A 439,542-nucleotide genomic window follows, 5' to 3' on the forward strand; every position below is an offset into this window, starting at 1 on the left:
CTGGCGGCCTGCGCCAGCGCGTCCTCGCCGGTGCCGGCGCAGCGCGTTTCCAGACCGGACATGGCCAGGAATTCGGCCAGCAGTTCCGAGCCCATTTCGTTGTCGTCGACCAGCAGGACGCGTAACGTGCGCGCATCGTTCAAAAGATGTCTCCAGGATTCAGGGTGTTTGCGGCGCGGGCAGGCCGCGCGGCAGGGTAACGGTGAAGATGACCAGGCCATCGCGGCAGGCGACGGCGATGTCGCCATCGTGGTCGCGCACCACCTGGTTGGCAATATACAGGCCCAGCCCCAGGCCGGTGCGGTTGCGCGAGTGGCCCAGCGATTCCGGCTTGAATGGCGAGAACAGGTGCGCCATGACGTCGTCGGGAATCGGCGCGCCGTGGTTGGTCACGGTCAGTTCGATCGTGTCGCCCACGCGCGCGGCGGCGACGCGGATCGGCATGCGCGGCGCGCCATGCTGGCGCGCGTTGCTCATCAGGTTGGTGACCACCTGGGCGATGCGGTCGGTGTCGGCCATCAGCGTCAGCCCGGGGTCCACCTCGGGCTCGATGCGCAGGCCCGGGTAGGCCTGGCGCTTTTCCTCGATCAGGCCGGTCAGCAGTTCCGACAGCTGGCATTCGCGCTTCTCGATGCCCAGGCCCATGCCGCCCTGCAGCCGCGACAGGTCCAGCACCTGCGAGATCAGTCTCTGCATGCGCCCGCTCGAATAGCGGATGCGCTCGCCCATGCGGGCGCCGGAATCGGTCTTGGACAGCAGCGTGGCGGCCATCGAGATCGACTGCAACGGGTCGCGCAGGTCGTGGCCGAGCATGGCCAGCAGCGCGGTGCGGGCGCGGTCGACGTCGGCGGCGCGGCTGGTGGCGATGTGCGAGAGTTCGTCGCGCAGGTTGTCGGCCGCCTCCAGCTCGGCCGGCAGCCACGGCGCGCTGGTGTCGCGCGTGACTTCGCGCCAGGCCTCGAACGAGCCGCGCGGCGTCAGGCGCGGGCCGAGGTTGCCCACGGCGTACTGCTTTTCCGGCTTGCCGCCCCAGACCACGGTTTCGATCTGTTCACGTCGCAGCCAGATCAGCCAGCCGTTGTTCATCGGATCGAACTTGCAGGCCAGCAGGCCGGCGTAGGGCACCAGGTCGGTTTGCAGGCCGGGGTAGTCGCGCGCGATGTTGTCGCTGTGGACCAGCCGCTGGCCGCTCTGGTCCAGCGCGCACAGGATGCCCGCCAGCTCGCCGCGCGGCGCGATGCCGCCGAACACCGTCACGCTGTTGCCCCACAGGCACAGCGCGGCGTCGTTGGGAACCAGCGAGGCGGGGGTGTCGGGGCCGCCCGACAGGGCCTGGTGCACGTTCTCGGACGCGGACACGCGCTCGGCCAGCCGGCTCACCAGCGCGGCGCTGCGGCGCGCCTGCTCGGCGCGTTCGCTGCCTTCGATGTTGGCCAGCGCCGCCGACAGCACCTGCGCCAGCGCCTCGCAGGCCAGGCGGGCGGAATAGGGGATCAGGCGCGGGCAATGGTGATGGCAGGCGATCATGCCCCACAGCCGGCCGCCGATCACCAGCGACAGGCTCATCGAGGCGCGCACGCCCATGTTGGCCATGTACTCGAGATGGATCGGCGACACGCTGCGCAGCACCGAAAAGCTCATGTCCAGCGGCGGGCCGTCCTGGCCATCCTGGCCCAGCACGCGCACCGGCCGGTACTGGCCGTCGGCGATCTGGCGCAACGTGTTCACGGTGTACAGGCGGCGCGCCTGCGCCGGGATGTCGCCGGCCGGATAGCGCCGTCCGATCCAGTCCTGCAGCGCCGGATCGCCGCGCCGTTCGGCCACGATCTCGCCGCTGTCGTCGGGATGGAAGCGGTAGGCCATCACGCGGTCGAAGCCGGTGGCGCGCTGCACTTCCTGCACCGTGCGGTCCAGCAGGCCGGCGATGTCGCGCTGCGAGCGGATGCGTTCGATGCCGCGGTAGATGCGGGCGGGGTCGGCGATGCCGGGATCGTCGCCGCGGCGTTCGAGTTCGATCAGCGTCAGGCCGTCGGCGTTGCGATGGGCGATGACGTCGTAGGTGTGCTCGCCCAGCGCGATGGCGAGCGGGTCGAAGACGGGGTCGGTGCCGGCCAGCCAGGCCGGCAGGATGTGCGCTAGCCCCGGCGGCAACGCGGCCGGCGCGCAGGGGGAACCCAGTGCCAGCGGCATGCCCAGCACCTGCGGCGCGTTTTCGCTGGCGTAGCGCAGCACCCCCGCGGCGTCGAACGCGAGCAGCGCGCCCAGCGGCTGGATCGCGCCCGGTACATGGATCGGTTCGCTATCGCAGTTGGCGAGGGTGACGGGCGGGTGGGACTGGGTCGGCGCATTCATTCTAGGCTTGTCCTGGAGGTGCGCAATGTGTTGTCATTATGTCAAAGTTCTTGCGAATGTGTGCATTTGCTGCGCCTCGGCTTTTCGATGCTCGGAAGCCTTAGGATCGATGGCGCCAGCCGGCCCTAATCCCCTACGGAGTTTTCATGGCGCGTCTTCCCTACGCCGACCTGTCTCATCCCGAAGCGCGACCCCTGGTCGACCGTATCGTCGCCGAGCGCGGCAGCGTGCTGCACCTCTACCAGATGCTGCTGCACAGCCCGGCGGTGGCGGGCGGCTGGCTCAATTACCTGACGTCCATCCGCCAGCTGTCCACCCTGCCGGGCGATATTCGCGAACTTGTGATCATGCGGGTGGCGGCCATCAACGGCGCGCCCTACGAGGCCGACCAGCACGCGCCGATCGCGCTGAAGGAGGGCCTGTCGCAAGCCCAGCTGGATGCCCTGCCCGAGTGGGAGGCGTCGACCCTTTTCAGCGAGCGCGAGCGCGCGGTGCTGGCCTACACCGACGCCATGACGCGCCAGGTGCAGGTGCCGGAGCCGGTGTTCCAGGCGGCGCGCGCCGCCATGGGGTCGGAAAAGCTGATCGTCGAACTGACCGCCACCGTTGCCGCCTACAACATGGTGTCGCGCTTCCTGGAAGCGCTGCAGGTGCATTCGCACGACCACCGCTGATGGCGGCGCGGATCAGCCGCGTTGCGCCTCGATCAGCGCGTCCAGCTTGATGGCGTCGGCGACGAAGGCACGGATGCCTTCGGCCAGCTTGTCGCTGGCCATGGCGTCGTCGTTGAGCTGGGTGCGGAACGCCACTTCGTCCGAGGCGATGCGGGCGATGTCGCCGCCCGCCGTGTCGGCGCGCAGTTGCGCCGGGGCGTCGCCCTCGGTCTGCGACAGCTGGGTCAGCAGCTCGGGGCTGATGGTCAGCAGGTCGCAGCCCGACAGCGCCAGGATCTGGCCGACGTTGCGAAAGCTCGCGCCCATGATCTCGGTGGCGATGCCGAAACGCTTGTAGTACTGATAGATGCGGGTCACCGACTGCACGCCGGGATCGCGCGCGCCGGCGTGGTCGGCGTCGACCCAATTGGCGCCGGCGGCCTTCTTGTGCCAGTCGTAGATGCGGCCGACGAACGGCGAGATCAATTGCACCTGGGCGTCGGCGCAGGCCACCGCCTGTGGCAAGGAGAACAGCAGCGTCAGGTTGCAGCGCACGCCCTCGGCCTGCAGCGCGCGGGCGGCCTGGATGCCTTCCCAGGTCGAGGCGATCTTGATCAGCACGCGCTCGCGCGGCACGCCGGCGGCTTCATACAGGGCGATCAGGGCGCGGGCGCGTTCGATGGTGGCGCGCGTGTCGAACGACAGGCGCGCGTCGACTTCGGTCGATACCCGGCCCGGCACGATGTCCAGGATGGCGCGGCCGAAGGCCACCAGCAGCCGGTCCATCAGTTCGGCCGTGGGGGCGCCGCGGTGGTCGCGGGCGGTCTTTTCGAGCAGGGGGCGGTAGGCGTCCTGCTGGACGGCCTTGAGAATAAGGGACGGATTGGTGGTGGCGTCGGTGGGACGCAGCGCCTTCATCGCTTCGAAATCGCCCGTGTCGGCGACAACGGTGGTGTGATTGCGCAGGGCGTCAAGTTGGCTGGACATGGGCAATACGGCTCGCAACATCAGGGTTGAAGGTGCTTTAGCGTATCACCGACCACCGAAATCTCCGATCTCAGCCTTATTTGGCGCGGTTCCCCGGGGAAAACGCCTACTCAAGGTATAATTCCAAGGTTTGATTATCGATTCTAAAACCGGGGTTTACTGTGCTGCCGCAACTCTTTCCCGAGGGGATCAACCGCTTCCCTCCTGCAATTCTGGCTCTGGCGGACGGTACCATTTTTCGAGGCGTGTCGATCGGTGCGCCTGGGCATACCGTTGCCGAAGTGGTGTTCAACACCGCGATGACCGGGTACCAGGAAATTCTCACCGATCCGAGCTATAGCGGCCAGATCGTCACGCTGACCTATCCGCATATCGGCAACACCGGCGTCAACGCCGAGGACGTCGAAGCCAATCGTGTCTACGCCGCCGGCCTGGTGGTGCGCGACTGTCCCGCCCGCGTGTCGAACTTCCGTTCCACGCAATCGCTGCCCGAGTACCTGTCCGAGCAGGGCATCGTTGCCATTTCCGGCATCGACACCCGCAAGCTGACCCGCATCCTGCGTGAAAAGGGCGCCCAGGGCGCCTGCATCTTCGTCGGTTCGGATGCCGACCGCGCCGTCGAACTGGCCCGCGGCTTCGCCGGCATGGCCGGCCAGGACCTGGCCAAGGTCGTGTCCATCAAGGCCAGCGCCACCTGGACCGAAGGCACCTGGCAACTGGGCGAAGGCTACACCCAGCCCGACCAGTCCAGGTTCCACGTCGTCGCCTACGACTTCGGCATCAAGTCCAACATCCTGCGCCTGCTGGCCGATCGCGGCTGCCGCCTGACGCTGGTGCCGGCCGAGACCAGCGCCGAGGAAGTCCTCAAGCTCAATCCCGACGGCGTGTTCCTGTCCAACGGCCCCGGCGACCCCGAGCCCTGCGACTACGCCATCGACGCCACCCGCGTGTTCCTGGACAAGAAGCTGCCGGTGTTCGGCATCTGCCTGGGCCACCAGATCATGGGCCTGGCCGTTGGCGGCAAGACGCTCAAGATGAAGACCGGCCACCACGGCGCCAACCACCCGGTGCAGGACCTGGCGTCCAAGCGCGTCTTCATCACCAGCCAGAACCACGGGTTCGCGGTCGACGCGGCCAGCCTGCCGGCCAATGCGCGCGTCACGCACGTCTCGCTGTTCGACGGCACGCTGCAGGGTTTCGAGCTCACCGACCGTCCGGCCTTCTGCTTCCAGGGCCACCCCGAAGCCAGCCCCGGTCCGCACGACATCCTGGAGCTGTTCGACAAGTTCATCAGCCTGATGTCCGGCCAAAAGTAAAGATTGCATCATGCCCAAGCGTACAGACCTAAAAAGCATTCTCATCATCGGCGCCGGCCCCATCATCATCGGGCAGGCGTGCGAATTCGACTATTCCGGCGCGCAAGCGTGCAAGGCGCTCAAGGCCGAGGGTTACCGCACCATCCTGGTGAACAGCAACCCCGCCACGATCATGACGGACCCGGAAACGGCCGACGTCACCTACATCGAGCCCATCACCTGGCAAGCCGTCGAAAAGATCATCGAGCGTGAAAAGCCCGATGCGCTGCTGCCCACCATGGGCGGCCAGACCGCGCTGAACTGCGCGCTCGACCTGGCCCACCACGGCGTGCTGAAGAAGCACAACGTCGAACTGATCGGCGCCAACGAGCACGCCATCGAAAAGGCCGAAGACCGCCAGAAGTTCAAGCTGGCCATGACCGACATCGGCCTGGAATCGGCCAAGTCGGGCGTCGCCCACAGCATGGACGAAGCCTGGGAAGTGCAGCGCCGCATCGCCGCGGAAGTGGGCACCTCGGGCTTCCCCGCCGTGATCCGCCCCAGCTTCACCATGGGCGGCTCGGGCGGCGGCATCGCCTACAACGCCGAAGAATTCGAAACCATCTGCCGCCGCGGCCTGGAAGCCTCGCCCACCAGCGAGCTGCTGATCGAAGAGTCGCTGCTGGGCTGGAAGGAATTCGAGATGGAAGTGGTCCGCGACAAGGCGGACAACTGCATCATCGTCTGCTCCATCGAGAACCTCGACCCCATGGGCGTGCACACCGGTGACTCCATCACCGTGGCGCCGGCCCAGACGCTGACCGACAAGGAATACCAGATCATGCGTAACGCATCGATCGCGGTGTTGCGCGAGATCGGCGTGGACACGGGCGGCTCGAACGTGCAGTTCGCGGTCAATCCCGAGAACGGCCGCATGATCGTCATCGAGATGAACCCGCGCGTGTCGCGTTCGTCGGCGCTGGCATCCAAGGCCACGGGCTTTCCCATCGCCAAGGTCGCCGCGCGCCTGGCCGTGGGCTACACGCTGGACGAGCTCAAGAACGAAATCACCGGCGGCGCCACGCCCGCCTCGTTCGAACCGTCGATCGACTACGTGGTCACCAAGGTGCCGCGTTTCGCCTTCGAGAAATTCCCCACCGCCGACGCGCGCCTGACCACCCAGATGAAGTCCGTGGGTGAAGTCATGGCCATCGGCCGCACCTTCCAGGAATCGTTCCAGAAGGCGCTGCGCGGCCTGGAAGTCGGCGTCGACGGCCTGAACCAGAAGACCACCGACCGCGAAAAGCTGCAGGTCGAGCTGGGCGAACCCGGTCCGGAACGCATCTGGTACGTGGGCGACGCCTTCGCGCAAGGCTTCACGCTGGACGAAGTGCACAACATCACGCACATCGACCCGTGGTTCTTGTCGCAGATCAAGGAAATCGTCGACATCGAGCTGGCGCTCGAACAGAAGACGCTGTCCGACCTGGACTACGCCACCCTGTGGGAACTGAAGCGTCGCGGTTTCTCCGACCGCCGCCTGGCGTTCCTGCTGGACACCGTGGAATCCGAAGTGCGCAAGCTGCGTCACCAGCTGAACGTGCGCCCGGTCTACAAGCGCGTCGACACCTGCGCCGCCGAATTCGCCACCCGCACGGCCTACATGTACTCGACCTACGAGGAAGAGTGCGAAGCCGCGCCCACCGACCGCAAGAAGATCGTGGTGCTGGGCGGTGGCCCGAACCGCATCGGCCAGGGCATCGAGTTCGACTACTGCTGCGTGCATGCCGCGCTGGCGCTGCGTGACGACGGCTACGAGACCATCATGGTCAACTGCAACCCGGAAACCGTCTCCACCGACTACGACACCTCCGATCGCCTGTACTTCGAGCCGCTGACGCTCGAAGACGTGCTGGAAATCGTCCACAAGGAAAACCCGGTCGGCATGATCGTCCAGTACGGCGGCCAGACCCCGCTGAAGCTGGCGCGCGCGCTGGAGGCCAACGGCGTGCCGATCATCGGCACCAGCCCGGAATCCATCGACATCGCCGAAGACCGCGAGCGCTTCCAGAAGCTGCTGAACAAGCTCGGCCTGCGCCAGCCGCCCAACCGCACGGCCCGCACCGAAGCCGAGGCCCTGGCCCACGCCACCGAGATCGGCTACCCGCTGGTGGTGCGTCCCAGCTACGTGCTGGGCGGCCGCGCGATGGAAATCGTGCACGAGCAGCAGGACCTCGAGCGCTACATGCGCGAGGCCGTGAAGGTCAGCAATGACTCGCCCGTGCTGCTGGACCGCTTCCTGAACAACGCCACCGAAGTCGACGTGGACTGCCTGGCCGACGGCGAAACCGTCTTCATCGGCGGCGTCATGGAACACATCGAGCAGGCCGGCGTGCACTCGGGCGACTCCGCCTGCAGCCTGCCGCCTTACTCGCTGTCGGCCGACGTCATCGCCGAGATCAAGCGCCAGACCGGCATGATGGCCAAGGCCCTGAACGTCAGCGGCCTGATGAACGTGCAGTTCGCCATCCAGGGCGGCGACGTCTACGTGCTGGAAGTGAACCCGCGCGCCTCGCGCACGGTGCCCTACGTGTCCAAGGCCACCGGCCTGCAACTGGCCAAGATCGCCGCGCGCGCCATGGCCGGCCAGACGCTGGCGGCCCAGGGTATCACCAAGGAAGTCGTGCCGCCTTACTTCTCGGTCAAGGAAGCCGTGTTCCCGTTCGTGAAGTTCCCGGGCGTGGACACCATCCTCGGCCCGGAAATGAAGTCGACCGGTGAAGTCATGGGCGTGGGCACCAGCTTCGGCGAAGCCTTCGTCAAGTCGCAGCTGGCCGCCGGTGTGCGCCTGCCGGAATCCGGCACGGTGTTCATCAGCGTGAAGAACCAGGACAAGCCCCGCGCCGTGGAAGTGGCGCGCGGCCTGCACGCCCTGGGCTTCAAGCTGGTGGCCACGCGTGGCACGGCCGCCGAGATCGAAGCGGCCGGCATTCCGGTGCAGCGCGTCAACAAGGTCACCGAAGGCCGTCCGCACATCGTCGACATGGTCAAGAACGGTGAGATATCGCTGGTCATCAACACCGTCGAAGAGCGTCGCAACGCCATCGTCGATTCGCGCACCATCCGTACGCAGTCGCTGGCGGCCCGCGTGACGTTCTTCACCACCATCGCCGGCGCTCGCGCGGCCGTCGAGGGCATGCAATATCTGCGTCAGGGTCTGGGTCTGCAGGTGTATTCGCTGCAGGAACTTCACGCGTCCTTGTCGGACAAATAGTGCTTGGGCGCGCAGAGGGCGCGCCGCAAGTGAAGTGAGGCAAAGGAATGAAGTGGTTCATTCTGGCGTTGTTCATCGTGTGCGCCACGGTAGTTCACTACCGTGGCCGCGTCCGGCACAAGTTCACGCGGCAGGCGTTGGATCATTCCACGTTCACGGCGCCGCTGAACTGCTTCATGTACGCGTTCTCCAGCGTGCCCAACAAGCCCTATCTCGATCTGGACCAGTTCCCGGAGCTGAAGGTCTTGCTGGACCGCTGCGAGGAAATTCGCGCCGAGGCCGTCAACCTGTACGGGGATGGCCACATCAAGGCCTCGGACAAGTACAACGATGCCGGCTTCAACTCGTTCTTCAAGACGGGCTGGAAGCGCTTCTACCTGAAGTGGTACGACGCCGACCATCCCTCGGCCGAGGCCCTCTGTCCGGTCACGACCCAGGTGCTGGCGGGCATCCCGACCATCAAGGCCGCGATGTTCGCCTCGCTGCCGCCGGGTAGCCGCCTGCCGCGCCACCGGGATCCGTACGCCGGCTCGCTGCGTTTCCACATGGGCCTGATTACGCCGAACAGCCCCGACTGCTACATCAACGTCGATGGCCAGGAATACTACTGGCGCGACGGCGAGGCAGTCGTGTTCGACGAGACCTTCATCCATTACGCCGAAAACAAGACCGACCAGAACCGGATCATCCTGTTCGCGGACGTCGAGCGGCCCATGCGTTACCGCTGGGCCCGGGCGTTCAACCGCGTGGTCGGCGGCTTCCTGCTGCGCGCGGCGGCCGCGCCCAACCAGGAGGGCGACGCCACCGGCGGTATCAACCGCATCTTCGGCGCGGTGTATGCCGTGCGCCGCTTCGGCAAGGCGCTCAAGAAGAAGAGCAAGCCGCTGTACTACCTGTCCAAATGGGCGCTGGTGGCTGCGATCTTCGCGCTGATCTTCCTGTAAGACTCGCGCCGGCGTTCCTGTAGCATAGCGGGCGGAGCCTCTCATCCGGGAGGCTCCGCCTTTTTTCATCCGACGCGGGGCGAGCCTCCATGGACAGAGTATTCATCACCGGCGCCAGCAGCGGCCTGGGCCGCGCCCTGGCGCAGCGCTACGCCGCCAGCGGCGCCACGCTCGGCCTGCTGGGCCGGCGCGAGGACGCGCTGCGGGAACTGGCCGACAGCCTGCCCGGCCAGCATCGCTGCTACGCCGTGGACGTGTGCGACCGCCAGGCGCTGCACGCGGCCGCGCAGGACTTCATTGCGTTCTGCCAGGGGCGGGTGGACGTGGTCATCGCCAGCGCCGGCATCAGCGCCGGCACCCTGACCGGGCATCACGAGGATTACGAGGTCTTCAAGGCCATCGTCGATACCAACCTGCTGGCAACCGTGGCGACCTTCGAGCCCTTCGTCGAGCCGATGCGCGCGGCCGGCGGCGGCCGGTTGGTGGGCATCGCCAGCGTCGCCGGCGTGCGCGGCCTGCCGGGCGCGGGCGCCTACAGCGCCTCCAAGTCGGCGGTGGTGACCTATTGCGAAAGCCTGCGGCTGGAACTGGCGGGCGATGGCATCCGCGTCGTCACCATCGCGCCGGGCTACATCAGGACCGCGATGACGGCGCACAACCCGTACAAGATGCCGTTCCTGATGGACGCCGACAAGTTCGCGCAGCGCGCCCAGGCCGCCATCGGGCACGGCACGTCGTACACCGTGATCCCGTGGCAGATGGGCGTGGTGGCGAAACTGATGCGCCTGCTGCCCAATGCGGTCTACGACCGGCTGGCGCGCAACGCGCCGCGCAAGCCGCGCAAGTCGGACAAGGCCGGTTGAGCCATCACGGCACGACGTCGTCGCCCACTTCCGTGGCCACGTGGTCCACGTCGCCCCAATCCAGCACTTCCCACTGGCGGCCGCGCACGCCGACGCGGTTGATGCTGACGTTCAGCAGCGCCGCGTCGCGCGGCGCGTTCAGCGGCACGCCGCTGGCGTGGCGCCAGATGATGTCCAGCACGCCGCCGTGGGTGAACATCAGGATGCGTTCGCCGTCGTGACGGCTGGCCACGTCGTCGACCGTTGAAATCACGCGCGACTGGAACTGGCCCAGCGTCTCGCCGCCATCGAGCGCGCGCAGCGGATCGCGGCTGCGCCAGGCGGCCGCGGCTTCCGGCGCCAGCACGTCGATGCGCTCCAGGTCCAGCCCTTCGAGCACGCCGAAGCCGCGCTCGCGGATGCCGGGTTCGACCCGCACGCGCAGGTCCAGCTGTTCGGACACCGGCGTGGCGGTGGCGTGGGCGCGTTGCAGGTCGCTGCTGTAGATCGCATCGAACGGCGTGCCGCGGGCGTCTTCGCGCAGGCGCGAGGCCAGCAGGCCGGCCTGGTTGCGGCCGAATTCGTTCAGGGGGATGTCTTGCCAGCCTTGCAGTCGGCGCTGGCGGTTCCAGTCGGTTTCGCCGTGGCGGATGAACCAGATTTCAGTCATTGGGGTGTCGATACGGTGGGGAAGGGCGCGCGTGCCGGGTCCGGCTCAGAGCGGCTCGGGCGCGACGGGCGCGCGCGGCTTCCAGATGGCTTGAATGATCGAGCTTAACGCGACCAGCGCGGGCTCGCTAGCGCGTTCATAGGGCAGGATGAATCCCAGCATGGCGTCGGCCCGCGCCTGGCCCCACACCATGAAGTCGCCCGAGGCCGCGCCGGCCAGCGCGGTTTCCTCGCGCAGCAGCGCGCAACCGGCGCCCGCCCGCACCAGCGCCTCCAGGTTGGCCTGGTCGTCGTTCTGCATGGCGATGCGCGGCGACAGCCCGTGGCGCTCGAACATGTCGCGCAGCAGCAGGTGGGTATGGCTGCCGGCCGGTCCGTCCAGCCACGGCAATTGCGCCACCTCGCGCCAGCCGCCGCGCTTGAGCACCGTGGCGTGTTCGGTCGGCAACGCGATGCGGTAGCGCACGCTGCGCAGCGGCAGCCACAGCACGCCGCGCGGCGGATGCGCGGCGATGGTCAGCGCCGCCGGCAACCGGCCGGTGCTGACCTGCTCGGCCAGCACCACGGTGGGCTGGATCTGCGTCTTCAATTCGATCAGCGGCAGCCGCTGCGTGATGGCCGCGGCCAGCTCGCCCAGCCGCAGGAAGTCGGGTTTTTCGCTGGGCAGGCCCAACTCCACCACGCCCTGCAGGCTGCCCTGCAGCTGCTGCGCCTCGGACTTGAATTGCGCGCCCAGCACCAGCAGCGATTCGGCGGTGGGCAGCAGCATCTCGCCAGCCTTGGCCAGCGCCAGCCGTCCGCCGCTGCGGTCGAATAGGGCCACCCCCAGGCTCTGTTCGAGCGCCTTGATCTGCGCGGTGACAGCGGGCTGGGTCAGCGACAGCGCTTCGGCGGCCCGCGTCAGGTTGCCCAGGCGGGCGACCGTGACGAAGGCGCGGATCTGATAGATTTCCATGCCGCCTTTGTAGGGGAAGCGGGCTCAGGCGGCAAGCAGCCGCACCTGGGTCGGTTCCAGCCCGATCGACACCGGCGCGCCCACCGGGAAGGGGGACAGCCCCGCCAGGTGCGACTGGTCGGCCGTCAGGCGCTGTTCGCCGATCTGCACCTGGTAGCGGGTGAATTCGCCCAGGAACTCGCTGCTTTCCACCACGCCCGGCAGCCACACGTAGCGCGCGTCGCCCAGCCCGTCGGCCATCTCGATCTGCACCGTGTGCGGCCGGAAACTGGCCGCCAGGCGCTGCGCCGCCGGCGCCTCGGCCGCCAACGGCAGGTGCAGGTCGCCCACGCCTTCCACCGCCAGCACCACGCTGCCGCTGGTGCGCTCGCGCACCTCGCCCTCCAGCACGTTCATGGTGCCGACGAAATTGGCCACGAAACGGTTCACCGGGTAGTCGAACAGCGTGCTGGGCGCGCCGATCTGCTGCACCACGCCGTGGTCCAGCACCGCCATGCGATCGGCGGTGGTCATGGCCTCTTCCTGGTCGTGGGTGACGAAGATGGTGGTGATGCCGAGCCGCCGCTGCAGGCTCAGCAGGTCCTGGCGCATCTGCACGCGCAGTTTCTTGTCCAGGTTGGACAGCGGTTCGTCCAGCAGCAGCACCTGCGGCTCGATCACGATGGTGCGCGCCAGCGCCACGCGCTGCTGCTGGCCGCCGGACAGCTGGTTGGGACGGCGGCGGGCGTATTGAGACAGCCCCACCAGTTCCAGCGCGGCCTCGACCTTGGCGCGGATCTGCTCGCGTGGCAGCTTGCGTTCGACCAGCCCGAACGCGACGTTGTCCCACACCGTCATGTGCGGCCACAGCGCGTAGTTCTGGAACACCATGCCGATGTTGCGGTTCCACGGCGGGATGGCGCTGATGTCCTTGCCGTCCACCAGCAACTGCCCGGCGTCCTGCCGGTTGAAGCCCGCGATCAGGCGCAGCAGGGTGGACTTGCCCGAGCCAGACGGCCCCAGCAGGGCGAAGAACTCGCCCGGTTCGATGTTGATGTTGACGTCCTTGAGCACTTCCGTCCTGCCGTACGACAGCCGGATGTTGCGGCATTCAACGCTGACTTTCTTCATGTCGATTCCCCTTGATTCAGGCCGTCTCGTCGTGGCGCGCCGGCCGCTGGCGCGACTGGGCCCGCTCGACCAGCAAGTGCGAGACATACGTGCCGATGGCGACCGCGGCCACCGCCAGCACGCCCAGCGCCGCGCCCGGGCCGCGGCCCGCCGCGCTCTGCATGTACAGATAGATGCCATAGCTCATCGGCGCCTGGCTGTCCTTGGTGACCAGCATGATGGTGGCCGACAGCTCCACGGCCGCGGTCACGAAGCTGGTCACGAAGCCGGCCAGCATGCCGCCGGCCATCAGCGGCACCACCACCCGCCGGATGGTGCGCATCCGCGTCGCGCCCAGCGATTGCGCCGCTTCCTCGAGCGATACGTTGATCTGCTGCAACGCGGCCACGCACGAACGCAGCGCGTAGGGCAGCCGCCGCACCGAGTACGCGATCATGATGATGATCCACGACGAGGTCAGCAGCGTGCCGGTGCCCGGGATCTCCACGCCGCGGAAGGTGCGCAGCAGCCCGATCGCCAGCACGATGCCCGGGATCGCCAGCGCCGCCGAGGCCAGCAAGTCCAGCCACTGGCGCGCCGGCAGCCGGGTGCGCAGCATCAGGTAGGCGATGGCGGTGCCCAGGATCACGTCCACGCCGGCCGCCAGGCCGCAATAGAGCAGGGTGTTGGCGATCATGCCCTGCGACTCGCTGAACACCGCGCTGTAGTGCGCCAGCGTGTAGCCGTCGGGCAGCGGCGCGAAGCTCCACACGCTGGCCAGCGACAGCAGCAGCACGCCCATGTGTGGCGACAGCACCAGCAGCAGCACCAGGGCGATCCAGCCGTACGCCAGCACGCTTTCGGCCGGGCGCAGCTTGCGCTTCTGGATCGAGTTGCCGCCCTTTTGCAGCGTGGAATAGTCGCGGCCCTTGAGCACCCGCGCCGACAGCCATAGCGCCAGGATCGAGAAGGCGATCATGATGACGCTGATGACGTAGCCCAGCGGATCCTCCAGCCCCACCTGCGTGATGCGCAGATAGGCCTGCGGCGCCAGCATGTTGGTGGTGCCCAGCACCAGCGGCGTGCCGAGATCGTCGAACACCTTGACGAACACCAGCGAGGTGCCGGCCACGTAGCCCGGCAGCGCCAGCGGGAAGATCACGCGGCGGAACAGCCGGAAGCCGCGCGCGCCCAGGTTGAAGGCGGCTTCTTCCATGGCGCCGTCGATGTTGCGCAGCGCCACCACCAGGTTCATCAGGATGAACGGGAAGTAGTGCAGCGCCTCGACGAAGATGACGCCGTTCAGCCCTTCCATGAATGGAATGGTGAAGCCGAACCAGTCGTTCAGCAGCAGGTTGACGCTGCCCGAGCGGCCGAAGATCAGCTGCATCGCCACCGCGCCGACGAAGGGCGGCATGATGAGCGGCAGCACGCCCAGCGTCTGGATGATGAGCGCGCCGCGGAAGTCGAAGCGCACCGTGAAGTACGCCAGCGGCACCGCGATCAGCGAGGCCAGCAGCGCCGACCAGCCCGCCACGTAGAGGCTGTTGAAGAACGCCTCCAGCATCAGCGGCTGATTGAAGAACGCGCCGAAGTGGCCGATGGTGAAGCCGCCGTCGGCATTGACGAAGGCGCTGTAGAACACCGTGCCCACCGGCACGACCAGGAACAGCGCCAGGAAACCCAGCACCAGGAGCGCGGCCAGCACGGGGCCGGCGGGCAGGCGTGAATGGCCCGGAAGATTCATCGAGATTCCCGTAATGGTTCAAGACAGGCCGCCCGCGGCGGGGCGGCGGCCGGACGGGGCGAGCCCCCCGTCCGGCGCGAGCCGGGCTTACAGCGCCGCGGCCTCCCGCGCCAGCTTCACGGCCTGCTCATAATTGCTCTTGGCCGTGCCGTTCCATTCGCCTTCCAGCTTGGTGATCTGCTGGTTGACCGCGGCGTCCTTCTTGTTGCCGCTGAAGATCTTCAGGAACTCGGGATCGGCGGCCTGCTTGCCGTCGACCAGCGGTGCCCAGGCCAGCTTGCGGGCCTGCGCCAGCAGTTCGGCCGGCTTGCCGCTCTTGCCCTTGTCGCCGAGCTTGGCCTCGGCGTCGTAGATCGCCTTGGTCGCCGCCTGCAATTCCTTCAACCGGAACGTGACGGTCTGGTCGTACAGCGACTGCACCACGTAGTAGCGCGTCTGCGACAGGTCGGCGTTGAACTGCACCTTGCTGCGGCGCGCGATCTCGGCCGGGTCGGGATAGCCCTGCGGCACCTTGCCGGCCAGCGCCGAATACGGCAGCACCGGCAGGCGCGAGATCTTCGGCTCCAGCAGCAGTTCCTGGCCCGCCTGGCTGAGCGTGAAGGCGATGAACTTCTTGCCTTCCTCGGTGTTCTTGGCGCCGTCGATCAGCGCGATGTTGGCCGGCACGATGGCGGTCTCGGAGGGATAGACGAACTCCACCGGGAACTTCGAATACTTGCTCGACAGGCCGAAGAAGTCGATCACCGGCCCCGCGCCGAACTGGCCGTTGTTGACGCCGTCCGGCACGCCGAACGAGCGCTCGGTCACGGCGCTGCTGTTGCCCGACATGCGCAGCAGCGTGTTCCAGCCGTCGTCCCAGCCTTCGCCCTGCAGGATGGTCTCGACCGTCAGGTGCATGGTGCCCGAGCGCGACGGCGAGGTGATGCCGACGTGGCCGAACCAATGCGGCGCCAGCAGGTCTTTCCATTCGACCGGCGCGGGGATCTTGTGCGCCGCGATGTAGCGCGTGTTGTAGACGATGCCGTAGCCGGCCAGCGCCTGGCCCAGGTACATGCCGCCCGGGTCGTTGATGGGGTAGTTGCCGATCTTGTCCGGCACGTCCTTGTTGGCGACGTCCGCCGACTTGGCCAGCAGCTTGTCGCGGCCCAGCACCTCGAAGGCGTCCGGCGCGCTGGCCCAGAACACTTCCGGACGCTGGCCGGCCGGCGTCTCGCGCACGTAGGCGATGCCGGACACGGTGTTCTTGTTGAGGATTTCCAGCGTGATGCCGGGGTTGGCCTTCTCGAACGCGGTCTTGTAGGCCTGGGTCAAATCTTTCGGGAACGACGTGATCACCGTGACGGTGCCCGCCAGGGCGGGGGCGGCGCAGGCGGCCAGCAGCGCCCCTGCAAGGGCTGTGCGCATTGCATGCATGGTTTGTCTCCGTGGTTTTTCGATTTGTCCGGAGACCTTAGCGGCTGCATGCGCCGCCAGTCCAATCACAAATTTTGATGCGCGCCATCAGTGTGGCGGGCATTCGGGAGAACCCGCGCGAGCGCGCGGGCCAGGGGCGTACGAGTGGGGCTAGCGGCGGGCTACGCCCGGGATGCGGCGCGGGCGGCCGTCTGCGCGGCCTTGGCCTGCAGTTCCATCACTTTCTGGATCTGGCCCATGACCTGCACGGCCTGGGCGTTCAGTGCCTGGATCTGGGTGGCTTTCTGTTCGGCCGAGGCGTTGCTGGCGCGCACGCGTTCGATCTGTTCCATGATCCGCTTGAGCTGGCGCTGCAGCTCCTTGATCTGGCGGGTGTAGGAGTCGTCGTTGTCGGACGATTCGGTTTCCTGGGTCTGGCCGACCTTCATGGCGCCGGCGTTGTTGACGCGGATCTTGCCGTCGGGCGTGACGCTGACGCCCGGATCGCCAGCCTTGGCGTCCTTGGCTTCCTTGTTGGCCTGGATCTTCTGGGCCCACAGGTCCGCCATGCTGCCGATGCGCGAGGTGCCGCTGATGGAATCGATGGCCATGGAAGTCTCCGGGGCAGAAGGATTGACTGGGGTTTCCACTAATACGGCATTCCGGCGGGGAACTTAAGTTGCCGCCCGTTCCCGGCCCCCTTTACACTGGCGCCCGCTCATACCAATCACTCCCGGGGATTCCATGTCCAATTCCTATTTTCCGCGCTGGCGCCTGGCGGACGACGCCCAGCCCGGCGTCATCATCGCCCCCGACGAACGGCTGTCCTGGCCCAAGAACGTGGCCATGGGCGCCCAGCACGTGGTGGCGATGTTCGGCTCCACCGTGCTGGCGCCGCTGCTGATGGGTTTCGACCCCAACGTCGCCATCCTGATGTCGGGCATCGGCACGCTGATTTTCTTCCTGTTCGTCGGCGGCCGCGTGCCCAGCTACCTGGGGTCCAGCTTCGCCTTTATCGGCGGCGTCATCGCCGTCACCGGCTATGCCGGCGGCGGCGCCAATGCCAACATCGGCGTGGCGCTGGGCGCCATCATCGCCTGCGGCCTGGCCTATACCCTGATCGGCGTCCTGGTCTGGATCGCCAACGGCCGCGCCGGCGGCGGCGCCAACTGGATCGACACCCTGATGCCGCCGGTGGTGACCGGCGCGGTGGTCGCGGTGATCGGCCTGAACCTGGCCCCGATCGCTGCCAAGGGCGCCATGGGCGCCTCGGGCTTCGATAGCGCCATGGCGATCGTCACCATCCTGTGCGTGGGCGGCATTGCCGTCTACACCAAGGGCATGGTGCAGCGCCTGCTGATCCTGGTCGGCCTGATTCTGGCCTGCGTGGTCTACGCAATCTGCGCCAACGGCCTGAACCTGGGCAAGCCGATCGACTTCTCGGCCGTGTCGGCCGCTGCCTGGTTCGGCCTGCCGCACTTCGCCGCGCCGGTCTTCAAGGCCGAGGCCATGGGCCTGATCGTGCCGGTGGCCATCATCCTGGTCGCCGAGAACCTGGGCCACGTCAAGGCGGTCAGCGCCATGACCGGCCAGGACCTGGACCGCTACCTGGGCCGCGCCTTCGTCGGCGACGGCGTGGCGACGATGGTCTCGGGCGCTGTTGGCGGCACCGGCGTCACCACCTATGCCGAGAACATCGGCGTGATGGCGGTGACTCGCATCTATTCGACGCTGGTGTTCGTCATCGCCGCGCTGATCGCCATCGTGCTGGGGTTCTCGCCCAAGTTCGGCGCCTTGATCCAGACCATTCCCGGGCCCGTGCTGGGCGGCATGTCGGTGGTGGTGTTCGGCCTGATCGCCATCGCCGGAGCCCGCATCTGGGTAGTGAACCAGGTCGATTTCAGCGACAACCGCAACCTGATCGTGGCCGCGGTCACGCTGGTGCTGGGCGCGGGCGACTTCACCGTCAAGCTGGGCAACTTCACGCTGGGCGGCATCGGTACCGCGACCTTCGGCGCGATCATCCTGTACGCGCTGCTGCGCCGCAAGAAGTAGGGCGGGACCGGCCGGACGTCGCGCCAGTCCCGCTTCCTTCAGGGGCATGAGCGGGACCGGCCGCGGCCGATCCGCTCCCCTCAGGAGCGCGACAGCCGCGAGGCCGGCGTCCTGCCGCCGACCTGCACGGGCGCCACCTCGATCACCTGGCCCGACTGGGTCTTGAAGACCGAGGTCGCCTCCGCCAGGCGCCGCGCCTGGTCCTCCATCGCCGAGGCGGCGGCCGAGGCCTCTTCCACCAGCGCGGCGTTCTGCTGCGTCACCTCGTCCATCTGCGAGACCGCCAGGCTGACCTGGTCGATGCCGCCGGCCTGCTGGGCCGAGGCCGCCGAGATCTCGCCCATGATGTCGGCTACCCGCTGCACCGAGATCACGATTTCCTCCATGGTCTGCCCGGCCGCCGACACCTGGGACGACCCGGCCGCGACGGTCTCGACCGAGGTTTCGATCAGGGCCTTTATCTCCTTGGCCGCCTGCGCCGCGCGCTGCGCCAGGGAGCGCACCTCGCCCGCCACCACGGCGAAGCCCTTGCCCTGTTCGCCGGCGCGGGCCGCCTCCACGGCGGCATTCAGCGCCAGGATATTGGTCTGGAAGGCGATGCCGTCGATCACCGAGACGATATCGGCGATGCGCCGCGAACTCTCGGAAATGCCCTGCATGGTGGCCACCACCTGGCCGACCGTGTGACCGCCGCGCTGCGCCACCTCCATGCTCACCGCCGCCAGCTGGTTGGCCTGGGCGGCGTTGTCGGCGTTCTGCTTGACCGTGGCGGCCAGCTCTTCCATGGTCGAGGCGGTCTCTTCGAGCGCGGCCGCCTGTTCCTCGGTGCGGGTCGACAGGTTGGCGTTGCCGGCGGCGATCTCGGCCGCGCCGACGTTGATCTCCTCGACCCCCTGACGCACCGTCGTCACCGTGCGGGTCAGGCCTTCCTGCATGCGCCGCACCGCGGAAAACAGCGTGCCGATCTCGTTGTTGGAGCGGGCGTCGACCCGCTGGGTCAGGTCGCCGGCGGCGATCCGGTCGAAATGCCGGCCGGCGTCCTGCAGCGGCAGCAGGACGCCGCGACGGATGAAGGCCCAGCACAGCACCGCCAGCAGCAGCGCCACCGACAGCAGCACGATGGCCGAGATGCGGGCGGTCGAATAGGTGCTTTGCGAGCGCTCCAGCACGCCGTCGCTGCGTTCCTGGACCCGCGCCAGGAACACCTGCATGTCCTTGGCGAAATCGGCGTCGGCCTGGCGCACCCGCGCTTCGTTCTGCTGGTAGCGGGCGACCGAACGTTCCTTGAGCGCCGCGTCCAGTTCGTCCAGCCCGGCGGCGTAGGCGTTGAAGCGGCCCTGCAGGACCACGGCCAGTTCCTGGCCACGCTCGCTCTTGGGCACCGCCATGTAGCGGTCGAAGCGTTCGCGTGCCAGTTTCAGTTGTGCGGCGGCGGCGGCCTCCGCGCTGGCCGCCTGGTCCTGGGCGCCGGCCTGCAGGTCGGCGATGCCCGAACCCAGCGAGAGCCGGACGCGCAGCAGCGCGGCATTGGATTCATAAAGCGGATCGACCTGGTGCACGGCGACATTATTCAGGTCCTCGATTTCCCGCACGCTGCTTTCGGCATTCATCCAGCTCAAGCCGCAAGCCAACGCCAGGGTAATCACAAAGCAGGCCAACACCAGCATCATGCCCGTACGGACTTTCAATTTTTCCAGCATGGGAGCTCCCGTTCTTGAACGCGCTCCACCGCAGGCGCGGATCCTTTGCACGCCAGCGCTGCGATAGAGGGACGAACGTCGCGCCCGGATGACTGCGATGCGTCCGCCCAACCTGCAACACGCACAATCAATCGCTTTACGCGTGGCCAAAATGGCCGGCCCGCGTATCCCTTCGCTTAAAACAGGAAAATGCCGGCGAATACCGGCATGTATTTAATTGTTATTAATGGGCCAGTTTGTCGGTTATACCTTTTTTATTGAATACAACCTGGCGTTTTTACATAAACCCTTTGGATAACCGCCCTTGGCCGGGTTTATCCCTACCGGCAAGTATCTTTTATGCAACGCCAGGGGCGGCAGGCGCAAACGACGGGTTTTAGCGGGTTACAGCGCCGAAATGCGCCGAAAACGCCGGTTTCTCCGGTGGCTTGCAATTCCCGTGGACTTTGACCACAATATGGCCTTGATTGCCCCGGTTCCGACCCGAGCCGGGGTTTTGTTTTGGTCGCAGCTTGCCGCATTCGTCCGGCGGGCCGGCCCGAGCGGGCAGCGGGGGATCCATCGGGTTCAGCCTTGCCCGCCCCCGGCCGTGTTCCGCTCAAGACGTTGCCCGTCACGACTTGGCATCCGACGGCGCCCATGCGTCAGGTCCAGGACCTTCACACCGAGAACGCTCCGTCGGGGGCGTTTTCTACTTTTGTTTGGGAAACGACATGTCTGCCATTCCTTTGACCGTGCGCGGGGCCGAGCGCTTGCAAGAAGAGCTCCAGCGGCTGAAAACCGTGGAACGTCCCGCCGTCATCAACGCTATCGCCGAAGCGCGCGCGCAGGGCGATCTGTCGGAGAACGCCGAGTATGACGCGGCTCGCGAGCGCCAGGGTTTCATCGAGGGCCGGATTGCCGAGCTCGAGGGCACGCTTTCCAATGCCCACCTGATCGATCCGAGCTCGCTCGAGGCCGAAGGTCGTGCCGTGTTCGGCGCCACCGTCGACATCGAGGACCTGGATTCGGGTGATCGCGTGACGTACCAGATCGTCGGTGACGTCGAAGCCGACATCAAGGCGAACCTGATCTCCGTGTCGAGCCCCGTGGCGCGCGCGCTGATCGGCAAGAGCGAAGGCGACGTGGTCGAGGTCAAGGCCCCGGCTGGCGTTCGCGAGTATGAAGTCCTGGGCGTGCGTTACATCTAACGCCGGCCCTGAGCGGTAAAATCAGCAAAACACCATAGACCGAACCGGGCATCCGGAAGGATTCCCGCGGCAAGATTGCGGAACACTATGGTGGACCGGGCGCGTAAAGCGCCCGTTTTTGTGCCTGGCGGTACTATCGCTTGGGCGACGACTTGCGGCTGGTGCCGCTGCGTGCCCCGGCCCGCAGGCTCAGTGCGCTGCCGGCGCGGCGCGGGATGCCGTGGCTGCCGGAAGTGGTTTTCTTGGTGCCGGGACGCATCGGCTTGCCGTTCTTGTTGAGCTGGTCCTGCGGCACGAAGCGTGTCTTCGGCTTGGGCTCTTCCGTCTCGGAGCGGCGCGGACGCTTGGCCAGGGTCTTGCCTTCGGCGGCCAGCTTCTTGGGCGTATGCGGCTCGGAGGCGCGGCGCTTGGCGGGGCGTTCCGGCTCAAGGGCGGCCAGCACCGGCGGCTTGATGTTGCCGGCCAGCGGGCGGAACAGGATCAGGGTCTTGCCCAGGTGGTGCACCGGGGCGCAGGACAGGGTGTCGCAGATGGTCGACAGCATGGCCTCGCGGGCCTCGCGATCGTCGCCGCCGGCCCGGACCTTGATCAGGCCGTGGGAAGTGAGTGCCAGGTCGATTTCCTTGAGCACGGCTTCGGTCAGGCCATTGTCGCCGATCAGGACGACGGGGCGCAGAGGGTGAGCGGCGGACCGAAGGTCGCTGCGCTCACGAGAGGTAAGTTCTAATATAGGCATGCGTGGAATTGTACGGTAATGGCCAAGAATAAATTCTCCAAAGACTGGATTCACCAGCACATCAACGATCCCTATGTGAAGATGGCGCAACAGAAGGGCTACCGGGCCCGCGCCGCCTTCAAGCTGATCGAGATTCTCGACACCGAGAAACTGCTGCGTCGTGGCGACCTGGTCGTCGACCTCGGCTCGGCTCCCGGCAGCTGGTCCCAGGTGGCGCGCGAGCGCCTGGCGGGACCCGGCGGGGTGGTGGACGGGCGCATCATCGCCCTGGACATGCTGCCCATGGAGCCCGTGGCGGGCGTCGAATTCATCCTCGGCGACTTCCGCGAAGATGACATTTTGAAACAATTGGAAGACATGGTCGGATCGCGCGCGGTGGACCTTGTAATTTCCGACATGGCCCCCAACCTATCCGGCGTGGGTATCGCCGACGCCGCGCGCATCCAGCACGTGTGCGAGCTGGCGATGGAGTTTTCCCTCGCTCACCTCAAGCCCAACGGGGCGCTGATCGTCAAGGCATTCCACGGAACCGGCTTTTCGCAGATCGTGGAAACCTTCAAGCAGCACTTCAAGCGGGTGGTCGAGCGTAAGCCGAAGGCGTCGCGGGACAAGTCCTCCGAAACCTTTCTGGTTGCCCGCGATCTGAAATAGCCCGCGCCGGGGCTCGTGCCCCGGTCACAAGAACCTACCGGCCCGATGGCGGCCGGCCTGCCGAGACAACGACCAGCAAAATCACGAATCAGACGTAACTTAGCGGCCCCGCCCTTTCCCAGGACGCAACCCGGTCCGACAGGGTAGAATGGGCTATTGACATACTTGTGACTGTGCCATATGCGGGTGCGCGGTCGCCGGTCGGAATCGAAAGCAGGAGATCGACCTTGAATAATTCATTTTCGAAAGTCGCCGTCTGGATGGTGATAGCCCTCGTGCTATTCACGGTCTTCAAGCAGTTCGACGGACGCGCGCAGACCCAGGACGGCGTGACCTACACGCAGTTCATGGATGACGCCAAAGCGGGCCGTATCCGCAAGGTGGACGTGCAAGGTGGCCCTGGCGGCGACGTGCTGTACGTCACGCCGGACGCGGGCCGCGCCTACACGCTGACCTCGCCGGGCGACCTCTGGATGGTCTCCGATCTGCTGAAGTACGGTGTGCAGGTCTCGGGCAAGCCGCGCGAAGAGCAGTCGCTGCTGATGAGCATCTTCGTGTCCTGGTTCCCCATGCTGCTGTTGATCGGCGTGTGGGTGTTCTTCATGCGCCAGATGCAGGGCGGCGGCAGGGGCGGCGCGTTCAGCTTCGGCAAGTCGCGCGCCCGCATGCTCGACGAGAACACCAACCAGATCACCTTCGCCGACGTGGCCGGCTGCGATGAAGCCAAGGAAGACGTCCAGGAACTGGTCGACTTCCTGCGCGACCCCAGCAAGTTCCAGAAGCTGGGCGGCCGCATTCCGCGCGGCGTGCTGATGGTCGGCTCGCCCGGTACCGGCAAGACGCTGCTGGCCAAGGCCATCGCCGGCGAAGCCAAGGTGCCGTTCTTCAGCATCTCCGGTTCGGACTTCGTTGAAATGTTCGTCGGCGTGGGCGCGGCCCGCGTGCGCGACATGTTCGAGAACGCCAAGAAGCACGCGCCCTGCATCATCTTCATCGACGAAATCGACGCCGTCGGTCGCCAGCGTGGCGCCGGCCTGGGCGGCGGCAACGACGAGCGCGAGCAGACGCTGAACCAGATGCTGGTGGAAATGGACGGCTTCGAGTCGGGCCAGGGCGTCATCGTGATCGCCGCCACCAACCGTCCCGACGTGCTGGATCCGGCGCTGCTGCGTCCGGGCCGCTTCGACCGCCAGGTCGTGGTGCCGCTGCCCGACATCCGTGGCCGCGAGCAGATCCTGAAGGTCCACATGCGCAAGGTGCCGCTGTCGCCCAACGTCGACGCGACCATCCTGGCGCGCGGCTGCCCGGGCTTCTCCGGCGCCGACCTGGCCAACCTGGTCAACGAAGCCGCGCTGTTCGCCGCGCGCCGCAATGGCCGCACGGTCGACATGTCGGACTTCGAAAAGGCCAAGGACAAGATCATCATGGGCGCCGAGCGCCGCTCGATCGTCATGCCCGAAGAGGAACGCAAGAACACCGCGTACCATGAGTCCGGTCATGCCATCGTCGCCCGCCTGCTGCCCAAGACCGATCCGGTCCACAAGGTCACCATCATCCCGCGCGGCCGTGCGCTGGGCGTGACGATGCAGCTGCCCGAGACCGATCGCTACAGCATGGACAAGGGCCGTCTGCTGTCGACCATCGCGGTGCTTTTCGGCGGCCGTATCGCCGAAGAGATCTTCATGGACCAGATGACTACCGGCGCCTCGAACGACTTCGAACGCGCCACGGCCATCGCCCGCGACATCGTCACGCGCTACGGCATGACCGACGAGCTGGGCCCGATGGTCTACGCCGAGAACGAAGGCGAGGTCTTCCTGGGCCGCAGCGTGACCAAGACCACGCACATGTCCGAAGCCACCATGCAGAAGGTGGACTCCGAGATCCGCCGCATCATCGACGAGCAGTACGGCGTCGCGCGCAAGATCCTGGAAGACAACCGCGACAAGGTCGAAGTCATGACCGCCGCGCTGCTCGAATGGGAAACCATCGACGCCGACCAGATCAACGACATCATCGAGGGCCGCCCGCCGCGTCCGCCGAAGACGCCGCAAGGCCCGTCGGATACGTCTGATACGCCTCCGACTGGCCTGGCCGCCGGCGGTAACACGGCAGCCGCGGTCTGAGGTCTTTCGTCCTGATTTATGGCGAATAACTTCCTTTGCGGGCGCTTCGAGTTTGATCTCGAGCGCCCGCTTGTCATGGGTATCGTCAATGTCACGCCGGATTCGTTTTCCGACGGCGGCCAGCACGACGATACCGACGCCGCGGTGGCGCATGCGCGCCGCCTGATCGACGAAGGCGCGCAGATCCTCGATCTGGGCGGCGAGTCGACGCGGCCCGGCGCCGATCCGGTGTCGGTCGCCGACGAACTGGACCGGCTGTTGCCGGTGATCGAGGCGCTGCGCGACTGCGGCACGCCGCTGTCGATCGACACCTTCAAGCCCGAGGTCATGCGCGCCGTGCTCGATGCCGGCGCCGACATGATCAACGACATCTACGGCTTCCGGCAGCCCGGCGCCATCGAGGCGGTGGCGCAGTCGCGCTGCGGACTGTGCGTCATGCACATGAAAGGCGAGCCGCGCACCATGCAGGCGACGCCGCCCGAATATTCCGACCTGATTGGCGAAATCGGGCTCTTCCTGGGAGCGCGGGCACAGAAGCTGCGCGCCGCCTGGATCGATCCCCGACGCATCGTGCTGGACCCCGGTTTCGGGTTCGGCAAGACCGCCGACCAGAACTTCCAATTGCTGCGCCGGCTGTCGAGCCTGCGCAGCGGCGGTTATCCATTGCTGATCGGCCTGTCGCGCAAGAACATGATCGGCCACGCCACCGGCCGGCCGGTCGGCGACCGGCTGTCCGGCAGCATTGCCGCCGCCCTGGCCTGTGTGGCCCGTGGCGCCTCGATCGTGCGGGTGCACGACGTGGCGGCCACGGTCGACGCGCTCAAGGTCTGGCAGGCGGCTGAACAAGGAGCAATCACTTCATGACTCAACGCAAGTATTTTGGTACCGATGGGGTGCGCGGCGAAGTCGGCGGCCCGGTGATCAACGCGGAATTCGCCCTGCGCCTGGGTTACGCCGCTGGCCGCGTGCTGGCGCGCGAACACGCGGTGCGCGGCGGCAGTCGCCCGCAGGTCGTGATCGGCAAGGACACCCGCATCTCCGGCTACATGCTGGAGTCGGCGCTGGAGGCCGGCCTGTCGGCCGCGGGCATTGACGTGCTGCTGGCCGGCCCGATCCCCACCCCCGCCGTGGCCTACCTGACCCGCACGCTGCGCCTGGTCGCGGGCATCGTGATCAGCGCCTCGCACAATCCGTACCAGGACAACGGCATCAAGTTCTTCTCGGCCCAGGGCATGAAGCTGCCCGACGAGATCGAGGCGGCGATCGAGGCCGCCCTGGACGAACCGCTGGGCTGTGTCAGTTCCGAAGGACTGGGCCGCGCGCGCCGCATGTCGGATTCCCAGGGCCGCTACATCGAATTCTGCAAGAGCACGTTCCCCAACGACCTCGACCTGAACGGCATGACGATCGTGGTGGACGCCGCCCATGGCGCCGCCTACAACATCGCGCCGCACGTGTTCCGCGAGCTGGGCGCCGAAGTGCATGCCATCGGCGTGCACCCGGACGGCTTCAACATCAACAAGGGCGTGGGCGCGCTGCATCCGGAGCAGCTGGCCAAGGAAGTGAAGGCGCGCGGCGCCCAGCTCGGCATCGCGCTGGATGGCGACGCCGACCGCCTGCAGATGGTGGACGGCGATGGCCGCATCTACAACGGCGACGAACTGCTGTACGCGATCCTGCGCGAGCGCATGCAGCGCGGCAAGGTGGACGGCGTGGTCGGCACGCTGATGACCAACTTCGGCTTCGAGCGCGCGCTGCAGCGCCTGAACGTGGGCTTCGAGCGCGCCAACGTGGGCGACCGCTACGTGCTGGAGCAGATGCAGGCGCGCGGCTGGCTCTACGGCGGCGAAAGCTCTGGCCACTTGCTGTGCCTGGATTGCCACTCCACCGGCGACGGCATCGTCGCCGCGCTGCAGGTGCTGACCGCGCTGCGCCGCAACCGTGTCTCGATGGCCGACTGGATCAAGGACCTGCGCATGTATCCGCAGAAGATGATCAATGTGCCGCTGACGCCGGGCCAGGACTGGAAGACCCATCCGGGCCTGACCGCCGCGCGCCAGGCCGTCGAGGCCGAACTCGGCGACCGCGGCCGCGTGCTGATCCGCGCCTCGGGCACCGAGCCCAAGCTGCGCCTGATGGTCGAGGCCGAAGACGAAACCCTGGCGGTGACGTCGGCCGAGAAGCTGGCGGCCAGCCTGGGATAACCTCAAATCCACCAGGACCAGACATGGCCATTCATTGCTTTGCGATGAATGGCCATTGTTTGTGAGAAATAAGTATTGTTTTGTAAAGTTTTGTCGAACTTTGCGGGATTAAGGCCGCACCGCTCCGAACTAAACTTCATAGTCACGTAACATATTGGTCAAGTCTTTGACATACAGGGCGTCCAAACTGACCGGACTCTCTAGGAGCTTCGCGCAATGCTGGAACTAGCACGCATCAATCCAAGCCGTAATGCTACAGAACCGTGGACGGGCCCCGCCGCACGGGTGCTGGTGGTCGGCCTGGCGCGCACGGCCGAGGAAATTGAACAGATCCAGCGCCTGCGCTACGACGTCTTCACCGAAGACATGGGCGCGGTCTTCCCCGATGCCCAGGACGGAATCGAGCACGATCGCTTCGATCCCTTCTGCGAGCATCTGATGGTGCGCGAGCTCGACACCGGCCGTGTCGTGGGCACCTACCGCATCCTCACGCCCGAAAAGGCGCGCGAGGCCGGCGGCTACTACTCGCAATCCGAATTCGACCTGTCGGGCCTGGGCCCGATCCGCGACGAGGTGGTGGAAGTGGGGCGCTCGTGCACCCACGCCGACTACCGCAACGGCGCGGTCATCATGCTGCTGTGGTCCGGCCTGGCGGAATACCTGCGCCGCGGCGGCTACCAGTACGTGCTGGGCTGCGCCAGCGTCAGCCTGCGCGACGACGGCGTCACCGCCGCCGAAGTCTGGCGCACGATTTCCAAGCAGTTGCCGAAAGAAGGCCAGCCGCATGTGACGCCGCTGCACCGCTACCCGGTGGAAAAGCTCAACAGCACGCTGCCGGCCCGCGTGCCGCCGCTGATCAAGGGTTACCTGAAGCTGGGCGCGACGGTCTGTGGCGAACCCGCCTGGGACCCGGATTTCAACGCGGCCGACTTCCCGGTGCTGCTGAAGATGGACGGCATGGACGAGCGTTATCGCCGCCATTTCGGCCTGGATCAACCCACGGCCAACGGTCAGCGCTGATCATGCGCCGCTTGTTCCGCCGTATGAAGATCAAACTGATTCGGCGGGCAACGCGGCCATTCCGCCTGGAGCTCAAGCAACTCGAACGCGAGACGGATCTTTCGCCGTTCTAGCGCCTGATGCCTGTCTCGCCGCGCGGCCCCGGATGCGTCCGGGGCCGCGCTGTTTTCAGGACGCGATTCAGAACTCGAGCAGTTCGAACGAGAATCCCACCTTCGACCATTCGGCTTCTTCCGCGCGCAGCGTGAAGTCGCTGAGCGGGTGCTGCGCGAGCCAGTCGCGGTTCACGCGCACCACGATGGAATCGTTGCGCATGGACGCGGTCAGGGGCAGGGGTTCGATCTCGCCACGGCGGCGGAACAGCAGCACGGCCAGCCGCAGGCTGAGAATGGCGATCCACTGGGCGCGGTTGCGCACCAGCGGTTCGAGCTTGCTCAGCTTGCCCTGGTGGCCCAGCGCCAACAGCGCCAGCAGTTGCTGGTCGGCGCGCGAAAAGCCCGGCATGTCGGCGTTCTCGAGCACGTAGGCGGTGTGCTTGTGGTACGCGTTGTGGGCGATCGACAGGCCCACTTCGTGCAGGTCGGCGGCCCAGCCCAGGGCGGCGCGCAGTTCGGCGCGCTCCGCGCCTTCGGGCATCATCGTGTCGAACAGGCCGAGGGCGGCGTGGTGCACGCGGCGGGCCTGGTTGGCGTCGACGTGATAGCGCTTCATGAACTGGCGCACCGATTCGTCGCGCTTGTCGTGCTCGTCGTCGCGGCCCAGCAGGTCGTACAGCACGCCCAGGCGCAGCGCGCCATCGCCGGTGTGCATGATGTCGATGCCCAGTTCGTCGAACAGCGCGCTCATGATGGCCAGCCCGCCGGGCAGCACATCGGCGCGCTCGACCTTGATGCCGGGCAGCTCCGAGGGGATGACGCGGCCGGCGCGCACGATGCGGTCCCTCAGCTTGCTCAGGCCGGCGCGGGTGATGCCGCGCTCGGACATGCCGCCTTCGGTGAGGATGGCGTACAGCGCCTTGGCGGTGCCGGAGGAGCCGTAGGCTTCCTTCCAGCCGGTCTTGCGGTACTGCTTGGCGATGACTTCGATTTCGCGCCGCGCGGCCAGTTCGGCCTGCTTCATCTGGTGGGCGTCGACGATGCCGTCCGAGAAGAACTGCCGGCTGTAGCTGACGCAGCCCATATAGAGCGAGGACATCAGGCCGGGTTCGTGGCCCTTGCCGATGATGACTTCGGTGGAGCCGCCGCCGATGTCGATCACCAGGCGCTTGTTGGGCGAGGGCGGCAGGGTGTGGACCACGCCCGAGAAGATCAGGCGGGCCTCTTCGCGGCCGGCGATGACTTCGATCGGGAAGCCCAGGGCGGCTTCGGCCCGGGGCAGGAAATCGCGGGTATTGCGTGCCACCCGGAAGGTGTTGGTGGCGACCGCGCGCACGCGGTTGGGATGGAAACTGCGCAGGCGTTCGCCGAAACGTTCCAGAACGGCGATGGCGCGCTCGATGGCTTCGTCGCCGAGGCGTTTTTCGGCGTCCAGTCCGGCGGCGAGCCGGACGGTTTCCTTGAGGCGATCGATCTGGTAGATCTGGGGCGTACCGTCCTGCTGAACGATGCGTCCGATGGAGAGGCGGAAGCTGTTGGACCCGAGGTCCACGGCGGCCAGAAGTTGATCCATGCGGCTCGTAATATTGGCTGTGAGGTGGCCTGATTATAGAGACCCCATATGACAGCGCCTTCCGCTGCGGGTTTTCGCTTATGGAACATGCAGTTGGCGCCGGGAGACGATGCTCTATGCGTCCCGGTTTTGTCGTACGCTACGCATTTGGCGCTGTGTCATAGAACCGTCACCCTTTTGCAGTAAAACTCCACGCTCTCCCTACGTATGGAATCCGGTATGACCACACGCCCGCCCGCCGAGCCCTTGCTCCTGAATCGCGAGTTGTCGCTGCTCAAATTCAACGAACGCGTGCTGGCGATGGCGGAAAATCCCAGTACGCCCCTGCTCGAACGGCTGCGCTACGTCTGTATCGTCAGTTCCAACCTGGACGAATTCTTCGAGATCCGGATCTCGAGCCTGAAAGAGCAGCAACGCCAGTCGCCCAACTCGGTCGGCCCGGACGGCATGACGCCGGACCAGGCGTTCGAGAACGTCCAGCAGGCGGTGCACGAGCTGGTGGGGCGGCAGTACGCGCTGCTCAACGACGCCATCCTGCCGGCGCTGCAGGCCGAGGGGATCGCGCTGCACCACGCGTCGGAATGGAATGCCGAGCAGCAGGAATGGGCGCGGGATGTCTTCAACCGCGACGTGATGCCGCTGCTGACCCCGATCGGGCTGGACCCGGCGCACCCGTTCCCGCGCGTCTACAACAAGAGCCTGAATTTCATCGTCTCGCTGTCCGGCGCCGACGCCTTCGGCCGCCAGGCCTCGATCGCCGTCGTGCAGGCGCCGCGCGCGCTGCCGCGCCTGATCAAGATGCCGTCGGAGCTGTCCGGTCACCCGGAAGGCTACATCCTGCTGACCTCGCTGCTGCGCGCCTTCGTCGGCGAGCTGTTCCCGGGCCTGGAGATGCTGGGCTGCTACCAGTGGCGGGTGACGCGCAACAGCGACCTGTTCGTGGACGAGGAAGAAGTCACCAACCTGCGCCACGCCCTGCAGGGCGAGCTGTCGCAGCGCAACTTCGGCGCCGCCGTGCGCCTGGAGATCGACAAGCTGACGCCGGTCGAGCTGGAAACCTTCCTGCAGCGCGAGTTCTCGCTCAAGGCCGAGGACACCTACCGCGTGCCGGGTCCGGTGAACCTGTCGCGCCTGATGCAGCTGTGCAACTCGCCCAACCGGCCCGACCTGCTGTTCCCCGACTACCGCGCGCCGGTGCCGGCGCCGTTCGACCGCGTCGGCGACAAGCCGGCCGATCTGTTCGAGGCCGTGGCCGAGCAGGACCGCCTGCTGCACCATCCCTATCAGTCGTTCCAGCCCGTCATCGACTTCCTGACCGCCGCCGCGCTGGATCCGGACGTGATGGCCATCAAGCAGACCATCTACCGCACCGGCGAGGATTCCGAGCTGATGAAGATCCTGCTGGCCGCGGCGCGCGCCGGCAAGGAAGTGACGGTGGTGGTGGAGCTGATGGCGCGCTTTGACGAGCAGACCAACATCAACTGGGCCTCCAAGCTGGAAGAGGTGGGGGCGCACGTGGTCTACGGCGTGGTGGCGCACAAGACCCATGCCAAGATGGCGGTGGTGCTGCGGCGCGAAAAGGGCCGCCTGCGCCGCTACGCCCACCTGGGCACCGGCAACTACCACCCGCGCACCGCGCGCCTGTACACCGACTTCGGCCTGCTGACCGCCGATCCCAAGCTGTGCGAGGACATGGACAAGGTGTTCGCGCAGCTGACCGGCCTGGGCGCGCGCCGCTCGCTCAAGTCGCTGATGCAGTCGCCCTTCACCATGCACGACGGCATGGTGGCGCTGATCCGCGCCGAGGCCCGCGCCGCCAAGGCGGGCAAGCGTTCGCGCATCATGGCCAAGATGAACTCGCTGCTGGAAGAGCAGATCATCGAGGAGCTCTACAAGGCCAGCCAGGCCGGCGTGAAGATCGACCTGATCGTGCGCGGCGTCTGCGCGCTGCGCGCCGGCGTGCCGGGGCTGTCCGAGAACATCCGGGTGCGTTCCATCGTCGGGCGCTTCCTGGAGCACTCGCGCGTGTTCTATTTCTACGCCGAGGGCGCCGAGACGGTGTACCTGTCGTCGGCCGACTGGATGGACCGCAATTTCTTCCGCCGCGTCGAGATCGCCTTCCCGATCTACGACAAGACGCTCAAGAAGCGCGTCATCGACGAGGCCTTCACCTTCGCCCTGCGCGACAACCAGCTGGCCTGGCAGCAACAGGCCGACGGCGACTACGTCCGCGTGCGCAGCCGCCGCGAACCCTTCAACCTGCATCAGTACCTGATGCAGAAGCTGGGCGCGTAACACCCGGGCGGGCGGAACACGCCCGCCCTTTTTCCCGGCACCGGGCACCGCGCCCATCCGTCCCTGAAGGCGCCACGCGCCCTTCAAGCCACGCCCTCCCAAAGCCACACCGCACCCCTCCGTCCCCGAAGGCGCCGAGCGCCCGCCGAGGCACACCCTCCCAAAGCCACACCGCACCCATCCGTCCCTAAAGGCGCCGCGCGCCCACCGAGGCACACCCTCCCAAAGCCACACCGCACCCATCCGTCCCTAAAGGCGCCGCGCGCCCACCGAGGCACACCCTCCCAAAGCCAGGCCGCGCGGATCCGGCTCCGCCGGTCCGCCACCGGCGCCCCCCTGGGGGGGAAGCGCGCAGCGCTCCGGGGGGGGGTTTATGACTGTCACTATCCTGTCACGTTGGGCTTCTAAGATGCGAGGGTCGCTGAAAGACGGGCAGTAGAAAGCCTGCCAAAGACTCCTCTAACGAGCACAGAAGGAACCAAGATGTTCAAACGTGTCTTCAAACAAGTTTCCCTGGGTGTCGCGCTGAGCGCCGCCGTTTTCGCCGTCCAGGCCGCCGACGTGACCGGCGCGGGCGCATCGTTCCCGTACCCGGTCTACGCCAAGTGGGCGTCGGACTACAAGGCTGCCACCAACAACGCGGTCAACTACCAGTCGATCGGTTCGGGCGGCGGCCAGCAACAGATCATCGCCAAGACCGTCGATTTCGGCGCCTCGGACGATCCCATGAAGGCGGCTGACCTGGAAAAGAACGGTCTGCTGCAATTCCCGGCCGTCATCGGCGGCACGGTTGCCGTGGTGAACGTCGACGGCGTCGAGCCGGGCAAGCTGAAGCTGTCGGGCAAGGTCCTGGCCGAAATCTTCCTGGGCAAGGTCAAGAAGTGGGACGACGCCGCCATCAAGGCGCTCAACCCCGATCTGAAGCTGCCGTCGGCCGACATCATCGTCGTGCACCGTTCGGACGGCTCGGGCACCACCTTCGGCTGGACCAACTACCTGTCCAAGGTGTCGCCGGAATGGAAGGAACAAGTCGGTGAAGGCAAGGCCGTCAAGTGGCCCGTGGGTCAGGGTGGCAAGGGCAACGAAGGCGTCGCCGCCTACGTCGGCCAGCTGAAGAACTCGATCGGCTACGTCGAATACGCCTACGCCAAGCAGAACAAGCTGGCCTGGACGCAACTGCAGAACAAGGCCGGCAAGTTCGTCCAGCCGGAACAGAAGGCCTTCGCCGCTGCCGCCGCCAACGCTGACTGGAAGAGCGCGCCTGGCATGGGCGTGGTGCTGACCGACGAACCGGGCGCCGATTCCTGGCCCGTCACCGCCGCGACGTTCATCCTGGTCCACAAGTCGCAAGACAAGCCCGCCCAAGGCAAGGCTGTCCTGGAATTCTTCGACTGGGCCTTCAAGAATGGCGCCAAGTCGGCTGAAGCCCTGGACTACGTGCCGCTGCCGGAAGCCGTGACCAAGGAAATTCGCGCCGCCTGGGGCGAAGTCAAGGCTGCCGACGGCAAGGCCGTCTGGAAGTAAAAGGCAGGTGCCTGGCGCGGTGGCCCAGCCCCGCGCCAGCATCGACCAACTGCCCTGGCATCCGGTCCGCCGGATGCCAGGGCGGGTCTCCCGGACCCACCTGTAGTTTCCCCCCAAGGTTTCCTAAGGAAAGTCCATCCATGAGCGCGGTAATGGATAATAGTGTGCCGCTCCCGCCCAGCGTGGCGGATTCCGTGACTACCGGCACGCCTTCGCCTATGAAGCAAAATAAAAATGCGCTGATGGATGCGCTGTTCAAGAACCTGACCCGCCTGTTCGCCTTCCTGGTGTTCATCCTGCTGGCGGCGATCCTGGTATCCCTGATCTACGGCAGCCGCGAATCGCTGGCCAAGTACGGCCTGTCGTTCCTGTGGCTGAACGACTGGGACCCCGTCAGGCAGAACTACGGCGCGGTGGTGCCCATCATCGGCACGCTGCTGACCTCGGCCATCGCCCTGATCATCGCGGTGCCGGTGTCGTTCGGCATCGCCATCTTCCTGACCGAACTGTCGCCGACCTGGCTGCGCCGCCCGCTGGGCACCGCGGTCGAGATGCTGGCGGCGATTCCGTCGATCATCTACGGCATGTGGGGCCTGTTCGTCTTCGTGCCGGTGTTCCAGCAGTACGTGCAGCCGTTCCTGATCGCCACGCTGGGCAGCGTGCCCATCATCGGCGGCATGTTCGCCGGGCCGCCGTTCGGCATCGGTATCTTCACCGCCGGCCTGATCCTGTCGATCATGATCATCCCGTTCATCGCCGCGGTGATGCGCGACGTGTTCGAGCTGGTGCCGGCGATGCTGAAGGAATCGGCCTACGGCCTGGGCAGCACGACCTGGGAAGTGATGTGGCGCGTGGTGCTGCCGTTCACCAAATCGGGCGTCATTGGCGGCATCATGCTGGGCCTGGGACGCGCGCTGGGCGAGACCATGGCGGTGACCTTCGTGATCGGCAACGCCTTCAAGTGGTCGGGCTCGCTGTTCTCGCCGGGCAACTCGATCGCCTCGGCGCTGGCCAACGAATTCAATGAAGCCGGTGGCATCCAGAAGTCGGCGCTGCTGGAACTGGGGCTGATCCTGTTCCTGATCACCACGATCGTGCTGGCCCTGGCGAAGATGCTGCTGGTCCGCCTGTCGGCCGGTGAAGGCAAGAAATCCTGATCCCGCCGCACAAGGAAAAGATCATGGCTGTATCCGTACTCAATATGCAGAACGGCGTGTACCGCCGGCGCCGGGTGGTCAACCGCATCATGCTGACCGTCTCGCTGGGCACGCTGGTGTTCGGTCTGTTCTGGCTGTTCTGGATCATCCAGACGCTGCTGTTCAAGGGCGCGCCGGCGCTGTCGTACACGCTCTTCACCGAGATCACGCCGCCGCCGGGGCAGACCGGCGGCCTGATCAACGCCATCTTCGGCAGCGTGATGATGGCGGGCGTGGGCACGCTGATCGGCACGCCGGTCGGCATCCTGGCCGGCACCTACCTGTCCGAATACGGCCAGCGCGGCTGGCTGGCGCCGGCCACGCGCTTCCTGAACGACGTGCTGCTGTCGGCGCCGTCCATCATCATCGGCCTGTTCATCTACGCCGTGTACGTGGCGCAGGTCGGGCACTACTCGGGCTGGGCCGGCGCCATCGCGCTGTCGATCCTGGTGATCCCGGTGGTGGTGCGCACCACCGACAACATGCTGCTGCTGGTGCCCAACAGCCTGCGCGAAGCCGCGGCCGCCCTGGGTTGCCCCAAGTGGCGCATGATCACCCTGGTGTGCTATCGCGCCGCCAAGACCGGCATCATCACCGGCGTGCTGCTGGCCATCGCCCGCATCTCGGGTGAAACCGCGCCGCTGCTGTTCACCGCGCTGTCGAACCAGTTCATGTCGACCAACATGAACGGCCCGATGGCCAACCTGCCGGTCGTGATCTACCAATACGCCGCCAGCCCCTTCAAGGACTGGAATGACCTGGCGTGGGCCGGCGCCACCCTGATTACGCTGCTGGTGCTGGGCATCAACATCATTGCCCGCAACATGTTCCGCAAGTAAAGATCGCTTTGCCGGCGCGCCCGTCGCGCCGGACCTAGGGAAACCAAATGGAAAACACCGCTACCGCCGTCAAGAACAAGATCGAGGTCAAGAACCTGAACTTCTACTACGGCAAGTTCCATGCGATCCGCAATGTGAACATGTCGATCCAGGAGAAGAAGGTCACGGCCTTCATCGGCCCGTCGGGCTGCGGCAAGTCGACGCTGCTGCGCACCTTCAACCGCATGTTCGAGCTGTATCCGGGCCAGCGCGCCGAGGGCGAGATCATCCTGGACGGCGAGAACCTGCTGACCGCCAAGACCGACATCTCGCTGATCCGCGCCAAGGTCGGCATGGTGTTCCAGAAGCCCACGCCGTTCCCCATGAGCATCTACGACAACATCGCCTTCGGCGTGCGTCTGTTCGAACGCCTGTCCAAGGGCGAGATGGACGAGCGCGTGGAATGGGCGCTGAGCAAGGCCGCGCTCTGGAACGAAGTGAAGGACAAGCTGCACCAGAGCGGCAACAGCCTGTCGGGCGGCCAGCAACAGCGCCTGTGCATCGCGCGCGGCGTGGCCATCAAGCCGGAAGTGCTGCTGCTGGACGAGCCGTGCTCGGCGCTGGATCCGATCTCGACCGCCAAGATCGAGGAACTGATCGCTGAACTGAAGAACGACTACACCGTCGTCATCGTGACCCACAACATGCAGCAGGCCGCCCGTTGCTCGGACTTCACGGCCTACATGTACCTGGGCGAGCTGATGGAATTCGGCCAGACCGACCAGATCTTCGTGAAGCCTTCGCGCAAGGAAACCGAGGACTACATCACCGGCCGTTTCGGCTGATCGCCGGCGGGGACCGCGCCCGGCGGGAGACCGGCGGGCGGGGTTCCTGGGGTGCATCATCACGGTGGTATCGGCGGCGCGCCCGGATGGGCGCGCCGTTGTCGTTTCGACTGGCCGGTGCCCTGCGTCCGGCCAGGGGGCAACGTCAGGAACGCTGCTGCTCCAGCGTGCGCGCGCCGGCCGCCGGCTGCGTCGACGCGCCGCCCGCGTAGCGGCCCGGGATCAGGATCACGAACACCGCCGCCAGCACCGCCGCGCACGAGAACGCGATGAAATTCCACGCCAGCGGCAGTTGCAGGCCGGCCAGGTAGCCGCCGACGATGGGGCCGCTCATGGCGCCGATGCGGGCGAACGACAGCGCCCAGCCGGTGGCGGCGCCGCGCGCATGCGCCGGGTAGTAGCCGGCTAGGTAGCCGGTCAGGATCAGCGACGACGAAATGCTGCCGATGCCGGCCAGCGCCACCCACAGGTAATTGACCGCCAGCGGATTGTTGTAGGTCAGGCAGTAGATGCCGACGGCGCCCACCAGGTAGAACAGCGCCACGATCTTGCGCGGCTCGCTCTTGTCGGCGAACTGGCCCAGCACCAGGCCGCCGATGGCCGAGGCCAGGCTGAATACCAGTAGGAACGAGATGCTCGAGCCCAGGTCGTAGCCGTTCTTGCGCATGATCTGCGGCAGCCAGGTGTTCAGGCCATACACCAGCATCATGCCCAGGAACAGCGCGCCCCAGAAGCACAGCGTGGCGCGCAGGTGGCGCGGCGCGAACACCGCGGCCATCACATCGCGCCAGGTGGTCTTTTGCCCCGTCACTTCGCGCGGACGGAACGGTTCCAGCGACGTGATGCCCAGGCGCTGCGCCACGGCGCGGGCGCCGGTCTCGTCGCCCTTGGCCAGCAGGTATTCCAGCGATTCGGGCAGCAGGCGCGCCAGCACCGGCACCAGCAGCAGCGGCGCGGCGCCCACCAGGATCACCGCACGCCAGCCCCAGTGCTGCAGCACGGCCATGGCCACCGCGGCGGAGCACAGGATGCCGAGCGAGTAGCCGGAATACATCACGCCGTAGTTGAAGCCGCGCCTGGCGGGCGGGGAATACTCGATGGTCAAGGCCGCCGCCACCGGGATCACGCCGCCCAGGCCCAGGCCGCCAATGAACCGGAACGTCGCGAACCAGGTCGGCGTCGGCGCCCAGGCCGCGCCGATCATGGTCAGCGAGAACAGCGTGACGCAGGCCAGCAGCATGCGCCGGCGGCCCAGCAGGTCGGACAGCGTGCCGACGGCGAACGAGCCGACGAACATGCCCGCCAGCGCGTAGCTGCCCAGCATGCCGAGCTCGATCGGCGTCAGGTTCCAGCTCTTGTCGTCGGCCAGGGCGGGCAGCACCGCGCCCATGACGCCGACGTCGTAGCCCTCGAACAGGATCGCCAGCCAGCAGACGAACAGCACGGTGTAGGTGGTCCGCGTGGGCGTGGCCCAGGCGGACGGAGAGGAGGCGTTGGCCATGTGGTTCCCGATGTATGTCGTTATTAGGTATGTCGAATTAATTTATGCTTCAACTATATAGGTGTCAATCAGGGGATCGCCGGGCCGGGCGTCGCCTGAACGGGCCTGCGGGGGATTTGCCGGGGGCGCGCCGGTATCTGGTATAGTTGCGACCCTCGGGGCGTAGCGCAGCCTGGTAGCGCATCTGCTTTGGGAGCAGAGGGTCGCGAGTTCGAATCCCGCCGCCCCGACCAAACCACTCAAGGCCTTGCAGGCATCAGCCTGCAAGGCCTTGCGCCTTTTGGGGCCGCCTTTTGGGGCCGCCTTTTGGGGCCGCCTTTGGGGCCGCCTTTGGGGCCGCAGCCCGTCCCGTGCCCATTGCCGTGGTGGACGGGGGATTGTGACGCTACGTCTTATCTCGGACCGCCCAGTGCGCGATTGGCGTCATCGGCCCGTCACCCGGCATGCCTATATTGCCGTCGCATGAAAATGCGGACGATATGGCGGTACATGAAGGCCCATCCCCGGACAACCTGGGTGTCTGTCCTCTGCCTGGCCTGCTTCGCGGGGCTGATCCTGCCGCGGATCTACGATATGAAGTTGCGTTTTCCCGAGCAGTCGGAGATACACGTCACGGACGGGCTCGCGACGTTCAAGTCCGTCGGCAAATCGCGTTCTGCGTTGCTGGTGGTGGACGGATGGGAATATGTCTGCACGGGGCCGGCTTACGCAACCCCCAACTGCTTTATCGGTAACGTGAAGCAGGTGCGTGAGGCAATGCAGGGGAAACAGCTGAGGATCGTCTGGTTCGAACAATCCGTCTACCCGTTCTTCAGCAACCGGCGCGTCCTGTTGATGGCGCACGACGGGCAGCTCCTGGTGTCACCCGATCAAGTCGCCGCCGATATCCGTCAGGGGCGGGCGGATGCGCCCACCGTCATGGTCTGGATCTGCTTCGGCCTGCTCCTTGTCTGCATGTTCATGGTCTGGGTCATCGAAGGAAGAAGCTAGCGAACGCGCGTATCGGGAGCAGGAGGACTCGTAGGCCTGCTTTCCTGAGGCGTGTCCTGGGGCGCCGCATACAACCGTTGCAGCGAATCGCCCAGCGGGGTGATGAAGTCGTCCAGGCGCCAGCATGGCGACGCCTCGCGCTTGAGCACGAGGTGCACGACCTGCTGGGTGCGCGGGCCGCCGGGTTCCAGCACGAAGGGGTAGCGCATCGCCACGATCGCGGTGTCGCGGAGCTCGGATTCGGTCTCGAACACCGGTATGCCGCCGATTTCGCCATCCTGGGCGCCGAGCCAGGGCTCATAGTCGAGATGGCCGACCTCGCCCTGGGCGTAGGCCCACTCGCGGCGCAAGGCCGCGTCGAAGGCCGGGGTGAACAGCGAGGGATCGTGGCGGTCCGGCGCGGCGTGAAAGTCGGCGTGCGCCTGCTGGAAAGTGCGCGCCCACTGGGCCGGCGGCGTGCAGGCGGCGTGGGCAGGCCAGGCGAGGAAAGAAAACACCAGGGGCAGGAGGCGTTTCATGCGCGGGGATTCCTTGTGTCCGGTCGAGCCATTGGCGCCGCGTCGCGGCGTGCTGTCGCGCAGGATACCCCAGGCGCGGCCGGTTCTCGCGCCGCCCGGCGGCGACATGGCCCACGCCGGAACCCGGTTCTTGGATCTACCGCAAAACGCCGCGCGGGCGCAGCATGGAGTCTTCGACAGACAGTTATCAGGACTTTCATCATGAGCCATCGCATCGACTATGCCCAAGCCGCCCCGGAGGGCTACAAGGCATTCGGCGGCGTTTACGCCTACCTGCGCCAGTGCGGCCTGCCGGAGACGCTGGTCAACCTCGTGTATCTGCGGGTCTCGCAGATCAACGGCTGCGCCTACTGCATCGACATGCACAGCCGCGACCTGCTCAAGCAGGGCGTGGCGGTGGACAAGCTGGTGCTGGTGCCGGTGTGGCGCGAAGGCGGCGCGCTGTTCAGCGCCCGCGAGCAGGCCGCGCTGGCCTGGGCCGAATGCGTGACGCGGGTGGCCGAAACCGGCGTGCCGGATGCCGACTACGCCGCCGCCGCGGCCGAATTCAGCGACAAGGAACTGGCGGACCTGACCTATGCGATCGGGCTGATGAACGCCTTCAACCGCCTGGGCGTCACGTTCCGCAATACGCCGGCGGCCGTCAGGGCCAGAGCGGCTTGAGGCGCTCGTACTCGCTGGAAACGCGATCCGTGTGCCATTGCATGCCGCGCAGGCGCCACATCCGCATGTCAGGACGATTTGCGCCGGGCCGTCGGCCCTGATTGAACACGCCGTCTCGTTTATTCAGAAGGTGGTAAGCTGCCGCCTGCCCCGCTGACCTCGCCCCCGCCGCTCGGCGCCGAGGTTCAAAAAAATAAGACCAACAAGTTGACGCGTTATATGCCAAAGCCAGCATATTGGGGTGAGTTTGTTAAAATGCGACAACAATTTGCAAATGAAACATTTTTATGCCGCATTTCCAGGGCTCTCGGCTACCCGCACTATTCCGGTTTTCTTTTGATCCTGGCAATGGCAAGCCCCTGCGGCTTGTGGATGTGGGGTTGGCGAGCGCGATCCCGTCTCATATGTCCGAAGCGGTCGGGCCCTATGTGCTGACCGTGTTGCAACCCTCCGACACCCTGAACCGATTGCGGACGGCTGGCTGGCATTTGTGCATGGACCTGTCCGGTAATATTCAGGCGTGCCAGCACGACAAGTGCCTGGACATCGAACTGGCGGCCATCACTCCTTACGGCGTGATCTCGAACGAGGACTTCCTCTACGCCGAGGCCTTGACACTATTTTTGTCCCAAAGCGAGACACCCTGATGCGCGACAGCGGCCAGATGCGATTGCGCATCATGCATTCCGAGGCGGCGACGACCTTCGGCGGCCAGGAAAACCGGATCTTCCGCGAAATGGTGGCGCTGCGCGAACGTGGCCATACGCTCGAGGCAATCTGCCAACCCGTTAGCAAGCTATCGTCGCGCCTGCAGGCCGAGGGGTTCCGCGTGCATGAATTCCTGATGGACGGCGTGTCGAACTACACCCGGGCGGTATACGGAATCCGCGGAATCCTGGCCCGCGGCAAATTCGACGTCCTGAATACCCATAGCCGCCGGGACACCGTGATCGCGGCGGTGGCCGGCCGGCTTGCGGGCACGCCGTTGATCGTGCGCACCCGTCACCTGGCGAAACGGCCGGGGTCGCTATGGAGCTATACGCGATTGCCGCACCGGGTGGTTGCGGTCAGTGACTATGTCGCCAATCAGATGCTTGAGCGCGGCGTGCCCCAAAGTCATGTCGCGACAGTGTCCGACGCCATTCCGATCACGCCGAACGATGGGCGTTCCAGCCTACGCGAAGAACTAGGCATCTCCCGCGACGCCATTGTCATCGTCTGCGTCGCGCATCTTCGTCCGCAGAAGGGCCAGGGCCTGCTGCTGTCCGCGGCGGCGCCGCTGATGAACGGCTCGTCGGATATCCATCTGGTTTTCGCGGGCGAAGGCTCGCAACTCGATGCTCTCAATGACATGGCTCGCCAATACGGCTGCGAAGCGCGCACGCACTTTCTTGGCCGGCGCGCCGATGTCGGTAACGTGCTGGCAGCCAGCGATATCTTTGCACTGGCCACTCAGTTCGAGGCCTTGGGCACTTCATTCATCGAAGCGGCCGCCTGCGGACTGCCCATTATCGGCACGCGTGTGGGCGGTGTCCCCGAAGTCGTGAAGCATGGCGAGACTGGGTTGCTGGTGCCCTACGGCGACGTCGACGCGTTGCGCGTCTCTCTGGAAACGCTGGCCACTGACGCGACCTTGCGACAGCGTATGGGCGCGGCAGGCGCCGCCTACGTGCGCAGTGAGAAGAAGTTCTCGCTCGCTGGCATGGCGGAAGGCATGGAAGCGGCCTACCTGAATTGGTTGAAGAGATAGCGCCTGGGGCCCTGGCTTCTGGCTGGCCGAGGCTTGGCCGCAGGCATCCCGTGGCCCAGCACGCAACCTGTTCCTGGGATCTATGGGAAAGCGCCATGCGGTCGCGCCATGACGTTCTCACAGACAGAAATCAGGATTCATCATGGGCCATCCCATCGACTATGCCCACGCCGCTCCAGAGGGCTGTAAGGCGATCGATCGGGCTGATGAACGCTTTCAACCGCCTGGGCGTCACGTTCCGCAATACGCCGGCGGCCGTCAGGGCCAGAGCAGCTTGACCGCGATCGCCAGCATGGCCACGCCGACCAGGGCGTCCAGGATCCGCCAGGCCGTCTGGCTGGCGAACACCGGCCGCAGCAGGCGGGCGCCGAAGCCCAGGGTGAAGAAGAAGGCGAACGAGGCCGTCATGGCGCCCAGCGCGAAGGCGACCTTGCGGCCCTCGTACTGGCTGGAGATCGAGCCCAGCAGGACCACGGTGTCCAGGTAGACGTGCGGGTTGAGCCAGGTGAAGGCCAGGCAGGTCGCCAGCGTGGCGCCCAGCCCGGCGGCCTGGCGCGACGATGGCGTCAGGCTGCCGTGGTTGCGCAGCGCGGAGCGGAAGCTGCGCGCCGCGTAGGTCAGCAGGAACAGCGCGCCGCCGTAGCGCAGCACCGGTTCCAGCCAGGGCAGGGCGTTCGACGCCAGGCCGAAGCCGGCGACACCCGCGGCGATCAGCACGGCATCCGATACCGCGCACACCAGGCAGACGGCAAAGACGTGTTCCTGGCGCAGGCCTTGCCGCAGGACGAAGGCATTCTGCGCGCCGATCGCCAGGATCAGGCTGAGGCTGAGGAAAAAACCGGGGAAAAAGGCGCTGGTCATGTCGTACCTTGAATCAAGGGCGACAGACTAGCGGCTGCGGCTTAATTAGAGAATCTAAAGATCCTAATCTATCTTTAGCAACACTGAATTTCTGGCGGCGTCATGTCGCCGCTCGGGATCAATGGCGCGAGCCGCCCTGGCCGGGTTGCAGCTTGTCCAGCTGGGCCTGCAGGGAATCGAGCAGCAGCTGTAATTGCTCGGAGGTCACGGCATAAACGCGGCCCCGTTCGCTGCGCGTGGCCGCCGCGGGCGACGGGTCGTTCAGGAAGTCCAGCCGCAGCAGCAGCGAATCGTGTTCCACCAACGGCATCATGGCCCAGCCGGTCACCGGCGAGACGGCCTCGCCGGTCTTGAAATCTCTGTCTTGCACCTTGGCATCCTGTTCACGTGGTCGGCAGGCGACCGTATGTGGGGATTTTATTTATTCAGCTTAATGTCAGCAAGCGCGTTGAAAAGGACGGCGCCTGCGGAGGGCGGGGGGCGCATGGCGATCGACGGGGGACGGGGACTACCGGATCCTGTTGCCGGACCCATTCACCCATTGAGCGGTTTGATGATGGAAACTCGGACTGAGTGATGGGCGCTGGCGCGGGACGTGGGCAACAAAAAGGCGCCCCGTAGATGGGCGCCTTGTGGCGGGGGGGCCTTGAAGCCAGGCTAGCCGGCGTCCTGGTCCGCCGCGCGCAGCAAGCTGTAAAGCTTGTCCTTGAGCAGCAGTTTTTCCTTTTTCAGGACTTCGACGTTGGTGTCCGAGGCCGGCACGATGCCCGCCTCCATGTTCTTGATTTCCTGGTCCAGGTCGTTGTGGCGCTGGAACAGGGCGGAGAAATGTCCGTTTTCGGCTTTCAGGCGGGTAATCAGTTGGCGGTACTCAGGGAACATGACGGCCTCTTGCGTGATCCGGTTGAAGGGGGGCTGCGCGGGGCCGGCGGGCCGGCCCGTAATTGAGCTGTCGGTTCCATGACATCGCAATGGCCCGTCAAAGTCAACCCGCCGCGCCCGCGGCGGCGCGCGGGAATTGACGCGGCGCAAGGGCGTCGCGGCCGGAGATCGCCTGGTCTCATCTCCTCACGTTTATTTACATGGCTTTCAAAGACCGGGGATACACTCGCTTCCCCGTGGTCTGCCATAAAAAAGAAATGAATCAGCGTGCGCCCATCCATCGCCGGGTCCTGGAATTGTTCAAGCAGGACGGCCGCATCCACCCGGGGACCGGGATGATCACCGGCGTGATCGCGCTGTTCCTGGCGATCCTGTCGGTCCTGGGCGTCCTGGCATTCCATTTCCCGGCGTACCTGACGACGCCCGAACTGCGCACCTTCTACACCGTCGACGCGATGCGCACGCTGCTGTTCGCGGCCTTGCTGGCGTCCGGCACCATCGCCCTGACCAACATCGTGTTCGGCCGCCAGCGCTGGCTCAACATCGTCGCGTTCGTGCTGGTGTGCGGCGCGGTCGCCGCCGGCGGCAGCCAGGTGGTGGTGACCACGTCCAATACCGGCCACCATCCCTACCTGGGCCTGGACTGGTTCATCCTCGACCTGCTGGCCTCCAGCACCGTGTTCATCATCTTCGAAAAGCTGTTCCCGCTGTATCCGGGCCAACCGGTGTTCCGCGGCGAGTGGCAGGTGGACATGAAGCACTTCCTGTTCAACCACCTGTCGGTGGGCGCGGTGCTGCTGTGCATCAACTTCTTCGTGCACCGGCTGTTCTCGTGGGCCGCCTACGAGCCGCTGCAGCAGGCGATCCAGTCGCTGCCGTATCTGGCCGAGCTGTTCGTGGCGGTGCTGGTGGCCGACCTGGTGCAGTACGCCGCGCATCGGGCGTATCACGAGGTGCCGTTCCTGTGGCGCATCCACGCGGTGCACCACAGCACCCGCACGCTCGACTGGCTGGCCGGCTCGCGCCTGCACATCGTCGAGCTGCTGATCACGCGGGTGGCGGTGCTGGGCGTGCTGTTCGCGCTGGGCTTTTCCAAGCCGGTGCTGGATGCCTACATCATCATCGTCGGCTTCCAGGCGGTGCTGATCCATTCGAACGTCAAGCTGCCGTGGGGCTGGCTGCGCTACATCATCGTGACGCCGGACTTCCACCACTGGCACCACTCGTCCGACACCGAGGCGATCGACAGGAACTACGCGGCCCACCTGTCGTTCATCGACTACCTGTTCGGCACCGCGGTGCGCGGCACGGGCAAGCGGCTGCCGGAAAACTACGGCATCCTCGACAACGACATGCCCGGCACGTTCCTGGCGCAGCAGGCCTACCCCTTCCGCAAGAAATAGGTCGGCTGGCGCTACATCATCTTGACCGCACGGCCGATGAACTGGATCGGTCCGGTGGGCCTGCCGATCGGAGAACCGGTGGCGGGTTCCAGCGTCAGTTCGAACAGCTGATTGGGTTCCAGCGGCGGCAAGGCATCCAGCGGGATGCGCACCGGCTCGCCGGGCTTGACCAGGCCCAGGGACACCGGAGCGGACCAGCCGTCGGCCTTGGTCCAGAATTCCAGGGCGCGGTCCGGCGGCACCTGTACGGCGGCAATCGGGACCAGCTGCACGTCGTGCCGTCCGGCCTGGGCCTGTATCACCCAACCCGGCGCCTGCGACTGCGGCGCCACCAGCACCACCATGTATTGCGTGGCCGCGGGCGTCGAGAGCGGACGCAGCGCCAGGGCGACCGTCAGGGTCAGCGCCGCGGCCAGGCCGCAGGCGGCCGCGCCGCGCCAGAACGACAGACTGTCCCAGAGTCCGGCGCGCGTTCGCCGGGGCTTGCGGGCGGGCGCGACCTGGCCGGCGTCCAGCGTGGCCGCGATGCGCGGCCAGAGGCCGGGCGACGGGTCGATCGGCGTTGTCAGGTCGGCCAGCGGCAGCAGCCGCGCTTCCCAGCGGTCGACCGCGGCGCGCAGCGCGGCGTCGTGCTCCAGGCGGGCCTCGACTTCGCGCCGGCGAGCGCCAGGCAAGGTGCCCAGCACGTATTCGCCGGCCAGTTCGTCCAGGCCCTCCGGTGTCGTGGGCAGCGCGCTCATGCCAGACATTCCTTCAGCGCTTTCAGGCTGCGCTTGATCCAGGCCTTGACGGTGCCCAGGGGGGCGCCGATACGCTGCGCGATCTCGCTTTGCGACAGGCCCTCGACGTAGGCGTGCAGCAGGCAGTTGCGACGCACCGGCTCCAGTTGTTCCAGGCACGGGCCGATGCGGCCGGCGCTGTCGCGCCATTCGAAGGCGTCGTGCGTGTCGTGCCAGGCCTGCATCGAGTCACGGATATCCAGGGCCGCCGCGGTGTCTTCGTCCATGCCGGTTTCGTGCCGGCTGTCGCGCACGGCGTTCAGGGCCAGGTTGCGGGCGATGCTATAGAGCCAGCCGCGCGCCGAACCCCGCGTGGCGTCAAAGCCGGCGGCTCGCTTCCAGATATTGACGAAGGCGTCGTGCACGATGTCTTCGGCGCGAGCGCGGTCGCGCAGGATGCGCTGGGCCACGCCGAGCAGGCGCGGGCCCTCTTGCCGATACAGCGCCTCGAGCGCCGCGCGGCGGCCCGCGGCGCACTCCTTGAGAGCCGCTTCGTAATCGAAATCCGGGGCGGGGCGATGCGGCATGAGCGCGGGCCTGGCGACGGTGAGTACGGACCCGGGCCAGGCCCGGGCGGTGTGACTGCATATTACCGGAGTCCGCCCGCCTGCCAAGCCGTGCCGTGTCAGTCCGCCTTCCAGAAAATGTAGTCGGCCTGGTAGGCCACCTGGCTGCGCTGGCCCAGGGTGGCGGTCGTGCACGGCGTCTGCGGCGCCACGCCGCCCTTGAGCGCCGTGCGCTGGATATAGGCCACGCCCGTCAGGGCGCCCGCGCCCATGGCGGGATTGGCCTTGACCAATTGATAGGGCAGGTTGCCCGCGCCGGCCGGGGCCACCGCGACCTGGGTGCCGGTCAGCTTGGAGCCGTCCGCCGCTTCCCAGGTGGCGGGAGGGCCGTAGTACGTGCCGACCTGCTTGCCCTGGCGGTCGTTCAGGACGGCCTTCGGACCGGCGAAAACCCACTCGGCCTGGTCTTTCGCTTCGGCCTTGGCGCGGCACTCGTAGGTGATTTCACCCGAGCCCACGGTCTCCCAGGCCACTTTGTGGCCACCGGGCACGCGGACGTCGGCGGGCAGGGCGTCTTGCGAGTACGCCATGGCCTGGGAGGCGCCGAGCGTGCCGCACGCGGCCAGGACGGTGGCGGCGAACAGGCCGGCGCCAGAGTGGCGGAGGGGAAGGCGAGTATTCATGAGCGGTCTCCTGCGGGTAGGGGATCTGTCTGCAACGACACGCGGAATGCGCGCCGTTGCAGGTACTACACGCGGGAGACCGATTCGGATGCAGGCGGGCCGGATTTTTTTTGAAGGGGCGACGGGTCCGGCAGTAATGGTGTCCCTATTTGTCGGAGACGGCGTGACGCGGTGCGATGGCCTGGGGGCAATGGCGCCGTTGCGCGTCGGCCTCCAGGCTGACGATGTGGTGATACTGGTCCGCCATGAAATCCAGCAGTTCGCGCACCGCCGGCAGCAGTCCCCGGCGCGATGGAAAGACCGCGTGCACGTTGCCCTGTTCGGGCTGCCAGGGGCCGCCCACGTTCACCAGGCGCCCGGCGTCGAGCTCTTCATGGACCATCAGCAGCGGCAGGGCCACGATGCCCACGCCGCGCAGCGCCGCCTGCTTGAGCGCCAGCATGTCGTCCGTCACCAGCCTGGGCGAGAACGGCACCTCGACGCGCGCGCCATTGGCATCGTCCAGCTTCCAGCGGCATTCGCGCTGTTCGACGCCCAGCGCCAGCGTCGGCATCTGGCCGAGCCGCTGCGGATCGGCGCCCGCGGGCAGGCTCCGGGCCAGTTCGGGGCTGGCCACCAGGCATTGGCGGCCGACGCCCAGGTGCTTCATGACCAGGTCGCTGCTCTCGATGGCGCCGAAGCGCACCCTGACCGCGAGGTCGTAGCCCTCGCGCAGCACATCCACGGGACGGCTGAAGCTTTTCAGGTAGACGTGCACCTTGGGGCACTTCTCCATGAACCGCGCCACCACGTCGCCCAGGAAGTAGTAGATCAGCGCGGGCGGCGCGCTCATGCGGATGGTGCCCTGCGGTTCGGCGTGGGTGCGGTCGATGACGTCCTGCGCCGCTTCGGCGCCCGCCAGCATGGACAGGCATTGCTCGAAATACTCCTGGCCCAGTTCGGTGACGGCGAAGGTGCGCGTCGAACGCTGGATCAGCCGCACGCCGAGCCGTTCTTCCAGCAGCGCGATGCGCCGGCTGAGGCGGGACTTGGGGATGTCCAGGGCGCGTCCGGCCGGCGCGAAGCCGCCGTTGCGCACGACTTGCACGAAGTAGTAGAGATCGTTCAGGTCTTGCATGGGCGCGCCGGCCTCCGCGATGGGCAATCCCCAAGCATATCGCCGATCGCGGCCGAGCCGGCCGTCGCCACGTGATGGCGGCGGCCGCGCGCCGGAGGATCAGGCAGCCGCCAGCGCCTCGTCCTTCCAGCGCTGCTTGTCGCGCAGGGGCGGGGTGCCGAACAGGCGGCTGTATTCGCGGCTGAACTGCGACGAGCTTTCGTAGCCCACGGCGTGCGCCGCCAGCGCCACGCCGGCGTCGTCGGTCAGCATCAGCCGGCGCGCCTCCTGCAACCGCAGGTGCTTCTGGTACTGCAGCGGGCTCATCGCGGTGGCCTGCTTGAAGTGATGGTGCAGCGACGACACGCTCATGTGGACGTCGCGGGCGATTTCCTCGACCCGCAGCGGCAGGGCGTAGTTGTCGCGCAGGATGCGGATGGCCTTGGCGACGCGGTTGAGCTGGCTGTCCTGCAGCACGGTCTGGCGCAGCACCACGCCCTGGCCGTTCATCAGCAGGCGGTAAAGCAGCTCGCGCTTGATCATGGGCGCCAGGATCGGGATGTCGCGCGGCGTGTCCAGCAGCCGCAGCAGGCGCAGCATCACGTCCAGCAGCGTGCCGCCCAGCGGGTTGATGCACAGCGCGCGCGAGGATTCGGCCGGCACCAGTGGCGGCAGGTTCTCGTCGCTGATCAGCTCGGTGATCTCTTCGGGATTCAGGTCCAGCCGCAGGCCCAGGTAGGGCAGGGTCGGGCTGGCCACGGACACCTTGGCCACCACCGGCAGGTCGACCGACGAGATCAGGTAGTGGAAGGGGTCGTACTCGTAGGTCTCCTCGCCGATCAGCAGCCGCTTGGAGCCTTGGGCGATGACCGCCAGCGCGGCCTTCTGCAGGCCGGGCTTGGGGCCGGTCGGCTGTGACAGGCGATGCAGGTAGAGGCCCTCGACGGGCGTGTCGAGGGAACCTTCCAGCGTGCCGGTCATGCGTTCCAGCAGGCACAGCAGTTCGTGCCGGGCGGGCTCGAAGACGGGATTGGGAGTGTGGTCGGCGGGAGGCATGGGCGGGCTCCGGGCAAGGCGGCCTTGCGCGCGCGTGGCGCGGGCCGCCGGAGAATCAGGCGATGTCGAGTGTAGACCCAGTCAGCACTCGCGCGGGGGCGTGCCGGGTGGGGTGCGGAGGAATAGGCAAAAAATGCGGAGGATCGGGCGCGTCTCGCGCCCGGCGGCGCGATGGCCAGAGAATCGGGCAAAAAAAGGGCAGGATCGAGCATCCATCCGCCGGCGCCGGCGACGCATACTGTTTTCACCCCGGCCATGCCGGCGCCGCCCATCCCGGGACGGCCGCCGCGCCGCGCCCAGGAAGGAGTGCAATGATGCGGTACAAGAAATTCGGTAGCACCGGCCTGTTCGTCTCGGAACTGTGCCTGGGCACGATGACCTTCGGCGGCGAAGGCGAGCTGTGGAGCAAGATCGGCGCCCTGCAGCAGGAAGACGCCAACCGCCTGGTGGGACGGGCGCTGGAAGCGGGCGTCAATTTCATCGACACGGCGGACGTGTATTCGGAGGGCCGCTCCGAAGTCATCACCGGCCAGGCCCTGCGCGACCTGAAGGTGGCGCGCGACGATGTCGTCATCGCCACCAAGGTGTTCGGCCAGACCGGCGCGGGCGTCAACGCCCGGGGCAATTCGCGCGTCCACATCATGGAGGGCGTCAAGAAGAGCCTGGCGCGCCTGCAGCTGGACCATATCGACCTCTACCAGATCCATGGTTTCGATCCGGCCACGCCGATCGAGGAAACCGTGCGCGCGCTCGACAACCTGGTGCAGCATGGCCACGTGCGCTACGTCGGCGTGTCCAACTGGGCGGCCTGGCAGATCATGAAGGCGCTGGGCATCGCCGAGCGCCTGGGCCTGGCGCGCTTCGAGTCGCTGCAGGCCTACTACACCATCGCCGGGCGCGACCTGGAGCGCGAGATCGTGCCCCTGCTGCAAAGCGAGGGCGTTGGCCTGATGGTGTGGAGCCCGCTGGCCGGCGGCTTGCTCAGCGGTAAGTACAGCCGCGACGGCCAGGCCGCGGCCGGCGACCGTCGCGCCCAATTCGACTTTCCGCCGGTCAACCGCGAGCGCGCCTTCGACAGCATCGACGCCTTGCGCCAGGTGGCCGACGCGCGCGGCGTGTCGGTGGCGCAGGTGGCGCTGGCCTGGCTGCTGCACCAGAAGGCGGTCACCAGCGTCATCATCGGCGCCAAGCGCGTCGATCAGCTCGACGACAACCTGGCGGCCACGGCGATCCGCCTGACGGCCGAAGAACTGGCGGCGCTGGACCAGGTGAGCGCCCTGCCGCCCGAGTATCCGGGCTGGATGTTCACGCGCCAGGGCGAGTTCCGCCGCAAGCAGCTGAGCGAGTCCGACGCAGCGTGAGGGGACGGGGACTCGGACCGAGAAAGGCCGGCGGTGGCGGCAAGCCTCGCCGGCCAGGGCGATGAGGCGGGTAGAATCCAGGAACCGGGCGCGGCCCGTTCGCCGGCCGCGCTGCCCTTTTTCCGGGAGTTCCCGCTATGAAGCGCTATGCGCGCGCCGCCGGCCTGGCGCTGGTCATCATGATGGTTGCCGGCGCTGGCACCGCCTCGGCGGCGGCCAAGCCGTCTTTCGATTGCGCCCGCGCCAAGAGCGGCGCCGAGAAAGCGATTTGCGGCGATCCCGAGCTGGCGGCGCTGGACGTCAGCATCGCCCAGCGCTTCGGCAAGGCGCGCCACGCCTACGATGACGCCACCGCCAAGATATTCTCGACCGAACAATGGCTGTTCAATGGCGTTCGCGACCAGTCCTACGAGCGCCCCTTCAATAACCCGACCGGCGCGGCCGAGCTGGCCGAACGGCTGGCGGACCGCGACAAGTTCCTCGCGTCGCTCGAACTGACGCCCCGCAACGGCTTCGAGGGCCAATGGGGCAATTATGGTGGCCAGCTCAAGGTCGTGCGGCAGGCGGACGGCAGCCTGTTCGCCGAAGTCTCGGCGGCGGATCCCTACAACGCCCGCTGGCTGTGCGATATGTCGGGCAAGGCCGAGGCGCGTGGCGATACCCTGGTGGTCCACGAAAAGGATGCGCCCGGCTGGACGCTGGTGCTGCGCCGCAAGGGCGCGGGCCTGGTGGCCGAGGAGGCGCGGCCGGCGGGCGACAAGAGCGGCGATCCCACGCCCAGCTGCGGCTCGGGCGGCTCCATGGACGGCACCTATTTCGCCGTGCACTAGCGCGCCGCCGTGGCCATCCCCTTCCTGCGCCAGCTCACCGCGGTCAGCCGCACGCCGCAGGCCAACCGGCGGCTGGCGTATTTCCTGACGTTCATCGCGGGGGCCGTCAACGCGGGCGGTTTCCTGGCCGTGCAGCAGTACACCTCGCACATGTCGGGCATCGTCTCGATGATCGCCGACCACATGGTGCTGGGCGGCCTGGCCGTGGTGGTCCAGGGACTGGCCGCGCTGCTGTCGTTCGTGGCGGGGGCGGCCACCTCGGCCTCGCTGATCAATTTCGGCCGGCGCACGCACCTGGCCAGCGAATTCGCCCTGCCGCTGATGGTCGAGGCGGTGCTGCTGCTGGCCTTCGGCCTGCTGGGGGCGAACCTGGAGAACCTGCGCTGGTTCTACGTGCCGGGCACCGTGATGCTGCTGTGCTACATCATGGGCCTGCAGAACGCGATGATCACCAAGGTGTCCAAGTCCGAGATCCGCACGACCCACGTGACCGGCATGGTTACCGACATCGGCATCGAACTGGGCAAGCTGTTCTACTGGAACCTGGCGCACGAAGACAAGGCCGGCACACCGCCCGTGCGGGCCGACCGCGGCAAGCTGATCGTGCTGAGCACGCTGGTCACGCTGTTCTTCGCCGGTGGCGTGACGGGCGCCTATTCCTTCTTCCACTACGGCTTCGGTTCGACCCTGCCGCTGGCGCTGTTCCTGATGGTGCTGGCGGCGGTGCCGGTGGCCGACGACATCCGCCATTTCTTCGCGCGTCCGTAGCGCGCCCGCCGCACGGCGCGCGGTTCAGGCCTTGGCGTGTGCCAGCACTACCTGCAGCGCTGCCGCCGTCTGCCAATGCAGTTTTTCCAGGCGCGCATCCGTGGCGGGATCGGTGATGGCGCGGCCATCGGCGCCCACCGGATAGGGTTTGCCCAGCAGCCGCGCCATGTCGATCTGGTAGTAGCTGCTGTCGCCATACGGGCGCTTGCCGTCGATGAAGGGCATCGGCCAGAACGCGTCGCCCTCGCGCAGCACCGCGGCCAGTTCGCCCGGGCCGGCCTCGCGCCAGTTCGCCGCGCGCAACAGCGTCAGGTGCTCGCGCCGCAGTTCGAAGCGGCCCTGCGCATCGACGCCGCTGTCGGGAAAATCGAAGGCCTCGCGCCGTTGCGGCGGCACCGCATAGCGGCCGGGCGCCAGGCCGCCGATGTCGCGCACATAGGCCGGCACCAGCCGGCACACTTCCGCCAGGCGCCGCGTCGCCAGGCTTCGGTCGGATGTGCCCAGCAATGTCATCGCCGTGGCGATCGTGTCCTTGCCGCTCAGCGGCCGTTCGAATTCGATGCCGGGCGCGCCGGATTCCACGGGAATCCAGATCACGCCCAGTCCGCGCATCAGCCTGGCGTGGTCCGCGCCATAGCGCAGGCTGGCCAGATTTGCCCGGAATACCTGGCGCATGATGGCGTCCCGTTCATTCGGCGCCGTGGCGCCCGCGGCCGACGCGATGCGCAGCGGGGCGCAGGCCAGCGCCGCCATTGCCAGCGTCAGCGCGCGCCGCGGCGCAGCGGCGATGGCAGGTTGCGTGGCGGGCGTTGGCTCAGGCGGCGTGCGGGACATGGGGGTGGACTCCTGTGTCGATGGGGGCTTGCGTGTCGCGGCAAGGCGAGTCGGCAAATGTTGAAGGAAACGGCGCTAGCGCGGCAACGACGCCAGCTCGGCGGCCGCGCGCGAATAGCCGGGTTGCAGCCGCAGCGCCGCCTCGTAGCTGGCGCGGGCGTCGGCCTGGCGACCCAGCCGCCGCAGCAGCATGCCCTGGTTGGTCAGTATCTGGGCGCTGGGCGGTGTCGCCGCCACCGCCCGTTCATACGCCTTGAGGGCTTGCGCGGTGTGGTCCAGTCCATCGAGCAGGGCGGCTTCCAGGTTCAGGCCGATGCTCCACTGCGGATAGCGCGTCGTCAGGGCCCGCGTCGTGGCCAGCGCATTGGGCAGGTCGCGCAGTTCGGCCTGGACGCCGGCCTTGTTCACATAGAACCAGCGATTGTCCGGATTCAGCCGGATCGCCTCGTCGAACCGTTCGAGCGCCGCGGCGGGCTGACCGTTGACGGATTGCAGCTTGCCCAGGAAGTTCCTGACGTCGGCATTGGCCGGATCGCGCTGCGACAGGGCTTCGGCGATGCGCTGCGCCTGCGCCGGGTCGTTGGCGCGCAGCGCGGCAGAGATCTGCTGGTTCATCTCCTGCAGCGGCGCCGGCCATTGCTGGATGCGGGCGCGCAAGGCGGCGCTCTCGGCGGCCAGTTCTGCGCGGTAGGCGTTGTCGAATTCCAGCGGCGCCTGCGCCTGCGCGCGGGCGGCGGCGGGGGCCGTTACAAGCAGCGCGGCCAACAGGCCGCGGATCACGGGCCCGACATGCAGCCGGCGGGCGAACCGGTCCGCCAGCCATGCCGCGGCGAGCCGCCAGCCGGGCGACAATCGGAAAGGACGATGTGGCGTTGCGATCATGAGGGGCGGAAGCAGGGGGCCAGGGCCCCCTACGATATCCCGAAACTGCGCCAACGCTCGCCAGCACGGAAAAGCCCGGCATCATCGCCGGGCCGTTCCGTATCCCCCGAAGCCCTGGCCTCGCGGCCCGGCAGGCGGGGCGAAGGGCTTACTTGGGCATGAGCACGCTGTCGACCACATGGATCACGCCGTTGGACTGGTAGACGTCGTAGGTGCTGATGTTGGCGACGCCGCCTTTCTCGTCCTTGACGATGAGGTTGTGCTTGCCGTTCATCATCACCCACAGCTTGCCGCCGCTGGCGGTGGTCAGCTCGGTGACGCCGACCTTCCTGGCCTTGGCGGCCAGCGCGTCGAAGTCCAGCTTGCCGGGGACCACGTGGTACGTCAGGATCTTGGTCAGGGTGGCCTTGTTCTCGGGCTTGACCAGGGTGTCGACCGTGCCCGCCGGCAGCTTGGCGAAGGCGGCGTTGGTGGGCGCGAACACCGTGAACGGACCCTTGCCCTGCAGCGTGTCCACCAGACCGGCGGCCTTGACCGCGGCCACCAGGGTGGTGTGGTCGGCGGAGTTGACCGCGTTGGCGACGATGGTCTTGCCGGGCATCATCGGTTGGCCGCCGACCATGACATCGGCGGCATAGGTGGGCGACAGGGTCAGGGCGGAGCAGGCGATGGCAATCGAAGCTAGCAATTTCATGACGATCTCCTTTTTGGTTGGCCGTCGCTAGCAGATACGGGGCTGCCCGCCGTCTGGATGCATCCGATGACCTGGAGCAAACCCTAGGTCGGCGCGATCGCCCGGCGCCGGCGTGCGCGGGCCCGATGCCCGGATTGCCAGGATCACTACAATGGGAGGACCGGTACCCGACCGGGACGTCACCCCGCCGGGCATCGGTAAACACGCCTTTCGGGCGCTTGTTCGCAACGTAGTTCCGGCCGCGGACGGGTAGCATCCGAGAGAGTGATTGCCAGGCCGCGCACCGGCGCGCGGCGCTGCCGCGAATCACGCGATTCGCTATTTTCCGGAGGATAAGAACAAACATGGACGCGGAATTCTGGTTGGAACGCTGGCGCGACGGGCGCACGCACTTTCATCAAACACGAGTGACGCCGCTGCTGCAGAAATACTGGCCGACACTCTCGGTGCCCGCGGGCGGCAAGGTACTGGTGCCGCTGTGCGGCAAATCCCTCGACATGGTCTGGCTGGCGGCGCAAGGCTTCCAGGTGCTGGGCGTGGAACTGTCGCAACTGGCGGTCGAGCAGTTCTTCGTCGAGAACGAGCTCAAGCCGGTGGTCCAGGAAAGCGCCTATGGCAGGCACTACGTGGCGGGCAACATCGAGATCATCTGCGGCGACATCTTCAAGCTGGATGCGCCGCTGTTGTCGCACTGCGTCGGCGCGTATGACCGCGCGGCGCTGGTTGCCCTGCCGGTGGAGATGCGCGGCGAGTACGTGCGCCATGTCTACGGGCAACTGTCGCCCGGCTATCGCGGCCTGCTGATCACGCTGGACTATCCGCAGGAAGAGATGGACGGGCCGCCGTTCGCGGTGGTGGACGCCGAGATGCGCGCGCTGTTCAGCGGCGTCTCGCCAGCGGTCATCATCGACCGCCGCGACATCCTGACCAAGGAACCCAAGTTCGCCGAGCGCGGCGTGAGCCGGCTCGACACGGTCGTCTACCGGCTGGGCGTGCAGGCCTGAGGCTGGCTGGGGCGGCGCGTCGATGCCGCCCGCCCGGGCCTGGCGACCTGCCGCCAGGCTTCGCGCCAGGGACGCCGGTTCAGAAGAACCAGCCGCCGCGGGTCAGGTCCTTTTCGCAGCTCTTGTACTGGCTGGCGAATTTGTCGGCGCGCGCCTGCACTTTCTTCGACACCGTCTTGAGCCACGCCTTGCGGTCATAGCTGCGGTTGCGGTAGCCGGTCCAGCCCTCGTGGTAGTTCAGGTACTGGCCGTAGGCGTCCGACTTGGAGATGCCGTTCAGGCGCTGGCTCTTGTTCATGTACCAGCCCATGAAGTCCAGCGCGTCGGCGAAGTTGTCGCGGCTGGAGCCCCAACCGCCGGCATCCTTCTTGTAGTCGTCCCAGGTCTCGTCCTTGGCCTGCGCGTAGCCGTAGGCGGAACTGACGCGGCCCCACGGGATGATGCCCAGGAAGTAATAGCGCGGCGGCACCGCGTCCTGCTTGAAGCTGGACTCCTGGTACATCATCGCCATCGGCACCTGCACCGGGGCGCCCCATTTCTTCTGCACCTTGAGCGCGGCATCGTGCCAGTCCGGCTTCTCGCGGAAGATGGCGCAGATGTTCTCCGGATTCGAGGGCGGGGCGGTGGCGCAGCCGGCAAGCGCGGCCAGCAGCGGCAGCGGCATCAAGAGCCGTGTCATTGGCGGTCTTCTCCTGGTGCCGGCGGCGCGGCGGTTACGTCTTGTTTGTCACGGTTTGCAGTGATTGTATGAAAACGTATCGGTGGAAAAGTTCCGCCCCCGATTTTTTTATCGCGCCGGGCGGGGCAGGGGGAATTCCAGAGGCCGTTTGCCGCGTTGCCGCCACCAATGAAAACGGCCCCGGATCGCTCCGGGGCCGTGTTACAGGCGTGCCTGCGTGGCGAGGATTACACCTCGATCACGTCCGCCACGTCCTTGTAGTCGGCGATCTTGTCGAAGTTCAGGTACTGGTAGATCTGGTCGCTGCTCTTGTTGATGACGCCCATGTCGGCCATGTACTCGTCCTTGGTCGGGATGCGGCCCAGCTTCGAGCAGATCGCGGCCAGTTCGGCCGAACCCAGGTACACGTTGGTGTTCTTGCCCAGGCGGTTCGGGAAGTTGCGGGTGCTGGTGGACATCACCGTCGCGCCTTCACGGACCTGCGCCTGGTTGCCCATGCACAGCGAGCAGCCCGGCATTTCGGTGCGGGCGCCGGCCGTGCCGAACACGCCGTAGTGGCCTTCCTCGGTCAGTTGCGTGGCATCCATCTTGGTGGGCGGGGCCACCCACAGCTTGACCGGGATGTCGCGCTTGCCTTCGAGCAGCTTGGACGCCGCGCGGAAGTGGCCGATGTTGGTCATGCAGCTGCCGATGAACACTTCGTCGATCTTGGCGCCGGCGACTTCCGACAGCGTCTTGACGTCGTCCGGGTCGTTCGGGCAGGCCACGATGGGCTCGTGCACGTCGGCCAGGTCGATCTCGATGACGGCGGCGTATTCGGCGTCGGCGTCCGGTTCCAGCAGCTGGGGATTGGCCAGCCAGGCTTCCATCGCCTTGATGCGGCGGCCCAGCGTGCGCTCGTCTTCGTAGCCGTTGGCGATCATCCACTTGAGCATCACGATGTTGCTGTTGATGTACTCGATGATCGGTTCCTTGTTCAGGCGCACCGAGCAGCCGGCGGCCGAACGCTCGGCCGAGGCGTCCGACAGTTCGAAGGCTTGTTCGACCTTCAGGTCGGGCAGGCCTTCGATTTCGAGGATGCGGCCGGAGAAGATGTTCTTCTTGCCTTGCTTGGCGACCGTCAGCAGGCCGGCCTTGATGGCGTACAGCGGGATCGCGTTGACCAGGTCACGCAGGGTGACGCCGGGCTGCAGCTTGCCCTTGAAGCGCACCAGCACCGATTCCGGCATGTCCAGCGGCATCACGCCGGTGGCGGCGGCGAAGGCGACCAGGCCCGAACCGGCCGGGAACGAGATGCCGATGGGGAAGCGGGTGTGCGAGTCGCCGCCGGTGCCGACGGTGTCGGGCAGCAGCATGCGGTTGAGCCACGAGTGGATCACGCCGTCGCCCGGACGCAGCGAGACGCCGCCGCGGGTGCTGATGAACTCGGGCAGCGTGTGGTGCGTCTTGACGTCCACGGGCTTGGGATAGGCGGCGGTGTGGCAGAACGACTGCATCACCAGGTCGGCCGAGAAGCCCAGGCAGGCCAGGTCCTTGAGCTCGTCGCGGGTCATGGGGCCGGTGGTGTCCTGGCTGCCGACCGAGGTCATCTTCGGTTCGCAGTAGGTGCCCGGGCGGATGCCGCGGCCTTCCGGCAGGCCGCAGGCGCGGCCGACCATCTTCTGGGCCAGCGAGAAGCCCTTGCCGGTGTCGGCCGGGTCCTTGGGCAGGCGGAACAGCGTCGACGGGGCCAGGCCCAGCGCTTCACGCGCCTTGGCGGTCAGGCCGCGGCCGATGATCAGCGGAATGCGGCCGCCGGCGCGCACTTCGTCGAACAGCACGTCGGACTTCACTTCGAATTCGGCGATGACTTCGCCGTTCTTGATGGCCTTGCCGTCATAGGGGCGCAGCTCGACCACGTCGCCCATTTCCATCTGGGAAACGTCGAGTTCGATCGGCAGGGCGCCAGCGTCTTCCATGGTGTTGTAGAAGATCGGGGCGATCTTGTTGCCCAGGCACACGCCGCCGAAACGCTTGTTCGGCACGAAGGGGATGTCTTCGCCGGTGAACCACAGCACCGAGTTGGTGGCCGACTTGCGCGAGGAGCCGGTGCCGACCACGTCGCCGACGTAGGCGACCAGGTGGCCCTTGTCCTTGAGCGACTCGATGAACTTGACCGGGCCGCGCTTGCCGTCTTCTTCCGGTTCGAACGCGGCGCCGTCGCGCTTGTTCTTGAGCATCGCCAGGGCGTGCATCGGGATGTCGGGGCGGGTGGTGGCGTCCGGGGCCGGCGACAGGTCGTCGGTGTTGGTTTCGCCAGGCACCTTGAAGACCGTGATGGTCAGGCTCTCGGGCAGTTCCGGGCGGCTGGTGAACCATTCGGCGTCGGCCCAGCTCTGCATCACGGACTTGGCGTTGGCATTGCCCTTGTCGGCCTTTTCCTTGACGTCATGGAAGGCGTCGAACATCAGCAGGGTCTTTTTCAGGGCGTCGGCGGCGATCGTGCCGATTTCCTTGTCGTCGAGCAGTTGGACCAGCGGGCCAATGTTGTAGCCGCCCAGCATGGTGCCGAGCAGTTCAGTCGCCTTGGCGCGGCTGATCAGGGCACAAGCTTCGGTGCCCAGGGCCACGGCGGCCAGATACGAGGCCTTGACCTTGGCGGCATCATCCACGCCGGCCGGAACACGGTGGGTCAGCAGTTCGACCAGATTCTGCTCTTCGCCCGCGGGCGGGTTCTTCAGCAGTTCGATCAGTTCAGCGGTTTGTTTTGCCGTCAGGGGCAGCGGGGGAATCCCCAGAGCCGCGCGTTCGGCAACGTGTTGGCGGTAAGTATCCAGCATGTTGAGGCCTGCTTAAAGTCGGGTTGGAAGAAGGGTTGTCGCCAGAATTGTAGAGGGAAGAGGGGGGCGCTAGCAAATGTCTTATATCTTATATAAGACTTGAGTCGATAGGCGTTGTCTGCGGGCCACGCCGGGGCGCCGCCGGGCGTGGAATGGGGCGGTCTTGTGGGGGTGAAAACGGGGTCGATTCGGTGGCCGGCACCCCGGCGCGAGGAGGCGGAGGACGCTGCGACAGGCTCCGCGCCCGCGTTCGGGCAGAAGGAGCCTGTGGTGAAGCCGTGAGGACTGCCGGGCGGGCGCCCGGCGGAGAGATCAGTTGGCCTTGGCGTCGTACACCACGCCCACGCGGGCGAAGTTCGCGCCGTACTGCTTGACGTCCAGCTGGAACGGGGCGCTCTCGCCCGGCTTCAGCTTGGGCAGGCGCAGCTCCGAATAGCGCGCGCCGGTCAGCTTGTCCTGCGCGTCATAGAGGCTGACCCAGACCTTCACGTTGTCGATTTCGGCGCTGTCGTTGTTGCGCACCCGGCCATGCACCGTGACGTACTTGTAGCGGTAGCGGTAGGTGAAATTCAGCGTGCCGGTGCCGATGCCGGCCTCGGTGTTCTCGACGCTGATGTCCAGCGCCGGCCGGGTGCCGGGCAGGGCCGCGCGCTTGGCCGGTTTCCAGTCGGTCTTGACCTCGGAAAAGCGCTCGAAGTTCTCGCCGTTCAGCAGCACCGGAATGCGCTCGCCGGGGTACAGCATGGCCGGCAGCGACCATTCCTGGCGCAGCCGCAGGGCGCGCGAGCCATCGAACACCGAGATCTCCATGCCCGGCGACAGCGCCACGTACTTGTCGCTGCGGTTGACCACCTCGGCCAGCAGCAGCGGGCGCTCGATCTCGTCCAGCAGGCGGCGCGGGGCCGACAAGGTCAGCGAGGCCGGGTCGAACAGGGCGAAGTCCGGGTCCAGCAATTCGGCCGTGGTCAGCCGCACCTGGTCGATGATGCGCGGGTTGGCGGGGCTGACGCGCACGATGCGGCTGGCGGGGCCTTCGGGCGCCGGCGCCGCGGCGGCAGGCGCCGGCGCGGCCTGGGCCGCCTTGGGCGCGTCCCGGGGCAGCAGGCCGTTGTACTTGGCCAGGGCGTAGCCGCCAGCGGCGAGGATGATCAGCACCAGCCCGGCCCGGGCGGGCCGCGACAGGGGCCGCGCGGGGGAACGGTCAGCCTTCACTTTGCACCATGTAATCGTAGGAGCCGACCTTGCCTTCGGCCAGCATGTCGCAGCGCACGTCGAACGAGGTCAGCGCGCCGGGGGCGAGCGGACTGGCCGAGCCGTAGCCGTTGCCGGTGCCGATCAGCTTGCCGTCCTCGCCGTACAGCATCACCGTCACCTGGGTGCTGCTGGCGGCGACCGCGCCCTTGTTGCGCAGCAGGCCGACCAGGCGGTAGGCGCCATCGTTGCGCACCAGCTGCACCTTGTCGGCGGCGACATCGCGGGCGCTGCTGTTCGCCAGCGACGGCGTGGCCGGCTTCAGCACGTAGCGGCTGTAGGCGGTGTCGGGCAGGGAGATCGTCACCGGGGTGTATTCGCCGGGCAGCAGCGTGCGCGCCATCGGCGAGCCCGAGGTGGACGACAGTGTCAGTTCGCCCTGGTAGAACGTGGCGGTGACGCGCGGCGCATCGATCTTCTTGCCGGTCTCGTTGCGCATCAGCATCACCAGCTGGTTGCGGCCGCGCGCGCGCACTTCCTGCACGTCCGTCAGCTTGACCAGCGTGGCGTCGATGGGCGGCGGAGCGGCGCGCGAGGGTGAGCGGGTCGACGAACCGCTATTGAACAGCGTGGCGGTGAGCGGCACCAGGATCGCGGCCAGCACCACCAGCACGATGGCGATGATCGCGCCCGGCTGCAATTTGGCGGCGGGCGCCGGCTGCTGCATGCCGCGCAGGATCTTCTCCAGGCGCTGGGCGACATTGTCCTCGACCAGGGTGACGGCGTGGCAATGGCTGCACTGGTATTCGTTGGTATCCAGCTTGGTGAACTGCGCGCTGCCGCAAGTCGAGCAGGTCAACGTCACTGTATTGATCGTGGTCTGTTGGGGTGTCATGCGAGAGGGCGGGCGCGCCGCGTCCGGGGCGGCGCCGGGATGGCGCGGCCGGGCCGGGCGTGGCTGGCTTACTGGGCGGCAAGGATAGCGGCGGCGCGCCGGCGGCGGGGTGCATGAGCGCATCTGATTATTACGAAATGTATGCGAAGGCCCGCGAGCGCGCGGGGCCCGGTGCTATGATCGCCGGCGTTCCAAGCCCCTTGAATACGCCGTTCCCCAGTCGTTCCGCTCCTGGCCGCGATCCCTCGCGGCGGGGCCGAGCCGAGGCAGGTCAGGCTCCGTCCCAGCATGAGCATTTTCCAACACGTGTTGTTCCTCGCCTGTGTGGCGCTGGCGACCTATGCCCAGACCATGACGGGGTTCGCCTTCGGCCTGGTGCTGCTGGGGCTGTCCGGCGTGTTCCAGCTGGCATCCGTGTCCGAAGTGGCCAACGTGGTCAGCGTACTGTCCCTGGTCAACGCCGTGGTCACGCTGGCGCGGGCCAAGCCGCAGGTCAATTGGCGCCTGATGACGCCGGCGCTGGTCAGCAGCCTGGCCGGCGTGACGGTGGGAGTGGTGGCGCTGGCCTGGATCAGCGGCGCCATGGCGGTGCTGCTGCAATTGCTGCTGGGCCTGACCATCCTGGCTTGCGCCGTGCTGCTGGTGGCGCGCACCCACCCCCTTGAGCGCCTGTCGTCGCGCGCCTCGTTCGTGCTGTTCGGCGGGGTCTCGGGCGTGCTGGGCGGCTTGTTCTCCAGCGCCGGCCCGCCCATGGTCTATCACCTGTATCGCCAGCCCCTGCCGCTGGCATCCATCCGCAACAGCCTGCTGGTGCTGTTTTCACTGAACGCGGTCGTGCGCCTGGCGCTGGTGACGGGGCAGGGCACGTTCATGGCCACGTCGTTCTGGTTGAGCCTGCAGGCCTTGCCGGTCGTGATCGGGGTGACCTGGGTCGCGCGCCGCTACGCCACCGCCGGGTCGATGAAGACCGTCAAGCGGATGGTGTTCGTGTTGCTGCTGGCGGCCGGGCTCGGCCTGATCGTGCCGGCGTCCCGGCTCCTCGCGGCTGGGTAGCCGCGAGGGATGGCCCGGGCCTTGCCGGGGCTCAGCCGTGTTCGCCGGAGATGTACCGTTCGAGTTCGGTGATGATGAATTTCTGCTCGCTCATGACGTCCTTGACCAGGTCGCCGATGGACACCAGGCCGACCAGCTTCTTGTCCTGGATGACGGGCAGGTGGCGGAAGTGGCGTTCGGTCATCAGCGCCATGCAGTGCTCGCGGGTGTCTTCCGGGCGCACGTAGAAGACCGAATCGGTCATGATCTCGCGGACCTTGGTGGTGCGCGAGGAGCGATCCTGCAGCACGATCTTGCGGGCGTAGTCGCGCTCGGTGAGCATGCCCAGCACCTCGTCGCCGTCTGCCACCACCACGGCGCCGATACTGCGTTCGGCCATGGTCTTGATGGCGTCGTACACGGACGAGTCCGGCGTGACGGTCACGACGGGCGGGTTGGCCTTTTCCCTGAGAATCTCAGCAACTTTCTTCACGATGTGCTCCCGAATCGCTGGCAAGGTTCAAGCGCCGGCCCGAGCCCGCGCCGGACGCCTGGCGCCGACGCACGGTCTGGCCGTGACTCCATCCTAAGCCCGGCGGCGGGATTGCCGCAAGTTTCCGGTGGGTTCTCAGGCGGTATGGCCTGGCAGGTTCGTGGAGCAGGTGGCTATAGTCGCGGCCGCCATAGAACACGCCCATAATGGTCACGGACCCGTCATCGTTCAAGGAGTAGGCGATGGTGCATCGCTTCTGATGATGCAGGAAGCGGAGATTGGGGTTGGCGGCATGGCGCCGCGCTCCGCGTCTTGGAAAATGGGCCAGGTCCAGGCAGGCCTGGATCACGCCGTCGACATAGCTGTCCGCTGTTGCGGAAGTCCCCGCCGCGCTGAAATACCGTTGCATGTTGACGATGTCGCGGAGCGCGTCCGGCGTGAACACGACGCAGAACATGTCAGCGGCCTGAAGGTCGTCTGGCGCGCTCCGCGGCGAGCGCGGCCAGAACCTCGCCAGGGGTGAGCAGGCGGGATGGATCCGCCTTGCTGGCCCGGCTTATCGCTTCGAGCCGCTTGAGCCAGGCGTTTTCGTCCCGCTGATCGACGCTGGGTAGATAGGGAGGCGGCAGCTCCGGAGGAGGATCCGATTGGCAGTGTTCCCGTACGGGGGGCCGTTGGGATGGCGTTGGACGGCGTGGCATGTAGAGAATTCCAAAGGCGTGGGCGACCTGGATAGCCTATGTGTGGCACGACGACGCGACAAGTCCTTTGGGCCATTCCTCTCGTCCTATCTTTCGCCAAGCGCGCGGCGGTGGTCGGCGGCCAGCCCACGCCGGCCGCCGCGCCTTCTCAGCGGATCAGGAACCCCGCGCCCACCGGATCATTCTTGTCGATGACCCAGCGCGCCGTGCCCAGGATGCTGGCCGTGCCCTTCACCGTCGGCCGCACCGCGCGGGTGCCATTAAGGTCGACTTCACCCAGCAGGCAGCCTTCGAAGGTGCCGCTGCCCAGCAGGCCTTCGGACTTGATGGGCTGGTTCAGGCCCATTTTGCCGCGTGCCTCGAACATGGCCATCATCGCGCTGGTGCCGGTGCCGCCGGGCGAACGGTCGAGCTGGCCGGCGCTGAACACATGCACGTTCTTGTAGAACGCGCCTTCGATCGTCGGCGGGTGCCAGAACGTGATGAAGTTCAGGTTGTTGATGTGGGATTCGGTCGGATGCTGGATGCGCTGGCGCGCGTTGAGCTGGTCGCGCACGATCAGGCCCATGCGCGACAGCTCGGTGCCGTTGTCGGGCGAGATGCGCAGGTCGCAGTTCGACAGGTCGACGATGCCGAAGTAGTTGCCGCCCCAGACGATGTCGGCCGACAGCTTGCCGTAGCCGGGCAGTTCCACCGGGATGTCCTGCGCCGCGACGTAGGCCGGTACGTTCTCGAAGCGCGTCCACAGCACGTTGTCGCCTTCCGAGGCCACTTCCGACACCACCAGGCCGGCGGTGGTCTCGAAGCGGATGCGGGTGATGCCGTCCTTGCCGCGCGGCACCAGGCCGTTGGCCACCATGGCCATGCTGACCGCGATGGTGCCGTGGCCGCACATGTGCGAATACTCGGTGCCGTCGATGTAGATCAGGCCGGCGTCGTACTCGGGGCTGGACGGCGGCGTGAGGAACACGCCGAACATGTCCTTGTGGCCGCGCGGCTCGCGCATCAGCGCCTTGCGCAGCCAGTCGTAGTGCTGCTCCAGGAACGCGCGCTTCTCCAGGATGGTGGAGCCGGCGGGGTACGGAATGCCGCTGTGCACGATGCACAGGGGCTCGCCTTCCGTATGGGTATAGATGACATCGAACGCGTCTTGCTTGCGCATGACTGAGACTCCAGGCGGTGATAGGGGGAAGAGGAAAGTTATTTGCCGCGTTCGGACAGCATGTCCAGCCCGACGGTCAAATCCAGGATCACGATGGCGACGACCGCAGCCACGATCGTGGCGCCCGATACGGCTGCGATGGTCGGATCAATCGTGTATTGCACGTAGTTGAAAAGCTTCACGGGGATGGTGTTCAGGTCCGCCGTGGTGTTGAAAATCGACAGCTCCACATTGATCCACGACGAGATGAAGGCGAAGATCGAACCGGTCACGATGCCCGGACGGATCTGCGGCAGCACCACCAGGAAGAATGTGGTCCAGGGGTTGGCGCCCAGGTCGGCCGAGGCCTCTTCCAGCGCGCGCTGTTCCGGCGTCAGCAGCGTCAGGGTCGAGCGCAGCACGAACGGCGCGATGATCACGACGTGGCCGATCAGCAGGGACAGGAAGCTGCGGGTCAGGCCGAAATACGCGCCGAACTGCAGCAGCGCCGCGCCCAGCACGATGTGCGGCAGCACCAGCGGCGACATCAGCACCGAGGTCAGCGCGGCCTTGCCCGGAAACTCGTAGCGCGCCAGCGCCAGCGCCGCCGGCACCGTCAGCAGCACCGCCGCCACCGTCGCGGCCAGCGCCAGCACCGTGCTGGTGGTGAACGCGGCCACATAGCCGGCTTCGACCAGCAGCGTGCGGTACCACTCCAGCGTCCAGCCCTGCGGCGGGAACGCCAGGTACGGCGTGGCGGTGAACGATGCGCCCAGGATCACCACGAGCGGCAGCGCCAGGTAGGCCAGCACGGCCAGCGCGGTCAGGCGGATCAGATGGCGGGCGATCATCGCGCGGCTCCCGGCAAGGTGGCGGCGCGGTTGGCCAGCGCCACCAGGATCAGGGTGAAGACCAGCAGCACCATGCTCAGCGCGCCGCCATAGTGGAAATCGAACACCGTGCTGTACTGCTGGAAGATCAGCATCGACAGCACCGTGACGCGGCCGCCCGACAGCAGCGCCGGCGTCACGTAGGCGCTGACCGCCAGCGTGAAGACGATGATGGCGCCCGACACCACGCCGGGCAGCGTCAGCGGCCAGGTCACGTGCAGGAAGGTCGCTGCCGGGCTGGCGCCCAGGTCGGCCGAGGCCTGCTCGCAGGCCGGATCGACCCGCGCCAGCGCATTGCCCACCGCCAGCACCACGAACGGCAACAGCACGTAGACCATGCCGATCAGGATGCCCAGCTCGGTGCCGATGAAGCGCACCGGCCGGTCTACCGCGCCGCTGGCCATCAACCCCTGGTTGACCAGGCCGTTGCGGCCCAGCAGCACCATCCAGCCGAAGGCGCGCACGATGTTGCTGGTGAACAGCGGCACCACCAGCAGGATCACGCAGGCGCGGCGCCAGGCCTGCCAGCGCACCACGCGCACCAGGTACCAGGCCAGCGGATAGCCCAGCAGCAGGCAGGCGAGGGTGGTGAACAGCGCCAGCCGGAACGTCACCAGGATCACGTCCCAGTGGTACTGGTCGGCCAGCACCTTCATGTACTGCGCGGCCGTCGGCGTCAGGCCGTCGGGCCCGCCGGTGGCGCTGGCCAGCGCCACCACCGCCAGCGGCGCCAGGAAGAAGGCCGCGAAGAACAGCACCGGGGCCGCCAGCAGCAGGCCGGGAGAGAGCCAGGCGCGCCGCGTCATGGCTGGCCGCCGATCAGGTGCAGGTGGTCGGGCGCGAACGCCAGCGCCACTTCGCCGCCGGCATGCAGGCCGCCGGGCGCGAGGCCGCCGTGGCGCGCCACCAGCGTCTGGCCGCCGATGTCGACGTGGATCATGCTGTGGCTGCCCACGTTGATCACGTCGCTCACGGTGCCGGTCAGCATGGCGTCGGCGCGTTCGCACAGCTTCAGGTCTTCGGGCCGCAACACGGCCAGGCCGCGGCCCGCGGCCGGGCGTTGGGCGAGCGGCACGCGCAGGCCCTGGGCATCCAGCATCAAGGCGCCGTCATCGGCCACGGTGTAGGCGATGAAGTTGGCGTCGCCGATGAACTCGGCCACGAAACGCGTGGCCGGCTGGCGGTAGATGTCGGTGCCGGCGCCGACCTGTTCGATGCGGCCGGCGTGCATCACCACGACGCGGTCCGCCATGGTCATCGCTTCTTCCTGGTCGTGGGTGACGAAGATGAAGGCGATGCCGAGACGGGCCTGCAGGTGCTTGAGTTCGAGCTGCATGCGCTTGCGCAGCTTCAGGTCCAGCGCCGACAGCGGCTCGTCCAGCAACAGCAGCTTGGGCTGGTTGACGATGGCGCGCGCCAGCGCCACGCGCTGCTGCTGGCCGCCGGACATCTCGCGGGGATAGCGCGGACCGAAGTCGGCCAGGCCGACCATGTCCAGCGCACCCCGGGCGCGCGCTGCCGCGTCCGATTTCGACGCGCCCTGGCGCCGCGGACCGTAGGCGACGTTCTCCAGCACCGTCATGTGCGGGAACAGCGCATAGTTCTGGAACACGGTATTGAGCGGGCGGCGATGCGCCGGCAGGCGGCTGACGTCCTGGCCGTCGATCAGGATGCGGCCCGATTCCGGCTGCAGGAAACCGGCGATCGACTTGAGCAGCGTGGTCTTGCCGCAGCCGCTGGGGCCCAGCAGCGCCACGAACTCTCCCTGCTGGATTGCCAGGTCGATGCGATCCAGCGCCTGGTAGGCGCCGAAGCGCATCGACACGCCTTCGATGGTGAGCAAAGCGGACATGGGGAACGGACCTTGCTCAGCGCTTGCGGGTGACCTGCCGGTTCCACGCGTCGGTGACCTCGGCGCGGCGGGCGTTGATGATGTTCCAGTCGAACAGGCTCAGGTTCTTGACCGAGCCGTCGGCGCCCCAGGGCAGCTTGCGGGCCACGTCCTTGGACACCTGCACGTCCTTGACCGCGGGGCCCAGGTACAGCTTGGTGGCCAGGCAGGCGGCCGCATCGGGCGTCAGGGCGGTGTCGATGAACTTCTGGGCCGCGGCCTTGTTGGGCGCGCCCTTGACCAGGTGCAGGCGGGCGTCGGTGGCCCACACGCCTTCCTTGGGCACGGTGAAGCCGATGGGCAGGCCCTTGTCGATCAGGTCCCAGGCGCCGACGTTGAAGTGCGCGCCGATCACGGCTTCGCCGCTCTGGAAGGCGTTGGTGGCCGCGCCCGAGCTGTCGAAGAACAGCGCGGTGTCCAGCGAGGCCAGCTTGGAATACAGCGGCCCCAGGTTCGACGGGTCGATCGCCCACACCCGCGCCAGGAAGAAGATGAACGGCACGCCCGACGAGTTGGCGGGCGAGGGCACCGCCACCGCGCCGGCGTACTCGGGCTTCCACAGGTCCTTCCAGCTGGTCGGCGGCTGCGTCACTTCCTTGGTGCTGTAGGTGATGCCGAGCGAGTAGTAGCCGGTGCTGACCGCATAGGCGGCGTTGGCGTCGCGGTACACGCCCTGTTCGATGACGTTCTTCAGGTTGGGAATGGCGCCGGCGTCCAGCGCGTCCAGCACGCCGGCCTGCTGCGCCAGCTCGCTGATGCCGCCGTCCATCCAGGCCACGTCGATGGTCGGCGCGCCCTTCTGTTGCTGCAGCTTGGCCAGCGTGGTGGTGGAGGTGCCGACTTCCGGCACCACGGTGACGCCGGTGGCCTTGGTGAAGGGCTCGGCCACGCAGGCGCGGAACGCGTCGCCCCAGTTGCCGCCGTACCAGGCGACGGTGATTTTCTGCTGTTGCGCCAGCGCCGCGTGCGAAGCCAGGAATAGTCCTGCGCCGAGCGCCGCCGCGCCCAGCGCGCTGCGGGTGTTTGTTGCCATGTCGGATTCCCCTTGTAGATTTGTCGATCCGCGATTCATTGACTCAGGTACCACAGGCACATCTTGGGCGATGCTCGGGAAAACGAGCTTGAAGACGCGGGACATAAACTTGAATAATTGCGTCATGTCCGTCGCCGCGCCACCCCCGTCCTTGCCGCTCTCCTATGAAGACGGCGAAGCCCACCTGCCTCAGGGAAAACCCGCCCTGACCATCGGCATCGTGCTGCTGGACCAGTTCACGCTCGCCGCGTTCGCCGGTTTCGTCGATGTGTTGCGGCTGGCCGGCGACCATGGCGGGCGCAGCCGCCAGATCCATACCGCGTGGCGGGTGATGAGCTGGGACGGCAAGCCGCGCTGTTCCAGCGCCGGCCTGACCATCGAGGTCGAAGCCGGCCTGCCCGAGGATCCGGCGCAGTTCGACTACGTCGCCATCTGCGGCGGCAATGACTATTCCAGCGGCCGCATGCCCGAGCCCCTGCGCGACTGGCTGCGGCGGGCGGCGGCGCTGCGGGTGCGCCTGCTGGGCATCTGCACCGGCACCTTCGCGCTGGCGCAGGCCGACGTGATCGGGCCGCGCACGGTCTGCGTGCACTGGAACGTGCTGGAAACCTTCCGCGAGCGTTTTCCCGCGACCCGTGCCGTCGTCGACCGCCTGTTCGTCGACGAGGGCGACCTGATTTCCTGCGCCGGCTCCACCGCCGCCATCGACCTGGGCCTGTACCTGGTGGCGCGCCATTGCGGCCGCGACAAGGCGCAGCAGGCCATGCGCCACATGATGCTGCAGGGCGCGCGGCCGGGCCGCGTGCCGCAGGCGCATTTCCGCACCGACCTGTCCGGCATCCAGGACCTGCGGGTGCGCCAGGCGGCGCATTTCATCGAGCAGCGCATCGACAATCCGCCGCCGCTGGATGCCATCGCGCGTTATGTCGGCGTGGGCCGGCGCCAGCTGGAACGGGCCTTCCGCCTGGCCACCGGCATGTCGCCGATGGCGTTCCAGCGGCAATTGCGGCTGGAATATGGCAGCTGGTTGTTGCTTAATAATGCCTGCAGCATCACGCAAATCGCGCTGGATTGCGGGTTTGCCGACGGCGCGCATTTTTCACGCGATTTCCGCGCGCATTTCGGACTATCCCCACGCCAGTATCAGCAGAGCCACGGGCAGGACGCCGCGCGGCACGAAGGCGAGATCAGCGTCTTTCCCGCGTAGCCTTGCCCCGGCAAGGAGAACGCATGACATACGACCTTTGGTATTGGGACGGCATTCCCGGCCGCGGAGAATTCGTGCGCCTGGCGCTGGAGGCGGGCGGTATTCCCTACCGTGAGCGCGCCCGCGAGCCCGGCATCGGCGAAGACGCGCTGATCCAGGACATGCTGTCCGATCGCAAGCAGCCTCCCTTCGCGCCGCCTTATCTGGTGGCCGGGAAAATGACCCTGGCGCAGACCGCCAACATCCTGCTGTTTCTCGGGGAAAAGCACGGCCTGGCGCCCGCCACGGTATCGGGACGGCTGTGGGTCAACCAATTGCAGCTGACCATCGCCGACATGGTGGCGGAGGCGCACGATACCCACCACCCGATTTCGGCCAGCGATTATTACGAGGACCAGAAGGACGAGGCCGCGCGGCGCGCCCGCGGTTTCCGCGAGGAACGCATTCCCAAGTTCCTGGGATATTTCGAGCGGGTGCTGGCCGGCCCCGATGCGTGGTTGGCCGGCGGCAAGCGCTGGAGTTATGCCGACCTGTCCTTGTTCCATCTGGTCGACGGCCTGCTGTTCGCCTTTCCCAGGCGCATGGGAACGCAGGCGGTGAAGTTTCCCAATGTCATGGCCTTGCACCGGCGCGTCGCGGAACTGCCGGCGTTGCAGCCGTATTTCGCCAGCGGCAGGCGCCTGCCATTCGGCGAGGGCATATTCCGCCATTATCGCGAGCTCGACGCGGAATAACGATTCCGGTGCGCGGCTGCCGCATGCGGCTGCGCGGGATCCGGTGCGGATTTATTGTTGTGTTAATTAAATGGGGCCGTCGCCAACGCGGGCCCCATTATTTCTCCGACTCATGTCTGCAAATACGGGGGCGGATTCGTATTAACCCTGATCAATAACGAAAAATCACACAGGCGTTAATCGTGAAACGCAGTGAAAGACCCATCACCGCGATTTTTTTAGGAAGTCGTCAATGAATATATTGAGAACAGCTGATTTTTAGGATTAAATATTTTCGACTGGATACATTCTTCCGTTTTCTGTAATCCTTGACCTGCCGTCGCTACCCGGGCGACGGAACTGCAGGCAAGCGTGTGCATGCGGCGCGGCATGCGGCGCTTGATTCCTGGGACGCGCCAAGCAACTGCTTCAGGCAAGCCAAGGTTTCTCTATCGGTTTTCAGCAAACTCGTCCCATTCCCTGCGGGAGACGTCAACATGCAATGGCTTACCCTCAAACGCCTGCTGCGCGGCGAGCGCGGCATGCAGAAAGCGGATCTATACGGGCAGATCGCGGCCATCCATAAAGCGCAGGCGGTTATCGAGTTCGATCTCGAAGGCCATGTGCTGATGGCCAATCAGAATTTCCTCGACACCATGGGTTATGAACTGGACGAGGTGCTGGGGCAGCATCACCGCATGTTCGTGGTGCCCGAGGATCGGGAATCCGCCGAGTACCTTGCCTTCTGGGACAAACTGGGCCAGGGCGCGCACGACGCGGGCCGTTATCGCCGTACTCGCAGGGATGGCAGCGACGTCTGGCTGCAGGCCAGCTACAACCCCATCTTCGATAAACACGGCCGCCCCTTCAAGGTGGTCAAGTACGCCACCGACATTACCGAACAGCAGCAGCGCCAGGCGGATACCGAGGGCCAGCTAGAGGCCATTTCCAAAGTGCAGGCCATTATCGAATTCGAACTGGACGGCACCATCATCCGCGCCAACGACCTGTTCCTGAACGCGGTGGGTTATCACGAGGACGAAGTGCGCGGCCGCCACCACAGCATGTTCGTGCTGCCCGAAGAGGCGCGCAGCGGCGCCTATGCGGAATTCTGGCGCAAACTGCGCAGTGGCCAGCACGACACCGGCCAATACCTGCGCATCGGCAAGAATGGCCGCCATGTCTGGATCGAGGCCAGCTACAACCCGATTTTCGATGCCGAGGGCCGGCCGTTCAAAGTGGTGAAATTCGCCACCGACATCACCAAACGGTTTACCGCCGCGCAGACGCTGCGGGTGGCGGTGCAGGGCCTGACCGAAAACGCGGAACGCGCCAGCCAGGCCAATTCGCTGGCGCAGGACGCCTGCCGGGTGGCCGAAGAAGGCGGCAAGACCGTCGCGGGCGTGGTCCGCACCATGGGCGCCATCACCGACAGCTCCAAGCGCATCTCGGAAATCATCGGCGTCATGGATGGCATCGCCTTCCAGACCAATATCCTGGCGCTCAATGCCGCGGTCGAGGCGGCGCGCGCCGGTGTGCACGGCAAGGGTTTCGCGGTGGTGGCGGCGGAGGTGCGCAGCCTGGCGCAGAACAGCGCCGCCGCGGCCAAGGAAATCAAAGGGCTGATCACCACCTCGGTCGAGCAGATCGGCAGCGGCGCCCGCCAGGTGCAGTCGGCCGGGACCACCATGGAAGACATCGTCGCCTCGTCGCGGCGGGTCACCGAGATCATGGGCGAAGTGGTGGAAGTCTCGCTGGCGCAATCGGCCAAGCTGGGCGAAGTCACCGAGGACATCACCCAGATGACGGCCGAGGCGGCCTCCGCGCTGCAGGCCGCGCACGAACTGCACGGCGGCAGCCCGACCCTCAGGCCGGCGGTCAAGCCGGTGGCGCCGTCGGTGCGCACCCGGCAGGCCGCCAATACGCCGCTGCCGCCCAAGCCGGTGCTGGAGTACGTGCGCTACTGATGCGAGGGCGGCGGCGCGCCCGCCGCCCGAGTGCGCTATAAATACGGTCTTGTACGAACCCGTCGGCCCAGGCAGGAAGTTTCCGGCCCGGGCCGTGTTTTTTGCGGCAATTCCCCATGACCGAATCCGAAGCCCTGGCTCTCGCCACCCACCGCCATTACAAGGGCGGCCTGTACCGCTACATCGATACCGCCCGCCATTCCGAGACCGAGGAATCCATGGTGGTCTACGAGCACCTGTGGCCGCATGCGCGCGGCCTGTGGGTGCGCCCGGCCGACCTGTTCTTCGGCCAGCTGGCCGACGGCTCGGCGCGGTTCGCGCCGCTGCCTGCGGCGCGGTAAGGCCATGGCCTTCTACTATCGCCGTGCGCGGCCGGCCGGCGCCGCGCCGCGCGCCGCCTCCGGGCAGCCGTCCGCCGCCGTTTCCGCCGCCCTGAACGCCTTGCGCGGTCCGTTCGTCGTGGCCGACCTGGAAACCACCGGTCTGTCGACCGCGTCGTGCGAGATCCTGGAATTCGCCGCGGTGCGCGTCGGCACGGGCGGCGCGGCCGAGCAGGAATACGCGCAGGTGGTGCGCACCCGCGCCTCGGTGCCGCCGTTCATCACGCGCCTCACCGGCATCACCCAGTCCGAGGTCGACCGCCAGGGCGTGCCCGTGGCGCAGGCTTTCGCGGCGTTCCTGGCGTTCGTCGGCGACCTGCCGGTGTTTTTCCACAATGCCTCGTTCGACCGCCGCTTCCTGGACGCCGCCGCGCTCCAGACCGGCCTGCCGTTCGCTAACGCCACGCATTGCACGCTGGTCCTGGCGCGGCGCGCCTGGCCCGAGCTGCCCTCGCACAAGCTGGATGTGCTGGCGCGGCACGTGGGCGCATCGGAGCCCACCCACCGGGCGCTGGCCGACGTGCGCACCACGGTGGCCGTCGCATTGGCGGCCAGTTCGAGGTTGGCCGCGGCCTGAGGCCGCGCCACGTATCAACGGAGCCATCATGTCCGACCTGGAACATATCCGGCAGGCGCTGCGGGCCTTCACCGCCGAGCGCGAGTGGCAGCGGTTCCATTCGCCCAAGAACCTGGCGATGGCGTTGTCGGGAGAAGCGGGCGAGTTGCTGGCGCTGTTCCAGTGGCTGACCGAACAGGAGTCGCGCCAGCCGTCCGCGGCACTGCTGGCGGACGCCGCCGACGAGATCGCCGACGTGCAGATGTACCTGGTGGCCCTGGCGGATCAGCTGGGCGTGGACATCGCGGCCGCGGTCCAGGCCAAGATGGCCCGGAACGCGGCGAAGTATCCCGCGGATCGCTTTCGCGGCAGCGCGCGCAAGTATGACGATCCGCCGGACGCGGCCTGAACCTCAGACCACCTTTTGCTCGTGGTGCACCTGCGGCGGCTCGACGAAGAAGCCCGCCACGAGTTTGCGCCACTCCTGAAAATCGGAAGATTCCCGGAAATCCACCATATGGTTTTCGACGGTTTCCCAATCCACCACCAGCGTGTAGCGCTGCGGCTGCTCGATGCTGCGGTACAGCTCCATGCCGTGGCAGCCGCGGGCCCGCAGGAACAGCGGCTTGGCTTGCGCCACGCCGGCTTCGAACAGGGCTTCCTGTCCTTCGCGGACATGGATGCTGGCAATCTCCTGGATCATGATGGTGTCTCCGGATAAAGAGGCCGGGCAGGGGCCGGCCGGGCGGAGTAGTATGGCCCAAAATTCCGTCCCGATGAACCGATCCGTCCTTTCGCTGCCGCGCCTCGTCGCCGCCCGCCTGCTCTGGTACATCGGCGTTGCCGCGCTCGCCCTCATGGCGCTGGCCTCGCCGACGCAGTTCAGCGTGGTCGCGGTGCTGTCGGCCATTGCGATCTACATCCCGCTGTCCATGCTGGGCCTGCCGCTCGTGGCCTGGCTGGTGCTGCGCCAGGCCCGCGCCGCCGCGCCCGCCGCCTTGGCGCCGGCGTGGCCCTGCTGGCTGGCGGGCGCGACCGGCATCGCGCTGCTGGCCTGCTATCACCTGTGGGCCGAGATGGAACTGGCCGAACTCGGCGTGTTGCTGCTGCTCGTCGCGGTGGACCTGGCGCTGGCGCGCTGGGAATCGGCGCGCCTGCTGGAGCGCATTGCCGCGCATCGTCCGCGTTGAACCCGGGCCGGTCGCGCCGGCCGTCACACTCTCCTGACAGTCAGCCTAAAGGTTGCCTCCCTGCCGCCCGCCGCCGTGCGCGCTAGGTAAATCGTGCGAGAGCGCGCGTCGCCGCCCCATCCTATGAGCTGAGATGCGGCGCAGCAATTCCGGCTGGCGCGCGCCGCGACTCCTCCATATGCATGGCCTGCGCCGCGGTGCTCGCAGATTCCACGCCATCTTTTACGTCTTCGCGCTCCCTCTCTGGAGGGCGGTCGCCCGTTTAACCGATATCGACGTCCTTAGTCCGGAGCAATCATTCCGTACCAATACGAAAGTCCCAAACGCCACGTTGCCGTAAGGGCGTAATGCGTCGGGGTGGTAAAGGTCCGCGCCGGTCGGCCACCGGCACCTGTGCATCCGCATCGAGCGGATCAGGAGGAGCTCAAATGAAAAAGCTCGCAGCAGTCGCAGCGTTGTCCCTCGTCGCGGTCTCGGCCGCTTATGCGAGCGGCCCGGGCCAGCCCAGCATTTCCGCGTCTGGCCATGTCGGCACCATCACCGGGACGGTGTCCTCGGTCTCCACGGGCACTTCCGTGGTCTCGACCCAGATCAACGGCTATGGCTCGTCGAGCCAGACGTCGTTCGGTGAAACGGGCGGCGTCGCCACCGCGGGAGGATCGTTCAACCGGGACGGCACCACCGCGGTCACCAGCACGCGGCAATACGCGACCAGCGAAACCTACGGCCAGATCCATGGCAACGCGCCGATCATGGTGGGCGACAGCATCGCCAACGGCGGCGCCACGTTCGGCAGCACCACCACCAATGCCACGGCCACCGGCACGTTCAACGCCGGCGCGATCGGCGCGACCGCGTCGATCCATGGCATCGGCCCCGTGGGCGGTTTTGGTCACTGAGCAGCACGCAATCCGGACGGCTTCGGCCGTCCGGTCGAGAGGACATCATGAAAACCCTTGCGCTTGCCTTATCCCTGTCGCTGTCGCTGGTGGCCTTTTCCGCGGGCGCCCAGACCAGCTCTTCCGCCGCGTCCACCTCGGCGTCGTCGGGTTCCACCAACGCCGGCAACAACCAGGGCATCACGCTCAATTCCAATAACAGTGGATCGAGCACCCTGCGGACCGCGCCGCCGATCGGCGCACAGAGCTTCTATGGTTCGTTCTCCTCCGACAGCTGCATGGTGTCGGCGGGCGGCGGCGGCTCGGTGGTCGGTTTCGGCATGAACGTGGCGTTCCCGGTCGAGGACCAGAAATGCAGCCTGCGGCGCAACTTCGAGCGCACCATGCAGGCGGCCGCGTCGACCAAGGATCCGGACCGGTCGCGCCGGCTGGAAACGGCCGCCGTGGACATCCTGTGCCAGACCGACGATCGGACCAAGGCCGCGCTCACCGCGCAGGGCCTGTGCACCAATCCCTCGCTGACCACGGCGGATCACCGCTTCGAGAATCCCTCGCAGAACGTCGCGCAGACCGCGCCTGTCGCGCCTTCGCAAGCGCAGTACGCGCCCGCCCAGCCGCAGTCGCCCAGCGCCCAGTACATGGCGCCGGCGCCGGTCGCGCAGGCCTACCCGGTGATGTCGGGGCAGAACGCCATGCTCAACGCGCCGGCGCTGCGCAATCCGCGCATGGACCGGCAGGGCCTGACCGACTTTTATTCGCCGGGTTGATGATCGTGTGCGGCGATCGCAGTCCGGGGGGCTCAGGGCGTGGCGGCGGGCGTGGCCGCGACGCCCGGCCCCTCGGCCGCGCCCGGCTGCTGCAAGGCCGCGGCCTGAGGCGCGGATGCCAGCAGCATCGTGGGCGGCGACGACACCTCCAGCCCGGCGTCGTGCAGCCGCTGCAGCAGCGTGAACAACAACGCGCTGCGCACGCCGTAGGCCGAGCGCGGCGACGAGACATAGCCCTTGGCGTTGAACACCAGGTTGCCGCCTTCGATGCCGTCCAGGAACACATTCGGCGCTGGCGTATCCAGCACGTCCTCATGGTCGGCGAAGGCCTGCAGGATCAGCTCGCGCACCCGTTGCGCATCGGTTGACAGCGGCAGCGGCAACTTGATCTGCACCAGCCCCAGCGGGTTGGACCGCGTGACGTTGCGCACCGTCTTGGTCACGAATTCCGAATTCGGCACGATCACGGTGGAGCGATCGCCCATCTGGATTTCCGTGGCGCGCACGTTGATGCGCAGAATGTCCCCTTCGACGCCGCCCAGCGACACCCAGTCGCCCACCTTGACCGGCCGCTCGGCCAGCAGGATCAGGCCCGAGACGAAGTTCTGCACCACCGCCTGCAGGCCGAAACCGATACCCACGGACAGCGCGCTGGCGATCCACGCCACCCGTTCCAGCCCGATGCCGGCGGCCGACAGCGACAGCGCCACCGCCAGCACGAAACCGGCATAGCCGAACAGCGTCGCGGCCGACAGCTGCATGCCCGGATCCAGTTCCGTCGTCGGCAGATAACGGTTCGACAGCCAGCGCTTGAGCATCTTCACGCCCAGCAGCGACAGGCCCAGCACCAGCAACGCCTGCAGTACCGCGCCCGGGCGGATCTGCGCCTCGCCGATGGCCAGGCCCTTGCGCAACTGGTCGAAGCGCTGCACCAGATCCATCGGCCCTTCGCCGAACGGCGCCAGCAGCAGGATCACGGCCAGCAGGCCCACCGCCACGCGGCCCACGCCGGACAGCAGCACGGCGGCCTGGTCGCGCAGGCTGGGTCCTTCGCTGTCTTCGCGGTGCGACGTGCCCAGCAAGGTGCTGAAGCCATCCTCGATCAGCACGGCCAGCAGATAGGCCGATGCCAGGATGATGACGACCCACAGCACCTGCTTGGTCAGGAAGCTGCCGAAGGCGACATAGCCCGCCAGCAGGCTGGCCAGGCTGATCACCAGCACCGTGCCGGTCGCGGTCAGCAGCAGCGAGGTCCAGAAGGGCGGGGGCGGGCCGTCTTCCCGCAGCGCCTTGCGCCGCAGCCGGCGGCCGATCGACAGCGCCACCGCCATCGTCACCATCACGAACACGGCCACGATGCCGGTCAGGGTGATGGTGGTGGTTAGGCTGGCGTTCAGCAGCACCGGCAGACGTTCGGCCAGCCAGATCATCACGACGATCACGCCCAGCACGCCGGGCAGCCAGCGCAGGCGGTGCGCGACCTTGTCGGAGATCGGCGGCAGACGCCATGACGGCCGGTTGGCCGACAGCAGCGCGTAGCCCAGGCCCGACACGTAGCCGCCGAAACAGACCGTGGCGACCAGATTGGCCAGCAGGGCGCTGGTGTTTTCCGACAGCTGGGAATTCCAGTCCAGGCCGATGTGGATCAGCAGGGCGATGACCCCGGGCGTGGCGACGGCCAGCGTCAACAGCGCCACCGCCAGGAACGAGCGGCGCAGGCGTCCGGGCGGCACGCGCGTGGCTGTGAGCCGCAGCAGCACCCGGCCGATCCAGACGCGCAGCGCGATCACCAGCGCCGCCGCCGCGGCCAGCAGCAGCCAGCCCCATTTCGGCGTCTGGCCGACCGCGGTGGCCAGATCGTCGCGCAGCGCCACCAGGCGTTCCAGGTCGCGGGGGAATTCCTCGCGGAACTCGGCCCAGAATTGGCTGGACAGGAACGAGTCGCGTCGTTCGCCCAGGCGCGCCTGGAATTGCGTGCGGCGCAGGCCCGAGATCTGTTCCGCCGTCTGCGCGGCATCGACCGACAGCAGCCGCGCCAGCTTGATCTGCGCGTCCAGCGCGCGGCTGTTCTTCTCCAGCTGCATGCGCTGTGCCGCCACGTCGGGCGCTTCCTTGACGCCCTCGGGCGGGGCGCCCAGCTCGCTCAGGCGCGCGGTCACGCTGGTCAGCTGCGGCGTGAGCGCATCGGCGGTGGCATCCGCCTTGGATTGGATGTCCAGGGCAATGCCGCGCTGCTTGAGCAGGTTGGCGTCGTCGGTCTCGTCCGGAACGCGCTTGCGGATGTCGTCGAGCTGCTTGCGGGCGCCGGCCAGCATGGCGTCGGTTTCGGCGGGCGAAGAGGGCGGGGCGGCGAAGGCCGGCGCCAGGCACAGCGCCAGCAGCAGGCCGGCCATCAGTGCGGCAAAAGAACGGCGGCGCGGCAGGGCGCGCAAGAGCGGGTGTTGGGGGTTCGGGATCATGAGTCTTGGGGCGATGGGATCGCGTCGAGGCGGCAGCATAACAAGCCGCGGCCCGGTCCGTTGCAACAAAAACTCAGCTATGTCCCCCGTTAGATTCCGGCCGTTGCCTGCCCCGATCCGCGGGCCTGCGAAACCAGAAAATGGGGGCGGATTTGAACCGGAATGCCGGTGGCGGTCGGCAGGCCGGCGGAGGCCTGCGGCGGCCGCTTCAGGACTGCGCCGCGCGCTTCTCGGCCCGGGCTCGCCGGGGTCCGCCCAGCACCGCGTCGCAGACCTCCAGCCAGGCGCGGGCGGCGTACGACAGGTAACCCGATTGCTGCCAGATGTGGCCGACCTCCCATTGCAGGCCGGACTTGGCCAGCTTGGCGGTGCTGAGTCCGCGCGTCTTCATCCGCTGCATCAGCGGTTCGGGCAGCAGCGCCACGCCCAGTCCGGCCGACGCCATCGCCACCAGGAAATCCCAGTGCGCGCTCTGCGCCGCGATGCCGGGTTGCAGCCCGGCATCGGCGAACGCCTGGCGCAGCCGCCGCGTCATGGCGAAGTCGTCCGTGGGAATCAGCAGGCGGGTGTCGCGCAGCGCGCTCAAGGGCAACGAGGTCTTGCCCGCCCAGGGCGCATCCGGCGGCCCGATCACCCAGATGGGATAGCTGCCGAAGGCCTGCGCCGCCAGGCTGCTGTCGGGCGCGATCGGCAGGATGGTGGCGCCGACCTCCAGTTCGCCGCCCGCCACCAGGTCCTCGACCGCGCGGCCGGTGCCCTCCCGCAGGGTCAGGTGGATGCCGGGGTGCAGTTCGCGAAAGCGCTTGACCACCGGCGTGAACAGCAGGTTGATCATGGGCGGGATGCCGACCTCCAGCGAACCGCGCTGCAGTTCCGCCGTCTGGCGCATTTCCTCGCCCAGCTGGCGCATGGTCTCCAGCACCTGCAGGCCGCGCTGGTACATCACGCGGCCGGTGTCGGTGGGGCGCGCCGTGTGGCCGTCGCGCACCAGCAGCGGCGTGCCGGCTTCCTCTTCCAGCTGGCGGATCATCTTGCTGACCGTGGACTGCGTCACGAACAGCGCCTTGGCCGCCTGCGTGAAGCTGGCATGCCGGACCGTCTCGACGAAATACCGCAGGGCGCGCACGTCCAAGGCTCATCTCCTGCGCAAGGCGCGGAACATTCAAATAATGAAAAAAACGACTGGATAGGATGATTTTAAGTCATTACGAGATTTGGCTGGTGCTTCCTATACTGCGAAAAATTCGTCCCGAAGCCGGCCTGCCAGGCCCTTCGGGCATCAGGAAACGCCGCGCTAGACGGCGCCTGGATGCGACGAGCGGCCGAACCGCCGCGTCCGGCCGCGAGCCGCCGGCTTTTGAATCTGGAGACACCATGCATACCGACCGTATCCGCCATCCCGGGCTACGCGCCAAGATCACGTCCGCTGAACAGGCGGCCCTGCTGGTGCAGGACGGCATGACCGTCGGCATGAGCGGCTTCACCCGCGCCGGCGACTGTAAGTCGGTGCCGGCCGCGCTGGCCGAACGGGCCGGGCGCGAACCGCTCGCCATCACCCTCATCACGGGCGCCTCGCTGGGCCACGACACCGACAAGATGCTGGCGCAGGCCAACGCGCTGGCGCGCCGCATGCCGTTCCAGGTCGACACCACCCTGCGTCGCAAGATCAACCAGGGCGAGATCGCCTTCATCGACCAGCACCTGTCCGAGACGGCCGAGCAACTGCGCGCCGGCCACATCGGCCCGGTCGACGTGGCCATCATCGAGGCCGCCGCCATCACCGAGAGCGGCGCCATCGTGCCGACCATGTCGGTGGGCAATTCGGCCTCGTTCGCGCAGCAGGCGCGCTGCGTCATCATCGAGCTGAACCTCGGCGTGCCGGCCGCGATCGAAGGCCTGCACGACATCTATGTGCCGGCCGGGCGCCCGAACCGCGAGCCCATGGGCCTGGTGTCGGCCGACCAGCGCATCGGCCAGCCGTTCATCGAGGTGGACCCCGACAAGATCGCCGCCATCGTCATCACGCACGAGCCGGACAGCCCCTCCAATGCCTTGCCGCCGGACGCCGAGACCAACGCCATCGCCGCGCACATCAACGCGTTCCTGCGCCGCGAAGTGGACGCCGGCCGCCTGACCAATTCGCTGCTGCCGCTGCAGGCCGGCATCGGCACCATCGCCAATGCCGTGCTGCACGGATTTGAATCGTCGGATTTCGACGGGCTGACGATGTATTCGGAAGTGCTGCAGGACAGCGCCATCGAGCTGCTCGACCAGGGCAAGCTGGCTTTCGCCTCGGCCTCCTCCATCACGGTATCCAAGCCGGTGTATGAGAAGATCCTCGCCAACATCGATCATTACCGCGAGCGCATCGTGCTGCGCCCGCAGGAAATCAGCAACGCGCCGGAGATCGTGCGCCGCCTGGGCATCATCGCCATCAATACCGCGCTGGAGTTCGACATCTACGGCAACGTCAACTCGACCCACGTCGGCGGCACGCATATGATGAACGGCATCGGCGGTTCCGGCGACTTCGCCCGTAATGCGCACCTGGCGATCTTCGTGTCGAAATCCATGGCCAAGAACGGCGACATCTCCAGCGTCGTGCCGATGGTGTCCCACGTGGATCACACCGAGCATGACGTCGACGTCCTCGTCACCGAATGCGGCCTGGCCGACCTGCGCGGCCTGGCGCCGCGCGAACGCGCCCGCGCCATCATCCAGCATTGTGTGCACCCGTCCTATCGCGAGGCCTTGCAGGACTATTTCGACCGGGCCTGCGAGCGCGGCGGCCAGACGCCCCATCTGCTGGAAGAGGCGTTCGCGTGGCACCAGCGCTTCAACGAGACCGACAGCATGCGGGCGGTGCCGCCCGCGACCCGCAAGGTCGCCTGATTGCGCCCTGGTTTGCGGCGCGCCGTATAAGGCCCGGGGCGACCCGGGACCGACGGCGGGGCACTCCTTCCGAGCCGTTCCCTTCGAGCTATTCCTTCCTGTCCCGTGCCGTTTTGGCCGCATCATGGCCAGCGGCGGTCACCAGGCTCTTGCTGGAGCGTTCCAGCTCGTCGCGCAGCCATTGCTTGAGCGCCACCAGCGGCTCCCAATCGCGCAGGCTGGGCCGGTAGACCAGGTGATAGGTCTGGGCCTGCTCATAGTGCACGGTCACCGGTGACACCTGCACCAGCCGCCCGGCACAGATCGCGTCCGCCGCCAGCAACTCGCGTCCCAGCGTGATGCCCAGGCCCTGCTCGGTGGCCTGCAGCATCATGCCGGCATCGTTGAAGGTGGCGACCGGCGTCACCGGCACGCTCAGCCCCGCCGCATTGAACCAGTGCTGCCACATGTCGCGGTCGCCCAGCAGGGGTTGGCGCGCGAGCGTCTCGGGCGTGTTGTCAGGCAAGGCCGCCGCCGTTTCCGGCGAGGCCAGCGCGATCAGGGGCAACGGCATGTCGAACAGCGGCTCGGACTCGACGCCCGGCCACGGACCGCGGCCGAATCGCAGCGCGGCGTGAAAGCCGTCGCGCAGCAGATCCACGACCTGCTGCGACGTCTCGATCTGCAGCGACAGGTCCGGGTGGCGCTTGTGCCAGCGCGTCATGCGCGGCAGCAGCCAGCGCTGCGCGAACGAGGGCAGCACCGACACGCGCAACTGCTGCGCGCTGCCGGTCGCGGCGGCCGAAGCCGCCATCAGGCCCTCGTCCAGCAACACCATTGCGCTCTGCACGCGGCACAACAGCGCCGCGCCGGCCGGGTTCAGCACGATGCCTCGCCCGCTGCGCTCGAACAAGGGAAAGCCCAACTGTTCTTCCAATCCCTTGATCTGCTGGCTGACCGCGCTGTGGGTCAGATGCAGGCGTTCGGCCGCGGCCCGCAGGTTCTGCAGTTCAGCGACGGCGCGGAAGGCGGGCAGGGTATTCAGGGGCAGGCGCATGGGAAAGGGGGGCGGGACGCCAGGCAGTTTCACGGGCACTCCGTAGGGGAGAGGCAGGCCGGCCCACGGAGGGAATGGTTCGATTGGTTAGCTTAACTGACCGTCCTGGGTAAAACAATTCGATTTTCAGCGGCAGTTTGGGCGGATACGCTTACCAAAACGGACTAAATCGAGGAGCCAAGCCATGTCCGCCCAAACCTGCATCCAGACCTCTCCCGCTTTCGGCGCCGCTTGCCCGTCGCCCACGCGGACTCACGCGCCCGAGATGACGCCGTCCGTGGCGCCGGCCATCTTGGCTTCCCAACCGATGACGCGCGACCCGGCAACCGCGGCATCCGGCGCCAACCGCGCGGCCCTGCCGTCGGGCGGTTTCATCGTTCGTCTCTGGCGCGCCTATCGCCAACGGCGTGCCGACAGGGTCCTGCGCAACCTGGCGGACGAGATGGATGTCCACATGCTGAAGGACGTGGGTGCGCCGGAATGGCTGGTGAACCAGGCCACGGTCGAGCAATCGCTCAAGCGGGTCACTCGCATCGACACCTTGCGCTGGTGACCGGGGCAGGATGGCCGGGGTGGCAGGTCGCGTGCCTTTCCACTCCTGCCGTGGCCGGCTGTCTTTCCAGATATCCCATTCCACCGCGTCTCTATATATAGGCAGTTAGCTGCTGGGTAGCTGCCGCGCTGACTGACCGTTGACGGGCACGCTGACAGGAAGGATGCCCCCGGGATGGGGGCACTGGAGGAGTAGCGCACAGCCTGGGAGTGGCACACAGCTGGGGGAGGGGCTCGCCATCGGGGGAGCGAGCTTCGCTCTCCCCCCCCCTATATATAGAGTCTGCTTCCGATGCTGGTATGGCAGCTCGATACACTCCCGCTATAAGCCTCTATATGGAGAGACTCTCTATATAGAGATCATCTACAGGGGAATGCATCGGGAGACGCCTGATCGGTGGCTCGCTGTCAGCGACTGACGTGACGTCTGATAGACGCAGCACGCAATGGGGGCTACAGATGGTGTTCGCCAACCTTGCAGAGGATGGCCCCAATGGGGCCGCTATCCAGCCGCCACCCGGGATCCCCGAGCCGCTGCGCAGGGGAAAACATCATCTTTCTGCAAAACGAGTGTCATCCTGGCGTGACAAGCCAAAATTCTGTGCTATAGTCTCGCTCCTTCGCAGTTCAAGCAGTTTTGTTGAGCAGCGAGGCTAGGCAAGTGCAACGGATTCGAACGCTACGGCGAACGGATCTGCCGCAGGGCAGCAAGGCGGTGGGTCAGCAATGATTCTCTCGAACCGGCAGTCAGCGAATTTTGCAAAAGGTGGTGCAAATCAGGCAGAAGCCAGTTGCATAACCTGCAAAAATTGTGCTATAGTCTTGGGCTTGGCTGGTGACGGCAAATCAGGGTTTACCCGGTAGGGTGGTCTGAAAGACGTTGCAAGCCGACTGGGCGGTAACCAACCTCTGGAGTGATCCGGAGCTGCTGTGAAAGTGAAGCGATTCACCGGCGCGGCGGGGTTGCAAGATAGGATGCAAATTAGGCAAAAGCCGGTTGCATAATCTGCAAAAGTTGTGTTATAGTTTCAGGCTTGGCAGTTACCGAAAACTTAGGGTTAACCCTGATATTTCGATAGCTGCTAAAGAGAAAGCCGGGCGCGAGCCTGGTGAGACCTGAAGAGGTCGTAGGCAAGAAAGCGAAGTGAATCAAACGACGCTGACTTGACAAACGATAAAAACTTCTTCATAATCTCGTTTCTCTGCTGCTGACACAGCGATCGACGCGAAAGCGAAATCGCCGAAGAAAGCAGAAGATGCAGTAAGTAGTACAGAATTTAGCAGTACCGCTCTTTAACAATTAAACAACCGATAAGTGTGGGCGCTTGATGCGAGTGCATAGTGACTTCGGTCACAAGCACAATGAAATCAAGTGCTCACTAGAAGTGAAGTACCTTAGACGTCAAGTTTAAGAACATACCTCACTTCCTTTGAGTAGCGACGTATGACTCGGTTCTTCGGAACTAAGAAATACGAAACAAATACAGAGATTAAACTGAAGAGTTTGATCCTGGCTCAGATTGAACGCTAGCGGGATGCCTTACACATGCAAGTCGAACGGCAGCACGGACTTCGGTCTGGTGGCGAGTGGCGAACGGGTGAGTAATGTATCGGAACGTGCCTAGTAGCGGGGGATAACTACGCGAAAGCGTAGCTAATACCGCATACGCCCTACGGGGGAAAGCAGGGGATCGCAAGACCTTGCACTATTAGAGCGGCCGATATCGGATTAGCTAGTTGGTGGGGTAACGGCTCACCAAGGCGACGATCCGTAGCTGGTTTGAGAGGACGACCAGCCACACTGGGACTGAGACACGGCCCAGACTCCTACGGGAGGCAGCAGTGGGGAATTTTGGACAATGGGGGAAACCCTGATCCAGCCATCCCGCGTGTGCGATGAAGGCCTTCGGGTTGTAAAGCACTTTTGGCAGGAAAGAAACGTCATGGGTTAATACCCCGTGAAACTGACGGTACCTGCAGAATAAGCACCGGCTAACTACGTGCCAGCAGCCGCGGTAATACGTAGGGTGCAAGCGTTAATCGGAATTACTGGGCGTAAAGCGTGCGCAGGCGGTTCGGAAAGAAAGATGTGAAATCCCAGAGCTTAACTTTGGAACTGCATTTTTAACTACCGAGCTAGAGTGTGTCAGAGGGAGGTGGAATTCCGCGTGTAGCAGTGAAATGCGTAGATATGCGGAGGAACACCGATGGCGAAGGCAGCCTCCTGGGATAACACTGACGCTCATGCACGAAAGCGTGGGGAGCAAACAGGATTAGATACCCTGGTAGTCCACGCCCTAAACGATGTCAACTAGCTGTTGGGGCCTTCGGGCCTTGGTAGCGCAGCTAACGCGTGAAGTTGACCGCCTGGGGAGTACGGTCGCAAGATTAAAACTCAAAGGAATTGACGGGGACCCGCACAAGCGGTGGATGATGTGGATTAATTCGATGCAACGCGAAAAACCTTACCTACCCTTGACATGTCTGGAATGCCGAAGAGATTTGGTAGTGCTCGCAAGAGAACCGGAACACAGGTGCTGCATGGCTGTCGTCAGCTCGTGTCGTGAGATGTTGGGTTAAGTCCCGCAACGAGCGCAACCCTTGTCATTAGTTGCTACGAAAGGGCACTCTAATGAGACTGCCGGTGACAAACCGGAGGAAGGTGGGGATGACGTCAAGTCCTCATGGCCCTTATGGGTAGGGCTTCACACGTCATACAATGGTCGGGACAGAGGGTCGCCAACCCGCGAGGGGGAGCCAATCCCAGAAACCCGATCGTAGTCCGGATCGCAGTCTGCAACTCGACTGCGTGAAGTCGGAATCGCTAGTAATCGCGGATCAGCATGTCGCGGTGAATACGTTCCCGGGTCTTGTACACACCGCCCGTCACACCATGGGAGTGGGTTTTACCAGAAGTAGTTAGCCTAACCGCAAGGGGGGCGATTACCACGGTAGGATTCATGACTGGGGTGAAGTCGTAACAAGGTAGCCGTATCGGAAGGTGCGGCTGGATCACCTCCTTTCAGAGCTTAGTGCTCGTGTTAAGCGTCCACTCTTATCGGTTGTTTGATATATAGCTGGGATCGGTTGTGGGCTTGGGTAGAGGGATTCCTCCCTGTGTCCATGACTCCTGACTACTGATCCGAGAAGGTTTTGGGTCTGTAGCTCAGTCGGTTAGAGCACCGTCTTGATAAGGCGGGGGTCGTTGGTTCGAATCCAACCAGACCCACCAAGTATTCGCAGGTAGTTGATACCGTGAATATGGGGGTGTAGCTCAGCTGGGAGAGCGCCTGCTTTGCAAGCAGGATGTCATCGGTTCGATCCCGTTCACCTCCACCAAGACTTTAAGATCACCTGGTGGTGATGTAGAGGCTAACTCATAGCGTCGTGTAGATAATTTCTGCCCGGTCTTATGAGTTAGGTTTTACCTGACAGCTATATTCGTTCTTTAACAATCTGGAAGAAGCACAACGAAATGTACTTATCAAGTACTCGGCGCAAGCTGATGAAGATAAGTACGGGTTGTGATTGCATTAATTTTGTTCCAAGTTCTCAAGACTGGGGTGAATAACCTCAGACTGCTTTGAAACTTATGAACGGCACAAACGCTAATACTCAGGTCCTATAGCCTACAGCGTTATAGGATCAAGCGACTAAGTGCATATGGTGGATGCCTTGGCGATCACAGGCGATGAAGGACGTAGTAGCCTGCGAAAAGCTGCGGGGAGCTGGCAAACAAGCTTTGATCCGCAGATATCCGAATGGGGAAACCCACTCCGCAAGGAGTATCCCTGACTGAATACATAGGTCAGTGGAAGCGAACCGGGTGAACTGAAACATCTCAGTAGCTCGAGGAAAAGAAATCAACCGAGATTCCGAAAGTAGTGGCGAGCGAAATCGGAAGAGCCTTTACGTTTTAGCATGCAAGATAGTCGAACGGAATGGAAAGTCCGGCCGTAGCAGGTGATAGCCCTGTAGACGAAATTTTGTGTGTGGAACTAAGCGTAAGAAAAGTAGGGCGGGACACGTGAAATCCTGTTTGAAGATGGGGGGACCATCCTCCAAGGCTAAATACTCGTGATCGACCGATAGTGAACCAGTACCGTGAGGGAAAGGCGAAAAGAACCCCGGAAGGGGAGTGAAATAGATCCTGAAACCGTATGCATACAAACAGTAGGAGCCTCCTTGTGGGGTGACTGCGTACCTTTTGTATAATGGGTCAGCGACTTACATTCAGTGGCAAGGTTAACCGAATAGGGAAGCCGTAGCGAAAGCGAGTCCGAATAGGGCGATTCAGTCGCTGGGTGTAGACCCGAAACCAGATGATCTATCCATGGCCAGGTTGAAGGCACGGTAACACGTGCTGGAGGACCGAACCCACTAATGTTGAAAAATTAGGGGATGAGCTGTGGATAGGGGTGAAAGGCTAAACAAATCTGGAAATAGCTGGTTCTCTCCGAAAACTATTTAGGTAGTGCCTCAAGTATTACTGCGGGGGGTAGAGCACTGTTATAGCTAGGGGGTCATGGCGACTTACCAAACTATGGCAAACTCCGAATACCCGCAAGTACAGCTTGGGAGACAGAGCACCGGGTGCTAACGTCCGGACTCAAGAGGGAAACAACCCAGACCGCCAGCTAAGGTCCCGAATTATCGCTAAGTGGGAAACGAAGTGGGAAGGCATAGACAGTCAGGAGGTTGGCTTAGAAGCAGCCATCCTTTAAAGAAAGCGTAATAGCTCACTGATCGAGTCGTCCTGCGCGGAAGATGTAACGGGGCTAAGCGATAAACCGAAGCTGCGGGTGTGCACTTTTAGTGCACGCGGTAGGAGAGCGTTCTGTAAGCCTGCGAAGGTGGCTTGTAAAGGCTGCTGGAGGTATCAGAAGTGCGAATGCTGACATGAGTAGCGATAAAGGGGGTGAAAAGCCCCCTCGCCGTAAGTCCAAGGTTTCCTGCGCAACGTTCATCGGCGCAGGGTGAGTCGGCCCCTAAGGCGAGGCAGAGATGCGTAGCTGATGGGAAACTGGTTAATATTCCAGTACCGTCGTACAGTGCGATGGGGGACGGATCGCGGAAGATCATCAGGGTGTTGGATGTCCCTGTTGCTGTATCGAAGATGGCGCTTAGGCAAATCCGGGCGCGTAAATCAAGGGTATGGCACGAGCGAGCATTGCTTGCGAAGTGATTGGAAGTGGTTCCAAGAAAAGCCTCTAAGCTTCAGCTGTACGAGACCGTACCGCAAACCGACACAGGTGGACGGGATGAATATTCCAAGGCGCTTGAGAGAACTCAGGAGAAGGAACTCGGCAAATTGATACCGTAACTTCGGGAGAAGGTATACCCCGGTAGTGTGAAGCGCCTGCGCGCTTAGCATGATGGGGTCGCAGAGAATCGGTGGCTGCGACTGTTTATTAAAAACACAGCACTCTGCAAAGACGAAAGTCGACGTATAGGGTGTGACGCCTGCCCGGTGCCGGAAGGTTAAGTGATGGGGTGCAAGCTCTTGATCGAAGCCCCGGTAAACGGCGGCCGTAACTATAACGGTCCTAAGGTAGCGAAATTCCTTGTCGGGTAAGTTCCGACCTGCACGAATGGCGTAACGATGGCCACACTGTCTCCTCCTGAGACTCAGCGAAGTTGAAGTGTTTGTGATGATGCAATCTACCCGCGGCTAGACGGAAAGACCCCATGAACCTTTACTGTAGCTTTGCATTGGACTGTGAACCGGCCTGTGTAGGATAGGTGGGAGGCTTTGAAGCGTGGTCGCTAGATCACGTGGAGCCATCCTTGAAATACCACCCTGGTTTGTTTGCGGTTCTAACCTTGGTCCGTTATCCGGATCGGGGACAGTGCATGGTGGGCAGTTTGACTGGGGCGGTCTCCTCCCAAAGTGTAACGGAGGAGTTCGAAGGTACGCTAGGTACGGTCGGAAATCGTGCTGATAGTGCAATGGCATAAGCGTGCTTGACTGTGAGACTGACAAGTCGAACAGGTGCGAAAGCAGGACATAGTGATCCGGTGGTTCTGAATGGAAGGGCCATCGCTCAACGGATAAAAGGTACTCTGGGGATAACAGGCTGATACCGCCCAAGAGTTCATATCGACGGCGGTGTTTGGCACCTCGATGTCGGCTCATCTCATCCTGGGGCTGTAGCCGGTCCCAAGGGTATGGCTGTTCGCCATTTAAAGAGGTACGTGAGCTGGGTTTAAAACGTCGTGAGACAGTTTGGTCCCTATCTGCCGTGGGCGTTGGATACTTGACGGAGCCTGCTCCTAGTACGAGAGGACCGGAGTGGACGTACCTCTGGTGTACCGGTTGTCATGCCAATGGCATTGCCGGGTAGCTAAGTACGGAAGAGATAACCGCTGAAGGCATCTAAGCGGGAAACTCGTCTGAAGATTAGGTATCCCGGGGACTTGATCCCCCTAAAGAGTCGTTCGAGACCAGGACGTTGATAGGTCGGGTGTGGAAGCGCAGTAATGCGTTAAGCTAACCGATACTAATTGCTCGTGAGGCTTGATCCTATAACACTGATGGTTATGACCTGGTGATGTAGCGTTCCAAGTGTCGTTCAATACAAAATCTGGCTGCCCCGTCAGCAGCCAGCCAACACCAATTACACCCACTGTGCGGGATCATCGAGCTAGCCTCTGATCCCCCACACGTTGCGCTTCTTCCAAGATTGGAGCGGTTGTCCCACAAAGGACAATCTCTCAACCAGTTACGCCTGACGACCATAGCAAGGTGGTACCACTCCTTCCCATCCCGAACAGGACAGTGAAACGCCTTTGCGCCGATGATAGTGGACGGACGTCTGTGAAAGTAGGTCATCGTCAGGCTTTTATTCCGCAAAACCCCATAGGCTCCGCCTGTGGGGTTTTGTCTTTTGTGAAAAGCCCGTTTATGCGCGCGGCAGGATTATTGAGCCAGGCTCTGATCGTCGCGCACGAAGCTGGCCATGCAGTACCCAGGATTGGAGCGTTCGCCATCGAGGCAGGATGCTCGGCAGGTCAAGCCTGATACCCATAGCAAGGTGGTACCACTCCTTCCCATCCCGAACAGGACAGTGAAACGCCTTCGCGCCGATGATAGTGGACGGACGTCTGTGAAAGTAGGTCAGTATCAGGCAGTTATTCCAAAAGAAAACCCCGCAGGCTGACGCCTGCGGGGTTTTTGCTTTGTGGCCAGGATTAAGTGGCCTGGCCGCTCTTCATGCAGGAGCGCCGCCTGTTTCCTCTTTCCGAGCTGGCGGCGCCTTGGTGCGACGCGTTGATGCCGATCTTGGCAGTGACGTCATCACCGCCGCAGCATCATGCGCCTGGCGGGTGGCTCCTGCGGACATCAACTGGCCTGGCGCTGTGCGGCATCCGGCAGCTGGCGTCGTAGCGCGGCGAAGAACAATTCCGACTGCAGGCGTTCGCTCTGGATCTGCTCCGCGACCTTGGCGGCGATTTGTGGATCCGCCGGCGCCATGGGCCGGCCAGTGGATTGCGCCAGCACCTGGGCGGTACAGGCGCGCTCGAGGAAGAACAGGTCATCGTAGGCATAGTCCAGGCGTTCGCCGCAGACCACCACGCCGTGATTACCGAGGAACGCGATATCGGCGCCTTGCATGGCGTGGGCGATGCGTTCGCCTTCGCTGGCATCCAGGGCCAGGCCGTTGTATTCGCCATCGACGGCGATGCGGCCGTGAAAGCGCATGGCATTCTGGGACAGCGTGGTGTCCAGCGTCCGATCGATCGTCAGCGTCAGGGCCGTGGCGTACGGCATGTGGGTGTGCAGCACACAGGCCTTGCCGGCGATACGGTGGATCGCGGCGTGGATGAACATGGCGGTGGGCTCGACTTCGTGGCGTCCCGCGAGTTTCCGGCCCTGGGCGTCGACCAGCACGATATCGTCGGCCTGGACCTCGTTCCACATCAGGCCGCGAGGATTCAGCAGGAAATGATCGGTGTCGCCGGGCAGCGCCACGCTGAAGTGGTTGCAGACGCCTTCGCCGAGTCCGTGCGCGGCGGCCGCGCGCAGGGCCAGCGCCAGGTCGGCGCGCAGGGCCGCGACGCGCTCGGCATGAAAGAGCGCATCGGCGAAGTGGGGGTCTTTGTTCATGGGCAGCCCGAAGTCAGAGTCGAAAGTGATGGGAGGGTGGAGGAATGCCGAAATGCCGAAATCCTGATGCCCATTGCCTTGCCTTGAGCACGCGGGCCGGGATCTTGTCGGGCAAGGCCGGCAGCGGCTTGCGCTGCCGGCCCGCGGATTCGGATCCAGATTTCAGATCCAGCCGGCCTGTTGGAACAGGCCGGGGACTTTATCCAGACTCGATACAGTAGCGTCGGGGCGATAGTCCGGCAAGGGCTGGCGGCCGGTGCCGCGGTCGATCCAGACACAGCGGAAGCCGATATCGCGCGCGGCGGCGTGGTCCAGGTGCGGACTGGCGCAGATGTGCACGACCTCATCAGGCGTGACACCCAGGCTTTCGTGGGCGTGGGCGAAGATGCGCCGCGACGGCTTGTAGGCGCCCGCCTGCTCGGCCGTGATGACGCGGTCGATGTGGCCGCCCAGTTGCGCCACGTTGCCGGCGATGATGGCGTCATCGGTGTTGGAGATGATGCACAGGCGGAATCCGGCGCGTTTCAGCGCGGCCAGGGTGTCGACCACCTCGGGAAATGGCGGCATGGCCGAGATGCTGCCTGTCAGCAGCTCGGCGTCCTGCGGCCGGTAGGCCAGGCCGAGGTCGCCCATGGTGAGCCGCAGCGATTCGCGGGTGACGTCGACGAAGCGCATATGGGGCGGGGTGCGCTCCAGGCGGTGTTCGTGTTCGTCGTAGACGTGCAGGAATTGCGCCGGCGTCGGCGTGTGCTGGCGCGTTTCGCCCGCGGCCAGGATTCGCGCGACCGCGGCCTGCAGGCCTTCATCCCATTGGATCAGGGTGCCGTAGCAGTCGAACGTGAGCCATTGCGGGCGGGGGAGATGGTCCAGGGGCATGGGAATTCCTTTTTGGCGCCGTTGGAGATGGAACCAGCTTAGGATTTGGCCTGGTGAGTTGTAAAATTAATAATTGGACTCACGTCAGTGGAATAATAAATATCGCTGAGGCGTGGCTCCTGACCTGTGTGGCACGGGATCGATTCGGACACGGGCAACCTTGCTTCCATTTGCCTGGCACAACGTCAGGCGTCGCATGGGATGCCATCGGACACGCCACAAGAACACACCCGAGGACACACCATGCTTGATCTTGAACTGTTGAGGACCCTCGTCTGCGTGGTCGATGAAGGCAGTTTCACGCGGGCGGCGGGGCGGGTGCATCGGACGCAATCGACCGTGAGCCAGCAGGTGCGCAAGCTGGAGCAGACCGTGGGCAAGACCTTGCTGCTGCGCGACCGGGCCGGCAACCAGGTGCAGGCCACCGAGGATGGCGAGTTGATGCTGGCCTATGCGCGCAAGCTGCTGGCGATGGCGGACGAGGCCGAGCTGGTGCTGTCGGCGCCGCGGCGGATGCAGGCGATCCGGTTGGGTATTCCGGAGGATTTCGATGTGTCGCGGCTGGCGGCGCTGCTGGCCGGCTTCGCCGCCAGCCATCCGGAGATCCGTCTTGAAACCGGCAGCGGCATGAGCACCGATCTGAAGGCGGGGCTGGCCGCGGGGGAGCTGGACCTGGCGTTGATCAAGCGTGAGCCGGGCGATGGCCCGTGCCTGGCGTCCTGGCCCGAGCGCCTGGTCTGGGTGGGGAACAAGGCCCTGCTGCGGGGCGAGGCACCCGTGCCGCTGGTGCTGTTTCCGCAGGGCTGCATCTATCGCAAGCGCATGATCTACGCGTTGGAAAGCGCCGGCCTGCCTTGGCGCGCCGCGTATCACAGCCAGAGCCTGACGGGCGTGCAGGCGGCGGTGGCGGCGGGGCTGGGGATCTCGTTGCTGCCGGCGTTCGCCTGCCTGCCGGAGCACGGGATACTCGGCGCGGCGCAAGGGCTGGCGCCGGCGCCGCATACCGAACTGGCGATCGTGGGCGAAGCGCGCGCCGCGGCGGGTGGCGCGGTGGCGAATCTGATCGAGGTGTTGAAGCGGGCCGTGGGCGAGGACGGTGAAGTATCGCGCCGTCGGTTGGCGTCAGCCTAGGTCGCCGTCCACGTAGTACCAGCGTCCGCCTTCGCGCACGAAACGGCTGACTTCGTGCATCCGGCTGGCGCGTCCGGCCAGGCGGCTGCGCGCGACGAATTCGACGGTGGCGTGATCGGCATCCTGGTCGCGAGCCTGCTTGACCGTCAGGCCGAGCCATTTCAGGCCCGGCGGGTTCGGTTCAAGCGAGGCCGGCCGGGTGCCGGGATGCCAGGTGTCGAGCAGGTAGGCGAGCCGGTCCAGCACGAAGGCGCTGTAGCGCGAGCGCATCAGGTCTTGCGCGGTGGGGGCCTGCAAGGCCTGCGGGCCCTGGTGCCAGCGGCCGCAACAGGCGGCGTAGGGCCTGGCCGTGCCGCAGGGACAGGCAATCGGGTCTGGCGTGGTCACGGTGAATCAGGCGAGCAGGTCGTTGTATTCGGGATGGCGGCGCATGTAGACGTCGGCGTAGGAGCACTGCGGCCGTACCTTCCAGCCTTGCGCGCGGGCCGAGTCCAGCGCGGCGCGGGTGAGTTCGGCGGCGATGCCGCGGCCGCCGACCTGGCTGGGCACGCCGGTATGGGTGATGGTCATCACGCCGTCGCGCAGATGGTAGTCGAGCACGCACAGTACGCCGTCGACGGTGGCGGTGTAGCGCGAGTGCTCGGTGTCGTGGATGACGGAAACCATGGGGCATTCCTGCATGGGGAGTGGGGAGCCTGCGTGGCAGGGTGTCGATATAGGATACCAGCGGCGGCAGGCGGCCCGGGTCAGCGTTGCAGGATCTTCAGCAGCGCCGTCAATTGCGCATCGCGCGTTTCGACCAGGTCGGCGATGCTGCGCGTGCCGGCCTCGGCGTTGACGCCATCGATCAGGCGGCGTTGCAGTTCGGGCGTGACCTCGGGCGAGCCCAGGTCGTCCCACCAGGTCTGCACCGGTCCCAGCAGGTGGTCCATGAAGTTGGCCAGGCCGCCGGCGCCGCCGCCGAGGTTGAAGGTCATGTGCGGGCCGAACAGGGCCCAGCGCAGGCCGGGGCCTTGCGACACGGCGGCGTCGATGTCGGCCACGCTGGCGACGTTGTCGGCGGCCAGGTGGATCGCTTCGCGCCACAGGGCGGCCTGCAGGCGGTTGGCGATGTGACCCGGCACTTCCTTGTTCAGGCGGATCGGGTGCTTGCCCAGTTGGCGATAGAAGGCGATGCAGCGCTCGATGGTGGCGTCCGAGGTCTGCTTGCCGCCCACCACCTCCACCAGCGGAATCAGGTGCGGCGGATTGAACGGGTGGCCGATGACGAAGCGCTCCGCGTGCTGGCAACGCGCCTGCAGCCGGCTCATGATGAGCCCGGACGAACTGGAGGCGACGATCGCGTGGGGCGCGAGCAGCGCGTCCATGCGGGCGAACAGGTCGGTCTTGAAGTCTTCGCGCTCGGGCGCGTTTTCCTGCACGAAGTCGACGCCTTGCAGCGCGGTGGCCAGGTCGGGCTCGAAACGCAGGGTGTCGGGCGTCGCGCCCGCGGCGACGCGTCCCAGTTCGGCCAGCACCGGCCAGGCGGCGGCGACGCGCGCGCGTGTCAGCGGCTCGGCGTCGGCCGCGGGATCGCAGACCACGACGTCCAGTCCGTGCGCCAGGAACAACGCGGCCCAGCTGGCGCCGATGGTGCCGGCGCCGACGATGGCGACGCGGCGGATGGCGGGGTGGGGGGACGAGTCGGTCATGCGGCGCTCCAGAGGATGTCGATGGGAAGGCCCATTGTGAAGCAAAGCGGGCAGGGTTGCCACGCGCGAGGCCGGCGGGCAAGATAGCGCAGCCCCGGCGCCATCGTGGCGGCTGCGTGGCGTGTTTTTCCGCGGCGCGGCCCGGCGCGGGCTGGCCGCGCGTATCTTCACTGCTGACTGGAGCGTTTCATGGAGTCGTCGCGATCCGGCGAACGGCGAGCGGTGCCGTACTTCTGCCAATGGGAATCGGCGCATCGGGCGGGCGAGATCATCCGCCAGGAACTGCGCCTCGAGGATGACCCGGCGTGGCGCGCATCGGGCGCGCGCGACGTTGAGGAATATGCGCGCTGGGCCAGCCATGTCTGCGGCATGGCCTGCCTGAAGATGGTGCTGGCCGCCGAGACCGGGCAGGTCCATCCGACGCTGGAACTGGCGCGTCGCAGCCTGCCTTATGGCGCCTACACGGAGAACGCCGAGGGGCACATCAAGGGAATGATCTACGCGCCGTTCGTGCGCTTCGTGGCCGAGCAATTCGGGCTGCGGGCGCAAGTGCGGGTGGACCTGCGCGCGGACGAGTTGCCTGCGCTGATGGACGGCGCGGCCTATTTCGTGGCGTCGGTGCATCCGTGGATCCGCTGGCCGGAGCGCGAGCCGCCGGCCAGGGGCGGGCACCTGGTGCTGGTGACGCGGGCCACGCCGGCGCATGTGATCTTCCACAATCCTTCCGGCGAACCCGGCGCGCAGGCCGATGCCTGTGTGCCCATGGCGGCGTTCGAGCGCGCGTTCGCCGGGCGGGGCGTCGCGATCCTGCGCGCGACTTGAGAGGACCGGCGCGTCAGGCGTTGCGGGCCCGGCGCAGATAGCGCCACACCAGCGCCGCGGCGCCGAGGTAGCCCGCCGCGATGATGGCGTAGGCGGCGGGCAGGCTGGCGTGCCAGTCCGGCAGCAGGTGCAGGATGGTGCCCATGATCGCGACGCCGACCAGCGCGCCCGATTGGCGGTTGGCGTTCAGCGCGGCGGCCGCGCTGTTGGCGTGGTGCTTGCCGGAGACCTGCATCACCACGCTGGTCATGGCGGGCACCGCGATGCCAACGCCCAGGTTGGCCAGCGCCACGATCACCGCGAACGGCCAGTAGCGCATGTCGGGCGCGAAGGTGAGCAGGCCGACCGCGCTCATGGCGGTGGCCAGGGAGATGCCGCCCAGCAACGCGGCCGAGACGTTCCAGCGCGCAGAGACGCGGCGCGACAGCAGGTTGCCGATCGAGAACACGGCCAGCATCGGCACCAGCTGGATGCCGGTCTGCAGGGCGTCGGCGCCGCGCGCATGCTGCAGGAACAGGCTCAGCAGGAATAGCTGGCCATAGGCCGCGAGGTTGATGAGGAAGCCGACGCCGTTGGCCGCCGCGAATTGCGGGGTCTGGAACAGCGCGCGCGGCAGGATGGGCTCGGCATGGCGCCGCTCGCGGCGCACCAGCGCCAGCGTGGCCGCCGCGCACAGGGCGACCGCGCCCAGGATGGGCGCCGACGACCAGCCGTAGGCGTTGCCCTGGATCAGCGCGAAACACAGCGCGGACAGCGCCACCACGCCGAGCACGTGGCTCAACGGGTTGAGCGCGCGCGGACGGCGCGGCGCGGCCTGGATGCGGCGCCGCGCCAGCCACAGGCCGGCCAGGCCCAGCGGCAGGTTGATGAGGAAGATGCCGCGCCAGCCGAATTGATGGATCAGCACGCCGCCCAGCAGCGGGCCGGCGGCGCCGGCCACCGCCACGATGGCCGACCAGGCGGCCAGCATGCGGTTGCGCACCTGCTCGTCTTCGTAGGCGTGGGTCAGCAGGCTGAGCGAGCTGGGCATGAACAGCGCTGCGCCCAATCCCTGCAGCATGCGGGCGGCGATCAGCAGGTCGCCGCCGGGCGCGATGCCGCAAAGCAGCGAGGCCAGCGTGAAGACGCCCAGCCCGGCCAGGTAGATGGTCTTGGCGCCATAGCGGTCGGCCAGGGCGCCGGCCACCAGCAGCAGGGCGGCGAAGGTCAGCGTGTAGCCGTCGACGATCCACACCAGGTCGGTGAGCGGCACGGTGAACTGCTGCGCGATGCTGGGCAGGGCGACGTTGACGACGGTGACGTCCAGCATCGCCATGACGAAACCGATGGCCAGGGTGACCAGGGGCAGCAGGCCGGTGACGGCGGGACGCGGGACGGGATCCGCCGGGACGGGCGGGAGGGGGGCGGTGGAGCAGGCGGTGCGCATGGCGGGGACTTCCGGGGGACTATCCGAGGCGCACAGCTTAGGGCGTTTCCGTGATGCAAAAAATAGGAGAAATTGCTCTATAGTGATGCAAAATTGCATCACGCAGTCGACCTATGCTCTGATCGTTTCTTGAAGGCATCCGTCACCATGGATTGGGACAACGCGCGCATTTTCCTGGCGATCTACCGCAACGGCACCCTGCGTGGCGCCGCGGCGCTGTTGCAGATCGACCAGGCCACGGCCGGCCGCCGGCTGGCGGCGCTGGAAACCTCGCTGGACGCCCGGTTGTTCCTGCGCACGCCGTCGGGCTATGTGCCGACGGCCGCGGGCGAGCAGGCCTTCGCCGCGGCCGAGCGCATGGAGCAGGCGGCCGACCAACTGCAGCGGCAGATGCAGGGGCTGGATCACCGGCTGTCGGGCGTGGTGCGGGTGGCGACATCGGAGACGGTGGCCAGCTACTTCATCATGGAGGCGGTGCGCCGCCTGCACCTGCAGCATCCCGACATCCGCATCGCGCTGTCGACCTCGATCCAGCTCAGCAACCTGACGCGCCGCGAGGCCGACCTGGCGATCCGCAACGTCAAGCCGGACAACCCCGACCTGATTCACCGTCACCTGGCGCGCAGGGATGTCGGCCTGTATGCGTCGAAGTCGTACATTGCCGCGCGCGGCGAGCCGCGGCAGGGCACGGCGTTCGCCGGCCACACGCTGGTCACGTATCAGCAGTCGGTGTTGCCGGGATGGTCCGATACCTTTTGCGGCGAGCCGACGGGCAATGGCCACATCGCGATGGAATTGAATTCGGGGCTGATGATCATCGAGGCGGTGGCGGCGGGGCTGGGCATCGGTGAACTGCCGGTCCACATGGCGCCGCAGTATCCCGACCTGGTGCGTATCTGGCCCCACCGCAGCGAACCCTATGACCTGTGGCTGGTGATGCACGGCGACCTGAACCGCACGGCGCGGGTGCGGGCGGTGGCCGACGCCATCGTCGAGGTGTTCGAAGCGGGCTGAGGCGCGGCCCTCGTGGCAAACCGCGGCTTGTGGCCGCGGGCCGGCAGCGCTAAGGTTGACCGTCCGGCGGCGTCAGGCTGGCCGGTCGTGTTCCATGACCTGAACGAGGAGTGCCGCGTGTCCGATCTTTGGCGTTTGTCCGCAGTTGAACTTGCCGCCCGTATCCGCCGGCGTGACGTATCCGCGGTCGAGGCCGCGCAAAGCGCGCTGGCGCGCCTGGAGGCGGTGAATCCCCGCATCAACGCCGTGGTCGACCATCGCGCCGAAGACGCGCTGGCGCAGGCTGCACAGGTCGACGCGGCGCTGGCGCGCGGCGAGGATCCCGGCGCGCTGGCGGGCGTGCCGGTGACGGTCAAGGTGAACGTGGATCAGGCGGGCTTCGCCACCACCAACGGCGTGACGCTGCAGAAGGACGTGATCGCCACCGTCGACAATCCGGTGGTGGCCAACCTGCGCAAGGCCGGCGCGGTGATCGTCGGGCGCACCAACACGCCGGCGTTTTCGTTGCGCTGGTTCACCCGCAACCTGCTGCACGGCGATACGTTGAACCCGCGCAATCCGGCGCTGACGCCGGGCGGGTCTTCCGGCGGCGCGGCGTCGGCGGTGGCGGCCGGCATCGGCCATCTGGCGCACGGCACCGATATCGCGGGCTCCATCCGCTATCCCGCCTATGCCTGCGGCGTGCACGGACTGCGGCCGTCGCTGGGCCGTGTGCCGGCCTATAACGCGGCTTTGCCCGAGCGGACTATCGGCGGCCAGATCACGGCGGTGTCGGGGCCGTTGGGCCGCAGCATCGCCGACCTGCGGCTGGGCCTGGCGGCGATGGCCGCGCCCGATCCGCGCGATCCGTGGTGGGTGCCCGCGCCATTGGAAGGCCCTGCCGTGCCGCGTCGCGCGGCGCTGTGCCTGAACCCGGACGGGATGGAAACCGAGCCCGCGGTGGTCAAGGCCCTGCAGGATGCCGCCCGGCGCCTGAGCGAGGCCGGCTGGTCGGTGGATACGGTCGACACCCTGCCGCCGTTGCGCGAAGCCGCCGACCTGCAGATCCGCATGTGGATGGCCGATGGCTACGAGGGCATGGTCGAGGCCGCCCGCAAAGAGGGCGACCGCGGCGCGCTGGCGGCGCTGGAAGGCCAGCGCGAGCATGTCGCCGGCATGGACCTGGCGAAATTCTCGGCGGTGCTGACGCGCCGCGCCACGCTGACGCGCCTGTGGGAACTGTTCCTGGCGGACTATCCGGTGCTGCTGTTGCCGGTGTCGGCGGAACTGCCGTTCGAGGACAACCTGGACCTGCAGGGCGAGGCCGCCTACCGCCGCGTGTGGCGCGCGCAGATGACCCAGATCGGGCTGCCCTTCATGGGCCTGCCGGGACTGACGGTGGCGATGGGCAGCGCGGGCGGCAGCCCCGTTGGCGTGCAGGTCGTGGCTGGGCGCTATCGTGAAGACCTGTGCCTGGCGGCCGGCGAGGTGATCGAAGCGGCCGGGCCCGCGGTCGAGATCGCGGAGCCGGTCGCGCGCTAGGCGCGGCGCGGTCCGGTTCCCGGCTGGCCGGAGGACCGGATCGCAAGCGGGGTGATGGTCAAGAGGATCACGGCGCAGGCCGGGCAGCGGGGAATCAGCCGGCGGCCGGCCGCCATTCGGATCGCAGCAGTCCCATCATGCCGGTATCCCAGCGCGCCTGGCCGGCGCGGGTGGAGGAGCGGCGCACGCCTTCGAGCGTGAAGCCCAGCGCCTGGTAGGTGCGGATCGCGGGCGTGTTGAACATGTAGACGTTCAGCTCCAGGCGCTCGATGCCGGGCGCGCGGAAGGCCTCGTCGATCATCAGCGCCACCATCGGCCGCGCCAGGCCCTGGCCGCGCGCGTCGGGGGCGATGGCGACACGGCCCAGGCGGGCGTTGCCGTCGCGCCATTCATAGGCCAGTTGGGCGTGGCCCACCGGCGTGTCGTCGCGGCAGGCCATCCAGCAGCGCCGCGCGGGCGGTTGCGACTGGCCTTCGCGCAGCATGACGTCCATGTCGGTCGCGGTCAGCGGATACGACACATGCGAACCGCCCCATTGCACGACCTCGGGCAGGCTGGTGAACCAGCTGGCGAGCAGGGGGTAATCCGAGGTCGAGAAGGGGCGCAGGGTCAGCATGGAAAGGGGGCCGTGGCGGTGGACGGCCCCCAGCTTAACCGGCGCGGGCGCGGGGTTTCAAGACGCGGTTCAGCGGAAGCTGAAACGCACCTTCAGGACGCCGAGATCGCCGTAGGCGAGTTCGACGTCGCGGTTGGCGGGCACATCCAGGTAGCCGGCGTACGAACCGGTGATGACGTGCTGGCCGGCGGTCAGGCCCAGGCCCTGCTCGCGCAGGAAATTGGCGAGCCAATACAGGCCGGCCTTGGCGTGGCCGTTGGGATGGATGCCGGCGTGCTGCTCGACCTCGGCGCCGTCGACCGACAGCGTGATGGCCATGCTGGCGGGGGCGGCATCCGGCGAGGCGATACGCGGCCCCAGCACCAGTCCGGCATTGAACATGTGGTCGGCCAGCAGCTCGGGCAGGCTGGCGTGCTCCGGCGCGGCGTAGCGGCAACCCAGCACTTCCAGCGCCAGCCGCGCGCCGGCGATGGCGGTGTCGATCTCGGCGTGGCTGTACGGTTCGTCGCGCGCGGGCAGGTCGTGCGCCAGCTCGAAGGCGATCTCGGGCTCGACGCGGACCAGCGGCGCGGGCGTCTCCAGCGTGCCGGCCAGCGCCACGGTCGAGGCGTAGATCGGCGCGACCACGGTCTTTTCGGGCGACGGCAGTGCGCTTTTCCAGGCGCCGATACCGTCGCGGCGGGTCTCGCGCAACAACCGGGCGGTGCATTGCTGGACGGCGAACGCCTGGCCCAGCGTCTGCGGGCGGCAGGCGGCGGGCAGGCGCGGGCCGGCCACGCCGGAATCACGGGCCGCGATCAGCGCGCGGGCCGCGTCGACGCAGCCGGGATAGTCTTCGATCTGGATCTGCATGCGCGTCAGGCTCCCACGAACAGCAGGGTCCACAGCACGATCATGGCGATCAGGCCCAGCCAGCAGGAGCCCCAGAAACCGACGATCGGCCATTTCAGGGCCAGCGGCGTCTTCTTGGGATCGACGTGGCCCAGCAGGTCATTGGCGTTGCCGATGAGCCAGAAACGGGTGCCGGGGAACATCAGGCGGAAGAAATAATCCAGCATGATGGCGGCCTTGATCGCCAGCGGATAGCGCTCGAAGGGACGGTGCTGCAGATAGGGGTGCTTGAGCGTGGCGTTGATCTGCTTGCTCTTGAAGAAGAACAGCACCAGGCCGCTCAGCGAGCAGGTGATGAAGCACAGCACGAAAAGGCTGAAGGCCATGGCCATGGCGGGTGAATGCATGGAAATCCCGGTAACGCGCGGCGCGGCCGCGAACAGAAGGTTGTAGGAAAGGGCGGTCAGCCGCGGGTCTGGCCTTCGCCGGTCAGCACCCACTTGAGCGTGGTCAGGCCTTCCAGGCCGACCGGGCCGCGGGCGTGCAGGCGGTTGGTGGAGATGCCGATTTCAGCGCCCAGGCCGTATTCGAAGCCGTCCGCGAAGCAGGTCGGCAGGTTGACGTAGACCGAGCTGGAATCGACTTCGCGCTGGAAGCGCTGGGCCGACGACAGGTCTTCGGTGACGATCGCGTCGGTGTGGCCGGAACCCCAGCGGGCGATGTGCTCGATGGCGTCGTCGAGCGAGTCGACGATGCGGATCGCCAGGATCGGGCCCAGGTATTCGGTGCCCCAGTCTTCTTCGGTGGCCGGCTTGGCGTGCGGCAGCAGCGCCAGTGTGCGCGGGCAGCCGCGCAGTTCGACGCCGTGTTCGGTCAGCGCGGCCGCCAGGCGCGGCAGGATCGAGACGGCCGCCACGGCGTCCACCAGCAGCGTTTCCATGGCGCCGCAGATGCCGTAGCGGTAGGTCTTGGCGTTGAAGGCGATGGCGTGGGCCTTGTCCGGATCGGCGGCGGCGTCGATGTAGATGTGGCAGTTGCCGTCCAGGTGCTTGATGAGCGGCACGCGTGCTTCCTGCGCCAGGCGCGCGATCAGGCCCTTGCCGCCGCGCGGCACGATGACGTCGATGTGCTCGGTCATGGTGATGAGCTTGCCGACCGCTGCGCGGTCGGCCGTGGCGACGACCTGCACCGCGTCCTGCGGCAGGCCGGCGGCCGCCAGGCCCTGCTGGACGATGCGCCCCAGCGCCACGTTGGAGTGCAGGGCTTCGCTGCCGCCGCGCAGGATGGCGGCGTTGCCGGACTTCAGGCACAGCGCCGCCGCGTCGATGGTGACGTTGGGGCGCGATTCGTAAATGATGCCGATGACGCCGAGCGGCACGCGCATCTGCGCCACGCGCATGCCGTTGGGGCGCACGCTGGTGGCGGTGACGCTGCCGATCGGGTCGGGCAGGGCGGCGATCTGGCGCAGGCCCTCGGCCATGTGCGCCAGCGTCTTTTCCGACAGGGTCAGGCGGTCGAGCAGGGCCGGCTCCAGGCCGTTGGCGCGGGCGGCGGCGACGTCCTTGGCATTGGCGGCGAGCAGGTCGGCCTGGTTGGCGGCGAGCGCGTCGGCCATGGCCAGCAGGGCCTGGTTCTTGGCGGCGCTGTTGGCGCGCATCATGGCGCGCGAAGCCCGGCGCGCGTTGTCGCCCAGGGTCAGCATGGCTTGTTCGATGGAGGACGAGGACATGGCGGCGTCGATCATGGTGAGGGGGCGGCCAGGGCGCCGCTTGCGATAGGAGTAGTTTATCCGGCCGGGGGCCGGGAGGATCAGGAGGCGGCCGGAGCCGCCTTCACGGTCGGTTGCCGGCGGCGGCGACGCGCAGGGCCAGGCGGGTCATTTCTTCCCAGGGGTCGGATAGCCGGCCCGGGACGGACAGCCCCTTGATGAGGCGGTCCACTTCGTGCGCATGCTGCACCGCGGCGGGCCAGACGTCGGGGCGGACTCGGCCCAGCGCCTGCAGCGCGAGGCGTTCGTGCGCGCCGAAAATACGCAGCCGGCGCATCAGGCCGTTGGCGTCCTGCCCCAGGCTGCGGGCCTCGGCCACGCGCGCCAGCAGGCGAATTTCCTCGCCTACCGCCCACAGCACCAGCGGCAGGGCTTCGCCCTCGGCGCGCAGGCCGTCGATCATGCGGATGGTGCGGGCGATGTCGCCGGCCAGCATGGCGTCGCGCAGGCCGAACACGTCGTAGCGCGCGACGTTGAGCACGGCGCGCTCGACGTCCTCGGCCGCCAGTTGGCCTTCGGGGTAGAGCAGGCCCAGTTTCTGGATTTCCTGGTGCGCGGCCAGCAGGTTGCCTTCGACCTTGTCGGCCATCCATTGCAGGGTGGCGTTGTCGGCGCGCTGGTTCTGCCGCGCCAGGCGCTGGCCGACCCAGGCGGGCAGGCGGCCGCGTTCGACGCCGGCGATGTCGACCATCATGCCGCCGCGCGCCAGGGCCTGCACCCAGCGGCCTTCACGGGTGGCCTTGTCCAGGCGCGGCAGCGATACCAGGATCAGCGTGTCGGGGTTGTCGGCCTGCTTCTCAGCCTGCTCGGCCAGGCGCGTCAGCGTGTCGGCGCCGGGCTTGCCGGGCTTGCCGGTGGGAATCTTGAGCTCGAGGATGCGGCGGTCGCCGAACAGCGACACGCTCTGGGTGGCGGCGATCACCGCGCTCCAGTCGCTGCGCGCATCCATCACCATCGACAGGCGCTCGGTGTAGCCCGCCGCGCGCCCGGCGGCGCGCAGCGCGTCGACCGCCTCGGTCACCAGGAGAGGCTCGTCGCCGGACACCGTATACAGCGGCGCGAGACGGTTGCCCGCCCGCTGCAGGTGGTCGGCCAGGCGATCCGCGTCCAGGGGTTGTGCCATCGGTCAGCGCAGGTTGGCGGGGTCGGTGGTGGACGGGGTCTGCCACGGCGCCGGGGTGCTGCGCGGTATCGGCGCGGTCGGATCGTACAGCGGGGTTTCGCCGTCTTCGCCGCGTTGCTCGCGGTTCTCGAATGCCTTGCGCACTTCAGGCGCGGTCATGCGGCGCAGCAGGCGCGAGACCAGGTCGCGTTGCATGGCGATGTAGAGCGTTTCGATCTGCCCTTGCTTGGCCTGGACGATCTGGTCGTCGTACGGCATTTCGCGGTAGATCGACAGGGTCGTGTCCGGGATCAGGGCACGGCCCTTGGCGTCGATCAGGCGGAAGGTGTAGTTGATGCCCAGTTCGTATTCCTCGACACGGCCCTGGGCGTTCAGCGATACCTCGCGCAGGGTTCGGTTGTTGCTGACCTGCTGCAGGATGGCTTGCGCTTCCTTGGACGTCGTGACGAGCTTGGTGTTGGGGGACGCGGCCCTCAGCGCACGGCGCACGTCGGCGCCGAACTGGGAGTTGTCGGGGATGCCGATATACAGCGTATCGAACGGCAGCGGCGTGACGCCGCGCAGCGTGAAGCCGCAAGCGGAGATCAGCATGAACAGCGCCAGGCAGGCGCCGCGCAGCAGCCAGGATTGGCGGGGGGAGTGCGTTTGTTGCCCGGCGAAGTACATGCTTGACCTCATCAGCCTACGACGTTGACCAGTTTGCCCGGAACCACGATGACCCGCTTGGGCGGGCGGCCTTCCAGGTAGCGGGCGACTTCTTCCTGGGCGGCGGCGAGTTTCTCGATGTCTTCCTTGGCGGCCTTGGCGGCGACGCGGATCGAGCCGCGCAGCTTGCCGTTGACCTGCAGCATCAGCTCGATTTCGTCCGCCACCAGCGCGGCCTCGTCGACGTGCGGCCACGGCGCGTCGAGCAGGTCGCCCAGCTCGTGCGAGTAGCCGAGGTCGCGCCACAGGTGCCAGGTGACGTGCGGCACCACCGGGTACAGCACGCGCAGCAGCACGCCCAGCGTTTCGGCGTAGGCGGCATCGGCGTGCGCGCCTTGCGGCAGCTTGGCGTCGTCGATGGCGTTGAGCATCTTCATGCACGCGGACACGACGGTGTTGTACTGGATGCGCTGGTAGTCGTAGTCGGCCTGCTTGAGCAGGTTGTAGACCTCGCGGCGCAGATCCTTGACGGCGGCGGGCGCGTCGGTCCAGTCGGCGCCGGCGGCCAGGCCGCGGGCGACGGTGTCGCGCTGCGCGTAGCTGATGGACCACAGACGGCGCAGGAAGCGGTTCGAGCCTTCGACGCCGGAGTCGGACCACTCGAGCGTCTGCTCGGGCGGGCTGGCGAACATGACGAACAGGCGGGCCGTGTCGGCGCCCAGCGTGTCGATCAGCGATTGCGGATCGACACCGTTGTTCTTGGACTTGGACATCGTGCCCACGCCGCCGTAGGTCACGTCGGAACCGTCGGACTTGAGCTTGGCGCCGGTGATGGCGCCGCGCGCGTCGTAGACGTTCTCGACTTCCTCGGGCCAGAAATACTCGATGCCGCCCTGGGCGTTCTTGCGCGAGTAGATGTGGTTCAGCACCATGCCCTGGCAGAGCAGCTTGGTGAAGGGCTCGTCGAAATTGAGCAGGCCCATGTCGCGCATGACCTTGGTCCAGAAGCGCGCGTACAGCAGGTGCAGGACCGCGTGTTCGATGCCGCCGATGTATTGGTCCATCGGCATCCAGTAGTCATTGCGCGCGTCGACCATGGCGTTGTCGTTGCCCGGCGAGGTGTAGCGCATGAAGTACCAGGACGAGTCCACGAAGGTGTCCATCGTGTCCGTCTCGCGGCGCGCCGGCTTGCCGCAGCTGGGGCAGGCGCACGACAGGAAGGCTTCGTTCTTGGCCAGCGGATTGCCGCTGCCGTCCGGGATCAGGTCGGCCGGCAGCACCACCGGCAGGTCCTTCTCGGGGACCGGCACCGGGCCGCAGTCCGGGCAGTGGATGATCGGGATCGGGGTGCCCCAGTAGCGCTGGCGCGAGATGCCCCAGTCGCGCAGGCGCCAGGTGGTCTGCTTCTCGCCCAGGCCTTGCGCGCCCAGGTCGGCGGCGATGGCGTCCACGGCTTCCTTGTGGGACAGGCCGTCGTACTTGCCGGATTGGATGGTGCGGCCGCTCTGCTTGTCGCCGTACCATTCCTGCCAGGCGTCGGTGGAATAGGCCTTGCCGGCCACGTCCACGACCTGGCGGATCGGCAGGTCATATTTTTTGGCGAAGGCGAAGTCGCGTTCGTCGTGGGCGGGCACGCCCATCACGGCGCCGTCGCCGTAGGTCATGAGCACGTAGTTGCCGACCCAGACCTCGACCTGGTCGCCGGTGACCGGGTGGGTCACGAACAGGCCGGTGGGCAGGCCTTCCTTTTCGCGCGTGGCCAGTTCGGCCTCGGTGGTGCCGCCCAGCTTGCACTGTTCGATGAAGGCGGCCAGCGCCGGGTTCGACTGCGCGGCGTGGGTGGCCAGGGGGTGTTCCGGCGCCACGGCGCAGAACGTCACGCCCATGATGGTGTCGGCGCGAGTGGTGAAGACGTACAGCTTGCCGTCCTGGATCAGCTGGCCGTCCTGGCCGGCGATCTGGTGCGGGAAGGCGAAGCGCAGGCCTTCGGACTTGCCGATCCAGTTTTCCTGCATCAGGCGCACGCGCTCGGGCCAGCCGGGCAGATCGTTCTGCACCGCGCCCAGCAGTTCGTCGGCGTAATCGGTGATGCGCAGGTAGTAGCCGGGGATCTCACGCTTTTCGACCGGGGCGCCCGAGCGCCAGCCGCGGCCATCGATGACCTGTTCGTTGGCCAGCACGGTCTGGTCGACCGGGTCCCAGTTCACGACCTGGGTCTTGCGGTAGGCGACGCCCTTTTCGAGCATCTTCAGGAACAGCCACTGGTTCCACTTGTAGTACTCGGGGTCGCAGGCGCACATTTCGCGCGACCAGTCGATCGCCAGGCCCATCGCCTTCATCTGCTTCTTCATATAAGCGATGTTGTCGTAGGTCCACTTGGCCGGCGGCACCTTGGACTTGATGGCGGCGTTCTCGGCCGGCATGCCGAAGGCGTCCCAGCCCATCGGCATCAGCACGTTGTAGCCCCGCATGCGCAGCTGGCGCGCCATCATGTCGTTGATGGTGTAGTTGCGCACGTGGCCCATGTGCAGCTTGCCGCTGGGATAGGGCAGCATCGAGCAGGCGTAGAACTTCGGCTTCTCGGAGCCGTCCGGGTTCTTCGCGTGTTCATGGACCAGATAGGCGTCGCGGGCCTGCCAGTCTTGGTGGGCGGCCGCTTCGACGGTAGTGGGGAGGTAACGTTCCTGCATGGGCTCGTGCGCGATGGCGAAAAATGGGTGAACCGCCCCCGCGCGCCAGGCGCGGGGGCGGCCAAAACCCCTGATTATAGGAGGTGCTAGGCGCGGATAGGGGACGGGGCGATTTCCGGGATGCGGGCACTGGCCCCCAGCATGCCGTAAGCCAGGGTTATGGCCCCCAGAACCGCGCCCGCGGTGACCACGCCGGGCCAGCCGTAATGGGAGTAAAGCCAGGACGATACCAGCGATCCGGTCGCCCCGCCGATGAAGTAGCTGGTCATGTAACCGGCCGTCAGGCGGCTGCGGGCCTCGGGGCGGGTGCGGTACAGCGAGCTGGTATTGGTGACATGGACGCCCTGGATCGCCAGGTCCTGGATCAGGATGCCCACCAGCAGCGCGATGACCGAGGCCTGGCCGAAGGCCATCAGCCCCCAGGATGCGAGCAGCAGCAGCAGGCCGATGCGGGTGGCCTGGTTGCCCAGGCCGCGGTCGGCCAGGCGGCCGAAGCGGTTGGCGGCATAGGCGCCGGCCGCGCCGGCCAGCCCGAACAGCCCGATGGTGGTGTTGTTGAAACCGTAGTCCGGACCCGACAGCAGGAACGTCAGCGGCGTCCACAGCATGCTGAAGGCGGCGAACAGCAGGCCGCCCAGCAGCGAACGGCCGCGCAGCAGCGGTTCCTCGGCGAACAGGCGGAAGATCGAGCCGAGCAGGCGCGGATAGCTCATGGCGGCGTGGCTCTTGTGGCGCGGCAGCACCTTCCAGAGCGCGGCGGACATGGCCAGCATCAGGATCGCGGCAACCCAGTAGACGGTGCGCCAGCTGCCCAGGTCGGCCAGCACGCCGGCCGCGGTGCGGGCCAGCAGGATGCCCAGCAGCAGGCCGCTCATGACGGTGCCGACCGCCTTGCCGCGCTCATGCGGCGCCGCCAGGGTGGCCGCGAACGGCACCAGCACCTGCGCCACCACCGACAGCATGCCGGTCACGGCGGTGCCGAGCATCAGCATCTGGATATTGGGGGCGAAGGCCGACACCAGCAGGCCGCCGGACGACAGCAGCGTCATCAGCACGATCAGGCCGCGGCGCTCGAACAGGTCGCCCAGCGGCACCAGCAGGATCAGGCCGAGCGCGTAGCTCAGCTGCGCGATCATGACGATGCTGCCGGCGGTGGCGTTGGACAGCGTGAATTGCTGGCTGATGGTGTGCAGCAACGGCTGCGCGTAATAGTTGCTGGCGACCGCCAGGCCGGTGGCGACGGACATCAGCAGGATGACGGGCGCGGTGAGCGGGGCGGGTTGGGCGGGAGTGGCGTTCATGTGAGGCGGGGCGTTGGCGTGTGGCGAAAGGAGAACTCAGGCGGCGATGCCGCCGGGCGTTTCCTGGTCATGCGGGATCAGCAGTTTCTTCAGCAGGCCGGCCATCTGGCGGCGTTCGGTGGCGTTCAGGGGGGCGAGCAGCGTTTCCAGTTCGCGCAGGTAGTCCTTGAGCACCTGCTTGATGACGCGCAGGCCTTCGGCGGTCAGCGCCACGATGACGCCGCGGCGGTCGTCGGGGTTGGGCGTGCGCGCCAGCAGGCCGGCCTGTTCCAGGCGGTCCAGCCGGTTGGTCATGGCGCCCGAGGTCAGCAGCAGCGCCGCGACCAGTTTTTGCGGATTCATGGCGTACGGCGCGCCAGTGCGGTACAGCGTCGCGAGCACGTCGAATTCGCCCTGATGCAGGTGGTAGCGCTTGAACGCCTGGCCCACGTCACGCGCGGCGAAGGCGTGGAAGCGGAACACGCGGCTCAGGACGCTCATGGGCGAGATGTCCAGGTTGGGGCATTCCTGCTCCCATTGCGACAGCACCAGGTCGACCAGATCGTTCATGATGTTTTTATATAAAGTATCTTTACATGAAGATAAATTCTAACAGGCGGGCCAGCGATCATGCAAGGCGCGCCAGCCGGCAGGCGCGGGCGCGCAAAAAAAGAAAGGGCCCGCCCTTTGCGGGGCAGGCCCTTTCCGGCTTGACCGGATAACCGTGCGGAATTACTGCGCGGCGTCCTTCAGCTTCTTGAGCGGGCGAACCTTCACCTTGACCGAAGCCGGCTTGGCGGGGAACCAGCGCTCTTGGCCGGTGAACGGATCCTTGCCGAAGCGCTTGGCCTTGGCGGGAACCTTCTGCACGGCGACCTTGAACAGGCCGGGCAGCGTGAATTCGCCGGCGCCCTTCTTGTCCACGGAGCTCAGCACCGAGGTTTCCAGGCTGGCCAGGACGGCCTTGACCGACTTGGCTTCAACGCCGGACTGCTCGACGATGTAGGCGACCAGCTGGGTCTTGTTCAGAGCAGCCTTGATAGCCTTGGGGGCGGCGGCGACCTTCTTGGCGGCAACGACCTTCTTGGCTGCCGGCTTCACAGCGGGTTTGGCGGCAGTAGCCTTCTTTGCGGGCGCCTTGGCGGCGGGCTTGGTGACTTTCTTGGCAGGAGCTTTAGCTTTCGTGGCCATGGTCAAAATCCGTATGTTGAGGACATGGGGCAGCGCGCGCGCCGGGTATCGGCGTTTAACGCTACGCGCCCGATGATAGCGGAAGAGTGGCGGTTGTAGCCGCTTTCGCAAGGCCTTTCGCGCAATCTTTGTTGTTTTCCAGACAGAAAAAACCCTTCTACAAGGGGTTTTGCAAAATGCAGTGACATTCACTGCGATTTTTTCAATGCCGCGCGCATCGCGCAAAGTGCTTCTGCAATGGGGTTTTGAACCATCCGCGGCCGGCGTGTTCCAATGCTTCGCGCCGCGCGTTGGCGGTGCGCGCGGGCGGCCGGTTGCCGCCTGCCCGCATTGCCGGCGCGCCATCCTTACCCCGCATGGAAGTGAAGCACCCCTATGTTGATGAAGAAGTTGGCGGCGAGCCTGCTCGTTGCGACCGCATGCATGTCAGGCGCCCTGGCGCAATCGATGCCCCAGCCCGACCTGTCCGCCAAGGCCTGGTTGCTGCTGGACGAGACCAGCGGCCAGGTGATCACCTCGCACGCGGCCACCGCCCGGATCGAACCGGCCTCGCTGACCAAGATCATGACGGCGTACGTGGTGTTCAGCGCCATCCACAGCAAGGAGCTGTCGCCGGACCAGAAGGTGACCATCTCGACGCGCGCCTGGAAAGTGCCGCCCGGCAGTTCCAAGATGTTCCTGGAGCCGGGCTCCAAGGTGTCGGTGGACCAGCTGCTGCGCGGCCTGATGATCCAGTCCGGCAATGACGCGGCGATCGCGCTGGCCGAAGCGGTGTCGGGCAGCGTCGAGGCGTTCGTGGCGCGCATGAACGACACCGCCGCGCAACTGGGCCTGCATGGCACGCACTTCGCCAGTCCCCACGGCCTGCCGGATCCGGGCACGTATTCCACCGTCAGCGATTTGTCGATCCTGGCCACGCGCTTCATCCGCGATTACCCCGAGCTGTACAAGACCTACGATTCGGCCAGGACCTTCACCTACGCCAACATCACGCAACCCAACCGCAACCGGCTGCTGTGGCTCGATCCCAGCGTCGATGGCCTGAAGACCGGCCATACCGACGCGGCCGGCTATTGCATCGTGGCGACCGCGCGCCGGCCCAACGGCAAGGATCAGCGGCGCCTGATCACGGTGGTGGTGGGCACGGCCTCGGACAAGCTGCGCACCCAGGAAAGCCGCGAGTTGCTGGAATGGGGCTTCCAGGGGTTCAATACCATCAAGTTATATGCAAAGGGCCAGGCGGTGGCCACGCCCGAGGTCTGGAAGGGCCAGGCCGACACGCTCAAGGCCGGGTTCGCGCGCGACGCCTATGTCACGGTGCCGGCCGGCGCCAAGGTCGAGCCGGTCTGGGCGCCACAGGATCCGCTGGTGGCGCCGATCGCGGCCCAGGCCACGGTCGGCTCGCTGCGCGTGATGGTCGACGGCAAGCCCGCCATGCAGTTCCCGGTGGTGGCGCTGGAGCCGGTGGCCGAGGCCGGATTCGCCGGCCGCGCCTGGGATTCCATCCGCTTGTGGTGGCGCGGGCATTCTTGATCCGACGGGAGGGGACATGGCGGTGAGTTTTCCGGGTGGGCCGGCCGCGGCGCCGACCACCGATGATCCCCTCGGGCTGCTGTCGGCCTGTCATGGGCGCATTGCGCGGCAATGCGCCACCTTGCGGCGCCTGGCCGCGCATCTGCCGGCGCATGGCAGCGACGATGCGGCCCAGGTCGCGGCCGCGGGCGTCGCGCGTTATTTCCAGACGGCCGCGATCCACCACCACGAGGACGAGGAAGAGGACCTGTTTCCGGCCCTGATCGAGTCCATGGCCGGTTCCGACGCCGTCTGCCTGCATGCGCTGGTCGACGGGCTGATCGCGGATCACGCGCGGCTGGCGGCCTTGTGGGCGCCGCTGCGGCGAATCCTGGACGAGATCGCGGCGGGCCGTCCCGCGGCGTTGCCGCCAGCGCAGGTGGAGGCGTTCGCGGCGGCCTATGCGGCGCATATCCAGCGGGAAGAAGATGAACTGCTGCCACTGGCCGCGCGCCTGATCGGCGATGACGCGCTGGCCGCGATCAGCCGGGCGATGAAGGCGCGGCGCGGCGGCGAGGCGGGCTGAACCTCGTCGCGCGTTTGGCGGGCGCGCGCCGCTTTTAGTGTTAAACGGCCGCAGCCGGGGCAAGCCGCGCCGGGTTTCGACACGCCACGCCATGCACCGCAACGCATGCTTTCGCATGCCGTCCATGCCGGCCCGCCGACGGTGCGCGATATCATCGGCCTGCAGGGCGGCGTGGACATGCGCGAGCTGGAACGCAGGTTCCTGCGCTGAGCGCGCGGGAATACGGAAAAAACGGGGCAGGGGAGCGATGGCGGCGGGAAGCAAAGCGTGGTTGGCGCGCGTGTTTGGCGATTGGGTGCCGGAAGTCGGCCCCGCGACCCTGCGCGCGGACCTGGCGGCCGGGCTGCTCGGCGCCCTGCTGGTGCTGCCGCAGGGCGTGGCCTTCGCCACGCTCGCCGGGCTGCCGGCGCAATACGGCCTGTATTCGGCCATCGTGCCCTGTATCGTGGCGGCTTTGTTCGGCTCCAGCCGCCATGTCATGTCCGGCCCCACCAATGCCAATTCGCTGGCGCTGTTCGCGGTGCTGACGCCGCTGGCGGTGGCGGGCAGCCCGGGCTACATCGAGCTGGCGCTGGCGGTGACGGTGCTGGTCGGGCTGATGCAATGGCTGGTGGGCGCGCTGCGGCTGGGCTCGCTGGCGCACTTCATTTCGCCATCGGCGCTGTTCGGTTTCACCAGCGGCGCGGCCCTGCTGATCGCGGTGCATGCGCTCAAGGATGCGCTGGGCCTGCCGGCGCCGGATTCGCATGGCGCCGGCGCGTTGCTGGCCAGCCTGGCGGGCCATTGGGACCAACTGCAGGCGGGCGCGCTGCTGGTGACGGCCGTGACGATCGCCGCGGCCCTGCTGCTCAAGCGGCTGGACAAGCGCAAGCCCTACATGCTGGCCGGGCTGGTGGTTGGGGCGCTGGCCGCGGCGGCGTTCAATGCACTGGCGGCGCGCTTCGGCGCCGCGCCGGTGCCGCTGCTGGGCGACCTGGCGCAGCCGTGGCCGCCCTTCCACGTGCCCCGCATCGACTGGCGCGCCTTGCCCGATCTGCTCAGCCTGGCGTTCGCATTGACCATCGTGGCGCTGGCGCAATCGATTTCCATCGCCAAGGCGGTGGCGACGCGGTCGGGCCAGCGCATCGACGCCAACCGTGAATTCGTCGGGCAGGGCCTGTCCAACGTGGTCGGCGGCTTTTTTTCCTGTTATCTGTCCTGCGGCTCGCTCAACCGTTCCATTCCCAACTACGAGGCGGGCGCGAAGACGCCGCTGGCGGCGGTGTTCTCGGCATTGCTGCTGATGGCGTTGGTGGCGCTGAGCGGCCCCCTGCTGGCGCGGATTCCGCACGCGGCCATCGCGGGCCTGTTGCTGCTGGTGGCCTGGACCCTGCTGGACGTTCCGCGCTGGCGCCTGCTGATCCGTACCCAACCGGGCGAAAGCGCGATCGCCGCGGCCACGCTGGCGGCCACCGTGACCATTCGCATGGAGGTGGCGATCCTGCTGGGCACCGTGCTGTCGCTGATGGCGTACCTGCATCGCACCTCGCGGCCCGCGATGCGCACCATGGGCTTCGATTCGCGCGGGCTGGACCGTCGTTTCGTGGTGCTGGCGCAGCAGCCCGAGGCATTGCCGGAATGTCCCCAGCTCAAGCTGCTGCGCATGGAGGGATCGGTCTATTTCGGCGCCGCCGCGCACGTGGCGCAGCGCCTGCAGGAACTGCGCGCGGGCGCGGATGCGCCGCGCCATCTGCTGGTGATGGCCAAGAGCATGAATTTCATCGACCTGGCCGGCGCCCAGGTCTGGGAGGATGAGCTGGTGGCACGCCGCGCCATGGGCGGCGACCTCTATTTCCACCGGCCGCGCCCCGAGGTGCTGGCGATGTGGCGCCGCACCGGCTTCCTGGAGCGGCTGGGCGCGGACCATGTGTTCCCTGACAAGGCGACCGCGCTGCACGCCATCTACGCCAGGCTCGACCGGGGCATCTGCGCCGGTTGCCAGGCCAGGGTGTTCTGGGAATGCCAGCCGGACAGCCCGCAGGCCGGCCACTGAGCCGGCCTCAGCCAGGCGCGTCGGTGCCGAGGTAGGCGGCCTGGACGCGCGCGTCGGCCGCGATCCGGTCCGGCGGGCCTTCGGCCAGCAGGCTGCCGCGCACCAGCACGGCGATGCGGTCGGCATGCTTGAAGACCACGTCCAGGCTGTGCTCGGTGAACAGCACCGCCATGCGCTGGGTGTCGGCCAGTTCGCGCGTCAGGCGCATGAGCGCGTGGCGTTCGTTGGTGGCCATGCCGGCGGTGGGTTCGTCCATCAGCAGCAGCTTCGGCCGGTGCGCCAGCGCCATGGCCAGCTCGACCCGCTTGACGTTGCCGTAGGCCAGGGCGCCGCAGTGCGCGCCGGCCTGGGCGGCCATCCGCACCTGTTCCAGCAGCGCCATGGCTTCGTCGGCGCGGTGCGACGCGGCGCGGCGCCTGGGGCGCAGCAACAGGCGGTCGCGCGACAGCAGGGCCGTCTGCACGTTTTCCAGCACGGTCATCGAGCGGAAGGTGGCGGCGGTCTGGAAGGTGCGCCCGACGCCGAGGCGGCAGATCTTGAGCGCCGGCAGGCCCACCAGCTCGCGGCCGTCCAGGCGCACCGAGCCGGCATCGGGCCGCAACTGGCCGCCCAGCACGTTGAAGCAGGTGGACTTGCCGGCGCCGTTCGGGCCGATCAGCGCCAGCATGTGGCCGGCCTCCAGCTGGAACGAGACGTCCGCCAGCGCGTCGATGCCGCCGAATGATTTGCGCAGTCCCTGGACCCGCAGCAAGGCGTCGGCCGCGGTCATGCGCGCCTCCGCGTCCAGCGCGCGGCGGCGCCCGCCAGGCCCGCCGGAAACAGCATCACCAGCGCCAGGATGGCGAGCCCCAGCACCGCGTGCCAATAGTCCGTGCTGCGCGCGGCGGCGTCCTGCAGCCAGGTGTAGGCGGCCGCGCCGACCAGGGGGCCGGCCAGCGTCTGCAGGCCGCCCAGCAGCACCATCACCAGCCCGTCCACCGAGCGGCTCACGCCGAGCACGTCGGGAGCGATGCTGCCCTTGGAGAATGCGTACAGCGACCCGGCCAGGCCCGCGGCCAGCGACGCCGCCACGAAGCCGGCCCACTGGACGCGGCGCGTGTCCATGCCCAGCGCTTCGGCCCGCAGGGCCGAATCGCGCGCGCCGCGCAGCGCGTAGCCCAGCGGCGAGAACGCCAGGCGCCGCAGCCAGGCGATGCCGAGCGCGGACAGCGCCAGCGTCAGGTAGTAGAACCAGGGGCCCTGCGTCAGCCAGCGCGACGGCCACAGGCCGATCAGGCCGTTGCTGCCGCCGGTGACCTCGTCCCATTGATAGGCCAGCGCCCACAGGATCTGCGCCACCGCCAGCGTCAGCATCGCCAGGTACACGCCGGACAGGCGCACGCAGAACCAGCCGAACACCACCGCGCCGAGTCCGGCGGCCAGCGGGCCCAGCAGCAGGGCGGCTTCCATCGGCAGCGCCGCCAGTTTCAGCAGCAGCGCCGCGCCATAGGCGCCCAGGCCGAACCAGGCGGCGTGGCCGAAGGTGGTCATGCCCGCCAGGCCGGTCAGGAAATGCAGGCTGGCGGCGAACAGGGCGGCGATCAGCACTTCGGTCAGCAGGATGCCCAGATAGGGCCACTGCGCTGCCGCCAGCGGCGCCAGGACCAGCAGCGCCAGCAACGCGCCGTAGGCCAGCCGCAGGCGACGGCCGGCGGGGGCGATGGGGGCTTCGGCCGCCAGCGCATGCGAGGAGGGCGCCGGCGGCTGGCCCAACAGGCCCCACGGCCGCGCCACCAGCACGACCGCCATCACGGCGAATTCGGCCAGCAGGGTGAGCTTGGACAGGTTGAACAGCCAGGGGCCGATCTGCACCTGACCGAGGAAGACGAAGACGGCCTTGACGCAGCAGATCAGGACCGCCGCCAGGAAGGCGCCGGGAATCGAGCCCAGGCCGCCGACGACCACGACCACGAAGGCGCTGGCGATGATCTCCAGGTCGAGCCCGAGCGTGGCGGGCACCCGCGGCGCGGCCAGCGCGCCGCCGAGCCCGGCCAGGAACGCGCCCAGCGTGAAGGCCGAGGTGAACAGCCAGGCCTGGTTGACGCCGAGCGCGGCCAGCATGTCGCGGTTCTCGGCGGCGGCGCGCAGCAGGCGGCCCCAGCGGGTGCGCATCAGCAGCAGCCACAGCAGGCCCAGCACCACCGGGCCGGCCACGATCAGCAGCAGGTCATATTGGGGAAAGCGCCGGCCCAGGATCTCGACCGCGCCGGACAGGCCGGGGGCGCGGGCCGAGAACAGGTCTTCCGGGCCCCAGATCGCCAAGACGGCGTCGCCGATGATCAGCACCAGCGCGAACGTTGCCAACAGCTGGAACAGTTCCGGCGCGCGGTACAGCCGCTTGAGCACCAGCAGCTCGGCGGCGGCGCCGATCAGGCCGGTGGCGAGCGCCGCCAGCAGCAGCCCGGCCCAGTAGCCCGGGCCATCGCCGAAATACCGGGTGAAGCTCCAGGCCAGGTAGATCCCCAGCATGTAGAAGGAGCCGTGCGCGAAATTGACGACCCGCGTGACGCCGAAGATCAGCGACAGGCCGGCGGCCACCAGGAACAGCGCGCTGGCGTCCGCCAGGCCGTTGAGCAGCTGCGACAGCAGCCCGGACAGGCTCATCAGTGCGGGCGCATCTTGCGGACTTGTTCGTCCGGCGGTTGCAGGCGCGCGCCGTCGATGTAGGTGAAGTCCTTCATGATGCCCTTGCCGTCCTCGACCGCGGTGACGCCGATGTAGACGCCCATGGTCGATTGGTGGTCGATCTTGCGGTACTGGATCGGGCCGTAGGGCGTGTCCACTTTCAGTCCGGCGAAGGCGTCGACCAGTTTTTCGGTGTCGACCTCGCCAGCCGCCTTCAGGCCCTGGGCGATCGACATGAGCGAGGCGTAGCCGACCACCGAGCCGACCTTGGGCGTCTCGTTGTAGCGCTTGCGGTAGGCCTCGACGAAGGTCTTGTTGGCCGGGGTGTCGATGGCGTACCAGGGGTAGCCGGTGACGATCCATCCCGACGGCGTGTCGGCGCCCAGCGGCTCCAGGTATTCCGGCTCGCCGGACAGCACCGAGACCACGGCGCGGTTCTCGAACAGGCCGCGGGTGTTGCCCTCGCGCACGAAGCGCGTCAGGTCGGCGGCGAACAGCACGTTGAAGATGGCGTCCGGCTTGGCGTCGGACAGGGCCTGGACCACCGCGCCGGCGTCGACCTTGCCCAGCGGCACGGCCTGCTCGGCGACGAATTCGACGTCGGACTGGAACGACTTCATCATGGCCTTGAAGGTGGCCACGGCCGATTGCCCGTACTCGTAATTGGGGTAGACGATGGCCCAGCGCTTCTTGCGCAGCGCCAGCGCCTTGGGCGCCAGCGCGGCCACGTGCATCCAGGTGGATGGCCGCAGGCGGTACGTGTAGCGGTTGCCTTCCTGCCAGGTGATCTTGTCGGTCAGCGGCTCGGCGGCCAGGAAGAACACCTGCTGCTGCTTGGCGAAATCGGTCAGCGCCAGGCCGGTGTTGGACAGGAAGCCGCCGAACAGCAGGTCCACCTTTTCGCGCGCCAGCAGTTCCTGGGCGGCGCGCACCGAATCGCCGGGGTTGCCGTTGTCGTCGCGCGAGAACACCTCGAGCTTGCGGCCCAGCACGCCGCCGGACGCGTTGACTTCCTCCAGCGCCAGCTGCCAGCCCTTCTTGTACGGGCCGAGGAAGGCGGGAATCGCCTTGTAGCTGTTGATCTCGCCGATGCGGATCGGCGGTTCCTTGTCTTTGGTGTCTTTGGCGGACGCGACGGGAGTCAGCGCCAGGGCCAGGAGCGCGGGGGCGAGCGCGCGGCGCAGCAGGGTCAGGCAGGGACGGAGCATGGCGGGTATCGCTGGCAGGAAGGCCCGGCCAGAGCCGAGTCTTGTAATGGACGATTGCTGTTGCGGCCCAATTGAAGCATGCGCGGCGCCCGGGCGCCAAGAAAAACGGCGGGGACGGGCCCGCCGGTTTGTATCCCGCCAATGCAAAAGGCCCTGCGATGCAGGGCCCGTCAATGAAAAAGCCCTGCGAAAGCAGGGCCTTTGCGACTTTCCGGAGACCGGCTGAATTACTTCAGCTTGGTTTCCTTGTAGTCAACGTGCTTGCGAGCGACCGGATCAAACTTCTTGATCAGCATCTTCTCGGGCATGTTGCGCTTGTTCTTGGTGGTCGTGTAGAAATGACCCGTGCCGGCAGTCGACTCGAGCTTGATCTTTTCGCGGATACCTTTGGCCATGTCGTGCTCCTAGTATGTCAGATTGGCGGGGGGCCGATTAGGCCAGTTCGCCGCGGGCACGCATGTCGGCCAGCACGGCGTCGATGCCGTTCTTGTCGATCGTGCGGATGGCCTTGGCCGAGACGCGCAGACGCACCCAGCGGTTTTCGCTTTCAACCCAGAACCGGCGCGATTGCAGGTTGGGCAGGAAGCGACGCTTGGTCTTGTTGTTCGCGTGCGAAACGTTGTTGCCCACCATCGGGCCTTTGCCGGTCACTTGGCATACGCGTGCCATGGATGCACCTCATTTATTCTTGCGCATCGCCGGGGGGGTAGACAGGGTTTCAGCCGCCGGGCTATGAAATCAGAGGCTTGGATCGTCGTGGTCTTGCCACGAGGTCTTGCCATCTTGCCGGCCACCCAGTCTTAGTGGATGAGGGGAAATCTCGGGATTCCGCCCAGTGCTTATACCCGCTGCCTGCCATCCGCAAAAATGCGCTTGGGGGTCAGAGTGTTGAACTACAAAGCATAGTAGTCCAGCACGGGAAACTTCATGTGAAGACGTAGATTCTAATACGAAAAATCCAGGTAAATCAAGTGCTCGGGCGGCGGCGCGTGGAAAAGCGTGGCGTTCAAGCCGCGCCAGGCGCGTCGGGATGGCGCGCGTCGGCCCGATTTCGGCAGGCATTTTCCGCTGCCGGGCGAGGGCGGGCTTCCGTCCCCGTCCTGGCCGCCTTGCGTCCCTGCACGGCCGCCTCGCGTCCCGGCACTCAGGCCGGGTGCGATTGCGCCACGCGCCCCGACAGCCAGGACAGGCAGGCGCAGGTGGCCAGCGTGGTCGTCAGCGGCAGGGCGCTGTCGGTCTGCCAGGCGCTGACGGCGAAACCGGCCAGCGCGCCGCACGACAGTTGAAGCGTCCCCAATAGCGCCGAGGCCGCGCCCAGCCGCTTGCCCTGGTCGGACAGCGCCAGCGCCGCCGAGTTGGGATTCACGAAGCCCTGGCTGCCCATGTAGCAGATCAGGCAGGCCATCAGCAGCGGCAGCGTCATCCAGCCCACCAGGGTCAGCGCCACCGCCGCCAGGCTGGCGCAGGCCAGCGCAGTCAGGGCGCGGCGCTGCAGCTGGCGCGGGGTGTGGGTGCGCAGCAGGCGCGCGCTGATCTGCGAGCAGATGATGAGCGACAGCGCGTTGGTGCCGAACAGCAGGCCGTAATACTTGGGGTCGACGCCGTACAGTTCGATGAACACCCGCGGCGAGCCGATGATGTAGGCGAACATGCCGGCCTGGCCGAAGCCGCCGGCCAGGCTGTGCGCCATGAAGCCGCGGTGCGCGAACAGGGCGCGGTAGTTCTGCACGATGGTGTGCCAGCGCAGCGGCACCACCCGCTCGGGCGTCAGCGATTCCTTCATGATGAGCACGACCGCCGTCATCAGCATGGCGCCGCCGGCCAGCATCACCCAGAACAGGCTGCGCCAGCTGGCGATGCCCAGCAGTTGTCCGCCGGCCAGCGGCGCGAGGATCGGCGCCAGGCCCATGATCAGCATCAGCAGCGACATGGCGCGCGCCGCTTCGTGGGTTTCGTAGTGGTCGCGGATGACGGCGCGCGGAATCACGATGCCGGCCGCGCCGCCCATCGCCTGCACCACCCGCCAGCCGGTCAGCGCCTCGACCGAGCCGGCCAGGGCGCAGCCCAGCGACGCGATCATGAAGAGCGCCAGCCCCACCATCAGCGGCGGCTTGCGACCGTAGCGGTCGGCCATCGGGCCGTAGAACACCTGCGCCAGCGCCAGGCCGATCAGGTAGGCCGCCAGCGTGCGCTCGACGTCGCCGCGCGGCACGCCGAGGTTGACGGCGATCGTCGGGAACGCCGGCAGGTACATGTCGATGGCGAAAGGACCGATCGCCGTCAGGGCGCCCATGAGAATGAGCCAGCCCGGCAGCGCGCCGCGGGAAGAAAGGGTAGGGGGCATGTGGGCCGCGATGGGGATCGCGCAAGGGACAGGGTGCGTCGCGCTGCATTGCGCGTCTTGCACCAAGCCAATGACTTTATCACGCGCTGCCTTACACGCAAATTGCAAGGGATTTCCGATACAGTCTGTCCGTGTCCGTACGTATTCCAGAGGAGATGCTGTGAGTCCTTTGTTGTCTGTTGTGGAACGCAAGCTCCAGGCCTTGCCCGTCACTGTCCAGCTGGTGCTGCCCGATGGCACCGTGGTCGGGCCGCCGGATCCCAGGGTGCGGTTCGTGACGCACGACAAGACCGCGCTGGCCCACCTGGCCGAGGGCGCCGTCGGCGTGCTGGGGCAGGACTACGTCGAAGGCCGCATCGATATCGAAGGGTCGATGCGCGACGTGATGGCGGCGGCCGCGGCGCTGCTGCCGGGTTCGCCGGTGGACGCGGCGCGCGGCGGCTGGCTGACCGAGCTGGTGCGCAAGGTGATGTCGGTGTGGCGTCACTCGGTGGAGCGCGACGCCCGCCAGATCGAATTCCATTACGACCTGTCCGACGATTTCTACGCCCTGTGGCTGGATCCGCGCCGCGTCTATTCCTGCGCCTACTACCGCGAGCCGGGCATGGACCTGGCGCAGGCCCAGGAGGCCAAGCTGGACCACATCTGCCGCAAATTGCGGCTGCGGCCGGGCGAGCGCTTCCTCGACGTGGGCGCGGGCTGGGGCGGCTTGCTGCTGTGGGCCGCCGAGCACTACGGCGTGGACGCCACCGGCATCACGCTGTCGCGCAACCAGCATGCGCACGTCACCCGGCTGATCCAGGAAAAGGGCCTGGGCGACCGGGTGCGGGTGGAACTGCTGGACTATCGCAAGCTCGACGAGGCCGCGCCCTATGACAAGATCGCCTCGGTCGGCATGTTCGAGCACGTCGGCCGGGCCCAGCTGGAAGGCTATTTCGCCAAGCTGCGCCGGCTGCTCAGGCCGGGCGGGCTGATCATGAACCACGGCATCACCGCGGCCGGCGTCTACAACGCCGAGCTGGGCAGCGGCATGGGCGAATTCATCGAGAAGTACATCTTCCCCGGCGGCGAGCTGACCCACATCAGCGTCGTCATGGAGGCCATGACCAACGGCGGCCTGGAAGAGGTGGACGTCGAAAACCTGCGACCGCACTACGCCCGGACCCTGTGGGCCTGGAGCGACGCGCTCGAGGCCAATCTGGCCGAGGCCGCGCGCATCCTGGGCGGCGAGCAGGGCGAGCGTTCGCTGCGCGCCTATCGGCTCTATCTGGCCGGTTGCGCCATGGGCTTCGAGCACGGCTGGATCGCGCTGCACCAGATCGTGGGCCAACACCCGGCCACGGGGCGTCCCGACGAGCTCGACAATCCGCCCGACCTGGCCTATCCATGGCGGCGCGATTACATGTATCGGGACCCCGATCCGAAGGCTTGAAACCGGGTTTTTGGGCCCTAAAATGTATTTATAAGAACAAAATATTAACTATATGTATCTTTATTTTCGAGAGGCGATTCCCCAGGGGGAACCGGGGAATCGCCTCTTGGGAATAAGGGTTTTTCCCCACGGTTTTCGGCCTGAATGTATCTGATTCGTTCAGGCCTGGGGTTGGGTCATGCATTAATTTCGGTTAAGATGCTGGCTTCTTCTTTCAGTTTGTTCACTATCTGTGGGTTCTCGAAAACTCCGTTTTTGAGGCTCCTGTCTTGCAAGACCCCGCACCCTGCGGATCCTCTTGTTGCTAGTGTCGGTTTGTATTGGCGGTTCTGCCCGTCTTCCGCACAACCCCCTTAGCTCCATGGCACGGCCGGACCAGCGCCGCCGTGTCCCTGAACCTATGGAGGCAAAAGCCAATGCGTTTCACCCCCGTCAAGACCCTGGCCGCCGCGGCCGTCTTGTTTGCCTTCGCCGGATCGGCCCAAGCCGCCGATGCGCCGCAATGCGAACTCAAGCGTCCGATCAATTTCGGCGCCATGAACTGGGAATCCAACCTGGTCCTGGTCGATGTCGAACGTTTCATCATGGAAAAGGGCTACGGTTGCAAGACCGAAACCTTGCCCACCGAGACCTTGCCGGCCCTGGCCGCGCTCGAGCGCGGTGACCTGGATATCAATACCGAGATCTGGCTGAACAGCGTCGCCGACCCCTGGGAACGCGCCGAAAAGACCGGCCGCGTCAAGCGGATCGGCGATCTCTACATGGGCGGCGAGGCCTGGTACATCCCGCGCTACACCGCCGAGCGCCTGCCCGAACTGAAGTCCGCGGCCGACCTGCCGAAGTTCAAGGACCAGTTCAAGGACCCCGAGGAACCCGGCAAGGGCCGTTTCTACGGCTGCCCGGCGGGCTGGGGCTGCGAAGTCACCAGCACCAACCTGTTCCACGCCCTCAAGCTGGACGACACCTACACGCTGTACTCGCCGGGCACCGGTGCGGCGCAGAAGGCGGCCCTGATGTCGGCCTACAAGCGCAAGCAGAACGTGGTCTTCTACTACTGGTCGCCCACGCCGCTGGTTGGCGCCATGGACCTGGTCAAGCTCGAAATGCCGCCCTACGACGCCGACAAGCACAAGTGCCTGACGTCGCCCAAGTGCGCCAAGCCCGAGCCCAGCGCCTATCCCGACAATCCCGTCTTCACCGCGGTGAACACCAAGTTCTCGCAGGAAGCGCCGGTGCTGACCGAGTTCCTGTCGAAGGTCTCGGTGCCGCTGCCCGTGATGAACGAAACCCTGGCCCACATGGAAGAAACCGGCGACGAGTCCGGCGCCGTGGCCAAGTGGTTCCTGAAGACCAAGCCCGACGTCTGGACCAAGTGGGTCCCTGCCGACGTCGCCGGGCGCGTGCAAAGCGCGCTGTAACCCCCGCCGCCTTTCCGGCGGTGGTCCGTTCCGGTTGGCCGGGACGGACCATCGGGTTGGACTTTTTCCCCTTGGGATGACCCCAAGGGGAAAAAGCCCTCCGGCAGGCGGACTGCCCGCCATCGCGGGCAATGCGCGGGACGTCTTGTTCCCGCGCCGGACTGTAAGCGGTTTTCGCCCTTGCCGATGCCGGCCCCCCGCGAGGGGCGCCGGCCCGGCCACCGTACCGGATGCCGTGCTGGCGCACGGCCCGGCGCGTGGCGAACGCGCTGAAATGGAGTCAAAACATGTTCCCTGAAATCATTCCCGCCCGTCAGGTGCGGGGGGCCATCGACGGATTCGTCGATCACCTGGTCACCAATTACGCCGACACCCTGGAGACGCTGTCCCAGCCCGTGCTGCACGCCCTGGTGTGGCTGGAGCAGGTGCTGCGCAGCTCGCCGTGGTGGGCCGTGGTCGGCGTCACCATCGTCATCGCCTGGCTGGTCAGCCGCCGCATCGGCCTGAGCCTGGCCATGGGCGCGCTGCTGTGCGTCATCGGCGTGCTCGGCCTGTGGGACGCCGGCATGCAGACGCTGGCGCTGATGATCATGGCGGCCGGGCTGTCGGTCATCATCGGCATTCCCCTGGGCGTGCTGATGGCGCGCGTCAACTGGCTGCGTTCGATCATGCTGCCGGTGCTGGACGTGATGCAGACCATGCCCAGCTTCGTGTACCTGATTCCGGTCGTGATGCTGTTCGGCCTGGGCAAGATCCCGGCCATCATCGCCACCGTGATCTACGCCGTGCCGCCGCTGATCCGCCTGACCGACCTGGGCATCCGCCTGGTCGATCGCGAGGTGCTGGAAGCGTCGCGCGCCTTTGGCGCCAACCCGCGCCAGCAGCTGTTCGGCGTGCAGCTGCCGCTGGCCCTGCCCAACATCATGGCCGGCATCAACCAGACCACGATGATGGCGCTGTCGATGGTGGTGATCGCCTCCATGATCGGCGCGCGCGGCCTGGGGTATGAAGTGCTGCTCGGCATCAACCGCCTGGAAGTGGGCCGCGGCCTGCTGGCGGGCCTGGGCATCGTGGTGCTGGCCGTGCTGTTCGACCGGATCACGCAATCGTATGGACAGCGCATGCGCATGGGAGGCCAGCGATGAGCAAGATCGAAGTCAAGAACATCTACAAGATTTTCGGGCCGCATCCGAAGAAGTGGCTGCAAGCCGCGCAGGGCGGCATGAGCAAGGAAGCGCTGCTGGCCGAAAGCGGCCACACGCTGGGCCTGCGCGACATCAGCCTGTCGATCGAAGAGGGCAGCATCTACGTCATCATGGGCCTGTCGGGTTCCGGCAAGTCGACGCTGATCCGCCACTTCAACCGCCTGATCGAGCCGAGCGCCGGCCACATCCTGGTCGATGGCGTCGACGTGGTCAGCCTGAACAAGCGCGACCTGGAGACCTTCCGCCAGAAGAAGATGAGCATGGTGTTCCAGCGCTTCGGCCTGTTCCCGCACCGCACCGTGCTGGACAACGCCGCCTACGGCCTGGCCGTGCAGGGCGTTGGCCGCGCCGAGCGCGAGCAGCGCGCCCGCGAATGGCTGGAACAGGTCGGCCTGTCGGGCTTCGAGCAGCAGTATCCGCACCAGCTGTCGGGCGGCATGCAGCAGCGCGTCGGCCTGGCGCGGGCGCTGGCCACCGATGCCGAGATACTGCTGATGGACGAGGCCTTCTCGGCGCTCGACCCGCTGATCCGCCGCGAGATGCAGGACCAGCTGCTGCAACTGCAGTCCAAGCTCAACAAGACCATCGTCTTCATCACCCATGACCTGGACGAGGCGCTGCGCCTGGGCAACCGCATCGCCATCCTGAAGGACGGCGAACTGGTGCAGGAAGGCACGCCGGAAGACATCCTGCTGAACCCGGCCAACGATTACGTGCAGTCGTTCCTGCAGGACGTGAACCGCACCAAGGTGCTGAACGTGACCCACGCCGTGAACCCGGCGCGCCTGACGCTGACCATGCGTTCGCGTCCGGCCCATTCAGTCGATCGCATGCGCGCGCTGAACTACGAGTATGCGCCGGTGCTGGACGGCAAGCGCCTGGCCGGCGTGCTGACGCTGGTCGCGGCCGAGCAGGCCGTGCGCGAGGGCGGGCGCGACGTGTCGCGCTTCGTCGAGGATCTGGCCTCGGTGCCGGCCACGGCCGGCCTGGGCGAGGTGCTGGCGCAGCTGGTGCACAGCGACCAGCCGGTGGCGGTGACGGGCGAGAACGATGAGTTCATCGGCATGCTGTCGCGCAAGAAGGTGGTCGAACTGGTGACGCCGGTGCTGGCCGAGACGGCGCCTACGGACGAGTCCGGCATGTCCGCCGAGACGCCTGCGGAAGGCAGCCAGGCGGCGCAAGCCGAACTGCAGGGCCAGCCGCAACCCGCGCAGCGGGGCGAGGCGGCCTGACGTCCGGGTTGCCGTCAGGCGGACGGGCGGCGGCTGCCGCCCGTCATGGCGATCCGGTTCCGGCGCGGCCAGGCTTGCGCCCGGGGCCAGTCCGGATATGATGGCTGGCCGGCGCCGACTGCCGGCGAGCCACTATTCGGAATATCGGAATCCGTCATGCCAATCTTGAATGTCCAGATCATGCAGGGCCATTCGGCCGCCCAGAAGACCGCGTTGCTGAAGGCGGCCTCGCAGGCGGTCGTGGAAAGCATCGCCGCGCCGCTGTCCAGCGTGCGCATCGTGCTGCAGGAAATCCCCGCCGAACATGTGATCGTGGCGGGCGAGATCGGCAAGGCCATGGCGCGCGTCGACGCGGCGCTGATCGAGGGCCGTGACGAAGCGAAGAAGTCGGCGCTGATCGCGGCGCTGAACCAGGCCGTGTGCGCCAGCATCGGCATCTCGGGCGAGGACGTGCGGGTGCTGATCCGCGACGTGCCCAAGACCGACATGGGCGTGGCCAACGGCCTGAGCGCCAAGGCCGCGGGCCGCTGAGCGGGGCCCCGGCATGGCGACCGGCAAGGACAAGGGCTCCGTCACCGTCGATGACGTGGCGGCCGAAGCGGGCGTGTCGATCAAGACCGTCTCGCGGGTGCTGAACAACGAGCCGAACACCAGCGAGAAGACCCGCGCCAAGGTCATGGCGGCGATCGCCTTGCTGAGATATCAGCCCAATCCGTCGGCCCGCCGGCTGGCCAGCAAGCGCTCGGACCTGATCATGCTGGTCTACGACAATCCCAGCGACAACTACCTGATCAACATCCAGCACGGCGCGCTCGACGCCTGCAAGCGCTATTTCTACAGCCTGCTGCTGCATCCCTGCGACTACCGCGCGCCCGACCTGGCCGCGCAGATCGTGCAGGCGGCGCGGCAGCACGCCAGCGCCGGGCTGGTGCTGACACCGCCGTTGTCCGACGTGCGCGCGCTGATCGAGGCGCTGGACCACGGCGACGTGCCCTATGTGCGGCTGGCGCCGGGTTCGCCCAGTGCCCGGGGGCTGGAAGTCAGCACCGACGATCGTGCCGCGGCGCGCGACATGACCCGCTACCTGCTGGACCTGGGCCATCGCCGGATCGGCTTCGTGGCCGGCCATCCCGACCACGGCGCGGTGGGCGAGCGCCTGCACGGCTACCGCGACGCGCTGGCGGAGCAGGGCGTGGCCTACGACCCCACGCTGGTGGAGCAGGGCCTGCATTCGTTCGACTCGGGGGGGCAGTGCGGCCAGCGCCTGCTCGACCGCGCGCAGCGGCCAACCGCGATCTTCGCGGCCAACGACGACATGGCGGCGGGCGTGCTGTACACGGCGCACGCGCGCGGCCTCAAGGTGCCGCAGGAATTGTCGGTGGCGGGCTACGACGACACGCCGCTGTCGCGCCAGACCTGGCCCAAGCTGACCACGTTGCGCCAGCCGATCCGCGAGATGGCCTACGCGGCGGTCGAGCAGTTGGCCTCGCGCGAACCGCAGGCGCGGGTGCGCACGCTCGGCTACGAGCTGGTGGTGCGGGATTCGACCCGCCCGCCCGGCTGAGCGCGGCGCGCGCGCCGGCGGTCAGCGCAGGCGCTTCTGCACGTCATCCTGCGGCGCATAGCCGATGCTGTCGCGGGCGTCGGCCACGTTCCACGCGCTGCCCTGGTTGGCCGACACGCCATTCACGGTGACGCTGCCGTCCTGCCAGCCCGACGCATCCGCCGTCAGCGTGGCGAGCAACAGCCGTTCGAAATCCCCATTGGACAGCCACATGTTGTGGAACCACGCCAGCGCGCGGCGGGCGGGCTCGTCCAGCGATGCGGGCGCCGGCGCGCGCTGGTGCGCCACGCCGGAATAGGTCATGTCGCGCGGATCGTTGTCGTCCGGCAGGATCCAGCCGATACGCGCGATCACGGTGGACAGCTTGCCCTGCGTGACGGCGGAATAGGCGCGGCACAGCCGCTCGCCCATCACCTTCGAGGTGCCGTAGGCCAGCGAATGCACCTCGCGTTCGCCGTCGAACCAGCGGGTGCCGGGCGCGGGCTCGGTGCGCGCGGTGAGCTTGCCCGGCCCGATCGTGGCGGCCAGCGGCAAGTCCTTGTAGCCGCCCATGGCGTGGTTGGACGACGAGAACACCAGCCGGCGCACGCCCTGCGTGGCGGCGGCGGTCAGCACGTTCAGCGTCATGTCGTAGGAGCCCAGCGCCTCTTCCCAGCTGGCGTCGGGCGTCGAGTGGCGCGCCGCCAGGTGCAGCACAGCGTCCGCCCCGGCGAAGTGGCGGGTCCAGTCGGGATCGGGCCGTTGCAGGTCGGCCGCCACCAGGGTCAGGCGGTCGCGCAGCTCGGGGCTGAAGACGCTGGCGTCCGCGTGCAGGTCGATGCCGACCAGGTGCTCGCACCAGGGCTGGCGCGCCAGGATGGCCAGGGCCTTGCGGCCGAGCTGGCCGGTGGCGCCGGTAACGATGATGCGGGCGGGGGGCAGGGGAGTGGTCACGTTGGATGCTTCCGGTTCAAGGCAGGGGGCACAGGCAGGCGGGCGAGCGCAGCGGGTAGGGGGCGCCGTGCGACTGCGCCAGGCCGGTGGCCGGATCGATGCGCACGGCGCGAAGGAGGTGGTCGTCCTGCGCGGCCAGCAGCAGGAATTCGCCATCGGGCGTGAAGGCGATGTCGCGCGGCGTGCGGCCGCCGACGGCGATGAAGCCGAGCGGTTCGAGCCACGGCGCCGCGTGGTGCAGCCGGTAGACCGCGACGCTGTCGTGGCCGCGGTTGGCGGCATACAGCAGGTCGCCGCGCGGATGCAGGCGCAGCGCCGACGTGGTGTTGGCGCCCCGCCAATCGGGCGGCAGGGTGCTGGCGCGGGCCAGGGCGTCGCCGGCGCCGTCCAGCGCGTACAGCGCCAGGGTGTTGGACAGTTCTTCCACCACCGCCGCCAGCGTGTCGCCGGCCGCCAGCACGAGATGGCGCGGTCCGGCGCCGGGCGGCGTGCGCCATTGGCGCATCGGCTCGGGGTCCAGGCCGTCGGGCAGGACGCGATGGCAGGCGATCGTGTCGGTGCCCAGGTCGCACAGGTAGACCCGCGTGCCATCGGCGCCGGGCGCCGCGTAGTGCACGTGCGGCCCTTCCTGGCGGTCCGCGCGCGGGCCGGCGCCGCGCCGCGTGATGACCTGGGGCGCGGCGCGCGGCAGGCCCTCGGCGTCGAGGGCGTAGCACAGCAGTTCGCCGGAGCCGTAGTTCGACACGTATAGGTGCCGCGCCGCCAGGTTGACGCTGACGTGGCAGGGGGCGGCGCCGGGCACGGCGACGCGCCCGATGGGGCGCAGGGCCGACGCGCCGTCCTCGATCGCGAAGACTTCCAGCGTCGCGTCCCGCTCCTGTTCGCTGACGCTGTAGAGGCGGCCGGCCGCCACGCACAGGTAGGAGGGGTTGACCGGGCCGGACAGCACCTGGCGTTGCCGGAACGATGCCGTCGCGCCGTCGAACGCGAGCAGGTGGATGCCCTGGCCGCGGCCCTGCACGTGGGGCAGGATTTCCGTATAGGTGCCGATGGCGAGCACGCAGCTGCCGGGTGCGGAAGAGGGTGTGTCGTTATGCACGTTCGGGCCTCGTCGCGACGTCGATCCACACCGCCAGCACCAGCACGGCGCCCTTGACGATCATCTGCCAGGAAGTGTCCACGTTCATCTGCTGCATGCCGTTGTCCAGGCTGGCCATGACCAGCGCGCCGATCAGCGCGCCGTACACGGTGCCGGAGCCGCCGCGCATCGAGGTGCCGCCGATGAAGCAGGCGGCGATGGCGTCGAGTTCGCCGCCCACGCCGGCGGATGGCGAGCCGGCCGCCGAGCGCGCGGTGGTGACGATGCCGGCGAAGGCGCACATCAGCCCCATCAGCATGAACACCATCAGCTTGACGCGCTGGACGTTGACGCCGGACAGGCGGCTGGCCTCGACGTTGCCGCCGACCGCGTAGACGTGGCGGCCGAACACCGTCTGGGTGGCGATCCATGAGAACACGCCCAGCAGCGCCAGCAGGATCAGCACCGGCAGCGGCACGCCGTTGGCCCGGTTCAGCACCAGCACGAAGCCGGCGGCGGTGGCGGCGATGGCGCCGATGCGCAGGGCATCGAGCCAGCGCGGCGTCACGGCCAGCCCCAGCCGGCGGTGGCGGCGACGCCGCGCCAGCGTCAGGCCGCAGGCCAGCGCGATGATCAGCGCCGCCAGCAGCCAGGACAGGGCCGGCGGCACGAAGGCCTGGGCGATGGCGCCCAGGTCGTCGGGCACCGGGGCGATGGTGACGCTGTCGGTGCTCAACTGCAGCAGGCCGCGGTAGGCCAGCATGCCGCCCAGGCCGACGATGAAGGAGGGCACCCGCAGCCGGGTCGTGAGGCAGCCGTTGACCAGTCCAAGCGCGGCGCCGGCGGCCAGCACCACGGCGACCGAGAGCCAGGTGTTCCAGCCCAGGTTGACCGTCAGGATGGCGACCAGGCCGCCGAGCAGCCCGAGCAGCGAGCCCACCGACAGGTCGATTTCACCGGCGATGATGACCAGCACCATGCCGCAGGCCAGCATGCCGGTGACCGACATTTGCAGCAACAGGTTGGAAATGCTGTTGGGGCGCAGGAAGCTGCCGTGCGTCTGGTGCCAGAAGAACAGCCAGATCAGGGCGAGCGCCAGCAGCATGGCCAGCAGTTTGTGGCGCGCGAACAGCTGCCGCAACGGCGGGTGGCCGCTGCGCGGGCGCGGTTCGGAGGAAGAGGAAGCGAGCATCTGGGTCATGGCGTTCAGGCGGCGTGCCGCAGCGGGTCGGTGTTGAGGGCGGCGGCGAGCACGCGTTCCGGCGTCAGGCCCTGGATGGGAAAGTCTCCCGCGATGCGGCCGGCATTCATGACCAGCACGCGGTCGCTCATGCCGAGGATCTCGGGCAGTTCCGACGACACCATGATGATGGCCACGCCGCGGTCGGCGAGGTCGAAGATCATCTTGTAGATGTCGTACTTGGCGCCGATGTCGACGCCGCGGGTGGGTTCGTCCAGGATCAGGACCTTGGGTTGCTTGAGCGCCATCTTCGCCAGCACCACTTTCTGCTGGTTGCCGCCCGACAGGCTGGCCACCGGCAGGCCGGGGCTGGCCGTCTTGATGCGCAGGCGCGCGATTTCGCGCTCGACCGTGGCCAGTTCCGAATCGCCATCCACCCGCGTGGCGCGGGCATGGTCGGCCAGGCTGGCCAGCGTGATGTTCTCGGCCACGCTCATCAGCGGCACGATGCCGTGGCGCTTGCGGTCCTCGGGCACCAGGCACAGGCCGTGCGCGATGGCGTCGGCGGGCGAGGCGATGCGCACCGGCTGGCCGGCCACCCGCACCTGCGCCTGGTAGCGGCCGGCGTAGGCGCCGTAGATGGCCGACACCAGTTCGGTGCGGCCCGCGCCCACCAGGCCGGCGATGCCGAGGATCTCGCCGGCGCGGACCTGCAGCGCGGCGTCGTCCACGCGCTTGCGCCGCGGGTTGGTGACGTCCCAGCAGGTCACGCCGCTGGCCTGCAGCACCACCGCGCCGGGCTGGCGTTCGGTGCGCGGAAAGCGCGATTCGAGCGCGCGCCCGACCATCAGGCCGATGATGCCGTCTTCGTCGAGGGCGGCCGCCGGCCGGGTGGCGATGTGCTGGCCGTCGCGGATCACGGTGATGGTGTCACAGACGCGCTTGACCTCGTCGAGCTTGTGCGAGATGTAGATGCAGGCCACGCCGGCGCGCTTGAGGTCCTCGATGATGGCCAGCAGCACCTCGATTTCCTTGGCGCTGAGCGAGGAGGTCGGCTCGTCGAAGATCAGCAGGCGCGCTTGCTTGGCCAGCGCCTTGGCGATCTCGAACAGCTGTTGGTGGCCGTTGCCGTAGTTCATGACGGGGGCGGCCACGTTGACGTCGGTGAGCTTGAGCCGCGCCAGCAGCTCGGCGGCGCGCCGGTGCATGGACGGGTAGTCCATGCGCCCGCCGGGCAGGCGCATTTCGTTGCCCAGGAAGATGTTCTCGGTGACGCTCAGCTGCTGCACCAGCATCAGCTCCTGGTGCAGGATGACGATGCCGGCGTGCTCGCTGTCGCGGGTCGAGCGCGCGCGCAGCTCGCGCCCTTCCCACAGGATCTGGCCCTGGTAGCTGCCGTGCGGGTAGACCCCCGACAGCACCTTCATCAGGGTTGATTTGCCGGCGCCGTTCTCGCCGCACAGCCCCAGGCATTCGCCGGGGCGCACGCTCAGGCTGACGCCCGAGAGCGCGCGCACGCCGGCGAATTCCTTGACGATGCCGCGCATTTCAAACAGCGGTTGCTGCTGCTCCATGGTGCGTCTCCCGGCTACTTGCCCGCGATCTGGTCTGCCGTATAGAACCCGTCCTTGACCAGGATGTCCAGATTGTCGCGCGTGATCAGCGTGGGCGTGATGAGGAGGGAATTGACCTCGCCCTTGCCGTTGTCGAGCTTGGCGTTGAAGGCGGGGGTCTTGCCCTGCACCAGGTTGACCGCCATCTGCGCGGCCGCCTCGGCGATGGCCTTGATCGGCTTGTAGACCGTCATGGTCTGCGTGCCCGCCGCCACGCGGCGCACGCCGGCCAGGTCGGCGTCCTGGCCGGACACCGCGACCTTGCCCGCCAGTTTCTGGCTCGTCAGCGCCTGGATCGCGCCGCCGGCCGTTCCGTCGTTTGACGCAACGATGGCCTGGATGTTGTTGTCGTTGGCGTTGAGCGCGTTCTCGATGATGGTCTGGGCCTTGGACGGATCCCATTCGGGCGTCCACTGCTCGCCGACGATAGTGATGTCGCCCTTGGCGACCAGCGGCTTGAGCACGTTCATCTGGCCTTCGCGGAACATGCGCGAGTTGTTGTCGGTCGAGGCGCCGCCCAGCAGGTAGTAGCGGCCCTTGGGCACGGCGTCGACCATGCCCTGGGCCTGCATTTCGCCTACCTTGATGTTGTCGAACGACACGTAGCCGTCCAGCGGCGCGCCCAGGATCAGCCGGTCGTAGGCGATGACCTTGATGCCGTTGCGGTGCGCCTTGGCGATGGCGCTGCCCAGCACCTTGGAGTTGAACGGCACGATGACCAGCGCGTCCACGCCCTCGGCGATCAGGTTCTCGACCTGGGCGATCTGGCGCGACTCGCTGGCGTTGGCCGATTGCACGTTGACCTTGGCGCCGAGCGCGGTGGCGGCCTCGACGAAATAGTTGCGGTCGCGGGTCCAGCGCTCGACCCGCAGGTCGTCGATGGAAAAGCCGATCACCGGAGCGTCCTTGCTGGCGTGGGCGGCGGGGCTGGCGAGCAGGACCGCGGGCATGGCCAGCGCGCAGGCCAGCAGGCGGCGGAAGAATGGGGTCATGTCAGTCTCCTAGTGGCGCGTCGCGCTCAGAAAGTGATACCGGTCTTCAAGCCCACGATGAAGGCGTCGTGGTTGGCGCTGGTGCCGCCAGGATGCCTGATGTACTGCAGATTGGGGCGCAGGTAAATGGACGGGATCGGCGACCAGCTGTAGTAGGCCTCGGCCACGTACTCGTAGCCGTCGCCCACCTTGGTGCTGGTGCCCAGGCGCTGGTCCTGCTGGCGCACGTAGTCGGCATAGCGGCCGTTGTTGTGGGTCGCGCCGATCGCCACGCCGATGACGTCGCGCGCCAGGCCGAACGGTCCTTTGTACTGCAGCCCGAGCGCGATCTGGTGATCCTGCGCGGCGGTGGCGCGGTCGGCCTGCGACACGTTCAGGAACACCGAGGCGCCGCGGCCGCCGGCGGTGCCGCTGACCTGCTGCTCGAAGTTGAGATAGAAACCATACTGGCCGTTGCGCTCGCGCGGCGCCAGCCCGGTCTGGCCGCGCGGCGCGTGGTTGATGTCCTGGTACAGGTCCTTGCCGTCGGAGGTGTTGTACCAGGCGCCGAACTTGTACGAGCCAGGCAGGCCGTTCCAGGCCGGCAGCCAGCCGACTTCCACCGGGATCAGCGCGCCGGTGGTGCCGTTGGGATTGTCCAGCGACAGCCCGTGGCGGCGCGCGTAGCCGTCGTCCACGTAGTTGGGATTGACCTGGTAGACGCCCGCCTGCACGTAGGTCTGTTCGGACGTGTTGACCTTCAGGCGCGTGGCCCACTGGCTGGTCGGCCAGTTGACCCAGTAGCTGCCCACCAGGTTGCCGGGCTGCGAGCCGCAGAAGGTCAGGTTCTGGAAGTCGCAGGAAAAGCTGGCGAAGTCCTCGCCCACCGTGAGACGGCCGATCTTCCACTGCACCCGGTTGTCCAGGAAGGCCTGGTTCAACCAGAACTGCGTCATGTGCCAGGTCTGGCCGCGGCCGTAGACCTCCTGGATCAGCATGTTGTTGCCGATGCCGGCGTCCGCGCCCAGGTTGCGGCCGTTGCGGTCGGTGATGGTCATCTGGAACGTGCCGCCATGCCAGCCGAGCAGCTTGTCCAGGTCCATCGTGGCGCCGATGACCCACTGGTCGGTGTAGCGCGTCAGCTTGTCCTGGCCGCCGCTGAAGTTGTGCGCGGCCTCGCCGGTGTAGCCCAGGTTCAGGGTCACGCCGCTTTCGGCCAGGCGGGTGCGCAGGCCACCCCAGTCGCCCAGCAGGTAGGGGCTGGTTTGCAGATCGTAGGCCTGGGCGGCGCCGGCGGCCGACAGCAGGCCGGCCATCAGCAGCCGCGGCAGCCAGCGGCCGGATGGCGCGGGAGGGGACGGGAAACGCAGGGGCCGCAGGTGCACGCCGGTCCCTGCCGCTGCCGGAAGGCAGGGAGGTATTGCCATGACTTTGTCTCCTGATGCCGCCCGTGCCGTGGGCCGTCGCGGCTTGTTTTCGTTGACCGGCAGGTACCGGCGAAGCTAGTGTCTGTAAAAATGACAGCGCTGTCAATTGTGATCGGGATTAGGGATTGCCCGGGGAGGGCGGTGTTTTTCCAGGGGCCGGGAAAGACGACTTTCGCCTGGCGAGAGTGGCGCGCCGAGGGGCGGCGGGAGGCGCCGGGCGCGCGAGTATGATGGGCAGATAACCAGGAGGAAACATCATGAATGAAGTCATCGTCGCGTCCGCCGTCCGTACCGCCATCGGCGACTTTGGCGGCGCGCTGAAGGACGTGCCGCCCTGCGATCTGGGCGCCACGGTCATCAAGGCCGCGCTGGAACGCGCGGGCGTCAAGGGCGACGAGGTCGGCCATGTGGCCGTGGGCCACGTCATCAATACCGAGCCGCGCGACATGTACCTGTCGCGCGTCGCCGCCATGAACGCGGGCATCGCCAAGGAAACGCCGGCCTTCAACGTCAACCGCCTGTGCGGCTCGGGCCTGCAGGCCATCGTCTCGGCGGCCCAGACCATCCTGCTGGGCGACGCCGAGATCGCCATCGGCGCCGGCGCCGAGAGCATGAGCCGCGCGCCGTACATCGCGCCGGCGCAGCGCTGGGGCGCGCGCATGGGCGACAGCGTGATGCAGGACATGATGACCGGCGCGCTGTCCGATCCGTTCGGCCGCATGCACATGGGCGTGACCGCCGAGAACGTCGCGGCCCAGTTCGGCATCAGCCGCCAGGACCAGGACGCGCTCGCCGCCGAATCGCATCGCCGCGCCGCCAACGCCATCGAGGCCGGCTATTTCCGCGACCAGATCGTGCCGATCGTGCAGAAGACGCGCAAGGGCGAGGTCGTGTTCGATACCGACGAACATGTGCGCCGCGACGTCACGGCGGACAGCCTGGCCACGCTCAAGCCGGTGTTCCAGAAAGAAAACGGCACCGTCACCGCCGGCAACGCCTCGGGCCTGAACGACGGCGCCGGCGCGCTGGTGCTGATGAACGCCTCGGTCGCCGCCAAGCGCGGCGTCAAGCCGTTGGCGCGGCTGGTGGCGTACGCCCACGCGGGCGTCGACCCGACCATCATGGGCATCGGTCCGGTGCCGGCCACGCAGGCCGCGCTCAAGCGCGCCGGCCTGACGGTGGACCAGCTCGACGTGATCGAGGCCAACGAGGCCTTCGCCGCGCAGGCGTGCGCGGTGACCCGCGAACTGAAGCTGGACCCGGCCAAGGTCAACCCGAACGGCAGCGGCATCGGCCTGGGCCACCCGATCGGCGCCACCGGCGCCATCATCACCGTCAAGGCGCTGCATGAACTGCAGCGGGTGCAGGGCCGCTACGCGCTGGTGACCATGTGCATCGGCGGCGGGCAGGGCATCGCGGCGATCTTCGAGCGCATCTGAGCGACGCGTCATCGATGCGCCATTGACGGCGCATCCCGCATCCGGGGCGGGCCGCAATGGCCCGCCCTTGTCGTGATTGGCGCCGGCCCTACAATCGCGCCATGTACAAATCCAAATTCCCCTCCGAACTCGACCAGCCGACCTTGTCGGAAGTGGACGGCGTGCGCTATCTGCACTTCAACACCGAATGGGTCCAGGGCGCCATGCGCATCAAGAACCCGGCGGAACTGGTGCTGGAATACACCAGCCAGATGATGGCCTGGCTGCTGTTCCTGGAACCGCCCAAGGACGAGGCCATCGGCATGTTCGGCCTGGGCGCCGGTTCGCTGGCGCGGTTCTGCGCCAAGCAGACGCGCGCGCCGCTGCTGGCGGTGGAATGGAATCCGCGCGTCACCGCCGCCTGCCACATGTTCTTCCGCCTGCCGGGCGAGAACCGGCTGCGGGTCGAGTACGCCGACGCCGCCGAATGGGCCGCCGATCCGCTCAACGCCGGCCGCTGCCCGGTGCTGATGGTCGACCTGTACGACGCCTTGGCGCAGGGTCCGGTGCGCGACAGCGTCAAGTTCTACCGCGATTGCCGCCGCGTGCTGGGCGAGGTCGGCGTGGTGGCGGTGAACCTGTTCGGCCGTCACGAAAGTTTCGGCAAGAACATCGACAATCTGTCCAAGGCCTTCGACGACCGCATCGTGCTGCTGCCCGAGATCGACGCCGGCAACCAGATCGTGCTGGCGTTTTCCGGGCCGCGCCTGGCGGTCACGCCGGCCGAGCTGCTGGCGCGAGCCGAGGTGGTCGAATCCCGCTACGGCTTGCCGGCGCGCCGCTGGGCGCGCTCGCTGACCCGCCACGCGGTCGACGGCATCCTGCATTTCTAGGCCGTCCCTGTTTTCCCGCGGCCGGTGCGGCCGCGGGCGACAGTTCCCGTTCACATGTTTTCGTCCCCGCGAGCGGCGCCTTAGGGCAAGTCCTTACAACATCCGACTAGTCTGATTCATTGGGGCAGGACTATGATGGGCTTATTCATAATTATGAATTACGGCGCTGTCAGGCCGTCTGCCCATGACCTCACCCATCGTCCGGCAAGCCCTGTACCTGGAAGTCGCGGATCGTCTTCGCGCCATGATCCATGCGCGCGTGCTGCGCAATGGCGAGTGGATCGACGAGCTGCGCCTGGCCGGTGAACTGGGCATCTCGCGCACGCCGCTGCGCGAGGCGCTGAAGGTGCTCGCCACCGAGGGCCTGGTGCGGCTGGAGCCGCGCCGCGGCTGCTTCGTCAATGAACTGTCGGCGCAGGACCTGGAAGACATCTTCCCGCTGATGGCCATGCTGGAAGGGCGCTGCGCCCACGAGGCGGCGTGCAAGGCCTCGGACGCGCAGCTGGAGGCGCTGGCGCCGCTGCACGAGGCGCTGGCCGGCCATGCCGCCGCCGGCCGCATCGACGCGTATTACCAGACCAATTACCTGATCCACGAAGCGGTGCAGGCGCTCGCCGGCAACCAGTGGCTGGTCGACATGGTGGGCAACCTGCGCAAGGTGCTGAGCCTGTCGCGCCACCGCAGCCTGGCCTGGCCCGGCCGCATCGAGGAATCCTGCGCCGAGCACCTGGCGATCTTCGAGGCCCTGCGGGCCCGCGATCCCGAACGCGCCGAGGCGCTGGCGCGCCATCACCTGATGCGCCAGCTCGAAGTGCTGCGCGCACTGGCCGCCGATGACGAGGCGCCGCCGCTTTCCGATCTTCCCGTTGCAGAGGAGTCCGTCCATGAACGCACCCGTCCATCTCGAGTCCGCGCGCGGCGCACGCACGCCTGACACCGACGCCGAGTCGGGCGAGACCGCCGCGGATGCCGGCGACAGCCTGATCACGCGCCTGGGACGCCTGTGGGAACGCGGCCGCCTGCCGAGTGAATCCGAAGTGCGGCGCTTGTTCGAGGCCCGCCTGACCGACGTGGCCGCCAACAAGCTGGCTCGGCGCTGGCGCGAGCTGTATGTGGCGGCCGACGGCAAGGACCGGCGGCTGATGCTGGCCGCGCTGACGCAGGTGCGCGGCACGTTCGCCGGCGATGGCGGCGAGGGCGTACGGTTCTTCAAGCGTCTGAACGCGCAGCCGGCGGGCCTGCGCTTCCTGGTGGAGCTGCGCGCCGACATGCTGCGCTGGCGCAAGCAGGTCGCGGGCGTGCAGGCGCTCGACAAGGACCTGGAAGGCCTGCTGTCGGCGTGGTTCGACGTCGGCCTGCTGGAGCTGCGGCCGCTGACCTGGGATTCGCCGGCCTCGCTGCTGGAAAAGCTGATCATCTACGAGGCGGTGCACGAGATCCAGTCGTGGGACGACCTGCGCCACCGCGTGGCGCCGGATCGCCGCTGCTACGCCTATTTCCATCCGCAGATGCCGGACGTGCCGCTGATCTTCGTCGAAGTGGCGTTTGCCGGCAGCATGGCCGACAACGTGCAGGCGGTGCTGGACAGCGCCGCGCCGCGGCAGGACCTGGGCAAGGCGCGCTGGGCGATCTTCTATTCGATCTCTAACACGCAGCCGGGCCTCAAGGGCATCAGCTTCGGTAACTTCCTGCTCAAGCGGGTGGTCGAGCAGTTGCTGGAGGAGCTGCCGCAGCTCAAGTCGTTCGCGACCCTGTCGCCGATTCCGGGCTTCGCCGACTGGCTCGGCAAGCTGGACGCCGACGCGGTCGAGGCCATCGTGCGCGAGGACAAGTCGCGCGCCAAGGCGCGCCAACGCGCCGGCGTGCCGGACGGCCAGCGCTGGGTGGCGCGGCTGGCGCGCGCCGCGCAGGGCAAGGCGACGCCCGACGTGGTCAAGCGCGCCGGCTTCCGGCTGGCCGCGCACTATCTGCAAGCCATGAAGAACGGCCTGCCGCTGGACGCCGTGGCGCGCTTCCACCTGGGCAATGGCGCGCGCATCGAGCGCCTGAACTGGGCGGCGGACGTTTCGGCCAAGGGCCTCAAGCAGTCCTGCGGCCTGATGGTCAATTACCTGTACGACCTGGATGAACTGGACGGCAACCTGGCGCGCCTGCACGACGGCAAGCCGCAGGTCAGCCGCAGCGTGGTGCGCGCGGCCTGAGCGGCGGCGCGCCACGACCCATAAAACACATAACCAGCGAGGGGACATGACGGACGACATGGCAGGCCGTGTGCGGCTGCAGCGCGACGGGCAACTGGCCTGGGTGACGCTGTCGCACCCGGGGCGGCTGAACGCCATCACCGTGGGCATGTGGCGCGAACTGCGCGATGTGTTCACGCGCATCGCCGCGGACGACACGCTGCGTTGCGTGATCGTGCGCGGCGAGGGCGGCAATTTCGCCGCGGGCGCGGACATCCGCGAGTTTCCGGTCGAGCGCGCCGACGCCGCGGGCGTGCAGCGCTACCACCGCGAGATACTGGCGCCCGCGTTGACGGCCGTGGCGCAATGCCCGCATCCGGTGGTGGCGCAGATCGAAGGCGTGTGCGTTGGCGGCGGGCTGGAGATCGCCTGCCAGTGCGACCTGCGCATCGCCGGCGAATCGGCGCGCTTCGGCGTGCCGATCAACCGGCTGGGCTTTCCCATGGCGCCCGATGAAATGCGCGGCCTGCTGGCATTGGCCGGCCGCGCCGCGACCCTGGCCATCCTGCTCGAAGGCCGCGTGTTCGGCGCCGCCGAGGCGCGGGACCTGGGCCTGCTGACGCGCATCGTGGCCGACGCCGAGGTGGCCGCGCAGGCCCAGCGCAGCGCCGAGCGCATCAGCCAGGGCGCGCCGCTGGCCGCGCGCATCAACAAGCGCCTGTCCGCCCGCCTGGCGCAGGGCGGCGCCTTGACCGAGGCCGAATACCAGGATTATTTCTCCTACGCCGACAGCCGCGACCACAAGGAGGGCGTGCGCGCCTTCCTGGCCGGCGTAGACCCCCACTTTTCCGGAGACTGAAGACGGTGAGCAACGCCAATCTATATGCTGTGCTGGAGGGCGGATTCCCCGCCGATCGCAAACAGGTCGCGCTCGAAACCCCCGAGCTGGCCTACACCTGGGACGACATCGACCGCGCCACGGCCTGCCTGGCGAATCTGCTGACCTCGCTCAAGCTGCCCGCGGGCGCGCGGGTCGCGGTGCAGGTCGAGAAATCGCCCGAGGCCCTGCTGCTGTACCTGGCCACGCTGCGCGCCGGCCTGGTGTACCTGCCGCTGAACACCGCCTACCGCGAAGCCGAGATCGAGTACTTCCTGGGCAACGCCGAACCGGCGGTGGTGGTCTGCGCCAGCAAGAACCGCGACTGGGTCCAGCGCGCCGCCGACAAGGCCGGTTGCGCCCACGTCTACACGCTCGACGAAGACCGCACCGGCACCTTGCTGGATGCCGCCGGCGGCCTGTCGCAGGCCTTCAAGACCGTCAAGCGCAAGCCGGACGACCTGGCCGCGATCCTCTACACGTCCGGCACCACCGGCCGTAGCAAGGGCGCGATGCTGTCGCATGGCAACCTGGCGTCCAACGCGCAGGTGCTGCACAAGTACTGGGGCTGGCGTTCGGACGACGTGCTGCTGCACATGCTGCCGATCTTCCACGTGCACGGCCTGTTCGTGGCCTCGCACGGCGCGCTGCTGGCCGGCGCCAAGATGATCTGGCTGCCCAAGCTGGACGCCGACCAGGCGCTGCGCTATCTGCCGCAGAGCACGGTGATGATGGGCGTGCCGACCTACTACGTGCGGCTGCTGGCCGACAAGCGCTTCAACCGCGACGCGTGCGCCAACATGCGCCTGTTCATCTCGGGCTCGGCGCCGCTGCTGTCCGAGACCTTCAACGATTTCCGCGAGCGCAGCGGCCACGCCATCCTGGAACGCTACGGCATGAGCGAGACCGTCATGCTGACCTCCAACCCGTATGACGCGGCCGATGGCGAACGCCTGGCCGGCACGGTGGGCCGGGCCTTGCCGGGCGTGCAGGTGCGGGTGGTGGACGACGCCGGCATCGCGCTGGCGCCGGGCGAGATCGGCAACGTGCAGGTGCGCGGGCCCAACGTGTTCTCGGGCTACTGGCGCATGCCGGAAAAGACCCGCGAGGAATTCACCCGGGACGGCTGGTTCAAGACCGGCGACGTGGGCCGCTGGGGCGGCGAATCCGCCGGCCGCGACGTGCCCGCCGACTACCTGTCGATCGTCGGCCGCAGCAAGGACCTGATCATCTCCGGCGGCTTCAACGTCTATCCGAAAGAGATCGAGACGCTGATCGACGACATGCCGGGCGTGGCCGAGTCGGCCGTCATCGGCGTGCCGCACGCCGACTTCGGCGAAGCGGTGGTGGCGGTGGTGGTGCCCAAGGAGGGCGTGTCGCTGGACGCCGCCGCGATGCAGGCGGAGCTGAAGGCACGCATCGCCAACTTCAAGGTGCCCAAGCGCGTGCACATCGTCGACCAGTTGCCGCGCAACACCATGGGCAAGGTGCAGAAGAACGTGCTGCGCGAAACCTATCAGGCGCTGTAGCGCCCTCATGCCGGGCCGGTCCATCGGGGCCGGCCATTTTTTTCAAGGAGCCCGATCCCTTCCAGAACGATTCCCGAACCAGGCAGCATCCCAACCCAAGAACACAAGAGACGAGACGCGGGAAACGCGCCGTCCCCACGCTGCAGCAAGAGGAGACAATATGAAATACCGCACACTCGCCGCGGCCCTGCTGGCCACGCTGGCCGCCGGTTTCGCCGGCAGCGCCGGCGCCGCGTCCTGGCCGGAACGGCCCATCACGCTCATCGTGCCCTTTCCCGCCGGGGGCGGCACCGATACCTTCGCCCGGCCCCTGGCCCAGCAGTTGACGATGCAACTGGGCCAGTCAGTGGTGATCGACAACAAGGGCGGCGCGGGCGGCACCGTCGGCGCGGGCGTGGCCGCCAAGGCCCGACCCGATGGCTACACCTTCTTCATGGGGGGCGCGCACCACGCGCTGGCGCCGTCGCTGTACAAGAGCCTGAACTACAACATCCAGAAGGACTTCGTGCCGGTGGCGCTGGTGGCGCAGCCGCCGCAGGTGGTGGTCATCAACGCCACCAAGCTGCCGGTCAAGACGCTGCAGGAATTCATCGCCTACGCCAAGCAGCATCCCGGCGACGTCAACTTCGGCACCGCCGGCAAGGGCAGCACGCACCACCTGGCCGGCGAGCTGTTCGCGATGCAGACCGGCATCAAGCTGGTCGACGTGCCGTACCAGGGGGCCGGCCCGATGCTGACCGCGCTGATCGGCGGGCAGGTGGACCTGGCCTTCGACGGCCTGGGTTCGTCTTCCGGCCACATCCGTTCGGGCGCGATCAAGCCGCTGGCGGTGGCCGCGGAGCAGCGCTCGCCGTCGTTGCCGGATGTGCCGACCGCGGCCGAGGCCGGGGTGCCGAACTACGTGGTGTCGACCTGGTATGCGATCTGGGCGCCCGCCGGCACGCCGCAGGAGGCGGTGGACCGCATGACCGCCGAGATCACCAAGGCCCTGAACACGCCCAAGATCAAGGAGACCTGGGAGAGCAACGGCACCTCGGTGCCGACGCTGACCGGTCCGGCCTTCGGCAAGTTCGTCGACAGCGAAGTGGCGCGCTGGGCCAAGGTGGTGTCGGACTCGGGGGTGAAGCTGGATTGATGCGCGGTCGGACCGGAGTGGATTACAATTGATAACCATTATCATTATTCCATCCACCTTCCGGTCCGTAGCATGGCCATCAATCACAGCGGCGCTCACGCGCCTGTCGAAGGGCTTTACCAGCAACACCAGTCCTGGCTGCGCGATTGGTTGCGGCGCAAGACCGGCTGCCCGTTCGACGCGGCCGACCTGACGCAGGACACCTTCCTCAAGGTGCTGCTGCGCGCCGGGGAGGCGCGCAGCTACCGCGAGCCGCGCGCCTACCTGGTGACCATCGCCCATGGCCTGATGGTCAACCTGTTCCGGCGCCGCGACATCGAGCGCGCCTATCTCGACACGTTGGCGGCCCACGAAGAGGGGCTGGCCCCGTCGCCCGAACGCCGCGCGTTGGCGCTGGAGGCGCTGGTCGAGATCGACCGGTTGCTCGACGGCCTGCCGCCCAAGGTGCGCAAGGCGTTCCTGTTGTCGCAACTGGAAGGGCTGCGCCACGGCGAGATCGCCGAATGCCTGCAGGTCTCGGTCAGTTCCGTGCGCCAGTATCTGGCACGCGCCATGCAGCATTGCCTGTCGGCATGGTGAACGGCCGGGCCGACAAGCTGCCCGAGGCCGTGATCCGCGAAGCCAGCCTGTGGTTCGTACGGCTCGGGGCGGAAGAGGCGGGCGCCGCCGATACCGCGGCGTGGCGCCGCTGGCTGCAGGCCAGTCCGGCGCACCAGGCCGCCTGGGATCGGGTGGAATGCCTGGGCCGCCAGTTCGGCCAGGTCGACCCGCAGGCCGGGATCGCCGCGCTTGACCAGCCTCGCTCGCGGGGCCGGCGTCAGGCCTTGAAGGCGCTGTCGCTGGCGTTGGGCGCGGGCGGCTTGACCGCCGCGGGCCTGCAATGGCAGACCTGGACAGCGGCGCTGAGCACGCGCGTCGGTGAGCGCCGCAGCGTCACGCTGGACGACGGCAGCATCCTTACATTGAATACCGACAGCGCAGCCGACGTGCGCTTCGATGCCGGCCAGCGCCTGGTCATCCTGCGGCGCGGAGAATTGCACGTGGCGTCGCATCCCGACGCGCGCCAGCCGCCGCGGCCGCTGCGGGTGGTCACGCCCATGGGCCAGGTCACGGCGCTGGGCACGCGCTACACGGTGCGGCTGCTGGACGGGCAGGCCTGGACCGCCGTAAGCGAAGGCGCGGTACGGATCGAGCCCGCGAATGGCGCCGCCGACGCGGCGCGCACCATCGAGGCCGGCTTCTCGGCGTACTTCGACCGCGTCCTGGTGCAGCCGGCGCGGCCGGCGCCGCATGCCGCCGCCTGGGTCCAGGGCGCGCTCTATGCCGACAACATGCGGCTGGACGACTTCATCGCCGAGCTGGGACGGCACCGGTCCGGCCGCATCGCCTGCGATCCCGCGGTGGCCGCGTTGCGCATTTCCGGCTCTTTCCCGCTGGGCGACAGCGACCGCATCCTGGCCGCGGTCGAGCGCGCGCTGCCAGTGCGGGTCGAGCGCTACACGCGTTATTGGGTGACGCTGCGGGCCAGGCCTTGAGCCGCATGCGGCGGGCCACGCGCCAGCCGTCCAAAAAAAACAGACAGGGCCTGTCACTTTCGTGGTCTCGATTGGCATACGGGTGTAGCCCCGACTTTCTTTGCCTGGAAACCCACGATATGTCTCTGCCTTTTTCTCCTATCCACCCTGACGCGCCGGCCAGTCCGCGCATGAAGGCGTTCGCCGCGCTGGTGCTGGCCGCCATGGCGGGCGGCGCCCTGGCGCCGCAGCCGGTGCGCGCGCAGGCCGCGCCGGCCGCCACCGCTGGCCGCGGCGTCAATGTGCCGGCCGGTCCGTTGGGCGCGGCGCTGGCGGGGTTCGCGCAACAGGCACGGGTGCTGCTGTCGTTCGACCCGGCCTTGACCGAGGGCATGCAGAGCCCTGGCCTGCAAGGCGATTACAGCGTGGAGCAGGGCTTTGCCGCGTTGCTCGCGGGCACGTCGCTCGAGGTCTTGCGCCGTGGCGACGGCGACTATCTGTTGCAGCGCGCCGGCCAGACCACCCAGCTGGCGCCGGTGCTGGTGCTGGGGGCCGGCGCCACCACGGAAGGCTCCGGCCTCTACACCGCCGACTGGATGCGTTCGGCCAACGGACTGGTGCTGTCGCAGCGCGAAACGCCGCAGTCCACCAGCGTGCTGACCCGCCAGCAGCTGGACGATCGCTCCATCAGCAGCGTGCGCGACGTGATGGAAAACGCCACCGGCATGAATGTGCAGCAGGCCGAATCGGAACGCCTGAGCTACTACTCGCGCGGCTTTTCCCTGGATACGTTCCAGTTCGACGGCGTGGTCAAGCCGCTGAACGGGCTGTACCAGTTCGGCGATGGCAACCTGGACCCGGTGATCTACGACCACGTCGAGATCATTCGCGGCGCGACCGGCCTGATGAGCGGCACCGGCAATCCGGGCGGCTCGGTCAATTTCATCCGCAAGCGGCCGACGCGTGATTTCCAGGGCAGCGTGAAGGCGGCCGCCGGCACCGAGGATACCTATCGGGGCGAGATCGATCTGTCGACGCCGTTCAACGAGTCGGGCTCGGTGCGAGGCCGGCTGGTTGGCGCCAAGGAGCGCCGCGGCGACACGATGGACCTGTACAAGAAAAAGCGCGACGTGCTCTACGGCATCGTCGAGGCCGACGTGGCGGCGGCGACCACGGTCAGCCTGGGCGGGTCGGTGCAACGCACCCGGCCCAGCGGCATCAGCTGGGGCGGACTGCCGGCGCTGGACGCCGAGGGCAAGCCGATCGATTGGCCCAAGGGCCAGGCCATGGGCGCCAAATGGTCGCGCTGGGACACCGATTCGCACGAGTATTTCGCCCAGGTCGAGCACGGTTTCGCCAACGGCTGGAACGCGCGCCTGTCATACACGCGGCTGGAGAACACCTTCAACGCGCCGCTGCTGTTCACCTCCGACGTGCCGCTGACCATCGATGGCTTTTCCGAACCGCCGCTGCTGCGCAAGTTCAAGGGCGGCAGCGACCAGGACGTGTACGGCGGATCGCTCGACGGCGGCTTCGATGCCTTCGGCCGGCGTCACCAGTTCAACCTCGGTTTCTCGCATTCGGTCATCAAGGCCTGGAACCAGAGCTGGGACACCAGCGACCAGGCGGGCTATCCGATCCCGGACATCAAGAACTGGACCGGCGACTGGCCCACGCCCACCTGGGACATCCTGTCGCTGTCGCAAACCCATCGCGACAAGCAGACCGGCATCTACGGCACCTTGCGCCTGGGACTGACCGACAGCTTGCACCTGCTGACCGGCGCGCGCTGGACCCGCTGGGAGTCCACCGAGACCAGCGGCGGCGTCACAGGCTATTCGCACACTTATTCGGAAGTCACGCCCTACGTGGGCCTGACCTATGACCTGGACGATACCTATACCGCCTACGCCAGCTATACCAACATCTTCCAGCCGCAGATGGTGAAGACGCGCGACTGGAGCATGGCGGGGCCGGCCTACGGCCACAACTACGAGGCGGGACTGAAAGCGTCGTACCTGGACGGACGCCTGAACGCGTCGGTGGCGGTGTTCCAGACCGACCAGAAGGATGTCGCGGAGTATGGCGGCTATGACTACGCGCACGACGACGGCTGGTACTACATCCTGGATGGCACCCGCACCCGCGGTTTCGAGGTCGAGTTGGCGGGCGAGGTGACGCCGGGCTGGAATGTGTTCCTGGGGTACACCTACCGCCAGTCCAAGGACAACGAGGGCAAGAAAGTGCAGACCACCCAGCCGGAGCAACTGCTCAAGCTGAGCACCGCCTACCGCCTGCCGGGCGCCTGGAACAAGCTGACGGTGGGGGGCGGCGTGCGCTGGCAGAGCCAGACCAGCGCGCAGACCTATTACGGCCTGCAGTCCGGCGCGATCGTGCAGAAGCCATACGCGTTGTTCGACCTGATGGCGCAGTACAACTTCAGCGACAAGACCCAGCTGCAGCTCAATGTGCGCAACCTGGCCGACAAGAAGTACTACCGCTCGATGGGCTTCTACAACTCGGTCTTTTACGGCGAAGGCCGCAGCGCGCTGGTCACGCTGACCCAGCGCTTCTAGGGCCTGCGCCGCGACCGCCCGGGCGTTTCAGCGCCAGTCGCTGGCCAGGCTGAGCCTGGCCAGCTGGTCGCGCGTCAGCGTCAGGCTGGCGGCCTTGACCAGTTCGTCCAGCTGCGCCAGCGATGTCGCGCTGACGATCGGCGAGGTAATGCCCGGCTGCGCGATCTGCCAGGCCAGCGCGGCCTGCGCGGGCGTACAGTTGGCATCCTCGGCGACTTCATCCAGCGCCTTCAGGATGCGGTAGCCGCGATCGTTCAGGTAGGTGTCGACGATCTTCTTGCCGCGCGCGCTCTTGCCGACGTCGGCCGGGCTGCGGTACTTGCCGCTGAGAAAGCCGCTGGCCAGCGCGTAATAGTTGATGGTGCCCAGGTCCTGCGCCTTGACCAGCGCCTGCAGGTGGCCTTCGAACGGTTCGCGGCTGTACAGGTTGTATTCCGGCTGGATGCTCTCGTAGCGCGGCAGGTTGTGCCGTTCGCTGGCGATCAGCGCTTCGGACAGGCGCACCGCGGTGTAGTTGGAGGCGCCGATGGCGCGCACCTTGCCGGCCTCGATCAGCTTGGCGTACTCGCCCAGCGTGTCGGTGAGCGGGGTGTCGGGGTCGTCCTTGTGCGACTGGTACAGGTCGACGTGGTCGGTCTGCAGCCGCGCCAGCGAGGCGTCCAGCGAGCGCCGGATGTAGGCCGGCGCCAGGCCCTTGGCGTCCGGGCCCATCTCCATGCCGACCTTGGTGGCGATCAGCACGCGCTCGCGCTTGCCCGAGCGCTTGAGCCATTTGCCGATCAGGGCCTCGGATTCGCCGCCCTGATTGCCCGGCACCCAGCGCGAATAGACGTCGGCGGTGTCGATGAAATTCAGGCCCGCGTCGACCAGGGCGTCCAGCAGCGAAAAGGTGCCGGCTTCGTCAACGGTCCAGCCGAAGACGTTGCCGCCGAAGGTGAGGGGAGGGATCTGCAGGCCGGAACGGCCCAATGCGCGTTTGATCATGATGTGGCCCTTTGGATGTCGCGGATGTCGTGTCGCGCGGGGGCGGCGCTTTTAGTATATTGGCGCCGCGCGCCCCGGCATGGGGCAGGCGTGCCGCGCATGCACCATTTCAGGGATTCCCCCCAAGTGAATTTGTGTTGCGACACGTTAGACTATACGGCTTTACGGCTGTCCGGACCGCGGGGAAGCCCGCGGAACAGCCGTAATAATGAACAAATACCAAGGGTTCAAGGAGCTTACCTATGCTGATCGGAAAAAAACATTTTCTGACGGTTGGCGCGATGGCGCTGGCGATGGCGATCGCCGCGCCGGTGGCGGCGCAGCAGAAGTCGGTGGCGATCACCGCCATCGTCGAGCATCCGGCGCTGGACGCCGTGCGTGACGGGGTGCAGGACGCCCTCAAGCAAGCCGGTTACGAGCCGGGCAAGAACCTGAAGTGGCAATACCAGAGCGCGCAGGGCAACACCGGCACCGCCGCCCAGATCGCGCGCAAGTTCGTCGGCGACAAGCCTGACGCCATCGTCGCCATCGCCACCCCGTCGGCCCAGGCCGTCGTGGCCGCCACCAAGGACGTGCCGGTGGTCTATTCCGCCGTGACCGACCCGGTCGCCGCCCAGCTGGTGCCCAGCATGGACGCCTCGGGCACCAACGTCACCGGCGTGTCGGACCTGCTGGCGCTGGACAAGCAGGTCGAGTTGATCAAGAAGATCGTGCCCAACGCCAAGCGCGTCGGCATGGTCTACAACCCGGGCGAGGCCAACTCGGTCGTGGTGGTCAAGAAGCTGCAGGAACTGCTGCCCAAGTCGGGCATGAGCTTGGTCGAAGCCGCCGCCCCGCGTTCGGTCGACGTGGCTTCCGCCGCCCGCAGCCTGATCGGCAAGGTCGACGTCATCTACACCAACACCGACAACAACGTGGTGTCGGCCTACGAGTCGCTGGTGAAGGTCGGCAACGACGCCAAGATCCCGCTGATCGCCTCGGACACCGACAGCGTCAAGCGCGGCGGCATCGCCGCCCTGGGCATCAACTACCGTGACCTGGGCGTGCAGACCGGCAAGGTCGTGGTGCGCATCCTCAAGGGCGAGAAGCCCGGCGCCATCCCGTCCGAAACCATCTCCAAGCTCGAGCTCTACGTGAACCCGGGCGCCGCCGCCAAGCAAGGCGTGACGCTGTCCGACGCGATCATCAAGTCGGCCGCGGTGGTGGTAAAGTAAAGCGCAAGTCGTTCGGCCCCGCCCGTGCCCACCCGGCATGAGCGGGGTTTTGTTTTATCTTGTTTTCTTGTGTTTTCCCCGCGCCGGTACGCGGGGTCCACAGGGCGGCAGCATTCACAAGATGCGCGCGGCCCGGCGCGATGGCGTTGGCCTTGAACGGCAGGTCGGTCACGGACCGCATGCCGCGTTTTGCTCCCCTGGAGCGCCCCTCAAGCAGCCCGCTTGCGGCCCTGGCCGCCAAGCCCGGCAACGCCTTGGCAGGAATCGAGAGAAAATCGCACGGCAGGAAACGTTTATTGCGAAAGCTCGGGTAAAACTGACCCCGAAACGCAAGAATTTGGACGTTCCCAATCTCTAATATGCTCGTTCCTTACCTGATTGGATTTGACCCATGTCATTGTTCTCGTTGCTAGGCGCGCTGGAGATCGGCCTGATCTTCAGCCTGGTGGCCTTGGGCGTATATATCTCCTTTCGCCTGCTGCGCTTTCCGGACCTGACCGTTGACGGCAGTTTCCCGCTGGGCGGCGCCGTCTGTGCCACGCTGATCGCCTCGGGCACCGACCCATTCGTTGCCACCATCGCCGCCACCTTCGCCGGCGCGGCCGCGGGGCTGGTCACCGGCTGGCTCAACGTCAAGCTCAAGATCATGGATCTGCTGGCCAGCATCCTGATGATGATCGCGCTGTATTCCGTGAACCTGCGCATCATGGGCAAGCCCAACGTGCCGCTCATCACCGAACCCACCGTCTTCACCATCCTGCAGCCCGGCTGGCTGTCGGACTACGTGGCGCGGCCGCTGATCCTGCTGGTCATCGTGATCCTGGCCAAGCTGGCGCTGGACTGGTTCTTCGCCACCCAGACCGGCCTGGCGGTGCGCGCCACCGGCTCGAACGGCCGCATGGCCCGCGCGCAGGGCGTGAACACCGGCCGCATGATCCTGGGCGGCATGGCGCTGTCGAACGCGCTGGTCGCGATGGCCGGCGCGCTGTTCGCGCAGACCCAGGGCGGTTCCGACATCTCCATGGGCATCGGCACCATCGTCATCGGCCTGGCCGCGGTGATCGTCGGCGAAAGCATCCTGCCGTCGCGCAAGCTGGTGCTGGCCACGCTGGCCGTCATCATCGGCGCCATCGTCTACCGCTTCTTCATCGCGCTGGCGCTGAACAGCGATTTCATCGGCCTGAAGGCGCAGGACCTGAACCTCGTCACCGCGGTGCTGGTCACGGTCGCCCTGGTCATTCCCATGCTCAAGCGCCGGCTGTTCGGCAAGAAGGGGCGCTGATATGCTGTCCGCAAAAGACCTCAAGATCACCTTCAACGCCGGCACGCCGATCGAGACGCGCGCGCTGCGCGGGCTGTCGCTGGACATCCCCTCGGGCCAGTTCGTCACCGTCATCGGTTCCAACGGCGCCGGCAAGTCGACCTTCCTGAACGCCGTCTCGGGCGACCTGCCGGTCGATTCGGGCCGCATCGAGATCGACGGCGCCGATGTCACGCGCCAGCCGGTGTGGGGCCGCGCCTCGCGCGTGGCGCGCGTGTTCCAGGATCCGATGGCCGGCACCTGCGAAGACCTGACCATCGAAGAGAACATGGCGCTGGCGCAGTTGCGCGGCGCGCGCCGCGGCTATGGCCGCGCGGTCAAGGCCTCGATGAAGGAAGGCTTCCGCGAACGCCTGGCCACGCTTGGCCTGGGCCTGGAAAACCGCCTGACCGACCGCATCGGCCTGCTCTCGGGCGGCCAGCGCCAGGCCGTGAGCCTGCTGATGGCGGCGCTGCAGCCGTCGCGCATCCTGCTGCTGGACGAGCACACCGCCGCGCTCGACCCGCGCACCGCCGACTTCGTGCTGCAGCTGACGGCGCGCATCGTGTCGGAAAGCAAGCTGACCACCATGATGGTCACGCACAGCATGCGCCAGGCGCTGGACGTGGGCGACCGCACCGTGATGCTGCACCAGGGCCAGGTGGTGCTGGACGTGTCCGGCGACGAACGCCGCGGCATGGACGTGCCGGACCTGCTGGCCATGTTCGAGCGCGTGCGCGGCGAGAAGCTGTCGGACGACGCTTTGCTGCTGGGCTGATCGACCGGTCCGGCCGCCGTCAGGCGCAAGACCCGGCGTGGATCCCTCGGGATCGCGCCGGGTTTTTTCATGCCGGCGCGCGGGGGTAAAAGGCCGTCAGGCCGCCAGCGCGCGCCAGGTGCGCAGCAGCAGCGTCTCGATGTCGTGCACCGGCAGGCCGGTGGCGCGCGCCACGGCCTCGCGGTAGGGCGGCATGTTGGTGCATTCGAGCACGATGTCGCTCAGGCCCGGGGCGCGCCGCGCCAGTCGTTCGGCCGCGGCGACCACGTTGCGCTCGACCTCCCGCAGGTCCATGTCGATGGCGTTCTCCAGGATGCGCGCCTGCATTTCGCAGCCGGGCGCCAGGCCTTCGACCACGGCGTTGGCCGGCACGCCGGCCGCGTCCAGCACGGCGCGCTCGAGCGAGGCCGCGTCGAAGGTGACGATGCCCACCCGCGCCAGCCCGCGGCATTGCAGCAGGCTCGACGTCACCACCGGCACCGGCACGGCGGCCTGCAGGGCATCCTGGTAGCGCGCCAGGAAACCGCAACTGGTGGAGATCAACGCCGCGCCGTCGCGCGCCAGGCCGACGGCGGCATCGATGAACGGTTGCAGGAAGGCCGGGTCGGCCTCCTGCACGATCTTGCGCGGCGAGGCGCCCCGCACCGTGACGAAGCGCGCGGGGATGCCGGCGCGGGCGTAGGTCTGGGGATTGCCGACGTCGCCGGGCGGGCGCGGAAAGCGCGTGTCCAGCATCAGCAGGCCGAGGAAGCCGGCGGGGGCGGTGGTGGTCGGATCCATGCGGGCTGGCGGCATGTCAGAGGAAGCGTTCCGGGCGGAATGCACCGTGGCGGCTCGCGGCGGCGCCGTCGGTCATCAATTCCCCCAGTATCTGCGCGGTGCCTGGCGCCGTGCTGAAACCGATGTGCTGGTGGCCCAGCGCCAGCCACAGGCCCGGATGGCGCGGCGCCTGGCCGATCATCGGGCGGCTGTCCGGCAGCGTGGGACGACGGCCGAGCCAGGCCTGCGGATCCAGCCGCGGGCCCAGGCCGATGGCCTCGCGCGCCCGGGCCTCGGCCAGATCCAGCTGGACGGGGCGGGCGGGCGCGTCGCAGTCGTCCAGCTCGACCCCGGTGGTCAGCCGCAGGCCGCGCGCCATGGGCGACAGCACGTAGCCGCCGCCGGTGTCGTAGACGGGACGGACCAGCGCCGGGCCGTCGGCGGCGCCGTAATGCATGTGATAGCCGCGCTCGAACGCCAGCGGCAGGTCGATGCCGGTGGTCTTGAGCAGGGCCTTGGACCACGGGCCCAGCGCCACCACCAGCTCGGGGGCGGCCAGGGTTTGCGCGCCGGCGTCGCCCTGCACGACCCAGCCGCGCCCGCCGTCGCGGCGGATGGCGGCGGCCCGCAGCGTGCGGAAGATGCCGCCCGAGCGCTGGAACAGGTCGGCGTAGGCCGCGGTCACGGCGCCGGGATCGTCCACCGAATACGAGCCCTGGATCCACAGCGCGCGCGGGAAGATCGGCGCCAGGGCGGGCTCCAGCCGCGCCAGGTCGGCGCCATCCAGCGCCTGGGTCGGCACCTGGTGGCGGGCGTAGGCCTCGCGCGCCAGGGCGCCGCCCTGCCACGCCTGTTCGCTGCGGAACAGGAAGATCCAGCCGCTGTCGCGCAGGCGCTGACGGGCGCCGGCCTGGTCCAGCAGGCGCAGGTGTTCGGTCGCCGACCGCCGGATCAGGCTGTCGAGCGCCGCCGTGGTTTCGCGGAACACCGATGGCCGGGCGCGCGCCAGGAAGCCCGCCGCCCAGCCCAGGTTGCGGGCCAGGTACGAGGCGCGGTAGCGGAACTGGACGGTGTCATTGCCCAGCAGCCGGGGCAACTGGCGCCACAGGCCGGGGTGGTTGAAGGGCATGAGGGAGCTGCGGGCCAGGACGCCGGCGTTGCCGGATGACGTTTCCCGGCCGGGATCCTGGCGGTCGACCAGGGTGACCTGCATGCCGCGGCGCTGCAGTTCCAGCGCGCAGCAGACGCCGACGATGCCGGCGCCGAGCACTATGACTTGCTTTCCCATCGTCGCTGTCGCTACTTGAGTCGGTACGGAATCAAGGGGGGGGTAAGCGGCCGATTGTAGGGCAGCGGGCAAGCGTCAGCGAGAGCGGGCAATCCATGATTGCGACGCCGCGCCGGGCGGCCGCCAGGCGGGTCTGCCGGCGGCGATCAGGCCGGCGGCCGCTGCCCCAGGATGCGGCCGGCCGCCGCCACGCCCCACCACGCGGCCTCTTCGAACACCGAATACCCGGACAGGTCGGCATGGGCGAACAGTACCGGGCCGTCGACCTCGCGCAACGCCGCCAGGCCGGCGTTCGACAGGTAGCCGCAATAGGGCGACGCCATGGCGTGGCCGCGCACGGTGATCTCCAGCTGGCGGGCGCGGCGCCAGAACTCGTCGCCATAGGCGGCGACCAGGTCGGCGGCGGCCTCGTCGCGCAGCGCCTCGGGCGAGGCGCCGGCCAGCCATTGGCGCGCGTCCTGCGGCGTGCGGGCGCTGAGCGCGTGATAGGCGGTGAACACGGTGCGGGGCGAGCGCGCCACGCGCAGCAACTGGTGGGTCGAGACCACGTAGCCCAGCGCCTGGCCCTGGTAGACCACGTTGTCCCACGACAGCGGTTCGCCCGGCGCCTCGCGCGGATAGCCGTCCATCACGAAGTTCGACACCAGCCAGGGCGCGTGCGGCGAGGCATGCGTGGCCGGATCGTAGCCATAGGCGCGGATGTCCGGCAGGATGCGCTGCGCTACGAACAGCGGCATGGCGCAGACCGCGCGTTGCGCCTCCAGCGTGTAGACGCTGGTGGCCGCGCCCGGGGCGAGGCAATCGATGCGCGGGCCGGCGGCGCTTTCGCGCAGCCGCGCGGTGGTGCCCGGCAGCAGCCAGCCGCCGTGGCCGAGGCGGGCGCTGATGGCGTCGCGCAACCGCTGCACCAGCGGCGCCAGGCCGCCCGGCCAGGTCAGCACCGCGCCTTCGTTGGCGTTGGCGGCGTGGCCGTCGCGGCTGGCGAAATAGTGCAGGCCGGCCCAGGCCGAGACCCGGTCGTAGGGCGCGCCGTAGTCATCGCGGCAGCAGTAGTTCAGGTACCAGTGCAGCGCGGGCGAGGTGTAGCCCTCGCGCTCGAGCCACTGTTTGAAGGTCAGCGCGTCCAGCGCGCGCCAGGCCGGATCGCGCGAGGACAGCACGATCGGGATGCAGAAGACCTTGCGGCCGTCGCTGCCGGTCGCGCCGTGCAACTGGTCGACCCGCGCCAGGAACTTGCGGTGCTGTTCGATATCGGCCTCGGACAGGCCGTGCATCGGCAGCAGGCCGTCTTCCCAGCGGCCGTCGCGCAGCAGGCGTTCCTGCGGCGAATGCGCCAGGATGGCCTCGTCGTAATAGGGCCGCTCGCCGAAGGCGTCGCGTTCGGCGATGCCGAAGTCGGCCAGCATCTCGCGCACGTGGGTGGACTGCATCGACGGCAGCGGCAGGTAGTGCGCGCCAAGCGGATAGTCCAGGCCGTCGCGCGCACCGGCGGCGGCATTGCCGCCGTATTCGGGGCCCTCGACCACGACGAAATCGGTAAAGCCTTCGCGCGCCAGTTTCCAGGCGCACGACAGCCCTGCCACGCCGGAACCCAGGATCGCCACCTGGCAGCGGCGGCTGCCTGAGGACGGCGGCAATGCCGCGCCATCGCGCAGCGCGTGGCCGGCCTGCATGCCGGGATAGCGAACCTCGGGCGTGGTCTCGACCACGCGCGAACGGTAGTAGCCCGCCGTGCCCGCGGCGGCGGCGGTGGCCGCGCCCAGCAGGAAGGTGCGGCGGCGCATCAGCGGATGACCCTGCGCCAGTCCTCGTCGAAGTAGCGCACGAGCGACTGTTCGTTCAGGCGGTTCGGCGGCATGGCCAGCGCCGGCATGTCGGCGGGAAAGTGGAACAGCTCGCGCAGGGTGGCGGGGTCGAGGTAGCGGGTGGGCACGCTGATGGCGTCCGGCGGCGTGTAGTCGCGGCGCTTGCCGGCCAGGATGAAGCCCCAGTCGCCGAACGACGGCACGTAGGCGTGGTACGGCCAGGTGTTCAGGCCGGCTTCCTTGAGCGTGGCGTCCACGCTCCAGAACGAGCGCGGCGCGAAGTAGGGCGAGGTCGACTGGATCACCATGTAGCCGTTCTCGGCCAGGTGCCGCGCCATCAGGTGGTAGACCGGCACCGAGTACAGCCGGCCCAGGCCGAAGTTGGACGGATCCGGAAAGTCCACCACGATGAAGTCGTAGACCTCGGCGTGGCTTTCGAGCCAGCGGCCGGCGTCGTCGTTGATGACGGTGACGCGCGGATCGGTCAGCGAGCCCTGGTTCAGTTTCGTCAGCGGTTCGGAGCGCGAGAACAGGCCGGTCATGGCCGGGTCCAGGTCCACCAGCGTGACGTGCTCGACGTGCTTGTACTTGAGGATCTCGCGCACCGCCAGGCCGTCGCCGCCGCCCAGCACCAATACGTTGCGGGCCCACGGCAAAGCCTGCAGGCCCGGGATCACCAGCGACTCGTGATAGCGGTGTTCGTCGCGCGACGAGAATTGCAGGTTGCCGTTGATGTACAGCCGCAGGTCGTCATGCCAGCGCGTCACGATCAGGCGCTGGTAGGGCGTGGTCTCGGCGTGCACCACGTCGTCGCCGTACAGGCCTTTCTCGGCCCAGGCCGTCATCTGGCCGGAAAACAGGAAGCCCAGCGCCAGCAGGCCCAGCACCACGCCGCCGCGCACGGCGCGTTCGGCCGGACGCCGGATCTCGTTGCGGAACAGCCAGGTGGTCCACAGCGCCACGCTGGCGTTGAGCATGCCGAACAGGAAGCCGGTGCGCAGCAGGCCCAGCTTGGGCGCCAGCAGCAGCGGGAATACCAGCGACACGGCCAGCGCGCCGAGGTAGTCGAAGGTCAGCACGCGGCTGACGATCTCGCGGAACTCGGCCTTGCGCTGGTTGAACACCCGCATCACCAGCGGGATCTCCATGCCAACCATCAGCCCGATGATGAACACGCCGACATACAGCGCCGCGCGGAAGGGCGCCGACAGCCAGGCGAAAACCAGGAACAGGACGGCGGCGGAAACACCGCCCAACAAGGCGACGGCCAGCTCGACGTCGATGAACCGATTCAAAACGTCGTCGTCTTTTACATATTTTGACAACCACGATCCGATGCCCATCGCGAACAGATAGCAGCCGATGACGGACGAGAACTGGAGAATGGAATCCCCCAGCAGATAGCTGGCGAGCGCGCTGCTGATGAGCTCGTAGCCCAGGCCGCAGGACGCGACGATCAATACCGAGAGGATGAGAACGCGGTCGCGCATGGGGGTTCCGACTCTGAAAATGCGTTCGCAGTATATCGAAAGCGCCGTATATACTGCGCGCAATTAGGGGCCTGAAGGGGGCGAATATGGGAGAAGCAATGCATCCGGCCGTGACCTATCTGATCTACATCGTCTCGGCGTTGGTGATGCTGGGCATTTTCACCGCGGTGTACACCACGGTGACGCGCTACAAGGAATTCGAGCTGATCCGCCAGGGCAACATTGCCGCGGTGCTGTCGTACGGCGGCGCGCTGGTGGGCTTTTCCTTCACCCTCTGCTCCAGCATCGCCATTCATGCGAGCTTCGTCATGTTCCTGGTCTGGGGCGTGGCCGCCATGGTGGTGCAACTGGTGGTCTACGCCGTGGTGGCGCGCGCCATCCGCGGCCTGAACGAAGCCATCGAGGAAAACAACATCGCCATGGGCGGCCTGATCGGATCGATCTCGCTGGCCGCCGGCGTGGTCAACGCCGCCTGCCTCACCTGAGCCGCCGGGCGCGCTGATTCGTATCTGACACAGGAGAACTAGCCATGAGTCTCGGTTCATTTATCCGCAAGCAGTTTATCGACATCCTGCAATGGAACGAGGACGGCGACGGCGTGCTGGCCTGGCGCCATCCGATGCAGGATTTCGAAATCCAGTACGGCGCCAGCCTGACCGTGCGCGAGTCGCAGATGGCGGTGTTCGTCAACGAAGGCAAGGTGGCCGACGTGTTCGGCCCCGGCATGTACAAGCTGACCACCCAGACCCTGCCGGTGCTGACGTACCTGAAGAACTGGGACAAGCTGTTCGAGTCGCCCTTCAAGTCGGACGTGATCTTCTTCAGCACCCGCCTGCAGCTGGGCCGGCGCTGGGGCACGGCGCAGCCGGTGACGCTGCGCGACAGCGAATTCGGCATGGTGCGGCTGCGCGCCTTCGGGGTGTATTCGTACCAGATCACCGACCCGGCCAAGTTCTACCGCGAGATCAGCGGCACGCGCGACGTCTACACCGTCGACGACCTGGAAGCGCAATTGCGCAACATGGTGGTCGCGGCCATGACCACGGCGCTGGGCGGCTCCAAGGTGCCGTTCCTGGACATCGCCGGCAACCAGGGCCTGATGTCGCAGAGCATCGGCGAGCAGCTCGGCCCGGTGTTCGACCGCTACGGCGTCAAGCTCGACAACTTCACGGTCGAGAACGTGTCGCTGCCGGAAGAATTGCAGAAGGCGCTGGACACGCGGATCTCGATGGGCATGGCGGGCGACCTGGGCAAGTTCACCCAGTACCAGACCGCCACCTCGATCCCGCTGGCGGCGCAGAACGAAGGCGGCATCGCCGGCATCGGCGCGGGCCTGGCGGCCGGCGCGGCGCTGGGCCAGACCATGGCGGCCGGACTGGGCGTGGCCCCGGGGCAACCGGCGGGGGGCGCCGCGGTCGCGGGCGCCGCGGCGGGCGCGACCGCGGCCGGTGGCGGCGATCCGGTGCAGCGCCTGCAGCAGCTAAAGGATCTGCTCGACAAGGGCCTGATCACGCCGGCCGACTACGACACGGCCAAGGCGGAAGTCCTGAAGAAACTCACCAGCTGAGCGCCGAACGCCCATGCAGCAGGTCCTGTGTCCGCAGTGCGGAGCGCCCGTCAAGTTCACCTCCACGGCATCGGTCATGGCGGTCTGCGGCGCCTGCCGCAGCACGCTGCTCAAGGATGCCGAGTCGGTCAAGCGCATCGGCGAGACGGCCGATGTGCTGGAAGACTATTCGCCGCTGTGCCTGGGCGCCGCCGGCCAGTTCGAAGGCAAGCGCTTCGACCTGATCGGCCGCATCCAGCTGCGCTACGAAGACGGCTTCTGGAACGAGTGGTACCTGTGGTTCGACGACGGCTCCGATGGCTGGCTGTCGGACGCCTCCGGCCAGTACGCCATCACCCGACGCCGCAAGGCCAAGACGGTGCAGGGCCTGCCGGCGTTCGCCGACATCTCGCCCGGCGACGACATGAAGCTGGACGGCCAGCGCTTCACCGCCTCGGACGTGCGCCGCTGCCGCGCCGGGGGCGCGCAGGGCGAGCTGCCGTTCGTGCCGGGCGACGGCTGGGAAGCCAAGGTGGCCGACTTCCGCAGCCTGGACGCGTTCCTGACGCTGGACTTCTCCGACGGCCCCGAACCCGAGCTCTATATCGGCAAGGCCTTCGACCTGGCGGGCATGCAGGCGGCCTCGCTGCGCCCGAACGAGCAGGTCGAGGAAACCGCCGGCCGTTTCCGCGGCCAGATCAAGGCGCTGGACTGCCCCAACTGCGGCGCGCCCATCAGCTTCGTCGCCGCCATGGCGACCCAGGTGGTGTGCCCGTCGTGCGCGGCCACGGTCGATTGCGCCGGCGACACCGCCGAGGTCATCGAAAAGGCGCGCAAGGTCAAGGCCATCAAGACCACGCTGGCTCTGGGCGCCACCGCCCGGATCGATGGCGCGGCTTTCACCCTGATCGGCCTGATGAAGTGCGCCGACCCGGATCCCGAGGAGCCGTCGGACTGGATCGAATACCTCTTGTTCAACCCGGCCAAGGGCTTCATCTGGCTGGTGGAAACGGACGAGGGCTGGGAGCGCGTGCAGGTCTGCGACACCTGGCCCAGCTACAACAACGCCACCAGCGTGCGCTGGCGTTCCAAGCTGTACCAGAAGCTGTACGACTACACCTCGCGCGTCGACCTGGCGCTGGGCGCCTTCAACTGGCGCGTCAAGGTTGGCGACAGCACCAAGATCACCGATTTCAAGGCCGGCAACCTCAAGCTGACCCGCGAGCAGGGGCCGGCCGAACTGGGCTGGTCGGCCTCGGCGCCGGTGGCGCCGGCGCAACTGGCGGAATGGTTCGGCGATCCCGAGCTGGCCAGGCAGAAGGCGATGCCGCGGTCGGCCGCGGGCGGCGGCTACCGCAAGTGGGCCTGGTTCGCCACCATCGCCATGGGATTCCTCAACATGGGCAACATCTTCAGCGGCCGCATCCTGCCGCTCGTGATCGGCCTGGCCTTCCTGTGGCTGCCGGCCAGCCTCGCGGACAAGATCTCCGCAAAGGACGACTGAGGCATGGGCAAGTTCATCTACGCGATCTACGCCGTCATCGTGGTCATGGCCGCCACCGGCGCCAGCTCTCCCGGCGCCCGCTTCACCAGCGGTGGCGGCAGCAGTGGCAGCAGCAGCAGCTGGGGCGGCGGCTCTTCGGGCAGCTCGGGCTGGTCATCGGGCGGTTCGCACAAGTGACGCCGCACGCGACGCCCGGCCGCCACATCCTGGCCGATTTCCGCGGCGTGTCCGCCAGCCTGCTGGCCGACGCCCAGGCGCTCGAGCGCGAACTGATCCTGGCCGCCGAGGCCGCCGGGGCGCGGGTACTGGGCGCGCACTTCCACCATTTCGGCGAAGGCGCGGGCGTGACCGGGGTGGTCATGCTGAGCGAATCGCACATCAGCGTGCATTCCTGGCCCGAACACCAGTTCGCGGCGCTGGACATCTTCATGTGCGGGGCCGCCCGCCCCGAACTGGCGCTCGAGCGCCTGCGGACCGCGCTGGGCCCGGACACGGTGCGCGTCACCACGGTCGAGCGCGGCTGAGCGCCGCTTTCCCTTTCGGCGTTGATCTGGCGCAAGCCGGCCGTTTGCCGCAAATTGACGAGCGTTATATACCTATATATATTTCGTTACCGAGATTGATCTTGTCCGAGGAGAGATTCATGTTCCGCAAACACCCGATCCTGGCGGTATCGCTGGCCCTGGCCGCCGTCTGGGGCCCAAGCGCCCACGCCGGCGACCTGGTCGTGTCCGCCGCCGCCAGCCTGACCAACGCGTTCAAGGACGTGGCCCAGGCGTACGAGAAGGAGCATGCCGGCACCAAGGTCATCCTGAACTTCGGCGCTTCCGACGTGCTGCTGCAGCAGATCGTCAAGGGCGCGCCCGCCGACGTGTTCGCGTCCGCCGACCAGAAGGCGATGGACAAGGCCGTCGAGGAAAAGGCCGTCAAGCCCGAATCGCGAGTCGATTTCGCCGCCAACCAGATCGTGCTGATCGTGCCGACGGACAGCAAGGCCAACATCACCGCGCTCAAGGACCTGACGCGCGATGACGTCAAGCGCATCGCCTACGGCAACCCGGCCTCGGTGCCGGTTGGCCGCTACACGCAGGGCGCGCTGCAGGCCGCCGGCCTGTGGGACGCGGTGCAGGCCAAGAGCGTGCTGGCGCAGAACGTGCGCCAGAGCCTGGACTACGTGTCGCGCGGCGAAGTGGACGCGGGCTTCGTGTTCGCCACCGACGCCGCCGTGATGCCGGACAAGGTCAAGGTCGCCGTGCGCGTGCCGTCGCAGACGCCGGTCACCTATCCCATCGCCGTGACGGCGCGTGATACCGCCGCCAAGGAAGCCAAGAGCTTCGTAGCCTACGTGATGTCGCCCGCCGGACAGGAAATCCTGTCGCGCTACGGTTTCCAGAAGCCCTGAGGCCGCGGCCGGTATTCAATCGCGGTCAGTGATGAGCGATCCAGTATGGGTGCCCCTGCTGCTTACCCTGAAAGTGGCGGGCTGGGCAACGTTGTTGGCGACCGTGGCCGGCACCGCGGCCGCTTACGGTTTGTCCCGCTGGCGTTGGCCGGGGCGGGACCTGCTGGACGCGATCCTGACGCTGCCGCTGGTGCTGCCGCCCACGGTGCTGGGCTATTACCTGCTGGTGCTGCTGGGACGCCGCGGCGTGCTGGGCGAAAAGCTGGCTGAAATCGGCATCGAGCTGGTCTTCACCTGGCAGGGCGCGGTCATCGCCGCGTCGGTGGTGGCCTTCCCGCTGGTCTTCAAGTCGGCCCGCGCCGCCTTCGAGAACGTCGATCCCCAATTGGAAAGCGCGGCCCGGGTATTGGGCGTGTGCGAGGCAGGCGTGTTCTTCCGCGTGACCTTGCCGCTGGCGGCGCGCGGCATCGTGGCCGGCGTGCTGCTGGCCTTTGCCCGCGCGCTGGGCGAGTTCGGCGCCACCCTGATGATCGCCGGCAACCTGCCGGGCCGCACCCAGACCCTGTCGGTCGCCATCTATGAAGCGGTGCAGGCGGGCGACGACGCCACCGCCAATTTCCTGGTGCTGGTCACGTCCATCACCTGCGTCGCGGTGCTGCTGGCGGCCGGCAAGCTGGTGCCGATCCGCGGCCGGCGTGGCGGAGACGGACAATGAGCGTCGATCTGCGCATCCGCAAGAGCATGGTGTCCGGCGACCGGCACTTTTCGCTCGACGTGGCGTTTTCGTCGGCCTCCAAGCGCATCGCGCTGTTCGGGCCGTCGGGCGCCGGCAAGAGCCTGACGCTGCGCGCGGTGGCCGGCCTGTTGCGGCCCGATGCCGGCCGTATCGAGGTCAACGGCCGGGTGCTGTTCGATTCCGATGCGCGCCTGAGCGTCGCGCCGCAGGCCCGTCGCGTGGCCTACCTGTTCCAGGACTACGCCTTGTTCCCGCACCTGACGGTGGCGCAGAACATCGCCTTCGGCTCGCGCCGCGGCTGGCTCAATCCGCCGCGGCGGGCCGTGTCGGCGGAGGCGCGGCGCTGGGTCGAGGCCTTCGAGCTGGGCGCCATCGTGGGCAGCTATCCGCACGAGATCTCGGGCGGCCAGAAGCAGCGCGTGGCGCTGGCGCGCGCGCTGATGCTCAAGCCGGAAATCCTGCTGCTGGACGAACCGTTCTCGGCGCTGGATTCGCAACTGCGCGGCAAGATGCGCCAGGAACTGAACACGCTGCAACGCCAGCTGGACGTGCCGATGCTCTTGATCACGCACGATCCGGCCGACGTCGAGGCGCTGGCCGACGAGGTCTTCGAAGTGCGCGAGGGCAAGGTGCGCCGCCGCGACGAGGATGTGGGCGTGTGAAGGCCGGGGCGGCATTCAGGGCGTGAATGCCGCTGCCGCCCGAGGTGGCATGCCGCGCCGGGCGGGCGCCTGGCCGCGGCGGGCCGCAATCAGTCCAGCACGCCCAGGATCACGCTCGACGCCTTGAACACGGCGACCGCTTCGGCGCCTTCGCCCAGTCCCAGGTCCTGCGCGCTTTCGTTGGTGACGATCGCCACCAGCGTGGTGCCGCCTTCCAGCCCGATCAGGATCTCGCTGTTGACCGCGCCGGTGCGCACCGCCGTGATGGTGCCGGGCAACTGATTGCGGGCCGACAGCCGCAGGCCGGGGCCGGGCGCGCCGACGATCACCGACGAGGCCTTGACCAGCGCCAGCGCTTCCTTGCCGGGCGCCAGTTCGAGTTCCTGGGTGCTTTCGCGGGTGATGGTGGCCGTGATGACCTGGCCGCCGGCGATGCGCAGCAGGATTTCGTCGTTGACGGCTCCGGTGCGGACTTCCATCACGGTGCCCATGAGTTTGTTGCGTGCGCTGGTTTTCAACATAAATCGCCTCATCAAGTCGATGTCGCCGCTGGCGTCCAGGCCGGCGCGCGTCAGGTTGTCCATGAATTTGCGGTGTTCGGACTCGAGCGCCCGGAAGGTCGCGATCAGGCCGCGCGCCCGGTCGGTCAGGCGCGTGCCGCCGCCGCCCTTGCCACCGGCCGCGCGCAACACCAGCGGTTCGCCCGCCAGGTTGTTCATGGCGTCGATGGCGTCCCAGGCGCCCTTGTAGCTCATGCCGACCGCGCGCGCGGCGGCCGTGATCGAGCCGGTGGCGTCGATCTGCGCCAGCAGGTCTATGCGGTTCTTGCCGCCCCAGTTCTGGGCGCCGGAACGAAACCAAATCGAGCCGTCGAGTTCCAACATCGGTATCAGGTGTGGTCAGGGTCTGGAAGTACCCCCGAGTGTAATGGAGCCCGCGCCGCCGGCGTTTGAGATATATCGGATGAGAATGAGATGCTGTTGAAACTTTATCCGCTTCGCGGCACTATGGACGCGCTCAGGATGTGTTGATGGGTGTTGACATCGGGGGCCGGCTCGCGGCCCCGCTTCTTGGAGATCGACATGAAAGCGCTGAAAATGCTGGCATCGGGTTCCATGGCGGCACTGCTGGCGGCCTGCGCATCGGGCCCCACCGTCAAAAGCGATTACGACCATCAGGCGGATTTCTCGCGCTATCGGACCTTCGGCTATATGTCGCCGCTGGGCACCGACAAGGCCGGCTACAGCACCTTGCTGACCGAGCGGCTCAAGGACGCCACCCGCGGCCAGATGGAAATGCGCGGCTATGTCTACGCTGCCGCCAATCCCGACCTGCTGGTCAACTTCAATGGCAAGCTGCAGCAAAAGACCGAGGTGAGCCAGGCGCCGGCGCCGCCGATGGGGCCGTACTACGGCTATCGCAGCGGTTTCTATGGCGGCTGGCCCGGCTACGGCTGGAACGACACCGTCTACCAATACACCGAGGGCACCCTCAACATCGACCTGGTCGATCCGCGCCGCAAGCAACTGGTGTGGGAGGGCGTCGCGGTCGGCGAAGTCCGCGATCCCGAGGCCGCGACCTCGCCGCAGAGCATCGAGAAGGCGGTCGCCCAGGTCTTCTCACAGTATCCGTTCCGCGCCGGCGTCGCCGCGCCGCAGCTGCCGGACAAGAGCAAACCCAAGCCCTAGGGCCTGTTCACACGACAAGGAACCCCGCATGAGCACCCGCCGCAAACCCGCGTCTTCCGATACCGGCGCCACGCCGTCCTACGACACCGTGGCCCTGGTGCTGCAGGGCGGCGGCGCCCTCGGCTCGTACCAGGCGGGGGTCTACCAGGGCCTGCACGAGGCCGGCATCCGTCCGAACTGGATCTCCGGCATCTCGATCGGCTCGATCAACGCGGCGATCATCGCCGGTTCGCGCGAGGACGAGCGCATCGAACGGCTGCGCGGCTTCTGGGAAAGCATCTGCCGGCCGGCGGGGTTCGCCTCGGTTCCCTGGGGCGATACGCTGGCCGGCATGTTCGAGGGCATTCCGTTCGGCTTCGGCTCGCCCGCCATGAACGGCCAGCTATCGGCCTTCCAGGCGCTGTTCTCGGGGCAGCCGGGCTTTTTCAAGCCGCGCTTTCCGCCGCCATACTGGGTGCACGGCAAGGGCGCGGCGTCCACCAGCTTCTACGACACCACGCCGTTGGCCGCGACGTTGCGTGAGTACGTGGATTTCGATCTGCTCAATTCCGGCTCGGTGCGCGCCAGTTTTGGCGTGGTCAACGTGCGCAGCGGCAATTTCGCCTATTTCGACAGCCTCAAGGACACCCTGCGGCCCGAGCACATCATGGCCTCCGGCGCCTTGCCGCCCGGCTTCCCGTCGGTGGAGATCGACGGCGAGCACTACTGGGACGGCGGCGTGGTGTCCAACACGCCGCTGGCGCAGGTGCTGACCAGCGACACGATGCGCGACACGCTGGCCTTCCAGGTCGACCTGTGGCCCGCGCGCGGCGGGCTGCCGACCACGCTCGAGGAAGTGGCCGAGCGCCAGAAGGACATCCAGTATTCCAGCCGGACCCGCATGGTCACCGACCAGTTGCGGCGCGTGCTCAAGCTGCGCCATGGCCTGCAGCAACTGCTGGAACGCCTGCCCGAAGCGGAGCGCGGCGCGCCCGAGCTGGCGGAAATCCGCCGTCTCGCCAAGACCCCGGCCACCAACATCATCAACCTGATCTACGAGTCCAAGCACCGCGAGCGCTTCTCCAAGGACTACGAGTTCGGCACCGAGGCCATGCGCGAGCACTGGGAGTCGGGGCTGGCCGACATCCGCCAGACACTGGCCAAGCCGGGCATCCTGGCGCGTCCCACCCAGGACAGCTGCTTCGTGGCCCACGACATCCACCGCAACGGCAAGCGCACCGCCTGAACCGCCGGGGGCGGCAGGCTGGGATCCGTCTGATTCCAGGGGAAACTCGGCGCACAACGGCGTCAGCAACGGTAGTCTTTCGGCAAGACTTGAAACCTTGTTCCGGGTCCGGGCCGCCGTCTTCCGCGCCGCGCCCGCGCCCGGTGGAGACGCCGACATGACCATCGCTTTCCCCCAATCCCCCGTCCGTGGCCCGCAGTCCGCGCCCGCGGTTCCCGGCGCCGCCGCGCCCGCCACGCTGGCCGAAGCGGCCGACGGCGCCTTCCCGGTCCGGCTCGATGGCTGGTGGAGCCTGCTGTACCACGGCTGGACCCTGCTGACGCCGCAGGGCACGCGCCTGGACCTGACCGAGGTCGAGCGCGCCTGCTTCCAGTGCCTGCTGCGCAATCCGCGCAAGGAACTGCTGCGCGAAGAACTCGCGGTGCTGCGCGAGGAATTGATGCTGCCGCGCCAGAGCACCAACCTGCGCGCCCTGAACGTGGCGATCTGCCGCCTGCGCCGCAAGGTGCGCCAGGCTGGCGGCCGTCTGCCGCTGCATACGGTGCACGGCGTGGGCTATGTCTTCCTGGGCAACCTGCAAGAGGTTGCCGACGTGTGATCGCGGTGAACGGATTTTCCCCGGATCCGTTTGTTCTACGCCGCGCTTCGTGGTGCGCGCCGTCGTGAAAATCAGTGATTTCCCCAATAACTGAGTTACATTAACGGGCTATTCACGTGTCAGTGGCGGGGCGCAGGATTTTGCTTTGATCGCAATCACGTATTGCGGTCAAATACGGCGGTCGGACACGGCCGCGCAAACCCAAGGCCGCCCTTCGGCAACCGGACACGGCGGTCAGCAGACGCCGTTACATTGTTGCGGTCGCTTGACGCGGTTAACTTCGCGGGGGTTTCAATGCGGTTTTCGCCTAAACGTGTCTCAGGTCTGGCTTTTTCCGGCGGCGTCCTCGCGCTGTTGTTGGCGGGTTGCGGTGAAAAGCCGCAGATGAATCCCGGCATGCCGCAGGTCAGCGTCATCACGGTGCAGCCGCAACGCACACCCATCATCTCCGAACTGCCCGGCCGCGTCGACGCGGTGCGCGATGCCCAGATCCGTTCGCGGGTCACCGGCATCGTCCAGAAGATCGCCTTCGAGCAGGGCGGCGACGTCAAGGAAAACCAGCTGCTGTTCAAGATCGATCCGGCGCCCTACAAGGCCGCCTACGATCAGGCCACCGCGCAGCTCAAGCAGGCGCAGGCCAATCTGTTCAGCGCCAAGCTGCTGGCCGACCGCTACGGGCCGCTGGTCAAGGCCAACGCCGTCAGCAAGCAGGAATACGACAACGCCGTGGCGGCCTACCGCCAGGCCGACGCCACCGTGGCCGCGGCCAAGGCGGCGCAGGACAACGCCTCCATCAACCTCGGCTACACCGATGTCACCTCGCCCATCACGGGCCGCATCGGCAAGCCGCTGGTGACCGAGGGCGCGCTGGTCGAGGCGACCTCGGCCACGCAGATGGCGACCGTGCAGCAGCTCGACCCGATCTACGTGGACTTCACCCAGTCCACCGCCGACCTGGCCGCACTGCGCCGCGCCTTCGCCAGCGGCAAGCTGCAGCAGGTCGGCAAGGACGCCGCCCGCGCCACCGTGGTGCTGGAAGACGGTTCCGAATACGACAAGCCGGGCAAGCTGCTGTTCACCGGCATCACGGTCGATCCCAGCACCGGCCAGGTCAACCTGCGCGCCGAGGTGCCCAATCCCGACGGCATCCTGTTGCCCGGCATGTACGTGCGCGTGCGCCTGGAGCAGGGCGTGGACGACCAGGCCCTGGTGGTGCCGCAGCAGGCGCTGCAACGCACCGCCGACGGTTCGCAGAGCCTGATGCTGGTCAAGGACAACAAGATCGAACAGTTGCCCGTCACCACCGGCGGCGCCATCAAGAACGACTGGCTCATCACCAGCGGCCTGAAGGCTGGCGACGTGGTCGTGGTCGAAGGCTTCCAGAAGATCCGTCCCGGCGCCCCGGTGCAGGCCAGTCCCTGGAACAAGGACAAGGCGGGCGGCGCGCCCGCCGCGGGCGGTCAGCCGCCGGCACAGCCTGGCGCCAAGCCGGCGGATCCCGCGGCCAAGCCCGCGGACCCCGCCAAGCCGGCGCAGCAGGCCCCGGCCGCCGGCCAGAAATCGTAAGCGGCTCGCAGCGCAACGCGCTGCGTTCCTCTTTGGTGAGCATCGCTTTCAGAGTCAGCCCACATGCCGCAATTTTTTATTGATCGACCAATTTTCGCCTGGGTAGTCGCCCTGTTCATCCTGCTGGCGGGGGTGCTGGCCATCCCCAACATGCCGGTATCGCAGTATCCCGACGTGGCGCCTCCGGCCATCACCATCACCGCGACCTATCCCGGCGCGTCGGCCAAGGAAGTGGCCGAATCGGTCACCAGTATCATCGAGGACAAGCTCAACGGCGCCAAGGGCCTGATCTACTACGAGTCGGTCAGCGATTCCTATGGCACCTCGACCATCACCGCCACCTTCGCGCCCGGCCGCGATCCCGACCTGGCGCAGGTGGACGTGCAGAACCGCGTGTCCAACGTGATCGCCCAGCTGCCCTCCGCGGTGCAGCAGCAGGGCCTGAAGTACGAGCAGACCAGTACCGGCTTCCTGATGATCGTGACGCTGTCGTCCACCGACGGCTCGCTCGACCAAACGGCGCTGGCCGACTACATCACCCGCAACATCCAGAACCCGGTGTCGCGCGTGTCCGGCGTGGGCCAGTTCCAGCTGTTCGCGGCGCCGCGCGCCATGCGCATCTGGGTCGACCCGGCCAAGCTGGTCGGCTTCAGCCTGAGCATGGCCGAGGTCAACCAGGCCATCGCCGCGCAGAACGTGCTGGTGTCCGGCGGCAGCATCGGCGCGCCGCCCAACCCCGAGTCGCAGCGCATCACCGCCACCGTGGTGGCCAACGGCCAGCTCAGCACCGTCGAAGGCTTCGGCAAGATCGTGCTGCGCGCCAACACCGATGGCTCCAAGGTGCTGCTGCGCGACGTCGCCCGCATCGAGGTCGGCGCCGACAACTACCAGTTCGGCGCCCGCCTGAACGGCAAGCCCACGGCGGCCTTCGCCATCGTGCTGTCGCCGGACGCCAACGCGCTGGCCACCGCCCAGGGCGTGCGCCAGCAGATGGACGAGCTGTCCAAGTACTTCCCGGGCAACATCACCTACGCCATCCCCTACGACACCGCGCCGTACGTCAAGGTCTCGATCGAGCAGGTGCTGCATACCCTGGCCGAAGCCATGGTGCTGGTGTTCCTGGTGATGTACCTGTTCCTGCAGAACGTGCGCTACACCCTGATCCCGGCGCTGGTGGTGCCGGTGGCCATGCTGGGGTCGTTCGCGGTGATGCTGGGGCTGGGATTCTCGATCAACGTGCTGACCATGTTCGCCATGGTGCTGGCCATCGGCATCCTGGTGGACGACGCCATCGTGGTGGTCGAGAACGTCGAGCGGATCATGGCGACCGAAGGGTTGCCACCCAAGGAGGCCACCAAGAAGGCCATGCCGCAGATCAGCGGCGCCATCATCGGCATCACGCTGGTGCTGGTGACGGTGTTCCTGCCGCTGGCCTTCATGAGCGGGTCGGTGGGCGTGATCTACCGCCAGTTCTCGGTGGCCATGGCCGTGTCGATCTTCTTCTCGGCGCTGCTGGCGCTGACCTTCACGCCGGCGCTGTGCGCGACCATCCTGAAGCCGGTGCCCAAGGGACACCACAACGACAAGAAGGGTTTCTTCGGCTGGTTCAACCGCAAGTTCGACGCCACCACGCACGGCTACCAGAACTGGGTCTCGCGCATGCTGCACAAGGGCGGCCGCATGATGCTGGCCTTCCTGGTGCTGGTGATCCTGCTGGGCTGGCTGTACCTGCGCCTGCCGTCTTCGTTCCTGCCGGAAGAAGACCAGGGCTACGTCATCAGCAACATCGAGCTGCCCACGGGCGCCAGCGCCAACCGCACGGTGCAGGTGATCGAGGAGGTCGAGGCCTATTTCCGCCAGATCCCCGCGGTCGAGAACATCATTACCGTGCAGGGCTTCAGCTTCAACGGCAACGGCTTGAACGCGGCCATCGCCTTCACCACGCTCAAGGACTTCAAGGACCGCAAGGGCAAGGGCGATTCAGCCGGCGCCATCGCGTTCAATGCATTCCAGAAGCAGCTGATGGGCGTTCACGACGCCATGGTGTTCACGCTGGTGCCGCCCGCGATCTCGTCGCTGGGCAACGCCACCGGTTTCGACCTGCGCCTGCAGGACCGCGGTTCGGCCGGCACCGATGCGCTGGCCGCGGCCACCGGCCAGCTGATGGGCATGGCCATGAAGAGCCCGGTGCTGTCGCAGGTGCGCATCACCGGCCTGTCGGCCGGCGCGCAGCTGACCCTGGACATCGACCGTGACAAGGCCGCCGCGCTGGGGGTGAACTTCGACGAGGCCGCCTCGCTGATCTCCACCGCCGTCGGTTCGGCCTACCTGAGCAAGTTCCCGAACCTGGGCCGGATGCAGAACATCTGGGTGCAGGCGGATGCGCCGTACCGCATGCAGCTGTCGGACGTGCTCAAGCTGAACGCCCGCAACGTGCAGGGCGGCATGGTGCCGCTGTCGACCTTCGTCAGCGCCAAATGGTCGCAGGGCCCGGTGCAGGTGGTGCGCTACAACAGCTATGAATCCATGCGCATCGGCGGCAGCGCCGCCGCCGGCTACACGACCGGCCAGGCCATGGAGGAAATGCAGAAGCTGGTGGGCCAGCTGCCGCAGGGTTTCGGCTACGAGTGGACCGGGCTGTCCTACCAGGAACGCCAGGCCGGCAACCAGGCCCCGATCCTGATGGGCCTGTCGCTGCTGGTGGTGTTCCTGGTGCTGGCCGCGCTGTATGAAAGCTGGGCCATCCCGATCTCGGTGATGCTGGTGGTGCCGCTGGGCATGCTGGGCGCGGTGGCGCTGGTCAGCGCGCTGGGCATGTCCAACGACGTGTACTTCCAGGTGGGCATGGTGACCGTGATCGGGCTGGCGGCCAAAAACGCCATCCTGATCGTGGAATTCGCCAAGGACCAGTACGCGCGCGGCATGGGCCTCTACGAGGCGGCGGTGGAAGCCGCGCGCCTGCGGTTCCGGCCGATCCTGATGACCTCGCTGGCGTTCATCCTGGGCGTGGTGCCGCTGGCCATGGCCACCGGCGCCGGCGCCGCCAGCCAGCGCGCGGTGGGCCTGGGCGTGTTGGGCGGCATGCTGGCCGCCACGCCGTTCGCGGTGATTTTCGTGCCGACCTTCTTCGTCGTGGTGCTGGGCCTGTTCAAGACCAAGCCGCGCCTGCTGGGCGCCGAGCTGCGCGCCTTCGAGGAAGAGCAGGCGGCCAAGAAGGCGGCCGCGGGGCAGACCCCGCCGGACGCTCCCGCACAACCCAACGGTGGCCAGGAGGGCAAGGAATGAGCGCCCTGATGTTCAAACAGACCGCCTTGTCCGCCTTCGTGGCGGTGGCGTTGGCCGGCTGCTCGCTGGCGCCCGACTACAAGCGTCCCGATGCGCCGGTTTCCGGCAACTGGCCGGACCAGCCCAAGGTGCAGTACGGCGCGTACGCCAATCCGATGACGCTGGGCACGCAGCCCGCGTCCGCGGTGGCGCCGCAGGCGGCCACGGCCGCCGCCGACCTGGGCTGGCGCGAGTTCTTCCATGACCCGCGCCTGCAGCGCCTGATCGAGCTGGCGCTGGTCAACAACCGCGACCTGCGCGTGGCGGTGCAGCGCGTCGAAGAGGCGCGCGCCCAGTACGGCGTGCAGCGCGGCGCGCAGTGGCCGAGCATCGGCGCCGGCATCCAGGGCCAGCGCCAGCGCTTCCCCGAGAACATGCGCCAGCCCGGCGCCGGTTCGATCACCAGTTCCTATCAGGCCGGCATCGGCCTGACCACGTTCGAGATCGACCTGTTCGGCCGCCTGCGCAGCCTGTCGGAAGCGGCGTACCAGCAGTACCTGTCGACCGAACAGGCGCAAAAGAGCACCCACATCACGCTGATCGGCGCGGTGGCGCAGTCGTACTTCAACCTGCGCGCGGCTCAGGTGCAGCTGGAACTGACCCAGCGCACGCTGGCCTCGCGCCAGGAGTCGTACAACCTGGTCAAGCGCCGCTTCGATGGCGGCGTGGCGTCCGAACTGGACCTGAACCAGTCCAAGTCGCTGCTGGATACGGCCTCGGCCGACCTGGCGCAACTGGCCCGGGCCCAGGCCCAGGCCGTCAACGCGCTGGTGCTGCTGCTGGGCACGCCGTTGCCCGAGGACCTGCCGGCGCCGGCGACGTTCGGCCGCGACCAGTTGCTGGCGACGGTGCCGGCCGGATTGCCGTCCGACCTGCTGGAGCGCCGCCCGGACATCCTGGCCGCCGAGAACAACCTGAGATCGGCCAACGCCAACATCGGCGCGGCGCGCGCGGCGTTCTTCCCGACCATCTCGCTGACCGGCCTGCTGGGCGTGGCCAGTCCGTCGCTGGATACGCTGTTCAAGGGCGGGCAGGGCTACTGGAGCTTCTCGCCGTCGATCACGACGCCGCTGTTCGCGGGCGGCAGCATCCGCGAAGGCCTGAACCTGGCCCGCGCGCGTGACAACATCGCGGTGGCGCAGTACGAGCAGACCATCCAGCAGGCGTTCCGCGAAGTCTCGGACGCGCTGGCGGGCGAAGCCACCTACGGCGCGCAGCTGGACGCCCAGCGCGCGCTGCAGGATTCGTCGGCGCGCACCCTGGAACTGTCGAATCTGCGGTATACCAATGGTGTCGACAGCTACCTGCAGGTGCAGACCGCGCAAGTGGACTTTTTCAATGCCCAGCTCGCGCTGGTGCAAACCGGCCTGGCCGCGCTGATCAACCGTGTGGAACTCTACAAGGCGTTGGGCGGCGGCTGGGAAGAAACAACGAAAGTGCAATGATAGAACTTGGTGTAAACATCGATCACGTCGCGACCCTGCGGCAACAGCGCCACACGGCCTATCCCGACCCGGTGGCGGCGGCGCTGCGCGCCGAAGACGCCGGCGCCGACCTGATCACGCTGCATCTGCGCGAAGACCGCCGCCACATCCAGGACGCCGACGTCTACGCCATCCGGCCGCAGCTGCGCACGCGCATGAACCTGGAGTGCGCGGTCACGCCCGAAATGCTGGAGATCGCCTGCGCGGTCAAGCCCAGTGACGTCTGCCTGGTGCCGGAAAAGCGCACCGAGCTGACCACCGAGGGCGGGCTGGAAGTGGCGGGCGCCATGTCGGCGGTGTCGGACGCCGTTGGCCTGCTGGCCGAGGCCGGCATCCGTGTGTCGCTCTTCATCGATCCGGACCCCGCGCAGATCGAAGCCGCCGCCCGCGCGGGCGCGCCGGTCATCGAGCTGCACACCGGCGCCTACGCCGAAGCCGAGGGCGAAGCCGCCCTGGCCGAACTGCGGCGCATCCGCGTGGCGGTGGCCGAAGGGCTGCGCCATGGCCTGCGCGTCAACGCCGGCCACGGCCTGCACTACGGCAACGTCAAGCCGGTGGCGGCGCTGGACGGCATTTCCGAGCTCAACATCGGCCACGCCATCGTGGCGCAGGCGGTGTTCGACGGCTGGGAAAAGGCCGTGCGCGACATGAAGGCGCTGATGGTGCAGGCCCGCCTGGAAGCGCTGCGCGGCCGTTGAGCCCGGGCCCGATCCCTTTTCACGACGCCGCAGCGATGTCCGAGTCCGATCCCCCTCTCGCCGTCCCCGCGCCGGCCGCCATCGGCGGCATCGGCATGGACCTGCTGCGCATCGACCGCATCGAGCGCGCCCTGGCGCGCCACGGCGACCGTTTCGCCGAGAAGATCCTGGGACCGCAGGAACTGGCCAAGTTCCACGCCCGCCGCGCCCGCGACCCGGTGCGCGGCGTGCGCTTCCTGGCGACGCGCTTTGCCGCCAAGGAAGCCTTTTCCAAGGCGGTCGGATTGGGCATGCGCATGCCCATGACCTGGCGCCGGGTGCAGACCCTGAACGCGCCCGGCGGCCGGCCGGTGCTGGTGATCGCGCCCGAACTGCTGGAATGGTATGTGCAGCGCTTCGGCGCCGCGCACGTTTCCATCACCGATGAATCCGACATGGCCGCCGCCTATGTGGTGGTCGAACGCAAGCCCTGAGCCCGCGGGCCGGCCTGCAAGACACAGACTGAAGGACACGCCGATGGCCAAGAAGAAATCCCGGGCGCTGCCGCCCGGTCCCGTGATGGTCGATGTGGCCGGCACCGTGCTGACCAAGGAAGAAAAGAAGCGCCTGCGCCACCCGCTGGTGGGCGGCGTGATCCTGTTCGCCCGCAATTTCGAGAACCGCCGCCAGCTGACCGAGCTGACCCGCCAGATCCACAAGGCGCGCAAGGAGCGCCTGCTGATCCTGGTCGATCACGAGGGCGGCCGGGTGCAGCGCTTCCGCGAGGACGGCTTCACGCCGTTGCCGGCGATGCGCGACCTGGGCGTGCTGTGGGACCGCGATCCGCTGACCGCCATGCGCCTGGCGACCGAGGCCGGTTACGTGCTGGCCGCCGAGCTGCGCGCCTGCGGCGTGGACATGAGCTTCACGCCGGTGCTGGACCTGGACTACGGCGTCAGCAAGGTGATCGGCAACCGCGCCTTCCACCATGACGCGCGGGTAGTGACGATGCTGTCGCGCGCGCTGATCCAGGGCCTGACGCTGGCCGGCATGTCGGCCTGCGGCAAGCATTTCCCGGGCCACGGTTTCGTCGGCGCGGATTCGCACCACGAGATCCCGGTCGATCCGCGCCCGCTGGAGCGCATCCTGAAGGACGACGCCGCGCCCTACGCCTGGCTGGGCGACGCGGTGCTGCCGTCGGTGATGCCGGCGCACGTGATCTATCCCAAGGTCGACAAGCATCCGGCCGGCTTCTCCAGGCGCTGGGTGCAGGACATCCTGCGCACCCGCCTGGGCTACGATGGCGTGGTGTTCTCGGATGACCTGACCATGGAAGGCGCGTCCGTCGCCGGCGACATCCTGGCGCGCGCCCAGGCCGCGCTCGGCGCCGGCTGCGACATGGTGCTGGTGTGCAACCGGCCCGACCTGGCCGACGAGCTGCTGGCGCGGCTCGAGTTCGACCATGCGCCCGAGTCCGTGGCCCGCATCCGCCGGTTGATGCCGCGTTTCGACGCGCTCGACTGGGATTCCCTGCAGGCCGAAAGCCGTTACCAGAATGCCCGACGACTTCAATCTCAAATCGTTCCTGGCTGACCTGCCGCATCTTCCGGGTGTCTACCGGCACCTGGATGCGGCCGGCGAGGTCATGTATGTCGGCAAGGCGCGCGACCTGAAAAAGCGCGTCTCGTCGTATTTCCAGAAGAACCTGGCCAGCCCGCGCATCGCCCAGATGGTGGCGAAGGTGGCGCGGCTGGAGGTCACTGTCACGCGCTCCGAAGCCGAAGCGCTGATCCTGGAAAACAACCTCATCAAGAGCCTGAAGCCGCGCTACAACATCCTGTTCCGCGACGACAAGTCCTATCCCTACCTGCTGATCACCGGCCACGACTGGCCGCGCATCGCCTATTACCGCGGCGCCACCAACAAGCGCGGCCAGTTCTTCGGCCCGTTCCCCAACGCCTGGGCGGTGCGCGAGACCATCCAGATCCTGCAGAAGGTGTTCCGCCTGCGGACCTGTGAGGACACCGTCTTCGCCAACCGCTCGCGGCCCTGTCTGCTGCACCAGATCGGGCGCTGTTCGGCGCCCTGTGTCGGCGCCATCGCGGCGCAGGACTACGCGTCGGACGTGCAGCGCGCCGTGCGCTTCCTGAACGGCGAGGCCAAGGACGTGATGGGCGAGATCGAGGCCCGCATGCTGGAGGCCGCCGAGGCGCTGCGCTTCGAGGAAGCGGCCGCGCTGCGCGACCAGATGGGCTCGCTGGCGCGGGTGCTGCACCAGCAGACCATGGAAAACGTCAGCGGCGAGGACACGGACATCGTCGCGGTCGCCATCGCTGGCGGCAAGGTCTGCGTCAACCTGGCCATGGTGCGCGGGGGACGCCACCTGGGCGACAAGCCGTTCTTCCCGACCCACGCCGAGGGCGAGGCCGCGCCGCAGGTGCTGGAGGCCTTCGTGGCCCAGCACTACACCGACAACGCGCTGCCGCCGGTGCTGGTCTGTTCGCACGCCTTGCCCGACGCCGGCCTGATCGACCTGCTGGTGGAGCAGGCCGGCGGCCGCCCGTCGCGCGTGCTGACCCGGCCGCAGGGCGCCCGCCGCGCCTGGCTGGAACAGGCGGTCAAGAACGCCGAGATGGCGCTGGCCCGCGCCCTGACCGAATCCGGCGCCCGCGCCGCCCGCACCCTGGCGCTGGCCGAGACGCTGGACCTGGATACCGACGAGGCTGCGCTGGACGCGTTGCGCATCGAGTGCTTCGACATCAGCCATACCGCCGGCGAGGCCACCCAGGCCTCCTGCGTGGTGTTCGAGCACCACGACATGCAGCCATCGCTGTACCGCCGTTACAACATTGCCGGCATCACCCCGGGCGATGACTACGCCGCCATGCGCCAGGTGCTGACGCGGCGCTTCGCCAAAGTGGCCGACGGCGAGGCCCAGATGCCCGGGCTGGTGCTGATCGACGGCGGCAAGGGCCAGGTCGAGGTGGCGCGCCAGGTGTTCGCCGAGCTGGGACTGGACATCCAGGCGCTGGTGGGCGTGGCCAAGGGCGAAGGGCGCAAGGTCGGCCTGGAAACCCTGGTATTCGCCGACGGCCGTCCGCCGGTGGCGCTGGGCGGCGAGTCGGCCGCGCTGATGCTGATCGCCCAGGTGCGCGACGAGGCGCACCGTTTCGCCATCACCGGCATGCGCGCGCGCCGCGCCAAGACCCGCAACGTGTCGCGGCTGGAGGAGATCGAAGGGGTCGGGGCGCGCCGGCGGCAGCGCCTGCTGGCCCGTTTTGGCGGTTTTTCGGGGGTGGCGTCGGCCAGTATCGAGGATCTGGCGTCGGTGGACGGGATTTCCGAGGATCTGGCCGAACGGATCTATGAGGCGCTGCGTGGATAAGGCCCGGAACGCCCGTTTCACGGCCGTCCGGCGGCCGCGAGGCAGCCAATGCAACCCGGCTGAGGTAGCATACGGACACTATGCCAATTAACGTACCCATAATCCTGACGTGGCTGCGGATCGCCATGATCCCGCTGGTAGTCGGGCTGTTCTACCTGCCTGAAAGCTGGTTGTCCGTGCCGGTGCGCGATACCTTCGCCGCCTGGGCGTTCATCATCGCCGCGCTGACTGACTGGTTCGATGGCTGGCTGGCGCGCCGCTGGAACCAGACGTCGGCGTTCGGGGCGTTCCTGGATCCGGTGGCCGATAAGCTGATGGTCTGCGCCGCGCTGATCGTGCTGCTGGACCTGAGCCGTGTCGACGCCTTCATTTCGCTCATCATCATCGGCCGCGAAATCACCATTTCGGCGCTGCGCGAGTGGATGGCCAAGATCGGCGCCAGCGCCAGCGTGGCGGTGCACCGGCTGGGCAAGTTCAAGACCGCCGCGCAGATGGTGGCGATTCCGTGCCTGCTGTACAACCAGCCGATCCACGGCATTTCCACCAAGATGCTGGGCGACGTGCTGATCATCGTGGCCGCGGTGCTGACGGTCTGGTCGATGCTGTATTACCTGCAGCGCGCCTGGCCCGCGATCCGCGAGAAAGCGCAGTAAACCACGGCGGCCCGGCTCGCGTCCAGGGCCGTCCTGACAGATCAAGAGCGATGCCGGCGGGGCGAAAGACCGCGACCGGCCCGGCCGTGCGCCGCATTCGCCACTGGGACAACGCCGGCCAGGCCGGACGTTGCTGGAGACAACCCGCGAGCCGCCCCGAGGCGGCCGCCTTTCGCCGCTGCCCGCGGCCTTGCGCAATGACTACCGCTGCATCCAACCTGGCCTCGGACGCCGCCGTCCGCCGCCGCGACTGGCAGATCATCCTGCTGATCGGCGTGGCCCATGCCTCGTCGCACTTCTTCCAACTGGTCCTGCCGTCGCTGTACGTGTCGCTCGGCAACGAGTTCGGGCTGGATTTCGCCCGCCTCGGCCTGCTGGTGTCGACCTTCTACGTGGTGTCGGGCATCGGCCAGGCCTCGTCGGGCTTCGTGGTGGACCGCATCGGCGCGCGGCCGGTGCTGTGGTTCGGCCTGTCGTGCTTCGTGCTGTCGGGCGTGCTGATCGGCTCGGCCACCGGCTACCCCATGCTGATGGCGGCCGCCGTGGTCGGCGGCATCGGCAATTCGGTGTTCCACCCGGCCGACTATTCCATCATCAACCACCGCATCACGGCGCCGCGCCTGGGCCACGCTTTTTCCGCCCATGGCCTGACCGGCAACCTGGGCTGGGCCCTGACGCCCGTGTTCATGACCTCGATCACGCTGCTGGCCAACTGGCGCGTGGCGGCCTACAGCGCCGCCGCGCTGGTGGCCTTCGTGCTGCTGCTGACCGTGCTGGGCCGCAGCCTGCTGGGCGGCGCCGAGCCGGCCCAGGCCGACGACGCCAAGCCCGGCGCGCGCGCCGCGCCCAAGCCGCAGGAGGGCGTGCTGACGACCCTGGCCACGCTGCTGTCCAAGCCGGCGCTGTGGGGCGCGTTCCTGTTCTTCGCCTGCACTTCGATCGCGCTGTCGTCGGTGCAGAACTACACCATCCCGCTGCTGGGCCAGCTGTACGACCTGTCCAAGGTGGCGGCCAGCTCGGCGCTGTCCGGCTACATGGTGGCGTCGGCGGTGGGCATGGCGGCCGGCGGCTTCCTGGTGTCGGCCAATCCGCGCACCGAGCGCACGGTGATGGTGGCGCTGATCCTGGCCGGCCTGACGCTGGTGGTGCTGGCGCTGGGCCTGGTGCCGGCGCTGTTCGCCGCGCCGGTGGTGGCGCTGGCCGGCTTCTGCTCGGGCGTGGCCGCGCCGTCGCGCGACATGCTGATCCGGCGGGTGACGCCCAAGGGCTCCACCGGCTCGGTCTATGGCCTGGTGTATTCCGGCATGGACGTCGGCTCGGCGCTGGGGCCGCTGGCCTTCGGCCTGCTGCTGGACGCGGGCCTGCGCCAGGGGCCGTGGATCGGTGCGGGCGTGGCGTTTGCCGCCGCCGCGCTGCTGGCGCAGTGGATCGCGGTGCAGGCGCGCCGCGCCGATCCCGCCGCCGCGGTGCCGGCGCGCTCCTGACGCGCCGGCCGCGCGCCGCCGCGCCCAGCAGAACGCCGCCCTCGGGCGGCGTTTTTTCATGGTCGCGGCGGATCCGCCGTCGCCCGGAAAGGGGGCGCCTGCCGCGCCCGGATCAGCCGTGCGCCTCGATATGGGCGGCGATGGCGCGGCCGATGTCCTCGGTGCGGGCTTGGCCGCCCAGGTCGGGCGTGCGCGGGCCGTCCTTCAGGCAGTGTTCGATGGCCGCCAGGATGGCGTCGTGCGCGTCCTGGCTGCCCAGGAACTGCAGCATCAGCGCGCCCGACCAGATCATGGCGATGGGGTTGGCGATGCCCTTGCCGAAGATGTCCGGGGCCGAGCCGTGCACCGGCTCGAACAGCGAGGGGAAGGCGCGTTCGGGGTTCAGATTGGCCGACGGCGCGATGCCGATGGTGCCGGTGCAGGCCGGGCCCAGGTCCGACAGGATGTCGCCGAACAGGTTGGAGGCCACCACCACATCGAAGCGCTGCGGCTGCAGCACGAAGCGCGCGGCCAGGATGTCGATGTGCTGCTTGTCGGTCTTGACGTCCGGATACTGCTGGCCGACGGCGTCGGCGCGTTCGTCCCACCAGGGCATGCTGATGGCGATGCCGTTGCTCTTGGTGGCGACCGTCAGCTGCTTGCGCGGGCGGCGGTTGGCCAGGTCGAAGGCATAGCGCATGACGCGGTCGGTGCCGTGGCGGGTGAAGACCGACTCCTGGATCACGATCTCGCGCTCGGTGCCGGAGAACAGGCGGCCGCCCAGGTTGGTGTATTCGCCTTCGGTGTTCTCGCGCACGATGAAGAAGTCGATGTCGCCGGGGCGCTGGCCGGCCAGCGGGCACGGCACGCCCTCGAACAATCGGACCGGGCGCAGGTTGATGTACTGGTCGAACTCGCGGCGGAATTTCAGCAGCGAACCCCACAGCGAGACGTGGTCCGGCACCGTGGCGGGCCAGCCGACCGCGCCGAAGTAGATGGCGTCGTAGCCCTGCAGCTGTTCCTTCCAGTCGGGCGGCATCATTTCGCCGTGCTGCGCGTAGTACTCGCAGTTGGCCCAGCGGAAGGTGTCGATCTGCAGCGTCAGGCCGAAGCGGCGGGCGGCGGCCTGGACGGCGCGCAGGCCTTCGGGCAGGACTTCATTGCCGATGCCGTCGCCGGCGATGGCTGCGATTTTGTGGACGTGGGACATGGAGGGACCTGAAAAAGGAAGGGGGAAGGGCGTCCCGCGCCGCGCCATCGGGCGCGTCGCAGGGGATGGCAGCCATGGTAGGCGTGCCTACAGTCCATCTACAATGGCCTATCGCGTGAAATGAATATGCACGAATCATGAATAATGACCTCTTGCCCGCCGATCTGCGCGTCTTCAACGCGGTGGTGCGCGCCTCCAGTTTTTCCCGCGCCGCCGAAGACCTGGGCATGTCGGCCGCCTACGTCACCAAGCGCATCCGGCTGCTCGAGGCCAGCCTGGGCACGCCGCTGTTCCATCGCACCACCCGGCGCGTGGTGGTGAGCGAGGCGGGCGAGCGCGTCTACCACTGGGCCCAGCGCATTCTCGACGATGTCGAGCACCTGGTCGAGGAGGTCGGCGTCACGCGCCGCGAACCGCGCGGGCTGCTGCGCATCTGCAGCAGCTTCGGCTTCGGCCGGCGGGTGGTGGCGCCGGCGCTCTCGGCATTCGTGTCGCGCCATCCCGCGGTGCAGGTGCGCTTCGAGGTGTTCGACCGCCTGATCGACGTGGCGGCCGAGGGCTACGACCTGGACGTGCGGGTCGGCGACGACATCGCGCCGCACCTGATCGCGCGCAAGCTCGCCGCCAACCATCGGCTGCTGTGCGCCGCGCCGTCGTACCTGGCCGAGCGCGGCGTGCCGCGCAAGCTGGACGACCTGGCGGCGCACGACTGCCTGGTGATCAAGGAACGCGACCATCCCTTCGGCGTCTGGCGCATGCGGCGCGGCGAGCGCGAGCACACGGTCAAGGTGCGCGGACCGCTGTCGGCCAACAACGGCGAGATGGTGGTGCAGTGGGCGGTGGACGGGCGCGGCATCATCCTGCGCTCGGCCTGGGACGTGGGCCCGTTGATCGCCGCCGGCAAGCTGGTGCCGGTGTTGCCGCAGTACCGCCAGGAAGCCAACATCTGGGCGGTGTACCCGTCGCGCCTGAACGCCTCGGCCAAGGTGCGGGTCTGCGTGGATTTCCTGGAGGCGCATCTGCGCCAGCTGGACGCCGGCGCCTGACCCGGGCAGGCGTGGCGACAGGCCGGCATGCCCGGCTTGCGTCAGGTCAAGCCGCCATGGCGGGGCGCGATGGGGCGCGGGCGCGCTTGACGCATCGCAAGCCGCCCGTCGGCCGGCTCCGATGTAATGACCTTGGGAACGACAAGGTTATTCAACAGGAGAAAGCCATGGGAAAGAAGCACGCGATGCTCGCGGCGGGTGTCGTCATCGGATTGTGGGCGGGCCAGGTGTCGGGGGCGCCCCGGCAGGAGCCGATCCAGCCGATCGAGGCGGCGGTGGTCAAGGACCCGGCCAAGGTGGAGCTGGGCAAGAAGCTGTTCTTCGATCCGCGCCTGTCGCGCTCGGGCGCGATCTCCTGTAATTCCTGCCACAACCTGGGCATGGGCGGCTCCGACAACCTGAAGGCGTCCATCGGCCACAAGTGGCAGCAGGGAGGGATCAACTCGCCGACGGTGCTCAATTCCAGCCTGAACATCGCCCAGTTCTGGGACGGCCGCGCCAAGGACCTGCGCGAGCAGGCCGGCGGCCCCATCGCCAACCCGATGGAAATGGCCTCGACCCACGAACTGGCGGTGCAGGTGCTCAACTCCATCCCCGGCTACCGCGCCGAATTCAAGCAGGTGTTCGGCAAGGACGGCATCACCATCGACGAGGTGACCGGGGCGCTGGCCGCCTTCGAGGAAACGCTGGTGACGCCGAACTCGCGCTTCGACCAGTGGCTCAAGGGCGACGACAAGGCGCTGACGGTGAAGGAGCTGGCCGGCTACACCCTGTTCAAGAACAGCGGTTGCGTCGCCTGCCACAACGGCGTGGCGGTGGGCGGCAACTCGTTCCAGAAGATGGGGCTGGTGGCGCCGTACCAGACCGACAACAAGGCCGAGGGCCGCGCCGCCGTCACCGGCAAGGACGCCGACCGCTTCAACTTCAAGGTGCCGACGCTGCGCAACGTGGCGCTGACCTATCCGTACTTCCATGACGGCGAGGCCGCCACGCTGACGCAGGCGGTGGACGTGATGGGCCGGCTGCAGCTGGGCCGCACCTTCACGCCGGACGAGAACGCGCAGATCGTGGCGTTCCTGAAGACCCTGACGGGCGACCAGCCGGCGATCCAGTATCCGCTGCTGCCGCCGTCGGCGGACGACACGCCGAGACCGGCGCCGTTCGTGAAGTAAACCGATGCGGCGCCACCGTTGGCAGGTGGCGCCGCCTTGGGGTTCACGAGGTGGCGCGCCCTTGGAGGCGCGCGCCGCCCGTTATTGGCGCACCGTGCGCACGTCGGCCGGCGGCGCCGTCTCGACGTTGCTGCGCCACGGGTTGATGTCCAGTCCGCCGCGCCGCGTGTAGCGGGCGTAGACCGTCAATTGCTCGGGCGAGCAGGCCTGCATGATGTCGGTGAAGATGCGTTCCACGCAATGCTCGTGGAATTCGGCGTGCTGGCGGAACGAGATCACGTAGCGCAGCAGCGCTTCGCGGTCGATGGGTTGGCCGCGGTAGCGGATCTGCACGCTGGCCCAGTCGGGCTGGCCGGTCACCGGGCAGTTGGACTTGAGCAGGCGCGAGCAGAGGGTTTCCTCGACCACGTCGCCGGCGCGCGTGCGCAGCAGCTCGGGCGCCGGCTCGTAGGTGTCGATCTCGATGTCGAGCTTGTCTATATAGATACCGTCCAGCTCGCCCATCCGCAGTTCGCCGAAACGCTGCGGCAGGATGAAGTCCAGCCCCACGGGCGCGCCGGCGGCGGCGCTCAGGTCGCGTTCCAGGCGGCCGCGCAACGCGGCCGAATTGACCAGCCGGGTCTGGTTGAACGAGTTCAGGTACAGCTTGAACGACTTGGATTCGATGATGTTGGGGCTGTCGGCCGGCACCGAGAACGTCGCCATCGCCACCCGCGGCTTGCCCTTGGCGTCGAGCCAGGACAGTTCGTAGGCGTTCCACAGGTCGACCCCGGTGAACGGCAGCGGGCCGCGCGCCAGGTTGAGCGCCTCGCGGTTGTGGGCGCGGGCGATGGGAAACAGCAGCGAGGGGTCGTATTGCGAGACGTAGGTCACGCTCTGGCCCAGCGGGCCGTGAGACAGCGTCATGGAAAGGTCGTCGGAAAACGTGGAGATGACCGCATTGTAGGCGCTCGCGAACGGTCCATTTTTCGCATCATGAAACGCCGATCCCGGCATGTGAAAGTTCGTGCTGCGCAGCAGCGCGCGGCCATTTCACGGATGACAATTCCGTTCCGTAATGCGGAATGAATCAAATAACTTATTGATTTTTATGAATAATATTTTTCATCTTATATAAGAGGCACGGCCACATTGCTCCGCAGCACAGGCATAGACTTTGTCCAACGATTCACGCAATGCAACCCCGAAGTTTTCTTGCCTTTTCAGCCATAGACCAAGGAGCATGACCATGAGCAACCGCGAAACCGAAATCCGCAATCTGCAGAAAGACTGGGCCGAGAACAGCCGCTGGCAGGGCATCAAGCGCGACTACAGCGCCGAGGATGTCATCCGCCTGCGCGGCTCGATCGCCGTCGAGCATTCCCTGGCCCGCCGCGGCGCGACCCGCCTGTGGGAACAACTGCACAGCGAGCCTTTCGTGAATTCGCTGGGCGCCCTGACCGGCAACCAGGCCATGCAGCAGGTCAAGGCCGGCCTCAAGGCCATCTACCTGTCGGGCTGGCAAGTGGCCGGCGACGCCAACCTGGCTGGCGAGATGTACCCCGACCAGTCGCTGTACCCCGCCAACTCGGTGCCGCAGGTCGTGCGCCGCATCAACAACTCGCTGACCCGCTGCGACCAGATCCAGTGGATGGAAGGCAAGAACCCGGGCGACGAGGGCTACATCGACTTCTTCGCGCCCATCGTGGCCGACGCCGAAGCCGGTTTCGGCGGCGTGCTGAACGCCTTCGAACTGATGAAGGCCATGATCGAGGCCGGCGCCTCGGGCGTGCACTTCGAGGACCAGCTGGCGTCCGTGAAGAAATGCGGCCACATGGGCGGCAAGGTGCTGGTGCCGACCCGCGAAGCCGTGGCCAAGCTGGTCTCGGCGCGCCTGGCGGCCGACGTGATGGGCACGCCCACCTTGCTGCTGGCCCGCACCGACGCCGATGCCGCCGACCTGGTGACCAGCGACGTCGACGACAACGACCGCCCGTTCATCACCGGCGAGCGCACCGTGGAAGGCTTCTTCCGCACCCGCGCCGGCATCGACCAGGCGATCTCGCGTGGCCTGGCCTACGCGCCGTACGCCGACCTGATCTGGTGCGAAACGTCCACGCCCAACCTGGAATACGCCCGCAAGTTCGCCGATGCGATCCATCGCCAGTTCCCGGGCAAGCTGCTGGCGTACAACTGCTCGCCGTCGTTCAACTGGAAGAAGAACCTGGACGACGCCACCATCGCCAAGTTCCAGCGTGAGCTGGGCGCCATGGGCTACAAGTTCCAGTTCATCACGCTGGCCGGCTTCCACGCGCTGAACTACGGCATGTTCGAGCTGGCCCACGGCTACGCCCGCCGCCAGATGAGCGCCTTCGTCGAATTGCAGCAGAAGGAGTTCGCCGCCGCCGATCTGGGCTTCACCGCGGTCAAGCACCAGCGCGAAGTGGGCACCGGCTACTTCGACGCCGTCACCCAGACCATCGAGGGCGGCAAGTCCTCGACCACCGCGCTGACCGGCTCGACCGAGGAAGCGCAGTTCGAGCACGGCAAGGAGCAGAAGGCCGCCTGAGCCGGACGGGATTGATTTTGCAGTTGCAGTTGTAGTGCTGTTGTAGGGTGGATTCAGGGTGCCTGCGGGCACCCTCTTTTTTTGGAATGGCGGCGGATAAAGGTGCGCTAGCGCCGCGCCGCCAGGTACGCGCCGGGCGCCTGGCCCAGCACGCGCCGGAACGCGCTGGTGAAGGCGCTGGGGCTGGCGTAGCCCAGGTCCAGCGCGACGCGGGTCACGGGCTGGCCCTGGCTCAGGCGTTCGATCGCGGCCAACAGGCAGGCCTGCTGGCGCCAGGCGCCGAAGCTGATGCCGGTTTCCGCGCGGAACTGGCGGGTGAAGGTGCGCCGGCTCATGCTGGCGGTGGCCGCCATCGTGTCCAGGTCCGCCGTGATCGACGGCGCCGCGAACAGTGCGCGGCAGGCGCGCGCCAGGCGCGGATCGGCGGGCAGCGGCGCGTGCAGCGACAGCGCCGGCATGGCGGCGATTTCGGCCGCCAGCAGCGCCATCAGCTTGCCGGCGCGGCTATCCAGGTCGTACAGCGCGGGCAGGTCGATGGCCTCATCGAGCAGATGGCGCAGCAATGGCGATACCGCATGGACCTGGCATTGCGCCGGAAGGCGCAAGGCTCGCGCGGCGGCGTCGTTGAGGAAGGTGTTGAGCATGGTCACCGGGCCGCCCATGGTCATCTGGTGATCCACGCCCGCCGGCACCCAGCAGGCGCGCTGTGGTGGCACCAGCCAGCGGCCCGTCGGCGTGGTCACGCTGATGGTGCCGCGCGCGGCGAAGGCGAACTGGCCGCGGCGGTGGGCGTGCCGCGGAAACGTCAGGCCGGCGGGGTAGTCGCAGGCCGTCACGACCACGTCGCGCGGCAGGTCCTCGTAGGGATCGACCAGGGTATTGCGCATGGCCCGAATTCTATAGGAAATAACCCGATATCGAAGGCGGGCCGGCTGCGCCGCGCCTAGGATACCGGCATTGCCAATCGCGTCCGCCGCCAGGGCGCGGCGTATCGCCTGACCTTCCGGAGCCGACATGGCCAATACCATCCATCGCGTGGGCCACGGCCCGCATCCCGTCATCGTGCTGCACGGCTGGTTCGGCGACGCGCGCGCCTTTGAACCGATCGAGCCGTGGCTGTCGGGCGCGGATTTCAGCTATGTCTTCATGGACTATCGCGGCTACGGCGACAGGCGCGACGAGGCCGGCGACCATTCCATCGACGAGATCGCCGCCGATACGCTGGCGCTGGCGGATACGCTGGAGCTCCACCGCTTCAGCCTGGTGGGCCATTCGATGGGCGGCATGGCGATCGAGCGGGTTGCCACGCTGGCGCCCGAGCGGGTACGCGCGCTGGTGCCCGTGGCGCCGGTGCCGTGCGGCGGCATCGCCATGGCGCCGGCCACGCGCGCCCTGTTTGACGGCGCGGCGGCGGACCTGGCCGCGCGCCGTGCCATCATCGACCGCAGCACAGGCGGCCGCCTGCCGGCGGCGTGGGTCGCGTGGAAGGCCGCTTATTCCGCCGCGCATTCATCCGCAACGGCCTTTGCCGCCTACTTGCCCGCCTGGGCCGGAACCGATTTCAGCGACGACATCGATGGCCGTCATCCGCTGCTGGCCCTGGTGGGCGAGCACGATCCGGTGTTCACGCCGGCGTTGATGGCGGCGACCTACGCGCGGCGTTATCCGCGCGCGATGATCGAAGTGCTGCGCAATGCCGGGCACTATCCGATGAATGAAACGTCGCTGGCGCTGGTAGCGGCCATCGAGCGTTTCCTGCGGACATCGGCCACGGCGTGAGCGCGGCCGATGCCGTCAGGCCGCGGCGCGCATGGCCGCCAGGCACTCCGCCAGCGGCGGCACGGTGCGCGCCAGCGCTTCGACGGCGGCCGCGTCGACCCGGTCCTGCGGCGGGATCTCGGCCAGCACCCGCACGTTGCCGAAGCGTTCGATCGCCTCGCGATTGCCGGCCGACAGCGGGCCGCTCATGATCACGCCCAGCACCGGGATGGCGCGGCGGCGCAGCGCTTCCAGGCTGAGCAGGGTGTGGTTGATGGTGCCCAGGCCGCTGCGCGCGGCCAGCACCACCGGCATGCCCAGGCGCGCGATCAGGTCGATCATCATGTGGCTGTCGTCGATCGGCACGTACAGGCCGCCGGCGCCTTCGACGATCAGCGGCGCGCGGGTGGCGGGCGGCACGATGGCGGTGGCGTCGATCACCGCGTCTTCCAGCGGCGCGGCGGCCCAGGGCGACAGCGGCGCCTGCAGCACGTAGGCCGGCAGGTGCAGGCGCTCGGGCGGCAGCTGCGCCAGGCGGGCGACGGTCTCGGTGTCGCCCGGCTCTTCGGCCACGCCGGTCTGCACCGGCTTCCAGTAGTCGGCCTGCCAGGCGCGCGCCAGGATGGCCGACACCAGGGTCTTGCCGATGCCGGTATCGGTGCCGGTGACGAATACGCCTTGGGCGGGGGAGTCAGTCATGTTTTTCCATATGCCATAGGCCAGGTGGTAGGTCACCGTGGCGCCTTGTTTGTCGAACTGCGCCAGCACCCGCCGCAGCGCGGCCGCGCCCAGCGGCGCCGTGCCGGGGGCGGGCGTGGTGGCGCCGATGCCCTTGAGCGCCTTCAGGAAGTGCAGGCCGTCAGAATGATCTTGTATCAGCCGTTCGCTGTGCACGCCACCGGCCAGATCGGCCATGGCCGGACGGATGGCGCCGCTTGGGGGATACGCCGGCGTGGCCGCGGCCAGGCCGACGGCGTCGTGGGCGGCGCGCCATTCCGCGAAGGTGCCCTCGGCCAGCGTCGCCACCGCCAGGTGGCCGCCGGGCGCCAGCAGGCCGGCCAGGCGGCCGAGGCCGCCGTTCAGGTCGGCGAACCACTGCACCGCCAGGCTGGAGCAGATCAGGTCGTAGCCTCCCGGCAGTCCTTGCGGATGCTCGCCGTCCAGGACCTGATAGCGGGCGGCGCCGGGCAGCGCCGGGCCTTGCCGGGCCCGCGCCAGCATGGCGGGGGAGATGTCGGTCACGGTCCAGTCCGCCGGGCCCAGCCGGGCAGCCAGCGCCTGCGTCAGCAGGCCGGTGCCGCAGCCGATCTCCAGGATGCGCGGACGCGGCGGCAGCGGCAGCCGTTCGATGGCGTCGGCCAGCCGCGCGGCGGTGATGCGCTGGGCGGGGGCGTGGTCGTCGTAGCGGGTGGCGGCGGCGCCGAAGCGCGCGCCGACCCGGGCATTGCGCGGATCGGCGCTCATGCGGCGGGCGCCACGCGGGCCAGGAAGGCGCGGATGCGCTGCGCGCACCAGTCGGTGTCGGTCAGCGGCAGCAGGTGGCCGCCGGCTTCGCGCCAGTGCAGTTCGGCGGCGGCGCCGAAGCCCGCCGTCGTCATCGGCGCGGGGGCGATCGGATCGGCCGCGCCCGCCAGGGCCAGCAGCGGCATGGGCAGCGTCGCCAGCGTGGCGCGCTGGTCGGCGTCGCGCAGGATCCGCAGGTCGCGCGCCAGCGGTTCGAGCTGGGGCGCGCCGAAGGCGCCGGCGTCGCCGCAGCGCTGGCGGAAATCGCGCAGCACCGTTTCGGGTTGCGCCGCCAGCCGGTTCAGCATGCGGTCGAGCATGCGCGCCGGCACGCCGTCGGGGAAGTCGTCGGCCGCGCCGAAGCGGGCGAAGCCGTTGATCGCCACCAGGCCCAGGCAGGCGGGCGGCGGTTCGCCCAGCAGGCGCAGCGCGCCCAGCGAGTGGCCGATGGCCAGCACCGGCCCGGCCGGCGCCGGCGTGCGGGCCGGGCCGAAATAGCCGGCGTCGGCCACGGCCTGCGGCCAGTCGGCCAGCGCGGCGGCCAGCGGCGCCCAGAACGCGGCGTCGAAGGCCCAGCCGTGCACGAACAGCAGGGTGGGGCGAACGGACGGAGCGGCGCCCGGCATCAGGCGAGCGCGGCCGTCAGGCCGTCTATCAGTTGGTCGATATCGCCGTCGCGGTGCGCCGCGCTCAGGGCGATGCGCAGCCGGCTGGTGCCGGCCGGCACGGTGGGCGGGCGGATCGCCACGGCCAGCAGGCCGCGCTGTTCCAGCGCCGCCGCCAGCGCCAGGGCGCGGGCCTCGTCGCCGACGATGGCGGGCACGATCTGGGTCGACGAGTCGCCGGTGTCCACGCCCAGGCCGTGCAGCGCGGTGCGCAGGCGTTCACCCGAGGCCGCCAGCCGGGCGCGTTCGGCGTCCAGCGTCGGCACCAGGTCCAGGGCGGCATCCATGGCGCCCAGCACGGCGGGCGGCAGGGCGGTGGTGTAGATGAAACCGGAACAGGCGTTGACCAGGTAGTCGCAGAGCGCGCGCGAGCCGGCCACGTAGGCGCCGAAGCCGCCCAGCGCCTTGCTGAAGGTGCCCATGGCCAGGTCGACGCCGCCGGGCGCCAGTCCGGCCAGCCCCATGCCGCCCGGCCCCAGCACGCCGGTGGCGTGGGCTTCGTCCAGGTAGACGAAGGCCTGGTAGCGCTCGGCCAGCGCCGCCAGCCGGGCGACGTCGGCGCGGTCGCCGTCCATGCTGAAGACGCTTTCAGTCAGGATGAAGCGCACCGCGGGCGCGGCCGACGGGTCGGCGCGCGCCGCCAGCAGTGCCTCGAGGTGGTCCAGGTCGTTGTGGCGGAAGCGGATCTGCCGCACGCCCGCCGCCTGGCAGCCGTGGTGCAGGCTGGCGTGGTTGAGCTTGTCGGCATAGACCTGCACCTCGCCCTGGCCGGCGGCCGCGCGCAGCAGCGCGGGCAGCACGGCGGCGTTGGCCTGCCAGCCGGAGGCCAGCAGCAGCGCGGCCTCGGTGCCCTTCAGGCGCGCCAGCTTGGCCTCGACCTGCTCGTGCAGGTCGAGATTGCCGCACACCAGCCGCGAGGCCTGCGCGCCGGCGCCGTGGCGGGCGGCCCATTCGCGCGAGCGCTCGATCAGCAGCGGGTGCTTGGACAGGCCCAGGTAGTCGTTGCTGGAAAAGTTCAGCAACGCGGCGCCATCGAGCGCGAGGCGGCCGGCGGGGGCGGCCCCGGCGGCGCGCAGCCGGCGGCGGACGCGGCGCGATTCGGCTTGCGCCAGTTCGGAAGAAAAGAGGGGATCCAGCTTGGACATGACGATTTCCTGCGGCGGCCGGCGGCGGGGTGCCCCGCCCCAGGGCCGCGGCCGCGAAGCGCGCCGTCAGGCCCCCGGCCGTAGAATGCGAGCCATTGTAGTGGAGGTGAAACATGCATACCCCCGACTGGATGGCCCGGGGCCAGCCGCATATCTGGCAGCCTTACGCCCAGATGAAGACCGCGACGCCGCCGCTGCCCGTGGTGCGCAGCCACGGCAGCCGCCTGGAACTGGCCGACGGCCGCCAATTGATCGACGGCGTGGCGTCCTGGTGGACCGCCTGCCACGGTTACAACCACCCCCACATCGCCCAGGCGGTGCGGGCCCAGCTGGACGCCCTGCCGCACGTGATGTTCGGCGGCCTGACCCACGAGCCGGCGCTGACCCTGGCGCGGCGCCTGGCCGGCCTGCTGGGGCCCGGGCTGGACCGGGTGTTCTATACGGATTCCGGCTCGGTGGCGGTGGAAGTCGCCATGAAGATGGCGGTGCAGTTCTGGCTGAACCAGGGCGAACGCGGCCGCAGCCGCTTCCTGGCCTTCCGCGGCGGCTACCACGGCGACACCTTCGGCACCATGGCGGTGTGCGACCCCGACGAGGGCATGCACAGCCTGTTCCGCGGCATGCTGGCCGAGCACGACATCGTCGACCTGCCGCGCGACGAGTCCGCCATGGCCCGGCTCGACGCCTTCCTGGAGACCCGCGGACCGCAGCTGGCCGGCATCCTGGTCGAACCGCTGGTGCAGGGCGCCGGCGGCATGCTGCTGCATGACCCCGAGGTGCTGCGGCGCCTGCGCCAGCTGGCCGACCGCCATGGCCTGCTGCTGATCTTCGACGAGATCTTCACCGGCTTCGGCCGCACCGGCACGATGTTCGCGTTCGAGCAGGCCGGCATCCGCCCCGACATCATCACGCTGTCCAAGGCCCTGACCGGCGGCACGCTGCCGCTGGCCGCCACGGTGGCCAGCAGCCGGGTGTTCGACGCCTTCTGGTCGGACGACCCGTCGCACGCGCTGATGCATGGCCCCACGTTCATGGGCAACGCGCTGGCCTGCGCCGCCGCCAACGCCTCGCTCGACCTGTTCGAGAGCGAACCGCGCCTGGCCCAGGCGCGGGCGCTGTCGTCGGCCCTGGAAGCGGGGCTGGCGCCGTGCCGCGAGCTGGCCTGGGTGCGCGACGTGCGGGTGCTGGGCGCGATCGGCGTGGTCGAACTGGACCGCATCGACGACCGCGAGGCCCTCAAGCGGCGCCTGGTCGAGGCCGGCGTCTGGGTGCGGCCGTTCGGCAACGTGGTGTATTTGACGCCGGCGCTGACCATCGCCCCGGACGAGCTGGACACCCTGATGCGGGCGGTCGTGACGGTGCTGCGCGCGCAGCGGCCCTGAATTGGCGGCGAACCCGGCCGGCTGACGGCCCCGCCGCCGGGAGCCCCGCCGCCGGGAGCCCCGCCGCCGGGATTCCTGCCGTCACCGGGCGGGGTCGCGGCAAGGCGCCGGGGCCCGCTTGATCCAGGTCAAGGCGGGCGCCGGCGGCGCTGGGTAGCATCGGCGCATGCGAGCAAAATCCATCTTCGCCGTCCCTTCGTCCCTGTCCGACGCCGAGCGCCAGCAGCGCCGCCACGCGCTGGTGCGCCTGTCGCTGGCGTGGCTGGCGATGATGCAGGTGATGATGTTCGCCTGGCCCGGCTACCTGCGCCACGAAGGCATCCCCAGGGACGCCCTGGACACGCTCGACTGGGCCATCGTGCTGATGAACTGGGCCAGCCTGGCCCTGACGGTGCCGGTGGTGCTGTATTCGGCCTGGCCGATCTGGCGCCACGCCGGCGCCAACCTGCGCCAGGGCCGCGCCGGCATGGACGTGCCGGTGGCGCTGGGCATCGTCGCCGCCTTCATCCCCAGTGTCTACGCCACCTGCACTGGCCACGGCGAGGTCTATTTCGATTCGGTCACCATGTTCGTCGCCTTCCTGCTGACCGCGCGCTACCTGGAACTGTGCGCGCGCCAGTCGTTCGGCGGTACCTCCGGCGGCCAGCGCCATGCCCGGGTCGAGGCCCAGCGCCAGCGGCTGGGCGCGGGCGCCGACCGGCTGGCCTCGCGCTTCGTCATGGCGCAGGTGGCGCTGGCGCTGGGCGCGGCGGCGGTCTGGGCCTATATCGACCCGGCCCACAGCATCCCGGTGATGGTGGCCCTGCTGGTCATGAGCTGTCCCTGTGCCATGTCGATGGCGGTGCCCACCGCCATGGCGTCGGCGCATTCGGCGCTGGCGGCGCATCCGGCCATGCCCGACGCGGCGCTGGACGCGCTGCTGGCCCAGGCGCAACGCAAGGCGCGCCAGAACCTGCACGGCTCGCTGGTCTGGCACCTGCTGATGACGCCACTGGCGCTGGTCGGCTGGGTCACGCCGTGGCTGGCGGCCATCACCATGCTGGTGTCGTCGCTGGCGGTGGCCTACAACTCCTGGCGGCTGTCGCGCCAGGATTGGTCGGGCAGCCGGGCGCCCGGCGGCGCGCTGGAAGCCGCGCCATGACCATCCTTTACCTGCTCCTGCCGCTGTCCCTGCTGTTCGTGCTGGCCATCGGCGTGTCGCTGTGGTGGGCGGTGTTCAACGGCCAGTACGACGACACCGACAACGCCGGCACCGCCATCCTGCGCGACGACGACAGCGGCCCGGCATCGCGCGGTTAGATCCCCTTCTGGCATCCAGCATTGCACAGGCGACGGCCATCGGGCAGCCGTCCGATCCGCCGTGCCCGCCGCCCGGCCATGGACGTTGCGCCGGCGCTGCGGGTTCCCCTGCACGGCCAATAGGGTTTGATTCACATCAACCCCGGTTTACCTGCGACCCCCCATCATTGAAACCTGAAGCTAATTGTTTCTTTTGGGGGAAGGGTGATGAACGATTGCGCCGCAATCGCAAGCAAGGCCGATACCTTCAACTATCGGATCGTGAGGCAGTTCGCGCTCATGACGGTGGTCTGGGGCATTGTCGGCATGGCTGTGGGCGTTTTTCTCGCCGCGCAGCTGATTTGGCCTCAGTTGAATTTCGACACCGCCTGGCTCAGCTACGGCCGCCTGCGCCCGCTGCACACCAACGCCGTGATCTTCGCCTTCGGCGGCAGCGCGCTGTTCGCGACCTCGTACTACGTGGTCCAGCGCACCTGTCAGGCCCGCCTTTTCTGTGACCGGCTGGCCGCGTTCACCTTCTGGGGCTGGCAGGCGGTCATCGTGGCCGCCGCCATCACCTTGCCGCTGGGCTACACCAGCAGCAAGGAATACGCCGAGCTGGAATGGCCGATCGACATCCTGATCACCCTGGTCTGGGTGGCCTACGCCATCGTGTTCTTCGGCACCATCATCAAGCGTCGTTCCAAGCACATCTACGTGGCCAACTGGTTCTTCGGCTCGTACATCCTCACCATCGCCATCCTGCACATCTTCAACAACATCGAGATGCCGGTGACGCTGTGGAAGTCGTACTCGGCCTACGCCGGGGTGCAGGACGCCATGGTGCAGTGGTGGTACGGCCACAACGCGGTCGGCTTCTTCCTGACCACCAGCTTCCTGGGCATGATGTATTACTTCGTGCCCAAGCAGGCCGGCCGTCCGATCTACTCGTACCGCCTGTCCATCGTCCACTTCTGGGCGCTGGCCTTCACCTACATGTGGGCCGGTCCGCACCACCTGCTGTACACCTCGCTGCCCGACTGGACCCAGTCGCTGGGCATGACGTTCTCGCTGATCCTGCTGGCGCCGTCGTGGGGCGGCATGATCAACGGCATCATGACGCTGCAGGGCGCCTGGTACAAGCTGCGCACCGATCCGATCCTGAAGTTCATGGTGACCGCGCTGTCGTTCTACGGCATGGCCACGTTCGAAGGCTCGATGATGTCGATCCGCACCGTGAACGCGCTGTCGCACTACACCGACTGGACCATCGGCCACGTGCACTCCGGCGCGCTGGGCTGGGTCGCGATGATCTCGTTCGGCTCGCTCTACTACCTGATCCCGCGCCTGTATGGCCGCGAGAAGATGTACAGCGTCAAGGCCATCGAGCTGCACTTCTGGATCGCCACCATCGGCGTGGTGCTGTACATCGCCGCGATGTGGATCGCCGGGGTGCAGCAGGGCCTGATGTGGCGCGACACCGCCGCCGACGGCACGCTGGTCTACAGCTTCGTCGAGGAACTCAAGACGCGGGTGCCGTACTACCTGATCCGTCTGCTGGGCGGGGCGCTGTTCCTGTCGGGCGTGCTGGTCATGGCCTGGAACGTGTGGAAGACGGTGCGCGGCGCGCAGGCGGTCAACCCCGCCATCCCGCAGGACGATCCCCACGCCACCCGCGCGCCGGCTGTCGCCGCGCCCGCGCCGGCCACCGTTTGACGAGGACATCATGGCCAACAAGCAACAAGGCTTTTTTTCCCACCAGACGCTCGAGAAGAACATCGGCTGGATGATCATCGCCAGCATCCTGGTGGTGTCCTTCGCCGGGCTGGTGCAGATCGTGCCGCTGTTCTTCCAGCACAGCACCACGCAGCCGGTGGCGGGAGTCGAACCCTACAGCCCGCTGCGCCTGATGGGCCGCGACGTCTACATCCGCGAAGGCTGTGTCGGCTGCCACTCGCAGCAGGTGCGCCTGCTGGCCGCCGAAGTGCAGCGCTACGGCTCGTACTCGCTGGCCTCGGAGTCGGTATTCGACCACCCCTTCCTGTGGGGTTCCAAGCGCACCGGTCCCGACCTGGCGCGCGTGGGTGAACGCTATTCCGACGACTGGCACCGCATCCACCTGCGCAACCCGCGCAAGGTGGTGCCCGAGTCCAACATGCCCGCCTATCCGTGGCTGGAAAAGACCGTGATCACCGGCCAGAACGTCGAGCAGCGGATGCGCGCGCTGCGCGCCCTGGGCGTGCCGTACAGCGACGAGGAAATCGCCGCGGCGCCCAAGGCCATCGAGGGCAAGACCGAAGAGGACGCGCTGGTGGCCTACCTGCAAGGGCTGGGCGTCGGCGTGCGCAAGGCGCAGCAGGCGAAAAAGGCGGAAGAGGCCAAGAAGGCCGAAGAAGCCAGCAAGGCCGCGCAGCCGCCGGCCGCCGCCGCGCAACCCGCGGCCACCGGAGGCTGACCATGGCCCTGCTGAGCGCAATCGTCACCGCCATCTCGATGGCAACCTTTTTCGGCATCGTCTGGTGGGCCTGCTCGCGCGGCCGCCAGCATGCCAACAGCGAATCGGCCATGTTGCCGTTCGCGCTGCCCGATGAGTTCGGGCCGGCACAACAAGATGGAGCGGATCGGTCATGAGCGATTTCGTCAATGGCTTCTGGGGGTATTTCATCTCGATCGTCGCGGTCGGCGGCGTGGTCTGGTGTGTGTGGCTGCTGTACACGCAGCGCCGCTGGCTCAGCACCAAGCCGGCCAACGGCCAGGTCGAGGACACCGGCCACGTCTGGGACGGCGACCTCACGGAACTGAACAACCCGGTGCCCGGCTGGTGGACCTGGATGTACCTGCTGGCCTGCGCCTTCGCGCTCGGCTACCTGTTCTTCATGCCCGGCCTGGGGTCGTACAAGGGCCAGCTGGGCTACAGCAGCGCCGACGAAGTGGCGCAGCAACAGGCCAGGATGGCCGCGGCCGTGCGCCCGATCTACGCGCGCTTCGAGACCATGACCGTGCCGCAGATCGCGGCGGACGCGGGCGCCCGTGAAATCGGCCAGCGCCTGTTCCTGAACACCTGCGCGCAGTGCCATGGCTCCGACGCCAAGGGCGGCCCGAGCTTTCCCAACCTGACCGACGGCGACTGGCTGCACGGCGGCTCGCCCGAAGCCATCATGCAGACCATCACCAATGGCCGCATCGGCATGATGCCGCCCTGGAAATCGGCCATCGATCCCAAGACCGCCGGCGACATCGCGCAGTACGTGCGTTCACTGTCGGGCCTGACGGCCGATCCGGTGCGGGTGTTCCGCGGCCAGCGCGAGTTCGCCAACTTCTGCGTGGCCTGTCACGGTGTCGACGGCAAGGGCAACCAGGCGCTGGGCGCGCCCAACCTGACGGACGACGTCTGGCTCTACGGCAGTTCGGAAGCCACCATCGTCAAGACGATCCTGGACGGCCGCGACAACCGCATGCCGGCGCATGGCGACATCCTCAGCCCGGAACAGATCAAGATCCTGACCGCCTGGGTCTGGGGCCTGTCCAACAAGCCGGATGCGCAACAACCGGCCACGGCCGCCGCCTCGGCCAAGTAGGCATCGCCACATAGGTGGGGGCGCGCCGCGACGGCAGCCCCCATATCACATGGACTTACCGCACGGAGCAGCACATGGATGATGGGTCAAGCGCAAGCGTCAGCAGTTCGCCTGGCGGCGACCCGCCACCCTGGCGGCCGCACGCGCGGCCGCCGCGTCCCGGCCATGAAACGCTGGAGCAGACCCTGGCCGACGTGCGCGGCAAGATCTATCCGCGCTCGGTCAGCGGCATCTTCGCGCGCTGGCGCATCGCCTTCGTCTTCCTCACCCAGCTGATCTTCTACGGACTGCCGTGGCTGCAATGGAACGGCCGCCAGGCGGTGCTGTTCGACCTGGGCGCGCGCAAGTTCTACCTGTTCGGCCTGGTGCTGTGGCCGCAGGACGTGGTCTACCTGGCGGTGCTGCTGGTGATCTCGGCGCTGGCGCTGTTCCTGTTCACCGCGGTGGCCGGGCGGCTGTTCTGCGGCTACGCCTGTCCGCAGACCGTCTACACCGAGATCTTCATGTGGATCGAGCGCAAGGTCGAAGGCGACCGCGTCGCCCGCATCCGGCTCGATGAGTCGCCCTGGACCTGGCGCAAGGCGCGCCTGAAGGTCACCAAGCACGTCCTGTGGATCGCGCTGGCCTGGTGGACCGGCTCCACCTTCATCGGCTACTTCGCGCCGATCCGCGAGTTGGGCCACGAACTGTTCACGCTGCAGCTGGGCCCGTGGCAATGGTTCTGGATGGTGTTCTACGGCTTCGCCACCTGGGGCAACGCCGGTTTCATGCGCGAGTCGGTGTGCAAGTACATGTGCCCGTACGCCCGCTTCCAGAGCGTGATGGTCGACCCCGACACTTTCGTCGTGACCTACGACAAGCGCCGCGGCGATCCGCGCGGCGGCCGTTCGCGCAAGGTCGACCACAAGGCCGCGGGGCTGGGCGACTGCGTCGATTGCAGCCTGTGCGTGCAGGTGTGCCCGACCGGCATCGACATCCGCGAGGGCCTGCAATACATGTGCATCGGCTGCGGCGCCTGTATCGACGCCTGCGAACAGGTGATGGACAAGATGCAGTACCCGTCGGGGCTGATCCGCTACACCTCCGAGCGGGCGATGCTGGACGGACTGTCGACCCAGAGCGCGCGCTCGCACCTGCTGCGACCGCGGGTGCTGATCTATGGCTCGCTGATCCTGGCGCTGGCGGTGGCGTTCGTGACCTCGCTGGCGATGCGCAATCCGCTGCGGGTCGACGTGATCCGCGACCGCGGCGTGCTGGGGCGGGAAGTGGCCGGCGGCATGATCGAGAACGTGTACCGGCTGCAGATCATCAACACCTCGGATTCGCCGCTGCGGCTGCGGTTGTCGGCCGACGGCGTGCCGGGGCTGGCGGTGCGCGCCGGACAGGGCGAGTCGGACGTGGTGGAGGTCGAAGCGGCGGCCAACAAGCTGGTGCCGATGGTGATCCGCGCGCCGGCCGGCGTCGAGCCGGGCGCCCACCCGATCACGTTGCGGGCCCGCGCCCATGACCAAGAGAACCGGCCGGTCGAGACCGACGAAGCCGCAAGTTTCTATGTGCCCGATTGATTCGGGAAAAGGATGCCGACGATGACTACTGCCCATGCTGCCGCGCCGATGATGGTGAAACCCTGGTACCGCGAGTTCTGGCCCTGGTTCCTGATGGCCGGGCCGTTCCTGGCGGTGATCGGCTGTTCGATCACCATCTACCTGGCTTATACCCAGTTCGGCGACCAGCCGATCCAGGAAGGCGTGGTCAAGCGCGGCCTGGTGATCGAGCAGGCGGACACGCCGCCGGCCGCGAGCGGCGTTCGTTGATGAGTTCCGGAGGCACGCCATGGGGTTGAGGTCGTTGATGTGGATACTGTGGCCGTCGTTCCTGGCGGCGGCCGTGGGCAGCGCGATTGTCTTTGCCCTGATCGATCCGCTGGATGTGGCGGTGTTCGGGTATGTGCCGACGGGGCGGGTGGGGTTCTATACGGTGTCGTTCTTCCTGCTTTGGGGGATGGCGGGGGCGTCGAGTGCGTTGACGGCCTGCTTGATGCCCAAGGTCGAGGAAGACCCGGATCTCTAGGCTTCGCGGCGCTGCCGAGCGCATTCACGGCATCGCGCAACAAAAAACCGGCTTCGCGGCCGGTTTTTTGTTGCGGGATCCATGCGCCCGTAGCGCCGGTGGCCTTCTCAGGGCACCAGCGACAAGCCGATGCGGAACTGCGATTCGTTGCGCTGGTTGTAGCCCAGCAGCGTTTCGCCGTAGCCGTTGAAGTACTGCAGGTGCAGGTAGCCGTTCATGTTCAGCCAGGTGCGCTGCAGCGGCCAGGCGAAATCGAGCTGGGTGGTGCGGCGGCGCTGGTCGCCCTGGCGGTACATGGCCGAGACCACCGCGCCGTTGTCCTGCGCCCAGCGCAGGTTCCAGTCGACGCGGCCGGCGTAGTCGGCGTAGTCGGAGTTCTCGCTGGCCACGCCGAAATAGGCCTTGACCTTGGGCGCGAAGGTCAGGGTGCTGCCGCCGTCGAAGCGGTAGTTGAACTGCGGCTGGATATAAGCGTCGTTGACCGAGCGCGAGTCGTCGCCGGCCTTGCCGTTGGAGTTGTGTTCGACGCCGGTGTTCAGCCCCAGGCGCCAGCTCTGGTTTTCCGACTGCCACATGTTGTCCGACAGCCAGAACAGGCTGGGGTTGAAGGTGGTGTCGATGAAGGGCATGGAATCGCCTTGCAGGTCCCACAGCGAGGTCTGGGTATAGCCCAGGTAGAAATTCTCGCCCCAGGTGGCAGGGCGGTTGCCGGACGGGCTGAACAGGCGGTACTTGGCGCTGATCTGGAAGCGCGCGGTGGTCTGGCCGCGGGTGCCGATGTCGAAGTACACCGGCTTGTATTCCGAGATCGCGCTGCGGAAATGATCGAAGGCCGATTGCTGGTAGCTCGAGACGGCCACGGTGTCTGGCGCCGGGCCGCCTTCGGGCGACGCGCCGGCCGCGGCCACCGCGGCCGGCGGCACGGGCTGGCCGGTGCGCGGGTCGACCACCGGGCCGGGCGCGGGCGTGCTGGCCAGCGTGCCGCTGTCGCGGCCGGTGGCGTCCAGCGCCATCATGGCCGGCTGGCCCTCGATCGACACCGCCTGCAGGCCGCGCGCGCTGGCGGGCACTTCCGCGCTCCAGGCCATCCGCGCGAAATTGTTGACCGGCACGCTGTAGTTGGCCTTGCCGCCTTGCAGCTTGGCCAGGCTGCGCACGATCTGGCCGTCCTGGCCGCGCCATTGCAGCACCAGTTCGGGCGGGGCCTCCCAGGTGGCGCGGGCATTGCCTTCGTTGAAGTACACCGCTTCGATGGTGACGGTGTCGCCGGGCGCGGCCGATGGCCGGTCGAGCCGATACGACACGCCGGCGGCGGCGGTGCCGGCCAGGCCCAGCGCCAGGGCGGCGGTCAGGGTGCGCAGGGGAAGGGCGATGCGTCGGGACGAAGTCATGGGAGGCGGGTGGTATCTGTGACGCTGCAATGTAGCATCGGCCCGGCCTACATTTTGTAAGTCGGGCTTATCGGATGTAGGACTTGCAACATGGGGGCGGTAGCGTGGACGCGCCGCCGGCTGCGTCCGGCGTGAGTGGCGCGCGCGCCAGCGCCAGGCCGCGGGCCGATATCGGCGCCCCGCATGGCACGAGGCCCCGCGCATCATCGGCGATGCGCGGGGCCTCGTGCGGTAGGGTTTTCGGCTTATTCGCCGAACTTGATGCCCTGCGCCAGCGGCAGGTTGCGCGAGTAGTTGATGGTGTTGGTGGCGCGGCGCATGTAGTTGCGCCAGGAATCCGAGCCCGATTCGCGGCCGCCGCCGGTTTCCTTTTCACCGCCGAAGGCGCCGCCGATCTCGGCGCCCGATGTGCCGATGTTGACGTTGGCGATGCCGCAGTCCGAGCCCGAGGCCGACAGGAAGGTCTCGGCCTCGCGCAGGTCGTTGGTGAAGATGGCCGACGACAGGCCTTGCGGCACGCCGTTCTGCAGCGCCAGCGCCTGGTTGAAGTCGCTGTAGCGCATCACGTACAGGATCGGCGCGAAGGTCTCGTGGCAGACCACGTCGGTCTGGCCGGGCATCTCGGCGATGGCGGGGCGCACGTACCAGGCGTCCGGGTACTGGTCGGCCAGCACGCGTTCGCCGCCCGTGACCTTGCCGCCCTGTTCGCCGGCGGCCTTGAGCGCGGCCTGCATGGCGTCGAACGAGGCGCGGTCGATCAGCGGGCCGACCAGGTTCTTGCCGTCCAGCGGGTTGCCGATGGGGGCGCTGGCGTAGGCTTTGTGCAGGCGCTGCAGCAAGTCGTCGGCCACGCTTTCGTGCACGATCAGGCGGCGCGTGGTGGTGCAGCGCTGGCCGGCGGTGCCGATGGCGCCGAAGACGATGCCGCGCGCGGCCATGTCGAGGTCGGCGGTGGGGCCGACGATGATGGCGTTGTTGCCGCCCAGTTCCAGCAGCACGCGGCCGAAGCGCTGCGCCACGCGCGGGCCGACCTGGCGGCCCATGCGGGTCGAGCCGGTGGCCGACACCAGCGCCACCGCGTGCGAATCCACCAGCGCCTCGCCGATGTCGCGGCCGCCGATCAGCACTTCGGACAGGCCGGCCGGCGCGTCGCCGAAGCGCTGCACTGCCTGCGCGAACAGCGCCTGGCAGGCCAGCGCGGTCAGCGGCGTCTTTTCCGACGGCTTCCAGACCACGGCGTTGCCGCACACCAGCGCCAGCGCGGCGTTCCAGGACCACACCGCCACCGGGAAGTTGAAGGCGCTGATGACGCCCACCACGCCCAGCGGATGCCAGGTTTCCATCATGCGGTGGCCGGGACGCTCGGACGCGATGGTCAGGCCGTACAGCTGGCGCGACAGGCCCACGGCGAAGTCGCAGATGTCGATCATTTCCTGGACCTCGCCTTCGCCCTCGGCCACGATCTTGCCGGCTTCCAGGCTGACCAGGCGGCCCAGCTCGCGCTTGTGCTGGCGCAGCGTTTCGCCGAACAGGCGCAGCAGTTCGCCGCGGCGCGGCGCCGGCACGTCGCGCCAGGCCAGGCTGGCCTGGCGGGCGCGGGTGATGGCCGCATGGGCCTGCGCCACCGTGTGCTCGTGGACCTGGGCCAGCTCGGCGCCGTCGATCGGGCTGCGGGCGACGAGCGTGCCGCCGGTCAGGGTCGCGGGGGTGAGGCCGAGTGCGCGCAGGATGTCTTGGGGCGTGTCCATACCGGTTCCTTGGAGATGCCGGCGAAGGGGCGAGCCTTCGCTTAAGGGTTATGCCTAAGTGGCGATTCTGGAAATAAATTTACTATACGAAACTCCAGCGTGAAATGCGAAACCTTTTTTTGAAGGCGATGCGCGTGTCAGAACCCCTGCTGCTAGTCGAGTCGGTCACCAAGACCTACCAGCGCGAAGGCCAGCCCGATCATCTGGCGCTGGCGGGCATCGACTGCCGCCTGGACCGTGGCGAGGTGCTGGTGGTGGTGGGGCCGTCGGGCTCGGGCAAGAGCACCTTCCTGCGCACCTTGAACGGCCTGGAGCGCATCGACAGCGGCACCATCCGGGTCGACGGCGTGTCGCTGACCGACCCGGCCACCGACGTCAACCGCTGGCGCACCGACGTCGGCATGGTGTTCCAGCACTTCAACCTGTTCCAGCACCGCACCGCGCTCGATAACGTGGCCTTGCCGCAGCGCGTGGTGCGCGGCCGCGACCGGGCCCAGGCCGAGCGTTACGCCCGGGAACTGCTGGACCGGGTCGGCATGGCCGACTTCGGCGCGCGCTATCCCAGCCAGTTGTCCGGCGGCCAGCAGCAGCGCGTGGCGATCGCCCGCGCCCTGGCGATGGACCCCAAGCTGATGCTGTTCGACGAAGCCACCTCGGCGCTCGATCCGGAGACCGTCTGCGGCATCCTGGAGCTGATGCACGCCCTGGCGCGCGACGGCATGACCATGGCGGTGGTGACGCACGAGATGGGCTTCGCCCGCGACGTGGGCGACCGCGCGCTGTTTATGGACGCCGGCCGCATCGTCGAGTCCGGCACCCCGGCCGAGGTCTTCGGCCAGCCGAAAGAGGCGCGTACCCGCGCCTTCCTGGAAAAGATTCTGTAGCGGGCCGGCGGCGCCGGGCTCGCGTGGCCGTTCGTATCTACGCATCACGCAGTCTTCGCTTCACGCAGCACGCCGCATCCGCATCACGCAGCAATCGCAGTACGCAGCAAGCAGGGCCGGCCCGGCCTGACCGGGCGCCGCCGGCATCAGGTGTACGCCCGGAACGACACACGTCATCCATCTTGAAGGGGAAGCAAATGCTGAAAATCAAACAATGGCTGGGCGCCGCCGGCGTCGCGCTGGCCGTGGCCGCGATCGCCCAGCCGGCCCGCGCCGACGAGCTGTCGGACATCATCAAGCGTGGCGAACTGCGGGTGGCGGTGCAGACCTCCGGCCCGCTGATGAGCTTCATGGACAAGAGCGGCAAGCGTACCGGCCTGGCAGTCGAGGTGGCCAGGCGCATGGCCGACGACCTGGGCGTCAAGCTGGTGCTGCAGGACTATGAGTGGAAGGGCCTGATCCCGGCCCTGCTGTCCGGCAAGGCCGACATGGTGGCCGCCGACATGACGCCGACGCCGGCGCGCGCCGCCCAGGTGCTGTTCTCGGCGCCGATGTTCTACGCCGACACCGTCGCCGTGGTGCCCAAGGACTCGCCCTACAAGTCGTACGCGGAACTGGACAAGGACGGCGTGACCGTCGGCGCGCTGGGCGCCAGCACCTATGCCGAGGTCGGCAAGAAGATGCTGCCCAGGGCCACGCTCAAGGAGTTCTCCGGCGGCAGCGCGCCGGTCGGCCAGGCGCTGTCCACCGGCCGCCTGGACGCCGGCATCATGTCGCTCTCCACCGCCAACCAGTTCCTGGTCGACTTCGGCAACCTGCGGGTGCTGGACGGCGTCATGGTGCGCGAGCCGCTGGCCTTCGCCGTCGGCCCCAACGCCTTCCGCCTGAAGTTCTGGCTCGACAACTGGCAGACGCTCAAGACCGCCGACAACACGCTGCCCGAGCAGATCAAGTACTGGTATTCGACCGACTGGAAGAAAGACCACTGATCGCGCGCCTTTCCCACCACTGACCGACAGGACCTGAATGGACTGGCTGATCGATTACTACAACTGGCGCATCGTCAGCCAGTACACGGGCCAGTTCGCCACCGGGCTGGCCAACACCCTGATCGCGGCCGGCGTCAGCCTGGTGTTGTCGGTGCTGGCCGGCATTCCGCTGGCGCTGGCGCGCATGTCGCCGCGCGCCGCGGTCTGGCGGCCGGTGGCGGGCTACGTGCAGTTCATCCGCTCGACCCCGCTGCTGGTGCAGATCTACCTGGTGTATTACGCGGTGCCGATGCTGGTGCCCGGCGCCAAGGGCTGGAGCGAGATGCTGCTGGGCATCCTGGCCATGACGCTGCACCACGCCGCCTACATGAGCGAGATCATCCGCGTCGGCATCGAGTCGGTGCCGCGCGGCCAGATCGAAGGCGCCAAGGCCTGCGGCATGAACTACCACCAGCGCCTGCGCTACGTGGTGCTGCCGCAGGCCTTCGCCAACACGCTGCCGCCGCTGCTGGGGCAGACCGCGGTCCTCATCAAGGACACGTCGCTGCTGTCGCTGATCACCGTGTTCGAACTGGTGGCCGCCGGCGTGCAGATGAACAGCGACCGCATCGTGCCCACCGAGAGCTTCCTGACCATCGCGGCCGGCTATCTGCTGATCTACGCGGTGATGCTGATGCTGTCGCGCGGCGTGAGCCTGTGGCTGGCGGGTCCCGCCTGGAACGCGAGGTAAGCATGCTGGATTCCTACCTGTCCACCGCCGGCGTCGTGCTGCCGTTCCTGCTCAAGGGCTTCTGGGAGACGCTCAAGATCTCGTTCATGGCGATCATCGCCGGCTCGCTGCTGGGCTTCGTGATAGGCGTGATCCGCAGCTACCGCATCCGCGGCCTGCACCAGCTGCTGGGGCTGTACATCCACGTGCTGCGCGGCACGCCGTTCCTGGTGCAGCTCTACATCTTCTACTTCGTGCTGCCCAGCACCGGCATCGAGCTGCTGCACTGGGAGTCTGGCACGGCGGCGTTCGTGTCGCTGTCGGTCTACACCTCGTGCTACGTGGCCGAGATCGTCAGCGGCGCCATCCGCGCCGTGCCGCGCGGCCAGACCGAGGGCGCCATGACGCTGGGCCTGCGGCCGCTGCAGATCCTGCGGCTGGTGATCCTGCCGCAGGCCATGCGCCTGATCGTGCAGCCCATGAGCGGCGTCTACGTCATGCTGATCAAGAGCACCGCGATTTTGTCGGTGGTCGGCATCACCGAGCTGACGCGGCAGGGCGAGGTCTTCATCATCACCTTTCCGGCGAAATCGCTGTTCATCTACAGCATGATCGCCGCCATCTACTTCCTGTACTGCTATCCGCTGCTGCGCCTGGCCACCTGGCTGGAGAAGCGCCTGACCGGCGGGCTGCAGGGCGCCGGGCTGAACTGACACGACCATGGCCACCGAGTACATCGATACCTACTACAAGCGCACGCTGGGCGATGCGCAGACCTACTACCCGCCGCTGGCGGGCGCGGCCGAGACCGATGTCTGCGTCGTGGGCGGCGGGCTGGCCGGCCTGTCGACGGCGCTGGAACTGGCCCGGCGCGGCCGCGCCGTGACGCTGCTGGAAGGGCGCCGCATCGCCTGGGGCGCCTCGGGCCGCAACGGCGGCTCGGTGTCGCCGGCGTTCTCGGCCGGCGCCGACGCCATCCGCAAGCGCGTCGACGAAGACCACTACCGCCAGCTGTACCGGCTGTCGATCGAGGGCGTCGACATCATCCGCGACAACATCCGCGACCTGCGCATCGCCGACGCCCACAAGGTCGACGGCCGCCTGCGCGTGGTGCGCTACGAGGCCACCGACGCGCTGCGGCGCCATTGCGAAGACCAGTGGCGCGACTTCGGCCGCGACGTGCGCCTGCTGGGCCGCGCCGAGGTGCGCGAGCGGCTGCTGTCCGATGCCTACTTCCAGGGCATCGAGGACCTGTCGTCGTTCCACTTCCATCCGCTGAACTATGCCCGCGCCCTGGCACGGGAATGCGCGCGGCTGGGCGTGCGCATCCACGAGGATTCCCCCGTCACCCAGGCCCGCTTCGAGGGGGCGTCGCGGCAGTTGCGGACCGCCGCCGGCCAGATCGATGCGCGCACCGTGGTGCTGGCCACCGGCGGCTATACCGGCGACGTGGTGCCGGCGCTGCGCCGGGCGATGCTGCCGATCGCCACCTACATCATGCTGACCGAGCCGCTAGGCGAGCGGGTGCGCGAGGCCATCCGCACCCCCGCCGCCATCGGCGACGACCGCCGCGCCGGCAACTACTACCGGGTGCTCGATGGCGGCCGCATCGGCTGGGGCAGTAGAATCACCACCCGTGTCGATGATCCGCCCGATCTGGCCGAGTCCCTGCGCCGCGAACTGCTCAGCGTCTACCCCCAGTTGCAGGGGCTGCGCGTCGAGACCGCGTGGTCCGGGCGCATGGCCTACGCGCGGCATCTGATGCCGCAGATCGGCAAGCTGGCGCCCGACGTCTGGTACTGCACGGCCTTTGGCGGGCACGGCATGAACACCACCGCCATCGGCGGCCGCGTCGTGGCCGAGGGGATTTCCGGCGACAGCCAGCGCTACCGGCTGTTCGAGCCGTTCGGGCTGGCCTGGAACGGCGGGGCGCTGGGCACGGCGGCGGTTCAACTCACATATTGGTCTTACCAGGCGCGCGATTGGTGGCGGGAGCGGCAGTCGCGGGCATGACAGGGTGTACAGATGCAAGGCAACAAACAGAGCGTGTTGGCACAACGGCTGCGAGCCCTGCGCCAGGCGCGCGATTGGACGCTCAAGCAGGCGGCGCAGGCCACCGGCGTGTCCGCGTCCACGCTCTCGAAAATCGAGAACGGCCTGCTTTCGCCCACCTATGACAACCTGATCAAGATCGCCGCGGGCCTGGACCTGGACGTGGCCGAGCTGTTCACCGCCTCGGACGCCCACATGGGCACCGGCCGCCGCAGCCTCAGCCGCCAGGGTGAAGGCCGCCAGTACGAAACCCCGTATTACGACCACCGCCTGCTCTGTACCGCGCTGTCGCACAAGCGCATGATGCCGTTCCACACCCGCGTCAAGGCGCGCTCGTTCGACGAATTCCAGGACTGGAGCCGCCATGGCGGGGAGGAATTCGTCTACGTGCTGGAGGGCGAGGTCGAGCTGTATACCGAGTTCTACGAGCCGGCCCGGCTGAAGGCGGGCGAGAGCTTCTATATCGACAGCCGCATGGGCCACCGGGTGATCAGCCTGAGCAAGCAGGACGCGCTGGTGTTGTGGGTGTCCACCCACGCCGACCTGGGCGAGGAATGAGCCGTTCTTGCGGCCGATAAACCCGGGCGCGTGCGCTGACGCCGCCACGCGCCGTCCGCAACAGGGTAAAATGCGCCGCCCGGACATGTTCCGGGCAGCCACACGCCGCGCGGCAGTAGCTCAGCTGGATAGAGCACGGGCCTTCTAAGCCCGGGGTCGGGGGTTCGAGCCCCTCCTGCCGCGCCAGGAACACCCGTGGAATCAAGCGCTTACGCGGTTTCACGGATCGCCAACACGGCAATTATTAGAATTATTTGGCCGTCGTTGGAACGTTACGCTGTAGCAGAGGCCCGCTTGGCGCGCCGCCGGTTCACGTTTCTGATTTGAGCTAATCTGGCTCGGCAAGATTGAGCGATACGCCAAGGAGACTGACATGTCTTTAGCGTTCGCCAGGGTGGTTCTTGTCTTCATGCTGGCGCCGCTGTCCAGCTACCTCTTCTGGGTGGGCCTCGGACTGACGCAGGTCTCGCATGATCAGCCGATCTGGGAGCCGTGGATCGTGGCGATCACGATGACGTCTGCGACCGTCATCTTGTATATCCCATTGGCTTTTGTGGTGCTTGGGTTGTGGGTTTATTGGACACGAAAGGCGGTAGACAAGTTTCCCCGCCTTGTCCTTGGTGGCGTGGTCTGCGGCGGGCTGGTGGGTCTGGCTTTCGCCAGACACAAGGGCCCGCTTGTGCTGTTTTGGGGTTTGAGCGTCGGCGCCATTGTTTACCGATACAGTGGGCGTCCGTTCACATCCGGCGCGCCGCAACCAGGCAAGGAGCGGTTCCCGCGCGCCACATGGCTGTCAGGGGCCGGTCCGCTTCAGTCCGGAATACCGTCCAAGGTCCGCTTCACGAAGTCCAGGGCGGGCGCCTGCGTTCCCGTCACCTGGAGCGTCAGCAGCTTGTCGCCGCTGCGCCAATTCACCACCGTCATTTCCGGGCCCCCTTGCGGGCGTGCCAGCCTGCTGGCGACAACCCCGCGCGGGATCCCCCCCGCTGACATCCTTACGTTCACCCGCTCGACCGGCACCAGATTGACCATGCCGCCTTTGCGCAGCAGGGATTCGGTCAGCACGACGGTTCCCTGCGCGGGGCAGTGGTAGACGCGGATCAGGCCGGTCAAGCGGGCGTCCGCCTCGGCGCCGCTGGGCGTGGTGAACCGCAGATCGCAATGGCCCAGCGGTCCGGCCGAGACGTCGGCGGGAATGATCCAGGACGTGCGCAGGTGGCTGGGAAGGCTGTCGCGCGCCTGCTCCAGTTTTTCGACCCCTTCATCCAGGGGCGTGAATGCGCGCTCGATCACGGGCAACGCGCCGAGATCGTTGAGGACGCCCGCCGGGTTTGCGCTGGCGGCCAGTTGCGCCAGGCGTTCTTCCCAGCGTCCTTTGGCGGCCGCGGACATGTCCGGCGGTGGCTCGATGTCCTTTGCCGCCGGGAACTCGGTGGCGACCGGGGCCGCGGCCCGAGCCGGGAGGATGGCCCCGGAAATAGCGAGCATCGCGATCAGAAAGAGGGGCGTCGCGCGGCGGGAGAGATTCATGGCAGCTTGGCTCGCAGGCAATTGTTCCGCGACGAGTATAGGACGCCGAGGCGCTTTGGCCGCTTGTGCGACAAGCAGGCCGGACGCGGTCCGTAGCCGCCGGCAGGCGCCCGGTATGATGACGGCCAACGGCAATCGCGGGGCGACGGCATGCGCTACCGGGTTGCCTGAACCGGATTTCCAATGACCGCCGAACACACCTACCTCGTCACCCAACCCCACGTCAGCGAATTCCCCGAGCCGATGGTCTTGAAGCAGGGCGACCGCGTGTCGGTCGGGCAAGCCTATGACGGTCCCGAGGGCTGGCCCGACTGGTTTCTTTGTTCCGCGCCTGGCCAGCAGCCGGGTTTCGTGCCGGGGCAGATCCTGGAGCGCCACGCGGACGGGACCGGCACCTTGCGAGAGGACTTCACCAACCGCGAGCTGGATGTCGCCGAGGGCGAGGTGTTGCATGGCGACCGCCGCTTGAACGGCTGGTTGTGGGCGACGCGGCCGGCCGATGCCGCGACCGGATGGGTGCCGCTGGACAATCTGCGGCAGCGCGGGGCGGGGGAATCCGCGCAGTGATGTGGCGTCTGCTCCTGGCGGCCGCGACCACCCTGGCCGCCTGCCTGCCCGCGCATGCCCAACTGATCGAGCACGGCCTGTTGCCGCGTCCCGACGGCTCGTCGATCGCCTATTACCTGAAGCAGCGCGATGCGGCGCGGGCCGCCGACAGCCTGCTGGTGGTGATGCAGGGTTCCGACTGCAACAGCGTCGCGCACAATCGCGCGATCCGCGAGCAGTTGTGGCGGGCGTTGCCGGCGGCCGATGTGCTGACGGTCGACAAGTACGGCATCGACGCGGGCTTGCCTTATCAGCAGGACGATGGCGAGAACCGCGCCGATTGTCCGCGGGCGTACCTGCTGCACGACAACTTCGACCAGCGCGTGCGCGACTACGAGGCCGTCATCGCGTTGCTGCGCCGCCATGGCGCGTACCGGCGCGTGGTGGCGTTGGGAGGCAGCGAAGGCGCGGTGGTGGCCAACCTGCTGGCCGCGCGCGGCGGGTCGGTCGACGCCAGCATCGCGTTCAATGGCGGCGGGCGCTGGTTCCTCGACGACGTGCTGCACACCATCGAGGCCGCCGATACGCCGGCCGACGCCAAGGCGGCATCGGCGGCGGGGTTCCGGGAGTTCGCCGCGTTCCTGCGCGATACGCCGTCTTCGGACCTGGTGGCCAGCAGCCATGGCCATGCGTGGTGGCGGCAGGCGCTGGCGCTGGATCAACAGGCGGCGCTCGGGCGCGTGCGCACGCCGCTGCTGATCGTCCAGGGCGGGCGGGATGCCTCGGTGTCGCCGGGGGCGGTCGAACGCATGGTCGAGGACCTGCGGCGCGAGGGGCGGCGCAATATCGCGTATCGCGTCTATCCGCGGCTGGACCACGGCCTGCGCGACGCGGACGGCGCCAGCCGCATGGGCGAGGTGGCCGAGGACATGGCCGCGTGGCTGCGCGATCTGCCCGCATACTGACGCGGGCTTCCTACAATAGCGCTTGATTGCACCCGGACGCGCCATGCCCACTCCCGAAGACATCATGCGGCACTACGACTCGGATCCCGACGAGGATCCGTGGGTGCGCGGCAAGCCGGCGCCGGAAGCGGTGGCGGTGGCGCCTTACGACCCGGACTGGCCCGCGCGCTATGCGCGCCTGGCCGCCGACATCGCGGCGGCGCTGGGGCTGGTGGCGTTGCGCATCGATCACGTGGGGTCGACGGCGGTGCCGGGCCTGCCGGCCAAGCCGGTGGTGGATATCGATGTGGCGGTGGCCGACCCGGCCGACGAGGCCGCGTATGTGCCCGCGCTGGAAGCGCTGGGTTATGTGCTGACGATCCGCGAGCCGTCGTGGCACCAGCATCGCTGCCTGCAATTGGCGGCGCCGCGCGTCAACCTGCATGTGTTCGGCCCGGACTGTCCCGAGAACATCCGCCACCGCATGTTCCGCGACTGGCTGCGCGCGCATGACGATGACCGCGATCGCTACGCGGCGGCCAAGCATGCCGCCGCGCAAGGGGTGGACCAGGTGGCCGACTACAACCTGCGCAAGCAGGCGGTGATCCGCGAGATCTACGAACGGATGTTCCGGGCGGCCGGCTTTCTCTAGCGTTCGCTTGCGGATCCGAACGACGGCGCGCTGACGATGCGTCGGGCGCCGATGCGTCGGAAGCCGATGCGCCGGGCGTTTCCGCGGCCGCGCCCGGCCGCGGTTGTCGGGATCAGCCGCCGCTCAGGAACAGCTTGTCGCAGTAGCCGCCGAGCAGGTCGTACGACACGATGGTCTTGTTGGCGTCGGTGGTGAACGACATGTAGCAGGACTCGCCTTCCTGGGTGTAGTAACCCGTCGGCGCGGTGTTTTCCTGGTAGATGGGGATGGCGCCCTGGCCGCCGCCGGCCGGCAGCACCGTGACCAGCGTGCTGCCCGCGGACGCGGTGCCGGTCTGCACGAAGCGCCGGTGCTGGGTGGAGCCGTAGCGGCTCCAGGTGTGCACGTAGCGGGGATTCTGCGGGGTGCCGATATTGGGATAGGCGGCCGAGCCGCCCTGGGCATCCTCGGGGCCGAACTGCGAGGTGACCACGTCGAGGTTCTGGCCGATCATGCTGTTCGCGTAGCGGTTCAGCTGGTTCGCGGGCGGGTGGTAGACGCAACCGCTCACCAGGGCGAAAACCAGGGCGGCGGAACCGATGGACAGGGTGCGGCGGATCATGAGGCGCTTCTCGTGAAGTCCGAAAGCGCGAATTCTATTTCCAGGTCGGCCCAGACAGGAAATCGTCAGCGTAAAAGACGTAACCAGGTATATGCGGCGCGGCTCGAGGACGGGCTCGACCGCGTCACGGACTCATCCGGGATGCCGCTCGCGGCGGCGCCTATGTCCGCGCCATTGCGTGCGCGTAAGCATCCAGCGTGCGGTGCATCTGGCCGGCCAGGCGGAAGTGCGATTCGGCGTAGCCGCGCGCATGGGCCACGGCAGCGGCGGTGGCGGCGGGGTCGGCGCGGATCTGCATGATGCGGTCGGCGAAGCCGGCGATGTCGCCCGGTTCGGCCAGCCAGCCGGTGGCGCCGGGCCGGACGATCTCGGGCAGGCCGCCGACGTTGCTGGCCACCACCGGGCAGCGCACCGCGAATGATTCCGGCACCACCCGCGACCAGGCTTCGGTGGCGGACGGCACCAGCACCACGTCGGAAGCGTGGATCAGGTCGGCCACGTCGGCGCGGTGGCCGGCGAACACCACGTGCTCGGCAATGCCGAGCTGCGCGGCCAGGATGCGCAGCTCGTTCGCGTACGCCTGGGTGGCGGCGGTGGCCATGCCCACCACCAGCGCGGTGGCCGGCACCGCGTGGCGGCGCAGCCGCAGCACCACGCGCAGCAGGTCGGCCTGGCGTTTCTCGGGGCGCAGCATGCCGATGGTCGAGACCACGTAGTCGTGCGGGTTCATTGCCAGCTCGCGCCGCACCTGGCGGCGCACGCCCGGCTTGTCGGCGGCGCGGAAGAACTCGTCGCCGGCCCACTCGCCCACCACGCTGATGCGGTCGGCCGGCGCCAGCCGGGCGTCCAGCAGCGCGTCGCGGCCGGCGGCGCTGGTGGCGATCACGTGGTCGCAGCCCAGCTTCCATTCCAGGCGGCGGCGTGCGCTGGTCGGCATGGGCTTGGCGAAATGGCGAGTGCGCACCACCGCGCACAGGTCGCGGCACAGCGCGCCGGTCTTGCCGTCGGCGCGGCTGTGGCTGTCGATGACGTCGATGTGCAGGCGCCGCACGGCGCGCCGCAGCCGCAGCACGGTGACTGGCGAATAGGGGGCGTCGAAATTGATGTCGACGGTGGCGATGCCGCGCTGGCGCGCCGCCAGGTTGATGGCGCTGCCGGCGGGGGCGGCGATGGCAGCGTCGTGGCCGTGGCGCGCCAGCCAGCTGGCCTGGTCGAGGGTGCGGAACTCGAGTCCGCCCAGGCTTTTTTCGCCGAGAGTATGCAGGATCCGCATGGTCTGAACAGAGCTGTGAAGGCGGCCGCCGCGTCAGGCGCGGGCCGTGGGGGCGTGCGACAGGACCTGCGCGCAGGCGTGCGCGACCTGATCCGGGGTGATCGAATTGATGCCGTCGCGCGGATGCTGCGGCACCACGTCGGCCGCGCCGCGGCGGCGCCAGAACCATTCGGGATTGCGGCTGTTGAAGATGCCGACGTAGGGCACGCCGACGGCCTGCGCCACATGCGACGGGCCACAGTCGTTGGCCACCACCAGGCGCGCGCGCAGCATGATCGCGCTCAGCTCGGACAGCGGACGGCAATAGGCCACCTCGATATCGGCGCGCCGCAGGGCGTCCAGCTCGGCGCGTTCGCGCGCTTCCTGCTGGCCCAGCACGAAGGTATAGCGGGTGTCGGCGCCCAGCAGCGGCTTGAGCCGGTCGGCCAGCCGCAGGTAGTGCGCCAGGCTCCAGCGCTTGAAGGGGCCCGATCCGCCGCCCGGAATGAACACCACGTCGGCGCCGAGCGTGGTGTGCCGGTGCGCGCCGGCCAGTTCGGCGAAGCAGCGGCGCGAGGCCTCTTCGGCGTTCAGCGGACGGTACGAGGCCAGCAGGCGCAGGTTGGCCAGGCCGATGTACTCGGCCTCGTCCTTGCGATGGCAATGGGTCCATACCACGTCGCTGAAGCGGGCATTGCGAAAGCCCAGCCGGATGGCGGGCAGCCGCAGCAGGTTGATGAGGCCGAAGCGTTCGCTGCTGTGGTGCAGGCTGACCGAGACCTGGGTCCGGGCGCTCAGGCTGCGGGCGTAGTCCAGCAGGCTGCGGGCGCGCAGGAATTCATCGACCCAGGGCAGGCCGCGGTAGATGTGGCCGACGTCGTCGCGCGCGACAACCTTGACCTGCCGCGCGGGCCACCAGGCCTTGAGCTGGTAGAGCGTCGCGAAGGCGACGATCTGGTCGCCCAGCTGGGGCTGGCTTCTGACGTAGACGACGATGTCCGACACGCTTTGCCTCTCCTTCGGTAGCTTGTGCAATGGCTACGCAATCTAAAGGAGCGGGCGGCCAAACCTTCTTCGATAAATTTAAGGAATGTGAAAATTTGGCAGGGCCGGCTTAATAGAAATACATATCTGCCCCCGCCGGCCGCGGCCGGCGGGGCGCGCCGGGCGGATTCAACTGATGTTCTCCCAGCCGCGCATGTCGTAGGCGTCGGCGGGGCGGGCTGGCAGCGGCCGGGTCAGGCGCCGCGTCAGCGCCACGGCTTCCTCCAGCGTGGCCACGGCCTCGTGCGGGATGCCGAAGGCGCGCGCCGCCAGCTGCCCCTGCCGGTCGGCCTCGGCGCGGCGGCCGGCGTCGGGCTCGACGCTGATCTGGGCCTTGCACAGCCGGCCCAGGCGCGCCTTGTTGTGCTTGAGCCAGAGCCCGCGCTGCTTGCGGTCCTCGTGGGGTTCGGCGGGGTCCAGTTCGACGTAGGCCACGGTGAAGGGCTGGCCGGCCGCCAGCAGGGCTTCCATTTCGGTTTCCCACTGGGCGGCATAGCCGGGGTGGACCTGGGCCGGGTCGAACAGGCAGAGCGGATAGCGGCGTATGTCGTGGATGCGGAAGGTATCGGGTTGGATGCTCATGAGGGGCTCCGGGTAAGCGGGGAGGGGGGAACGAGGGGGCTTGCGACAGGCTGCGCGGCGGGCTGCGCGTCGGCGGACGGCGGCTGCCAGCCGGCGCCGAGCGCCTTGTACAGGCCGATGGCGTGGCGCACTCGCGCCAGCTGGCTCAGCGCCAGGGCGTCGCGCGCCTGGTAGGTGGCGCGCTGGGCGGTCAGGACGCCGAGATAGCCGCTCAGGCCGTTGCGGTACAGCCGCGTGGCACGGTCGAGCGCGTCCTGGCTGTCGTCGACGGCGGCGGCCAGCGCCTGCTGGCGCGCCCGTTCGGCGTTCAGGCCGGCCAGCGCGTCCTCGACATCCTGGAACGCGCGCCGCACGCTGCGGGCGTAGGCCAACTGGCTGGCCTGGGCCTCGGCCTCGGCGGCGCGGACGCCGGCCGCGGCGCGGCCGCCGTCATAGACGGACTGCTGGACGCCGGCGCCCAGCGACCAGATGGCGCTGGCGTCGCGGAACAGGTCGTGCACCAGGCTGGCGGCGCTGCCCACTCCCAGCGGAATCACGAAGGTCGGAAACCGCGCCGCCGTGGCCACGCCGACGCCGGCCGTGGCCGCCGCCAGCCGGCGTTCGGCCGCGCGGATGTCGGGGCGGTTGCGCACCACCTCCGAAGGCAGGCCGGCCGGCAGCGCGGGCGGCGTCGGCAGGGGCCGTCCGCCGGCCAGCAGGCGGGCCTTGAGGTCGCCGGGGAAGCCGCCGGCCAGCACGCCGATGGCGTGCGCCAGCCGCGCTTCGTCGCCGGCCAGCTCGGGCACGCGGGCCTCGGCCGATTCGCGTTCGGCGCGCGCCTGGGAGGCTTCGGCGCGAGTGCCCAGGCCGTGGCTGGCGGCGCGCTGCGCCAGGCGTTCGGCGGCCGCCAGCGTGGCGATGTTGTCGCGGGCGATGGCGCCGCGTGCCTGCGTGGCGCGCAGCGCGGCGTAGTCGCCGGCTAGTTCGGCCAGCAGGCTGATGCGCAGGGCGTGGCCGTCTTCCTCCACCGCCTGCACGTCGGCGTCGGCACGCTCGACGGCGCGGCGGCGGCCGCCGAAGACGTCGATTTCCCAGCTGGCGTCGAGCCCCAACTGATAGGCGCGCGATTCACCGATGCCGGGCGGACGCAGGGCCAGGGACGTGCGCGAGGCGGTGGCGTCGGCGCGGGCGCCGACGTCGGGGCCCAGGTGGCTGGCGACCTGGTCGCGTTCGGCGCGGGCCTGCAGCAGGCGCAGGCGGGCGATCGCCAGGTCCTGGTTGTGCGCCAGCGCCTGTTGCAGCAGTTCATCGAGCATCGGATCGTCGAAGGCGCGCCACCATTGCGCCAGTGCGGCCGGGTCGACGGGGGCGGCGCCGGCCAGGGGCGTCGACCAGGCCTGCGGGTGGATCGGGGGCTCGGCGCGGTAGTCGGGTCCCACCGCGGCGCAGCCGGCGAGCGCCGCGGACAGCGTGGCGATGGCGGCGGCGCGGCGCGGCGTGGCGCGGCGGTCCGGGTGAAGGCGGGGCAGGGTTCGCATGGCGCCTCCTACATCAGGTTGTGCAGCCAGCCGGCCAGGCGGCCGCGCGCCACGCGTTGCTCGCCCGGCGCGCCGACGTCGACGCTGCACGTCATGCCCGCCGCCAGCTGGACGCCGTCGGGCACCGCGTCGATCTCGATGCGCACCGGAATGCGCTGCGCCAGCCGCACCCAGCTGAAGTTGGCTCTGACCGCCGGCAGCCCGTATTCGTCGGGGCCGTCGTTGTCGTCGGCGATGCCGTGTCCGATCGAGGCGACGCGGCCGGTCAGCAGCGGCGCGTAGCCCATCAGCTTGATCTGCGCCGGCGCGCCGGGCCGGATCCGCTCCAGCTTGGTTTCCTCGAAATAGCCGGTGATCCAGAAGCTGTGGGCGTCGAGGATGGCGATGTCGGGCTTGCCCGCCACGGCGTAGTCGCCGCGCCGCAGGCGCAGCCGCGTGACGAAGCCGTCCACGGGCGCGCGCAGCACGCTGCGCGCCAGGTCCAGCTCGGCCACGTCCAGCGCGGCGCGGGCGCGTTGCGCCTCGGCCTGGGCGATGGCGACGGCGCGGCCGGCGCGCTGGATGTCCTCGCGCGAGACCAGGTCGTCCAGGCCGTGGCGGCGGCGCGCCTCGTCCTGGCGCTGGCGCAGGGTTTCATCGGCGGCCGCGGCCAGGGCGCGGGCCTGGGCCGCCGCCAGTTCGAAGCGGCTGGGGTCGATGCGGTAGAGCACGTCGCCGCGCTTGACCGGCTGGTTGTCGTCGACGGCGACCTCGGCCACGGTGCCCGAGACTTCGGGCGCGACCCGCACCACGTGCGCGCTGACGCGCCCGTCGCGGGTCCACGGCGCCAGCACGTAGGCGTTCCAGAGTGCGGCGACGAGGGCGCCGGCCAGGGCGAGCGCGGCCAGGGTCAAGACCACGCGGAAGGTTTTCTGTAGTGACTGAGACATGGGAATACGGCAATCAAAGGGTCAGGATCAACAGGGACACCAGCGCCAGCGACACGGCGAACTCGAACAGGGCGGGATGCCAGACCCGCCGCAGCAGTCCGCTGCGCGCCATCACGACACGCGCCAGCCAGTACAGCGGCACGCTCACGCAGGCATAGAAAAAGAACGGCGGCACGTAGATGCCGGCAAAGGCGAATTCACTCAGCACGGGACGGCTCCTGCAAGGGATGGGCATCGAAGTAGGCGGCGTGGCCGTGGATCAGCCAGTGGATGTCGGCGAAGGCGGCCATGGCTTTCTGCACGGCCGGACGGCGCGGCCCGGCCGGGTCCAGCTGTCCCGCCAGCAGGCGGGCGGCGCGGCGCGCGTGCAGCGACCGGCGCGACGCGGGGGCGCCGCCGCGGGCGAGGCGATCCAGGCCCTGCTGCGCCAGGTGCTGCGCGTCGGGCGGCAATGCGCGGCTGGCCAGCAGCCGCTGGATGCGCTGCGTCTCCAGGCCGACGCGCAGCGCCGCCAGGCTCTGCGCCAGGGCGTCGGCCAGTTGCGCCGGCCGGCCCCTGAGCAGCGCGCCCAGTTGCGCCACGCGGTGCTGCTGGCGCTGTTGCCAGCCGGCGTCCGCAATCCGCCTGCCGCGCAGCAGCGCCAGCGCGTCGTCGCGGATGGCGCGCCGCAGGCGGGCGATGTCGCGGCCCGGGTGGCGCGGCAGGATCACCTGGAAGCACAGCAGCGCGAAGGCGGTCGCCAGCACCCAGGCCACCGCGTGGTTGGCGAAGGCTTGCATCGAATACTGCATGGGGTTGTCGGCCGCCGTCAGCGTGTTGAACGCGACCAGGTAGGCCAGGCCGCCGAACGCCGTGCGGGGCGAGCTGGTGGCGAGGATGCCGGGCAGCCAGAACACGGCCAGCGCCACGGCCAGCAGCGCGAAGCCGTCCAGGTGCGGCAGCACGCCGAAGGCGCAGACCCAGGCCGCCGGGACGGCATAGATCCCGCCCCGCAGAAAGGCGCGGGCGCCGGCCGGGGGATCGCCGGCGGTGGCCAGCAGCGAGCAATAGGGCGCCAGCACCAGCAGCATCATGTCGCCGTCGGTCCAGCCACTCCAGAGCCAGAACAAACCTGCCAGCACGATGGCGGCCATCGAGCGCAGGCCGTTCTGCAGCGCGCCGGCGTAGTCGCGGTGAAAACGCACCGGCGCGGCCCCCGTGGACGGGCGCTGGCGCGCCAGGGCGGCCAGGCCGCCGAGCGCGTCCAGGTAGGCGTCGAGCTGTTCGCCCAGGCGGTCGGCGGCGATCAGCAGCGTCGCTTCCTGGCGCGCATCCGCCAGGCGCAGGTCGGACAGCGAGGCGGCCAATTGCTGGCGGGCCTGGCGCAGCAGCTCGGTCGCGCGCGGCGGGTCGCCGTCCGTCAGCGCCTGGCTGGCATCCTCCCAGGCCTGCCGCAGCGGCGCGCGCAGCGCGGCCAGGGCGTGCGCGGCGGGGCCGTCGTCCGCGCGCGCCGGGATGCCGCCCACCAAGGCGCCGAACAGCGCCGCCATGCCATTGCGCACGGCGGCCGCGCGTTGCGCCAGGTCTTCCGATTCGGCCTTGCCGGCGGCCAGCAGGTCGTCCACGCCATACACCTCGGCGATCAGCGCCTGCCGCGCCGCCAGCGCATCGGCGGGCGCGGCGCCTTGCTGGCGCGCGATGGCGCCGGCCACGCTGGCCGCCAGCCGCTGGTAGTGCGCATGCAGGCGGGCGCGCAGGGTGCGGGCGCTGAACAGGCTGCTGACCAGTCCCAGGCAGACGACGCCGATCATCACGGTGGCGCCGCGGCCCATGACGTGCTCGAAGGTATGTTCGGGATGGCCCATGGCGCCGTAGGTCGCCAGGCCGATGGTGTAGCCGGCCACCACCGCGCCCGAGGCGCGGAAATGGCGCAGCAGGGTCATGGCCGCGACGCACAGTCCGAGCCAGGCGCCGAAGCCCAGCACGAACAGCAGCGGCTGCTGGCCGGCCACGGCCATCAGCGCCACGGCCGCCAGCATGCCGACCAGGGTGCCGATGACGCGCCACGCGCCCTTGCCGATGACCGCGCCCTGGACCGGGTTGATGACCAGCAGCACGGTGGAGGCGGCCGAGAACGGCGAGTCCAGTTCCAGCAGATAGGCCACGGCCAGCGCCAGCAGGGCGGCGGCGGTGGAGCGGGCGACGTAGGCGCTGCGCGGCGTGGCCAGATCCAGCCGCCACAGCAGGGCCCGCGCGCGGCCGGGCCACGAGGCAGGGGTGTCCGCGATGGCGGACCGGACTTCAGACATGAGCGCATCGCTCCTGAATGCTTGCGATAAGCCAGTCTAGGAGCGGGTCCGGGCGCGGAGAAGTCGAGAGTTCGCACGCCAGGCATGCGTCGCGCGCACGCCTGGCGCGCGGGCCGCGTCAGCGCGGCGCGGCGTCGGCGTCGCGCGCGTCTTCGGTCAGCGCGCGGATGGTGCGGCGCAGCCACTGGTGCGCGGGCGCATGCTGGAAGCGCGGGTGCCAGGCCTGCATGATCAGCACCGGCTCCAGTTCCAGCGGCATCTCGAACAGGCGGATCTTCATGCCCATGTCGACGGCGGTGCGCGCCAGCTGTTCGGGCAGCGGCAGGATCAGGTCGGAGCCATGCAGCGCCAGCAGCGCCGCGCTGGGCGTGGGCACGGTGAGGGTGACCTGGCGGTCCAGTCCCTGCCGGGCCAACGCCTCGTCGATCGGGCCGTGCGACTTGCCGCGGCGCGAGACGCTGATGTGGCCCCAGCGCGCCACCCGCCGCGCGCTGATCTCGTCCTTGAACAGCGGATGGTCCGCGCAGGCCACGCCCACCATGCGGGTGGTGAACAGCGGCTGCACGCGGATCTCGTGGCCCAGCTGGCGCGAGGCGCTGATGAACAGGTCGACGCGGCCGGCGCGCAGCATCTCGTCGTCGACGTCATCCTCTTCGGGCATGAAGCGCAAGGTGGCGCGCGGCATGTCGTTCTGCAGCGCGTCGAGCAGGCGGCCGGCGTAGATGCCGGTGAAGATGTCGTTGGCGCGCACGTTGAAGCGCGTGTCCAGCCGCTTGAGGTCGACCTGCTCGCCGGGCGCGAGCACGCCGCTGGCCTGCTGCAGCGCGTCTTGGATCTGCTCGCGCAGTTGCAGCGCGCGCGGCGTCGGCACCAGCGCGCGGCCGGACTGCACGAAGATCGGGTCGCCGGTGGTTTCGCGGATGCGCGCCAGGGTGCGGCTCATGGCCGGGGCGCTCAGGTTCATGCGGCGGGCGGCGCCGACGACGCTGCCTTCTTCCAGCAGGGCTTGCAGCGCGTACAGCAGGTTCAGGTCGGGTCGCATGGAGTCGGCGGGAGGGGCGCGGCCGGCGGGGCCGTTCCCGCGAGGGCAGGGCCACGCCCCGGCCGGCGCGGGCGTTGATCTTGTTCAGCCCGATTATGCATCGCCCGCCGCGGCCGTCGCCCGCGGCGGGCGTGCGGGGCGCGCACGGCTGGCGTGCGTGCGGCGGTGCAACGCCATGCGCGGCGCGTGCAGGCCAGGCCCGCGGCGGCGTCAGGACCGCCTGGGGAATGGGCGTACAAAAAGGCCGTACAAGATTCCCGATGTATGGACTCAACTGGCGTTTGTCGCCATACTGGTCGACTCATATCATCCATACATTGCGACATTCTTGCGCAATAGAATCAATGCATAACGACGACATGTATGCATCCTGGACGCTGGCGTTCGTGCGCGGCGCCGGCCCCCGCTACCGCCAGATCGCCGATTTCATCGAGACGTCGGTGGCCGCCAACCGCATGCAGCCGGGCGACCGCCTGCCGCCTCAGCGGGGCCTGGCGCAGCACCTGGGGGTGGATCTGACGACCGTGACGCGCGCCTACGCCGAGGCCGGCCAGCGCGGGCTGCTCGAGGCGCGCGGGCCGCTGGGCACCTTCATCGCGCGTCCGGCCGAGCAGCCGCTGCTGCAGATGCTGGACCTGGGCATGAACATGCCGCCGCTACCGCTCGGTTGCGACCTGCAGGACCTGCTGCGGCACGGCCTGGTCAAGACCATGGAGCGCCACGATGTCGGGGTGATGATGGCCTACCACCAGGCCGGCGGCGGTCCGGCCGAGCGCGAGGCCGGCGCCCAGTGGCTGGCGCAGTCGGTCGAACGGGTCGACCCGGACCGCGTGCTGGTGTGCCCCGGCGCGCAGGCCGCGCTGGCGGCCGTGATGCTGGCCTACAGCCAGCCCGGCGACGGCATCATCGCCGAGCCGCTGGTGTATCCCGGCCTGCTGACGGCGGCGCAGCAACTGGGCCGCCGCGTGCTGGTGGCCGAGTCCGACGCCGACGGCATGACGCCCGCCGGGCTCGAGCGCGCCTGCCGCGACGGCGGCCGGCTGGTCTACCTGAATCCCACGCTGCAGAACCCCACCGCCCACACCATGAGCGCGGCGCGCCGCCGCGACCTGGTGCGCTCGGCCGTGGCCTGTGGCGTGCGCATCATCGAGGACGATCCCTATTCGCTGTTCCTGAACGGCGCGCCGCCGGCGCTGGCCAGCCTGGCGCCGGCCTCGGTGTTCTACATCGCCACGCTGGCCAAGACCCTGACGCCGGGATTGCGCACCGCCTTCGTGCTGGGCCCCGACCAGGACAGCCGCCGCAACGTGCTGGCGGCGATGCGGTCGTTCGCGGTGATGGCCGCGCCGTTGATGGGCGCGCTGACCACGCAGTGGATCGCCAGCGGCGTCGCGCAGCAGATCCTGGACGGCGTGCGCGCCGAGTCCCATGCGCGCCAGCAGCTGGCGCGCCGGCTGCTGCCGGGGCCGTTCCCGGCCGCGGCGGCCGGCATCCACCTGTGGCAGCCGTTGCCCGACCGCTGGACCGCGGCCGACCTGGAACGGGTGGCGCGCGACGAGGGCTTGAGCGTGACCTCGTCGGAAGCCTTCCACCAGGGCCCCGGCGCGCCCAACGCCATCCGCATTTCGCTGGGCAGCATTCCCGAGCGCGAGGCGCTGGCGCAGGCGCTGGAGCGGCTGGCCGGCCTGGTGCTGCGGCGGCCGCGCGACCAGCGCGACGTCATCGTCTGAGGCGCGGGCCGCGTACTATGGGCCTGATGCCTGCCTGGTGCTGACGCCGCATGCTGTTCGAGACTTTCCATTCCCTGCAGGAGACCTTGGTCGACTTCGCCCGGACCCATGCCGACTGGCTGGCGCCGCTGGGGTTCGCGTTCGCGTTCCTGAAGTCGCTGCCGCTGGTGGCGCTGGTGATTCCCGGGACCGCGCTGCTGCTGTCGATCGGCGCCATCCTGGGGCTGGGCGACGCCGGTTTCGTGCCGGTATGGCTGGCGATCGCGGTGGGCGCGGCGCTGGGCGACTGGGTGCAGTACGCCTGCGGCGTGTGGTTCGGGCCGAGCCTGATGCGCTCCAGGCCGCTGCGCAAGCGCCCCGCGCTCCTGCATCGCAGCACGATGTTCATCCAGAAGTGGGGCGTGCTCAGCATCGTGCTGTGCCGCTTCTTCGGCCCCTTGCGCGCCACCGTGCCGATGATCGCCGGCATCTGCGGCATGCGCGCCGCGGCGTTCCAGGCCGCCAACTGGGCTTCGGCCTTCCTCTGGGCCGCGGCGCTGCTGCTGCCCGGGTGGTGGGGCACGCGCACGTTCCTGTGAAGACGGGCGCGCCGCATTGCGGTCGCGCCCGGCGCCCGCGGCGCGCAGACTTCCCGCGCCGCCTGGCGATGCCCGTCAGAAATGATGCCGGATGCCGACCGAGGTCTGCAGCGTGTGCGATTCGCGGATGTCCAGGCGGTTGACGTAGGCGTACAGGTTGGTGCGCTTGGACAGGTCGTACTGGTAGCCCAGGGCCCAGCCGGTGATGTCCGAGCCGGTGCCGCGCTGGTACGAGGCCATCACCGAGCCGGCCTTGCCCGTCGGCACCGTGACGCCCGCGATGAACGAGTTGACCTTGTCGTAGCCCGCCGACGGGCCGGTGTTGGGATTGCGCAGGTTGCCGTAGGTGCCGTGCAGCTTGATCCACTCGAAGTCATAGGACCCGGCCACCTGCAGGTTGGCGGCGGTCTTCTTGTTCGGCTGTTGCGAGTTCGGATTGAGCCGCTCGTAGGTCAGCGCCGCCGCCACCGGGCCGCCGTTGTAGCGCAGGCCGGTGGTCAGCACGCGGTCGTGGGCGTCGGTGGCGAAGGCCTCGCCGTCGTGGGCCTCGAAGCTGTAGCCCAGGCCCGCCTGCCAGCCGCCCACGCGCGGCGTGGCGTAGAACACGGCGTTGTTGACGCGGCCGCCGGCGCCGAAGTCGCCATCGTTGTAGCCCAGGCTGGCATTGTTGGACGACTGGCCCCAGCCGGTGCCGAACGGCGATCCCACCCCGGCCCACTCGAAGCCGTAGACCCACTGGCGTCCCAGCCGCACTTCGCCGAAGCCGCCGGCCAGGCCGACATAGGCCCAGCGGCCGAACATGCGGCCCTGCGCCTGCGTGCCGTTGTTGGCGTTGAAGCCGCTTTCCAGGCGGAACACGGCCTTGTAGCCGTTGCCCAGGTCCTCGGAGCCGCGCAGGCCCCAGCGCGAGCCCGACTGGTTGCCGCTCTTTTGCCGCAGGCTGGAGGCGCCGTCCTTGCGTTCATAGGTGGTGCCCAGGTCGACCAGGCCGTACAGCGTCACGCTGCTGGTCTCGGCGGCCTGCGCCGGGTTGAGGCAGCTCAGGGCCAGGGCGGCGCCCAGCGTGCTGCGATGGCGGATGATTCTTTTCATGGTGTGATCCCCTCGATCGGTATGGCGTTGGACAAAAGAAGCCCCTGCCGCCGGCGCGCCGGCGGCAAAGGGTGAAGCAAGCGGAGGTCTGGGGCGGGCGCTAGCGGATCATGGCTGCGCACCGTGCGCGGGCAGTGGCGCCAGGTCCCGCGGCGCGGCCACGCACAGCGTGACGCGGGACGGGTGCGCGGCCGACAGGTGCACCGTGTTCAGCGCGATGCGCCGTTCGCGGGCGTCGGCGGCCGATTCGCCGCTGTTCGGGTTGACGTCGTACTTCGGGAAATTGCTGCTGGAGATGTCCAGGCGGATGCGGTGGCCGCGCTGGAACAGGTTGCAGGTGGCGAACGGCTCGATGGTGATCTCGTAGACCTTGCCGGGCGTCAGCGGCCGCGCCTCGTCCCAGGTCTCGTGGAAGCGGCAGCGGAAGATGCCGTCGGTCAGGTTCAGCGCGTAGCCCTGCGGGTAGTCGGCGCTGGGCGGGTAGACGTCGATCAGCTTGGCGGTGAAGTCGGTGTCGGGGCAGTCGGACGAGATGTGCAGCCGCACGGTCACCGGCCCGGCCACCGCCAGGGCCTCTGGCAGCGGCTCGGTCTGGAACACCAGCACGTCGTCGCGCGCGGCCAGCGGCAGGCCGGGCTGGCGCACGCCGAAGAAGCGCGCATCCTCGCGCTGGTCGAACCCGCCGCCCTCGAACACCGGCTGGCCCGAGGTCAGCGCGCCGCCGATCGTCGGCACCGGGTCGCGCGGGTCGTACTGGTAGCGCAACTGGCCCGCATCGCCGGCCGGCGCCCGCTGATCCAGGCGACCGTCGGCGTGCAGGTAGAAGGTGGTGGCGCGGGCCTGCGGCACCGGCCAGGCGTCGGCCTGGATCCAGGCGCCGCCATGGTCGAAGCGGCCGTGCGCGTTACGCGCGCCGCTGCCGCCGCCCATCAGGAACAGGCGCGCCGCCGGGTCCGGCGCGGCGCCCGCCGGGGCGTCCTGCAGCCAGCGCTGGAACCAGGCCAGCCGGAAGCCCAGCCAGTGCCGCGCCAGGTTGCCGTCGAAGGCGGCGCGCGGGCCGAATTCGGCATCGCCGCTGTGGGTGGTGTTGCGGTCGCCATGCAGCCACGGCCCCATGATGAGCCGCACCGGCGACCGGCGGCCCTGCGTCAGGCCGGCGTAGTTCTCCATGGTGGTGCGCACGTAGGCGTCGTACCAGCTGGACATCAGCGCCACCGGGATGTCGGGAATCGCGTCGTAGTAGCCCTGGGCGTAGATGCCCAGCTGGCGCCAGGATTCGTCGAAGGCGTCGGCGCGCCATTGCTCGAACAGGTAGTCCTCGTACTCGGGCACGCTGGCCAGCGGCGAATGGCCGGGGCGCCACGGCATGCGCGTGAACCACTGGCGGATGTCTTCGGCCTCGAGCGCGGCCAGCACCAGCGGGTCCTGCCGCGCGGCGGGGCTGAGCTTGGCCTGCTTGTAGGCCCAGGTGGCCTGCTTCAATTCGAACGCGCCCGACTGGCGGATGCCGCACTGGTAGCCGTTGGAAAAGCCGCCCGAGTCCAGCACCATGCACGCCAGGCCCGGCGGGTTCAGGCAGGCCAGCGCCATCTGCGTGTGCGCCGCGTACGACAGGCCCATGGTGCCGATGCGGCCGTTGCACCACGGCTGTTGCATGATCCAGGCCAGCGTGTCGAAGCCGTCGGGGCCTTCCGACAGGTACTTGGTGAAATGGCCTTCCGAGCCATAGCGGCCGCGGCAATCCTGGAACACCACGGCAAAACCCTGCGCGGTGAAATGGCGCGCCACCTCGGGCCGCGGCACGCCGAGGCGGCCGTCGATCTGCTCGGAGCGCGACACGTCCGCCTTGCCGTAGGGCGTGCGCTCCAGGATCACGGGCAGCGGCGCGTCCTGGCCGGGGCGGTAGCCGGCCGGCAAGTGCACGTCGGTGGCCAGGCGCACGCCGTCGCGCATGCGCACCATCTGATCCGCCAGCAGGACGGCGGGAGAAACTTCGGGGGCGGTCATTTTGCTTCCTGTATGTACAGCATTGAGGTGCGTTCGAGCTTGTTGGCGCGCATGACGGTGCCGTCGCGCGCGGCCCAGAAGGCCACCGGGAAATACAGCGGCACGATGCCGACGTCGTTGAAGGCGGCCTCGGCGGCCTGGCGCAGCAGGGCGTCGCGTTGGGCCGGGTCGAACTCCACCGCGGCCCGCGCCAGCAGGCGGTCCACGACCGGGTTGGAATAGCGCGCGCGGTTGAAGGCGCCGGTGCCGGCGGCCTTGTCGTAGGTGGCCAGCACGTTGGTCAGGCCGTTGGACGAATCGCCGGTGCTGTTGCCGTACGAGAAGATGAAGGCGCTGTACTGCTGCTTGCCGCTGGCGCCGGCGTAGACGTTGTAGGGCTGGGTCACCACGCCGTTGATGCGCAGGCCGGCGCGCGCCATCATCTGCGCCAGCGCCTGGGCCAGGTCGCTGTCGCCGGCGAAGCGGTCGTTCGACGAATGCAGCGTCAGGCCGAAGCCATGGGGATAGCCGGCCTCGGCCAGCAGGGCGCGCGCGCCTTCCAGGTCGTAGGCGGGCGCCGGCAGGTTGGGGCTGTAGCCGCCCAGCCCCTCGGGCACCATCTGCCCGGCCGGCACGCCGGCGCCGCTGAGCAGGCGCTCGGTGATCGGGCCGCGCATGAACATCTTCGAGATCGCCTGGCGCACCCGCACGTCCTTGAGCGGGTTCACCGTCATCGGCTTGCCCTGCGCATCGGTGACGAACGGGCTGGCGTCGCGCGCCGAGTCCAGCGCCAGGTAGATCAGGCGCGCGGACGGCGAGCGGTACAGCGTGTAGCCGGCCTTGCCCCGGATCGCCTTGGCGTCGGTCGGCGGCACGCTGTCGATCAGGTCGACCGTGCCCGACAGCAGCGCCGAGATGCGCGCCGCGTCGTTGGCGATGTAGCGGATCATCACGCGCTCGAAGTCCGGCCGCGCGCCCCAGTAGGCATCGTTGCGCGCCAGCTCCAGGCTGTCGCCCGGCTGCCAGCGCACGAACTTGTAGGGGCCCGTGCCGATGGTCGCCACGCCGCTGTTGAAGTCTTCCGAGCGCTTGTCCTGCGCCGCGTGGCGCGACAGGATGTAGACCAGCCCGATCTGTTCCATGAAGTCCGGCGTCGGCTCCTTGGTGCGGATGCGCAGCGTCAGCGGATCGACCACCTCGACCGCGGCGATGGACCGCACCGCGCCGCTGAAGGGCGCCGGGCTGTTGGGCACCTTGGGCGCGCGCGCCAGCGAGAACACCACGTCGTCGGCGCTGAACGGCGTGCCGTCATGGAAGCGCACGCCGGGCCGCAGCTTGATCTCCCAGGTGTCGGGCGCCAGCACCCGCCACGACAGGGCCAGGCCCGGCCGCGTCTGCATGTTCTCGTCGGTCGACACCAGCCGCTCGAAGATGTTCTCGGCGGCGGCCTGGTTGTTGCCGGTGCGCGAGAACAGCGGGTCCATCGACGACGGTTCGCTGGAATGGCCGATGGTCAGCAGCGGCCGCGCCACGGCGGGCGCGGCGCCGGCCAGCAGCGCCAGCAGGGCCAGCAGGGCCAGCAGGGCCAGCGCCGCGGCGCCGCGGCGGATCGGGGTAAGCAGGGCATTCATGCGGCGGGGGTTCCTTGTGGGCGCGCGGCGCCGGCGCCGTCGAGCAGGTGACAGGCGGCCTGGTGGCCGTCGGCCGTGACGCGCAGCAGCGGTTGTTCGGTCTTGCAGCGCGCCATGGCCTGCGGGCAGCGCGGATGGAAATGGCAGCCGGCCGGCGGGTTCAGCGGCGACGGGATCTCGCCCTTGATGGCGTGAAAGCGCCGCTTGCGGTTCGACAGCCGCGGCACTTCCTCCAGCAGGGCCTGGGTGTAGGGATGGCGCGGCGCGGCGAACACCTCGGCGGTGGGGCCGGATTCGACCACGCGGCCCAGGTACATGATGACGGTGCGGTCGCTGATGCGCCGCACCACCCCCAGGTCATGGCTGATGAAGAGATAGGTCAGGCCCAGGTCCTGCCGCAGGTCCATGAAGAGGTTCAGGATCTGCGCCTGGATCGACACGTCCAGCGCCGCGATCGACTCGTCGCAGATCAGGAAGCCGGGCTTGACCGCCAGCGCCCGGCCGATGCCCACGCGCTGGCGCTGGCCGCCCGAGAACTGGTGCGGGAAGCGGTTGCGGTAGTCCGGGTCCAGGCCCACGCGCCGCATCACCTGCACCACGTAATCGTCGTAGTCGCGGCGCGCGATGATGCCGTTGGCCAGCGGCGCCTCGCCGATGATGTCGCGCACCCGCTTGCGCGGATTGAGCGAGGACATCGGGTCCTGGAAGATCATCTGCGTGGCCATGCGCTGCGCGTGCGCGGCGCGGCCGCTCAGGGTGGACAGCTCGCCGGCGGGCGTCTGGACGCTGCCCGAGGTGGCCGGCAGGATGCCCGCCAGCACCCGGCCCAGCGTCGACTTGCCGCAGCCGGATTCGCCCACCAGGCCGACCACTTCGCCCTGGTGGATGGTCAGGTCGACGCGGTCGACCGCATGCACGGTGTGCGAGGCCACCTTGGCGCCCAGCAGGCCGGCCAGGCGTTCGGCGTAGTCGGGCCGTTTCACGAACAGGCGCGACACCTGGTTGGCCTGCATCAGGATCGTCGGGCTCACGAAAGGGCTCCTGTCTGGGGATGGAAGCAGCGCAGGCCGCGGCCGCCGGCGGCCTCCAGCGGCGGCTGCTCGGCGCGGCAGCGCTCGGTCGCGTGGCCGCAGCGCGGGTTGAAGGCGCAGCCGGCCGGCAGCGCCAGCGGCGACGGCGCCATGCCGGGGATCTGATAGAGGCGGTCGCCGGTGTGCTCGTTGCTCGGCACCGAACCGATCAGGCCGATGGTGTACGGGTGGCGCGGACGGTCGAGGATGTCGTCGGTGCTGCCGGACTCGACCACGCGGCCGGCGTACATCACGCAGACGCGGTCGGCCAGGCCCGCCACCACCGCCAGATCGTGGCTGACCCACACCATGGCGGTGCCGGTCTCGGCGCACAGCTTCTGCATCTCGGCCAGGATCTGGGCCTGGATGGTGACGTCCAGCGCCGTGGTCGGCTCGTCGGCGATGATCAGGTCGGGCTTGTGCAGCATGGCGATGGCGATCGCCACGCGCTGGCGCATGCCGCCCGACAGCTGGTGCGGGTAGGCCTTCAGGCGCTCGGCCGGCGACGGGATGCCGACCGCCGCCAGCGTGTCGCGGGCGCGGTCCCAGGCCGCCTTGCGGCTGCAGCGCTCGTGGCTCAGCACCGTCTCGACCATCTGGGTCTCGATGCGGAACACCGGGTTGAGCGTCATCATCGGGTCCTGGAACACCATGGCGATGCGGTTGCCGCGCAACTGGCGCAGTTCCTCGCGCGACAGCGTCGCCAGGTCGGTGCCCTTGAACAGGATCTGGCCGCCGTCGATGCGCCCGGGCGGATCGATCAGGCCCAGGATGGAAAAGCCGGTGATGGACTTGCCCGAGCCCGACTCGCCGACCAGACCGAGGATCTCGCCGGGGTGGACGTCGAAGCTGACGTCGTCCACCGCCCGCACCAGGCCGGCGCGGGTGTGGAACCAGGTGCGCAGGTTGCGCACGGAAAGGGTGGGGGTTGCCGATTGCATGGCGCTTCCTATTTCTGCAGGCGCGGATTGAGCGCCTCGCGGACGCGGTCGCCCACGATGTTCATGGTGAAGACCACGGTCAGCAGCAGCACGCCGGGGAACACGCTGATCCAGTACAGGCCGGCCAGCATCTGCTGGTAGCCGTTGGCGATCAAGAGGCCCAGCGACGGCTCGGTGACCGGCAGGCCGATGCCCAGGAAGCTGAGCGTGGCCTCGGCGGCGATGGCGTTGGCGGTCTGGATCATGGCGATGACGATGACCGGCGGGATGCAGTTCGGCAGCAGCTGGCTGAATAGCGCGCGCCGGTGGCTCAGCCCCAGGCACAGGGCGGCTTCCATGTATTCCTTGCGCCGCTCGACCACGGCGGTGGCGCGCACCGCGCGGGCGAAGTAGGCCCACTGCACCACCACCAGCGCCAGGATCACCTTGTCCACGCCCTGGCCCAGGATGGCCAGCATCATCAGCGCCACCAGGATGGTCGGAAAGCCCAGCATCAGGTCCACCAGGCGCATGATCAGCGCATCGATGCGGCCGCCGAAATAGGCCGCCGTCAGGCCCAGCACCGTGCCCACGGCCATGGCGAACAGGCCGCTCAGCACGCCCACGGAAAGGCTGGTGCGCAGGCCATACATCATGGCCGACAGCATGTCGCGGCCCTGGGCGTCGGTGCCGGCCCAGTAGATGTCGCCATAGATGCCCTGGCTGCCCGGCGGCATGCGGCCGTCCAGGATGGTGATGGCGGCCAGGTCATACGGGTTCTGCGGCGCGATCCACGGCGCCAGCAGCGCGGCCAGCACCAGCAGCAGGAAGAGGATCGCGGCAAGGGTCGCGGGGCGGCTGTCGAGCACGCCGTGCAGCGCCTGGCCGAAGGTGGTGTCGCGGCTGGGCAGCCATTTCTTGGGAAGCAGAGTCATTCGGAGGCTCCCACGCGGACACGGGGATCCAGCACGGAATAGATGATGTCCACCAACAGGTTGAGCACGATGAACATGGTGACCACGATCAGCAGGTAGGCGACCACCACCGGGCGGTCCAGCTTCATGATGCTGTCGATGATGAGCTTGCCCACGCCGGGCCAGGCGAAGATGGTCTCGGTGACGGTGGCGAAGGCGATCAGCGAGCCGAACTCCATGCCGACCACGGTGACGATCGGGATCAGGATGTTCTTGAGCACGTGCATATAGATCACGCGCGATTCGCGCAGGCCCTTGGCGCGGGCGAATTTCACGTAGTCCAGCGGCATCGTTTCGCGCACGCCGCTGCGGGTCAGGCGCACGATCAGCGCGATCTTGAACAGCGCCAGGTTCAGCGCCGGCAGGATCAGGTGGCGGATGCCGTCCCATGACGCCAGGCTGGTGTGGATGCCGAGGATCTCGCCGGTGGGGCCGCGGCCGGTGGACGGCAGCCAGCCCAGCGTCACCGAGAAGATCAGCACCAGCATGATGCCCTGCCAGAAGTTGGGCAGGCTGAATCCCAGGATCGAGCCGGTCATGATGCCGCGGTCCAGCGCCGAATCCGGCTTCAGGCCGGCCACCAGGCCCAGCGGCAGGCCGATGGCCAGCGCCAGCAGCAGCGCCACGCAGGCCAGTTCCAGCGTGGCCGGCAGGCGTTGCAGGATCAGCTGGATGGCAGGCTGGTTGAAGACGAACGAGTTGCCCAGGTCGCCGTGCAGCGCATTGCCGACGAACTTCAGGTACTGCTGGTACAGCGGCAGGTCCAGGCCCAGCGACTGCACCGCCTGCGCGATCTCGGCCTGCGTGGCGTCGGCCGGCACCAGGATCTCGATCGGGTCGCCGATGGCGTAGACGCCGGCGAACACGATCAGCGACGTCAGCGCCAGGATCACCAGGCTCTGGCACAGCCGGCGGATAATGAACGCGGTCATGGCGCCTCGCGGCGACAGGAAGCGGGGAACGGAACGGCGCGCATCGGGGGGCTCCTTGCCGGACAATATCGGCGATATCGCGTATTGATTGCGGATTCATGAATGGCGAGAATCCGGATGGGCGGAATGTTCGATCCATCGCGCCTGGCTGGCAACCGTATGCCAAGCCGGCATACGCCTATGTGAATGACGAGAAATTTGGTGTTAACCCTAGGCCCCGCGCATCGATACGCCGCGCGGAGCCGGTATTGCGGACCGCGCGGAACAGGATGAATTTCAAGCAGCTCGAGGCCTTCCTCGCCTTCATGACCACCGGTTCGACCATCGAGGCCGCGCAGCGGCTGGGCTCGTCGCAGCCGGCCGTCAGCCGCCTGCTGAGCCAGTTCGAGACCGACCTGGGCGTGCCGCTGTTCGTGCGCCGCAAGGGCCGCCTGCATCCCACGGCCGAGGCCGAGTCGCTGCTGCCTGACGTGCAGAACATGATCTCGGACGCCGAATCGCTGCAGCGCCACGTCAACCAGCTGCGGCTGGGCGGGCAGCGGCGCACGCTGATCCGCGTGCAGCTGCCGAGCACGGTGGCGCAATCGGTCATGCCGGCGGTGGCCGACGCCTTCCTGGCGGACCATCCCGAGGTGGCGCTGGAAGTGCTGGTGGGCACCTACGAGACCAGCGAGGTCGCGGTGCTGGGGCGCGAGGCCGACCTGGCGCTGGTGCGTTCGCCGCCCGTGAATTCGGGCCTGTCGATGCTGCTGCGGCTGGCCACCGAGGCGGTCTGCATCATGCCGCCGGGGCATCCGCTGCAGGCGCTCGATGAGATCGGCCCGGCCGACCTCATCGGCGTCGACCTGGTGCTGCTGGGGCGGCAGCGCTCGCTGCGCCAGCAGATCGACCAGGCCTTCCGCCAGGGCCGCATGATGCCGCAGATCAAGGCCGAAGTGCACTCGGTGGAAATGGCCTGCCGGCTGGCGGCGCAGGGCATCGGCGTGTCGATCGTCAACGGCCTGTTCGCGGCGCTGTGCCAGGACATGGGCATCGTGCGTCGGCCGTTCCGGCCGGTCATCGACTATTGCGTGGGCATGGCCACGCTGGCGGGCCAGCCGCCGCATCCGCTGGTGCCCGAACTGATCCAGCGCATCCTCGACGCCATGACCGAACGTGCCGGACCCGGGGCGTTCACGGCGCTGGCGCCCGAGTCCGGCGCGGCGCCTACGGCATCAGCTTGAGCAGCGCGGCGATCAGCGCCCAGCGGCGCGTCACGTAGACGCGCTTCTTGCGCAGGCGGATGGCGGCGGCGATCTGCCGCGCGGCCTTCTCCGGCGATGCCACCCAGAACAGGCCCTGGCCTTGCGCCATGGCGGTGGCGACGAAGCCTGGGCGCACGTCGGTCACCGCGATCGGCAACTGCAGCCGCCGCACCTTCCGCCGCAGCCCGTCCAGGTAGTTCGACACGAACGCCTTGGAAGCGTTGTAGGCCGGCGCCGCGCCGCTGCCGCGCAGCGCCGCGACCGACGAGATGCCCACCAGGTGGCCCTTGCGGTGCAGGATGAAATGCCGCAGCGCGACGTGGGCCATGGCGGCGAAACCCTGCACGTTGACGGCGATGGTGTCGGCTTCCTTGTCCCACTCCAGGTCGGTGTTGATGAACCCCACGCCGGCGCTGATGACGAACAGGTCCAGGCCTTCCATGCGGGCGATCAGGTCGCGCACCGCCTGCGCCGCGCCGTCGTCGCGGGCGATGTCCAGCGCCAGCGTGTGGGCCGGGCGCGGCAATTCGGCCCGCAGGCTGTCGAGCAGTTCGGCGCGGCGGCCCACCAGGCCCAGCACGTAGCCCTCGGCCGACAGCCGCTTGGCCAGTTCGCGGCCGATGCCGGAGGTGGCGCCGATGATGATCGCTCGTTTCATGCGGGGGAGGATTCCATGGGAAGAGGGGGCGGCCGCGGATACAGTACGACGCAAAACCCGCGGGTCGCGGACACAGGCAGGATACAGCGCCTTGGTGCAATCCAGGTTCCCACTTTTTCCGACACCAGGAGCCATCATGTCCCATTCGCTGGAAACCGTGCTGTACACCGCCCACACCCACACCACTGGCGGCCGCGACGGCGCCGGCCGCACCGACGACGGCGCGCTGCTGCTGCCGCTGAGCCCCCCGGGTTCGGGCAGGCCCGGCGCCAATCCCGAGCAGCTGTTCGGCATCGGTTACTCGGCCTGCTTCATCGGCGCGATGCAATTGGCCGGCGCCAAGCTCGGCATCGCCGTGCCGCGCGACGCGTCGGTCGACGCCGAGGTGTCGCTGGGAAAGACCGACGGCGGCACGCGTTACGCGCTGGCGGTCAAGCTGAACATCGCGTTGCCGGGCCTGCCGGCCGAACAGCGGCGCCAGCTGGTCGACACCGCGCACCAGACCTGCCCGTACTCGGGCGCCATCCGCGGCAACATCGACGTGGAACTGGCGATCCTCTGACCCTGCCGGCGCCAGGGGCAACGCCCCGCGATGGCGACATCGCGGGGCGTTTTTCATGCGGTCGGGGAACCGTAGCGGACGGAAGCAGGGCGCGTCGATGCGCCGGCCGGTGCCCAGGCTCAGGCGGCGGGCCGCAGCAGCACTTGCGCTTCCAGGCCGCCGCCCGCGCGGTTGCGCAGCCGCAGTTCGCCGTCGATCACGTCGGCCAGTTGCCGCGCGATCGCCAGGCCCAGGCCGGTGCCGCCGCTGTCGCGGTTGCGCGAGCCTTCGAGCCGGTAGAACGGTTGCAGCACGGCCTGCAATTCGTGCTCGGGAATGCCGGGGCCGCGGTCCAGCACGCGGATCGACACGCCGCGGCCATCGTCGGCCGCGCCGACCTCGACTTCGGCCGCGCCGCCGAATTTCAGCGCGTTGTCGATCAGGTTGCCGAGAATCCGGCGCAGCGCGCGCGGCCGCGTCTGCCACGGGCCGGGGCAGTGTCCTGCCAGCGTCACGGGTTTGCCGATGTCGGTGTAGTCGCACACCAGGCTGTCCAGGAACGCGTCCAGGTCGATGCGCGCGGGTGGCTCGGTGGCCGCGCCGGCGCTGCGCGCATAGGCCAGGCCGTCGCGCACCAGCTGCTCCACTTCCTGCAGATCATGCGCCAGCTTGTCGCGGTCGGCGGATTCGTCCATGAATTCCGACCGCAGCTTCATGCGCGTGATCGGCGTCTGCAGGTCGTGCGAAATGGCGCCCAGGATCTGCATGCGTTCGGCCAGGTGCGCGGCGATGCGGTCCTGCATGGCGTTGAAGGCGGCCGAGGCCTGCGCCACCTCGGCCGGCCCGTCCTCGGCCAGGCGCGGGCTGCGGCGGTCGGGGCTCATCGCGTCGGCGGCGCCGGCCAGCTGCGTCAGCGGCCGGATCGCCAGCCGCACCGCCAGCCAGGCGCACAGGATCAGCAGCGCCAGTTGCGCCAGCAGCACCGCCGGCAGCCACATCGCCAGCGGCATCACGGCCATGTGGATGTCCAGCGTCACCGCCTGGCCGTCGGCCAGCGTGGCGCGCGCCTGGATGTGCTTGGGGTCGTCGCCGACGGTGCCGAAGGCCAGGGGATAGGCGTTGTTCAGGGCCGCCTGGATCGAGTCGCGCACCGCTTCGGCGGCGGGCGTCTGCAACGGCCGGTCGAAGTCGCCGGGGCCGAGCTGGTACTGCCGGTTGCTGGCGCTCAGGCGCGGCAGCCAGGCGGCGCGCTCATCGGCCGGCAGGCGGTTCAGGATCGCCAGCGCCACCACCACGTCGCGCTCCAGGTTGTCGAGCATGACGCTCTTGGCCGACTGGTAGCGCTCGTAGAACTGCAGGCCGAACGACAGCGCGTGCGCCAGCACCAGGCCCACCAGGAAGATCAGGAACAGCCGGCTCGCCAGGGTGCGCGGCCAGCGGCGTAGCGCCGGAACCAGCGTGGCCATCTACGTCGCCTCGGACACGTCGACCTGCGCCGCGAATACATAGCCTTCGCTGCGCACGGTCTTGATGTACATCGGCTCGCGCGCATCCTCGCGCAGCCGCTGGCGCAGGCGGCTCACCAGCAGGTCGATCGAGCGGCCGAAGAAATCGGCGTCGCGCCCCTGCGTCAGGTTCAGCAACTGGTCGCGGTTCAGCACCCGCTGCGGGTGGTCCAGGAACACCCGCAGCAGCCGGTATTCGGCGCCGCTGAGCGACACGATGGTGCCTTCGGCATCCAGCAGGTGGCGCGCGGTGGTGTCCAGCGTCCAGGCGCCGAAGCGCACGGCGCGGCCCGGTTCGGTGACCTGGAAGTTGGGCGGCAGCATGCGGGTGCGGCGCAGGATCGCCTTGATCCGCGCCAGCAGCTCGCGCGCCACGAACGGCTTGACCAGATAGTCGTCGGCGCCCATCTCCAGCCCCAGCACGCGGTCCATGTCCTCGTCGCGCGCGGTCAGCAGCAGGATCGGGGTGCGACGGTGCTTGCCGGCGCGCAGTTCGCGGCACAGCACCAGGCCGTCGTCGCCGGGCATCATGATGTCCAGCACGATCAGATCGACGGTCAGGGTTTCGAGCAGCGCGCGCATCTGCCGGCCGTCGGCGGCCAGGGTGACGTTCAGGCCGTTCTTCTTGAGGAAGTTGCCGGCCAGTTCGCGGATCTCGCGGTCGTCGTCGACGATCAGGATGTGGTCTGGATTATCCATGGCGCATTCTACTCACCGGGCTGGGCGCGGCGGCGCACCTGGCTGTTGACGATCAATTGGCAGGGGCCGGGCTGGACGGCCTCGGCGCCCAGGCCGCCGGCCAGCAGCGCCAGCACGGCCAGCAGGCGCCGCAGGGTGGAACGGGGGCGGGGCAGGGGGACGGTGTTCATGGACAGGCTCCGGCAACAGGTGTCCGGCAGGTTATAGCGCCGCCCGCGCCGCGAAGTGTGTCGTAGTGTATGCAGGGCCGGACACGATACAAAAGCCGGGCAAAAACCCGCTTTCCGGGCACAGGACGGATACCCGGCGCGCGTCCAATGCGGTCATCGAGACACAAACGGACCGCCGCGCCATGACCACCTTCATCGACACCCCCCTCGCCCTGGCCGCCGGCATGCTGACGGTGGCCTCGCCCTGCGTGCTGCCGCTGCTGCCGATCCTGCTGGGCAGCGCGGTCGAGCGCGCCGGCCGGCTGCGGCCCCTCTTCATCGTGCTGGGCTTCGTGGCGGCGTTTTCCGGGCTGGGCATCGCGCTCAGCCTGCTGTCGGGCGCGGTCGAATCGGCGCACGAGGCGGTGCGTTCGGTGTCGGTGGCGGCGCTGGCCCTGTTCGGCCTGGCGCGCATCTGGCCGCAACCCTACGACTGGCTGGCGGCGCGGCTGAGCGGCCCGCTGCAAGGCGTGATCGGCCTGGGTGACAAGGGCGGGTCAGGCAATGCCGGCGGTTTCCCGCTGGGCATGTCGCTGGGCGCCGTCTGGACGCCGTGCGCCGGCCCGGTGCTGGCGTCGATCCTGATCCTGGCCGCCCGCGCCGACGACCTGGCGCATTCCAGCCTGCTGCTGCTGGTCTACGGACTGGGCGCGGGCGTCCCGATGCTGGCCATCGCCTATGGCGGCGGCTTCGCCGCGCGCCGGGTCGGCGCCATCGCCCGCCACGCCGTGCGCCTGCAGCGCGCCTTCGGGGGGCTGCTGGTGGCCTCGGCCATCGCCATCCATTTCCAGTACGACGTCCTGGCCTATGCCTGGATCAGTCGCCTGTTTTCCTGAGCCTTTGTTCCGACCTGACCGTTTTTTCGTGACCCGCTTACACGCAACCTGAAGGAGCGCACCATGCTGTCCATCCGCCTGCCGGCCCGCCGGGCCCTCGTTTCCGCCAAACTGGCCCTGGCCAGCCTGCTGCTCGGCGCCGCCGCGCACGCCGCCGCGCCCGCGCCGGCCCCCGCCCCGGAGTTCACCGGCATCCAGACCTGGCTCAACAGCGAGCCGCTGACCCTGGCCGGCCTGCGCGGCAAGGTGGTGCTGGTCGATTTCTGGACCTACACCTGCATCAATTGCATCAACACCCTGCCGTACGTGAAGCAGTGGAACCAGAAGTACAAGGACCAGGGCCTGGTCGTGGTCGGCGTGCATACGCCGGAATTCCCGTTCGAGCGCACCACCAAGAACGTGGCGGACGCCATCAAGCGTTTCGGCATCGAATATCCGGTGGCGCAGGACAACCAGTACAAGACCTGGGACGCCTACCGCAACCAGTACTGGCCCGCGTTCTATCTGATCGACAAGGGCGGCAACATCGTTTACCGCCACTTCGGCGAGGGACGCTATGCCGAGACCGAGGCCGAGATCCAGCGCCTGCTGGCCCAGCCAGGGGCCTGAGCCGGCCGCGTCGGGCGTTTCAGCCGCCGGCCAGGGCCAGCATCAGCAATGCCCCCAGCAGCGCCGGCGGCATCACCCAGGCGCCCAGCTTGAGAAAGCGCAGCGCGCCGACGTGCTGGCCCTCGCGCCGCACCGCGATCAGCCACAGCAGCGTCGCCAGCGAACCGGTGATCGACAGGTTGGGCCCCAGGTCCACGCCGATCAGCAGGGCGCCGGCGGTCTGCGCCGGCAGGTCGGCGATCTGGCCGACCGAGCCGGCGATCAGGCCCGCCGGCAGGTTGTTGATGAGGTTGCTGGCCAGCGCCGCCACGATGCCGGCGCCCCACAGCGCGCCGCCGGCCGAATCGCTCGCCAGCCGCAGCAATGCCTGGGCCAGCGCGTCGATGGCGCCGCTGCGCGCCAGGCCCTCGACCAGCACGAACAGGCCGGCCACCATCGGCAGCACGCCCCAGGCCACGTGGCGCAGCACCGGCAGCGGGCTGAGCCGCTGCTTCAGGTGGATCAGGGCGGCGGTGGCCAGGCCGGCGATGAAGGTCGGCAGGCCCAGGTCGGCGTGCAGCGCCGAGGCCAGCATCAGCACCGCGGCCGTCAGCAGGATGCCGATGCCGGTCAGGCGCGCGCCCGCGGCCAGCGGCTGCGGCACGATGTCGGTGCGCAGCGGCTCGCGCAGCGCGTCGCGCTGGCTGAAGCGCAGCGCCAGGTAGGTCAGGCCGATGGCCGCCAGCGACGGCAGCGTGAAGCGTTGCAGCCAGTCCAGCAGCGGCGGCATCTGGCTGCCGTAGACCACCAGGTTGGCGGGATTGGAGATCGGCAGCACGAAGCTGGCGGCGTTGGCGATGAAGGCGCAGATGAACAGGTATGGCAGCGGCCGCGCGCCGGCGGCCCGCGCCGCCGCGTACACCGCCGGCGTCAGCACTACGGCGGTGGCGTCATTGGACAGGAACACGGTGACCAGGATGCCCACCAGGAACACCAGGTCGAACAGCCGCCGCGCCGAGCCGCGCGCGTGGCGCGCCGCCACCATCGCCAGCCAGTCGAACAGCCCCTGCTGGCGCGCCAGTTCGGCCAGCACCATCATGCCGATCAGGAACAGGTACACGTCCAGCCCCTTGCCGACCGCGCCCAGCGCCGCCTGCCACGGGATCAGGCCGGTGGCCGTCAGCAATAGCGCGGCGCCGCCGGCCCAGACGTATTCGGGCAGCTTCCAGGGGCGCAGCAGGATGCCGAGGATGGCCAGGGCGGAGATGCCCCACAGGGCGAGGGAAGCGGCGGGAAAGGGCATTGGGGCGATGGCGAGTATCCGGTGCGGGAAGCATTATCGCCGGTTCGGCGTCCGGGCGGCCCGCCAGGGCGAGCCGCCGCGCCCGGGTCCCCGTCGGTGGCGCCTACTGGATCTGCAAGGTGTACATCGCCTGCCCGCGCACCAGCGTCAGCAGCAGCGGCTGCCCGGGCGCCGCGCCGCCCAGCAGGCCGCGCAGGTCGGCCAGCCGGCTGACCGGGCGCTGGTTGACGCCGATGATGATGTCGCCGCGCTGCATCCGCGCGGCCACCGCGCCGCGCTCGGGATAGGTGGCGCTGACCGCCACGCCGTCGTTGCCCTTCAGGCGCTGCTCGCGGCCGATCTCGCTGAACTCCACGCCGTTCAGGCGCGCGTCCAGCGAGCCGCCGTGCAGCCGCTCGTTCTTCTCGGGTTCGATCCGCAGCGTCACGTCCGAGCGCTGGCCGCCGCGCGACAGCGTCAGCCGCACCTGCTTGCCCACCGGCAGCAGGCCCTCGGCGTTGCGCAGCTGGGCGCTGGTGCCGATCGGCTTGCCGTCCAGCGCCAGGATCAGGTCGCGCGCCTGCACACCCGCCTGTTGCGCCGGCGAGCCGTCCGCCACGCGCGCCACCACCACGCCGCTGGCGTTCGGCGCCATGCCCAGCTGGCGCGCGTTGCGCGGCGTGACGTCGATGGTGTCCAGCCCCAGGCCGCCGCGCTGCACCTGGCCGTGCTGCAGCAGCTGGCGCATGACCTCGCCCGCCAGGTTGGACGGAATCGCGAAGCCGATGCCGACGTTGCCGCCCGACGGCGTGTAGATCATGGTGTTGATGCCGACCAGCTCGCCGTTCAGGTTGACCAGCGCGCCGCCCGAGTTGCCGGGGTTGATGGAGGCGTCGGTCTGGATGAAGTTCTGGTAGCCGGCCGCGCGCAGGCTGGAACGCTCCAGCGCCGACACGATGCCGGACGAGGCCGACTGGCCCAGGCCGTAGGGGTCGCCGATGGCGACCACGAAATCGCCCACCCGCAGGTCGCTGGAATCGGACAGGGTCAGGGCCTGCAGCTTGTCGGGCGGAATGCGCAGCACCGCCAGGTCGGTGTCCGGATCGCTGCCGACCACGGTGGCGGTGAAGCTGCGGCCGTCCTGCAGCGACACGCGGATCGAGGCGGCGCCGCGCACCACGTGGTGATTGGTCAGGATGTTGCCCTGGGACGCGTCGACGATCACGCCCGAGCCGATGCTCTGGCGCCCAGGCGCGCGGGCCTGGCCGCCTTCGCCCTGGGCGGAAATGTTGACCACCGCGGGCGTGACGCGCTCCAGCATGGGCGCCAGCGACGGCAGGGGCTGGCCGTCCACGGCCATGGGCAGGGCCGCCTGGGCGCCGGCGGGAAGGGCGAGCGCGGCGGCGAGCGCCACGGCGGACAGGATGCGGTTCATAAGGGCCTTGGGAAGTCTGCGCGGCAGTATCGCCGCGCCCCGCGTCGCCCATATGACCGATCAAGCACCTTTCCGGCGGCGTGTTCCGCCGCCGTGCCCGTCTTTCCTAGAAGCCGACCGCCTGGCCGTCGCGGCGCGAATCGGACGCGGCCACGTAGCCACCGTGCGGCAGCCGGCAGATCAGTTGCGCCGAGCCGAATTCCAGGCTGTCGGCCGGCGCCACCGCCACGTTGTGGCCGCGTTGGCGCAGCGTGTCGACCACGTCGGCGGGCAGGTGCGATTCGACGTTGACCACCGGGCCTTTCTCCACCCGGAAGCGCGGCGCATCGCTCATGGCCTGCGGATTCTGGCCGAAGGCCGCCAGGCGCGTGACCATCTGCAGGTGGCCTTGCGCCTGCATCGAGCCGCCCATCACGCCGAACGACATGACCGGCTCGCCGCCGCGGGTGATGAAAGCGGGGATGATGGTGTGCATCGGCTTCTTGCGCGGGCCGACCTGATTGGCGTGGCCGGGCGTCAGCACGAAGTTCAGGCCGCGGTTGTGCAGGCTGATGCCGGTGCCCGGCACCACCACGCCGGAACCGAAGCCGTGGTAGTTGGACTGGATGAACGACACCATGGTGCCGGCCGCGTCGGCGGCGGTCAGGTAGACCGTGCCGCCGGTGGCGGGCGTGCCGGCCACCGGCACGGCGGCGCGGTCCATCGAGATCAGGCGCGCGCGCTCGGCCAGGTAGGCCGGGTCGAGCAGGGCGCGGGCGTCGGTGCGCATGTGGCGCGGGTCGGCCACGTGCTGGTGCAGGTCGGCGAAGGCCAGTTTCATGGCCTCGATGCTGACGTGGTAGTAATCGGCGCTGTCGCGGCCCATCGATTCCAGGTCGAACTGTTCCAGCATGCCCAGCGCCATCAGCGCCGAGATGCCCTGGCCGCTGGGCGGGATTTCATGCAGCTGGTAGCCGCGGAACGATTGCGAGATCGGCTCGACCCATTCAGGGCGGTGCTGGTCCAGGTCGTCCGCGGTCAGCGCGCCGCCGCTGCGGGCGGCGAAGTCGGCGATCTTGTTGGCCAGCGCGCCGCGGTAGAAGCTGTCGCCGCCGCTTTCGGCGATGTCGCGCAAGGTGCGCGCCTGGTCCGGAAAACGCCACCATTCACCCGCCTGCGGCGCCCGGCCCTGCGGCAGGAAGGCCTCGGCGAAGCCTGGCTCCTGCGCCAGCTTGGGCATCTGCGTGGCCCATTGGCGGGCGATGGTGGGGCTGACCGCGAAGCCGTGCTCGGCGTAGGCGATGGCCGGCTCGAACAACTGCGCGAACGGCAGCTTGCCGAAGCGGTCGGACAGCGCCTTCCAGCCCGCCACCTGGCCAGGCACGGTGACCGTGCCCCAGCCGGTGGCCGGCATCGCCTCGCGGCCGGCGAAGTAGTCCGGCGTCCACGCCGCCGGCGAGCAGCCGCTGGAGTTCAGGCCATGCAGTTTTCCTTCGTGCCAGACCAGCGCGAACATGTCGCCGCCGATGCCGTTCATCACGGGCTCGACCACGGTCAGCGCGATGGCGGTGGCGATGGCGCTGTCCACGGCATTGCCGCCGGCCAGCAGCATGCGCAGCCCGGCCTGCGCCGCCAGCGGCTGGCTGGTCGCGACCGCGTTGGCGGCCAGCACCGGCATTTTTCGGGAAGCGTACGGAAAAGACCAATCGAAGGAAGAAGACATGGTGGCGTGGAAGGTGTCGAAGGAAATTACTGCGGAGTGATGCCGGCCTGGTCGATCAGCTGCTTGGTGCGCGGGATCTCGGCCTTGATGAAGGCGGCGAATTCCTCGCGGCTGCCGCCACGCGGCTCGGCGCCGGCCTCGGCCAGCTTACCGCGCAACGCGGGATCCGCAAGCACCTTGTTGACGGCGCGGTTGAGCTTGTCCAGGATCGGCGCGGGCGTGCCTTCCGGCGCCACCAGGCCGTACCACGGCGCGATGTCGTAGCCGGCGTAGCCCTGCTCGGCGATGGTGGGAATGTCCGGCGCCAGCGCCGAGCGCTGCGAATTGGACATGCCCAGCGCCAGCAGCGCGCCGCTCTTGACCTGCGGCAGGCCGGTCATGATGGTGTCGAAGTACATCGACACCTGGCCGCTCAGCAGCGCCGGAATGGCTTCGCCGGCGCCCTTGTAGGGCACGTGCAGGATGTCGATGCCGGCCACCGACTTGAGCATTTCGCCCGCCATGTGCGAGGTGGTGCCGGTGCCGAACGAGGCGTAGGTCAGCTTGCCCGGATTGGCGCGGGCGTAGGCGATCATCTCGGGCAGCGTCTTGAACGGCTGCTGCGGATTGGCCAGCAGGATGTTGGGCGTGTAGGCCACCATCGACACCAGCGCGAACGCGTCCGGGTCATAGGCCAGGCGTTTCTGCAGGAAGCGGTTGGTGACGATAGCGGCCGGGCCGCCCATCAGCAGCGTGTAGCCGTCGGGCGCCGAGCGCGCCACCGAGGCGCTGCCGATCGCGGCGGCGGCGCCGGGGCGGGCTTCCACCACGAACGGCTGGCCCAGTTCGGTCGACAGCGCCGCGCCCAGCTGGCGCGAGATCAGGTCGGTGGCCGAGCCGGCCTGGAACGGCACCACGATGCGCACCGGATGCTGCGGCCAGTCGGTGGCCTGGGCGCCGGCTTGCGCGGCGAAGGCCAGGGCGGCGACGCCGGCCAGGGCGCGGATGAGACGGAAAGGCATGGATTCCCCTTGAATGCGTAATGTCGACGCGTGGCGTCGGTAAGGCAATGGCGCCGGGCGGGTCTGCTGCCCCTTGCTCTGCCGGCGGACGCACCCGGCCGGCACGCCAGGAGCAGATTTGACGCGAGCGCCGCCGCGCCGGCCATTGGTGTTTGCATCCATGGATTACTGGATCCAATTTGTGTTATTTTTGCGTTTATCTATCATGGCGGCTTTGAAAACCCGGGGACGAGGATGCTGCAGTACCAGAAGACAGCCGTCAGCGCCGAAGAAGAGGCCTACCAGTACCTGCAGCGCGAAATCCGGCTGGGCAACTACCCGCCGGGCCATCGCCTGGTGCCCGAGGTCATCGCCAGCGAGATCGGCACCAGCCGCATGCCGGTGCGCGGCGCGCTGCGCCGGCTCGCCTCCGAGGGCCTGGTCGAGATCCGCGCCAACCGCGGCGCCGTGGTGCGCGGCCTGAACCAGCAGGAAATGCGCGAAGTCTTCGAAATGCGCTCGGTGCTGGAAGGGCTGGCCATGCGCAATGCCGTGCGCAACATGAGCGCCGAGCACATCCGCCGCCTGGCCAACATGCTGGACCAGCTCGAGCAGGGCACGGGCGACTACCTGGACTGGACCAGCGCCCACCGCGACTTCCACGAATACCTTTGCAGCTTCTGTCAGCAGCCGCGCCTGTTGCGGCAGATCTCCGAACTGCATTCCGTGGTCGAGCCCTACATGCGCCTGTGGGCGGCCCAGCCGGGGCGCGTGCTGCGCGTGCGCGAATCGCACCAGGAACTGATCGACGCGCTGCTCACAGGCGACCCCGACCGCTGCGAGGCGGCGATGCGCCAGCACGTGCTGAACACGGTGCCGGCGTTACAGGCTTTCCTGCGGCAGCCCGACTGAAGCCTGCCCGCCCCGCGCGGCGCCGCTCAGGTCTTGCCCAGCGCCGGCTTGGCGCGGCGCTTGAACTTCACTTCGCTGGCCAGGACGCCCGCCACGATCAACGCCGCGCCTACCAGCGCCAGCCCCGGCAGGCGTTCACCGGCCAGCCGGCCGACGATGCCGCCCCACACCGGTTCGCCGGCATAGATTACCGTGGCGCGGGTCGGCGACACCGACTTCTGCGCCCAGTTCATGGTCAGCTGGATCACCGCGCTGGCCAGGCCCAGGCCGATGGCGCCGCCCGCCCACAGCCATGAGAACGCCGGCACCGGCTCGCCCAGCACCGGCATCAGCGCGAACGACACCAGCCCTGCCGTCAGCAGTTGCACCGCCGTGACGCGGCGGCTGTCCACCGAGCTGGCGAAATGGCCGATCAGGATGATCTCGGCGGCAATCGCCACCGCGCCGGCCAGCGTGGCGATCTCGCCGGGGCTGAAATGCAGCGCGCCCGCTTCAGGCCCGGCCAGCAGCACCAGCCCCGTGAACGCCAGCCCCACGCCGACCCAGCTCATCAGGCCGGGCGGACGCTTGAGCACCGCCCACTGCAACAGCGGCACGATCGGCACGTACAACGCGGTGATGAAGGCCGACTGGCTGCTGGTGATGGTGCGCAGGCCATGGGTCTGCAGGTAGTACCCCAGGAACAGCGCGCAGCCGATCGCCACGCCCGCGCCCGTCTCGCGTCGCGTCAGCCCGGCCATGTGTCGCCGGAACAGCAGCATCGACACGGCGCCGGCGATGGTGAAGCGCACCCCCACGAAGAACAGCGGTCCGCTATGCTGCATGGCGATATGGATAATGAGGAAGGTGCTTCCCCACAGCATGGTGACCAGCACCAGGGCGATTTCCTGGCGCGACAAAGCAAACATCGATTCGGGTTTCACGGCGGACTTCACGGCGGATTTCAGGTGTCACTAATTTGAGCAATATACTGCACATTACCAATTCCGACAGCGATGTCCTCACGCACGTCGGGGCCAATCTCAAACGCCACCGCAAATTGGCCGGCCTGAGCCAGGCCGCGCTGGCCGAGGCCTCGGGCATCAGCCGCCGCATGATCGCCGGCCTGGAGGCGGGCGGGGCCAACATCAGCCTGTCCAGCCTCGACAAGCTGGCGCAGGCGCTGGGCGTGGGATTCGTGGACCTGGTGAGCGATCCGGCGCGCGAGCGGCGGCGGATCGAGGCGCGCGCCTGGCGCGGCAAGCGGCCGGGCAGCCAGGCCGTGCTGCTGGGCGCGGCGCCGGCCAGCTGCGAGGCGCAGCTGTGGATCTGGTCGCTCGGGCCGGGCGAGACCTACGTGGCCGAGCCGGACCCAGAGGGCTGGCACGAGATGGTCTACGTCATCGAGGGCACGCTGCGGCTGGACCTGTCGGGCCAGGTGCAGCAGGTGCAGGCCAATGATTTCGCCATCTACAGCAGCGCGCAGCCGTATGCCTATGGCAACGATGCCGACGCGCCGCTGCGCTTCGTGCGCAATGTGCTGCGCTAGGACCGCGCCGGCCGCGCCGGCTTCGGCTTGGCGCGCCAGCAGCGTCGGTTTGCCGCAACGGCCCGAATTTTCCCGCGCCACGACCACCGGTCGGTCGGCTAGAATCGAGAATAATATTCATTCCTAGGCCGCTCGGTTGCATGGGCGTCAAGTGCATCCCATGTCCGATCAGGCTCCCGCTCCCACCCTCGAAGCGCTGTATTGCGATCACCATTCCTGGCTGGTCGGCATGTTGCGCCGCAAGCTCGGCAACGGCGACAGCGCCGCCGACCTGGCCCAGGACACCTTCCTGCGAGTGCTCGCCAACCGCAACGTCGATGCGATCCTGCGCCCGCGCGAGTATCTCGCCACCATCGCCCGCGGCCTGGTCACCGACGCCTACCGCCGCCAGGCCATCGAGCGCGCCTACCTCGAAACCCTGGCGGTGCGCCCCGAGCCGGTCGCCATTTCGCCCGAGACCCGCGCCATCCTGCTGGAAACCGTGCTGGCCATCGACCGCATGCTGGACCAGCTGGGCCCGCGCACCCGCGAGATCTTCCTGCTGGCGCAGTTCGAGGAGTTGACCTACGCGCAAGTCGGCGCGCGCCTGGGCGTCTCCCTCACCACCGTCAAGAAACACATGGTGCGCGCGCTGACGCAATGCCTGCTGCTGGCCGCCGACTGATGGCGCCCGGTCCCGAACTGCTCGAAGCGGCCGCGCACTGGTACGTGGCCTTGCGCGATGCCGACGCCGACGACCCGGCGCGCGCCGCTTGGCGCCGCTGGCTGGACGCCGACGCGCGCCACCGCCAGGCCTGGGCGCGGATGCTGGCCTTACAGGAACGGCTGGGCAGCGTGCCCGGCGACCTGCTGTTGCCGACGCTGCGCGGCGCCCGCCAGCAGCAGCGCCGCCGCTTGCTGGCGCTGGCCCTGCTGGCCGGGGGCGGGGCCTCCTTCGGCTGGTATGCCGCGCCGCCCTGGCGCGTCCTGTCCGCCGGATTGCGCACCGCCACCGGCGAGCGCCGTACCGTCACGCTGCCGGACGGCGGCACCCTGTACCTGAACACGGCGTCCGCCGTCGATATCGACTACGGCCCCGAGCGTCGCGTGCTGCGCCTGCACCAGGGCGAAGTGCTGGTGCAGACCGCGCCCGACCCCGCCGGCCAGCGGCCGTTCGAGGTATGGACCGTGGACGGCAGCGCGCGGGCGCTGGGCACCCGCTACGCCGTGCGGCGCGAGCCCGCCGGCACCCGCGTTGCCGTGTTCCAGGACGCCGTGCTGCTGCGGCCCGCCGATCCGGCGGCGCCGTCGCTGCGGCTGGCGGCCGGCCAGCAGAGCCTGCTGACCGCGCGCGCCGCCGCCGCGCCCGAGCCCGTGATCGCGGGCCAGGCGGACTGGGTCGAGGGCAGGCTGGTCGCCATCGACCAGCCGCTGGGCGACTTCATTGCCGAGCTGGCGCGCTATCGCCAGGGCAGCCTGAGCTGCGATCCGGCGGTGGCGCACCTGCGGCTGTCGGGCGCATTCCGCCTGGCCGACACGGACGCGGCGCTCGAGAACGTGGCCGCATCGCTGCCCGTGGCCCTGCGATACCGCACCCGCTACTGGGTTCGGGTCGTGCCGCGCTGATTTTTTTTCTTCCCCGGGGTTGCTCTTTTTCATTCTCATCCGGCCTACCAGACAGGACCGCCTGGAGATGACCGGGCGGTGTCCCGTGTCCCGTCCATGAGAGCCATCGTGTCCCGCAAGCCGCAAGCCCCCGTGTCCCGACCCCTCCCGCGTCCCGCCCATCCGGCCGCGCCGCGTCCGCCCAGTCTCCAGGCCGCGCCGCGCCTGTTGCCGGCGCTGTTCGCCGCCGCCCTGTGGAGCGCCAGCGCCGCCGGCCCGCTGGCGCCCGTAGCGCTGGCCCAGTCAGCGCCAGCGGCGCGCAGCTACGACATCGCCGCCGGTCCGCTGGACGTGGTGTTGAGCCGCTACGCCGCCGCGGCCGACATCACCCTGTCGTTCAACGCCGACCAGACCCGCGGCCGCCAGTCCGCCGGCATCCGTGGCGCCTATACGGTGGACGCCGGCCTGGCGCATCTGCTGGCCGGCAGCGGCCTGGAAGCGCGCCATCGGGGCGGCGGCAACTACGTGCTGCGCGAGGCGCCAGCCGCCGGCGTGTCCACGCTGCCCGCCGTGACCGTCACCGGCGAAACCGCCTTCAGCGCGGTGCCGGGCTATGCCGCCAGCCGCAGCGCCAGCGCCACCAAGACCGACACCCCGATCCTGGAGATCCCGCAGTCGGTCTCGGTGATCGGGCGCGAGGAAATGGAAGCGCGCGGCGTGCTCGACGTGATGGACGCGATCCAGTACACCCCGGGGGTGGCCGTCAACACCTACGGCCCCGACAACCGCGGCTGGGAATACATCAGCTTGCGCGGCTTCTCGACCTATAACGTGTCCATGCGCGACGGCCTGGCGCAGACCCCGTCCGGCGTCACCTACTATTCCACCGAGCCCTACGGCCTGGAACGCATCGAGGTGCTGCGCGGCCCGTCGTCGATGACCTTCGGCCAGAGCGATGCCGGCGGCCTGCTCAACCGCGTCAGCAAGCTGCCCAACGGCGAGCGCATCCGCGAGGTCGAAGTCCAGTACGGCAGCTTCGAACGCAAGCAACTGGCATTCGACCTGGGCGATGCCTTCGGCGCTGGCGACGCGCTCAGCTACCGCCTGGTGGGCTTGGCGCTGGACAGCGACGACCAGGACAAATATCCCACCGGCGACAAGATCAATCGCAAGCGCCTGTACCTGGCGCCCTCGCTGCGCTGGCAGCCAAGCGCGGCCACGTCGCTGACGCTGCTGGGCGAATACATCAAGGACAAATCCGGCGAGGATCCCTACTACTTCGCCAAGGACTACAAGCTCACCGACGTCAAGATGGGCGACCCGGGCTTCAGCCGCATCAACCGCGAGCAGTCCTCGATCGGCTACCAGCTCGAGCACCGCTTCAACGACGCCTGGACCTTCCGCCAGAACTTCCGCTACAGCCACCTCTCGCTCGACCGCCGCGTGGTCTGGACCGACGAGGTCAACGAGGATGTCACCGCCATCACCCGGGTCGCCCGCAGCTGGGACGATCCGCTGAGCCAGTCCGTGCTGGACACGCAGATGCAGGGCAAGTTGCGGCTGGCCGGCGCCGAGCACACGGTGCTGTTCGGCTTCGACTGGAACGACCAGCGCGCCAGGGCCAACCGCTATATCGGCCCCGCGCCCGGCCTGGACCTGCTGAACCCGGTCTACGGGGTGCCGATCCCCACGCCCACCGATCCGCTCGCCAACTATCGCCAGACGATCCGCCAGGCCGGCCTCTACCTGCAGGACCAGATCAAGCTCGACGATCATTGGATCGTGACCTTGGGCGGACGCCAGGACCGCGTCACCTCCACCACCGACGACCGTCTCAACGGCACCTACACGCGGGTCCGCGACAACGCCTTCAGCGGCCGCGCCGGGTTGACCTACGTGGCCGACAATGGCGTGGCGCCGTATGTCAGCTACTCGGAATCGTTCCTGCCCAGCAGCGGCGTGGATGGCGACGGCAATCCCTTCAAGCCCAGCCGCGGCAAGCAGGTGGAAGTCGGCGTCAAATACCAGCCGGTGGGCTCGCGCAGCCTGTATACGCTGGCCGTGTTCGACCTGAACAAGACCAACATCGTCAGCTACAACCCCATCACCAACGAGCAGCGCCAGATCGGCAAACAGCGCGCGCGCGGCATCGAGTTCGAGGCCAAGGGCGAGCTGGCGCGCGGCCTGAACGTAGCGGCCTCCTACACCTGGCTCGACATCACCGTGCGCAACAGCGGCGACGCGCTGGAAGTGGGCAAGATCCCGATCGGCATCCCCAAGCAGACCGCGGCGCTGTGGCTGGACTACACGCTGGCCGAGGGCCTGGGCGTGGGCGGCGGCCTGCGCTATATCGGCCGGCGCCAGGATGACGAGCACAACACCACCAGCCGGCCCGGCGTGACGCTGGCCGACGCCGTCGTCCACTACGAGAAAGGTCCATGGCGGCTGGCCCTGAATGCCACCAACCTGTTCAACCGCGACTACTACTCGATCTGCTACATGGGCGAGTGCTATCGCGGCGCCGAGCGCACGCTGATGCTGACGGCGCGCTATCGCTGGTAAGGCCCGCGCTGCGGCTGGGCGCGCGGCAGGGGACCGCGCGCGCCTGACCGCTCACCGGACAGGATTTCACCGCCGCCGCGCCGCCCGCATATAGCCGGGAGTAATATGGCGCGTCTGGCGGCCGGCTTCCGTCTCCTCGCATCCCTCGTGGTGTCTGCACCGAAGCGCCCCAGCGCGACAAGAAGACACAAGGAGAGAGGCAAGTGGAGAAGCAAGAATCGGCCGGCTGGTATTTCGGCTGGAACATCGTCGGCGCCGCCACGGTCCTGACGCTGTTGACGGTGGGGCTGCGCATGGGCATCGGCCCGTTTTTCCTGCCCATGGCGGACGGCCTGGGTTTTTCGCGCAGCCTGCTGTCGGGCATCGTCGCGGCCGGCATGCTGTGCTACGGCCTGGCGATGCCGCTGGCCGGCTACCTGGTCAGCACCCGCGGCACCCGCTTCGTGCTGTTGACCGGCGCCGCCATCGTGGTGGCCTCGTCCATCTGGACCGTCTTCGCGCGCGGTCCCATCGAATTCCTGCTGGCCTTCGGCGTGGCCCTGTCGGTCGGCCTGGCCTTCACCAGCCCGGTGGCGCTGACCCCGGTGATCAGCCGCTGGTTCACCCGCCAGCGCGGCATGGCGCTGTTCTTCCTGTCCACCGGGTCCATGGCCGGCATCGCCTTGATGACCCCGACGCTCACCTTCGCCATCAGCGCGGTCGGCTGGCGCGAAACGCTGCTGGCCTTCGCCGCCCTGTTCGCGCTGCTGACCGTGCCGGTGGCCTTGTTCGTCATGCGCGACCAGGCGCCCGAGCACACCGACCTGCTGCCGCACCAGATCGTCGAGAAAAAATCCGCCTCGCGGCCCGCCGCCAAGGGCCCCGAGCCGCGCGTCAAGGACGCCGTGCGCACGCTGCCGTTCTGGCAGGTGGCGCTGGGCCTGTTCGCCTGTGGCTTCAGCATGAACCTGCTGGGCACGCACGGCATGCCCATGCTGATGGACCATGGTTTCGACGCCACCACCAGTTCGCTCGGCATCGGCCTGATCGGCCTGGTGGCGATCTTCAGCACCCTGGTGCTGGGACGCATGTCGGATCAGGTCGAGCGGCGCAACATCCTGGCCGTCATCTACCTGGTGCGCGGGCTGGGGTTCTTCGCGCTGGTCATGGTCGGCGCGCATTGGGAACTGTACGCGGCGGCCACCATTGGCGGCATCGTCTGGGCCGGCAGCATCGCGCTGTCCTCGGCCATCCTGGCCGACGTCTATGGCGTGCGCCTGGTGGGCGTGCTGTACGGCCTGACCTACCTGGGCCACCAGATCGGCGGCATGATCAGTTCCTGGCTGGGCGGCTGGGCCTTCGAGGCCTTCCATACCCACTGGGTGGCGTTCGGCGCGGCCGGCGCCCTGTTGCTGCTGGCCGCGGCCATCTCCCTGCAACTGCCGCGGCGCGGCGCCTTGCGCGCCGTGCCGGCGATGGCGGCGGGCGGGCGCTGAGCCCGCGCCGCCGTCAGGCTCAGCGGTCCTTCAGCAGCGACACCAGCTCGGGCACGTAGCGTTCGCCGCCGCCCTGGCTGACCGCCTGGTCGTACGTGTGCTGCACGGCGGCGCCGATCTCGCGCACGGCGCCGGTCTCGGCGGCCATCGTGTTGTAGTACGACAGGTCCTTTTGCGCGTTCGACATGAAAAAGCGCAGCGACGACGGATCCTGCTCCAGCAGATACGGCTTGAGGCGCTCCAGCGCCACGCCGCCGCCGCCGCCCTTGGCCAGCACCTCGGCGAACACCGCCGGGTCGATGTCGGCGCGCAGCGCGCAGGCGGCTGCTTCGGCCAGCAGCGCGATCGCGCCCAGCGACACGTAGTTGTGCAGCAGCTTCATGCGATGGCCCGCGCCCACCGGGCCGGCGTGCGCGATGTTCTCGGCAAAGCACGCCAGGATCGGCTTGCATTCCTCGAACAGCGCGGCGTCGCCGCCCACCAGCAGGTTCAGGCGGCCTTCGGCGGCTTCCTTCGGCGTGCGCGTCATGGGGGCGTCGAGGAAACGGCCGCCCTTCTCGGTGACCGCCTCGGCCACCTTGACGGTGGAGGAGGGGATCGCCGTCGAGCAGTCGATGATCACCGTGCCCGGGCGCAGGCCTTCCAGCACGCCGGCCGGCGACAGCAGCACCGCCTCGACCTGCGGGCTGCCCGTGACGCACAGGATGATCACGTCGGACTGCGCCGCCAGCGTGGCGCCGTCGGCGCAGCTGGTGGCGCCCGCCGCCTTCAGGGCGTCCAGCGGCTGGTTGCCCGGATGCTCCAGCACCGTCAGCGTGTGACCGTGCTTGACCAGATTGCTTGCGATGCCATGGCCCATCAGGCCGATGCCCACCATACCGATTTTTGCCATCTTCCACTGCTCCTGCCACACGGGCTGTTTGTTATGGCGTAAATCTTACTCTCAGATCCGCGAGGGTCCGGCCGCCGCACCGTCGTGGGGCGCGCCAACGCGGCCCTTGCCGGACCGCCTTACGGCGCCCCGCCGCATGCCGGGCGGCGGGGCGTCAGGACCAGGCTGGCGCCGGGGAGGGCGGCAGGGCCAGCCTGTGCCGCGCATCACACGATGCGGATGCTCAGTTCCGGCAGGCCGTCCACGTGCGCCACGATCACGTCGCCGCGCACCACCGGGCCCACGTTCTCCGGCGTGCCGGAATAGATCACGTCGCCCGGGAACAGCTCGAACGCCTGCGACAGCCGCGAGATCTGCTCGGCCACCGACCAGATCATGTGCGACAGCGTCGCCTGCTGCTTGCGCTCGCCATTGACCGCCAGCCAGATGTCGCCTTCGCGGTAGTGGCCGGTCTGGGCCACCGGATGGATCGGGCCGATCGGCGCCGCGTGGTCGAAGCTCTTGCCGATTTCCCACGGCTTCTTCTGGTCGCCCATGCCGCGTTGCAGGTCGCGCCGCGTCATGTCCAGTCCCAGCGCGTAGCCGTAGACGCAGTCCAGCGCCTGGTCCAGGGGAATGTCGCGGCCGCCCTTGGACAGCGCCGCCACCAGCTCCACCTCGTAGTGGTAGTTCTGGGTCAGCGGCGGGTAGGGATGGTCGGCCACCGTGTCCGGCAGCACCACCTGGATCGCGTCCGTCGGCTTCTGGAAGAAAAACGGCGGCTCGCGGCTCGGGTCCGAACCCATTTCGATGGCGTGCGCGGCGTAGTTGCGGCCGATGCAATAGATGCGGCGCACCGGAAAGCGCAGGTCGCTGCCGGCGATCGGCACGGTGGTCTGCGCCACGGCAAACGGGGTCTGGACGGCTTGGGTCATCGCGGGTCTCCTGAAGGTTGCGAGGTCCAGGCCAGCTTACGGCCGCCCCGCCCGCCCCGGCAGGAGACGTTTACGCAATCCCTGGACGATTCCGCGTATCCGCCTCGCCGCCGCGCAGGCGCTCGCGGTAACCGGTCGGGCTGACCCCTTCCAGCTGGCGGAAGCGGCGCGAGAAATACGCCTCGTCCGCGAAACCGGCGGCATGCGCCACCTGCGCCACCGTGCGCGCCGTATGCGCCAGCAGGTCGCGCGCCAGCGCCATGCGGCGCTCGGCCACCAGTTCGGTGAAGGTCTTGCCGGTTTCCTTCTTCAGCAGGTGCGCCAGGTAATTGGGCGACAGAAACGCCGCCGCCGCCGCGTCGTTCAGCGTCAGGTTCTCGGCCAGGTGCGCGCCGATGTGCGCCAGCACCCGCCGCACGCTCTCGCGCCGGCTGCTGCCCGCGTGGTGCCGCGCCAGGTGCAGCAGGTCGGTCTCGTAGCGCCCGCAGGCCAGTCCGATCAGCTGCAGCAGCAGGCCGCGTATGGTCGTCGACGAACCGAAGCCGCGGCGCCGGTTCTCGTCCATCAGGCGTCCGATCAGCGCCTCGGCCTGCGCCAGCCCGTCCTCGTCCAGCGCGAAATCCAGGTACTCCTGGAACAGGAACGGCGCCAGCGCCGGCGCCTGCGACACCGGCACCTCCTCCAGGTCCAGCGGATCGACCGCCAGCTCCGGCCACAGGAAACGCTGCGCGAAGTTGATGATGACGTAGCGCGCGCCCGGCGGATGCGGCACCAGGTGCACCCGGTACGGCAGCACGAAACTCATCCCGCCGCGCGGAAACGGCCGGGTGGTGCCGCTGATGGTCTGGCGCGTGTCGCCCTCCAGGTTCACCTGGATCTGGAAATACTCATGGCGGTGCGGCTGCTCCAGCGGCTCGCGCACCTGCTGCGCGCGGATGTCGAAATCGAAGTAGTCCGCGCGCTCGGCCATGCCGTAGGTCTTGATGGGGGTCATGCGGGCGGTCGGGAAACGGGCAATTGCATGGGCAGACTGTAGCGCCGGCGCGACGCCCGCGCCAGTTGCGCACGATATTGTCCGCTCACCGGTCGGCCCGGGCCCGCGCTGGCGCGCGCCGCCCGCTTTGCGCTACCGTGGGGCATTGCGCAGCGCACACTCCCCATCGCCATGACAGACACCATTCCCGCCGGCTTCGCGCCCTGGCTCCCCAGCAGCCAATTCATGCGCCACCTGGCGGACCTGGGTGGCTTCTACCGGCGCGAGGCCGACGACGTGCTGGCCATGCGCGTCGGCCCGGCCCACGGCAACATGCACGGCATGGCCCACGGCGGCCTGCTCGCCACCCTGGCCGACAGCGCCCTCGGCTTCGTCATCGCCCACCAGTGTCAGGCCTCGGTCGTCACCGCCCAGATGTCGGTCGAATACCTCAACGCCGTCATGCCCGGCGACTGGCTCGAAGCCCACGTCACCATCGACAAGCGCGGCAAGCGCCTGATCTACGCCACCTGCCACCTGAAAGTGGACGAGCGCCTGGTGCTCAAGGCCAGCGCCGTCTTCGCCGTGCGCCAGGCGGCGGTGCCGACCTCGGACGGTTGATCTACCGCCTATCCATGTGCAATCGGCGGCCCAGGGGCCGCCGATCGGTTCTCGTGCGCGGGCCGCGCCACCCGGCCCATGGGCCGCGGATACGGCGTCGCCCAGCCAGGCCTACAGATACGGCGTCGCCAGCCAGATCACCTTGTTGCGCAGCCGCTTGGCGAACGGCGCCTGCAGCAGCTCTTCCAGCGTCTGGCGGCGCGCCCCGGCCACCTGCGCGTCGATCCGGGCGCCCACCCAGCGCGCCACGTCCACGTCGTAGATTTCCGTGTCCAGCTCGAAATTGAGCCGCAGGCTGCGCGGGTCCAGGTTCGACGACCCCACGTAGGCCCAACCGTCGTCCACCGTCATCAGCTTCGAGTGGTCGAACGCCCCTTGCGAGCGCCACACCCGGCAACCCGTGCGCACCACCTGGTCCAGCTGCGCCGTCATGGCGTAATCGACCAGCCGCAGGTTGTTCTTGCCCGGAATCACGATATCCACCACCACCCCGCGCCGCGCCGCCGTCGCCAGCGCCCCGATCAGCGGCTGGTCCGGCAGGAAGTAGGGCGACTGGATCCGCACGTGCCGCTGCGCCACCGCCAGCGCGCCCAGCAGGATGCTGTGCGCGCTGCCCAGGGCGCGGTCCGGCCCAGACGGCACGCAGCGCATCGGCACCGCCCCATGCGGCGGCTGCGCCTGCGGATCGAACCACGGCTGCGCCGGCAGCGACTCATGCGTCGTGAAATTCCAATCGTGCGCGAACACCGACATCAGCTGCGTCACGATCGGCCCTTCCACCCGGAAATGCGTATCGACATTGGTCGCCGCGCCCGACAACGCCGTCACGAACGCCGCCCGCACATTCATGCCGCCGGTGAAGCCGACGCGCCCGTCCACCACCAGCACCTTGCGGTGGCTGCGCAGGTTGGCGTACGGCATGCGCAGCACCCCCAGCGGATTGGTCATGAAGCGCGCCACCGGCACCCCGCCGCGCGCCAGCATCCGCACGATCGGCGGCCGCGAATACTTGGCGCCGATCGCGTCGATCAGCACCCGCACCTGCACCCCGCGTTCCTGCGCCTCGATCAGCGCCTGCGCCATCTCACGCCCGATCGCGTCGTTGTCGAAGATATAACTCTGCATCGCCACCGCGTGCCGCGCCTCGCGGATCGCCTGCAGCATCGCCGGATAGGCCTCGTCGCCGCCGGCCAGTGGCCGCACCGCGTTGCCGCCCAGCAGCCGGAAGCGGCTGACCCGGTCGCCCAGCACCTTCAGCGACGCGAACTGCGGGCCCGAGATCGGCGCCACGTCTACGCTCGGCGTCTCCACCAGCGCCGCGTCCACCAGCATCGCCTCGTCGCGCTGCTGCGACAGCCGCGTCTTGCGGATCCGGTTGATCCCCGCCACGAAATAGACGGCCGCCCCGAACAGCGGCGAAAACAGCGCCAGCCCGACCCAGCCGATGGCCGACCGCACATCCTGCTTGGTCATGGCCGCATGCACCGCCGCGCCCGCGCCCGCCACCACGCTGATGGTGAACACCATGTGGGGCCAGTAATCGATTAGTAGTTGGTGTATGCGATCCATAGCGACGGCGAAGCGCGGGCCTCCAGAGGGTGATCCGAGCGCCAAGGATAGCAAGGTCGACGGTGGCGGCAAATCCGGCCGGCTCGGGCCGTTGGCCGCGGCGGATCGCTGGCGGGGGACAGACCGTTTTACACAGCCCGAAAAATCGTGCTATAGTTCGGCCTCTTCGCGGTTGGACACGGAAACAACGGGTTCGGCGGCAAAGAGAAACACCCCAGTGGTGGCTGTAGCTCAGTTGGTAGAGTCCTGGATTGTGATTCCAGTTGTCGTGGGTTCGAGTCCCATCAGCCACCCCAAGAATTCAAATGAAATCAGGCACTTACGCGAAAGCGGAGTGCCTTTTTTCATTCCCGAATGGTGGCAAGATCCGACGATGGTGGCATGCGTCAGGCGCTGCCCTTGATCTTGACCACGCGCCGGCGGTCGTACACCCGCCTGGTGGTGGCCGGGTTGGCGTGGGTTTCCGGGTTCTCGTCGCGGCCCACCATCACCGTTACATAGTAGGCGCGCAGGTCGTGGAAGGTGAACCGCTCCCGGCCTGGAACCTTGACCCAGTCGGCCATGATCTTCGACCACAGAGCCTTGAAGCCCTGTTCGGTATACGGCTGCCCGTCGCGGTTGGTGAACACGAACATCGATTCAGGGATGGCCGATTTTCCGTCTCGCGCGCGGCGGTCCATCTGGGCGAGCTCGGCAAACAGCTGGCGCAGCGCCGGCGTCCACTCGATCAGGCCTCTGCGCAGCGCGTCGCCGGCCTTGGCCTTGGCAAAGCCCACCGAAATGCCAGCGGGCCCCATATCGGTCTTGCGCAGCTGCAGAAACTCCACGCGGCGGCGCCCGGTGAGCGCGATGAACTTGGCCATCAGGCCGATTACATGCGACGACGGGCCCTTCTTGGCCGCGGTGGCGCAGAATGATTCGATCTCTTCCCAGGACGGGCAGCGCGAGCGCGGGCGTTCCTTGTTCCGGCGCACCTGTCGGCAGGGGTTGGCCGTGGCGTATCCCTGTTCAATCCCAAATTGGAAGGCTGACGCCAGGAACGCCATTTCACGGTTAGCCCGCACCGGCGCCGCAGCGCGCTCCACGCGAAGGTATCGCGCGATGTGGGGCGGTTTGACGTCATCAACCTGCATGGCGGCGAATCGCTCCAGAACCTGCTTGCTCGCCGTGATGTAGTCGTCTTGTGTCTTGGGCGCCAGGTCGTTTTTGAATCCGCCGCTGGCCATGTACTCGCGGATCAGCTCGCCCACGGTTCCTGTGTCCGGCGCGCGGCGCTCCATTTCCAGCACGCGCTTGATGGCCTCGGTCCGGTCATGGCCCAGGTTGATGTATTTCCGATCGTTGGTGTAATAGCGGAACGTCCAGCCGCCGTTCGCGCGCGGCCGCGCGTCCATGCGGGGCAACAGCCCCAGCTTCAAGTGTTTCGTACGCTTGGCAATCATGCCGCGCATCTCCAATTCGGTTCGGCGCCGCGCTTGGGCCGGCGCTTTTCTTCGCCCGACAGACGGGCATCATGGTACTCGCGCAGGATGCGGGGCCAGCCATCGCCGGCCGCGCGGGCAAACGGCCAGCCGTTCCGCTCCAACCAGCGGCAGGCCGCGGCCCGGGTGACATAGCCAGTCAGCGCTTTGATCTCGTCGGGCGTGAGGTAGGGGGAAGCCATCACATCTCCTTCTTGTCGGTGTCGGCGCGGGCGGCGCGGCGCAGTTGGCGCAGAATCAGGCGAGCCAGGCGCTTGTGGACGCGCACCAGGCGCTCGTCGCTGCTCCAGTGATAGCCGCCACCGCATTCGGGGTCGGGCCTCTCGGTTTCGTATTTGCGCGCCAGCATCGCCGCCGCTTCCCGGTTGGCAGCGGCGCGGGCGGTCAAGTAGGTGCGTCCATGGGTCGGCGATCGGTAGACGACGCGCGTGACCTGCTCAATCCTGGCCATCGCGTTCCCCTTGTTCGGGCTGGGTGGCATCGTCTACCACCTCGCCAACTGCGGCGCGCAAGGCGTCGAAAGCGGCATCGAATCGTGCGACGTTCTCAGGAAACACCACCAGCGCGCCATCAGCCCGGTCCCATACATGCCCGTACAGCTTGGTCATGCCCTTGGCGGCGGTCAGCAGCCGGCCGACGTCCGCACCCCCGACGCACTGCTGGCTGCCATCCTGGGCCGCCTGGGGCTGCTTGAGGGCGCGGATTCGAATGTGCGCGTCGGAGTAGCTGTTCTCTGCGATCTGGGCTGCTTCCTCCAGCGCCGCATTGCGCACTGCCTCGGCGCTGGCCTGGGGCGCGGGTTCGCCCATATGCGTCGGCCCGTTCTCTGCATTCAACGCAGCGACCAGCCGCGACGACGTTTCCCGCTCGGTGCGCAGGTCGCGCTCCGCTTCCCGTGCGCGGCGCTTCCAGATCGCCAGATCTTCGCGGGCGCCCTCATAGGCGCCCGCGAAGTCCACAGGCTTGCGCCAAAGCTGCGCAGCCAAGAACGGGTCCTTTTCCAGCCGCCCCACCGAAACGCCTTGCGGGTTGCATGCGCTGCACGGAATCGACTCCGGGTAGCCGGTCGTGTGGCTTGTGTACCAGCCGGGGCCGCCACACCGCTTGCACCGATCCCCAGCTACAGGGGCGCTTGCCCGAAGGTTGCGCACCGCCTGCACGACGGGGTCGACGGGTTCAGCGGCGTGGCGGGCTTCTATCTCGTTGGATTCCTTCTCATACGCGATCAGGTAACCGACGATCAGCCGCGCATCCGCTTCGGCGCTTGCCGGCGTCATGTCATTCCATTCCGTCTCCAGACACTCCGCAATGGCCTGGACGCGCCAGTCATCGAGCGGCGCGCGCTTCGGCTTGGCTACAGGTGCGCTTGCCAGGGCGAAGCGGGCGTAGTCGCGCATCATCCCGTGAATCTTGTCCAGATTCTTGAGCTGTAGATAGCTCGTCGGGACATGGGGCAGCGGCGGCAGCGCCCGCTCATCGGCTACAGGGGCGCGCAGCTTGCGCAGCACGGCCGCCTCGACTTCCCGCGCCATCGCTCGGTCATTCTCGGCGCGCATGGTGGTGTTGGCCGCCGGCCAGTCGCAGGCGGTGTTGATCTCGTCGTCCGTCAGCACGTGCTTGGCGGTGTTGTTGGTGGCCGCCTGGGCGGCGCTGTTCGGGTTGGGGTGGTTGGTCATAGGTCCAGTTCCTTGTTTATCGGTGTGCCGGCGCTGCGGGCGATGGCCAGCAGCACGTCGCGGAATTCAGGCGGCGTGGCGTTCCGGATGCGGGTTTTATCCTTGCCGCCAACCATGGCCATCATCCCCATGCGCCGTGCCTTTTCATAGCCGTGTAGCTCAAGAGCGCGCGGGTGTATGCGCTGAGGGGAGGGTCCCCATTTCAGCTCTGGCAGTTCGGTGCCGCACGCATATAGCCACGTCCCTTTGCGCGACAGGTGGCCGTAATGCCCCTGTTCGACATAGCAGGTCCAGCCGCCGAACGCATCGGCACGCACCCAGCGGCCCGCGCGCGGTGGCTTCTTCAGCCCGAACCAGCCCCACGCATGCGAATCGGCCGGGTGTTCCAGGACGCCGCCGTAGTTGCGTACCGCCGTCAGCGCCGCGGCGAAGCAACCGCCGTCTTCACCCAGGCGGAACTGGTGGGGTTTGTTGGGCGGTCCGTGCCAGTACCTGCCCCAGCGCTGGCAGGGCGGGTGGGCGACGACGGGTAGATGCCCTGTGTACAGACGGGCATCTCGCTGCTCGTCCCACGGGTCCACGCCAGGCGCGCCGAAGTAGGCGCCACCCGTCTCCACGAAGAGCGCGGCAACGTCCATGCTCACCTCCCCGCGCCCTGGCCGCGCTGCTGGGCGGCGAGTTGCCAGCAGACGGGCTTCTCGGTATCCAGGCGGCGCACCAAGCCCAGCTTCTCCAGGTGCAGAAGCCACGCCCGAACGGCGCCGCTGTGCTGCTGCTGGCTGGTGCCGAAGCGCGGACGCACCCTGTCGGCCACATCCCGGGTCAGGAGCGCGCCCGGGCCTGCCAGCGCGGCGAGAACCTTTTTCTCGTATTCGCTGAGTTCCATCACGCCCCCCCCTTACGTTGGGCTGCAATGGCGGCGCGGTCCAGGCGTTCAATCTCGGCCAGGATCAGCGCGCCGGCCTTCTCCAGATTGCGTCGCGCGGCGCCAGGCTTCCACCAGGCTGCATCCCACGGCCACAAATCAACGAGCGGGCGGCGCAACGGGTGCGGGTCATCGGTAGCGGTCTGGAGGGCAGCATAGCGAGCGTAGGCCGCAGCAGCCGAGGCCAGCTCTCCCAGGTCGTATTCGTCGTCGCGCTCGTCGGTCCATCCTTCCTGCTGCCGCTGGCGTTGGCGCTCGGCCAGCACATCGCTCGCGGCAGCGGTCAGCGCATCGCCAGCAGCGGGAGCGGCAACGGAAGCGCTGACCTCTCGCAGGCATTGGTTCCAGCCCCGGATGAATTCACCGTGGTATCGCAAGTCCGAAAGCGGCTTGGGCAACGCCGCGAAACCGGGATAGAGCGGCACCCACGCACCGGACTGCTTGCGAACATCTTCGATGCGGTCGTTATGGATCGGGCCTTCGTGGCCCCCGTCGGAACACGGCCGGAACCAGAACAGAGCCTGCCGCTCGTCCTTCTCCCCCTCAGTCGCTACCGTGGAGGCGGGCGCGCCAGGGGCGGCGCAGGCGGGGCACGGTTCGGCGGTCAGGATATTGCCGACGGCGCCCTGGTCGTTGCAGGTCGGGCAGGGAGGTGCGGGAAGCGGCATCCAGTGCGTGGGCTGATGAAACAGCGGAGGCATCTCGCCGTCCAGTTTCCAGCCGCCCAGGCCGTAGAACTGGCCCGTAATGGCTGCGTTGTACCGCTCATTCCACAGCAATACACGGCGGCCGTCCTTCGGCGCGCTCTCGATGGGAAGCCAGCCGGCGGGGTCCGCATTCCCCAGCGCTTCCATCATTCGCGCCGCGAGCTCGTAGCCGTTGGTGCGCAGATTGCGCGTCATGGCCAGCACCGCGGCCGGGCTGGTGTCGGGCAGGGTTTCGTTGTCGGTCGTCATGGTTGAGCCTCGGTGGTGGCGCGCGCGGCGCGCATCAGTTCGACGGCCACCTTCTCGGCAGCCCAAAGAGTAGGGACGTCCAGCAGGCCCAGGATGGTGTCGATCACGGCGCAGGTATGGGCCAGGATCGCGAGCTGGTCGTCGGTGAGAGCGGCGGGCGCGGTGTAGTCCTGCAATACCGAGCCGCCGGTGTTCAGGTGCTGCACTTCCTCCTGGAAGCGCGGGTCGTTTTCGATGGCCACGCCCACGGTGTTGAAGGTCGACGCCAGGTCGGTGCGCGCGTCGTCGTGCGGGTCCGTGCGCAAGCGGGCCAGCGCCAGGTGCATGTCCAGGCTGATCTGCTGCTTGAGCGGCGCCATCATCGGGTAGCGTCTCGCGGTGTGCTTGAAGGGGCGTCGCGCGGCGCGTTGGCGGGCTTTCTCGCTTTCGGCCTGGCGGCGTTGCTGGCGGTTCATCGTCGTTCTCGGTATATGGAGGCCGGGCACCGGCGGCGGTCGGATGGGGGAGGGAGTCCCGCCGCCGCCGGGCCGGCCAAAGGGTTACGCCTGGGCAGCCAGGCGCGAGCGCAGCTCGTAGCCCATCAACGGCCAGATCTTCTGCACGGCGTTCTGACGGGCGATGTTGCGGCCGATCTCGGCGTCGAAGTTCTCGGGGCTGGCGCACGCGCTCTCGCCGGTCACGGTGAATCCGTTGCGCAGCACCAGGACGCAGAAGGTCAGAAGCCCCAGGGCCTTGGCATCGCATGCCTGGGCTTCCGGGCCGCCGCGGAAGTGGCCGTCAACCCCATCGAGGGCCGTGAAGAAGTGGCATTCCTTGATGTTGGCCTCGATGTCGGCCGGCGTGACGCGCGGTGCGGTCTTGCCCTTGGCCTGGATCTGCTGCTCGATGCCGTCGTCGTCGGTGCGCGGCGATTGGATGTTGTTCATGGACTGCTCCTATGGGGTACTGCGTTGGGAAAGGGTTACGCCGCTTCCGGCTCCAGGTTCAGGCCCAGCGAGCCCTGCTTCTCGGCCGCCGGCGTGATGCTGATGGTGATCTCGTTGCCCAGCACCTCGTAGAGCTTCTTGACCTGCTCGCCGCTCGGGTGGCACTTCACGCGGAAGGTGGTGACCACGCTGCCGCCTTCCATCATTTCCACCGCGAAGCCGTCGACGTCGGCCGTATCCAGCTCGATGTCGGAATCGCCGCCCAGGCCGAAGTCGATCAGCACCTTGGCGCCGACCAGCTCGTGCTTGAGGCGGATCTTCTCGATGAGGTCGCCGAACACGCGCACGGTGGGCTCGGGCATGACGCCGTCGACGCTGCCCTGAGCCGGGTTTTCCTCGGCCTTGTAGAGGGCATGGCGCAAGCGCGGGTGGAACTCGGACAGCACGCCGTTGCCGGCGGTAAACTGGATCTTCAGGTCAGCGGCGCCCGCCGGCTCTTCGCCGTGGCGCTCGGTGCGCACGTTGATGTGCGCCAGGGTTGCGGTTTGCTCGGTAATCGAGAACATGGGGCAGGGCTCCAGGGTGCTACGTTGGGGAAAGGGTCAGGCGGCTCAGTTGCGTGAGCTGCTGATGGAAGCGCGTGACGCGGCGCTCGAAGTCGAGCAGGTCGGCCTCCAGGGCCTCGATCGCATCGTCGTCGCGCGTGATTCGCACGATGGTCAGCTTGCGGCCGATGGCCTCCAGGTCCGGCGCCCACAGCACCAGGTCGACCCACTGGCGGCCGAGCAGCCACATGGCGCCGTTGCACTGATCCACGTATTCGCTGATGTCGCCGGACACGACGGCGGTGAACAGAGTGTTGGACGACACCATGGTCTTGATCTCGACGATGCCGTCTTCGTCGACCAAGCCGTCCACGCTGACGCCGAACTTGCGGTCATCGGTGGTGATGAATCCCGCCTCTTCGACGAACCGGCCGGTGGCGGCCTCGTAGGCGGCGCGGGCGTGCGGCTCCTGCTCGGTGCCGAAGCGCATGGCGCCGTTCACGAACACCTCGGCCGCCTTGCCGCCGGCGCGCTCGCGGGCCACGTCCATGGCGTAGTTCAGGCAGTTCTTGGACGGCTCCTTGCTTTTAAGCCGGTCGCGGCAGTCCTTGAAACGGCTGCCGGTGGTGACGCCGCGGCGCGCTTCCAGCCATTCGGGCGAGCCCTGCGGCTCCTTGTGGAAGATCAGGTCCATTTACTTTTCCTCCTGCTTTAGCATGGCCCGCTTGTCGGCGTAGGCCTTCTTGAACGCGGCGAACGCCGCAAGGTTGTTGGTGGACTCGATGGCCTTGCAGCCGTCCCGCCAGATGGCGGCGGCGGATTCCATGTCGTCGGCCTGGGCTAGCCTGCTGATCCACTCGTCGCGCAGGTCTTCCGCTGCATGCGCGGCGCCGTTCCCGTCGTTGTCGTCTTTCTGTTCGGACAGGCCGGTAATCGCCTTGAGCGTGTAGCGCTCCAAGTAGGTCTTGGTGCTGGCGCGGGCCTGAATGGCGTTCTTCGCGCCACCAGCGTCAGGCGGGCCGCCCATCGACACGCTTTCCTCGTGTCCGCCAACATGGCGCAGGTAGCAGGTCACCTCCATCCAGTCCTTTTCGTCGCGCGTAAGCTTCCAGGACGACGACAGGCCATGCTTGGAGAGCGCCGGCGTGACCGCATTGACGACGTCGTGCAGCTCGGCGTAGGCCTTCCCCTTCAAGGGGCCATCCGTGACGTCCTTGCCCTTGATGATCTTGACCGCCTCGGCCTTGAAGTTGGCGAACGCCTCGTCGTAGGCCTTCTTGGCTTCGGCCTTGGCCCAGCGCTCCTGCAGGTCCATCATCTTCTCGACCTGTTCCAGCGTGGCGCCTTGCTGCACGGCCGCCAGCATCATGCCCATGGGCGAATTGGCGGCCAGCGTGGGCAAGTGGCTGGGGTTCGATTCGGGACGGGGGGCCACTTCGCGGGCCGGGGCGTCGATGATTTCGGTCATGGCTTCCTCAGTAGGTGATGCGGATGTTGGGGATCTGGCCCTTGGCGATCAGCTTGATCGCCTGCTTGGCGCAGTCCTCGGGCATGCCGCCCTGGACGAACGCATCCAGGGCAGCGCGGTTGATGGCTGTCTTGTGCGCCAGGTCAGCCTCGCGGCGCGCGGCTTCGGCGGCCACAGCGGCCTGTTCGTCGGCGATGCGCTGGCGCTCAGCGGCGGCGGCCTGCTCGGCAGCCTGCCGCGCGCGCTGCTCAGCCTGCGCCGCGGCTTCCCGTTCGCGCGCTGCGGCGGCCTGGCGGTCGAGTTCGGCCTGCTGCTCTGCAGCGATACGGCGCTGCTCGGCCAACTGGGCATTCAGGCGGGCGGTTTCAGCGGCGGCCAGGGCTTCAGCTTCGCGGCGCGCGGCGGCATCTCGCTCGGCCTGGGCGCGGGCTTCTGCTTCGCGCTGGGCGCGCTCGGCGGCTTCGCGGGCGATGCGCTCTTCGCGTTCCTTCTGCTCGCGCTCCGCTTCGGCAGCGCGCAGGCGCGCCAGCTCGGCCTGCTCAGCGTCGTATTTCTCGCGCGCCGCCAGGGCCTGCGTCAGCGCGTCTATGGCGCGGGCCTTGACGCGGTGCGCCTCGGCCTCGTATTCCTCCCAGGACGCATCCACAGCCCGCGCATTGACCTGTTCGAGGGTGGCGCGCAGTTCGGCCGCGTCGAGGTCGTGGTGTTCGTCGGCGCGCAGGCGGAACCATTCGATACCCTGCTGGTGGCGCTGCTGGCGCGCTTCCTCGGCGGCTTCCCACTCGGTGAGCGGCGCGCGCACCTCTTCGGCCAGGGCATCCAGCGCGGTGCGCATGCGCAGGCGTTCGGCATCGATCTTTTTCGGGATCTCTTTCAGGCGGTCCACCTGCTCCTTGCCCAGGCCGTCGAGGGCGGTCTTTACCTTCCGGACCTTGAACGCCAAGCTGGCGATCGCCTCGCGGCCTTTCTTGGTCGTCAGGTCAGCGACGTGGCCGCTGACTTCGGTGCGGATTTTGTCCAGCCAGGGTTCCAGACCGCCGGGCTTGGAGTAGACCTGGAGGGCCGTCTCCGGCGGCGGCAGTTCTGCAAGTTGAGTTGCTTCGGTCATGGTCATTCCTTGGCGGCCACAGCGGTCTTGCTGCAGCCTTCGCAGGTGGGGTAGGGGGTGGACTGGCTGTCCAGCGTCGGGCCCAGCACGCCGACGGAGGCGGCCAGCACCACGGCGCCGGCGATGCCGACCCATTCGTAGCGGTCGAGGCCCAGCAGGGCGCGCAGGAGGCGGCGGATCACAGGAGGCTCTCCAGTTGCGACTGGTAGAACGCATGGGCGCGCTCCAGCTCGGCGCGAAGGTAGTCCTGCCACCAGTCGACGTCGCCGCCGCCGGCGGAGCCCAAAATGCCCGCGTCGTATTCGTCCAGTTCGGGCGTGTCGCGCGGCGACAAGTCATCGGCGGCTTCCCGAAGTTCTGCCGCCAACGTCTTGGATTCGCCCTCGTACAGGAGGCCCGATTCGATGCGGGCGTTGTTCTCGCTGACGATCAGCTCGCGGTAGTGAAGGCCGGGGCGGCACACGCTGAATTTCATGCTTTGCTCCAGGAATCGCGGCGGGCGTGGGCGCGCATCAGCGCATCGCCCAGCCGGCCAATCAGGTACGCCGCAGCCAGGCCGCCGGCGATGAATTGAAGGAGGGCGGTCACAGGTATTGCTCCGCTTCGTCCGGGTCCATCTCGGCGAGCCGGCGGTTCGCCACGCCCTCGATGCAGTTGCCCAGGTGGCCGGCCAGGAACTCGCCCACGCTCGGCACGCTCGAGCCAATCAGCAGCACCAGCAGCACCGCCGCCGGGTTGTCGGCCAGCTCGTTCATCAGGTGCTCGGCCCAGTCGGCCGCCGTCAGCCCATAGGCGGTCGGCGCTTCGTTCGACAGGCACGCCACCACGGCGGCCACGGCCTGCGCCTTCGTCACGGTCGGCGCGTCTTCGTCCGGCTCGTACGGCAGGGAGTAGGGCGGCGCGACCTGCAGCAGGTCGTCCATCAGTTCGGCGTGATAGGCACCCATGGCTCAGTTCCTCGAGGCCAGTTCAGCCTCGCGCGCCAGGCCCTGGTAATGCTTCAGGGCGGCCGCGTCCTTGCGGTAGCGGTCGAACTCCGGCCGGAATGCTTCCTTGAGGCGCGCCTGGTTCATCGGGTCGGCCGCTTGCCAGGCCAGGCCCACCAGCCGCATGAAGCTGCCGCCGTACTGGACCATCGCCGCCGCGGCGTCGCCGTCCGTGCCCTTGGCGATGGCGTCCTTGAGGAAATCGTTCATGGTGGTCTCCTTGCCCCGGCACCCGGGGCGGGGTGGGGTTGTTAGTGCAGCGCAAGCGATCCGCGCCCGAACGGCTTAAAGCAGCAGGAACACACAGCCACTCCGGTTTCGATTTCGTGCTGGATGGCCCGCGCCGTGCGGCGGTAACAGTCGGATTGCGCCTTCGCCACATTCGTGTGCAGCAGCCCCAGGGCGCCGGCGCGCTCCGCTTCGTCGGCCAGCCTGTTCCAGTGAGCGACAGCCCACTCTTTTTGATCGAGCGGGACCGGAGGATGCGGAATGTTCATGCGGCCTCCAGACGGTGCGCAGCCGTTTCGGCTATGGCTTGGTAGCGCAGGCCCTTGGCGCGCTGATATTGGGCGCCGCGGGCATTGCCGATGCGTTCCAGGTTGGCCGCGCCTCGCAGGCACACCCGGGCACGGGCCGACAGGTCATCGGCAAGGTTGTGCAGCTGGATTAGGCGGTGCGTGGTGAGCATGCTGTTTCTCCTAGCCCCTACCGGGGCGGGTGGGGGTGGAGTCAGGCGGCGAAGCGCCAGTAGGTGCGGGGATTGCCGACATGGGGCGAGGGCACGTAACGGTTGGTCCGGCCCTCGAACGTCAGGCCGTAGCCGACGCCGCCGAAGGCGTTGTCGTATTCCGTGATTTCGACGCAGCGCGGGTTGTCGCCCAGGCTGTTGTCGCTGTCGCCGTTGTAATAGCCCTGGTTCGCCTTGATGTTGTCGGCGAAGTCCTTGTCGACCGTGCTCATCTGTCTTCTCCCTGTCTGCTCACGGGTTGTGAGTGCATGGGAAGAATTACACACGATGTGTGATTTGAGGTCAAGAAAGAAACACACGCTATGTGTGATTATTTTGTAACGGGCAAAAGAAAGCCCGCTTTGCGCGGGCTAGGTGGGCTTGAAGCGAAGGGGAAAAACTACGGCCTGAGCAATCGCCGGGCTATGGCTGTAGCGCCGCCTAGTTGCTCGACGAACTCGCGCCATCTCGGATCAGCCAGGACTCCGGCCAACTGCGCGGCCTTTATGTCCGCTGCTGCACTTTGCTCGATGGCTTCTCGCGCTGCTATGAGGAAATGAAGGAAAGGACCGCCGTCAGCGGGGATGTACCCAATCTCGGAGGCCATTTGGCCCCACAGCGCCATTCCATCAATGGCGGGCACCCAAATACCGTGCCATGCCTCGTCAGCAATAGCTGGCGGCTCAACGCCAGGAGGGCACTCTTCACCGTGACGAAGAAGAATCCTTAAAGGAGTGCGTAGTTGCATCGTCGCGCAAAAGACGTGCGCAGTTTCGCCAACTGCGTCGCTCCAGCCGCTTTGGTCAGAAAGCATGTCCTTTCGCATTGCTTGGGCCTCGATTATTTTTCTTGCGATGACCTAGGGCGGCCGTCAGACCATACAAGCTCAAGATGCCTTGGAGATTCTGCTTTTGTCATCGATCTCAGTGAGTTCATTCAAGGCAGATCTGATGCTATGGGCGATGAACCCCACACTATCCGGTGGCAGTCTCTTTATCGCCTCTAGGGGAACCCATTTCTCGAACGGCCACTGGGAGGGCAGCGACGGCATCTGTCCATACATGATCCATGCCGCCGGTATTCCGTAGGCGGCCTCGGCCTGTACGGCTCCCTCAAAGCTGATTCCTCTGGTTTTCCAGTTGGTCACTCTGTTATCGGCAACATTCATGCGCGCAGCCACCCTCGAGGTCACAGCCTCCCCAGGGCTCATTTCTTCAATTGCGGCAAACAGGCGAGCAGTTGTTTCGTGCATAGCTTCCATGGCGCGTATGTTGCTCGGATCACACGCGGCGTTGTTTCACGCTATGTGTTGACTGCGAATCACACATGGTGTGTAATTCCGCCATGGACGACAAAACCCGAATTCTCAAACTTGGTGGCCCTGCGAAGGTTGCTCGCCTGCTCGGCCTGGGCAAATGGGGAACGAATCGCGTATCCAACTGGATGACGCGAGGAATCCCTGCGGTCGAGAAAGTGAAGCGCCCGGACCTTTTCCTCGCTGAAGAATTGCCCGAGCAATCGGGCCATGCGCAGGAGGGCGCCTAGATGGCCTACCTCTACGCCTGCCTCTTCAGCAACGGCGCAATCAAGGTAGGGCGCACCAGCTCGCCAGATGAGCGGCTGGCTGCGCACGCTGACCGCGTATCGGTCGTTGGCGTCTATCTGGATCAGCGCGTCATCGCACCATGCGTAGGTGATGTCGCGATGGCCGAAGCTGCACTGATCGAACAATGCGTCGCCGAAGCCGAGATTCGGTTCAAGCGCGAATGGTTCTTCGGTCTGAACTTCGCCCGCGTGGAATCCTGGACCCACGAAGCCGCTGGTTACGGATACCAGCGGCCACAGCGCAGCGTTGCGGTGGCACCTTCGCCTGACACCGCCGTTCGGCGATACCGCTGCGTCTGGGAAGACAGCAGGCACCACTGGGTGGACCTCGATCCGACCAAGTTCCCGTGCCCTGATAGCTCGGTGATGCGCTGGGACTTGCGTCCTGATGATTGGCACCGAATTTGGCCCGAGCTTCTGGACCATCCGTGCGCGGTTCTCTACGCGCCGAAATACCCGGGCCGGACCATCGAACTGATCAAAGCGGCCGTTCCCATGTTCCAGACCGCGCCTGACCTGCGGCCCGACGACTGGGAACGCATCTGGCCCGAACTTGCCGACCCCGCGCCGGCGCAGCAGGAGGCGGCGTAGATGGCCATCTTCCAACGCGAAATGGCTGTCTGCGACTTCTGCGGCAAGGATGCTGACCACGTCGCATTCATTGTCGTGGGATCGATCAGCGTCGAGAAAGCACTCACCCCGGCGATCTGCGATGGATGCATTGATCTGTGCGCCGAGCTCGCTGCCGAGCACCGGAAAAAGCACCAGGGGCCGAGCCATGGTTAAGGCTCCGACTCGGCTGGCCCTGGAGGCAGTGGCGCACCAGGTGATGATCGACCACCTGGCGGCATTTCCTACCGCAGCTGACGCAGCTTGCTTTGTATCTCGTCTAGCTGCGTCGCTTGGCGACGCTGTTGAATCTGCAGTTGCTTCACTGCCTCGCAGAGATTCGCCAGCCCCCGGTTCAGATTCCATTGAACAGGGTCTGATTGGGGATTCAGCATGCTGACGTTTTGCTCGAATGCGGCGAGTGCATCGTCGATCTTCATGGCCGGCTCCTTTGCCGATGGTGTGTGTGAGAGCCGCCAGTTTAAGGCGCTGGGGCTGGCCGCCCATTTCCGTCGTCATGGCTCAGTGCACTGCTGCGCGGTCGTCCGTGGCCCACGCCATGCGGTCACGCTCATTGCACAGCTCACGGAACAGGTCCATCACCGCGGCCTCGCTCGGGTCCACGAAGGTCCGGCGCGCGATGTCCTGGGCGTGGTTCAGCAGTTTTTCGGTTTCGGTCATTTCGTTCGTCTCGCATTGTCGGTACGAAAAATTTTTGCCCGGATCCACGCTGTAACTCACGTTGTAACTCGATGATTTTTTCCTAAAAGGAAGCGAAGTGCACACCCATTCCGCAGTTGTTTACGGCGCCAGTACGTTCCCGGCGCCCGCCGGAAAGCGATTCCTGCCGCTGTCTGCTGTGGCGGCATGCAAGACCTTCCGCGAGGCGGTGCGTCTTGCCTGGGAACATCGGGCCCGGCCGAACATGACGCAGCGCAGCCTGGCCGAAGAGTGCGGCCTGTACGCGCCGCACGTGAGCAGCTACCTGCATCCCGAACCCCTGGATGGGAAGAACCGGCCGCGGTTGGATCTGCCCGCCGATTGCATCGATGCCTTCGAGGAAGCCGTGGGCAACCACGCCATCCGCCAGTACCTGAACCATCTGGGCCGGCTGACGATCATGGAAGAAGTCATCGCCCAGAGGGCCGCATGAGCTATGACGAAGCCCTGGCCATCACCAAGCGCGCGTTCGAAGAGGCCCTGCGAAAGCACGGCTGGGATCGCGCCAAGGCCTACGAGGAAATGATGCTGCGCGAAGACCTGAACCCCCAACTGCGGGAGGCCTTCATTGTGGTCGGCCTGCACGACGCCCTGGCGACGAGGCACTGATGCGCTATCCGCTGAACTCCCGCACGCGCCAGCGCGCGCACCGCGACATCGATGCATCGCCGGACGGCTACTTCTTCGCGCCGCCGGTTGAGCCTTCTGCAACGCTCGCGACCAAGCGCAAGATGTGGGCAATGCTCGGCGACATCGCGCGCCAGAAGCTGTGGCCGGTCAACGGCACGCCGCGCCGGCTGGAGGACAAGCAGTGGAAGGACATCTTCACTGCTGCCCTGGCCAAGGAAACTCTGCTGGCTGAGGGCCTATATGGCGGAGAGGTCATGCTGGGCGAGCACACCAGCGACATGAGCCAGCGCAAGATGGGCGACCTGATTGAGCTGATGTACGCCTGGGGCGCTAACAACGGCGTCGTGTGGACCGAAAAATTCGAGCCGCCGGGATGGGTGCGCTGATGAGCCAATACGAAGACTTGGCAGGCCAGCGCTTCGGCATCCTGACCGCTGTTTGTCGCATCGAAGGTAAGTGGCAGTGCGTGTGCGACTGTGGATCCGTTCGACTGGTCTTCGCAAACAACCTGAAGAAGGGCAACTCGAAATCGTGCGGCTGTGTCGGCCGGGCGAAGTGCGCGCGGCGCATGGCGAGCCTCAATCGGGTGCACGGCGACGCAGGGTCAAAGGAGCATCAGATTTGGGCCGGGATCATCAAACGATGCACGCGGCCGTCGGACATGCACTGGCCGAAGTATGGCGCCCAAGGCATAACGGTCGCCCCGGAGTGGATGTCCTACGAGCAGTTCCTTGCGGATATGGGCCGCGCGCCAACGCCTGCGCACACCATAGACCGAATCGACAACAACGCAGGTTATTCAGCGGCCAACTGCCGCTGGGCGACCCCGTTTCAACAGGCGCAGAACAGATCAACCAACCGCTACACCGTCGTCGACGGAAAGGTTGTGTGTTTCTCCGAAGCCGCACGTCTTTTGGGTATTGAGAGGTCGAGAATCTTTTCCATGGCTCGTCGTGGCTTAGTGGAAGAGGTCCCCTACATCCCTGGCGGCGGCGCAACCTTGAGCAGAGAGGAGGCGGCATGAGCCACCAAGCCGTCGAATGGGCGCTGAGCCAGCCAATCAGCCACGCACCGGCCAAGCAGATCCTGACGGTTATGGCGCACTACGCGCACAAGGACCAGCGCCCCTGGACCGCCTACCCCTCGGTCACGCAGTTGGTGCGTGACACCGGGCAGGACCGCAAGACAGTGCTGGCCAACCTGGTCCGCCTGGTTGAATGCGGGGCGCTGCGTGACACCGGTGAGCGCGCAGGAATGACCAAATCGGTCACCGTCTACGAACTTTCCGAGCCGACAAGCGATACCAAAACTGGTACCGCTTCACGGGCCCAAAGCCGTCCCAAATCTGGTACCTCTTCGACCCACCAAGCAGTCCCAAAACTGGAACTGCTAAGCGGTACCGAAACTGGTACCGCTTTGGATGGCGGAAGCAGTCCCAATTTTTCCGGAAGCAGTACCAGTTTTGCCGGGAAGCAGTCCCAAAATCCACCCGAAGCAGTACCAGTTTTCCCTACAGAACAGGTAGAACAGGTATTAGGAACAGGTAAAGGAACAGGTAATACCGCGCATGCGCGCGTGACGGCCAAGCGCCCGAACCTGATCGACTTCGAGCTGCCGGACTGGTTGCCGCGTGATGCTTGGGTGGACTGGGTTGAACACCGGATCGTCGTGAAGGCTCCGATGACCGAGCGCGCGGCCACGATGGCCATCAACCACCTCGCCAAGCTGCGAGCCGCCGGCAATGACCCGGTGGCGGTGATCGAGCAGAGCGTGCGCAGTGGGAAGTGGACCGACCTGTACCCCCTGCGCGATCAACGCGGCGGCTTCGGCATGCCCATGGCCCGCCAGGCAGCCGCAGAGGCGGAGCACCAAAGATTTCTGCAACTGACCAGCGGCTGAGGCATGTGATGCAGCCCAACGATAACGACGCATTCGGCAAGCGCCTGGCGGGCGTCTTCGAGGTGTACAACCGCACGCGGCCGTCAGCCGAGGCTATGGCCGTCTGGTGGCGGATTCTGCAACCGTTCCCTCTGGACGCCGTAAGCCGCGCCCTGGGAACGTACACGCGCACCGAACCGAAGTTTCCGCCGACGCCGGCCCAGATCCTGGAGCTGCTGGGGCAGGGCGCCGGAGACAGCCGGCTGACGGCTGATGAGGCTTGGCCTGTGGCGTTGGCGTCCCAGGATGAAGCGGAAACCGTCGTCTGGACCGCCGAAATCGCTCAGGCGTTTGCTGCCTGCCGGCCGGTCCTCGATGCCGGCGACGACGTTGGCGCGCGCATGGCATTCCGCGCGGCCTACGAGCGGCTGGTGGCGGCCGCCAGGATGGAGGGCAAGCCTGCCGCCTGGACCGTGTCCCTCGGGTTCAACGCTGAGCGTCGCGCCGTGGCGCTGGAGCGCGCCGTGCACCTCGGCCAACTGTCCGCGCCGGCCATCGAACACCTGTTGCCGGCGCCGGCAGAAGTAACCCCAGATGACCAGGCCGCCGCCGAGAACATCGCCCGTCTCAAGCAGATGTTGGCCAATGCCATGAGCCCAGCCGAAAAGCGCGCGAAGCAGCGCGAGCAACTGGCGGCGGCCGAGCGAGAGCGCCTGGACAGGCTCAAGGCTCAGGCCTCCGCCAAAGTCGAACAACTACAGAAGGGAGCAGCCGCATGAAAGAACCCGTTCACGTCGCCGACGACATGAAGTCCTTCATGTCTGACCTGCGCCAGAGGGTTGATTACCCAATGGTTCCGCCGGCTTGGTCCGCTGACCTATCGATCAAGTTCGCCAATATCCGCCGGGCCTACCGCGAGTTTCAAGCGCGGGTGGATGTTGGTCTGGAAAGCTGGTTCGGCGAGAACCAATATGCGGTTGGCGACTGGGTCCTGATCTTTTCGCCGATTGAGCAGGAGGCCTGGTACCACATCCGCCGTGCCGGCCTACCCATGTGGCCGCAATTGCCCGTGGCGGGGTTCTTCCTGGACTTCGGTAACCCCATCGCCAAGGTAGCGTTGGAGTGCGACGGCGCCAAGTTCCACGACGCCCGCAAGGATGCTGCTCGCGACCGGAAGCTGGCCGGCCTCGGTTGGACGATCTACCGCGTCCCCGGGTGGCAATGCATGCGCGATGTTGAGCTCCCCGACGGATACGAATACCTGGAGCGAGAGGACCGGCTCCTTGCTCGCCAGGAAGCGCGCGCCCAGACCCTCCTGCCGGTGATTGAGCAACTGGCCTCCCATTTCCCCCGCAAGGACCACGACGCATGACCCTACCGAACCTCACCCCCCAGGGCGCCGACGTGGCGCTCGATCCGATGCAGGGAACGCTCAACGACAGGATCAGGACACTGGCCGTGGCCTGCGGCGGTTATGCCCTTGACGCCCCGGACAGCTTCGCGCGCGTGGACGCCGTGCCCGACCCCTGGGCCTGGGATGGCGCCCAAAGCAGCATGATCATCCCGGAAAGCCGCGCCAATGCTGGTTCTGGGGTGGCGCCTTCGGTGGGCCTGAACATCAACATCCTGGCGCTGGACCTGGGCACGAAAACGGGCTACGCGCTGCGCCGGCGCGATGGCGCTATGCGCTACGGCACCGTGGACTTCACACCGCGCAAGTCCTGGACACCTGGGCAGCGCTGGGCCCGGTTCCGCGGCTGGTTAGCCGACACGGTCGCCACCTTCCAGATCGACGCCATCGTGTACGAGCGCGTCGTCTTCGGCCACAGCAGCGCCGCGTCGTCGGACGTCTACGGCGGGTTCAAGGCGCTGGTGGAGCTGGCCGCCGACACGCACAGCCTGACGCTGTCCAGCGTGGCCGTGCCGACGGTCAAGAAGCATTTCACGGGCAGCGGCCGGGCCGACAAGGACGCCATGATGGCCCAGGCCAAGGCGCGCGGGTTCAGCCCGGACAGCCACAACGCAGCCGACGCCCTGGCCATCCTGCACTGGGCCGTCGATCAGGAGCGCAAAGCATGACCACACACGAACAGACCGCGCGGGCCAAGCTTCCGCGCCTGATCCCCGTAGAAGGACGGATGGACGGCTGCTGGCTTTGCGTGGACGCCACGGTATCTTGCCGCGGCGTCACGCCGAAAGACGCGTATGACGGCTGGCTGATGGCGGCGATCATCGAGGCCCAGCCGGGTGAGCCGGTCAAGCCCGCGAAGCGCGCACGACCACCCAGGCCCAAGCCTGCGCCCGCGGTCAAGCCGGCATCGACGCCATCCGCCGCCCTGGACATTCCCGTATTCGTGGCCCCGGCGCGCACCAGCAACGCATTGCAGCGCCCGCCGCTCAGCCTGTCGTCCGTGGGCCTGCGCCTGAACGGCGAGCGCGCGCTGGCGGCCCAGCCGAAAACGCCCTCGCTCTCGGGCGGCCGGCGGGGAGGGGAGTGATGAAGTGGCTCACACGCGATACGGTCAGGGCGCCATACCTGTTGCTGTGCCTCACCGAAGCTGAGTACGCCCGGGCCGTGCGGCATTGCGCCGTCCGCAATCCGGAAGGGTGGCTCGACGAGGAGCGACAAGCGGCCTGCGTGCACACGTGGGAGAAGGATGGGGCGCTGGTCTGTGTCGTCTGTCTTGCCCCCGACTCGCTTGAGCGGGACCCGGTGGCCGTGATTCTCACCCTGGTGCACGAGGCCGTGCACGTCTTCCAACGAATGTGCGACTCCATCGGCGAGAGCGCACCTAGCCGTGAATTCGAAGCCTATTCAATCGAGCGGATATCAGAGGCGCTGATTTTCGAGTACCGGCGGCGGTATCAAGGGGGCAAGCCATGACCTGGTCCAGCAAGTCCGAGCGCGGCGACCCGGCCAAGCTGCTGGAACGCCGCCAAGAGCCGCCCGCCGCGCGCACCTGCGCCGGATGCAAGGAAATCCGACTGATCACCAGCCCATTCGGCGGTCGGCGCGTGCTGCGCTGCGCCCTGGGCGAGGAAATCGGCCAACGTTGTTCGAAGTACGAGGAGCGCACCGCGCCATGAAGACGCCGAAACTACTGCTGGATCGCCTGCCGGCCGATTTTCATGACCGCCTGTGCAACTGGGGCGAGGTCATGCGCGACCGCCACCGGCGCGCCGTGTCGCCCACCTACCAGGTGTGCCGCGACCTGGCCCGCCGGGCAGGGCAGACCCGCAACCTGGAGAACGACGCGGTGCAGGAATGGGACGAGGCCGACGCCGGGCTCATCGAGCGGGCCTGGAGCCTGGCCGCCTCATACCGCATGCACCCGCAGGCGCCGCTGCTGTTGCGCGCCTACTACGTGATGGGCCACCCGCCGTACCTCATCTGTCGCATGCAGGGCATCCGCGCCCGCGAGTTCGACGACATCCTCGTGCGGTGTGTCGCGTATTTCCAGCAGTTTGTTGCACAATTCGAGAATCGGCTGCATAATTCTGCTCAATCCGTGATGACTACCGTCTGACGACGAGACCCGATGCCCGCAGGCGGACGTCGCGCGTCCGGAAGAAATAAGCCCCGAGCCTTTGGCCGGGGCTTTTGCTTTGCGGGCTGACTCTTCAGGAGCGCATATGTTCGGTGGCAATGAACGCGAAGACTCGCCCTTTTACCCCGCCCGCAGGCCCGGCCTCGGTCCCTCCAAATGATCGATCATCCCCATCTCACCGGAACCGATGTGGTCCGCACCCTGGCCGGCCTGGCCAAGCTTCTGGGCCACCGAATCGGCGCAGGAGGCATCCTCATCGATGAACGGACCGGAAACGTTGCCGATTTTCGATCGGAAGGCGAAAAGCTCCAGGACGCAATTGCCGCCGGCGATATCGCCAAAGTCCGGTTCATTCTCGAAATGGATGCCGCCAAGCATCCGGGCCGCGGCAGCTAAGCACATTCCCCGGACCCAGCCCAGCCAGACGGGCGCCCGCGCGGGGGATCAAAGCGCGCGGGACTTTCTCCCCGGCCTCGTCGCCGGGTCTGGTAGACGAGAACCGCACACGCCCAGCTCGCCCAGTGGGCGGGTAAGTCGGATGGGCGCATCCTGAATCACTTTCAACGCGGAATCGATGCCTGCGGCGTCGCTCCCAGAGGGACCGCGCCATGGCACGACCATCCAAGTACCAGCCCGGGTTCGCCGAGCAGGCCACCAAGCTTTGCAAGCTCGGCGCGTCTGACGAGCAGATCGCGTGGTTCTTTGACGTAACTCTGGCTGAAATTGCCCAATGGGCTTGGCAGCACGAGGAGTTCTTCCAGGCCATCACGCCGAACGACGAGCGGCGCCGGCAGTGGGCGGCGGAGGATAGACAGAGCCGATCCCTCGTCTCAGCGTATCGCCGTGCGCGTCGGATGCGCAACCCGACGGAACGAATTGCCAATTCCATGCGCGCCCGTATGTGGGCGGCGCTGAAGGGCAAGACGTCCGGCGCGTGCTTGAGTCGTCTCGGCTATTCCCTGGAGGATCTGCGCGCGCATCTGGAGCGGCGTTTCCAGCAGGGGATGGGCTGGGAAAACTATGGGAAGTGGCACATCGATCATGTAAGGCCGTGCGCTTCGTTTGATCTGACGGATGCACAGCAGTTTGCCGAATGCTGGTCCCTTGAGAACCTGCAGCCGCTATGGGCAGCAGAGAATGTCAGGAAAGGGGCTAGATATGTCGCATGAGACGAAAGCGGGCCAGCCGCGCAAGCGCGGGCGTCCGTCGGCCTATCAGGAAGAATACGCAGTGTGGGCGGAAAAGCTCGCCAAACTGGGGGCAACCGATGCGGACCTCGCCGATGCGTTCGGCGTGACAGAGGTGACCGTCAACACCTGGAAGAAGCGGTACCCGGAGTTTTCTTTAGCCCTAAAAAGGGGCAAAGCCATGGCAGACGCCGAGGTGGCCGATAGGCTGTTTCAGCGCGCCCTGGGCTACACGCATGCCGAGGACGACATCCGGGTGTGCGACGGCGTGATCGTCACGACGCCCACCACCAGGCAGTACCCGCCGGATACCACGGCCTGCATTTTCTGGCTGAAGAACCGGCGCCCAGACCTCTGGCGCGACAAGCCGGATCCGACAAACGACGACAACGCGCCGCCGCCGGTGAAGGTGGTGATCGAGGTCAAGGACGCGAGCGTCCCCGATGCCGAGCCTTAACCAGCCCCAGGCCCGGTTCCTGGCGCTTCCGCACAAATTCCGCGCGTTCGTCGCCGGCTTCGGCAGCGGCAAGACCTGGGTCGGCGGGGCCGGCCTGTGCCGTCACGCCTGGGAGTTCCCCCGGGTCAACTCGGGGTACTTCGCGCCAACCTACGGCCAGATCCGAGACATCTTCTACCCGACGATCGAGGAGGTGGCCCACGACTGGGGCCTGGCCGCCAAGATCAACGAGTCGAACAAGGAAGTCCATCTGTTCGCCGGCCGCAAGTACCGCGGCACGGTAATCTGCCGGTCGATGGAGAAGCCGGGCGACATCGTGGGCTTCAAGATCGGCAAGGGGCTGATCGACGAGCTGGACGTGATGAAGGCGGACAAGGCGGCGCTGGCCTGGCGCAAGATCATTGCCCGCCTGCGCCACACCGCGCCCGGTCTGCTCAACGGCGTGGACGTGACCACGACGCCCGAGGGCTTCAAGTTCGTCTACCAGCAGTTCGTCAAGCAGGTTCGCGAGCGGCCCGATCTGGCCGCGCTGTACGGGCTGGTGCAGGCCAGCACCTACGAGAACGGCAAGAACCTGCCCGAGGATTACATTCCGTCGCTGCGCGCGAGCTACCCGCCGCAGCTGATCGCGGCGTACCTACGCGGCCTGTTCACCAACCTGACCAGCGGCAGCGTGTACGCGAACTTCGACCGGGTGCTGCACCACACGGATGCCGCCGAGGAGCCGCACGAAGAGCTGCACATCGGCATGGACTTCAACGTGCTGAACATGACGGCCACGGTCAACGTGATCCGGGCCGGCCTGCCGCTGACGGTAGGCGAGCTGACGAAGGTGCGCGATACGCCGGAGATGGTGCGGATGCTGAAAGAACGGTTCAAGGACAAGGGACACGGCGTCACCATCTACCCAGACGCCAGCGGCGGCAACACCAGCAGCAAGAACGCGAGCGAGTCGGACCTGAGCATTCTGCGCAAGGCCGGCTTCACCGTCCGCGTGAACAGCCGAAACCCGGCCGTGAAGGACCGCATCAACGCCGTGAACGGCATGCTGCTGAACGACGAGGGCGTCCGCCGCTGGCAGGTGAACACCGACCGCTGCCCGACGTTGACCGAGGCGCTGGAGCAGCAGGCCTACGACAAGAACGGGGAGCCGGACAAGTCCACCGGGCACGACCACCCGAATGACGCCCAGGGCTATTTCCTGGTGCACCGCTATCCGATCACGCCCACCGGCATGAGCCGCATCAAACTCATAGGAACCTGACCATGCCTGTCGACAGCAAACATCCCCTCTGGCTGGCCAACCAGCCGCGATGGGAGCGCTGCCGTACCGCACTGCAGGGCCAGGACGCCGTGCATGCGGCCGGCACGAAGTACCTGCCCAAGCTCGCAGGGCAGGAGGAGGCGGAGTACGACGCCTACAAGGCGCGGGCGCTGTTCTACGGTGCCACCGCCCGCACCGAGGAAGCGCTGATCGGCATGGTGTTCCGCAAGGAGCCCACGGTGGCGTTGCCGGCAGCGCTGCAGCCCTTGATCGAGGACGCCGACCTGGCGGGAACGCCGGTGGACACGTTCATCGAGAACGTGACCAAGGAAGTGATCGACGTCACCCGCGTGGGCGTGCTGGTGGATTACCCGGTGGCCAGCGGCGAGTTCATGACCGTGGGCCAGGCCCAGGCCGCTGGCATGCGCCCGTACCTGGCCACGTACAAGGCCGAGGCGATCATCAACTGGCGCACGGCCCGCGTGCGCGGCGTGAACCAGCTCGTGCTGGTGGTGCTGGCCGAGTGCTACACCGACCCGAAGGACGAGTTCACCGCCGAGGAAAAGACCCAGTACCGGGTGCTGGACCTGGTGGACGGCTTCTACCGCGTGCGCATCTACCGCACCGACCTGAACACCCCAGCGTTCGAGTACACGCCGATGATGAACGGCAAGCGGCTGCCGTACATCCCCTTCGTGCTGATCGGACGCAACGGCGAGGCGGTCGACCCGCAGAAGCCCGTGCTGCTGGACCTGGTGGACGTGAACATGTCGCACTACCGCGGCACGGCGGACTACGAACACGCGCTGCATTTCACGGCGCTGCCCACTGCGGTGGTGACTGGGCACACGATGGGCACTGGTGAGTCGCTGAAGATCGGCTCGTCCGAAGCCTGGGTTTTCAGCGAACCGGACTCCGACGCCAAGTACCTGGAGTTCTCCGGCCAGGGCCTGGACAGCATCAAGGTCAGTCTGGACCGCAAGGAAGGCATGATGGCCACCCTGGGCGCGCGCATCCTGGCGCCCGAGAAGCGCGACGCGGAGGCGGCCGAGACGGCCAAGATCCACCGCGCTGGCGAGAACAGCGTGCTGGGCGGCATCGCCCTGGGCGTGGGCCGGTCCCTGGCCAAGGCGTTCCGCTGGGCCGCTGAATGGGCGGGTGCGGCGGGCGGCACGGTCGAGGTCAAGCTGAACACCGAATTCTTCCCGGCCGGCCTGACTGCTCAGGACCTGACCGCCCTGGTGGGCGCGCTGCAGGCCGCAGCGATCAGCCCGGAAACGTTCTACGACAACATGCGCCGCGGCGGCATCATTGACGACGGCGTGACGTTCGAGGAAGAGCAGGCCCGCATTGAACAGGCGGGCCCGGCGCTGGGCATGATCGGAGGCCCGAATGGCCAGCCTGCAAACGGAGCTGTATGACGCCACGGTACGGCATGCCATCGACCTGGTGCGCTACGGCAACGGTGCGGTGCGCCGGATAATTGCGCTGCTGAACCGGGTTGACGCAGACCTGGCCGACCAGATCACCCGGGCCATGGATCGCCTGCCGGCCAGCGCGTTCACGGTGTCGCGGCTGGACGAGTTGCTGAAAGACGTTCGCACGCTGAACGCCGAGGCATACCAGCAGGTGCGCGGCGAGCTGGACAAGGAACTGCGCGACCTGGCCGACTACGAAATCGGCTACCAGGGGCAGTTGTTCGCCTCCCTGGGCATCGAGTTCACCACGGCCGGAGTGACGGCCGGGCAGGTGTACGCCGGCGCCATGGCCCAGCCGTTCCAGGGCCGCCTGCTTCGGGAGTGGATGGCCGGCCTTGAAGCAGGGCGCGCCAGCCGCATCCGCGACGCGGTGCGCATGGGCTATGTGGAGGGACAGACCATCCAGCAGGTGGTGCAGCGCGTGCGCGGCACCCGGGCGAAAGGTTACGCGGATGGCCTGCTGGAGATCGATCGGCGCAACGCGGAGGCCGTGGTGCGCACCGCCATCAGCCACACCGCCGGCTTTGCGCGGGATCGCTGGTACGACGCCAACGACGACATCATCGGCGCGCTGGCCTGGGTCAGCACGCTGGATTCGCGCACCAGCCAGATGTGCCGGCTGCGGGACGGTCTGCGGTACGAGCCGGACTCGCACAAGCCGATCGGGCATCAGGTGCCGTGGGGCGCCGGGCCTGGCCGGTTGCATTGGCAGTGCCGCAGCACCTCGGTGCCGATCCTGAAGGGGATGGAAGACGACCCGCTCATCGGCACCAGGGCGGCGAAGGATTACCGAGACAGCGCGCGCGGGAAGGGCGAGCAGGTGCGGGCGACAACGACCTATGCGGACTGGCTCCGCAGGCAGCCCGCCGCGATCCAGGACGATATCCTGGGCCCGACCCGCGGCGCGCTGTTCCGCAAGGGCGGCGTCGAACTGGAGAGCTTCTACAACGACCGAGGCGTGTATCTGACGCTGGCCGAGCTGCGCCGCAAGGACGCTGCCGCCTTCGCCCAGGCCGGCGTAGAATAGCGCGCATGCCCCTGCACCTCGTCCCTGACGCCCCAAAGCCGGCGGAAACGGAAAAGGACCGGATCCGGAAGCGGATCAAGGCCTTGCCGAAGCCGAAAGACATGATCCAGTGCCCCCGTTGCGGTGGGCGCGAGGTCATCGAGACGCGCATCGGCGTGTTCGAGACCGCCAGAACATGGAGCGGCGGCACGAAGGCGCTGCTGTGCGCGCTGTGCTTCATGCGAGGCGAGCGCGTCGTCTTGAAGTGACCTGACCATTACCCATAGGGCCCGCCACCGCGCGGGCCTTCTTCTTTCTAAGCCCTGCTGGCCGAGCCAGTGGGGCTTTTGCTTTTGGGGCTGAGCCCTGCAACCGTCCAGAGGACAACACCATGCCGCTTGACCGTAATGACCCCGAAGTGAAGGCCCTGTTGGAAGAGGCGGCCGCTGAGGCCACCGAGGCGCTGAGCGCCAAGAACAAGGAACTGCTCGCCGAGCTGCGCCAGGCGAAGGCGAAAGCCAAGGGTTCCGAGATCGACCCCGAAGAGCATGCCCGGCTCCAGACGCAAGTCGAGGAGCTGACCGGCAAGCTCGACAAGGTGACGAAGGACAGCACCCGCCAGATCGAGAAGCTGACCAAGGACCTGACCGACAAGGAAGGCGCCCTGACCCAGCACCTGATCGATGGCGGCCTGTCCACCGCGCTGGCCAAGGCCGGCGTGGCGCCGCACTTCATGGACGCCGCCAAAGCGATGCTGCGCGGCCAGGCGGCCATCAAGGACGGCGCTGCGGTCATCGGCGACAAGCCGCTGGCCGACCACGTCACCGAGTGGGCCGGCACCGACCAGGGCAAGCACTTCATCACCGCGCCCGCGAACAGCGGCGGCGGCGGCCAGGGCGGCAGTGGTGGTGGCAAGACCACGGGCAATTTGGGCGGCACCCGCGAAGAGCGTGTTGCCGCATTCAAAGCCCAATTCCCTGAACTCGCGGGCTGACCCCGCGCCACGCAAAAGGAACGACCATGTCTCTCTCGCAGATGCAGGTTTTCAACAAGTACATGATGCCGGCGATCATCGAGACGCTGGGCCAGCAGATCCAGAAGTTCAACGCCGCCTCCCGCGGCGCGATCATGCTGACCACGGCCGGCTTCGAAGGCGATTTCCTCCAGGAATCGTTCTATCAGGCCATCCACGGCGCGCGCCGCCGCGTTGATCGCTACGCCGCCAACGGCACCGCAACCCCCACCGACCTGACCCAGCTGAAGCACAGCTCGGTGAAGGTCGCGGGCGGCTTCGGCCCGATTCGCTACGAGCCGTCGCAAATGACCTGGTTGCAGAAGCCGACGGCGGAAGGCATCGAGGTGGCTTCGCGCAACTTCGCCGAGGCGCTGCTGCAGGACCAGCTGAACAGCGCGCTGGCCGCGCTCGTGGCCGCCGTCAGCAATCAAGCCGCTGCCGCCAACGATGTGTCGGCGACGGCCGGCCTGACCTACTCGGCGTTGAACGACGCCCATGCCAAGTTCGGCGACAGTTCCAGCCTGATCGTGGCGGACGTCATGACCGGCCAGGTATACCACAAGCTGATCGGCCAGAACCTGGCCAACGCCCAGCAGCTGTTCCAGTACGGCGCCGTCACGGTGGTCGACATCCTGGGCAAGACGGTGGTCGTGACCGATGCCCCGGCCCTGTACGCCACGGGCACGCCCAACCTGCAGAAGGTGCTGGGGCTGGTGGCGGGCGCGGCGACGGTCTCGGATGGCGGCGATCTGATCACCAACATCTCGACCGTGAACGGCAAGGAGCGCATCGAGACCACGTTCCAGGCCGACTACACCTTCGGTCTGGGCCTCAAGGGCTACACCTGGGACGAGACCAACGGCGGCAAGTCGCCGACCGACGCCGAGCTGGCCACGGGCACCAACTGGGACAAGGTGGCCACCGACATCAAGCACACCGCGGGCGTGATCGCCATCGGTGACGCGTCCAAGTAAGGAGCCAACATGAAATCGAAGCTGCCCATCTGGTACCTGGCCGGCCCGTTCTACCGCTACGAGCAGGACGTCAAGGCCGAGGCCGCCAAGGCTGGCATGCGCATCGTCGATGCCAACGCCATCGAGAGCCGCGACGGCGCCGCCAAGGACGTGCCCAAGGTCACCCTGAAGCCGGAGTACCGGCCGAAGGGCAAGGCCGAGGCCGCCAAGGCGGACGGCGGTGGCGATCAGCCTCCGTCGCACGGCCTGACTGTGGACCAGCTGAAGGACGCGCTGGCCGCCAAGGGCGTGACCATCCCCGAGGGCGTCACGCTCAAGGCCGACCTGGCCGCGCTGCTGGACGCTCCGGCCGCCTGACCGCCGTCTGACGGTCGCCCCTGCTCGCGCGGGGGCTTCCGTCAGCCTGTGGAGATATCCAAATGCCCCTGATCGTCGAAGACGGAACCGGCCTGCCGAACGCCGACAGCTACGTTAGCGTGGCGGACTGCCAGGCCTATGCTGCCGCCCACGGCGTGGCCTTCGCCGGCGAGGAGGCCGCACTAGAAGCCGCCCTGCGCAATGCCACGCTGTACCTGGATGGCGAATACACCTACCGCGGCGAGCGCGCCACCGACACCCAGGCGCTGGAGTGGCCGCGCACGGTCGTCACGGGCGTGCCGCGCGAGGTCGTGAGCGCCTGCTGCGAGCTGGCGGCGCGCGCGCTCAAGGGGCCGTTGTGGCAGGACGTCAGCAGCACCACCGCCGGCGCCGCCATCGAGAAGACGGTGGGCCCGATCACGACGAAATACGCCAGCGCGGCCGGCGCGCGCAACGACGGCCAGACGCGCTACGCGGGCGTGGCCGCCATGCTGCGCCGCTGGCTGTCGTCCTACGGCTCGTCGGTCAAGCTGGTGAGGTGCTGAGATGGACAAGTTCCTGCGATTGGTTGTACCTGACCCCAGTGGCGAACCGGGATTGCAAGAGTGCCGCGGGGTGCAGCTTTACACGGCGGACGGCATGCCCATCTCCGGCCTGGTGGCGGTGAAGCTCGAGAGCAGCACCGACAGGCCGATATGGCGCGCCACGCTGGTCATGGACATCAACGTTTCCGGGAAGCCCGCCTGATGGCCACCTTCGACTATGCCGACATGGCCGCCACCGCGCAGGAGCTGCTGGTGGAGTTCGGCGGGCCGGTGACCGTGCGCCAGGTCGTGACGGGCGAGTACGACCCGGACCTGGGCCAGGCCCCCACCACCACGGTCGACAACGACGGCATCGGCGCGCTGTTCGACTACACGGCGCAGGCCGCGGGCCTGGCCAACATGGCCGGTTCCGTCATCGAGACCGGCGACAAGCAGATGTATCTGGCGCCGGAGCTGGCCGCTGGCGGCGCTATGCCCGAGCCGAAGCCGGCGGACCTGGTGCTGGCGCTGGGCACCACCTGGCGCGTGGTGACGGTCAAGACGTTGGCGCCGGCCGGCCTGGTGCTGCTGTATGAGCTGCAGTTGAGGCAGGCATGAGCTTCGCCGCCGACATCGCCAAGTTCGTCGAGCGCGCCAAGGGCAACATCGACACCGCCACGCGCCAGGCCACGGTGCTGCTTGCCCAGGGCGTAATCCTGAAGTCCCCTGTGGACACCGGGCGCTTCCGGGCGAATTGGCAATTCTCGGCCGCCAGCATTCAGCGTGCCACGACCACCGCGCTGGACCGCGGCGGTCAAGTGACGATGAACCGCCTTGTGGCCGAGATCCAGCAAACCGGCGCGGGCGGCGTGACCTACCTGTCGAACTCGCTGCCCTATGCGGTGCGGCTGGAGAACGGCTGGTCCAAGCAGGCGCCGCAGGGCATGGTCAGGTTGACCGTGCAGGAGTTCCAGCACTACGTGAGCCAGGCGGCGAAGGACGCGAACAAATGAGCCAGGACCTCATCCGCGCCGCTTTCGAGAAGCGGCTGAACGACTGGGCGAAGGCACGCGCGCCCGCGCTGGCCGTGGCCTGGCAGAACACCAAGTTCACGCCGCCCGCCAATGCCATGTACCTGCGCGCCTACGTGATGCCGTCCGCGACCATCAGCCGGGACGCCGCGGGCGATCACCGACAGTACCGCGGCGTGTTCCAGGTGAACGCGGTTATGCCGATCGGCGCCGGCTCGCGCAGCGCGGAGCAGCTTGCGGCGGAGCTTGATGCGCTGTTCCCCATGAACCTGGTCATGCAGTCCGGTGGCCTTGCCGTGCGCGTGCGCACCCCCATCAGCGTGGACCAGCCCACCACGGGCGACGCCGATCACACCGTGCCCATATCGCTGGGATACGACGTCCAGTTTTACCCCGACTGACCCGGCCCTGAGCCGGTTTTTTTGACCCCACAGGAGCCATTCTCATGAGCGCCATTTTCCCCAATGGCACCGTATTCTCGGTGTCGACCGTGTTGGGTACGGCCCTGGCCGTGTCCGCCATCACCAACGCCAATCCTGCCGTGGCCTCGGCCACCACGCCGCCGGCGGACGGCAGCATCTTGATCGTCAAGTCCGGCTGGCCGGAGCTGAACGAGCGTGTCGTGCGCTCGGCCGACGCCGGCGCCAGTACCTTCGAGCTCGAGGGCATCGACACCACCAGCCTGGTGCGCTTTCCGGCCGGGCAGGGCGCGGGCTCCGTGATCCCCGTCACCACCTGGGTGGACCTGTCGCAGGTCACCACGGTCGAGAAGACCGGTGGCGAGCAACAGTTCTTCCAGTGGCGCTACGTGGAAGACCGCAGCAGCCGCCAGCGCCAGCGCCCCACGTTCAAGAACGCCAAGGTCATCACCCTGACGCTGGACTATGACCCGGCCCTGGCCTGGTACGCGGCCCTGCGCGAGGCCGACGCGGTCAAGGACACCGTGGTGCTGCGCGCGCGGCTGCCGAACGGCGATGCCCTGTATTACCTGGTCTACCCGTCCTTCGACGCTGACCCGTCGATGACGCTGGACCAGAACATGCAGAACACCGCGACGTTCTCCATGACGTCGGAATTCACGCGCTACGCGCCGCTGCCGTAACAAGGGGTCGGGATGAGCAAAGCCATTTTCAAGCTGCAGCCCGCCCCGACCTTCACCGTGCCGGTGGAAATTCCCCGGCACGGCGAGGAGCCGGCCAAGATCAAGGTCACCTTCAAGCACAAATCCCGCGAGGGGCTGGCCGAATTCACGGAACGCGCCGGCCAGTCGAATGCCGAGCAGGACGTGGCCTTGATGCGCGAAATGATCGCCGACTGGGAAGGCCCAGACATGGAGTTCTGCGACGAGGCCATCCAGCTGCTGATCCAGAACTATCAGGGCGCCGTGCCGGCTCTGGTGCAGGCCTACGTCGTCGAGTTGATGCAGGCCCGGCGAAAAAACTGATTGCCGCGGCGGAGGAGATGTACCGGCCGCCGCCGGACAAGGCCACGTTGGCCGAGTTCGGGGTGCGGCCTGAAGACTTCCCCGTCGCGGTGATCGAACTGTGGCCCGAGAACGTCACGCCCAAGGACGTATTCGAGGCCATGGGCTCGCAGTGGCGCTTTGGCTTCGCCGGGCCCACCGGGCTGGACTATGGCGCGCTGACAGGCGTGATGCGCATTCTGCGGGTGCCGCCGGACGATGAGATCGACGTCTTCGACGCTGTGCGCGTCATGGAAGGCGCCGCGCTCACGATGATGAACAGGAAATAGCCCTACGGGCTGAAACGGTGCCACATGGCTGATCAAGTCGCTTCCCTTGTCCTTCGGGTCGACAGCACGCAGGCGAAGGCCGCAGACACGGCTCTCGACCAGCTGGCAGTCACCAGCCAGAAGACCGAGAAGGCCGTCGAGAATCTGGCCCAGACGGAAAAGCAGCTCGCCGTCAATACCAAGGAGGCCGGCACCGCGGCGCAGACCGCCACGGCGGCCAACAAGGCACTGGGCACATCGGCGGCTGGCGCCACCATGTCCACCGGCCAGCTGAACAACGCCATGCGCATGCTGCCAGCGCAGATCACCGACATCACGGTGGGCCTGAGCACCGGGCAATCGCCGTTCATGGTGCTCATGCAGCAGGGCGGCCAGCTGAAAGACATGTTCGGTGGCATAGGGCCCGCAATCCGTGCCGTGGTGGGCTATGTGGCCGGCCTCCTCACGCCCATCACGCTGGTCACGGCTGGCGTGGTGGCGATGGCGTTCGCGTTCGAGAAGGGCGCGAACGAGGTGCGCGCGTTCCAGAACGCCATCACCATGACTGGCGGCGCGGCCGGGGTGACTGCCAACGAGCTGGGCGCCATGGCCAAGCGCATCGGCGACGTGCGCGGCACCACCGCGGCGGCGGCTGAAGCGCTCACCAAGCTGGTGGACACTGGAAAGCTGGGTGCCGACTCGATCGAGGGCCTGGGCCGGGCGGCCATTTTGACCCAGGCGGCCACCGGGCGCAGCGTCGACGACATGGTCAAGGACTATGAGCGAATCGCCGACGCGCCGGCCGAGGCCATCGCCAAGCTGAACGAGCGTTACAACTTCCTGACGCTGGCAGTCTACGAGCAGATCGCGGCGCTGGAGAAGGAAGGGCGCCAGCAAGATGCCGCGCGCCTGGCGCTGACGACGTACTCGCAGGCGATGGAGGAGCGATCCCAGCAGGTCGTCCAGAACGTCGGCTATATCGAAAAGGCATGGAACGGCGCGAAGAACGTCGCCAAAGAGGCCTGGGACGCGATGCTTGGCATCGGCCGCGACCTCACGCCGCAGGATCGCATCGGCCAGATCCAGAAGGAACTGGACCAGATCGGCTCGTCGTTCTTCCACCAGGACCGTGCCAATGCCCTGCGCGCTCAACTGACCGGGCTGCAGGAGCTGGTCAAGTGGCAGGGCGCGGCGGCCAAGGCCCAGGCTGATGAAGCGGGCGCAGTGCGGCGCGGCATCCAGGCGCAGCGCGACCTGGACAGCTACATGGACTCCCACAAGGGAACATCCTTGGATGCTGCGCTGAAGGCAGAGAATGCAGCATTCAAAAAGGCAACGGCCGAGTTTGAGCAGAACAGCGACGAGTATCAAAATGCGCTGAAGCTGCATGTCGACCGGATTGCGCAGATCCAGAAGCAGTTCGCGGGCCCGAAGGGTGGCGGCTCGGTGGCCGCCGGAGTGCGCGAGCTGGAGCAGGCGCGCCAGCAGGAGGCCGCGCTGCGCGCTCAGCTCGAAAGCGCGGTAAAGATCACCACGGCGCGCCAGGAGCTGGTCAAGTTCGAACAGCGCATCGCCGACCTGAAGGCTAAGGACCAGCTCACGGCGGACGAGAAAAGCGTCCTGTCCAATGAGACGGCAATCCGCCAGCAGCTTGAGCGCAACGCGGGCCTGGCGGATCAGGTCCGGATGCAGAAGGAGGCGGTGCACCTGAAGGCCCTGGAAGCGTCGGCCCAGGAGATGCTGGCGGCAGACCAGCAGCGCTACAACGACCAGTTGCAGGGCTTCACGGGTAGCCCACGGCTGCGCGAGCAGTTGCAGGCCCAGCAGCAGATATACCGCGAGTTTCAGCGCCAGGTGCGGCGCGCTGCCGAACAGGAGGCCGCCGGCGAACTGACGCCGCAAGGCTACGCCGATCGCGTGCGGGTGCTCAAGCAGAGCCTCGACGATCGCCTGGCCCTGCAGGCCGACTACTACAGCCAGCTGACCGCGCTGGAGGCTGACTGGCGCAACGGGGCAATCGGCGGGTTGAATGACTACGCCTACGAGGCCTCGAACGTCGCCGCGGCCACACGCAGCGCCTTCACGGATGCATTCAAAGGCGCCGAGGATGCACTGGTGACGTTCGTCACCACCGGCAAGCTGAATTTCTCTGACCTGGCCAACAGCATCATCGCGGACCTGGCGCGCATCGCGATTAGGCAGAGCATTACCGGCCCGCTCGCCTCTGCGCTGGGCAGCGCGCTGAGCGGCTGGATGGGTGGAGGCGGCGCGCCCACGGCGGGCCAGGTTGCCGGCGCCACCCAAGGCGTCAATGCGGGCCTGCCGCTGTCCTTGTCGAGCGGCGGCTACACCGGCGATGAGCCGCGCGACAAGGCCACCGGGATCGTGCACGGACAGGAATATGTCCTGAACGCGGACACCACGGCGCGGCTGGGCCGCGGCACGCTCGACGCGTTGAACGCCGGCGGGCCGTTGCCTATGTCGGATGCTGGCCAGGGCACTGTCACCCCAGTCACCGCTGGCACAGCCACGCAGGGCGGCGATGCGCCGAGGATTCAGTTCAACCTGATCAACCAAAGCGGCGAACAGATGGATGCGCAGCAGGGCGGCTCACGATGGGATGCGGGTCTGCAGATGTGGATCTGCGATGTCGTTTTGAAGCGCGCGCGCACTGACCCCAAGTACCGCCGCCAGTTACAGGAGCCGGCATAAATGACCACGTTTCCACCCTATGCCCGAATCATTGACGCGGGCTATTCGAAGAAATCCGACTACGGCGTGCTGCGCACCGACATGGACGGCGGCATCGCCAAGCAGCGCCCGCGCTGGACTACGCCGATCGTCACCCGAACGGTGACGATCCTGGTGCACAGCGTGCAGGACCGCGACGCCTTCGACGCGTGGATGGCGAACGAGATCCGCGGCGGTGCCGGCTGGTTCGACTGGACCGACGAGAGCGGCGTTCTCAAGCAGGCACGCATCGTCGGCGGGGATGTGTCCTGGACCACGCCTGGCTCCGTGTGGACGGGGCAGGCTCGCCTGGAAACGGTTGGCTGACATGACCAGATCACTTTCGAGTGCCGCGGCGCGCAACGTTCTGGCCACGTCTGCCGACGAGCCACTGCTGGCCGCTATCGAGATCACTCACCCTGGGCTGGAAGTGCCTGCGCGGTTTGTCAACGACACGCTGGACATTCTCATCGAAGGCAACACGTTCTTCGCGTGCCGCTTCGATTTGACGCTTCCCGATGACCAGGATGAGCAGGTGCCGCAGGCCCGTCTCGAAGTCGACAATATCGGGCGAGACCTGACCCAGTGGCTCGAACAAAGCCAAGGCGGAGCCGGCGCGAAGTGCCGAATCATCATGGTGCTGCGATCGGCGCCCAGCAATATCGAGTTCGATATGACGCTCGACCTTACAGGCCTTGAAATCACCAATTTTCGCGTGACGGGTGACCTGGGCTTCAAAAACACGCTCATGCAATCCGCCGTGACGGTTCGCTTTGATCCGTCCACTACCCCAGGGGTTTTCTGAAATGCACTGGTCGGACAAATACGTGAATCAGCCGTATGTTCCTGAGACGGGCGATTGCGCGGCGTTCGCCGAGCGGGTGGCGCGCGAGCACCTGGGTATCGCCGTTGGGCTGCCGGACGGTCATGCGACGGCGTTGCGTGCGCAGGCCGCCCAGATCCGTGCTCATCGTGGTGAGTTCGCTGAAGAGGCGCCCGAACCTGTAGAGGGCCACCCCGTGCTGCTGCGCTCGCGCGGCGATCTGTTCCACATCGGCGTTATGTGCCGCCTGGCCAACGAATGGTGGGTGCTGCACGCAGACAAGGGCTTTGGCGCCGTAGTTCGCCAACCGCTCCGGCGCATGCTGATGGTCGACTACAAGCTGGAAGGGTTCTACCAATGGAAGGCATGAAGAAGCAATTGCCGGGGCCGGTGGCCACGCCCTCCATAGTGGTCTATCCGAAGCCGCTGGGCGGCGATCGCACCGAGCATTTCGAATGCTTCGCGCCCGGCGAGACGCTGGGCGCCTACGTTCGACGCGTTGGCATTGCGGTGCCTTCGCGCGTGCTACGCGTCGAGCATAACGGCCGCGAGGTGCCGCTTGCACTCTGGCAGCGGCTTATCCCGCGCCATGGTGACCTAGTGGTCATAGCTGCGCGCGGGCTCGGTGGAGGCGGTGGAGGGAAGGTGCTGCGCACCGTAGCGATGTTGGCGGTGGTGGCAGCGGGCATGGCTTGGGGCGGAGCGCTCGGCGCCGCAATTGGGCTGACAGGAAAAGTCGCCCTTGGCGTCGGGACTGGGCTGATCATGATCGGCGGCAGCATGCTGGTCAACGCACTGCTCCCCATGCCCACGCCCACCGCGGCGAAGCTTGGAACCGGCCAGAAGTACGAGAGCAGCCCTACCTACTCGATCCAGGGCGGGCGCAACCGTCCCCGACCCTGGGAGCCCATGATTCTGGTTTTCGGCCGGCACAAGGTCGTTCCTGATCAAGGCGCGGCGCCGTACACGCAATTCCAGGGCAGCGAGCAATACCTGAACCAGGTCTTTCATTTCGGCCTGCAGGGAGACTCCCTGCTGCTGTCGGATCTGAAGATCGGCAACACGCCGATCACCGATTACCGGGATGTCCAGACGCAGATGCAAGGGACTGGCGGCAAGCTGGACATGTTCCCCGGCAACGTTGACACGTTGCAGGGCTTCACGCTCACGAAGGCGGACGGGTACCAGTTCCGTACGACGCCGACGAACGCAATCTCGATATCGGTGGAGTTTGCCTCCAGGCTATTTCGGGTCAGGGATGACGGCTCTATGGCGAGCCGTTCGGTGAATGTGCGAGTGCAGTACCGGCTGGTGGGGACGTCGACGTGGACGGATCTAGGCGGCATCGATGCGTCATACGCTACGCACTATTGGTCCGGCCGACCGCTGAACAGCGAGCAATCGCAAATCAGGATGGGCAGCACCGACCCGGGCCAGCACTTCGACGGCGAGATATTCAGCTATGTCGACGACGAAGGCGGGGCGCGTGCAGGCGTCTGGCGTTGGGTGCCTCATCCATATGCTTTGGGGCAGCCTTGGCAGGGCATGGCGCCTGACCCGCTGATCGCTGCCGGCTCGCCTGGCTTCCTGATATCGGGTGCGCGTCAAGAGCCGTCTCGACTCACGGTTTCGTGGAATGTCCCCCGCGGCCAGTATGAACTCGCCATCCTCAAGGACACCGACGATGTAAACGATTCTCGGGAGTCCAACGAGACGGCGGTGAACCAGATCTTGGTTTTTCAGCAGGACGATGCCGACTATTCCGGGCAGTGCCGTCTGGCCATGCGCATCAAGGCGTCGGGTCAGATCAATGGCGCCGTCGACGAGTTCAACGCCGTTGCGAGCGCTCAGTGTCCGGTGTGGGACGGGGCGCAGTGGATCATGCAGGAGACGAGCAATCCCGCATGGTGGTTCCGTTGGTTTGCGAAGGGGAAAGCCCGGCCGGATGGCAGCCGTGTGTACGGCGGGGGCATGGCGGACGCCCAGATCGACCTGGAAGGCGTCAAGGCTTGGGCTGCCTGGTGCGAAGAGAAGAAGCTGACCTTCAATTTCGTGCTCGACTCGAAAATGGATACGGCGAGCGTGCTGCGCATCATTGCGCGCGCCGGGCGCGCCACGCCGACGTTCCAGACGGGGCGCCTGGGCGTGATCTGGGATGCGGCGAACCTGCCAGAGACGGCCGTTTTTGGCCCGTTCAACGTCAAGGCAGGTTCGTTTCGCATCGCTTATGTCAATGAGGGAATGGTCGACGAGATCGTGGCCAGTTTCGTCAACGCGGCGAACGGCTGGGTGCTCGACGAGGTCCGCGCGAAGGTGCCTGGGGCCATTGCCGCCAACAATCCGCTGCAGCTGGATCTGGACGGGGTGACGAACCTTGATCAGGCAGGCCGTGAGGCCAACCTGCTCGCCGCTTCGCAGGTGTGGAAGCGGCGCCGCGTGACCTGGGAAACTGACATCGAGGGGCTGATGTGCACGCGTGGCGACGTCGTGCGGTTCTCGCACGACTTGACGGAATGGGGGCATTCAGGCCGGCTAATGCCTGGCAGCGCCGGCCTTGTTATGAGGCTGCAGAATAAAGTTCCGAGCGCCGGCACGGGGACTGCTTTGCTGCGCGATCCAGACGGCAATCTGAAAGTGGTCTCTGTGGTGTCTGCCGTGGGTGAGGTGGATGAACTGGAGATTGTGACCGACCTGGATGGATTTCCGATGCCCGGCGATCCGGGTTACGACGATGTCGTCGCGATGGACTGGGCCTACCAGTTCGACCCTCTGCAGACTCCAGGAAGACGTTTCAAGATCACGAGCGTGGCGCCGGCGGGCGAGGGGTTGCGCTTTGAGGCGATGGACGACGATCCGGGCTACTACGACAGCGAGAGTGATCCCTATCAGTACACGCCGCCTCGCGATGGTGCGCAGCTGGCCGGGGTGGTTCTGTCGTTGACCTGGTTCGAGCAGATCGTCAGCGTGGCGGCAGATCAGTCGCGGGTGACCTTCAACTGGGTGTTGACGCGCGACATGGATTCGCAGGTCATCATCACCGTGAACGGTCAGCAACGCCTCGTCGACATGGTTCCAGGCCGCTCTGCGGATATCGTCGCCGCGACCGGGGACACCGTGGCCGTCACAGTGACGCCTCGCAGTTCTGTCGGTAGCGGCGTCCCTAAGACTGCGGCAATGGTGGTTCAGGGCCTTAATGCTCCTTTGCCGGCCGTTGCGGGGCTACAGAGCGTCTTCCGGGACGGTCTTACCGTGCTGGTTTGGGGCCGCGTCGTCGACGTTAGGCAGCCTTCTTACGAGATCCGCCTGGGCCCGAGTTGGGCCGACGGCGCCATAGTTGGCACGACCGATGGGCTGGAGGCTCTGGCGATCGGGAACGGCCTGTACTGGGTGGCTGCGCGCTATCGCATGTCGAACGGAAGCGTCATCTATGGGCAGCCGGCCAGCTTGCTGATCGCCGGCGCGACCCTTGAGCGCAATGTCTTGGTGACGAAGGTTGAGCAGGCCGGCTGGACCGGAATTTGCGCGGGCGGCGCAGTGGTCTACGACGGCAAGCTGACCCTGGCGCCCACCGGCGACTTGCTGGCTGCGGCCGACGTGCTCGCCTTGCCTGATGTTCTATGGGTTGGCGGGGCGGCTTCAGATGGTGAGTACACGACCGCCGTCGGGAACCTCGTCGATATTGGCTACGTCACGCCGGTACGCCTCGACATCCTGGTTGATTTCCATGCGCGCAAGCTGGACGACGACATCCTGTCGGTTCCAGACATCTTCGCCGTGGCTGACGTCCTGGGCGGTTCGAACCGGCAATTCGTCTCGGTGGTCCCCCAGATCCGTTCGGCCCAGGTCGCAGGGGTTTGGGATGACTGGCGTGACTACGTGCCAGGCCTCATCAACGCTCGTTACTTTCAGGTGCGTCTGAAGCTGTCGACCCAGGACCCGAACATCGTCCCGTTCGTTGAGCGGTTCGAATGGACCATCGACGTGCCGGATCTGATCCAGCGTGGCGAAGGCGTGTCGGTTCCGACCGGTGGCCTGGTCGTGGCATACGCCAAGGACTTCCATGCGAAGCCTAACGTGCAAATCACGATCGCTGGCGGCCAAGAGGGCGACACGATCAAGCTCACCGCAGAGACGGCGGGCGGCTTCTTTCTTTCCATCATCAACAATGGCGCCCCGGTTGCCCGGCAGGTCAACTGGATCGCACAGGGGTACTAAATGTCACAAGCTTCTATCGTCATCCCGTCCACCCCGCCGCTGCCTGGCTCTACCTTGGTGCCACTGCTCAACGACGCGCTGGCAGCACTGGGGACGAACTTCTCGGGCACCACGGACCCGGCGGCGAACGCTCAGCCGTACATGACTTGGGCGGATCTGAGCACGGGATTCGTCAAGCGCCGAAATGCGGCAGGGACCGCCTGGGTTGTCATCGGGCGCATTCTGCGGCAGCGGGTGGACGCGATTACCTTGGGCGATCTGCCAACGGCCGACGTCGGGCCCGTCTACGTCGCTGGCTACGGCATGCGCGAGTGGAACGCTGGCCTGGGTGCCTACGCAGCCGCGCCCGAGTTTCGGACGCTGGACAACTCGCTCGGCTTTGCAATCGCCTATCCGAACGGCGGTAGCTCGGCCAGCCCGGCGAACATCGCGGTGAACAGCCGTTACGTCGTGCCCAACCCGTTCCCGGGGTTCCGCGTTCACTGCGAGCTCGAATTGCGACTGGGCGGAATCTGGGGTAGCCCTGGCGGCAATGTGGCTGTGGCTGGCACGGGTGGCGGCACCGAGTATTTCGGCTGCATCGCATCGCAGTACAACGACGCCGACCTGGTGGTGCAAACCGCAAACAACTTCCTTATCTCGAACAATCCGGGCGGCTCGTGTCACCCGTTCCCCGCGCCGGGCGTCGTGACGTCCGCGCCGGCGCGGATCAAATGCTGGAAGGTGAAAGGAGCACTCGCATGAGCGAAAAAGCAAACCTCAAGGTCTTTGCCCAAGTGGGAGGCTATATGCAGCATATCGGCGCCGAAGGGCCCGATGGCTGGATCGAGATGCAAGGCGAGCGGCCGGCGCCGGACTATGCGGCGCAGGCCGGAGGAACGTGGGGGCATAAGCCCATCGTGCCGCGAGCGGTGACTCGGCGCCAGGGGCGTCTTGCCCTGCTGGAGACCGGCCGTCTCGATGCGGTCGAGGACGCGATTGAAGCCATCGCGGATAGCACCGAGCGGCGCGCCGCACAGATCGAGTATGAGGCGGAGACTTGGGAGCGCGGTAACGAGTTCCTGGCGTTGCTGTGGCAGCGTCTTGGGGGCACCGAGGCGCAGCTCGATGACCTGTTCATCCTCGCCTCTGCGAAGTAGCGAGCGTCGGCACCGTTGCTCGCTTCGGCGGGCTTTTTTTCGTCTATAGGTGACGCGATTGAATATCCAAGACTTCGACGCCCTCGCGGCAAAGTTCGCCGGTGTACTGGGGGCCGCCGTATCCATGCGCTATTTGCAGGGGTCCTGGCCGGCACGCTTGAGCATGGCCGCCAGCGGATCGCTCGTGGCCTATTACGGCTCGCCCTACCTATCGCTGCTGCTGGGCATTCCGGAAGGCCTAGCCGGCTTCCTGACCGGCATGTTCGGTATGGCTATTGTGTCGCGCGCTTGGGAGGCCGTGCAGGCGGCGCCCATCGGCGCCCTGTGGCAGGCAGTGATTGACCGCGTGCGCGGCAAAGGGGCGTGATATGGACAGCACCATCTACTTGACCTTGTGGGCCGTGCTGGCGTTCGTCAGCTGGCTCATCGTCGCCGGCGGCGCCGTGCTGGCTGTCTTCTCGCGCGCCATCAAGGACACCACTTTCGAGCGGATCGGCCTGGCCGCTGTCAGCTTGACCGCCACCGGCGCGGCGTGCCGGATCTTCATTGCGGGCTGGGCCAGTGCCGGTGATGCCGCGCTTGCCGCGTCCGCTGCCTTTTACGTCGCCGCGGTGACGGCAAAGCACATCAGGAAACCGACACTATGACCATCAATACCATCGTTTCTGGCGCCATCAGCCCGGCACTGGCGCTGCTGCCGGCGCGCATGGACACGCCGGCGGCGCGCGTGATGCTGCTGGCCATCGGCCTGCAGGAAAGCCGCTTCGTGCACCGGCGCCAGATCGGCGGCCCGGCGCGCGGCTTCTGGCAGTTCGAAAAGGGCACGCGCGCCAGCCGCGGCGGCGTGTGGGGCGTGTTCCTGCACGCGGCGAGCAAGGACCAGCTGGCGGTGCTGTGCAAGGCCCGCAGCGTGGCCTGCGACCCGGACGCGATCTATTCCGCGCTCGAGTATGACGACGTGCTGGCCGCAGGCGTCGCGCGGCTGCTGCTGTGGACCGATCCGAAGGCGCTGCCGGCCGTGGGCGACGTCGGCGGCGGCTGGGAGCTGTACCTGCGCACCTGGCGGCCCGGCAAGCCGCATCCGCAGACCTGGCCGGATCTATACCGCCAGGCCGCCGCGCAGGTGCAGCCGTGAACCCGTTCTGGCGCATGGCCGCGCCGTGGATCGGCGGCGCGCTGGTGGTGCTGGTGCTGGGCGCCGGCTTTTTGCTGAATGGCGCCCACCGGGAGGCGTCCGGCGTCGCCAAGGAACGCGCCCGCGCCGAGGCCGCGCAGCGCGCCATCACCGAAGCCTACCAACTGGAGAAAGACCGTGCTGATGCCCAATACCGCGGCGCCGTGCTGGCGCGCCAAGCTGCGCAAACTGGCCTGGCTGCTGCCCGCGCTCAGCTTGACCGCGTGCTCCGCGCCGCCGGCCGTGATCCCGCGAATCCCCGAGCCGGCCGCCGACCTGATGAGGCCGGCGCCGACTGGATCGGAGGTTTTGCAGCGTGCTACGCGGAATATGGAGACCTGGCTACCGACGCAGCAGGGTGGGCTGACCAGGTGAACGGGCTGCAGGGCTACATCCGGGGGCTGCGTAGCCCCCGTTAAGCCCTGCTCGGATTACACCAATGCGCCGGCGATGCCACCGGCAATACTGATAACCAGCGGGTGCGTGAGGAACGCCTTCAGGCGCGATTTTGCTTCAGCCTTTTCTTCCGGGGACGAGTTGGAATCATCGATTTTCTTGACCATCTCGTTGATTGCCACTTGGAAATTCATTAGGTTGTGGTCTCCCACCTGAATACCCGTCGAATCGTGAATGTTTACTGTGGTCGAAGTTGCCGCACTTGGGGATCGCAATGCGGTGGTCTTTTCGATTGCGAGTTGCCAATTTGGGGGGATCCCGCCCATGCCGTTGTAAAACTGAGCGGATAAGACTAAGTAGCTCTCCTCTCTGCCGGTGGGGAGCTTTCTAACGATGTGATCGCCTTCCTCAACGTCGAAGTCCTTATTCTTGACAATGAGGCTTTTCGCGGACAGCGTCCCGCGGTACGGGCCAGCTCGGCTGCCATCGCTTTTTTGCACGTACACGTCGGCGTTACTCAAATCCATATCCGTCTCCATGATTGTGGGACGGACAAATGTGCCATGTGTAGCAAAATAAGTCACGTCTCACCGCGGCCCCATGCCCTTGCGCAGCTTGCGCGGCTCCTCGAGCAGTTCGGCCGTCATCTGGTCGCGCTCGATCACACAGGGCTCCTCGGCCAGGCTGGCCAGCAGATCATCGTAGATCTCGCCCATCAGGCTGGCGGGCCGCTTCAGGTCGCCGGACACCTGATGCAGGCGCAACAGCATCGAACGCAGGCGCTTGATCTCCCACAGCAGGGCGATCACATCGGGGTTCCAGGGCTGGCGCTCGCGGATCGCGCGCAGCTCATCGGTGGGTAGGGGGGCTTTGAACGGCATGGCGGAAAACACTGGTTGTGCATCCAGTATATTCCGCAATAATCGGGGTCACTTCATAGGGGTTGCCACCAGCCGGTCGGCCGGGAAAGGCACCAGGAAATCCCGTGTCGCATCGGCCGGCGCGGTGAGCCAGTCGCCGTAGGCGCCCTCCGGCAGGATGACGACCATGCGTTTCTCCTTGCCGGCCTGGTGGTAGTCCCGGAACAGCGGATCCTGGTCGGCGTTGATGGTGAGCATGGTGTAGCTCTCCTGCAGCTGGCCGGCGGCGTCGCGCCAGCGGTCCCACAGGCCGGCGATACCCAGCGGCGCGCCGTCGGCCCGGGTGAACCTGGTGGCCACCGCGGCGCCGGATCTCCAGTCGGGTTCGAAGATGGCGTCGGCGGGGATGATGCAGTGCTGGGCCCGGCGCCAAGCGTTGCCGAAGGTGAACGACTTGGCCGCCGTCTCGCCGCGCGCGTTGAACGTGGACAGCTTGCCGGCCTTGTCGAGGCCGTCCACCTTGGTCATGGCGCTGATCAGGCCCCAGCGCCCCACGACCGCCTCGCGCTCGGGCACCGCTTCGTCGCCGGCGTCATGCTCGACCGGCCGCCGGATGAACACGCCCGGATAGCGTGGCCACATGTCGTACTTGCCGCCGGCCGGCTTGTTGGGCGCGCCGAACTTTTTCAACAGCAGCTCGGCGTCCTTCAGGGTCTGGTAGTGGCTGCACATAGTGGCCTCCCGTGGGAAGGGCCAGTATAGGGGTGAAATTCGCGGTGGCGACACCCTGGAGAACCGCACAAAACCGTGGCTGAATTCCGACGCCATGCCACCAGTTTCGCCCGGAGAGCCGCGAAAACACTGGGAATTACGCAGGATTGTGATTCCAGTTGTCGTGGGTTCGAGTCCCATCAGCCACCCCAAAGAATTCAAGTGAAATAAGGCACTTACGCGCAAGCGGAGTGCCTTTTTTTCATTGCGCGAAGGCCGGCGCCGCAGGCGCCGACCAGTCCAACCCCGTGGTCAAGCCAAATTTTGTTGATGCTGGCAAGACACGCATCGTGTCGCCGAAAACTAGCCGGTGGATACGAACCCAGTCGGCGATTCAGAGACAGGTAGAGCAGGATGAAAGTCTCTGGAGGTCGGGGCTCCCCGACCTCCAAAGGCGTGAATGCATCCGCTTTTGCGCGTCTTGTGCTGACACGGCGGCTCGGATCCCTCATTGTCGCAACGCCCGACAATTCTTGCGGGACGGGGCCTGGCCCAGGACTTCATTTGAGTGTTGTCAATCTTGACAACGCTTGTTCTTTGTTGGCAAGATTGACAACATGAACGCTACTCTGATTCTCAGTGAGAAGAGCGTCGATGCCGAAGGCGGCATTATGCAAATCGTTATCTGGAAGGTGCCACAGCCAGTTCCGCCGACCTCACACGAATTTCGCGGTGTGGCGCAATTGCTAGAGGACTTCGTCGCTGAGGTCACGAAATGGAGGACCTGAACATGAAGCGAACTCTGACTGTCACTATCAATCAGGACTGGCGTGCCTTTCTGACCAGCGCCAGCAAGCGAGCCGTCGCCGGGGCACAGTCCGGCGGGTATCAGGGGGAAAGGCTGAACTTCGAATCCGCAGCGGCATTCTTTGGGCAGTTGACGGAGCTGAGGTGGAACATGGTGCGGGAGATGCTGGGCGCGGGTCGAGTCGGCGTGCGCGAGCTGGCCCGCCGCCTGGGCCGGGATGTGAGGCGCGTGCACCAGGATGCGCGCGTTCTCGTCGATCTTGGGCTTCTGGAGCAAGACGTGGAGGGCGGGTTGATATGCCCATTCGCTGATATCCACATCGATATGCATCTCACCGAGGACATGCGCAAAGCTGCGTAGCAGGCTGACGAACCTCGCCAAAGAAAAACCGCCCGCATGGGCGGTTTTTCTTTGGTTGTGGCGGTGGATCTCATCCGCCGCAGAGGCGCGGGGCCGCCCACACAGGACGAACCCTTCGGGTGGGGTTATCCGTAGTGCACGCGCGTATGTGCGATCTCATTATCACTTCACATTCCGGTCCAGAAACTCCCGGATAACCCCGCCGATCTCCACCCCATGCGTCTCCAGCGCCAGGTGCCCCGTGTCATAGAACCGCACGTCCGCGCCCGGAATATCGCGCTTCCACGCCTCGGCGCCGGCAGGCAGGAAGAACGGATCGTTCTTGCCCCAGACAGCCAGCAGCGGCGGTTGGTACTGCCGAAAGTACGCCTGGAACGCCGGATATTTCTCCACGTTCGACGCATAGTCCAGCAGCAGGTCGAGCTGCACCTCGGCGTTGCCCGGGCGGGACACCAGATGGCTTTCCAGCGCGATCGCATCGGGCGCGACCAGGGTCTTGTCCGGCACGCCTTCTAGGTACTGCCATTCGATCGACGCAGGCGTGGGGAAGTCGCGCAGCGCCTCGCGATTGGCCTGTGACGGTTCCTTCCAGTATCGCTGGATCGGCGCCCAGCCCTGGCCCAGTCCTTCCTCGTACGCATTGCCGTTCTGCGAAACGATGGCGGTGATGCGGTCGGGATGCGCCGCCGCGAGGCGCCAGCCCACCGGCGCGCCATAGTCGAAGACCTGGATGGCGTAGCGGTCCAGCTTCAGCTGCCGGGTGAACTGGTCGATGGTCCTTGCCAACTGGTCGAACGTGTAGGCGTACTTGCCGCGGGCGGGCGCCTCGGTGAAGCCGAAACCCGGCAGGTCCGGCGCGATGACGTGGTACTTGTCCGCCAGCATCGGAATCAGATTGCGATACATGAACGACGAGGCCGCATAGCCGTGCAGCAGCAGCACCGCCGGCGCGTCGGGCGCGCCCGCCTCGCGATAGAACACCTTCACGTCGCCCACCTGTTCGAACCGGTGGTGGACCTGGAGGTCGGCGGCCTGCGCGCTGCCGGCCAGCACCAGCGCCGCCAGCCCGGCCGCGCCCTTTGATGTCTTCGAAGCCATGACAAATTTCCTCGTAACCTATAAATTGAATTTTGAAGGTTACTCATGTTTGATGTAACTGGTCAATTTATTTTTTATAGGTTACATTGGGTGCATGCTGGAAACCGCCAAAACCCCAAAAGCCCCGCTGTTCGTCGGGGACGACCTCGCGCTCGACTTCATCAACAGTGAATTCGGGGTGGGGGCGGCGCATCACGACTGCTTCGCCGACGACGAGGCCGTGCTCGCCTGGCTGAAACTGGCCGGCGTGCTGCCCGAGGACGTCGGCGTGGCGCCCAAGGGGTTGAAGACGCTGGCCCTGCGGCTGCGCGACAACGCCAGGTCGCTGGTGCATGCCGCCAAGCACGAAGGCGCGTCGGACGCCAGCGTCGTCAACCAGGTGCTCCAGGCCGGCCGCGCGTCCAAGGAGTTGCAGTGGGACGACGCCAGCGCGTCGTTCAAGGTGGTCAGGCAGCGCCGCCACGACGACGCGGCCAGCTTTCTCGAACCGATCGCGCAGGCCGTCGTCAGGCTGCTGACCGACACACAGCTGGAACTCGTGCGGCAATGCGAAGCGCACGACTGCACGCTGATGTTCCACGACAAGACCAAGTCGCACCGGCGCCGCTGGTGCAGCATGGCCCTGTGCGGCAACCGCATGAAAGTGGCGGCGTTCCGCTCGCGCAAGAAGGGCGAATGACGCGGCGGCCGCAAGGCAACCGTTCTACGCGCTCGTTCCAAAACAGATGGCTGGCAAACCGCAAGGCGCAAGCGCCGATGCGCGCGCCGTATTCACCCATCACGGCTATCCAGCCCGCTTGCTGCGCATCCCCGCCACGATCTTCAGGTCGGCGCGCGCGCTGAGTTCGCGATAGTCCTCGCTGCCGACGCCATAGGCCGCGACCTTCGCGTCCGCGTCGTGGTGCAGGCCCCAGCCGAATTGCTTGACCAGCGGCGAGGCGCGCAGGCACGCCTGCGGCTTGGCGAAGAACGCCTCGCGCGCCGGCTTCCTGTCCTTGGCCGCGATGCCTTGGCGGATGACGTGCACCTCGAACAGCAGGTCGTCGCTGGTGTAGTGATAGGGCTGCCGCGTCAGCAGCTCGTGCTGGATCTGCGCGATCGAGCCCGCCTTGGTTGGCGTGGCCCCCGCCGTGGCGGTGCTGTCGGGAGAGACCGTGATGAAGGCTTCCGTGTAGTTGGTCGTCATGGTGCGAGCGCTCGTGCGGTGGGACGATGGCGGCGGATCATGACGCAGCATAGCCGTTCAAGCGGGCACGCCGCCAGCCGTCGCATGAACCGGGCCGGCGCGAGTCGCCTTGCCGCGTCGGCAGGCCCTAGCGGTGAAACAGGGCCATGAAGCCCGCCGCCATGAGGATCATCCCGCCGGCGGCGCTGTCGACCAGGCGCCGCCGCGCATCGCTCAGGCCCGCGCCGCCGAAACGGCCCAGCGCGACGCAGATGCCTGAATACACCACCCCGCACCAGAACATGAAGGCCGCCGACAGCATCACGGCCTGCAGCGTGGTGTCGCCCAGCCGCGGGTCCATGAATTGCGGCAGGATGGCCAGGTAGACCATCATCCCTTTCGGGTTGAGCAGCGACGTCAGGAAGCCCTTGCGCAACTGGTCCTTGACCCGCGTGCCGGGCGCCTGGACGCCGCCGGGCCGCAAGGCCGCCCGCACCAGCTTGTAGGCCAGGTACACCAGGTAGGAGATGCCGACCCAGCGGATCGCCTCGAACAGCGCCGGCGACGCGGCCACGACCGCGGCCAGCCCCAACGCAACCAGCAGCGAGTGGACGCAATAGCCCAGCACCACGCCGGCGGTGGCGCGAAACCCGGCCGCCGTGCCGCTGGAAACCGCTTGCGAGGCGATGAAAAGGATATCCGGGCCGGGCGTGCAGACCAGCGGGATGACCGTTGCCGAAAACAGGAAAAGTGTCGAGAAGTCCATGGCGAAAGCTTATCGGCGAGCGCCCGGAAGGTGCTTCCAATATCTTGCAGGGAACTCTCGATCCGAGGCAAACTATCGCGCATGGATGACATCGACAGAAAGATTCTTGCGGAGCTGCAGGCCAACGGCCGACTTTCGCTCACCGACCTGGGAGAGCGCATTGGGCTGAGCCTGTCGCCGTGCCACCGGCGCGTCCGGGCGCTGGAAGAGGCCGGCGTCATCGCCGACTACCGCGCCAACATCGACCCCGCGGCGGTGGGGCTGAGTTTTTCCGCGATCGTGTTCGTCACGCTGCGCAGCACCGACCGCGCCGCCGTGAAGGCCTTCGAGGACGCGGTGCCGCAGGTGCCCGAGATCATCCAGGCGCAGCGCCTGTTCGGCGATCCGGACTTCATGCTGCACGTCATCACCACCGACCTTGCCGCGTACCAGAAGCTGTACGACTACAGCCTCTCGACATTGCCGAGCGTGCAGCGGCTGTCGTCCACCCTGGTCATGAAGAACATCGTGCAGAACCGGCCGCTGCCGCTTTGATCCCGCGGGCCTAGCGCGTCATTTTCTCCGTCAGGTTTTCCATCGGCGTGTAGTGGATCACGAGCACCCCGGACGGGGAGTCCTGCTTGTTGGGATCGCGCCTGAGCGTGGCGCCGACCAGGTTGTCGTCCACGGCGCCACGCCAGTGCTCGTCGCCCGGGCGGGTCGTGTCCGCCTTGCGTCCCATGAGCGCGACGGCGAGCTGGCGCAGCGCGGCGACGCCGGCCACGGTGGACGCTGATTCGACCACCGCATACGAGAACCGTGACTCCGCGAAGCAATAGCTGATCCGCGCCGGCTTGGCCGCCTGCCAGTGGGAATCCTTGGGCGTGGGCGCGGCGTAGCACACCGCGTCGGCCCCCTTGGCGGGTGAGGGATCGGACAGGGACAACGACGGAGGCGCCGCCCATTTCTGTTCGCCGATGCCCGCGTCCAGCTTCGCTTCGACGGGCAGCGGCGGCCAGTCCAGGCCGGACGTATCGAACAGGAACTGCTGGTTGCCGGCGCCGGCGACGGACACCTCGACGGTCACGCTTCGGGCCAGCCGGATCGTCTCCAGCATCACCTTGGGTTGGGACAGGTGAATGCTGGCCGTGTCCTGGATGGGCGCCGTGCTCGATTCCTGGACGGGCGCGGTGGCCACCTCGACCCATTCGCCCTGGTCAAAGCGCGCGGAAACCTTGCAACCCGTCGAGGGGCAGCGGAAGCGCCCGTTGTCGATCGCCAGATAGGGACTGATGCTCTCCGAGGTCGCGCGGATCACCAGGCTGACGCGGATGTCCGCTTTGCCTACCGTCGCCGACGGCACGCTGTTCGAGGATTGCAGGATCGCCAGGCGCTCGGGAATGTCGCACGCATCGGCGCCGCAGGTCTTGTAGGTCCAGGCGGCCTGGGCCAGGCATGGCACGGCGAGTAGCGCCAGGGCGAGGGATCGGAGGTTTTTCATTGGCATCATCGAGGGTCACGCAAGTGGCTCTGATGCCTTGATTCTACGAGGCTGAAGCCGCCCGGGGCAATTTGGCTTGGCCGTGCAGCCGCGACGGGACGCATCCTGGATCGACGGCGTGTCGATGATGACGAAAACGTCCCAAGGTCGTGCGCCTGTCACGCGCAGGAGGGCCATGAAAGTGAAGGAGCTATGAAATGCCCAAGAAGGCTAAATCAAAGACGACGGAACGGTCCACGTTTGATCTGTTGAACGAAGGGTTGGACCACGCGCGAGCCATTCGCAGGGGGGAACTGGCGCCCGGCCGGGTCACGAAGTTCGAGCCGATCGACGTGCGGGCCATTCGTGAGCGTGTCCAGATGTCCCAGGCCGAATTCGCCGCGGCCATCCATGTCAGCACCCGCACGCTGCAGAATTGGGAGCAGCGGCACCGAAATCCAACCGGGCCTGCCATCGCGCTGCTCAAGATCGTGGAACGCGCGCCCGACGTCGCCGTGAAAGTGCTTCAATCCGCATGACTGCATCAGTGCATCAGTGCATGACTGCTTGCGAGATCGACGGCCGTATCGGCGTCGCCTACCGGATCGCCGCCAGCTTCACCGCGAACCCCAGCAGGAACACCCCCGCCAACCGCTCCAGCAGGTTGGCGACGCGCGGATTGGCGCGCATCCGTTGCGCCAGGTGGTGCGTCAGCAGCACGGCCACCAGGCCATAGAGAAACGTCAGCGCCGCCACCGTGACCGCCATGAACGCGAACGTCACGATCCCCTGATGCCGGACCGGATCGATGAACAGCGGAAAGAACGCCATGTAGAACATGATCGCCTTGGGGTTCAGCAAGGTGATCATCGCGGTCTGACGCAGATAGTGGCCATTGTCCATGCGGCTCGGGCGCGGCGGCGCGCCGGGCTTGCTGCGCATCATCTGCAGGCCCAGCCAGGCGAGATACGCGGCGCCGGCCCACTGCACGATGTGAAACGCCGTGGGATAGGCGGCCAGCAGGGCCGAGACGCCGGCTACCGCCAGCCACATCAGCACCTGGTCGCCCAGGATCACGCCGCAGGTCGCGGCCAGGCCCGCCTTGACGCCGCCTTTGCCGGTGGCCGTGAGCAGCGCGAAGTTGCCCGGGCCGGGGATGATCAGCAGCATGATGAAGGCGAGCACGAATGCGCCATAGTCGGTGACACCGAGCATGGAAAGACTCCCGAAAAGGTAGCGGGCATTGTAGATCCGCCGGGCGCGACGCGCGGCGGGGCTCGGCTGACAAGAAAAAGGCCGGCCACCGCCCGCCGCGATGCGCGGCGGGTGGTGGCCGGCCCGATGGGCTGGCCTACGCGATCAACGCAGCAGCGACAGCACGGTCTGCGGCACCTGGTTGGCCTGCGCCAGGACCGACGTGCCGGCCTGCTGCAGGATCTGGGCCTTCGACATGTTCGACACTTCCGTGGCGTAGTCGGCGTCCTGGATGCGCGAGCGCGCGCCGGACAGGTTGTTGATGACGTTGTTCAGGTTGGCGATCGTCGATTCCAGGCGGTTCTGCACGGCGCCCAGTTCGCCGGTCAGCTTGTCCAGCTTGGTGAACGCGGAATCCAGCGTCTTCATGGGATCGGCGGTCAGCGTGCCCTTGCTGGTGGTGTCGGTGGTCAGCTTGCCCGACGCGCTGACATAGGCGAGCGAACCGATCTTGGGCGCGTAGTCGCCAGTGCCATTGCCGCCCGTCACGGTAGCTTTGCCCGAGGTGGGGTCGACATGGTAGTCCGTGTTGACGGTCTTGGTGGTCGTGAACGCATCCTTTTCATCGACGAAGGTGTTGGTCGACACGCCGGAGGTGAAGCTCACCGTGGCGGCGGTGATGCCCGAACCCAGCGTGATGGTTGTGTCGTTGGTCGTGGTGTTGGCTTTGGCCATGGCCAGCAGCGCATCGGACGAGATGGTATTGACGAACGTCACGTTGTTGGCCGTGGTGGTGTTCACGTACGTCTTGCCGCCGATGGAAAGCGACGAGCTGCCGGCTGCTGCGGTGTTGGTCGACACGGCGGTCAGCACGGTGTTGAGCGTGGCGGCGGTGGCTCCGGCGCTGTTGTTGGTCATGTTGCCGCCGGCATCGAGGTACGCCGCCGAGCCATTCATCTTGATGGCGCCCGTGGCATCGACTTCGAAGGTGCTCGACGCCGTGCCGTTGCTGTGGATGTAGGTACCGGTGGTGGTGCCGGTGGCCGGTCGCAACGCGGTGCCCAGGGCGGTGACGGCAGCGGCGCTCGAGGCCGACTTGTCGGTGAACGAGAAGTTCTTGTTGGTGGCATCGTAGGTGTAGGTCGTGCCGGTAGCGGCCGTGCCCACGGTGACCTTGTTGCCGTTTTCAAGCTTGCCGAACACCTGCTCGGCGGTCGCGGCGGCGTGCGTCGTCGTGACTTGCCATTCATTGGCGGCGGTGGTCACGCCGCCCGCGGCCGCCAGGTCGGTGACGGTGGCCGTGCTGTTCTGGGTCACACCCGAGCCGTTGACGTTGAAGCCGTCCAGGCCCAGCGTCTTGATGCTGATTTCCGACAGGTTCAGGCTGATGGTTTCGTTGTCATTGGCGCCGACCTGCAGCGTCAGGGGCTCCGCCTTGGCCGACAGCACCTTCACGCCGTTGAAGTCGGTTTGCTGCGAGATGCGGTCGATGTCCGACAGGCGCTGATTGATTTCGTCCTGCATCGAGTTGCGCTGCTCTTGCGAGTAGCTGCTGTTGCCGGCCTGCACCGCCAGTTCGCGCACGCGTTGCAGGTGGGTGTTGATCTCGGCCGCGGCGCCTTCGGTGGTCTGCGCCAGCGAGATGCCGTCGTTGGCGTTGCGCGCTGCCTGCGTCAGGCCCTTGACGTTGGCGGTGAAGCGGTTGGCGATGGCCATGCCGGCCGCGTCGTCCTTGGCGCTGTTGATGCGCAGGCCCGACGACAGGCGTTCGATCGCGGTGCCGAGCGCCGATTGCGATTTGTTGAGATTGTTCTGCGCGACCAGCGACAGATAGTTGGTATTGATGACTGCGGCCATGTGTAAGCTCCTAGGCAGAGAAAGGCTTGATCGCACCGGGCAGGGAACTGCCCGGTTGCCAACGTGATGAACTGATTCTCAGCATTCAGGTTCGTCCGTTGCCAGGACTACGACATGGCGAAAATGATCTTTAGACAACCGCCGGCCAAACGGCAGTCTTATGATTTTTTATGAGATTTGGTAGCCGCGGCATGCAATGCGAGCGCATGCATGTGCCCATAAAAGAAGGCCCCACCCGCGGATAAGCGGGTGGGGCCTTCGGGCCTTGTCTCTCTTGGGGAAAGTTTGCAAGACACGTGTAGTGTAAGCATTTGGCGCGGCGAGAAACTCACAAATACTCGACACCGTGTGGATCAGGCGTGCATGGCGATGCGGATCATGCTTTCACGCATCACCAGCAAGGAGCCTTCGGAATAGATGTTGCGGATCTGCATGGGCGCGTCGCGCAGGGTCGCGAGTTTCTTGCGCACCCGGTAAAGCAGCGCGTCGATGCGGTGCTGGTCGTAGATGACTTCCGGATAGCCCAGGATCTGCGACATCCGTTTGTGGCTGACGGGAAATTTCGGGCTCTGGATCAGCGTTGCCATGACGATGGATTCCTTTGCCGTCAGGCTCAGCTGTTCGCCGTTCGACGATCGCAGCTGGCGCGATTGCACGTCCAGGGTCCAGTTGCCGCGCAAGACCGGGCCGGGTGTCGCGGTCACGAGCCGGCGTTCGAGCGCGCTGACGGTGACGGCCAGCAGCGCGAGCTGGATCGGCTTGATCAGGTAGTGGTCGGCGCCGTCGCTCAGGCTTTGCAGCTGCGCGGGCATGCGCACGTTGTCGGTCAGCACGATGATGCCCATGGCGGGAAACGCGCGGCGCAACGAGGCGATGTGGTCGAGCATGTCGCCGTCAGGCAGCGATGCCGCCGTCACCAGGATGCCGGGCGGGTCCTGCCGGATGTGCGCCAGCGCGTCCTGCAGGGTGCCGCAGGCGAGCACGCCACGTCCGAGCCCGGCGATGTGGCTCGACACGCTTTCCGCCCATTGCGGCGGATCTTCAACGACAAGGACGCGCATACCTGCACTTGATTTCCCGGGCCACGGATTGTGTCGGCGTCTGGATGGCGGGCCTTCTTCCTCCAGCGCGGCATCATGGAAACGATGCCAATCCGATTCTAGATTTGTCAGTGGCGGAAAACGCGATCAGTAGTCTTACTGGCAGTCTGATAATGATGGCGAAACGGCGTCGCGATGCCGCGCAACGCGACAGGCGCCAGGCACACCACCAGGATGAGGAAGCCGACCTGCGCCAGATAGAACGGCGCGGACCATTGGCCATGGGTGGCGACATACCAGGTGTTGTGCAACACATCGCTGACGATGATCAGCAGCGTCAGCCACACGCCCGCGCGCGGCCGCACGAACAGCAGCGCGGCGGCCAGCGGGTCCAGCAGGGTCAACCCGCTCCAGTAGAGCTTGCTGAAGGTCGAGGTCGCGGCGCCGTAGCCGTAGTCCCACAGCCATCCATGTTCGATGACCGCCACGACATGGTTGTACGTGGCGCCGAGCAGGCATGCGGCGAACAGCATACGGATGGCGAGGGATGCGCGAGGCATCGGGCAGGCTCCACGGCAAGGGATCGGACGGCAGCTTAGCAGAGCGCCTCCGCGCCCTGGGCGGGCCTTCGGTGAAGCGAGCCAGCGGATGATGCGGCCTTGCCGGACCAGGCCGGGCGAGCCATCGACGGTGGTGCGATGTCGACGCATCAATGGACCAGCGCGTCCGGGACGTCGTGCCCCTTCAGAAACAATCGCAACAATAGTTTTCGAGTCGTCAGGCAAGCAATGGGCCCTCGCGCCGCGGGATGACCGCGTATCATCTGGCCACGGCCCGCGTCATTGCTGGCGTTGCGTCCGCCAGTACACCCCGGCCGCGAGAAATCCCGCCGCGCCTTCCGGGCCAGCCGATGTTTCAACCCGCCACGCGGCCATTGCGATCCGGCCCCGAGCCAGTAGCATGCGCGCTCAATACGATTCAGCCTCATTTAAGGACCGATCCATGACCTTGCCGCGCCCGCGCCTTGCCTTGTCCCTCCTGACGCTTACGCTGGCCTTGTCGGGGTGCGTGAACATTCCGTCATCGAACGGGTACGGCACTCGCGACGATCCGCGCTACGGGCAGTTGCTGGACCTGATCAATGAGGCGCTGAAGGCCGACATGGCCGTGGTGCTGGTGGCCGACCTGATGCCGCATGCGTCGCTGAAAGACGCCATGACCATGACGCAGTGGACGCCGACCGTGATCTGGATGCACGAGAAGGCGCCGCAGGTGACCTTCAGCCGCAAGTTCCAGACCAATTCGCTCAAGCGCGATCCCAAGGAAACCTACCTGTTCCAGGCGTTCGAGGTGCATATCCTGCCGCCCGGCAAATACCTGCTGACCGGCGGCGACGACTACAAGCTGAATGCGCTGCTCGACCAGGTCGGTGCCAAGCGCGGACCTGAGGGATCGGGCCGCGGCGCCAACGGCACCGCCTATCTGTCGCCCGAGCTCTATCGCGAGTTCTACAGGCAGGAAGCGTGGCGCGACGCCACCACCCACACCGAGACCAAGACGCGCCAGGTCTGCACCGCCGTGCACATGGCGTCGGGGGCGTGCGTGAGCTGGGGCCAGCAGCAGTACAGCGAGACCACGGCCGGCATGCCGGCGGGCTACTACGAGGAAACCGATTCCCGCGACATTCCCGCCATCAAGGTGCAGGCGCGCATTCCGCCCAAGCAGGCGCTGGCGAGCTTCACGCTGCAAGGCGGCCAGCTGGTGCTGAGCCAGCGCATGCACCTGAAGACGCCCAGCTACAAGTTCCGCCAGCAGTCCTGCCGCGCGGTCGATCCCAAGATGATCGAATGCCCGCTCGAGGACCTGACCGTCTACACCCGCCCGGCGCCGATGGAGTTCACGCGGCAGTTCATCGCGCAGCGCACCAACCTGAGCGCCGAGCACCAGGCGCTGCTGGCCAAGCTGCAGCCCATGCAGATCACGCCGCTGGGCAAGCAGGGCATGGAGGATCCGATCTGGGGCGTGCCGCTGTCGATGGACAAGGGCCGCTAGGCCGGCGCGCGATGCAACGCCATGTCCTTGTCCTGCTGCTGCTCGCGCTGACCCAGATCGTCGGCTGGGGCGTGGTCGGCGTGCTGCCGGTCATCGCCGCCCCGGTCGCATCCGACCTGGGCGCCACCTTGCCCTCGGTGTTCCTGGGCACGTCGGTCATGTATGTCGCGATGGGGCTGGCCGCGCCGCTGGCCGGCCGCGCGTTCCGCCGCTTCGGCACGCGCCGGGCCATGGCGGCGGGCGCCGGGCTGATCGGACTGGGCCTGGCCCTGCTCGCGCTGTCTCCCGGCCTGTGGGCCTTCTGGGCCGCCTGGACGCTGGTCGGCGTGGCGGGCGCGGCGTTCCTGACGACCGGGGCATATGCCTACGTCGTGGAATACGCGCAGGACCGGGCACGCGGGCTCATCGGCACGCTGATGCTGGTGACGGGCCTGGCGGGCAGCGTGTTCCTGCCGGTCACGGCTTTCCTCGATCATCTGATGGGCTGGCGGGCGACACTTATCGTCTACGCCATCTGCATGCTGGCGCTGGTCGGCCCGTTGCTGTGGTTCGGCCTGCCGTCGACCGAGGCCGCGGCGGCCGCGGCCTCGCGCGACGCGGACGGACGCAAGGGCCCGGTGTTCGCGCTGCTGGTGGCCGCCATCGCGCTGAACAGTTTCGTCACCTTCGGCATCCAGGCGGTGGGCGTGCCGCTGCTGCAGGCCATGGACATGGATCTGCCTCGTGCTGTCGCGGTCGCCTCGCTGCTGGGCGTCTTCAAGGTCGGTGGGCGCGTGCTCGACCTGCTGGGCGGGCGGCGCTGGGACGGGCTGTCCACCGGCATCGCTTCCGGCGCGATGATCCCGCTGGGGCTGGCCGTCATCGGGATCGGCGGCGCTGGCCTGCTGCCGGTGATCGGCTTCCTGCTGCTGTTCGGCGTCGGCAGCGGCGCCTTCGCGGTCGCGCGGGCCACCATGCCGCTGGTGTTCTTCGACAAGGCCGGCTATGCGGCGGCGATGGCCACCATCGCGCTGCCGATGAACCTGATCAACGCCTTGGCGCCGCCGCTGCTCGCGGCGTCCATGGACGCCGCCGGCGCGCCGGCCACCTTCGCCATGCTGGGCGGCTTGAGCGTGCTGGCGCTGGCGGTGTTGCTGCTGCTGGGCCGCATGCGGCCGCGGCCGGACCAGGCGCCAGCGGCCTGACGGCCCGGCGCCGCCTCCGCCACCCGCGCCTTCGCCGGTGCCAGCCGCGCCTTCAGCGGCTCTTTCAGCGGCCTCGGGCAGGCTGTCGCGGCCGTTGGCCGCTCACCACCGGTACGTGGCGCTGCCCATCACCACCCGGCGCGTGCCGTAGGCGCACTGCGTCGGCGTCACGCAGATCGCGTACACCTTGTCGAACAGGTTGCTGGCGTTCAGGTCGAAGCGCCAGTGCTGGTTCGCCACGTACCGCAGGCCCAGGTCGACCAGCGTGCGCGGCGGCGCCTTGCCCATGTCGTTGTTGGCGTCGATGAAGGTGGTGCCGACGTAGCGCGCGCCCGCGCCGCCGCCCAGGCCGGCCAGCGGTCCGCTCTGCACCGTGTAGTCCAGCCACAGCGAGGCCATGTGGGCCGGCTGCTGGGTCGGGTGCTTGCCTTCGGTGCCGTCGTTGGCCTTGGTGATCTTGGCGTCCACGTACGAATACGAGCCCAGCATGCGCCAGCCGCCGCCCAGCACCGCCGTGCCTTCGAGCTCTACGCCGCGCGAGCGTTGTTCGCCGGAAGTCGCCGAATAGGTCGGGTCGACGCTGTCGGTGGTCAGCACGTTGGTCATGCGCAGGTCGAACAGCGACAGCGTGGCGAAGCTCTGCGCGCCGTCCGGCTGGAACTTCATGCCCACTTCGTACTGCTTGCCGCGGCTGGGCGAGAACTGGTTGCCGTTGCGATCGCTGCCGATGTTGGGCTGGAACGACTCGGAGTAGCTGAAGTACGGCGCCAGGCCGATATCGCTGCGATACATCAGCGCGCCGCGGAAACTGTTGGCCGCGTCGCGCTGCTCGGTGCGCGCGCCGGTCAGGCGGTTGTCGAGCTTCTGTTCGGCCCAGTCGCGCCGCGCGCCCAGCGTCACCAGCCAGTGGTCGCCATACTTGATCTGGTCCTGCAGGTAGGCGCCCGTCTGGCGCAGGTGCGAGCGCTGGCTCGAGGCAATGCGCGTGATCGCGGGCGAGCCGTCGTAGTTCGGCTGGTACAGGTCCAGCACGCTGTTGGCGCCGCGGCCCTGGGTGCGCAACTGGTCGTAGTCGTAATAGTCCAGGCCGGCCAGCACCGTGTGTTTCCAGTCGCCGTGGGTGAAGCGGCCCTGCAGCTGGTTGTCCAGGCCGAACACGTCCACCTCGCGCATGTCCGAGAAGGGCAGGCGGTTGACGTACCGGAAGTTCTCGGCGGCATCGGGATCGGCTGCGTTCTTCTTGACGAAGCCCAGGCCGTAGCCGGCGGTCTTGACGCGATAGCTCAGGTGCGAATAGCGGAAGTTCTGGCGGAACTGGAAGATGTCGTTGAACTCGTGGTTGAGTTCGTAGCCGAACATGGTCTGCTCGCGCTTGGTGTTATCCAGGTCGGGGTCGCCGACGAAGGTGTTGGTCGGGATCTTGCCATTGGGGTTGCCCAGCGCCGTGCCCTGCGCCGGCAGGAACTGGCCGAAGCCGACGCGATCCTTCTGGTAGCTGGCCAGGATCGTGAGCGAGGTGCGGTCGCCGGGCCGGAAGGTGAACGACGGCGCGATGTAGGTACGGTCGTCCGGCGTGTAGCGCACCTGGGTGTCGGCCTCGCGCACCAGGCCCGTCAGGCGGTACAGCACCTTGTTGTCGTCGTCGAGCGGGCCGCTGAAATCGAACGCCGCCTGCCGGTTGCCGTAGCTGCCGCCGGACAGCTGGATCTCATGCAGGGGGCTGTCGATGGGGCGCTTGGACACCATGTTGATCAGGCCGCCTGGGGCGTTCTGGCCATACAGCACCGACGACGGGCCGCGCAGCACGTCCAGCTGTTCCAGCCCGTAGGGCTCGATGCGGAACTCGGTGTTCGATTGCAGCCGCAGGCCGTTCAGGTACAGGCCCAGCGTCGATTCGCTGACGCCGCGGATGTTGATCCAGTCGTAGCGGGTCTCGGCGCCGGCGTTGTCGGGCAGCACCCCCGCGCTGTAGCGCAGCGCCTGGCTGACGGTCTGCGCGCCCAGCGTGTCCATGGTCTCGCGGGTGATCACCGACACCGATTGCGGCGTTTCCAGCAGCGGCGTGTCGGTCTTGGTGGCGGTGGCGGTGTTGGTCGGCACGAACCCCGGATTGGCGGCCTCGCCTTCGCGCCGCCCGGTCACCGTCACGGCGGGCAGCTCCGCCGTCGCGCCGCTGGCCGGCGCCGGCTGCACCACATAGGCGCCGGGCTGGGAGCCGGGGCGCGCCGTCAGGCCGTGGCGCGCCAGCAGCGCGGCGAAGCCGTCCTGCACGCCATAGCTGCCATGCAGGCCGGCGCTCTGGCGGCCGGCGGTCAGGGCGCCGTCGGCGGACAGGGTGACGCCGGCCTGGCGGGCGTAGGCGTTGAGCACCTGTTCCAGGCTGCCAGCCGGGATGTCGTAGCGGGCGGTCTGGGCCAGCGCCGGCAGCGCCATGGCGGCCAGCGCCAGCGCGGTCAGGGTGGTGAGGGTCTTGCGCGAAGGCATGTCGGGTCCTTGATGAGAGTGAAAGCCGGGGGCTCGCGGATATGGGCGAGGCCCCTCTACTCTCTATCCCGGACGAGATCGCAAAATCTGCAATGGCATTGGCGTCAGCGCGGGCGGACCACCGTCCACCAGCGCGTGTAGGTGTCGATCCGCACCGGCAGGGCATCGGCCAGCGCCCGCAGCGCGCTGTCGGTATCGCGCAGGCTGAAGACGCCGCTGACACGCAGGTGCGCCAGCGCCGGTTCGCCGCGCAGCACGCCGCGGCGATAGCGGCCGATCTCGTCCAGGAACCGCGGCAGCGGCATGGATTCGGCGGCCAGCACGCCATTGGGCCAGCCCGGTTCGCGCGCTTCGCGCGGCCCGTCCTGGCGCAGGCCGTGCGCGTCGTAGCGGCCGGCCTGGTTGCGCGACAGCAGCCGTGTCGCGCCGCCCGCGGCCGGCTGCAGCTCGACCTGGCCTTCCAGCACTTCGACGTCGGTGTAGTCGGCGCCCAGCGACACCGTATAGCGGGTGCCGTGGGCCACCGCGTTGCCATCGCGCGTGGCCACCAGGAAGGGCCGGGCGGCCGGGTCGGAATGGGTGCGCGCCAGCAGGCGGCCGCGCAGCAGCACCACGCGCCGCAGGCTGGCGGAATAGTCGATGTCCACCGCGCTGTCGCTGTCCAGCACCAGTTCGCCGCCATCCGGCAGGCGCAACGCGGTGATCTCGCCGAGCCCGCTGCGGGCATCGGCCCAGGCCGCCTGCCACGGCGACTGTGGCCACCAGCGTGCGCCGCAGACCGCTACGCCGCCGCCCAGCGCCAGCGACAGCAGCGCGCGTCGCGACAGCCGGCGGCCGCGCCGCAGCGCCGGGCCGGCGATGTCGCCGGGCAGGTCGCGCAGCCGTGCGCACAGGCCAGCCACGCGTTGCCAGGCCAGTTCGTGATCGGGGTGCTGACCGCGCCAATGGGCGCAGTCCTGGCGGTCGGCGGCGGTGGCCGCTTCGGACCAGAGCCGTGCGCTCCAGGCGATGGCGGCATTGACGATGGCCGGGTCCAGGCGCCGCTGGTCGTGCAGCGCGTCAGCCATACACCGCCTGGTAGCAGGCGCTGAGCGCGGTCACCATGTACTTCTGCACCGAACTGACGGACACCGCCAGCCGCGCCGCGATCTCCTTGTAGCCGAGGCCGTCCAGCTGCGACAGCAGGAAGGCCTCGCGCGCCTTGGCGGGCAGGCGGTCGAGCATGGCGTCGACTTCGGTGAGGGCCTCGAGAATCAGGGCGCGGGTTTCGGGCGAGGGCACCGAATCGGGCGGCAGCGCCGCGATGGCATCGAGATAGGATTGTTCCAGCGCGCGCCGGCGATGCAGGTCGATCACCAGGCCCTTGGCCACCTGCACCAGGAATGCCCGCGATTGCTCGTCGCGCGCCGGCAGGCGGCCGGAATGCATCAGGCGCAGGTAGGTGTCCTGCGCCAGGTCGGCGGCGTCGCCGTGATTGCCGAGCTTGCCTTGCAGCCAGCGCTTGAGCCAGCCATGGTGCCGGGAATACAGAAGACCGATGTCGAGGGCGTCTGCCATGGCGCGCGGGAATGGATACAAATAAGAACAATTATCATTTTATGAGCAGCGCCTGGCGAAGGCAATCCAAGGCTACTTATTACTGGAATTTATGTAGGGCTTAAGAAATTGCTTGAACCAGCACAGTGAATAGTCGGAAAAACACGCCATTCATAGGGTTATCCCTAATTCAATGCCCGCCCTACCATGCCCGTCCGGCTCAACAAGGCCCCGGAACAACAACAGGCGGCAATCCGCCATCCGGCCGGGGCGATATAGGAAGCAAGCATGTTTCGGCTATTTTCTGGTCTGCGTATCCGCGCCCGCCTGTCTGGCGCATTCCTGATGGTGGCGCTGCTGGGCGGCGCCATCGGCGCCTTCGGCGTATGGGGCCTGGCCCGCATCAACGAGATGAACAGCCAGCTCTACGAAGTCGAATTGCGCGGCCTGTCCGAGATGAAGGACGCCAACCTGCAGCTGGTGTATGCCGGCCGCGCCCGCAACGGCTACCTCGGCGCCGCCAGCGAGCGGGAGCGCGAGGCCATCCGGGCCCAGTTCGACAGCGCCGTGCGGCGCATGGACGCGCTGCGGGACCGCGCCGACGCCTACTACCAGACCGACGACGGGCGCCGCCTGCTGGCCAGCTTCAGGCAGATGGAAGACGCCTGGAAGCGCGATGCCGAGGCCTTCTTCGCCGCCGCCCGCGCGCTGCCGCTGATGCCCAAGGATCCGCGCGCCGTCGAGATCGAGAAGCACGTGATCGCGTCGTCCGAACGGCTGGACAGCCTGATGGACCAGCTGGCCGCGTCCAAGGAAGCCAGCACCGCCCGGTCGGTGCAGGACGGCACCGACCTGTACCAGCGCATGCGCGCCATCATGATCGCGTTGTCGATCGCCGGCGTGGCGCTGGGCATGCTGCTGGGCTGGCTCATGACGCGCGGCATCGTGCGGCCGTTGGGGCTGGCGGTGGATGCCGCGCGCCGCGTGGCCGCCGGCGACCTGACTGGCGACATCCGCGTCGCCACGCGCGACGAGACCGGCGACCTGATGGCCGCGCTCAAGGCCATGAACCACAGCCTGTCGCGCATCGTGCTGGACGTGCGCGATGGCTGCGAGGGCATCGCCTCGGCTTCCTCGCAGATCGCGCAAGGCAATGCCGACCTGTCGCAACGCACCGAGGAGCAGGCCGCGTCGCTGGAACAGACCGCCGCGTCGATGGAGGAACTGACCAGCACCGTGCAGCAGAATGCCGGCAATGCCGGCGCGGCCGAAAAGCTCGTCACCCAGGCCTCGGCCGTGGCGGAGCGCGGCGGCGAGGTGGTCGACGGCGTGGTGCGGACGATGGACGCGATCGCCGACAGCTCGCGCCGCATCGCCGACATCACCAGCGTGATCGACAGCATCGCGTTCCAGACCAACATCCTGGCGCTGAACGCCGCGGTCGAGGCGGCGCGCGCCGGAGAGCAGGGCCGCGGCTTCGCGGTGGTGGCGGGCGAAGTGCGCACGCTGGCGCAACGCTCGGCGGTGGCGGCCCGGGAAATCAACACGCTCATCAACGAGTCCGTCAGCCGCGTCGAAGACGGCACCCGCCAGGCCGACGAGGCCGGCCGCACCATGCGCGACGTGGTCGACAGCGTGCGGCGCGCCGTGACCCTGGTGCGCGAAATCGCCAGCGCCTCGGCCGAGCAGTCCAGCGGCATCGGCCAGGTGAACGTGGCGGTGACGCAGATGGATGGCGTGACGCAGCAGAACGCCGCGTTGGTCGAGCAGGCCGCCGCCGCGGCCGCCAGCCTGCGGGAGCAGGCGGCGCGGCTGTCGCAGCAGGTCGGCCGCTTCAAGGTCGATGCGGGCCTGCTCGCGCTGCCGGCCGTGCAGGCGCCTGGCGCATAAGCCGCGGTCAGCCGCGCCGCGCCTGGCTCAATCCTTGACGCGTTCCTGGAATGCGCACAGCCCCGCCTCGCAGCGGTAGCGGTTCATGCGCAGCCCGCCGTAATCGTCGACGTTGCCCAGCATCAGCTCGCGCAGGCCGGGCGGCAGGTCGACCTTCAGCGCCCGCTCCGAAAACGGCGCCAGCATCGTCGGCGAGTCGAAGCCGTGCAGCGGCTGCTTGCGGTCCAGTCCCAGCCAGATCACCGTGACGTGATACGGGGTTGGGTTCTTCAGCGTCAGCGTGCCGGCGGCGGCCCGCGCCTGCACGCTGCGTTCGGGCGCCACGTCCTCGCCATCCTTGCCCAGGCCGGCCGGCCGCAGGAACAGCTTCAGCTGGCTCTGCGTCGTCAATTGCAGCAGGCTGGCGTTCTTGTCTTCCGGCTCCGGCGGGATTTCGCGCACGACGAAATAGAACAGGCTCTCGCGGTCCTGCGGCAGGCGGTCGAGCGCGGCGCGGTTCATCTGCGTGATGCGCACCTGCGCCTTCTTGCCGGGGTCGAGGCGCTGCAGCGGCGGCAGCGCCAGCAGGTCGTTGCTGGTCTTGCCGTCCTGGTCCTCGATCCAGGACTGCGCCAGGTACGGCTTGCCGCCGCTTTCGTTGGTCAGCACGACGGACACCGATTTCTGGTTGGCGCCCATGATGACGCGGGTGCGGTCGACGTTGACCGCCGCCTGGTTCGTCATGGGCCACGCCAGCAGGGCGCCAAGAAGGGGGGCTGCCAGGAGGTTGGTTTTCATGTGTGCGCGCTCAAGTGGAGAGGGGGTATCGGAATCGCCGCGGGCCAGGGCCTGTGCGAGGCTCTTGTCGTGTGAACAGCCCCTAGCGGCAGGGCAGCGGTTTCGGTCCGTCGGCAAGCGCCGCCGGGTCGGGCAGCGCCAGGCGGCATTCCTTTTCGCCGCCCCAGGTCACCGTCAGCGCGTCGCGGTCTTCCGCCTCCACGCCGCTCAGGTACACCAGCCCGCCGTCGCCCACCATGCCGGCCGTGCGGCCGGTGCGGGTGGACAGCACCAGCGCGCCCAGCGGCGGGCGGCCGCCATCGGCCAGCTGCACGTTGCCCAGGATCTGTTCGCCCTGGCTGGCGCGGACGCGTGAATAGCCGATGGCGCCTTCGGTCAGCACCTGACTGATGATCGAGTCGAGCACGTCAACGTCGTCGGGCAGCGCATTGACATCCACCGACACGGCGCTCTCGTGATAACTCGAGACGCCGTTGACGACGGCGATGCCGAAGCGGTTGGTGACGGCGTTGCCGTTGTCCACCGCGATGCCGCCGATGCCATCGGTGTCGATCATCATGCGCGGCTCATTGCCGGCGGCCGGCGGGCCCAGCGCCACGCCCTTGGCCGTGGCCGTCACCGAGCCATACCAGTTCAGGCCGATGTTGCGGTACTGCCCCGGCTGCAATGCGAAATCGGCGCCGGCGCGGCCGTACGGCGTGCGGCCCTGGAGGTTGCCGCTCAGGCTCTGGTGCTGCGCGTCACCGCCGCGGGTGTTGCCGGCGTTGACGTTCCAGGTGACGTTCGGGCTGGTGTAGTCGGTGTAGCCGATGGTCTGCTGCAGGCGGTCCTGGCCGCTGCGTTGGTAGCCGTAGCTGAGCTGACGGTTGTCGCCCAGCGGGATGCTGAGGGACGCGTAGACCTGGTTCTCGGTCTGGCCGGACAGGGTCTGGCTGCGCGCCAGCGACAGCGACATATTGACGTTGCGCAGCGGGCCGAAGCTGGCGCTCTTGCTGAGCGAGAGCGTGTAGTGGTTGTTGACGCCGTCGTGCCAGTAGTTCTGGCGGCTCAGGGACAGCGCCACGCTCATGTCGAACGCCCGCAGGTACTGGCTGTAGGACACGGTATAGCTCTGCTTCTCCGAGCGAAAGGATTCGCCGCGAAACGCCGAGCGTGCGATGTAGTCCTGCAGCGACAGGAAATGCTGGCCCGAGAAGCGGTAACCCATGAACGCCACCGTGCTGCTCAGTTCGTCGAAGGTCTTGGCGTAGTTGACGCGGTAGCTGTAGTCGGTGCGGCGCGGCGCCGATGAATAGGGCAGGCGTGCGTCCGAGCGCGTGACGTCGGCGGACACCGCGCCCAGCACGCCCAGGTTCTGGCCGACGCCGAGCGCCAGCGCCTGGTAGCCGCCATGGGTGGCGATCAGGCCGCCATAGAAAGAGGTGTCGTTGAACGCGCCCCAGGTGGCCTCGCCCAGCACGAAGCCAGGCGCGATCGTGTGGTTGTTGCTGTGGCCGCCGAACAGCGGACGCCCCGCCGACATCTGGTAGCGCACGCTGCCCTTGCGCGTCATGAAGGGCACGTTGGCGGTGGTGATCTGCCAGGTGCGCCTGGTGCCGTCGCTTTCTTCGACCGTCACGTCCAGGTTGCCGCTCAGGTTCTGGCTCAGCGCCGGCAGCACGAACGGGCCGGGCGACACGCGGGTCTGGTACAGCAGCCGGCCCTTCTGGGTGACGGTGACCTGGGCGTTGCTGTTGGCGATGCCGCTGACCTGCGGCGCGTAGCCCTGCAGCGACGGCGGCAGCATGCGTTCGTCGCTGGCCAGGGTCACGCCGGCGAAGCGGAACGAATCGAAGATGGCGGACGACAGGTAGGTCTGGCCCAGCGTCAGCTTGGCGCCCCATTGCGGCAGCGGCCGGAACAGGTAGGTCTGCGGCAGCGTGAAGCGCGCCATCGACTGGCCGCCGTTGTCGTAGCGGTTGTACTGGTAATCGCTGCGCAGGCGCCAGGCGCCGAGGTTCAGGCCGGCGGTGCCGTACAACGTGTAGCTGGATGCGGCGACGCCCTGCTGCGGCATGTGGCGGTTGGCCAGCAGGTTGTAGTCCAGGATCACGCCGTTCACCCCGTTGCTCCAGCGCGCCGGCGGCACCCAGTCGGGGTCCTGGTACTGCAGCCAGGCCTGCGGCACGGTCAGCGTCAGCGATTGGTGTTCAGCGTTGTAGTCGACGCGGCTGTCGGCGGTGGCGAGGTCGATGCAGGGGCCGCCCTGGGCGGCGTTGACCTGGGCCAGGCGGGCGGCCGCTTCGTCCTTGAGCGACAGCATGTCGATCATGGCCGGCGTGACACAGAACACCGTGCCGTCGCCGATGACGGGCACGGCCTGGACCGGATAACGGGCCTGGATCAGGCGTTGGTTCAGATAGAAATCGACCAGGTAGGCGCCGGGCAGGACGTAGCCTTCGTGGCTGAAGCGCGACAGGTCGATGTTGCCTCTGTCTTTGGTATTGAGAAACCCGCTGCTGAATTCGGTGGCTTGCGCGGACAGCGCGAGGGTACTGAGAGCCAGGAACGAAACCAAACGGGGCAGGATCATGATATCTGTTGCCGAGTCTCCGGCATGAAGGGGTGCCGGACAGCTTCGGCGTCGATGCGGCGCGTGGTGGCTCGCGTCGGAATGGATTCGCGTGCGAACGCCCGGATCACCCCGCCGCCACAGGGGCGACGGGGTTCACGCGCGCAACGACGCGAGGTGACCTGCGGCGGGTCAGCTGTAGGTCAACGTGAACACGACCTGGGCGCCGACCTTGCCCGCGGTGGCGGCGGTGGTACCGGTGTTGATCAACCTGACGCCGTAACGCAGCGTGTTGAGATTGCCGGCCGCCAGGGTTTGTTCGGCGGTCGGGGTGGAGGTGATGACCTTGCCGGCGTTGTCGACGATCTGGATGCCGACGTTCGTGGCGCCGTTCGGGGCCGTGTTCGTCAGGATGGCCTTGCTGGCGTCCGAGAACGTACCGGCGAAGCTGATCTTGAGCTTGTTCAGCTGCGGTGTGGCGGGTGTGCCGGCGGTCGTGAAGTTGCAGCCGGTCAGGTGGATCTCGATCGGCAAGGTGGCCGAGGTGGCGTTCGTCGTGGTCAGATCGTTCTTGGAAATCTGGCCAAGGTCGATGGTCTGGTTCAGGTCCGCGGCCGGGATGCTGCACGGCGCATCGAGGACCGAGCCGGTGAACGTGATGGTGCCCTGGCCGAAGTCGGCGGCGAATGCCGCGGCCGGGCCGATCAGGGCGGCGGCAGTGGCGGTGGCGAGAAGCGTTTTCTTGAGCATGGATAGTCCTTCTTGATATCCGTGGGAGGGTTGGCCCGCGCTGACTGCCGCGCGGTGGTTGAGGAAATCGAAAGGGCATGGCGGCGCGGCGCGCGTCGGCATGCCGGCGCCGGTCGGGCGTTCACGGGCGGCGCCGGGGCATCCGCGGAGCGGGCGAGCCATGACGGTCAGGCGTAGGAGACGAGGGCGGCGAGGGCGCGGTCAGCGCGCCACTGCGAGGCGTCGGCGTGAGAGCCGGACGCGATGCCGAACAGTGTTGCGCGGCGGCCCGGAGACGCCCCGGCCATGGCGAAGGACGGACGCGCCGCGGGCGCGCAGATCCATGCCTGTCGGGCGTGGGGAGGGATATGAGAGGTTTTCATCATGCAAGCGATCTTGCATGGGGCCGATTATCTGAGCGTTAACACGGCCAGGGGCGGAGAATGCGGCCGCGTAGCGCGGCCGTCATGCAGTGAGAATACGCCAACGCGGCGGGCGACCCCGCGGCGGGCGACCTCGCGTCTGCGGACGGATCAGGCGCGCCAGGCGAGCACGGCGGCGACCGCCACGCAGACCACGGCGAAAACCCGTTGCAGCACGGCCTGCGGCACGCGCGGCGCCAGCGTGCGGCCCGCCACCATGCCGGCGATGGCGGCGCCGACGAAGGCCCATTGCGCGGCGGTCAGCGTCAGGCCATGCAGCAGCGCGGAGCCGACCGTGGCGGCCGACACCAGCGCGATCACCATGAGCGAGGTGGAAACGATGCTGATCATGCGCGCGTCGCTGAAGTGCGTCAGCGCCGGCACGATGATGAAGCCGCCGCCCACGCCCAGCATGCCGGTGCACAGGCCTGACACGGCGCCGATGGCACCGAGGGTGGCGGCGGTCAGGCGGTTCCAGACGAAGCGGCCGGTCTCGGGCGAGAGCCGGCAGGCCTTGGGCGGGGGCTCTGCCGCGCCCTGCGCGGCGGCGCGGTGGCGCGACTGCTGCACCATGCGCGCGGCCACCAGCAGCATCACCGCCGCAAAAGTCAGACTAAGCCAATGCGGCGGCAGGCGGTGCGCCAGCGACAATCCCAATGGTGCGGTCAACGCGCCCACCGCGGCCATCAGCATGGCGGCCTTGTAGCGCACCAGGCCGCGCATCAGGCCCTGCAGGGCGCCAACCGCCGACGCGATGCCCACGGCGATCAACGCCACCGGCGCCGCCTGCGTCAGCGTCAGGCCCAGTCCGAACATCAGCGCGGGCACGGCCAGGATGCCTCCGCCGGCGCCGGTCAGGCCAAGGGAGACGCCGATGCACAGCCCCAGCAGGGTCGCGGTCATCATTATTAATTACTTTTAGAAATTAACTTATTACTTCTAATAAGTATAACGTGCCGGGACGGGATTTCTGCGATGCGGATTTTGTTGGTCGAGGATGACGCTTCCATCGCGCTGGCCATCCAGGCCGGACTGGGGCTGCAAGGGTTCGGGGTCGATGCCGTCGGCAGCCTGCGGCAGGCCGATCTGGCGGTGCAGACGTCGCACTTCGGCGCCTGTGTGCTGGACCTTGGCCTGCCCGATGGCGACGGCATGGCGCTGCTGGCCCGGTGGCGGGCGCGGCGCCTGAACCTGCCGGTGCTGGTGCTGACGGCCCGCTCGGCGGTGCCGCAGCGGGTCGACGCGCTGCGCGCCGGCGCCGACGACTACGTCCTCAAGCCGTTCGACCTGGACGAACTGGGCGCGCGCCTGCAGGCGCTGATGCGGCGGACCGCCGGGCACACCACCGACCGCATCGAGCACGGCCGCCTGACGCTGTTCGTGTCGCGCGGCGAGGTGCTGCTGGACGGCAAGCGCATCACGCTGCAGCGGCGCGAGCTGACGCTGCTCAAGACGCTGCTGCAGCATCCCGGGCAGATCCTCACCATGGATCAGTTGCGCGACAGCCTGTACGGCTTTGACGACCGGGTCGAGAGCAACGCCGTCAATGTCCACATCCACAAGCTGCGCCGCAAGCTCGGCGCCGATCTGATCGAGACCGTGCGCGGCTGGGGCTACCGGCTGGGGATGCCGGCGCCATGAGCCTGCGCGCGCGCCTGTCGCTGTTGCTGGGCGCGGTCTGGCTGGTGGTCGGCGGCGCCGTCACGCTGGGGATGTTCGAGCACGCCAGCGCCACGCTGGACGCGGCGCTGGAGGCGGCGTCGCTGGGGTCTGGCTCGCCCGGGCAGGCGGACGCCACCGGGCGCACCTACGCCGTCGACGCCGAGGGCCTGCGCGTCGCCACGGCTGGCCACACGGACATCCGCGCGGCGCTGCGCCGCGAAATGGCCTGGACCGCGCTGCTGCCCGGCGTGGCGGGCCTGCTGGTGGGCTTCGCGCTGCTGTGGTTCGGCGTCGGCCGCGGCCTGGCGGTGGTCGAAGGGTTGCGCCGCCGGCTGGCGTGCGAAGAGCCGTGGTCGGCGCGCGACCTGCCGGGCCCCAACGTGCCGCGCGAACTCGTGCCTTTCACGCAGACGCTGGCGCACCTGTCGCGGCGCATGGAGGACATGCTGCTGCGCGAACGGCATTTCTCGGATCACGCGGCGCACGAGATGCGTTCGCCGGTGACGGCGATCAAGGCGCACCTGCAGGTGCTGCAACGCCTGCCGGCGATGGCCGGCGATCCGGCCAGCCGCCAGGCGGTCGCGCATGCGCTGCAGGGCACCGCGCGGCTCGAACGCCTGATCGAGCAATTGCTGATGCTGGCGCGCGCCGACGGCGCTGACGCCGACGCGGCCTGCGACGCGCTCGTGGTGCTGGCGCGGGTGGCCGGCCGCAAGCCGGCGCGGGTGCGCTGGCACCTGCCCGCCAGCCAGCCCTGGGTGGCGTTGCCGGATGCGCTGCTCGATTGCGCGGTGCGCAACCTGGTGGACAACGCGCTCAAGTATTCGCCGGCGCAGGTCGATGTCGAGGTCCACGTCTCGATCGTGGCGGCCAATCTGGTGGTGACGGTGCTGGACCGCGGGCCGGGGCTGACCCCGGCGCAATGCGCGCGGGCGGTCGAGCCTTTCTGGCGCGGCGGGCGCCAGGGCGAGGGCGCGGGCCTGGGGCTGTCGATCGTGGCCGCCATCGCGCGGCGCCACGGCGGCACGCTGGCGCTGGAGTCGGCGCCGGGCGCGGGCCTGCGCTGCCGCCTGGGCGTGCCGCTGGCCCAGGCCGCCGGCCTCAGTCCCAGGAGCGCGAATAGCGGTGATCGAGAAACAGCTCGGGCAGGCCCGACACCTGCTTGAAGCGCAGGACCTCGTCGTCGTCCATGCCGAGCTGGCGGGCGATGTCGGCCTCGTTCCAGCCGGCCTTGAGCAGCCGCACGACGATGTCGGTCATGGGCATCACGCCGTGCACGCCGCGGGCGCGGTTGTGGCGGATGGTGGCGGCGATGCGGTCGGCGGCGCCGGCGCGTCCGTGACGGATGACGACGATGGGCAGGTAGCCCTGCAGGCGCTGGCGGATGGCGCCTTTCTTCTTGCCCACGCGCTGGCGGTGAAAGCCGTCGACCACGACGTATTGGGCCGGGCCGGCCTGGTGCGCGACGATGGGCTGGGTGTAGCCGTCGGCCTCGATCGACAGCTCCAGCAGCCGCATCTCGGGCGGCGCGACGCTGTTGGGGTTGTAGTCGTTGGCCTCGATCAGGTCGCCGGGGATCCACTGCACGCAGTCGACCGGCTCGGCGGCGAAGGGGCTGTGTTCATGCAGGCACAGGCGGATCCGGTTGATGGCTTCGATCCGTTGCCGGATCGGCAGGCTGTCCAGTTCGTTGAACAGGGCACGGGCCCGGCTCTCCAGGCTGTCGAGAAGTGGCATGCGCATTCCTTTTCAAGGTGATCCAGTTGCCCCGGGTGCTGTGGGGCTGGAAGCCGTGCGGCTGTAGCAGCGCGGCGCTGTGCCACGGCACGCGCACGGTGCACGGTTGATCGAGTTCGTCGATGTGGTCGAGCACGCGCTGGCGCAGCGCGCGGAACAGGCCGAGCTGGCGCGCCTCGGGGCGCACGTAGCCATCGCGGATGCGCACCGCGCCGCTCTGCAGTTCGATGCTGATGAAGCCCAGCACGCGGGCATGGTGGTGACGCCGGACGATGAACCAGCGATGCCGCGGGCCGTCGTTCAAGGGGTAGCCGCCGCAGTCGCGGCGCACCGTGGCGCTGGCGAAGAAGCGGCCCATCTGCGCGAAGAACGCGGCTTCGTCGTCGTACGAGCGCAGCAGCAGGAAATCGTAGTGTTTCAGGGGATGCGTCATGGCACTGGGCGCTCGGCGGCGGGGATCAGGCTGTCGATGTCGCGGCGCGCCGGTCCGAATGACAGCGAGCGCGCCATGTCCTGCTTGAGCAGCGACAGGCCGATGCGGCGCCACGACGGCTGCGCCTTGCGGTTTTCGAGGTCGGGGATGCCGGCGTCGGGCCACAGGGCCAGCGGATGGCCGCGCTGTTCCCACCAGGCGATGAAGACGTCGATGCGCCGCGCGTACACCAGGCGCAGCGCGGCCGGCATGCTGTCGAGCAGGAACTGGCTGTACTGGCGCCAGGTGCCGAAGGTGGGCGGCAGGCCGAGGCCGCCGCGATAGCCGAGGAAGCGCTGGCGGCAATAGCGCGCCGCGTAGTTGGCGCCCTGCACGCGCTTGACCGCGCGGAACCAGGTTTCGGGCTCGAGCTTGTGGAACAGGTCCAGCCCCTTGCGCTGGTCGTCGCCATACGGCTGGCAGATGCGCATCTGCGAATACGGCACGCCGGCGCGCAGCATCTGGTCGTAGAGGTGGTTGTAGGCATGGCCGTTTTCGCCGGTGTAGCGCCACAGGTCTTCGAACTTCCAGTCGTAGATCGGGAAGAAGGTGACGCCGTTGTTGCGCTGCTTGTCGCGCGTGCTCCAGGCCAGCGGCTTGTGCGTGCCGGGCGGCGTCCAGGCGCATTTCTTGGTGCGGCGCTTGATGGCCAGATAGCGGTTGAGCGATTCGTCGGAGCGGATGCCGACCAGGAACGCGGTGGGCATGTCGCGCGACAGCCATTGGTTGAATTCGGGCACGAATTCCTCGAATTCCATGCGATGGCGGTAGAACGGAAAATAGCCGGGGTCGTTGATGACGGACGGATGCCGCGGCAGCGGCCGGATCCAGTCGGCCTCGCGGCCGGGCTCCCAGGTGCACCAGTAGGGTTCGCGCAGGCTCGAGGCATTGCGCAGGTTGATGGGCAGGCAGATCCACCAGGGGTGGATGTCGGCGCGGTCGAACATGTGCGCGACGTGCGCGATGGTGGCCTGGTATTGCCCTTCGAGGTCGATGAAGACCGCGTGCACCGGGCCGCGCCCCATTTCGCGCGCGACCTCGAGCGCCAGGTGCAGGGTGACGGAACTGTCCTTGCCGCCGGAGAAGGCGACGCAGACCCGTTCGAAGTTCTGGAACACCAGCCGGATGCGGGCCTTCGCGGCTTCGTGGACGTCGAGGTCGCGGTAGTGTTTCAAGGCCATGGGGGTTGCATCCTGTTCGCGTCGTTCCCGGTTGGGCGCGCAGGCCGGCGCAGGATGCGCCTTGGTGGCCGGGCAGGGACGAATCATGCGTTCGCGCCGCAACGAGCGAGTGAGGATAGCCCGATCTCAAGGCGCGATCGGGGTGATTCCGTCCGCTATTGATCGGGCGTGCCGCGCCCGCCCGACGGGGGCGCGGCGGCGGGCGGCTTACGCCTTCAGGTGCTCGTACAGGATGGTGGCGCCGATGCCGATCAGCGCCAGGCCGCCGAGCACTTCGGCGCGCTTGCCGGCGACGCTGCCGACCAGCCGGCCGATCATGACGCCCAAGGTGACCATCAGCATGGTCGCCAGGCCGATCGCCAGTGCGGTGACGGCGATGTTGTTGTCGATGAAGGCCAGGCTGACGCCGACCGCCATGGCGTCGATGCTGGTGGCGAAACCGGTGGCGGCCAGCAGCCAGAACGAATGGCGGCCGACCGGCGTGGCTTCCTCCTGGTCGGCGCCCAGGCCGTTGCGGATCATCATCGCGCCCAGCACACAGAGCATGCCGAAGGCGATCCAGTGGTCCCAGTCGCGCACGAACTGGGCGGCCATCGAGCCGAGGGCCCAGCCGATCACGGGCGTGATGGCTTCGATCACGCCGAAGATCACGCCGGTGCGCAGCGCTTCGGACAGCCGTGGCTTGTGCAGGGCGGCGCCCTTGCCGACCGCCGCGGCGAAGGCGTCGGTGGACATGGCGAAGGCCAGGACGAGAGTGGAGAGGGCGTTCATGCGGGAGAGGCTCCGACCGGGCGAAACACACAGACTTTCCATATCGCCCGGTCAAGAGCTATGGAAAAGTCCGTGGTCTCGCCAAACCGTGTCGGTTGCCGGCGCCATGGCCAGAAGGGCCAAGAGTGTTGACGCGGGCGCTTCCGGACGGGGCCGGAAGAGGCTACTCCCCAGGGAGGCTTGCAGTGTAGCAAACGGCGCGGCGCGCCGGGCTAAATTTTCAGGTTCAGGTCAGCCGGGCGCCGTCGGGCACGTCCAGTTCGGGCGTGACCAGCACGGTCTGGTCGGCGGCGTCGGCCAGGCCCAGCACCAGCACTTCGGAGCGCACCGGGCCGACCTGGCGCGGCGGGAAGTTGACGATGCCGAGCACGCGCTTGCCCGGCAGTTGCTCGAGCGTGTAGCGGCCGGTGATCTGGGCCGAGCTTTTCCTGACGCCGACGCCGGCGCCGAAATCAATGGTCAGCTTGTAGGCCGGCTTGCGCGCCTCGGGGAAGGGATCGGCGGCGATGATGGTGCCGACGCGGATGTCGACCTTCATGAAGTCGTCGAAGCTGACGGTGGGGGCGGGCGGGGTGGCGGGGTCCTGGGTGTAGTGCATGGGCGTGGGCGATCGGTTCAAGGGGAGCGGGCGGCGGCGCCCGCGATGGCCTCATCATGCCAGATCGATGCCGCCGCGGGTCGCGCGCAGGGTGCGCAGGGTAGCCAGGTCGACGATCGCGATGCGGCCGTCGAGGGTGCCGACGGCCAGTTTGCCGCCATGCGCGGCGAGGGCGTAGAGCACGGTGGCGATGCCGCCGATGCGGACCCTGGCGGCCAGCAGCAGGTCGCCGCTGGCGGCGTCGATCAGCATCAGGCTGCCGTCGAGGAAGGCGGCCAGCACCAGGCCGTCTGCCACCACGATGGCGCTGGCCGAGGCGGGGGTGGCGTGGCGCCAGCGTTCCTGCCCGCGCGCCAGCGATTTGCGGTAGATGAAGCCGCGATAGGCGTTGCCGACCGTGGGCGAGTAGTGCTTGCCGGCGATCACCACGCCGGCGCCGAGCGCGTCGTCGACGTAGGCGCCGCGGCATTCCATGGCGTGGCTGGCCGGCGTGCCGTCCGGCTTGAGCAGCGGCCACAGGCGTTCGAGGCGGCCGTCGGCGTGGACCCGGCACAGGTGCTTGCCCTCGTGCGAGCCGGGCGGCGTGCCCTGCAGCGTGAACAGGTCGGGCGCGCCGTTGATGCCGAGGTAGTGATTGAAGCAGTCGTAGTGGCCGAGGTCGAGGCGCCGTGCGTCGGTCAGGGTGGGGTCCAGCAGCACGTCGCCGGCCGCGCGCCGGCGCGTGTCGATGCGGTCGCGGCGGCCCAGCACGCGGCCGTCGGCGCTGGCGCTGAAGGTGTATTGGCCGTCCTCGTCGCGCACCGCCGTCAGCTCGTCGCCGCGCAGCGCGTACAGCCGCGAGTCGCGGCGGAAGCGGTCGGCGGGGTCGGGCGGGGCGATGGCGTGCACGATGAGCGGCGTGGTGCGCAGGATCTCGGCGCCGCGGCCGCCGCCGTCGTGGCGCGCGAGCAACGCGCCGTCGGCGCGGTAGCGCTCGAGCAGGCAGCCGTCGTGGACCGCGGCGAGCGTGTCGGCGTCGAGCCACGCCAGGTCCCAGATGGCGCCGCGCAGGCCCAGGTCGGGCAGGCCCAGCCAGTCGGCCAGGCGCGCGGCGGCGTCGCCGACATCAGGTGGCGTGGCGCGGTCGAGGGTGGCGGTGGCGGGGTCCAGTTCCGGCGTGGCCGTGCCGGCGGCGGTTTCAACGCGCAGCAGCGTTTCGAAGGCCGCGGGGGCATCGTCGTCCTGTTCGTCCCACGATTCGTCCCAGGGGCGCACCCAGGCCTCGATGCGGCCGTCGTCCAGGTAGCGGCACCGCACCACTTCGGGCACGTTGAGGAAGGGGCGATGGCTGGCGCCGCTTTCCCAGTTCCAGGCGATCAGCTCGCCTTCGAACAGATAGCCGCCGTCGTAGCTGCCCGCGCCGATGGCGATGACGGGCTGGCCGGGATGGAAGGCGACGTCGTTGACGGGCAGGCGCGGCGCGTCGCAGGCCGCGAACGGCACGGGATCGCCGCGGCGGTACAGGCCGACGCGGTAGCGCAACGCGGCGCCGCCATAGGCGGCGCGCGCGGGCGGATTGATCAGGAGGGGAAAGGCCGAGGCCACGGCGACGATGTCGCCGGCCGGGTGGAAGAACACGCCGGTGATCCGGCCGGCGCCTTGCAGCGCCGGATTCATGAACGCGTTCACGATTCTTGTAGCGGCCGCGCTTGCGCGCGCGGCGGTGTCAGGCCTCGCGGGCCGCGGACCGGCCGCGCGAGGGCGGCGGGGATGGGCGCGGTGGCGGGCGGGCGCATGGCGGGATGGCCGTTAATGACGCGTCATGATTTGGCGGCGGCGGCCGTGGTGGCGCTTTTCTTGCCGCGTGGCTTGGCCGCGGGCGTTTCGCTCACCGGCGGCGTGTCGAACTCCTGTTTGTTTCGTTCGCCCCGCGGGGTGTTTTCCGGATGGGGTTTGGGAAAGGCCCAGGGTTTCGTTTTCTGATCCATTGCTTGTACTCCTTGCACAGGCGGAACAGTAGCATTTGCCGTGGCCGTGAGTAAGTGAGGGTTGACGTCAATATTCATCACATCGTGATATGAGGAAGCGGAGGGCGAGGCGCCGCGTTTGCGGGGCGGCGAAAGGGGCGCGGCGGCGCCGGCTACCCTATGACCACCGCGGCGGCGCCGCGTTCATTTCTGGGGGCGTTGTATGTGGAGAGTCCTCGAAGGGACCGGTTCTTTCGTCGCATGGTCGCATTGCGTGAGGGTCGATGCGGACCGCGGCGTCGTGGCGGCGCTGGCGCGAAACCGCGCCCACGGCATCCATGCCCGGAACCATCGCGGCGTTTGCCGCCCAACCGGTCCCGTGTGGATTCGATGATTTTACCTTGGTCGCGCGGCACGGCCCGGAACGGCTCCACGGACGGGCGGGCCGCTGCTGGCAGGCCGCAAGCCGCCATCCGGATGGCGTCCGGGCTCATCCATTTGCGTTGCTGAAAGGGCTAGCCGCCGCCGGCTCGGGCGGGACTACGATGGGGCCGTGCACATAGGGAGGGAACTATGGACACGACCAAGGAATGGTACGCGGCGGTCAAGGAATGGCAGCGCGCGCGCGACGAATTGACCGCGGCGGTCGCCGCGATCAAATGGCCCGATCCGACGGCGGCCTGCCTGGCCACCTACGACCGCGCCTACGCCCATGAAACCGATGCGCGCGAGCGCATGAACCAGGCCTACGAACGCGTCCGACGATAACGGGCGCGCGCGGTTGCTACACTGCCGCGCATGACGCAGACCCCGACTTCCCTGACGATCCGACCGGCGCGCCCCGACGATGTGGCGGCGCTGGAGGACATATTGACGCAAACCTACGAAGGCACCTGGCGGCCGCAGATGACGCCGCTGAAATACCAGCACTTCCTGGACAGCGGCAAGATCCCGCAATACGTCGCCGAGCGTGGCGCGCTGTTCCATGTGTGCGAGGCCGGCGGCCGCGTGGCGGGCATGGTGGATTGGGAGAAGAACTTCATCTGGGCCCTGCACGTGCATCCGGCGCAGCAGCGGCGCGGGGTCGGTGCGGCGCTGCTGGCGCTGGCCGAGGACGGCATGCGCGCCGCCGGATTCGACGAGGCGCGGCTGGAGACCGACACGTTCAATACGCAAAGCCGCGCGTTCTACGCCAAGCATGGCTATGCCGAGGTCGACACCTATCCCGACGAGGAATGGGACAGCGGTTTCACCACGGTGCTGCTGGTGAAGGCGCTGGGGTGATCCGGTGGCCGTGATGGGGTGGCCGCGATGTGGTTGCGGGATCCATTGGCGGGATCCGTTGGCGTGATCGGGCCGCCGGCGCGCCGTTGCCGGCGAGCCACGCGCATTGTGGCTCCATGAATTGAAGGGTATATGGCTCTGGCAATGGAGCCAGCACGGCGCTATGGTGTGTTTTTCCTTTCCACCGCCCATTCCGCCATGTACCTGCCGTCCGCCTTTCGCGAAGACTCCCTCGAGGTCCAGCACGATTTCATCCGCGCGCATCCCCTGGGGGTGCTGATGACCAGCGGGGAGGGCGGGTTGATGGCCAACCACATTCCCTGTCTGCTGTATCCGGAAGGGCCGCACGGGGTGCTGCGGCTGCACATGGCGCGCGCCAATCCGCAATGGAAGGAACTGGCCGCCGGCGGCGACTGCCTGCTGGTGTTCCATGGCGCGCAGGCCTACATCACGCCGTCCTGGTACGCCACCAAGGCCGAGACGCACAAGGTCGTGCCGACCTGGAACTTCGTGGCCGTGCATGTCTGGGGCACGCCGACGGTTCACGACGATCCCACCTGGGTGCGGGCGCAGATCGGCGCGCTGACCGATGCGCAGGAGAAGGCGCGGGTGCAGCCGTGGCGCGTCGAGGATGCGCCCGAGGATTTCATCGCCGCGCAGATGCGCGCCATCGTCGGCATCGAAATCGCGATCACGCGCCTCGAGGGCAAGTGGAAGGTCAGCCAGAACCGCAACGCCGCCGACCGCCAGGGCGTGGCGGCCGGGCTGGCGGGCGAACAGGGCGATGCCGTCATGGCCGGCCTGGTGGCGCGTCGCGGCGGGCTGGATTAAGCGGCCCTCGAGCCGCGACCCCAGGCCAGGCAGACGATGGCCGCCGCCTGCAGGCCCGCCGCCACCGCCAGGAACCAGAACAGCGGATGCTGCCCCTGGCCGGACAGCGTGCGCAGCACGCCGAACACGGCGGGCGCGAAGGCATAGGCGCCTTGCGACATGGCCACGATCAGCGGCACCACCCGCGCCGCGTCCTCGCGCGCGAATTCGGTCTGCGCGATCAACGGCGGCAGCGAGGTGGCGTTGCCGATGCCGGCGCCGAACAGCAACACGCCCAGCCACACCGCCCAGGTGTGGTCCACCGCCAGCATCAGCACCAGCGAGCCGGCGATCTGGGCGCCATAGGACAGGCACGCGACCACGCGGCGGTCGGCCGAGGCCGGCATCAGCCAGCCCACCAGGCTGCGGCCGGCGATGGCGCTGGCGGTGGCCAGGCCCATCGCGATGCCGGCGGTCTGCGCGCCCAGCAGCGGCGCCAACAACGACAGCAGGTGCGCGATCAGGCCGATCTGCGCGAACAGGCCCAACGCCATGCCCGCGCCCAGCGACAGGAAGGCGCGGTCGCGCCACAGGCGCGGCACGCGCGCCTGCGTGGCGCCAGCGGCCTGCGCCGACGCGTCCGGCGGCACGCCGTCGGGATGCTGGCCGAGCTGTTGCGGCGTGACGGCGAACACCTTGCGCGCCAGCGCCGCGATCACCAGCACCATCGCCGCGCCGACCCACCACGCCGCCTGCGCGAAACCGTAGCCCGCGATCAGGAACACCCACAGCGGCGAGAACACGATGCCGCCGACGCTGGCGCCGTTGTAGGCCATGCCCAGCGTGGCCGGCCGGCGCTTGACGAACCACGGCGAGATCAGCGCGTTGACCGCCGCCGCGCCGAGCGTGACCCAGCCCATGCCGGAGAACAGCGCGGCCGCGTACAGCTGCCATGGCGCGGCCGCGCGGGCCCAGCCCGACACGCCCAGCGCCAGCGCGATGGCGCCCGCCAGGGTCACGGCCGGCACGCCCCAGCGCCGGTACAGGCGCGGCAGGTTGGCCACGATCAGCGTGCCGCACAGGAAGTGCAGCGTGACCGCGGCCGACACCAGCGCCACGCTCCAGCCGGTGCGCTGCACCACCGCGTGCAGGAACACCGGCGGGCCATAGAAGCCGACGCCCCAGCCGAAGATGGCCAGCACGAAGGTGGCGTAAAGGACTTTCCGGCCGAAAAAAGGCTGTGGGGTGGGCATGGTGGGCGGCGGGCGATGGCGCCGGCTGTCTTGTTGGGATGACTCGCAGTATGCTTGGCCCTGTAGACAACACTTTGGCCGGGACCGAATCATGGAATCCGAGTTCGCCGATATCAATCTGTCGGCCGTCGCCGGCGCGATCGCCGATCCGGCGCGGGCGCGCATGCTGTGCGTGCTGCTGGACGGCCGCGCCCGCACCGCCACCGAACTGGCCGCGGCCGCCGAGATCGGCGCGTCCACCGCCAGCAGCCATTTCCAGCGCCTGCGCGAGCAGGGCCTGGTGGAGCAGGCGGCGCAGGGCAAGCATCGTTATTACCGGCTGGCCAATGCCGAAGTCGCGCGCGCGCTGGAGGCGCTGCTGGTGGTGGCGGGCGCCGAGCGCACGCCGTTCAAGCCCAACACGCCATCGGCATTGCGCGAGGCGCGCACCTGCTACGACCACATGGCCGGCACGCTGGCCGTGCGCATCCATGACGCGATGCTGGCGCGCCAGTGGCTGGCGGCCGATGGCCGCGATTATGCGCTGACGCCGCTGGGCGAGGCCTCGCTGGCGCAGGTCGGGGTGGACGTGGCGCAGGCGCGCCAGCGCCGCCGCCGCTTCGCCTGCCCGTGCCTGGACTGGAGCGAGCGCCGCTCGCATCTGGGCGGCGCGCTCGGCGCCGCGTTGCTGGAGGCGCTGCTCGCGCGCGGCTGGATCGACAAGGACCTGGATTCGCGCGCGCTGTCGGTCACGCGCAAGGGAGCGCGCCAGTTTCCGGCGTTCTTCGGCATGCCCGACGAGGCCTCCGGCGATAGCGCGGACTGGCGCCGTAGCGGCGGCCACGCCGCGGCCTAGCCTATCATGAAATCGCTTTGCCGCGGGCGCGAGGCCGCGGCGGTTTCCGCACGACCCCATCGACATCACGCGTTGCCCCTTGGCCGGCAGGCCGGGGCGGCGCACGCACCGCTTTTTTCATCGGGCATTTGCCCTGCACAGGAGGTGGCCTTGCCTACGCTGGCCCTGCACGCTTTCCGCCGCATTCTGCCAATCGCGACGGAACTGCGCATCGACGTCAACCATGCTCCGCGCGAAGTGGAAACGGAACTCGATGCCATCCACGACCGCATGAATCGTCCTTCGGACCGCTTGTATGGATTGCCGGAGGTTCAAACCGACATCCCTGGCATGGTGCTTCGCTACCGCGAAGCCGATGGCGAGTATTACGTGTATGTGGTGGACGCGCGGCGCGGCCGGCTGGCGGGCTACACGGTGTTCAACCGGCTGATCGAGGTGGGGCGGCGCGCCGATCCGTACGTGCGCGCGCCGCACTCGAAATACGCCGCGCCCTATCAGGGCATGGGGCTGGCCACCGCGGTCTACCGCTGGGGGCTGGAGGCCGGCCTGTGCATCATGAGCGGCGCGCGCCAGTCGATCGGCGCCCACCGCCTGTGGCTAGGGCTGGCGCGTGACTACGAGCTGGGCTACGTCGATCTGCGGCGCAAGCGGCTGACCTACCTGGGGGCCACGGTGACGCCGTCCGTGCTGGGCGATCTGCATACCCGCATGTTCCTGCTGGGACGGGGCTGGACCCGCCCCGATTACCTGCGGGCGACCGGCATGCAGGCGCCCGGAAGTGCGCTTTCGCAACAGTCATAGGGGAAATCCCCGGGACGGATCAGCGCGGCGGCGGCCAGATGACAGTGTCATCGGGTGTCATCTGGCTGTCAGCCGCGCACTGCCTGCCTGTCCGGCCCGTGCCGCGCGTCCGGCGGAAACGGGGACGCAATTCGTGCAATGCAACAATGTTTCTATCGGATGCCAGGGTTACAAAACTTATCCGAACTGTCATGAACAGCCGGGGTATGCTGGTTCGCAGAAAGAGGGCATCCGAAGTGCATCAGAACAACTTGATCTACAAGGGATACCGGCTGACGGCCAAAGTGTCCCGGGGCGCGGGCGAAGAAGTTCAGACGCTGCCCAGCGGCCCCGTTTTCATCGCATCGATCATGGTGGTCCAGGCGGGCGCCGTGCTGGAAGGCGGCGACGAATACCCCGTGCCACGCTTTGCCGAAGGCGGCTTCGTCTACAGCCCGCGCGAGGCGGTGCATGCCGCCATCCTGCATGGACGCGAAATCGTCGACGGCCTGACCCACGTACCATCCTGACGCCTGACGGCCAGGGAATCCCCGCGGCGCCCATGCCGCGCCGGTCGCCATGAAGCGCCGCCTGGCGGCGCCGGTGTTCACTCGGCCGCGAACACGGCCTTCCAGTCGCGCGTCTTGGCCAGCGTCAGCACGCTGGCCGACTGTTCCAGAATGGCCACGGCCTTCTTGAGTTCCTCGGCCGACGCGCCATCTTCCAGGATCACCATGCGCGAGTTGCGCGCATCGGCCATTTTCACGTCCGACATCTTGCCGTGGGTCTGGTAGACCTGGGTCCAGTCCATTTTCTTGCCGGCCTTGAGCGCGATCGGCTCGATGTACGTCAGCGCGGTGCTGCCGGCCGCGCGCACGGCGAAGGCGAAGTCGGCGGTGTGGCCGCTGCTGCCCTTGGCGCGCGCGCCCTTGACCATGCGGTTGGGGCCGACGCCGGCCGCCAGCGCCCGGCCCACCTGGGCGCGAAAGCGCAGCTGGCTGAAGCGCGGCATCCACTTGGCGCACTGGAACGACAGCGCCATGGCCAGCTTGACCGCGTCCCACAGTGCTTCCTGCAATTGCTCGTTGGGGCCCGTGGCGACGATGGCGCCCGACTTGTCGAAGTGCGCCAGGCTCACGCCCGGCGTCTCGTTGAGGATGTCGATGCGCTTGGGCGCCAGCTCGATGCCGTAGCTGGAGGCATGCATCGACGTCTCACAGGCGTCGGTGAGATAGAACGTGGCGTCGTCCGGGTACGCGATGAAGAACGCGGCATGCTGGCCGTCCAGGCCCAGCGTCATCGGCGAGATGGCGCGGATGGCGTGTTCGCCCGCCGGCAGGACGGTCCAGCCGGAGGCTTCCAGGAAATTGCTCATAGGATCAGTTCGATTTGACGGCCCTTGAGGGGATGCGCGAAACCGCCGGTCAGGGCCAGGTTGGCCCTCGGCAGGAAATACTGCATCAGCTCGGCGATCGTGTGCAGGGCGGGCACGATGGGCTCGGCATAGCCTTCGCCTTCGTCCACCCAGATGTGTTCATGGCTGCGGTCCGCCAGCGGCTTGCGGTACTGCGGCCGGCCTTCGCCCACCAGGCTGGTGTGGAACGAGTCGTCGGTATCGACGCCGAACACGCGGTGCGGGCCGACGAACAGGCTGGCGCAGAAAGCCTCGGCCAGGAAGATGGTGGCCTGGCCGTGCACCACGGTGCGGGCGCCGCGGTAGAAGGCGCGGAAGATCACGTCGTCGCGCACCTCGCCCTTGACGCGGCACGGGCTGGCGAATTCCATCCATTGGATGCCGGTGGCGGCCGGCTTCGGGATCCAGGTGATCTGCTTGACCGTTTCCTTGGGCTCAGCAAGGATCTCTTGCACCTCATCAACGGTGATTAACGGTTCGAACTTGTTGGCCATGGAACGGATCTAGTAACTGGAAATGCGCCGTGCCACCCCCGTCGCCGCGGCAGGGCGCGCGGGGCGGGAGCACGCTTTTCCCGTCGGGCCGGCCAACGGGAAAAGCCCCCTCGCTGGGGAGCTCTGGCCCGCGCACCGGGAGTGCGCGGGGGCGTAATCTTACAAGATGAAGACGGTCTCGGCTTTTGGCTGTATGGATATACAGCGTTCATCGCGCCGCGGCCAGCGCCCTACAGCGAGCTGGCGGCGAAAGTATCGCATTGCTTGAGATCGCCGCTGTCCAGGCCGCGCTTGAACCAGCGCACGCGCTGCGCCGACGAGCCGTGGGTGAAGGCGTCGGGCACCACGTAGCCCTGGCTCTGCTTCTGCAGCCGGTCGTCGCCGATGGCGGTGGCGGCGGCCAGCGCTTCCTCGACGTCGCCGCCTTCCAGGATGTTGCGGGCGGCGTTGGCGCGTTGCGCCCACAGGCCGGCGAAGCAGTCGGCCTGCAGTTCCATGCGCACCGACAGCGCGTTGGCCTGCGACGGGTTGCGCCGGCGCAGGTTGTCGACCTGGTCGGAAATGCCCAGCAGGTGCTGGACGTGATGGCCGACCTCGTGCGCGATGACGTAGGCCTGGGCGAAATCGCCGGGCGCCTTGAAGCGGTTCTGCAGTTCGTCGAAGAACGCCAGGTCGATGTAGACCTTGCTGTCGCCGGGGCAGTAGAACGGCCCCATTGCCGCCTGGCCGGTGCCACAGGCGGTGGGCGTGGCGCCGCGGAACAGCACCAGCTTGGGCGGCACGTACTGGCGGTTCAGGTCTTTCTGGAAGATGGCGCTCCAGGTGTCCTCGGTCTCGCCCAGCACCTTGGAGACGAAGCGCGCCTGCGGGTCGTTGGCGGGCGGGCGGCTGGCGGGGGCCTGCTGTTGCTGCGTGGCGGGGCCCTCGGCCATCTGCAGCACCACGCTGGGGTCGACGCCGAAATACATGGCCACCAGGGCCAGCACGATGGTGCCGATGCCGATGGTGCCACGGCCGCCGATGCGCGGACCGCTGGCGCGGCGGTCTTCCACATTGTCGCTTTCGCGGGAATCGTCCAGGCGCATACTGTTTCTCCGGGCGGCCGGGCGGCCGCCATGTGTTGCGTCGGCCGCGGTTGGCGATGCGGCCTTCAAGAGTGTTAGGATAATCCCATGGCCCTTCATTTAGATATCCACCCCGCGAATCCCCAACCGCGCCTGCTCAAGCAGGCCGCCCAATGGCTGAACGACGGGGGCCTGGTGGCGGTGCCCACCGATTCCAGCTACGCGGTGGTCGCGCGCCTGGACGACAAGAACGCCGCCGACGGCCTGCGCCGACTGCGCGGCCTTGACGACCGCCACCACCTGACGCTGCTGTGCCGCGACCTGGCCGAGATCGGCCACTTCGCGCGCGTCGATAACCGCCAGTACCGCCTGCTCAAGGCCGCCACGCCGGGGCCGTGGACCTTCATCCTGGAGGCCACCAAGGAAGTGCCGCGGCGCGTGTCGCACCCGTCGCGCAAGACCATCGGCATCCGCGTGCCGGCCCATGCCGTGATGCTGGGCCTGCTCGAACAGATGGGCGCGCCGCTGCTGTCGACCACGCTGATCCCGAAGGATGAGACCGATGCGCTGAACGACGCCGAGGCCATCCGCGAGCGCTACGACCATGAGCTGGCGGCCATCATCGACGCGGGCGCCTGCCCGCATTCGCCGACCACCGTGATCGACCTGACCGGCGACGACCCCGTCGTGGTGCGGGTGGGGCGCGGCGATCCGGCCACGCTGGGCCTGGCCTGAAGCGGTGACGCGCGCGTTCGTCACGCGGCTCCTCTACAATCCGCTTCGCCATGAATGACATCATCCAGACGATCGCGGTCTACGCGATACCGGTTATCTTCGCCATCACCCTGCACGAGGCCGCGCACGGCTACGTCGCGCGCATGTTCGGCGATCCGACGGCATACCAGGCGGGCCGCATCAGCCTGAACCCGGCGCGCCACATCGACCCGGTCGGCACGCTGCTGGTGCCGGCGGTGATCCTGTTGATGTCCAAGCTGCTGGGCAGCCCCGGCATGCTGTTCGGCTGGGCCAAGCCGGTGCCGGTCGATTTCGGCCGGCTGCGCCGTCCCAAGAAGGACATGCTGTGGGTGGCGCTGGCCGGTCCCGCCGCCAACCTGCTGATGGCGATCCTGTGGGTGTTTTCGCTGCGCCTGTTTCTCGAAACCGGCATGCAGGAGAGTTTCTGGTTCGAAATGGCGATGGCCGGCGTGCAGGTCAACCTGGTGCTGATGGCGCTGAACCTGCTGCCGATTCCGCCGCTGGACGGGGGACGCATCCTCTTCAGCCTGCTGCCCAACCGCCTGGCCTGGCAATACTCGAAAATCGAGCCGTATGGCCTGGTGATCGTGGTGGTGCTGCTGGTGACCGACGTACTCTGGATATTGATGCGTCCGGTATTGGCGTTGGGAACGGCAATCGTTCAGTGGTTTCTGTAGGATTTTGGCCAATATCCGTTAAACTCAGCGGTTTCACTGATTCTGGCCCTGAGGCATCCCGCCACCGGGCTTTGGAGCCCCTCATTTATGGCATCCCCTGCAACCGCCGCAGGCGTTAATTTCCAGGGCAGCATGGTGGCCCTCGTCACCCCGATGCAGCCCGATGGCAGCCTTGACTACGCTGCCTACCGGTCGTTGATCGACTGGCATATCCAGGAAGGAACCGATGCACTGGTGGTGGTGGGCACCACCGGGGAATCGCCGACGGTCTCCATGGAAGAGCATGCGGAGCTGATCCGCGTGGCGGTCGAGCATGCCGCCGGCCGCATTCCGGTCATCGCTGGCGTGGGCGCCAACTCCACCGACGAAGCCATCCACCTCACGCGCCACGCCAAGGCGGTGGGCGCGCAGGCAGGCCTGTCGGTGGTGCCGTACTACAACAAGCCGTCGCAGGAAGGCCTGTACCGCCACTTCCGCGCCATCGTGGAAGCGGTCGATCTGCCGACCATCCTGTACAACGTGCCGGGCCGCACCGTGGCCGACATGAGCAACGAAACGGTGCTGCGTCTGGCTCAGGTGCCGGGCATCATCGGCATCAAGGACGCTACCGGCGACATCGCGCGCGGCGGCCTGCTGCTGCGCGAAGCGCCGGCCAGCTTCCAGGTTTTCAGCGGCGATGATCCCACCGCGGCCGCCCTGATCCTGCTGGGCGCGCGCGGCAATATCTCCGTGACCGCCAACGTCGCGCCCAAGCTGATGCGCGACTTGTGTGCCGCCGCCCTGGCGGGCAACGTGCCGAAGGTGCGTGAACTTAATGCGCACCTGGCCCGTCTGAACAAGGCTTTGTTCGTTGAAGCCAATCCTATTCCCGTCAAGTGGGCGCTGGCCGAAATGGGCCGCACCGCACTGGGCTACCGGCTGCCGCTGGTGGAACTGGGCGCACCGCACCACGAAACGGTGCGTCGCGTGCTCCAGGAAACGGGCCTGCTCTAAATATCGTGAGGATACGTATGAACAAGCGTCATGCCGGTCTGTCGGCATTGATGTCTCTGGTGTTGTTGGCCGGCTGCAGCGAGGTCAACCAATTCCTGGGCAATGAAGAATCCGTCAATTACAAGAGCGCCGTCACGCAACGTGGCGAGCCGCTGAGCATCCCGCCCGACCTGACCCAGGCCGCCAGCGATCCGCGCTACCGCGCGCCGGCATCGGGCTCGACCACCTATTCGCAATTCCAGCAGCAGGGCCAGGCCCAGGCCACCGCGCCCAAGGCCAGCAACGTGCTGCCCGGCCGCCAGGACATGCGCGTCGAACGCGACGGCGACCTGCGCTGGCTGGTGGTCGACCGCGCGCCCGAGGACGTGTTCCCGCGCCTGGTCGACTTCTGGACCGAAAACGGCTTCACCGTCGCCAGCAACAACCCCGGCGCCGGCCTGATTGAAACCGACTGGGCGGAAAACCGCGCCAAGATCCCGGAAAGCTGGCTGCGCCAGGCCCTGGGCGCGGTGCTGGAATCGGCCTGGGACAGCGGTGAGCGCGAGAAATTCCGCACCCGCGTCGAACGCGTCAACGGCCACACCGAAGTCTACGTCAGCCACCGCCAGATGCTCGAAAAGCGCGTCGGCGGCGACGGCTCGCAAGTGCAGTGGCAGAACGGCAAGGAAGATCCGGGCCTGAACGCCGCCATGCTGGCGCGCATGATGGTCTACCTGGGCACCGACGTCGACAACGCCCGCAAGCTGGTGCAGCAGGCGGAAGCCGCGCCGCAGAAGCCCGCGGTGCAGCAGGATGTCCGCACCCAGGGCGCGGCGCTGGTCGTCAGCGAGTCGTTCGACCGCGCCTGGCGCCGTGTCGGCGTGGCGCTGGACGGCGGCGGTTTCTCGGTGGACGATCGCGATCGTTCGGCGGGCGACTACTTCGTGCGCTACGTCGATACCGACACCGGCGAGAAGATGGACCAGCCGGGCTTCTTCAGCCGCATGTTCTCGGGCGACAAGAAGGCCGAGGCGCCGCAGTACCGCATTCACCTGGCCGCCAGCGGCGAGCAGACCACGGTGACGGTGCTGGACGCCAAGGGCGAGCGCGACAACAGCGCCACCGCCCAGCGCCTGCTGAGCGTGCTGAAGGACAAGATGTAATGCGTCCGCCGCGAGGCGCCCGCGGGCGCTTCGCGACAGTACGAAAAGGCCCCCATGGGGCAATGCCAGTCAGTTAAGAGCTGACTGGCATTTTCTTTGTTGGGTACTTGCTGCGAGCGGCGCGTTTGACCTGACGGGGAAAGCTACGGCCTTGGCGCCGAGGCGGCAGGACGAAGTGGCGAGCCTCGTCCAATAGCCATTGCAGGTGCTGGGGTATGGCGCCTGCGCGGGCCAGATGCACACTGCGCAGTACGCCCACAATGGCATGACGGGCGGTATGGAAGCTGATGCGCATGGGTTCGACCTGAACGTGTTGGGCCATCAGCCGCATGCAGCGACGCAGCAGGGTGTGGGCGATCAGCACGCCCCAGACCTCCTGCATGACCAGTTCGGGCTGACGGCTACGAAGTACGCCTTGACCTTGCTGCAATGATTGCTTGATTTCCCTGAACCCCAGTTCGATCTCCCAGCGTTGTCGGCACAGTTGCGCCAGTTGCTGGGCCGCGAACCGTTGTGGATCAAGCATGGAAGTGATGAAGCGCCGAGGCTTGCCATCGATCTGCGTCTGGATCATTCGGGCTTGCCAGTGGCTAGGCAACTCGGGACGTAATTGCCTGGGCCGTTGCGACACTGGCATGCGAATGAGCCAGTCGTCCTGCCCTAACGTTTGCACGACTTCGTGGCGCAGGTTGTCCCGTGCGCGCATGAGCCAGTGGCGCTCCCGCCCGCAGGCAGCTCGGCCAAGGTCTCATTCAAAGTGGTTTGCAGCAAGCCAGTCAAAATAAAAAAGGGAACGTGTTGAACACGTTCCCTTTTTACTCGCCTTCAGCTTCGATTGGGCTTAACTGACTGGCATTGACCCATGGGGGCCTTTTTCCTTTCTTGCGCCGTCGCTCTCGCCGGCACCCGCGCAAACAAAAAGCCCTGGCACATGGCCAGGGCTTTTTTCGTGATCAGCGGCGGGGGTGGTTCGCTGACTACGATGCGATCAGGATGCCGGCGTGGTCGAACCGCCGGGGGCGTTGGAACCGCCGCCAGGCGTGGTGCCAGGCGCGGGAGCCGGCGCCGGCGAGGTGGCCGGCGGCGTGCTGGAAGGCGCGGGCGTGCTCGCGCCCGGCGTGGGGTTGTTCGCGGGCGCCGGGGCATCTTCCTTCTTGTTGCACGCGCTGAGCGAGACCGCCAGCACCGACGCAATAATCAAGGTTTTGCTCATCATTTTTGGACTCCTGTAGATGACGACTCTTGAAACCCCGTCAGGGGAAACCAGAATCCAGGCTACAGGAACGCGTCAGCGATGCGAGTGTGGAAATTAAAAAGGTCGCATCCCAACGGCAACAAACCTTTCCGCACGGTGTGATGTCTTGCTTTATGTGACCCTGCGCATAGACCTCATTGCGTTCTGTGCAAGTTGGATACGCGCAGGTGTCCGGATACTACGATTCGACGTAATGGATCCAGCCGGAGTCGAGCCAGTCGGCCAGGCATGAGCGGGCCTCGTCGGACAGCCGTGCGCAGGCGGGATCGGCGCAGTCCAGGCTGCGCGCGTCGGCCAGCTTGCACAGGGCGGGCGAGGCCGGCGTCATGGCGGTCTCGCCGTTGATGAAGAGCTGCTTGCCGCGATAGAGCATGCGGCTGCGGCGGTCCAGCACCAGCTTGCCATGGGCGGGCCAGTCTTCTTCCAGGTCCACGTCCAGCCCCTCGGGGCCATCGAACACGCTGAGGTTGCTGGGCTCGGTCAGCCAGCAGCCCAGGAAGCGCGAGGCCAGCGCGTCGTCGAAGCGCAGCTTGCTGACCGTTTCCAGCGTGGCTTCGACCAGCGCGTCCGGCACCTGCGCCGGCGTGGCCACGGCGGCCTGCGCGGGGTCGCGGTAGACGGCCGACAGCTTGGGGCCGGGCAGCGCCGGTTCGCCGTAGGGGCCGCCCAGCAGGCCGACGCGCGCCATCACCTGGTCGGCGGCGGCTTCGAGCAGGCCGCGCGCCAGCGTGGCCTGCGTGGGGGCGCGGAAACCGATGGAGATGGTCATGCAGCCGTCGCCCGCGGCGATGCCGTCGTGCGCGGCCTGCGGCGGCAGGTAGAGCATGTCGCCCGGCGCCAGCACGGCTTGTTCCTCGGGCTGGAAGTGGCTGAGGATCTTGAGCGGCAGGCCGGGCTCGAGCGACAGGTCCTTCTGGCGCCCGTAGCGCCATTCGCGCTCGCCGGCGGCCTGCAGCAGGAACACGTCATAGCTGTCGAAGTGCGGGCCGACGCCGCCGCCGTGGCTGGCGATGCTGATCATCACGTCGTCCAGGCGCGCATCGGGGATGAAGCGGAACTGCTGCATCAGCTCGGCCGCGGCGTCGCTGTGCAGGTCGACGCTTTGCACCAGCAGGGTCCAGTCGCCTTCGTTGTCCTTGGGCAGGCGGGCGAAGGGGCCGCTTTCCATTTGCCATTCGCCGTTCTCGCGCCAGATCAGGCGCGATTCGACGTCGTCGCGGCGCGCCAGCTTCTTGATCGCGGCGATGGTGACCGGCGGCTTGAAATTCGGGATGGCCTGGCGGATCAGCAGCGGCTTCTTCTGCCAGTAGCGGCGCATGAAGTCGTTGGGGCTCTGGTTGCCCAGCAGCGGCAGGGGATGGTCGAGGTTCATTGCAGGTGCTTTTTCAGGCGGTAGAGGGCGTCCAGCGCTTCGCGCGGGGTCAGGCTGTCGGGGTCGATGCCGGCGAGTTCCTCGCGCAGCGTGTCCAGCGCCTCGATGGCGTCGGCGCGGTCGGCTTCGGCGTAGGCCTGCGCATCGGCGTCGGCCGCGGCGGAGAACAGGCCGAGCTGCGGCGTGGGCGCGCCTTGCGCCTCGAGCCGTTCGAGTTCGCGGGTGGCCTGGCGGATCACGGCGGCGGGCACGCCGGCGCGCTGCGCCACCTGGATCCCGTAGCTGCGGCTGGCCGGGCCTTCGCGCACTTCGTGCAGGAACACGATGCCGCCGGCCGATTCGGCCGCGGCCAGGTGCACGTTGGCCGAGGCGGGCTGCTCGGCCGGCAGGCGCGTCAGTTCGAAGTAGTGGGTGGCGAACAGCGTCAGCGCGCGGTTGTGCGCCAGCAGGCGGCAGGCGATGGCCCACGCCAGCGCCAGGCCGTCGTAGGTGGAGGTGCCGCGGCCGATCTCGTCCATCAGCACCAGGCTGTTGGGCGTGCTGGCCGCGAGAATGGCGGCGGCCTCGGTCATCTCCATCATGAAGGTCGAGCGTCCGCCCGCCAGGTCGTCGGCGGCGCCGATGCGGGTGAAGATGCGGTCGATGCGGCCGATGCGGGCGCGCGCCGCCGGCACGAAGCTGCCGATGCGCGCCAGCAGCACGATCAACGCCACCTGCCGCATGTAGGTCGACTTACCGCCCATGTTGGGGCCGGTGATCAGCAGCATGCGGCGCGCCGGGTCGAGCCGGCAGCCGTTGGGCGTGAAGCGTTCGATGGCCTGCTCGACCACCGGGTGGCGGCCGGCGTCGATGTCGATGTCGGCCTGCTCGGACAGCTCGGGGGCGATCCAGTCGTGGCGCCGCGCGTGTTCGGCCAGTGCCGCCAGCGTGTCGAGCTCGGCCAGCGCGCCGGCGCAGTCGGACAGCGGGCGCACGTGTTCGGCCAGCACGTCCAGCAGTTGCTCGAACAGCCATTTTTCGCGCGCCAGCGAACGGTCCTGCGCGGACAGCACCTTGTCTTCCCAGGTCTTGAGTTCCGGGGTGATGTAGCGTTCGGCGTTCTTGAGCGTCTGGCGACGGCGGTAGTCTTCCGGCACCTTGGCGGTCTGGCCTTTGGTGACCTCGATGTAGAAGCCGTGCACGCGGTTGAATTCGACGCGCAGGTTGCTGATGCCGGTGCGCTCGCGTTCGCGCGCTTCCAGTTGCACCAGGAAGTCGCCGCCGTCGGCGGCCAGGCCGCGCAGTTCGTCGAGTTCGGCATCGAAGCCGGTGGCCAGCACGCCGCCGTCGCGGATCGCCACGGCCGGTTCGGCGGCGATGGCGCGTACCAGCAGCGCGGCCAGCGCCGGGTCCACCGACAGGTGCGAGACCAGGTCGTTCAGGCGCGGCGAGGCGGCCATGGGCGCCACCAGGTCGCGCAGCGCGGGCAGCGCCTGCAGCGCGTCGCGCAGGCTGGCCAGTTCGCGCGGACGCACCGAGCGCAGCGCCAGCCGCGCGGCGATGCGTTCGATGTCGGGGAAGGCGTTGAGCGCGCCGCGCAGCGTCTCCAGCAGGCCGGCGGAGCCGAAGGTCTGTTCGACGTCCATGCGGCCGGCCAACAGTGTCGAGATGGCTTGCTGGCGGGCGTGGGCCTGTTCGTTCTCGCGCAGCGGATGGTGCAGCCAGCGGCGCAGCAGGCGGCTGCCCATCGGCGTGCGGCAGCCGTCCAGCAGCGAGAACAGCGTGGGCGAATCCTCGCCCGACAGCGTCTGCGTCAGTTCGAGGTTGCGGCGCGTGACGGGGTCGAGCAGCACGAACTGGCCGGGACGCTCGGCCGACAGGCTCTGCACGTGCGCCAGCGCCTGTGACTGGGTGCGGGCGGCGTAGCGCAGCAGCGCGCCGGCGGCGCAGATGCCGGCCGGCATGTCTTCGATGTCGAAGCCCGCCAGCGTGTCGGTCTTGAAATGCGCCAGCAGGTGCGCGCGGGCGCCGTCGCTTTCGAAGTGCCAGTCCGGCACGCGCGAACGGGCGCCTTCGAACGGGAAGTCGAATTCGGCGCTGTCGGCGCAGACGATCTCGGCCGGCGCGACGCGGTGCAGTTCGGATTCGAGCTGCGCGGGCGCGCATTCGGTGACGCGGAAGTCGCCGCTGGCCAGGTTCAGCCAGGCCAGCCCGGCGCGCGGCGCGCGGGCGTTGCCGGATACGAACACCGCGGCCAGCGCGCGGTCGGCCTTGGCCGGCAGCAGCGCGTCGTCGGTCAGCGTGCCGGGCGTGACGATGCGCACGATGCGGCGCTCGACCGGGCCCTTGGAGGCCGCGGGATCGCCGATCTGCTCGCAGATGGCGACGGACTCGCCCATCGCCACCAGCCGCGCCAGGTACTGCTCCATGGCGTGCACCGGCAGGCCGGCCATCGGGATGGGCGTGCCGTTGGACGAGCCGCGCTTGGTCAGCGTCAGGTTGAGCAGGCGCGCGCCGCGTTCCGCGTCTTCATAGAACATTTCATAGAAGTCGCCCATGCGGTAGAACAGCAGCAAGGGGCCCGCCTCCGCCTTCAGGCGGAGGTATTGCTGCATCATGGGGGTATGGCCCGCGTGGGCCTCGGCGGCGGTGGTCTGTGTTGCGGAATTCATGCCCGTGATTGTATCGGGCCGGGGCGGGGTGGGGGAGGCGCGGCAGGGCTTTTGCCGCGGCGGCCTGCGCGCTAGACAAGAAAGGGCAACAGGACGATGCCGTGCATCAGGACGAACATGCCAAATAGGCTCATGGTGGCTTCGCAGCAATGCGCCTGGCGCTTCACGCAGATCGGGACGACGGCGCCTTTCGCGGGGTTTCCGAGCCGCGGCCGCGACGTGTGTCGAAGCCTGGGCATCGATGGGGTGGGCTGCCTCGAACGACCGCATGAGGAAGCCGACAACGAATTCTAGCCAGACGCGATCGCTCGTGACACGCCGCCATGCGCTCGCGCGGTGCGAAAACGCGACAGGCGCGGGTGGGTTGGCGGGATCTGTTTTGAAATGAGAGTGGTTATCATTTATGATCCGCTGTCTTTCGATAATCCCGCCGCCCGTGTCGATCCGTCCATCCTCCAGCAGTTGGCTCGCCAAGTACGCGACGATGTTTCGCGACTGGACGCGCCGCAGCGAGCATCCGCAGGAGGCCGAGGACGCGTTGCAGGATGCCGCGCTGGGCATGTTGAAGCGGCAGGGGCCGGCGCTGGCCGACCCGTGCGCCTATCTGTACCAGTCCAGCCGCAACAACCTGGTGACAGGGCTGCGCAAACTGAATCAGCGCGCGGGGCTGCCGTTGCATGATCTGGATGATGGTGAGCATCCGCATGCGGCCGACGCGGCGCAGGACCTGGACGGCGTGCAGTTGGCCCGCGCCATCGATGCCGCCTTGCGCCAGCTGCCGGAAAGATGCCGTCAGGCCTATGTCTGGCATCGGCTCGATGGCCTGACGCAGGTCGAGATCGCGGCCCGCATGTCGGTGTCGCTCAACACGGTCGAGCGCTATATCATGCGTGCCATGCGCCACCTGCGTGATGCGCTGGATGACGCCGGCGCGGCCGTGCCTTCCCTTCCTTCCTCCTCGAAATGAACCCTTCGTTCGATCCTCGCGATTATTCCGACCCGCGCGACGCCGCGGCGGCGTGGTTCGCGCGAGTGCGCTCGGGCCGCATGGACGCGGCGCAGCGCCAGGCCTTCGAGAGCTGGCTGGGGGCAGATGCGGCGCATCGCCGCGAGTACGCCCTGCTGGAACGGCTGTGGGAAGACACCGCGCAGGTCGGGTCCGCGCGCCTGCGCGCCCTGGCCGGCACGCCACCGGCCAGGCAAGGCCGGCGCCAGTGGCTGGGCTGGGCGCTGGCGGGCGGGGGCGCATTGGCCGCCGCAGGCCTTGGCGTCGGGGTGGGCCTGCCGTGGGGCGAGTCCGCCGGGTACGAGCAGGCGCTGGCCACGGCCCACGGCAAACGCCAGGCGCTGATGCTGCCGGACCAGTCAGAGATCGAACTCAATACCGACAGCCGCGTGCGGGTCCGCTATTACGCGGATCGCCGTGAAGTGGAGCTGGAGGAAGGCGAAGCCAGTTTTTCCGTGTCGTCCGACGCGGCGCGGCCATTCGTCGTGCGGGCGGGGCGCGCGTCGGTGCGTGTCACGGGCACGCGCTTCAATGTGCGCAGGCTGGGGGACGACGCGACCGAAGTCGTCGTCAGCCAGGGCAGCGTGGAAGTGGGCGCGCGCGGCTGGCGCTTCTGGCAGCGCGAGGCGCTGGGGCCGGGGCAGGGGTTGCTTGCCAGCGCCAGCGGCTTGATGCCGATCGCCACCGTGGACGTGGCGGCGGCGACCGCTTGGCGCGAGGGGCGGGTGGTCTTCAACAACACCCCGCTGTCCAAGGCGGTGGCGGAACTGAACCGTTATGCGCCGTTCTCGATGCGGATCGAGGGCGCGGCGCTGGAGCGCGTGCGGGTGGCCGGGACGCTGAACGTGGATTCGCCCGGCACGCTGCTGGAACTGCTGCCGCGCATCGCGCCGGTGCAGGTCCGCGCCGACGGGCCGGCGCAGTACGTGCTGGTGCCGCGCTGACGGCAGTGGCCGCTCGACGCGCGGCTGCTTGATCAGTACAAGGTGCTGGCCACGCGCGCCGGCTGGTCGCGATCGTAGGTGACGCCGTCGAAGGTGCCGGCGGTCAGGTCCGACAGCATGCGGCCGACGCTGGGCAGCGCCGTGCGCGGGATCTGGGTGGCGGGATCCCACAGGCGAGAGCGCAGCAGCGCGCGCGAGCACTGGAAATAGACGGTCTCCACGTCGACCACCAGGACCGAACGCGGCGACTTGCCATCGATGTCGAAGCGCGCCAGCAGCGCCGGATCCACGCTGATGCGCGCGCGGCCGTTCACGCGCAGCGTCTCGTTGACGCCCGGGACCAGGAACAGCAGCGCCACCCGCGAATCCGCGAGGATGTTGCGCAGGCTGTCGATGCGGTTGTTGCCGCGCCGGTCGGGCAGCAGCAGCGTCTTTTCGTCTTCGACGACGACGAAGCCCGCGGGGTCGCCGCGCGGCGATACGTCCAGGCCGTCCGGTCCGCAGGTTGCCAATGCCGCGAACGGCGCGGCTTCGATGAAGGCCCGGTAGTGCGGATGCACGTGATCCACCTCTTTCTTCAAAGAGGCTTCGCCGGGTTCGCCGTAGAGCGCCTGCAGGGCTGCGGCGTCGGTGACGAGATGAGCGGGATCGGTGTGCATGGTGGCAGGTCCATTTGCGGGGGAGGGCCCGTCGGCCCGGCGGCTTGCCGCGGGCTCGGGGATGGCATGAGCGGCTTTATAACCCGTGCGGCGCGGCGCCCCGTGTCGGGATGGTTGGTAGTATTTTGTTTCAATTTTCGCGCTGCCGTTCTTCAGGGTTCTGGGCATCCGCGCACTCGTTATCAATGAGTGCCGGCTTGCGAGGGGCAAGCCGCGGTTAACCGTTGGAACCCATAACTCATGACCGTTCGATCCACCCGCCTGCGTCGCGCGCTTGCGCATGCGCGCTTCCTGCCCGGCCGGCTGTCGCTGGCGCTGTGCCTGCTGCCGTTGGCGCCCGCCGTCGCGAGCGCGGCCGAATCCGCCATCGTGGTCAATTCGGCGCGCCAGCCGCTGCACGAAGCCCTGGTGGACATGGCACGCCAGATGTCGCTGGAACTGTTGTATGACCCCGCCCTGGTGGCGGACAAGATCGCGCCGCCGGTGGCGGGACGCTTGACGCCGCAGCAGGCCCTGGACCGGCTGCTGGCCGGCAGCGGGCTGGTCGCGGTGGTGGAAAATGGCAAGGCCGTGATCGAACGCGCGCCCGCCAATCTCGACGCGGCGACCCTGTCGGCCATCATCGTGACCGCGCGCCGCGCGGAAGACGGCACCACCGAAGGCACGGGTTCCTACACCAGCCGTGTCACCAGCACCGCGTCCAAGACCGACCTGGCGTTCCGCGAGGTGCCGCAGTCGGTGTCGGTGGTGACGCGCCAGCAGATCGATGACCAGCATCTCACCAATGTCAGCCAGGCCCTGGAGCATGCCGCCGGCATCACGGTGCGGCGCGCCAACTACAACTCGTACGACTTCTATTCGCGTGGCTTCCAGATCACCAGCCTGCAGATCGATGGCGGCGCGCCGTTGGCCCTGGGGGCGTATACCTACGATGCCAGCCAGGACCTGGCCTTCTACGACCGGGTCGAAGTGATGCGCGGCGCCTCGGGCCTGCTGGGCGGCATGGGCGATCCCGGCGGCATCGTCAACCTGGTCCGCAAGCGGCCGCTGGCCGAATACCAGCTGACCGTTGAAGCCTCGGCCGGCAGCTGGGACAACTATCGCAGCATGATCGACGCGACCGGACCGCTGGGTTTCGACGGCCGCCTGCGGGGCCGGGCGGTGGCGGTCTACAGCGATAGCGATTCGTTCCTGAAGAACCGCCATTCGGACTCGCCCAAGTTCTATGGCGTGCTGGAGGCCGACCTGACGCGCGATACCTTGCTGACGGTGGGCGGCAGCTACGCCAAGCGCCACGAGCGCGGTTCCGGCGACGGCCTGCCGCGCTATGCCGACGGCCGCGACCTGGGATTGTCGCGCTCCACGTCGTTGACGCAGCCATGGAGCTATGCGAACACCGAGACCACGCAGCTTTTCGCGCAACTGGAACAACGGTTTGCCGAACGCTGGAAGCTCAAGCTCAATTACACGCACGAACGCAACAATACGCGTTCGACCACGGCCTTCGCGTACGGCGCGATCAACCCCGTGGACGGCTCGGGCGCGACCTGGGGCGGCGGCCGCTACGCCATGGAAAACACGCAGAACCTGTTCGATGCCAACCTCAGCGGCGGCTTCGATCTGTTCGGTCAGCGCCATGAGATCCTGCTGGGCGCGGACTGGCAGCGCACCGAGGGCACGTGGGCCACGGGCAAGCCGTCGGACAACTGGATGGTGCCGGTCAATGTCTTTGACCGCAACGCCTGGAATCCCGACATGGACGTGCCGCTGACCACGCGCTACGACCCGTGGGGTCAGGAGCAGAAGGGCCTGTATGGCGTGCTGCGACTGAACCCGACGTCGCGCCTGCACCTGATTGCAGGCGCCCGTGTCAGCCGCTACAAGTTCTTCCAGACCGTCTCGATGCGCCAGGGCGAGGGGGCGCCATGGGCCGTGAGCTCGCGCACCGACTACGAGGAGTCGACCAAGACCACGCCCTACGGCGGCATCATCTACGACCTGGACGACACCTGGTCGGCCTATGTCAGCTATTCCACCATCCACAAGCCGCAAGGCCTGTTGAAGGCGGGTCCGGCCCCGGGCACCTCGTTGCCCGCGATCAAGGGTCGCAGCTACGAGGCGGGGCTGAAGGGCGAGCTGATGGACGGCCGTCTGAACGCCACTTTCAGCCTGTTCAACGTCGAGCGCAAGGGCACCGGGGTGCTGGATCGCCGTTATCCCGAATCCTATGACGTGTGGGCCGGCAGCTGCTGCTACCAGGCGCAGGGCAAGGTGGTGAGCCGCGGCTTCGATATGGAAATCGGCGGCGAAGTGACGCCGGGCTGGGAACTGGCGGTGGGCTATACCTTCAACAATACGCGCGACAAGAGCAGCGACGTGGTATTCAGCTCGATTACGCCGCGCCACCTGTTCAAGCTGTCGACGGCATACACGCTGCCGGATGCGCTGTCGCGCTGGCGCGTGGGCGGCAACGTCATCATGCAGAGCGCCACCTTCGTGTCGGGCTCGATCTATTCGGCCGACGGCAAGGAGAGCCCGTACAAGTTCACGCAGCCCGGCCATGCGGTGGTGGGATTGATGGCGCAGTATCGCTTCGATCCGAGCTGGACCGTCACGCTCAATGCCAACAACCTCTTCGACAAGGTCTATTACGAGCGGGTGGGCGGGGCCGACGGCGGCAATTGGTATGGCGCTCCACGCAACTGGATGCTGACGCTGCGGGGAACCTACTGACCGGCGGCGGCCGCGCCGCGCGTCAACAGCCGACGGGGTCGACGATCACCAGCACCCCGTGGCTGCCCGCGGCGACGGCATGCGGCACGCCCGCGGGCGCTAGGTACATCTCGCCCGCCGCCTCCGCGATTTCCTCGCCCAGCACCGACAGGCGCAGCGCGCCGCTGATGACGATCAGGGCTTCGTTGTAGCCGTGCGTTTCGGCCGGGGAGGATTGGCCGTCCATCTTCAGGACCTTGATATTGCAGTCGCCGGCCTCGGAGTGGGAAAAGGGCGTAGCGCCTTGACGTCACGTCATGCGTACAGGAGCTTATAGCGCGACCGGACGAATCCGAACGGGTAGGCCTGGGTGACGATGTGCCGCAACGCCACATCGGCGTCGAGGTCGCCGAACAGCCGGCGACCGCGGCCGATCAGGACCGGGATGGTGGTGACGGTGATCTCTTCCAGCAGCCGCGCCTCAGCACGTAGACGGGCAGGTCGCCGTAGGGCCATTCCGGGAAGGACGCGACCTTTTCAAAGGTCGAGCGGCCCATGACCAGCGCGTCGATGGTGCGCATGTAGGCGGCGTAGCCGCAGTCCTCGCCGGCCGTGACGGACTGGTTGGCGGCGTCGAGCCAGTCGAGGCCGCCATCCTGGCGAGCGATGTAGCCGTCCAGGCTGGTGGCGATGAATGAGGTGCAAGCGGGTTTCATTGGGCTCGGAAATCGGCGGCGCGGCGGGCCCATGAACGGCCGCGGGCAACAGGCGGGCGACCGGCCGGGGCCGGCGATGGCCTGGGTTCAGCGGGTAGGGAGGGACGACAGGGCTGGCCGGGAGGAAACCTGGCCGGAAACGATCGAAAGGGCGGGTCGCGCAATGCCGCGGCCAAGTGCCAACGGCGGGGAAGGCCCGAGGAATGGCGCGGGAACGGCCTGCCTGGCGCGTGGCCGGGCAGCGGCGATGGCCGGCGGGAGAGGCGCGGCCTCAGGCTTCCTGGCCGTAGCCGAAGGGCCAGCGGCGGCGGGTGGGTTCGGGCTTGGCGGTGTCTTCTTGCATGTTTTTCTCCGTAGGGTGCATTCGGGGGGATTCTATTTCCCCAGATGTAACAGCATTGCAAGGGATGGTTAGCACTCGCTTGGGGCGGGCCCAGGGGGGCGAGGCGCTTTCTCGGAACGGGCCCTAGTCGGCCGCGAACAGCGTGACCTGGCGCTCGAGCGCGTAGGTGGCGCGGTAGCTGGCGGGCGTGGCGCCGCGGTCGATCAGCAGCAGGCCTTCGCGCTCGGCGGCGGCCAGCACTTCGCGCAGCTTCTGACCGCCTTCAAGGCCGGTGGCTTCGCACAGGCGGTCCAGGGCCAGGTAGTCGCCGTTCTTGACGCCGGAGAGGCGCGGGAAGGCGCTGAGCCAGATGCTGCGGCTGGGCGGGGAATTGATCAGACTGGTCATGGGTCGGGGTTCCCTTGCGGTCGGATAACTGTATGGATGAACAGTATATCCGAACGTCGGACCAAGTCCCGGTGGGGATGTCGCACCGCTGTCGGCGCGGGCGGCGAGCGCTAGCCGGCCGCGCCGGTATGGGCCAGCAGGCAGGCCACCAGCGCGTCGAAGACCGCCTTGCACCGGGGGCTGGCGCGCAGGTCTTCGTGCATGGTGATCCACGTTTCCAGCTGGAACGCGGCCTGCTCCGGTAGCACGCGCACCAGCTGTTTGTCGCGGCGCGCCAGCGCCACCTGGCAGACGCCGATGCCGGCGCCGGCGCGGATCAGGGCCAGTTGGGCCAGGTCGCTGTCGGCGCGCAGGGCGAAGCGGTCGCGGCTCCAGGGGATCGGAAAGCGCTTGCTGGCGCCGCGCAGGAAGGGCGTCTCGGTGTCGTAGCCGATCAGGGCGTGGCTGGCCAGGTCGGCCAGCGTGGCGGGCGTGCCGTGGCGGCGCAGGTAGTCCTTGCGGGCGTAAAGGCCGATCTCGACATGGCCGACCGGGCGCGCGATCAGCTGTTCCTGTTTCGGCGGCGCCATGCGCACGGCGATGTCGGCCTCGCGCAGCAGCAGGTTCTGCACGCGGTTGGTGGGCGCCAGTTCGATGGTCAGGCGCGGGTGTTCCTGGCGCAGGCGCGCCAGCACCGGGGGCAGCACTTCGATGCCGATGACTTCGCTGGCCGAGATCCGCACGGTGCCTGCCACGCCCGGGCCCTGCGCGGCGGCCGCGCGTTCCAGGGCCGCGGCGTGGCTGTGCATGGCCTCGGCGTAGCCGCGCAGCGACTGGGCGGCGTCGGTGGCCAGCAGGCCGGTCTGCGAGCGGGTGAACAGCACCTGGCCAAGGGCGCGTTCGAGCGCCGCGATGTGGCGGCCGACCGTGGGCTGGGTGATGTCGAGCGTGCGCGCGGCGCCGGACAGCGAGCCCTCGGCGAGCACGGCGAGAAAGCTGCGGTAGAGTTCCCAGCCGATCGGTTTGGTCATGCATAAATGTATAGCTGCGAGGCTGGGTTCGGTAATTTATTTTGTATGGCCGCCGCGCCAGAATGGTCGCCATGGACTCATAGGAGATGACCATGACGACGATCGAATCGGGCCGGCCCGGCACCGCGCTGGTGCTGGGCGCCACCGGCGGGGTGGGCGGCGAGGCGGCGCGCCAGTTGCGCGACGCCGGCTGGGGCATCCGCGCCCTGGCGCGCGGGCTGGCGACGGAAACGGCGCAGCGCGACGGCATGACGTGGCTGCGCGGCGATGCCATGAACCGCCAGGACGTGGCGCGGGCGGCGCTGGGGTGCGAGGTGATCGTGCATGCGGTCAATCCGCCCGGCTACCGCCGCTGGGGCGAGCTGGTGCTGCCGATGATCGACAACACCATCGCGGTGGCGAGCGCCCAGGGCGCGACGATCGTGCTGCCGGGCACGATCTACAACTACGGGCCGGACGCGTTTCCCCTGCTGCGCGAGACCTCGCCGCAGCATCCGCCGACGCGCAAGGGCGCGATCCGGGTGGAGCTCGAACGCCGCCTGCAGGTGGCCAGCGCGCACGGCGCGCGCGCCCTGGTGCTGCGGGCCGGCGATTTCTTCGGTCCGCGGGCCGGCAACAACTGGTTCTCGCAAGGGCTGGTCAAGCCGGGGCGGCCGTTGCAGCGGGTAAGCGTGCCGGGCGCGCCCGGCGTGGGGCATCAATGGAGCTACCTGCCGGACGTGGGCCGGGCGCTGGTCGAACTGCTGGGGCGGCGCGAGGCGCTGGCGCCGTTCGCGGCGTTTCACATGGCGGGGCATTGGGATCCGGACGGCACGCGGATGGCCGAGGCGATCGTGCGGGTGGCGCGCCGCCACGGGGCCGAGCCGCGGGTGGGCGCGTTTCCGTGGGGGCTGCTGCGGCTGGCGGCGCCGTTCTCGGAGACGCTGCGCGAAATGATGGAGATGCGCTACCTGTGGCGCCAGCCGCTGCGCATGGACAACACGCGCCTGATCGATGTGCTGGGCGCCGAGCCGCACACGCCGCTGGACGAGGCGGTGGCGGCGACGCTGCGCGGGCTGGGGTGCCTGCCGCAAGCGCTGCCGGCGACGCCCGCCACGGCCTGACGCGGGTCGCGGCGCGCGCGGCTTGCTGGCGCCGGACCGCGCCATGCACAATGGCGCCACGCGGCCGTTCGCAGCGCCGCGGGAGCGCCTGATGCCTGATTTGCCTTTTCCCGCCACGCTGGATGCCAGCGAACGCGTGACCATTGCCCACGGTTCCCACCGCGCCGAGTTCGCGCCGGGCGGGGGCGGGCGCCTGACCCGGCTGTCGACGGGCGAGCATGACTGGATCGTGCCGCTGGCCGAGACGGATTGGCCGCCGGCGCAATGGCCGCGCGCCGGGTCGTATCCGCTGACGCCGTACTCGAACCGGGTGCGCGATGGCGTGTTCACCTTCGAAGGCGAGCGCCACGCGCTGCAATCGCTGCCGGGGCGGCCGCAGGCGATCCATGGCGGCGGCCTGTATCAGCCCTGGCAGGTGCGCCACCTGGCCGATGACGCGGTCGACCTGGTGCTGCAACAGCCGGCCGGCGTGCTGGGCTGGCCGTGGCCGTATGAGTGCGTGCAGCGCTACCGGCTGGATTCGCGTGGCCTGTCGCTGACGCTGTTGATGATCAACCAGGGCGATGCGCCGATGCCGTTCGGCTGCGGCATCCATCCGTATTTCACCGCCGAGCGGGTGGCGCTGCATGCGCGCCGCGCGTGGCCGACGGACGCGGACGGCCTGCCCGGCGCCAGCCAGACGACGCACGTGCGCGAGCTGGGCCAGTCGGCCGAGGGCTGCGATACCTATCTGTCGCAGTGGGGCGGGCGCGCCACGCTGCACTGGCCGGACGGGCACGAACTGGCGTTGCACGCCGACGCGGCGTTCGCGCACCTGGTGGTCTACACCGCGCCGGGCTCGGATTTCCTGTGCGTGGAGCCGGTGACCAACGTGGCCGATGCCTTCAACCTGGCGGCGGCGGGCGAGACCCGCACCGGCCTGCAAGTGCTGGCGCCGGGCGAGCGCTTCAGCGCGACGATGCTGCTGGGGCTGCGGCCGCCGCGCGGCGCGCGTTGAGGCCGGCGGCGATGCCGCTGGCAACGGCCGGACGCTCCGGCGATAATCCGGCAAAACCCAATCCAGGAGTCGTTACGTGAAAAAGCTCAGCACCGAACAATTGCAGGCGGCGGCCGAGACGCTGCGCCGGGTGCAGGCGAGGCTGGCCCGTTCGGGCAGCCTGCCGCTGGAGCCGACGATCTATGCCAGCGCCAAGGGCTTTCGCCGCACCGTGCCCGACTACGTCTGGTCGTGGCTGTCGGGCCTGCTGGCGCCGCATAAGAGCCTGTCGGCCTGGATGGACGCGCACCAGCCGGGCTGGCGCGACGGCAAGACGCCGGCCGCGGCGGTGTATGCCCGCACCGAGAACGGCTGGTTCGAGTGGCTGATCAGCCAACTGGAAACCGAGATCAACGATCCCCACGCCCGCGCCCGGCGCGACGGGCACGCCTGACCGGGGAAACGCGAAAAGGAACGCGGCGCGATTGCGGACGGCCATGTCCGTACTCTCGCGCCCGCCGGCCTCTTTTTCGCGGCGCCGCGCCGGGCCATAGTGTTGCCTGTTTTTCACCGCAGGAGCCGACATGGCCTTTCCCGTTTCAGCCAGCTTCAAGCCCGCGCCGGATGGCACGGTATTCATCGTCAATGTGATCCATGCCCACCCGGGCCGGCAGGAGGACGCCTTCCTGGCGATCCAGGACGTGGTGCATTACGTCGCGCGCACCAAGCCGGGCTTCCTGTGGAGCAACCTGGCCAAGAGCACGGACGGTAAGACCGTGGTGAACATCGAGGCGATCTCGGGCGCGGGCAAGGTCGACGAATTCTTTTCCGATCCGGTGTTCCTGGAGAAATTCCGCAAGCTCGATGCGGTATCGACCAGCGAATTCCACACCTACCAGGTCGATGATCTGGTGTTGCCCGGGCTGCCGGCGGCCTGAGCCGGCCGGCGCGCGGCGGCGTTGCCGCGGGGAATGCCATGCCTACTTGACGAGGATGGCGCGGCCTTCGACGAACTGAGCCGTGGTGCTGTTGCTGGAGATCGATTCCTGGGCGGTGAGGCCGGCCGAACTCTCGGCCTTGACCAGGCCGACCACTTCATACGGCGCATGCGGCGGGTCGGAATAGAACCTGACCGCCGACGCCAGCGAGGGCGCATGGCGGTTGCCGGTGGGAATGGCGGTGCCGTCGGCGCACCCGGCGCACAGGGCCGCCATCGACATGAGCATGGCTGCTCTGGCTACTTTCATGGATCGATCTCCTGGAGGCGTCGCGGGCCGTCGGCCGGCCGGACACGTTCCATTCTGGCGCCGGCCGCGCGCCAGGCTTTGCGCCATTTGATCGAGCTGTGTGAAGAAACGTAGAGCGGCGCCGACAGGATGTAACGGCGGCGCGGGGAAGGGTCAGGCGCGGGCCCGGGCGCGCGCGAGGGCGGCGCGCACGTGCCGCGCCACCAGCACCAGCAGTTCCTGCACCGCGGCCACCAGCAAGGCGGCCAGGATCGAGCCGAGCACCAGCGCGTCCCACAGGCGTGGCGGGCCGACCCGGAACTGGATGGTGTCGAACACCAGCCCGGCGGTAATGCCGGCGACGATGGCGGCCTTCCAGCCTTGCAGCGGCACCAGCCGCAGCATCAGCAGGGCGACCGCCACCATGCCCCAGAGCATCGGTTCCAGCGCTTGTTCGAACAGGTGAGAAATCAGAGCCAACTCCCGAAAGCGCGGCGGCGGGCTGGCAGCCCGCGGCGCGCAGTCGAGTTTGTACCTCTTTCTTCGCTGTAATGCGAGACGCCCGTCCCGATTTTTTCGGGGGACGGGGAGGGCGCCTCAGAAACCTTCCAGCACCACCTTGCCGCGCGCCTTGCCGCTTTCGATGAAGGCGTGGGCGCGGCGCAGGTTTTCGGCGTTGATGCGGCCGTAATGTTCGCCCAGCGTGGTGCGCAGGGTGCCGTTGTCGATCAGTCGCGCGGCCTGGTTCAGCAGCTCGTGCTGGGCGATCAGGTCGGGCGTGTCGTGCAGCGGCCGGGCGAACATGAATTCCCAGTGCAGCGAGGCCGACTTGGCCTTGAGCAGGCGCACGTCGATGGACGAGGGGTCGTCGATCAGCGCGATCTTGCCCTGCGGCGCGATGGCTTCGGCCAGTTGCGCGAAGTGCTGGTCGGTCTGGGTCAGGCCGGCGATGAAGCTGACCTGCGGATGGCCGATGCGCTTGAGTTCCTCGGCCAGCGGGCGGGTGTGGTCGATGACGTGATGGGCGCCCAGCTCGGTGACCCAGGCCTGGGTCTCGGGCCGCGAGGCGGTGCCGATGATGGTCAGGCCGGTCAGCTGGCGCGCCAGCTGCACCAGGATCGAGCCGACGCCGCCGGCCGCGCCGACGACCAGCAGCGAGCCCTGGCTGGGGGCGGCGTTGTCGAGCACGCGCAGGCGGTCGAACAGCAGTTCCCAGGCGGTGATGGTGGTCAGCGGCAGCGCGGCGGCCTGGGCGAAGTCCAGGCGCTGCGGCATGCGGCCGACGATGCGTTCGTCGACCACGTGCAGCTCGCTGTTGGCGCCGGGGCGCGTCAGGGCGCCGGCGTACCAGACGCGGTCGCCGGGCGCGAACAGGCTGGTCTTGGCGCCGACGGCGCGCACGATGCCGGCGGCGTCCCAGCCGATGATCTCGGGCTGGCCGTCCTTGGGCTTGCGGTTGGCGCGGATCTTCACGTCCACCGGATTGACGGAAATCGCTTTGACCTCGACCAGCAGGTCATGGTCGCCCGGCACGGGCTCGGCCGCGGTGATGTCCTGCAGCGATTGCGGATCGGCGGCGGGCAGGTTCTGGAAGTAGGCGATGGCTTTCATGTAGGAGTCTCGGAATGGGGGAGAGGGGGCGTTGGGGATCAGGCGATGGTGCGGACCACGCCGCCATCGACGCGCAGGGCGGCGCCGTTGGTGGCCGAGGACTGGCGCGAGCAGGTGTAGACGACCATGTTGGCCACTTCCTCCACCGTCGCCAGCCGGCGCAGCAGCGAGCTGGGGCGATGCTGGGCGATGAAGTCGCGTTCCATCTGGTCTTGCGGCAGGCCCTGTTCCCTGGCCATTTCGGCGAAGAAATCGACCACGCCCTCGGAGCGGGTCGGGCCGGGCAGCACGGCGTTGACGGTGACGCCGCTGCCGGCGGTCAGTTCGGCCAGGCCGCGCGAGACGCCCAGCAGCGCGGTCTTGCTGACGCCGTAGTGGATCATCTCGGCGGGAATGTGCAGCGCCGATTCGCTGGAGATGAAGACGATGCGGCCCCAGTCGGCGGCCAGCATGCGCGGCAGGTAATAGCGCGACAGCCGCACGCCGCTCATGACGTTGGTGTCGAGCATGTAGCGCCAGTCGTCGTCGGTGATCTCGGTGAAGGACTTGGGCGCGAAGTAGCCGGCGTTGTTGACCAGGATGTCGATGTCGGGATGGGCGGCGCAGATCGAGGCGGCGCCGTCGGCGGTGGACAGGTCGGCCTGCACGGTATGGACCTGGGCGCCCGGGTGCTGGCGCGCGATGGCGTCGGCGGCCTGCTTGAGCTTATCGGCGTTGCGGCCATGCAGCACCACCTGGGCGCCGGCCTCGGCCAGGCCCTGGGCGATGGCCAGGCCGATGCCGCCGGACGAACCGGTGACCAGGGCTTTCTTGCCGTCGAGTTCGATTTTCATGGGGGACTCCAAAAGCGTTGCGGGGGTGACGCCATCATTACCCAGTGGCGGACGATGAAAAACCGGCTAGCATCGGACTCAGTTTCAATATTTCTTTGAAAATGGACGCCTCATGGTTCGGTTTGAAGACCTGCGCATCTTTGTCGCCGCGGCGGACCACGGCAGCTTTTCGGCCGCCGCGCGCGAGCTGGACCTGACGCCGGCGGTAGCCAGCGCCGCGCTCAAGCGGCTGGAGCTGTCGCTTGAAACCCGCCTGTTCGTGCGCTCGACGCGCAGCCTGCGGCTGACCGGCGACGGCGAGCGCTACCTGGAATACGCGCGCGCCGCGCTGTCGAGCCTGCAGGCGGGCCAGAGTGCGCTGGCGCGCGACAAGACGGCCATCTCCGGCACGCTGTCGGTGGCGATTCCGTCGGACCTGGGGCGCCACGTGCTGCTGCCCTGGCTGGACGACTTCCAGCAGCAGCATCCGCGCGTGAACTTCCAGGTGCGCATCAGCGACCGCCTGGCGGACCTGTACCGGCAGCCCGTCGACATCGCGCTGCGCTATGGCATGCCGGGCGACTCCGGCCTGGTGGCGCTGCCGCTGAGCGAGCACAACCGCCGCGTGGTGTGCGCGTCGCCTGCCTATTTCGCGCGCCACGGCATGCCGCGTTCGCCGGCCGACCTGCGGCGCCACAACTGCCTGTGCTTCGTGCTGGGCGAATCGCTGCACGACCGCTGGGCCTTCGAGCACGAGGGCGGCGCGCTGACCGTGCCGGTCAAGGGCGACCGGGTGGGCGACGATGGCGACCTGGTGCGGCGTTGGGCCCTGGCGGGCCATGGCGTGGCCTACAAGTCGCGCTTCGACGTACTGAGCGACCTGCGCGCGGGCCGGCTGGTGCAGGCCTTGCCCGACTACACCGGCGAGCCGTCGCCGCTGTACCTGCTGTGCGTGCACCGCATGCTGCTGTCGCCCGCGGTCAAGCGCCTGCGCGAATTCCTGCAGGCGCGCCTGCGCGAGTTCGAGGCGGGCGCCGCATGACCGGCGCGCATTGACGCGCGGGCCATGATGCGCGGCCCATGATGCGCGGGCGATGACGGTCACGCCATCGGGCGCCGCGTCGCTCAGTGATGCGCGGCCGCGCGCTGGTTGGCGGCGCGGGTGCGCGCGGCTTTCTTGGCCGCGGCCGAGCGTCCCGCCGCGCCCTTGGTGGCGGCGGCCTTCTTCGCGGCGGCGGAGCGGTCCGCGGCCGTGCGCGTGGCGGCGCTCTTGGATGCCTGGCGCGACAGCGCGGACCTGGACGCCGGCTTGGCGCTTTCGCGCTTGAGCGCGCGGGTGGTGGCGCGGGCGCGGGTGCCGGACTTGGCGTGCCCGTCGTGCGCCGCCGCGCTGTCCTGCGCGGCCTTGCGGCGGGTCGTCGCGCTGGCCTTCTTCGGCGTCGGCAGGTCGACGCCGGCGCGGCGCGCTTTCGACAGGCCGATGGCGATGGCCTGCTTGGTCGAGCGCACGCCATGCTTGCCCTCGCGCACGTGCTCGATTTCCTCGCGGACGAATTCGCCCGCCTGGGTGGATGCGGATTTGCCTTGCTTCCTGTCGCGCTCGGCGCGTTGCAGCGTTTTTCGTTCAGGCATGACAACCTCCTGGCTTGCGTTGCGGAAAGCGGGTTCCGGGCCGCGGCCAAAGCCGCGTCGACGGAACTCGTAACACCACTCTATGCCCGCGGGGGTATCCTGTGTGTTCGAATGGATTGCCGGTCGTAAGCGCCGGAACCCCGCGCGCGGCCGGTGATTCGCAACGCTTCCCCCTCAACGGAGACGAGCTATGTCGAATCATGTCTACAAGCAGATCGAACTGGTGGGTTCTTCCACCAAGTCCACCGACGATGCCATCAGCAAGGCGATCGAGCGCGCATCGGAAACGCTGCGGCACCTGGATTGGTTCGAGGTCACCGAGGTGCGCGGCCACATCAAGGACGGCAAGGTGGCGCATTGGCAGGTCGGCCTGAAGATCGGCATGCGCCTGGAAGGCGATGACGTCTGACGCCTTTGCTCCCTGCCTTTGCTCCTTTTTTGAGCGGTCCCTCCAAGTGCTTGCTGGATAAGGTTTTTTTCAGCTTGTCATGAGACTGTTCAGAGGTTTGTCCACATTTCGTGGGGACAAACCCGGCGGTCCGGTAGGGGCCGAGTCTGTCCGCCCCGGCGGTCGCGCCGGCGGGGCGGGGCTGGGCGTTTATTGCCCGCTGCCCGCAAGGCCTTGGCGGCAAAGGAATTTTTGCGACTGCCCGCAGGCTGTCCTCAGCCTTATCCACATTTCCCGGGGACAACCTGGCGTCACCGGAGCCCGCTTTGGGCCTTTCTTGACCACCCCTTGCAGGTCATTGATGTGCAAGGGAAAACCGTAGCTGCCCTCATCCTGTCCTCATGCTTGTCCACAGAATGCTGGGACAAATGCACAGGCGCGCCGATAGGCCGTGGCGGTCGTGCGAAAACCGCCGGTTTGCGCCCAGCGACGGTGGATAAGTGCGCCAGAAATCATCCATTGGATGGATTGCGCATTTTTTGACCGCAGGGTGCAAGTGCTTGTTGCCACGGGATTTTTCGCAACTCCCCCATGGCTGTCCTCAAGCTTCTCCACAGTTGCCGGGGATATCGTTGGCCCCCACGCGGCGCGCTGCGAGCTTGCTGCCCCCCGAGGGGGCTGCCCGGCCTTCGGGCGGCCGGGCTTCGCGCATAAAAAAAGCCCTCCGGCTTGGGCCGGAGGGCTTGATCGCCCGGAGGTAGACGGGCGATCGGTGCCGGGCGGGGAGGCGCCCCTGACCCGGCAACGGCGGCGATCAGCTGTTGAACTTCTTGATCCAGTCGACGTAGCGGTCGATCCAGCCTTGCAGGAATTTGCGCGTGCCTTCGTTGGTGATGTTGTATTGGTCATCGACCAGGCCATCGGTGTACTGCAGGAAGACTTCCGGCGTGGTCAGGGCCATGGCGCCTTCGGCGGCCAGGATGTTGCGCAGGTGCTGCTGCATGAGCGCGGTGCCGGCGGCGCTGGGCGAGGCGCCGAGGATGCCGACGGCCTTGCCGGTCCACGAATTCTGGCCCCACGGGCGCGAGCCCCAGTCGATCGCGTTCTTGATGGCGGCGGGCACCGAGCGGTTGTGCTCGGGCGAGACGAACAGGATGCCCTGGGCGTCGAGGATCTGCTGCTTGAGCTTGGCGGCCGGGGCGGGCAGGTTGTTCTCGTTGTCCTGGTTGTACAGCGGCACATCGCCAAGGCTGACGTAGTCGAACTTGAAGTCTGCGGGAACCAGCTTTTCCAGCGCACGCGCCAGGCGCAGGTTGATCGACGCGGCGCGCAGGCTGCCGACGAAGACAGCGATCTTGTAGGTGCTCATGGGGCGGGTGCTCCTGGGGACGGGGAAGGCCCAGTGTAGACCCGTCCTCATGACCACTCAATGGCGGCGGATCAATAAGGTTATGGGCTCATCAGGCTGACGTGCGCCGAGACCACGCGCCAGCCTCGCGGCGTGCGCATCCAGGTCTGGCTCTGGCGGCCGATGCGTTCGCTGCCGTCGCGCTGGAACTCGATGTTGGTGGTGGCGAAGTCGTGGCCATAGGTGGTGATGGCGGTGCGCAGCACCTGGCGCGCCAGGCCCTGCGGCGAACGGCCGGCGCGGAAGGCGCGGATGGCGTCGTAGCCGTAGAGGTTTTCGCCGGCGCCGTAGCGCAGCGTGTGGGGGCTGTTCCAGAACAGCTCGTCCAGCACCTCGACCTGGTTGGCGACCAGGGCGGCTTCATAGCGCGCAAAGGCCACGGTGACCTCGGCGACGACGTCTGGCAGGTTGATATCCATGTGAAGGTCGGGCTCCGTGTTGATGGCACCATTGTGGTGCGCGATTCAGGGTAATCACCAATATGGGGTGTGTTGCGGTGCGCAAATCCGGCCACGTCGTGCCGCGACCACGCTGCGCGCGGGCGGATGCTGCGGTGCAAGGCTGGCACGCGGCTTGCTAGGGTTTACACCACATAACACGCTGCACGCCGCCCCAGGAGTTTCACCATGTCCCGTTCCGCCGTTCCCGCCCCGGTCACCATGCTGGTCACCCGGCACATTACGCCTGAACGCTACAGCGATTTCCTGTCCTGGATGCGCCAGGGCGAGATCCTCGCCGCCGGCTTTCCCGGTTTTCTCGGCTCGGGCGTGCTGCAACCGCCCGAGGGCGGCGACCAGTACCAGATCGTGCTGCGCTTCAATGACGAGGCCAGCCTCAACCGCTGGGAGCAATCGCTGCCGCGCCGCATGTGGCTCGAACGCGGCGCCGCGCTGGTGCGCGCCAGCCACGCGCGCCGCGTGAGCGGCATGGACAGCTGGTTCGGCCCGCAGGGCAACCCGGGCGCGCCGCCGCGCTGGAAGCAGGCCGTGAGCATCTGGCTGGCGTACTTCCCGGTGCTGCTGGCGTTCACGCTGCTGGTGAGCGAACACCTGAGCGCCTTGCCGGTGTTCTGGCGCGCGCTGATCACCAGCGTGACCATGACGCCGGTGATGGTGTTCGTCTGCATTCCGTTCGTGACGCGGCGGCTGGGCCGCTGGCTGCGGCCGCGCTGACGCGGCCGCGAGCGGGCGCCGTGGCCCGGCCATGCCGGCTACGCCGCCTGCGCGCGCCGGCTGGCGTACAGCCGGTGCAGCGTGATCTTGCGCACGGCGGCCTGGCTGTCGCCGATGTGGGCGCGCAGCAGCGCGGTGGCCTGTTCGGCGTCACGCCGCAGGATCGCCTGCAGGATGGCGCCGTGTTCCGCGTAGGTGCGGCTGATGCGCTCGGGCTGGGTGAAATCCAGCCGCCGCACGATGCGGATGCGCTCGGTGGCGGCGCGATGCACGCGCGCGATCTCGGGGTTGCCGGCGGCGGCCACCAGGTCCGTGTGGAAGCGCTCGTCCAGCGCGGCCAGCCATTCGCCATCGTGCGACTGGTGGGCGCCGTCCACCAGCCACAGGTCCACTAGCGGCTGCAGCGCGCGCAGCGGGTCCGGCACCTGGCCGGGCGCGCACAGGGCCTGCACGGCCGCGATCTCCAACACGCTGCGCAGCTCGTAGAAATGATCGAGCGTGTCGAAGTCCAGCGGCTTGACCAGCCAGCCGTTGCGCTGGCGCACTTCCAGGTAGCCCTCGCGTTCCAGGCGGAACAGCGCCTCGCGCACCGGCGTGCGGCTGACGCGCAGGCGGTCGGCGATCTCGGTTTCGGTGAAGCGGTCGCCGGGCGCCAGGCGGAAGTCGAGGATGTCGCGCTTGAGCGTGCCGTAGGCGGAATCGGCCAGGCTGCGGGGCGTGTCGATGACGGCGAATGCGGAGTCCATGGGCGGCCTCGGTTGACGGACTAGACGGGACGGACGGCGGCGACGCCGGCGTGTTCCAGCCGCTGCGCGGCCAGCAGGCAGTCGGCCTCGCGCCACGGCGCGGCGATCAATTGCACGCCCAGCGGCAGGTGCGCGTCGGCGCCGATGCCGGGCCACACGGGCGCCGCGCACACGGGCAGGCCGATGCATGAAATGGGCTGCGTCAGCAGGCCCATGCTGGCGCGCGCCGGCAGGGTCTGGCCGGCCAGCGTCAGGCTGGTGGTGCCGATGGGCGTGGCCGGCACCGGCGTGGCCGGCGCGATCAGCACGTCGTAGCGTTCGAACAGCGCCAGCGCCTCGCGGTAGACGCGATGGCGGATGCGCTGGGCCTGCTGCGCCCAGGCCGCGGGCACCAGGCTGCCGGCGACCAGGCGGTCGCGCGAGTAGGGCTCGTAGTCGTCGTAGTTCGTGATCAGGCGGCGGCGGTGCAGGGCGCCGCCCTCGGCCGAGGTGATGATGAAGGCCGCGGCGCGGGCCTGTTCGGCGCCGGCCAGCTCGACGCTGTCGGCGGCGTCGAGCGCCTGCGCGGCAAGCTGCACCGCGCGGCGCGCCTCGGGGCCGGCCCAATGGTGGAAGTAGCCGCCCAGCACGGCCACGCGCAGCGGCCGGTCCGAGCCGAGCGCGGCCAGCGTCTGTTCGGCGGCGCGCTGGGCGCAGGCCGGGTCGTCGGCGTCGGGCCCTTGCAGCGCGTCGTAGACGGCGGCCAGGCCGACGGTGTCGGCCGCGAACGGGCCCAGATGGTCCAGGCTGCCGACGAAGGGAAAGGAGCCGCCGCGCGGCAGGCGGCCGAAGGTCGGCTTGAGGCCGAACACGCCGCACAGCGAGGCCGGCACGCGGATCGAGCCGTTGGTGTCGGAGCCCAGCGTCAGCGGCACCAGTCCGCCGGCCACCGCGGCGGCGCTGCCGCCCGACGAGCCGCCGGCGATGCGGGTGGCGTCGTGCGGATTGCGGCAGGGGCCGTAGTGCGAGTTCTCGGTGGTGAAGCCGTAGGCATGCTCGTCCATGTTGAGCGCGCCCACCAGCACCGCGCCGGCCTCGCGCAGGCGCGCCACCAGCGTGGCGTCGCGCGGCGCGGCGGGGTTGGCGGCATTGACGCGGCCGCCGGCCAGCGTCACTTCCTCGGCGATGTCGAACAGGTTCTTGACGGCGTAGGGCACGCCGGCCAGCGGCGGCAGGGCGTCACCGCGGGCGCGGCGCGCGTCGATGGCGGCCGCCTCCTGGCGCGCGCGGTCCTCGGTGATGGCGGTGAAGCAGTTGTAGCGCGCGTCGGCGGTGCGGATGCGCGCCAGCGTGGCGTCCAGCACCGCCACCGCGCTGTGTTCGCCGCCGCGGATGCGGCGGGCCAGGCCGAGCGCGGCGCCGCTCACGGGCGGAACACCGAGGCCGATTCCAGCGCCACCGGCAAGGCCTCGTCGATGAAGGTCGAGGCGATGTCGTGGATGCGCGTGAATTGCTGCGCCACTTCGGCCGCGGCCGGCTCGCGCAGGGCGTAGCCCGCCAGCGCCAGCGCGCTGCGTACGTATTGGTCGATGGTTTCCTGGGTCATGGCGGACTCCCGGCGAGGGTGGATGGAGGGGGCGAAGGGGGCCTAGCGGCGCACTTCGCGCTGGAAGATCTCCAGGCTCAGCTTCTTCATGCCGATGAAGCTGGGCTCGGACAACGTCTCGACCGTGCGCGGACGGGCATCGCCGTAGTCCAGGATCTCGGCCACGCGCGTGGGGCGCTTGGTCAGCAGCAGCACCTGGTCGGCCAGGTACACCGCTTCCTCCAGGTCGTGCGACACCAGCAGCATGGTGGTGCCGGTCTGCATGAAAACCTCCTGCAGCTTTTCGCGGATGAACAGCGTCATCTCGAAATCCAGCGCGGAGAACGGCTCGTCCAGGAACAGCACTTCGGGTCCCGGCGCCAGCGCGCGCATGATGGAGGCCGTCTGCTGCTGGCCGCCCGACAGTTCGTAGGGGTAGCGCTTGAGGTCGAACTTGACGTCGAACGAGGCCACCAGCTCTTCCACCCGCGCGTCGACCTCGGCCTTGCTGCGGCCTTCCAGGCGCAGCGGGTAGGCGATGTTGTCGATGGTGCGCAGCCACGGAAACATGGCCTCGCGGTAGTTCTGGAAGACGTAGCCGATCTTGGTCTGGGCCAGCGACTTGCCGTCGAACAGGATCTCGCCGGCGTCGATGGGAATCAGGCCCGCGATCATGTTGATCAGCGTCGACTTGCCGCAGCCGTTGGGGCCGAACACCGAGACGATCTTGCCCTTGGGAATGTCGAGGTTGAAGTCCTCGTACAGCGGCCAGCCGGCGAAGTACTTGGTCAGGCCACGGATGGTGATGTGGGTGCCCAGCGGGCCCGGCTGGAACGGCGCGGGCGCGGGGGAGGGGGCGATGGCGGGGTTGATGACGGTGGACATGGTTATCGGCCGCTCCAGTGGACCACGCGCTTTTCCAGCACCAGGAAGAGGATGTTGAGGACGTAGCCGAGCGCGCCGGCGGCCAGGATCGCGGCGTACATGTCGCGCACGTTCAGCACCTGCTGCGCATTGATGATGCGGTTGCCCAGCCCGCTGTCCGAGCCGATGAACATCTCGGCCACGATCACGATCACCAGCGCCATCGACACGCCGCTGCGCAGGCCGACGAAGGTGGGTTGCAGGCTTTCCCAGATCAGCACGTCCTTGAAGATCTGCCAGCGCGAGGCGCCCATCACCCGCGCCGCCATCACGCGCTGCTTGCGCGCGTTGATGACGCCGTAGGCGCTGTTGAACAGGATCACCAGCACCGCGGCGAAGGCGGCGATGGCGATCTTGTTCATGTCGGTCACGCCGAAGATCATCAGGAACAGCGGGATCAGCGCCGACGACGGCGTCGAGCGGAAGAAGTCCACCAGGAACTCGACGCTGCGGTAGGCCTTCTCGTTGCTGCCGAGCAGCACGCCCAGCGGCACGCCGATCACGCCGGCGATGACGAAGGCCTGCAGCGTGCGGCTGACCGAGGCCAGGAAATCGCCCAGCAATGGGCCGCCGGCCATGCCCTTGGCCAGGGCCACCAGCGTGGCGCCGGGCGTGGGCAGCAGCACCGGGCTGACCAGCTGCAAGCGCACCACCAGGTCCCACACCACATACAGCGCCAGCGGGCCGATCAGCGGCAGCAGGCGCGCGGCGGTCCAGGTGCGCGGCGGCCGCGAGACGGCAGGCCTGCCGCCGTGCGGGGCGCTGCCCGGCACCCCGGCGGCGGGCTTGGCCGCCGCGCCGGCCGCGTGGCCGACGCCAACGGCCGGGGCCGCGCTGGCGCGGTTTGCGTTGATCGCGTCCATGGCTCAGCCCTTGTACAGCATCGAGGCCACGTCCACCTTCTGCGCGAAGATGCCCTTGTCGGCGAACAGGTCGAAGAATTTCTGGAAGTACTGGATGTCGCTGGGGCTGAACTCGTTGTAGAGCGTGTAGGCGGCCAGCGGCACGGCCTCGGTCATGGGGCCTTCGATGGCGGTGTAGCCCTTCATGAAGGGGCGCGCCTCGTCGGGCCTGGCGCGGATCAGCTCGATGCCGCGGGCGTAGGCGGCGATGAATTTTTTGCTTTCCTCGGGATGCTTCTTCAGGAACGCGGTGGTCAGCGAGGCCGAGCCGCCGAACCACGGCGCCATCGGATCGCCCAGCACATACTTGGCGATCACGCCGGCCTCGAGCACGCGGGTGGTGCCGTTCAGGCGGCCGACCGTGCCGGTGGGCTCGAGCGTGTAGCACGCGTCCAACTGGCCGGCGGCGACCGCGGCAACGTGCTGGCTTATCGCCAGCTCGACCACGGTCGCCCCGGTTGCGCCGGCGCGCTCCAGCACTGCTTTGGCCAGCGTGGCATTCTGGATGCCGGGTCCAGAACCGACCTTTTTCCCCTTGAGGTCTGCGATGGATTGGATGGGACTGTCTTTCGCGACGATGAACTCGTCCAGCACGTTCTTGGCGTTGCTGGGGTTGGAGGCGAATATCTTGAACAGGCCGGGCGAGGCGATCTCGCCGATGGCCAGGTTGGCCGAGCCGGTGCCGTTGGCGCTGCCGTCGGCGCGGCCCGCGAGCATGGCTTCCATGACCTGCTGCGCGCCGGCGAACTTGAGCGCCTCGACGTTCAGGCCGGCTTCCTTGAAGTAGCCTTTCTCGATGGCGGCATAGAACGGCAGGCCCGCCGCGACCGGCCAGTAGCCGATGCGGATGACCGGGCCCGACTGCGCCCGCACCAGGGCCGGCGCGGCCAGCGTGGCGGCGCCCAGCGCGGCGCCCTGCATCAGACGGCGGCGGGTGGCGTTGAAAGCGAAGGGCGCGGGGCGGTCGGTCATGCGTGACTCCTGGTCGGTAAGGGGGCGGGCGCTTGTAGACAAGCTTGCATACCAGTCATCAAGCAAGACCCGTGCCAACCTTCGCAGGCCCGGTTTTCGCCGTGGCGGGGCGATCATGGCGCGGTGCGTGAACCATGCTGGTGCATGCGGCACCGCGAGAGGGCGCGCATGGCGTCGTGGCGCGGCCGGCCCGCCAGGCGTTAGGATGTGCAAAGGCCGGGGCCTGCCGCCCCGCTGTTCTTGGAACCGCGCGTCATCGGGCGCGCCGTGGCGTGGATATGAATACCCGTTTCGTCGAAGCATTCCTGTGGTCCGCCCGGCTGGGCAGTTTCCGTGCGGCCAGCGACCGCCTGCATATCACCCAGGCCGCCGTGGCCAACCGCATCGCCTCGCTTGAAGAGGACATCGGCGCGCGCCTGTTCGAGCGCGACGCCAAGGAGCTGCGGCTGACGGCCGTGGGCACGCGCCTGCTGGATTATGGCGAGCGGCTGATGCAGCTGCGCCAGCAGATCCTGTCGCTGGGGCGCACCGGCGACGAGGTGTTCGGCCTGGTGCGCATCGGCGCCATCGAGACGGTGGTGCACACCTGGCTGATCGGTTTCCTGACCAATCTGCGTTCCACCTATCCGGGCATCGAGGTGCAGCTGACCTCGGAAACCACTCGCGCGCTGCATCGCGGCCTGCGCGAGGGCACGCTCGACATCGCCTTCCAGACCGACCTGCTGACCGACACCGGCATCATCAGCATGCCGTGCCTGCCAATGGAAATGGGCTGGGTCGGGCCGGCCGGCGATGAAGAGGCGCTGACGGTGCAGCAGTTGCTGAGCGAACCGGTGCTGACCATGAGCCCCGGCTCGCAGCCGCACGAGGCGCTCAAGGGACTGTTCCGCGAGGCCGGCCTGCCGCTGGGCAAGGTGCACTGCGTCAGCTCGATCTCGGCGCTGGCGCGGCTGGTGCGCAGCGGCTTTGGCCGCGCGCTGGTGCCGCTGCCGCCGATCCATGAATACGTGGCGCGCGGCGAGGTGCAGATGATCCGTTGCGACGTGCCGGTGCCGCCGCAGCTGCTGGTGGTGAGCTATCTGGAGGGCGCCGGCTCGGAGGCGATCCGGCTGGTGGCCGAACTGGCCTGCCGCGCCTCGGATCAATACACCGCGTCGGTGGCGCCGCCAAAATTCGGCTCCGCGCAATAGCGTTATCCCTAGGTCGGTCCGCAATAATTTTATTGCCGACGCGAAAAATTACTCGTTTGTCGGACTTGGCCCCATCGGCCGAAGATGAGTCCCTTCCGTTATCGAAGGGATTTTTTCTTTCCATGAGCCAAGCCACCACTCCGTCCACGCCCAACGGCATGCTGTTCGTCGCCTGCGACGTCGATCCCGCCTTCGAGACCGATTTCAACCGCTGGTACGACCGCGAGCACGTCGAAGAGCGCGTGCGCATTCCGGGCTTCCTGTCGGGCGCGCGCTATTTCTCGCTGTCCGGCGGCCGCAAGTACCTGGGGCTGTACCGCACGGAATCGCTGGGCGCCTTCACCACCGCCGACTACCGCGCCGCCTTCGAGCGCCAGACGCCCTGGTCGGTGGCCAACCTGGACCGCATGCGCGACCCCATGCGCCGCGTCTGCGCGGTGCAGGCGGTGACGGGCTTCGGCAGCGGCAGCCACATCGCGGTGCTGCCGCTGGTGTTCGGTGGCGACGCCGCCGCGCTGCAGGCGCGAGCGGCCGAGGCGGGCGCGGCCCTGGCCCAGGTCGATGGCTTCGTTCAGTCCTATTTGTTGGCGCCGGATGCTGCGCTGAGCGGCCCGTTGCCGCGAGAATCCACCGCCAATCGCCGCCTGGATCCGCTGTTCGTGGTCGAGGCCAGCTCGGCCGACGCCGCGCGGGCCCTGGCCGAACAGGCCGCTGGCGCCTTCGGCACCCGCGCCAGCGACGCCTGGCTGCTCGAACTGGGCTGGAAGCTGGCGGCCGCCGACCTGCGCTGACACGGCGCCGCGTCCACACACATCACAAACATGGGGAATCACGATGGCTGAAAACACCTTGCGCGCTCCGGCGTCCGCCCACGGCGGCGCGTCGCCGGACAAGATGAAGAAGCTGGCCATGGCCAGCTCGGTCGGCACCACGCTGGAGTGGTACGACTTCACGATCTACAACCTGATGGCGGCGCTGGTGTTCAACGCCATCTTCTTCCCGTCGTTCGATCCGCTGACGGGCACCATCCTGGCGTTCTCGACCTACGCCGTCGGCTACGTCTCGCGGCCGCTGGGCGGCTTCGTCTTCGGCCACCTGGGCGACCGCCTGGGGCGCAAGTTCGTGCTGGTGGCCACGCTGGTCATCATGGGCGTGTCGACCGGCCTGATGGGCATGTTGCCCACCTACGCCAGCTGGGGCGTGTGGGCGCCGGTGGCGCTGGTGGCGCTGCGATTCATCCAGGGGGTGGCGCTGGGCGGCGAATGGGCCGGCGCGGTGCTGCTGTCGATGGAGCACGGCAAGCCCGACCAGCGCGGCCGCAATGCGTCCTTCACGCAGGTCGGGCCGTCGTGCGGCACGCTGATCGGCACCGGCTTCATCGCCCTGATCTCGCTGTGGCTCACGCCCGAGGAATTCCAGGCCTGGGGCTGGCGCGTGCCGTTCATGTCGAGCGTGGCGCTGGTGCTGTTCGGCCTGTGGCTGCGCCGCGGCGTCGAAGAGACGCCGGTGTTCCTGGAAATGGAACAGAAGCGCGAGACCGCCAACACCCCGATCAAGGAAGTGCTGGTGCGGCACTGGCGCCAGCTGCTGGTGGCGGGCGGTTCGCGCATCGGTTCGGACGTGCTGTATGCGCTGGTGGTGGTGTTCACGCTGACCTACGTGACCACGGTGCTGCACCTGTCGCGGCCGCTGGCGCTGGGGGCCACCATGCTGGGCGCGGCGCTCAACGCCATCGCCGTGCCGCTGTGCGGGCATCTGTCGGACAAGATCGGGCGCCGTCCGGTGTACGTGGCCGGCGCGGTGCTGGGCATGGTCTGGGCGTTCGTGTTCTTCACGCTGATGGACACCGCGCATCCCGTCGCGATCTGCGCCGCCGTGGTGGTGGGCCTGCTGATCCACGCCATGATGTACGGCCCGCAGGCCGCCTTCATCACCGAGCAGTTCCCGGGCCGGGTGCGCTACGCCGGGTCGTCGCTGGCCTACACGCTGGCGGGCATCGTCGGCGGGGGCTTCGCGCCGCTGATCATCGCCAGCCTGTTCAAGTCGTGGAACTCGACCGTGGCGGTGTCGCTGTACGTGGCCGCCGCGCTGGTGGTGACCGCCATCTCGGTGCTGGCCGCCAAGGAGACGGCCAAGGCGCCGCTGCAACGCTGAGCGCGCGGCCGGGCCGCGCGGCCCGGCCTTGCCGCCCTGCGCCCGGGTTCGCCCGGGCATTTTTTTTGCGCGTCCGTGTTGCACGCGTCCGGTCCCCGGCGCGAGGGGCGGGCGCCAGGCGCTGGCCACGGCGCGTTTTCGACGTTTCATTCGGAAAAACGTCAGGTAGCTGACTTTATTCTGAACAACAAACGAAAATTGTTTACACTCGCATCCACAAAATTCAAGTGTGGACGGCACCGCCGCGGGGCGGATTTCGTCCGAGTTACGGGAGAAAGTGATGCGCAAGTTGTTGTTGGGGGCGGTGCTGGCCGTCGCGGCATTCGGGGGGACGGTTCACGCCGCCACGCAGCCCAAGGCCGTGGTGACGAACTATTCGGATCTGGCGCTGGCCGGCTATGAAGACGCGCTGACTTCCGCCAAGACGCTGCGCGAGGCCATCAACGCCCTGGTCGCCAAGCCCAGCGCGGACACGCTCAAGGCCGCCCGCCAGGCCTGGCTCGATGCGCGCGTGCCCTACCAGCAGACCGAGGCGTTCCGCTTCGGCAATCCCATCGTTGACGATTGGGAAGGGCGCGTGAACGCGTGGCCGCTGGACGAGGGCCTGATCGACTACGTCGACGCCTCCTACGGCACCGAGAATGACGAGAACGCCTACTACGCCGTCAACGTCATCGCCAATTCCAAGATCTCGGTGGGCGGCAAGACCATCGACGTCAGCGAGATCACGCCCAAGCTGCTGTCTGAAGTGCTGCACGAGGCCGACGGCAACGAGGCCAACGTGGCCACCGGCTACCACGCCATCGAATTCCTGCTGTGGGGCCAGGACCTGAACGGCACCGGCCCGGCGCCGGCCGACCGCAAGGGCACGCCGCAGGAACGCCACTCGGGCAACCGCCCGCACACCGACTACGACGTCAAGCAGTGCACTGGCGGCAATTGCGAACGCCGCATCGCCTACCTGAAGGCCGTGACCGACCTGCTGGTGACCGACCTGGAAGAGATGGTCGGCAACTGGCAGAAGGACGGCGCCGCGCGCAAGGCCGTGGAGGAAGATCCCAAGGCCGGCCTGGTGGCGATGCTGACCGGCGTGGGTAGCCTGTCGTACGGCGAACTGGCCGGCGAGCGCATGAAGCTCGGCCTGATGCTGCACGATCCCGAGGAAGAGCATGACTGCTTCTCGGACAACACCCACAACTCGCACTTCTACAACCAGATCGGCATCCGCAACGTCTACCTGGGCGCATACACCCGCGTCGATGGCAAGAAGGTGTCGGGCGCCAGCCTGTCCGAATTGGTCAAGGCGCGCGATCCCAAGCTGGATGCCGAAGTGCGCGCCAAGCTGGACGCCACCGTGGCCGCCATGCAGGCGATGAAGACCCGCGCCGAGACGGTCGAGACCTACGACCAGATGATCGCGGACGGCAACAAGGAAGGCAACGCGGTGGTGCAGGCCGCCATCGACCGCCTGGTCGACCAGACCCGCAGCCTGGAGCGCGTGATCGCGCTGCTGGACCTGGGCAAGGTCGCCATCGAGGGTTCCGACAGCCTGGACAAACCCGACGCCGTATTCAAGTGAAGCTCGTATTCGCCGCCGTACTGGCGGCGTCGGCCCATGCCGGCGCCGCCGTTGCCCAGACCGCGCCCGCCGGGCGCGATGACCTGAGCGCCGAGGACCTCAAGCGGGTCACCGCCATCACCGCGCCCACGCGCGATTTCTCCAAGGCCGAGACCTTCGAGATCATGCAGGCGGGCGCCACCACCACCAACAAGCTCATCAACGCCGACATCTTCTCGCAGCCGTCGGCCAACATGAGCTTCGAACGGCGCCAGGAATTCCAGGTCGGCAACGGCCTGTTCCGCAAGGACTGGGTGTCCGCGCCGGCCTCCACGCAGGCCTCCGACGGCCTCGGGCCGCTGTTCAACGCGCGCTCCTGCCAGGCCTGTCATACCAAGGACGGGCGCGGCTCGGTGCCCGGCTTCGATCCGCTGGAACGTCCCGACGCGGTGGCGCTGCTGCTGCGCCTGGCGGTGCCCGAAGGCCCGGACCGCGGCCATCCGCGCCTGGCGCCGGGCGAGATCGCGCTGCTGCCCGAGCCCGTCTATGGCGTGCAGCTGCAGAACTTCGCGGTGGCCGGGTTGCCGGCCGAAGGCCGCATGGAGATCGACTACACGCCGGTCACCGTCAAGCTCAATGGCGGCGAGACCGCCACGCTGCTGAAGCCGGCCTACCGCATCGAGAACCTGGGGTACGGGCCGATGCGCAAGGACACGCAGATCTCGCCGCGGCTGGCGCCGCCGATGATCGGCCTGGGCCTGCTGGAATCGATCCACGAGGCCGACATCCTGGCCAACATCGGCGCCGACAAGCGCGATGGCATCGTCGGCAAGGCCAACTGGGTCACCGACATGCGCACCGGCCAGCGCGCGCTGGGCCGCTTCAATCTCAAGGCCGGCCAGCCCACGGTGGAGCAGCAGAGCGCGGCCGCGTTCTCGAACGACATGGGTTTGTCCTCGCCGCTGTTCCCCAACCACTACGGCGACTGTACGCCGGCGCAGGTCCAGTGCCTGAAGATGCCGCACGGGGCGCAGCCGCGCTTCGGTCCGGAAGAGGTGCCGGCCAAGCTGATGGACTTCGTCACCACCTATTCGACCAACCTGGCGGTGCCGCAGCGGCGCGACATCGACGACGCCCGCGTGCTGGCCGGCAAGAAGCTGTTCTACGAGGCCAATTGCGTCGCCTGCCACGTGCCCAAGTACGTCACCAGCCGCAACGCCAAGCAGGCCGAGCATCGCTTCCAGCTGATCTGGCCGTACACCGACATGCTGGTGCACGACATGGGCGATGACCTGGCCGACGGCGTGTCCGATGGCGAGGCCAACGGCCGCGAGTGGCGCACGCCGCCGCTGTGGGGCATCGGCCTGACCAAGACCGTGAACCCCAACGCTACCTGGCTGCATGACGGGCGCGCCCGCACGCTGCTGGAGGCGGTGCTGTGGCACGGCGGCGCCGGCCAGCCCGCGCGCGACCGCGTGGTGGCGATGACGCCCGAAGAACGCGCCGACCTGATCCGTTTCCTGGAGTCGTTGTGATGAATCCCGTTGTCGCGCCGCGGCGCGCCCCGGCCAGGGTCCTGGCCGCCGCCTGGCTGCTGGCCGGGCCGCTGGCCGCGTCCGCCGCCAGCCTGCCCGCCGACCTGGGCGAGCGCCTGGCCCAAGGGTATGCGCGGCCGGCCGCCGCCGGCATGGTCGAGGCCGCCAGCGGCCTGGAAGGCGCCCTGGCCACATGGTGTGGCCAGCCCGACGCGGCTGGCGCCAAGCGGGTCGGCGATGCGTTCACCGGCCTGGCGCTGGCGTGGGCGCGGCTCGAACCGCTGCGCTTCGGCCCGCTGGTGCAGGCCAACCGCTACGAACGCCTGGCGTTCTGGCCCGATACCCGCGGCGTGATGCCCAGGCAGGTGCAGGCCGCGATCGCGGCGCAGGATGCCGAGCTGCTCAAGCCCGGCGCGCTGGCCGGCCGCAGCGTGGCGCTGCAGGGCCTGCCGGCGCTGGAATTCGTGCTGTATGGCGAGCCGGCGCTGCTCAAGCAGCAGGGCGCGCCGACGTTCGCCTACGCCTGCGGCTATGCCCGGGCGGTGTCGGCCAACGTCGCCGCGATCTCGCGCGACCTGGCCGAGGCCTGGGGCCCGCAGGCCGAGTTTGGCCGCCAGTTCGCGCGGCCGCAGGCGGGCAATGATCTCTATCGCGATCCGCAGGAAGTGGCGGCGGAGGCCATGAAGGCGCTGTCCACCGGCCTGCAGTTCGCGCGTGACGTGAAGCTGCTGCCGGTGCTGGGCGACGCCGCGGACGCCGCGCGCCCCAAGCGCGCCGCGTTCTGGCGCAGCGGCCTTTCGACGCGCACGCTGGCGGCCGGCCTGGATGGCCTGGCCGCGTTCTACCGCGCGGGCGGCTATGCCTTGCCGCAGGGCGACGCCTGGATGGGCGGCGCCGTGCTGGGCGAGCTGGACAATGCGGCGCGCACGCTGCGCGAGGTGCCGGCGCCGCTGGAGCAGGCGCTGGCCGACGCGGAAGGGCGCCGCCTGCTGGGGCTGGCGACGCTGACGTTGAAGAACGCCAAGGCCATCGTCGACCAGGACCTGGCGCCGGCGCTGGGCGTGACCATCGGCTTCAATGCGCTCGATGGCGACTGATCGCGACCGCGGAGCGGCGACCCACGGCGTACCGGCGCGGGCGCTGGCCGGCGATGCGCCGGCATGGCCCGCGCGGCGTGGTTTCCTGGCCCGCAGCGCGGGGGCGCGCTCGGCGCGGCGCTGGGGTGGCCGGGCCTGGCGTTGGCCAGCGCCGGCGACGGCGCGCAGGCACGCTATCTGGCGGCGCGGCAACGCGCTGGCCGCGACGAAGCGGTGGTGCTGGATGGCGCCGGGCAGGATCGGCGCGTGGTGCCGATGCCGGCGCGCGGCCACAGTTTTGCGATCGACGCGGCGTCCGAACGCGCCGTGGTGTTCGGTCGCCAGCCGGGCTTTTTCGCCCTGGCCTTCGACCTGCGCGGCGAGCGCGCGCCGCTCGAACTGTCGTTGTCCGACGACCGCCATTTTTTTGGGCATGGCGCTTATTTCGACGGCGCCCGGCTGCTGGCCGCCACCGAGAACGATTTCGACGGCGGCCGTGGCGTGCTGGGCATCTACGATGCCACGCCGGGCGGCGCCTACCGCCGTATCGGCGAATACGACACGGGCGGCATCGGGCCGCACGAGGTGGTGTTGATGCCGGACGGGAGGACGCTGTGCGTGGCCAACGGCGGCATCCTGACGCACCCCGATTACGGCAAGCTGGAACTGAACCTGGACACCATGCGGCCGTCATTGGCGTACCTGGACGCGACGAGTGGCGATCTGCTGGAAAAAGTGGAACTGCCCCCCGAGCTGCATCGGCTGTCGATCCGCCACCTGGCGCTGGCAGCGGATGACAGCGTCTGGTTCGGCTGCCAGTACATGGGCCCCGCCGGCGATCGGCCGGCCCTGGTAGGCCGCCACCGGCGCGGCGCGGCGCTGGAACTGTTCGCCGGCCCGGCGCCGGCGCTGCGCGAAATGCGCAACTACATCGGCTCGGTGACCGCGGATGCGGCCGGGGCCGTCATCGCCACCTCCAGCCCGGTGGGGGGACAGGTGCTGTACTGGGACGCGGCCAGCGGCCGCTGCCTGGGCGAGACGCGGCTGGCCGATGGTTGCGGCGTGGCCCCGGCGCCGGTGAGCGGTTTCCTGATCAATAGCGGCTTGGGGGCGATGCTGCACGCCGATGCCTCAGGCATCGAACGGCCGCTGCTGGCGCCGTCGCGTGAACGCGCCTGGGACAACCACTTCCGCAAGGTCGCGGGCACCTGAAGTCCGGGGCCGGGCGATGGCGCGGACCGCGCATGCCGTGCCCTCTGCCGCGCCCGCTCCTTACAAAGCTTGACACACCGGACGCCCGCCGCGCCCCTTTCCGCAGGACGCATCTGATAAAGTTTTCGGTTGTCTTTTTGCAAGAGGGAGCGATAACGATGGAAGACGCCTTGAAGGAATTCAACGCCTGGGCCCCGCGCCTGGTGGACCTGGGCATCAATTTGCTGGTTGCCTTGCTGATCCTGGTCATCGGCTGGTGGGTCTCGGCGCTGCTGGGCCGCTGGGTGCGACGCATCGCCACCCGTTCCAGCAAGATCGATCCGACCATCGTGCCGATGTTCTACAGCACCGTGGTCTGGACGGTGCGCATCTTCACGTTGATCGCGGTGCTGGCGCGCTTCGGGGTGCAGACCGCCAGCCTGATCGCGGTGCTCGGCGCCGCCGGCCTGGCCGTCGGCCTGGCGCTGCAGGGCACGCTGCAGAACATCGCCGCCGGCATCATGCTGCTGATCCTGCGGCCGGTGCGCGCCGGCGAATACGTCGGCCTGAGCACCGGCGCCGAAGGCACGGTCGAAGAGGTCGGCCTGTTCCTGACGCGCCTGATCCAGGTCGATGGCATCCACCTGACGCTGCCCAACAGCACCGTCTGGAACGCCACCATCACCAACTACAGCCGCAACAAGACGCGCCGCCTGGATATCCCGGTGCCGGTGCGCTATGGCGACGACCTGAACGCGGTGCTGGCCAAGCTGCAGGGCATCGTCGCGGCCAACCCCAATGCGCTGCAGGATCCGCAGCCGATGGTCAAGGTGGTGGACTACAAGGAAAACGGCGTGGTCGTGAACGTGCGCGTCTGGGCCGAGGCCGGCAAGTACTGGGACCTGCGCTGGGGCCTGTACCAGGAAATCCGCAGCTCGCTGGAGGCCGCCGGTTTCCAGGCGCCGATCCCGCTGCGCGAGATCCAGAATCCGAAGACGGGCGCGCCGGCCTGAACCCCGGCGCCAACGAAAAGGGCGTTCGCGCAATGCGCGGACGCCCTTTTTTTTCATTGCGGCCGGCGCGGGCATCGCGCCGCGCGCGGCCCGGGCGGGCCGGCGGGCCGTGTCAGGCCTGCACCGCGAGCCGCGCCAGCTCGGCCTTGATCCAGCCGGCGATCTCGCGCTGGCGCTGGGCCGGCATGCGGTCGATGATGGCCGTCACGCTGACCGCCAGCAACGGCGCGCCGTGCGCGTCGAGCAGCGCGCAACCCACGCCCAGCGCGCCGCGCACGGCGTGGTTGCCCACCACCGAATAGCCGCGCGCGCGGGTGTTCTCGATCAGGCGGAACATTTCCTGCGGCGTCATGCCGCCATATTCGTCGAGCCGGCTGGAATTGCGTTCGACGATGCCGCGGGCGACGTCGTCGGACAGCGCCGCCAGCAGCGCCATGCCGCCCGAGCCCACGCCCAGCGGCTGGCGCTTGCCGGCGTAGGTCGCCAGGATCTGCACCGGATAGCTGCCGATCTCGCGATGCAGGCTGATGGAATCGTCCTCGTCGCGCACCACCAGGAACACGGCGTCGCCGGTGCGGTCGGCCAGGCGCCGCAGCACCGGCAGCAGCTGGCGCACGCGCGGATCGCGCGAACGGGTGTCGGGGTCCACCGCCAGCTGGGCGCGGTATTTCTTGGTGCCCGTTACTGGCAGCACCAGGCCGGCGTCGAGCAGGGCTGCCAGCAGCCGGTAGATGGTGGGGCGCTGAATGCCCGTCAGGCGGGCAATATCGGTCACGCTGAGGCCGTCAGGCCCCTGGTCCCGCAGGGCGGCCAGAACGGCCAGCCCGCGCCGCAATGTGCGTGGGCCTGCGGCCGCGGCATCGCTGTCTTGCATGCAACTCTCTGAAAACTTGGGGGTTATTGCGGAACGGTCAAGGGAAAACCATAGTCCGTAGCGTGGACTCTACCTTGATGCTCCTCTCGTGTATAGATCAGAATGCAGCATCCAATAATTCAAATCGTCCATGTAATGGACAGTATCAGCACGGAGACTATATGATGACCGGTCAAAAGCCTGGACTGCGGCGTCTTGCCGCCACGCTACTGGCTACCGCCGCAAGCGCTTTCGCCATGGGTTCCGCCCAGGCTGCCTATCCCGACAAACCTGTCCGCATCGTGGTCGGCTTTTCCGCCGGTGGCACCACCGACGTGATCGCCCGCATCATGGCCAAGGAACTGACCGAGGCCCTGGGCCAGTCGTTCGTGGTCGAGAACAAGCCCGGCGCCGGCAGCAACATCGCCACCGACATGGTCCAGCGCGCCGCGCCGGACGGCTACACGCTGCTGTTCGTGGCGGTCACCAGCGCCATCAACCAGACGCTGTACAAGAACGTCACGTTCGACCTGACGAAGGACTTCACCCCCGTGGCGCTGGGCGCCAAGGTGCCGAACATCCTGGTGGTCAACCCGCAGGTGCCGGTCAAGACGGTGCAGGAGCTGGTCGACTACGCCAAGAAGAACCCGGGCAAGCTGGCCTTCGCCTCGTCGGGCAGCGGCACCTCGATCCACATGGCTGGCGAGCTGTTCAAGATGAAGGCCGGCATCGACGTGCTGCACGTGCCGTACAAGGGCAGCGCCCCGGCCATCACCGACCTGATCGGCGGCCAGGTGCAGTTCATGTTCGACAACATGCCGTCGGCCTGGCCGCACGCCCAGTCGGGCAAGCTGCGCGCGCTGGCGGTGACCACGTCCGAACGCTCCAAGAGCGCGCCGGACCTGCCCACCATGCAGGAATCGGGCTTCGCCGGCTTCGACGTGTCGTCGTGGTTCGGCCTGATCGCGCCGGCCGGCACGCCGCCCGACGTGGTCAACAAGCTCAACGCCGCCATGGTCAAGGCGCTGGACAAGCCCGAAGTGCAGACCAGCTTCGAAAAGCTGGGCGCCGTGGGCGTCAAGACCACGCCGGCCGAGTTCGGCCAGTTCATCAAGTCGGAAGTGGAAGGCTGGGCGCCGGTGGTCAAGGCGTCGGGCGCCAAGGTCGACTGAGCGCAAGCTTCGTGCCGCGGCGGGTCAACCGCCAGCGGCCGATGACGGGGGACGGGCGGATGCCCGTCCCTATTTTTTTGCGTCGCTGTCGCGTCGGGCCTTGGCCAGCATGGCGGTGCAGACGCCGCGCATCATGTCGACTTCGTCGCGGGTCAGGGCGACCCGGGAAAAAAGGTGCCGCATGCGTGGCAGCAGCTTCTTGGGATGGGCCGGGTCCAGGAACCGCACGCCCACCAGCGCCTCTTCCCAGTGCGCCAGGAAGGCCTGCACCGCCTCGCCCGAAGCCGGCTCGGCGCCGCGCGAGGGCGCCTGCGCGGTCGACACCGGCAGCAGGGCGGCGCCCTGGTCCACCAGCAGCGCGTAGCGCAGCTCCCAGGCCGCCAGCTGCAGCGCCTGGGCCACGTTCAACGAGCTGTACTCGGGATTGGCCGGGATGTGGCAGATACGGTGGCACAGCCCGATCTGGTCGTTGGTGAGGCCGGCGCGCTCGGTGCCCAGCACGATGGCGGCGCAGCCCTCGGCCGCTTCGGCCAGGTGGGCGCAGGCCAGATCGGCGGCCTGGCGGATGTCGCAGGGCGGGGGCCCCAGGTCGCGCACCCGGGCGGTCAGGGCGAACGCCAGGGTCACGGGCGCCAGCGCCTCTTCCAGGGTATCGTAGATGCGCGCGTTTTCCAGCACGTCCAGGGCGCCGCTGGCCAGGGCCACGGCCTCCGGCTGGCTGGTTACATCGGCGAATTTGGGCCCCACCAGCACCAGTTCCGAGAAGCCCATGGTCTTGATCGCACGGGCCGCCGAACCGACGTTTCCGGGGTGGCTGGGGTTCACCATAATGAAGCGAACGCGTGAAAATGCTTGAGTCATTTAAAATGGCACGTTTGGCTTAGTGCCTTCCTGGTTTTTTGGGCCGTTTTCCCCCTGTCGGGGCGGCGGCGGACCCGGGAGGGCGGCTAGCGGCCTACCCACCGCATACGTACGGAATTTTATGCACCCGATGCTCAACATCGCCATCAAGGCGGCCCGGCGTGCCGGCACCATTATCAACCGTGCCAGCATGGATTTGGAACGACTCAGCGTGGCTCGCAAGGGGCCGCGCGATTATGTCACGGAAGTCGATCGCGCCGCCGAGGAGTCCATCGTCGAGACGCTGCGCGCCGCTTATCCGGATCACGCCGTCCTGGGCGAGGAATTCGGCTTGCAGGGCCCCGACCAGGCCGAGTTCCAGTGGATCATCGATCCGCTGGACGGCACCACCAACTTCATCCACGGCCTGCCCAACTACGCCGTGTCGATCGCGCTGACCCAGCGCGGCCAGGTCACGCAGGCGGTCATCTATGACCCGTCGCGCAACGAACTGTTCACCGCCAGCCGTGGCAGCGGCACGTTCCTGAACGACCGCCGCGTGCGCGTCTCGGGCCGCTCCCGCTACCACGAGGCCCTGCTGGGCGCGCACTGGCCCAACTCGGGCGACCTGGAGCAGGGCTCGGCCCGCTTCCGCACCATGGCCGAAGGCAGCACCGGCGTGCGCCGCCTGGGCGCCACCGTGCTGGACCTGGCCTATGTCGCCTGCGGCCGCCTGGACGGCTTCTGCGGCGTCGGCCTGAAGCCCTGGGACCTGGCGGCGGGCAGCCTGATGGTGCTGGAAGCCGGCGGCCTGGTCGCCGACTTCGACGGCGAGCAAGGCTGGATGGACTCCGGCAACGTGCTGGCCGCCAGCCCGAAGATCTTCACGCAGATGCTGTCGGCGCTGAATCCGACGCCGGCTGCCTGAGCGCGCTTCGTCGTCTCCACAAAGAAACCGGCCTCGTGCCGGTTTTTTTTTGCCGCCGGGCCGCCCCAAGGCAAAAACGCCCCCTCGGGGGGCAGCGACCCGCGTAGCGGCGGAGCGTGGGGGCTTTTTTTGTTTTGGGTGATGCGGTTTCGTTGTGCCTTGCGAAAGGCCGGGGTGGACTGATTGCTCACGGTTCGGGCGGCCGCGGCTGGGCGCATGCGCTATGGTCATGCCGGGAGTGACGCGGTATGCCCGGTACCGAACGAATGGTCTGCCGGTGAGGATGGCGCCTGCGTCTTCCACACGGAGGTGATCGCATGACAGGAAAAACGTCGATGCGGCATAGCCAGGCCGGGGCCTTGCCGGCCGGCTATGCCGGTATTCACGGCGATATCGTCGAACTGATCGATAGCGCTCGCCGGATCGCGGTCCGACGGGTCAACGCACTGATGACGGCCAGTTATTGGGCGATCGGCCAACGGATCGTCGAAGCCGAGCAGAAAGGCAGGCGACGGGCCGGCTACGGGGAACAGTTGATTCAACGGCTGTCCATTGACCTGACCGCGCGGTTTGGGCGTGGATTCAGCGCCGACAACCTGGAGAACATGCGCGGATTCTTCCTCGCTTATCCTCCATCTTCAATTTCCGAGACAGTGTCTCGGAAATTGGAGGAAGGGGGGACGGCCACGATTTCCCAGACGCCGTCTCGGAAATCCGATCTCTCCCATCTGGCCCAGGCATTCACACTGCCATGGTCGGCGTACGTGCGGTTGTTATCGGTCAAGGACAGCCAGGCTCGCCGGTTCTACGAGGCGCATGCGCTGCGTGGCGGCTGGAGCGTGCGCCAGCTCGATCGGCAGATCGAAAGCCAGTTCTACGAGCGCACGGCATTGTCCAGGAACAAGGACATGGTGCTGGCCAAGGCAGCGCTCCCGATGCCCGGGGATGCTGTCACCCCGGATGATGCGATCAAGGATCCGTATGTGCTGGAGTTTCTCGATCTCAAGGACGAGTACTCGGAATCCGATCTGGAAGCCGCCCTGACGCAGCATCTGGAAGGTTTCTTGCTGGAACTTGGGGAAGGCTTCACCTTCGTGGGGCGGCAGCGTCGATTGCGCATCGACCAGACCTGGTATCGCGTGGATCTGCTGCTGTTTCATCGCAAACTGCGCAGCCTGGTCATCATCGATCTGAAACTCGGCAGCTTGTCCCACTCGGATGTGGGGCAGATGCACATGTACTGCAACTATGCGAAAGCGCACTGGGCGCTTGCGGACGAGAATCCGCCAGTGGGGCTGATCCTGTGCGCGGACAAGGGCCGTGCGCTGGCGCAGTATGCGTTGGAGGGACTGCCAACCCAGGTCATGGCCGCCAACTACCGCACCATGTTGCCAGAGGCTGCGTTGCTGCAGCGGGAGCTGGAGACCACGCGCAGGCGGTTCGAGGCGCGCAAATTGCGCGCCGTCCGGAAAGGACAGCCGTAACCGCCGGTTCAGTGTGTTCCCATTTGGCGGGACGTCCGTTCGCGTTGCGTCACCCTTCGTCGCCCTGCGACACCAATCCCCCCTCGAGCGGCACGAACCACGCCCGCAGCCCCAGGTCGCGCACGATCGGCGCGGTCGCCTGCAGCGGCATCTGCGAGAACGCGGTGGACAACGCATCGGCCATGGCGGCATTGGGCGCCATCACCGACACGCTCTGGTAGCGCGGCTGCGCGTCGCCGGTGCGGGGATCGAACAGGTGCGTGTAGCGGCCCGCCGCGTCCAGGGCGGTGCCGTAGCCGCCGGAGGTGGCCAGCGCCTGGTTGCGCACGGGCACCGCGGCCAGGATCCGCTGCGGCGCGCGCGGGTCGGCCAGGCCGACCTGCCAGTCGCCGGGCGACGCGCGGCTGTCCAGGCCGCGTATCTCGCCCATGTCGACCAGCGCGCGTTCCAGTCCGCCCTGCCTGAGCAGGCGCGTGATGCAATCGGTGATGTAGCCCTGGGCGATGCCGTTGAGCGTGATGCCCATGCCGGGCCGTTGTAGTTCGATACGGCGGCTGTCCAGCGTCACGGCGCGATACGAGACGCGCGCCAGGGCCTGCGCCAGCTCGGCCTCGGACGGGCCTTGCGCGGCCGCGCCTGCCCGTGCGAAATGGCCGGCGTACAGCTGCCACAGCGGTTGCACCGTGGGGTCGAAGACGCCGCCCGTCAGGCGGCTGTAGCGCAGCCCGTCGCCAAGCAGGCGCAGCAGGTCGGCGGGCGGATCGGCCAGGTAGCCCTGCCGGTTCAGCCGCGCCAGCGCGCTGTCGTCGCGGTACAGGCTGAAGATGCCCTCCAGGCGATGCAGTTCCCCCAATGCCTGGGCGATCAGTTGGCGCGCGGCGCGCGGGTCGGGATGGTAGAGCCGCAGCTCGGCGTCCGCGCCCAACGCGACGCCCTGCCAGGTGGTGGGCGTGATCGCCGCGGACGCGCGGCGCAAGGACAGGGGGGCGAGCGCCAGCGCGGACGTGGCGGCGGCAATGCCGATGAAACGGCGGCGGCGGGGATTCATGGCGATGGACATGGCGGAATGGGACGGCGTGGGGCGGCCGGCGGCCGCGCTACTGGGCGAAGACATAGGCTTCCGGAACATCGGCATAGGCCACGACGCGGCCGCCGTGCACCTGGGCGAAGGCCTCGGCGGGCGCGCGCAGCGAGAACGGCATGGCGTCTTCGGCGCCCATGCCGCCGACGAAGCGGCCCTCGATGACGTAGAACGCCTGGCGCGCGTCGATCCAGGCGGCCGGATCGGGCGCGCCGTCCGGCCCGGCGGTGGCCATGTCGTTCACGTAGATCGCGGTGATGGCCTTGGGCTCCTCGGGCAGCAGGGTGTAGGCGAACACCTGCTTGATCGACGAGAACCAGACCGGCGCCGGCCGCCCCTTGATGAAGAGCTGCCCCTTCGGGCCGGCGTGGTCGGCCAGGGCCATGCCGCAGTAGTGGCCGACCGATTGCGACGTGACTGGCTGGGGCGGCGGCGGGGCGGCGGGCGCGGCGCCGTCGCCGCAGGCGGTCACGGCCAGCAGCGCGGCCAGGCAAAGGGAAAGCAGCAGGGGTCTCATAGCGGCCGGTTCCTGAAAGACGCGATCGCCAGCAGGAAGGGCACGGCGATCCACAGCAGCAGCGCCGCCACCAGCGCGGGCACGGGCAGGCTGGCCTGGTCGCTCACGCCCGCCATGCCGGCGTACAGCGAAATGTTCTCGAAGCCCGTCAGGTTCAACAGGCGGTAGACGTCGGAGGGGTTGAGCAGCAGCAGCACGTTGAGCAGGCCGGGGCCGACATGGCGACCCTGGTCGGCGGCCAGCAGGCCCAGCAGCGCCATGTCGTAGATCACCACGAAGAACAGCCACACGCCGACGGCGATGCCGGCCGCGGTGGCGCGCTCGCGCACCCGCGTGCTGATCAGGTAGCCCATGGCCAGGAAACTCGCGCCCAGCAGCACGCTGGCGCCGATCAGCAGCGCGAACGGCTGCCAGGCGGCCGGGTCCAGGCCGCCATAGGCCCATTGCAGCGCCAGGCCGGCCGAGCCGTAGCCGGCGCCGGTGGCCAGCGCCAGGATTGCCAGGTGGCCGATGAACTTGCCCACCAGCACCTGCCAGCGCGCCACGGGGTAGCTCAGCAGCAGGGCCATGGTGCCGCGGTCGACTTCGCCGACCACCGCGTCGTAGGCCAGCAGCATGGCGATGAGCGGCACCAGGAAGATCGACAGGCTCGACAGGCTGACCACGGTGACGGCCAGCGGGTCGGCCTTGACGGTGCCGGTCGGCGAGCTGCCCAGCAGGCCCAGCGCCAGCGCCAGCGCGCCCAGCAGCAGGGCGGTGGCGAGCACCCAGCGATTGCGCAGGCCATCGCGGATTTCCTTGCCGATGATGGTGCAGACGGCGTTCATATGTCTTCCCGTTCAAGCAGGTGGGCGTAGATGTCGTCCAGGCTCGGGGCCTGGATGTCGAGGTCGGCGATGGGCGCGGCGATGGCGCCGATGCCGCGGATGGCATCGACCTTGTCGCGTTCCAGGCAGGCCAGCTCGTAGCGGCAGGCGTCGAGCCGGCGCCAAGGGCGCGCCAGCACCGTGCCGCTCTGCGGCGCGGCCAGCGTCAGCCGGATGCGGATCGGCAGCCCGGTGGACTGGCGCAGCGCCGACATGGCGCCGTCGGCGATCTTCCTGCCGGCCTTCATGACGATGATGCGGTCGGCGTGGCCGGCCAGTTCCGACAGCGCGTGGGTGCTGAGCAGGACGGTGGCGCCGGCGGCGCGCAGCTCGTGGACGATGTCGTAGAACATCAGGCGCGAGGCCGGGTCCAGTCCGGTGGTGGGTTCGTCGAACAGCAGCACCCGCGGCTGGCCCAGCAGGGCCTGCGCCAGCGCCAGGCGCTGCCGCATGCCCTTGGAATAGCCGCCCACGCGGCGGTGGGCGGCGCCGGCGATGCCGACCTTCTCCAGCAGCGCGGGGTTGCCGGACAGCGGCCGGCGCTTGAGCCGGGCGTAGAACGCCAGCGTCTCCACGCCGGTCAGCGAGGGATGCAGCGCGACCGTTTCCGGCAGGTAGCCGATGCGGTCGCGCAGACGCGCGGCGGCGCGGCTGTGGGCGTCCTCGCCGAACAGCGTGACGCGTCCGTGGGTGGGGCGGATCAGCCCCAGCACCAGCTTGATCAGCGTGCTCTTGCCGGCGCCGTTGTGGCCGGCCAGCGCCACGCACTCGCCTTGGCGCAGTTGCAGATCGAGGCCGTCGATGGCGCGCTGCGCGCCATAGTGCTTGCTGACGCCGGCCAGCGTCACCAGGTCGGTATTCATGGAGTCTCCTTGGCGCGGGCGGCGGGGCGCGGCGGCGGCTGCATCAGCGGCGCGCTGTCGATGACGCCGCCCGGCAGGATGGCGGGGAATTGGGATTGGGCCCAGCGCACGATCGAGATCGACGGGCTGTTGAGCAGGATGCGCGCGGCCGGCGCGCGCCACAGCAGCTGGTCGACCACGTCGTTGGGCCGGTAGGCGGTGTCGGCGATGCCGTCGCCGTTCAGGTCGAAGGCGGTGTTGTCGCTCCAGTAGTTGCCGCGGCCGTTCACCGCCCAGTCGAGCGTGCGGGTGCCGACGTACTTCACCTGGTTCTTGTTGTTCAGGAAGGCGTTGCCCGAGATCTGGTTGCCGTCCGACCCGGCGGTGTAGTGCACGCCGATCTCGCAGTTGGCGAAGTGGTTGTCGAGGAACGCGTTGTTGTTGGCGTTGTAGATGAACACGCACTTGCCGGCGCCATCGACCGTGTTGCCGGTGATGCGCGACTGGTTGGCGTAGTTCAGCATCAGGCCTTGTTCGCGGCTGTCGCGCGCGACGTTGCCCTGCACCACCAGCCGGTGCGAATACATGATGGCGTAGGCGATGTCGTTGCCGCTCGAGACGTTGCCGCTGATCTCGCTGTCATTGGTGTACATGTAGTGGACCGCGTAGCGCAGGTCGTGGAAGTAGTTGCCGCTGAAGGTGTTCCGCTTGCTGGTGTTGACGAAGATGCCGTCGCGGCCGGCGGAAATGTCGTTGTCCAGCACCCGCGTGCCGGGCGTGTTCCACAGCGTGACGCCGTTGCCGCGCTCGGCCACGCGCAGCTCGCGGTTGCCGACGATGCGGTTGCCGGTCACCAATGCGTCGTTCGGGCCCCATACATGCACGCCGACCAGGTTGTCGAGGATGTCGTTGTGTTCGACCCGCGCGCGGTGCGCGCCACGATCCAGGAACACGCCGGCGTCCATGTCCGACAGGCTCAGTCCGGAGCGCGTGACGGTCAGGTCGCGCAGCGTCACGTCCTCGGCCTTGACCCACAGCGTGCGGCCCTGGCGCGTGCCGGCGATGACGGCCGCGCGGTCGGGCGGCCCTTGCAGGGTCAGGGGCTTGTCGATGACGATGCCGCCGGTGTAGCTGCCGGGCGCCAGCGCCAGCACGTCGCCGGGCTGGGCCGCGGCCACCGCCGCGGCCAGGTCCGCGCCCGCGCCGACGGCCACGGTGGCCGCCGCGCCGGGAGGCGCCCAGCCGAGCGTGCCTCCCAGCGCGGCCAGCGTGGCCAGCACGGCGGCGGTCCTCCTGCCGCCCCGGGTCAGGTTCACGATGAGCGTCATGCGCGCTACGCCGTCTTCTTGGGCAGGACCACCAGCTGGCCGGACATTTCCATGTGCAGCGCATGGCAGAACCACTGGCAGTAGTACCAGTGCACGCCCGGCCGGTCGGCGGTGAAGGTGACCGAGGCCGTGGCCTGCGGCCCGATTTCCATGGCGATGCCGTGGCCCTCGAGCGTGAAGCCGTGCGTCAGGTCCTCGATCACCTCCATGTTGGTGACCACCACGGTGACCTCGTCGCCCTGGTTGACCTCGATCCGCTTGAGGCTGAACATCGGCGCCACCGCCATCATGTAGACGCGCACCTTGTTGCCGTCGCGCACCACCTTGGCGGCGTCCTCCAGCGAGACGCCATCCTTCTTGGCCATCTGGCGCGCCTCTTCCCACATCGGGTCGTCGCGCTTCCAGATGCTGATGGGATGGACCTTGGAACGGTGCACCAGGCACATGTCGTGCGGCTCGGCGAAGCTGGGGCCGTCGTGCACCAGCTTCATGGTGTCGCCGGAGATGTCGATCAGCTGGTCGTTCTCGGGCTTGAGCGGGCCGACGTTCAGGAAGCGGTCTTTCGAGAACTTGTTCAGCGACACCAGCCACTTGCCGTCGGCCTCGCGCGTCTCGCCCATGGTGGAGTGGTTGTGGCCGGGCTGGTAATGCACGTCCAGCTTCTGGATGATCGGGTCGACCTTCTCGCCCTTGTAGGCGCGCTTGGCCAGGTCGATGTTCCACTTGACCATCTGGCTGTCGATGAACAGCGTGGTGTAGGCGTTGCCGCGGCCGTCGAAGGCGGTGTGCAGGGGGCCCAGGCCCAGCTGCGGTTCGGCCACCACGCAATCGCGCGGCTTGATCTTGTCGTCGAACAGGTCATCCAGCGTGCGAACGTCCAGCACCGTCACCGTGGGCGACAGCTTGCCATTGAGCACCAGGTGGATGCCGTCGGGCGCGGCGTTGCAGCCGTGCGGCGAGTTCGGCACCGGGATGTAGCGGGTGTACTTGGACCCGTGGCGGCCGTCGATCACCGGCACGCCGCCCATCATCTTGAAGTCGCCCTTCTTGACGGCTTCCTCGATGCGCTTGATGTTGAACACCACCACCCAGTCCTGCTCGTTGGCCGAGGCTTCCTCCACCGTCAGGCCTTTCTCGGAGTTGTAGCAGGTCGAGAAGGAATACTTGCCCTGGTAGTCGGCGTCGCCGTTGTCCAGGTTGCCGTCCACCAGCACCTGCCAGGCGACCTTCATGGTGTCGCCGTCCAGCGCGGTGTAGATGGCGAAGAAGTTCTTCTTGGGATCGTCGGTCACCTTGCCGTCGTTGGGCAGCGGGATGATGTGCTCGCCGTTGGCGAAGACGTAGCCGGTGCGCGGATAGCGCTGCGGCCGCAGGCCGTGCACGCCCGACACGTTGGGCAGCTCGGTGATCTTGTCGGTCTTCATCACGTCCAGGCGGATGCGGGCGACGCGGTTGTTGGCCTTGTCGTTGATGAAGAGGTAGCGGCCGTCGTAGGTGCGGTCGGTGAACGACAGGTGCGGGTGGTGGGCGTCGCCGTTCAGGAACACGCCGCCCTTGTCCTTGAGGTATTCGCGGGTCTCGGGCGTCAGGCCCTCGGTCAGGATCCTGCGGCTTTCGTTGGTGCGGCCCCAGCCGGTGGCGCTGCAGTGGTTGAAGACCGGGATGCGCACCAGTTCGCGCATCGACGGCAGGCCCAGCACGCGCACTTCGCCCGACTGGCCGCTGGAGTTGAAGGCATAGTATTCGTCCAGCTCGCCGGGCGCGACGTGGCCCGTCTGGCCGGCGGCGCCGGCCTTGGCGTCCTTGCCGTGGGCGGTGGACAACTGTGCGCCGCCCACCAGGCCGGCGGCGCCGGTGATGGCGGCGGTTCCCAGGAAGCTGCGGCGGCTCAGGCCGGTCTTGTCGGGGTTCTTGTCGGACATGAATAACTCCTTGATAGGAACGGCGTCTCGCGCCGCGGTACGGAAATCGGGAATCAGGATTCGGGCGCGGCGGGCGCGGGCGGGTTCGGATTGGGCGCGCGGTGCACCACCACTTCCTGCACCGCCGGCTCGCTGTCTTCGGCGCGGCGCCGCTCGCGTTTGCCGTGCTTCTGGATCAGGTGCGGGCACTTCTGCTTGTGGTGGTAGAGCATCTGGCAATGCAGGCACTGGATGCACTCGTTCGGGTTGATCTCGCCGGTCGGCTCGATGGCTTGAACCGGGCATTCCTTGGTGCAGCGTTGACAGGGGTTGCCGCAGTCGCGGTAGCGGCGCAGCCAGTCGAAGATGCGCAGCCGCGCCGGAATCGCCAGCGCGGCGCCCAGCGGACAGAGGTAGCGGCAGAAGAAGCGTTCGATGAACAGGCCCGCGACCAGCAGCGCCACCGCGAACAGCACGAACGGCCAGTCGCGCACGAAACGCAGGATGATGGCGGTCTTGAACGGCTCGACCTCGGCCAGCCGCTCGGCCAGCGCCAGGTCGTACAGCGAGAAGCCGAACAGCACCAGGAAGATCACGTACTTCAGCGTCGACAGGCGCTGGTTGACGCCATGGCGCACCGTGACCTGGCGCAGGCCCAGGCGCCTGGCGACGCGGTTGGCCAGTTCCTGCAGCGCGCCGAACGGGCACAGCCAGCCGCAGAAGGCGCCGCGGTTCCAGAACACCATCGAGATGGCGGTGGCGCACCACAGGATGAACACCAGCGGGTCCATCAGGAAGTAATCCCAGCGGAAGTCGGTGCGCAGCGCCGAGAAGAACGTCAGCACGTTGACGATCGACAGCTGCGCCTGGCCGTACCAGCCGATCCAGAACAGCGCGAAGGCCAGGAACGCCAGGCGCAGCCGGTCATGCAGCAGCGGCCGGCTGGTCAGCTGGTCCTGGAAGAAGAAGATGCCCACCAGCACGATCAGCGCCACCGTCAGGATCGCCACCTGCGCGGCCTTGCCGTGCCAGATCTGCTGCCACAGCGCGGGCGGGGCGGCGTCCTCGGCCGCCGCTGCGGGGGCCGGCGCCGAGGCGGCCGGCGTGGCGCCGGGCGCGGCGCGGGTGTAGCGGTCGGGCAGGGCGTACGGCAGGTCGAACGTGACGAAGGCCTTGTCCGACACGCTCAGCACGCGTTGCACCATCAATTGCAGCCGCCACGGTTTGACCGGATCGAACGCGGCGTCCTCCGGCACCACGAACAGCGCCACTTCGCGCAGGGCCGGCGCGCCCTGCGCGGCGACGTCGGCCAGGCGCTGGTGATTGCGGTCGCGGAAGCGGAAGCTGCCTTCGTCCTGGATGATCTCGATGCGGTCGAAGATGCCGCCGCGCACGTAGCCCGAACCCTTGAACGAATAGGCGCCGTTGCCCGCCACCAGGATGGCCTGCTGGCCGGGCTTCAAGCGCTCCTTCAGGCGCTGCCATTCCGCGTCGCCAAGCAGGCTGCGGCCAATGGACGGCACGCTGGCCAGCGCCACGTACAGGTCGATGAAGACGTCGTCGTCGGCCGCTTCCTGGCCGCGTTCGGCCGCGTCCTGGCGGCCCGATTCGCGGAACACGCGGTTGACGTCCGCGGGCGCCAGCCGCAGGTTGCGCACCGCGCCGGCGTCGAGCAGGGCCTGCCAGGATTCGACCGCGTCGCGTGTGTCGTCGATCCGCCGCGCGGGCGCGGCCGCCGTGGCGGCGGGCGCGGCGCTGGCGGCGCCGGCGCCATCCACGCCGTAGGCGCGCGCCACCGCGATGGCCGAGCGCGTGATGCTGTCGCCGATCACCATGAGGGTGACGGTGGCGCCGCTGATGATGTCCACCGGCGGCGGCGCGCCGTGGCGCGGCGGGCTGTCGATGAAGTTCAGGCCGACGTAGCCCTGGATGAAGTGATCGACCTTGGCTTGCGGAATGCCGATCAGCACGATGGGCTCGTGATGTTCCACCAGCCGGGCGCCGACGATGCGGCCGTTGTCCGCCAGTCCCACCAGCACGTCGATGGGCTTGCTGGAATAGCCGCGGGTGTTGACCACGTCGGAGGTCAGGTAGAGGCGTCCCACGGCGCGTTCGCCGGCATAGACGCGCGCGGTCATGGGCTTGCCCTCGGGCGGGCCGATGCGGTCGGCGCCGGGGAAGAGGTCGGCGATGGAAACGGTCTTCAGGAAGTCGGGCAGCCGTTGCGCCTGGGCGGCGGTGGCGGCCAATGCACAGCACAACAGCAAGAGGGAGAGGAAGACCCGGACGGCAAGCGGGGATCCGCGCTGGACTCCCCGATGCGGCTCGTGCCGTGCGCCGCGATGGGCCCCGCCGCTTGTCGCACCACTTGTCGCGCCATTTTCCCCGCTACGTGCCTTGCCACCTGCCCCGCCACGTGCCCCGTGATGTGCCGCCAGACTGCCGCGCATGCTTCGACTCTTTGTTGGTGTTGGTTTGCAGCCATCCTACGAATCGGTGCCACGGCGCACGTTGCGGTTTGTCAATTTGCCATGCGTAATCAGTAATAGCCCTATTGACCGTAGGGATGTGCGCAGGTAAGCGCGCTTCACTTGATGCGCATCAAGCGGCTTGCCGGGGGGCCCTCCTAGACTGGTGCGCGGTGGCGTTGCGGGCGGAGTCCGGCAGCGCGCAGATACACCGTTCAGTCATCGGAGAAGATTCAATGCTTGCCAAAACCACCCTGGCCATCCTGCTGTCGGCCGCCAGCCTGCCCGCGCTTGCCGCGCAATGCGAAGCCACCGTCGAAAGCAACGACGCCATGCAGTACAACGTCAAGGAAATCGTCGTCGACAAGAGCTGCAAGCAGTTCACCGTGCACCTGAAGCACGTCGGCAAGATGGCCAAGGTCGCCATGGGCCACAACCTGGTGCTGACCAAGGACGCCGACAAGCAGGGCGTCGCCACCGACGGCATGGGCGCCGGCCTGGCGCAGGACTACGTCAAGGCGGGCGACACCCGCGTCATCGCCCACACCAAGGTCATCGGCGGCGGCGAATCCGATTCGGTCACGTTCGACGTGTCCAAGATCGCCGCGGGCGAGAACTACGCCTACTTCTGCTCGTTCCCCGGGCACTGGGCCATGATGAAGGGCACGCTCAAGCTGGGCGGTTGAGTCCGTCCCGGCACGAGCGCGAAGCGAACCGGCGGCCGACGCCGGTTTTTTTTGGGCGTCGGCATGGCGCCCGCTTGTGCCACGGAGAAGGATCAGAGTTGCGTGGGGTTGGGGGCATCGCCGTACACCTCGACCGGATCGAACACCTTCTTGCTTTCGGTGAACGCCAGTGGCCCGGCCGCGTCCTGCCCGTGGGGCACGACGCGGTAGAAGCAGGAGCGATAGCCGACGTGGCAACTCGCGCCGCCGTCGATGTCCACCCGCAGCCAGATCGCGTCCTGGTCGTCGTCCACGCGGATCTCGCGGACCTGCTGAATCAGTCCGCTGGTCGCGCCCTTGTGCCAGAGCGCTTGCCGCGAGCGGCTCCAGTAATGCGCCTGGCCGGTCCGGATGGTCTGCCCCAGCGCTTCGCGGTTCATGTAGCCCAGCATCAGCACCTCGCCGCTGCCGGCATCGGTGGTGACGCAGGCGATCAGGCCGCGTTCATCGAACTTCGGCGCCAGCGCCCGGCCTTCTTCCACCTGTTCGATGGACAGACGCGGCGCGAACAAGGCGTTGCGGGGTGGCGTGGTTTCTTGGCGCATGGGACACACTCTTTCAGGAATCGAGGGAGGGGGAGGCCGGCGTGGCTTCCAGGAACCGCAGCGGCTGTCCCGGCGGGGCGGCATCGGCCAAGGCCTCGTCGCGCACGACGGCATGGCCGCGCACGACGGTGTGAATGGGCCAGCCCGTGACGCGCAGGCCGTCGTACGGCGTCCAGCCGCTGACGCTGGCGATCCAGTCGTTGCGGATGGTTCGGCATGCCTGCAGGTCGACGATGCTGAAATCGGCGTCATAGCCCAGTGCGATGCGGCCCTTGCCTTCGAGGCCGAACAGGCGCGCCGGGCCGGCGCTGGTCAGGTCCGCCAGGCGCGGCAGGCTCAGGCGGCCGGCATGCACGTGGTCGAGCATCAGCGGCAGCAGGGTCTGCACGCCGGTCATGCCGCTGGGAGATTGCGGATAGCGCCTGGCCTTCTCTTCCAGAGTGTGCGGCGCGTGGTCGCTGCCGATGACATCGACCACGCCGTCGCGAATGCCTTGCCACAGCGCATCCTGGTGGCGCGGCTCGCGGACCGGCGGATTCATCTGCGCGAGGCTGCCCAGTCGTTCGTAGCAGTCGGGCGCGTGCAACGTCAGGTGATGCGGCGTGACTTCGACGCTGACGCGTCGCTTGTGCTCGGCCAGGAAAGCGATTTCCTCGGCGCTGGAGACGTGCAATACATGCAGCCGCCGGTGGGCTTCAGCCGCCAACCGCACGATGCGCCGCGTCGCGATCAGCGCGCTTTCGACGTCGCGCCAGTGGGGATGCAGGCGGACGTCGCCGCTGGGCAGCACGATCGATTTGCGCTCGCGCAGCCGGGCCTCGTCCTCGGCGTGCACGGCCATGCGGCGGCGGCCGTGGCGCAGGATGCGGCGCAGCACCTCGGTGTCATCGGCCAGCAGATCGCCGAATGAACTGCCCATGAAGACCTTGACGCCGGCGCAGCCGGGCAGGTTTTCCAGCTCGGCCAGCCGCTCGGCATTGACGGCGGAGCCGCCGATGTAGAACGCATGGTCGCACCAGGCGCGACCGCGCGCCGCGTCGAGCTTGGCCTGCAAGTCGGCGGCCGTGAGCGTCAGCGGGCTGGTGTTCGGCATCTCGAAAATGCCGGTCACGCCGCCCAGCACCGCGCCGCGGGTGCCGGCTTCGAGGGTTTCCTTGTGGGTCAGGCCAGGTTCGCGGAAATGCACCTGGCTGTCGATGACGCCGGGCAGGACATGCAGGCCGGTGGCATCCAGCGTGGTGTCCGCGCGCCAGTCGTCCAGGCTGCCCAACGCCACCACGCGGCCGTCTCGCGCCGCGATGTCGACGGGCGCCATCGTGCCGCCGGGCAGCAGCACGGTGCCGCCGTGCACCAGCAGGTCGGCCTGCCGCCGGAAGGGTTGCTCGGCGCCGATCATGCGGGGGTTTCCTGGCGTGGCGTGACGGCGATGGACTTGGCGGGTGGCTGGGCAGTCATTCAGAACTCGTTCTGGATGTTCTTGTAGCCATGCACCAGCGCGTTGTTGGTGCGCGCCACGTCTTCGGAAAACTCGCTGGCCGCGGCGGGCACCTGGGGCAGCGACGCAAGATCGGTGTCCGGGCCGATGCGCTCGGTCGATCGCACGTAGAAGCCCGGTGGCAGGTGGACGCCGTCGACCACCGCGTTGTAGCGCACCACGCAGCCGTCCTCGACCGTACAGTTGAACAACACGCTGTTGAAGCCGATGAACACGCCATCGCCCACCGCGCAGGGGCCATGCACGATGGCGCGGTGCGCGATCGACGTGCGCTGGCCGATGCGCACGCGCGCGCCCGACTTGGAATGGATCACCACGCCGTCCTGGATGTTGGAGTGCGCGCCGATCACGATCGGGTCGATGTGGCCCTGCGCGTCCATCTCGTCGGCGCGGATGACGGCGTAGGGACCGATGAAGACGTTTTCCTCCACGACGACCAGGCCGCAGAGAATGGCGGTGGGGTCGACGAAGGCGCTGGGGTGGATCTGCGGCAGGTCGCCGCGCGGGTTCTTGCGGATCATGGGAGGTCTTGACGATGAGGAGGGCGCCGTTAAATGAAATGTTATAATATAACAATATCGATCGCAAGCGCCCGCTCGAAAAGCGCCGGAGATGAGGATGCAGGCCTCGCCCATCCGTCATCCGCACGACCCGTGTCACCGGCGTGTCACGCATTTTCCGGGTACGATTACCGGTCGTGTAACTTCTGGAGCTCCTGATGGAGTGGCTGCTGGACCCCGCTGCGTGGGTCGGCTTGCTTACCCTGGTCGTCCTTGAGATCGTCCTGGGAATCGATAACCTGATTTTCATCGCCATCCTGGCGGACAAGCTGCCGCCGTCGCAACGCGACCGCGCGCGCATCCTTGGCCTGAGCCTGGCGCTCGTCATGCGGCTTGGCCTGTTGTCGGTCATGTCGTGGCTGGTCACCCTGACCACCCCCCTGTTTTCGGTCGGACCGCTGTCGCCCTCGGGGCGCGACCTGATCCTCATGGCCGGCGGTTTCTTCCTGCTGTTCAAGGGCACCATGGAACTGCACGAGCGCCTGGAAGGCGGCCAGCACGGCGGCTCTTCCGGGCCGCGCGTGTACGCCAGCTTCTGGGTCATCGTGACGCAGATCGTGGTGCTGGACGCAGTGTTCTCGCTGGACTCGGTCATCACCGCGGTCGGCATGGTCGACCACCTGGCCATCATGATGATCGCCGTGGTCATCGCCATCGGCATCATGCTGCTGGCCTCCAAGCCGCTGACGCGCTTCGTCAATGCCCACCCGACGGTGGTGGTGCTGTGCCTGGGCTTCCTGCTCATGATCGGCTTCTCGCTGCTGGCGGAGGCCTTCGGCTTCAAGGTGCCCAAGGGCTACCTGTACGCCGCCATCGGCTTCTCGGTGGCGATCGAGGCCCTGAACCAGGTGGCGCGCCGCAACCTGCTCAAGCTGGACGCGCGTCGTCCCATGCGCGAACGCACCGCCTCGGCGGTGCTGCGCATGTTGGGCAAGCGCCCGCCGGCCGAAGAGCCCGACCTGCCCAGCGCCGACGGCCCCGCCATCCCGGCCTTCGGCGTGGAAGAGCGCAACATGGTCAGCGGCGTGCTGACGCTGGCCGAACGCTCGATCCGCTCGATCATGACGCCGCGCACCGACGTGTCGTGGATCAACATCGACGACGACCCCGACACCATCCGGCGCCAGATCACCGAGGCGCCGCACAGCTTCTTCCCGGTCTGCCGCGGCTCGCTCGACGAGGTGCTGGGCATCGCCCGCGCCAAGGACCTGGTGGCCGACCTCATCACCGAGGGCCGGGTGCGCCGCAACCGCCTGCGCGATCCGATCATCGTGCACGAGGCCATCGGCATCCTGCGCCTGATGGACACTCTCAAGCGCTCGCGCGGCCAGCTGGTGCTGGTGGCCGACGAGTTCGGCGCCATCGAGGGCCTGGTGACGCCGATCGACGTGTTCGAGGCCATCGCCGGTGAATTCCCCGACGAGGACGAACTGCCCGACATCGTCGCCGACGGCCGCAACATCTGGAAGATCGACGGCGCGGCCGACCTGCACCACGTCGAGCAGGTGCTGGAAACCGAAGGCCTGGTCGATGACGCGCAGGACTTCTCCACCTTGGCGGGCTACCTGCTGTCGCGCTTCGGCCACCTGCCCAAGCCGGGCGACGTCTGCGAATACGAGATCCACCACGACCATTTCCGCTTCGAAGTGCTGGAAATGGACGGCCGCCGCATTGCCCTGGTGCGCGTCGAGAAGCGCGCGCCGGAACCGCTCGACGAAGACGCGTCGCTGACCCATGACTAGCCTCCGACATTGCCCCAAGGAACTTCGCCATCGTGACTGACACCACGCTTTATCTCATCAAGGCCTTCATCCTCGGCATCGTCGAGGGGCTGACGGAATTCATTCCGGTGTCCAGCACCGGCCACCTGATCCTGATCGGCGACTGGATCAACTTCGAGTCCAGCCAGGGCAAGGTGTTCGAGGTGGTGATCCAGCTGGGGTCGATCCTGGCGGTGATGTGGATCTTCCGCGCGCGGCTGCTGCAGCTGATCCGCGGCACCCTGACCGGCGTGGCGAGCGAGGTGGCCTTCACCCGCAACCTGCTGATCGCCTTCCTGCCGGCGGCGGTCATCGGCGCCATCTTCATCAAGTCCATCAAGCAGGTGTTCTACCACCCCGGCGTGGTGGTGGTGACGCTGGTGCTGGGCGGCCTGATCATGCTGTACGTGGAGCGCCGCACCCGCCACACCCCCGGCGACGTGCCCGGCGCGGCCGACGACACCGCCTCGGACGAGCGCGCCACCGCCCGCACGCTGGAACAGATCACCTGGAAGCAGGCGCTGGGCGTAGGCGTGGCGCAGTGCCTGGCCATGATCCCCGGCACCTCGCGCTCGGGCGCCACCATCATCGGCGGCATGATCGCCGGCATCCAGCGCAAGACGGCCACCGAGTTCTCGTTCTTCCTGGCCATGCCGACCATGCTGGGCGCGGCCGTGTACGACATGTACAAGAACATGGACCTGCTGACCCAGCACGACCTGTCTGGCATCGCCGTGGGCTTCGTGGCGGCCTTCCTGAGCGCCATCGTGGTGGTGCGCGCGGTGCTGCGTTTCGTCGCCAACCACACCTACCGCGTGTTCGCCTGGTACCGCATTGTGTTCGGCGCGATCGTGGCGGCCTGGATCTTCACCCGCTGAAGGCGCGCGCCCCGTTGCCGGGGCGGGCAAAAAGAAAGGGCCGCGCATGACGCGGCCCTTTGCTTGGGGTCAACAGGCCCTAGTCGGCCGTTTCCAGGTCGTAGAACTCCAGCCCGTCGCGGTCGATGACCAGCCAGCCGCCGCGCGGCGGCGACACGTGGTCACAGTCCCAGTCGGGCAGCACCCAGCGTTCGCGCTTGGCGCCGTCGACCTCCAGCACGTGGCGGGCGGGGCGGTGCGTGTGGCCATGCACCATCAGCTTGACGCCATGGTCGCGGAAGGCCTGCTCGACGGCGCCGGCGTTGACGTCCATGATCTCCATGGACTTGGCCTGGTTGGCCATCTGGCTTTCGCCGCGGGCCTGCTGCGCCATCGCCAGGCGCTCGGGAATGGTCTTGGCCAGGAATTCCGCCTGCCATTGCGGGTTGCGCACCATCTGGCGGAACTGCTGGTAGGCCGCGTCGTCGGTACAGAACTCGTCGCCGTGGGTCAGCAGGATGTCGCCATGGTCGGTCTGCAGCAGCGCCGGTTCGGGCAGCAGCTTGGCGCCGACCGCGGCGGCCAGCTCTTCGCCGATCAGGAAGTCGCGGTTGCCGCGGCCCAGCCACACCGGAATGCGGCTGGCCGTGGCGCGCAGCGCCGTCAGCGCCGTGGCGAGCCACGGCGGCGCGGCGCGAATCACGTCGTCGCCGATCCAGGCATCGAAGATGTCGCCCGGCAGCAGCAGGGCGGCGGCTTCTTCCTCGGCGGCCTGCAGGAAGGCCAGGAAGGCCTCCGAGGTGGCCGGCGTGGCCGGCCCCAGGTGCAGGTCGGAGGCCAGCCAGATCGGACCGGACAGGACGATCTTATTCAAGAACTTCGGCCTTCTCGATGATCACGTCTTCGTTCGGCACGTTCTGGTGGAAGCCCTTGTTGCCGGTCTTCACGCCCTTGATCTTGTCGACCACGTCGGTGCCTTCGGTGATGGTGCCGAACACGGCATAGCCCCAGCCGTTCGGCGTGGGCGCGGTGAAGTTCAGGAAGTCGTTGTTCGAGACGTTGATGAAGAACTGCGCGGTGGCCGAGTGCGGGTCGCTGGTGCGGGCCATCGCCAGGGTGTACTTGTCGTTCTTCAGGCCGTTGTTGGCCTCGTTCTCGATCGGGGCATGGGTCTGCTTCTGCTTCATGCCGGGCTCGAAGCCGCCGCCCTGGATCATGAAGCCGTCGATCACGCGATGGAACACCGTGCCGTTGTAGAAGCCTTCCTTGACGTAGGTCAGGAAGTTCTCGACGGTCTTGGGCGCCTTGGCGGCGTCCAGGGTGATGACCATGTCGCCTTGGTTGGTGTGAAGCTTGACGCGGGGATTGGTGCTCATGGCTTTGGTGCCTTCAGAGGTGGAGTTGGAGGGGGCGGCCGCGGGCGCGGCGCTGACGAGCGCCGGAGCAAACGCCAGCGCGAACGAGCACGCCGTCAGGCGCAGCAGGTGGAGAGGGGAGTAGCGGGACATCATTTGCGTTGCTTATCCTTCAGCATGGTTTCGACTTCGCGGGCCTTGTCCTGCATGCCCGGCACGCCTTCGCCGGCGGCCTGCTTGTAGGTGCGCAGGGCCTGCAGCAGTTGCAGGTCGCCCAGGTTGGCACGCGCGGCGGCGTAGCCCGGGTCGGCGCGCAAGGCCATTTGCAGGGCGTCCTGCGCTTTTTCAAGTTCGCCCCGGCTGGCATATAGAGCCGCCAGGTTGTTCCAAGGTTCCGGCAGCTCGGGGAAGCGGGTCGTCATCTCGGTGTAGATGTCGATGGCCTCGGCCTTGCGGTCGAGCGCGGCCAGGGCGCGGGCGTGCTGGAACATCAGCTGCACGTCGGTGCCGCGCTGGTCCTTGATCTCGGCTTGGCGCTTTTCGATCATCGCCAGCGCCTCGGCGTTGTCGCCGCGGTTCAGCAGGCGCTCGATGTGGGTGGTGATCTGCGAGGCGGACGGCTGCAGCCGGGTGTCCACACCGGGCTGTACCGCCTTGAGCACGTTCGACAGGCCGTCCCAGCCGCCTTCGGGCGGGATGGGGTCGAGGGTGGTCCGGTTGGCGTTCGGGTTCTCGCCCGAACCACCGGCCATGGATTGGGCGTAGGCGCCGGCGAGCGGCGCTCCGGCCAGGGCCAGGGCGAGCAGGGTGACGCAAAAACGCGGCTTGATAGTCACGTGGGCATCCGTTAAAAGTCGTGGCCGGCCGGCGCTGACGCGCGCGGCCGGGCCGCTTGCTATACTTGACGACCGCCATTTTAGCCTTGGTTGAGTTTTTGGCTCGACAATGAGTAAAACCAATGGGTAAAACAACGGGCGGACCAACGGACGGGCACAACGGGCGGACCAACGGGCAGGCAACGGGCGGTAGTGAACCCCGGGCGAACCCCACGCCACCCCGGCCGAACGGCAAGTCCTGAAGGTATCGTCCTTCGGGCGCAACTTTTTCCGCGGCCGCCACGGAAAGAACTGGACCATCACAAGCGCCATGCTGCAAATCTACAACACGTTATCGCGTACCAAAGAACCGTTCAAGCCGGCCCAGGCCGGCCAGGTGCGCATGTACGTGTGTGGCATGACCGTGTACGACTTCTGCCATCTGGGCCACGCCCGCATGCTGGTGTCGTTCGACGTGGTGCAGCGCTGGCTGCGCGCCAGCGGCCTGGCGGTCGACTACGTGCGCAACATCACCGACATCGACGACAAGATCATCCGCCGCGCGGTCGAGACCGGCCGCCGCATCGGCGAGGTCACCGAGTTCTACATCGCCGCCATGCACGCCGACGAGCGCGCGCTGGGCGTGGAAACGCCCGACCGCGAGCCGCGCGCCACCCAGTACGTGGGCGAGATGCTGGACATCATCGGCAAGCTCGAACAGAAGGGCCTGGCCTACCAGGCCGACGACGGCGACGTGAACTACGCCGTGCGCGGCTTCGAGGGCTACGGCAAGCTGTCCGGCAAGACGCTGGACGACCTGCGCGCCGGCGAACGCGTGGCGGTGGGCTCGGCCAAGCGCGACCCGCTCGACTTCGTGCTGTGGAAGTCCGCCAAGGAAGAAGAGCCGGCCGACACCAAGTGGGAATCGCCCTACGGCCTGGGCCGTCCGGGCTGGCACATCGAGTGCTCGGCCATGAGCAAGTCGCTGCTCGGCCTGCCGCTGGACATCCACGGCGGCGGCCCCGACCTGAAATTCCCCCATCACGAGAACGAGATCGCCCAGACCGAGGGCGCCTTCGGCGGCGTGCTGGCCAATATCTGGATGCATTGCGGCCCGCTGATGGTCGATTCGGACAAGATGTCCAAGTCGCTCGGCAACTTCCGCACCATCCGCCAGACCATCGCCCAGGGCGAGCCGGCGGCCGACATGGCCGACTACCGCGTCAACCCGCGCGAAGCCGAGATGGTGCGCTTCTTCATCGTGCGCAACCACTACCGCAGCCCGCAGAACTACACGCCGGACAACCTGGTCGACGCCCAGAACGCGCTCGACCGCCTGTACCAGGCGCTGCAGAACGTGGCGGCCGACGACCAGGGCATCGACTGGAACGAATCCCAGGCGCAGGCCTTCAAGGCCGCCATGGACGACGATTTCAACAGCTCGGGCGCCGTGGCGGCCCTGTTCGAACTGGCCTCCGAGGCCAACCGCGGCAAGCGCGCGCGCAGCGCCGGCCAGCTCAAGGCCCTGGGTGGCCTGCTGGGCCTGCTGCAGCAGGATCCGGCCGCGTACTTCCAGTCGGCCACCCGCTATTCGGCGGCCGGCATGGAGCAGGGCGCGCGCGCCGAACTCGACGCCTGCGCCATCCAGGCCCTGATCGACGCCCGCGCGGCGGCCAAGGCGGCGCGCGACTTCGCGGCGGCCGACCGCATCCGCGCCGAGCTGCGCGACGCCGGCATCGAGCTCGATGACAAGCCGGGCGGCCTGACGCAGTGGCGTCGGGCCTGACCCCCTGGATACGCCCGACATGTCCATCGCAGATACCGACATTCCCAAGCCGGATTATTGGGAAGCCGCCGTTGCCCACCTGATGCGGCGCGACCGCATCCTGAAAAAGATCATTCCCCAGCACCCCGAGGTCTGGCTGACGTCGCGCGGCACGCCGTTCGTGACGCTGGCCCGCGCCATCATCGGCCAGCAGGTCTCGGCCAAGGCGGCCGATGCCGTCTGGGACAAGTTCCTGGAAGCCGCCGGCAAGCGTCCCACGCCGGTGGCGGTGCTGCGCGTCGGCCTGGAAGGCCTGCGCGCGGCCGGCCTGTCGCAGCGCAAGGCCGAATACGTGCTGGATCTGGCGGTGCATTTCGGCGAACGCCGGGTGCATCCCGAGAAATGGGCGGCCATGGACGACGAGGCCGTCATTTCGGAATTGACCGCCATCCGCGGCATCGGACGCTGGACGGCGGAGATGTTTTTGATTTTCAATCTGCAGCGGCCCGATGTTCTGCCGCTGGATGATCCTGGGTTGCTCAAGGCAATCTCGCTACACTATTTCAGCGGCGAGCCTGTCTCGCGCTTCGAGGCTCGCGAAGTCTCGTTGGCGTGGCAACCCTGGCGTACCGTGGCAACCTGGTATCTGTGGCGCAGTCTGGAACCGACGCCGGTCCAATACTGACGCAATCCAGGTCGCCCATCTACGGAACCACACTACATGCGCAATACATTTCTGGAATTTGAACAGCCGCTCGCCGAGCTTGAGAACAAGATCGAGCAGCTGCGCTATGTGCAGGCCGATTCGGCGGTAGACATCTCCGACGAGATCGGACGTCTGCAGCAGAAGAGCCAGTCCCTGGCCAAGGAAATCTACGCCAAGCTCACGCCTTGGCAGACGGCGCTGGTCGCCCGCCACCCCCAGCGTCCCTACACGCTGGACTACGTGCGCGAAATCTTCACCGACTTCCACGAACTGCACGGCGACCGCATGTACGCCGACGACCAGTCCATCGTGGGCGGCCTGGCGCGCTTCAACGGCTCGCCCTGCATGGTGATCGGCCACCAGAAGGGCCGCGACACCAAGGAACGCGCCGCGCGCAACTTCGGCATGCCGCGTCCGGAAGGCTACCGCAAGGCCCTGCGCCTGATGCGCCTGGCCGAGAAGTTCGGCATTCCCGTGTTCACCTTCGTCGACACCCCGGGCGCCTATCCCGGCATCGGCGCCGAGGAACGCGGCCAGTCCGAAGCCATCGGCCACAACCTGTACGCCATGGCCGAACTGAAGGTGCCCGTGATCGTCACCATCATCGGTGAAGGCGGCTCGGGCGGCGCGCTGGCGATCGCCGTGGGCAACGCCGTGCTGATGCTGCAATACGCCACCTACGCGGTGATCTCGCCCGAAGGCTGCGCCTCGATCCTGTGGCGCAGCGCCGACAAGGCGCCCGAGGCCGCCGAGGCGCTGGCCATCATCGCCCCGCGCCTGAAGGACCTGGGCCTGGTCGACCGCGTCATCAACGAACCCGTGGGCGGCGCTCACCGCGACCCGCGCGTCATGGCGCGCCTGCTGCGCCGCGCGCTGGGCGACGCCCTGCGCCAGCTGCAGGGCCTGACGCCCGAGCAGCTCGTGGAACAGCGCGTGCAACGCGTGCTGTCCTACGGCGCCTTCCAGGAAGTGCGCGCCTGAGCGATGCGCGCGCGCCGGCCTGCGCCGGCGCCGCGGCCGCCACCGGCCCGCGCCCGCCGCCATGACCTCGCCGTCCCCCGCGCCCGCTTCACCCGCCGCGGGGACTGCTTTCCCCCATCCCGTCTCGCCTGACCTGAGCGCGGCCCTGCGCCGCGCCCTGCAAGCCCTGCCGCAGCCGCCCGGGCGTTTCGCCGTGGCCGTCAGCGGCGGCGCCGACTCGGCCATGCTGGCGCTGCACGCGGCCGCCGTGGCGCGCGAGCTCGGCGCCGGCCTGGTGCTGCTGCATGTGCATCACGGCCTGCAGGCCGCCGCCGATGGCTGGCAGGACCAGGTCGAAGCACTCGCTGGCCTGCTGGGGCTGCCGCTGCGGCAGGCCCGGGTCGAGGTCGACGCGGCCGGCGGCAAGGGCATCGAGGCCGCCGCCCGCGACGCCCGCTACGCGGCGCTGGCGCGGCTGGCGGCGGACGAAGGCGTCGGCCTGATCCTGCTGGCGCACCATCGCAATGACCAGGCCGAGACCGTGCTGCTGCGCCTGCTGCGCGGCACCGGGCTGGCCGGCATGGCGGCCATGGCGCCGCTCACGTCGCGTGACGGCCTGGCTTATCTGCGGCCGTGGCTGGAGCAGGACCGCGAAACGATCCTGCGGGCCGCGCGGCAATTCGCCGCCGCCAGCGGCTGGCAACCGGTGCAGGACCCCACCAATGCCGACCCGCGCTACACCCGCGGCGCGCTGCGCGCGCTGCTGGCGCCGGTGCTCGATGCGCGCTGGCCCGGCTGGCGCGCCATCGTCGCCCGCCATGCGCGCCACATGGCCGAGGCCGGCGAGATCCTGGACGAGGTGGCGCGCGACGACTTCGCCGCGCTCGAACCCGACGCCGACGGCGTCAGCTTTTCGCTGGCGGCCTGGCGCCAGCTGTCGCCGGCGCGCCAGGTCCACGTGCTGCGCCACTGGCTCGAACGCAATGGCGCCCGCATGCCGACCGAGGCGCGCATGAACGACCTGCTGCGGCAGTTGCGCGGCCTGCACAGCCTGGGGCATGACCGCCAGCTGCGGGTGGAGCAGGCCGGCCACGTGATCCGCTGCCATCGCGGGCGGGTCTGGATCGAGCCGCGGCCGGCGCCCTGACCTCGGCGCCGGCGCGGGCTTGGCCCGTGACGGCGGTCGTCGCGCGATCTCCCCGATCCCGCGGCGCCGGCCGCCACCCGCCGCGCGAGAAACGGCAGCTGGTGGGAGAAAATCCCGGGCGAAACGACATTTTTCCCGAAAAAACGACCGTTCCCTGGAAAGAAAATTCCATGGCCTGCGCAAATTTTCACCGTCGGGATAGAATATGAGGTTTTGCCCGTCAACACTCTTGCGGCGGGTCCCCAGCCAGAGTACGAGATGTCCCTGATCGTTCATAAATATGGCGGTACTTCGATGGGCTCGGTCGAGCGCATCCGGAACGTGGCGCGACGCGTCGCGAAGTGGCACGCTGCCGGCCACCAGGTTGTCGTGGTGCCGTCGGCCATGGCAGGCGAAACCAATCGCCTGCTGGGCCTGGCGCGCGAGATTACGCCCCAACCCGACGCGCGCGAGCTCGACATGATCGCCGCCACCGGCGAGCAGGCCAGCAGCGGCCTGTTGGCCATCGCGCTGCAAGCCGAAGGCGTCGCCGCCCGCAGCTACGCGGGCTGGCAAGTGCCGGTGCGCACCGATTCGTCGTTCACCAAGGCCCGCATCACGTCGATCGACGACGCCCGCATCCGCGGCGACCTCGACGCCGGCCGCGTGGTCATCGTCACCGGCTTCCAGGGCGTGGACCCTGACGGCCACATCACCACCCTGGGCCGTGGCGGCTCCGACACCTCGGCCGTGGCCGTGGCGGCGGCGCTCAAGGCCGATGAATGCCTGATCTACACCGATGTGGATGGCGTCTACACGACCGATCCGCGGGTGGTGCCCGAAGCGCGCCGCATGGCCGTCGTTTCCTTCGAGGAAATGCTGGAAATGGCCTCGCTGGGCTCCAAGGTCCTGCAGATCCGCTCGGTCGAATTCGCCGGCAAATACCGTGTGCCGACGCGAGTGCTGTCCTCGCTGACCGACCCGCTCATCCCGCTCGACGAAGAAATGCGTTCGGGCACGCTGATTACTTTTGAGGAAGACGAAAAAATGGAAGCCGCCGTTGTCTCCGGCATCGCCTTCAGCCGCGACGAAGCCAAAATCACCCTGTTGGGCGTGCCCGACAAGCCCGGCATCGCCTTCTCGATCCTGGGCCCGGTCGCCGCCGCCAACATCGACGTCGACATGATCGTGCAGAACCAGTCCGTGGCTGGCACGACCGATTTCTCGTTCACCGTGAACCGCAACGAGTTCGCGCGTGCCGTCGACCTGCTCAAGCGCGAAGTCATCCCCGCCGTGGGCGCGCGTGAACTGTCGACCGACGAGAAGGTCGCCAAGGTCTCGATCGTCGGCATCGGCATGCGCTCGCACGTCGGCGTGGCCAGCCTGATGTTCCAGACGCTTTCGCAGGAAGGCATCAACATCCAGATGATCAGCACCAGCGAAATCAAGACCTCGGTCATCATCGACGACAAGTACATGGAACTGGGCGTGCGCGCGCTGCACAAGGCCTTCGGCCTGGACCAGGCGCCCGCCGCCAAGGCCTGAGCGACGCAGGTCCGGCACGGTTTTTTTCACGTCCGCCGCATCGCGCGGGCAATAGTGTAAAAAGTCGTGCTAGAATCTCGTTCTCTTCGGAGATGTGCCCGAGAGGCTGAAGGGGCTCCCCTGCTAAGGGAGTATGTGGCTAAAAACTGCATCGTGGGTTCGAATCCCACCATCTCCGCCAGATTTCCAGCCTGGCATGCCAGGCTGGTAAGAAACCCGCAGAACGCAAGTTCTGCGGGTTTTTTCTTTGGGTTGCGTTTTCCCCGCTTGTACCTGGATAGCTCAATATACGCGCAGGTATTTTTGCGGGGACTGCGGGGGAACGCGTTCATAGACGCGAAAAGTACCCGCATATGATCGCCAGGGCTTGGACAGACGAACGGAGATCAAAGCCCGCATGGCAAGGCCCGGTGGAAGGACTACAGGCTGGTCGACGGCGGCGAGCTCTATCTGGTCAAGGCCGACGGCGGCAAGTAAAGGCGCTGCAACTATCAGTTCATCGAACGCAGATGTACGATGGCGATGGACGTCCATCTCGGCGTCAAGATGACGCGGCGCAAGACAAAAGAAGATCATCGCGTACAGATTGCTAGCTGACTTAGAGGTTGCGGCTCGATATATGTGAGCCAGGAAACTGGCAGCCGCTCGTTCAGTATGCATTTGCCAAGTGCTTGCGGCGCGGGGTGCTGGCCGGCCTTTTTTGTGCCCCCTCAGGTCAGCAGCATGAGTTTCGGCAAAGCACGATATGCCAGCTCGCGCAGCCGGACATCAATCATGAAGTCTATGGCCTGCCGGAGTACTTGGCCGCCTTCAACGCGGCATGGTTGAACAAGTCCGCCACGCTCTTCTGGCGCAAGTACTACCTGAACGGCAGTCACGCTGGGTTCATCATGTACCTGACCGACACCGTGACGGAAACCAGCTATGTCGATGACATCCGCGCCGCCATGAAAGATTCCAAGGGGCCGGGCAACTTCCGCAATCTGTTCGTGTACGCGCCTGGCGGCAAGAAGGACGGGATGCAGATCATCCCAGTTAGCGAAGTGGCCGCGCGCGATGACTTCTTCAACATCAAGAACGTGTCGCGCGACGACGTGCTCGCCGCGCACCGCGTGCCGCCGCCGCTCATGGGCCTGGTGCCGTCGAATTCTGGCGGCTTCGGCACGCCGATATCTGCTGCACAGGTCTTCGCGCGCAACGAGCTGGAGCCGCTGCAGGCCAAGTTCTTGGGAATCAACGACTGGCTCGGCCATGAAGTGGTCCGCTTCAAAGCCTACGTCATCCAGGGCGCGAGCGAGTAGCCGCGCAGCCAGTGGTCACGATCAGCCCCGCACTCGCGGGGCTTTTTTTTGCCGGTGCTCCGGCCAGCGCTCGGCGGCCGCGCGTCAACGCTGTTCGCCACGCTTGCGCCCTTGCTTGACCGCCAGGGGTTCGGTCAAACAGGGTTCGCCCTGCACGTATTCCAGCAGCCCTACGACGTGGTCAATGATGGCCTGTCGGTGGCGCAGGGTGGCGGCGTTTCGCAGGCCTGCTTCCAGCGCGATCAGAACGCGCTGCAGGCGCCAGATTTCCCAGGCCAGGGAGCACCCCTCTGGCGACGGGTTGCGGGCGTACAGCTCGCGTATGCGAGCCGCAGGCATGGGCGTGGGCGGGGGACGGTCGAGCATGGTCATGATGGCGCATCACATTACTGTATGAATATGCAGTAATGTGATGTGTCACCACCTCTGGCGCGCAGTCTTCCCCCCCTCCACGCCTGCGCGCTAAATAGGCAATAAATGACTCATGCCTGCGTCACCTCTCGGTTTCAGACTTTAAGCGGCTTAGCGGCGTACCATCAACCGCAGGAAAGTGACGCAAAGTGACGCAGTCGCGACGCATTTCACTAGCCTAAAAGCGGCCCCATCAACTGCATCACGGTTGCACGCCGTGATGTGAATGTATGAGCAGCCAGCAATTTCAGTAGCTGCGCCCGTATGTCAGCCGCATCGACCCCAGGAATTTGTGTGAGTAATCTATCCACGAGAGCGCTGACAATCGTTTTGGCACTCTCTCGCGGATTGTCAATAGATAGCCCGGGTAGCCAGTCGAGACGGATCGCTATGCTGTTATTGTTGTAATGAGCGCGCAGTGCATTGCGCGCTGCATCCCTGTTTGCGCGTAGATAGTTCACCAAACCTACTTCAGGGGTGAACGGAAGGAAAGATATCTGGTCCGACAGCCGATCTCTTATATCAATGATGTCCTGTTTTGTGGCATTTTCTAGAGCCTCTTCAGCGTCTGCATCGAGCACGACAAATCCTCTAGTAATCGCGGGCAGAAGACGCACCTGGGTGTCGAAGAATCGGAGAACGTTCACAATTCCGCCTACAGCGACGACGGAGAAACTCGGAACTATCTGCGCCGCAGAGTACTTTGCGGCGAGGAATTTTTGAGCGAACTGCTCGGTAACTACTCTTGCTGCATCATCCTCAACATAGATGATGACATCAGTCGCCGCTTCTTCGCGATCTGCCACCGCGCCGAGAACATAGGATGGGAAGCAGCCCCGAACCACATCAATGATTCCATTCTGTTGCGCCTGCAACATCAATATCTGCCGCCGCGCTACGCTCTTGATGAGAGTGGACGAATGTGTTGAGAAGATGATGGTTAGTTGCTTCTCATCGGCGATGGTGTGCAGATAGGCCAGTAGGGCCGATTGCGCAAGTGGGTGTAAGGCAAGCTCAAGTTCGTCGATTAGCACGAGGCTGCCTCGTTGGCAATCCTTCAACGTCTTTATCAGCTTCAATATGCAAAGCTCACCAAGACTAAGGTGGCGCTCTGAATAGTAGCGTTTAGGTTGATTTCTAGCGCCGGGAATCTCCAGCAAGAACGCGTCAGCGCCGACCCCTCGGCGTAGATTGACTACCTTCAAATTATCGAATTTGCTGGTATCGAAGATGCGGTTAACGGTCGCAATCAACGCCGGATCGGCCGCACGTATGCGCTGATGCGTAAATTCCTCAATGCGTGGTTCGATTCGTTCGGCATTGGCCGCAATGTAAAGGACGCTGGGATAGCCTAAGGACAGCAACGCCTTGCTGTGTGTTCTGGGAGTAGGCGACCAGCGCTTTCCGGCTGAGTACGTCACTGTACCCGCCGGGGTTTCATACGTAATCTTGGCGCCCTCTGAGGAATCGAGATTGTTCAATGAAAGTGCACGGGGAAAATGCATCCCGAACGCGTATCGATCACCAATACGCCGGAGGCATGCCAGCAAGGACGTCTTGCCACTTCCGTTGGTCCCGGTCAGTAGGTGTACCCCTTGCCCGGGTATAGTGAATTCAAGCCTAGAGATATGCCGCAAACCGCTGATAATGATCTTGCTCACGTGCTCGCTCCCGATTAGCCAATTACATGTATCGTAGTGTTGCTACACGTAAGATTAATTCAATTTTTCCGATGGAGCAGGATATAGCCCAGGAGTCACCTCGGGAGTGCCCAGTCGGGGCATATTCAGTCAGGTACTTTTGCGGGTACTTTTCCACAGAGATTTATAATTTGTTTTTATTATCAATATGTTGCGTATATAGTTGTAATCCCACCATCTCCGCCAGATTTCCAGCCTGGCATGCCAGGCTGGTAAGAAACCCGCAGAACGCAAGTTCTGCGGGTTTTTTCTTTGCGCGCGCGATTCATCGCGCGGCGGGCCGGCGCCGCGCCGGCTTTGAGAAAATTCTTGGTTTTGGCGGTAGGACGGAATTCTATGATCGGCGGCATGATCGTAGACCCCCGTACCCGGGAAGCCCCGACGGCGGCGGCGCCTGGACTGTCCATGCTGTTGCTGCACCTGTTCGCCGTCGCGCTCGCGGGCTGCATCCTGGTGGGGACCGCGCTGTACGCCTACGGGGCGTTCACCGCCGAAGTCTCGAAGTACCGCCGCCGCATGAATGCCGGCGCCTACAACGCCCAGTTGTATTTCGATCAGCGCGAGGCGCTGCTGCGTTCCGTGGCCGCCTCGACCGTGCGCAACAGCCGCCGCCTGCCGTTGTCGCAGACGCCGCAAACGCTCGGTCCGTCCGGCCAGGTCAGGGTGGCGCCGCTGGCCGATGCCGGCGGCGCCTTTGAATGGGCGCTGATCCTCACGCCGCGAGACCGCGTCAACGTGGCGCAATTGCGCGCCCACATCGTCTATGTGTCGCCGTCCGGCGCCGCCGCCACGCGGCTGGCGCTGCCGGCCGATGGCGGCGCCGCGCCGATGTCCGCCGACACCGCCCGCTGGCTGGCGCAGGCGCTGCGGCTGCGCAGCGCGCGGCCGGGGCCCGACGGCCGCACGCCGATCGTCTGGCTGCGGCCGCCGATGGATGCGGCCAATCGCCTGTTCCTCTATACGCCGGCCGATGTCGCGGGCGAGGAACGCACCTGGATCGGGCTCGAGGTGGGCGGCCTGGGCGCGGTGCTGGACCCGGTGGAGTGCGCCAGCGGCGAGGCCAGCTATGCGCTGTATGACGGCGACGACGCCATGGCCCTGCATGGCGGCAAGCTGCCGCCGCGGGTCGAGGAGACGCCGGCCTACCTGTCACACGATTCGTTCCGCCTGCGCGGCGCGGGCTGGTGGCCGCAGACGCTGGTGCTGGTCAAGTCGGTGGGCGAGGCGGGCTGGCGGCTGGCCTATTACGTGCCGATCAGCGACCTGATCGAGGATGGCGCGCCGGCGTTCCAGGCGGCCGCGGGCGTGGCGCTGGCGCTGCTGGTGGCGGTGCTGCTGGCGGTGCGCCATCTGCGCAACCACCTGGTGAAGCCGGCGCAGCGGCAATACGCGGCGCTGGTGGACAGCGTGGCGCTCAATCGCAAGATCGTCGAGGTGGCGCCGGTCGGCCTGTGCCTGTTGCGGCGCGCCGATGGCGCCGTGCTGCTGTCGAACGCCGCCGCCCGCCAGTGGCTGGGCGAACGGGACCACTGGCGCGAGACGCTGTCGCGGGCGGGCGCCGAGACCGGCGGCGAGGAGTGCACGCTGGAGAACGGCCGCAGCGCCTACGTGGCGTTCGCCGCCACCACCTATCAATCCGAGGACGTCGTGCTGTGCGGCATCAGCGACATCACGGCGCAGAAGAAGGTCGAGCACGCGCTGCGCCAGGCCAAGCTGGCCACCGACCAAGCCAGCGCATCGAAGGCAATGTTCTTCGCCACCATCAGCCATGAAATCCGCACGCCGCTCTACGGCATCCTTGGCACGCTCGAACTGCTGGCCATGAGCGGCCTGAGCGCGCCGCAGCGGCAGTACCTGGACACGATCCAGCAATCGTCGTCGACGCTGCTGCGCACCATCAACGGCACGCTGGACCTGTCGCGCATCGAGGCCGGCCGCGAGGAACTGGAGATCGGCGCGTTCTCGCCGGCCGAGCTGGTCGAGCAGGTGGTGGCCAACTACGCGGCGCGCGCCGCCGCCAAGGGGCTGACCCTGTACGCGCTGACCGAGGTCGGGATGCCGCTGACATTGCGCGGCGATGCGGTGCGCATCCAGCAGATCCTCAACAATCTGGTCTCCAACGCGGTCAAGTTCACCGAGGCCGGCCGCGTGGTGCTGCGCGCCTGCGTCGCCGCCACCGGCGAGCCGGGACAGGTGCGGCTGCGGTTCCAGGTGGCCGACACCGGCCCGGGCATCCGCGAAGACCACCGCGCGCGCTTGTTCGAGCCGTATTTCCGCGTCCCGGCGGGGCAGGGCGGCGACAGCGGCGGCACCGGGCTGGGGCTGACGATCTGCCGGCGCCTGTCGGACCTGATGGACGGCGGGCTGTCGGTGGTCAGCGAGGAAGGGCTGGGCACCAGCATCGCGTTCTGCCTGACGCTGGCCGCGGACGAGCCTGTCGGCGCTGCGCCGGTCACGCTGGCGCCGCGGCCGGTGTATGTCGACGGCGCGGTGCCCGAAGTGGTCGACAACGTGCGCGGCTGGCTGAGCGCGTGCGGCGCGGTCGCGCTGCCGTACCGCCAGGCGGGCGACGCCGCCGGGTCGGCGGACGCGGTGCTGGTGCGGACCTGGCCGCCGTCGACGCCGGCGCCGCGGTGGCGACAACGGCAGGTCAGGGTGTGGGCGCCCGGCGCGAGCCAGGACGCCTTCCTGGCCGATGCGGCCGACGGCGTGGCGAGCGCGTCCGATCCCGTCAGCATCTGCCGCGCCGTGCGCATGGCGCAGGACGGCGCCGAGCCCGGCGCGCCCGGCGTGGCGGGGGCCGCCTCGCGCTCGCTGGAGCTGCGGGTGCTGGTGGTGGAGGACAACGCTATCAATCAGCGGATCCTGCGCGAGCAGCTGGAACACCTGGGCTGCGCGGTGACGCTGGCGAGCCAGGGCGACGAGGCCTTGCGGCGGTGGCGCGCGCAGCCGTTCGACCTGGTGCTGACCGACCTGAACATGCCCGTGCTCGATGGCTACCAGCTGGCGCGGGCGCTGCGCGACGCGGGCCACGCCGGCCCGATCATCGGCCTGACGTCGGGTTCGAGCGCCGAAATCGCGCAGCGCGGGCTGGCCGCGGGCATGGATCAGGTGCTGGGCAAGCCGTTGCCCTTCCTGGTGCTGGCGCAGACCCTGCACGGGATCGCCAAGGATCCGGCATGACCTTGCTGGCTGCCTGCCGGGCGCTGGTCCTGGACGATCATCCGCTGCAGTGCCTGGCGCTGCGCGACCTGCTGCGGCAGGCCGGCGTCGGCCACGTCGACACCATCGAGAGCGCCGCCGCCGCGCTCGAATGCCTGCGCGACGCGCGCTACGACCTGGTACTGACGGACATCCGCATGCCCGGCATGGACGGCGCGCAGTTCATCCGCGAGCTGGCCGGACTGACGCGGCCGCCGATGCTGGCGGTCGTCACGGGATGCGAGCGTGCGCTGGCCAACAGCATTGGCTTGATGGCCCGGGAAATCGGCCTGCCGCTGCTGGGCGTCTTCGTCAAACCGGTCACGGACGAGCAGATCGCCGGCATGGTGGCGCAGTGGCATGCCCGGGCATCGGGGCGGGCGGCGGCGCGGCCCGGTGGCGCGGGCTACGCGCCGACGCGCGACGAGGTGGTGGCGGCCTTGCGCGATGGCGACATCCAGGCCTGGTTCCAGCCCAAGCAGTCGCTGGCGTCAGGCGCCATCGTCGGGGCCGAGGCGCTGGCGCGCTGGCGCCATCGCGACCAGGGCCTGTTGATGCCGGGCGCGTTCCTGCCGGCGGTGCGCCGCCACGGCCTGGAGCATGAACTGCTGATCCGCATGCTCGACGACAGCCTCGCGGCCAGCGGCGCCTGGCGCCGCGCGGGCTTTCGCATCCCGGTCTCGATCAACCTGCCGGTGCGCCTGCTGGACCGGCCGCGGCTGCCGGATGAATTGCTCGGGCGGGTCGTTGGGCGCCGCCTGGCGGCCGAGGATTTCACCTTCGAGTTGCTGGAAGACGACATGACGGTGGCGCCGGGCAATTATCATATGGGCGCCAGCCGGCTGCGGCTGCAGGGCTTCGGCCTGGCGCAGGACGACTTCGGCAAGGGCTACAGCTCGCTCTACAGCCTGATCTCGACGCCTTTCACCGAATTGAAGATCGATCGCGCCTTCGTCCACGGAGCCCCCGCGGACGAGGCCCGCGCGGCCGCGTTGCTGTCCGCGGCGCAGCTCGGACGGCAACTCGGGCTGCGGGTCACCGCCGAGGGCGTCGAAACCGAGGAAGAACGGCAACTCTTGCGGCGCATCGGCTGCGATTGCGCGCAGGGCTTCCTGATCTCGCCGGCGGTGGACCCGGCGGCGTTCAGTGCGTTGCTGGGCGCGCAGCCCCTTTTCCATCACCCGATTCCACTAACGAATCCCCGCGACCCGCGTGAGCCGGTCGGCGCTCCGCGCATGGCGCGGCGCCGGCCGGGCGCTTCCGGGCAATGACGCATCCATGAAACTGGACACACCGTTGATAAGAGTCATACGCGCATCGCGCCGATTGAACATCGTCCTGTTCGCCATCCTGTCCCTGCTGCTGGTGCTGGGCGGCGTGCTTTATTGGGGCGGACAGCGCATCCTGCAGCAGGAAGAGGAAAAACTGCGCACCGACTTTACCGTGCTGGCGGGCTATATCCACGCCCACGAGACCGTGCTGCAGGGCCTGTATGCGCAGGGCCTGAACCCCGACGGGCGGCGGCTGGTGGCGTCGACGCGGGTCAGCGAGACCGCCGGCTTCGAGCGCGCGTCGTGGGCCTTCTACGACGGCCAGCACGCGATCGCGGCGATGCCGTTCTCGCTGCTATGCCAGAGCCCGGACGCGTGCCCTGTGGCCGGCGGCGTGTTCACCGGCATCGGCGATTACCTGTCGGATTTCTACGCCACGCGCTGGGCCGCGTCGGTGTATCCGGCGGCGCCGCTGTTCGTCATTTCCCCGAGCCAGCAGCTCAGCATGAGCGTGCCCGCGATCGCCACCATGTCCGGCTACGAGCCGCTGACCCGGCAGACCTTCCTGGCGGTGGTGGACGCGGTGCAGCGGGCGGGCGGGGCCTCCGACCCCGAGGACCGCTCGGACAGCGAGGGGCCGAGCGTCCTGTGGGTGCGCGACAAGCATCTGCCGGACGCGATGGTCGGCATGCTGCCGGTGATGCTGCCCCTGAACGCGCGCGGCGCCGAGCCCGCCACGCGGCGCAATGTCTACGCGGTGTCGCTGCTGAGCCGCGGTCGTGTCAGCATCTCCGAGCGAATCCGGCAGATGCCGCTGTTCGACCGCTTCTGGCTGGTGCGCCAGGGCGGCGAGGTGCTGCTGGGCGAGGGCGCGCCGCCGGTGATGGGGCCGGGTTTCCATTTCGGCCGCGACGGCCTGCTGCTGCGCATTGCCGACAAGAGCGGCCAGTGGACCGGCTACTACCAGCTGGCATACAGCGGCTTCTTTCGCGCCAACATGTGGTTGCCGGCCGCGGTGCTGCTGATGCTCGGCCTGGGGCTGGCGGCCGGCTGCGGCTACCTGTTCTGGTACAACCGGCGCGTCATCCATCCTGCCGAGACCGCCCATCTCGACATGGTCGAGAGCGAGGAATTCAACCGCACCGTGCTCGACACGGCGCCCGTGGCGCTGTGCGTGCTGTCGCGGCTGGAGGGCCGCATCGTGTTCGGCAATGCGCTGGCGGCGCAGTGGCTGGACATCGGCGTGGGCGAGCAGCTGCGCGATTCGGCCGAGACCAACAAGCTGCTGCGCCAGGTGCTGGGCGCGTCCGGCCCGGGCACCCTCGAGACCTTCCGCACCCATGACGGGCGCACGCTGTTCGTCGCCTTCGCGCCGACCCGCTACAAGAAGCAGGACGTGGTGCTGTGCGCCTTCGCCGACATCAGCGCGCGCGCCGAGATGGAGCAGACGCTGGCGCAGGCCAAGCAGCAGGCCGACCGCGCCAACGAGGCCAAGTCGACCTTCCTGGCCACCATGAGCCATGAAATCCGCACGCCCCTGTACGGCGTGCTGGGCACGCTGGAGGTGTTGTCGCTGACGCCGCTGAACGAGGCGCAGCGCCGCCACGTCGACCGCATCCAGGATTCCTCGGTGATCCTGCAGCAGCTCATCAGCGACATCCTCGACATCACCAAGATCGAATCGGGCCAGCTGGCGTTGCAGCGCGAGGGCTTCGACCCGCGCGAACTGGTCGAGAACTGCATCGCCTCGTACGCCGGCGTGGCCGAGCGCAAGGGGCTGGTGATCTACAGCGGCATCGACACGGCGACGCCGGCCTGGGTGATGGGCGACGGCGGCCGGATCCGGCAGATCCTCAACAACCTGGTCAACAACGCCATCAAGTTCACCGATTCCGGCCACGTGGTGGCGCGGCTGCGGGCCGACGCGCTGGAGGGCGGACGCGCGCGCCTGCACTTCCAGGTGGTCGACAGCGGCGTCGGCATCCGCGAGCAAGACCAGGCGTGCCTGTTCGAGCCGTTCTACCAGATCGACGGCGGCTCGCACCTGGTGCGGGGCGCGGGTATCGGCCTGTCGATCTGCGCGCGGCTGGCGGCCTTGATGGGGACCGCCATCCAGGTGACCAGCGAGCCGGGGCTGGGCAGCAGTTTCTCCATCGCCATCGAGCTGGACCTGGCCGAGGCGCCGCCGGGGCCGTCGCCACGGCTGCACGGGCTGCGCGTCTACGTGCGCAGCGCGCGCCGGGCGCTGAGCGTGAACCTGTGCGAATGGCTGGAGCATTGGGGCGCGCAGGCAAGCGTGGCCCCGGCCTCCCTATCGCCGGTCGAGGCAGGCGAGCGCGTGCTGCTCGACGTGCAGATCGGCGGCGATGCGGCCGCGCCCATCGAGTGGGACGGACCGGTGGTGGTGGCGGGCGGCCAGGACGAGGCCGGCACGGCATTGCATCGCGCCGACCGGCACTACCTGAACAGCATCGGCTTCGCGCTGGAGCGCTGGGCCAGCGGCGACGCCGCCGTCGCCACCCGGCAGGCCGCCGCGCCGCACTACGCGCCGCTGAACCTGCGGATCCTGGTGGCCGAGGACAACCCGATCAACCAGGTGACGATGCGCGACCAGCTGCAGCAGCTGGGGTGCGAGGTGACGCTCGCGCCGGATGGAGCCGAAGCGCTGGCGCAATGGAACATCGGGCCGTTCGATGCGGTGCTGACCGACGTCAACATGCCGCGCATGAACGGCTACGAGCTGGCCAGCGCGTTGCGGGCGCAGGGCGTGGCGGTGCCGATCATCGGGGTCACGGCCAATGCGCTGAAAGACGAGGAAGCCCGCTGCAGGGCCGCGGGCATGAGCAGCTGGCTGGTCAAGCCGCTCAAGCTGAGCCTGTTGTGGAGCGAGCTGCGCGCGCAACGCGCTGGGAGCGCCGAGGCGGGGCCGCCGCCATCGGCCCCGGAAGCGGCGGCCGCGTCCGCCGCCGCGTCCATCGCCGGCGCCTGCGCCGCCGGGGCGCCGCCGCTCGTGGGCAAGTATCGCGAGGTCTTCCTGCAGACCATGAACGAGGACCTGGCGCGGCTGGAGCGGGCGCTGGCCGCCGCCAACGTGCGCGACCTGAAAGCGGTGCTGCACCGGATGCGAGGCGGGTTCGGCGCGGTCCAGGCGATGGCGCTGTACCAGCAGGCCGAGGCCGCGGAAGCGCGGCTGGGCGCCGGCAAACGGCTGAGCGATCCGGCGCGCGGGCAGGTGGCGGCGCTGGCCGATGCGTTGCGCGCGATGCTGGCGGCGTTGTGAGCGCGCGAGTTCAGCCCAGCGCGTGCAGCAGCGCGCGCGCCTGCGCCACGACGTCGTCGTCGTTGGGGCGGAACACCACCGGCAGCGCCTGCGGCAGGCGCGTGAAGTGCGCCTGGCTGCTGCGGGCGTAGGCCGGGTCGTAGTGGCGGTCGATGAGTTCACGCGCCAGTTCGGTGCGGCGGCCTTCGTCGACCAGGCGCAGCCAGCCGCCGACGGTGTCGCGGCTGTGCAGCCCGACCAGGCGCTGCAACTGCGACTTGAAGCCGGCCGGATCATCGAATAGCTGCGCGTAGTCCTGTTGCAAGAACCGCGCGCGGTCTTCGCGGCTGGCGCTGACGGCCACGCAGGCGCCCTGGTGCAGGGCGGCCAGCAGCGTGTCGGGCAGCGCCACCGCGCCGATCTTGCGGCTCTCGGCCTCGACGAACACGGGCCGGTCCGCGTCCAGCGCGCGCAGCCGCGCCGCCAACTGCGTGTCGAAGCCTTTCTGCGTCGGCTGCGGCACACCCGGCCGGGCGCCCAGCAGCGAGCCGCGATGCGCCGCCAGCGCCTCCAGGTCCAGCGTCTGCGCGCCGGCCTGCGCCAGGGCGTGCAGCAGCCGCGTCTTGCCGCTGCCGGTGGGGCCGGTCAGCACCACGAAGCGCAGCCCCGTGGGCAGGGCGTCCAGGGCCTCGAGGGTGGCGCGGCGGTAGGTCTTGTAGCCGCCGTCGAGCTGGCGCGCGCGCCAGCCGATCATGTTGAACATCACCGTCATGGAGCCCGAGCGCTTGCCGCCGCGCCAGCAATACACCAGGGGACGCCAGCTTTGCGGGCGATCGGCGAAGGTGCTGTCCAGATGGTTGGCGATGTTGCGCGCGGCCAGCGCGGCGCCCAGGCGCGTGGCCTCGAACGGCGATTGGCGATACAGCGTGCCGACGCGGGCCCGTTCTTCATTGCTGAACACCGGCGCGTTCAGGGCGCCGGGGAGGTGGTCATCGGCATACTCGAGCGGCGTGCGCACGTCGATGATGTCGTCGAAGTCATCGAGCCGGTCCAAACCGGCCAACAGGTGTTTCAAGGCGGCGCCATCCAGGAGGGAATGGCGAATTCTCGCACGGCGGCGGGCCGGCCCCGCGCCGAGGGGCGGAACGCGGGGGGCGTTTCTGGGACCGTGGGAAAGACCGAGCGCCGGCCGGGCATCGCTGCCCGGCCGGCGCTCGCAGGACGCGGTCGCCGTCAATGAAAGGCGATCAGGCGTCGAGGCGGCCGTCGATCAGGCGCTGAAGGTCAGCGCGTTGGTCAGGTCGCCCATCGGCTTCTGGCCGCGCGCGGTCATGGCGTCGTCGCGCGCCTTCAGGCCGTCGAGCGTCGGCAGGTCGAACAGGCGGGTGGCCAGGCGCAGGATCGAGCCGGTGTCGTAGATGGTGTGGTCGACGGTGCCCTTCTTGGCGAAGGGCGACACCACCAGCGCGGGAATGCGCGTGCCGGGGCCCCAGCGGTCGCCCTTGGGCGGCGCCACGTGGTCCCACCAGCCGCCGTTCTCGTCCACGGTGATCACGACCACCATGTTGTCCCACTGCGCGCTCTTGCGCAGGCTGTCGACGATGTGGGCGATGTGGCGGTCGCCGGAATCGACGTCGGCGTAGCCCGCGTGCATGTTCAGGTTGCCCTGCGGCTTGTAGAACGTCAGCGGGGGCAGCTTGCCGGCTTCGGCGTCGGCCAGGAACTTGTTGGTCGACGACAGATCGCCGAGGCCGCCGTCACGCAGGTGCGCGGTGCGCGCGGCGGTGCCGGGACCGGTGCTCTGGAAGTAGTTGAAGGGCTGGTGGTGCGCCTGGAAGTTGGGCGACGACGGGAAGCCGGTGCTGGCGGTCGAGTCGATCGCCGCCTGCCAGCCGCCCGCGTACCAGGCCCAGTCCAGGCCCTTGGCGGTCATCAGGTCGCCGATGTTGTTGTGCGTCTGCGGCAGCATGTACACCGAGGTCGGATCGGCCTGGGTCGGGTTGGCGGCATCGCGCGAGAACGCGGGCCAGTACGGAGGGCCCATGGTGTTCACGCCATAGCCGTCCGGCGTCAGGGCGCTGGCGCCGAACTGCGGCGCGCCGGTGAGCGCGCTGGCCGGCGAGGCCGGCTTGGGTTGCAGGTTGGGGTCGGTCGGATCGGCGCTTTGCAGCTGGGCGATCTGGCCGCGCACGTTGATCGAGGCGTTGGCCAGGTCCGGGTAGAACGGCGGACGGCCGGCGACCAGGTATTGGTGGTTCAGGAACGAACCGCCGAACGCGCCCTGGAAGAAGTTGTCGCACAGCACGAATTCCTGGGCCAGCTTCCACAGGCGCAGGTTGTAGGCGGAGTCGCTGTAGCGGCCCATGACCAGCGCGCCGGAGTCGGCCCAGGCGACGAAGCGGTCGTTCTTGCCGCCGTTGATCTGCATCTGGTTCTGGTAGAACACGTGCCACAGGTCGCGCGTGACCACGCCTTGCGGCAGCGGCTCGCCTTGCGGGCCGCGCAGGTCGAACGGCGCGTTGGGCAGGTTGTTCATGTAGGGCGCGTTCTCGGCGACCTGGTAGGTGACGTGGTTGGCCTGTTGCGAGGTCGGGACCATGCCGCCCCACACCGGCGGCAGCACCGACAGCGTCGTGCCGTCGCGGTCCTTCTGCGTGTAGTCGGCGGCGGTCAGCGCGGACAGCGGCTTTTCCACGCCGGGGAAGTTCGAGAACAGGTTGTTGAAGCTGCGGTTTTCCGCGAAGATCACGACCAGCGTCTTGACGTTCTTGCGCAGCTGCGTCGTGAGGTCCGGCGCGGGCGCGGCCGGGGTGTTGTTGTCGTCGTCATCGCCGTCGCCGGAACAGCCGGACAGCGCGCCCATGGCGGCGGCGCTCGCGCCGAGCGCGGCGATACCGGTCAGGAAGCCCCGGCGGGTGGCGCGGACGGGAGTGCCGGCATCAGCGTGATCGGCGGCCGTCGACGTCGCGGCAGCCTGCGCGTTCGCGCTCTTTTCTTTTTCAGACATGGTTGTAGACCTTGCGGAGAGGGCGGCGCCCTGTCATGACGCCACGAGGGTTGCCGGATGACAGCCGGCATTCACGGCGACCAGCCTAGGTTTGTGACGTTGTATCAATATGACCATCGGCTGTCGGCAAGCTGTACGCCGGGGAGACTGCCGCAAAATTCCCTTAGACTTGTGCCATGGCTGAAATCCGAGTGAAAGCAATGACCGACCATTCCGCAGGCGAATCCGCGCGCCAGGCGTCGCCTCGCACCAAGCCGCCGGAGGTGCGGCTGGACGAATTGATGGGCGCGGCGCAGGCGCTGTTCCTGGAAAAAGGGGTCGACGCCACCACCATCAGCGAGATCACGGAGGCGGCGGGCGTGGCCAAGGGCACGTTCTATGTCTACTTTCCGTCCAAGCACGAAATGCTGCAGGCGCTGGCCGAGCGCTACGTGCGCGAGTTCGTCGCGCAACTGGAAGGCGCGATCGCGGCCTGCGAGCCAGATGACTGGATCGGCAAGCTGCGCGCCTGGGTGCAGGCCAACGTCGCGACCTATCTGCGCACCTATCGGGTGCACGACATCGTTTTCACGCATCAGCATCACCATGCGCGCGAAGGGCATACCGGCAACGACGTGGTCAGGCAGCTGCACGGCATCCTGCAGGCCGGGGCCGAGGCCGGCGCCTGGCGCGTGGACAATCCGCGCATGATGTCGCTGCTGATCTATGCCGGCGTGCACTGCGCCACCGACGACGCGATCCTGTCGAAGCTGCCGGACTCCACCGACTTCGCGCGCGGCGTTGCCGACGCCTATCTGCGCATGCTCGGCGTGGCCGTGTAGACGCCGCGGTTTGTCAGGACGGCAGCCACGCCGCGTCGATATCGCCGGCCCGGGCCTGGGCCCGCAGCTGCGCCGGCGATCCCGTGGCGACAAGACGCCCGTCGCGCATCAGCAGCAGCCTGTCGGCCACCCGCAGCGCGGTGGCGGCATCGGCCATGGCGACGACGGCGCGCAGCTCGTGTTCGGCGGCAATGCGCCGCAGCATCAGCGCGATGTCGGCCTGATGGCATGGCGCGAGCGCGCGCTCGGGCTGATCCATGAGCAGCACGTCGGGCTGGCGGATCAGGGCGTGCGCGATCAGCAGGCGCTGGCGCGCCTCGGCGTCCAGTTGTTCCACCAGCCTGTCGGCGGCCTGCGCCAGCCCGACCTGCAGCAGGCAGGCGCGGACCGCCTGGATTTCGCGCGTGCCCACCGCCCAGCGGTCGCCTTGCTTGTGCGCCAGCAGCAGGGCCTCGAAGACGCGCAATGACGGCACCTCGGCGGCATGCTGCTCCACCATGATGACGCGCGCGGCGGCTTCCTCCTGCGCCAGATCGCGCGCGATGCGGGACAGCAGGCGCGTCTTGCCGGAGGCGGCGGCCCCCAATACCACCGTGAGCGCGTTGGCGGGCAGGGGGCCGGGATGCAGCGGACCTGCCGCTAGCGACGGCACGACACGTTCGCCGATGGCGGCCGGAATCGAGACAAAGGGAGCGATCATGGTGGCGGGGGAGCAGTGGGCGCACGGGCGACGTGGGGGGATGGAAAGGACTATAGATAATGACTGACCGCCAGTCAATGAGAATGAGAGTAGTTGCCAATGGCGCGCGCGATGGGCAGGCGGGCATTGAGCAATGCATGGCAATCGACTTGCGCGGTTTGCGAAACAACGCTATGATTCAAGGCTTGCTTTTTAACGCGCCCGTAGCTCAGCTGGATAGAGTACCTGGCTACGAACCAGGGGGTCGTAGGTTCGAATCCTGCCGGGCGCGCCATCGAATTCCTTTGCTTGTTTTGTCATCACCGTTGCCGTAACCCGGCTAGGAAAATGGCAAGAAAACTGGCGAAAGGCATGCGATGGAATACTCAGGTCGAGCGCTTGGGTGAAAAAAGACAAGAGCAGTGCAGTGGTGAAATTATTCTGATATAATCTTGCCTCTTTACCGGAGCGCCCGTAGCTCAGCTGGATAGAGTACCTGGCTACGAACCAGGGGGTCGTAGGTTCGAATCCTGCCGGGCGCGCCAACTCATTTGGGTGGATATCACCCACCGAATGAGTAAGTCGGTAAAAAGTGAACGCAGCGCTACGCGGTTAATAAAAACGCGTGAAAATGCGCAGCGAAGATGAGAAGGCCTTTGATCCTGGATCGAAGGCCTTTTTGCTTTTATCAGTGCGTGGCAGTGGCGCTCGCATCGGCGCTGGCCGGGGCGGCGGTTCCACCCTTGGGATCGGCGGCGACGTCGTCATCTTCCAGCCCCCAATTGCCCACCGTGTACCAGTCATCGCCCAGCAGTTCGGCCGGGTGCATGGTGCGATCCGAGCCGTTGCCACAGGCCAGCTCGTCGGTGGAACAGTAGCGGTCGCAGCCCCAGCAGATGCGTTCCGGGTGCTTGGGATGCAAGGGAAATTTCTTGGCCATGCTTCAGTCTCCTTGAATCCAGCGTAACGCTGCCCGGGAGCCTGGGGATTGATCTGGCGCAAGCCGCGCCAGGTGGCAAAGGTCCACCACCGATTTGCGGACCGTCACGAATCCATGTTATAAACACGCCTCTTTAGCGCGCCCGTAGCTCAGCTGGATAGAGTACCTGGCTACGAACCAGGGGGTCGTAGGTTCGAATCCTGCCGGGCGCGCCACCTCATTCGATACGCGTCGATTCGTCGGCGTGGTGCTTGAAAAAAACGCTTGAAAAAAAACAGAAAAAAAAGCAAAAAACGCGAAAAAGCCTGGCCTTGCGCCGGGCTTTTTTGTTTTCAGCGTGCCGGAGATGTCGTCCGCATTCATGATTCTCCGCATTGAAGCGCGCCAGGCGCGCCGACCTACTTCTGGATGTCCTGCCGCTGGCGCTGATAGCTGTCGTACGACGTGGAGGACGCCGAGCCCATGCAGCGTTGGCGTTCCTGCGTGTCGGCGATCCTGCCGCATTCATTGCGTTGCCAGGCCTGGCCGGAATCGTAAGCCTGCCGCGACGAGCAGGCGGAGGTAAGCGTGGCGGCGGCCACGCACGCGAGCATCAGGGTGTAGCGCATGCGGTTCTCCCGGGAATGCGCTGAGTGTACATTCGCTTATTCGCACGGACACCATGAGCCGCATCGAGATCAGACTTGCCTGCCTGGACGACGCCGCGCGCGTCGCGCCGGGGGCGCGCAAGAGCGGCGCTGGCCGCGCCTTGCTGCGGCAGGCCGAGGCGCATGCCCGCGCCCGCGCCCGCGCCCGCGCCCGCGCCCGCGCCCGCGCCCGCGCCAGCGCCAGCGGCTATGCCCGCATGGACCTGACCACCGCCCGGACCAACCTGCCGGCGCAGGCCTTGTATGAATCGCTGGGCTGGGAACAGGATCCGGCGTTCCTCACCTACAACCGCCACCTGGCGGCGTAGGCGGTTCCTGGCCAGCATTGCCGGCCCGGGCCGGGCCTTACCAGACGCGGTACACGCGGCCGGTCTGCGCGCCCTCGACGCTGCGGCTGTAGGCCAGCGCGACGCGTTGGGCGGGCGCGGCTTCGAAGCCGGAGAAGTAGGGGCCGTAGCCTTCCCACGATTCCTGCAGCACGGTCGGGCTGACCGAGTTGATGCGCGCGCTTTGCAGTTCCACCGCCGCGCCGCGCACGAAACCATCGATCGCCGAGTTGACGGCCGACGCGTTGGCGCCGAAGCGGATCGGCTCGTCGCTGACGATGCCGCTGGTCAGCGTGATCGAGCCGCCCTGGTTCAGGTAGTGCTGGCCGATCAGCGCCAGATCGACCTGGCCCAGCAGCTTGTCGTGCAGGCCGATCTTGAACTGTTCAGCCGTCATTTCCGCCAGCGGGCCGAAGTGCAGCGTGCCGGCGGTGGAGACGATGGCGTCGACCTTGCCGATGCGTTCGAACAGGCCGCGGATGCTGTCGCTGCGGGTGATGTCGACCTGGTATTGGCCCTGGGTCTTGCCGACGGCGATGATCTCGTGGCGCTGGCCCAGTTCGTGGGCGACGGCGCGGCCGATGGTGCCGCTGGCGCCGATAAGTGCGATTTTCATGGGGACTCCTGGATTTGATGGGGGCGCGGCATGGACGCCAGCGCATGAAAGCATTCTGCGATTTCCATTCCTGTGGAAAAATCCGGGAATGGTTGGAACACTTCATACCCAGGGTGCGTAATTCATGGATCGTCTGCTCAGCATGGAAGTCTTCGTGGCAGTGGTCGAGCTGGGCAGCCTGACGGCGGCGGCCACGCGCCATGAGATGTCCGCCGCCATGGCGGCCAAGCACATCAAGGGCCTGGAGGCGCGCCTGGGGCTGCGGTTGATGAACCGCACCACGCGGCGCCAGAGCCTGACCGAGGCGGGCCAGGCGTATTACGCGCGCTGCAAGGAGATCCTGGCCGACATCCGCGACGCGGAGCAGGGCGCCGAGGCGTTGCGCGTGGCGCCGCGCGGCAACTTGCGCATCACGTCGACGGTCTCGTTCGGTTCGTTCGCGCTGGCGCCGGCGATCGCCGACTACCTGGATCGCTATCCGGACGTCAGCGTCGAACTGGCCTTGAGCGATGCGGTCGAGGACCTGGTGGCCTCGCGCTACGACCTGGCGGTGCGCATCGGCGAGCCGCGCGATTCCGGCCTGGTGGCGCGCGCCATCGGCCGCTACCAGATGATCATCTGCGCCGCGCCGGCCTACCTGGCGCGCCATGGCACGCCCGAGACGCCGGCCGACCTGGCGCGGCACCAGTGCCTGGACTTTTCGTACTGGAGCCGCCGCACGGGCTGGCGGCTGGCGGACGGCGAGGGCGCGCAGGCCGACTATCCGCCGACCAGCCGCTTCGTTTCGAACAACGGCCAGGCGCTCAGGCAGGCGGCGCTGGCCGGCTTCGGCATCGTGCTGCAGCCCGAGCTGCTGCTGGCCGAAGACGTGCGCACCGGCAAGCTGACGCCGATCCTGCAGCCGTACTGGCCGGACGCGCGGCCGGTCTCGCTGCTGTATCCGAAGGACAGGCAGGCGTTGCCCAAGCTCACGACGTTCGTGGAGTTCGTCGTGGCGCGGTTCACGGGGAAGGGCGGGCGGCGCTGAGCGGCTTCAGCCGCGTCGTCGGTCCACCGCCGTCAGGCACAGGCCGGTCTTGAGCAGCTGGTAGACCTGGCCGCCGAGCCAGGCGACCTTTTCGCCCGAGCTGGTGCGGCAGACGCAGTGCGCCTTTGGGTCGAAGCGGGATGTGCCGAGTGCGGAGTAGGCGTCGGGGTCCGACACGAAGCGTTCGATGCGATACAACGTGCCGTCGGGGGCCGTGGCCAGTACATCGGTCAATCGTCTTGCGGTTCCGAGCATTTCAGGTACCTCCCCATGCGCGGCCATTCTTACGCGGCGCCAAAGTTGCTCGAACATCTCCATCGTTCAGGCTCAGGCGGCCCGCATCAATGGAAATGCCCTCCTAACGATGAATCATCGAGCTGGTCGGGCGTGACTCCCAGCGCTGCCGAGATGCGGTCCAGGATGATCTGGCGCGGTCGCGGACGCGGCCTTTCCAATTCGATGTAGATGGAGTGATCCACTCCCAGGCGGGCAGCCATGTCAGCGGTGCTGATGTTCAGGTGCTCGCGCCAGGCGCGTATCAGGCTCCAATCGTTGCCGGTTTTTAGTCTTGCCACAGCTGATGGTACGACGTTTTTTCGCGCCGCGTGCGATTCTTGCGCGGCAGCGGGACGGCAGGCATCGCGCACCGTGTTGCGGGCCTTGGCGTTCTTGCGTGCCTCGGCATTGGGGGGCGCGGCGCCGGGCTCGGCGGTGAAGATGATCCCGCCGTTGGCCTGGCGGTACAGATTGCCGCCGATCCAGGCCAGGGCTTCACCATTGTCGAGCATGCATTCGCAATCCAGGTGGTAGTTGCTGGGAATGCTCTCGAGTTTGGCGATGGTTTCCGTGGTCGTGGCGTGCCGCACCACGCGGTGGAGGACACCGTCGGGCGAGCGCACGAACACGTCGGGAAGTCTCCAGGAAAACGGAATGATGATCTCCATGGCTGCAATGGTTCGCTACCACTGTATCCCTCTGCGTGCGCGATGGAATTTGGGGTTTCCCCTGCATCGCGGACGTTTGTCCATGGTAGTCCTGATTCACTCAAAACATCTTCACAAATCTTCACGCGGCAGCCGGCTTTGGCGCGCTGGCGAGCCCGCAAAATGGCGGATTCGAGGCCAGGGTTGCCGTGATGTTTTCTGTTGGAGCGGGCGCCTTGCGGACCGCGCCGACCGCGCCGCGCGGCCGCGCGCTGGCAGGGTGGGCCGCGGGCCTGTCGTGCGCCTTTCATGTGTTGGCCGCCAGCCTGTTGTGGCGGGCCGCGAGCGAGCGCGAAGCGCCGCCGAGACCGGCGCCGATCCGCCAGGACGATTTCTTCGTGACGTTGTTGTCGCCCGAGCCCGCGCCGCGGCCTTCCGCGCCATCGGCGACCTCCGCCGCGGCGCCGCCGATCGCGCCGCCTTCGTCCACATCCGCCGAGTCCGCCAAGCCGTCTTCGCCCGTGTTGCCGAAGTCGTCCGCGCCGTCCCCTTCCGAGCCTGCGAAGCCCTCCGCGCCGCGTCAGGCGCCGCCCGCCAAGATACCCGCGGCCAATGCGCCCGTGGCCAATGCGCCGGCGGTGGTGCGCCCGCCGCCCGCGGCCGCCGGCGCCGCATCGCCCGCCGCGCCGCCACGCGATTTTCGCTGGCGTGGCGAGGATGCCGCGGCGCAAGGCCTGCCGCGCGCGCGTGGCGAGGCGAGGGTGGACCTGGCGCCCAAGGCGCGGGCCGAACCGTCGGCGCTGGCCAAGGGCATCGCGCAAAGCGCGCGGCCGCCCTGCCGCGACGCGCATGCTCATCTGGGGTTGTTGGCCTTGCCGTTCCTGCTGGCCGACACGGTGCGTGACGACGGCTGCAAATGGTGAGGGGGGGCCGCGCGTCGCGGCGTTGCCGGCTGGACTCAGAAGCCGGCGGCTGCCAGCAATCGCGGCATGACGTCGGCGGCTGCGCCGCGCAGGTTGAAGTCGGCGTGCGCGTCGAGCGGCGTGGGCGCCGGGTTGACCTGCACCACGGTCGCGCCGCCGCGCGCGGCGCGCAGCGGCAGTTCCGCCGCGGGATACACCAGCGCCGAGGTGCCGATGCTGAAGAACAGGTCGCAATCACCGCACGCCTGCTGCGCGGCGCGCCAGGCGTCGGTCGGCAGGCTTTCACCGAACCAGACCACGCCTGGCCGTATCGGCGCGCCGCATTCGACGCAGGCGGGCGGCGTGATCGCGCGCTCTTCGGCGGGCGCGTCGCGGCCGTCGTCCGGGGCGCGCGGCGCGAAGCTGGCGGCGTGTCCGCAGGCGCTGCAGCGCGGCGCGTGCAGGCTGCCATGCAGGTGGATCACGGCGTCGCTGCCGGCGCGTTCATGCAGGTTGTCGACGTTCTGGGTGACCAGGGTCAGCGCGGGGATTCGCCGCGCCAGCGCCGCGATGGCGCGGTGGGCCGCGTTCGGCTCGGCGCGCGCGACCTGCGCGCGGCGCCATTCATACCAGCCCCAGACCAGGTCCGGCTGGGCCGCGAAGGCCTCCGGCGTGGCCAGGGCGCGGGCGTCGAAGCGCGCCCACAATCCGGTGAGCGGATCGCGGAAGGTGGCGATGCCGCTTTCGGCGGACACGCCGGCGCCGGTGAAGACGGTCACGCGCCGGGCGCGCGCCAGCTGGTCGGCGAGCGCGGGCGCAATGGTGGGAATCTGGGTTGCCATGCGGGGAATGCGGTGAAGGGCGGGTTCGATACGCTGCACGCGTGGCCCCCGGGCTGTCAAGCGCGCCACGGCGCGCGGACGGGGCATTGCGGCACGCATCCCAAATGATGGATACTGGATAGTAAAGTTGGGATGTTCAATGGCATGGCCCGAGCGGCCGCGCCCGATCCGGAGAGATGCAATGCCCGAAGCCACCGCCGGCCTGGACCGGCTGCGCCATTTCATTGCCACCGCGACCCGCCTGGCCACGCCCGACGGGCTGGCGCAGTCGCCCGAACTGCAGGCCGCCTTCGCTGCGCTGATCGCGCACGACGACTGGCTGCCCGAGGCCTGTACCGCGCCGCATCCCCAGTACTACCAGCAGTACCTGCTGCATTGCGATCCGCTAGAACGCTTCTCGATCGTCAGCTTCGTGTGGGGCCCGGGCCAGCAGACGCCGGTGCACGACCACGAGGTGTGGGGCTATGTCGGCATGCTGCGCGGCGCCGAGGTCAACCAGCGCTACACGCGCGGCGCCGATGGCCGGCTGGCGCCGCGGGGCGAGCCGGAGACCCTGCATCCGGGCGACGTCGAACGCCTGTCGCCGCAGGAGGGCGACATCCACCGCGTGTCCAATGCCTTCGAGGACAAGGTCTCGATCAGCGTGCACATGTACGGCGGCAACATCGGCGCGGTGTCGCGCCATGTCTACGACCCGGTCACGGGCCAGGCCAAGCCGTTCGTGTCGGGCTATTCGGCGCCCAGCGTGCCCAACCTGTGGGACCGTTCGGCGGCGGTGCGCGCGGCCCTGCCCGCCCCGGGCCACTGAGGCCTGTTCGCCGGGCGCGGCCCGTGCTATGTTCGCGTCCTAAATATTGGGAAAACCAAAAAAATGGACAAGACACTGCTCAAGGGGTTGATGGTGTTGGAGGCGGTCACGGACGTGGACAATCCGCCCCGCACCATCGATGCGCTGGCCGCCCGGGTCGGGCTGACGCGCAGCAATACCCACCGCACCCTGCAAACGCTGATCCACGCCGGCTACGTCGTGCGCGACGAGGATGGCGGCGGCTATCGCGGCGCGGTGCGCCTGTTCGAGCTGGCCGCGCGGCAACTCGCGCAGCTCGATCTGCGCCGACTGGCCGCGCCGTTCATGCGCACGCTGGCCGACCAGACCGGCGAGACCGTGCACCTGTCGGTGCTGGATGGCTTCGACGTGGTCTACGTCGACAAGATCGACAGCCCGCAGCCGATCCGCGCCTATTCCATGGTGGGCGGCCGCGCGCCGGCCTACGCGGTGGCCACCGGCAAGGCGCTGCTGGCCTACCAGGCCGAAGGCTATGTCGAGCGCTACGCCGACCGGCTGGCGCGGCATACGCCGGCCACGCTGGTGTCGATGCCGCTGCTCAAGGAAGAACTGCGCAAGGTGGCGCGCACCGGCTACGCGGTCAATCGCGGCGAATGGCGCGAGGGCGTGGGCGGTTTGGCGGTGGCGCTGTTCAACAGCCTGGACCAGCCGGTGGCGGCCATCGGCATCTCCGGCCCGCTCGATCGCCTGAGCGCGGCCCGCATGAAACAGCTGGCGCCGGACGTGGCCGCCTGTGCCCAGACCTTGTCGCAGGGCATGGGTTACCGCCGCGGGTTTCTCGGCCAATAACGGGGCCGGCCGAGCAGGGCTTGTGCTCTCATGAATCCTAAATCATGGGATTCGAGTTTCAATTAATGGTTTACCGAGGATTGCGCCCGGTGCTATGCTGGCCCGCGGCCTGGCGCCGCGTTTTCGCTTCGGGCAAAGACCGCGGCAGGCGACACGATGCCACGGTATCGCGCGCGGCCTCGGATTCTTTTCCTCATTCCAAATACTGAATTGGCATAACGAGAGGTCGACCATGACATCTGGTTCGGCATTGGCCGGCATCACCGTGCTCGAGATCTGCAACGTCGCCGCGGGGCCGTTCTGCGGCATGCTGCTGGCGGACATGGGCGCGGACGTGATCAAGCTGGAGAACCCGGAGGGCGGCGACACGCTGCGCAGCTGGCCGCCGCTGAGCCAGGGCTACAGCGAGAACTTCGCCTCGCTCAACCGCAACAAGCGCTCGGTCACGCTGAACCTGAAGGATCCGGCCGACCTGGCCCTGGCGCGCGAACTGGCCGCCAGCGTCGACGTGCTGATCGAGAACAACCGGCCCGGCGTGATGGACCGCCTGGGGCTGGGCTACGCGGCCTTGCGCGAGGCCAATCCGCGCCTGGTGTACTGCTCGATCTCGGCCTATGGCCAATCCGGTCCGCGCGCCCAGGAGGGCGGTTTCGACCTCACCATCCAGGCCATGAGCGGCCTGATGAGCGTCACCGGCGAGGCCGGCGGCGAACCGGTCAAGTGCGGCGTGCCGGTGGCGGACTTCTCGGCCGGCCTGTACGGCGCCTTCGCCATCGCCTCGGCGCTGCGCGCCGCCCAGGCCAGCGGCCAGGGCACGCATATCGACGTGCCGATGCTGGGCGCCACGCTCGGCATCGCGGCGCTGCAGACCTCGGAGTTCTTCGGCAGCGGGCGCGATCCGGTCAAGCTGGGTTCGGCCCACCCGCGCAACGCGCCGTACCAGGCGTTCCGCTGCAAGGGCGGCTATTTCGGCATGGCGGCCGGCAACAACGCGCTGTGGAAGGGCGTGTGCGCGACGGTGGGCCGCGAGGACCTGCTGGCCGATCCGCGCTTTACCGACACCAGCGCGCGCGCCCGCAACCAGGATGCGCTGCGCGAGATCCTCGAAGCGATCTTCGCGGCCGACGACGCGCCCACGTGGCTGGCGCGGTTCCGCGCGGCCGGCGTGCCGTGCGCGCCCATCAACACCTATTCCGAAGTGCTGGCGGATCCGCAGGTCGAGCACATGGGCTGGGTGCAGCCGCTGGAACTGCCCAACGGCGTGGCCACGCGCACCTTCGGCCTGCCGGTGCGCTTCGACGGCCAGACCACCGCGCTGCGGCGTCCGCCGCCCGCGCTGGGCCAGCACAACGACGAGGTGCTGGGACCGCTGCGCGGCAAGGGGCGGGGCGCATGAGCGCGGCGCTGCAGGTCGAGCGGCGCGGCGCCACGCAGGTGCTGACGTTGGCGCGCCCCGACAAGATGAACGCGCTGTCGGCCGAGCTGGTCGAAGCGTTGATCGCGGCGGTCGACGCGGCGCCGGCGCAGGGCGCCGAGGTCATCGTGCTGCGCGGCGCGGGCCGCAACTTCAGCGCCGGCTTCGATTTCGGCGATCTGGACGCGCAGAGCGAGGGCGACCTGCTGCTGCGCTTGGTGCGCATCGAGACGCTGCTGCAACGCGTGGCGGCCTCGCCCTGCCTGACGGTGGGGTTGGCGCACGGCCGCAATTTCGGCGCGGGCGTCGATCTGTTCGGCGCCTGCAAGTGGCGCGTCGGCGCGCCCGAGGCGAGCTTTCGCATGCCGGGCCTGAAATTCGGGCTGGTGCTGGGCACGCGCCGCTTCGCCGCGCTGGTGGGGGCCGAACGCGCCCGCGCCATCCTCGAACAGGCCAGTACGTTCGGCGCGGCCGAGGCCTACCGCGACGGCTTCGTCAGCCACGTGACGGCGCAGGAAGCCTGGCCCGAGGTCGAACGGCAGGCCGAGCAGGCCGCCGCCGCGCTGACCTGCGCGGCCCGCGCGCAGTTGTATGCGGCCCTGTCGGCCGAGCAGCCCGACACCGACCTGGCGCGGCTGGTGCGCTCGGCCGCCGAGCCCGGCCTGAAGGCGCGGGTGGCGGCGTACCTGCAGGCGCGCTGACGCCGCCGGCCCGGCCGGCGCGACGATAAGAACATCGAGGAGGCAGCATGGGTTCGGGATTCAATCAGGCAGACAAGCAGCGCTCGCTGGCCGAGCTGGCGGCGCTGGTGCCGGACGGCGCGTCGATCGCCCTGGGCGGCAGTTTCCTGCACCGGGGACCGTTCGCCTTCGTGCGTGAACTGATCCGGCAGGGGCGGCGCGACCTGGAACTGGTCAAGCAGTCGCCCGGCTATGACGTCGACATCCTGTGCCGCGCCGGCGCGCTGCGGCGCGTGCGCGCCGGCATCGTGGCGATGGAAGGCAATTTCGGCCTGGCGCCGTGGTATCGCAAGGCCATCGAGCGTGGCGAGGTCGAGCTTGAAGAGCATGCCTGCGCCAGCCTGACGGCGGGGCTGCGTGCCGCCGCCTACGGCGTGCCGTTCCAGCCTTGCGGCGGGCTGCATGGCAGCGCCCTGCCGGTGCTGAACGGCTGGCACTGCCTGGACGACCCCTATGGCAGCGGCGAGCGCACCTGGGTGATTCCGGCCGTGCGGCCGGACTTTGCCGTGATCCAGGCATCGGAGGTGGACGCGTGCGGCAATGTGCGGGTGCACGGCACGGCGCATTGGGACCGCATCATGTCGCGCGCCGCCGGCAGCGTGCTGGTGGTGGCCGAGAAACTGGTGGACAGCGCCGTGTTCGAGGCGCAGCCCGAGGCCACGCTGGTGCCGTACTTCATGGTGCAGGCATTCACGGTGCTGCCGCGCTCGGCCTGGCCCGGCTCGTGCTGGCCAGACTACGCCATCGACTATCCGGCGGTGGAGGCCTACATGGACAGGCAGGGCGATCTGGCGGCCCACCTGGCCGCGGCGCCCGAGGCGAAAGCGGGAGCGGCGCATGGCTGAGAAATGGTCGGGGTTTTCGTACATCGTCACCAACCTGGCGCGCTTCATTCGGCCCGACGAGATCACCTTCAGCGGCGTGAACTCGACCCTGCCGATGCTGGCCTGCCTGCTGGCCAAGCGCGCCTACGACTGGGACTACGTCTACATCAACGTGGCCGGCGGGGTCGATCCGCGGCCGTCCCACATTCCGCTATCCAGCTCCGATCCGGTGCTGGCTGAGCATTCGGCGTCGATCTTCGCCAACGAGGATTTCTACGACCTGTGCACGCGCGGCCGCATGGACCTGGCGTTCCTGGGGGCGGCGCAGATCGACGGCGCGGGCCGCGCCAACAACTCCTGCATCGGCGACTGGCATGCGCCCAAGGTGCGCCTGCCGGGCGGTGGCGGCGGGGCCGTGATGACGCCGACGGCGCGGCGCTGCTGCACCTGGCGCACCGAGCATTCGCGCCGCGTGTTCGTCGAACAGCTGGATTTCGTCACCTCGGGCGGCGGCTTCGCGGGCGTGGCGACGCCGATCGCGGTGTTCGTCAAGCGCGACGGCCGGCTGGCGTTGCAGTCGTGGCATCCCGAGTCCAGCCTGGCGCAAGTGCGCGAGCGCACCGGGTTCGACTTCGATGCCGACGGGGCGGGGCCGACGCCCTGGCCGACCGAGACCGAGCGGCGCGCCTTGCGCGCGCTGGATGAAGATGGGCAGTTCGAGCGCGACGCGGCGGTGACGCTGCGCTAGCGCCCGGGCGCGTCAGCGGCCGGCGCCGCCACGCAGGCGTGCCAGTTCGGCGGACAGTTCGGCGACCAGCGCCTGGGCGCGCGCCAGGGGATCGTGGCCGGCGGATTCGGCGGGCGCCGCGGCGGGGGCGGAAGCCGGCGGCGCGGGTTCGCGCAGGCGCGGTTGCACGCTTTCGTGGCCGACGCTGACGTCGACGTCGAACACCAGCTGCTCGGCGCGGTGCCAGGTGCTGAACCATTCCAGCGGCCGGCCGTGCTGGTCCATGCCCTGGCCTTCCAGCATCAGCAAGGGCGTGCCGGCGGCGGTCTGCAGCAGGCCGGCGAGCGCCGCGTCGGCGGCCACCGCGCGGATCTGGTTGCGGCCGGCGCCGGGATGCAGGCCGAAGCGCCGGGTCAGCACGCCGTGCAGCGAGGCGTCGGCCAGGTCGTCGGCGCGCAGGCCGGGCACCGCCGCGGCGGGCAGCCAGGTGCGCACGTAGGCCAGCGGCGCGTCGGCCACGTGGCGCAGCCGTTCCAGCAGCAGCAGGTCGGCGCTGCCGAAGAATTCGGCGACCGCGGCCGGCGGTTCGGCCGGCGCCAGGCCCAGCACGCGGGTCTTGAGCGCCACGCCGGATTGCGCGAACTGCTCGTACAGGCCGGTGGAACGCTGCACCAGCCGGCGATGCTCGCGCGGCGCGGCCACCACCGCCGGACGGCCGGCCTCGCGCTGGATCAGCCCTTCCGTCGCCAGCGCCGACAGCGCCTGCCGCACCACGCTGCGCGCCACGCCGAAGCGCTCGCACAAGGCAGCCTCGCTGGGCAGCAGCGCGCCGGCGCCGAGTTTGCGGGTACGGATATAACCGCGCAGCAGCGCCGCCACCTGGGCGTGCAGCGGCACGTCGCCGGAACGATCCAGCGCGGGCAAATCTTCAGCGTTGGCGGGCGCCATGCAATCAACCTCCTGTTTGGGCCCGCGCAGTTTCCCATACATGCGTCCAGCCCGGGGCCAGATGCGCGGCGCGCTCGGCGGCCAGGATCAGACTGTCTTCGCGGGCGATGCCCTGGCCCGCGATGTCGAACGCGGTGCCGTGATCGACCGATACGCGCACCACGGGCAGGCCGACGGTGATGTTAACGCCGTCGTCGCCGTAGACGGCCTTGAAGGGCGCGTGACCCTGGTCGTGGTAACAGGCGATCACGAACTGCCACTTGCCGCGCACGGCCTGCGGGAACAGCGCGTCGGCCGGGATCGGGCCGGCGGCCAGGATGCCGGCGGCATTGGCCTCGGCCACGGCGGGCGCCAGGATGTCGGCGTCTTCGGTGCCGAAGATGCCGTTCTCGCCGGCGTGCGGGTTCAGGCCCGACACCGCCACCGGACGGTCGCCGCGGCCCAGGGCCTTGGCGAACGAGCCGGCCAGGCGCAGCACCGCGCGCATGCGCGCCGGCGTCAGGTCCTCGATGGCCTGGCGCAGCGACACGTGGGTGGTGGCGTGGAAGATGTAGAGATCGCCGGCCGACAGCACCAGCGAGAAGGTCTTGACGCCGAATTCGTGCGCCAGCAGTTCGGTATGGCCGGGCCACTTGTGGCCGGCGGCGTGCATGGCGGCCTTGTTCAGCGGGGCGGTGACGATGCCGTCGACTTCACCGGCGCGCGCCAGGGCGCAGGCGGTGGTGACGAAACGCACCGAGCCGTCGCCGGCGGCGGCGCTGATCTCGCCCAGCTTGACGTCGGCCAGCGACGGGCCGGCCTGTAGCACTTCGATGGTGCCGGGGGTGTTGGTGGCTTCGGCGGGACGCTCGACGCGGCGCACGATGGCAGGATCGCCGCCCAGGCCGCGCACGGCGTTCACCATCACGTCGACGTCGCCGATCACGACCAGGCGCGCCTTCTGGCGCAGTTCGTCGTGGCCCATCAGCATCTTGGCCGTGATTTCCGGCCCGATGCCGGCCACGTCGCCGAGGGTGACCGCCAGCAGGGGCAGCTTGGGGGCGGGGGTTTGTGTCATCGCTTGAATCTCCTGTCGCGGATCGCGCGCACGGCGCGAACCAGTACGTCTTCGGTGCCAAAGCCGCCGGCCTTGGTCACCACGGGCAGGCCGTCGGCCGTGCCCCCGGTCAGCGTGCCCAGGGGCACGCCGCCCATCACTTCATCCACCAGGGCGATGCCGCCGGCGCCCAGCGCCAGCAGCACCTGGCGCGCGCCGTCGCCGCCGGTGGCGACCACGCCGGCCGCGCGGGTGGCGCCGATGGCCTGCGCGGCCAGCGAGCCCAGGCGTTGCGCCACGGTGTCGGAATCGAGTCCCGCGAGCTGGCCTGCGGGGGCCAGCAGCAGCAGGGGGGCGGCATCGGCCGCGCCGTCCTGCGCGTAGTCCCGCAGCAGCGGCTCGCTCCAGGCGCGCCAGGCGGCGTCATCGGCCAGGTCCGCCAGCGCGGGCGCCCAGGTGCGGGCGCCGGCGGCCTGCAGCGCCGCGGCCTGCGCGCGCGCGGCGCTGTGTTGCGAGGTCACGACCACCACGACCGGCGCGGTCTGGTCGGCGCCGGCCCAGACGCGGGCCAGCGGCACCGCCAGGCCGCCCGCGCCCACCGGCAGGGCGCGCCGGCCCAGCAGGCCGATGGCGCGCGCCAGCCGTTCCAGGTCGGCGTCGTCGCGGGCGTCCACCACCACGGTGGCGCCGGCCTGCGCGATGCGCGCAGCCAGCGCTTCGGGTGTTTCACCGGGCAAGGCCGCGACGTGGGCGCAGCCCAGCAGGGTCGGGATATGGCTCTCGGTCACGGGGGTGACCGGGTCGGTGGCGGCCGAGGTCGCCGTGACCGGCAGCCCGCTGACCATCAGCACGCCGTCTTCCACGGTGCGGCCGGTGGCGGGGAAGGCCGGGCACACCACCGCGATGGCATCGTCGCCCCAGGCCTCGCGGGCCGCGTCGATCTCGGCCTTGAAGGCGCCGCGCAGCGTCGAGTCCACTTTCTTGTACAGGCGCGCGACGCCGGCGGCGCGCAGCCGCTCGACGTTGCGCCGGATCTGCGCGCCGGCTTCGGGCGCGGGCAGGGCGCGGCTGTGGGTGGTGACGGCCAGCACGTCGACGTCGTCGGCGGCCGGCGCGGCCAGCGCCTCGTGCGCGCCGTCGATCGACAGGCGGGTGGTCCAGCCGGCCCGCACGAACTGCACGGCGGTGTCGCCGGAGCCGGTCAGGTCATCGGCGACGATGGCGATGGCGGGCGTCACAGGGCCTCCCCGCGGGCCTCGCGATAGCCGCCCGCGGGCGTTTCGTCGCTGGCTTCCACCGGCTTGAGCTCGCCGGCGCGCTTGAGGAAATACGAGGCCAGCACCGGCGCCAGGATCGAGCTGATCAGCACACATGCGGCCACTTGCGCGGTGGCCGTGGCCACGTATTGCTGGAAGTTGGGATCGGCGGCCGCGACCACGGCGGGCGTGGCGATGGCGTTGCCGGCGGTGGTGCCGGCCGCGAAGCCCAGGCCGCTCTTGCCGCCGCGGCGCAGGATCAGGCGATAGCCCAGGTAGACCAGGCCGCCGGTGATGGGGCTGATGATCAGGCCCAGGATCAGGCCGCTGACGCCGCCGCTGACGACCGCGCCCAGGTTGATGCCGGTGCCCAGGGCGAAGGCGAAGAACGGGATGACGATGTTGGGCACGGGCTTGAGCACGTCGCGCCACTTGGGATCGAGGTTGCCGACCACCACGCCCAGCAGGAACGGCACCAGCGCGGCGACCAGGGCGATCATGGGAATGTCGGCCAGGCCCGAGGCGCCCAGGAACAGCAGGCTGAAGAAGGGGCCGTCGTTGATGGCGCTGGCGACGTAGGCGCCGCGGTCGCGGGCATCGCCGTACTGGCCGGTGTACGCCAGCCACAGGCCGCCGTTGCTGTTGTCGAAGGCCGCCAGCATCGCCAGGATGGAGATGCCCAGCACGCCGTCCAGGCCGACATAGGCGCCGAGGATGATGATGAGGGTGGCGGGCACCAGCGTCTTCATCAGCAGGATGGTGCCGGCGGTGGCCAGGATCGGGCCGCCGGTGCGGGTGTTGACCTGGGTGCCGGTGGCGAAGATCAGCAGGGCGATCAGCGGCAGGGCGCTGTTCTTGAACAGGGCGGTGGTGAAGCCGCCGATGGCCAGCGCGTCGGGCGCGAAGGTGCCGATCAGCGAGCCCAGGATCAGCGGCACCAGCATCAGGCCGCCGGGGATTTTCTGCATCGTGCCAAAAAAGGGCGAGCGGGTGGTTTCGGTCGTCACTATCTCAGTCTCCAGGGGGATTTTCTCGCGGCGCAGACGTTCATGCGTGCGTCTGTCAGGGGGTTGAAAGCCGCCAGTGTACACCTGTACGTACAGCATGTACGTACAGGGTCTTCCCGTGTGGCGCCAGCGCGACGCCCGTCCGCCAGCTCAATCCAGCCCGACGAAACCGCCGGTCTGGTGGTTCCACAAGCGCGCGTACAGCCCGCCCTGGGCGATCAGGCTGGCGTGGGTGCCGGATTCGACGATACGGCCGCCGTCCAGCACCACCAGCCGGTCCATGCGGGCGATGGTGGACAGGCGGTGCGCGATGGCGATGACGGTCTTGCCCTGCATCAGGGCCTCCAGGCTTTCCTGGATCGCGGCCTCGACCTCGGAATCGAGCGCCGAAGTGGCTTCGTCCAGGATCAGGATGGGCGCGTCCTTGAGCAGCACGCGGGCGATGGCGATGCGCTGGCGCTGGCCGCCGGAGAGCTTGACGCCGCGCTCGCCGACGTGGGCGTCCAGGCCACGGCGGCCGTCGCCGTCGACCAGCGCGTCGATGAATTCGGCGGCGCGGGCGCGCTCGATGGCGTCGCGCACCTGTGCCTCGCTGGCGTCGGGCCGTCCGTACAGCAGGTTGTCGCGGATCGAGCGGTGCAGCAGCGAGGTGTCCTGGGTGACCACGCCGATCTGCGAGCGCAGGCTTTCCTGGGTGACGCCGGCGATGTCCTGGCCGTCGATCAGGATGCGGCCGCCTTCCACGTCATACAGGCGCAGCAGCACGTTGACCAGGGTCGACTTGCCGGCGCCGGACGGGCCGATCAGGCCGATCTTCTCGCCGGCGCGCACCGTCAGGTCCAGGTGCGGGATGATCTGGCGGCCGCTGCCGTAGTGGAACGACATGTCCTCGAAGCGCACCTCGCCGTGCGTGATGCGCAAGGGCACGGCGTCGGGCCGGTCGAGCACCTGGCGCGGCTGCGCGATGGTAGCCAGGCCGTCCTGCACCATGCCGACGTTTTCCGAGATGCCGTTCACTTCCCACATGATCCAGGCGGACATGTTGTTGATGCGGATCACCAGGCCCAGCGCCAGCGTGATCGCGCCCAGGCTGATGCTGCCGATACTCCACAGCCACAGCGCCAGGCCGGCGGTGCTGGCGATCAGCACGCCGTTGAGCGTGTTGATGGAGACGTCCATGGCGGTGATGACGCGAGTCGACAGGCGCTGCTTCTCGGTCTGTTCGGTCATGGCCTGGCGCGCGTAGTCCTCCTCGCGGCGCGCGTGGGCGAACAGCTTGAGCGTGGAGATGTTGGTGTAGCCGTCGACGATGCGGCCCATCAGCTTGGAGCGCGCTTCCGAGGCGATGACGGCGCGCGCCTGCATGCGCGGCACGAAGTACGCCAGCATGCAGCAGTAGAGGGCGATCCACAGCACCAGCGGGATCACCAGGCGCCAGTCGGCCTCGGCGAACAAATACAGCGCGCTGGCCGCGTACAGGATGACGTGCCACAGCGCGTCCACCGACTGCACCGCCGAATCGCGCAGCGAATAGCCGGTCTGCAGCACGCGGTTGGCGACGCGGCCGGCGAAGTCGTTGTGGAAGAAC

443 protein-coding genes, 9 tRNA genes, 4 rRNA genes, 1 pseudogene and 1 riboswitch (2 of these 458 cut by a window edge) are annotated in these 439,542 nt (G+C 67.9%); of the genes and pseudogenes, 239 read left to right on the top strand and 218 right to left on the bottom strand.

Translation table 11 applies throughout. The annotated features are described in order from the left end of the window. Together I6I07_RS14560 and I6I07_RS14565 are read right to left on the bottom strand one after the other, a co-directional pair. On the bottom strand, window positions 1-143 hold the start of the coding sequence (locus I6I07_RS14560) for a response regulator (protein WP_198487176.1). 223 nt of this gene lie to the left of the window's left edge; the window shows 143 of its 366 coding nt (coding positions 1-143); the start codon lies at window positions 141-143; its stop codon lies off the left edge, out of view. Window positions 144-159: 16 nt separating this feature from the next. Further along, on the bottom strand, window positions 160-2,352 hold the full coding sequence (locus I6I07_RS14565; RefSeq protein WP_198487177.1) for an ATP-binding protein: 2,193 nt from the start codon (window positions 2,350-2,352) through the stop codon (window positions 160-162). Between the two features lie 146 nt (window positions 2,353-2,498). Between I6I07_RS14565 and I6I07_RS14570 the strand changes: the two genes are divergently transcribed. Beyond that, on the top strand, window positions 2,499-3,026 hold the full coding sequence (locus I6I07_RS14570) for a carboxymuconolactone decarboxylase family protein (RefSeq protein WP_006390701.1): 528 nt from the start codon (window positions 2,499-2,501) through the stop codon (window positions 3,024-3,026). 12 nt (window positions 3,027-3,038) lie between these two features. Here the strand turns inward: I6I07_RS14570 and tal are convergent, their stop codons facing one another. Then, a complete protein-coding gene (tal, locus tag I6I07_RS14575) occupies window positions 3,039-3,992 on the bottom strand; it encodes a transaldolase (protein WP_198487178.1) in 954 nt (317 codons plus the stop codon). Between the two features lie 161 nt (window positions 3,993-4,153). Between tal and carA the strand changes: the two genes are divergently transcribed. The 4 genes from carA to I6I07_RS14595 all read left to right on the top strand — a co-directional run bounded on the left by carA (window position 4,154) and on the right by I6I07_RS14595 (window position 10,368). Continuing rightward, the gene (gene carA / locus I6I07_RS14580) at window positions 4,154-5,308 is read left to right on the top strand and encodes a glutamine-hydrolyzing carbamoyl-phosphate synthase small subunit (protein WP_198487179.1); all 1,155 of its coding nucleotides are present in this window, start codon (window positions 4,154-4,156) and stop codon (window positions 5,306-5,308) included. Window positions 5,309-5,318: 10 nt separating this feature from the next. Continuing rightward, on the top strand, window positions 5,319-8,561 hold the full coding sequence (carB, locus tag I6I07_RS14585) for a carbamoyl-phosphate synthase large subunit (protein ID WP_198487180.1): 3,243 nt from the start codon (window positions 5,319-5,321) through the stop codon (window positions 8,559-8,561). 47 nt (window positions 8,562-8,608) lie between these two features. Next, window positions 8,609-9,505 carry a lipid A hydroxylase LpxO gene (gene lpxO, locus I6I07_RS14590; protein WP_116520246.1) on the top strand — a complete coding sequence of 299 codons (897 nt, stop codon included), beginning with the start codon at window positions 8,609-8,611 and terminating at the stop codon, window positions 9,503-9,505. Window positions 9,506-9,594: 89 nt separating this feature from the next. Next, window positions 9,595-10,368: an SDR family oxidoreductase gene (locus I6I07_RS14595; RefSeq protein ID WP_198487181.1), complete on the top strand. Its 774-nt coding sequence runs from the start codon at window positions 9,595-9,597 to the stop codon at window positions 10,366-10,368. Window positions 10,369-10,372: 4 nt separating this feature from the next. Here I6I07_RS14595 and I6I07_RS14600 read toward each other — a convergent pair whose 3' ends face one another. The 6 genes from I6I07_RS14600 to I6I07_RS14625 form a co-directional block, all read right to left on the bottom strand. Beyond that, window positions 10,373-11,017: a histidine phosphatase family protein gene (locus I6I07_RS14600; RefSeq protein WP_198487182.1), complete on the bottom strand. Its 645-nt coding sequence runs from the start codon at window positions 11,015-11,017 to the stop codon at window positions 10,373-10,375. Window positions 11,018-11,062: 45 nt separating this feature from the next. Continuing rightward, window positions 11,063-11,971: a LysR family transcriptional regulator gene (locus I6I07_RS14605; RefSeq protein WP_006390694.1), complete on the bottom strand. Its 909-nt coding sequence runs from the start codon at window positions 11,969-11,971 to the stop codon at window positions 11,063-11,065. Between the two features lie 24 nt (window positions 11,972-11,995). Continuing rightward, window positions 11,996-13,081 (bottom strand): ABC transporter ATP-binding protein, encoded by a 1,086-nt coding sequence (locus tag I6I07_RS14610; RefSeq protein WP_198487183.1) that lies wholly within the window; start codon window positions 13,079-13,081, stop codon window positions 11,996-11,998. 16 nt (window positions 13,082-13,097) lie between these two features. Then, window positions 13,098-14,807 (bottom strand): ABC transporter permease, encoded by a 1,710-nt coding sequence (locus tag I6I07_RS14615; protein WP_116520243.1) that lies wholly within the window; start codon window positions 14,805-14,807, stop codon window positions 13,098-13,100. A gap of 87 nt (window positions 14,808-14,894) precedes the next feature. Beyond that, the gene (locus I6I07_RS14620; RefSeq protein ID WP_198487184.1) at window positions 14,895-16,220 is read right to left on the bottom strand and encodes an ABC transporter substrate-binding protein; all 1,326 of its coding nucleotides are present in this window, start codon (window positions 16,218-16,220) and stop codon (window positions 14,895-14,897) included. Between the two features lie 161 nt (window positions 16,221-16,381). Next, entirely contained in the window at window positions 16,382-16,810 is a 429-nt protein-coding gene (locus I6I07_RS14625) for a FlxA-like family protein (RefSeq protein WP_198487185.1), read from the bottom strand. A 133-nt stretch (window positions 16,811-16,943) separates the two neighbouring features. On the opposite strand from I6I07_RS14625, the gene I6I07_RS14630 reads away from it, so the two are divergent. After that, window positions 16,944-18,254: a solute carrier family 23 protein gene (locus I6I07_RS14630; protein ID WP_198487186.1), complete on the top strand. Its 1,311-nt coding sequence runs from the start codon at window positions 16,944-16,946 to the stop codon at window positions 18,252-18,254. 80 nt (window positions 18,255-18,334) lie between these two features. Here the strand turns inward: I6I07_RS14630 and I6I07_RS14635 are convergent, their stop codons facing one another. Next, a complete protein-coding gene (locus tag I6I07_RS14635) occupies window positions 18,335-19,954 on the bottom strand; it encodes a methyl-accepting chemotaxis protein (protein WP_198487187.1) in 1,620 nt (539 codons plus the stop codon). A 713-nt stretch (window positions 19,955-20,667) separates the two neighbouring features. On the opposite strand from I6I07_RS14635, the gene greA reads away from it, so the two are divergent. Beyond that, window positions 20,668-21,144 (top strand): transcription elongation factor GreA, encoded by a 477-nt coding sequence (gene greA / locus I6I07_RS14640; protein ID WP_006390687.1) that lies wholly within the window; start codon window positions 20,668-20,670, stop codon window positions 21,142-21,144. A gap of 133 nt (window positions 21,145-21,277) precedes the next feature. On the opposite strand, the gene I6I07_RS14645 is transcribed toward greA, so the two are convergent. Next, on the bottom strand, window positions 21,278-21,880 hold the full coding sequence (locus I6I07_RS14645; protein WP_020926788.1) for a YhbY family RNA-binding protein: 603 nt from the start codon (window positions 21,878-21,880) through the stop codon (window positions 21,278-21,280). A gap of 18 nt (window positions 21,881-21,898) precedes the next feature. Here I6I07_RS14645 and I6I07_RS14650 point away from each other — a divergent pair, with 18 nt between their 5' ends. The 5 genes from I6I07_RS14650 (at window position 21,899) to I6I07_RS14670 (ending at window position 27,881) form a co-directional block, all read left to right on the top strand. Beyond that, window positions 21,899-22,531: an RlmE family RNA methyltransferase gene (locus I6I07_RS14650; RefSeq protein WP_061073685.1), complete on the top strand. Its 633-nt coding sequence runs from the start codon at window positions 21,899-21,901 to the stop codon at window positions 22,529-22,531. 227 nt (window positions 22,532-22,758) lie between these two features. Further along, window positions 22,759-24,657, top strand: coding sequence for an ATP-dependent zinc metalloprotease FtsH (gene ftsH / locus I6I07_RS14655; RefSeq protein WP_198487188.1), 1,899 nt, complete (start codon window positions 22,759-22,761; stop codon window positions 24,655-24,657). 18 nt (window positions 24,658-24,675) lie between these two features. Beyond that, a complete protein-coding gene (folP, locus tag I6I07_RS14660; protein WP_198487189.1) occupies window positions 24,676-25,521 on the top strand; it encodes a dihydropteroate synthase in 846 nt (281 codons plus the stop codon). After that, window positions 25,518-26,861, top strand: a complete 1,344-nt coding sequence (gene glmM / locus I6I07_RS14665; protein ID WP_198487190.1) for a phosphoglucosamine mutase — start codon at window positions 25,518-25,520, stop codon at window positions 26,859-26,861. The genes folP and glmM overlap by 4 nt, the downstream gene beginning before the upstream one ends. A 216-nt stretch (window positions 26,862-27,077) precedes the next feature. Next, entirely contained in the window at window positions 27,078-27,881 is an 804-nt protein-coding gene (locus tag I6I07_RS14670; protein ID WP_035359337.1) for a GNAT family N-acetyltransferase, read from the top strand. A 180-nt stretch (window positions 27,882-28,061) separates the two neighbouring features. On the opposite strand, the gene ppx is transcribed toward I6I07_RS14670, so the two are convergent. After that, window positions 28,062-29,549 carry an exopolyphosphatase gene (ppx, locus tag I6I07_RS14675; protein ID WP_198487191.1) on the bottom strand — a complete coding sequence of 496 codons (1,488 nt, stop codon included), beginning with the start codon at window positions 29,547-29,549 and terminating at the stop codon, window positions 28,062-28,064. Between the two features lie 219 nt (window positions 29,550-29,768). Here ppx and ppk1 point away from each other — a divergent pair, with 219 nt between their 5' ends. From ppk1 to pstB, 5 genes are all read left to right on the top strand, one after another. Further along, complete coding sequence (gene ppk1 / locus I6I07_RS14680; protein WP_198487192.1) at window positions 29,769-31,844, top strand: polyphosphate kinase 1; 2,076 nt, start codon at window positions 29,769-29,771, stop codon at window positions 31,842-31,844. Between the two features lie 483 nt (window positions 31,845-32,327). Next, entirely contained in the window at window positions 32,328-33,368 is a 1,041-nt protein-coding gene (gene pstS, locus I6I07_RS14685) for a phosphate ABC transporter substrate-binding protein PstS (protein ID WP_198487193.1), read from the top strand. Between the two features lie 140 nt (window positions 33,369-33,508). Next, entirely contained in the window at window positions 33,509-34,525 is a 1,017-nt protein-coding gene (gene pstC / locus I6I07_RS14690; RefSeq protein ID WP_198487194.1) for a phosphate ABC transporter permease subunit PstC, read from the top strand. Between the two features lie 23 nt (window positions 34,526-34,548). Continuing rightward, entirely contained in the window at window positions 34,549-35,403 is an 855-nt protein-coding gene (pstA, locus tag I6I07_RS14695; RefSeq protein ID WP_198487195.1) for a phosphate ABC transporter permease PstA, read from the top strand. Window positions 35,404-35,450: 47 nt separating this feature from the next. Next, window positions 35,451-36,227, top strand: coding sequence for a phosphate ABC transporter ATP-binding protein PstB (gene pstB, locus I6I07_RS14700; RefSeq protein WP_006385463.1), 777 nt, complete (start codon window positions 35,451-35,453; stop codon window positions 36,225-36,227). A 145-nt stretch (window positions 36,228-36,372) separates the two neighbouring features. Here the strand turns inward: pstB and I6I07_RS14705 are convergent, their stop codons facing one another. After that, a complete protein-coding gene (locus I6I07_RS14705) occupies window positions 36,373-37,728 on the bottom strand; it encodes an MFS transporter (RefSeq protein WP_198487196.1) in 1,356 nt (451 codons plus the stop codon). 156 nt (window positions 37,729-37,884) lie between these two features. Between I6I07_RS14705 and I6I07_RS14710 the strand changes: the two genes are divergently transcribed. Both I6I07_RS14710 and I6I07_RS14715 read left to right on the top strand, forming a co-directional pair. Next, window positions 37,885-37,961: transfer RNA gene (locus I6I07_RS14710), tRNA-Pro, on the top strand. Window positions 37,962-38,217: 256 nt separating this feature from the next. Next, window positions 38,218-38,718, top strand: coding sequence for a hypothetical protein (locus I6I07_RS14715; RefSeq protein WP_198487197.1), 501 nt, complete (start codon window positions 38,218-38,220; stop codon window positions 38,716-38,718). Here the strand turns inward: I6I07_RS14715 and I6I07_RS14720 are convergent. Further along, window positions 38,715-39,236 carry a hypothetical protein gene (locus tag I6I07_RS14720; protein WP_198487198.1) on the bottom strand — a complete coding sequence of 174 codons (522 nt, stop codon included), beginning with the start codon at window positions 39,234-39,236 and terminating at the stop codon, window positions 38,715-38,717. The genes I6I07_RS14715 and I6I07_RS14720 overlap by 4 nt on opposite strands. A gap of 201 nt (window positions 39,237-39,437) precedes the next feature. Here I6I07_RS14720 and I6I07_RS14725 point away from each other — a divergent pair, with 201 nt between their 5' ends. From I6I07_RS14725 to I6I07_RS14735, 3 genes are all read left to right on the top strand, one after another. Beyond that, complete coding sequence (locus I6I07_RS14725) at window positions 39,438-39,899, top strand: carboxymuconolactone decarboxylase family protein (protein WP_198487199.1); 462 nt, start codon at window positions 39,438-39,440, stop codon at window positions 39,897-39,899. Window positions 39,900-40,186: 287 nt separating this feature from the next. After that, the gene (locus I6I07_RS14730) at window positions 40,187-40,546 is read left to right on the top strand and encodes a hypothetical protein (RefSeq protein ID WP_198487200.1); all 360 of its coding nucleotides are present in this window, start codon (window positions 40,187-40,189) and stop codon (window positions 40,544-40,546) included. Continuing rightward, complete coding sequence (locus tag I6I07_RS14735) at window positions 40,546-41,649, top strand: glycosyltransferase family 4 protein (protein WP_232626088.1); 1,104 nt, start codon at window positions 40,546-40,548, stop codon at window positions 41,647-41,649. The genes I6I07_RS14730 and I6I07_RS14735 overlap by 1 nt, the downstream gene beginning before the upstream one ends. A gap of 258 nt (window positions 41,650-41,907) precedes the next feature. Here I6I07_RS14735 and I6I07_RS14740 read toward each other — a convergent pair whose 3' ends face one another. The 3 genes from I6I07_RS14740 to I6I07_RS14750 form a co-directional block, all read right to left on the bottom strand. Beyond that, on the bottom strand, window positions 41,908-42,510 hold the full coding sequence (locus I6I07_RS14740; RefSeq protein ID WP_198487201.1) for a LysE/ArgO family amino acid transporter: 603 nt from the start codon (window positions 42,508-42,510) through the stop codon (window positions 41,908-41,910). Between the two features lie 118 nt (window positions 42,511-42,628). Next, window positions 42,629-42,880 (bottom strand): hypothetical protein, encoded by a 252-nt coding sequence (locus I6I07_RS14745; protein ID WP_198487202.1) that lies wholly within the window; start codon window positions 42,878-42,880, stop codon window positions 42,629-42,631. Window positions 42,881-43,167: 287 nt separating this feature from the next. Continuing rightward, on the bottom strand, window positions 43,168-43,392 hold the full coding sequence (locus I6I07_RS14750; protein WP_006390670.1) for a YdcH family protein: 225 nt from the start codon (window positions 43,390-43,392) through the stop codon (window positions 43,168-43,170). Between the two features lie 257 nt (window positions 43,393-43,649). Here I6I07_RS14750 and I6I07_RS14755 point away from each other — a divergent pair, with 257 nt between their 5' ends. Then, the gene (locus tag I6I07_RS14755) at window positions 43,650-44,795 is read left to right on the top strand and encodes a sterol desaturase family protein (RefSeq protein ID WP_198487203.1); all 1,146 of its coding nucleotides are present in this window, start codon (window positions 43,650-43,652) and stop codon (window positions 44,793-44,795) included. Window positions 44,796-44,806: 11 nt separating this feature from the next. On the opposite strand, the gene I6I07_RS14760 is transcribed toward I6I07_RS14755, so the two are convergent. The 5 genes from I6I07_RS14760 to I6I07_RS14780 form a co-directional block, all read right to left on the bottom strand. Next, window positions 44,807-45,535 (bottom strand): anti-sigma factor, encoded by a 729-nt coding sequence (locus I6I07_RS14760; RefSeq protein ID WP_420094579.1) that lies wholly within the window; start codon window positions 45,533-45,535, stop codon window positions 44,807-44,809. Beyond that, on the bottom strand, window positions 45,532-46,101 hold the full coding sequence (locus tag I6I07_RS14765; RefSeq protein ID WP_198487205.1) for a sigma-70 family RNA polymerase sigma factor: 570 nt from the start codon (window positions 46,099-46,101) through the stop codon (window positions 45,532-45,534). The genes I6I07_RS14760 and I6I07_RS14765 overlap by 4 nt, the downstream gene beginning before the upstream one ends. Before the next feature lie 98 nt (window positions 46,102-46,199). Continuing rightward, window positions 46,200-46,763 (bottom strand): DUF3455 domain-containing protein, encoded by a 564-nt coding sequence (locus I6I07_RS14770; protein ID WP_198487206.1) that lies wholly within the window; start codon window positions 46,761-46,763, stop codon window positions 46,200-46,202. 145 nt (window positions 46,764-46,908) lie between these two features. Further along, window positions 46,909-47,880 (bottom strand): LysR substrate-binding domain-containing protein, encoded by a 972-nt coding sequence (locus I6I07_RS14775; RefSeq protein WP_198487207.1) that lies wholly within the window; start codon window positions 47,878-47,880, stop codon window positions 46,909-46,911. A 99-nt stretch (window positions 47,881-47,979) separates the two neighbouring features. After that, window positions 47,980-48,915 carry an AraC family transcriptional regulator gene (locus tag I6I07_RS14780; RefSeq protein WP_198487208.1) on the bottom strand — a complete coding sequence of 312 codons (936 nt, stop codon included), beginning with the start codon at window positions 48,913-48,915 and terminating at the stop codon, window positions 47,980-47,982. Between the two features lie 314 nt (window positions 48,916-49,229). On the opposite strand from I6I07_RS14780, the gene I6I07_RS14785 reads away from it, so the two are divergent. The 3 genes from I6I07_RS14785 to I6I07_RS14795 all read left to right on the top strand — a co-directional run bounded on the left by I6I07_RS14785 (window position 49,230) and on the right by I6I07_RS14795 (window position 51,874). Next, window positions 49,230-50,276, top strand: a complete 1,047-nt coding sequence (locus I6I07_RS14785; protein WP_198487209.1) for an aldo/keto reductase — start codon at window positions 49,230-49,232, stop codon at window positions 50,274-50,276. A gap of 137 nt (window positions 50,277-50,413) precedes the next feature. Further along, complete coding sequence (locus I6I07_RS14790) at window positions 50,414-51,106, top strand: hypothetical protein (RefSeq protein WP_198487210.1); 693 nt, start codon at window positions 50,414-50,416, stop codon at window positions 51,104-51,106. Window positions 51,107-51,115: 9 nt separating this feature from the next. Beyond that, entirely contained in the window at window positions 51,116-51,874 is a 759-nt protein-coding gene (locus I6I07_RS14795; RefSeq protein WP_006390661.1) for a YoaK family protein, read from the top strand. 24 nt (window positions 51,875-51,898) lie between these two features. On the opposite strand, the gene I6I07_RS14800 is transcribed toward I6I07_RS14795, so the two are convergent. The 3 genes from I6I07_RS14800 to I6I07_RS14810 form a co-directional block, all read right to left on the bottom strand. Next, complete coding sequence (locus I6I07_RS14800; protein ID WP_198487211.1) at window positions 51,899-52,708, bottom strand: hypothetical protein; 810 nt, start codon at window positions 52,706-52,708, stop codon at window positions 51,899-51,901. A gap of 75 nt (window positions 52,709-52,783) precedes the next feature. Next, window positions 52,784-53,488: a tetratricopeptide repeat protein gene (locus tag I6I07_RS14805; protein ID WP_198487212.1), complete on the bottom strand. Its 705-nt coding sequence runs from the start codon at window positions 53,486-53,488 to the stop codon at window positions 52,784-52,786. 250 nt (window positions 53,489-53,738) lie between these two features. Continuing rightward, window positions 53,739-54,284 (bottom strand): fasciclin domain-containing protein, encoded by a 546-nt coding sequence (locus tag I6I07_RS14810; RefSeq protein ID WP_198487213.1) that lies wholly within the window; start codon window positions 54,282-54,284, stop codon window positions 53,739-53,741. 344 nt (window positions 54,285-54,628) lie between these two features. Between I6I07_RS14810 and I6I07_RS14815 the strand changes: the two genes are divergently transcribed. Further along, the gene (locus I6I07_RS14815; protein ID WP_198487214.1) at window positions 54,629-55,288 is read left to right on the top strand and encodes a thiopurine S-methyltransferase; all 660 of its coding nucleotides are present in this window, start codon (window positions 54,629-54,631) and stop codon (window positions 55,286-55,288) included. A gap of 79 nt (window positions 55,289-55,367) precedes the next feature. On the opposite strand, the gene I6I07_RS14820 is transcribed toward I6I07_RS14815, so the two are convergent. The 4 genes from I6I07_RS14820 to I6I07_RS14835 all read right to left on the bottom strand — a co-directional run bounded on the left by I6I07_RS14820 (window position 55,368) and on the right by I6I07_RS14835 (window position 60,872). Next, window positions 55,368-55,967, bottom strand: coding sequence for a hypothetical protein (locus I6I07_RS14820; RefSeq protein WP_198487215.1), 600 nt, complete (start codon window positions 55,965-55,967; stop codon window positions 55,368-55,370). A 227-nt stretch (window positions 55,968-56,194) separates the two neighbouring features. Beyond that, window positions 56,195-58,786 carry a bifunctional aconitate hydratase 2/2-methylisocitrate dehydratase gene (gene acnB / locus I6I07_RS14825; RefSeq protein WP_198487216.1) on the bottom strand — a complete coding sequence of 864 codons (2,592 nt, stop codon included), beginning with the start codon at window positions 58,784-58,786 and terminating at the stop codon, window positions 56,195-56,197. 312 nt (window positions 58,787-59,098) lie between these two features. After that, a complete protein-coding gene (locus I6I07_RS14830) occupies window positions 59,099-59,998 on the bottom strand; it encodes an FxLYD domain-containing protein (protein ID WP_198487217.1) in 900 nt (299 codons plus the stop codon). Beyond that, a complete protein-coding gene (locus tag I6I07_RS14835; protein ID WP_198487218.1) occupies window positions 59,988-60,872 on the bottom strand; it encodes an FxLYD domain-containing protein in 885 nt (294 codons plus the stop codon). Before I6I07_RS14835 ends, I6I07_RS14830 begins: the two co-directional genes overlap by 11 nt. 288 nt (window positions 60,873-61,160) lie before the next feature. Here I6I07_RS14835 and I6I07_RS14840 point away from each other — a divergent pair, with 288 nt between their 5' ends. Next, the gene (locus I6I07_RS14840; RefSeq protein WP_198487219.1) at window positions 61,161-61,925 is read left to right on the top strand and encodes a TSUP family transporter; all 765 of its coding nucleotides are present in this window, start codon (window positions 61,161-61,163) and stop codon (window positions 61,923-61,925) included. A gap of 31 nt (window positions 61,926-61,956) precedes the next feature. Here I6I07_RS14840 and I6I07_RS14845 read toward each other — a convergent pair whose 3' ends face one another. The 7 genes from I6I07_RS14845 to I6I07_RS14875 all read right to left on the bottom strand — a co-directional run bounded on the left by I6I07_RS14845 (window position 61,957) and on the right by I6I07_RS14875 (window position 68,053). After that, window positions 61,957-62,397, bottom strand: a complete 441-nt coding sequence (locus tag I6I07_RS14845) for a CBS domain-containing protein (protein WP_198487220.1) — start codon at window positions 62,395-62,397, stop codon at window positions 61,957-61,959. Then, a complete protein-coding gene (locus I6I07_RS14850) occupies window positions 62,381-62,854 on the bottom strand; it encodes a type II toxin-antitoxin system RelE/ParE family toxin (protein ID WP_198487221.1) in 474 nt (157 codons plus the stop codon). The genes I6I07_RS14845 and I6I07_RS14850 overlap by 17 nt, the downstream gene beginning before the upstream one ends. Window positions 62,855-63,246: 392 nt before the next feature. Beyond that, window positions 63,247-64,260, bottom strand: coding sequence for a proline racemase family protein (locus I6I07_RS14855; RefSeq protein ID WP_198487222.1), 1,014 nt, complete (start codon window positions 64,258-64,260; stop codon window positions 63,247-63,249). Window positions 64,261-64,298: 38 nt separating this feature from the next. Further along, window positions 64,299-65,090, bottom strand: coding sequence for an ABC transporter permease (locus I6I07_RS14860; protein WP_054428328.1), 792 nt, complete (start codon window positions 65,088-65,090; stop codon window positions 64,299-64,301). Further along, window positions 65,087-65,935: an ABC transporter permease gene (locus I6I07_RS14865; RefSeq protein WP_198487223.1), complete on the bottom strand. Its 849-nt coding sequence runs from the start codon at window positions 65,933-65,935 to the stop codon at window positions 65,087-65,089. The genes I6I07_RS14860 and I6I07_RS14865 overlap by 4 nt, the downstream gene beginning before the upstream one ends. Continuing rightward, the gene (locus tag I6I07_RS14870) at window positions 65,932-66,981 is read right to left on the bottom strand and encodes an ABC transporter ATP-binding protein (RefSeq protein WP_198487224.1); all 1,050 of its coding nucleotides are present in this window, start codon (window positions 66,979-66,981) and stop codon (window positions 65,932-65,934) included. Before I6I07_RS14870 ends, I6I07_RS14865 begins: the two co-directional genes overlap by 4 nt. Window positions 66,982-66,997: 16 nt before the next feature. Further along, window positions 66,998-68,053: an ABC transporter substrate-binding protein gene (locus I6I07_RS14875; RefSeq protein WP_198487225.1), complete on the bottom strand. Its 1,056-nt coding sequence runs from the start codon at window positions 68,051-68,053 to the stop codon at window positions 66,998-67,000. A 124-nt stretch (window positions 68,054-68,177) separates the two neighbouring features. On the opposite strand from I6I07_RS14875, the gene I6I07_RS14880 reads away from it, so the two are divergent. From I6I07_RS14880 to I6I07_RS14905, 6 genes are all read left to right on the top strand, one after another. Further along, window positions 68,178-69,260, top strand: a complete 1,083-nt coding sequence (locus I6I07_RS14880) for a GlxA family transcriptional regulator (RefSeq protein ID WP_198487226.1) — start codon at window positions 68,178-68,180, stop codon at window positions 69,258-69,260. A 23-nt stretch (window positions 69,261-69,283) separates the two neighbouring features. Then, the gene (locus tag I6I07_RS14885) at window positions 69,284-69,994 is read left to right on the top strand and encodes a glutathione S-transferase (RefSeq protein WP_006390645.1); all 711 of its coding nucleotides are present in this window, start codon (window positions 69,284-69,286) and stop codon (window positions 69,992-69,994) included. 476 nt (window positions 69,995-70,470) lie between these two features. Continuing rightward, entirely contained in the window at window positions 70,471-71,940 is a 1,470-nt protein-coding gene (locus tag I6I07_RS14890; protein WP_198487227.1) for a methyl-accepting chemotaxis protein, read from the top strand. A gap of 116 nt (window positions 71,941-72,056) precedes the next feature. Then, on the top strand, window positions 72,057-72,281 hold the full coding sequence (locus tag I6I07_RS14895; protein ID WP_198487228.1) for a DUF1653 domain-containing protein: 225 nt from the start codon (window positions 72,057-72,059) through the stop codon (window positions 72,279-72,281). A gap of 4 nt (window positions 72,282-72,285) precedes the next feature. Beyond that, window positions 72,286-72,897 (top strand): PolC-type DNA polymerase III, encoded by a 612-nt coding sequence (locus tag I6I07_RS14900; protein WP_198487229.1) that lies wholly within the window; start codon window positions 72,286-72,288, stop codon window positions 72,895-72,897. A 28-nt stretch (window positions 72,898-72,925) separates the two neighbouring features. Next, window positions 72,926-73,285, top strand: a complete 360-nt coding sequence (locus I6I07_RS14905; protein WP_006390641.1) for a nucleotide pyrophosphohydrolase — start codon at window positions 72,926-72,928, stop codon at window positions 73,283-73,285. A gap of 3 nt (window positions 73,286-73,288) precedes the next feature. On the opposite strand, the gene I6I07_RS14910 is transcribed toward I6I07_RS14905, so the two are convergent. After that, window positions 73,289-73,579, bottom strand: coding sequence for an antibiotic biosynthesis monooxygenase family protein (locus I6I07_RS14910; RefSeq protein ID WP_006390640.1), 291 nt, complete (start codon window positions 73,577-73,579; stop codon window positions 73,289-73,291). A 73-nt stretch (window positions 73,580-73,652) separates the two neighbouring features. Here I6I07_RS14910 and I6I07_RS14915 point away from each other — a divergent pair, with 73 nt between their 5' ends. The 3 genes from I6I07_RS14915 (at window position 73,653) to I6I07_RS14925 (ending at window position 75,732) form a co-directional block, all read left to right on the top strand. Continuing rightward, window positions 73,653-74,066 carry a hypothetical protein gene (locus I6I07_RS14915; RefSeq protein ID WP_232626089.1) on the top strand — a complete coding sequence of 138 codons (414 nt, stop codon included), beginning with the start codon at window positions 73,653-73,655 and terminating at the stop codon, window positions 74,064-74,066. Between the two features lie 428 nt (window positions 74,067-74,494). Then, entirely contained in the window at window positions 74,495-74,965 is a 471-nt protein-coding gene (locus tag I6I07_RS14920) for a hypothetical protein (RefSeq protein ID WP_035359319.1), read from the top strand. Between the two features lie 47 nt (window positions 74,966-75,012). Next, a complete protein-coding gene (locus I6I07_RS14925) occupies window positions 75,013-75,732 on the top strand; it encodes a hypothetical protein (protein WP_198487231.1) in 720 nt (239 codons plus the stop codon). Window positions 75,733-75,764: 32 nt separating this feature from the next. On the opposite strand, the gene I6I07_RS14930 is transcribed toward I6I07_RS14925, so the two are convergent. Together I6I07_RS14930 and I6I07_RS14935 are read right to left on the bottom strand one after the other, a co-directional pair. Beyond that, window positions 75,765-78,191 carry a DUF3772 domain-containing protein gene (locus tag I6I07_RS14930; RefSeq protein ID WP_198487232.1) on the bottom strand — a complete coding sequence of 809 codons (2,427 nt, stop codon included), beginning with the start codon at window positions 78,189-78,191 and terminating at the stop codon, window positions 75,765-75,767. 208 nt (window positions 78,192-78,399) lie between these two features. Then, window positions 78,400-79,323 carry a LysR family transcriptional regulator gene (locus I6I07_RS14935; RefSeq protein WP_198487233.1) on the bottom strand — a complete coding sequence of 308 codons (924 nt, stop codon included), beginning with the start codon at window positions 79,321-79,323 and terminating at the stop codon, window positions 78,400-78,402. A gap of 242 nt (window positions 79,324-79,565) precedes the next feature. On the opposite strand from I6I07_RS14935, the gene I6I07_RS14940 reads away from it, so the two are divergent. Next, window positions 79,566-81,083, top strand: a complete 1,518-nt coding sequence (locus tag I6I07_RS14940; RefSeq protein ID WP_198487234.1) for an acetyl-CoA hydrolase/transferase family protein — start codon at window positions 79,566-79,568, stop codon at window positions 81,081-81,083. A gap of 88 nt (window positions 81,084-81,171) precedes the next feature. On the opposite strand, the gene I6I07_RS14945 is transcribed toward I6I07_RS14940, so the two are convergent. Next, on the bottom strand, window positions 81,172-82,119 hold the full coding sequence (locus I6I07_RS14945; RefSeq protein WP_198487537.1) for a LysR substrate-binding domain-containing protein: 948 nt from the start codon (window positions 82,117-82,119) through the stop codon (window positions 81,172-81,174). 184 nt (window positions 82,120-82,303) lie between these two features. Between I6I07_RS14945 and I6I07_RS31705 the strand changes: the two genes are divergently transcribed. The 7 genes from I6I07_RS31705 (at window position 82,304) to rrf (I6I07_RS14980) (ending at window position 89,800) form a co-directional block, all read left to right on the top strand. Continuing rightward, window positions 82,304-82,672, top strand: a complete 369-nt coding sequence (locus I6I07_RS31705) for a hypothetical protein (RefSeq protein ID WP_232626090.1) — start codon at window positions 82,304-82,306, stop codon at window positions 82,670-82,672. A gap of 1,491 nt (window positions 82,673-84,163) precedes the next feature. Beyond that, window positions 84,164-85,694 (top strand): 16S ribosomal RNA (locus I6I07_RS14955). A gap of 132 nt (window positions 85,695-85,826) precedes the next feature. Beyond that, window positions 85,827-85,903: transfer RNA gene (locus I6I07_RS14960), tRNA-Ile, on the top strand. A 31-nt stretch (window positions 85,904-85,934) separates the two neighbouring features. Then, a tRNA-Ala gene (locus I6I07_RS14965) sits at window positions 85,935-86,010 on the top strand. A gap of 304 nt (window positions 86,011-86,314) precedes the next feature. Continuing rightward, a 23S ribosomal RNA gene (locus I6I07_RS14970) occupies window positions 86,315-89,196 on the top strand. A gap of 202 nt (window positions 89,197-89,398) precedes the next feature. Continuing rightward, a 5S ribosomal RNA gene (gene rrf, locus I6I07_RS14975) occupies window positions 89,399-89,511 on the top strand. 176 nt (window positions 89,512-89,687) lie between these two features. After that, window positions 89,688-89,800: ribosomal RNA gene (rrf, locus tag I6I07_RS14980) — 5S ribosomal RNA — on the top strand. Together the 16S, 23S and 5S rRNA genes with 2 tRNA genes alongside form the textbook arrangement of a ribosomal RNA operon. Before the next feature lie 213 nt (window positions 89,801-90,013). Here the strand turns inward: rrf (I6I07_RS14980) and I6I07_RS14985 are convergent. Both I6I07_RS14985 and I6I07_RS14990 read right to left on the bottom strand, forming a co-directional pair. Continuing rightward, on the bottom strand, window positions 90,014-90,778 hold the full coding sequence (locus tag I6I07_RS14985) for an aldolase (protein WP_198487235.1): 765 nt from the start codon (window positions 90,776-90,778) through the stop codon (window positions 90,014-90,016). A gap of 162 nt (window positions 90,779-90,940) precedes the next feature. Further along, window positions 90,941-91,654 (bottom strand): haloacid dehalogenase type II, encoded by a 714-nt coding sequence (locus I6I07_RS14990; RefSeq protein WP_198487236.1) that lies wholly within the window; start codon window positions 91,652-91,654, stop codon window positions 90,941-90,943. Between the two features lie 243 nt (window positions 91,655-91,897). Between I6I07_RS14990 and I6I07_RS14995 the strand changes: the two genes are divergently transcribed. Further along, the gene (locus I6I07_RS14995; RefSeq protein ID WP_198487237.1) at window positions 91,898-92,785 is read left to right on the top strand and encodes a LysR substrate-binding domain-containing protein; all 888 of its coding nucleotides are present in this window, start codon (window positions 91,898-91,900) and stop codon (window positions 92,783-92,785) included. Here the strand turns inward: I6I07_RS14995 and I6I07_RS15000 are convergent. The 3 genes from I6I07_RS15000 to I6I07_RS15010 all read right to left on the bottom strand — a co-directional run bounded on the left by I6I07_RS15000 (window position 92,777) and on the right by I6I07_RS15010 (window position 94,476). Continuing rightward, window positions 92,777-93,172 carry a YchJ family protein gene (locus I6I07_RS15000; protein WP_198487238.1) on the bottom strand — a complete coding sequence of 132 codons (396 nt, stop codon included), beginning with the start codon at window positions 93,170-93,172 and terminating at the stop codon, window positions 92,777-92,779. The two genes, I6I07_RS14995 and I6I07_RS15000, sit on opposite strands and share 9 nt — an antisense overlap. A gap of 6 nt (window positions 93,173-93,178) precedes the next feature. Further along, on the bottom strand, window positions 93,179-93,451 hold the full coding sequence (locus tag I6I07_RS15005; protein ID WP_198487239.1) for a GNAT family N-acetyltransferase: 273 nt from the start codon (window positions 93,449-93,451) through the stop codon (window positions 93,179-93,181). An 80-nt stretch (window positions 93,452-93,531) separates the two neighbouring features. Further along, entirely contained in the window at window positions 93,532-94,476 is a 945-nt protein-coding gene (locus tag I6I07_RS15010; RefSeq protein WP_006390625.1) for a 3-hydroxyacyl-CoA dehydrogenase NAD-binding domain-containing protein, read from the bottom strand. A 189-nt stretch (window positions 94,477-94,665) separates the two neighbouring features. On the opposite strand from I6I07_RS15010, the gene I6I07_RS15015 reads away from it, so the two are divergent. Beyond that, complete coding sequence (locus tag I6I07_RS15015) at window positions 94,666-95,298, top strand: hypothetical protein (RefSeq protein ID WP_198487240.1); 633 nt, start codon at window positions 94,666-94,668, stop codon at window positions 95,296-95,298. Window positions 95,299-95,311: 13 nt separating this feature from the next. Here I6I07_RS15015 and I6I07_RS15020 read toward each other — a convergent pair whose 3' ends face one another. Continuing rightward, entirely contained in the window at window positions 95,312-96,724 is a 1,413-nt protein-coding gene (locus tag I6I07_RS15020; RefSeq protein WP_198487241.1) for an MFS transporter, read from the bottom strand. 147 nt (window positions 96,725-96,871) lie between these two features. Between I6I07_RS15020 and I6I07_RS15025 the strand changes: the two genes are divergently transcribed. Beyond that, window positions 96,872-97,738 carry a LysR family transcriptional regulator gene (locus I6I07_RS15025; RefSeq protein WP_198487538.1) on the top strand — a complete coding sequence of 289 codons (867 nt, stop codon included), beginning with the start codon at window positions 96,872-96,874 and terminating at the stop codon, window positions 97,736-97,738. 117 nt (window positions 97,739-97,855) lie between these two features. Further along, the gene (locus tag I6I07_RS15030) at window positions 97,856-99,259 is read left to right on the top strand and encodes an amidase family protein (RefSeq protein ID WP_198487242.1); all 1,404 of its coding nucleotides are present in this window, start codon (window positions 97,856-97,858) and stop codon (window positions 99,257-99,259) included. Between the two features lie 94 nt (window positions 99,260-99,353). Here the strand turns inward: I6I07_RS15030 and I6I07_RS15035 are convergent, their stop codons facing one another. The 10 genes from I6I07_RS15035 to I6I07_RS15080 form a co-directional block, all read right to left on the bottom strand. Continuing rightward, complete coding sequence (locus I6I07_RS15035) at window positions 99,354-99,875, bottom strand: GNAT family N-acetyltransferase (RefSeq protein WP_198487243.1); 522 nt, start codon at window positions 99,873-99,875, stop codon at window positions 99,354-99,356. A gap of 69 nt (window positions 99,876-99,944) precedes the next feature. Next, window positions 99,945-100,727, bottom strand: coding sequence for a 2-keto-4-pentenoate hydratase (locus tag I6I07_RS15040; RefSeq protein ID WP_198487244.1), 783 nt, complete (start codon window positions 100,725-100,727; stop codon window positions 99,945-99,947). A 5-nt stretch (window positions 100,728-100,732) separates the two neighbouring features. Continuing rightward, window positions 100,733-101,113, bottom strand: a complete 381-nt coding sequence (locus I6I07_RS15045) for a hypothetical protein (protein ID WP_198487245.1) — start codon at window positions 101,111-101,113, stop codon at window positions 100,733-100,735. 56 nt (window positions 101,114-101,169) lie between these two features. After that, on the bottom strand, window positions 101,170-102,450 hold the full coding sequence (locus tag I6I07_RS15050) for a glutamate-5-semialdehyde dehydrogenase (RefSeq protein WP_198487246.1): 1,281 nt from the start codon (window positions 102,448-102,450) through the stop codon (window positions 101,170-101,172). A gap of 88 nt (window positions 102,451-102,538) precedes the next feature. Then, window positions 102,539-103,597 (bottom strand): DNA polymerase III subunit delta, encoded by a 1,059-nt coding sequence (gene holA, locus I6I07_RS15055; protein ID WP_198487247.1) that lies wholly within the window; start codon window positions 103,595-103,597, stop codon window positions 102,539-102,541. Window positions 103,598-103,600: 3 nt separating this feature from the next. Next, entirely contained in the window at window positions 103,601-104,263 is a 663-nt protein-coding gene (gene lptE, locus I6I07_RS15060; RefSeq protein ID WP_198487248.1) for an LPS assembly lipoprotein LptE, read from the bottom strand. Between the two features lie 11 nt (window positions 104,264-104,274). Beyond that, on the bottom strand, window positions 104,275-106,932 hold the full coding sequence (gene leuS, locus I6I07_RS15065) for a leucine--tRNA ligase (RefSeq protein ID WP_198487249.1): 2,658 nt from the start codon (window positions 106,930-106,932) through the stop codon (window positions 104,275-104,277). Window positions 106,933-107,018: 86 nt separating this feature from the next. After that, entirely contained in the window at window positions 107,019-108,233 is a 1,215-nt protein-coding gene (locus tag I6I07_RS15070) for an MFS transporter (protein WP_198487250.1), read from the bottom strand. A gap of 36 nt (window positions 108,234-108,269) precedes the next feature. Continuing rightward, on the bottom strand, window positions 108,270-108,782 hold the full coding sequence (locus I6I07_RS15075) for a MarR family winged helix-turn-helix transcriptional regulator (RefSeq protein WP_198487251.1): 513 nt from the start codon (window positions 108,780-108,782) through the stop codon (window positions 108,270-108,272). A gap of 162 nt (window positions 108,783-108,944) precedes the next feature. Then, window positions 108,945-109,403 carry an HU family DNA-binding protein gene (locus I6I07_RS15080; protein WP_198487539.1) on the bottom strand — a complete coding sequence of 153 codons (459 nt, stop codon included), beginning with the start codon at window positions 109,401-109,403 and terminating at the stop codon, window positions 108,945-108,947. A 375-nt stretch (window positions 109,404-109,778) separates the two neighbouring features. On the opposite strand from I6I07_RS15080, the gene I6I07_RS15085 reads away from it, so the two are divergent. The 3 genes from I6I07_RS15085 (at window position 109,779) to I6I07_RS15100 (ending at window position 113,533) form a co-directional block, all read left to right on the top strand. Beyond that, the gene (locus tag I6I07_RS15085) at window positions 109,779-110,936 is read left to right on the top strand and encodes a D-alanyl-D-alanine carboxypeptidase family protein (protein ID WP_198487252.1); all 1,158 of its coding nucleotides are present in this window, start codon (window positions 109,779-109,781) and stop codon (window positions 110,934-110,936) included. A 16-nt stretch (window positions 110,937-110,952) separates the two neighbouring features. Continuing rightward, entirely contained in the window at window positions 110,953-111,501 is a 549-nt protein-coding gene (locus tag I6I07_RS15090; RefSeq protein WP_035359311.1) for a hemerythrin domain-containing protein, read from the top strand. A 247-nt stretch (window positions 111,502-111,748) separates the two neighbouring features. Then, entirely contained in the window at window positions 111,749-113,533 is a 1,785-nt protein-coding gene (locus tag I6I07_RS15100; protein WP_198487253.1) for a SulP family inorganic anion transporter, read from the top strand. 7 nt (window positions 113,534-113,540) lie between these two features. Here the strand turns inward: I6I07_RS15100 and I6I07_RS15105 are convergent, their stop codons facing one another. The 6 genes from I6I07_RS15105 to I6I07_RS15130 form a co-directional block, all read right to left on the bottom strand. Further along, complete coding sequence (locus I6I07_RS15105) at window positions 113,541-114,302, bottom strand: ABC transporter ATP-binding protein (RefSeq protein WP_198487254.1); 762 nt, start codon at window positions 114,300-114,302, stop codon at window positions 113,541-113,543. Next, window positions 114,299-116,176, bottom strand: a complete 1,878-nt coding sequence (locus I6I07_RS15110) for an ABC transporter permease (protein ID WP_198487255.1) — start codon at window positions 116,174-116,176, stop codon at window positions 114,299-114,301. The genes I6I07_RS15105 and I6I07_RS15110 overlap by 4 nt, the downstream gene beginning before the upstream one ends. Beyond that, window positions 116,176-117,405, bottom strand: a complete 1,230-nt coding sequence (locus tag I6I07_RS15115) for an ABC transporter substrate-binding protein (protein WP_198487256.1) — start codon at window positions 117,403-117,405, stop codon at window positions 116,176-116,178. The genes I6I07_RS15110 and I6I07_RS15115 overlap by 1 nt, the downstream gene beginning before the upstream one ends. A gap of 227 nt (window positions 117,406-117,632) precedes the next feature. Continuing rightward, window positions 117,633-117,800 (bottom strand): 50S ribosomal protein L33, encoded by a 168-nt coding sequence (gene rpmG / locus I6I07_RS15120; protein ID WP_003810296.1) that lies wholly within the window; start codon window positions 117,798-117,800, stop codon window positions 117,633-117,635. A 37-nt stretch (window positions 117,801-117,837) separates the two neighbouring features. Then, window positions 117,838-118,074, bottom strand: a complete 237-nt coding sequence (rpmB, locus tag I6I07_RS15125) for a 50S ribosomal protein L28 (RefSeq protein ID WP_006390601.1) — start codon at window positions 118,072-118,074, stop codon at window positions 117,838-117,840. Window positions 118,075-118,549: 475 nt separating this feature from the next. After that, window positions 118,550-119,698: a Bcr/CflA family multidrug efflux MFS transporter gene (locus I6I07_RS15130; protein WP_198487540.1), complete on the bottom strand. Its 1,149-nt coding sequence runs from the start codon at window positions 119,696-119,698 to the stop codon at window positions 118,550-118,552. Between the two features lie 211 nt (window positions 119,699-119,909). On the opposite strand from I6I07_RS15130, the gene I6I07_RS15135 reads away from it, so the two are divergent. The 6 genes from I6I07_RS15135 to I6I07_RS15160 all read left to right on the top strand — a co-directional run bounded on the left by I6I07_RS15135 (window position 119,910) and on the right by I6I07_RS15160 (window position 126,600). Further along, window positions 119,910-121,181, top strand: coding sequence for a class I SAM-dependent methyltransferase (locus I6I07_RS15135; RefSeq protein ID WP_198487257.1), 1,272 nt, complete (start codon window positions 119,910-119,912; stop codon window positions 121,179-121,181). 416 nt (window positions 121,182-121,597) lie between these two features. Continuing rightward, a complete protein-coding gene (locus I6I07_RS15140; protein WP_198487258.1) occupies window positions 121,598-122,599 on the top strand; it encodes an ABC transporter substrate-binding protein in 1,002 nt (333 codons plus the stop codon). A 287-nt stretch (window positions 122,600-122,886) separates the two neighbouring features. Beyond that, window positions 122,887-123,744: an ABC transporter permease gene (locus I6I07_RS15145; protein WP_049072699.1), complete on the top strand. Its 858-nt coding sequence runs from the start codon at window positions 122,887-122,889 to the stop codon at window positions 123,742-123,744. After that, entirely contained in the window at window positions 123,741-125,036 is a 1,296-nt protein-coding gene (locus tag I6I07_RS15150) for a quaternary amine ABC transporter ATP-binding protein (protein ID WP_198487259.1), read from the top strand. The genes I6I07_RS15145 and I6I07_RS15150 overlap by 4 nt, the downstream gene beginning before the upstream one ends. Before the next feature lie 156 nt (window positions 125,037-125,192). Beyond that, window positions 125,193-125,567, top strand: coding sequence for a tautomerase family protein (locus I6I07_RS15155; protein WP_006390595.1), 375 nt, complete (start codon window positions 125,193-125,195; stop codon window positions 125,565-125,567). Window positions 125,568-125,580: 13 nt separating this feature from the next. Continuing rightward, a complete protein-coding gene (locus I6I07_RS15160) occupies window positions 125,581-126,600 on the top strand; it encodes a LacI family DNA-binding transcriptional regulator (protein ID WP_198487260.1) in 1,020 nt (339 codons plus the stop codon). Between the two features lie 21 nt (window positions 126,601-126,621). Here the strand turns inward: I6I07_RS15160 and I6I07_RS15165 are convergent, their stop codons facing one another. From I6I07_RS15165 to I6I07_RS15190, 6 genes are read right to left on the bottom strand one after another with little or no spacing between them, the layout of a single operon-like run. Further along, entirely contained in the window at window positions 126,622-127,533 is a 912-nt protein-coding gene (locus I6I07_RS15165; protein WP_198487261.1) for an NAD-dependent epimerase/dehydratase family protein, read from the bottom strand. A gap of 16 nt (window positions 127,534-127,549) precedes the next feature. Continuing rightward, window positions 127,550-128,632, bottom strand: coding sequence for a lactonase family protein (locus I6I07_RS15170; protein WP_198487262.1), 1,083 nt, complete (start codon window positions 128,630-128,632; stop codon window positions 127,550-127,552). Further along, on the bottom strand, window positions 128,625-129,812 hold the full coding sequence (locus tag I6I07_RS15175; RefSeq protein WP_198487263.1) for a sugar ABC transporter permease: 1,188 nt from the start codon (window positions 129,810-129,812) through the stop codon (window positions 128,625-128,627). Before I6I07_RS15175 ends, I6I07_RS15170 begins: the two co-directional genes overlap by 8 nt. Before the next feature lie 5 nt (window positions 129,813-129,817). Further along, the gene (locus I6I07_RS15180) at window positions 129,818-131,365 is read right to left on the bottom strand and encodes a xylose ABC transporter ATP-binding protein (protein WP_198487264.1); all 1,548 of its coding nucleotides are present in this window, start codon (window positions 131,363-131,365) and stop codon (window positions 129,818-129,820) included. Between the two features lie 14 nt (window positions 131,366-131,379). Beyond that, entirely contained in the window at window positions 131,380-132,396 is a 1,017-nt protein-coding gene (xylF, locus tag I6I07_RS15185; protein WP_198487265.1) for a D-xylose ABC transporter substrate-binding protein, read from the bottom strand. A gap of 26 nt (window positions 132,397-132,422) precedes the next feature. Continuing rightward, a complete protein-coding gene (locus tag I6I07_RS15190) occupies window positions 132,423-133,691 on the bottom strand; it encodes a carbohydrate porin (protein WP_198487541.1) in 1,269 nt (422 codons plus the stop codon). A gap of 368 nt (window positions 133,692-134,059) precedes the next feature. Between I6I07_RS15190 and bktB the strand changes: the two genes are divergently transcribed. From bktB to I6I07_RS15240, 10 genes are all read left to right on the top strand, one after another. Beyond that, entirely contained in the window at window positions 134,060-135,241 is a 1,182-nt protein-coding gene (bktB, locus tag I6I07_RS15195) for a beta-ketothiolase BktB (RefSeq protein ID WP_198487266.1), read from the top strand. A gap of 101 nt (window positions 135,242-135,342) precedes the next feature. Then, on the top strand, window positions 135,343-136,113 hold the full coding sequence (locus I6I07_RS15200; protein WP_198487267.1) for a spermidine synthase: 771 nt from the start codon (window positions 135,343-135,345) through the stop codon (window positions 136,111-136,113). 184 nt (window positions 136,114-136,297) lie between these two features. Further along, window positions 136,298-137,047, top strand: coding sequence for a GntR family transcriptional regulator (locus I6I07_RS15205; protein WP_198487268.1), 750 nt, complete (start codon window positions 136,298-136,300; stop codon window positions 137,045-137,047). Continuing rightward, window positions 136,998-138,314, top strand: coding sequence for a malonyl-CoA decarboxylase domain-containing protein (locus tag I6I07_RS15210; protein ID WP_198487269.1), 1,317 nt, complete (start codon window positions 136,998-137,000; stop codon window positions 138,312-138,314). Before I6I07_RS15205 ends, I6I07_RS15210 begins: the two co-directional genes overlap by 50 nt. Window positions 138,315-138,360: 46 nt before the next feature. Beyond that, window positions 138,361-139,152 carry an enoyl-CoA hydratase/isomerase family protein gene (locus I6I07_RS15215; protein WP_198487270.1) on the top strand — a complete coding sequence of 264 codons (792 nt, stop codon included), beginning with the start codon at window positions 138,361-138,363 and terminating at the stop codon, window positions 139,150-139,152. A gap of 5 nt (window positions 139,153-139,157) precedes the next feature. Further along, complete coding sequence (locus I6I07_RS15220; protein ID WP_198487271.1) at window positions 139,158-140,699, top strand: malonate--CoA ligase; 1,542 nt, start codon at window positions 139,158-139,160, stop codon at window positions 140,697-140,699. A gap of 160 nt (window positions 140,700-140,859) precedes the next feature. Further along, the gene (locus I6I07_RS15225) at window positions 140,860-141,834 is read left to right on the top strand and encodes a Bug family tripartite tricarboxylate transporter substrate binding protein (RefSeq protein WP_198487272.1); all 975 of its coding nucleotides are present in this window, start codon (window positions 140,860-140,862) and stop codon (window positions 141,832-141,834) included. A 72-nt stretch (window positions 141,835-141,906) separates the two neighbouring features. Further along, the gene (locus I6I07_RS15230) at window positions 141,907-142,413 is read left to right on the top strand and encodes a sigma-70 family RNA polymerase sigma factor (protein ID WP_198487273.1); all 507 of its coding nucleotides are present in this window, start codon (window positions 141,907-141,909) and stop codon (window positions 142,411-142,413) included. After that, window positions 142,407-143,369, top strand: coding sequence for a FecR domain-containing protein (locus I6I07_RS15235; RefSeq protein ID WP_198487274.1), 963 nt, complete (start codon window positions 142,407-142,409; stop codon window positions 143,367-143,369). Before I6I07_RS15230 ends, I6I07_RS15235 begins: the two co-directional genes overlap by 7 nt. A 119-nt stretch (window positions 143,370-143,488) precedes the next feature. Then, a complete protein-coding gene (locus I6I07_RS15240) occupies window positions 143,489-145,924 on the top strand; it encodes a TonB-dependent siderophore receptor (RefSeq protein WP_198487275.1) in 2,436 nt (811 codons plus the stop codon). Between the two features lie 27 nt (window positions 145,925-145,951). On the opposite strand, the gene I6I07_RS15245 is transcribed toward I6I07_RS15240, so the two are convergent. Further along, window positions 145,952-146,908, bottom strand: a complete 957-nt coding sequence (locus tag I6I07_RS15245) for an aldo/keto reductase (protein ID WP_198487276.1) — start codon at window positions 146,906-146,908, stop codon at window positions 145,952-145,954. 242 nt (window positions 146,909-147,150) lie between these two features. Here I6I07_RS15245 and I6I07_RS15250 point away from each other — a divergent pair, with 242 nt between their 5' ends. From I6I07_RS15250 to I6I07_RS15260, 3 genes are all read left to right on the top strand, one after another. Further along, window positions 147,151-148,122: an ABC transporter substrate-binding protein gene (locus I6I07_RS15250; protein ID WP_061073742.1), complete on the top strand. Its 972-nt coding sequence runs from the start codon at window positions 147,151-147,153 to the stop codon at window positions 148,120-148,122. A gap of 391 nt (window positions 148,123-148,513) precedes the next feature. Further along, window positions 148,514-149,404, top strand: a complete 891-nt coding sequence (locus I6I07_RS15255; protein ID WP_198487277.1) for an ABC transporter permease — start codon at window positions 148,514-148,516, stop codon at window positions 149,402-149,404. Between the two features lies 1 nt (window position 149,405). Further along, window positions 149,406-150,200, top strand: a complete 795-nt coding sequence (locus tag I6I07_RS15260; RefSeq protein ID WP_198487278.1) for an ABC transporter ATP-binding protein — start codon at window positions 149,406-149,408, stop codon at window positions 150,198-150,200. Between the two features lie 96 nt (window positions 150,201-150,296). On the opposite strand, the gene I6I07_RS15265 is transcribed toward I6I07_RS15260, so the two are convergent. The 4 genes from I6I07_RS15265 to I6I07_RS15280 all read right to left on the bottom strand — a co-directional run bounded on the left by I6I07_RS15265 (window position 150,297) and on the right by I6I07_RS15280 (window position 155,542). Continuing rightward, a complete protein-coding gene (locus I6I07_RS15265; protein WP_198487279.1) occupies window positions 150,297-150,995 on the bottom strand; it encodes an aspartate/glutamate racemase family protein in 699 nt (232 codons plus the stop codon). A gap of 1 nt (window position 150,996) precedes the next feature. Then, window positions 150,997-152,247: an NAD(P)/FAD-dependent oxidoreductase gene (locus I6I07_RS15270; RefSeq protein ID WP_198487280.1), complete on the bottom strand. Its 1,251-nt coding sequence runs from the start codon at window positions 152,245-152,247 to the stop codon at window positions 150,997-150,999. Window positions 152,248-152,393: 146 nt separating this feature from the next. Next, the gene (locus I6I07_RS15275; RefSeq protein WP_198487281.1) at window positions 152,394-154,031 is read right to left on the bottom strand and encodes an NAD(P)/FAD-dependent oxidoreductase; all 1,638 of its coding nucleotides are present in this window, start codon (window positions 154,029-154,031) and stop codon (window positions 152,394-152,396) included. Next, window positions 154,031-155,542 (bottom strand): polyamine aminopropyltransferase, encoded by a 1,512-nt coding sequence (locus tag I6I07_RS15280; RefSeq protein WP_198487282.1) that lies wholly within the window; start codon window positions 155,540-155,542, stop codon window positions 154,031-154,033. The genes I6I07_RS15275 and I6I07_RS15280 overlap by 1 nt, the downstream gene beginning before the upstream one ends. A 98-nt stretch (window positions 155,543-155,640) precedes the next feature. Between I6I07_RS15280 and I6I07_RS15285 the strand changes: the two genes are divergently transcribed. The 8 genes from I6I07_RS15285 to I6I07_RS15320 all read left to right on the top strand — a co-directional run bounded on the left by I6I07_RS15285 (window position 155,641) and on the right by I6I07_RS15320 (window position 161,392). After that, a complete protein-coding gene (locus I6I07_RS15285) occupies window positions 155,641-156,027 on the top strand; it encodes a DUF350 domain-containing protein (RefSeq protein ID WP_006390571.1) in 387 nt (128 codons plus the stop codon). A 44-nt stretch (window positions 156,028-156,071) separates the two neighbouring features. Further along, window positions 156,072-157,109 carry an SPFH domain-containing protein gene (locus I6I07_RS15290; protein ID WP_198487283.1) on the top strand — a complete coding sequence of 346 codons (1,038 nt, stop codon included), beginning with the start codon at window positions 156,072-156,074 and terminating at the stop codon, window positions 157,107-157,109. Window positions 157,110-157,122: 13 nt separating this feature from the next. Next, on the top strand, window positions 157,123-158,592 hold the full coding sequence (locus I6I07_RS15295; protein ID WP_198487284.1) for a DUF4178 domain-containing protein: 1,470 nt from the start codon (window positions 157,123-157,125) through the stop codon (window positions 158,590-158,592). Window positions 158,593-158,595: 3 nt separating this feature from the next. Continuing rightward, window positions 158,596-158,769 (top strand): hypothetical protein, encoded by a 174-nt coding sequence (locus I6I07_RS15300; RefSeq protein ID WP_006390567.1) that lies wholly within the window; start codon window positions 158,596-158,598, stop codon window positions 158,767-158,769. Further along, window positions 158,766-159,116, top strand: coding sequence for an adenosylmethionine decarboxylase (speD, locus tag I6I07_RS15305; RefSeq protein ID WP_198487285.1), 351 nt, complete (start codon window positions 158,766-158,768; stop codon window positions 159,114-159,116). Before I6I07_RS15300 ends, speD begins: the two co-directional genes overlap by 4 nt. Window positions 159,117-159,235: 119 nt before the next feature. Further along, window positions 159,236-159,994 (top strand): molybdate ABC transporter substrate-binding protein, encoded by a 759-nt coding sequence (modA, locus tag I6I07_RS15310; protein ID WP_006390565.1) that lies wholly within the window; start codon window positions 159,236-159,238, stop codon window positions 159,992-159,994. Between the two features lie 31 nt (window positions 159,995-160,025). Then, complete coding sequence (modB, locus tag I6I07_RS15315) at window positions 160,026-160,709, top strand: molybdate ABC transporter permease subunit (protein WP_198487286.1); 684 nt, start codon at window positions 160,026-160,028, stop codon at window positions 160,707-160,709. After that, a complete protein-coding gene (locus I6I07_RS15320; RefSeq protein WP_198487287.1) occupies window positions 160,706-161,392 on the top strand; it encodes an ATP-binding cassette domain-containing protein in 687 nt (228 codons plus the stop codon). The genes modB and I6I07_RS15320 overlap by 4 nt, the downstream gene beginning before the upstream one ends. An 89-nt stretch (window positions 161,393-161,481) precedes the next feature. On the opposite strand, the gene I6I07_RS15325 is transcribed toward I6I07_RS15320, so the two are convergent. Then, window positions 161,482-162,276 (bottom strand): TOBE domain-containing protein, encoded by a 795-nt coding sequence (locus I6I07_RS15325; protein ID WP_054431661.1) that lies wholly within the window; start codon window positions 162,274-162,276, stop codon window positions 161,482-161,484. 198 nt (window positions 162,277-162,474) lie between these two features. On the opposite strand from I6I07_RS15325, the gene I6I07_RS15330 reads away from it, so the two are divergent. From I6I07_RS15330 to I6I07_RS15385, 12 genes are all read left to right on the top strand, one after another. After that, window positions 162,475-163,080, top strand: coding sequence for a DUF4136 domain-containing protein (locus I6I07_RS15330; RefSeq protein ID WP_198487288.1), 606 nt, complete (start codon window positions 162,475-162,477; stop codon window positions 163,078-163,080). A 28-nt stretch (window positions 163,081-163,108) separates the two neighbouring features. Continuing rightward, window positions 163,109-164,305 (top strand): DUF3734 domain-containing protein, encoded by a 1,197-nt coding sequence (locus tag I6I07_RS15335; RefSeq protein ID WP_198487289.1) that lies wholly within the window; start codon window positions 163,109-163,111, stop codon window positions 164,303-164,305. A gap of 157 nt (window positions 164,306-164,462) precedes the next feature. Further along, entirely contained in the window at window positions 164,463-164,903 is a 441-nt protein-coding gene (locus I6I07_RS15340; RefSeq protein WP_198487290.1) for a winged helix-turn-helix domain-containing protein, read from the top strand. 294 nt (window positions 164,904-165,197) lie between these two features. Beyond that, window positions 165,198-166,469 (top strand): efflux RND transporter periplasmic adaptor subunit, encoded by a 1,272-nt coding sequence (locus I6I07_RS15345; RefSeq protein WP_198487291.1) that lies wholly within the window; start codon window positions 165,198-165,200, stop codon window positions 166,467-166,469. 63 nt (window positions 166,470-166,532) lie between these two features. Beyond that, window positions 166,533-169,754 carry an efflux RND transporter permease subunit gene (locus tag I6I07_RS15350; protein WP_198487292.1) on the top strand — a complete coding sequence of 1,074 codons (3,222 nt, stop codon included), beginning with the start codon at window positions 166,533-166,535 and terminating at the stop codon, window positions 169,752-169,754. Beyond that, window positions 169,751-171,238 carry an efflux transporter outer membrane subunit gene (locus tag I6I07_RS15355; protein ID WP_198487293.1) on the top strand — a complete coding sequence of 496 codons (1,488 nt, stop codon included), beginning with the start codon at window positions 169,751-169,753 and terminating at the stop codon, window positions 171,236-171,238. Before I6I07_RS15350 ends, I6I07_RS15355 begins: the two co-directional genes overlap by 4 nt. After that, window positions 171,235-171,975 (top strand): pyridoxine 5'-phosphate synthase, encoded by a 741-nt coding sequence (gene pdxJ, locus I6I07_RS15360; RefSeq protein ID WP_198487294.1) that lies wholly within the window; start codon window positions 171,235-171,237, stop codon window positions 171,973-171,975. Before I6I07_RS15355 ends, pdxJ begins: the two co-directional genes overlap by 4 nt. Before the next feature lie 35 nt (window positions 171,976-172,010). Then, complete coding sequence (gene acpS, locus I6I07_RS15365; RefSeq protein ID WP_006390554.1) at window positions 172,011-172,448, top strand: holo-ACP synthase; 438 nt, start codon at window positions 172,011-172,013, stop codon at window positions 172,446-172,448. Window positions 172,449-172,491: 43 nt separating this feature from the next. Then, window positions 172,492-173,547 (top strand): beta-N-acetylhexosaminidase, encoded by a 1,056-nt coding sequence (nagZ, locus tag I6I07_RS15370; protein WP_006390553.1) that lies wholly within the window; start codon window positions 172,492-172,494, stop codon window positions 173,545-173,547. Then, entirely contained in the window at window positions 173,510-175,339 is a 1,830-nt protein-coding gene (gene uvrC / locus I6I07_RS15375; RefSeq protein ID WP_198487295.1) for an excinuclease ABC subunit UvrC, read from the top strand. Before nagZ ends, uvrC begins: the two co-directional genes overlap by 38 nt. Window positions 175,340-175,419: 80 nt before the next feature. Continuing rightward, the gene (pgsA, locus tag I6I07_RS15380) at window positions 175,420-175,992 is read left to right on the top strand and encodes a CDP-diacylglycerol--glycerol-3-phosphate 3-phosphatidyltransferase (protein WP_006390551.1); all 573 of its coding nucleotides are present in this window, start codon (window positions 175,420-175,422) and stop codon (window positions 175,990-175,992) included. A 197-nt stretch (window positions 175,993-176,189) separates the two neighbouring features. Further along, window positions 176,190-177,476, top strand: a complete 1,287-nt coding sequence (locus tag I6I07_RS15385; RefSeq protein WP_198487296.1) for an MFS transporter — start codon at window positions 176,190-176,192, stop codon at window positions 177,474-177,476. A 112-nt stretch (window positions 177,477-177,588) separates the two neighbouring features. Here I6I07_RS15385 and I6I07_RS15390 read toward each other — a convergent pair whose 3' ends face one another. Further along, the gene (locus I6I07_RS15390; protein ID WP_198487297.1) at window positions 177,589-178,665 is read right to left on the bottom strand and encodes a tartrate dehydrogenase; all 1,077 of its coding nucleotides are present in this window, start codon (window positions 178,663-178,665) and stop codon (window positions 177,589-177,591) included. A gap of 137 nt (window positions 178,666-178,802) precedes the next feature. Between I6I07_RS15390 and I6I07_RS15395 the strand changes: the two genes are divergently transcribed. Together I6I07_RS15395 and I6I07_RS15400 are read left to right on the top strand one after the other, a co-directional pair. Further along, complete coding sequence (locus tag I6I07_RS15395) at window positions 178,803-179,711, top strand: LysR substrate-binding domain-containing protein (RefSeq protein WP_035359291.1); 909 nt, start codon at window positions 178,803-178,805, stop codon at window positions 179,709-179,711. Window positions 179,712-179,896: 185 nt separating this feature from the next. Next, on the top strand, window positions 179,897-180,883 hold the full coding sequence (locus I6I07_RS15400) for a cytochrome-c peroxidase (protein WP_085943784.1): 987 nt from the start codon (window positions 179,897-179,899) through the stop codon (window positions 180,881-180,883). Window positions 180,884-180,964: 81 nt separating this feature from the next. On the opposite strand, the gene queF is transcribed toward I6I07_RS15400, so the two are convergent. After that, window positions 180,965-181,789: an NADPH-dependent 7-cyano-7-deazaguanine reductase QueF gene (queF, locus tag I6I07_RS15405; RefSeq protein WP_198487298.1), complete on the bottom strand. Its 825-nt coding sequence runs from the start codon at window positions 181,787-181,789 to the stop codon at window positions 180,965-180,967. A 322-nt stretch (window positions 181,790-182,111) separates the two neighbouring features. Here queF and aceA point away from each other — a divergent pair, with 322 nt between their 5' ends. Next, window positions 182,112-183,431, top strand: coding sequence for an isocitrate lyase (gene aceA / locus I6I07_RS15410; RefSeq protein ID WP_006390545.1), 1,320 nt, complete (start codon window positions 182,112-182,114; stop codon window positions 183,429-183,431). A gap of 107 nt (window positions 183,432-183,538) precedes the next feature. Here the strand turns inward: aceA and I6I07_RS15415 are convergent, their stop codons facing one another. Next, window positions 183,539-184,318 carry an AraC family transcriptional regulator gene (locus I6I07_RS15415; RefSeq protein WP_198487299.1) on the bottom strand — a complete coding sequence of 260 codons (780 nt, stop codon included), beginning with the start codon at window positions 184,316-184,318 and terminating at the stop codon, window positions 183,539-183,541. A gap of 127 nt (window positions 184,319-184,445) precedes the next feature. Between I6I07_RS15415 and I6I07_RS15420 the strand changes: the two genes are divergently transcribed. After that, window positions 184,446-185,210, top strand: a complete 765-nt coding sequence (locus I6I07_RS15420; RefSeq protein ID WP_198487300.1) for an alpha/beta fold hydrolase — start codon at window positions 184,446-184,448, stop codon at window positions 185,208-185,210. A 15-nt stretch (window positions 185,211-185,225) separates the two neighbouring features. On the opposite strand, the gene bioD is transcribed toward I6I07_RS15420, so the two are convergent. From bioD to bioF, 3 genes are read right to left on the bottom strand one after another with little or no spacing between them, the layout of a single operon-like run. Then, window positions 185,226-186,653, bottom strand: coding sequence for a dethiobiotin synthase (gene bioD, locus I6I07_RS15425; RefSeq protein WP_198487301.1), 1,428 nt, complete (start codon window positions 186,651-186,653; stop codon window positions 185,226-185,228). Next, window positions 186,650-187,318, bottom strand: coding sequence for an alpha/beta fold hydrolase (locus tag I6I07_RS15430; protein WP_198487302.1), 669 nt, complete (start codon window positions 187,316-187,318; stop codon window positions 186,650-186,652). Before I6I07_RS15430 ends, bioD begins: the two co-directional genes overlap by 4 nt. Next, window positions 187,318-188,502: an 8-amino-7-oxononanoate synthase gene (bioF, locus tag I6I07_RS15435; RefSeq protein WP_198487303.1), complete on the bottom strand. Its 1,185-nt coding sequence runs from the start codon at window positions 188,500-188,502 to the stop codon at window positions 187,318-187,320. The genes I6I07_RS15430 and bioF overlap by 1 nt, the downstream gene beginning before the upstream one ends. A 113-nt stretch (window positions 188,503-188,615) precedes the next feature. On the opposite strand from bioF, the gene I6I07_RS15440 reads away from it, so the two are divergent. The 10 genes from I6I07_RS15440 (at window position 188,616) to I6I07_RS15485 (ending at window position 196,810) form a co-directional block, all read left to right on the top strand. Further along, entirely contained in the window at window positions 188,616-189,884 is a 1,269-nt protein-coding gene (locus I6I07_RS15440) for an adenosylmethionine--8-amino-7-oxononanoate transaminase (protein ID WP_198487304.1), read from the top strand. Window positions 189,885-190,050: 166 nt separating this feature from the next. Next, window positions 190,051-191,025 (top strand): hypothetical protein, encoded by a 975-nt coding sequence (locus I6I07_RS15445; protein ID WP_198487305.1) that lies wholly within the window; start codon window positions 190,051-190,053, stop codon window positions 191,023-191,025. After that, entirely contained in the window at window positions 191,022-191,183 is a 162-nt protein-coding gene (ccoS, locus tag I6I07_RS15450) for a cbb3-type cytochrome oxidase assembly protein CcoS (protein ID WP_006390533.1), read from the top strand. Before I6I07_RS15445 ends, ccoS begins: the two co-directional genes overlap by 4 nt. A gap of 207 nt (window positions 191,184-191,390) precedes the next feature. Beyond that, window positions 191,391-192,878: a cytochrome-c oxidase, cbb3-type subunit I gene (ccoN, locus tag I6I07_RS15455; RefSeq protein WP_061073761.1), complete on the top strand. Its 1,488-nt coding sequence runs from the start codon at window positions 191,391-191,393 to the stop codon at window positions 192,876-192,878. Window positions 192,879-192,888: 10 nt separating this feature from the next. Further along, window positions 192,889-193,617 carry a cytochrome-c oxidase, cbb3-type subunit II gene (gene ccoO / locus I6I07_RS15460; protein ID WP_198487306.1) on the top strand — a complete coding sequence of 243 codons (729 nt, stop codon included), beginning with the start codon at window positions 192,889-192,891 and terminating at the stop codon, window positions 193,615-193,617. Between the two features lie 2 nt (window positions 193,618-193,619). Next, on the top strand, window positions 193,620-193,793 hold the full coding sequence (locus I6I07_RS15465) for a cbb3-type cytochrome oxidase subunit 3 (RefSeq protein ID WP_006390529.1): 174 nt from the start codon (window positions 193,620-193,622) through the stop codon (window positions 193,791-193,793). Continuing rightward, on the top strand, window positions 193,790-194,740 hold the full coding sequence (gene ccoP, locus I6I07_RS15470; protein WP_198487307.1) for a cytochrome-c oxidase, cbb3-type subunit III: 951 nt from the start codon (window positions 193,790-193,792) through the stop codon (window positions 194,738-194,740). Before I6I07_RS15465 ends, ccoP begins: the two co-directional genes overlap by 4 nt. Window positions 194,741-194,814: 74 nt before the next feature. Continuing rightward, the gene (gene ccoG / locus I6I07_RS15475) at window positions 194,815-196,305 is read left to right on the top strand and encodes a cytochrome c oxidase accessory protein CcoG (protein WP_198487308.1); all 1,491 of its coding nucleotides are present in this window, start codon (window positions 194,815-194,817) and stop codon (window positions 196,303-196,305) included. 21 nt (window positions 196,306-196,326) lie between these two features. Further along, entirely contained in the window at window positions 196,327-196,554 is a 228-nt protein-coding gene (locus I6I07_RS15480) for a FixH family protein (protein WP_061074518.1), read from the top strand. Between the two features lie 19 nt (window positions 196,555-196,573). Beyond that, complete coding sequence (locus I6I07_RS15485; protein ID WP_198487309.1) at window positions 196,574-196,810, top strand: hypothetical protein; 237 nt, start codon at window positions 196,574-196,576, stop codon at window positions 196,808-196,810. Between the two features lie 107 nt (window positions 196,811-196,917). Here the strand turns inward: I6I07_RS15485 and I6I07_RS15490 are convergent, their stop codons facing one another. Together I6I07_RS15490 and I6I07_RS15495 are read right to left on the bottom strand one after the other, a co-directional pair. Continuing rightward, a complete protein-coding gene (locus I6I07_RS15490) occupies window positions 196,918-198,201 on the bottom strand; it encodes a phospholipase A (RefSeq protein WP_198487310.1) in 1,284 nt (427 codons plus the stop codon). Window positions 198,202-198,446: 245 nt separating this feature from the next. Beyond that, complete coding sequence (locus I6I07_RS15495) at window positions 198,447-199,949, bottom strand: aldehyde dehydrogenase family protein (RefSeq protein WP_198487311.1); 1,503 nt, start codon at window positions 199,947-199,949, stop codon at window positions 198,447-198,449. 128 nt (window positions 199,950-200,077) lie between these two features. Here I6I07_RS15495 and I6I07_RS15500 point away from each other — a divergent pair, with 128 nt between their 5' ends. The 7 genes from I6I07_RS15500 (at window position 200,078) to I6I07_RS15530 (ending at window position 205,327) form a co-directional block, all read left to right on the top strand. Beyond that, entirely contained in the window at window positions 200,078-200,833 is a 756-nt protein-coding gene (locus I6I07_RS15500; RefSeq protein ID WP_061073765.1) for an amino acid ABC transporter ATP-binding protein, read from the top strand. Between the two features lie 197 nt (window positions 200,834-201,030). Then, entirely contained in the window at window positions 201,031-201,822 is a 792-nt protein-coding gene (locus tag I6I07_RS15505) for an ABC transporter substrate-binding protein (protein ID WP_198487312.1), read from the top strand. Between the two features lie 37 nt (window positions 201,823-201,859). Next, window positions 201,860-202,552, top strand: a complete 693-nt coding sequence (locus I6I07_RS15510; protein ID WP_054431626.1) for an amino acid ABC transporter permease — start codon at window positions 201,860-201,862, stop codon at window positions 202,550-202,552. A gap of 2 nt (window positions 202,553-202,554) precedes the next feature. Continuing rightward, window positions 202,555-203,244 carry an amino acid ABC transporter permease gene (locus I6I07_RS15515; protein ID WP_054431625.1) on the top strand — a complete coding sequence of 230 codons (690 nt, stop codon included), beginning with the start codon at window positions 202,555-202,557 and terminating at the stop codon, window positions 203,242-203,244. A 7-nt stretch (window positions 203,245-203,251) separates the two neighbouring features. Continuing rightward, a complete protein-coding gene (locus I6I07_RS15520) occupies window positions 203,252-204,544 on the top strand; it encodes an NAD(P)/FAD-dependent oxidoreductase (RefSeq protein WP_198487313.1) in 1,293 nt (430 codons plus the stop codon). Between the two features lie 12 nt (window positions 204,545-204,556). Then, on the top strand, window positions 204,557-205,141 hold the full coding sequence (locus tag I6I07_RS15525; protein ID WP_054477208.1) for a helix-turn-helix domain-containing protein: 585 nt from the start codon (window positions 204,557-204,559) through the stop codon (window positions 205,139-205,141). A 109-nt stretch (window positions 205,142-205,250) separates the two neighbouring features. Beyond that, window positions 205,251-205,327: transfer RNA gene (locus tag I6I07_RS15530), tRNA-Arg, on the top strand. A gap of 624 nt (window positions 205,328-205,951) precedes the next feature. Here the strand turns inward: I6I07_RS15530 and I6I07_RS15535 are convergent. Next, window positions 205,952-206,671: a hypothetical protein gene (locus I6I07_RS15535; RefSeq protein ID WP_198487314.1), complete on the bottom strand. Its 720-nt coding sequence runs from the start codon at window positions 206,669-206,671 to the stop codon at window positions 205,952-205,954. Between the two features lie 183 nt (window positions 206,672-206,854). Between I6I07_RS15535 and I6I07_RS15540 the strand changes: the two genes are divergently transcribed. From I6I07_RS15540 to I6I07_RS15550, 3 genes are read left to right on the top strand one after another with little or no spacing between them, the layout of a single operon-like run. Beyond that, window positions 206,855-207,238, top strand: a complete 384-nt coding sequence (locus I6I07_RS15540) for a ligand-binding protein SH3 (protein WP_198487315.1) — start codon at window positions 206,855-206,857, stop codon at window positions 207,236-207,238. Then, the gene (locus I6I07_RS15545) at window positions 207,238-208,182 is read left to right on the top strand and encodes an alpha/beta hydrolase family protein (protein ID WP_198487316.1); all 945 of its coding nucleotides are present in this window, start codon (window positions 207,238-207,240) and stop codon (window positions 208,180-208,182) included. Before I6I07_RS15540 ends, I6I07_RS15545 begins: the two co-directional genes overlap by 1 nt. 43 nt (window positions 208,183-208,225) lie before the next feature. Continuing rightward, window positions 208,226-208,813, top strand: a complete 588-nt coding sequence (locus I6I07_RS15550) for a GrpB family protein (protein ID WP_198487317.1) — start codon at window positions 208,226-208,228, stop codon at window positions 208,811-208,813. A gap of 112 nt (window positions 208,814-208,925) precedes the next feature. On the opposite strand, the gene I6I07_RS15555 is transcribed toward I6I07_RS15550, so the two are convergent. From I6I07_RS15555 to I6I07_RS15595, 9 genes are all read right to left on the bottom strand, one after another. After that, a complete protein-coding gene (locus I6I07_RS15555) occupies window positions 208,926-209,414 on the bottom strand; it encodes a hypothetical protein (protein ID WP_198487318.1) in 489 nt (162 codons plus the stop codon). A gap of 160 nt (window positions 209,415-209,574) precedes the next feature. Beyond that, window positions 209,575-210,687, bottom strand: coding sequence for a glycosyltransferase family 4 protein (locus I6I07_RS15560; protein WP_198487319.1), 1,113 nt, complete (start codon window positions 210,685-210,687; stop codon window positions 209,575-209,577). A gap of 33 nt (window positions 210,688-210,720) precedes the next feature. After that, window positions 210,721-211,671, bottom strand: coding sequence for a glycosyltransferase family 9 protein (locus I6I07_RS15565; protein ID WP_198487320.1), 951 nt, complete (start codon window positions 211,669-211,671; stop codon window positions 210,721-210,723). Window positions 211,672-211,839: 168 nt separating this feature from the next. Next, on the bottom strand, window positions 211,840-212,292 hold the full coding sequence (locus tag I6I07_RS15570) for a hypothetical protein (RefSeq protein ID WP_198487321.1): 453 nt from the start codon (window positions 212,290-212,292) through the stop codon (window positions 211,840-211,842). Next, complete coding sequence (locus tag I6I07_RS15575; protein ID WP_198487322.1) at window positions 212,289-213,809, bottom strand: efflux transporter outer membrane subunit; 1,521 nt, start codon at window positions 213,807-213,809, stop codon at window positions 212,289-212,291. The genes I6I07_RS15570 and I6I07_RS15575 overlap by 4 nt, the downstream gene beginning before the upstream one ends. A gap of 8 nt (window positions 213,810-213,817) precedes the next feature. After that, window positions 213,818-214,738: an HlyD family secretion protein gene (locus tag I6I07_RS15580; RefSeq protein WP_198487323.1), complete on the bottom strand. Its 921-nt coding sequence runs from the start codon at window positions 214,736-214,738 to the stop codon at window positions 213,818-213,820. Window positions 214,739-214,751: 13 nt separating this feature from the next. Continuing rightward, entirely contained in the window at window positions 214,752-214,946 is a 195-nt protein-coding gene (locus I6I07_RS15585; protein ID WP_198487324.1) for a DUF1656 domain-containing protein, read from the bottom strand. Then, a complete protein-coding gene (locus I6I07_RS15590) occupies window positions 214,936-217,026 on the bottom strand; it encodes an FUSC family protein (RefSeq protein ID WP_198487325.1) in 2,091 nt (696 codons plus the stop codon). Before I6I07_RS15590 ends, I6I07_RS15585 begins: the two co-directional genes overlap by 11 nt. 118 nt (window positions 217,027-217,144) lie before the next feature. Further along, complete coding sequence (locus tag I6I07_RS15595) at window positions 217,145-218,068, bottom strand: LysR family transcriptional regulator (RefSeq protein WP_006390064.1); 924 nt, start codon at window positions 218,066-218,068, stop codon at window positions 217,145-217,147. Window positions 218,069-218,412: 344 nt separating this feature from the next. Between I6I07_RS15595 and I6I07_RS15600 the strand changes: the two genes are divergently transcribed. Then, window positions 218,413-219,798 carry a PLP-dependent aminotransferase family protein gene (locus I6I07_RS15600; protein ID WP_198487326.1) on the top strand — a complete coding sequence of 462 codons (1,386 nt, stop codon included), beginning with the start codon at window positions 218,413-218,415 and terminating at the stop codon, window positions 219,796-219,798. 50 nt (window positions 219,799-219,848) lie between these two features. After that, window positions 219,849-220,376, top strand: a complete 528-nt coding sequence (locus I6I07_RS15605) for a DedA family protein (RefSeq protein ID WP_006390499.1) — start codon at window positions 219,849-219,851, stop codon at window positions 220,374-220,376. A gap of 75 nt (window positions 220,377-220,451) precedes the next feature. On the opposite strand, the gene I6I07_RS15610 is transcribed toward I6I07_RS15605, so the two are convergent. The 7 genes from I6I07_RS15610 to I6I07_RS15640 all read right to left on the bottom strand — a co-directional run bounded on the left by I6I07_RS15610 (window position 220,452) and on the right by I6I07_RS15640 (window position 228,981). Continuing rightward, window positions 220,452-221,468, bottom strand: a complete 1,017-nt coding sequence (locus tag I6I07_RS15610) for a porin (protein WP_198487327.1) — start codon at window positions 221,466-221,468, stop codon at window positions 220,452-220,454. A 108-nt stretch (window positions 221,469-221,576) separates the two neighbouring features. Continuing rightward, a complete protein-coding gene (locus I6I07_RS15615; protein ID WP_198487328.1) occupies window positions 221,577-223,475 on the bottom strand; it encodes a CocE/NonD family hydrolase in 1,899 nt (632 codons plus the stop codon). Next, window positions 223,472-225,085 (bottom strand): ABC transporter substrate-binding protein, encoded by a 1,614-nt coding sequence (locus tag I6I07_RS15620; RefSeq protein ID WP_198487329.1) that lies wholly within the window; start codon window positions 225,083-225,085, stop codon window positions 223,472-223,474. Before I6I07_RS15620 ends, I6I07_RS15615 begins: the two co-directional genes overlap by 4 nt. Continuing rightward, window positions 225,082-226,116, bottom strand: a complete 1,035-nt coding sequence (locus I6I07_RS15625; protein WP_198487330.1) for an ABC transporter ATP-binding protein — start codon at window positions 226,114-226,116, stop codon at window positions 225,082-225,084. Before I6I07_RS15625 ends, I6I07_RS15620 begins: the two co-directional genes overlap by 4 nt. Next, complete coding sequence (locus I6I07_RS15630; protein ID WP_198487331.1) at window positions 226,113-227,096, bottom strand: ABC transporter ATP-binding protein; 984 nt, start codon at window positions 227,094-227,096, stop codon at window positions 226,113-226,115. Before I6I07_RS15630 ends, I6I07_RS15625 begins: the two co-directional genes overlap by 4 nt. Window positions 227,097-227,104: 8 nt before the next feature. Beyond that, complete coding sequence (locus I6I07_RS15635) at window positions 227,105-228,010, bottom strand: ABC transporter permease (protein WP_198487332.1); 906 nt, start codon at window positions 228,008-228,010, stop codon at window positions 227,105-227,107. After that, complete coding sequence (locus tag I6I07_RS15640) at window positions 228,007-228,981, bottom strand: ABC transporter permease (protein ID WP_006390493.1); 975 nt, start codon at window positions 228,979-228,981, stop codon at window positions 228,007-228,009. Before I6I07_RS15640 ends, I6I07_RS15635 begins: the two co-directional genes overlap by 4 nt. 269 nt (window positions 228,982-229,250) lie before the next feature. Here I6I07_RS15640 and I6I07_RS15645 point away from each other — a divergent pair, with 269 nt between their 5' ends. Continuing rightward, window positions 229,251-230,204, top strand: coding sequence for a LysR family transcriptional regulator (locus I6I07_RS15645; protein ID WP_198487333.1), 954 nt, complete (start codon window positions 229,251-229,253; stop codon window positions 230,202-230,204). On the opposite strand, the gene I6I07_RS15650 is transcribed toward I6I07_RS15645, so the two are convergent. After that, entirely contained in the window at window positions 230,188-230,883 is a 696-nt protein-coding gene (locus I6I07_RS15650) for an SDR family NAD(P)-dependent oxidoreductase (RefSeq protein WP_198487334.1), read from the bottom strand. The two genes, I6I07_RS15645 and I6I07_RS15650, sit on opposite strands and share 17 nt — an antisense overlap. Before the next feature lie 136 nt (window positions 230,884-231,019). Between I6I07_RS15650 and I6I07_RS15655 the strand changes: the two genes are divergently transcribed. Further along, window positions 231,020-231,445 (top strand): organic hydroperoxide resistance protein, encoded by a 426-nt coding sequence (locus tag I6I07_RS15655; RefSeq protein WP_269784343.1) that lies wholly within the window; start codon window positions 231,020-231,022, stop codon window positions 231,443-231,445. A gap of 119 nt (window positions 231,446-231,564) precedes the next feature. Here the strand turns inward: I6I07_RS15655 and I6I07_RS15660 are convergent, their stop codons facing one another. The 3 genes from I6I07_RS15660 to I6I07_RS15670 are packed head-to-tail and all read right to left on the bottom strand — an operon-like array spanning window position 231,565 to window position 233,798. Next, on the bottom strand, window positions 231,565-232,890 hold the full coding sequence (locus I6I07_RS15660; RefSeq protein ID WP_198487335.1) for an ATP-binding protein: 1,326 nt from the start codon (window positions 232,888-232,890) through the stop codon (window positions 231,565-231,567). Next, window positions 232,891-233,628, bottom strand: coding sequence for a response regulator (locus tag I6I07_RS15665; protein WP_006390488.1), 738 nt, complete (start codon window positions 233,626-233,628; stop codon window positions 232,891-232,893). 8 nt (window positions 233,629-233,636) lie between these two features. Beyond that, a complete protein-coding gene (locus I6I07_RS15670) occupies window positions 233,637-233,798 on the bottom strand; it encodes a hypothetical protein (protein ID WP_162876216.1) in 162 nt (53 codons plus the stop codon). A gap of 182 nt (window positions 233,799-233,980) precedes the next feature. Between I6I07_RS15670 and I6I07_RS15675 the strand changes: the two genes are divergently transcribed. Together I6I07_RS15675 and I6I07_RS15680 are read left to right on the top strand one after the other, a co-directional pair. Further along, entirely contained in the window at window positions 233,981-234,673 is a 693-nt protein-coding gene (locus I6I07_RS15675; protein ID WP_198487336.1) for a cytochrome c biogenesis CcdA family protein, read from the top strand. A 63-nt stretch (window positions 234,674-234,736) separates the two neighbouring features. Further along, window positions 234,737-235,282 (top strand): thioredoxin family protein, encoded by a 546-nt coding sequence (locus tag I6I07_RS15680; RefSeq protein WP_198487337.1) that lies wholly within the window; start codon window positions 234,737-234,739, stop codon window positions 235,280-235,282. Between the two features lie 19 nt (window positions 235,283-235,301). Here the strand turns inward: I6I07_RS15680 and I6I07_RS15685 are convergent, their stop codons facing one another. The 4 genes from I6I07_RS15685 to I6I07_RS15700 form a co-directional block, all read right to left on the bottom strand. Further along, window positions 235,302-236,564, bottom strand: coding sequence for an arsenic transporter (locus I6I07_RS15685; protein ID WP_198487338.1), 1,263 nt, complete (start codon window positions 236,562-236,564; stop codon window positions 235,302-235,304). 103 nt (window positions 236,565-236,667) lie between these two features. After that, window positions 236,668-237,978 (bottom strand): trypsin-like peptidase domain-containing protein, encoded by a 1,311-nt coding sequence (locus I6I07_RS15690; RefSeq protein WP_198487339.1) that lies wholly within the window; start codon window positions 237,976-237,978, stop codon window positions 236,668-236,670. Window positions 237,979-238,084: 106 nt separating this feature from the next. Next, complete coding sequence (gene ggt, locus I6I07_RS15695) at window positions 238,085-239,680, bottom strand: gamma-glutamyltransferase (protein ID WP_198487340.1); 1,596 nt, start codon at window positions 239,678-239,680, stop codon at window positions 238,085-238,087. 26 nt (window positions 239,681-239,706) lie between these two features. After that, window positions 239,707-240,681, bottom strand: coding sequence for a Bug family tripartite tricarboxylate transporter substrate binding protein (locus tag I6I07_RS15700; RefSeq protein WP_198487341.1), 975 nt, complete (start codon window positions 240,679-240,681; stop codon window positions 239,707-239,709). Between the two features lie 234 nt (window positions 240,682-240,915). Between I6I07_RS15700 and I6I07_RS15705 the strand changes: the two genes are divergently transcribed. After that, window positions 240,916-241,572, top strand: a complete 657-nt coding sequence (locus I6I07_RS15705; protein ID WP_198487342.1) for a GntR family transcriptional regulator — start codon at window positions 240,916-240,918, stop codon at window positions 241,570-241,572. A 26-nt stretch (window positions 241,573-241,598) separates the two neighbouring features. Here I6I07_RS15705 and I6I07_RS15710 read toward each other — a convergent pair whose 3' ends face one another. Continuing rightward, window positions 241,599-242,480 carry a DMT family transporter gene (locus I6I07_RS15710; RefSeq protein WP_198487543.1) on the bottom strand — a complete coding sequence of 294 codons (882 nt, stop codon included), beginning with the start codon at window positions 242,478-242,480 and terminating at the stop codon, window positions 241,599-241,601. A gap of 50 nt (window positions 242,481-242,530) precedes the next feature. Between I6I07_RS15710 and I6I07_RS15715 the strand changes: the two genes are divergently transcribed. From I6I07_RS15715 to I6I07_RS15735, 5 genes are all read left to right on the top strand, one after another. After that, window positions 242,531-243,100, top strand: coding sequence for a helix-turn-helix domain-containing protein (locus I6I07_RS15715; protein ID WP_198487343.1), 570 nt, complete (start codon window positions 242,531-242,533; stop codon window positions 243,098-243,100). 160 nt (window positions 243,101-243,260) lie between these two features. Then, entirely contained in the window at window positions 243,261-243,764 is a 504-nt protein-coding gene (locus I6I07_RS15720; RefSeq protein ID WP_198487344.1) for a sigma-70 family RNA polymerase sigma factor, read from the top strand. Continuing rightward, window positions 243,764-244,705, top strand: coding sequence for a FecR domain-containing protein (locus tag I6I07_RS15725; protein ID WP_198487345.1), 942 nt, complete (start codon window positions 243,764-243,766; stop codon window positions 244,703-244,705). Before I6I07_RS15720 ends, I6I07_RS15725 begins: the two co-directional genes overlap by 1 nt. Before the next feature lie 132 nt (window positions 244,706-244,837). Beyond that, window positions 244,838-247,246 carry a TonB-dependent siderophore receptor gene (locus tag I6I07_RS15730; protein ID WP_232626092.1) on the top strand — a complete coding sequence of 803 codons (2,409 nt, stop codon included), beginning with the start codon at window positions 244,838-244,840 and terminating at the stop codon, window positions 247,244-247,246. A 203-nt stretch (window positions 247,247-247,449) separates the two neighbouring features. Beyond that, complete coding sequence (locus tag I6I07_RS15735) at window positions 247,450-248,721, top strand: MFS transporter (protein WP_198487347.1); 1,272 nt, start codon at window positions 247,450-247,452, stop codon at window positions 248,719-248,721. A gap of 19 nt (window positions 248,722-248,740) precedes the next feature. Here the strand turns inward: I6I07_RS15735 and I6I07_RS15740 are convergent, their stop codons facing one another. The 3 genes from I6I07_RS15740 to I6I07_RS15750 all read right to left on the bottom strand — a co-directional run bounded on the left by I6I07_RS15740 (window position 248,741) and on the right by I6I07_RS15750 (window position 251,521). Beyond that, window positions 248,741-249,613: an NAD(P)-dependent oxidoreductase gene (locus tag I6I07_RS15740; RefSeq protein WP_198487348.1), complete on the bottom strand. Its 873-nt coding sequence runs from the start codon at window positions 249,611-249,613 to the stop codon at window positions 248,741-248,743. Between the two features lie 206 nt (window positions 249,614-249,819). Further along, window positions 249,820-250,527: a fumarylacetoacetate hydrolase family protein gene (locus I6I07_RS15745; protein ID WP_198487349.1), complete on the bottom strand. Its 708-nt coding sequence runs from the start codon at window positions 250,525-250,527 to the stop codon at window positions 249,820-249,822. A gap of 70 nt (window positions 250,528-250,597) precedes the next feature. Continuing rightward, window positions 250,598-251,521: a helix-turn-helix transcriptional regulator gene (locus I6I07_RS15750; protein WP_006390470.1), complete on the bottom strand. Its 924-nt coding sequence runs from the start codon at window positions 251,519-251,521 to the stop codon at window positions 250,598-250,600. Between the two features lie 171 nt (window positions 251,522-251,692). Here I6I07_RS15750 and I6I07_RS15755 point away from each other — a divergent pair, with 171 nt between their 5' ends. Continuing rightward, window positions 251,693-252,121, top strand: a complete 429-nt coding sequence (locus tag I6I07_RS15755; RefSeq protein WP_198487350.1) for a PaaI family thioesterase — start codon at window positions 251,693-251,695, stop codon at window positions 252,119-252,121. A 111-nt stretch (window positions 252,122-252,232) separates the two neighbouring features. On the opposite strand, the gene I6I07_RS15760 is transcribed toward I6I07_RS15755, so the two are convergent. Further along, complete coding sequence (locus I6I07_RS15760) at window positions 252,233-253,690, bottom strand: phospholipase D-like domain-containing protein (protein WP_198487351.1); 1,458 nt, start codon at window positions 253,688-253,690, stop codon at window positions 252,233-252,235. 220 nt (window positions 253,691-253,910) lie between these two features. Here I6I07_RS15760 and I6I07_RS15765 point away from each other — a divergent pair. Next, window positions 253,911-253,986, top strand: a tRNA-His gene (locus I6I07_RS15765). Window positions 253,987-254,076: 90 nt separating this feature from the next. Here the strand turns inward: I6I07_RS15765 and I6I07_RS15770 are convergent. The 21 genes from I6I07_RS15770 to I6I07_RS15870 form a co-directional block, all read right to left on the bottom strand. Further along, on the bottom strand, window positions 254,077-255,132 hold the full coding sequence (locus I6I07_RS15770) for a tyrosine-type recombinase/integrase (RefSeq protein ID WP_198487352.1): 1,056 nt from the start codon (window positions 255,130-255,132) through the stop codon (window positions 254,077-254,079). After that, entirely contained in the window at window positions 255,129-255,353 is a 225-nt protein-coding gene (locus tag I6I07_RS15775) for a DUF4224 domain-containing protein (protein WP_198487353.1), read from the bottom strand. Before I6I07_RS15775 ends, I6I07_RS15770 begins: the two co-directional genes overlap by 4 nt. Continuing rightward, on the bottom strand, window positions 255,353-255,622 hold the full coding sequence (locus I6I07_RS15780; protein WP_198487354.1) for a hypothetical protein: 270 nt from the start codon (window positions 255,620-255,622) through the stop codon (window positions 255,353-255,355). The genes I6I07_RS15775 and I6I07_RS15780 overlap by 1 nt, the downstream gene beginning before the upstream one ends. Continuing rightward, window positions 255,609-256,847 carry a hypothetical protein gene (locus tag I6I07_RS15785; protein WP_198487355.1) on the bottom strand — a complete coding sequence of 413 codons (1,239 nt, stop codon included), beginning with the start codon at window positions 256,845-256,847 and terminating at the stop codon, window positions 255,609-255,611. The genes I6I07_RS15780 and I6I07_RS15785 overlap by 14 nt, the downstream gene beginning before the upstream one ends. After that, the gene (locus tag I6I07_RS15790; RefSeq protein ID WP_198487356.1) at window positions 256,844-257,485 is read right to left on the bottom strand and encodes a hypothetical protein; all 642 of its coding nucleotides are present in this window, start codon (window positions 257,483-257,485) and stop codon (window positions 256,844-256,846) included. The genes I6I07_RS15785 and I6I07_RS15790 overlap by 4 nt, the downstream gene beginning before the upstream one ends. A 2-nt stretch (window positions 257,486-257,487) precedes the next feature. Continuing rightward, the gene (locus tag I6I07_RS15795) at window positions 257,488-257,733 is read right to left on the bottom strand and encodes a hypothetical protein (protein ID WP_198487357.1); all 246 of its coding nucleotides are present in this window, start codon (window positions 257,731-257,733) and stop codon (window positions 257,488-257,490) included. Beyond that, entirely contained in the window at window positions 257,733-258,728 is a 996-nt protein-coding gene (locus tag I6I07_RS15800; RefSeq protein ID WP_198487358.1) for a DUF551 domain-containing protein, read from the bottom strand. Before I6I07_RS15800 ends, I6I07_RS15795 begins: the two co-directional genes overlap by 1 nt. Continuing rightward, entirely contained in the window at window positions 258,725-259,183 is a 459-nt protein-coding gene (locus tag I6I07_RS15805) for a hypothetical protein (protein ID WP_198487359.1), read from the bottom strand. Before I6I07_RS15805 ends, I6I07_RS15800 begins: the two co-directional genes overlap by 4 nt. Window positions 259,184-259,267: 84 nt before the next feature. Then, the gene (locus tag I6I07_RS15810) at window positions 259,268-259,654 is read right to left on the bottom strand and encodes a Gp49 family protein (protein ID WP_198487360.1); all 387 of its coding nucleotides are present in this window, start codon (window positions 259,652-259,654) and stop codon (window positions 259,268-259,270) included. Between the two features lie 35 nt (window positions 259,655-259,689). Next, entirely contained in the window at window positions 259,690-260,220 is a 531-nt protein-coding gene (locus tag I6I07_RS15815; protein WP_198487361.1) for a hypothetical protein, read from the bottom strand. Between the two features lie 19 nt (window positions 260,221-260,239). Further along, window positions 260,240-260,893, bottom strand: a complete 654-nt coding sequence (locus I6I07_RS15820) for a lambda exonuclease family protein (RefSeq protein WP_198487362.1) — start codon at window positions 260,891-260,893, stop codon at window positions 260,240-260,242. Next, window positions 260,894-261,667: an ERF family protein gene (locus I6I07_RS15825; RefSeq protein ID WP_198487363.1), complete on the bottom strand. Its 774-nt coding sequence runs from the start codon at window positions 261,665-261,667 to the stop codon at window positions 260,894-260,896. Between the two features lie 7 nt (window positions 261,668-261,674). Continuing rightward, complete coding sequence (locus I6I07_RS15830) at window positions 261,675-262,781, bottom strand: hypothetical protein (RefSeq protein WP_232626093.1); 1,107 nt, start codon at window positions 262,779-262,781, stop codon at window positions 261,675-261,677. Next, window positions 262,778-262,957, bottom strand: coding sequence for a hypothetical protein (locus I6I07_RS15835; protein ID WP_198487364.1), 180 nt, complete (start codon window positions 262,955-262,957; stop codon window positions 262,778-262,780). Before I6I07_RS15835 ends, I6I07_RS15830 begins: the two co-directional genes overlap by 4 nt. Next, window positions 262,954-263,250: a hypothetical protein gene (locus I6I07_RS15840; protein ID WP_198487365.1), complete on the bottom strand. Its 297-nt coding sequence runs from the start codon at window positions 263,248-263,250 to the stop codon at window positions 262,954-262,956. The genes I6I07_RS15835 and I6I07_RS15840 overlap by 4 nt, the downstream gene beginning before the upstream one ends. Before the next feature lie 109 nt (window positions 263,251-263,359). Further along, window positions 263,360-263,722 (bottom strand): hypothetical protein, encoded by a 363-nt coding sequence (locus tag I6I07_RS15845; RefSeq protein ID WP_198487366.1) that lies wholly within the window; start codon window positions 263,720-263,722, stop codon window positions 263,360-263,362. A 3-nt stretch (window positions 263,723-263,725) separates the two neighbouring features. Further along, window positions 263,726-263,971 (bottom strand): hypothetical protein, encoded by a 246-nt coding sequence (locus I6I07_RS15850; RefSeq protein ID WP_198487367.1) that lies wholly within the window; start codon window positions 263,969-263,971, stop codon window positions 263,726-263,728. Between the two features lie 41 nt (window positions 263,972-264,012). Continuing rightward, window positions 264,013-264,258, bottom strand: coding sequence for a hypothetical protein (locus I6I07_RS15855; protein ID WP_198487368.1), 246 nt, complete (start codon window positions 264,256-264,258; stop codon window positions 264,013-264,015). After that, window positions 264,255-264,449: a hypothetical protein gene (locus I6I07_RS15860; RefSeq protein WP_198487369.1), complete on the bottom strand. Its 195-nt coding sequence runs from the start codon at window positions 264,447-264,449 to the stop codon at window positions 264,255-264,257. Before I6I07_RS15860 ends, I6I07_RS15855 begins: the two co-directional genes overlap by 4 nt. 41 nt (window positions 264,450-264,490) lie before the next feature. Next, the gene (locus I6I07_RS15865; protein WP_198487370.1) at window positions 264,491-264,721 is read right to left on the bottom strand and encodes a hypothetical protein; all 231 of its coding nucleotides are present in this window, start codon (window positions 264,719-264,721) and stop codon (window positions 264,491-264,493) included. A 653-nt stretch (window positions 264,722-265,374) separates the two neighbouring features. After that, window positions 265,375-265,749: a hypothetical protein gene (locus tag I6I07_RS15870; RefSeq protein ID WP_232626094.1), complete on the bottom strand. Its 375-nt coding sequence runs from the start codon at window positions 265,747-265,749 to the stop codon at window positions 265,375-265,377. An 83-nt stretch (window positions 265,750-265,832) separates the two neighbouring features. On the opposite strand from I6I07_RS15870, the gene I6I07_RS15875 reads away from it, so the two are divergent. From I6I07_RS15875 to I6I07_RS15885, 3 genes are read left to right on the top strand one after another with little or no spacing between them, the layout of a single operon-like run. Then, complete coding sequence (locus I6I07_RS15875) at window positions 265,833-266,033, top strand: hypothetical protein (protein ID WP_232626095.1); 201 nt, start codon at window positions 265,833-265,835, stop codon at window positions 266,031-266,033. Then, window positions 266,034-266,684, top strand: a complete 651-nt coding sequence (locus I6I07_RS15880) for a hypothetical protein (protein ID WP_198487372.1) — start codon at window positions 266,034-266,036, stop codon at window positions 266,682-266,684. Next, on the top strand, window positions 266,685-266,879 hold the full coding sequence (locus tag I6I07_RS15885) for a ClpX C4-type zinc finger protein (RefSeq protein ID WP_198487373.1): 195 nt from the start codon (window positions 266,685-266,687) through the stop codon (window positions 266,877-266,879). A gap of 68 nt (window positions 266,880-266,947) precedes the next feature. On the opposite strand, the gene I6I07_RS15890 is transcribed toward I6I07_RS15885, so the two are convergent. Beyond that, window positions 266,948-267,142: a hypothetical protein gene (locus I6I07_RS15890; RefSeq protein ID WP_198487374.1), complete on the bottom strand. Its 195-nt coding sequence runs from the start codon at window positions 267,140-267,142 to the stop codon at window positions 266,948-266,950. A gap of 82 nt (window positions 267,143-267,224) precedes the next feature. Continuing rightward, on the bottom strand, window positions 267,225-267,383 hold the full coding sequence (locus I6I07_RS15895) for a hypothetical protein (protein ID WP_198487375.1): 159 nt from the start codon (window positions 267,381-267,383) through the stop codon (window positions 267,225-267,227). A 97-nt stretch (window positions 267,384-267,480) separates the two neighbouring features. On the opposite strand from I6I07_RS15895, the gene I6I07_RS15900 reads away from it, so the two are divergent. The 40 genes from I6I07_RS15900 (at window position 267,481) to I6I07_RS16095 (ending at window position 295,002) form a co-directional block, all read left to right on the top strand. Beyond that, window positions 267,481-267,855 (top strand): helix-turn-helix domain-containing protein, encoded by a 375-nt coding sequence (locus I6I07_RS15900; RefSeq protein WP_198487376.1) that lies wholly within the window; start codon window positions 267,481-267,483, stop codon window positions 267,853-267,855. Next, window positions 267,852-268,031, top strand: a complete 180-nt coding sequence (locus I6I07_RS15905) for a hypothetical protein (protein WP_198487377.1) — start codon at window positions 267,852-267,854, stop codon at window positions 268,029-268,031. The genes I6I07_RS15900 and I6I07_RS15905 overlap by 4 nt, the downstream gene beginning before the upstream one ends. Then, complete coding sequence (locus I6I07_RS15910; protein WP_198487378.1) at window positions 268,031-268,438, top strand: recombination protein NinB; 408 nt, start codon at window positions 268,031-268,033, stop codon at window positions 268,436-268,438. Before I6I07_RS15905 ends, I6I07_RS15910 begins: the two co-directional genes overlap by 1 nt. Then, window positions 268,438-269,076: a hypothetical protein gene (locus tag I6I07_RS15915; RefSeq protein WP_198487379.1), complete on the top strand. Its 639-nt coding sequence runs from the start codon at window positions 268,438-268,440 to the stop codon at window positions 269,074-269,076. Before I6I07_RS15910 ends, I6I07_RS15915 begins: the two co-directional genes overlap by 1 nt. Further along, window positions 269,073-269,951 carry a hypothetical protein gene (locus I6I07_RS15920; RefSeq protein ID WP_198487380.1) on the top strand — a complete coding sequence of 293 codons (879 nt, stop codon included), beginning with the start codon at window positions 269,073-269,075 and terminating at the stop codon, window positions 269,949-269,951. Before I6I07_RS15915 ends, I6I07_RS15920 begins: the two co-directional genes overlap by 4 nt. 8 nt (window positions 269,952-269,959) lie before the next feature. Further along, window positions 269,960-270,709, top strand: a complete 750-nt coding sequence (locus I6I07_RS15925) for a hypothetical protein (RefSeq protein ID WP_198487381.1) — start codon at window positions 269,960-269,962, stop codon at window positions 270,707-270,709. Continuing rightward, window positions 270,706-271,302 (top strand): endonuclease domain-containing protein, encoded by a 597-nt coding sequence (locus I6I07_RS15930; protein ID WP_198487382.1) that lies wholly within the window; start codon window positions 270,706-270,708, stop codon window positions 271,300-271,302. The genes I6I07_RS15925 and I6I07_RS15930 overlap by 4 nt, the downstream gene beginning before the upstream one ends. Then, complete coding sequence (locus tag I6I07_RS15935) at window positions 271,299-272,009, top strand: crossover junction endodeoxyribonuclease RuvC (RefSeq protein WP_198487383.1); 711 nt, start codon at window positions 271,299-271,301, stop codon at window positions 272,007-272,009. Before I6I07_RS15930 ends, I6I07_RS15935 begins: the two co-directional genes overlap by 4 nt. After that, window positions 272,006-272,428, top strand: a complete 423-nt coding sequence (locus I6I07_RS15940; protein WP_198487384.1) for a hypothetical protein — start codon at window positions 272,006-272,008, stop codon at window positions 272,426-272,428. The genes I6I07_RS15935 and I6I07_RS15940 overlap by 4 nt, the downstream gene beginning before the upstream one ends. Further along, complete coding sequence (locus I6I07_RS15945) at window positions 272,428-272,814, top strand: hypothetical protein (RefSeq protein WP_198487385.1); 387 nt, start codon at window positions 272,428-272,430, stop codon at window positions 272,812-272,814. The genes I6I07_RS15940 and I6I07_RS15945 overlap by 1 nt, the downstream gene beginning before the upstream one ends. Continuing rightward, window positions 272,811-273,017: a hypothetical protein gene (locus I6I07_RS15950; RefSeq protein WP_104145851.1), complete on the top strand. Its 207-nt coding sequence runs from the start codon at window positions 272,811-272,813 to the stop codon at window positions 273,015-273,017. The genes I6I07_RS15945 and I6I07_RS15950 overlap by 4 nt, the downstream gene beginning before the upstream one ends. Beyond that, a complete protein-coding gene (locus I6I07_RS15955) occupies window positions 273,014-273,457 on the top strand; it encodes a hypothetical protein (RefSeq protein WP_063582871.1) in 444 nt (147 codons plus the stop codon). Before I6I07_RS15950 ends, I6I07_RS15955 begins: the two co-directional genes overlap by 4 nt. Before the next feature lie 177 nt (window positions 273,458-273,634). After that, on the top strand, window positions 273,635-273,874 hold the full coding sequence (locus I6I07_RS15960; RefSeq protein ID WP_198487386.1) for a hypothetical protein: 240 nt from the start codon (window positions 273,635-273,637) through the stop codon (window positions 273,872-273,874). 212 nt (window positions 273,875-274,086) lie between these two features. Then, window positions 274,087-274,647 (top strand): hypothetical protein, encoded by a 561-nt coding sequence (locus tag I6I07_RS31710; protein ID WP_232626096.1) that lies wholly within the window; start codon window positions 274,087-274,089, stop codon window positions 274,645-274,647. Then, a complete protein-coding gene (locus I6I07_RS15970) occupies window positions 274,637-275,122 on the top strand; it encodes a helix-turn-helix domain-containing protein (RefSeq protein ID WP_198487387.1) in 486 nt (161 codons plus the stop codon). The genes I6I07_RS31710 and I6I07_RS15970 overlap by 11 nt, the downstream gene beginning before the upstream one ends. Further along, on the top strand, window positions 275,109-276,386 hold the full coding sequence (locus I6I07_RS15975) for a terminase large subunit domain-containing protein (protein ID WP_198482813.1): 1,278 nt from the start codon (window positions 275,109-275,111) through the stop codon (window positions 276,384-276,386). The genes I6I07_RS15970 and I6I07_RS15975 overlap by 14 nt, the downstream gene beginning before the upstream one ends. 2 nt (window positions 276,387-276,388) lie before the next feature. Beyond that, window positions 276,389-277,807, top strand: coding sequence for a DUF4055 domain-containing protein (locus I6I07_RS15980; protein WP_198482814.1), 1,419 nt, complete (start codon window positions 276,389-276,391; stop codon window positions 277,805-277,807). Next, window positions 277,779-278,891, top strand: a complete 1,113-nt coding sequence (locus I6I07_RS15985) for a phage minor head protein (RefSeq protein ID WP_232625599.1) — start codon at window positions 277,779-277,781, stop codon at window positions 278,889-278,891. The genes I6I07_RS15980 and I6I07_RS15985 overlap by 29 nt, the downstream gene beginning before the upstream one ends. 5 nt (window positions 278,892-278,896) lie before the next feature. Further along, window positions 278,897-279,139, top strand: a complete 243-nt coding sequence (locus I6I07_RS15990; RefSeq protein WP_032954938.1) for a hypothetical protein — start codon at window positions 278,897-278,899, stop codon at window positions 279,137-279,139. 122 nt (window positions 279,140-279,261) lie between these two features. Further along, entirely contained in the window at window positions 279,262-279,864 is a 603-nt protein-coding gene (locus I6I07_RS15995) for a hypothetical protein (RefSeq protein ID WP_076410846.1), read from the top strand. Window positions 279,865-279,890: 26 nt separating this feature from the next. Beyond that, entirely contained in the window at window positions 279,891-280,859 is a 969-nt protein-coding gene (locus tag I6I07_RS16000; protein WP_198482815.1) for a major capsid protein, read from the top strand. 9 nt (window positions 280,860-280,868) lie between these two features. Next, window positions 280,869-281,216, top strand: a complete 348-nt coding sequence (locus tag I6I07_RS31715; RefSeq protein WP_232625600.1) for a hypothetical protein — start codon at window positions 280,869-280,871, stop codon at window positions 281,214-281,216. A gap of 62 nt (window positions 281,217-281,278) precedes the next feature. Next, window positions 281,279-281,761 carry a DnaT-like ssDNA-binding protein gene (locus I6I07_RS16010; RefSeq protein WP_198482816.1) on the top strand — a complete coding sequence of 161 codons (483 nt, stop codon included), beginning with the start codon at window positions 281,279-281,281 and terminating at the stop codon, window positions 281,759-281,761. A gap of 201 nt (window positions 281,762-281,962) precedes the next feature. Then, window positions 281,963-282,358: a hypothetical protein gene (locus I6I07_RS16015; protein ID WP_076410836.1), complete on the top strand. Its 396-nt coding sequence runs from the start codon at window positions 281,963-281,965 to the stop codon at window positions 282,356-282,358. Further along, entirely contained in the window at window positions 282,355-282,753 is a 399-nt protein-coding gene (locus I6I07_RS16020; protein WP_076410834.1) for an HK97 gp10 family phage protein, read from the top strand. The genes I6I07_RS16015 and I6I07_RS16020 overlap by 4 nt, the downstream gene beginning before the upstream one ends. Beyond that, window positions 282,750-283,172, top strand: coding sequence for a DUF4128 domain-containing protein (locus tag I6I07_RS16025; RefSeq protein ID WP_198482817.1), 423 nt, complete (start codon window positions 282,750-282,752; stop codon window positions 283,170-283,172). The genes I6I07_RS16020 and I6I07_RS16025 overlap by 4 nt, the downstream gene beginning before the upstream one ends. 44 nt (window positions 283,173-283,216) lie before the next feature. Then, window positions 283,217-283,873 (top strand): phage tail protein, encoded by a 657-nt coding sequence (locus tag I6I07_RS16030; RefSeq protein WP_198482818.1) that lies wholly within the window; start codon window positions 283,217-283,219, stop codon window positions 283,871-283,873. A 12-nt stretch (window positions 283,874-283,885) separates the two neighbouring features. Continuing rightward, a complete protein-coding gene (locus tag I6I07_RS16035) occupies window positions 283,886-284,215 on the top strand; it encodes a phage tail assembly chaperone (protein WP_076410828.1) in 330 nt (109 codons plus the stop codon). A gap of 17 nt (window positions 284,216-284,232) precedes the next feature. Then, window positions 284,233-284,523 carry a DUF1799 domain-containing protein gene (locus I6I07_RS16040; protein WP_076410826.1) on the top strand — a complete coding sequence of 97 codons (291 nt, stop codon included), beginning with the start codon at window positions 284,233-284,235 and terminating at the stop codon, window positions 284,521-284,523. Between the two features lie 24 nt (window positions 284,524-284,547). Then, entirely contained in the window at window positions 284,548-287,214 is a 2,667-nt protein-coding gene (locus tag I6I07_RS16045) for a phage tail tape measure protein (protein WP_198482819.1), read from the top strand. After that, entirely contained in the window at window positions 287,215-287,559 is a 345-nt protein-coding gene (locus tag I6I07_RS16050) for a hypothetical protein (RefSeq protein ID WP_198482820.1), read from the top strand. Window position 287,560: 1 nt separating this feature from the next. Beyond that, window positions 287,561-288,037: a DUF1833 family protein gene (locus I6I07_RS16055; RefSeq protein WP_198482821.1), complete on the top strand. Its 477-nt coding sequence runs from the start codon at window positions 287,561-287,563 to the stop codon at window positions 288,035-288,037. A gap of 1 nt (window position 288,038) precedes the next feature. Continuing rightward, window positions 288,039-288,425, top strand: coding sequence for a hypothetical protein (locus tag I6I07_RS16060; RefSeq protein WP_198482822.1), 387 nt, complete (start codon window positions 288,039-288,041; stop codon window positions 288,423-288,425). Next, the gene (locus I6I07_RS16065) at window positions 288,422-292,270 is read left to right on the top strand and encodes a host specificity factor TipJ family phage tail protein (RefSeq protein ID WP_198482823.1); all 3,849 of its coding nucleotides are present in this window, start codon (window positions 288,422-288,424) and stop codon (window positions 292,268-292,270) included. The genes I6I07_RS16060 and I6I07_RS16065 overlap by 4 nt, the downstream gene beginning before the upstream one ends. Next, window positions 292,271-293,014: a hypothetical protein gene (locus tag I6I07_RS16070; RefSeq protein WP_198482824.1), complete on the top strand. Its 744-nt coding sequence runs from the start codon at window positions 292,271-292,273 to the stop codon at window positions 293,012-293,014. It begins immediately after the preceding gene. Beyond that, window positions 293,011-293,409: a hypothetical protein gene (locus I6I07_RS16075; RefSeq protein WP_198482825.1), complete on the top strand. Its 399-nt coding sequence runs from the start codon at window positions 293,011-293,013 to the stop codon at window positions 293,407-293,409. Before I6I07_RS16070 ends, I6I07_RS16075 begins: the two co-directional genes overlap by 4 nt. A 49-nt stretch (window positions 293,410-293,458) precedes the next feature. After that, window positions 293,459-293,776, top strand: coding sequence for a hypothetical protein (locus I6I07_RS16080; protein WP_232625601.1), 318 nt, complete (start codon window positions 293,459-293,461; stop codon window positions 293,774-293,776). Window position 293,777: 1 nt separating this feature from the next. Further along, window positions 293,778-294,056 carry a hypothetical protein gene (locus tag I6I07_RS16085; RefSeq protein WP_116521047.1) on the top strand — a complete coding sequence of 93 codons (279 nt, stop codon included), beginning with the start codon at window positions 293,778-293,780 and terminating at the stop codon, window positions 294,054-294,056. Beyond that, window positions 294,053-294,544 (top strand): hypothetical protein, encoded by a 492-nt coding sequence (locus I6I07_RS16090; protein ID WP_198482826.1) that lies wholly within the window; start codon window positions 294,053-294,055, stop codon window positions 294,542-294,544. Before I6I07_RS16085 ends, I6I07_RS16090 begins: the two co-directional genes overlap by 4 nt. Beyond that, window positions 294,541-295,002, top strand: coding sequence for a hypothetical protein (locus I6I07_RS16095; protein WP_232625602.1), 462 nt, complete (start codon window positions 294,541-294,543; stop codon window positions 295,000-295,002). The genes I6I07_RS16090 and I6I07_RS16095 overlap by 4 nt, the downstream gene beginning before the upstream one ends. A gap of 12 nt (window positions 295,003-295,014) precedes the next feature. On the opposite strand, the gene I6I07_RS16100 is transcribed toward I6I07_RS16095, so the two are convergent. Genes I6I07_RS16100 through I6I07_RS16110 form a run of 3 tightly spaced genes read right to left on the bottom strand, consistent with a single transcriptional unit; the run spans window position 295,015 to window position 296,571 of the window. Next, entirely contained in the window at window positions 295,015-295,506 is a 492-nt protein-coding gene (locus tag I6I07_RS16100) for an RIP homotypic interaction motif-containing protein (protein WP_198482827.1), read from the bottom strand. A 60-nt stretch (window positions 295,507-295,566) separates the two neighbouring features. Next, window positions 295,567-295,860, bottom strand: coding sequence for a hypothetical protein (locus I6I07_RS16105; protein WP_198482828.1), 294 nt, complete (start codon window positions 295,858-295,860; stop codon window positions 295,567-295,569). A gap of 48 nt (window positions 295,861-295,908) precedes the next feature. Continuing rightward, entirely contained in the window at window positions 295,909-296,571 is a 663-nt protein-coding gene (locus tag I6I07_RS16110) for an SOS response-associated peptidase (protein ID WP_198482829.1), read from the bottom strand. A gap of 596 nt (window positions 296,572-297,167) precedes the next feature. On the opposite strand from I6I07_RS16110, the gene I6I07_RS16115 reads away from it, so the two are divergent. Then, the gene (locus tag I6I07_RS16115) at window positions 297,168-297,338 is read left to right on the top strand and encodes a hypothetical protein (RefSeq protein WP_198482830.1); all 171 of its coding nucleotides are present in this window, start codon (window positions 297,168-297,170) and stop codon (window positions 297,336-297,338) included. A 2-nt stretch (window positions 297,339-297,340) separates the two neighbouring features. Beyond that, the gene (locus I6I07_RS16120) at window positions 297,341-297,718 is read left to right on the top strand and encodes a hypothetical protein (protein ID WP_198482831.1); all 378 of its coding nucleotides are present in this window, start codon (window positions 297,341-297,343) and stop codon (window positions 297,716-297,718) included. A 162-nt stretch (window positions 297,719-297,880) separates the two neighbouring features. On the opposite strand, the gene I6I07_RS16125 is transcribed toward I6I07_RS16120, so the two are convergent. Beyond that, window positions 297,881-298,816, bottom strand: a complete 936-nt coding sequence (locus I6I07_RS16125; protein WP_420094503.1) for an alpha/beta fold hydrolase — start codon at window positions 298,814-298,816, stop codon at window positions 297,881-297,883. Between the two features lie 94 nt (window positions 298,817-298,910). Between I6I07_RS16125 and I6I07_RS16130 the strand changes: the two genes are divergently transcribed. Next, window positions 298,911-299,495 (top strand): CGNR zinc finger domain-containing protein, encoded by a 585-nt coding sequence (locus tag I6I07_RS16130; protein ID WP_198482832.1) that lies wholly within the window; start codon window positions 298,911-298,913, stop codon window positions 299,493-299,495. Between the two features lie 105 nt (window positions 299,496-299,600). Here I6I07_RS16130 and I6I07_RS16135 read toward each other — a convergent pair whose 3' ends face one another. Both I6I07_RS16135 and I6I07_RS16140 read right to left on the bottom strand, forming a co-directional pair. Next, window positions 299,601-300,002, bottom strand: coding sequence for a DUF6157 family protein (locus I6I07_RS16135; protein WP_198482833.1), 402 nt, complete (start codon window positions 300,000-300,002; stop codon window positions 299,601-299,603). Window positions 300,003-300,129: 127 nt separating this feature from the next. After that, entirely contained in the window at window positions 300,130-300,747 is a 618-nt protein-coding gene (locus I6I07_RS16140; RefSeq protein ID WP_198482834.1) for a LysE family translocator, read from the bottom strand. Between the two features lie 81 nt (window positions 300,748-300,828). Between I6I07_RS16140 and I6I07_RS16145 the strand changes: the two genes are divergently transcribed. After that, window positions 300,829-301,281, top strand: a complete 453-nt coding sequence (locus I6I07_RS16145; RefSeq protein WP_198482835.1) for an Lrp/AsnC family transcriptional regulator — start codon at window positions 300,829-300,831, stop codon at window positions 301,279-301,281. 10 nt (window positions 301,282-301,291) lie between these two features. Here I6I07_RS16145 and I6I07_RS16150 read toward each other — a convergent pair whose 3' ends face one another. Next, complete coding sequence (locus tag I6I07_RS16150) at window positions 301,292-302,227, bottom strand: hypothetical protein (RefSeq protein ID WP_198482836.1); 936 nt, start codon at window positions 302,225-302,227, stop codon at window positions 301,292-301,294. 197 nt (window positions 302,228-302,424) lie between these two features. Here I6I07_RS16150 and nadS point away from each other — a divergent pair, with 197 nt between their 5' ends. Then, window positions 302,425-302,745, top strand: coding sequence for a NadS family protein (gene nadS, locus I6I07_RS16155; protein WP_232625603.1), 321 nt, complete (start codon window positions 302,425-302,427; stop codon window positions 302,743-302,745). 58 nt (window positions 302,746-302,803) lie between these two features. Here the strand turns inward: nadS and I6I07_RS16160 are convergent, their stop codons facing one another. The 4 genes from I6I07_RS16160 to I6I07_RS16175 form a co-directional block, all read right to left on the bottom strand. Continuing rightward, a complete protein-coding gene (locus tag I6I07_RS16160; protein WP_006390459.1) occupies window positions 302,804-303,421 on the bottom strand; it encodes a LysE family transporter in 618 nt (205 codons plus the stop codon). Between the two features lie 144 nt (window positions 303,422-303,565). After that, window positions 303,566-305,257, bottom strand: a complete 1,692-nt coding sequence (locus I6I07_RS16165; RefSeq protein ID WP_198482837.1) for a flagellin — start codon at window positions 305,255-305,257, stop codon at window positions 303,566-303,568. Window positions 305,258-305,610: 353 nt separating this feature from the next. Then, a complete protein-coding gene (locus tag I6I07_RS16170) occupies window positions 305,611-306,318 on the bottom strand; it encodes a response regulator transcription factor (RefSeq protein WP_198482838.1) in 708 nt (235 codons plus the stop codon). A 107-nt stretch (window positions 306,319-306,425) separates the two neighbouring features. Beyond that, entirely contained in the window at window positions 306,426-306,857 is a 432-nt protein-coding gene (locus I6I07_RS16175) for a hypothetical protein (protein ID WP_198482839.1), read from the bottom strand. Between the two features lie 442 nt (window positions 306,858-307,299). Between I6I07_RS16175 and I6I07_RS16180 the strand changes: the two genes are divergently transcribed. Continuing rightward, entirely contained in the window at window positions 307,300-308,349 is a 1,050-nt protein-coding gene (locus tag I6I07_RS16180; RefSeq protein ID WP_198482840.1) for a hypothetical protein, read from the top strand. An 11-nt stretch (window positions 308,350-308,360) separates the two neighbouring features. Further along, window positions 308,361-309,533, top strand: coding sequence for an MFS transporter (locus tag I6I07_RS16185; protein ID WP_198482841.1), 1,173 nt, complete (start codon window positions 308,361-308,363; stop codon window positions 309,531-309,533). Window positions 309,534-309,635: 102 nt separating this feature from the next. On the opposite strand, the gene I6I07_RS16190 is transcribed toward I6I07_RS16185, so the two are convergent. The 3 genes from I6I07_RS16190 to I6I07_RS16200 form a co-directional block, all read right to left on the bottom strand. Beyond that, window positions 309,636-312,017, bottom strand: a complete 2,382-nt coding sequence (locus tag I6I07_RS16190) for a TonB-dependent siderophore receptor (protein WP_198482842.1) — start codon at window positions 312,015-312,017, stop codon at window positions 309,636-309,638. A 104-nt stretch (window positions 312,018-312,121) separates the two neighbouring features. After that, on the bottom strand, window positions 312,122-313,084 hold the full coding sequence (locus tag I6I07_RS16195) for a FecR domain-containing protein (RefSeq protein WP_198482843.1): 963 nt from the start codon (window positions 313,082-313,084) through the stop codon (window positions 312,122-312,124). Next, the gene (locus tag I6I07_RS16200; protein WP_035360761.1) at window positions 313,077-313,574 is read right to left on the bottom strand and encodes a sigma-70 family RNA polymerase sigma factor; all 498 of its coding nucleotides are present in this window, start codon (window positions 313,572-313,574) and stop codon (window positions 313,077-313,079) included. The genes I6I07_RS16195 and I6I07_RS16200 overlap by 8 nt, the downstream gene beginning before the upstream one ends. 267 nt (window positions 313,575-313,841) lie before the next feature. Between I6I07_RS16200 and I6I07_RS16205 the strand changes: the two genes are divergently transcribed. After that, a complete protein-coding gene (locus I6I07_RS16205; RefSeq protein WP_198482844.1) occupies window positions 313,842-315,443 on the top strand; it encodes a methyl-accepting chemotaxis protein in 1,602 nt (533 codons plus the stop codon). Window positions 315,444-315,470: 27 nt separating this feature from the next. Here the strand turns inward: I6I07_RS16205 and I6I07_RS16210 are convergent, their stop codons facing one another. The 4 genes from I6I07_RS16210 to I6I07_RS16225 form a co-directional block, all read right to left on the bottom strand. Further along, complete coding sequence (locus I6I07_RS16210) at window positions 315,471-316,220, bottom strand: fimbria/pilus periplasmic chaperone (RefSeq protein ID WP_232625604.1); 750 nt, start codon at window positions 316,218-316,220, stop codon at window positions 315,471-315,473. 82 nt (window positions 316,221-316,302) lie between these two features. Next, window positions 316,303-318,792: a fimbria/pilus outer membrane usher protein gene (locus I6I07_RS16215; RefSeq protein ID WP_198482845.1), complete on the bottom strand. Its 2,490-nt coding sequence runs from the start codon at window positions 318,790-318,792 to the stop codon at window positions 316,303-316,305. A gap of 171 nt (window positions 318,793-318,963) precedes the next feature. Beyond that, window positions 318,964-319,521, bottom strand: a complete 558-nt coding sequence (locus tag I6I07_RS16220; RefSeq protein ID WP_198482846.1) for a fimbrial protein — start codon at window positions 319,519-319,521, stop codon at window positions 318,964-318,966. A gap of 512 nt (window positions 319,522-320,033) precedes the next feature. After that, window positions 320,034-320,825: a sulfite exporter TauE/SafE family protein gene (locus I6I07_RS16225; RefSeq protein WP_420094589.1), complete on the bottom strand. Its 792-nt coding sequence runs from the start codon at window positions 320,823-320,825 to the stop codon at window positions 320,034-320,036. A gap of 72 nt (window positions 320,826-320,897) precedes the next feature. Between I6I07_RS16225 and I6I07_RS16230 the strand changes: the two genes are divergently transcribed. Both I6I07_RS16230 and I6I07_RS16235 read left to right on the top strand, forming a co-directional pair. Then, entirely contained in the window at window positions 320,898-321,563 is a 666-nt protein-coding gene (locus I6I07_RS16230) for a response regulator (RefSeq protein ID WP_198482848.1), read from the top strand. Then, window positions 321,560-322,750 carry a sensor histidine kinase gene (locus I6I07_RS16235; protein WP_198482849.1) on the top strand — a complete coding sequence of 397 codons (1,191 nt, stop codon included), beginning with the start codon at window positions 321,560-321,562 and terminating at the stop codon, window positions 322,748-322,750. Before I6I07_RS16230 ends, I6I07_RS16235 begins: the two co-directional genes overlap by 4 nt. Here I6I07_RS16235 and I6I07_RS16240 read toward each other — a convergent pair. From I6I07_RS16240 to I6I07_RS16270, 7 genes are all read right to left on the bottom strand, one after another. Next, complete coding sequence (locus tag I6I07_RS16240) at window positions 322,686-323,321, bottom strand: IbrB-like domain-containing protein (RefSeq protein WP_198482850.1); 636 nt, start codon at window positions 323,319-323,321, stop codon at window positions 322,686-322,688. The two genes, I6I07_RS16235 and I6I07_RS16240, sit on opposite strands and share 65 nt — an antisense overlap. After that, window positions 323,206-323,754, bottom strand: coding sequence for an N-acetyltransferase (locus tag I6I07_RS16245; RefSeq protein WP_198482851.1), 549 nt, complete (start codon window positions 323,752-323,754; stop codon window positions 323,206-323,208). The genes I6I07_RS16240 and I6I07_RS16245 overlap by 116 nt, the downstream gene beginning before the upstream one ends. Continuing rightward, entirely contained in the window at window positions 323,751-324,974 is a 1,224-nt protein-coding gene (locus tag I6I07_RS16250; protein ID WP_198482852.1) for a DUF3440 domain-containing protein, read from the bottom strand. Before I6I07_RS16250 ends, I6I07_RS16245 begins: the two co-directional genes overlap by 4 nt. A gap of 207 nt (window positions 324,975-325,181) precedes the next feature. After that, complete coding sequence (gene mntP / locus I6I07_RS16255; RefSeq protein WP_006390441.1) at window positions 325,182-325,745, bottom strand: manganese efflux pump MntP; 564 nt, start codon at window positions 325,743-325,745, stop codon at window positions 325,182-325,184. 5 nt (window positions 325,746-325,750) lie between these two features. Then, window positions 325,751-325,929: riboswitch (yybP-ykoY riboswitch) on the bottom strand. 42 nt (window positions 325,930-325,971) lie between these two features. Then, the gene (locus I6I07_RS16260; RefSeq protein ID WP_198482853.1) at window positions 325,972-326,343 is read right to left on the bottom strand and encodes a tRNA-binding protein; all 372 of its coding nucleotides are present in this window, start codon (window positions 326,341-326,343) and stop codon (window positions 325,972-325,974) included. Window positions 326,344-326,397: 54 nt separating this feature from the next. Then, window positions 326,398-328,011 (bottom strand): PQQ-binding-like beta-propeller repeat protein, encoded by a 1,614-nt coding sequence (locus tag I6I07_RS16265; protein WP_198482855.1) that lies wholly within the window; start codon window positions 328,009-328,011, stop codon window positions 326,398-326,400. A gap of 131 nt (window positions 328,012-328,142) precedes the next feature. Beyond that, entirely contained in the window at window positions 328,143-328,310 is a 168-nt protein-coding gene (locus I6I07_RS16270) for a hypothetical protein (RefSeq protein ID WP_006390438.1), read from the bottom strand. A gap of 552 nt (window positions 328,311-328,862) precedes the next feature. Here I6I07_RS16270 and I6I07_RS16275 point away from each other — a divergent pair. The 3 genes from I6I07_RS16275 to I6I07_RS16285 all read left to right on the top strand — a co-directional run bounded on the left by I6I07_RS16275 (window position 328,863) and on the right by I6I07_RS16285 (window position 330,404). Further along, window positions 328,863-329,057 (top strand): hypothetical protein, encoded by a 195-nt coding sequence (locus I6I07_RS16275; protein WP_006390437.1) that lies wholly within the window; start codon window positions 328,863-328,865, stop codon window positions 329,055-329,057. A 30-nt stretch (window positions 329,058-329,087) separates the two neighbouring features. Then, the gene (locus I6I07_RS16280; protein WP_198482856.1) at window positions 329,088-329,573 is read left to right on the top strand and encodes a GNAT family N-acetyltransferase; all 486 of its coding nucleotides are present in this window, start codon (window positions 329,088-329,090) and stop codon (window positions 329,571-329,573) included. Window positions 329,574-329,771: 198 nt separating this feature from the next. After that, window positions 329,772-330,404: an FMN-binding negative transcriptional regulator gene (locus tag I6I07_RS16285; protein WP_198487550.1), complete on the top strand. Its 633-nt coding sequence runs from the start codon at window positions 329,772-329,774 to the stop codon at window positions 330,402-330,404. Here the strand turns inward: I6I07_RS16285 and I6I07_RS16290 are convergent. Next, the gene (locus tag I6I07_RS16290; protein WP_198482858.1) at window positions 330,401-331,636 is read right to left on the bottom strand and encodes an MFS transporter; all 1,236 of its coding nucleotides are present in this window, start codon (window positions 331,634-331,636) and stop codon (window positions 330,401-330,403) included. The genes I6I07_RS16285 and I6I07_RS16290 overlap by 4 nt on opposite strands. 91 nt (window positions 331,637-331,727) lie before the next feature. On the opposite strand from I6I07_RS16290, the gene I6I07_RS16295 reads away from it, so the two are divergent. From I6I07_RS16295 to I6I07_RS16305, 3 genes are all read left to right on the top strand, one after another. Next, entirely contained in the window at window positions 331,728-332,471 is a 744-nt protein-coding gene (locus I6I07_RS16295) for an ArsR/SmtB family transcription factor (RefSeq protein WP_054431559.1), read from the top strand. Between the two features lie 150 nt (window positions 332,472-332,621). Further along, on the top strand, window positions 332,622-333,272 hold the full coding sequence (locus I6I07_RS16300) for an N-acetyltransferase (protein WP_198482860.1): 651 nt from the start codon (window positions 332,622-332,624) through the stop codon (window positions 333,270-333,272). Between the two features lie 236 nt (window positions 333,273-333,508). Beyond that, a complete protein-coding gene (locus tag I6I07_RS16305; RefSeq protein WP_006390430.1) occupies window positions 333,509-333,781 on the top strand; it encodes a hypothetical protein in 273 nt (90 codons plus the stop codon). A gap of 77 nt (window positions 333,782-333,858) precedes the next feature. On the opposite strand, the gene I6I07_RS16310 is transcribed toward I6I07_RS16305, so the two are convergent. From I6I07_RS16310 to I6I07_RS16320, 3 genes are all read right to left on the bottom strand, one after another. Continuing rightward, window positions 333,859-334,626, bottom strand: a complete 768-nt coding sequence (locus tag I6I07_RS16310; protein ID WP_054486619.1) for a hypothetical protein — start codon at window positions 334,624-334,626, stop codon at window positions 333,859-333,861. Beyond that, on the bottom strand, window positions 334,623-335,159 hold the full coding sequence (locus tag I6I07_RS16315) for a hypothetical protein (protein WP_198482861.1): 537 nt from the start codon (window positions 335,157-335,159) through the stop codon (window positions 334,623-334,625). The genes I6I07_RS16310 and I6I07_RS16315 overlap by 4 nt, the downstream gene beginning before the upstream one ends. A 230-nt stretch (window positions 335,160-335,389) precedes the next feature. Continuing rightward, window positions 335,390-336,244: a neutral zinc metallopeptidase gene (locus I6I07_RS16320; RefSeq protein ID WP_006390427.1), complete on the bottom strand. Its 855-nt coding sequence runs from the start codon at window positions 336,242-336,244 to the stop codon at window positions 335,390-335,392. A gap of 87 nt (window positions 336,245-336,331) precedes the next feature. On the opposite strand from I6I07_RS16320, the gene I6I07_RS16325 reads away from it, so the two are divergent. The 4 genes from I6I07_RS16325 to bamC all read left to right on the top strand — a co-directional run bounded on the left by I6I07_RS16325 (window position 336,332) and on the right by bamC (window position 339,791). Further along, entirely contained in the window at window positions 336,332-336,958 is a 627-nt protein-coding gene (locus I6I07_RS16325) for an L-threonylcarbamoyladenylate synthase (protein WP_198482868.1), read from the top strand. A 50-nt stretch (window positions 336,959-337,008) separates the two neighbouring features. Continuing rightward, window positions 337,009-337,656 (top strand): site-2 protease family protein, encoded by a 648-nt coding sequence (locus tag I6I07_RS16330; RefSeq protein WP_006390425.1) that lies wholly within the window; start codon window positions 337,009-337,011, stop codon window positions 337,654-337,656. Between the two features lie 87 nt (window positions 337,657-337,743). Next, window positions 337,744-338,649, top strand: coding sequence for a 4-hydroxy-tetrahydrodipicolinate synthase (dapA, locus tag I6I07_RS16335; RefSeq protein ID WP_061073819.1), 906 nt, complete (start codon window positions 337,744-337,746; stop codon window positions 338,647-338,649). Window positions 338,650-338,666: 17 nt separating this feature from the next. Further along, window positions 338,667-339,791, top strand: a complete 1,125-nt coding sequence (gene bamC, locus I6I07_RS16340) for an outer membrane protein assembly factor BamC (protein WP_198482870.1) — start codon at window positions 338,667-338,669, stop codon at window positions 339,789-339,791. Window positions 339,792-339,864: 73 nt separating this feature from the next. On the opposite strand, the gene I6I07_RS16345 is transcribed toward bamC, so the two are convergent. From I6I07_RS16345 to mutS, 4 genes are all read right to left on the bottom strand, one after another. After that, window positions 339,865-340,497 carry a transposase gene (locus I6I07_RS16345; protein ID WP_232625605.1) on the bottom strand — a complete coding sequence of 211 codons (633 nt, stop codon included), beginning with the start codon at window positions 340,495-340,497 and terminating at the stop codon, window positions 339,865-339,867. Window positions 340,498-340,779: 282 nt separating this feature from the next. Then, window positions 340,780-341,007, bottom strand: coding sequence for an endopeptidase (locus I6I07_RS16350; protein ID WP_198482871.1), 228 nt, complete (start codon window positions 341,005-341,007; stop codon window positions 340,780-340,782). Between the two features lie 217 nt (window positions 341,008-341,224). After that, window positions 341,225-342,418 carry a cupin domain-containing protein gene (locus I6I07_RS16355; RefSeq protein ID WP_198482873.1) on the bottom strand — a complete coding sequence of 398 codons (1,194 nt, stop codon included), beginning with the start codon at window positions 342,416-342,418 and terminating at the stop codon, window positions 341,225-341,227. Continuing rightward, entirely contained in the window at window positions 342,415-345,069 is a 2,655-nt protein-coding gene (mutS, locus tag I6I07_RS16360; protein ID WP_232625606.1) for a DNA mismatch repair protein MutS, read from the bottom strand. Before mutS ends, I6I07_RS16355 begins: the two co-directional genes overlap by 4 nt. A 403-nt stretch (window positions 345,070-345,472) precedes the next feature. Between mutS and I6I07_RS16365 the strand changes: the two genes are divergently transcribed. Together I6I07_RS16365 and I6I07_RS16370 are read left to right on the top strand one after the other, a co-directional pair. After that, window positions 345,473-346,036: an RNA polymerase sigma factor gene (locus tag I6I07_RS16365; protein WP_198482875.1), complete on the top strand. Its 564-nt coding sequence runs from the start codon at window positions 345,473-345,475 to the stop codon at window positions 346,034-346,036. Then, the gene (locus tag I6I07_RS16370) at window positions 346,033-347,019 is read left to right on the top strand and encodes a FecR family protein (protein ID WP_198482877.1); all 987 of its coding nucleotides are present in this window, start codon (window positions 346,033-346,035) and stop codon (window positions 347,017-347,019) included. The genes I6I07_RS16365 and I6I07_RS16370 overlap by 4 nt, the downstream gene beginning before the upstream one ends. A gap of 32 nt (window positions 347,020-347,051) precedes the next feature. Here I6I07_RS16370 and I6I07_RS16375 read toward each other — a convergent pair whose 3' ends face one another. After that, on the bottom strand, window positions 347,052-347,678 hold the full coding sequence (locus I6I07_RS16375; RefSeq protein WP_061073825.1) for a pyridoxamine 5'-phosphate oxidase family protein: 627 nt from the start codon (window positions 347,676-347,678) through the stop codon (window positions 347,052-347,054). A gap of 240 nt (window positions 347,679-347,918) precedes the next feature. Here I6I07_RS16375 and I6I07_RS16380 point away from each other — a divergent pair, with 240 nt between their 5' ends. After that, window positions 347,919-350,411 (top strand): TonB-dependent siderophore receptor, encoded by a 2,493-nt coding sequence (locus tag I6I07_RS16380; protein WP_198482879.1) that lies wholly within the window; start codon window positions 347,919-347,921, stop codon window positions 350,409-350,411. 22 nt (window positions 350,412-350,433) lie between these two features. Here I6I07_RS16380 and I6I07_RS16385 read toward each other — a convergent pair whose 3' ends face one another. From I6I07_RS16385 to I6I07_RS16400, 4 genes are all read right to left on the bottom strand, one after another. Beyond that, window positions 350,434-350,637, bottom strand: coding sequence for a cupin domain-containing protein (locus tag I6I07_RS16385; protein WP_232625607.1), 204 nt, complete (start codon window positions 350,635-350,637; stop codon window positions 350,434-350,436). A 187-nt stretch (window positions 350,638-350,824) separates the two neighbouring features. Next, on the bottom strand, window positions 350,825-351,106 hold the full coding sequence (locus I6I07_RS16390; RefSeq protein WP_232625608.1) for a dihydrofolate reductase family protein: 282 nt from the start codon (window positions 351,104-351,106) through the stop codon (window positions 350,825-350,827). A gap of 466 nt (window positions 351,107-351,572) precedes the next feature. Continuing rightward, entirely contained in the window at window positions 351,573-351,836 is a 264-nt protein-coding gene (locus I6I07_RS16395; RefSeq protein WP_198482881.1) for a hypothetical protein, read from the bottom strand. 110 nt (window positions 351,837-351,946) lie between these two features. Then, window positions 351,947-352,846: a LysR family transcriptional regulator gene (locus tag I6I07_RS16400; RefSeq protein ID WP_198482882.1), complete on the bottom strand. Its 900-nt coding sequence runs from the start codon at window positions 352,844-352,846 to the stop codon at window positions 351,947-351,949. A 92-nt stretch (window positions 352,847-352,938) separates the two neighbouring features. Between I6I07_RS16400 and I6I07_RS16405 the strand changes: the two genes are divergently transcribed. The 4 genes from I6I07_RS16405 to I6I07_RS16420 all read left to right on the top strand — a co-directional run bounded on the left by I6I07_RS16405 (window position 352,939) and on the right by I6I07_RS16420 (window position 355,863). Next, window positions 352,939-353,949, top strand: a complete 1,011-nt coding sequence (locus tag I6I07_RS16405) for an NAD-dependent epimerase/dehydratase family protein (RefSeq protein WP_420094504.1) — start codon at window positions 352,939-352,941, stop codon at window positions 353,947-353,949. 91 nt (window positions 353,950-354,040) lie between these two features. Beyond that, a complete protein-coding gene (locus I6I07_RS16410; RefSeq protein WP_116520614.1) occupies window positions 354,041-354,946 on the top strand; it encodes an aldose 1-epimerase in 906 nt (301 codons plus the stop codon). A 76-nt stretch (window positions 354,947-355,022) separates the two neighbouring features. Then, on the top strand, window positions 355,023-355,379 hold the full coding sequence (locus I6I07_RS16415) for a hypothetical protein (RefSeq protein ID WP_061073829.1): 357 nt from the start codon (window positions 355,023-355,025) through the stop codon (window positions 355,377-355,379). 130 nt (window positions 355,380-355,509) lie between these two features. Next, window positions 355,510-355,863: an antibiotic biosynthesis monooxygenase gene (locus tag I6I07_RS16420; RefSeq protein ID WP_006390409.1), complete on the top strand. Its 354-nt coding sequence runs from the start codon at window positions 355,510-355,512 to the stop codon at window positions 355,861-355,863. Between the two features lie 42 nt (window positions 355,864-355,905). On the opposite strand, the gene I6I07_RS16425 is transcribed toward I6I07_RS16420, so the two are convergent. The 4 genes from I6I07_RS16425 to I6I07_RS16440 all read right to left on the bottom strand — a co-directional run bounded on the left by I6I07_RS16425 (window position 355,906) and on the right by I6I07_RS16440 (window position 358,595). Further along, complete coding sequence (locus tag I6I07_RS16425; RefSeq protein WP_198482886.1) at window positions 355,906-356,172, bottom strand: hypothetical protein; 267 nt, start codon at window positions 356,170-356,172, stop codon at window positions 355,906-355,908. 153 nt (window positions 356,173-356,325) lie between these two features. Next, window positions 356,326-356,631: a hypothetical protein gene (locus tag I6I07_RS16430; protein ID WP_232625609.1), complete on the bottom strand. Its 306-nt coding sequence runs from the start codon at window positions 356,629-356,631 to the stop codon at window positions 356,326-356,328. A gap of 117 nt (window positions 356,632-356,748) precedes the next feature. Continuing rightward, a complete protein-coding gene (locus tag I6I07_RS16435; protein WP_198482888.1) occupies window positions 356,749-357,762 on the bottom strand; it encodes a zinc-binding alcohol dehydrogenase family protein in 1,014 nt (337 codons plus the stop codon). A gap of 38 nt (window positions 357,763-357,800) precedes the next feature. Continuing rightward, a complete protein-coding gene (locus tag I6I07_RS16440) occupies window positions 357,801-358,595 on the bottom strand; it encodes an SDR family NAD(P)-dependent oxidoreductase (protein ID WP_006390404.1) in 795 nt (264 codons plus the stop codon). A 112-nt stretch (window positions 358,596-358,707) separates the two neighbouring features. On the opposite strand from I6I07_RS16440, the gene I6I07_RS16445 reads away from it, so the two are divergent. Next, window positions 358,708-359,616 carry a LysR family transcriptional regulator gene (locus I6I07_RS16445; protein ID WP_198482890.1) on the top strand — a complete coding sequence of 303 codons (909 nt, stop codon included), beginning with the start codon at window positions 358,708-358,710 and terminating at the stop codon, window positions 359,614-359,616. Between the two features lie 83 nt (window positions 359,617-359,699). On the opposite strand, the gene I6I07_RS16450 is transcribed toward I6I07_RS16445, so the two are convergent. Then, the gene (locus tag I6I07_RS16450) at window positions 359,700-360,206 is read right to left on the bottom strand and encodes a DUF6496 domain-containing protein (protein ID WP_198482892.1); all 507 of its coding nucleotides are present in this window, start codon (window positions 360,204-360,206) and stop codon (window positions 359,700-359,702) included. Window positions 360,207-360,396: 190 nt separating this feature from the next. On the opposite strand from I6I07_RS16450, the gene I6I07_RS16455 reads away from it, so the two are divergent. After that, entirely contained in the window at window positions 360,397-360,615 is a 219-nt protein-coding gene (locus I6I07_RS16455) for a dodecin (protein ID WP_006390401.1), read from the top strand. A gap of 793 nt (window positions 360,616-361,408) precedes the next feature. Here the strand turns inward: I6I07_RS16455 and I6I07_RS16460 are convergent. Then, entirely contained in the window at window positions 361,409-361,963 is a 555-nt protein-coding gene (locus I6I07_RS16460) for an NADPH-dependent FMN reductase (RefSeq protein WP_198482893.1), read from the bottom strand. A gap of 80 nt (window positions 361,964-362,043) precedes the next feature. Then, complete coding sequence (hpxZ, locus tag I6I07_RS16465) at window positions 362,044-362,421, bottom strand: oxalurate catabolism protein HpxZ (RefSeq protein WP_198482894.1); 378 nt, start codon at window positions 362,419-362,421, stop codon at window positions 362,044-362,046. Between the two features lie 207 nt (window positions 362,422-362,628). On the opposite strand from hpxZ, the gene I6I07_RS16470 reads away from it, so the two are divergent. Then, on the top strand, window positions 362,629-363,174 hold the full coding sequence (locus I6I07_RS16470; protein WP_198482895.1) for an antibiotic biosynthesis monooxygenase: 546 nt from the start codon (window positions 362,629-362,631) through the stop codon (window positions 363,172-363,174). A gap of 38 nt (window positions 363,175-363,212) precedes the next feature. Here I6I07_RS16470 and I6I07_RS16475 read toward each other — a convergent pair whose 3' ends face one another. The 6 genes from I6I07_RS16475 to I6I07_RS16500 are packed head-to-tail and all read right to left on the bottom strand — an operon-like array spanning window position 363,213 to window position 368,282. Further along, complete coding sequence (locus I6I07_RS16475; protein WP_198482896.1) at window positions 363,213-363,920, bottom strand: GntR family transcriptional regulator; 708 nt, start codon at window positions 363,918-363,920, stop codon at window positions 363,213-363,215. Between the two features lie 20 nt (window positions 363,921-363,940). Beyond that, complete coding sequence (locus tag I6I07_RS16480; protein WP_198482897.1) at window positions 363,941-365,326, bottom strand: AtzE family amidohydrolase; 1,386 nt, start codon at window positions 365,324-365,326, stop codon at window positions 363,941-363,943. Continuing rightward, window positions 365,323-365,505 carry a DUF4089 domain-containing protein gene (locus I6I07_RS16485; RefSeq protein WP_006390395.1) on the bottom strand — a complete coding sequence of 61 codons (183 nt, stop codon included), beginning with the start codon at window positions 365,503-365,505 and terminating at the stop codon, window positions 365,323-365,325. The genes I6I07_RS16480 and I6I07_RS16485 overlap by 4 nt, the downstream gene beginning before the upstream one ends. A gap of 42 nt (window positions 365,506-365,547) precedes the next feature. Then, on the bottom strand, window positions 365,548-366,369 hold the full coding sequence (locus I6I07_RS16490; RefSeq protein WP_198482898.1) for an ABC transporter ATP-binding protein: 822 nt from the start codon (window positions 366,367-366,369) through the stop codon (window positions 365,548-365,550). A 2-nt stretch (window positions 366,370-366,371) separates the two neighbouring features. Next, a complete protein-coding gene (locus tag I6I07_RS16495) occupies window positions 366,372-367,271 on the bottom strand; it encodes an ABC transporter permease (RefSeq protein ID WP_232625610.1) in 900 nt (299 codons plus the stop codon). A 3-nt stretch (window positions 367,272-367,274) separates the two neighbouring features. Further along, window positions 367,275-368,282 carry an ABC transporter substrate-binding protein gene (locus I6I07_RS16500; RefSeq protein ID WP_198482899.1) on the bottom strand — a complete coding sequence of 336 codons (1,008 nt, stop codon included), beginning with the start codon at window positions 368,280-368,282 and terminating at the stop codon, window positions 367,275-367,277. Between the two features lie 278 nt (window positions 368,283-368,560). On the opposite strand from I6I07_RS16500, the gene I6I07_RS16505 reads away from it, so the two are divergent. From I6I07_RS16505 to I6I07_RS16540, 8 genes are all read left to right on the top strand, one after another. Continuing rightward, a complete protein-coding gene (locus I6I07_RS16505) occupies window positions 368,561-369,472 on the top strand; it encodes a LysR family transcriptional regulator (RefSeq protein WP_198482900.1) in 912 nt (303 codons plus the stop codon). A gap of 122 nt (window positions 369,473-369,594) precedes the next feature. Then, a complete protein-coding gene (locus I6I07_RS16510; RefSeq protein ID WP_198482901.1) occupies window positions 369,595-370,263 on the top strand; it encodes a DUF4286 family protein in 669 nt (222 codons plus the stop codon). Window positions 370,264-370,306: 43 nt separating this feature from the next. Beyond that, on the top strand, window positions 370,307-371,626 hold the full coding sequence (locus tag I6I07_RS16515; protein WP_198482902.1) for an MFS transporter: 1,320 nt from the start codon (window positions 370,307-370,309) through the stop codon (window positions 371,624-371,626). Between the two features lie 280 nt (window positions 371,627-371,906). Then, window positions 371,907-373,205, top strand: coding sequence for an imelysin family protein (locus tag I6I07_RS16520; RefSeq protein ID WP_198482903.1), 1,299 nt, complete (start codon window positions 371,907-371,909; stop codon window positions 373,203-373,205). Next, window positions 373,202-374,719 (top strand): di-heme oxidoredictase family protein, encoded by a 1,518-nt coding sequence (locus I6I07_RS16525; RefSeq protein WP_198482904.1) that lies wholly within the window; start codon window positions 373,202-373,204, stop codon window positions 374,717-374,719. Before I6I07_RS16520 ends, I6I07_RS16525 begins: the two co-directional genes overlap by 4 nt. Then, complete coding sequence (locus tag I6I07_RS16530; protein WP_198482905.1) at window positions 374,719-375,816, top strand: imelysin family protein; 1,098 nt, start codon at window positions 374,719-374,721, stop codon at window positions 375,814-375,816. The genes I6I07_RS16525 and I6I07_RS16530 overlap by 1 nt, the downstream gene beginning before the upstream one ends. Before the next feature lie 63 nt (window positions 375,817-375,879). Beyond that, complete coding sequence (locus tag I6I07_RS16535) at window positions 375,880-377,007, top strand: DUF1513 domain-containing protein (RefSeq protein ID WP_198482906.1); 1,128 nt, start codon at window positions 375,880-375,882, stop codon at window positions 377,005-377,007. 158 nt (window positions 377,008-377,165) lie between these two features. Next, window positions 377,166-377,999: a mechanosensitive ion channel family protein gene (locus tag I6I07_RS16540; protein ID WP_198482907.1), complete on the top strand. Its 834-nt coding sequence runs from the start codon at window positions 377,166-377,168 to the stop codon at window positions 377,997-377,999. A gap of 112 nt (window positions 378,000-378,111) precedes the next feature. On the opposite strand, the gene I6I07_RS16545 is transcribed toward I6I07_RS16540, so the two are convergent. Next, window positions 378,112-378,873 (bottom strand): IclR family transcriptional regulator, encoded by a 762-nt coding sequence (locus I6I07_RS16545; RefSeq protein ID WP_006390383.1) that lies wholly within the window; start codon window positions 378,871-378,873, stop codon window positions 378,112-378,114. Between the two features lie 161 nt (window positions 378,874-379,034). On the opposite strand from I6I07_RS16545, the gene I6I07_RS16550 reads away from it, so the two are divergent. Beyond that, complete coding sequence (locus tag I6I07_RS16550) at window positions 379,035-380,024, top strand: Bug family tripartite tricarboxylate transporter substrate binding protein (RefSeq protein WP_061073845.1); 990 nt, start codon at window positions 379,035-379,037, stop codon at window positions 380,022-380,024. A 69-nt stretch (window positions 380,025-380,093) separates the two neighbouring features. Here I6I07_RS16550 and I6I07_RS16555 read toward each other — a convergent pair whose 3' ends face one another. Continuing rightward, window positions 380,094-380,885 (bottom strand): RNA methyltransferase, encoded by a 792-nt coding sequence (locus I6I07_RS16555; RefSeq protein ID WP_198482908.1) that lies wholly within the window; start codon window positions 380,883-380,885, stop codon window positions 380,094-380,096. Between the two features lie 121 nt (window positions 380,886-381,006). On the opposite strand from I6I07_RS16555, the gene I6I07_RS16560 reads away from it, so the two are divergent. Together I6I07_RS16560 and I6I07_RS16565 are read left to right on the top strand one after the other, a co-directional pair. Then, a complete protein-coding gene (locus tag I6I07_RS16560) occupies window positions 381,007-381,792 on the top strand; it encodes an inositol monophosphatase family protein (protein ID WP_198482909.1) in 786 nt (261 codons plus the stop codon). A 317-nt stretch (window positions 381,793-382,109) separates the two neighbouring features. Then, on the top strand, window positions 382,110-383,276 hold the full coding sequence (locus I6I07_RS16565; RefSeq protein WP_198482910.1) for a PDDEXK nuclease domain-containing protein: 1,167 nt from the start codon (window positions 382,110-382,112) through the stop codon (window positions 383,274-383,276). 49 nt (window positions 383,277-383,325) lie between these two features. Here I6I07_RS16565 and I6I07_RS16570 read toward each other — a convergent pair whose 3' ends face one another. The 7 genes from I6I07_RS16570 to I6I07_RS16600 are packed head-to-tail and all read right to left on the bottom strand — an operon-like array spanning window position 383,326 to window position 392,060. Next, a complete protein-coding gene (locus tag I6I07_RS16570) occupies window positions 383,326-384,336 on the bottom strand; it encodes an FAD:protein FMN transferase (RefSeq protein WP_198487554.1) in 1,011 nt (336 codons plus the stop codon). 37 nt (window positions 384,337-384,373) lie between these two features. Then, window positions 384,374-384,874, bottom strand: coding sequence for a nitrous oxide reductase accessory protein NosL (locus I6I07_RS16575; RefSeq protein ID WP_198482911.1), 501 nt, complete (start codon window positions 384,872-384,874; stop codon window positions 384,374-384,376). Next, a complete protein-coding gene (locus I6I07_RS16580; RefSeq protein ID WP_198482912.1) occupies window positions 384,871-385,701 on the bottom strand; it encodes an ABC transporter permease in 831 nt (276 codons plus the stop codon). The genes I6I07_RS16575 and I6I07_RS16580 overlap by 4 nt, the downstream gene beginning before the upstream one ends. Next, a complete protein-coding gene (locus tag I6I07_RS16585) occupies window positions 385,698-386,603 on the bottom strand; it encodes an ABC transporter ATP-binding protein (protein WP_006390375.1) in 906 nt (301 codons plus the stop codon). Before I6I07_RS16585 ends, I6I07_RS16580 begins: the two co-directional genes overlap by 4 nt. Beyond that, entirely contained in the window at window positions 386,600-387,910 is a 1,311-nt protein-coding gene (locus I6I07_RS16590; RefSeq protein ID WP_198482913.1) for a nitrous oxide reductase family maturation protein NosD, read from the bottom strand. Before I6I07_RS16590 ends, I6I07_RS16585 begins: the two co-directional genes overlap by 4 nt. Before the next feature lie 5 nt (window positions 387,911-387,915). Continuing rightward, window positions 387,916-389,832, bottom strand: coding sequence for a TAT-dependent nitrous-oxide reductase (gene nosZ, locus I6I07_RS16595; RefSeq protein ID WP_198482914.1), 1,917 nt, complete (start codon window positions 389,830-389,832; stop codon window positions 387,916-387,918). Between the two features lie 53 nt (window positions 389,833-389,885). Beyond that, entirely contained in the window at window positions 389,886-392,060 is a 2,175-nt protein-coding gene (locus I6I07_RS16600; protein ID WP_232625611.1) for a NosR/NirI family protein, read from the bottom strand. Window positions 392,061-392,515: 455 nt separating this feature from the next. Between I6I07_RS16600 and azu the strand changes: the two genes are divergently transcribed. Further along, a complete protein-coding gene (azu, locus tag I6I07_RS16605) occupies window positions 392,516-392,965 on the top strand; it encodes an azurin (RefSeq protein WP_006390371.1) in 450 nt (149 codons plus the stop codon). A 92-nt stretch (window positions 392,966-393,057) separates the two neighbouring features. On the opposite strand, the gene hisI is transcribed toward azu, so the two are convergent. Genes hisI through I6I07_RS16620 form a run of 3 tightly spaced genes read right to left on the bottom strand, consistent with a single transcriptional unit; the run spans window position 393,058 to window position 395,565 of the window. Continuing rightward, window positions 393,058-393,549: a phosphoribosyl-AMP cyclohydrolase gene (gene hisI / locus I6I07_RS16610; protein WP_198482916.1), complete on the bottom strand. Its 492-nt coding sequence runs from the start codon at window positions 393,547-393,549 to the stop codon at window positions 393,058-393,060. Between the two features lie 13 nt (window positions 393,550-393,562). Continuing rightward, window positions 393,563-394,945 (bottom strand): dihydroorotase, encoded by a 1,383-nt coding sequence (locus I6I07_RS16615; RefSeq protein ID WP_198482917.1) that lies wholly within the window; start codon window positions 394,943-394,945, stop codon window positions 393,563-393,565. A 59-nt stretch (window positions 394,946-395,004) separates the two neighbouring features. Beyond that, window positions 395,005-395,565, bottom strand: a complete 561-nt coding sequence (locus I6I07_RS16620; protein WP_198482918.1) for a carbonate dehydratase — start codon at window positions 395,563-395,565, stop codon at window positions 395,005-395,007. Between the two features lie 197 nt (window positions 395,566-395,762). On the opposite strand from I6I07_RS16620, the gene I6I07_RS16625 reads away from it, so the two are divergent. Together I6I07_RS16625 and I6I07_RS16630 are read left to right on the top strand one after the other, a co-directional pair. Beyond that, window positions 395,763-397,346 (top strand): TerC family protein, encoded by a 1,584-nt coding sequence (locus tag I6I07_RS16625; RefSeq protein ID WP_198482919.1) that lies wholly within the window; start codon window positions 395,763-395,765, stop codon window positions 397,344-397,346. A gap of 32 nt (window positions 397,347-397,378) precedes the next feature. Then, entirely contained in the window at window positions 397,379-398,242 is an 864-nt protein-coding gene (locus I6I07_RS16630) for an undecaprenyl-diphosphate phosphatase (protein ID WP_054431507.1), read from the top strand. Window positions 398,243-398,321: 79 nt separating this feature from the next. Here the strand turns inward: I6I07_RS16630 and I6I07_RS16635 are convergent, their stop codons facing one another. The 3 genes from I6I07_RS16635 to I6I07_RS16645 form a co-directional block, all read right to left on the bottom strand. Then, on the bottom strand, window positions 398,322-399,095 hold the full coding sequence (locus I6I07_RS16635; protein ID WP_006390365.1) for a UDP-2,3-diacylglucosamine diphosphatase: 774 nt from the start codon (window positions 399,093-399,095) through the stop codon (window positions 398,322-398,324). Then, window positions 399,088-399,597, bottom strand: a complete 510-nt coding sequence (locus I6I07_RS16640; protein ID WP_198487555.1) for a peptidylprolyl isomerase — start codon at window positions 399,595-399,597, stop codon at window positions 399,088-399,090. Before I6I07_RS16640 ends, I6I07_RS16635 begins: the two co-directional genes overlap by 8 nt. A gap of 131 nt (window positions 399,598-399,728) precedes the next feature. Then, a complete protein-coding gene (locus I6I07_RS16645; protein ID WP_006390363.1) occupies window positions 399,729-400,412 on the bottom strand; it encodes a tetratricopeptide repeat protein in 684 nt (227 codons plus the stop codon). A 310-nt stretch (window positions 400,413-400,722) separates the two neighbouring features. Between I6I07_RS16645 and cysS the strand changes: the two genes are divergently transcribed. From cysS to I6I07_RS16680, 7 genes and pseudogenes are all read left to right on the top strand, one after another. Continuing rightward, window positions 400,723-402,177, top strand: a complete 1,455-nt coding sequence (gene cysS, locus I6I07_RS16650) for a cysteine--tRNA ligase (protein ID WP_198482920.1) — start codon at window positions 400,723-400,725, stop codon at window positions 402,175-402,177. Window positions 402,178-402,196: 19 nt separating this feature from the next. After that, the gene (locus I6I07_RS16655; RefSeq protein ID WP_006390361.1) at window positions 402,197-402,841 is read left to right on the top strand and encodes a DNA-3-methyladenine glycosylase family protein; all 645 of its coding nucleotides are present in this window, start codon (window positions 402,197-402,199) and stop codon (window positions 402,839-402,841) included. A gap of 36 nt (window positions 402,842-402,877) precedes the next feature. Then, entirely contained in the window at window positions 402,878-403,843 is a 966-nt protein-coding gene (locus tag I6I07_RS16660) for an acetyl-CoA carboxylase carboxyltransferase subunit alpha (RefSeq protein ID WP_006390360.1), read from the top strand. Window positions 403,844-403,988: 145 nt separating this feature from the next. Then, complete coding sequence (tilS, locus tag I6I07_RS16665; protein WP_198487556.1) at window positions 403,989-404,969, top strand: tRNA lysidine(34) synthetase TilS; 981 nt, start codon at window positions 403,989-403,991, stop codon at window positions 404,967-404,969. A 258-nt stretch (window positions 404,970-405,227) separates the two neighbouring features. Beyond that, on the top strand, window positions 405,228-406,493 hold the full coding sequence (locus I6I07_RS16670; protein ID WP_006390358.1) for an aspartate kinase: 1,266 nt from the start codon (window positions 405,228-405,230) through the stop codon (window positions 406,491-406,493). Between the two features lie 88 nt (window positions 406,494-406,581). Continuing rightward, a tRNA-Ser gene (locus I6I07_RS16675) sits at window positions 406,582-406,674 on the top strand. A gap of 475 nt (window positions 406,675-407,149) precedes the next feature. Further along, a pseudogene (locus I6I07_RS16680) lies at window positions 407,150-407,794 on the top strand (phage portal protein); the annotation flags it as partial. Between the two features lie 84 nt (window positions 407,795-407,878). On the opposite strand, the gene I6I07_RS16685 reads toward I6I07_RS16680, so the two are convergent. Continuing rightward, on the bottom strand, window positions 407,879-408,166 hold the full coding sequence (locus I6I07_RS16685; RefSeq protein WP_198482921.1) for a hypothetical protein: 288 nt from the start codon (window positions 408,164-408,166) through the stop codon (window positions 407,879-407,881). A gap of 212 nt (window positions 408,167-408,378) precedes the next feature. Continuing rightward, window positions 408,379-409,866, bottom strand: a complete 1,488-nt coding sequence (locus I6I07_RS16690; RefSeq protein ID WP_232625613.1) for an ATP-dependent nuclease — start codon at window positions 409,864-409,866, stop codon at window positions 408,379-408,381. A gap of 444 nt (window positions 409,867-410,310) precedes the next feature. Between I6I07_RS16690 and I6I07_RS16695 the strand changes: the two genes are divergently transcribed. From I6I07_RS16695 to I6I07_RS16705, 3 genes are read left to right on the top strand one after another with little or no spacing between them, the layout of a single operon-like run. Continuing rightward, window positions 410,311-413,088 (top strand): ATP-binding protein, encoded by a 2,778-nt coding sequence (locus I6I07_RS16695; RefSeq protein WP_232625614.1) that lies wholly within the window; start codon window positions 410,311-410,313, stop codon window positions 413,086-413,088. Continuing rightward, on the top strand, window positions 413,085-414,377 hold the full coding sequence (locus I6I07_RS16700) for an EAL domain-containing protein (protein WP_198482922.1): 1,293 nt from the start codon (window positions 413,085-413,087) through the stop codon (window positions 414,375-414,377). Before I6I07_RS16695 ends, I6I07_RS16700 begins: the two co-directional genes overlap by 4 nt. 55 nt (window positions 414,378-414,432) lie before the next feature. Next, window positions 414,433-417,657, top strand: coding sequence for a hybrid sensor histidine kinase/response regulator (locus I6I07_RS16705; protein WP_198482923.1), 3,225 nt, complete (start codon window positions 414,433-414,435; stop codon window positions 417,655-417,657). A gap of 10 nt (window positions 417,658-417,667) precedes the next feature. Here I6I07_RS16705 and mnmH read toward each other — a convergent pair whose 3' ends face one another. Together mnmH and acpA are read right to left on the bottom strand one after the other, a co-directional pair. Continuing rightward, window positions 417,668-418,711: a tRNA 2-selenouridine(34) synthase MnmH gene (gene mnmH, locus I6I07_RS16710; protein WP_198482924.1), complete on the bottom strand. Its 1,044-nt coding sequence runs from the start codon at window positions 418,709-418,711 to the stop codon at window positions 417,668-417,670. A gap of 195 nt (window positions 418,712-418,906) precedes the next feature. Continuing rightward, complete coding sequence (gene acpA / locus I6I07_RS16715) at window positions 418,907-420,643, bottom strand: acid phosphatase (protein WP_198482925.1); 1,737 nt, start codon at window positions 420,641-420,643, stop codon at window positions 418,907-418,909. 200 nt (window positions 420,644-420,843) lie between these two features. Here acpA and I6I07_RS16720 point away from each other — a divergent pair, with 200 nt between their 5' ends. Next, on the top strand, window positions 420,844-421,464 hold the full coding sequence (locus I6I07_RS16720) for a TetR/AcrR family transcriptional regulator (protein ID WP_006390344.1): 621 nt from the start codon (window positions 420,844-420,846) through the stop codon (window positions 421,462-421,464). Window positions 421,465-421,477: 13 nt separating this feature from the next. Here I6I07_RS16720 and I6I07_RS16725 read toward each other — a convergent pair whose 3' ends face one another. Beyond that, window positions 421,478-422,164, bottom strand: coding sequence for an ATP-binding cassette domain-containing protein (locus I6I07_RS16725; RefSeq protein ID WP_232625615.1), 687 nt, complete (start codon window positions 422,162-422,164; stop codon window positions 421,478-421,480). Between the two features lie 197 nt (window positions 422,165-422,361). On the opposite strand from I6I07_RS16725, the gene I6I07_RS16730 reads away from it, so the two are divergent. After that, window positions 422,362-422,438: transfer RNA gene (locus I6I07_RS16730), tRNA-Arg, on the top strand. A 173-nt stretch (window positions 422,439-422,611) separates the two neighbouring features. Beyond that, window positions 422,612-422,688 (top strand) — tRNA-Arg (locus I6I07_RS16735). 143 nt (window positions 422,689-422,831) lie between these two features. Here the strand turns inward: I6I07_RS16735 and I6I07_RS16740 are convergent. After that, entirely contained in the window at window positions 422,832-423,083 is a 252-nt protein-coding gene (locus tag I6I07_RS16740) for a DUF3079 domain-containing protein (RefSeq protein ID WP_198482926.1), read from the bottom strand. Between the two features lie 138 nt (window positions 423,084-423,221). On the opposite strand from I6I07_RS16740, the gene I6I07_RS16745 reads away from it, so the two are divergent. Beyond that, window positions 423,222-423,298 (top strand) — tRNA-Arg (locus I6I07_RS16745). A 183-nt stretch (window positions 423,299-423,481) separates the two neighbouring features. Here I6I07_RS16745 and I6I07_RS16750 read toward each other — a convergent pair. Continuing rightward, window positions 423,482-423,691, bottom strand: a complete 210-nt coding sequence (locus I6I07_RS16750) for a hypothetical protein (RefSeq protein WP_198482927.1) — start codon at window positions 423,689-423,691, stop codon at window positions 423,482-423,484. Between the two features lie 53 nt (window positions 423,692-423,744). On the opposite strand from I6I07_RS16750, the gene I6I07_RS16755 reads away from it, so the two are divergent. Continuing rightward, complete coding sequence (locus I6I07_RS16755; RefSeq protein WP_198482928.1) at window positions 423,745-424,038, top strand: GNAT family N-acetyltransferase; 294 nt, start codon at window positions 423,745-423,747, stop codon at window positions 424,036-424,038. Window positions 424,039-424,075: 37 nt separating this feature from the next. Here the strand turns inward: I6I07_RS16755 and I6I07_RS16760 are convergent, their stop codons facing one another. Further along, window positions 424,076-424,672 carry a short chain dehydrogenase gene (locus tag I6I07_RS16760; RefSeq protein WP_198482929.1) on the bottom strand — a complete coding sequence of 199 codons (597 nt, stop codon included), beginning with the start codon at window positions 424,670-424,672 and terminating at the stop codon, window positions 424,076-424,078. Between the two features lie 124 nt (window positions 424,673-424,796). On the opposite strand from I6I07_RS16760, the gene I6I07_RS16765 reads away from it, so the two are divergent. After that, window positions 424,797-425,699, top strand: a complete 903-nt coding sequence (locus tag I6I07_RS16765; RefSeq protein ID WP_198482930.1) for a LysR family transcriptional regulator — start codon at window positions 424,797-424,799, stop codon at window positions 425,697-425,699. 6 nt (window positions 425,700-425,705) lie between these two features. Here the strand turns inward: I6I07_RS16765 and I6I07_RS16770 are convergent, their stop codons facing one another. The 3 genes from I6I07_RS16770 to I6I07_RS16780 form a co-directional block, all read right to left on the bottom strand. Then, the gene (locus tag I6I07_RS16770; RefSeq protein ID WP_006390337.1) at window positions 425,706-425,933 is read right to left on the bottom strand and encodes a hypothetical protein; all 228 of its coding nucleotides are present in this window, start codon (window positions 425,931-425,933) and stop codon (window positions 425,706-425,708) included. Between the two features lie 107 nt (window positions 425,934-426,040). Next, a complete protein-coding gene (locus I6I07_RS16775; protein ID WP_198482931.1) occupies window positions 426,041-426,643 on the bottom strand; it encodes a helix-turn-helix domain-containing protein in 603 nt (200 codons plus the stop codon). Between the two features lie 286 nt (window positions 426,644-426,929). After that, the gene (locus I6I07_RS16780) at window positions 426,930-427,130 is read right to left on the bottom strand and encodes a hypothetical protein (protein ID WP_198482932.1); all 201 of its coding nucleotides are present in this window, start codon (window positions 427,128-427,130) and stop codon (window positions 426,930-426,932) included. 112 nt (window positions 427,131-427,242) lie between these two features. Here I6I07_RS16780 and I6I07_RS16785 point away from each other — a divergent pair, with 112 nt between their 5' ends. Continuing rightward, a complete protein-coding gene (locus tag I6I07_RS16785; RefSeq protein WP_198482933.1) occupies window positions 427,243-427,545 on the top strand; it encodes a hypothetical protein in 303 nt (100 codons plus the stop codon). A gap of 35 nt (window positions 427,546-427,580) precedes the next feature. Here I6I07_RS16785 and I6I07_RS16790 read toward each other — a convergent pair whose 3' ends face one another. Continuing rightward, on the bottom strand, window positions 427,581-428,366 hold the full coding sequence (locus tag I6I07_RS16790) for an SIR2 family NAD-dependent protein deacylase (RefSeq protein WP_198482934.1): 786 nt from the start codon (window positions 428,364-428,366) through the stop codon (window positions 427,581-427,583). A gap of 181 nt (window positions 428,367-428,547) precedes the next feature. Here I6I07_RS16790 and I6I07_RS16795 point away from each other — a divergent pair, with 181 nt between their 5' ends. The 6 genes from I6I07_RS16795 to I6I07_RS16820 all read left to right on the top strand — a co-directional run bounded on the left by I6I07_RS16795 (window position 428,548) and on the right by I6I07_RS16820 (window position 433,728). Further along, entirely contained in the window at window positions 428,548-429,174 is a 627-nt protein-coding gene (locus I6I07_RS16795) for a cysteine dioxygenase (RefSeq protein WP_198482935.1), read from the top strand. A 63-nt stretch (window positions 429,175-429,237) separates the two neighbouring features. Next, window positions 429,238-430,002 (top strand): IclR family transcriptional regulator, encoded by a 765-nt coding sequence (locus I6I07_RS16800; protein ID WP_006390331.1) that lies wholly within the window; start codon window positions 429,238-429,240, stop codon window positions 430,000-430,002. 232 nt (window positions 430,003-430,234) lie between these two features. Next, entirely contained in the window at window positions 430,235-431,398 is a 1,164-nt protein-coding gene (locus I6I07_RS16805; protein WP_198482936.1) for a CaiB/BaiF CoA transferase family protein, read from the top strand. Next, entirely contained in the window at window positions 431,395-432,117 is a 723-nt protein-coding gene (locus I6I07_RS16810; RefSeq protein WP_198482937.1) for an enoyl-CoA hydratase/isomerase family protein, read from the top strand. The genes I6I07_RS16805 and I6I07_RS16810 overlap by 4 nt, the downstream gene beginning before the upstream one ends. Window positions 432,118-432,164: 47 nt before the next feature. Continuing rightward, complete coding sequence (locus I6I07_RS16815) at window positions 432,165-433,001, top strand: CoA transferase subunit A (RefSeq protein WP_198482938.1); 837 nt, start codon at window positions 432,165-432,167, stop codon at window positions 432,999-433,001. Next, window positions 432,994-433,728, top strand: coding sequence for a CoA-transferase subunit beta (locus tag I6I07_RS16820; RefSeq protein ID WP_198482939.1), 735 nt, complete (start codon window positions 432,994-432,996; stop codon window positions 433,726-433,728). The genes I6I07_RS16815 and I6I07_RS16820 overlap by 8 nt, the downstream gene beginning before the upstream one ends. 12 nt (window positions 433,729-433,740) lie before the next feature. Here I6I07_RS16820 and I6I07_RS16825 read toward each other — a convergent pair whose 3' ends face one another. The 5 genes from I6I07_RS16825 to I6I07_RS16845 all read right to left on the bottom strand — a co-directional run. Next, entirely contained in the window at window positions 433,741-434,655 is a 915-nt protein-coding gene (locus I6I07_RS16825) for a GntR family transcriptional regulator (RefSeq protein WP_198482940.1), read from the bottom strand. Between the two features lie 4 nt (window positions 434,656-434,659). Further along, on the bottom strand, window positions 434,660-435,712 hold the full coding sequence (gene pdxA, locus I6I07_RS16830; RefSeq protein ID WP_198482941.1) for a 4-hydroxythreonine-4-phosphate dehydrogenase PdxA: 1,053 nt from the start codon (window positions 435,710-435,712) through the stop codon (window positions 434,660-434,662). After that, on the bottom strand, window positions 435,709-436,929 hold the full coding sequence (dtnK, locus tag I6I07_RS16835) for a D-threonate kinase (protein ID WP_198482942.1): 1,221 nt from the start codon (window positions 436,927-436,929) through the stop codon (window positions 435,709-435,711). The genes pdxA and dtnK overlap by 4 nt, the downstream gene beginning before the upstream one ends. Beyond that, window positions 436,926-437,954, bottom strand: a complete 1,029-nt coding sequence (locus I6I07_RS16840; protein WP_198482943.1) for a 2-keto-3-deoxygluconate permease — start codon at window positions 437,952-437,954, stop codon at window positions 436,926-436,928. The genes dtnK and I6I07_RS16840 overlap by 4 nt, the downstream gene beginning before the upstream one ends. A gap of 150 nt (window positions 437,955-438,104) precedes the next feature. Further along, on the bottom strand, window positions 438,105-439,542 hold the 3' portion of the coding sequence (locus tag I6I07_RS16845) for an ABC transporter ATP-binding protein (RefSeq protein WP_198482944.1). 428 nt of this gene lie beyond the right edge of the window; 1,438 of the gene's 1,866 nt are visible here — the last part of the coding sequence; the start codon falls outside the window, past its right edge — the gene reads right to left on this strand; it ends in the stop codon at window positions 438,105-438,107.

It is taken from the genome of Achromobacter deleyi, from assembly GCF_016127315.1.
In the GTDB taxonomy this organism is placed as follows: Bacteria; Pseudomonadota; Gammaproteobacteria; order Burkholderiales; family Burkholderiaceae_B; genus Achromobacter; species Achromobacter insuavis_A.

Excerpts from the sequence above, each read along its gene's own strand:
- I6I07_RS14565 (WP_198487177.1), bottom strand. The coding sequence starts at position 2,352 with ATGAATGCGCCGACCCAGTCCCACCCGCCCGTCACCCTCGCCAACTGC.
- I6I07_RS14570 (WP_006390701.1), top strand. The coding sequence starts at position 2,499 with ATGGCGCGTCTTCCCTACGCCGACCTGTCTCATCCCGAAGCGCGACCC.
- tal (WP_198487178.1), bottom strand. The coding sequence starts at position 3,992 with ATGTCCAGCCAACTTGACGCCCTGCGCAATCACACCACCGTTGTCGCC.
- carB (WP_198487180.1), top strand. The coding sequence starts at position 5,319 with ATGCCCAAGCGTACAGACCTAAAAAGCATTCTCATCATCGGCGCCGGC.
- lpxO (WP_116520246.1), top strand. The coding sequence starts at position 8,609 with ATGAAGTGGTTCATTCTGGCGTTGTTCATCGTGTGCGCCACGGTAGTT.
- I6I07_RS14595 (WP_198487181.1), top strand. The coding sequence starts at position 9,595 with ATGGACAGAGTATTCATCACCGGCGCCAGCAGCGGCCTGGGCCGCGCC.
- I6I07_RS14600 (WP_198487182.1), bottom strand. The coding sequence starts at position 11,017 with ATGACTGAAATCTGGTTCATCCGCCACGGCGAAACCGACTGGAACCGC.
- I6I07_RS14605 (WP_006390694.1), bottom strand. The coding sequence starts at position 11,971 with ATGGAAATCTATCAGATCCGCGCCTTCGTCACGGTCGCCCGCCTGGGC.
- I6I07_RS14610 (WP_198487183.1), bottom strand. The coding sequence starts at position 13,081 with ATGAAGAAAGTCAGCGTTGAATGCCGCAACATCCGGCTGTCGTACGGC.
- I6I07_RS14615 (WP_116520243.1), bottom strand. The coding sequence starts at position 14,807 with ATGAATCTTCCGGGCCATTCACGCCTGCCCGCCGGCCCCGTGCTGGCC.
- I6I07_RS14620 (WP_198487184.1), bottom strand. The coding sequence starts at position 16,220 with ATGCATGCAATGCGCACAGCCCTTGCAGGGGCGCTGCTGGCCGCCTGC.
- I6I07_RS14625 (WP_198487185.1), bottom strand. The coding sequence starts at position 16,810 with ATGGCCATCGATTCCATCAGCGGCACCTCGCGCATCGGCAGCATGGCG.
- I6I07_RS14630 (WP_198487186.1), top strand. The coding sequence starts at position 16,944 with ATGTCCAATTCCTATTTTCCGCGCTGGCGCCTGGCGGACGACGCCCAG.
- I6I07_RS14635 (WP_198487187.1), bottom strand. The coding sequence starts at position 19,954 with ATGCTGGAAAAATTGAAAGTCCGTACGGGCATGATGCTGGTGTTGGCC.
- greA (WP_006390687.1), top strand. The coding sequence starts at position 20,668 with ATGTCTGCCATTCCTTTGACCGTGCGCGGGGCCGAGCGCTTGCAAGAA.
- I6I07_RS14645 (WP_020926788.1), bottom strand. The coding sequence starts at position 21,880 with ATGCCTATATTAGAACTTACCTCTCGTGAGCGCAGCGACCTTCGGTCC.
- I6I07_RS14650 (WP_061073685.1), top strand. The coding sequence starts at position 21,899 with ATGGCCAAGAATAAATTCTCCAAAGACTGGATTCACCAGCACATCAAC.
- folP (WP_198487189.1), top strand. The coding sequence starts at position 24,676 with ATGGCGAATAACTTCCTTTGCGGGCGCTTCGAGTTTGATCTCGAGCGC.
- glmM (WP_198487190.1), top strand. The coding sequence starts at position 25,518 with ATGACTCAACGCAAGTATTTTGGTACCGATGGGGTGCGCGGCGAAGTC.
- I6I07_RS14670 (WP_035359337.1), top strand. The coding sequence starts at position 27,078 with ATGCTGGAACTAGCACGCATCAATCCAAGCCGTAATGCTACAGAACCG.
- ppx (WP_198487191.1), bottom strand. The coding sequence starts at position 29,549 with ATGGATCAACTTCTGGCCGCCGTGGACCTCGGGTCCAACAGCTTCCGC.
- ppk1 (WP_198487192.1), top strand. The coding sequence starts at position 29,769 with ATGACCACACGCCCGCCCGCCGAGCCCTTGCTCCTGAATCGCGAGTTG.
- pstS (WP_198487193.1), top strand. The coding sequence starts at position 32,328 with ATGTTCAAACGTGTCTTCAAACAAGTTTCCCTGGGTGTCGCGCTGAGC.
- pstC (WP_198487194.1), top strand. The coding sequence starts at position 33,509 with ATGAGCGCGGTAATGGATAATAGTGTGCCGCTCCCGCCCAGCGTGGCG.
- pstA (WP_198487195.1), top strand. The coding sequence starts at position 34,549 with ATGGCTGTATCCGTACTCAATATGCAGAACGGCGTGTACCGCCGGCGC.
- pstB (WP_006385463.1), top strand. The coding sequence starts at position 35,451 with ATGGAAAACACCGCTACCGCCGTCAAGAACAAGATCGAGGTCAAGAAC.
- I6I07_RS14705 (WP_198487196.1), bottom strand. The coding sequence starts at position 37,728 with ATGGCCAACGCCTCCTCTCCGTCCGCCTGGGCCACGCCCACGCGGACC.
- I6I07_RS14715 (WP_198487197.1), top strand. The coding sequence starts at position 38,218 with ATGAAGGCCCATCCCCGGACAACCTGGGTGTCTGTCCTCTGCCTGGCC.
- I6I07_RS14720 (WP_198487198.1), bottom strand. The coding sequence starts at position 39,236 with ATGAAACGCCTCCTGCCCCTGGTGTTTTCTTTCCTCGCCTGGCCTGCC.
- I6I07_RS14725 (WP_198487199.1), top strand. The coding sequence starts at position 39,438 with ATGAGCCATCGCATCGACTATGCCCAAGCCGCCCCGGAGGGCTACAAG.
- I6I07_RS14730 (WP_198487200.1), top strand. The coding sequence starts at position 40,187 with ATGCCGCATTTCCAGGGCTCTCGGCTACCCGCACTATTCCGGTTTTCT.
- I6I07_RS14735 (WP_232626088.1), top strand. The coding sequence starts at position 40,546 with ATGCGCGACAGCGGCCAGATGCGATTGCGCATCATGCATTCCGAGGCG.
- I6I07_RS14740 (WP_198487201.1), bottom strand. The coding sequence starts at position 42,510 with ATGACCAGCGCCTTTTTCCCCGGTTTTTTCCTCAGCCTCAGCCTGATC.
- I6I07_RS14750 (WP_006390670.1), bottom strand. The coding sequence starts at position 43,392 with ATGTTCCCTGAGTACCGCCAACTGATTACCCGCCTGAAAGCCGAAAAC.
- I6I07_RS14755 (WP_198487203.1), top strand. The coding sequence starts at position 43,650 with ATGAATCAGCGTGCGCCCATCCATCGCCGGGTCCTGGAATTGTTCAAG.
- I6I07_RS14760 (WP_420094579.1), bottom strand. The coding sequence starts at position 45,535 with ATGAGCGCGCTGCCCACGACACCGGAGGGCCTGGACGAACTGGCCGGC.
- I6I07_RS14765 (WP_198487205.1), bottom strand. The coding sequence starts at position 46,101 with ATGCCGCATCGCCCCGCCCCGGATTTCGATTACGAAGCGGCTCTCAAG.
- I6I07_RS14770 (WP_198487206.1), bottom strand. The coding sequence starts at position 46,763 with ATGAATACTCGCCTTCCCCTCCGCCACTCTGGCGCCGGCCTGTTCGCC.
- I6I07_RS14775 (WP_198487207.1), bottom strand. The coding sequence starts at position 47,880 with ATGCAAGACCTGAACGATCTCTACTACTTCGTGCAAGTCGTGCGCAAC.
- I6I07_RS14780 (WP_198487208.1), bottom strand. The coding sequence starts at position 48,915 with ATGCCTCCCGCCGACCACACTCCCAATCCCGTCTTCGAGCCCGCCCGG.
- I6I07_RS14785 (WP_198487209.1), top strand. The coding sequence starts at position 49,230 with ATGCGGTACAAGAAATTCGGTAGCACCGGCCTGTTCGTCTCGGAACTG.
- I6I07_RS14790 (WP_198487210.1), top strand. The coding sequence starts at position 50,414 with ATGAAGCGCTATGCGCGCGCCGCCGGCCTGGCGCTGGTCATCATGATG.
- I6I07_RS14800 (WP_198487211.1), bottom strand. The coding sequence starts at position 52,708 with ATGTCCCGCACGCCGCCTGAGCCAACGCCCGCCACGCAACCTGCCATC.
- I6I07_RS14810 (WP_198487213.1), bottom strand. The coding sequence starts at position 54,284 with ATGAAATTGCTAGCTTCGATTGCCATCGCCTGCTCCGCCCTGACCCTG.
- I6I07_RS14815 (WP_198487214.1), top strand. The coding sequence starts at position 54,629 with ATGGACGCGGAATTCTGGTTGGAACGCTGGCGCGACGGGCGCACGCAC.
- I6I07_RS14820 (WP_198487215.1), bottom strand. The coding sequence starts at position 55,967 with ATGACACGGCTCTTGATGCCGCTGCCGCTGCTGGCCGCGCTTGCCGGC.
- acnB (WP_198487216.1), bottom strand. The coding sequence starts at position 58,786 with ATGCTGGATACTTACCGCCAACACGTTGCCGAACGCGCGGCTCTGGGG.
- I6I07_RS14835 (WP_198487218.1), bottom strand. The coding sequence starts at position 60,872 with ATGACACCCCAACAGACCACGATCAATACAGTGACGTTGACCTGCTCG.
- I6I07_RS14840 (WP_198487219.1), top strand. The coding sequence starts at position 61,161 with ATGAGCATTTTCCAACACGTGTTGTTCCTCGCCTGTGTGGCGCTGGCG.
- I6I07_RS14850 (WP_198487221.1), bottom strand. The coding sequence starts at position 62,854 with ATGTTCTGCGTCGTGTTCACGCCGGACGCGCTCCGCGACATCGTCAAC.
- I6I07_RS14855 (WP_198487222.1), bottom strand. The coding sequence starts at position 64,260 with ATGCGCAAGCAAGACGCGTTCGATGTCATCTATACCCATACGGAAGGC.
- I6I07_RS14860 (WP_054428328.1), bottom strand. The coding sequence starts at position 65,090 with ATGATCGCCCGCCATCTGATCCGCCTGACCGCGCTGGCCGTGCTGGCC.
- I6I07_RS14865 (WP_198487223.1), bottom strand. The coding sequence starts at position 65,935 with ATGACGCGGCGCGCCTGGCTCTCTCCCGGCCTGCTGCTGGCGGCCCCG.
- I6I07_RS14870 (WP_198487224.1), bottom strand. The coding sequence starts at position 66,981 with ATGTCCGCTTTGCTCACCATCGAAGGCGTGTCGATGCGCTTCGGCGCC.
- I6I07_RS14875 (WP_198487225.1), bottom strand. The coding sequence starts at position 68,053 with ATGGCAACAAACACCCGCAGCGCGCTGGGCGCGGCGGCGCTCGGCGCA.
- I6I07_RS14880 (WP_198487226.1), top strand. The coding sequence starts at position 68,178 with ATGTCCGTCGCCGCGCCACCCCCGTCCTTGCCGCTCTCCTATGAAGAC.
- I6I07_RS14885 (WP_006390645.1), top strand. The coding sequence starts at position 69,284 with ATGACATACGACCTTTGGTATTGGGACGGCATTCCCGGCCGCGGAGAA.
- I6I07_RS14890 (WP_198487227.1), top strand. The coding sequence starts at position 70,471 with ATGCAATGGCTTACCCTCAAACGCCTGCTGCGCGGCGAGCGCGGCATG.
- I6I07_RS14895 (WP_198487228.1), top strand. The coding sequence starts at position 72,057 with ATGACCGAATCCGAAGCCCTGGCTCTCGCCACCCACCGCCATTACAAG.
- I6I07_RS14900 (WP_198487229.1), top strand. The coding sequence starts at position 72,286 with ATGGCCTTCTACTATCGCCGTGCGCGGCCGGCCGGCGCCGCGCCGCGC.
- I6I07_RS14905 (WP_006390641.1), top strand. The coding sequence starts at position 72,926 with ATGTCCGACCTGGAACATATCCGGCAGGCGCTGCGGGCCTTCACCGCC.
- I6I07_RS14910 (WP_006390640.1), bottom strand. The coding sequence starts at position 73,579 with ATGATCCAGGAGATTGCCAGCATCCATGTCCGCGAAGGACAGGAAGCC.
- I6I07_RS14915 (WP_232626089.1), top strand. The coding sequence starts at position 73,653 with ATGAACCGATCCGTCCTTTCGCTGCCGCGCCTCGTCGCCGCCCGCCTG.
- I6I07_RS14920 (WP_035359319.1), top strand. The coding sequence starts at position 74,495 with ATGAAAAAGCTCGCAGCAGTCGCAGCGTTGTCCCTCGTCGCGGTCTCG.
- I6I07_RS14925 (WP_198487231.1), top strand. The coding sequence starts at position 75,013 with ATGAAAACCCTTGCGCTTGCCTTATCCCTGTCGCTGTCGCTGGTGGCC.
- I6I07_RS14930 (WP_198487232.1), bottom strand. The coding sequence starts at position 78,191 with ATGATCCCGAACCCCCAACACCCGCTCTTGCGCGCCCTGCCGCGCCGC.
- I6I07_RS14940 (WP_198487234.1), top strand. The coding sequence starts at position 79,566 with ATGCATACCGACCGTATCCGCCATCCCGGGCTACGCGCCAAGATCACG.
- I6I07_RS14945 (WP_198487537.1), bottom strand. The coding sequence starts at position 82,119 with ATGCGCCTGCCCCTGAATACCCTGCCCGCCTTCCGCGCCGTCGCTGAA.
- I6I07_RS31705 (WP_232626090.1), top strand. The coding sequence starts at position 82,304 with ATGTCCGCCCAAACCTGCATCCAGACCTCTCCCGCTTTCGGCGCCGCT.
- I6I07_RS14985 (WP_198487235.1), bottom strand. The coding sequence starts at position 90,778 with ATGAACAAAGACCCCCACTTCGCCGATGCGCTCTTTCATGCCGAGCGC.
- I6I07_RS14990 (WP_198487236.1), bottom strand. The coding sequence starts at position 91,654 with ATGCCCCTGGACCATCTCCCCCGCCCGCAATGGCTCACGTTCGACTGC.
- I6I07_RS14995 (WP_198487237.1), top strand. The coding sequence starts at position 91,898 with ATGCTTGATCTTGAACTGTTGAGGACCCTCGTCTGCGTGGTCGATGAA.
- I6I07_RS15005 (WP_198487239.1), bottom strand. The coding sequence starts at position 93,451 with ATGGTTTCCGTCATCCACGACACCGAGCACTCGCGCTACACCGCCACC.
- I6I07_RS15010 (WP_006390625.1), bottom strand. The coding sequence starts at position 94,476 with ATGACCGACTCGTCCCCCCACCCCGCCATCCGCCGCGTCGCCATCGTC.
- I6I07_RS15015 (WP_198487240.1), top strand. The coding sequence starts at position 94,666 with ATGGAGTCGTCGCGATCCGGCGAACGGCGAGCGGTGCCGTACTTCTGC.
- I6I07_RS15020 (WP_198487241.1), bottom strand. The coding sequence starts at position 96,724 with ATGCGCACCGCCTGCTCCACCGCCCCCCTCCCGCCCGTCCCGGCGGAT.
- I6I07_RS15025 (WP_198487538.1), top strand. The coding sequence starts at position 96,872 with ATGGATTGGGACAACGCGCGCATTTTCCTGGCGATCTACCGCAACGGC.
- I6I07_RS15035 (WP_198487243.1), bottom strand. The coding sequence starts at position 99,875 with ATGCTGACCCTGCGCCCCTTCTCGACCTCGGATTACCCCCTGCTCGCC.
- I6I07_RS15040 (WP_198487244.1), bottom strand. The coding sequence starts at position 100,727 with ATGCAGATCCAGATCGAAGACTATCCCGGCTGCGTCGACGCGGCCCGC.
- I6I07_RS15045 (WP_198487245.1), bottom strand. The coding sequence starts at position 101,113 with ATGCATTCACCCGCCATGGCCATGGCCTTCAGCCTTTTCGTGCTGTGC.
- I6I07_RS15050 (WP_198487246.1), bottom strand. The coding sequence starts at position 102,450 with ATGATCGACGCCGCCATGTCCTCGTCCTCCATCGAACAAGCCATGCTG.
- holA (WP_198487247.1), bottom strand. The coding sequence starts at position 103,597 with ATGGCACAACCCCTGGACGCGGATCGCCTGGCCGACCACCTGCAGCGG.
- lptE (WP_198487248.1), bottom strand. The coding sequence starts at position 104,263 with ATGTACTTCGCCGGGCAACAAACGCACTCCCCCCGCCAATCCTGGCTG.
- leuS (WP_198487249.1), bottom strand. The coding sequence starts at position 106,932 with ATGCAGGAACGTTACCTCCCCACTACCGTCGAAGCGGCCGCCCACCAA.
- I6I07_RS15070 (WP_198487250.1), bottom strand. The coding sequence starts at position 108,233 with ATGAACGCCACTCCCGCCCAACCCGCCCCGCTCACCGCGCCCGTCATC.
- I6I07_RS15075 (WP_198487251.1), bottom strand. The coding sequence starts at position 108,782 with ATGAACGATCTGGTCGACCTGGTGCTGTCGCAATGGGAGCAGGAATGC.
- I6I07_RS15080 (WP_198487539.1), bottom strand. The coding sequence starts at position 109,403 with ATGGCCACGAAAGCTAAAGCTCCTGCCAAGAAAGTCACCAAGCCCGCC.
- I6I07_RS15085 (WP_198487252.1), top strand. The coding sequence starts at position 109,779 with ATGTTGATGAAGAAGTTGGCGGCGAGCCTGCTCGTTGCGACCGCATGC.
- I6I07_RS15090 (WP_035359311.1), top strand. The coding sequence starts at position 110,953 with ATGGCGGTGAGTTTTCCGGGTGGGCCGGCCGCGGCGCCGACCACCGAT.
- I6I07_RS15100 (WP_198487253.1), top strand. The coding sequence starts at position 111,749 with ATGGCGGCGGGAAGCAAAGCGTGGTTGGCGCGCGTGTTTGGCGATTGG.
- I6I07_RS15105 (WP_198487254.1), bottom strand. The coding sequence starts at position 114,302 with ATGACCGCGGCCGACGCCTTGCTGCGGGTCCAGGGACTGCGCAAATCA.
- I6I07_RS15110 (WP_198487255.1), bottom strand. The coding sequence starts at position 116,176 with ATGAGCCTGTCCGGGCTGCTGTCGCAGCTGCTCAACGGCCTGGCGGAC.
- I6I07_RS15115 (WP_198487256.1), bottom strand. The coding sequence starts at position 117,405 with ATGCTCCGTCCCTGCCTGACCCTGCTGCGCCGCGCGCTCGCCCCCGCG.
- rpmG (WP_003810296.1), bottom strand. The coding sequence starts at position 117,800 with ATGGCCAAAGGTATCCGCGAAAAGATCAAGCTCGAGTCGACTGCCGGC.
- rpmB (WP_006390601.1), bottom strand. The coding sequence starts at position 118,074 with ATGGCACGCGTATGCCAAGTGACCGGCAAAGGCCCGATGGTGGGCAAC.
- I6I07_RS15130 (WP_198487540.1), bottom strand. The coding sequence starts at position 119,698 with ATGGGCGCCCTGACGGCGATCGGTCCTTTCGCCATCGACATGTACCTG.
- I6I07_RS15140 (WP_198487258.1), top strand. The coding sequence starts at position 121,598 with ATGCGTTTCACCCCCGTCAAGACCCTGGCCGCCGCGGCCGTCTTGTTT.
- I6I07_RS15145 (WP_049072699.1), top strand. The coding sequence starts at position 122,887 with ATGTTCCCTGAAATCATTCCCGCCCGTCAGGTGCGGGGGGCCATCGAC.
- I6I07_RS15150 (WP_198487259.1), top strand. The coding sequence starts at position 123,741 with ATGAGCAAGATCGAAGTCAAGAACATCTACAAGATTTTCGGGCCGCAT.
- I6I07_RS15155 (WP_006390595.1), top strand. The coding sequence starts at position 125,193 with ATGCCAATCTTGAATGTCCAGATCATGCAGGGCCATTCGGCCGCCCAG.
- I6I07_RS15160 (WP_198487260.1), top strand. The coding sequence starts at position 125,581 with ATGGCGACCGGCAAGGACAAGGGCTCCGTCACCGTCGATGACGTGGCG.
- I6I07_RS15175 (WP_198487263.1), bottom strand. The coding sequence starts at position 129,812 with ATGACCCAGATGCTCGCTTCCTCTTCCTCCGAACCGCGCCCGCGCAGC.
- I6I07_RS15180 (WP_198487264.1), bottom strand. The coding sequence starts at position 131,365 with ATGGAGCAGCAGCAACCGCTGTTTGAAATGCGCGGCATCGTCAAGGAA.
- xylF (WP_198487265.1), bottom strand. The coding sequence starts at position 132,396 with ATGACCCCATTCTTCCGCCGCCTGCTGGCCTGCGCGCTGGCCATGCCC.
- I6I07_RS15190 (WP_198487541.1), bottom strand. The coding sequence starts at position 133,691 with ATGGCCGGCCTGCTGTCGGCCGCCGGCGCCGCCCAGGCCTACGATCTG.
- bktB (WP_198487266.1), top strand. The coding sequence starts at position 134,060 with ATGAATGAAGTCATCGTCGCGTCCGCCGTCCGTACCGCCATCGGCGAC.
- I6I07_RS15200 (WP_198487267.1), top strand. The coding sequence starts at position 135,343 with ATGTACAAATCCAAATTCCCCTCCGAACTCGACCAGCCGACCTTGTCG.
- I6I07_RS15205 (WP_198487268.1), top strand. The coding sequence starts at position 136,298 with ATGACCTCACCCATCGTCCGGCAAGCCCTGTACCTGGAAGTCGCGGAT.
- I6I07_RS15210 (WP_198487269.1), top strand. The coding sequence starts at position 136,998 with ATGAACGCACCCGTCCATCTCGAGTCCGCGCGCGGCGCACGCACGCCT.
- I6I07_RS15215 (WP_198487270.1), top strand. The coding sequence starts at position 138,361 with ATGACGGACGACATGGCAGGCCGTGTGCGGCTGCAGCGCGACGGGCAA.
- I6I07_RS15225 (WP_198487272.1), top strand. The coding sequence starts at position 140,860 with ATGAAATACCGCACACTCGCCGCGGCCCTGCTGGCCACGCTGGCCGCC.
- I6I07_RS15230 (WP_198487273.1), top strand. The coding sequence starts at position 141,907 with ATGGCCATCAATCACAGCGGCGCTCACGCGCCTGTCGAAGGGCTTTAC.
- I6I07_RS15235 (WP_198487274.1), top strand. The coding sequence starts at position 142,407 with ATGGTGAACGGCCGGGCCGACAAGCTGCCCGAGGCCGTGATCCGCGAA.
- I6I07_RS15240 (WP_198487275.1), top strand. The coding sequence starts at position 143,489 with ATGTCTCTGCCTTTTTCTCCTATCCACCCTGACGCGCCGGCCAGTCCG.
- I6I07_RS15245 (WP_198487276.1), bottom strand. The coding sequence starts at position 146,908 with ATGATCAAACGCGCATTGGGCCGTTCCGGCCTGCAGATCCCTCCCCTC.
- I6I07_RS15250 (WP_061073742.1), top strand. The coding sequence starts at position 147,151 with ATGCTGATCGGAAAAAAACATTTTCTGACGGTTGGCGCGATGGCGCTG.
- I6I07_RS15255 (WP_198487277.1), top strand. The coding sequence starts at position 148,514 with ATGTCATTGTTCTCGTTGCTAGGCGCGCTGGAGATCGGCCTGATCTTC.
- I6I07_RS15260 (WP_198487278.1), top strand. The coding sequence starts at position 149,406 with ATGCTGTCCGCAAAAGACCTCAAGATCACCTTCAACGCCGGCACGCCG.
- I6I07_RS15265 (WP_198487279.1), bottom strand. The coding sequence starts at position 150,995 with ATGCCGCCAGCCCGCATGGATCCGACCACCACCGCCCCCGCCGGCTTC.
- I6I07_RS15270 (WP_198487280.1), bottom strand. The coding sequence starts at position 152,247 with ATGGGAAAGCAAGTCATAGTGCTCGGCGCCGGCATCGTCGGCGTCTGC.
- I6I07_RS15275 (WP_198487281.1), bottom strand. The coding sequence starts at position 154,031 with ATGCGCCGCCGCACCTTCCTGCTGGGCGCGGCCACCGCCGCCGCCGCG.
- I6I07_RS15280 (WP_198487282.1), bottom strand. The coding sequence starts at position 155,542 with ATGCGCGACCGCGTTCTCATCCTCTCGGTATTGATCGTCGCGTCCTGC.
- I6I07_RS15285 (WP_006390571.1), top strand. The coding sequence starts at position 155,641 with ATGCATCCGGCCGTGACCTATCTGATCTACATCGTCTCGGCGTTGGTG.
- I6I07_RS15290 (WP_198487283.1), top strand. The coding sequence starts at position 156,072 with ATGAGTCTCGGTTCATTTATCCGCAAGCAGTTTATCGACATCCTGCAA.
- I6I07_RS15295 (WP_198487284.1), top strand. The coding sequence starts at position 157,123 with ATGCAGCAGGTCCTGTGTCCGCAGTGCGGAGCGCCCGTCAAGTTCACC.
- I6I07_RS15300 (WP_006390567.1), top strand. The coding sequence starts at position 158,596 with ATGGGCAAGTTCATCTACGCGATCTACGCCGTCATCGTGGTCATGGCC.
- modA (WP_006390565.1), top strand. The coding sequence starts at position 159,236 with ATGTTCCGCAAACACCCGATCCTGGCGGTATCGCTGGCCCTGGCCGCC.
- modB (WP_198487286.1), top strand. The coding sequence starts at position 160,026 with ATGAGCGATCCAGTATGGGTGCCCCTGCTGCTTACCCTGAAAGTGGCG.
- I6I07_RS15320 (WP_198487287.1), top strand. The coding sequence starts at position 160,706 with ATGAGCGTCGATCTGCGCATCCGCAAGAGCATGGTGTCCGGCGACCGG.
- I6I07_RS15325 (WP_054431661.1), bottom strand. The coding sequence starts at position 162,276 with ATGTTGGAACTCGACGGCTCGATTTGGTTTCGTTCCGGCGCCCAGAAC.
- I6I07_RS15330 (WP_198487288.1), top strand. The coding sequence starts at position 162,475 with ATGAAAGCGCTGAAAATGCTGGCATCGGGTTCCATGGCGGCACTGCTG.
- I6I07_RS15335 (WP_198487289.1), top strand. The coding sequence starts at position 163,109 with ATGAGCACCCGCCGCAAACCCGCGTCTTCCGATACCGGCGCCACGCCG.
- I6I07_RS15340 (WP_198487290.1), top strand. The coding sequence starts at position 164,463 with ATGACCATCGCTTTCCCCCAATCCCCCGTCCGTGGCCCGCAGTCCGCG.
- I6I07_RS15345 (WP_198487291.1), top strand. The coding sequence starts at position 165,198 with ATGCGGTTTTCGCCTAAACGTGTCTCAGGTCTGGCTTTTTCCGGCGGC.
- I6I07_RS15350 (WP_198487292.1), top strand. The coding sequence starts at position 166,533 with ATGCCGCAATTTTTTATTGATCGACCAATTTTCGCCTGGGTAGTCGCC.
- I6I07_RS15355 (WP_198487293.1), top strand. The coding sequence starts at position 169,751 with ATGAGCGCCCTGATGTTCAAACAGACCGCCTTGTCCGCCTTCGTGGCG.
- pdxJ (WP_198487294.1), top strand. The coding sequence starts at position 171,235 with ATGATAGAACTTGGTGTAAACATCGATCACGTCGCGACCCTGCGGCAA.
- acpS (WP_006390554.1), top strand. The coding sequence starts at position 172,011 with ATGTCCGAGTCCGATCCCCCTCTCGCCGTCCCCGCGCCGGCCGCCATC.
- nagZ (WP_006390553.1), top strand. The coding sequence starts at position 172,492 with ATGGCCAAGAAGAAATCCCGGGCGCTGCCGCCCGGTCCCGTGATGGTC.
- uvrC (WP_198487295.1), top strand. The coding sequence starts at position 173,510 with ATGCCCGACGACTTCAATCTCAAATCGTTCCTGGCTGACCTGCCGCAT.
- pgsA (WP_006390551.1), top strand. The coding sequence starts at position 175,420 with ATGCCAATTAACGTACCCATAATCCTGACGTGGCTGCGGATCGCCATG.
- I6I07_RS15385 (WP_198487296.1), top strand. The coding sequence starts at position 176,190 with ATGACTACCGCTGCATCCAACCTGGCCTCGGACGCCGCCGTCCGCCGC.
- I6I07_RS15390 (WP_198487297.1), bottom strand. The coding sequence starts at position 178,665 with ATGTCCCACGTCCACAAAATCGCAGCCATCGCCGGCGACGGCATCGGC.
- I6I07_RS15395 (WP_035359291.1), top strand. The coding sequence starts at position 178,803 with ATGAATAATGACCTCTTGCCCGCCGATCTGCGCGTCTTCAACGCGGTG.
- I6I07_RS15400 (WP_085943784.1), top strand. The coding sequence starts at position 179,897 with ATGCTCGCGGCGGGTGTCGTCATCGGATTGTGGGCGGGCCAGGTGTCG.
- queF (WP_198487298.1), bottom strand. The coding sequence starts at position 181,789 with ATGACGCTGTCTCACGGCCCGCTGGGCCAGAGCGTGACCTACGTCTCG.
- aceA (WP_006390545.1), top strand. The coding sequence starts at position 182,112 with ATGAGCAACCGCGAAACCGAAATCCGCAATCTGCAGAAAGACTGGGCC.
- I6I07_RS15415 (WP_198487299.1), bottom strand. The coding sequence starts at position 184,318 with ATGCGCAATACCCTGGTCGATCCCTACGAGGACCTGCCGCGCGACGTG.
- I6I07_RS15420 (WP_198487300.1), top strand. The coding sequence starts at position 184,446 with ATGGCCAATACCATCCATCGCGTGGGCCACGGCCCGCATCCCGTCATC.
- bioD (WP_198487301.1), bottom strand. The coding sequence starts at position 186,653 with ATGAGCGCCGATCCGCGCAATGCCCGGGTCGGCGCGCGCTTCGGCGCC.
- I6I07_RS15430 (WP_198487302.1), bottom strand. The coding sequence starts at position 187,318 with ATGCCGGGCGCCGCTCCGTCCGTTCGCCCCACCCTGCTGTTCGTGCAC.
- bioF (WP_198487303.1), bottom strand. The coding sequence starts at position 188,502 with ATGTCCAAGCTGGATCCCCTCTTTTCTTCCGAACTGGCGCAAGCCGAA.
- I6I07_RS15440 (WP_198487304.1), top strand. The coding sequence starts at position 188,616 with ATGCATACCCCCGACTGGATGGCCCGGGGCCAGCCGCATATCTGGCAG.
- I6I07_RS15445 (WP_198487305.1), top strand. The coding sequence starts at position 190,051 with ATGCGAGCAAAATCCATCTTCGCCGTCCCTTCGTCCCTGTCCGACGCC.
- ccoS (WP_006390533.1), top strand. The coding sequence starts at position 191,022 with ATGACCATCCTTTACCTGCTCCTGCCGCTGTCCCTGCTGTTCGTGCTG.
- ccoN (WP_061073761.1), top strand. The coding sequence starts at position 191,391 with ATGAACGATTGCGCCGCAATCGCAAGCAAGGCCGATACCTTCAACTAT.
- ccoO (WP_198487306.1), top strand. The coding sequence starts at position 192,889 with ATGGCCAACAAGCAACAAGGCTTTTTTTCCCACCAGACGCTCGAGAAG.
- I6I07_RS15465 (WP_006390529.1), top strand. The coding sequence starts at position 193,620 with ATGGCCCTGCTGAGCGCAATCGTCACCGCCATCTCGATGGCAACCTTT.
- ccoP (WP_198487307.1), top strand. The coding sequence starts at position 193,790 with ATGAGCGATTTCGTCAATGGCTTCTGGGGGTATTTCATCTCGATCGTC.
- ccoG (WP_198487308.1), top strand. The coding sequence starts at position 194,815 with ATGGATGATGGGTCAAGCGCAAGCGTCAGCAGTTCGCCTGGCGGCGAC.
- I6I07_RS15480 (WP_061074518.1), top strand. The coding sequence starts at position 196,327 with ATGACTACTGCCCATGCTGCCGCGCCGATGATGGTGAAACCCTGGTAC.
- I6I07_RS15485 (WP_198487309.1), top strand. The coding sequence starts at position 196,574 with ATGGGGTTGAGGTCGTTGATGTGGATACTGTGGCCGTCGTTCCTGGCG.
- I6I07_RS15490 (WP_198487310.1), bottom strand. The coding sequence starts at position 198,201 with ATGACTTCGTCCCGACGCATCGCCCTTCCCCTGCGCACCCTGACCGCC.
- I6I07_RS15495 (WP_198487311.1), bottom strand. The coding sequence starts at position 199,949 with ATGGACACGCCCCAAGACATCCTGCGCGCACTCGGCCTCACCCCCGCG.
- I6I07_RS15500 (WP_061073765.1), top strand. The coding sequence starts at position 200,078 with ATGCGCGTGTCAGAACCCCTGCTGCTAGTCGAGTCGGTCACCAAGACC.
- I6I07_RS15505 (WP_198487312.1), top strand. The coding sequence starts at position 201,031 with ATGCTGAAAATCAAACAATGGCTGGGCGCCGCCGGCGTCGCGCTGGCC.
- I6I07_RS15510 (WP_054431626.1), top strand. The coding sequence starts at position 201,860 with ATGGACTGGCTGATCGATTACTACAACTGGCGCATCGTCAGCCAGTAC.
- I6I07_RS15515 (WP_054431625.1), top strand. The coding sequence starts at position 202,555 with ATGCTGGATTCCTACCTGTCCACCGCCGGCGTCGTGCTGCCGTTCCTG.
- I6I07_RS15520 (WP_198487313.1), top strand. The coding sequence starts at position 203,252 with ATGGCCACCGAGTACATCGATACCTACTACAAGCGCACGCTGGGCGAT.
- I6I07_RS15525 (WP_054477208.1), top strand. The coding sequence starts at position 204,557 with ATGCAAGGCAACAAACAGAGCGTGTTGGCACAACGGCTGCGAGCCCTG.
- I6I07_RS15535 (WP_198487314.1), bottom strand. The coding sequence starts at position 206,671 with ATGAATCTCTCCCGCCGCGCGACGCCCCTCTTTCTGATCGCGATGCTC.
- I6I07_RS15540 (WP_198487315.1), top strand. The coding sequence starts at position 206,855 with ATGACCGCCGAACACACCTACCTCGTCACCCAACCCCACGTCAGCGAA.
- I6I07_RS15545 (WP_198487316.1), top strand. The coding sequence starts at position 207,238 with ATGTGGCGTCTGCTCCTGGCGGCCGCGACCACCCTGGCCGCCTGCCTG.
- I6I07_RS15550 (WP_198487317.1), top strand. The coding sequence starts at position 208,226 with ATGCCCACTCCCGAAGACATCATGCGGCACTACGACTCGGATCCCGAC.
- I6I07_RS15555 (WP_198487318.1), bottom strand. The coding sequence starts at position 209,414 with ATGATCCGCCGCACCCTGTCCATCGGTTCCGCCGCCCTGGTTTTCGCC.
- I6I07_RS15560 (WP_198487319.1), bottom strand. The coding sequence starts at position 210,687 with ATGCGGATCCTGCATACTCTCGGCGAAAAAAGCCTGGGCGGACTCGAG.
- I6I07_RS15570 (WP_198487321.1), bottom strand. The coding sequence starts at position 212,292 with ATGAGCATCCAACCCGATACCTTCCGCATCCACGACATACGCCGCTAT.
- I6I07_RS15575 (WP_198487322.1), bottom strand. The coding sequence starts at position 213,809 with ATGCGAACCCTGCCCCGCCTTCACCCGGACCGCCGCGCCACGCCGCGC.
- I6I07_RS15580 (WP_198487323.1), bottom strand. The coding sequence starts at position 214,738 with ATGTCTCAGTCACTACAGAAAACCTTCCGCGTGGTCTTGACCCTGGCC.
- I6I07_RS15590 (WP_198487325.1), bottom strand. The coding sequence starts at position 217,026 with ATGTCTGAAGTCCGGTCCGCCATCGCGGACACCCCTGCCTCGTGGCCC.
- I6I07_RS15595 (WP_006390064.1), bottom strand. The coding sequence starts at position 218,068 with ATGCGACCCGACCTGAACCTGCTGTACGCGCTGCAAGCCCTGCTGGAA.
- I6I07_RS15600 (WP_198487326.1), top strand. The coding sequence starts at position 218,413 with ATGCATAACGACGACATGTATGCATCCTGGACGCTGGCGTTCGTGCGC.
- I6I07_RS15605 (WP_006390499.1), top strand. The coding sequence starts at position 219,849 with ATGCTGTTCGAGACTTTCCATTCCCTGCAGGAGACCTTGGTCGACTTC.
- I6I07_RS15610 (WP_198487327.1), bottom strand. The coding sequence starts at position 221,468 with ATGAAAAGAATCATCCGCCATCGCAGCACGCTGGGCGCCGCCCTGGCC.
- I6I07_RS15615 (WP_198487328.1), bottom strand. The coding sequence starts at position 223,475 with ATGACCGCCCCCGAAGTTTCTCCCGCCGTCCTGCTGGCGGATCAGATG.
- I6I07_RS15620 (WP_198487329.1), bottom strand. The coding sequence starts at position 225,085 with ATGAATGCCCTGCTTACCCCGATCCGCCGCGGCGCCGCGGCGCTGGCC.
- I6I07_RS15630 (WP_198487331.1), bottom strand. The coding sequence starts at position 227,096 with ATGCAATCGGCAACCCCCACCCTTTCCGTGCGCAACCTGCGCACCTGG.
- I6I07_RS15635 (WP_198487332.1), bottom strand. The coding sequence starts at position 228,010 with ATGACTCTGCTTCCCAAGAAATGGCTGCCCAGCCGCGACACCACCTTC.
- I6I07_RS15640 (WP_006390493.1), bottom strand. The coding sequence starts at position 228,981 with ATGACCGCGTTCATTATCCGCCGGCTGTGCCAGAGCCTGGTGATCCTG.
- I6I07_RS15645 (WP_198487333.1), top strand. The coding sequence starts at position 229,251 with ATGAATTTCAAGCAGCTCGAGGCCTTCCTCGCCTTCATGACCACCGGT.
- I6I07_RS15650 (WP_198487334.1), bottom strand. The coding sequence starts at position 230,883 with ATGAAACGAGCGATCATCATCGGCGCCACCTCCGGCATCGGCCGCGAA.
- I6I07_RS15655 (WP_269784343.1), top strand. The coding sequence starts at position 231,020 with ATGTCCCATTCGCTGGAAACCGTGCTGTACACCGCCCACACCCACACC.
- I6I07_RS15660 (WP_198487335.1), bottom strand. The coding sequence starts at position 232,890 with ATGGCCACGCTGGTTCCGGCGCTACGCCGCTGGCCGCGCACCCTGGCG.
- I6I07_RS15665 (WP_006390488.1), bottom strand. The coding sequence starts at position 233,628 with ATGGATAATCCAGACCACATCCTGATCGTCGACGACGACCGCGAGATC.
- I6I07_RS15670 (WP_162876216.1), bottom strand. The coding sequence starts at position 233,798 with ATGAACACCGTCCCCCTGCCCCGCCCCCGTTCCACCCTGCGGCGCCTG.
- I6I07_RS15675 (WP_198487336.1), top strand. The coding sequence starts at position 233,981 with ATGACCACCTTCATCGACACCCCCCTCGCCCTGGCCGCCGGCATGCTG.
- I6I07_RS15680 (WP_198487337.1), top strand. The coding sequence starts at position 234,737 with ATGCTGTCCATCCGCCTGCCGGCCCGCCGGGCCCTCGTTTCCGCCAAA.
- I6I07_RS15685 (WP_198487338.1), bottom strand. The coding sequence starts at position 236,564 with ATGCCCTTTCCCGCCGCTTCCCTCGCCCTGTGGGGCATCTCCGCCCTG.
- I6I07_RS15690 (WP_198487339.1), bottom strand. The coding sequence starts at position 237,978 with ATGAACCGCATCCTGTCCGCCGTGGCGCTCGCCGCCGCGCTCGCCCTT.
- ggt (WP_198487340.1), bottom strand. The coding sequence starts at position 239,680 with ATGTCTTCTTCCTTCGATTGGTCTTTTCCGTACGCTTCCCGAAAAATG.
- I6I07_RS15700 (WP_198487341.1), bottom strand. The coding sequence starts at position 240,681 with ATGCCTTTCCGTCTCATCCGCGCCCTGGCCGGCGTCGCCGCCCTGGCC.
- I6I07_RS15705 (WP_198487342.1), top strand. The coding sequence starts at position 240,916 with ATGCTGCAGTACCAGAAGACAGCCGTCAGCGCCGAAGAAGAGGCCTAC.
- I6I07_RS15710 (WP_198487543.1), bottom strand. The coding sequence starts at position 242,480 with ATGTTTGCTTTGTCGCGCCAGGAAATCGCCCTGGTGCTGGTCACCATG.
- I6I07_RS15720 (WP_198487344.1), top strand. The coding sequence starts at position 243,261 with ATGTCCGATCAGGCTCCCGCTCCCACCCTCGAAGCGCTGTATTGCGAT.
- I6I07_RS15725 (WP_198487345.1), top strand. The coding sequence starts at position 243,764 with ATGGCGCCCGGTCCCGAACTGCTCGAAGCGGCCGCGCACTGGTACGTG.
- I6I07_RS15740 (WP_198487348.1), bottom strand. The coding sequence starts at position 249,613 with ATGGCAAAAATCGGTATGGTGGGCATCGGCCTGATGGGCCATGGCATC.
- I6I07_RS15745 (WP_198487349.1), bottom strand. The coding sequence starts at position 250,527 with ATGACCCAAGCCGTCCAGACCCCGTTTGCCGTGGCGCAGACCACCGTG.
- I6I07_RS15750 (WP_006390470.1), bottom strand. The coding sequence starts at position 251,521 with ATGACCCCCATCAAGACCTACGGCATGGCCGAGCGCGCGGACTACTTC.
- I6I07_RS15755 (WP_198487350.1), top strand. The coding sequence starts at position 251,693 with ATGACAGACACCATTCCCGCCGGCTTCGCGCCCTGGCTCCCCAGCAGC.
- I6I07_RS15760 (WP_198487351.1), bottom strand. The coding sequence starts at position 253,690 with ATGGATCGCATACACCAACTACTAATCGATTACTGGCCCCACATGGTG.
- I6I07_RS15770 (WP_198487352.1), bottom strand. The coding sequence starts at position 255,132 with ATGATTGCCAAGCGTACGAAACACTTGAAGCTGGGGCTGTTGCCCCGC.
- I6I07_RS15775 (WP_198487353.1), bottom strand. The coding sequence starts at position 255,353 with ATGGCTTCCCCCTACCTCACGCCCGACGAGATCAAAGCGCTGACTGGC.
- I6I07_RS15780 (WP_198487354.1), bottom strand. The coding sequence starts at position 255,622 with ATGGCCAGGATTGAGCAGGTCACGCGCGTCGTCTACCGATCGCCGACC.
- I6I07_RS15785 (WP_198487355.1), bottom strand. The coding sequence starts at position 256,847 with ATGACCAACCACCCCAACCCGAACAGCGCCGCCCAGGCGGCCACCAAC.
- I6I07_RS15790 (WP_198487356.1), bottom strand. The coding sequence starts at position 257,485 with ATGGACGTTGCCGCGCTCTTCGTGGAGACGGGTGGCGCCTACTTCGGC.
- I6I07_RS15795 (WP_198487357.1), bottom strand. The coding sequence starts at position 257,733 with ATGGAACTCAGCGAATACGAGAAAAAGGTTCTCGCCGCGCTGGCAGGC.
- I6I07_RS15800 (WP_198487358.1), bottom strand. The coding sequence starts at position 258,728 with ATGACGACCGACAACGAAACCCTGCCCGACACCAGCCCGGCCGCGGTG.
- I6I07_RS15805 (WP_198487359.1), bottom strand. The coding sequence starts at position 259,183 with ATGAACCGCCAGCAACGCCGCCAGGCCGAAAGCGAGAAAGCCCGCCAA.
- I6I07_RS15810 (WP_198487360.1), bottom strand. The coding sequence starts at position 259,654 with ATGAACAACATCCAATCGCCGCGCACCGACGACGACGGCATCGAGCAG.
- I6I07_RS15815 (WP_198487361.1), bottom strand. The coding sequence starts at position 260,220 with ATGTTCTCGATTACCGAGCAAACCGCAACCCTGGCGCACATCAACGTG.
- I6I07_RS15820 (WP_198487362.1), bottom strand. The coding sequence starts at position 260,893 with ATGGACCTGATCTTCCACAAGGAGCCGCAGGGCTCGCCCGAATGGCTG.
- I6I07_RS15825 (WP_198487363.1), bottom strand. The coding sequence starts at position 261,667 with ATGACCGAAATCATCGACGCCCCGGCCCGCGAAGTGGCCCCCCGTCCC.
- I6I07_RS15830 (WP_232626093.1), bottom strand. The coding sequence starts at position 262,781 with ATGACCATGACCGAAGCAACTCAACTTGCAGAACTGCCGCCGCCGGAG.
- I6I07_RS15840 (WP_198487365.1), bottom strand. The coding sequence starts at position 263,250 with ATGAAATTCAGCGTGTGCCGCCCCGGCCTTCACTACCGCGAGCTGATC.
- I6I07_RS15845 (WP_198487366.1), bottom strand. The coding sequence starts at position 263,722 with ATGGGTGCCTATCACGCCGAACTGATGGACGACCTGCTGCAGGTCGCG.
- I6I07_RS15850 (WP_198487367.1), bottom strand. The coding sequence starts at position 263,971 with ATGAACGATTTCCTCAAGGACGCCATCGCCAAGGGCACGGACGGCGAC.
- I6I07_RS15855 (WP_198487368.1), bottom strand. The coding sequence starts at position 264,258 with ATGAACATTCCGCATCCTCCGGTCCCGCTCGATCAAAAAGAGTGGGCT.
- I6I07_RS15860 (WP_198487369.1), bottom strand. The coding sequence starts at position 264,449 with ATGCTCACCACGCACCGCCTAATCCAGCTGCACAACCTTGCCGATGAC.
- I6I07_RS15865 (WP_198487370.1), bottom strand. The coding sequence starts at position 264,721 with ATGAGCACGGTCGACAAGGACTTCGCCGACAACATCAAGGCGAACCAG.
- I6I07_RS15870 (WP_232626094.1), bottom strand. The coding sequence starts at position 265,749 with ATGGAAGCTATGCACGAAACAACTGCTCGCCTGTTTGCCGCAATTGAA.
- I6I07_RS15875 (WP_232626095.1), top strand. The coding sequence starts at position 265,833 with ATGGACGACAAAACCCGAATTCTCAAACTTGGTGGCCCTGCGAAGGTT.
- I6I07_RS15880 (WP_198487372.1), top strand. The coding sequence starts at position 266,034 with ATGGCCTACCTCTACGCCTGCCTCTTCAGCAACGGCGCAATCAAGGTA.
- I6I07_RS15885 (WP_198487373.1), top strand. The coding sequence starts at position 266,685 with ATGGCCATCTTCCAACGCGAAATGGCTGTCTGCGACTTCTGCGGCAAG.
- I6I07_RS15890 (WP_198487374.1), bottom strand. The coding sequence starts at position 267,142 with ATGAAGATCGACGATGCACTCGCCGCATTCGAGCAAAACGTCAGCATG.
- I6I07_RS15895 (WP_198487375.1), bottom strand. The coding sequence starts at position 267,383 with ATGACCGAAACCGAAAAACTGCTGAACCACGCCCAGGACATCGCGCGC.
- I6I07_RS15905 (WP_198487377.1), top strand. The coding sequence starts at position 267,852 with ATGAGCTATGACGAAGCCCTGGCCATCACCAAGCGCGCGTTCGAAGAG.
- I6I07_RS15910 (WP_198487378.1), top strand. The coding sequence starts at position 268,031 with ATGCGCTATCCGCTGAACTCCCGCACGCGCCAGCGCGCGCACCGCGAC.
- I6I07_RS15915 (WP_198487379.1), top strand. The coding sequence starts at position 268,438 with ATGAGCCAATACGAAGACTTGGCAGGCCAGCGCTTCGGCATCCTGACC.
- I6I07_RS15920 (WP_198487380.1), top strand. The coding sequence starts at position 269,073 with ATGAGCCACCAAGCCGTCGAATGGGCGCTGAGCCAGCCAATCAGCCAC.
- I6I07_RS15925 (WP_198487381.1), top strand. The coding sequence starts at position 269,960 with ATGCAGCCCAACGATAACGACGCATTCGGCAAGCGCCTGGCGGGCGTC.
- I6I07_RS15930 (WP_198487382.1), top strand. The coding sequence starts at position 270,706 with ATGAAAGAACCCGTTCACGTCGCCGACGACATGAAGTCCTTCATGTCT.
- I6I07_RS15935 (WP_198487383.1), top strand. The coding sequence starts at position 271,299 with ATGACCCTACCGAACCTCACCCCCCAGGGCGCCGACGTGGCGCTCGAT.
- I6I07_RS15940 (WP_198487384.1), top strand. The coding sequence starts at position 272,006 with ATGACCACACACGAACAGACCGCGCGGGCCAAGCTTCCGCGCCTGATC.
- I6I07_RS15945 (WP_198487385.1), top strand. The coding sequence starts at position 272,428 with ATGAAGTGGCTCACACGCGATACGGTCAGGGCGCCATACCTGTTGCTG.
- I6I07_RS15950 (WP_104145851.1), top strand. The coding sequence starts at position 272,811 with ATGACCTGGTCCAGCAAGTCCGAGCGCGGCGACCCGGCCAAGCTGCTG.
- I6I07_RS15955 (WP_063582871.1), top strand. The coding sequence starts at position 273,014 with ATGAAGACGCCGAAACTACTGCTGGATCGCCTGCCGGCCGATTTTCAT.
- I6I07_RS15960 (WP_198487386.1), top strand. The coding sequence starts at position 273,635 with ATGATCGATCATCCCCATCTCACCGGAACCGATGTGGTCCGCACCCTG.
- I6I07_RS31710 (WP_232626096.1), top strand. The coding sequence starts at position 274,087 with ATGGCACGACCATCCAAGTACCAGCCCGGGTTCGCCGAGCAGGCCACC.
- I6I07_RS15970 (WP_198487387.1), top strand. The coding sequence starts at position 274,637 with ATGTCGCATGAGACGAAAGCGGGCCAGCCGCGCAAGCGCGGGCGTCCG.
- I6I07_RS15975 (WP_198482813.1), top strand. The coding sequence starts at position 275,109 with ATGCCGAGCCTTAACCAGCCCCAGGCCCGGTTCCTGGCGCTTCCGCAC.
- I6I07_RS15980 (WP_198482814.1), top strand. The coding sequence starts at position 276,389 with ATGCCTGTCGACAGCAAACATCCCCTCTGGCTGGCCAACCAGCCGCGA.
- I6I07_RS15985 (WP_232625599.1), top strand. The coding sequence starts at position 277,779 with ATGGCCAGCCTGCAAACGGAGCTGTATGACGCCACGGTACGGCATGCC.
- I6I07_RS15990 (WP_032954938.1), top strand. The coding sequence starts at position 278,897 with ATGCCCCTGCACCTCGTCCCTGACGCCCCAAAGCCGGCGGAAACGGAA.
- I6I07_RS15995 (WP_076410846.1), top strand. The coding sequence starts at position 279,262 with ATGCCGCTTGACCGTAATGACCCCGAAGTGAAGGCCCTGTTGGAAGAG.
- I6I07_RS16000 (WP_198482815.1), top strand. The coding sequence starts at position 279,891 with ATGTCTCTCTCGCAGATGCAGGTTTTCAACAAGTACATGATGCCGGCG.
- I6I07_RS31715 (WP_232625600.1), top strand. The coding sequence starts at position 280,869 with ATGAAATCGAAGCTGCCCATCTGGTACCTGGCCGGCCCGTTCTACCGC.
- I6I07_RS16010 (WP_198482816.1), top strand. The coding sequence starts at position 281,279 with ATGCCCCTGATCGTCGAAGACGGAACCGGCCTGCCGAACGCCGACAGC.
- I6I07_RS16015 (WP_076410836.1), top strand. The coding sequence starts at position 281,963 with ATGGCCACCTTCGACTATGCCGACATGGCCGCCACCGCGCAGGAGCTG.
- I6I07_RS16020 (WP_076410834.1), top strand. The coding sequence starts at position 282,355 with ATGAGCTTCGCCGCCGACATCGCCAAGTTCGTCGAGCGCGCCAAGGGC.
- I6I07_RS16025 (WP_198482817.1), top strand. The coding sequence starts at position 282,750 with ATGAGCCAGGACCTCATCCGCGCCGCTTTCGAGAAGCGGCTGAACGAC.
- I6I07_RS16030 (WP_198482818.1), top strand. The coding sequence starts at position 283,217 with ATGAGCGCCATTTTCCCCAATGGCACCGTATTCTCGGTGTCGACCGTG.
- I6I07_RS16035 (WP_076410828.1), top strand. The coding sequence starts at position 283,886 with ATGAGCAAAGCCATTTTCAAGCTGCAGCCCGCCCCGACCTTCACCGTG.
- I6I07_RS16040 (WP_076410826.1), top strand. The coding sequence starts at position 284,233 with ATGTACCGGCCGCCGCCGGACAAGGCCACGTTGGCCGAGTTCGGGGTG.
- I6I07_RS16045 (WP_198482819.1), top strand. The coding sequence starts at position 284,548 with ATGGCTGATCAAGTCGCTTCCCTTGTCCTTCGGGTCGACAGCACGCAG.
- I6I07_RS16050 (WP_198482820.1), top strand. The coding sequence starts at position 287,215 with ATGACCACGTTTCCACCCTATGCCCGAATCATTGACGCGGGCTATTCG.
- I6I07_RS16055 (WP_198482821.1), top strand. The coding sequence starts at position 287,561 with ATGACCAGATCACTTTCGAGTGCCGCGGCGCGCAACGTTCTGGCCACG.
- I6I07_RS16060 (WP_198482822.1), top strand. The coding sequence starts at position 288,039 with ATGCACTGGTCGGACAAATACGTGAATCAGCCGTATGTTCCTGAGACG.
- I6I07_RS16065 (WP_198482823.1), top strand. The coding sequence starts at position 288,422 with ATGAAGAAGCAATTGCCGGGGCCGGTGGCCACGCCCTCCATAGTGGTC.
- I6I07_RS16070 (WP_198482824.1), top strand. The coding sequence starts at position 292,271 with ATGTCACAAGCTTCTATCGTCATCCCGTCCACCCCGCCGCTGCCTGGC.
- I6I07_RS16075 (WP_198482825.1), top strand. The coding sequence starts at position 293,011 with ATGAGCGAAAAAGCAAACCTCAAGGTCTTTGCCCAAGTGGGAGGCTAT.
- I6I07_RS16085 (WP_116521047.1), top strand. The coding sequence starts at position 293,778 with ATGGACAGCACCATCTACTTGACCTTGTGGGCCGTGCTGGCGTTCGTC.
- I6I07_RS16090 (WP_198482826.1), top strand. The coding sequence starts at position 294,053 with ATGACCATCAATACCATCGTTTCTGGCGCCATCAGCCCGGCACTGGCG.
- I6I07_RS16100 (WP_198482827.1), bottom strand. The coding sequence starts at position 295,506 with ATGGATTTGAGTAACGCCGACGTGTACGTGCAAAAAAGCGATGGCAGC.
- I6I07_RS16105 (WP_198482828.1), bottom strand. The coding sequence starts at position 295,860 with ATGCCGTTCAAAGCCCCCCTACCCACCGATGAGCTGCGCGCGATCCGC.
- I6I07_RS16110 (WP_198482829.1), bottom strand. The coding sequence starts at position 296,571 with ATGTGCAGCCACTACCAGACCCTGAAGGACGCCGAGCTGCTGTTGAAA.
- I6I07_RS16115 (WP_198482830.1), top strand. The coding sequence starts at position 297,168 with ATGAACGCTACTCTGATTCTCAGTGAGAAGAGCGTCGATGCCGAAGGC.
- I6I07_RS16120 (WP_198482831.1), top strand. The coding sequence starts at position 297,341 with ATGAAGCGAACTCTGACTGTCACTATCAATCAGGACTGGCGTGCCTTT.
- I6I07_RS16125 (WP_420094503.1), bottom strand. The coding sequence starts at position 298,816 with ATGGCTTCGAAGACATCAAAGGGCGCGGCCGGGCTGGCGGCGCTGGTG.
- I6I07_RS16130 (WP_198482832.1), top strand. The coding sequence starts at position 298,911 with ATGCTGGAAACCGCCAAAACCCCAAAAGCCCCGCTGTTCGTCGGGGAC.
- I6I07_RS16135 (WP_198482833.1), bottom strand. The coding sequence starts at position 300,002 with ATGACGACCAACTACACGGAAGCCTTCATCACGGTCTCTCCCGACAGC.
- I6I07_RS16140 (WP_198482834.1), bottom strand. The coding sequence starts at position 300,747 with ATGGACTTCTCGACACTTTTCCTGTTTTCGGCAACGGTCATCCCGCTG.
- I6I07_RS16145 (WP_198482835.1), top strand. The coding sequence starts at position 300,829 with ATGGATGACATCGACAGAAAGATTCTTGCGGAGCTGCAGGCCAACGGC.
- I6I07_RS16150 (WP_198482836.1), bottom strand. The coding sequence starts at position 302,227 with ATGAAAAACCTCCGATCCCTCGCCCTGGCGCTACTCGCCGTGCCATGC.
- nadS (WP_232625603.1), top strand. The coding sequence starts at position 302,425 with ATGCCCAAGAAGGCTAAATCAAAGACGACGGAACGGTCCACGTTTGAT.
- I6I07_RS16160 (WP_006390459.1), bottom strand. The coding sequence starts at position 303,421 with ATGCTCGGTGTCACCGACTATGGCGCATTCGTGCTCGCCTTCATCATG.
- I6I07_RS16165 (WP_198482837.1), bottom strand. The coding sequence starts at position 305,257 with ATGGCCGCAGTCATCAATACCAACTATCTGTCGCTGGTCGCGCAGAAC.
- I6I07_RS16170 (WP_198482838.1), bottom strand. The coding sequence starts at position 306,318 with ATGCGCGTCCTTGTCGTTGAAGATCCGCCGCAATGGGCGGAAAGCGTG.
- I6I07_RS16175 (WP_198482839.1), bottom strand. The coding sequence starts at position 306,857 with ATGCCTCGCGCATCCCTCGCCATCCGTATGCTGTTCGCCGCATGCCTG.
- I6I07_RS16180 (WP_198482840.1), top strand. The coding sequence starts at position 307,300 with ATGACCTTGCCGCGCCCGCGCCTTGCCTTGTCCCTCCTGACGCTTACG.
- I6I07_RS16185 (WP_198482841.1), top strand. The coding sequence starts at position 308,361 with ATGCAACGCCATGTCCTTGTCCTGCTGCTGCTCGCGCTGACCCAGATC.
- I6I07_RS16190 (WP_198482842.1), bottom strand. The coding sequence starts at position 312,017 with ATGCCTTCGCGCAAGACCCTCACCACCCTGACCGCGCTGGCGCTGGCC.
- I6I07_RS16195 (WP_198482843.1), bottom strand. The coding sequence starts at position 313,084 with ATGGCTGACGCGCTGCACGACCAGCGGCGCCTGGACCCGGCCATCGTC.
- I6I07_RS16200 (WP_035360761.1), bottom strand. The coding sequence starts at position 313,574 with ATGGCAGACGCCCTCGACATCGGTCTTCTGTATTCCCGGCACCATGGC.
- I6I07_RS16205 (WP_198482844.1), top strand. The coding sequence starts at position 313,842 with ATGTTTCGGCTATTTTCTGGTCTGCGTATCCGCGCCCGCCTGTCTGGC.
- I6I07_RS16210 (WP_232625604.1), bottom strand. The coding sequence starts at position 316,220 with ATGAAAACCAACCTCCTGGCAGCCCCCCTTCTTGGCGCCCTGCTGGCG.
- I6I07_RS16215 (WP_198482845.1), bottom strand. The coding sequence starts at position 318,792 with ATGATCCTGCCCCGTTTGGTTTCGTTCCTGGCTCTCAGTACCCTCGCG.
- I6I07_RS16220 (WP_198482846.1), bottom strand. The coding sequence starts at position 319,521 with ATGCTCAAGAAAACGCTTCTCGCCACCGCCACTGCCGCCGCCCTGATC.
- I6I07_RS16225 (WP_420094589.1), bottom strand. The coding sequence starts at position 320,825 with ATGACCGCGACCCTGCTGGGGCTGTGCATCGGCGTCTCCCTTGGCCTG.
- I6I07_RS16230 (WP_198482848.1), top strand. The coding sequence starts at position 320,898 with ATGCGGATTTTGTTGGTCGAGGATGACGCTTCCATCGCGCTGGCCATC.
- I6I07_RS16235 (WP_198482849.1), top strand. The coding sequence starts at position 321,560 with ATGAGCCTGCGCGCGCGCCTGTCGCTGTTGCTGGGCGCGGTCTGGCTG.
- I6I07_RS16240 (WP_198482850.1), bottom strand. The coding sequence starts at position 323,321 with ATGCCACTTCTCGACAGCCTGGAGAGCCGGGCCCGTGCCCTGTTCAAC.
- I6I07_RS16245 (WP_198482851.1), bottom strand. The coding sequence starts at position 323,754 with ATGACGCATCCCCTGAAACACTACGATTTCCTGCTGCTGCGCTCGTAC.
- I6I07_RS16250 (WP_198482852.1), bottom strand. The coding sequence starts at position 324,974 with ATGGCCTTGAAACACTACCGCGACCTCGACGTCCACGAAGCCGCGAAG.
- mntP (WP_006390441.1), bottom strand. The coding sequence starts at position 325,745 with ATGAACGCCCTCTCCACTCTCGTCCTGGCCTTCGCCATGTCCACCGAC.
- I6I07_RS16260 (WP_198482853.1), bottom strand. The coding sequence starts at position 326,343 with ATGCACTACACCCAGGACCCCGCCACCCCGCCCGCCCCCACCGTCAGC.
- I6I07_RS16270 (WP_006390438.1), bottom strand. The coding sequence starts at position 328,310 with ATGGATCAGAAAACGAAACCCTGGGCCTTTCCCAAACCCCATCCGGAA.
- I6I07_RS16275 (WP_006390437.1), top strand. The coding sequence starts at position 328,863 with ATGGACACGACCAAGGAATGGTACGCGGCGGTCAAGGAATGGCAGCGC.
- I6I07_RS16280 (WP_198482856.1), top strand. The coding sequence starts at position 329,088 with ATGACGCAGACCCCGACTTCCCTGACGATCCGACCGGCGCGCCCCGAC.
- I6I07_RS16285 (WP_198487550.1), top strand. The coding sequence starts at position 329,772 with ATGTACCTGCCGTCCGCCTTTCGCGAAGACTCCCTCGAGGTCCAGCAC.
- I6I07_RS16290 (WP_198482858.1), bottom strand. The coding sequence starts at position 331,636 with ATGCCCACCCCACAGCCTTTTTTCGGCCGGAAAGTCCTTTACGCCACC.
- I6I07_RS16295 (WP_054431559.1), top strand. The coding sequence starts at position 331,728 with ATGGAATCCGAGTTCGCCGATATCAATCTGTCGGCCGTCGCCGGCGCG.
- I6I07_RS16310 (WP_054486619.1), bottom strand. The coding sequence starts at position 334,626 with ATGAGCAATTTCCTGGAAGCCTCCGGCTGGACCGTCCTGCCGGCGGGC.
- I6I07_RS16315 (WP_198482861.1), bottom strand. The coding sequence starts at position 335,159 with ATGGCCAACAAGTTCGAACCGTTAATCACCGTTGATGAGGTGCAAGAG.
- I6I07_RS16320 (WP_006390427.1), bottom strand. The coding sequence starts at position 336,244 with ATGCGCCTGGACGATTCCCGCGAAAGCGACAATGTGGAAGACCGCCGC.
- I6I07_RS16325 (WP_198482868.1), top strand. The coding sequence starts at position 336,332 with ATGGCCCTTCATTTAGATATCCACCCCGCGAATCCCCAACCGCGCCTG.
- I6I07_RS16330 (WP_006390425.1), top strand. The coding sequence starts at position 337,009 with ATGAATGACATCATCCAGACGATCGCGGTCTACGCGATACCGGTTATC.
- dapA (WP_061073819.1), top strand. The coding sequence starts at position 337,744 with ATGGCATCCCCTGCAACCGCCGCAGGCGTTAATTTCCAGGGCAGCATG.
- bamC (WP_198482870.1), top strand. The coding sequence starts at position 338,667 with ATGAACAAGCGTCATGCCGGTCTGTCGGCATTGATGTCTCTGGTGTTG.
- I6I07_RS16345 (WP_232625605.1), bottom strand. The coding sequence starts at position 340,497 with ATGCGCGCACGGGACAACCTGCGCCACGAAGTCGTGCAAACGTTAGGG.
- I6I07_RS16350 (WP_198482871.1), bottom strand. The coding sequence starts at position 341,007 with ATGATGAGCAAAACCTTGATTATTGCGTCGGTGCTGGCGGTCTCGCTC.
- I6I07_RS16355 (WP_198482873.1), bottom strand. The coding sequence starts at position 342,418 with ATGAACCTCGACCATCCCCTGCCGCTGCTGGGCAACCAGAGCCCCAAC.
- mutS (WP_232625606.1), bottom strand. The coding sequence starts at position 345,069 with ATGAATTCCGCAACACAGACCACCGCCGCCGAGGCCCACGCGGGCCAT.
- I6I07_RS16365 (WP_198482875.1), top strand. The coding sequence starts at position 345,473 with ATGATCCGCTGTCTTTCGATAATCCCGCCGCCCGTGTCGATCCGTCCA.
- I6I07_RS16370 (WP_198482877.1), top strand. The coding sequence starts at position 346,033 with ATGAACCCTTCGTTCGATCCTCGCGATTATTCCGACCCGCGCGACGCC.
- I6I07_RS16375 (WP_061073825.1), bottom strand. The coding sequence starts at position 347,678 with ATGCACACCGATCCCGCTCATCTCGTCACCGACGCCGCAGCCCTGCAG.
- I6I07_RS16380 (WP_198482879.1), top strand. The coding sequence starts at position 347,919 with ATGACCGTTCGATCCACCCGCCTGCGTCGCGCGCTTGCGCATGCGCGC.
- I6I07_RS16385 (WP_232625607.1), bottom strand. The coding sequence starts at position 350,637 with ATGGACGGCCAATCCTCCCCGGCCGAAACGCACGGCTACAACGAAGCC.
- I6I07_RS16390 (WP_232625608.1), bottom strand. The coding sequence starts at position 351,106 with ATGAAACCCGCTTGCACCTCATTCATCGCCACCAGCCTGGACGGCTAC.
- I6I07_RS16395 (WP_198482881.1), bottom strand. The coding sequence starts at position 351,836 with ATGACCAGTCTGATCAATTCCCCGCCCAGCCGCAGCATCTGGCTCAGC.
- I6I07_RS16400 (WP_198482882.1), bottom strand. The coding sequence starts at position 352,846 with ATGACCAAACCGATCGGCTGGGAACTCTACCGCAGCTTTCTCGCCGTG.
- I6I07_RS16405 (WP_420094504.1), top strand. The coding sequence starts at position 352,939 with ATGACGACGATCGAATCGGGCCGGCCCGGCACCGCGCTGGTGCTGGGC.
- I6I07_RS16410 (WP_116520614.1), top strand. The coding sequence starts at position 354,041 with ATGCCTGATTTGCCTTTTCCCGCCACGCTGGATGCCAGCGAACGCGTG.
- I6I07_RS16420 (WP_006390409.1), top strand. The coding sequence starts at position 355,510 with ATGGCCTTTCCCGTTTCAGCCAGCTTCAAGCCCGCGCCGGATGGCACG.
- I6I07_RS16425 (WP_198482886.1), bottom strand. The coding sequence starts at position 356,172 with ATGAAAGTAGCCAGAGCAGCCATGCTCATGTCGATGGCGGCCCTGTGC.
- I6I07_RS16435 (WP_198482888.1), bottom strand. The coding sequence starts at position 357,762 with ATGAAAGCCATCGCCTACTTCCAGAACCTGCCCGCCGCCGATCCGCAA.
- I6I07_RS16440 (WP_006390404.1), bottom strand. The coding sequence starts at position 358,595 with ATGAAAATCGAACTCGACGGCAAGAAAGCCCTGGTCACCGGTTCGTCC.
- I6I07_RS16445 (WP_198482890.1), top strand. The coding sequence starts at position 358,708 with ATGGTTCGGTTTGAAGACCTGCGCATCTTTGTCGCCGCGGCGGACCAC.
- I6I07_RS16450 (WP_198482892.1), bottom strand. The coding sequence starts at position 360,206 with ATGCCTGAACGAAAAACGCTGCAACGCGCCGAGCGCGACAGGAAGCAA.
- I6I07_RS16455 (WP_006390401.1), top strand. The coding sequence starts at position 360,397 with ATGTCGAATCATGTCTACAAGCAGATCGAACTGGTGGGTTCTTCCACC.
- I6I07_RS16460 (WP_198482893.1), bottom strand. The coding sequence starts at position 361,963 with ATGAGCACCTACAAGATCGCTGTCTTCGTCGGCAGCCTGCGCGCCGCG.
- hpxZ (WP_198482894.1), bottom strand. The coding sequence starts at position 362,421 with ATGGATATCAACCTGCCAGACGTCGTCGCCGAGGTCACCGTGGCCTTT.
- I6I07_RS16470 (WP_198482895.1), top strand. The coding sequence starts at position 362,629 with ATGTCCCGTTCCGCCGTTCCCGCCCCGGTCACCATGCTGGTCACCCGG.
- I6I07_RS16475 (WP_198482896.1), bottom strand. The coding sequence starts at position 363,920 with ATGGACTCCGCATTCGCCGTCATCGACACGCCCCGCAGCCTGGCCGAT.
- I6I07_RS16485 (WP_006390395.1), bottom strand. The coding sequence starts at position 365,505 with ATGACCCAGGAAACCATCGACCAATACGTACGCAGCGCGCTGGCGCTG.
- I6I07_RS16490 (WP_198482898.1), bottom strand. The coding sequence starts at position 366,369 with ATGTCCACCGTCATCAACCCCGCCATCGCCCCCTCCCCCGCGCCCGCG.
- I6I07_RS16495 (WP_232625610.1), bottom strand. The coding sequence starts at position 367,271 with ATGGACGCGATCAACGCAAACCGCGCCAGCGCGGCCCCGGCCGTTGGC.
- I6I07_RS16500 (WP_198482899.1), bottom strand. The coding sequence starts at position 368,282 with ATGACCGACCGCCCCGCGCCCTTCGCTTTCAACGCCACCCGCCGCCGT.
- I6I07_RS16505 (WP_198482900.1), top strand. The coding sequence starts at position 368,561 with ATGAATACCCGTTTCGTCGAAGCATTCCTGTGGTCCGCCCGGCTGGGC.
- I6I07_RS16510 (WP_198482901.1), top strand. The coding sequence starts at position 369,595 with ATGAGCCAAGCCACCACTCCGTCCACGCCCAACGGCATGCTGTTCGTC.
- I6I07_RS16515 (WP_198482902.1), top strand. The coding sequence starts at position 370,307 with ATGGCTGAAAACACCTTGCGCGCTCCGGCGTCCGCCCACGGCGGCGCG.
- I6I07_RS16520 (WP_198482903.1), top strand. The coding sequence starts at position 371,907 with ATGCGCAAGTTGTTGTTGGGGGCGGTGCTGGCCGTCGCGGCATTCGGG.
- I6I07_RS16530 (WP_198482905.1), top strand. The coding sequence starts at position 374,719 with ATGAATCCCGTTGTCGCGCCGCGGCGCGCCCCGGCCAGGGTCCTGGCC.
- I6I07_RS16535 (WP_198482906.1), top strand. The coding sequence starts at position 375,880 with ATGGCCCGCGCGGCGTGGTTTCCTGGCCCGCAGCGCGGGGGCGCGCTC.
- I6I07_RS16540 (WP_198482907.1), top strand. The coding sequence starts at position 377,166 with ATGGAAGACGCCTTGAAGGAATTCAACGCCTGGGCCCCGCGCCTGGTG.
- I6I07_RS16545 (WP_006390383.1), bottom strand. The coding sequence starts at position 378,873 with ATGCAAGACAGCGATGCCGCGGCCGCAGGCCCACGCACATTGCGGCGC.
- I6I07_RS16550 (WP_061073845.1), top strand. The coding sequence starts at position 379,035 with ATGATGACCGGTCAAAAGCCTGGACTGCGGCGTCTTGCCGCCACGCTA.
- I6I07_RS16555 (WP_198482908.1), bottom strand. The coding sequence starts at position 380,885 with ATGACTCAAGCATTTTCACGCGTTCGCTTCATTATGGTGAACCCCAGC.
- I6I07_RS16560 (WP_198482909.1), top strand. The coding sequence starts at position 381,007 with ATGCACCCGATGCTCAACATCGCCATCAAGGCGGCCCGGCGTGCCGGC.
- I6I07_RS16565 (WP_198482910.1), top strand. The coding sequence starts at position 382,110 with ATGACAGGAAAAACGTCGATGCGGCATAGCCAGGCCGGGGCCTTGCCG.
- I6I07_RS16570 (WP_198487554.1), bottom strand. The coding sequence starts at position 384,336 with ATGTCCATCGCCATGAATCCCCGCCGCCGCCGTTTCATCGGCATTGCC.
- I6I07_RS16575 (WP_198482911.1), bottom strand. The coding sequence starts at position 384,874 with ATGAGACCCCTGCTGCTTTCCCTTTGCCTGGCCGCGCTGCTGGCCGTG.
- I6I07_RS16580 (WP_198482912.1), bottom strand. The coding sequence starts at position 385,701 with ATGAACGCCGTCTGCACCATCATCGGCAAGGAAATCCGCGATGGCCTG.
- I6I07_RS16585 (WP_006390375.1), bottom strand. The coding sequence starts at position 386,603 with ATGAATACCGACCTGGTGACGCTGGCCGGCGTCAGCAAGCACTATGGC.
- I6I07_RS16590 (WP_198482913.1), bottom strand. The coding sequence starts at position 387,910 with ATGACGCTCATCGTGAACCTGACCCGGGGCGGCAGGAGGACCGCCGCC.
- nosZ (WP_198482914.1), bottom strand. The coding sequence starts at position 389,832 with ATGTCCGACAAGAACCCCGACAAGACCGGCCTGAGCCGCCGCAGCTTC.
- azu (WP_006390371.1), top strand. The coding sequence starts at position 392,516 with ATGCTTGCCAAAACCACCCTGGCCATCCTGCTGTCGGCCGCCAGCCTG.
- hisI (WP_198482916.1), bottom strand. The coding sequence starts at position 393,549 with ATGCGCCAAGAAACCACGCCACCCCGCAACGCCTTGTTCGCGCCGCGT.
- I6I07_RS16615 (WP_198482917.1), bottom strand. The coding sequence starts at position 394,945 with ATGATCGGCGCCGAGCAACCCTTCCGGCGGCAGGCCGACCTGCTGGTG.
- I6I07_RS16620 (WP_198482918.1), bottom strand. The coding sequence starts at position 395,565 with ATGATCCGCAAGAACCCGCGCGGCGACCTGCCGCAGATCCACCCCAGC.
- I6I07_RS16625 (WP_198482919.1), top strand. The coding sequence starts at position 395,763 with ATGGAGTGGCTGCTGGACCCCGCTGCGTGGGTCGGCTTGCTTACCCTG.
- I6I07_RS16640 (WP_198487555.1), bottom strand. The coding sequence starts at position 399,597 with ATGAGCACCAATCCCCGCGTCAAGCTTCACACCAACCAAGGCGACATG.
- cysS (WP_198482920.1), top strand. The coding sequence starts at position 400,723 with ATGCTGCAAATCTACAACACGTTATCGCGTACCAAAGAACCGTTCAAG.
- I6I07_RS16655 (WP_006390361.1), top strand. The coding sequence starts at position 402,197 with ATGTCCATCGCAGATACCGACATTCCCAAGCCGGATTATTGGGAAGCC.
- I6I07_RS16660 (WP_006390360.1), top strand. The coding sequence starts at position 402,878 with ATGCGCAATACATTTCTGGAATTTGAACAGCCGCTCGCCGAGCTTGAG.
- I6I07_RS16670 (WP_006390358.1), top strand. The coding sequence starts at position 405,228 with ATGTCCCTGATCGTTCATAAATATGGCGGTACTTCGATGGGCTCGGTC.
- I6I07_RS16685 (WP_198482921.1), bottom strand. The coding sequence starts at position 408,166 with ATGACCATGCTCGACCGTCCCCCGCCCACGCCCATGCCTGCGGCTCGC.
- I6I07_RS16695 (WP_232625614.1), top strand. The coding sequence starts at position 410,311 with ATGCTGTTGCTGCACCTGTTCGCCGTCGCGCTCGCGGGCTGCATCCTG.
- I6I07_RS16700 (WP_198482922.1), top strand. The coding sequence starts at position 413,085 with ATGACCTTGCTGGCTGCCTGCCGGGCGCTGGTCCTGGACGATCATCCG.
- acpA (WP_198482925.1), bottom strand. The coding sequence starts at position 420,643 with ATGTCTGAAAAAGAAAAGAGCGCGAACGCGCAGGCTGCCGCGACGTCG.
- I6I07_RS16720 (WP_006390344.1), top strand. The coding sequence starts at position 420,844 with ATGACCGACCATTCCGCAGGCGAATCCGCGCGCCAGGCGTCGCCTCGC.
- I6I07_RS16725 (WP_232625615.1), bottom strand. The coding sequence starts at position 422,164 with ATGATCGCTCCCTTTGTCTCGATTCCGGCCGCCATCGGCGAACGTGTC.
- I6I07_RS16740 (WP_198482926.1), bottom strand. The coding sequence starts at position 423,083 with ATGGCCAAGAAATTTCCCTTGCATCCCAAGCACCCGGAACGCATCTGC.
- I6I07_RS16750 (WP_198482927.1), bottom strand. The coding sequence starts at position 423,691 with ATGCGCTACACCCTGATGCTCGCGTGCGTGGCCGCCGCCACGCTTACC.
- I6I07_RS16755 (WP_198482928.1), top strand. The coding sequence starts at position 423,745 with ATGAGCCGCATCGAGATCAGACTTGCCTGCCTGGACGACGCCGCGCGC.
- I6I07_RS16760 (WP_198482929.1), bottom strand. The coding sequence starts at position 424,672 with ATGAAAATCGCACTTATCGGCGCCAGCGGCACCATCGGCCGCGCCGTC.
- I6I07_RS16765 (WP_198482930.1), top strand. The coding sequence starts at position 424,797 with ATGGATCGTCTGCTCAGCATGGAAGTCTTCGTGGCAGTGGTCGAGCTG.
- I6I07_RS16775 (WP_198482931.1), bottom strand. The coding sequence starts at position 426,643 with ATGGAGATCATCATTCCGTTTTCCTGGAGACTTCCCGACGTGTTCGTG.
- I6I07_RS16790 (WP_198482934.1), bottom strand. The coding sequence starts at position 428,366 with ATGGCAACCCAGATTCCCACCATTGCGCCCGCGCTCGCCGACCAGCTG.
- I6I07_RS16795 (WP_198482935.1), top strand. The coding sequence starts at position 428,548 with ATGCCCGAAGCCACCGCCGGCCTGGACCGGCTGCGCCATTTCATTGCC.
- I6I07_RS16800 (WP_006390331.1), top strand. The coding sequence starts at position 429,238 with ATGGACAAGACACTGCTCAAGGGGTTGATGGTGTTGGAGGCGGTCACG.
- I6I07_RS16805 (WP_198482936.1), top strand. The coding sequence starts at position 430,235 with ATGACATCTGGTTCGGCATTGGCCGGCATCACCGTGCTCGAGATCTGC.
- I6I07_RS16810 (WP_198482937.1), top strand. The coding sequence starts at position 431,395 with ATGAGCGCGGCGCTGCAGGTCGAGCGGCGCGGCGCCACGCAGGTGCTG.
- I6I07_RS16815 (WP_198482938.1), top strand. The coding sequence starts at position 432,165 with ATGGGTTCGGGATTCAATCAGGCAGACAAGCAGCGCTCGCTGGCCGAG.
- I6I07_RS16820 (WP_198482939.1), top strand. The coding sequence starts at position 432,994 with ATGGCTGAGAAATGGTCGGGGTTTTCGTACATCGTCACCAACCTGGCG.
- I6I07_RS16825 (WP_198482940.1), bottom strand. The coding sequence starts at position 434,655 with ATGGCGCCCGCCAACGCTGAAGATTTGCCCGCGCTGGATCGTTCCGGC.
- pdxA (WP_198482941.1), bottom strand. The coding sequence starts at position 435,712 with ATGACACAAACCCCCGCCCCCAAGCTGCCCCTGCTGGCGGTCACCCTC.